This is a genomic window from Bacteroides neonati (genome assembly GCF_000499785.1).
Classification (GTDB): Bacteria; Bacteroidota; Bacteroidia; order Bacteroidales; family Bacteroidaceae; genus Bacteroides; species Bacteroides neonati.
On sequence record NZ_HG726020.1, the window covers coordinates 1 to 461,373 of the forward strand.

General features: G+C 43.0%; 364 protein-coding genes, 3 tRNA genes, 1 other RNA gene, 13 pseudogenes and 2 riboswitches (1 of these 383 only partly in view). Of the genes and pseudogenes, 148 read left to right on the forward strand and 233 right to left on the reverse strand.

The window, feature by feature from the left end:
- Positions 1-740 (reverse strand): IS982 family transposase (locus TY03_RS03045; RefSeq protein ID WP_042369061.1); only part of this gene is annotated, 740 nt, incomplete at its 3' end.
- A 44-nt stretch (positions 741-784) separates the two neighbouring features.
- Between TY03_RS03045 and TY03_RS03050 the strand changes: the two genes are divergently transcribed.
- The 9 genes from TY03_RS03050 to TY03_RS03090 all read left to right on the forward strand — a co-directional run bounded on the left by TY03_RS03050 (position 785) and on the right by TY03_RS03090 (position 9,736).
- Positions 785-1,249, forward strand: a complete 465-nt coding sequence (locus tag TY03_RS03050) for a hypothetical protein (RefSeq protein WP_148335572.1) — start codon at positions 785-787, stop codon at positions 1,247-1,249.
- A gap of 68 nt (positions 1,250-1,317) precedes the next feature.
- A complete protein-coding gene (locus tag TY03_RS03055; protein WP_042367364.1) occupies positions 1,318-2,079 on the forward strand; it encodes a DNA-binding domain-containing protein in 762 nt (253 codons plus the stop codon).
- A 1,753-nt stretch (positions 2,080-3,832) separates the two neighbouring features.
- On the forward strand, positions 3,833-4,270 hold the full coding sequence (locus TY03_RS03060; protein ID WP_052332377.1) for a hypothetical protein: 438 nt from the start codon (positions 3,833-3,835) through the stop codon (positions 4,268-4,270).
- Positions 4,254-5,558, forward strand: coding sequence for a DUF3440 domain-containing protein (locus tag TY03_RS03065; RefSeq protein WP_042367365.1), 1,305 nt, complete (start codon positions 4,254-4,256; stop codon positions 5,556-5,558). Before TY03_RS03060 ends, TY03_RS03065 begins: the two co-directional genes overlap by 17 nt.
- 11 nt (positions 5,559-5,569) lie before the next feature.
- A complete protein-coding gene (locus tag TY03_RS03070) occupies positions 5,570-6,088 on the forward strand; it encodes an IbrB-like domain-containing protein (RefSeq protein ID WP_042367367.1) in 519 nt (172 codons plus the stop codon).
- 203 nt (positions 6,089-6,291) lie between these two features.
- A complete protein-coding gene (locus TY03_RS03075) occupies positions 6,292-7,506 on the forward strand; it encodes a hypothetical protein (RefSeq protein ID WP_042367370.1) in 1,215 nt (404 codons plus the stop codon).
- Position 7,507: 1 nt separating this feature from the next.
- A complete protein-coding gene (locus TY03_RS21380) occupies positions 7,508-8,056 on the forward strand; it encodes a hypothetical protein (protein ID WP_052332378.1) in 549 nt (182 codons plus the stop codon).
- Positions 8,057-8,272: 216 nt separating this feature from the next.
- Positions 8,273-8,458 (forward strand): hypothetical protein, encoded by a 186-nt coding sequence (locus TY03_RS21385; protein WP_052332379.1) that lies wholly within the window; start codon positions 8,273-8,275, stop codon positions 8,456-8,458.
- A 198-nt stretch (positions 8,459-8,656) separates the two neighbouring features.
- Positions 8,657-9,736 (forward strand): GTP pyrophosphokinase, encoded by a 1,080-nt coding sequence (locus TY03_RS03090; protein WP_042367373.1) that lies wholly within the window; start codon positions 8,657-8,659, stop codon positions 9,734-9,736.
- Between the two features lie 185 nt (positions 9,737-9,921).
- Here TY03_RS03090 and TY03_RS03095 read toward each other — a convergent pair whose 3' ends face one another.
- On the reverse strand, positions 9,922-10,740 hold the full coding sequence (locus TY03_RS03095) for an alpha/beta hydrolase (RefSeq protein WP_042367375.1): 819 nt from the start codon (positions 10,738-10,740) through the stop codon (positions 9,922-9,924).
- Between the two features lie 14 nt (positions 10,741-10,754).
- Positions 10,755-11,192, reverse strand: coding sequence for a putative signal transducing protein (locus TY03_RS03100; RefSeq protein WP_042367378.1), 438 nt, complete (start codon positions 11,190-11,192; stop codon positions 10,755-10,757).
- A gap of 107 nt (positions 11,193-11,299) precedes the next feature.
- Here TY03_RS03100 and TY03_RS03105 point away from each other — a divergent pair, with 107 nt between their 5' ends.
- Genes TY03_RS03105 through TY03_RS03115 form a run of 3 tightly spaced genes read left to right on the forward strand, consistent with a single transcriptional unit; the run spans position 11,300 to position 15,509 of the window.
- A complete protein-coding gene (locus tag TY03_RS03105; RefSeq protein WP_042367380.1) occupies positions 11,300-13,675 on the forward strand; it encodes a TonB-dependent receptor in 2,376 nt (791 codons plus the stop codon).
- Between the two features lie 15 nt (positions 13,676-13,690).
- On the forward strand, positions 13,691-14,977 hold the full coding sequence (locus TY03_RS03110) for a hemolysin family protein (protein ID WP_042367382.1): 1,287 nt from the start codon (positions 13,691-13,693) through the stop codon (positions 14,975-14,977).
- A gap of 37 nt (positions 14,978-15,014) precedes the next feature.
- Positions 15,015-15,509: a copper resistance protein NlpE N-terminal domain-containing protein gene (locus tag TY03_RS03115; RefSeq protein ID WP_042367385.1), complete on the forward strand. Its 495-nt coding sequence runs from the start codon at positions 15,015-15,017 to the stop codon at positions 15,507-15,509.
- Between the two features lie 99 nt (positions 15,510-15,608).
- Here the strand turns inward: TY03_RS03115 and TY03_RS03120 are convergent, their stop codons facing one another.
- Entirely contained in the window at positions 15,609-17,198 is a 1,590-nt protein-coding gene (locus TY03_RS03120; protein ID WP_042367386.1) for a glycoside hydrolase family 31 protein, read from the reverse strand.
- A 198-nt stretch (positions 17,199-17,396) separates the two neighbouring features.
- Here TY03_RS03120 and TY03_RS03125 point away from each other — a divergent pair, with 198 nt between their 5' ends.
- The 7 genes from TY03_RS03125 to TY03_RS03160 all read left to right on the forward strand — a co-directional run bounded on the left by TY03_RS03125 (position 17,397) and on the right by TY03_RS03160 (position 28,724).
- On the forward strand, positions 17,397-18,461 hold the full coding sequence (locus TY03_RS03125) for an efflux RND transporter periplasmic adaptor subunit (protein WP_042367388.1): 1,065 nt from the start codon (positions 17,397-17,399) through the stop codon (positions 18,459-18,461).
- 15 nt (positions 18,462-18,476) lie between these two features.
- A complete protein-coding gene (locus tag TY03_RS03130; RefSeq protein ID WP_042367390.1) occupies positions 18,477-21,512 on the forward strand; it encodes an efflux RND transporter permease subunit in 3,036 nt (1,011 codons plus the stop codon).
- Positions 21,513-21,537: 25 nt separating this feature from the next.
- A complete protein-coding gene (locus TY03_RS03135; RefSeq protein ID WP_042367391.1) occupies positions 21,538-22,836 on the forward strand; it encodes a TolC family protein in 1,299 nt (432 codons plus the stop codon).
- A 97-nt stretch (positions 22,837-22,933) separates the two neighbouring features.
- Positions 22,934-23,983: a sensor histidine kinase gene (locus TY03_RS03140; RefSeq protein ID WP_042367392.1), complete on the forward strand. Its 1,050-nt coding sequence runs from the start codon at positions 22,934-22,936 to the stop codon at positions 23,981-23,983.
- Complete coding sequence (locus TY03_RS03145; RefSeq protein ID WP_042369068.1) at positions 23,976-24,770, forward strand: LytR/AlgR family response regulator transcription factor; 795 nt, start codon at positions 23,976-23,978, stop codon at positions 24,768-24,770. Before TY03_RS03140 ends, TY03_RS03145 begins: the two co-directional genes overlap by 8 nt.
- Before the next feature lie 65 nt (positions 24,771-24,835).
- Positions 24,836-27,439 (forward strand): hypothetical protein, encoded by a 2,604-nt coding sequence (locus TY03_RS03150; protein ID WP_042367393.1) that lies wholly within the window; start codon positions 24,836-24,838, stop codon positions 27,437-27,439.
- Between the two features lie 739 nt (positions 27,440-28,178).
- On the forward strand, positions 28,179-28,724 hold the full coding sequence (locus TY03_RS03160; RefSeq protein ID WP_042367396.1) for an isoprenylcysteine carboxyl methyltransferase family protein: 546 nt from the start codon (positions 28,179-28,181) through the stop codon (positions 28,722-28,724).
- 179 nt (positions 28,725-28,903) lie between these two features.
- Here TY03_RS03160 and TY03_RS03165 read toward each other — a convergent pair.
- The 3 genes and pseudogenes from TY03_RS03165 to TY03_RS03175 form a co-directional block, all read right to left on the reverse strand.
- Positions 28,904-29,218: pseudogene (locus TY03_RS03165) on the reverse strand (hypothetical protein); the annotation flags it as partial.
- A 304-nt stretch (positions 29,219-29,522) separates the two neighbouring features.
- Entirely contained in the window at positions 29,523-29,786 is a 264-nt protein-coding gene (locus TY03_RS03170) for a DUF2589 domain-containing protein (protein ID WP_042367397.1), read from the reverse strand.
- Positions 29,787-29,903: 117 nt separating this feature from the next.
- A tRNA-Gly gene (locus TY03_RS03175) sits at positions 29,904-29,976 on the reverse strand.
- 114 nt (positions 29,977-30,090) lie between these two features.
- Between TY03_RS03175 and cobU the strand changes: the two genes are divergently transcribed.
- Positions 30,091-30,606, forward strand: coding sequence for a bifunctional adenosylcobinamide kinase/adenosylcobinamide-phosphate guanylyltransferase (gene cobU, locus TY03_RS03180; RefSeq protein WP_042369073.1), 516 nt, complete (start codon positions 30,091-30,093; stop codon positions 30,604-30,606).
- Between the two features lie 25 nt (positions 30,607-30,631).
- On the opposite strand, the gene TY03_RS03185 is transcribed toward cobU, so the two are convergent.
- The 4 genes from TY03_RS03185 to TY03_RS03200 are packed head-to-tail and all read right to left on the reverse strand — an operon-like array spanning position 30,632 to position 35,076.
- Positions 30,632-32,242, reverse strand: coding sequence for an MFS transporter (locus tag TY03_RS03185; protein ID WP_042367398.1), 1,611 nt, complete (start codon positions 32,240-32,242; stop codon positions 30,632-30,634).
- 1 nt (position 32,243) lies between these two features.
- A complete protein-coding gene (locus tag TY03_RS03190; protein ID WP_042367399.1) occupies positions 32,244-33,311 on the reverse strand; it encodes an HlyD family secretion protein in 1,068 nt (355 codons plus the stop codon).
- Between the two features lie 30 nt (positions 33,312-33,341).
- Positions 33,342-34,646: a TolC family protein gene (locus TY03_RS03195; RefSeq protein ID WP_230201881.1), complete on the reverse strand. Its 1,305-nt coding sequence runs from the start codon at positions 34,644-34,646 to the stop codon at positions 33,342-33,344.
- Complete coding sequence (locus TY03_RS03200) at positions 34,636-35,076, reverse strand: MarR family winged helix-turn-helix transcriptional regulator (protein ID WP_042367401.1); 441 nt, start codon at positions 35,074-35,076, stop codon at positions 34,636-34,638. The genes TY03_RS03195 and TY03_RS03200 overlap by 11 nt, the downstream gene beginning before the upstream one ends.
- 164 nt (positions 35,077-35,240) lie before the next feature.
- Here TY03_RS03200 and cobT point away from each other — a divergent pair, with 164 nt between their 5' ends.
- The 3 genes from cobT to cobC are packed head-to-tail and all read left to right on the forward strand — an operon-like array spanning position 35,241 to position 37,572.
- Entirely contained in the window at positions 35,241-36,278 is a 1,038-nt protein-coding gene (gene cobT / locus TY03_RS03205; RefSeq protein ID WP_042367404.1) for a nicotinate-nucleotide--dimethylbenzimidazole phosphoribosyltransferase, read from the forward strand.
- Between the two features lie 8 nt (positions 36,279-36,286).
- Positions 36,287-37,036 (forward strand): adenosylcobinamide-GDP ribazoletransferase, encoded by a 750-nt coding sequence (gene cobS, locus TY03_RS03210; protein WP_042367406.1) that lies wholly within the window; start codon positions 36,287-36,289, stop codon positions 37,034-37,036.
- On the forward strand, positions 37,027-37,572 hold the full coding sequence (gene cobC, locus TY03_RS03215; protein ID WP_042367408.1) for an alpha-ribazole phosphatase: 546 nt from the start codon (positions 37,027-37,029) through the stop codon (positions 37,570-37,572). Before cobS ends, cobC begins: the two co-directional genes overlap by 10 nt.
- A gap of 26 nt (positions 37,573-37,598) precedes the next feature.
- On the opposite strand, the gene cbiB is transcribed toward cobC, so the two are convergent.
- From cbiB to TY03_RS03230, 3 genes are read right to left on the reverse strand one after another with little or no spacing between them, the layout of a single operon-like run.
- Positions 37,599-38,552 (reverse strand): adenosylcobinamide-phosphate synthase CbiB, encoded by a 954-nt coding sequence (gene cbiB, locus TY03_RS03220; RefSeq protein ID WP_042367410.1) that lies wholly within the window; start codon positions 38,550-38,552, stop codon positions 37,599-37,601.
- Positions 38,537-39,553 carry a threonine-phosphate decarboxylase CobD gene (gene cobD / locus TY03_RS03225; protein ID WP_042367412.1) on the reverse strand — a complete coding sequence of 339 codons (1,017 nt, stop codon included), beginning with the start codon at positions 39,551-39,553 and terminating at the stop codon, positions 38,537-38,539. Before cobD ends, cbiB begins: the two co-directional genes overlap by 16 nt.
- Positions 39,546-41,030: a cobyric acid synthase gene (locus TY03_RS03230; protein ID WP_042367414.1), complete on the reverse strand. Its 1,485-nt coding sequence runs from the start codon at positions 41,028-41,030 to the stop codon at positions 39,546-39,548. The genes cobD and TY03_RS03230 overlap by 8 nt, the downstream gene beginning before the upstream one ends.
- 382 nt (positions 41,031-41,412) lie before the next feature.
- Here TY03_RS03230 and TY03_RS03235 point away from each other — a divergent pair, with 382 nt between their 5' ends.
- The 6 genes from TY03_RS03235 (at position 41,413) to TY03_RS03260 (ending at position 47,145) form a co-directional block, all read left to right on the forward strand.
- Positions 41,413-41,868, forward strand: a complete 456-nt coding sequence (locus tag TY03_RS03235) for an HU family DNA-binding protein (RefSeq protein ID WP_042367416.1) — start codon at positions 41,413-41,415, stop codon at positions 41,866-41,868.
- 215 nt (positions 41,869-42,083) lie between these two features.
- Entirely contained in the window at positions 42,084-43,499 is a 1,416-nt protein-coding gene (locus TY03_RS03240) for a TolC family protein (RefSeq protein ID WP_042367419.1), read from the forward strand.
- A gap of 16 nt (positions 43,500-43,515) precedes the next feature.
- Positions 43,516-44,508 carry an HlyD family secretion protein gene (locus TY03_RS03245; RefSeq protein ID WP_042367421.1) on the forward strand — a complete coding sequence of 331 codons (993 nt, stop codon included), beginning with the start codon at positions 43,516-43,518 and terminating at the stop codon, positions 44,506-44,508.
- A complete protein-coding gene (locus tag TY03_RS03250; RefSeq protein WP_042367424.1) occupies positions 44,505-45,686 on the forward strand; it encodes an ABC transporter permease in 1,182 nt (393 codons plus the stop codon). Before TY03_RS03245 ends, TY03_RS03250 begins: the two co-directional genes overlap by 4 nt.
- On the forward strand, positions 45,670-46,848 hold the full coding sequence (locus TY03_RS03255; RefSeq protein WP_042367427.1) for an ABC transporter permease: 1,179 nt from the start codon (positions 45,670-45,672) through the stop codon (positions 46,846-46,848). The genes TY03_RS03250 and TY03_RS03255 overlap by 17 nt, the downstream gene beginning before the upstream one ends.
- A gap of 87 nt (positions 46,849-46,935) precedes the next feature.
- Entirely contained in the window at positions 46,936-47,145 is a 210-nt protein-coding gene (locus TY03_RS03260) for a hypothetical protein (RefSeq protein ID WP_042367429.1), read from the forward strand.
- A 63-nt stretch (positions 47,146-47,208) separates the two neighbouring features.
- Here the strand turns inward: TY03_RS03260 and TY03_RS03265 are convergent, their stop codons facing one another.
- Positions 47,209-48,558, reverse strand: a complete 1,350-nt coding sequence (locus TY03_RS03265) for a GDSL-type esterase/lipase family protein (protein ID WP_394330874.1) — start codon at positions 48,556-48,558, stop codon at positions 47,209-47,211.
- 275 nt (positions 48,559-48,833) lie between these two features.
- On the opposite strand from TY03_RS03265, the gene TY03_RS03270 reads away from it, so the two are divergent.
- Positions 48,834-50,045 carry an MFS transporter gene (locus TY03_RS03270; RefSeq protein ID WP_042367433.1) on the forward strand — a complete coding sequence of 404 codons (1,212 nt, stop codon included), beginning with the start codon at positions 48,834-48,836 and terminating at the stop codon, positions 50,043-50,045.
- Between the two features lie 3 nt (positions 50,046-50,048).
- On the opposite strand, the gene TY03_RS03275 is transcribed toward TY03_RS03270, so the two are convergent.
- The gene (locus TY03_RS03275) at positions 50,049-52,193 is read right to left on the reverse strand and encodes an AAA family ATPase (RefSeq protein ID WP_042367435.1); all 2,145 of its coding nucleotides are present in this window, start codon (positions 52,191-52,193) and stop codon (positions 50,049-50,051) included.
- A gap of 129 nt (positions 52,194-52,322) precedes the next feature.
- Positions 52,323-52,988, reverse strand: a pseudogene (locus TY03_RS03280) (Fic family protein); the annotation flags it as partial.
- A gap of 148 nt (positions 52,989-53,136) precedes the next feature.
- On the opposite strand from TY03_RS03280, the gene TY03_RS03285 reads away from it, so the two are divergent.
- From TY03_RS03285 to TY03_RS03295, 3 genes are read left to right on the forward strand one after another with little or no spacing between them, the layout of a single operon-like run.
- On the forward strand, positions 53,137-54,411 hold the full coding sequence (locus tag TY03_RS03285) for a site-specific integrase (protein ID WP_042367438.1): 1,275 nt from the start codon (positions 53,137-53,139) through the stop codon (positions 54,409-54,411).
- Complete coding sequence (locus TY03_RS03290; protein WP_042367440.1) at positions 54,404-55,393, forward strand: tyrosine-type recombinase/integrase; 990 nt, start codon at positions 54,404-54,406, stop codon at positions 55,391-55,393. The genes TY03_RS03285 and TY03_RS03290 overlap by 8 nt, the downstream gene beginning before the upstream one ends.
- On the forward strand, positions 55,380-56,396 hold the full coding sequence (locus TY03_RS03295) for a tyrosine-type recombinase/integrase (RefSeq protein ID WP_042367442.1): 1,017 nt from the start codon (positions 55,380-55,382) through the stop codon (positions 56,394-56,396). The genes TY03_RS03290 and TY03_RS03295 overlap by 14 nt, the downstream gene beginning before the upstream one ends.
- Before the next feature lie 83 nt (positions 56,397-56,479).
- On the opposite strand, the pseudogene TY03_RS03300 reads toward TY03_RS03295, so the two are convergent.
- The 41 genes and pseudogenes from TY03_RS03300 to TY03_RS03515 all read right to left on the reverse strand — a co-directional run.
- Positions 56,480-56,797 (reverse strand): annotated as a pseudogene (locus TY03_RS03300) (virulence RhuM family protein); the annotation flags it as partial.
- Positions 56,798-56,959: 162 nt separating this feature from the next.
- The gene (locus TY03_RS03305) at positions 56,960-58,201 is read right to left on the reverse strand and encodes an alpha/beta fold hydrolase (RefSeq protein ID WP_148335574.1); all 1,242 of its coding nucleotides are present in this window, start codon (positions 58,199-58,201) and stop codon (positions 56,960-56,962) included.
- A gap of 619 nt (positions 58,202-58,820) precedes the next feature.
- Positions 58,821-60,500 carry a putative transporter gene (locus TY03_RS03310; protein WP_042369079.1) on the reverse strand — a complete coding sequence of 560 codons (1,680 nt, stop codon included), beginning with the start codon at positions 60,498-60,500 and terminating at the stop codon, positions 58,821-58,823.
- A gap of 83 nt (positions 60,501-60,583) precedes the next feature.
- Positions 60,584-62,116 carry an acyl-CoA carboxylase subunit beta gene (locus TY03_RS03315; protein WP_042367446.1) on the reverse strand — a complete coding sequence of 511 codons (1,533 nt, stop codon included), beginning with the start codon at positions 62,114-62,116 and terminating at the stop codon, positions 60,584-60,586.
- 3 nt (positions 62,117-62,119) lie between these two features.
- On the reverse strand, positions 62,120-62,635 hold the full coding sequence (locus tag TY03_RS03320) for a biotin/lipoyl-containing protein (RefSeq protein WP_042367448.1): 516 nt from the start codon (positions 62,633-62,635) through the stop codon (positions 62,120-62,122).
- A gap of 16 nt (positions 62,636-62,651) precedes the next feature.
- The gene (gene accC, locus TY03_RS03325; RefSeq protein WP_230201882.1) at positions 62,652-64,379 is read right to left on the reverse strand and encodes an acetyl-CoA carboxylase biotin carboxylase subunit; all 1,728 of its coding nucleotides are present in this window, start codon (positions 64,377-64,379) and stop codon (positions 62,652-62,654) included.
- Between the two features lie 67 nt (positions 64,380-64,446).
- Positions 64,447-64,648, reverse strand: a riboswitch (cobalamin riboswitch).
- Between the two features lie 100 nt (positions 64,649-64,748).
- On the reverse strand, positions 64,749-65,621 hold the full coding sequence (locus TY03_RS03335; protein ID WP_042367452.1) for a F0F1 ATP synthase subunit gamma: 873 nt from the start codon (positions 65,619-65,621) through the stop codon (positions 64,749-64,751).
- Between the two features lie 21 nt (positions 65,622-65,642).
- Positions 65,643-67,229: a F0F1 ATP synthase subunit alpha gene (gene atpA / locus TY03_RS03340; protein WP_042367454.1), complete on the reverse strand. Its 1,587-nt coding sequence runs from the start codon at positions 67,227-67,229 to the stop codon at positions 65,643-65,645.
- A 2-nt stretch (positions 67,230-67,231) separates the two neighbouring features.
- The gene (locus TY03_RS03345) at positions 67,232-67,792 is read right to left on the reverse strand and encodes a F0F1 ATP synthase subunit delta (protein WP_042367455.1); all 561 of its coding nucleotides are present in this window, start codon (positions 67,790-67,792) and stop codon (positions 67,232-67,234) included.
- Positions 67,793-67,797: 5 nt separating this feature from the next.
- Positions 67,798-68,295 carry a F0F1 ATP synthase subunit B gene (gene atpF / locus TY03_RS03350; protein WP_042367457.1) on the reverse strand — a complete coding sequence of 166 codons (498 nt, stop codon included), beginning with the start codon at positions 68,293-68,295 and terminating at the stop codon, positions 67,798-67,800.
- A gap of 15 nt (positions 68,296-68,310) precedes the next feature.
- Positions 68,311-68,568, reverse strand: coding sequence for an ATP synthase F0 subunit C (gene atpE / locus TY03_RS03355; protein ID WP_042367459.1), 258 nt, complete (start codon positions 68,566-68,568; stop codon positions 68,311-68,313).
- A 20-nt stretch (positions 68,569-68,588) separates the two neighbouring features.
- The gene (gene atpB, locus TY03_RS03360) at positions 68,589-69,698 is read right to left on the reverse strand and encodes a F0F1 ATP synthase subunit A (protein WP_042367462.1); all 1,110 of its coding nucleotides are present in this window, start codon (positions 69,696-69,698) and stop codon (positions 68,589-68,591) included.
- A gap of 2 nt (positions 69,699-69,700) precedes the next feature.
- A complete protein-coding gene (locus tag TY03_RS03365; protein ID WP_042367463.1) occupies positions 69,701-70,111 on the reverse strand; it encodes a hypothetical protein in 411 nt (136 codons plus the stop codon).
- A 25-nt stretch (positions 70,112-70,136) separates the two neighbouring features.
- Positions 70,137-70,382 (reverse strand): ATP synthase F1 subunit epsilon, encoded by a 246-nt coding sequence (gene atpC, locus TY03_RS03370; RefSeq protein ID WP_042367465.1) that lies wholly within the window; start codon positions 70,380-70,382, stop codon positions 70,137-70,139.
- A 24-nt stretch (positions 70,383-70,406) separates the two neighbouring features.
- A complete protein-coding gene (gene atpD / locus TY03_RS03375; protein ID WP_042367468.1) occupies positions 70,407-71,918 on the reverse strand; it encodes a F0F1 ATP synthase subunit beta in 1,512 nt (503 codons plus the stop codon).
- Between the two features lie 389 nt (positions 71,919-72,307).
- Positions 72,308-73,525: a clostripain-related cysteine peptidase gene (locus TY03_RS03380; RefSeq protein WP_042367471.1), complete on the reverse strand. Its 1,218-nt coding sequence runs from the start codon at positions 73,523-73,525 to the stop codon at positions 72,308-72,310.
- Positions 73,526-73,557: 32 nt separating this feature from the next.
- The gene (locus tag TY03_RS03385) at positions 73,558-73,959 is read right to left on the reverse strand and encodes a hypothetical protein (protein ID WP_042367473.1); all 402 of its coding nucleotides are present in this window, start codon (positions 73,957-73,959) and stop codon (positions 73,558-73,560) included.
- A 146-nt stretch (positions 73,960-74,105) separates the two neighbouring features.
- Positions 74,106-74,966, reverse strand: coding sequence for a sigma-70 family RNA polymerase sigma factor (locus tag TY03_RS03390; protein WP_042367475.1), 861 nt, complete (start codon positions 74,964-74,966; stop codon positions 74,106-74,108).
- A gap of 170 nt (positions 74,967-75,136) precedes the next feature.
- The gene (locus TY03_RS03395; protein ID WP_042367477.1) at positions 75,137-76,654 is read right to left on the reverse strand and encodes a Do family serine endopeptidase; all 1,518 of its coding nucleotides are present in this window, start codon (positions 76,652-76,654) and stop codon (positions 75,137-75,139) included.
- A 477-nt stretch (positions 76,655-77,131) separates the two neighbouring features.
- Complete coding sequence (locus TY03_RS03400; protein ID WP_042367479.1) at positions 77,132-77,974, reverse strand: FAD/NAD(P)-binding protein; 843 nt, start codon at positions 77,972-77,974, stop codon at positions 77,132-77,134.
- Positions 77,975-77,978: 4 nt separating this feature from the next.
- Positions 77,979-78,986, reverse strand: a complete 1,008-nt coding sequence (locus tag TY03_RS03405; protein WP_042367481.1) for a 4Fe-4S dicluster domain-containing protein — start codon at positions 78,984-78,986, stop codon at positions 77,979-77,981.
- Positions 78,987-78,997: 11 nt separating this feature from the next.
- Entirely contained in the window at positions 78,998-79,798 is an 801-nt protein-coding gene (locus tag TY03_RS03410; RefSeq protein WP_042367482.1) for a 4Fe-4S dicluster domain-containing protein, read from the reverse strand.
- A complete protein-coding gene (locus tag TY03_RS03415) occupies positions 79,791-80,252 on the reverse strand; it encodes a hydrogenase iron-sulfur subunit (protein ID WP_187373969.1) in 462 nt (153 codons plus the stop codon). Before TY03_RS03415 ends, TY03_RS03410 begins: the two co-directional genes overlap by 8 nt.
- Positions 80,253-80,271: 19 nt before the next feature.
- Entirely contained in the window at positions 80,272-82,272 is a 2,001-nt protein-coding gene (locus TY03_RS03420; RefSeq protein WP_042367484.1) for a CoB--CoM heterodisulfide reductase iron-sulfur subunit A family protein, read from the reverse strand.
- Between the two features lie 6 nt (positions 82,273-82,278).
- Positions 82,279-83,124 carry a CoB--CoM heterodisulfide reductase iron-sulfur subunit B family protein gene (locus tag TY03_RS03425; RefSeq protein ID WP_042367486.1) on the reverse strand — a complete coding sequence of 282 codons (846 nt, stop codon included), beginning with the start codon at positions 83,122-83,124 and terminating at the stop codon, positions 82,279-82,281.
- Complete coding sequence (locus tag TY03_RS03430; protein ID WP_042367487.1) at positions 83,121-83,684, reverse strand: 4Fe-4S dicluster domain-containing protein; 564 nt, start codon at positions 83,682-83,684, stop codon at positions 83,121-83,123. Before TY03_RS03430 ends, TY03_RS03425 begins: the two co-directional genes overlap by 4 nt.
- A 119-nt stretch (positions 83,685-83,803) precedes the next feature.
- On the reverse strand, positions 83,804-84,235 hold the full coding sequence (locus TY03_RS03435) for a hypothetical protein (protein WP_148335575.1): 432 nt from the start codon (positions 84,233-84,235) through the stop codon (positions 83,804-83,806).
- Between the two features lie 154 nt (positions 84,236-84,389).
- Entirely contained in the window at positions 84,390-85,724 is a 1,335-nt protein-coding gene (locus TY03_RS03440; protein ID WP_042367491.1) for a transglutaminase-like domain-containing protein, read from the reverse strand.
- Between the two features lie 4 nt (positions 85,725-85,728).
- Complete coding sequence (locus tag TY03_RS03445; protein WP_042367494.1) at positions 85,729-86,880, reverse strand: dipeptide epimerase; 1,152 nt, start codon at positions 86,878-86,880, stop codon at positions 85,729-85,731.
- 18 nt (positions 86,881-86,898) lie between these two features.
- The gene (locus TY03_RS03450) at positions 86,899-87,861 is read right to left on the reverse strand and encodes a C40 family peptidase (protein ID WP_042367496.1); all 963 of its coding nucleotides are present in this window, start codon (positions 87,859-87,861) and stop codon (positions 86,899-86,901) included.
- A gap of 405 nt (positions 87,862-88,266) precedes the next feature.
- Positions 88,267-89,445 carry a TolC family protein gene (locus tag TY03_RS03460; RefSeq protein ID WP_042367498.1) on the reverse strand — a complete coding sequence of 393 codons (1,179 nt, stop codon included), beginning with the start codon at positions 89,443-89,445 and terminating at the stop codon, positions 88,267-88,269.
- A gap of 2 nt (positions 89,446-89,447) precedes the next feature.
- Complete coding sequence (locus TY03_RS03465) at positions 89,448-92,570, reverse strand: efflux RND transporter permease subunit (RefSeq protein WP_042367500.1); 3,123 nt, start codon at positions 92,568-92,570, stop codon at positions 89,448-89,450.
- 18 nt (positions 92,571-92,588) lie between these two features.
- Positions 92,589-93,791: an efflux RND transporter periplasmic adaptor subunit gene (locus tag TY03_RS03470; protein WP_042367502.1), complete on the reverse strand. Its 1,203-nt coding sequence runs from the start codon at positions 93,789-93,791 to the stop codon at positions 92,589-92,591.
- 11 nt (positions 93,792-93,802) lie between these two features.
- The gene (locus tag TY03_RS03475; RefSeq protein ID WP_042367504.1) at positions 93,803-94,585 is read right to left on the reverse strand and encodes a phosphatase PAP2 family protein; all 783 of its coding nucleotides are present in this window, start codon (positions 94,583-94,585) and stop codon (positions 93,803-93,805) included.
- Between the two features lie 103 nt (positions 94,586-94,688).
- The gene (locus tag TY03_RS03480; RefSeq protein ID WP_042367507.1) at positions 94,689-95,111 is read right to left on the reverse strand and encodes a DUF6769 family protein; all 423 of its coding nucleotides are present in this window, start codon (positions 95,109-95,111) and stop codon (positions 94,689-94,691) included.
- A gap of 74 nt (positions 95,112-95,185) precedes the next feature.
- The gene (locus tag TY03_RS03485) at positions 95,186-96,058 is read right to left on the reverse strand and encodes a cation diffusion facilitator family transporter (protein ID WP_042367508.1); all 873 of its coding nucleotides are present in this window, start codon (positions 96,056-96,058) and stop codon (positions 95,186-95,188) included.
- Between the two features lie 906 nt (positions 96,059-96,964).
- Positions 96,965-97,180: a hypothetical protein gene (locus TY03_RS03495; protein WP_042367511.1), complete on the reverse strand. Its 216-nt coding sequence runs from the start codon at positions 97,178-97,180 to the stop codon at positions 96,965-96,967.
- A 40-nt stretch (positions 97,181-97,220) separates the two neighbouring features.
- On the reverse strand, positions 97,221-99,545 hold the full coding sequence (locus tag TY03_RS03500) for an outer membrane beta-barrel family protein (protein ID WP_052332381.1): 2,325 nt from the start codon (positions 99,543-99,545) through the stop codon (positions 97,221-97,223).
- 281 nt (positions 99,546-99,826) lie between these two features.
- Entirely contained in the window at positions 99,827-101,686 is a 1,860-nt protein-coding gene (locus TY03_RS03505; protein ID WP_042367514.1) for a tetratricopeptide repeat protein, read from the reverse strand.
- A 132-nt stretch (positions 101,687-101,818) separates the two neighbouring features.
- Positions 101,819-104,095 (reverse strand): TonB-dependent receptor, encoded by a 2,277-nt coding sequence (locus TY03_RS03510; RefSeq protein WP_042367516.1) that lies wholly within the window; start codon positions 104,093-104,095, stop codon positions 101,819-101,821.
- Between the two features lie 325 nt (positions 104,096-104,420).
- The gene (locus TY03_RS03515) at positions 104,421-106,280 is read right to left on the reverse strand and encodes a tetratricopeptide repeat protein (RefSeq protein ID WP_042367518.1); all 1,860 of its coding nucleotides are present in this window, start codon (positions 106,278-106,280) and stop codon (positions 104,421-104,423) included.
- A gap of 497 nt (positions 106,281-106,777) precedes the next feature.
- Between TY03_RS03515 and rnpB the strand changes: the two genes are divergently transcribed.
- Together rnpB and TY03_RS03520 are read left to right on the forward strand one after the other, a co-directional pair.
- Positions 106,778-107,141: RNase P RNA component class A (gene rnpB / locus TY03_RS21425), an RNA gene on the forward strand.
- Positions 107,142-107,168: 27 nt separating this feature from the next.
- Complete coding sequence (locus TY03_RS03520) at positions 107,169-108,488, forward strand: YihY/virulence factor BrkB family protein (protein ID WP_042367520.1); 1,320 nt, start codon at positions 107,169-107,171, stop codon at positions 108,486-108,488.
- 4 nt (positions 108,489-108,492) lie between these two features.
- Here the strand turns inward: TY03_RS03520 and TY03_RS03525 are convergent, their stop codons facing one another.
- From TY03_RS03525 to TY03_RS03650, 27 genes and pseudogenes are all read right to left on the reverse strand, one after another.
- Entirely contained in the window at positions 108,493-109,035 is a 543-nt protein-coding gene (locus TY03_RS03525; protein WP_042367523.1) for a nitroreductase family protein, read from the reverse strand.
- Between the two features lie 41 nt (positions 109,036-109,076).
- The gene (locus TY03_RS03530; protein WP_042367525.1) at positions 109,077-109,679 is read right to left on the reverse strand and encodes a riboflavin synthase; all 603 of its coding nucleotides are present in this window, start codon (positions 109,677-109,679) and stop codon (positions 109,077-109,079) included.
- Between the two features lie 438 nt (positions 109,680-110,117).
- Positions 110,118-110,459, reverse strand: a complete 342-nt coding sequence (locus tag TY03_RS03535) for a hypothetical protein (RefSeq protein WP_042367527.1) — start codon at positions 110,457-110,459, stop codon at positions 110,118-110,120.
- Between the two features lie 4 nt (positions 110,460-110,463).
- Positions 110,464-110,751 carry a hypothetical protein gene (locus tag TY03_RS03540; protein WP_042367529.1) on the reverse strand — a complete coding sequence of 96 codons (288 nt, stop codon included), beginning with the start codon at positions 110,749-110,751 and terminating at the stop codon, positions 110,464-110,466.
- Positions 110,752-110,873: 122 nt separating this feature from the next.
- Complete coding sequence (locus TY03_RS03545; protein WP_042367530.1) at positions 110,874-111,779, reverse strand: hypothetical protein; 906 nt, start codon at positions 111,777-111,779, stop codon at positions 110,874-110,876.
- A gap of 77 nt (positions 111,780-111,856) precedes the next feature.
- Positions 111,857-112,051 (reverse strand): hypothetical protein, encoded by a 195-nt coding sequence (locus tag TY03_RS21710; RefSeq protein WP_074434129.1) that lies wholly within the window; start codon positions 112,049-112,051, stop codon positions 111,857-111,859.
- Between the two features lie 13 nt (positions 112,052-112,064).
- Complete coding sequence (locus TY03_RS03550) at positions 112,065-112,949, reverse strand: hypothetical protein (RefSeq protein ID WP_042367532.1); 885 nt, start codon at positions 112,947-112,949, stop codon at positions 112,065-112,067.
- Positions 112,950-112,964: 15 nt separating this feature from the next.
- Positions 112,965-113,165, reverse strand: a complete 201-nt coding sequence (locus TY03_RS03555) for a hypothetical protein (RefSeq protein ID WP_042367533.1) — start codon at positions 113,163-113,165, stop codon at positions 112,965-112,967.
- Positions 113,166-113,365: 200 nt separating this feature from the next.
- A complete protein-coding gene (locus TY03_RS03560; RefSeq protein WP_042367535.1) occupies positions 113,366-117,913 on the reverse strand; it encodes an Ig-like domain-containing protein in 4,548 nt (1,515 codons plus the stop codon).
- 1 nt (position 117,914) lies between these two features.
- Positions 117,915-119,711, reverse strand: coding sequence for a hypothetical protein (locus TY03_RS03565; RefSeq protein WP_042367536.1), 1,797 nt, complete (start codon positions 119,709-119,711; stop codon positions 117,915-117,917).
- A gap of 9 nt (positions 119,712-119,720) precedes the next feature.
- Positions 119,721-119,987, reverse strand: a complete 267-nt coding sequence (locus tag TY03_RS03570) for a hypothetical protein (RefSeq protein ID WP_042367537.1) — start codon at positions 119,985-119,987, stop codon at positions 119,721-119,723.
- 2 nt (positions 119,988-119,989) lie between these two features.
- Complete coding sequence (locus tag TY03_RS03575) at positions 119,990-121,498, reverse strand: hypothetical protein (RefSeq protein ID WP_042367539.1); 1,509 nt, start codon at positions 121,496-121,498, stop codon at positions 119,990-119,992.
- Positions 121,499-121,518: 20 nt separating this feature from the next.
- The gene (locus TY03_RS03580) at positions 121,519-121,782 is read right to left on the reverse strand and encodes a hypothetical protein (protein WP_042367540.1); all 264 of its coding nucleotides are present in this window, start codon (positions 121,780-121,782) and stop codon (positions 121,519-121,521) included.
- Between the two features lie 307 nt (positions 121,783-122,089).
- The gene (locus TY03_RS03590) at positions 122,090-122,392 is read right to left on the reverse strand and encodes a hypothetical protein (RefSeq protein ID WP_042369089.1); all 303 of its coding nucleotides are present in this window, start codon (positions 122,390-122,392) and stop codon (positions 122,090-122,092) included.
- Between the two features lie 64 nt (positions 122,393-122,456).
- Positions 122,457-122,756 (reverse strand): phage tail protein, encoded by a 300-nt coding sequence (locus TY03_RS03595; RefSeq protein ID WP_230201884.1) that lies wholly within the window; start codon positions 122,754-122,756, stop codon positions 122,457-122,459.
- Between the two features lie 148 nt (positions 122,757-122,904).
- Positions 122,905-123,297: a DUF3168 domain-containing protein gene (locus TY03_RS03600; RefSeq protein ID WP_187373970.1), complete on the reverse strand. Its 393-nt coding sequence runs from the start codon at positions 123,295-123,297 to the stop codon at positions 122,905-122,907.
- Positions 123,297-123,746: a hypothetical protein gene (locus TY03_RS03605; RefSeq protein WP_042367543.1), complete on the reverse strand. Its 450-nt coding sequence runs from the start codon at positions 123,744-123,746 to the stop codon at positions 123,297-123,299. The genes TY03_RS03600 and TY03_RS03605 overlap by 1 nt, the downstream gene beginning before the upstream one ends.
- A complete protein-coding gene (locus tag TY03_RS03610; protein ID WP_042367544.1) occupies positions 123,739-124,056 on the reverse strand; it encodes a phage head closure protein in 318 nt (105 codons plus the stop codon). The genes TY03_RS03605 and TY03_RS03610 overlap by 8 nt, the downstream gene beginning before the upstream one ends.
- A gap of 2 nt (positions 124,057-124,058) precedes the next feature.
- Complete coding sequence (locus TY03_RS03615) at positions 124,059-124,361, reverse strand: head-tail connector protein (RefSeq protein ID WP_042367546.1); 303 nt, start codon at positions 124,359-124,361, stop codon at positions 124,059-124,061.
- A 3-nt stretch (positions 124,362-124,364) separates the two neighbouring features.
- A pseudogene (locus tag TY03_RS22780) lies at positions 124,365-124,979 on the reverse strand (phage major capsid protein); the annotation flags it as partial.
- A gap of 15 nt (positions 124,980-124,994) precedes the next feature.
- Positions 124,995-125,552 (reverse strand): hypothetical protein, encoded by a 558-nt coding sequence (locus tag TY03_RS22785; protein ID WP_230201886.1) that lies wholly within the window; start codon positions 125,550-125,552, stop codon positions 124,995-124,997.
- A pseudogene (locus tag TY03_RS03625) lies at positions 125,552-126,061 on the reverse strand (HK97 family phage prohead protease); the annotation flags it as partial. The pseudogene TY03_RS03625 and the gene TY03_RS22785, both read right to left, overlap by 1 nt.
- A gap of 50 nt (positions 126,062-126,111) precedes the next feature.
- A pseudogene (locus TY03_RS03630) lies at positions 126,112-127,250 on the reverse strand (phage portal protein).
- A gap of 75 nt (positions 127,251-127,325) precedes the next feature.
- Positions 127,326-128,126 (reverse strand): terminase TerL endonuclease subunit, encoded by an 801-nt coding sequence (locus tag TY03_RS03635; RefSeq protein ID WP_081713036.1) that lies wholly within the window; start codon positions 128,124-128,126, stop codon positions 127,326-127,328.
- 140 nt (positions 128,127-128,266) lie between these two features.
- Entirely contained in the window at positions 128,267-129,550 is a 1,284-nt protein-coding gene (locus TY03_RS03640; RefSeq protein WP_042366226.1) for an IS1380 family transposase, read from the reverse strand.
- 127 nt (positions 129,551-129,677) lie between these two features.
- Positions 129,678-130,277 (reverse strand): terminase large subunit domain-containing protein, encoded by a 600-nt coding sequence (locus TY03_RS03645; protein ID WP_262482507.1) that lies wholly within the window; start codon positions 130,275-130,277, stop codon positions 129,678-129,680.
- Positions 130,278-130,543: 266 nt separating this feature from the next.
- Positions 130,544-130,927, reverse strand: a complete 384-nt coding sequence (locus TY03_RS03650; RefSeq protein WP_042367547.1) for a phage terminase small subunit P27 family — start codon at positions 130,925-130,927, stop codon at positions 130,544-130,546.
- Between the two features lie 448 nt (positions 130,928-131,375).
- Here TY03_RS03650 and TY03_RS03660 point away from each other — a divergent pair, with 448 nt between their 5' ends.
- Positions 131,376-131,804, forward strand: a complete 429-nt coding sequence (locus TY03_RS03660) for a hypothetical protein (protein ID WP_042367549.1) — start codon at positions 131,376-131,378, stop codon at positions 131,802-131,804.
- Positions 131,788-132,093, forward strand: coding sequence for an HNH endonuclease signature motif containing protein (locus TY03_RS03665; RefSeq protein WP_042367551.1), 306 nt, complete (start codon positions 131,788-131,790; stop codon positions 132,091-132,093). The genes TY03_RS03660 and TY03_RS03665 overlap by 17 nt, the downstream gene beginning before the upstream one ends.
- Before the next feature lie 35 nt (positions 132,094-132,128).
- On the opposite strand, the gene TY03_RS03670 is transcribed toward TY03_RS03665, so the two are convergent.
- Positions 132,129-133,400 (reverse strand): pentapeptide repeat-containing protein, encoded by a 1,272-nt coding sequence (locus tag TY03_RS03670; protein ID WP_042367552.1) that lies wholly within the window; start codon positions 133,398-133,400, stop codon positions 132,129-132,131.
- 491 nt (positions 133,401-133,891) lie between these two features.
- Here TY03_RS03670 and TY03_RS03675 point away from each other — a divergent pair, with 491 nt between their 5' ends.
- From TY03_RS03675 to TY03_RS03685, 4 genes are all read left to right on the forward strand, one after another.
- Entirely contained in the window at positions 133,892-135,649 is a 1,758-nt protein-coding gene (locus TY03_RS03675) for a DEAD/DEAH box helicase family protein (protein WP_042367554.1), read from the forward strand.
- Positions 135,650-135,662: 13 nt separating this feature from the next.
- Positions 135,663-135,791, forward strand: a complete 129-nt coding sequence (locus TY03_RS23000) for a hypothetical protein (RefSeq protein ID WP_262482503.1) — start codon at positions 135,663-135,665, stop codon at positions 135,789-135,791.
- Between the two features lie 84 nt (positions 135,792-135,875).
- The gene (locus TY03_RS03680; protein WP_042367555.1) at positions 135,876-136,370 is read left to right on the forward strand and encodes a hypothetical protein; all 495 of its coding nucleotides are present in this window, start codon (positions 135,876-135,878) and stop codon (positions 136,368-136,370) included.
- A gap of 11 nt (positions 136,371-136,381) precedes the next feature.
- Positions 136,382-136,903: a hypothetical protein gene (locus TY03_RS03685; protein WP_042367556.1), complete on the forward strand. Its 522-nt coding sequence runs from the start codon at positions 136,382-136,384 to the stop codon at positions 136,901-136,903.
- A gap of 69 nt (positions 136,904-136,972) precedes the next feature.
- Here TY03_RS03685 and TY03_RS03690 read toward each other — a convergent pair whose 3' ends face one another.
- The 5 genes from TY03_RS03690 to pstC (TY03_RS03710) form a co-directional block, all read right to left on the reverse strand.
- Positions 136,973-138,697, reverse strand: coding sequence for a site-specific integrase (locus TY03_RS03690; RefSeq protein ID WP_042367559.1), 1,725 nt, complete (start codon positions 138,695-138,697; stop codon positions 136,973-136,975).
- A gap of 412 nt (positions 138,698-139,109) precedes the next feature.
- Positions 139,110-139,799: a phosphate signaling complex protein PhoU gene (gene phoU, locus TY03_RS03695; RefSeq protein ID WP_042367560.1), complete on the reverse strand. Its 690-nt coding sequence runs from the start codon at positions 139,797-139,799 to the stop codon at positions 139,110-139,112.
- A gap of 47 nt (positions 139,800-139,846) precedes the next feature.
- On the reverse strand, positions 139,847-140,605 hold the full coding sequence (pstB, locus tag TY03_RS03700; RefSeq protein ID WP_042367562.1) for a phosphate ABC transporter ATP-binding protein PstB: 759 nt from the start codon (positions 140,603-140,605) through the stop codon (positions 139,847-139,849).
- Complete coding sequence (gene pstA, locus TY03_RS03705) at positions 140,605-141,480, reverse strand: phosphate ABC transporter permease PstA (RefSeq protein ID WP_042367564.1); 876 nt, start codon at positions 141,478-141,480, stop codon at positions 140,605-140,607. Before pstA ends, pstB begins: the two co-directional genes overlap by 1 nt.
- A gap of 1 nt (position 141,481) precedes the next feature.
- On the reverse strand, positions 141,482-142,678 hold the full coding sequence (gene pstC / locus TY03_RS03710) for a phosphate ABC transporter permease subunit PstC (RefSeq protein WP_042367566.1): 1,197 nt from the start codon (positions 142,676-142,678) through the stop codon (positions 141,482-141,484).
- A gap of 182 nt (positions 142,679-142,860) precedes the next feature.
- On the opposite strand from pstC (TY03_RS03710), the gene TY03_RS03715 reads away from it, so the two are divergent.
- From TY03_RS03715 to TY03_RS03730, 4 genes are read left to right on the forward strand one after another with little or no spacing between them, the layout of a single operon-like run.
- Positions 142,861-143,673, forward strand: coding sequence for a PstS family phosphate ABC transporter substrate-binding protein (locus TY03_RS03715; RefSeq protein WP_042367568.1), 813 nt, complete (start codon positions 142,861-142,863; stop codon positions 143,671-143,673).
- A gap of 58 nt (positions 143,674-143,731) precedes the next feature.
- On the forward strand, positions 143,732-145,465 hold the full coding sequence (locus TY03_RS03720; RefSeq protein ID WP_042367570.1) for a glutamine--tRNA ligase/YqeY domain fusion protein: 1,734 nt from the start codon (positions 143,732-143,734) through the stop codon (positions 145,463-145,465).
- 17 nt (positions 145,466-145,482) lie between these two features.
- Positions 145,483-146,946, forward strand: coding sequence for a tetratricopeptide repeat protein (locus TY03_RS03725; protein ID WP_042367571.1), 1,464 nt, complete (start codon positions 145,483-145,485; stop codon positions 146,944-146,946).
- A gap of 27 nt (positions 146,947-146,973) precedes the next feature.
- Entirely contained in the window at positions 146,974-147,615 is a 642-nt protein-coding gene (locus TY03_RS03730) for a DedA family protein (RefSeq protein WP_042367573.1), read from the forward strand.
- A gap of 77 nt (positions 147,616-147,692) precedes the next feature.
- On the opposite strand, the gene tpx is transcribed toward TY03_RS03730, so the two are convergent.
- Positions 147,693-148,196 (reverse strand): thiol peroxidase, encoded by a 504-nt coding sequence (gene tpx, locus TY03_RS03735; protein ID WP_042367575.1) that lies wholly within the window; start codon positions 148,194-148,196, stop codon positions 147,693-147,695.
- Positions 148,197-148,378: 182 nt separating this feature from the next.
- Between tpx and TY03_RS03740 the strand changes: the two genes are divergently transcribed.
- Positions 148,379-148,942 (forward strand): HdeD family acid-resistance protein, encoded by a 564-nt coding sequence (locus TY03_RS03740; RefSeq protein ID WP_042367577.1) that lies wholly within the window; start codon positions 148,379-148,381, stop codon positions 148,940-148,942.
- 207 nt (positions 148,943-149,149) lie between these two features.
- Positions 149,150-150,322, forward strand: coding sequence for a glycosyltransferase (locus tag TY03_RS03745; RefSeq protein WP_042367579.1), 1,173 nt, complete (start codon positions 149,150-149,152; stop codon positions 150,320-150,322).
- A gap of 5 nt (positions 150,323-150,327) precedes the next feature.
- Here TY03_RS03745 and TY03_RS03750 read toward each other — a convergent pair whose 3' ends face one another.
- Positions 150,328-151,572, reverse strand: coding sequence for an ABC transporter permease (locus tag TY03_RS03750; RefSeq protein ID WP_042367582.1), 1,245 nt, complete (start codon positions 151,570-151,572; stop codon positions 150,328-150,330).
- Between the two features lie 6 nt (positions 151,573-151,578).
- Complete coding sequence (locus TY03_RS03755; RefSeq protein ID WP_042367583.1) at positions 151,579-152,778, reverse strand: pyridoxal phosphate-dependent aminotransferase; 1,200 nt, start codon at positions 152,776-152,778, stop codon at positions 151,579-151,581.
- Positions 152,779-152,951: 173 nt separating this feature from the next.
- Here TY03_RS03755 and TY03_RS03760 point away from each other — a divergent pair, with 173 nt between their 5' ends.
- A complete protein-coding gene (locus tag TY03_RS03760; RefSeq protein WP_042367585.1) occupies positions 152,952-154,187 on the forward strand; it encodes a fucose isomerase in 1,236 nt (411 codons plus the stop codon).
- Positions 154,188-154,196: 9 nt separating this feature from the next.
- Here TY03_RS03760 and TY03_RS03765 read toward each other — a convergent pair whose 3' ends face one another.
- The 6 genes from TY03_RS03765 to TY03_RS03790 form a co-directional block, all read right to left on the reverse strand.
- The gene (locus TY03_RS03765) at positions 154,197-155,036 is read right to left on the reverse strand and encodes a histidinol-phosphatase (protein WP_042367586.1); all 840 of its coding nucleotides are present in this window, start codon (positions 155,034-155,036) and stop codon (positions 154,197-154,199) included.
- Complete coding sequence (locus tag TY03_RS03770) at positions 155,033-156,898, reverse strand: ABC-F family ATP-binding cassette domain-containing protein (protein ID WP_042367587.1); 1,866 nt, start codon at positions 156,896-156,898, stop codon at positions 155,033-155,035. Before TY03_RS03770 ends, TY03_RS03765 begins: the two co-directional genes overlap by 4 nt.
- Before the next feature lie 4 nt (positions 156,899-156,902).
- Positions 156,903-157,733: a DUF3805 domain-containing protein gene (locus tag TY03_RS03775; protein ID WP_042367588.1), complete on the reverse strand. Its 831-nt coding sequence runs from the start codon at positions 157,731-157,733 to the stop codon at positions 156,903-156,905.
- A 443-nt stretch (positions 157,734-158,176) separates the two neighbouring features.
- Positions 158,177-158,563 (reverse strand): lipocalin-like domain-containing protein, encoded by a 387-nt coding sequence (locus TY03_RS03780; RefSeq protein WP_042367589.1) that lies wholly within the window; start codon positions 158,561-158,563, stop codon positions 158,177-158,179.
- A complete protein-coding gene (locus TY03_RS03785; protein ID WP_042369093.1) occupies positions 158,560-159,996 on the reverse strand; it encodes a capsule assembly Wzi family protein in 1,437 nt (478 codons plus the stop codon). The genes TY03_RS03780 and TY03_RS03785 overlap by 4 nt, the downstream gene beginning before the upstream one ends.
- Before the next feature lie 85 nt (positions 159,997-160,081).
- Positions 160,082-161,197 (reverse strand): hypothetical protein, encoded by a 1,116-nt coding sequence (locus TY03_RS03790; protein WP_394330875.1) that lies wholly within the window; start codon positions 161,195-161,197, stop codon positions 160,082-160,084.
- 356 nt (positions 161,198-161,553) lie between these two features.
- Here TY03_RS03790 and TY03_RS03795 point away from each other — a divergent pair, with 356 nt between their 5' ends.
- Together TY03_RS03795 and TY03_RS03800 are read left to right on the forward strand one after the other, a co-directional pair.
- Positions 161,554-162,243 (forward strand): response regulator transcription factor, encoded by a 690-nt coding sequence (locus tag TY03_RS03795; protein ID WP_042367591.1) that lies wholly within the window; start codon positions 161,554-161,556, stop codon positions 162,241-162,243.
- Positions 162,244-162,251: 8 nt separating this feature from the next.
- Positions 162,252-164,030: a sensor histidine kinase gene (locus TY03_RS03800; RefSeq protein ID WP_042367592.1), complete on the forward strand. Its 1,779-nt coding sequence runs from the start codon at positions 162,252-162,254 to the stop codon at positions 164,028-164,030.
- Positions 164,031-164,057: 27 nt separating this feature from the next.
- Here the strand turns inward: TY03_RS03800 and TY03_RS03805 are convergent, their stop codons facing one another.
- Both TY03_RS03805 and TY03_RS03810 read right to left on the reverse strand, forming a co-directional pair.
- The gene (locus TY03_RS03805) at positions 164,058-164,543 is read right to left on the reverse strand and encodes a DUF4625 domain-containing protein (RefSeq protein WP_042367593.1); all 486 of its coding nucleotides are present in this window, start codon (positions 164,541-164,543) and stop codon (positions 164,058-164,060) included.
- Positions 164,540-165,928: pseudogene (locus TY03_RS03810) on the reverse strand (TonB-dependent receptor domain-containing protein); the annotation flags it as partial. The pseudogene TY03_RS03810 and the gene TY03_RS03805, both read right to left, overlap by 4 nt.
- 135 nt (positions 165,929-166,063) lie before the next feature.
- On the opposite strand from TY03_RS03810, the gene TY03_RS03815 reads away from it, so the two are divergent.
- Entirely contained in the window at positions 166,064-167,347 is a 1,284-nt protein-coding gene (locus TY03_RS03815; protein WP_042366226.1) for an IS1380 family transposase, read from the forward strand.
- A 170-nt stretch (positions 167,348-167,517) separates the two neighbouring features.
- On the opposite strand, the pseudogene TY03_RS03820 reads toward TY03_RS03815, so the two are convergent.
- Positions 167,518-168,288: pseudogene (locus TY03_RS03820) on the reverse strand (TonB-dependent receptor plug domain-containing protein); the annotation flags it as partial.
- A gap of 40 nt (positions 168,289-168,328) precedes the next feature.
- On the reverse strand, positions 168,329-168,649 hold the full coding sequence (locus TY03_RS21715) for a hypothetical protein (protein ID WP_074434130.1): 321 nt from the start codon (positions 168,647-168,649) through the stop codon (positions 168,329-168,331).
- Positions 168,650-168,962: 313 nt separating this feature from the next.
- On the opposite strand from TY03_RS21715, the gene TY03_RS03825 reads away from it, so the two are divergent.
- Together TY03_RS03825 and TY03_RS03830 are read left to right on the forward strand one after the other, a co-directional pair.
- Entirely contained in the window at positions 168,963-172,019 is a 3,057-nt protein-coding gene (locus TY03_RS03825; protein ID WP_042367594.1) for a SusC/RagA family TonB-linked outer membrane protein, read from the forward strand.
- 41 nt (positions 172,020-172,060) lie between these two features.
- Positions 172,061-173,545, forward strand: coding sequence for a RagB/SusD family nutrient uptake outer membrane protein (locus TY03_RS03830; protein ID WP_042367595.1), 1,485 nt, complete (start codon positions 172,061-172,063; stop codon positions 173,543-173,545).
- Between the two features lie 84 nt (positions 173,546-173,629).
- On the opposite strand, the gene plsY is transcribed toward TY03_RS03830, so the two are convergent.
- From plsY to TY03_RS03925, 19 genes are all read right to left on the reverse strand, one after another.
- On the reverse strand, positions 173,630-174,262 hold the full coding sequence (gene plsY / locus TY03_RS03835) for a glycerol-3-phosphate 1-O-acyltransferase PlsY (RefSeq protein WP_042367596.1): 633 nt from the start codon (positions 174,260-174,262) through the stop codon (positions 173,630-173,632).
- On the reverse strand, positions 174,259-174,981 hold the full coding sequence (locus TY03_RS22795) for a peroxiredoxin (protein ID WP_222860395.1): 723 nt from the start codon (positions 174,979-174,981) through the stop codon (positions 174,259-174,261). Before TY03_RS22795 ends, plsY begins: the two co-directional genes overlap by 4 nt.
- A gap of 6 nt (positions 174,982-174,987) precedes the next feature.
- Positions 174,988-175,764 carry a DUF1295 domain-containing protein gene (locus tag TY03_RS03845; protein WP_042367598.1) on the reverse strand — a complete coding sequence of 259 codons (777 nt, stop codon included), beginning with the start codon at positions 175,762-175,764 and terminating at the stop codon, positions 174,988-174,990.
- An 11-nt stretch (positions 175,765-175,775) separates the two neighbouring features.
- Positions 175,776-177,593 carry a DAK2 domain-containing protein gene (locus tag TY03_RS03850; RefSeq protein WP_042367599.1) on the reverse strand — a complete coding sequence of 606 codons (1,818 nt, stop codon included), beginning with the start codon at positions 177,591-177,593 and terminating at the stop codon, positions 175,776-175,778.
- Positions 177,594-177,807: 214 nt separating this feature from the next.
- Positions 177,808-178,788, reverse strand: a complete 981-nt coding sequence (locus tag TY03_RS03855) for an aldo/keto reductase (protein ID WP_042367601.1) — start codon at positions 178,786-178,788, stop codon at positions 177,808-177,810.
- 145 nt (positions 178,789-178,933) lie between these two features.
- Positions 178,934-179,584, reverse strand: coding sequence for a response regulator transcription factor (locus TY03_RS03860; RefSeq protein ID WP_081713076.1), 651 nt, complete (start codon positions 179,582-179,584; stop codon positions 178,934-178,936).
- A 150-nt stretch (positions 179,585-179,734) separates the two neighbouring features.
- A complete protein-coding gene (hemL, locus tag TY03_RS03865) occupies positions 179,735-181,009 on the reverse strand; it encodes a glutamate-1-semialdehyde 2,1-aminomutase (RefSeq protein ID WP_042367603.1) in 1,275 nt (424 codons plus the stop codon).
- The gene (gene hemA, locus TY03_RS03870) at positions 181,003-181,929 is read right to left on the reverse strand and encodes a glutamyl-tRNA reductase (protein ID WP_042367606.1); all 927 of its coding nucleotides are present in this window, start codon (positions 181,927-181,929) and stop codon (positions 181,003-181,005) included. The genes hemL and hemA overlap by 7 nt, the downstream gene beginning before the upstream one ends.
- Positions 181,930-181,938: 9 nt before the next feature.
- Positions 181,939-182,412: a precorrin-2 dehydrogenase/sirohydrochlorin ferrochelatase family protein gene (locus tag TY03_RS03875; RefSeq protein WP_042367608.1), complete on the reverse strand. Its 474-nt coding sequence runs from the start codon at positions 182,410-182,412 to the stop codon at positions 181,939-181,941.
- 17 nt (positions 182,413-182,429) lie between these two features.
- On the reverse strand, positions 182,430-183,140 hold the full coding sequence (locus TY03_RS03880; protein WP_042367610.1) for a phosphoadenylyl-sulfate reductase: 711 nt from the start codon (positions 183,138-183,140) through the stop codon (positions 182,430-182,432).
- Positions 183,141-183,142: 2 nt separating this feature from the next.
- Positions 183,143-184,423 (reverse strand): sulfate adenylyltransferase subunit 1, encoded by a 1,281-nt coding sequence (locus TY03_RS03885; protein WP_222860396.1) that lies wholly within the window; start codon positions 184,421-184,423, stop codon positions 183,143-183,145.
- A 28-nt stretch (positions 184,424-184,451) separates the two neighbouring features.
- Positions 184,452-185,354, reverse strand: a complete 903-nt coding sequence (cysD, locus tag TY03_RS03890; protein WP_042367612.1) for a sulfate adenylyltransferase subunit CysD — start codon at positions 185,352-185,354, stop codon at positions 184,452-184,454.
- Positions 185,355-185,366: 12 nt separating this feature from the next.
- Positions 185,367-186,335, reverse strand: a complete 969-nt coding sequence (gene hemB / locus TY03_RS03895; protein ID WP_042367614.1) for a porphobilinogen synthase — start codon at positions 186,333-186,335, stop codon at positions 185,367-185,369.
- On the reverse strand, positions 186,295-188,304 hold the full coding sequence (cobA, locus tag TY03_RS21720) for a uroporphyrinogen-III C-methyltransferase (RefSeq protein ID WP_074434131.1): 2,010 nt from the start codon (positions 188,302-188,304) through the stop codon (positions 186,295-186,297). The genes hemB and cobA overlap by 41 nt, the downstream gene beginning before the upstream one ends.
- Before the next feature lie 5 nt (positions 188,305-188,309).
- Positions 188,310-189,158 carry a PstA family ABC transporter permease gene (locus TY03_RS03905; RefSeq protein ID WP_042367616.1) on the reverse strand — a complete coding sequence of 283 codons (849 nt, stop codon included), beginning with the start codon at positions 189,156-189,158 and terminating at the stop codon, positions 188,310-188,312.
- Positions 189,155-190,006 carry a phosphate ABC transporter permease subunit PstC gene (pstC, locus tag TY03_RS03910; RefSeq protein WP_042367618.1) on the reverse strand — a complete coding sequence of 284 codons (852 nt, stop codon included), beginning with the start codon at positions 190,004-190,006 and terminating at the stop codon, positions 189,155-189,157. Before pstC (TY03_RS03910) ends, TY03_RS03905 begins: the two co-directional genes overlap by 4 nt.
- A 71-nt stretch (positions 190,007-190,077) precedes the next feature.
- A complete protein-coding gene (locus tag TY03_RS03915) occupies positions 190,078-191,058 on the reverse strand; it encodes a PstS family phosphate ABC transporter substrate-binding protein (RefSeq protein ID WP_042369106.1) in 981 nt (326 codons plus the stop codon).
- Between the two features lie 24 nt (positions 191,059-191,082).
- Entirely contained in the window at positions 191,083-193,452 is a 2,370-nt protein-coding gene (locus tag TY03_RS03920; RefSeq protein ID WP_042367620.1) for a sulfurtransferase TusA family protein, read from the reverse strand.
- Positions 193,453-193,484: 32 nt separating this feature from the next.
- Positions 193,485-194,327 carry a phosphate ABC transporter ATP-binding protein gene (locus tag TY03_RS03925; RefSeq protein ID WP_081713038.1) on the reverse strand — a complete coding sequence of 281 codons (843 nt, stop codon included), beginning with the start codon at positions 194,325-194,327 and terminating at the stop codon, positions 193,485-193,487.
- Between the two features lie 282 nt (positions 194,328-194,609).
- On the opposite strand from TY03_RS03925, the gene TY03_RS03930 reads away from it, so the two are divergent.
- Entirely contained in the window at positions 194,610-195,557 is a 948-nt protein-coding gene (locus TY03_RS03930) for a DUF5106 domain-containing protein (RefSeq protein WP_042367621.1), read from the forward strand.
- A 400-nt stretch (positions 195,558-195,957) separates the two neighbouring features.
- Positions 195,958-196,164: riboswitch (cobalamin riboswitch) on the forward strand.
- A gap of 166 nt (positions 196,165-196,330) precedes the next feature.
- Here TY03_RS03930 and gadC read toward each other — a convergent pair.
- Entirely contained in the window at positions 196,331-197,848 is a 1,518-nt protein-coding gene (gene gadC, locus TY03_RS03935; RefSeq protein WP_042367623.1) for a putative glutamine/gamma-aminobutyrate antiporter GadC, read from the reverse strand.
- 66 nt (positions 197,849-197,914) lie between these two features.
- The gene (locus TY03_RS03940) at positions 197,915-199,663 is read right to left on the reverse strand and encodes a pyridoxal phosphate-dependent decarboxylase family protein (RefSeq protein WP_081713039.1); all 1,749 of its coding nucleotides are present in this window, start codon (positions 199,661-199,663) and stop codon (positions 197,915-197,917) included.
- Positions 199,664-200,058: 395 nt separating this feature from the next.
- On the opposite strand from TY03_RS03940, the gene TY03_RS03945 reads away from it, so the two are divergent.
- On the forward strand, positions 200,059-201,432 hold the full coding sequence (locus TY03_RS03945; RefSeq protein ID WP_042367624.1) for a tryptophanase: 1,374 nt from the start codon (positions 200,059-200,061) through the stop codon (positions 201,430-201,432).
- Between the two features lie 102 nt (positions 201,433-201,534).
- On the opposite strand, the gene TY03_RS03950 is transcribed toward TY03_RS03945, so the two are convergent.
- The 4 genes from TY03_RS03950 to mutY all read right to left on the reverse strand — a co-directional run bounded on the left by TY03_RS03950 (position 201,535) and on the right by mutY (position 205,203).
- Positions 201,535-202,179 carry a 4'-phosphopantetheinyl transferase family protein gene (locus tag TY03_RS03950; RefSeq protein WP_042369111.1) on the reverse strand — a complete coding sequence of 215 codons (645 nt, stop codon included), beginning with the start codon at positions 202,177-202,179 and terminating at the stop codon, positions 201,535-201,537.
- Between the two features lie 15 nt (positions 202,180-202,194).
- Positions 202,195-203,535, reverse strand: a complete 1,341-nt coding sequence (locus TY03_RS03955; RefSeq protein WP_042367626.1) for a gliding motility-associated protein GldE — start codon at positions 203,533-203,535, stop codon at positions 202,195-202,197.
- A gap of 119 nt (positions 203,536-203,654) precedes the next feature.
- The gene (locus TY03_RS03960) at positions 203,655-204,089 is read right to left on the reverse strand and encodes a single-stranded DNA-binding protein (RefSeq protein WP_042367628.1); all 435 of its coding nucleotides are present in this window, start codon (positions 204,087-204,089) and stop codon (positions 203,655-203,657) included.
- Between the two features lie 73 nt (positions 204,090-204,162).
- Positions 204,163-205,203 carry an A/G-specific adenine glycosylase gene (gene mutY, locus TY03_RS03965; RefSeq protein WP_042367631.1) on the reverse strand — a complete coding sequence of 347 codons (1,041 nt, stop codon included), beginning with the start codon at positions 205,201-205,203 and terminating at the stop codon, positions 204,163-204,165.
- A 201-nt stretch (positions 205,204-205,404) separates the two neighbouring features.
- On the opposite strand from mutY, the gene TY03_RS03970 reads away from it, so the two are divergent.
- Together TY03_RS03970 and TY03_RS03975 are read left to right on the forward strand one after the other, a co-directional pair.
- A complete protein-coding gene (locus tag TY03_RS03970) occupies positions 205,405-205,680 on the forward strand; it encodes an HU family DNA-binding protein (protein ID WP_042367632.1) in 276 nt (91 codons plus the stop codon).
- 279 nt (positions 205,681-205,959) lie between these two features.
- Complete coding sequence (locus TY03_RS03975) at positions 205,960-207,534, forward strand: Rne/Rng family ribonuclease (protein ID WP_042367635.1); 1,575 nt, start codon at positions 205,960-205,962, stop codon at positions 207,532-207,534.
- Between the two features lie 59 nt (positions 207,535-207,593).
- On the opposite strand, the gene TY03_RS03980 is transcribed toward TY03_RS03975, so the two are convergent.
- Genes TY03_RS03980 through TY03_RS04005 form a run of 6 tightly spaced genes read right to left on the reverse strand, consistent with a single transcriptional unit; the run spans position 207,594 to position 213,085 of the window.
- Positions 207,594-208,298 (reverse strand): HAD family hydrolase, encoded by a 705-nt coding sequence (locus tag TY03_RS03980; protein WP_230201890.1) that lies wholly within the window; start codon positions 208,296-208,298, stop codon positions 207,594-207,596.
- Positions 208,299-208,300: 2 nt separating this feature from the next.
- The gene (locus TY03_RS03985; protein WP_042367637.1) at positions 208,301-209,293 is read right to left on the reverse strand and encodes a lysylphosphatidylglycerol synthase transmembrane domain-containing protein; all 993 of its coding nucleotides are present in this window, start codon (positions 209,291-209,293) and stop codon (positions 208,301-208,303) included.
- Positions 209,290-210,207, reverse strand: a complete 918-nt coding sequence (locus tag TY03_RS03990) for a CDP-alcohol phosphatidyltransferase family protein (RefSeq protein ID WP_042367638.1) — start codon at positions 210,205-210,207, stop codon at positions 209,290-209,292. Before TY03_RS03990 ends, TY03_RS03985 begins: the two co-directional genes overlap by 4 nt.
- Entirely contained in the window at positions 210,200-211,069 is an 870-nt protein-coding gene (locus TY03_RS03995) for a hypothetical protein (protein ID WP_042367639.1), read from the reverse strand. Before TY03_RS03995 ends, TY03_RS03990 begins: the two co-directional genes overlap by 8 nt.
- Positions 211,066-211,779, reverse strand: coding sequence for a nucleotidyltransferase family protein (locus TY03_RS04000; protein WP_042367640.1), 714 nt, complete (start codon positions 211,777-211,779; stop codon positions 211,066-211,068). The genes TY03_RS03995 and TY03_RS04000 overlap by 4 nt, the downstream gene beginning before the upstream one ends.
- Positions 211,780-211,798: 19 nt before the next feature.
- The gene (locus TY03_RS04005) at positions 211,799-213,085 is read right to left on the reverse strand and encodes an inositol-3-phosphate synthase (RefSeq protein ID WP_042367641.1); all 1,287 of its coding nucleotides are present in this window, start codon (positions 213,083-213,085) and stop codon (positions 211,799-211,801) included.
- Positions 213,086-213,309: 224 nt separating this feature from the next.
- On the opposite strand from TY03_RS04005, the gene aspT reads away from it, so the two are divergent.
- Positions 213,310-215,004, forward strand: coding sequence for an aspartate-alanine antiporter (gene aspT, locus TY03_RS04010; protein ID WP_042367642.1), 1,695 nt, complete (start codon positions 213,310-213,312; stop codon positions 215,002-215,004).
- A gap of 67 nt (positions 215,005-215,071) precedes the next feature.
- Positions 215,072-216,718, forward strand: coding sequence for an aspartate 4-decarboxylase (gene aspD / locus TY03_RS04015; RefSeq protein WP_042367643.1), 1,647 nt, complete (start codon positions 215,072-215,074; stop codon positions 216,716-216,718).
- Positions 216,719-216,843: 125 nt separating this feature from the next.
- Here the strand turns inward: aspD and TY03_RS04020 are convergent, their stop codons facing one another.
- The 4 genes from TY03_RS04020 to TY03_RS04035 all read right to left on the reverse strand — a co-directional run bounded on the left by TY03_RS04020 (position 216,844) and on the right by TY03_RS04035 (position 223,813).
- Positions 216,844-218,136, reverse strand: a complete 1,293-nt coding sequence (locus tag TY03_RS04020) for a sensor histidine kinase (protein WP_042367644.1) — start codon at positions 218,134-218,136, stop codon at positions 216,844-216,846.
- Positions 218,137-218,192: 56 nt separating this feature from the next.
- Positions 218,193-219,548 carry a sigma-54-dependent transcriptional regulator gene (locus TY03_RS04025; RefSeq protein WP_042367645.1) on the reverse strand — a complete coding sequence of 452 codons (1,356 nt, stop codon included), beginning with the start codon at positions 219,546-219,548 and terminating at the stop codon, positions 218,193-218,195.
- A gap of 43 nt (positions 219,549-219,591) precedes the next feature.
- Positions 219,592-221,019 (reverse strand): TolC family protein, encoded by a 1,428-nt coding sequence (locus TY03_RS04030; protein WP_394330876.1) that lies wholly within the window; start codon positions 221,017-221,019, stop codon positions 219,592-219,594.
- A 187-nt stretch (positions 221,020-221,206) separates the two neighbouring features.
- Positions 221,207-223,813, reverse strand: coding sequence for a sensor histidine kinase (locus TY03_RS04035; RefSeq protein WP_042369115.1), 2,607 nt, complete (start codon positions 223,811-223,813; stop codon positions 221,207-221,209).
- A 333-nt stretch (positions 223,814-224,146) separates the two neighbouring features.
- On the opposite strand from TY03_RS04035, the gene TY03_RS04040 reads away from it, so the two are divergent.
- From TY03_RS04040 to TY03_RS04095, 13 genes and pseudogenes are all read left to right on the forward strand, one after another.
- Positions 224,147-228,094, forward strand: coding sequence for a hybrid sensor histidine kinase/response regulator transcription factor (locus TY03_RS04040; RefSeq protein ID WP_052332385.1), 3,948 nt, complete (start codon positions 224,147-224,149; stop codon positions 228,092-228,094).
- Between the two features lie 90 nt (positions 228,095-228,184).
- Positions 228,185-229,597 (forward strand): sulfatase family protein, encoded by a 1,413-nt coding sequence (locus tag TY03_RS04045; RefSeq protein WP_042367652.1) that lies wholly within the window; start codon positions 228,185-228,187, stop codon positions 229,595-229,597.
- A 21-nt stretch (positions 229,598-229,618) separates the two neighbouring features.
- The gene (locus tag TY03_RS04050) at positions 229,619-231,076 is read left to right on the forward strand and encodes a sulfatase family protein (RefSeq protein ID WP_042367654.1); all 1,458 of its coding nucleotides are present in this window, start codon (positions 229,619-229,621) and stop codon (positions 231,074-231,076) included.
- Positions 231,077-231,213: 137 nt separating this feature from the next.
- Positions 231,214-233,832 carry a glycoside hydrolase family 2 protein gene (locus tag TY03_RS04055; protein WP_042367656.1) on the forward strand — a complete coding sequence of 873 codons (2,619 nt, stop codon included), beginning with the start codon at positions 231,214-231,216 and terminating at the stop codon, positions 233,830-233,832.
- A 581-nt stretch (positions 233,833-234,413) separates the two neighbouring features.
- Entirely contained in the window at positions 234,414-237,611 is a 3,198-nt protein-coding gene (locus TY03_RS04060) for a SusC/RagA family TonB-linked outer membrane protein (protein WP_042367658.1), read from the forward strand.
- A gap of 22 nt (positions 237,612-237,633) precedes the next feature.
- Positions 237,634-239,376: a RagB/SusD family nutrient uptake outer membrane protein gene (locus tag TY03_RS04065; protein WP_042367661.1), complete on the forward strand. Its 1,743-nt coding sequence runs from the start codon at positions 237,634-237,636 to the stop codon at positions 239,374-239,376.
- Between the two features lie 278 nt (positions 239,377-239,654).
- On the forward strand, positions 239,655-242,702 hold the full coding sequence (locus tag TY03_RS04070) for a SusC/RagA family TonB-linked outer membrane protein (protein ID WP_052332386.1): 3,048 nt from the start codon (positions 239,655-239,657) through the stop codon (positions 242,700-242,702).
- A gap of 12 nt (positions 242,703-242,714) precedes the next feature.
- A complete protein-coding gene (locus TY03_RS04075; RefSeq protein WP_042367662.1) occupies positions 242,715-244,331 on the forward strand; it encodes a RagB/SusD family nutrient uptake outer membrane protein in 1,617 nt (538 codons plus the stop codon).
- Positions 244,332-244,416: 85 nt separating this feature from the next.
- Positions 244,417-246,816: a glycoside hydrolase family 95 protein gene (locus TY03_RS04080; RefSeq protein ID WP_042367663.1), complete on the forward strand. Its 2,400-nt coding sequence runs from the start codon at positions 244,417-244,419 to the stop codon at positions 246,814-246,816.
- A 256-nt stretch (positions 246,817-247,072) separates the two neighbouring features.
- Positions 247,073-248,224: pseudogene (locus tag TY03_RS22800) on the forward strand (glycoside hydrolase family 88 protein); the annotation flags it as partial.
- A gap of 54 nt (positions 248,225-248,278) precedes the next feature.
- Positions 248,279-249,412 (forward strand): annotated as a pseudogene (locus TY03_RS22295) (DUF2264 domain-containing protein); the annotation flags it as partial.
- 26 nt (positions 249,413-249,438) lie between these two features.
- Positions 249,439-251,385: a heparinase II/III domain-containing protein gene (locus TY03_RS04090; protein ID WP_042367666.1), complete on the forward strand. Its 1,947-nt coding sequence runs from the start codon at positions 249,439-249,441 to the stop codon at positions 251,383-251,385.
- Positions 251,382-254,078 carry a glycoside hydrolase family 2 TIM barrel-domain containing protein gene (locus TY03_RS04095; RefSeq protein ID WP_042367668.1) on the forward strand — a complete coding sequence of 899 codons (2,697 nt, stop codon included), beginning with the start codon at positions 251,382-251,384 and terminating at the stop codon, positions 254,076-254,078. The genes TY03_RS04090 and TY03_RS04095 overlap by 4 nt, the downstream gene beginning before the upstream one ends.
- 85 nt (positions 254,079-254,163) lie before the next feature.
- Here TY03_RS04095 and TY03_RS04100 read toward each other — a convergent pair whose 3' ends face one another.
- From TY03_RS04100 to TY03_RS04145, 10 genes are all read right to left on the reverse strand, one after another.
- Positions 254,164-255,429: an ABC transporter permease gene (locus tag TY03_RS04100; RefSeq protein WP_042367670.1), complete on the reverse strand. Its 1,266-nt coding sequence runs from the start codon at positions 255,427-255,429 to the stop codon at positions 254,164-254,166.
- Positions 255,430-255,432: 3 nt separating this feature from the next.
- Positions 255,433-256,716 (reverse strand): ABC transporter permease, encoded by a 1,284-nt coding sequence (locus TY03_RS04105; RefSeq protein ID WP_042369119.1) that lies wholly within the window; start codon positions 256,714-256,716, stop codon positions 255,433-255,435.
- A gap of 18 nt (positions 256,717-256,734) precedes the next feature.
- Positions 256,735-257,988, reverse strand: coding sequence for an ABC transporter permease (locus TY03_RS04110; RefSeq protein ID WP_052332437.1), 1,254 nt, complete (start codon positions 257,986-257,988; stop codon positions 256,735-256,737).
- 20 nt (positions 257,989-258,008) lie between these two features.
- Complete coding sequence (locus tag TY03_RS04115) at positions 258,009-259,292, reverse strand: ABC transporter permease (RefSeq protein WP_042367672.1); 1,284 nt, start codon at positions 259,290-259,292, stop codon at positions 258,009-258,011.
- Between the two features lie 33 nt (positions 259,293-259,325).
- Entirely contained in the window at positions 259,326-259,943 is a 618-nt protein-coding gene (locus tag TY03_RS04120) for a GIN domain-containing protein (protein ID WP_042367674.1), read from the reverse strand.
- Between the two features lie 33 nt (positions 259,944-259,976).
- On the reverse strand, positions 259,977-260,642 hold the full coding sequence (locus tag TY03_RS04125; protein WP_042367675.1) for an ABC transporter ATP-binding protein: 666 nt from the start codon (positions 260,640-260,642) through the stop codon (positions 259,977-259,979).
- A 644-nt stretch (positions 260,643-261,286) separates the two neighbouring features.
- Positions 261,287-262,558, reverse strand: a complete 1,272-nt coding sequence (locus tag TY03_RS04130) for an ABC transporter permease (protein WP_042367677.1) — start codon at positions 262,556-262,558, stop codon at positions 261,287-261,289.
- Between the two features lie 13 nt (positions 262,559-262,571).
- Entirely contained in the window at positions 262,572-263,834 is a 1,263-nt protein-coding gene (locus TY03_RS04135) for an ABC transporter permease (protein ID WP_042367678.1), read from the reverse strand.
- Between the two features lie 11 nt (positions 263,835-263,845).
- On the reverse strand, positions 263,846-265,093 hold the full coding sequence (locus TY03_RS04140) for an efflux RND transporter periplasmic adaptor subunit (RefSeq protein WP_042367680.1): 1,248 nt from the start codon (positions 265,091-265,093) through the stop codon (positions 263,846-263,848).
- Between the two features lie 162 nt (positions 265,094-265,255).
- Positions 265,256-266,152: a glucosaminidase domain-containing protein gene (locus TY03_RS04145; RefSeq protein WP_042367682.1), complete on the reverse strand. Its 897-nt coding sequence runs from the start codon at positions 266,150-266,152 to the stop codon at positions 265,256-265,258.
- Between the two features lie 111 nt (positions 266,153-266,263).
- On the opposite strand from TY03_RS04145, the gene cdd reads away from it, so the two are divergent.
- From cdd to TY03_RS04170, 5 genes are all read left to right on the forward strand, one after another.
- A complete protein-coding gene (gene cdd / locus TY03_RS04150; RefSeq protein WP_042367684.1) occupies positions 266,264-266,743 on the forward strand; it encodes a cytidine deaminase in 480 nt (159 codons plus the stop codon).
- A gap of 56 nt (positions 266,744-266,799) precedes the next feature.
- On the forward strand, positions 266,800-268,176 hold the full coding sequence (locus TY03_RS04155; RefSeq protein ID WP_042367686.1) for an FAD-dependent oxidoreductase: 1,377 nt from the start codon (positions 266,800-266,802) through the stop codon (positions 268,174-268,176).
- A 31-nt stretch (positions 268,177-268,207) separates the two neighbouring features.
- Positions 268,208-269,191, forward strand: coding sequence for an SDR family NAD(P)-dependent oxidoreductase (locus tag TY03_RS04160; RefSeq protein ID WP_052332388.1), 984 nt, complete (start codon positions 268,208-268,210; stop codon positions 269,189-269,191).
- A gap of 108 nt (positions 269,192-269,299) precedes the next feature.
- A complete protein-coding gene (locus TY03_RS04165; protein WP_052332389.1) occupies positions 269,300-271,009 on the forward strand; it encodes an alginate export family protein in 1,710 nt (569 codons plus the stop codon).
- A gap of 111 nt (positions 271,010-271,120) precedes the next feature.
- Positions 271,121-273,979, forward strand: a complete 2,859-nt coding sequence (locus tag TY03_RS04170; protein ID WP_042367687.1) for a TolB family protein — start codon at positions 271,121-271,123, stop codon at positions 273,977-273,979.
- A gap of 17 nt (positions 273,980-273,996) precedes the next feature.
- Here the strand turns inward: TY03_RS04170 and TY03_RS04175 are convergent, their stop codons facing one another.
- Both TY03_RS04175 and TY03_RS04180 read right to left on the reverse strand, forming a co-directional pair.
- Positions 273,997-274,617, reverse strand: a complete 621-nt coding sequence (locus TY03_RS04175) for a lysine exporter LysO family protein (protein ID WP_042367689.1) — start codon at positions 274,615-274,617, stop codon at positions 273,997-273,999.
- Complete coding sequence (locus TY03_RS04180) at positions 274,614-274,892, reverse strand: LysO family transporter (RefSeq protein ID WP_042369127.1); 279 nt, start codon at positions 274,890-274,892, stop codon at positions 274,614-274,616. The genes TY03_RS04175 and TY03_RS04180 overlap by 4 nt, the downstream gene beginning before the upstream one ends.
- Before the next feature lie 665 nt (positions 274,893-275,557).
- On the opposite strand from TY03_RS04180, the gene TY03_RS04185 reads away from it, so the two are divergent.
- The 5 genes from TY03_RS04185 to TY03_RS04205 all read left to right on the forward strand — a co-directional run bounded on the left by TY03_RS04185 (position 275,558) and on the right by TY03_RS04205 (position 284,828).
- Positions 275,558-276,112, forward strand: coding sequence for an RNA polymerase sigma-70 factor (locus TY03_RS04185; protein WP_042367690.1), 555 nt, complete (start codon positions 275,558-275,560; stop codon positions 276,110-276,112).
- A gap of 95 nt (positions 276,113-276,207) precedes the next feature.
- A complete protein-coding gene (locus TY03_RS04190) occupies positions 276,208-277,191 on the forward strand; it encodes a FecR family protein (RefSeq protein ID WP_042367691.1) in 984 nt (327 codons plus the stop codon).
- A 199-nt stretch (positions 277,192-277,390) separates the two neighbouring features.
- Positions 277,391-280,822, forward strand: coding sequence for a SusC/RagA family TonB-linked outer membrane protein (locus TY03_RS04195; protein WP_394330871.1), 3,432 nt, complete (start codon positions 277,391-277,393; stop codon positions 280,820-280,822).
- A 17-nt stretch (positions 280,823-280,839) separates the two neighbouring features.
- Entirely contained in the window at positions 280,840-282,330 is a 1,491-nt protein-coding gene (locus tag TY03_RS04200; RefSeq protein WP_042367692.1) for a RagB/SusD family nutrient uptake outer membrane protein, read from the forward strand.
- Positions 282,331-282,464: 134 nt separating this feature from the next.
- A complete protein-coding gene (locus TY03_RS04205) occupies positions 282,465-284,828 on the forward strand; it encodes a hypothetical protein (protein ID WP_042367693.1) in 2,364 nt (787 codons plus the stop codon).
- Positions 284,829-284,909: 81 nt separating this feature from the next.
- Here the strand turns inward: TY03_RS04205 and TY03_RS04210 are convergent, their stop codons facing one another.
- Positions 284,910-285,875, reverse strand: a complete 966-nt coding sequence (locus TY03_RS04210; RefSeq protein ID WP_042367694.1) for a Dyp-type peroxidase — start codon at positions 285,873-285,875, stop codon at positions 284,910-284,912.
- A 200-nt stretch (positions 285,876-286,075) separates the two neighbouring features.
- Between TY03_RS04210 and TY03_RS23175 the strand changes: the two genes are divergently transcribed.
- A complete protein-coding gene (locus TY03_RS23175; protein WP_074434132.1) occupies positions 286,076-286,300 on the forward strand; it encodes a transposase in 225 nt (74 codons plus the stop codon).
- Positions 286,301-286,478: 178 nt separating this feature from the next.
- A pseudogene (locus tag TY03_RS04215) lies at positions 286,479-287,125 on the forward strand (recombinase family protein).
- 556 nt (positions 287,126-287,681) lie between these two features.
- On the opposite strand, the gene TY03_RS04220 reads toward TY03_RS04215, so the two are convergent.
- Genes TY03_RS04220 through TY03_RS04230 form a run of 3 tightly spaced genes read right to left on the reverse strand, consistent with a single transcriptional unit; the run spans position 287,682 to position 289,612 of the window.
- A complete protein-coding gene (locus TY03_RS04220; protein WP_042367695.1) occupies positions 287,682-288,440 on the reverse strand; it encodes a metallophosphoesterase in 759 nt (252 codons plus the stop codon).
- Positions 288,421-289,107: a hypothetical protein gene (locus TY03_RS04225; protein WP_042367696.1), complete on the reverse strand. Its 687-nt coding sequence runs from the start codon at positions 289,105-289,107 to the stop codon at positions 288,421-288,423. The genes TY03_RS04220 and TY03_RS04225 overlap by 20 nt, the downstream gene beginning before the upstream one ends.
- On the reverse strand, positions 289,100-289,612 hold the full coding sequence (locus tag TY03_RS04230; RefSeq protein WP_042367698.1) for a MarR family transcriptional regulator: 513 nt from the start codon (positions 289,610-289,612) through the stop codon (positions 289,100-289,102). Before TY03_RS04230 ends, TY03_RS04225 begins: the two co-directional genes overlap by 8 nt.
- A 202-nt stretch (positions 289,613-289,814) precedes the next feature.
- Here TY03_RS04230 and TY03_RS04235 point away from each other — a divergent pair, with 202 nt between their 5' ends.
- The 9 genes and pseudogenes from TY03_RS04235 (at position 289,815) to drt3b (ending at position 298,000) form a co-directional block, all read left to right on the forward strand.
- Positions 289,815-290,054, forward strand: a complete 240-nt coding sequence (locus tag TY03_RS04235) for a hypothetical protein (RefSeq protein WP_042367699.1) — start codon at positions 289,815-289,817, stop codon at positions 290,052-290,054.
- Positions 290,055-290,342: 288 nt separating this feature from the next.
- Positions 290,343-290,702: a helix-turn-helix domain-containing protein gene (locus TY03_RS04240; RefSeq protein WP_042367701.1), complete on the forward strand. Its 360-nt coding sequence runs from the start codon at positions 290,343-290,345 to the stop codon at positions 290,700-290,702.
- Positions 290,665-290,977 (forward strand): annotated as a pseudogene (locus TY03_RS23180) (bifunctional DNA primase/helicase); the annotation flags it as partial. The gene TY03_RS04240 and the pseudogene TY03_RS23180, both read left to right, overlap by 38 nt.
- A gap of 65 nt (positions 290,978-291,042) precedes the next feature.
- Positions 291,043-292,698 (forward strand): annotated as a pseudogene (locus TY03_RS04245) (AAA family ATPase); the annotation flags it as partial.
- A 13-nt stretch (positions 292,699-292,711) separates the two neighbouring features.
- Positions 292,712-292,987: a helix-turn-helix domain-containing protein gene (locus TY03_RS04250; protein WP_042367703.1), complete on the forward strand. Its 276-nt coding sequence runs from the start codon at positions 292,712-292,714 to the stop codon at positions 292,985-292,987.
- A 376-nt stretch (positions 292,988-293,363) separates the two neighbouring features.
- Positions 293,364-293,897 carry a dihydrofolate reductase family protein gene (locus TY03_RS04255; RefSeq protein WP_042369131.1) on the forward strand — a complete coding sequence of 178 codons (534 nt, stop codon included), beginning with the start codon at positions 293,364-293,366 and terminating at the stop codon, positions 293,895-293,897.
- A gap of 196 nt (positions 293,898-294,093) precedes the next feature.
- Entirely contained in the window at positions 294,094-294,300 is a 207-nt protein-coding gene (locus TY03_RS04260) for a helix-turn-helix transcriptional regulator (protein WP_394330877.1), read from the forward strand.
- 20 nt (positions 294,301-294,320) lie between these two features.
- The gene (drt3a, locus tag TY03_RS04265; protein WP_042367705.1) at positions 294,321-295,784 is read left to right on the forward strand and encodes an antiviral reverse transcriptase Drt3a; all 1,464 of its coding nucleotides are present in this window, start codon (positions 294,321-294,323) and stop codon (positions 295,782-295,784) included.
- Positions 295,781-298,000, forward strand: a complete 2,220-nt coding sequence (gene drt3b, locus TY03_RS04270) for an antiviral reverse transcriptase Drt3b (RefSeq protein WP_042367706.1) — start codon at positions 295,781-295,783, stop codon at positions 297,998-298,000. Before drt3a ends, drt3b begins: the two co-directional genes overlap by 4 nt.
- A 555-nt stretch (positions 298,001-298,555) precedes the next feature.
- Here drt3b and TY03_RS04275 read toward each other — a convergent pair.
- The 4 genes from TY03_RS04275 to TY03_RS04290 form a co-directional block, all read right to left on the reverse strand.
- Entirely contained in the window at positions 298,556-304,003 is a 5,448-nt protein-coding gene (locus TY03_RS04275) for an N-6 DNA methylase (RefSeq protein ID WP_074434133.1), read from the reverse strand.
- Positions 303,993-304,433, reverse strand: coding sequence for a DUF1896 domain-containing protein (locus TY03_RS04280; protein WP_042367707.1), 441 nt, complete (start codon positions 304,431-304,433; stop codon positions 303,993-303,995). The genes TY03_RS04275 and TY03_RS04280 overlap by 11 nt, the downstream gene beginning before the upstream one ends.
- 171 nt (positions 304,434-304,604) lie before the next feature.
- Positions 304,605-306,695 carry a type IA DNA topoisomerase gene (locus TY03_RS04285; protein ID WP_042367709.1) on the reverse strand — a complete coding sequence of 697 codons (2,091 nt, stop codon included), beginning with the start codon at positions 306,693-306,695 and terminating at the stop codon, positions 304,605-304,607.
- Between the two features lie 68 nt (positions 306,696-306,763).
- On the reverse strand, positions 306,764-308,200 hold the full coding sequence (locus TY03_RS04290) for a DUF3945 domain-containing protein (protein ID WP_042367710.1): 1,437 nt from the start codon (positions 308,198-308,200) through the stop codon (positions 306,764-306,766).
- 311 nt (positions 308,201-308,511) lie between these two features.
- Here TY03_RS04290 and TY03_RS04295 point away from each other — a divergent pair, with 311 nt between their 5' ends.
- The 14 genes from TY03_RS04295 (at position 308,512) to TY03_RS04360 (ending at position 318,275) form a co-directional block, all read left to right on the forward strand.
- Positions 308,512-309,372: an AraC family transcriptional regulator gene (locus TY03_RS04295; RefSeq protein WP_042367712.1), complete on the forward strand. Its 861-nt coding sequence runs from the start codon at positions 308,512-308,514 to the stop codon at positions 309,370-309,372.
- 124 nt (positions 309,373-309,496) lie between these two features.
- Positions 309,497-309,880 carry a nuclear transport factor 2 family protein gene (locus TY03_RS04300; RefSeq protein ID WP_042367713.1) on the forward strand — a complete coding sequence of 128 codons (384 nt, stop codon included), beginning with the start codon at positions 309,497-309,499 and terminating at the stop codon, positions 309,878-309,880.
- Positions 309,881-309,883: 3 nt separating this feature from the next.
- On the forward strand, positions 309,884-310,504 hold the full coding sequence (locus tag TY03_RS04305; RefSeq protein WP_042367715.1) for a flavodoxin family protein: 621 nt from the start codon (positions 309,884-309,886) through the stop codon (positions 310,502-310,504).
- 7 nt (positions 310,505-310,511) lie between these two features.
- A complete protein-coding gene (locus TY03_RS04310) occupies positions 310,512-310,988 on the forward strand; it encodes a nuclear transport factor 2 family protein (RefSeq protein ID WP_081713042.1) in 477 nt (158 codons plus the stop codon).
- A 209-nt stretch (positions 310,989-311,197) separates the two neighbouring features.
- Positions 311,198-311,806 carry a TetR/AcrR family transcriptional regulator gene (locus TY03_RS04315; RefSeq protein ID WP_042367718.1) on the forward strand — a complete coding sequence of 203 codons (609 nt, stop codon included), beginning with the start codon at positions 311,198-311,200 and terminating at the stop codon, positions 311,804-311,806.
- Between the two features lie 63 nt (positions 311,807-311,869).
- Positions 311,870-312,838 (forward strand): Acg family FMN-binding oxidoreductase, encoded by a 969-nt coding sequence (locus tag TY03_RS04320; protein WP_230201893.1) that lies wholly within the window; start codon positions 311,870-311,872, stop codon positions 312,836-312,838.
- Positions 312,839-312,893: 55 nt separating this feature from the next.
- Complete coding sequence (locus TY03_RS04325) at positions 312,894-313,616, forward strand: hypothetical protein (protein WP_042367719.1); 723 nt, start codon at positions 312,894-312,896, stop codon at positions 313,614-313,616.
- Positions 313,613-314,140 (forward strand): hypothetical protein, encoded by a 528-nt coding sequence (locus TY03_RS04330; RefSeq protein WP_042367720.1) that lies wholly within the window; start codon positions 313,613-313,615, stop codon positions 314,138-314,140. The genes TY03_RS04325 and TY03_RS04330 overlap by 4 nt, the downstream gene beginning before the upstream one ends.
- 74 nt (positions 314,141-314,214) lie before the next feature.
- Positions 314,215-314,745 carry a TetR/AcrR family transcriptional regulator gene (locus TY03_RS04335; protein ID WP_042367722.1) on the forward strand — a complete coding sequence of 177 codons (531 nt, stop codon included), beginning with the start codon at positions 314,215-314,217 and terminating at the stop codon, positions 314,743-314,745.
- 10 nt (positions 314,746-314,755) lie between these two features.
- Positions 314,756-315,214, forward strand: a complete 459-nt coding sequence (locus TY03_RS04340; RefSeq protein ID WP_042369136.1) for a DUF2867 domain-containing protein — start codon at positions 314,756-314,758, stop codon at positions 315,212-315,214.
- A 67-nt stretch (positions 315,215-315,281) separates the two neighbouring features.
- Positions 315,282-316,124, forward strand: coding sequence for an AraC family transcriptional regulator (locus tag TY03_RS04345; protein WP_042367723.1), 843 nt, complete (start codon positions 315,282-315,284; stop codon positions 316,122-316,124).
- Between the two features lie 20 nt (positions 316,125-316,144).
- Positions 316,145-316,612, forward strand: a complete 468-nt coding sequence (locus TY03_RS04350; RefSeq protein ID WP_042367725.1) for a hypothetical protein — start codon at positions 316,145-316,147, stop codon at positions 316,610-316,612.
- A gap of 14 nt (positions 316,613-316,626) precedes the next feature.
- Positions 316,627-317,394, forward strand: coding sequence for an N-acetyltransferase (locus TY03_RS04355; RefSeq protein WP_042367727.1), 768 nt, complete (start codon positions 316,627-316,629; stop codon positions 317,392-317,394).
- 26 nt (positions 317,395-317,420) lie between these two features.
- On the forward strand, positions 317,421-318,275 hold the full coding sequence (locus TY03_RS04360) for an RteC domain-containing protein (protein WP_042367730.1): 855 nt from the start codon (positions 317,421-317,423) through the stop codon (positions 318,273-318,275).
- A 73-nt stretch (positions 318,276-318,348) separates the two neighbouring features.
- On the opposite strand, the gene mobC is transcribed toward TY03_RS04360, so the two are convergent.
- The 3 genes from mobC to mobA are packed head-to-tail and all read right to left on the reverse strand — an operon-like array spanning position 318,349 to position 322,027.
- A complete protein-coding gene (mobC, locus tag TY03_RS04365) occupies positions 318,349-320,355 on the reverse strand; it encodes a conjugal transfer protein MobC (RefSeq protein WP_042367732.1) in 2,007 nt (668 codons plus the stop codon).
- A gap of 11 nt (positions 320,356-320,366) precedes the next feature.
- Positions 320,367-321,605: a conjugal transfer protein MobB gene (gene mobB, locus TY03_RS04370; RefSeq protein ID WP_042367734.1), complete on the reverse strand. Its 1,239-nt coding sequence runs from the start codon at positions 321,603-321,605 to the stop codon at positions 320,367-320,369.
- Positions 321,584-322,027: a conjugal transfer protein MobA gene (mobA, locus tag TY03_RS04375; protein WP_042367735.1), complete on the reverse strand. Its 444-nt coding sequence runs from the start codon at positions 322,025-322,027 to the stop codon at positions 321,584-321,586. Before mobA ends, mobB begins: the two co-directional genes overlap by 22 nt.
- A 623-nt stretch (positions 322,028-322,650) precedes the next feature.
- Between mobA and TY03_RS04380 the strand changes: the two genes are divergently transcribed.
- The 17 genes from TY03_RS04380 (at position 322,651) to TY03_RS04455 (ending at position 339,268) form a co-directional block, all read left to right on the forward strand.
- Complete coding sequence (locus TY03_RS04380) at positions 322,651-323,412, forward strand: ParA family protein (RefSeq protein WP_042367738.1); 762 nt, start codon at positions 322,651-322,653, stop codon at positions 323,410-323,412.
- 3 nt (positions 323,413-323,415) lie between these two features.
- On the forward strand, positions 323,416-323,850 hold the full coding sequence (locus tag TY03_RS04385; protein WP_042367740.1) for a DUF3408 domain-containing protein: 435 nt from the start codon (positions 323,416-323,418) through the stop codon (positions 323,848-323,850).
- Positions 323,851-323,990: 140 nt separating this feature from the next.
- Positions 323,991-324,536, forward strand: coding sequence for a hypothetical protein (locus TY03_RS04390; RefSeq protein WP_148335576.1), 546 nt, complete (start codon positions 323,991-323,993; stop codon positions 324,534-324,536).
- Positions 324,523-324,660: a hypothetical protein gene (locus TY03_RS22805; RefSeq protein WP_222860397.1), complete on the forward strand. Its 138-nt coding sequence runs from the start codon at positions 324,523-324,525 to the stop codon at positions 324,658-324,660. The genes TY03_RS04390 and TY03_RS22805 overlap by 14 nt, the downstream gene beginning before the upstream one ends.
- Before the next feature lie 11 nt (positions 324,661-324,671).
- Complete coding sequence (locus TY03_RS04395; RefSeq protein WP_042367744.1) at positions 324,672-324,971, forward strand: DUF4134 domain-containing protein; 300 nt, start codon at positions 324,672-324,674, stop codon at positions 324,969-324,971.
- Positions 324,972-324,976: 5 nt separating this feature from the next.
- Entirely contained in the window at positions 324,977-325,297 is a 321-nt protein-coding gene (locus tag TY03_RS04400; protein WP_042367745.1) for a DUF4133 domain-containing protein, read from the forward strand.
- Positions 325,294-327,792, forward strand: a complete 2,499-nt coding sequence (locus TY03_RS04405) for a TraG family conjugative transposon ATPase (protein ID WP_042367746.1) — start codon at positions 325,294-325,296, stop codon at positions 327,790-327,792. Before TY03_RS04400 ends, TY03_RS04405 begins: the two co-directional genes overlap by 4 nt.
- A gap of 20 nt (positions 327,793-327,812) precedes the next feature.
- The gene (locus TY03_RS04410) at positions 327,813-328,178 is read left to right on the forward strand and encodes a DUF3876 domain-containing protein (protein ID WP_042367748.1); all 366 of its coding nucleotides are present in this window, start codon (positions 327,813-327,815) and stop codon (positions 328,176-328,178) included.
- A 22-nt stretch (positions 328,179-328,200) separates the two neighbouring features.
- A complete protein-coding gene (locus TY03_RS04415) occupies positions 328,201-328,824 on the forward strand; it encodes a DUF4141 domain-containing protein (RefSeq protein WP_042367749.1) in 624 nt (207 codons plus the stop codon).
- A 2-nt stretch (positions 328,825-328,826) separates the two neighbouring features.
- Positions 328,827-329,840: a conjugative transposon protein TraJ gene (gene traJ / locus TY03_RS04420; RefSeq protein WP_042367752.1), complete on the forward strand. Its 1,014-nt coding sequence runs from the start codon at positions 328,827-328,829 to the stop codon at positions 329,838-329,840.
- Positions 329,841-329,880: 40 nt separating this feature from the next.
- On the forward strand, positions 329,881-330,504 hold the full coding sequence (traK, locus tag TY03_RS04425; RefSeq protein WP_042367754.1) for a conjugative transposon protein TraK: 624 nt from the start codon (positions 329,881-329,883) through the stop codon (positions 330,502-330,504).
- Positions 330,501-330,776, forward strand: a complete 276-nt coding sequence (locus tag TY03_RS04430; protein ID WP_042367756.1) for a TraL conjugative transposon family protein — start codon at positions 330,501-330,503, stop codon at positions 330,774-330,776. Before traK ends, TY03_RS04430 begins: the two co-directional genes overlap by 4 nt.
- Entirely contained in the window at positions 330,751-332,124 is a 1,374-nt protein-coding gene (gene traM, locus TY03_RS04435) for a conjugative transposon protein TraM (protein WP_081713043.1), read from the forward strand. The genes TY03_RS04430 and traM overlap by 26 nt, the downstream gene beginning before the upstream one ends.
- A 36-nt stretch (positions 332,125-332,160) precedes the next feature.
- Positions 332,161-333,075: a conjugative transposon protein TraN gene (gene traN / locus TY03_RS04440; protein ID WP_042369140.1), complete on the forward strand. Its 915-nt coding sequence runs from the start codon at positions 332,161-332,163 to the stop codon at positions 333,073-333,075.
- A gap of 2 nt (positions 333,076-333,077) precedes the next feature.
- A complete protein-coding gene (locus tag TY03_RS04445; protein ID WP_042367758.1) occupies positions 333,078-333,641 on the forward strand; it encodes a conjugal transfer protein TraO in 564 nt (187 codons plus the stop codon).
- Between the two features lie 7 nt (positions 333,642-333,648).
- Positions 333,649-334,086, forward strand: coding sequence for a DUF3872 domain-containing protein (locus TY03_RS04450; protein ID WP_042367760.1), 438 nt, complete (start codon positions 333,649-333,651; stop codon positions 334,084-334,086).
- A gap of 139 nt (positions 334,087-334,225) precedes the next feature.
- Complete coding sequence (locus TY03_RS04455; protein ID WP_042369142.1) at positions 334,226-339,268, forward strand: sacsin N-terminal ATP-binding-like domain-containing protein; 5,043 nt, start codon at positions 334,226-334,228, stop codon at positions 339,266-339,268.
- Between the two features lie 100 nt (positions 339,269-339,368).
- Here TY03_RS04455 and TY03_RS04460 read toward each other — a convergent pair whose 3' ends face one another.
- From TY03_RS04460 to TY03_RS04500, 9 genes are all read right to left on the reverse strand, one after another.
- On the reverse strand, positions 339,369-341,042 hold the full coding sequence (locus tag TY03_RS04460; protein ID WP_042367763.1) for a ParB/RepB/Spo0J family partition protein: 1,674 nt from the start codon (positions 341,040-341,042) through the stop codon (positions 339,369-339,371).
- Complete coding sequence (locus TY03_RS04465; RefSeq protein WP_042367766.1) at positions 341,039-341,275, reverse strand: DUF3873 family protein; 237 nt, start codon at positions 341,273-341,275, stop codon at positions 341,039-341,041. Before TY03_RS04465 ends, TY03_RS04460 begins: the two co-directional genes overlap by 4 nt.
- Before the next feature lie 21 nt (positions 341,276-341,296).
- On the reverse strand, positions 341,297-341,818 hold the full coding sequence (locus TY03_RS22810) for a hypothetical protein (RefSeq protein ID WP_230201895.1): 522 nt from the start codon (positions 341,816-341,818) through the stop codon (positions 341,297-341,299).
- Positions 341,819-341,831: 13 nt separating this feature from the next.
- Positions 341,832-342,041 carry a hypothetical protein gene (locus tag TY03_RS04475; protein WP_042367769.1) on the reverse strand — a complete coding sequence of 70 codons (210 nt, stop codon included), beginning with the start codon at positions 342,039-342,041 and terminating at the stop codon, positions 341,832-341,834.
- Between the two features lie 450 nt (positions 342,042-342,491).
- A complete protein-coding gene (locus tag TY03_RS04480; protein ID WP_230201897.1) occupies positions 342,492-344,945 on the reverse strand; it encodes an AAA domain-containing protein in 2,454 nt (817 codons plus the stop codon).
- A gap of 447 nt (positions 344,946-345,392) precedes the next feature.
- Complete coding sequence (locus TY03_RS04485) at positions 345,393-345,797, reverse strand: hypothetical protein (RefSeq protein ID WP_042367770.1); 405 nt, start codon at positions 345,795-345,797, stop codon at positions 345,393-345,395.
- A 15-nt stretch (positions 345,798-345,812) separates the two neighbouring features.
- Positions 345,813-346,346 (reverse strand): ORF6N domain-containing protein, encoded by a 534-nt coding sequence (locus tag TY03_RS04490; RefSeq protein ID WP_042367773.1) that lies wholly within the window; start codon positions 346,344-346,346, stop codon positions 345,813-345,815.
- 73 nt (positions 346,347-346,419) lie between these two features.
- Positions 346,420-347,682 (reverse strand): site-specific integrase, encoded by a 1,263-nt coding sequence (locus tag TY03_RS04495; protein ID WP_042367775.1) that lies wholly within the window; start codon positions 347,680-347,682, stop codon positions 346,420-346,422.
- A 273-nt stretch (positions 347,683-347,955) separates the two neighbouring features.
- Positions 347,956-348,040: transfer RNA gene (locus TY03_RS04500), tRNA-Ser, on the reverse strand.
- A gap of 242 nt (positions 348,041-348,282) precedes the next feature.
- Between TY03_RS04500 and pflB the strand changes: the two genes are divergently transcribed.
- Positions 348,283-350,511 (forward strand): formate C-acetyltransferase, encoded by a 2,229-nt coding sequence (gene pflB / locus TY03_RS04505; RefSeq protein ID WP_042367777.1) that lies wholly within the window; start codon positions 348,283-348,285, stop codon positions 350,509-350,511.
- 11 nt (positions 350,512-350,522) lie between these two features.
- Positions 350,523-351,248: a pyruvate formate-lyase-activating protein gene (gene pflA, locus TY03_RS04510; protein WP_042367779.1), complete on the forward strand. Its 726-nt coding sequence runs from the start codon at positions 350,523-350,525 to the stop codon at positions 351,246-351,248.
- Here pflA and TY03_RS04515 read toward each other — a convergent pair.
- Both TY03_RS04515 and TY03_RS04520 read right to left on the reverse strand, forming a co-directional pair.
- On the reverse strand, positions 351,245-352,492 hold the full coding sequence (locus TY03_RS04515; protein ID WP_042369147.1) for a porin family protein: 1,248 nt from the start codon (positions 352,490-352,492) through the stop codon (positions 351,245-351,247). The genes pflA and TY03_RS04515 overlap by 4 nt on opposite strands.
- 7 nt (positions 352,493-352,499) lie before the next feature.
- Positions 352,500-353,048: an RNA polymerase sigma factor gene (locus TY03_RS04520; RefSeq protein ID WP_042367781.1), complete on the reverse strand. Its 549-nt coding sequence runs from the start codon at positions 353,046-353,048 to the stop codon at positions 352,500-352,502.
- Positions 353,049-353,231: 183 nt separating this feature from the next.
- Here TY03_RS04520 and TY03_RS04525 point away from each other — a divergent pair, with 183 nt between their 5' ends.
- Both TY03_RS04525 and TY03_RS04530 read left to right on the forward strand, forming a co-directional pair.
- Positions 353,232-353,981, forward strand: coding sequence for a NigD1/NigD2 family lipoprotein (locus TY03_RS04525; protein WP_042367783.1), 750 nt, complete (start codon positions 353,232-353,234; stop codon positions 353,979-353,981).
- 125 nt (positions 353,982-354,106) lie between these two features.
- Positions 354,107-355,009: a DMT family transporter gene (locus TY03_RS04530; protein ID WP_042367785.1), complete on the forward strand. Its 903-nt coding sequence runs from the start codon at positions 354,107-354,109 to the stop codon at positions 355,007-355,009.
- 4 nt (positions 355,010-355,013) lie between these two features.
- Here TY03_RS04530 and TY03_RS04535 read toward each other — a convergent pair whose 3' ends face one another.
- Positions 355,014-355,940, reverse strand: coding sequence for a hydrogen peroxide-inducible genes activator (locus tag TY03_RS04535; RefSeq protein WP_042367787.1), 927 nt, complete (start codon positions 355,938-355,940; stop codon positions 355,014-355,016).
- Positions 355,941-356,072: 132 nt separating this feature from the next.
- Between TY03_RS04535 and TY03_RS04540 the strand changes: the two genes are divergently transcribed.
- Positions 356,073-356,546, forward strand: coding sequence for a Dps family protein (locus TY03_RS04540; RefSeq protein WP_042367789.1), 474 nt, complete (start codon positions 356,073-356,075; stop codon positions 356,544-356,546).
- 124 nt (positions 356,547-356,670) lie between these two features.
- On the opposite strand, the gene TY03_RS04545 is transcribed toward TY03_RS04540, so the two are convergent.
- From TY03_RS04545 to TY03_RS04610, 14 genes are all read right to left on the reverse strand, one after another.
- A complete protein-coding gene (locus tag TY03_RS04545) occupies positions 356,671-358,989 on the reverse strand; it encodes a family 20 glycosylhydrolase (RefSeq protein WP_042367792.1) in 2,319 nt (772 codons plus the stop codon).
- Positions 358,990-359,001: 12 nt separating this feature from the next.
- A complete protein-coding gene (locus tag TY03_RS04550) occupies positions 359,002-360,588 on the reverse strand; it encodes a sulfatase family protein (protein WP_081713044.1) in 1,587 nt (528 codons plus the stop codon).
- Between the two features lie 6 nt (positions 360,589-360,594).
- Complete coding sequence (locus TY03_RS04555) at positions 360,595-362,058, reverse strand: sulfatase-like hydrolase/transferase (RefSeq protein WP_081713045.1); 1,464 nt, start codon at positions 362,056-362,058, stop codon at positions 360,595-360,597.
- Positions 362,059-362,387: 329 nt separating this feature from the next.
- Positions 362,388-364,811 (reverse strand): TonB-dependent receptor, encoded by a 2,424-nt coding sequence (locus TY03_RS04560; protein ID WP_042367794.1) that lies wholly within the window; start codon positions 364,809-364,811, stop codon positions 362,388-362,390.
- Positions 364,812-364,818: 7 nt separating this feature from the next.
- Positions 364,819-365,772: a FecR family protein gene (locus TY03_RS04565; protein ID WP_042367795.1), complete on the reverse strand. Its 954-nt coding sequence runs from the start codon at positions 365,770-365,772 to the stop codon at positions 364,819-364,821.
- Positions 365,769-366,338: an RNA polymerase sigma factor gene (locus tag TY03_RS04570; protein WP_042367798.1), complete on the reverse strand. Its 570-nt coding sequence runs from the start codon at positions 366,336-366,338 to the stop codon at positions 365,769-365,771. Before TY03_RS04570 ends, TY03_RS04565 begins: the two co-directional genes overlap by 4 nt.
- A gap of 20 nt (positions 366,339-366,358) precedes the next feature.
- Positions 366,359-366,994, reverse strand: coding sequence for a hypothetical protein (locus TY03_RS04575; protein ID WP_042367800.1), 636 nt, complete (start codon positions 366,992-366,994; stop codon positions 366,359-366,361).
- A gap of 110 nt (positions 366,995-367,104) precedes the next feature.
- A complete protein-coding gene (locus tag TY03_RS04580) occupies positions 367,105-367,893 on the reverse strand; it encodes a phosphatase PAP2 family protein (protein WP_042367802.1) in 789 nt (262 codons plus the stop codon).
- A 376-nt stretch (positions 367,894-368,269) separates the two neighbouring features.
- Positions 368,270-369,397 (reverse strand): DUF1735 and LamG domain-containing protein, encoded by a 1,128-nt coding sequence (locus TY03_RS04585; RefSeq protein WP_081713046.1) that lies wholly within the window; start codon positions 369,395-369,397, stop codon positions 368,270-368,272.
- A gap of 21 nt (positions 369,398-369,418) precedes the next feature.
- The gene (locus tag TY03_RS04590) at positions 369,419-370,408 is read right to left on the reverse strand and encodes a BT_3987 domain-containing protein (protein ID WP_187373971.1); all 990 of its coding nucleotides are present in this window, start codon (positions 370,406-370,408) and stop codon (positions 369,419-369,421) included.
- 30 nt (positions 370,409-370,438) lie between these two features.
- Positions 370,439-371,410: a glycoside hydrolase family 18 gene (locus TY03_RS04595; RefSeq protein ID WP_042367808.1), complete on the reverse strand. Its 972-nt coding sequence runs from the start codon at positions 371,408-371,410 to the stop codon at positions 370,439-370,441.
- Positions 371,411-371,430: 20 nt separating this feature from the next.
- Entirely contained in the window at positions 371,431-373,017 is a 1,587-nt protein-coding gene (locus TY03_RS04600; protein WP_042367810.1) for a RagB/SusD family nutrient uptake outer membrane protein, read from the reverse strand.
- 17 nt (positions 373,018-373,034) lie between these two features.
- The gene (locus TY03_RS04605; protein ID WP_230201898.1) at positions 373,035-376,376 is read right to left on the reverse strand and encodes a SusC/RagA family TonB-linked outer membrane protein; all 3,342 of its coding nucleotides are present in this window, start codon (positions 376,374-376,376) and stop codon (positions 373,035-373,037) included.
- A 178-nt stretch (positions 376,377-376,554) separates the two neighbouring features.
- The gene (locus tag TY03_RS04610; protein ID WP_230201945.1) at positions 376,555-377,412 is read right to left on the reverse strand and encodes a FecR family protein; all 858 of its coding nucleotides are present in this window, start codon (positions 377,410-377,412) and stop codon (positions 376,555-376,557) included.
- Between the two features lie 764 nt (positions 377,413-378,176).
- Here TY03_RS04610 and TY03_RS04615 point away from each other — a divergent pair.
- Positions 378,177-378,743, forward strand: a complete 567-nt coding sequence (locus TY03_RS04615) for an RNA polymerase sigma-70 factor (RefSeq protein WP_042367812.1) — start codon at positions 378,177-378,179, stop codon at positions 378,741-378,743.
- Here the strand turns inward: TY03_RS04615 and TY03_RS04620 are convergent.
- The 8 genes from TY03_RS04620 to TY03_RS04655 all read right to left on the reverse strand — a co-directional run bounded on the left by TY03_RS04620 (position 378,740) and on the right by TY03_RS04655 (position 389,011).
- The gene (locus TY03_RS04620; RefSeq protein WP_074434134.1) at positions 378,740-380,251 is read right to left on the reverse strand and encodes a sulfatase family protein; all 1,512 of its coding nucleotides are present in this window, start codon (positions 380,249-380,251) and stop codon (positions 378,740-378,742) included. The two genes, TY03_RS04615 and TY03_RS04620, sit on opposite strands and share 4 nt — an antisense overlap.
- The gene (locus tag TY03_RS04625; protein ID WP_042367814.1) at positions 380,248-381,705 is read right to left on the reverse strand and encodes a sulfatase family protein; all 1,458 of its coding nucleotides are present in this window, start codon (positions 381,703-381,705) and stop codon (positions 380,248-380,250) included. Before TY03_RS04625 ends, TY03_RS04620 begins: the two co-directional genes overlap by 4 nt.
- A 74-nt stretch (positions 381,706-381,779) precedes the next feature.
- On the reverse strand, positions 381,780-382,892 hold the full coding sequence (locus TY03_RS04630) for an AMP-binding protein (RefSeq protein ID WP_042369154.1): 1,113 nt from the start codon (positions 382,890-382,892) through the stop codon (positions 381,780-381,782).
- Entirely contained in the window at positions 382,889-383,917 is a 1,029-nt protein-coding gene (locus tag TY03_RS04635) for an o-succinylbenzoate synthase (RefSeq protein WP_042367816.1), read from the reverse strand. The genes TY03_RS04630 and TY03_RS04635 overlap by 4 nt, the downstream gene beginning before the upstream one ends.
- A gap of 192 nt (positions 383,918-384,109) precedes the next feature.
- Positions 384,110-384,934, reverse strand: coding sequence for a 1,4-dihydroxy-2-naphthoyl-CoA synthase (gene menB, locus TY03_RS04640; protein ID WP_042369155.1), 825 nt, complete (start codon positions 384,932-384,934; stop codon positions 384,110-384,112).
- 29 nt (positions 384,935-384,963) lie between these two features.
- Positions 384,964-386,634 (reverse strand): 2-succinyl-5-enolpyruvyl-6-hydroxy-3-cyclohexene-1-carboxylic-acid synthase, encoded by a 1,671-nt coding sequence (menD, locus tag TY03_RS04645; protein WP_042367818.1) that lies wholly within the window; start codon positions 386,632-386,634, stop codon positions 384,964-384,966.
- Positions 386,635-386,675: 41 nt separating this feature from the next.
- Positions 386,676-387,782 carry an isochorismate synthase gene (locus TY03_RS04650; RefSeq protein WP_042367820.1) on the reverse strand — a complete coding sequence of 369 codons (1,107 nt, stop codon included), beginning with the start codon at positions 387,780-387,782 and terminating at the stop codon, positions 386,676-386,678.
- The gene (locus TY03_RS04655) at positions 387,779-389,011 is read right to left on the reverse strand and encodes a Cof-type HAD-IIB family hydrolase (protein WP_042367822.1); all 1,233 of its coding nucleotides are present in this window, start codon (positions 389,009-389,011) and stop codon (positions 387,779-387,781) included. The genes TY03_RS04650 and TY03_RS04655 overlap by 4 nt, the downstream gene beginning before the upstream one ends.
- Before the next feature lie 307 nt (positions 389,012-389,318).
- On the opposite strand from TY03_RS04655, the gene rlmF reads away from it, so the two are divergent.
- The 3 genes from rlmF (at position 389,319) to TY03_RS04665 (ending at position 391,306) form a co-directional block, all read left to right on the forward strand.
- Complete coding sequence (gene rlmF, locus TY03_RS04660; protein ID WP_042367824.1) at positions 389,319-390,203, forward strand: 23S rRNA (adenine(1618)-N(6))-methyltransferase RlmF; 885 nt, start codon at positions 389,319-389,321, stop codon at positions 390,201-390,203.
- Positions 390,204-390,215: 12 nt separating this feature from the next.
- Positions 390,216-390,512, forward strand: a complete 297-nt coding sequence (locus tag TY03_RS21735) for a nitrous oxide-stimulated promoter family protein (RefSeq protein ID WP_074434135.1) — start codon at positions 390,216-390,218, stop codon at positions 390,510-390,512.
- A gap of 116 nt (positions 390,513-390,628) precedes the next feature.
- Positions 390,629-391,306 carry an MIP family channel protein gene (locus TY03_RS04665; RefSeq protein WP_042367827.1) on the forward strand — a complete coding sequence of 226 codons (678 nt, stop codon included), beginning with the start codon at positions 390,629-390,631 and terminating at the stop codon, positions 391,304-391,306.
- Between the two features lie 99 nt (positions 391,307-391,405).
- Here TY03_RS04665 and TY03_RS04670 read toward each other — a convergent pair whose 3' ends face one another.
- The 3 genes from TY03_RS04670 to TY03_RS04680 form a co-directional block, all read right to left on the reverse strand.
- The gene (locus TY03_RS04670; RefSeq protein ID WP_042367829.1) at positions 391,406-393,151 is read right to left on the reverse strand and encodes a phospho-sugar mutase; all 1,746 of its coding nucleotides are present in this window, start codon (positions 393,149-393,151) and stop codon (positions 391,406-391,408) included.
- Positions 393,152-393,221: 70 nt separating this feature from the next.
- Positions 393,222-394,862 (reverse strand): C69 family dipeptidase, encoded by a 1,641-nt coding sequence (locus TY03_RS04675; RefSeq protein WP_042367831.1) that lies wholly within the window; start codon positions 394,860-394,862, stop codon positions 393,222-393,224.
- A gap of 28 nt (positions 394,863-394,890) precedes the next feature.
- A complete protein-coding gene (locus TY03_RS04680) occupies positions 394,891-396,543 on the reverse strand; it encodes a M23 family metallopeptidase (protein WP_042367833.1) in 1,653 nt (550 codons plus the stop codon).
- 330 nt (positions 396,544-396,873) lie between these two features.
- Here TY03_RS04680 and ald point away from each other — a divergent pair, with 330 nt between their 5' ends.
- A complete protein-coding gene (gene ald / locus TY03_RS04685) occupies positions 396,874-397,980 on the forward strand; it encodes an alanine dehydrogenase (RefSeq protein WP_042367834.1) in 1,107 nt (368 codons plus the stop codon).
- Between the two features lie 53 nt (positions 397,981-398,033).
- Here ald and TY03_RS04690 read toward each other — a convergent pair whose 3' ends face one another.
- The 7 genes from TY03_RS04690 to TY03_RS04720 form a co-directional block, all read right to left on the reverse strand.
- Complete coding sequence (locus TY03_RS04690) at positions 398,034-398,975, reverse strand: NAD(P)H-dependent flavin oxidoreductase (RefSeq protein ID WP_042367835.1); 942 nt, start codon at positions 398,973-398,975, stop codon at positions 398,034-398,036.
- 52 nt (positions 398,976-399,027) lie between these two features.
- Positions 399,028-399,744, reverse strand: a complete 717-nt coding sequence (locus TY03_RS04695; protein WP_042367836.1) for a DUF4858 domain-containing protein — start codon at positions 399,742-399,744, stop codon at positions 399,028-399,030.
- 45 nt (positions 399,745-399,789) lie between these two features.
- Positions 399,790-400,311 (reverse strand): DUF4943 family protein, encoded by a 522-nt coding sequence (locus TY03_RS04700; RefSeq protein ID WP_042367837.1) that lies wholly within the window; start codon positions 400,309-400,311, stop codon positions 399,790-399,792.
- 24 nt (positions 400,312-400,335) lie between these two features.
- Positions 400,336-401,373: a porin family protein gene (locus tag TY03_RS04705; RefSeq protein WP_042367838.1), complete on the reverse strand. Its 1,038-nt coding sequence runs from the start codon at positions 401,371-401,373 to the stop codon at positions 400,336-400,338.
- A complete protein-coding gene (locus TY03_RS04710) occupies positions 401,357-401,968 on the reverse strand; it encodes an RNA polymerase sigma factor (protein WP_042367839.1) in 612 nt (203 codons plus the stop codon). The genes TY03_RS04705 and TY03_RS04710 overlap by 17 nt, the downstream gene beginning before the upstream one ends.
- A gap of 145 nt (positions 401,969-402,113) precedes the next feature.
- The gene (gene nadC, locus TY03_RS04715; protein ID WP_042367840.1) at positions 402,114-402,953 is read right to left on the reverse strand and encodes a carboxylating nicotinate-nucleotide diphosphorylase; all 840 of its coding nucleotides are present in this window, start codon (positions 402,951-402,953) and stop codon (positions 402,114-402,116) included.
- Entirely contained in the window at positions 402,946-403,338 is a 393-nt protein-coding gene (locus TY03_RS04720; protein ID WP_042369156.1) for a DUF4783 domain-containing protein, read from the reverse strand. The genes nadC and TY03_RS04720 overlap by 8 nt, the downstream gene beginning before the upstream one ends.
- 128 nt (positions 403,339-403,466) lie before the next feature.
- Between TY03_RS04720 and rlmH the strand changes: the two genes are divergently transcribed.
- Positions 403,467-403,940 (forward strand): 23S rRNA (pseudouridine(1915)-N(3))-methyltransferase RlmH, encoded by a 474-nt coding sequence (rlmH, locus tag TY03_RS04725; RefSeq protein ID WP_042369158.1) that lies wholly within the window; start codon positions 403,467-403,469, stop codon positions 403,938-403,940.
- Here rlmH and TY03_RS04730 read toward each other — a convergent pair.
- Genes TY03_RS04730 through TY03_RS04745 form a run of 4 tightly spaced genes read right to left on the reverse strand, consistent with a single transcriptional unit; the run spans position 403,912 to position 408,230 of the window.
- Complete coding sequence (locus tag TY03_RS04730; protein WP_052332392.1) at positions 403,912-405,489, reverse strand: STN and carboxypeptidase regulatory-like domain-containing protein; 1,578 nt, start codon at positions 405,487-405,489, stop codon at positions 403,912-403,914. The two genes, rlmH and TY03_RS04730, sit on opposite strands and share 29 nt — an antisense overlap.
- Positions 405,490-405,511: 22 nt before the next feature.
- Positions 405,512-406,357 carry a FecR family protein gene (locus tag TY03_RS04735; RefSeq protein WP_042367841.1) on the reverse strand — a complete coding sequence of 282 codons (846 nt, stop codon included), beginning with the start codon at positions 406,355-406,357 and terminating at the stop codon, positions 405,512-405,514.
- Complete coding sequence (locus TY03_RS04740) at positions 406,354-406,905, reverse strand: RNA polymerase sigma-70 factor (RefSeq protein WP_042367842.1); 552 nt, start codon at positions 406,903-406,905, stop codon at positions 406,354-406,356. Before TY03_RS04740 ends, TY03_RS04735 begins: the two co-directional genes overlap by 4 nt.
- Positions 406,906-406,961: 56 nt before the next feature.
- On the reverse strand, positions 406,962-408,230 hold the full coding sequence (locus TY03_RS04745) for a carboxypeptidase-like regulatory domain-containing protein (protein ID WP_042367843.1): 1,269 nt from the start codon (positions 408,228-408,230) through the stop codon (positions 406,962-406,964).
- A 151-nt stretch (positions 408,231-408,381) separates the two neighbouring features.
- Between TY03_RS04745 and TY03_RS04750 the strand changes: the two genes are divergently transcribed.
- Together TY03_RS04750 and TY03_RS04755 are read left to right on the forward strand one after the other, a co-directional pair.
- Positions 408,382-409,404, forward strand: coding sequence for a L,D-transpeptidase (locus TY03_RS04750; protein ID WP_042367844.1), 1,023 nt, complete (start codon positions 408,382-408,384; stop codon positions 409,402-409,404).
- A 37-nt stretch (positions 409,405-409,441) separates the two neighbouring features.
- Positions 409,442-410,149, forward strand: coding sequence for a murein L,D-transpeptidase catalytic domain family protein (locus TY03_RS04755; RefSeq protein ID WP_042367845.1), 708 nt, complete (start codon positions 409,442-409,444; stop codon positions 410,147-410,149).
- 6 nt (positions 410,150-410,155) lie between these two features.
- Here the strand turns inward: TY03_RS04755 and queF are convergent, their stop codons facing one another.
- From queF to TY03_RS04770, 3 genes are read right to left on the reverse strand one after another with little or no spacing between them, the layout of a single operon-like run.
- Positions 410,156-410,620, reverse strand: a complete 465-nt coding sequence (gene queF / locus TY03_RS04760; RefSeq protein ID WP_042367846.1) for a preQ(1) synthase — start codon at positions 410,618-410,620, stop codon at positions 410,156-410,158.
- 16 nt (positions 410,621-410,636) lie between these two features.
- A complete protein-coding gene (queC, locus tag TY03_RS04765; protein WP_042369163.1) occupies positions 410,637-411,314 on the reverse strand; it encodes a 7-cyano-7-deazaguanine synthase QueC in 678 nt (225 codons plus the stop codon).
- Positions 411,315-411,327: 13 nt separating this feature from the next.
- A complete protein-coding gene (locus tag TY03_RS04770; RefSeq protein ID WP_042367849.1) occupies positions 411,328-412,008 on the reverse strand; it encodes a queuosine precursor transporter in 681 nt (226 codons plus the stop codon).
- Between the two features lie 157 nt (positions 412,009-412,165).
- Here TY03_RS04770 and TY03_RS04775 point away from each other — a divergent pair, with 157 nt between their 5' ends.
- Positions 412,166-413,452 carry a DcaP family trimeric outer membrane transporter gene (locus TY03_RS04775; RefSeq protein ID WP_042367851.1) on the forward strand — a complete coding sequence of 429 codons (1,287 nt, stop codon included), beginning with the start codon at positions 412,166-412,168 and terminating at the stop codon, positions 413,450-413,452.
- 115 nt (positions 413,453-413,567) lie between these two features.
- Here the strand turns inward: TY03_RS04775 and TY03_RS04780 are convergent, their stop codons facing one another.
- Positions 413,568-415,013 carry an OmpP1/FadL family transporter gene (locus TY03_RS04780; RefSeq protein ID WP_042367853.1) on the reverse strand — a complete coding sequence of 482 codons (1,446 nt, stop codon included), beginning with the start codon at positions 415,011-415,013 and terminating at the stop codon, positions 413,568-413,570.
- Positions 415,014-415,261: 248 nt separating this feature from the next.
- Between TY03_RS04780 and TY03_RS04785 the strand changes: the two genes are divergently transcribed.
- From TY03_RS04785 to TY03_RS04805, 5 genes are all read left to right on the forward strand, one after another.
- Positions 415,262-415,966: a pirin family protein gene (locus TY03_RS04785; RefSeq protein WP_042367855.1), complete on the forward strand. Its 705-nt coding sequence runs from the start codon at positions 415,262-415,264 to the stop codon at positions 415,964-415,966.
- 8 nt (positions 415,967-415,974) lie between these two features.
- Positions 415,975-416,619, forward strand: coding sequence for a pyridoxamine 5'-phosphate oxidase (pdxH, locus tag TY03_RS04790; RefSeq protein WP_042367857.1), 645 nt, complete (start codon positions 415,975-415,977; stop codon positions 416,617-416,619).
- Between the two features lie 66 nt (positions 416,620-416,685).
- Positions 416,686-417,417, forward strand: coding sequence for an MBL fold metallo-hydrolase (locus TY03_RS04795; protein WP_042367859.1), 732 nt, complete (start codon positions 416,686-416,688; stop codon positions 417,415-417,417).
- A gap of 12 nt (positions 417,418-417,429) precedes the next feature.
- Positions 417,430-418,461 (forward strand): DUF4468 domain-containing protein, encoded by a 1,032-nt coding sequence (locus tag TY03_RS04800; RefSeq protein WP_042367861.1) that lies wholly within the window; start codon positions 417,430-417,432, stop codon positions 418,459-418,461.
- Positions 418,462-418,494: 33 nt separating this feature from the next.
- Entirely contained in the window at positions 418,495-418,878 is a 384-nt protein-coding gene (locus tag TY03_RS04805; protein ID WP_042367863.1) for a VOC family protein, read from the forward strand.
- Between the two features lie 108 nt (positions 418,879-418,986).
- On the opposite strand, the gene TY03_RS04810 is transcribed toward TY03_RS04805, so the two are convergent.
- Entirely contained in the window at positions 418,987-419,520 is a 534-nt protein-coding gene (locus TY03_RS04810) for an outer membrane beta-barrel protein (protein ID WP_042367865.1), read from the reverse strand.
- 146 nt (positions 419,521-419,666) lie between these two features.
- Positions 419,667-419,852 (reverse strand): hypothetical protein, encoded by a 186-nt coding sequence (locus TY03_RS04815; RefSeq protein ID WP_042367867.1) that lies wholly within the window; start codon positions 419,850-419,852, stop codon positions 419,667-419,669.
- A 96-nt stretch (positions 419,853-419,948) separates the two neighbouring features.
- Between TY03_RS04815 and TY03_RS04820 the strand changes: the two genes are divergently transcribed.
- Positions 419,949-420,680: a class I SAM-dependent methyltransferase gene (locus tag TY03_RS04820; protein ID WP_042367869.1), complete on the forward strand. Its 732-nt coding sequence runs from the start codon at positions 419,949-419,951 to the stop codon at positions 420,678-420,680.
- Between the two features lies 1 nt (position 420,681).
- Here the strand turns inward: TY03_RS04820 and TY03_RS04825 are convergent, their stop codons facing one another.
- A complete protein-coding gene (locus TY03_RS04825; protein WP_042367872.1) occupies positions 420,682-421,275 on the reverse strand; it encodes a TlpA family protein disulfide reductase in 594 nt (197 codons plus the stop codon).
- Between the two features lie 729 nt (positions 421,276-422,004).
- On the opposite strand from TY03_RS04825, the gene TY03_RS04835 reads away from it, so the two are divergent.
- On the forward strand, positions 422,005-422,847 hold the full coding sequence (locus TY03_RS04835) for a hypothetical protein (RefSeq protein ID WP_042367875.1): 843 nt from the start codon (positions 422,005-422,007) through the stop codon (positions 422,845-422,847).
- Positions 422,844-424,133: an MBL fold metallo-hydrolase gene (locus TY03_RS04840; RefSeq protein ID WP_042367877.1), complete on the forward strand. Its 1,290-nt coding sequence runs from the start codon at positions 422,844-422,846 to the stop codon at positions 424,131-424,133. Before TY03_RS04835 ends, TY03_RS04840 begins: the two co-directional genes overlap by 4 nt.
- Positions 424,134-424,211: 78 nt before the next feature.
- Here the strand turns inward: TY03_RS04840 and TY03_RS04845 are convergent, their stop codons facing one another.
- Together TY03_RS04845 and TY03_RS04850 are read right to left on the reverse strand one after the other, a co-directional pair.
- Positions 424,212-424,682, reverse strand: a complete 471-nt coding sequence (locus TY03_RS04845; protein ID WP_042367879.1) for a nucleotidyltransferase family protein — start codon at positions 424,680-424,682, stop codon at positions 424,212-424,214.
- Positions 424,683-425,026: 344 nt separating this feature from the next.
- Positions 425,027-425,100, reverse strand: a tRNA-Cys gene (locus tag TY03_RS04850).
- Positions 425,101-425,275: 175 nt separating this feature from the next.
- Here TY03_RS04850 and TY03_RS04855 point away from each other — a divergent pair.
- The gene (locus TY03_RS04855) at positions 425,276-429,184 is read left to right on the forward strand and encodes a hybrid sensor histidine kinase/response regulator transcription factor (protein ID WP_042367882.1); all 3,909 of its coding nucleotides are present in this window, start codon (positions 425,276-425,278) and stop codon (positions 429,182-429,184) included.
- Here TY03_RS04855 and TY03_RS04860 read toward each other — a convergent pair.
- From TY03_RS04860 to TY03_RS21390, 14 genes are all read right to left on the reverse strand, one after another.
- A complete protein-coding gene (locus TY03_RS04860; protein ID WP_042367884.1) occupies positions 429,171-430,745 on the reverse strand; it encodes a sulfatase family protein in 1,575 nt (524 codons plus the stop codon). The genes TY03_RS04855 and TY03_RS04860 overlap by 14 nt on opposite strands.
- Positions 430,746-430,769: 24 nt before the next feature.
- The gene (locus TY03_RS04865) at positions 430,770-432,569 is read right to left on the reverse strand and encodes a RagB/SusD family nutrient uptake outer membrane protein (protein ID WP_042369165.1); all 1,800 of its coding nucleotides are present in this window, start codon (positions 432,567-432,569) and stop codon (positions 430,770-430,772) included.
- Positions 432,570-432,581: 12 nt separating this feature from the next.
- Positions 432,582-435,836 (reverse strand): SusC/RagA family TonB-linked outer membrane protein, encoded by a 3,255-nt coding sequence (locus TY03_RS04870; protein ID WP_042367885.1) that lies wholly within the window; start codon positions 435,834-435,836, stop codon positions 432,582-432,584.
- 241 nt (positions 435,837-436,077) lie between these two features.
- Entirely contained in the window at positions 436,078-438,075 is a 1,998-nt protein-coding gene (gene lacZ4, locus TY03_RS04875) for a beta-glucuronidase LacZ4 (protein ID WP_230201947.1), read from the reverse strand.
- Between the two features lie 74 nt (positions 438,076-438,149).
- Complete coding sequence (locus TY03_RS04880; protein WP_394330878.1) at positions 438,150-439,322, reverse strand: glycoside hydrolase family 88 protein; 1,173 nt, start codon at positions 439,320-439,322, stop codon at positions 438,150-438,152.
- Positions 439,323-439,390: 68 nt separating this feature from the next.
- Positions 439,391-441,307, reverse strand: a complete 1,917-nt coding sequence (locus tag TY03_RS04885; RefSeq protein ID WP_042367887.1) for a heparinase II/III family protein — start codon at positions 441,305-441,307, stop codon at positions 439,391-439,393.
- 110 nt (positions 441,308-441,417) lie between these two features.
- Positions 441,418-443,181, reverse strand: a complete 1,764-nt coding sequence (locus TY03_RS04890) for a RagB/SusD family nutrient uptake outer membrane protein (protein ID WP_042367888.1) — start codon at positions 443,179-443,181, stop codon at positions 441,418-441,420.
- A 14-nt stretch (positions 443,182-443,195) separates the two neighbouring features.
- Positions 443,196-446,558: a SusC/RagA family TonB-linked outer membrane protein gene (locus TY03_RS04895; RefSeq protein WP_042367889.1), complete on the reverse strand. Its 3,363-nt coding sequence runs from the start codon at positions 446,556-446,558 to the stop codon at positions 443,196-443,198.
- Positions 446,559-446,738: 180 nt separating this feature from the next.
- Positions 446,739-448,295: a glycoside hydrolase family 5 protein gene (locus TY03_RS04900; RefSeq protein WP_187373972.1), complete on the reverse strand. Its 1,557-nt coding sequence runs from the start codon at positions 448,293-448,295 to the stop codon at positions 446,739-446,741.
- A gap of 7 nt (positions 448,296-448,302) precedes the next feature.
- Positions 448,303-450,567 carry a glycosyl hydrolase family 95 catalytic domain-containing protein gene (locus tag TY03_RS04905; protein WP_187373973.1) on the reverse strand — a complete coding sequence of 755 codons (2,265 nt, stop codon included), beginning with the start codon at positions 450,565-450,567 and terminating at the stop codon, positions 448,303-448,305.
- Positions 450,568-450,672: 105 nt separating this feature from the next.
- Positions 450,673-454,692 (reverse strand): hybrid sensor histidine kinase/response regulator transcription factor, encoded by a 4,020-nt coding sequence (locus tag TY03_RS04910; RefSeq protein WP_042367892.1) that lies wholly within the window; start codon positions 454,690-454,692, stop codon positions 450,673-450,675.
- 366 nt (positions 454,693-455,058) lie between these two features.
- A complete protein-coding gene (locus TY03_RS04915) occupies positions 455,059-456,450 on the reverse strand; it encodes an alpha-L-fucosidase (protein ID WP_042367893.1) in 1,392 nt (463 codons plus the stop codon).
- 51 nt (positions 456,451-456,501) lie between these two features.
- A complete protein-coding gene (locus TY03_RS04920) occupies positions 456,502-458,022 on the reverse strand; it encodes a sulfatase family protein (protein ID WP_222860398.1) in 1,521 nt (506 codons plus the stop codon).
- A 14-nt stretch (positions 458,023-458,036) separates the two neighbouring features.
- Positions 458,037-459,947 carry an endonuclease/exonuclease/phosphatase family protein gene (locus tag TY03_RS21390; protein WP_052332393.1) on the reverse strand — a complete coding sequence of 637 codons (1,911 nt, stop codon included), beginning with the start codon at positions 459,945-459,947 and terminating at the stop codon, positions 458,037-458,039.
- Positions 459,948-460,152: 205 nt separating this feature from the next.
- Here TY03_RS21390 and TY03_RS04935 point away from each other — a divergent pair, with 205 nt between their 5' ends.
- Positions 460,153-461,373, forward strand: the 5' portion of a protein-coding gene (locus tag TY03_RS04935; RefSeq protein WP_187373974.1) for a phage tail tape measure protein. The gene runs 591 nt beyond the window's last position; 1,221 of the gene's 1,812 nt are visible here — the first part of the coding sequence; the start codon lies at positions 460,153-460,155; the stop codon falls past the right edge of the window.

The following is a 461,373-nucleotide window of genomic DNA, read 5'->3' on the forward strand; positions in this document are numbered from 1 at the left end:
TATGGAACTTCCAACTTGATATTAGCTTTTTCAAATAAATCAAGTTGTATGGCTGCTCCAATATATCCACGATCACCGATGATGGTGCAATTCTGAAAGTTACACTTTACGTCTTTCAAATAATGAATGTCGTGAACACTCGCCTTTGTCAGGTCAAAAGAGTGTATGACACCGCTCAACCCACAGAGAGAATGTAATTTATATCCGTAATAATGTTTACCCTGTGAAGCACAATAGCCATAATTGGGAGCTTTATCATAATTATTCTTTCCCATTTTACAACGTTTTGACCTTATGGGACGACAGACTTCAATTGGCATAGAATCAATACAGAAAATAGCTTCTCCACCATCAACTTTTGATGCAATTCTTTCACGCACCTGATTACATAAGCCGATAGTGAGCTTCCTGCGATCATTATATTGACGACGGGATATGAGAGAAGAAAAATCATCTTTGTATTCATTTAATTTAGAAAACAAAAAGCTTTCACTATCTATGCCTATTGATTCGGCAGCAAGGCTTAAACTGATCACTTCTAAGTCAGAGAACTTCGGGACGACTCCTCTGCGAGGTATATTCCCTTTTTCGTTTACTAAATCAGCAGAAAACATCTTGCATATATCAAGAAATTTAGCGAATATTGCATATAAGTTGTGCATAATTGAGCTGTATATTAATAGTTTGATCACCATTAAAATACTAATAATCAATGATATGCACAACTTATTTCCTGACATTTTTTAGTGAATTAATTCCGCCAACGGGTGATAACATAGTAAACATGGGTTCAATAACCCTTCGCCGCGCTGTTGCAGAATTGACTGTTGCCGAAAAAATCTCCGCCACAACAACATCCATAAATAATGCTGAGAAAATGGTAGCCACATATAGTATCCCAAGAATATTTAATGTATTAAGTCAAGAGGTTTCAGGAGAATATAAAGCCCAAATTGAGGGAACTCCTCGCAAATATATAAACTCTACTTTATATCCCGATATGAATGTTGCTTTTTTTGACTATATTTTAGCATCGTCATCGGGATTTACACTCGGAGAGTTGCAATTGACCTTTGAAAGTTCAAAGATGGGCACAACTATTCGTAAAATCCCAGCCGGTATACCATTACGGCAAAACTATCAAACAATGATCAGTGTCGAGAATCTGATATTCGGTGGCATAGGCAATACTGTAAAAATAAGTACCAAAATAGAAGAGAACTTTAATAGTGATTTAAACGAGCCCTAAAGTTTATACGCCATGGCAATAAAAAGATAGACTGAGGGATATTACATTAATAATCTAAAATCAATTATATGGAAACAATTCTAAAAGCATGGATAGCCGACAACAGCATTAGTATTGATAATAAAGAAGATAAAATATTAATACCAGAAACGGTAGGAAGTATTTCGCTTACAGGTATCTATGCAGAAATGAAAGCCGAAGACACCGGTTTGAGAGAAGAGACAATTCGTCACGTCACAGATCTGTTTCAACGCGTTGTTACAAGGCTCGTACTCAGTGGATATAATGTAAACACCGGTCTATTTTATGCAGCTCCCAAAATTACCGGAGTAATAGAGCAAGGAAAATGGAATCCAGAGAAAAATGCCATTTACATATCAATCACCCAAGGTAAGCAACTGCGAGAAGCCATCGCAAAAACCCATGTGCAGATTCTAGGAGAAAAGGCTAATCGAATGTATATCGCTGGAAGCGAAGATACCTCAACCCGCGCTGAAGACGGAACATGTACAGCAGGGCGCAACCTTGCACTTATGGGTCGTATGCTAAAAATTGCTGGGAGCGACTCTTTAGTCGGTGTTACACTGATCAACAGCCAAGGAATCGAAACAAAACTACCCGAAGATATGATCGTAGTCAATAACCCATCGCAACTCATCGTGTTACTACCAACGAATCTAGAAACGGGTAAGTATGAATTAAAAGTCACCACCCAATACAGTGGAGGCAAGAATTTCTTAAAAGAACCACGCAGCGTTAGCAAAGTGATTACTGTAGGACGAGACGATATCGATGAAGAAGATGATACTCCCGAAAATCCATTTGAATAACCCCACACCCGTGTAGTTAATCTAGCGTCACCATTGTCATTGACCCAACAACACCGTTATCGTTGGTTCAACTACACCGTTGTCATTGGATTAATGCGAAAAGCTATAATCAAATCAGGAAACAAATGAAAGAAAAACAAATCAATCATAATCAAAGGAGAAAATGGCCTAGAAAAGACAAAGAACAAAGCCGTTTCTTTTGGCTAGTTGGCGGATGGTTTATGCTCTTTATTATCATAATGATACTAAGTGTACTTTCTTCGTGCCAAAAAGAGAGCATATCACTTTTATGCAACGGAGATATTCACTCAATAGAATACCTAATCCTTACATTCTTTTTTAACCACCTTTAGACGGAGTCTACACAAATGATCTTGTCTACTGGGATGGTCAATGCGTATCAGAAATAGTCATGTACTATGTTAGTTCAGTTGTTCGCTCGAAGCGCATCTATTGCTTATCCAGCAATGATGCGCTTCTTTGATGATCCTCTAAACGTAATAAAGCAAGACAAACTATTCTATAAAAGTAGATATATCACCAACATTTGAATTCTTACAAGAAAAAAGCATTAAGAGAACGCACAAATACATATAAATCAACTTATTACAAATACAAGAATCTGATATTTATTGACCCTTACAAATGAGTATTCGTAAAAGTATTCTTATCTTTATCAACATACTATTAAAGCGTATTATCACTTTGATCATGAAAAAAGCGAAAAATTAAGATAAGCAAAATTTCTCATCAACAAAGCAAGAACTCTTTTTTAATACGATATTCTTGCCCATATGACACGGACGATGTGAATCGCAAACGTTCATATATTCATTATCATCTAATTTCATGTGCGCATCACTTGCCAAGCGAGGCAAGAGATGCGCTTTTTACATATCTGTCATTGCTGCAATCTAAGCATAAAAGCAGTGAGTACCTTCTTGTTAAGTTCAGATGTAGACAAAAGTATACTTATCACTAAACAACAGAATAGCAAGCATTAAAATACATGTATCACTCCTAACTGAATCATTTACAAGAAAAATACGAAAAATCAAATCATAACACAATATGAGTCAAGTAATTAAACAAAACAACAAGCAACAAAAATATAGACTATTACAAAGTGGTATTAATAGCAAATGACCTATCTTTGTCTATACCTAATAGGCACAATAGTAGTAAAAACAAGACTTAACGGGTCTTGTTTGTATATGCGAACTTCGATGTGAATCGCGGGCGCATATATTAACGTTTGTTTCTCAAATTCAGTGTTTTTGCTTAGAAGCGCATCACATTACCTAACGAGGCAATGAATGCGCTTCTTTTCTTTATCAAAATATGGATTAATACCCAATTTCGTGCGTCTACAATATGCAATACAAGCTAGTATCTATCACTTACAAGAAAAGCGAAGAAGAACAAACCATAAAACACTAATTTACAGAATATTAAAAAACATCTATAGAAATTCTTATTAGCTCTTACAAATGGATGATTGCGATAAATGATCTATCTTTGTACTGCATCCGAGTACAAAATGTATAAAGATGCTTTTTGTTAATGAATGAACCTCGATGCGAATCGCGGACTTTCATATCCATTCGCGTTTAAGTTAATGTATTAGATGGCGAAGCGCATCATTGCCAAACGAGGTAATAGATGCGCTTCTTTTCAAAACCACCTCTATTAACTCTTAGATCGTTTATTAGCCTAACAATAGATTTGATTATTTAAAACCTAAAACATATATATGATGAAAAAGATAATTAAAATTGGGGGGAAAGAGCCGCAATTGTACTTAGCAGTTGCTCCTTTGATAATGAATGCATATATACTCAGACAGAACAACAATTATCCTTTCAAAACCTCTGCGTCCTACGTTTGGTTTGTTCTGTACGAAAGTAATCAAGTTATTGCATTTATGCCTGTCGAGCATAGAGACACTGGGTTTAAAATAGACAACTATTATGCCTCGCCTTCGCCAAGAATGAGAGAAGAACATTTGAAAATGCTGCTCCAAGAAGTTATTTCCAGTTTTGGCTTACAAGCGATATATAACGCAACGGTACATATACGCGATAAAGGGGTGTTTGCTTCCTGTGGATTTACAGTCCTAAGAGAATTAAAGCACTATGTCAGAATGAGTTTGAAACACTCAAAAACCACTAATAATGAGAAAAAGCCATAAAAGAACCGTATATGACGCGGTAAAAGAACGATTAGACTATCTTTTCAAAACCTTTGATTATATATACGTATCATTCTCCGGGGGGAAGGACAGCGGTGTTCTCTTAAATCTATGTATAGACTATCTTCGGACACACCCTTCTCCCGGAAGAAAGCTAGGTGTCTTTCATTTTGACTATGAAGCGCAATACAGCTTCACAACAGAATATATAAACCGGGTATTCTCTTCTAACAAGGATATTTTAGAGATATTTCGCGTCTGTGTTCCGGTCAAAGTATCCTCTTGTACCTCCATGTTTCAGCAATATTGGCGTCCTTGGAAGGAGAATAAAAAAGAGTTATGGGTACGCCAGATGCCTTGTGAAGCCTATACGCAGTCTGATTTCAACTTTTACCATGAAGATATGTGGGATTATGAATTTCAGCATCGCTTTGCCTCTTGGCTACGTATACGAAAAGGTATTGGAAGTATTTGCTGCCTCGTAGGTATCCGTACGCAAGAGAGCTATAACCGATGGAGAAGTATTTACGGTGGTCCCTTTAGCTGGAACGGAAAAGCTCGCTGGATAATAAGGTTTGATGAAGGAGCATACAATGCTTATCCCATATACGATTGGCTCACTACGGATATATGGACGGCCAACGGACGATTCAAGTGGGATTATAACCGTCTGTACGACCTCTATTATCAGGCGGGCATACCATTAGGCAAGCAAAGAGTAGCCAGTCCTTTTATTTCTCAGGCAATCAGCAGCCTCAACCTGTATCGAGTCATCGACCCTCAAACATGGGGCAAAATGCTTTGCCGGGTAAATGGAGTAAACTTTGCGGGAATCTATGGAGGGACTTCTGCATTAGGTTGGAAGCGTATTAAACTACCTAAAGGAATGACTTGGAAGTCTTACCTTTATTTTTTATTAGATACCCTACCTCAGGAGGCGCGAGAGAATTACCTAAAAAAGTTATCAGTGAGCATCTTGTTCTGGAAGGAAAAGGGTGGGTGTTTAAATGAGGCAACCATACGCAAACTACGTGCTAAAAACATTCCAATCCATGTAGAAGAAAGGAGTAATTACAATACATCCAAACGCCCGGTGAGAATGGAATATCAGGATGATATCGATCTACCTGAGTTCAGAGAACTTCCTTCCTATAAACGAATGTGTATCTGTGTTTTGAAAAATGACCATTGTTGCAAATACATGGGGTTTTCCCCTAATAAGAAAGAAGTAACCCTTAGACGCCAAGCACAACGAATATATATGTCATGCTATAAAATTAACGAATAACACCCCCAAAAATGAAAAGACAAGAATATGAAAGCCCTGTTTACCAGATAAAAGCTATCCCCGTAGAGAAAGTTAGAGCGAATGCATACAACCCTAACGTTGTAATGCCACCCGAGCAAAAGTTATTGGAGCTCTCCATTTGGGAAGATGGATACACGATGCCTTGCGTCTGCTACTATATTGAAGAAGAAGATATTTATGAGTTGGTTGACGGTTATCACCGATATATAACAATGCTACAGTCCAAACGCATTTACGAAAGAGAACGAGGATTACTACCTGTAGCCATCATTGTAAAAGATATATCAAATCGCATGGCATCAACCATCCGGCACAATAGGGCAAGAGGAGTGCACACCATCGAGCTAATGACAAAACTGGTTGGTGATCTTAGCAAGGCAGGCATGTCCGATGCTTGGATAAATAAACATCTAGGCATGGATAAAGACGAGCTGTTACGCCTGAAGCAACTATCTGGATTGGCAGAATTGTTTGCTGATGCAGACTTTAGTTTAGCCTGTTCAAAATAAATATAAAATCCATTTATATTAGTGTTTTAACTACTTACAATAACGACATTACGGGTTTACAAGAAAAGAGCAGATCACACACACCTTAACAAATTAATAATAAGCAAATTACATGCACTTCAATGCAAGCAAAAAAAGACCTTTTCAAACATTGATCTTTGAAGTTTTGTGTATTTTTGTTGCATCATTCTAATAAGAAATTTATGAAAAAAAACATCTTTCTGTGTATTATGGCCTACTTTGCCTTGGGATTATTCAGCTGTCAAAATGAAGAGAATTTATCTAACGAGCCTAGCCCCGGAAACAGTGTGACGGAGTCTACAGGCAGTAAGGAAAGTTATTATGTAAATAAGATGGCGGAACTCTTGAACAAAGCCATCCAAGACCCTTCTATTCTAGAAATCTTACAAGAAGAAGCGAAAAAGCAAATAGATGGAGATTATGACATTTTGTTGGCACAGGCATTGGCGATTTCTTCAACTAGAAATAGAACTAATCTTCTAACAGCCGTTGCTAATCAAATTTCAGGTGGGCAGCCATCTAGTATAGAAGAATTTATGACATTGGTGGATGGTTTTAAAAGAGACGTGCCTTTACTACACATTTATATGCCCGATGATCAGGATTTTAGCAAAAACGATTTCCTAACAGTGATTCTTCATCCAGATTTTGATGATAGCAAAGATACAATTGTAAAAGCCTTTAACAAGAAAGGGGAAATCATAGAGCTTTCTACAAAAGAAGAGCCAGAAACTCCTTTTATGGTAGTTGGCATTAATGAGCGCATCTCTTTATTTACCAATAGGAGCAGTTTCAGCAAAATCAATTCCCAATTACCGTTCTTTACAACAACTTACCATTCATATTACTTACCGGAAGCGTATGATTACACTGCTCCAGCAGTACCGATGTTTTCCCGTACCAGTAAAAGAGATAAAAACGATAGAAATAGCTATGAGGTTATAACCAGAGCTAAATTTGCATCACGCAATGCTATACGCGATGTTGAAAGTTGGGTCAGAGGAAAACCAGAAGTCGAATGTCAGGTTTATTTTCATAATAAAGGTTCACTCAAGGATTTTATACTAGGTGAATCTACATCTATAAGTGTTATTATGGGGGAAGATAATTGGTATACTGGTAAAAGGCGCAAACCAAATCCTTGTGATAATTATGGTAATTGGTTCGTTGTAAGATGGGTTCCTCTCGCAAAAACTACTAAAATGAAATACATATTTGCAGAGCGAGATAATGGTTTCAAGATTAAAGTATTTAATGATTTAAGCTTTAAGATAGAAGGTGGTGACGAAATTGGCTCACAATACGTTTTCTGGGAAGACAATATCAATACGACTTATCCGGTAGCTAGATCACAAGAAAATATGTTTGAGTTCGAAGTTGGTCAAAAACAATATTGAAATGATAAAGATTTATATAGTAATTACCTTTTCATTGATTACTTTGGGTTGCTATTCCCAAATCAAAGAATTTGTTCCGCTAAAAGGCTATAAAGGAAGTATTGAATTAGGTTTTGCAGCTGGAGCAGGAGAAACAGCCCATAATCGTGGAGAATTCTTAATTGTAAATGGATACCAATTTAATAATCGGTTATCTGCAGGAATTGGCACAGGTATTCAGCTCTGGCAACTTAGCAATCGGGTTACTATACCGATTTTTGCAGATGTTGAAGCTACTTTCATAAAAAAAACAATTACTCCCTATACAAGTATACGTGTGGGTTATAATATCAACACTCAACGTGAAGATTTTCTACCCAAAGAGGGAGTCTATTTCAGCCCAACAATCGGCTTCCGTTGGGGAATATCAGAATATAACGCTTTAAAGTTAGGAGTAGGCTATCTTTTGCAAAGCAGTGACATTATTCGTAACTACGGATCTCCATTTAATGCGTTTAACGAGAAAGTCTTCCTTCATTCATTAGTGGCAAGAGTTGGTTTTGAGTTTTAGAATTCAAAGTAACCATTGCTAGCTAGAAAGTGTAATTTAACGGTGCCGATAATATTGAAAACTGTAAAGTAAATTACGAAGATGCTCTTGGTACGACTTACCATATAAGTAATATATTTGAATTTGACGTAAACTAAGTATTCGAAAAATTAATATTTCTTACTTTCGTACAGATACGACATCTGTACATAATTTAATTTCAATAAAATAATCAGTATGAAGCGATTTATATTCCCCATCTTATTTTTATTTATATGCCACACTTTCTTATTTGCTCAAAAAGATGTTAGTCAATTCGGCATTTCTGTAGGCTACACACACTTTGGCGAATTGCATGTAGGAGACGAATACAATGTAGGAGTTGATTTTAAACACTATGTACACGAGCGCTTTTTGTTGTAGCCATTTTTTACGCAGGCGTTAATGACGGAACTAAAAACATAAGCTATACCAACAAACAGTATAGTTTTGATTTACATAATAGTGTTCGTGATTATATGATCGGTCAGCTTCCTTTTTTCAAACATATTTTTCACAATAGTATATCTCTTTTACGGAAAAATTGATACCTTTGCTATACTAACAAAAGATAAGTGATATATGTCTAAACCTATTGATATACAAGAACTAGAAAAAGAATATATTCTATTGAGAACACTTTGCGATAACTTTTCAATTGAAGTGACTCGGCAAATAACAAAATTATTAGATGATAATGAAATAAAATTAGCTGTACCTATACAATTTAGAACTAAATCGTGGGATTCAATACGCAATAAATGCGAGCAAGGGCGATTTACTGTCAAGAAAACAATATTAGAGCTGCAAGATTTGATTGGTATTCGGTTAATACTTCTATTTAAACGTGATTTGATCAGGGTTACCGAACTAATAGAAAAATATTTTCTAGTGGTGAGAAAATACAATACAGAAGACCGATTAGAGGAAAATCAATTTGGTTATTTGTCAATTCATGAAATTGTAGAATTACAAAAAGAATGGCTAAGAGTGCCAACTTTAGCTCCATTTAAAGAATTAAAATGTGAAATTCAAATTCGTACCTTAGTTCAGCATGCATGGTCTGAAGCATCGCATATGTTTCAATACAAAAATGAAGTTGATGTACCAAAACCACTTAAAAGAACTATTGGACGATTATCAGCCCTTTTAGAGACAGTTGATTTAGAGTTTGAAAGGGTTTTGACTGAAAGAGATGAGTATAAAAAAGAGATTGTAGCAATTTCCTATATTGAAAATAGTAAGGAGGCTTTAAATGTTGACTTATTGCACGATTTATTGAATAGATATTTTCCAAACATTGATGAACCAGAAGGGAACTACGAATATTCAGATTTATTGTCCGAATTAGATATATTAAATATTAAAACTGTTGGAAACTTAAGTTCATTAATACGCCAACATTACGAAGAGTTGATGACAGAGCAAAAGAGGTTAGCTAATGAACTATTACAAAACTACCAGAAGACAGGTCCTCTCTTTGATAGTAAAGGTATGGTATATGACAAAGGAGCAATCATTGCTAAGCGATTAAGATCAGGTTATTACTACAATAGATTAGGTATGATGCGTAGAATTTTGGTCTTACATTTAGGGAAAAGTTGGAGTATCATAAGTAATGAGATAAAAGCCAGTAAACTATGTGTTAATGAAAAAAAATAATATAATAACGACTGATGTGGTTTTAATAACACCAATCTGCTAAGTCACAGATTGGCACATTAAAGTCCAACCAGTCATTATACACAATCACTGGTGCAATGAAAAACAAAGCAGTCTAACGAAGCTCCAATATAAATATAACACGGTTCAAATAGATACTTGGTTGCTCTGTATTTTTAAGTTGGTCATTTACTCTTGAAAAATTTATCAAAGAAAAGTATCTGATAGTCAATGGAGTTATTCCAGTACATACCATTATGCCCTCCGGGGCGGGTGATAAAGTCGTGATCGATCTTCCGGTCGAGCAAGCGCTGGTGCAAGTTCTTATTTACGTTGAGGAAGAAATCGGCCTCGCCACAATCGATAATCAAAGCCTGTTCGCCATTAACGAGGCTATCGACCAGATTGATGACCGTATACTCGTCCCACCGTTTGGGGTTATCGGCCAATGCCCCCAATTGCTTGGCCATGTTCCAACTCTGCGGAAACGGACGGATATCGACACCGCCACTCGTACTTCCGGCTGCACCGAACACCTCTTTGTGGCGTAGAGCATTCCACAGAGCACCGTGTCCACCCATACTCAAACCGGTAATGGCACGCGCTTTGCGATCGGCAATGGTGGCATAATGACTGTCGATATAGGCTATGAGCTCTTTGGAGATAAAGGTTTCGTAGCGAGAGGTGCTATCGACGGGACTGTCCCAGTACCAGCTCTGCTTACCGTCGGGGCAAACGAAGATCATTCCCTTTTCATCGGCAATCCGGGGTAACTCGGGTTTGATGCCGATCCATGTTTTCGCATTGCCGCCGTATCCATGCAGCAGATACACCACCGGACTGAGTACCGGGGAGTTTCCCAACGTCACATCGGGGGCGATAACGACAACCTGCACCTCCTTGTTCATTGAGGCACTCTTAACCTGCAACGTGTCTACACGAGCAGCACACAAGGGCAATGCCAGACACAGCAGGCAAAACCACAATATACTTTTTCTTTTCATCCGAATGAGTGAATTTATAATTCTTTAGGTGATTTTGGTTGATGGTGTTCATCGACCGGATTGTCGAATGCAGCGCCACAAGCCTTGCAAACATACTCCCAGTGGTTTTTGCCGGGAGGGATGCCTCCGAATATCGATGCAACGGCAGCACCGAACGTACGCACCTGGTGCTTCTTGCACAGTCCGAACTGAAGGTCGGTCGAACCACATTCGGGGCAGTGCTTCAACTCTTCGGGAATCATCTGATTGCTCTTCAATATCAACATCGCCGCCTCGTAATTTTCTTCGGCTACCAGAATATCGACTCCGGCTATGGAGTTCACATATCCGTTGAGCAGCGAAGAGAGGTTCTCGTTATGCAACACCGATTCGATACCCTCATTCTCGAGCGCACCTTGCAGAATGTGTGCCTGCATGGCGTCGTTGCACGTTATTAGTCGAACTGTTTTCATGGTTCTATTGTTTAATGGTTTACACCTACAAAAATAATAGATAAAAATGAGAATCAAGTACTTTTTACGTACATTTGTACCTATTATTATAGTAAACTGACGTACGTATGAAACGAGTCTTATTGCTTTCTCTCCTTTTAGGCTGTGTATGGGCAACTCTCATGGCACAACCTACCCATCAGATAAAGGGTATTGTCATTGAGAAAAGTAGCCGCCAGCCTCTCGAGTTTATCAATGTGTTGATTGTAGGCATGGGTCGCGGTGCAACCACCGACGCACAGGGACACTTCACCATCGACGCCGTGCCGCCGGGTATCTATCGGTTGCAAGCCTCGGCAGTGGGGTATCAAACGGTGCTCACACCCGAATACATTGTTTCGACACGCAACCTGAACGTAGACATCGAGATGCAAGAAAACCTCACCGAGCTCGAAGGTGTGGTGGTAACAGCCTCTCCCTTTAAACGCAACGTGGAAGCTCCGCTGGGATTGCGCTCCATCGGTGTGCAGGAGATTGAGAAAAGTCCGGGTGCCAACCGCGATATTTCGCGCATCGTACAGTCGTACCCGGGTGTGGGGTTCTCACCAGCAGGATACCGTAACGATCTGGTGGTACGCGGTGGTGGTCCTTCGGAGAACCGTTTCTTTCTCGACGGGGTCGAGATTCCGAACATCAACCATTTCAGCACACAGGGTGCATCGGGCGGTCCGGTGGGAATTATCAATGCCGATCTGGTGCGCGAAGTGAACTTCTACACGGGTGCTTTCCCCACCAATATGGGCAATTCGCTCAGTTCGGTGCTCGACTTTAAGTTGCGCGACGGCGACATGGAGCGCAATTCACTCAAAGCTACACTGGGAGCATCGGAGGTGTCGCTGGCATCGAACGGGCATCTGGGTAAGAAGACCTCGTACCTTGTATCGGTACGCCAATCTTACCTGCAATTTCTGTTCGATATGCTGGGACTACCCTTTCTGCCCACCTTTACCGATGCGCAGTTCAAGATCAAGACCCGCTTCGATGCACGCAACGAGCTTACCGTATTGGGGCTGGCGGGCATCGACAATATGCGCCTCAACACCAAACTCGAAGGCGAGAAGGCCGAATACATACTCAGCTACCTGCCCAAGATACAGCAAGAGACGTTTACCGTAGGAGCCGTTTACCGCCACTACGCAGGGGCACACGTGCAAACGCTCGTGGCGAGCCACAGCTTTATGAACAACCGCAACACCAAATACAAGAACAACGAAGAGACACAACCCGACAACCTAATGCTTCGCCTGCGCTCGGTAGAGCAGGAAACGAAACTGCGGTTCGAGAATGCTACCACCTTCGGCCCTTGGAAAGTCAATGCGGGGGTGAATCTGGATTACAGCCAATACACCAATACCTCCTTTCAGAAGGTGTACATCGAGGATCAAGCCCGGACGTTCGATTACCATACGGCACTCGGCCTTGTGCGCTGGGGGCTGTTCGGCACGGTAAGCTATGTATCGCCCGACGAGCGTTTCACCACCTCGCTCGGCCTGCGTGCCGATGCCAATAATTATTCGTCGCGCATGAATAAGCTCTCCGATCAGCTTTCGCCACGCCTGTCGCTCTCGTATCGCCTCATCGACCAACTCTACCTGAGTGGTAGCGCCGGATTGTACTATCAGTTACCACCCTACACAGCACTGGGATTCAAGGGCAGTACGGACAAGTTGTTGAACAAACAGTTGCGCTACATAAGTGTGAGCCAAGGCAGCTTGGGGCTAAACTGGCACAACAGCACGCTGGAGATTTCGATGGAAGGATTCTACAAGCAATACGACAAGGTGCCCTTCTCGGTCGAGGACGGTATTCCGCTCGCTTGCAAGGGCAACGACTACGGGGTGATAGGCAACGAGCTGCTTACCTCGACCGCACAGGGACGTTCGTACGGAGTGGAGATGATGGTGAAGTGGATCATTGCCCGCAAGCTGAACATGGCTTCGGCCATTACGGTGTTTCAGAGCGAATATAGAAAGGATAAACAAAGCGAGTACATCGCCTCGGCTTGGGACAATAAATACATCGTAAACCTGAGCGGTACGTACAACTTCGCCCACAACTGGAGCCTGGGCATGAAGGTAAGTGCCATTGGCGGTGCACCCTACACACCATACGATGTGGAGAAGTCGTCGCTCAAAACGGCGTGGGATGTACAAGGACGTCCTTACTACGATTATAGCCTCTACAACACCGGTCGCCTGCCTGCCTACGGGCAGTTGGATGTGCGGGTAGACAAAACATTCTACCTCAAACGCTGTATGCTCGGTTTCTACATCGACTTGCAGAACCTGACCAAGAGCAGCTTCAAACAGCCGGATATTCTCATGAGTACGGGAGTAATCGAGAATCCCAATGCCACCCCTGCCGAACAGCGATATAAAATGAAGTACATCGAACAAAAGGGCGGCACATTGGTTCCCACCTTAGGCATTACATTCGAATATTAACTACTTATCGATTTCATGGAATTTATCATCATTCTTTTATTACTCGTACTCAATGGCATCTTTGCGATGTACGAAATGGCTTTGGTTTCGGCCAGTAAGGCACGCCTCGAAACACTGGCGGGCAAGGGCAGTCAATCTGCCCGTAACATCCTCAAACAACTCGAAGAGCCGGAAAAGTTTCTCTCGACCATCCAAATAGGTATCACACTCATCGGTATCGTATCGGGTACATTTGGCGGTGTGGCTATTGCCGACAATGTAGCTCCACTCTTCGCCCGTATCCCTGCTATCGGCATGTATGCACACGATCTGGCACTGATTGTTACCGTAGCCGTTATCACTTACCTTTCGCTCATTGTAGGCGAGCTGGTGCCCAAGTCTATCGCGCTGAGCAATCCCGAGCGATACGCCATTCTATTAAGCCCGGTGATGATGCTGCTTACCAAAATTTCTTATCCGTTCGTATGGCTACTGAGCGTATCGACCCGGCTACTGAACAAGCTCATCGGACTCAAATCCGAAGAGCGGCTCATGACACAGGAGGAGTTGAAGATGATTCTCTACCAGAGTTCCGAGCAAGGCGTAATTGATAAGGAGGAGACGGAGATGCTACGCGACGTATTTCGCTTCTCAGACAAGAGAGCCAACGAACTGATGACACACCGCAGAGACCTCGTATTTATCCGCGAGCACGATAGCATGGAAGAGGTGCTACGCATCATCGAAGATAAGAAATTCAGCAATTACCTGCTGGTCGATGAGCAAAAAGAGGTTATTGGCGTGGTGACGGTGAAAGACATTATATTGCTTATCGGGAGCGACAAACCGTTTCGACTCACTGATATCGTGCGCCCTGCCCTCTTCATCCCCGAGAATTTGTACGCAAAGAAAGTTTTAGAGCAGTTTAAGAAGAACAAAAATAAGTTTGCCGTTGTTGTTAACGAGTATGGCGGCACGGAAGGGATTATTACCTTGCACGATTTAACCGAAAGCATCTTTGGAGACATCCTCGAGGAGGATGAAACGGAGGAAGAAGAGATCGTTAAACGTCAGGATGGTTCGATGCTCGTGGACGGTTCGATGAATATCGATGACTTCATGGAAGAGATGAGAATATTATCGTATGATGATATCGACTCGAGTGATTTCACTACATTGAGCGGACTAACCATGTATCTTATCGGACGTATTCCCAAGGTAGGCGATCTGTTCTCTTATAAAAATCTGGACTTCGAAGTGGTCGATATGGATCGCGGAAGGGTAGATAAGTTGCTTGTTATACAAAGAGATGAAAAAGAGTAGCAACTCACTTTTTATATTAACTTAAAGCACTTAAAAAATGAAAAAAGTAATTTTATTGGCAGCCGTTGTAGCTGCTTTGGTTTCTTGTCAATCAAAAACAAACAATGCAGCTACAGCTGCAGCCGATAGCCTGGCTATCGATTCGATGATGCCTATAGTAGAGAATACCGAGGTATTTGAAGGTACACTTCCTGCTACAAAGACTGCTCCTGCTGTTAATTATGTATTGACACTCGACATGATGGCCGATTCGAACGATACGGTGTACACGTTGGATATGACTTATCTGGATGCCAACCAACAGCCTACAACCAAGAAGATGACCGTAAAGGGCAAACCGCAAATGGTACAAAAAATGATGAAGGATGCTAAGAAAAAACCGGTGGCAGCCAAAGCTATGAAGCTGAACCCCAACGATGGCAGTGCACCTTTGTACTTTGTTGTAACTAACGACACTACCTTGACACTGATGAACGACAGCCTGCAAGAGTCAATCAGTGATATCGGATTCAATATCGTTCGCGTGAAATAATCTCACAGATACCCTTTAGGAGCATAAAAGTGCTCCATATACAAAATATGCTACGCCTTTCTGCGAAAGACGTAGCATATTTTGTTTGAACACGTGTGCTTACTTTAGCTTCTCGAAGTAAGGCAAACGGTCGAGCGGCACGTTAATCGTTATTTTCTTGGGGCCTTTGAAGGTTTTTCCTTCATCGTCCTTCCACCTGCCTTTGGGCAACATCACCGTGCGCGAAGTGCCCGAAGTAACCATCGGGGCAACGAGGTAGCGGTCGCCCAGCATAAACTGGTCTTTGCAGTCGATAAAGCCTTGGTGTGGATAGGCGTACTCCATATTCCGCAAGATGGGTTCGCCTGTCTGCGAAGCGAGTTTGGCTTGCTCGAGAATGTAGCCGCCCATCTGCTGGTGCAGGCGAGCAAACTTGGCACAGATGGCCGTATTCTCCTTACTCAAAATGCGCCACGGAGCTACCGAGAACTGCATCATCGGCATCATTGCGTGCACTTGGCAGGAGCGAACAATCAACTCTTCGTCGAACGTATTGACGTTAAGAAAAGCACCGAACTGTCCGCCTCCCACCATATCGGGGCAGGTATAGGCGTAGCCCATCAGTCCGGCTGCCGCCATATCGGGTATGAGTAGTTGGATGGCTCGCCACGAATAATCCTTGTCGCCCAAGCGTTGTACCAATGCCTGTCCACCCAGTTTCCAAGCTGCACGCAGTTCGTTGTAAGGGAAGTCGAGCCCTACTTCCGCCCACTTTTCCATGAAGCGGTTGGCGTTGGCATCCTTTTCGTAATAGGCATACTCACCATTCATATAACCCACATCTCCCCCATCGAATTTGAATCCGTCGATGCCATATTTGGCTTGGTTCTCGCGCAACTGTCCCTTAAGGTAGGTCACAGCTTCGGGATTGGTTACATCATAGCAAGCACTGTAGCCGTTCCACCAATGAATAATTGCGGTTCGGTTCGTCCCTTTCTCTTTGAGCAGGTAGCCTTTCTGCTCCAATAAACGAAACTCGGGACTATCGGCCGAAACGTAAGGCGATACCCAAAGCATCACTTTGAAGCCCATGCGGTGCAGCTCGTCGGTCATGGCACGCGGATCGGGAAACTTCTCGGACTTGAAGTCGAAGTTGCCATAATAGCGCTGCCAATTATCATCGATCATAAAGACACCTTGGGGAAAACCATTGGCCACCGCCTTGTGGGCATAGTCCATAATGTCGGCCTGGTTCTGATTATACATCAGCTCAATCCACGTATTGTATTGGGGTAGTGAGAAGAAGGATTCTTCGGGTATCTTGCCCGACGGAGGAAAGTGTTTGGCAGATGCGGCCAAGTAGGCTTCCTTCAGTGTTTTGCCTCCAACGACAGGTGTCAGTTCCTCATAATCGGAATAGATAAGCAACCGCCCGTCTTTAACCTCAAAGCGGAAGGGATGCTCAGACCAGATATAACGCCCTTCGGACGAAAGCATGAGTGGCACCACCTGGTTGTTCAGGTTATTACGTGCCATGTCTTGCATAGATAGCTTATCACTATATGGCATTTGATGCCCCAAAGCTACTAGTCCGCCCCACCAGCGTTCATTCTTAAGTGGTTCAATTACAGTGTTGTGTTTCACTTGTGCCTGCAAATAAGGTAAGCAAGCCAGTGCAATCATTAGAAATAATGTAATGTTTCGTTTCATCGTTAATCATTAGTATAAGTAAGTTGCAAATATAAGAAAATAATTCAGCTTCGTCGGTTACATCTCCGTTTGAGTATCGTTTTTGGCTGTCTCAGAAAAAGAAATCCGACAGTCTATCGGCGTTTCTTCTATCTTCGTCCGCGAAAATGAAGAAAAGAAGTCAAAACATCTATGATAATAATAATGAAAACAATGACAATGAGAGTATGCCTATTTTTCTGTTTGGCCGCACTGCTATCTGCCTGCGGACAGACCAAAGAGAGTAAAAGCACCCAAACGTTATCTGTAAAAACAGCACAGGTAACAACACAGAGCAACGACGGTAACCGCGAATTTACCTTCATCTCCAAACCGGTGAAGACCACCGAACTCTCCTTTCGGGTGGGAGGTCCCATCGAACGGTTCGATGTGTATGCGGGTAACTACTACAAACGCGGCGAGGTAATTGCACAGATTGATCCTCGCGACTTCCGCATCCGTAAAGAACGTGCCGAAGCCATTTACAGTCAGGCAAAGGCAGAGTTCGGACGTATAGAAACACTGTACGAGAAGAACAACCTCTCGGCGAGTGCCTACGAAAAGGCGCGTGCCGACTATACCGCAGCCAAAACAGCTTTCGAAACAGCCACCAACGAACTGAACGATACCCGCCTGATTGCCCCCTTCAACGGATATGTAGGCGAGGTTTACATCGAGAAGTATCAGGACGTTAAAGCTACGCAACCGATCATCTCGTTCATCGACATCGACCAGTTGAAGATCGAAACATTCGTAACACAAGACATCGCCTTCGGTTCGCAAAAGCCAACCGAAGTAAGCTTGCGCTTTGATGCAGACCCTTCGCACACCTACACCGCCAAAGTGGTCGAGATATCGAAAAGTACCATGCGCAACAACATCTCGTACCTGCTTACCGCGCTGCTACCCAACAAAGACGGAAAGCTGTTGGGCGGAATGCCGGGCAAGGTCGTATTCGACACCACATCCAAAGATACGGCAGAGGCGGTAGGAGCGCAACAAATACTTACGATTCCTCAGATCGCTCTTTGTCACCGACCTTCGGAGAGCACGTATGTGTGGGTAGTCAACCCCACCGACGGCAAGGTGAGCAAGCGCAGTGTCACTGCAGGCGATTTGCTTCCGGGCGGACAGGTAGCCATTACGAACGGCCTTGCCCTGCATGAAACGGTAGCTACCAGCGGTTTGCGTTTTCTATCGGATGGAGCCACCGTGGTGGCATTGTCTCCTGTAACAACCCATTAAACCCCTAAGAACTCAATGAAGTTAGTTAAATATTTCTTGCAGAAGAAATCGGTTACGATTCTGCTGCTCATACTCATCGCTGCGGGAGGCATCTTCTCCTACATAAAGATGGGTAAATTGGAGGACGCCCCCTTCACCATCAAGCAAGCACTCGTGGTGACTCCCTATCCGGGAGCATCGCCCATGGAAGTACAAACACAAGTGACCGACGTACTCGAAGAGGCCATACAAAGCCTGGGCGAACTGTACTACCTGAAAACAGAGAATCGCGCCGGACTCTCCAAAATCACTGTTTATGTGAAGAAAGAGACGCGTGCCGAGGAGATGCAACAACTCTGGGACAAACTGCGCCGAAAGGTAGGCGATGTACAATCGAAGCTACCTGCAGGAGCGGGAACATCGGTCGTTAATGACGACTTTGGCGATGTACTCGGTGTGTTCTACGGCATTACCGGTCAAGGAGCTACCTATCGCGAACTCGAGACGGAGGCCAAACGCCTCAAAAACGAGCTGCTTAAAGTGAAAGATGTGGCTAAGGTAGAGATATACGGCGTACAGTCGCCCACGATCAACATCACCCTCTCTCCTGCCGTGATGGCACGCAGCGGTATCACCACAGCCGATATTGCCCGCGCATTCGAGGCACAGAACAAGGTGGTCGATGCCGGTGGCATTGATACCGACAGAAACCGTGTACGCATCGAGTCGACCGGAAACTTCTATTCGCTCGACGATATCCGCGAACTGACTATTGTTTCGCGCAGTGGCGAACACTTCCGCTTGGCAGATATCGCTGCTATCGAAGAGGGCTATCTCACTCCGGCGAGCAATAAGATGCGCATCAACGGACAAGAGGCCGTAGGTGTAGCCATCTCGACAGTGCCCACGGGCAACGTAGTTGATATGGCACGTCTGGTCAAGACACAGACCGAAGAGTTTGTAAAGACGATGCCCGAAGGATATACGCTCGATGCCCTCTACGATCAGGGATACGAGTCGGATGTAGCCAATCAAGGATTCATTCTCAACCTGATTATCTCGGTTATTACCGTAGTGGCCATCTTACTGTTCTTCATCGGTCTGAAAAACGGGCTCTTGGTAGGTAGCGGACTGATCTTCTCGATCTTTGCCACACTCATTGTGATGATGGCGGGTGGCATTGCCCTGCAACGTATGTCGTTGGCAGCCATTATCATCGCCATGGGTATGTTGGTAGACAACGCCATTGTAGTGTCCGACTCGGCACTGGTCAATATGCAACGCGGCATGCGTAAGCGGGTGGCGATTCTGCGTGCCTGTTCTTCTACCGCCCTGCCGTTGCTGGCGGCTACGGTGATTGCGATTCTGACCTTCCTGCCCATCTACTACTCACCGCATATCACGGGCGAGCTGCTCTCCTCACTGGTGATTGTCATCGGCGTATCGTTGATGTTCTCGTGGGTGTTTGCCCTGACACAAACGCCATTCGTTATTCAGGAGTTTGTGCGCCGTCCGCGACGCGACGAACTAAAGGGCGAGTTGTTTAACAGTAAGTACTTCAACAAATTCCGTGAGGCGTTGCACTTCGTGATCCGTCACCGCGTGGTCACGATCGGCTTGATGGTCGCACTGCTGGTGGTATCGGCATGGAGTTTTAAATTCATCCCGAAAGTCTTTGTTCCGGCACTCGACAAGCAGTATTTCACCATCGATATGTGGCTGCCCGAAGGCACACGCATCGAGGAAACCGACCGTATCGCTACTTCCATTGCCGATTATGTTCAATCGCATCCCGAGGTAGAGATGATCTCGACCTATATCGGACGCACACCTCCGCGCTACTACCTCGCCAACGTAGCTTTCGGCCCGCAACCGAACTACGCACAGGTATTGGTGAAATGTAAAACCTCGAAGGAGTCGCGCAAATTGAACCAAGAGTTGCAAAACTCCATCCCCAAGGAGTTTCCCGAAGCCTTTGTCAAAGTAAACCGCTTTGAACTGAGCCCGCTTACAGAAGCCTTGATCGAAGCTCGCTTTCTGGGACCCGATGCAGCCGTACTCGACTCACTCACGAATCAGGCCATTGAAATTATGCGCAAGAATCCGAAGGTAGCCAATGCCCGCAACGAATGGGGCAACCAAACGATGGTGATCCGTCCGGTATACGATCCGGTCAAAGCCGGCGAGTTGGGTATTAGCAAGGCTTCGATGATGGAGTCGGTCAAAGCACTGAGCGACGGACTGCCGGTAGGAATCTATCGCGACAATGAGAAGAAAGTACCGGTACTGCTCAAAGCAGACGGAGCAGCGGTAATCAATGCCCGCTCACTGGGCGATTATGCCGTATGGAACGGCGACCGCTCTGCCCCACTCTCTCAGGTGACGAGTGAGATCAAAACGACTTGGGAGTTTCCGCAGGTGCGCACTTACAACCGACAGCTATCCATGGCTGCCATGTGTGGTGTTCAACCCGGTAGCACGATGGCCGAGGTACACTCGGAGATACGTGCGGAGATAGAAGCGATGAAACTGCCCGATGGCTATACCTTCTTCTGGGACTCTCAGTACAAAGACCAAAAGGAAGGGGTAGAAGCACTTGCCACCTTCTTCCCACTTGCCTTTATCCTATTGGTGGTGATTCTGGTCGCGCTGTTCGGTAACTTCCGCGAACCGATTATCATCCTTTGCATCCTTCCGCTATCGCTCATCGGTGTGGCTGTGGGTATGCTGCTTACCGGGTTCGAGTTTGGCTTCTTCCCCATTGCCGGATGGTTGGGATTGATGGGTATGATTATCAAGAACGTCATCGTACTCATCGACGAGATCAATGTACAGCATCGCGCCGGAACAGACCTGTACAACTCGATCATCGAAGCTACCGTATCGCGTACCAAGCCGGTATTAATGGCAGCATCGACTACGGTACTGGGCATGATTCCGTTGCTGTTCGACATCGCTTTCGAAGGCATGGCAGCAACAATCATCTTCGGACTGACGTTTGCCACACTGCTCACGCTGTTCGTAACTCCGGCACTCTACGCACTGTTCTATAAAGTAAAGCGGTGCAAGTAAGAATCATCTATTATAGAGAACTAACATGAAAAAAAATATCACTCTCTTCTTCCTGCTGCTCACCACATCGGTGGTAGCACAGGAGACGGATTTACAAAAGAGCTATCGCAACGCCGCACTGGACTATAATCAAGATGTACGGGCAGCGCAGCGCAACATCAACATCGGCAAGGAACAGGAGCAATCGGCTCGTGCCGACTATAAGCCGAAACTATCGGCAGGTGCGAACTTTAACTATACAGGCAATCCGATGGAGCTATCCATCGGGCTGCCGGGCATGGAAGCGCCCGTTAGCTTTCAAGGACGCGACCTGACCTACGGTGCTTCGCTCTCACTGGTTCAGCCTATCTATACCGGCGGACGCATTAGCGAGACCGTACGCATGGCCGAGCATCAAACGAGTCTGGCCTCGAACCAAATGGAAGCCGTCAAAGCAGACATTGCCTATACAGCCGATGCGCGCTACTGGAACACGGTAGCTTCGGCCGAGGTAACCAACATTACCCGTCGTTTTCGTCAGTCGGTAGCACAGCTCACCGAGGTGATTCGCGAACGGGTCGAGGTACAACTCATCAACCGCAACGACCTGTTGATGGCGGAGGTGAAGCTCAACGAAGCCGATTATCAGTTGATGAAAGCACAGAACCAATACGAGGTGGCACGCATGGCCATGAACTCTTTTGCCGGTGCTCCGCTCGACGAGCAGCTACCGACAGACAGCATCGTTCCGGCTATCTATACACCCGAATCACTACCTGTGCCCGATTCGGAATGGGCAGCCAACCGCCCCGAGTTGCGCATGGCTCAAGATCGTATTGCCATTCAGGAATCGGCATTGAAGCTGAACGATGCCCGGTTCAAGCCACAATTCTTTGTGGGAGTAGATGGTAGTTATTCCTCGCCCGGATATAATTTTAATAAAGACCTCGACCCCAACTATGCCGTCTATGCCAAGGTAAGTGTACCACTCTGGGAGTGGGGCAAGCGACGGAGCGAGAAGCGTGCATCGAACTTTCGGGTGGATATAGCACGCGATAATTACAGCAAGGTGAACGATGCCGTAGGACTCGAAGTGCAATCGAGCTACTACAACTACACCCAAGCGGTAGAACGGGTAACGCTGACCGAAAACTCATTGACCAAAGCACGCGAGAATGAGCAGTTAGCTCTCGAACGCTATCAGGAAGGGAAGATATCCATCACCGAAGTACTCGATGCACAGATCTATCACCAAACGGCACAGATCAACGCCGTACAGTCACGCCTGAACGCACAGGTATCGTATTCGGAATATGTACGGGCGTTGGGAATAACGAAGTTTTAAAATTCTGTGTACAGCAGAGATGTGCATAGATTAAAAAGGAGTATATTTGTCACTTACAATTCATACAGTTATCAGTCACCTTCAATACATACCGTTCATGAAATTAGCCCGCAACCACCGTTACAACCATTGGATGGAATTCCTGCTCTTCTCGGGCATGGGTTGCTTCTCGTACCTGTTTCTGGTGATTTATACCGACCTGCAAAGTCGCACGCATGTTGACCTCACAGCACCGTGGGCATTCCTTGTCGTGGTCTTCGTGTTCAACTGCATCGGCTTCAGCATCATGCAGATCAATAGGTGGTGGAAACGGGATTATATGTTTCTGGCACAGAACCGACGCCGGTTGGTGGCGTATTATGTATTGATGGCGGCCTCGCTGTTTCTGCTCAATTATTTGTTGTTGGTTACGGTAAAGTGGACTGTTAACATACCCCACCCCTGGCACTTTGTCTGGTCGGGGGTACGCATGCTGGCTATTATCTGGTTGGTGGAGTTGGTGGTGGTCAGCCTGACAATGGCCAACAGTTTTTATCGGCATCTCATCGTGCTCTACCAACGCAATACACAGCTCGAAGAGAGTTCGGTCAAAGCACAATATACTGCACTACAGAGCCAGCTAAACCCGCACTTTCTGTTCAACAGCCTCAATACGCTCATCTCCGAGATACGTTACAGTCCGGCCAATGCGGAGTTGTTCACGCAACACCTGTCCGATGTGTATCGCTACATCCTGCGGTGTCAGGAGCAGCGGGTCGTTACGTTGCGTTCCGAACTGGGCTTTCTCGACTCGTATATCTTCCTGCACCAGGTGCGGTTGGGCGACTGCATACACATCGACAACCAAGTGCCCGAATGTTGGTGGGAATCCAAGATTCCCCCCCTCACCCTGCAACTGCTTGCCGAGAATGTAATCAAGCACAACACCATTCACGGAGGCAAGCCAATGACCATCCGCCTGACATACTCGCCCGAAGAGGGGTTATTGATAATGGAAAATCGTATCAGCCCCAAGAAGTGCCACACCACTTCGGGGGTAGGATTGAAGAACCTCTCGGCTCGATATAAGCTCATTTGCAATCAGCCGATCATTATTAGTACCGAAAATGAATGTTTCACCGTTAAATGCCCACTACTCAATGAATAATCAACTACACGTCGCCATCATTGAAGACGAAATACCGGCAGCCCGGCTGCTTCATCAAATGCTCATCGCACTACGCCCGGAATGGGAAATCACGATTCTGCCCGGCAATATCGAAGAGTCGGTCGAGTGGTTCGGTTCGCACCCTCACCCCGATCTGCTGTTTCTTGATATCCAACTCACGGATGGAAACTCTTTCTTATTCGTTGAACAGGCGCGTCCCGAAAGCTGCATTGTATTCACCACCGCTTATGACGAATATGCCGTGCAGGCCTTCTCGGTCAACAGTATCGACTATCTGCTCAAACCCATTCATCAGGAACGCCTGATCGAAACCCTACAACGCTTCGAAGCCTCGATGGAGATGAAACTGGCTTTCGACGCCCAAGGAGCACAACAACAGCACCAAATGTTGGAGGTGCTGCAAAGCCTCTCATCGCCCAACAAGAAGTATCGCACACGCTTTCTGATATCGGGGGGCGACAAGCTCTTCACCTTACAGGTAAGCGATATCGCCTATTTCTATTCGGAGAATAAGGTGACCTTTGCCGTGACCCGGCAACAGAAAGAACATATCATCGACCTATCACTCGATCGATTGAGTGAACAGCTCGATCCCGATCTCTTCTTCCGTAGCAACCGGCAAACCATTTTAAGTATCGATGCCATTCAGCGTATCGAGCCTTATTTTCTGGGCAAGGCCATTGTACACGTAGTGCCGCCGTTCAAAGACAAGATCATTATCAGTAAAGAAAAAATAGCCAGTTTTAAGTTGTGGCTTAATTATTAACAGTCTGATATAGATAGTATTTACTCATTATTTTGTATCTTTATCCCTCGCAAAGATACAAAATAATGAGTATGAACAGAGCACTCCTTTTATTCGCTTTCTTATTATCCGCCGTACAAGGTTTCGCGCAATCGGCGCAGGAACAACAGCTACCGGATAGCTCAGTCAACAAGCTGATGCGTTATGCGTATGCCGCAGAGAGATTCGGCAAAGCGCTGCCACAAGAGAAGGTTTACCTACACTTCGATAATACCGCTTACTATCAGGGCGATGATATCTGGTTTCAGTGCTACGTGGTAACCTCCGAACTGAACCGCCCAACCGCACTGAGCAAAACACTCTATGTGGAGCTTCTCAATCCGGGCGGCGAAATCGTTGCCAAACGAATATTACCCATACGAAACGGACGGTGCCACAGCCATCTGCCCCTCAGCCAACTTCCTTTCTATTCGGGCTTCTACGAAGTACGCGCCTACACCAAATACCTGTTGAATTTCGGAGAAGGGAATCACTTTTCGAGGGTTCTCCCTGTCTTTGACAAGCCGGAAAAAGAGGGAAACTATTCGGAGAAAAACATCCGGAAGTATACCTACAAATACCCGCAACACAGAGAAAAGAGCAAGAAAGAGAAGAGGGTCAACCTGAAGTTCTTTCCCGAAGGTGGAAACCTGATCGAAGGTGTTGCCTCGCGTATCGCTTTCGAGGCAACGGATGCTTACGGTAATCCGCTTGAACTGTCGGGCAGCGTGATGACTCAGGATAAGAAGCAACTCACCTCGTTTGCCGTGACCCACGAGGGACGGGGAGTATGCACCTATACACCTACTGCCGAGAAGGCGGTGGCAGTGGTAAATCTGGCTGATAAATCGTATCGCTTCGACCTGCCCGTAGCACTGAAGCAGGGATTCGGCCTACAGGTCGACAACCTCTCTTCGGAAGACAGTCTGGCAATTACCGTGCAGAAAAACGCACAGACAAAACCGGCAATATTAGCCTTGGCAGTGTTCTGTCGCGGAAAGCTGTTCAACTACTGCCTGCTCGACCTATCGACCGACGAACCCTTATCTTTTGCCATCAGCAAGCAGCAACTGCCTGCCGGGATCGCACAACTGGTTCTGACCGACGAATCGGGGCAGATGGTTGCCGACCGGTTGGTTTTTGTCCATCAGGCGAAGCAGTTGTCCGTCAACATACAGTTCGATAAAGCCCATTACCAACCCTATGAGCCGGTCGGAGTATCGTTAAAGGTACGCAATGAGGAAGGCTATCCGGTTCGTTCGCCTCTGTCTGTGGCTATCCGCGATGGAATGGAAGAGGTGGAAAACCGCCATTCGCTGCTGACCGATTTGTTGTTGACATCCGAAATAAAAGGATACGTGCGCCGTCCGTCTTATTACTTCGAGGCGGACGACAGCAAACACCGAACAGCTTTAGATCAACTGCTCATGGTGCAAGGTTGGCGGCGATATGCTTGGAAGCAGTGGGCAGGAACAGAGCCGTTCGAGTTGAAATATCTGCCGGAACAAGGCATCGAAGTGCATGGCCGGATTCTCTCGATGGTAAGGGGAAAGGCAAAACCAAACGTACAGATCTCTTCTTTTCTGATGAAACGCGGGGCAGACAGCATCGCAAGCAACGCTCCCTTTCTCAGCTCCTTCAATACGGACAGTCTGGGTCGGTTCGCTTTCGTCTCGCCTATCGAGGGCAAGTGGAACCTCATTCTCTCGGTAGCAGACAAAGGCAAACAGAAAGATTGCCGGATTGTCTTAGACCGGGTATTCAGCCCCGCTCCGGCGAAGTATCCATTGGCAGAGATGCAAGTAACCGTAGCTGCCTCGAAAGAGACAGGCGAGGAACAAATCTTCCCGACCGACACCACCGTCGTAGAAGAAGTGGACTTCAACCAATTCATGGACGATTACGAGAAATCATTGGCCCGCAAAGGGGTTCATGAGAAAATTCAACGCTTGGATGAAGTAGTCGTAAAGGGCAAAAAACACAGTCGGGAAAAAGACATTTACAACAATCGCGCCAAGTCTATCGCCTACTACGAAGTGCCCTCCGAGATAGACGAGATAAAGGACAAAGGCGGGTTTATCGGCAATGACATCCATGAACTGATGTTGAATATGAACAAGCACTTCAGCCGTAGAATATCACAAGGCGAAGAGTGGCTGTCCTACAAGAGCCAGATGCCCTTGTTTGTCATCAACTATCAGCCCACCATGGCAACAGAGATGGACTACAATAAATACAAACTATTGAATCTCGAAGCGATCAAAGCCATATATATCAATGAAGAGTTGTCGATAAAGTGTCAATATGCCGACCCTCGGATGTCTCCGTTGGAGGTGGACGATCTGTATAGCTGTGTCGTTTTTATCGAGACTTATCCGGATGGGGAGATTCCTGTTCGGGCAGGCAAGGGCGTAAGGAAGACCTGGCTCGACGGATACAGCAACGAACCCAAAGAGTTTTACCAACCCGACTACTCCATCTTACCCAAAGAGAATGATTACCGCCGAACGCTCTATTGGAATCCGGAGCTGATACCGGACGAAGACGGAAATGCCAACATCCGTTTCTACAACAACGGACGCGCCCAATCCATGAGAATAAATGCAGAAACCATTGCAGAGGACGGAACCATTGGAAGTGTCTGTGAGTAACGAGCAGATTCAAGACTCTCTAATATTCGGGATTTCCGTTTAACATTGTTAACGCATTTTCTTGTTTCGTGTTTCTTTTATCCTAAGAGTACGTTTTCTTATATAGCAAGACTAGTATCTTCCGGATGTAAAAACTAGTATTTTAACGTAGCTTTAAAATACTAGTTTTACATCGCATAAAAAGCATGGTTCCTCACCCTTGCTTTTTATTTCATATCAGCCTAATAATCAAAACGTTTCCAATCACTCCGCATCACCCTTTTCCTCTTTCAAGAGTTCTTTCTTGTCATTCGACTTATCTCCTACTCCATTTTCTCTACCCGAGATACTTGTCAGAGAATCAATCACTTCCTTTTCGGGAAAATTACGAGAATAAAGAAATATGAAAATAAAAAAGACATAAAAAAGTTTGTCTTCTCTCTTAGCATACTCGTAACTACCTAATATGAAGGACAAGCTCAATTTTGCGTTGGTTACAGCTCCACCAATTTACGGAACTGCTAAGAAGTTCTTCCAGCCTATTTCGTTCGAGATATATTTAGCTCAAAAAACGCACAAGAGACACAGGACTTTTCGAGACAAATATTATCTTTGCACATAGAAAATGTGCTAAAATTCGGTACATTTAATCATAAGTTCAGCATACTTTAATCTATATTTCCTGTCAGTTCTATTTTGGAAGATCAGTGAAATCAAAAGAAAACACAAAAGCATTAAACAACTAAATCACTACAAAATTATGAAAGAAATTATTATCATCTTTACTTCATTTTTTATTTTACGATTGACTTCATTATACATTTCGATCACCAATGAAAAAAGACTTAAGAAATCAGGAGCTGTTCAATATGGTAAGCTTAATTCGGCTTTATTGACTATGGCACACATAGTTTATTATGCTTCTTGTCTTTATGAAGCGTATGTTTCACAAGCTTCATTTAATGCATATTCTAAATGGGGAGTATTTATGATGCTCTTTTCATACATTGTACTCTTTTATGTTATATATAAATTAAAAGACATCTGGACTCTAAAGGTATACATTGCCCCCAATCATCAAATTGACAACAGTTTTTTATTTAGAACAATAAAACACCCTAATTATTTCTTGAATATTATCCCAGAGCTAATTGGAGTATCCTTGTTATGTAACGCTTGGAAGACATTACTCTTCGGACTTCCCGCGTATGGGGTTCTGTTGGCTATTCGTATTATTCAGGAAGAGAAAGCAATGCAAACCATATCTTTTGCGTCTGCCCCAAAAGACAAGACCGATAGAGCATAAACAACTGTGTAAACCCATAAAAGCATCCTACTAAAAAAGGCAACCCATTTTCTGAGTTGCCTTTTTTAGTGAAGTCTTGCTAATGTTTATTCAGCGGGTTGTTCCGGTGCGGTAGGCTCTTCAGGTGCAGCTGGCTCTTCTTGTGCCGGAGCCTGGGCTTGCTGAATCAACTCACCTTTTTCTGATACTGCCTCTCCTTTTTCATTGAAGAATACGGTTGACTCCTGTCCGTCTTTTGCTACGGCTACCACCTTAAAGATTTTGCCCGATGCCTTTTCAGCGACGAAGGCTTCTTTAATCGTTCCACCGTCAAAATCTTTGGCCAGTGCGTTCATTACTTCCGATGGAAGCTCTTTGGCTTCTATACTCTTGAACTCATCCTGTGGGTTCTGTTGAGACTGTGTAACAGCCGTGCTGTCTACCGATGTTGAAGCGAATGCTACTGAAGTTCCCAATCCCATGACCATTGCTACTGCTACTAATAACTTTTTCATAATCGTATGTTTTTAATGTTGATACTGTTGTTAAACTCTTATGCTAATTACAAAGCAAAGGGCGTGCCACAAGGCGGATAAAACAGCATAACCACTAGTTATCAGCAATATAAAAAATCACAGCAATAGCACACTATTGGGGAAACTGTGAGGATTGGTACACAAGTTGGGGAAATTATACACAGAATAACCTTCTCGGGAGCCGACAACATACAAATAAGCACTGAATAATCAAAATGGGAAACTCACTTTCAAAGAGACAGGGCAAAAGTAGATAGCATATTACCAGCACAAAATATCTGACCTATTGACCTTTCTTTTCTTCAGATGCTATTTTTTCCAAGAATTCTTTTGTGCTATTTACCAATTCTTGTTGTCCTCCATTTTTTAAGAACTCATTTGTACTATTTACCATTTTCTGCTGCGCTTCAGCAGCTGCTCTTAAAGGACCTCCGATTAGATTATCTATTGGGAGCCCTATAAAACTATGAGGTGCACAGTTATCTGGACACTTAGGAAATTGTTCTTTTGGACTTTGTTCGGGAGATAGATTGCTTTGCTCTTCCATGGTATAAATTCTTTAGTTTATACGCAAAGGTAAGAAAAAGACAATACACTGCATAGAAAAGAAAACAAGACATAAAAAAAGCACTCAGAATAGATCTAAGTGCTTAATTTTCAATAGAGCGGAAAACGGGGCTCGAACCCGCGACCTGCGGCTTGGGAAGCCGCCGCTCTACCAACTGAGCTATTTCCGCAATAATAGCAATCGTTCGTGTACGAGAGCTAATAAAGCGATGGCAAAGGTAGAAATATCTTTTAAAGTATCAAAAGATTCTCGTACATTTGCTCGCAATAAAAATAAAAACCGAATGAAACAAATTATACTTATCACCGGAGGGGCACGCTCGGGCAAAAGCAGTTATGCCGAACGGTTGGCACTCAGCCTCTCGCCTACCCCTGTCTATATGGCTACCTCGCGTATTTGGGACGAAGAGTTTCGGCAGCGTGTGTTGCGCCATCAGGCCAGCCGCGGCCCCGAATGGACCAATATAGAAGAAGAGAAACAACTGAGCCGCCATGAATTAACCGGACGAGTGGTGCTCATTGATTGTGTCACTTTATGGTGTACCAACTTCTTCTTCGACCTCGATGCCCACACGCAACAGGCATTGGAGGAGGTAAAAGCAGAGTTCGACCGCCTGACAGAGCAGGAGGCTACGTTCATATTCGTGACCAATGAAATAGGTATGGGCGAAACATCGGCCAATGACGTGCAACGTAAATTTACCGATATGCAAGGATGGATGAATCAATACATCGCCCAACGGGCAGACCGGGTAGTACTGATGGTATCGGGCATTGCCGTACCGATCAAAGGAGCCTGAACGGGGCATAATAACCGGGCAGCATTTAAACCATATCGTCGCCCGTTTTCACTACCTTTACCTTTATGGTTTTGTGAAACGGAATGAAGGCCGAACCAACCGCCATGACCAAGGCCATAACCAACACGATGCCCAACAGCACTTTCAGAGAAACCAACAGACTTTGTGTCTGCAAAAGCGAATAGAGGCTGTTGGTCGCTACCTGCGCAGCCTCATCGGTTCCATGTCCCTGAGCCAACGCGCTTGCCAATGACTGGTTATATCGCTGGGCAGCCAATGGGTTATCCATCGCCACGCCTTCCGAAAGTACGTTCATAGCACGCAACTGCCCCACATACATCAGGTTATTAAAGAAGGAGGACGAAAGCACCGGTGCCAATACCGAACGAAAGGCGATCAGAAAGAAAGCATTGGATATCATCAGCTTCGGGTCGAGATCTTCGACCACGTAAACACCAAAGGCAATATAGATAATAATCATGCCCAGCCCACGCAAAAAGGTAGGCAGGTAAAGCATCTCGTAAGTGCTCTGGGGACTGATGCCGAAGTAGAGCAACGACAGGTAAAACACATAGCAGAACATACCGATAGAGATCAAGAAACGAAAACGCCAACGCTGCCAACGCAACCACCAGAAGCAGAGCACAGCCCCCACCACAAAGCCCGGCAAAAGCCATAGATTGAGCGAATTGGCATGAATACTGTCGACACGGATAATACTGTTCATGTAATTAGTTACCAACGAACTCGTTGCGCCGAAGAAAGCAACAATCATCATAAAGCTATAACCAACAACCGATTTGACCCGAAGAAGCGGTACGGTGCTGATGTAGAAACCACCGCCACCATGCTGTCTGCGAAAGAAGAGCCACAACAGCAGCGGAATGGAGAGGGCATAGACTGTCAGTTTGCCCGAAGCAAACCAATCGAGCGTTTTGCCATAGGTAAACAAATAGATAGAGAATAGCAGTGCAGCCGCAATGAGCAACATACTGCGCCAGTCGATCTCCTTGAAAGGAATATGAATGGGACGCTTGGCATAGCGAAAAAAGAGCAACACAAACAAGATGGCTACCAACAGCAACACGACAATGAATAAATACATATACTGCCACTGATAGTAGTAAGCCAGTTGCGCAGTGAGTGCCATCGACAGTTGCCCACCGGCAAAGACTATCGGATAGAAGTAAGCATAGAACTCACTGCGGACATTCTTCGGACTGAAAAGAGGACGGATTTGTATGATGAATTCGAGCATGACAAATGCTTTGAGAAAACCGACGAAGAAGCTGCAAATAATAATGAAATCGATATCGGTAGCGTGTCCGCAGAAGTAACCAATCACCGCCTGTAAGCTGAGATCGGTCAGCAACAAGGTTTTGGGAGTAACCACCGCCCGTATCTTAGGAACCAGAGGGTAAGCCACAACCATCCCCACCGAGGTGGCATAATAGGCCATTGTGATGTCTTCGCTCAGAATGCCGAGCGTGCCCGATACTTCGACCATGCTACCGGTATAGGCACCATTGAGCAAGATGATGGGAAGTATCACAACAAACATCGTCACAATACCCAACCATTGGGGAACCCAAGGACGGGTCGGTAAGGTCAGTATAACAGCCTCCGTACGCTTCATCTTAATCTCTCAAAGCTTCGGTTTCGACCATCATACCGGCACGCAGGTGTTGCATCTCATCGGGGGTTACGTCGTCGAACTCGATACGCACCGGTATACGCTGTTGCACCTTAACGAAATTGCCTGCTGCATTGTCGGTAGGCACTAATGCGTAACGCGAACCGGTAGCCTCGGAGATAGCCGTTACCTTGCCATGAAAAATACGGTTTTTAAGTGCATCGACCTTGATGCGCACCCGTTGCCCGATGTAGATATGGGCAATCTGCGTCTCTTTATAATTGGCTGTGACCCATTTATTGTGACTGCGCACCAGATTAGAGAGGGTTTGTCCGGCCTGTACAAACTGCCCCGTTTCGAGGGTGCGACGACCCATATAACCATCGTAAGGGGCTGTCACAACGGTATAAGAGAGGTTAAGGGCAGCCATCTCCACTTCGGCTTCCTTGCGCAGAATATTAGCCTCGGCACCGGCTGTTCGTTGCGTAGTCTCCTTATATTGCGAGCGAGCAGCCTCCTTTTGGCTCACCAATGCACGGTAACGTGCCTGGGTAGCCTCGTAATCGGCTTTCACCTGTTCGTATTGCTGACGGCTGACGGACTCTTCCTGCAGTAAATTGGCATACCGACGGTAGTTCTGCTCGAGTTGCCACAGGCGGGCTTTGGTTTCGGCAATGTTGGCTTCTTGTACCTGCACATTGACTTCGGAGGTACGAATACCCGACCCCAAAACTTCGAGCGATCCTTTCACATCGAGCAAGGCAGCCTGTGCATCTTTCAGTCGAATGCGGTATTCGCGGTCGTCGAGAATAAGCAGCGTATCGCCTGCGCTTACCTGTTGGTGCTCGGTGAAACGTACTTCGCGGATATAGCCTGCCACACGGGTGTTGACCGGAACGATGTACTGATCGACCACGGCATCGTTCGTTATCTCGTAGTTTACGTATTTCCAGAAGTAGGTAACCACCCACGTGATACCCGCCAGCACCAATATGATGCATACTATATTAAGAATGATGTTGCGTGCTCTGAGTTTTCTGAGCCGGATACGCTTTCTCTGAAGGTTGGACATAGTCGTTGAATACTGATTTTGATAACGAATTTATAAATGACCACACGAGCGTTGCAGTTCGTAATAGGTATAGACAATCTCGGTTTGCGCCTTGGTAAGCTGCCATTCGGCTTGCAAGCGTACATTGCTTGCATCAAGCAAATCGGTCAGAATGGAGAGCTGGTTGAAGTAACGGTTACGCACAATGCGGTAGTTCTCTGCGGCTTGTTTCACCGAAAGGGTTAGGGCGGCAACACGGTTCAACGCTTCGCAATGGCGAACATAAGCTCTCTTTACCTTGATGCGCACCTCTTGCATCACTTGCTCTTCGCGTGTTTGGTAGAGCGAAACATTCTGCTGTGCCTCGCGCATACGGTGCTTGCTGTGGTAAAGCGACGAGAGGTTGTAAGACAGGTTGAGCGATACGTTCCAACTGTTGGCAAACAGATCGGTAGCCACATTATAAGGACGCGCCAATGTGTTGCCTGCACGCAGTGAGAGCGAGGGAAGAAAGTCGGCTCTGACCAACGATACACCGTTCTGTGCCAACTGCTTGTAATAGCGGGACGTTTGAAGTTCCGGATAGTTTGCATAGGCTTCGCCTACATATTCGTCGTAGCTCAATAAGGTGGCAGAGGCAGGCAGAAGAGCCGTATCAGGCTGAATCAATAGCGATTCGGGTAGCCCCAGTACAATACTTATTTGCTGGGAGATAAGGGTGACGTTGTGATCGGCCTCCTGATAGTTTAGCTTGTCATTGGTAAGTTGCAGTTCGCTACGCAACTCGTCGTTACGGGTCAGTACGCCCTCCTTTTGCATCCGGCGGATGTCTTTCAGGCGTACTTCCGACTCTTCGATGTTGCGGGCAAACATCTCGCGCTGCTTGTAGTAATCAATCAAGTCGAGATACTGCCGTAGCAGGAGCAATTTCAATTCGGCTTTATCGGTGGTGAGGGCAAGCGAAGCGATCTCCTTCTCGAGCGATGCCTGCCGGATGGTATGCCGGATGCGCCCACCCTGATAGAGGGGTTGGTTGAGTTGCAGGTTATAATTTTGCGACCAATCGGGCGTATTGGGGTGCGTAGCTTCTGTAAGCCCTTGCTCAAAGAGGGTAGTACCACCGATATACCCTCCTGTAAGCCCCACACTGATATCGGGTAGCCGCGTTGCACGGGCTGTCTGCTCACGCTCGCCGGCCATAGTCTGTTGCAGTTGCGACTCTTTGATGCGCAAGCTGTTACACTCGCCCAGACGAAACAACTCACTGACCGACAATCGGTAACTCTCCTGTGCAGGAAGCAAGGGCGATACTCCTGCAAGCAACAATAAGGGGCAGAAGAGAAACTTAAATTTCATCGAGCACCTCATTGAGCAACATCAAATCGGCAATACAATGCTGCAAACGCTTGTTGTTCATCCGAAGCCCTGCCTGCTCGTACAGTCCGTCGATCAGGGGACGTGTCTGCCGAATCAAGTCATGACCATCCTTGGTGAGGCATATTAGGCGGTTGCGCCGATCGGAAGGGTCTTCCAGCCGTTTCACCCACTGTTTCTTCTCCAGGTTATTCAGCAGGTTGGTCATACAGGCTTTGTCCTTCGCTGTTTTCTCTGCCAGGTATTGTTGGCTCACACCATCACCCTGCCCCAGTCGGTGCATTACTTGAAACATCTCAAAGGTTATCTCAATACCGTTTCGTTTAAAGATACGCATCAATGCTTGTCTGAAGGACATCCGGGTGCGTAGAAGGGTTAAAATCAATTCGTGTGTCAGATCACTGTTCGTCATACTGTGTTGTCTTTATCGAGTGCAAAGGTATAAAAAGTCTGTTATATTAGTTAAACATTTGACTAATATTCTTTGAAAAAACTATCCATGAAAGAGGATACAGTCCGACTAAATTACGTACTTTTGCAGCTCAACTCAATGAAAGAATATAATCTGAATAAGACATGAAGGGATTTACCATTGTTACACCAGACGAGAACATCCGGGAAGCATTAACAGACAAAATCAACAACCTGACCAAGCCCAAAGGGTCGTTGGGAACGCTCGAAGAGCTTGCGTTACAGATCGGAATGATACAACAAACACTCAGCCCCACCCTGCAGCATCCACAGAACATCATCTTTGCCGCCGATCATGGCATTGTCGACGAAGGCGTCAGCTTATCGCCCAAGGAGGTGACGTGGCAACAGCTCAGTAACTTTCTGCACGGAGGAGCAGGTGTCAACTTCCTCTGCCGCCAGCATGGATTTGAACTGAAGATTGTCGATGCCGGTGTGGATTATGAACTGCCCTACGAGCAAGGCATCATCAATAAGAAGGTGCGAAAAGGCACACGCAACTACCTGCACGAGGCCGCCATGACCGAAGAGGAGATGGAGCGCTGCATCGAATACGGTGCCGAAGCGGTACGTAACTGCCATGCCGAGGGAACGAACGTAATCAGTTTCGGAGAGATGGGCATCGGCAACACCTCGTCATCATCGATGTGGATGACTTGCTTTACCGATATACCACTCGAAGCTTGTGTGGGAGCCGGTAGCGGACTGAACCATGCAGGCATCCGGCACAAATACGAGGTACTGAAACAAGCGTTGGAAAACTACCGAGGCGATGGCAGCACGCTCGATTACATACGCTACTTTGGCGGACTGGAGATGGTCATGGCCATAGGTGCCATGTTGCAGGCAGCCGAACTGAAGATGGTGATACTGGTCGACGGATTCATCATGACCAACTGCATACTCGCTGCCTCCAAGCTGTATCCGCAAGTGCTGGCCTATGCCATATTCGGACATCAGGGCGACGAAACCGGACATAAACTGATACTTGACTCGATGCACGCTAAACCGCTGTTGAACTTAGGTCTCAGGCTGGGCGAAGGAACGGGAGCCATCTGCTCCTACCCCATTGTAGACTCCGCCGTACGTATGCTCAACGAGATGGATAACTTCGCACACGCATCGATCACCAAATACTTCTAAGAGACGTTATGAACATACTAGCCGCTTTCATCTTTTTCACCCGCCTGCCCTTTTGGCGCATACGCGAAGTACCGGCGGAGAGCTTCAAACACGTAGTTCCCTACTGGCCACTCACCGGATGGCTTACGGGAGGTATCATGGTCGGGGTACTGTGGCTTGCCTCGCAGGTATTGCCCCTGTCTGTGGCTGTGCTACTGGCTTTGTGCAGCCGGCTGCTGATAACGGGAGCATTGCACGAAGACGGGCTGGCGGACTTCTTCGACGGATTTGGCGGAGGAACTACCCGCGAGCGAACCCTTACCATCATGAAAGACTCGCACACGGGCAGCTACGGAGTGATCGGACTGATTCTTTACTTCCTGCTCGCGTGGGCACTACTCACCTCGCTTCCGCTCCGGCTGCTCTATCCCGTACTGCTCACAGGCGATGTATGGGCGAAGTTCGTGGCGGCACAACTCATCAACTTCCTGCCCTATGCCCGCAAGGAGGAAGAGAGCAAAGCGCGGGTGGTCTACAACCGTATGTCGATGAGCGAGGCTGCCATAGCTACCTGCTACGGGTTGTTGCCGTTCATCCTCCTCTTCCCGTTGCAGCCTTGGCTGGCAGCGGCGGCACCCGTTGTTGTGTTCATCCTCCTGGCTTGGTTGATGAAACGCCGTCTGCAAGGATATACCGGAGATTGCTGCGGAGCTACGTTCCTGCTCTGCGAACTATCTTTTTATATAGGAACCGTCATTACATTTAGCTTATGGAGATAACACTGATTCGTCATACAGCGGTCGACGTACCGCGGGGAGTCTGCTACGGGCAGACCGATGTACCTTTGAAAGAGAGCTTTGAGCAAGAAGCCTCGGTTACTGCCGGGCTACTGTGCGAACAGATAGCGGTCGAAGGAACTTTCGATGGCTCATTCACCAGTCCGCTGAGTCGGTGTACGCGGTTGGCAACGGCTTGTGGCTATGGCGATGCCGTTCGCGACGACCGACTGAAAGAGATTGACTTTGGGCAATGGGAGATGCAACGCTTCGACACCATTCAAGACCCACGCCTACAGGAGTGGTTTGGCGACTATTACAACGTGCAAGCCACAGGAGGCGAATCGTTCATGATGCAATACCAACGGGTAGCGGCTTTTCTCGATGAGTTGAAGCAACAGCCTTACGAGCGGGTAGCTATATTCGCCCACGGTGGTGTGCTGATCTGTGCACAGATATACGCAGGTACCGTTGCCAAGGAGGAGGCCTTCGAGGCACTGACTCCTTATGGCGGTATTGTGCGCATCTGTATAGAATAACGTGCGATTCTATACAGATGCGATTACTATAAGATAAGGAGTACCGCGCAAAGCAACGCTACCATATACCCTTCGGCTCGCTCATTGATACGAACCGCCTGTTGCATATCGGCGGTAGTCAGTGCACGCTCGTTTGTACCGATGAAGGGCTTCCATACCTCCTGCCCGAAATAGTGGTGAGGGCCACCGAAGCAGCAGTTCAGTATGCCTGCCAACGCTGCTTCGGGATATCCCGAATTGGGACTGGCGTGCTGCGAACCATAACGGAGCACGAACCGGCAGAGCGACCATCGACCACTGACCAGCACCATCAGCAAGGCCGTCAGCCGGGCAGGGAGATAATTGGCCGCATCGTCCAATCGAGCGGCTACACGGCCATAGAGCAGGTAACGGGGATTCTTGTACCCCACCATCGAATCGAGTGTATTGACCATCTTATAAGCCAGCATACCGGGCACACCGAGCAGCAGATACCAGAAGAGCGGAGCAATCACCCCGTCGCTCAGATTCTCGGCCAAGGTTTCGAGCGCAGCGGTACGCACCTCTTGCGGGGAGAGTCCGGATGTATCGCGCCCTACGATGCGGGCTACCTGACGGCGACCTTCGGCAGGCGAACGGTCGACAGCCTCGAACACCATACGCACCTCGCGTATGAGTGTCGTGCCGGCTAAGCAGCAAAAGATAAGCACGGTTTGAACGGTTACCGAGAGTATCGTTCCAACTATCGTTAGTCTCGTTAATTCACCCCATCCATCTATCCATCGCAACAGAAACAGTGCCAAGAAATAGACAGCCAGCACAAGCCCAACAGCCATCACTCCTCCCTTCAACAGGCGAAAGCGTCCACGGTTGAGGCGGCGTTCGCAGAAGGCGATCAGCTTGCCAAAGCCCACTACCGGATGAGGCAACCAAGAGGGATCGCCCAGCCAACGGTCTAACCCGAAAGCGAGTATCAGCGGAAGTATCACTGTGAAATCCATTGCATGATGCTTTTAATCAGTGTATTATTTTCCTCTTTGGTCTGTGTGGCTACCCGAAAGAAGCGTTCGTCCAACCCCTCGAAGTTCGAGGCATCCCGAATGAGGATGCCATGCTCGCGCACCAGGTATTCTTTCAAAGCCGAAGCCTTGCCTAAACGCAGACACACCAACATGAAGTGCGTATCGGTAGGCCACACCTCCATGCAGCCCGATGCTTGCAGCATATCGCGCAAACGATTGGCTTCGGCCAGATAGTCGTTCATCGGGATGCCCGTTGCCACGGAGTGATCGAGCAGGTACAAACCCGCCTCGATGGCCAAGGCATTGACCGACCAAGGCATACGATGGGCACGCAGATGAGCCAACAGTTCGGCATCGGCAGTTACATATCCCAACCGCAAACCGGGGATGGCATAGCGTTTGGTGAGCGAGTGCAACAAGAGCACATTGGGCAGTCCGGCAGCTTCGGCCACGGTGAACAGGGGTTGAAGCGTGAAGTATTCGTAGGACTGGTCGATCACGAAACAAACCTGCGGATGCTGCTGAATGTAGGCTACGAGCATCTCCTTATCGCGCACCTCGCCTGTGGGGTTGTTCGGGTTGCAGATCCAAAGCATCCGTATCTCCTCGTCCAAGGGCTCGGCGAGCGTATAGAGCGAGGTCAGTTGATGCCCGTGTATGCGGCAAGCATCGGCATATTCGCTGAAGGTAGGCATCAGGATAGCCGTTCGGCTGCCACGAAAGGCTTGTGCTATGAGATAGATAGCCTCTGTGGCACCGTTCGTTACACAAACCTCACGAGCAGTCACTCCGTGGTGAGCTGCCAAGCGGGATTCGAGCGTATAGGGCTCGGGTTCGGGATAGGTGCTGATGCTGCCGATGCGTGCGCAAAGATGTGCTTCGAGACCGCATAGATCGACTTGATTGTACACGTTCGAGCTGAAGTTGCTCACGATCTCCCGACCGAATTTATAGGCATCATCGCCGTGTCCATCAATCATGTGCTTGTAGTATTTCGTAAATTAACGGCATATCGACGTGTGATCGCACATGTGCAGCCAGTTTATCGTACTGTTCTTCTTTAAATGCCTTGTAGTCAAACACAGTATCGGCCAGACGGTCGGCAAAGGGTTCGAGCAGGTAGTCGATGAAGGCGGTATTGTCTAAGATACCGTGAATATAGGTGCCCATGCAGGTGCGGTCGACAAAGTAGCCATCTGCCTGCCCATCGGTCAGTTGATTGAGGGGCGATGGCTGTGCACCCTCCATGGGTCGGGTTTCTCCCATGTGAATCTCATAGCCCTCGCAGAGACTTTGCGAATCGCGAAAGCGGAATTGTACCTGCCGGGTTACCTTCTCGCCTTGCATCTGTGTCGTTACAGGTAGTAAGCCCAAGCCGGGCAGACGTTCGATATCGCCTTCCACATGGTGCGGATCACAGACTTCCTGCCCCATGAGCTGATAGCCGCCACAGATGCCCATCACCGTAGTTCCACCGCGATGAGCGGCAAGAATAGCACCTGCCACACCGTTGCGTCGCAGCTCGTAAAGGTCGGACAGGGTGCTTTTGGAACCGGGCAAGAGGATGATATCTGCCTTCTGTAGCTCGTCGGTATTGTTGGTGTAGAAGAGATGCACGCGCGGATCGCGCTCAAGTGCGTTGAAGTCGGTGAAGTTGCTCAGGTGGCGCAGCAGCACCACAGCTACGTTTATCTTGCCACGGGCTGCCTGCACCTGCTTGGTTTCCAAGGCCACGGAGTCTTCTTCTTCGATATAGATGTCTTTGTAATAGGGCACTACGCCGACCACGGGCACGCCGCAAAGCTCTTCGATCATCTTCACTCCGGTCTCGAACAGGCGCAGGTCACCCCTGAATTTATTAATCAGAATGCCCTTCAGGTGCTTCCGTTCCTCGGGGGTGAGCAGCATGACAGAGCCGTAGACGCTGGCGAAAACCCCTCCACGGTCGATATCCGCCACCAGAATCACATCGGCTCCGGCATGGATGGCCATGGGCATATTGACCAGATCGACCTCGCGCAGGTTGATCTCGGAGATGCTCCCCGCCCCCTCCATCACCACAGGGTTGTAGCGTGTGCGCAGGCGGTCGAAGGCAGCGTTTACCTCGGCACGCAGCTCCTCGCGCCCCTCTTTGCGGAAGTATTGATAGGCACTGCTGTTGCCCACGGGGCGGCCGTTGAGCACCACCTGCGCCACGTGGTCGGAGGTGGGTTTGAGCAGCAACGGGTTCATATCGGTGTGGCAGGGCACGCCCGCAGCCTCGGCCTGTACGGCCTGTGCGCGGCCTATCTCCAGCCCCTCGGGGGTGGCGTAGGAGTTGAGTGCCATGTTTTGTGCTTTGAACGGGGCGGGACGGTAACCGTCTTGCCGGAAGATGCGGCAGAAGGCGGCGGCTATGATGCTTTTGCCCACGTCGCTGCCCGTGCCGGCGAACATGATGGGATGTAATGGATTCATTCGATTATTAACTGTTATGGATGGCGACTCGCATCGTTTCGAGCCTCGATTCCTGTTGTTGTAAGCTGCAAAGATAAGACGTTCTATTTATTTTATCGATTGAAAAGAGAACTCTTTTTTTTGCATCTTAACCAAAAAAGTTTATATTTGCAAACGTACCCAAGCCGGAGGGGGCATAAGTCTTCGGCACTACTTACCAACAATCTTTGACAAATCTATGGCTATGGAAAGCAGTGCAAAGCGGTACACAAGGATCACCCTTACGATGAAGATACATCACCCTTACCTTGATGGTGCATCACCCTTACCTTGATCCTACATCAGTCCTACCCTTTTCTCATCCCCTGCCAGGAGGCGTTGGAGAGCCTTAATCAAATCATCTATGGCATTCTTTAAAAAAGTGCAACAAAAGATCAACAATCTGTGGTATCCGCAGTCGATCACCGTGGGCAAACCCGTGAGTACCGATCAAGTAGCCGACCGACTGGCTCAAATCTCGACCGTAAGCCGTGCCGACACCTACGCCGTGCTCAAAGACCTGGGCGGCGTATTGGGCGACTACATGGCGCAGGGACGTACCGTGAAGCTCGAAGGGCTGGGCACGTTTTACTACACCGCTGCCACCAACGGACAGGGGGTGGATGCACCCGAGAAGGTGAAGTCGACCATGATTACGGGCGTGCGTGTGCGTTTCATCCCCGAAACCACGCGTACCAGCTCGGGCAAGGTGGCTACCCGTTCGCTCGTAAGCAACGAAATCTTCTGGGAAGAGTGGGGCGGCAAAGACCCCGGCAGCACCGACGGTGGCGAAGGCGAACCGGAGAATCCGTTCGAGTAACGTTCTTCTCGCACGGTGCCGCAGCAACGCAGGCATCTCGTAGGCCGGGCACCGGCACCTTGTGAACCAAACGAATAGTGGCGAACGCTATCACCGGCTATCGGTGAGGGCGTTCGCCACTGTCGTATCCGCCTATTAATATTTATTAATAAGTGGAACATTCGCCCATCTGTTTCCATTATTACATACAACATAAAGCATCACCTATCCATCGTATGAAAAGAAACAGAATCATGGTCATGGCGGCATTGTGGATGCTTCCACTCACTGCCGTGGCGCAAGTACAGCTCAGCTTCGAGGAGGCTCTGCAACTGCTGTCGAAACAGAATCAGCGCGTAAAGATAGCCGACAAGGGCATAGAGATAGCCCGCATGGAGCGCGGCAAACTCAACGCCTTGTGGTATCCGAGCCTTCAGGGGGCGGGCTCGTGGGTGCATCTCTCGCAGAAGATCGAGGTCAAGCAACCCCTGTCGCAGTTCACCGATCCGGCCAAGGATTTCGTACACTCCATCCTGCCGAACGACCAACTCATCTCGTCCATTCTCGACCAGATAGGCTCGAACACGCTCGTCTTTCCGCTTGCCCCGAGCAACCTCACCACCGTCGATCTGACGGCCGAATGGGTGCTCTTTGCCGGTGGCAAACGGGTACGTGCCGGACGCATCGGTCAGGCGATGGTCGATCTGGCACACGAGAACCGGGCACAGGTAACCGTTGCCCAGCAGACCTTGCTGACCGAAACCTATTACGGACTGCGCCTTGCCCGACAGGTGGTAGCCGTTCGGCAAGCCACCTACGCAGCCCTGCGGAAGCATTACGAAGATGCCCTCAAGCTCGAAGAGAACGGCATGATAGACCGTGCCGGACGTCTCTTTGCCCAAGTAAACAAGGAGGAGGCCAAGCGGGAGTTCGAAGCCGCCCGCAAAGACGAGACAGTGATGCAACGCGCGCTCAAATCCCTGCTGAAGCAGGCATCGGATAGTGTGGACATCGAACCCACCTCGCCCCTGTTCATGAACGACTCGCTGCCGCCGCGGATGCTCTTCGACCAAGCCGTGGGCAGTGGCAACGCCTTGCTGGGGCAACTGCGCATTCAGGAGCGCATCGCCCACGAGCAGGTGGGCATCGACCGCAGCGGCTACCTGCCCAACATTGCCCTGTTCGGCAAACAGACCCTTTACTCGAAAGGCATCCAGCGCAACCTCGTTCCGCGCTCGATGGTCGGTGTCGGCTTTACGTGGAACCTCTTCGACGGACTCGAGCGTGAGAAGCGCATCCGACAGTCGCGCCTCATCGAGCAAACCGTGGCACTAAGCCGCGCCCAAGCCGAAGACGATCTGCTCGTAGCCGTCGACAAGCTCTACACGCAACTGCAAAAGGCGCAGGAGAGCGTACAGACGCTCAACGCAACCATCGCCCTGAGCGAGGAACTGGTTCGCATCCGCAAACGCTCCTTTGCCGAGGGCATGGCTACCTCGCTCGAGGTGATCGATGCCGAAACGATGCTTGCCAAGGTGCAGGTAGCCCGGCTGGCAGCGTATTACGAATACGATGTGTCGCTGATGCAGCTGCTGTCGATCTGCGGCACAACGCAACAGTTCGGGACGTACAGGAAAATCTCATTCAACTAAACATACACTATATCTTATGAAACGAAATAATCGTACGATCAGTTGGGCATTTGCCCTTGTGATGCTGGGCATTGCCCTGTTTACCATCATCGGGATGGTGCTGACCAGCCGCCAACCCATCGTCTTGCAGGGACAGGTCGAAGCCACCGAGATCCGCATCAGCGGCAAGCTACCCGGACGGGTGGATACGTTCCTCGTAAGCGAGGGCGACCGGGTGAAACGGGGCGACACGCTGGTCATCATCAACAGTCCCGAGGTATATGCCAAGTACCGTCAGCTCGACGCCTTGGAGCAGGTAGCCATTCAGCAGAACAAAAAGATTGATGCCGGCACCCGCAAACAGATCATCGGAACCGCCTTGCAACTGTGGAACAAGACCAAAAGCGACCTGAAGCTGGCGCAAACCACCCACCGGCGCATCCTGACTCTGTATAAAGACAGTGTGGTGACTTCGCAACGCAAAGACGAGGTAGAGGCCTTGTATCAATCGGCCTTAGCTGCCGAACGGGCGGCACACGAGCAGTATCAGCTGGCACTCGACGGAGCGCAACGGGAGGATAAAGCCTCATCGCTCTCGATGGTGCACGCGGCACAAAGCACGGTCGACGAGGTATCCTCGCTCCTACTCGATGCCCACCTCACCGCACCTGCCGACGGACAGATAGCGACCATCTTCCCCAAACGGGGCGAACTCGTTGCACCGGGCACACCGCTCATGTCGCTGGTCGTGATGAGCGATGCCCACGTGGTGCTCAACGTGCGCGAAGACCGTCTGCCGCTCTTCCGCATGGGAGGCACGTTTACGGGCGATGTACCGGCATTGGCACAAAAGGGGGTGGAGTTCAGCATCTACTACATCAGTCCGCTGGGGAGCTTCGCCACGTGGAAGTCGACCAAGCAGACGGGCAGTTACGATATGCAGACGTTTGAGATTCATGCACGCCCCACTCAGCCACTCGACGGACTGCGACCGGGAATGTCTGTACTCATTTCACTGGACGACCTATGAAAAGAATCAGCGAAAACCGGTATTACCCAGTGGTGAAACGCGAACTGGAGCGTATGACCGCCCGCCGCTTCTACTTCGGCGTGTGTATCGTGTTGCCGCTCTTTACGCTCTTCTTCATGGCTACGATCTTCGGCAACGGACAGATGGAGAACATCCCCATCGGCATTGTAGACCAAGACCAGACGGCCACCTCGCGCACCATTGCCCGGAACATCGCTGCCGTGCCTACCTTTCACGTAACGCAAACGTTCGTCAACGAAGCTGCCGCACGTGAGGCGGTGCAGCGGAAGGAGATATACGGCTACCTCTCCATCCCTGCCAACTTCGAGCAGAAGGCCGTGACCGGCAAGAACCCCACGCTCTGCTATTACTATCATTATGCCTTATTATCGGTGGGGGGCGAGCTGATGGCAGCTTTCGAAACGGCACTGGCACCGATGGCACTATCGCCCGTAGCCATGCAGGCAATGGCCTTGGGGGTGAGCGAAGAACGCATCGAAACCTTTCTGCTGCCCGTAGAGGGGAGCGACCATCCGCTCTATAACCCGTCGCTCGACTACTCAGTCTACCTGAGTCTGCCCTTCTTCTATGTACTGTTTCAGGTACTCATTCTGCTCACCACGGTCTATGCGGCGGGTATCGAAATCAAGTTCGGCACGGCAGGCGAATGGCTGAATACCGCCCGTGGTAACATCGTTGTTGCGGTAGTGGGCAAACTACTGCCCTATACGCTGATTTATATGCTGATGGGCATGCTCGCCAACTATGTGATGCTGGATATTCTGCACATCCCGTTCGAGGGCAATTGGTGGTTGCTCAACGGGCTGACGGTGCTCTTCATCATCGCCACACAGGCGTTGGGACTGTTTCTGTTCTCCTTGTTTCCGGCCATCTCGATCATCATCAGCATCGTATCGATGGTAGGATCGTTGGGGGCAACACTGTCGGGGGTTACGTTTCCGGTAGCCAATATGTATCCGTTGGTGCGCGATGCCTCTTACCTCTTCCCGGTGCGGCACTTCACCGAAATCACACAAACCATGCTCTACTACAATGGCGGCTTTGCCTACCTATGGCCCTCGGCGGTGATCCTTTGCATCTTCCCGCTACTGGCATTGGCACTGCTTCCGCACTTGAAACGAGCGATAGAAAGTAATCGATATGAAAATATTCAATAAGCGGCAGGAGATCGTGTTTGTCATCGTGCGCGAGTTTCGTGCCATCAGCCGGAGCTATGCCGTATTGCTGGTGCTGGCGGGAGGTATCTTTGCCTACGGACTGCTTTACAACTATATGTACGCTCCCAATATAGTAACCGACGCCCCTGTGGCGGTGGTCGACCGCTCGCACAGTGCACTCAGCCGGAACTATGTGCGTTGGCTCGATGCCACCCCACAGGTATCGATCTATGCACAGGCCGACAACTTCGTCGAAGCACGCGAATGGATGAAGCAAGGGCGTGTGCAAGGCATCATCTACCTGCCCCATAACTTCGAAGAACGGGTGTTCCGGGGCAGCGAAGCCGTATTCTCCCTCTACTCCACCACCGATGCCTTTCTCTACTTCGAGGCCTTGCAAAAAGCCTCTGCACAGGTGATGCTGGCTATCAATGATACGTATCGGTCGGCAGGCACCTCCTTTCTGCCACCGCAAGGGTTGCTGGCGGTGATGATGGCAAAACCCATCGCCGTAGAAGGCACTGCGCTTTATAACGTAACCGAAGGGTATGGCTCGTACCTCATTCCGGGGGTACTCATGGTCATCCTCTTTCAAACCTTGCTGATGGTAATCGGGATGCTGACGGGCGAGGAAGCACATTCGGGCGGCATCCGTGCCTATCGGGTGTGGGGCAACCATCGCTGGCAGTCGGCCTTGCGCATCGTCTTGGGCAAATCGTTCGTGTACTGCCTGCTCTATGCTGTCTTTGCGCTGTTCCTGTTGGGGTTGCTTCCGCATTTCTTCAGTATTCCCAACATCGGCAACGGGTTCAACATCGTTCTGCTGATGATTCCCTACCTGCTGGCAACCTCCTTCTTCGGACTGGCAGCCTCGCGATGGTTTACCGACTCCGAAGCTCCCATCCTGATGATTGCCTTCTTCTCTGTAGGGCTGATCTTCCTTTCGGGGGTGTCGTATCCGCTCGAACTCATGCCGTGGTACTGGCAGGCAACCCACTACCTGATACCGGCAGCACCGGCTACACTGGCGTTCGTAAAAGTGAACTCCATGGGAGCAAGCATGGCCGATATACGCACCGAGTACATCACCCTGTGCATACAGACAGTGGTTTATTTCGGTTTGAGCGTATGGGTGTATCGCTGGAAGATAATCAAACAATAAATAGGACCGACCACCAAACAATTTGGCCTGCAATTACATTATATAATAGAGAGCCTTTACAGTGTATAACCTTTAATGACTTCATGTATGGATAATGTAGTTGACAGAAATGTACCCATTGCAGACGAAAACATTGCCCCCAATGGACGACCTGCAAAAAACAAGTTTGGTAATTGGAGTGACGGAGTATCCAAAACGATACACGACCCCGCCGATGATCCTGAAAACCTGACTCCGGAAGAGAGAGAGAAGCGTATCAAGGAAATGGAAGAGATCATTAAAAAAGAGATTGAATAAAGCATAGAAGCGGGTATCATCTACACCAGATGGATACCCGCTTCTATGTTTGATACACTTCTATTATTTTATAGCTTGATATATGGTCTTTGCCATGACTTCGGCTCCTTTTTCGTTGGGATGAACCTGATCGGGAAACAATTCGGGCATATGATCCATCGCTGCATGAAGATCGATAACCTTCAGCTTATTCTTCTTGGCAACTTTGCGTATCATCGGAATCAGTTCATTCACAATAATGCTGTCATTTATGCCGGCAGTTGCCTCGGGCGTATAAGCCTTAGCAGGCAGGCAGAGATAAATGTCCGGATGGGCAGGCAGTGAACGAAAAGCATCGATCATCTGCTGCATATCCTTCATATAATCGGCCTTAAACTGCCAGTTGTGCTGCTTCGAGTCATTGGTTCCGAGTTTGATAATAACCACCTGCGGATTAAACGCCAACGCATTGCGATAGGCCGGTTCGTTCATATAAGGATAGTCGCCTTTATTCAGCATCGTACGCGCACTCACTCCGTAGTTATGAACCAGATACTCATCGCCCAATAAGCGTGCCAGTACAGCCGGATAGCTATCGTGCATACGATCTTTGATCCGCGCACCAAACGTAATACTATTCCCGATACACGCTACCCGAATGGCATTGCTGCGGGGAGCTTTCCACGTTTGCAACCAAGAGGTAAGGGCGTCGAGCATTTGCGTCTTATACAGGAAACTTTCGTTGATGCCCCAGCCGTGTCCACCCGAAGGAAACACATGAAACGAGGCGGGTACGTTCTGCTTATTCAATGCCACATAATAGTTGGCACCATTGGCGGGCGGCACCGCCTTGTCGTCATCACTAAATACAATGAAGGCGCGAGGTGTTTCCTGCGTTACCTGCTTCTCGTTCGAGTATTTCTTTTCAAGTTCCTCCGAAGCATCTTTGCCTAACAGATTATCGTGCGAACCGAGATGTGTATACGATTTATCCATCGTAATGACAGGATAGAACAGAATCTGGAAATTGGGACGAACCTCGGGTGCAGCATGCGTAGCAACCGTCGATGCCAGATGTCCTCCGGCCGATGATCCCATGATACCTACGTCGTACCGATTGATATTCCACACATCGGCACTGTCACGCACCATCTTCAAGGCCTCTTCGGCATCTGATACAGGAACTTCTAAATGCCCCCCAAAAGGCATGCGGTATTTCAGCACAACCAAGGCAATGCCCTGCTTGTTAAAATAAGGAGCCCAGTCGTATCCTTCATGATGATAGGCCAGATGACTGTATCCACCACCGGGACAAGCTATGACAACACGTCCGGTCGAAAGTTCTGCAGCAGGTAGAAATACACGGATAGAGGGTTTGAAGTTGCCCTTTGATTCATCAAAAGGAGTATTATCAACACCATTGGTATTGGGCATTCCTTGTGCCCACAGATCAATATCAAAAGGTTTCTGCGCACGCTGGGCAGAAACGGTTCCCCCTGCCAATAATAGCATCAGGAGAAAGATCATAGCATTCTTCTTCATTTTAAAGTTATTATCTTATACATAGTGGCAACAAAAATAGACATAAACTTTGTAATCGCTGTGCTGTTTTTTAAGATATTTACAGAGAACCTATCGAAAAAAAGATACCTTTGCTCCCCATTATCACATATCTAACGCATCACTACACTAAACCTGAAAGTCACATCATGCAACCCTGGAAAAAGAAGTTTATCACGATATGGTCCGGACAACTGTTTTCTATTCTCAGCAGCACCATCGCTCAGTTTGCCATTATCCTTTGGATCAGCCTGGAGACTGGTTCGGCCGAGGTATTGGCTTTCGCTACCATAGCGGGTATGGTTCCTCAGATTATACTGGGTGCATTTGCAGGTGTATTCGTAGATCGTTGGAACCGGAAATGGACCATGATTCTGGCCGATAGTTTCGTGGCACTCTGTTCGGCCGTTATTGCATGGCTGTTTTATCTCGACGTAGTGGAGCTGTGGCACATTTACCTCTTACTGATGCTTCGCTCCGTAGGAGGTGCATTTCATACACCTGCCATGAAGGCCTCTATCCCCCTATTGGCACCCGAGAGTGAACTGACACGTATTGCCGGAATCAATCAGTCGATACAGGCCGTATGCACTATCTGCGGCCCGGTAATGGGTGCCGCACTGATCGTTTCGACCAATATGAGTGTGATTATGCTACTCGATGTAGCCGGGGCTATCATTGCCTGTACCGCATTACTGTTTGTAGTCATTCCTAACCCGCCGAAGAAGGAGGCAGCATCGGCCAGCCATGTTTTAAAAGAGATGCGCGAGGGGTTCACTGCCATTCGCCTTAACCGCGGGCTTACCGTAGTCATGCTGTTGGAAGTACTGGTTACATTCTTCATTATGCCCATCGTAGCTTTGTATCCGCTATTGACGCTCCAACACTTCAACGGAACGGCCTATCAGGTGAGTATCATTGAACTGTTGTTCGGCTTCGGTATGCTCGCAGGAGGTATCTTATTGGGTATCTGGAACCCGAAGCTGCGCAAAGTGATACTGATCAATATTTCATACATGATGCTGGGACTGACGGTCTTGATAACGGGACTATTGCCGGCATCGGCATTTATCCCCTTTGCGATAATAACCGTTATACAAGGCATCAGTATTCCGTTCTATTCGGGGTCCCTCACCTCGCTGTTGCAAACACAGATTGAGGTTTCCATGCTGGGGCGTGTCTTCTCTTTGTTCGACAGTATCAGCCTGCTTCCGTCGGTACTGGGGTTATTGGCTACCGGTTTTATAGCCGACAGTATCGGCATATCCAATGTGTTTGTAGTCTGTGGCATAGCCTTGTTGCTGGTAGCGATCATTGCACCGATGATTCCTTCGGCCATGAATTTGGAGCGTCGGCGTTGAGCATCAACGCTTGGCATACTTCTTCACCATTGCCAGTAGCTGATCGCCATACTTCTCGGCACTTTTCTTACCGAAGTAAGGAATATCGATGAGTGCAGCGATAGTGGTAGGCAATTGGTTTACAATACCCATCACCGCCTTTTGCTGGATAACGGTATAAACGGGCAATCCAGTCTTTGCCGCTTCGGCATTGCGCCAGGCAATGAGCTGCTTGTACAATTCGGGGTGAGCCACATCGGCTGGCACTTCTATCTTCTGCGGGCGTTCGTTCATTTTGCCACGTGTGGTTAAGCGTCCTGACGTTGTTTTCGTTGCCGTTCGGTCTGCTTCGATCGAGAGGGTAAGTGTGGCTTTATGTTTCAAGTAAGTAGCTACCCGAAAACCCTCCTGCTCGGTAAATGAGAGCGTGCCTCGTTTTATATGTACCGCTTCGCGAAGCAAGCCTATCGCTTCGAAAACCTTCTTCTGCAACTCTTTATTATCCGTCTGTATCTTCGTTTCGGCGAGTAAAGGTAATAGAATCTCTACCAGTTGAGTTTTAAAATAATGAGCACCCGAGACGATACGCTGATGCAGTTTGGCATCATGAGCATAATCGGTGGTTTCGGATATCAGGGCGGAGTACTGCCCGTGAAAAGTCTCGGCTACTTTGCTGATTTTTGTTTTGAAAAGCTCGCCGGTCTGCTTATAGCGTTCCAATAATTTAGGATACAAGCGGTACAGGTGCTCATCGAGGAGACGAAGTATTTGCGAAAAGAGTTGTTCGATACGTTTAAAGTCAAACTGCTCGCAGAGCAGCTCGTAGAAATACTGCCGTTCGAGTGTATGCAGCCTTGCCTCATCGGGTGTTTTGGCTTCGACCTCACGGGTGAACTCATCAATCACCTCATCGCTGATGATGGAATCAGGATTCAACGGCGAACTGAGTACCAACCCTTCGAGCGTCTTGCAACGACTTAGTGCTACATATACCTGCCCGTGGGCAAAGGAGGCATTGGCATCGATAATGGCTCGCTCAAACGTCAGTCCCTGACTTTTGTGGATGGTAATGGCCCAAGCCAGGCGAATGGGGTATTGTTTGAAAGTGCCCTCCACCTCCTCGGTTATCTCTTTGGTCAGTGGGTTGAGGCTGTACTTGCTATTCGTCCATTCGGCGCGTTCGAGCAGAAAAGAGTCGGTATCTCCATTGCCTCGCACCGAGATGGCATTCTTGCTCACATCGACCACGTGGCCAATCTTGCCATTGTAGAATCGCTTCTCTGCCGAAGTATCGTTCTTGATAAACATAATCTGTGCCCCACGTTTGAGTGTCAACACTTCATCGGCCACGAAAGCCGATTCGGGAAAGACACCCTCAATGCTTGCCCGGAAACTGAATGCACGTTCGGGCAATGCGGACAATTCTCGTTCATTGTGCCTTTGAGCCTGATTGTTGTGGGTGGTCAGGCGAATATATCCCTCTTCTTCCTTCGGCCGGAAGTTAGGGAGGTAACGACGGTTCAGTTCTTCGAGCACTGCTGCATCGGCTTGCTTCTCGCGAATCTTGTTCAACAGTTTCAGAAACGTACCGTCTGTTTGCCGATACACTTTGGCAAGCTCAATGGTGACGTACTCTGTTTCGCGCAACGAGCGACTTCCAAAGAAGAAAGAGGTGTGGTAGTGCGGGCTCAGCAGTTTCCATTCTTCATCGCGCACCACGGGTGCTAACTGTTGCAAATCGCCAATCATGAGTAGCTGTACTCCCCCAAAGGATTTGTGCCGGTCGCGGTAACGGCGCAACACTCCATCGATGGCATCGAGCAGATCGGCACGCACCATACTGATTTCGTCAATCACCAGCAAATCCATGCTGCGAATGATGTTCAGCTTTTCTCTACCAAACTTATAGAAGGTGTTGGCGGCGTTGAGCTTAGTGTCGGGTATATGGGGTGCGAAAGAGAGTTGAAAGAAAGAGTGAATGGTTACACCACCGGCGTTGATAGCCGCGATGCCGGTAGGTGCCACTACCACCATACGTTTGGGGGATTGTTCTTTGAGCCGTCTGAGAAAGGTTGTCTTTCCGGTTCCTGCCTTTCCGGTCAGAAACAGATGGGTACTCGTATTCTCAATAAACTTCCAGGCCAGTTGTAGCTCGCTATTATCCTCCATGTATGTGGCTTATTTTATGTGATATGGCAAAGATACAATATTCAAGTAACAAAAAAAAGGGGAACGAAGAAAAAGGGAAAATGGTACTGTATGGCTTAATAATAGATTATTGATTGACTTATCAATCTATTAATTGTTTTTATTGATAAGATTCACAATGACTTTTACCATCGTATTCATCTCTTCGGTACGGCTCTCGGCAATCATCAGAGTTAAGGCCACAAGCGTATTATTGCCGATTCGCTTACTTCCATCGGGATTGTACAAAATGCCGTTACGCTCCATAAACCAAAGGAATAGAAATGCAGCAATCCGTTTGTTTCCATCGCTGAATGAATGATTCTTAGTTACGAGATAGAGTAAAATTGCTGCTTTCTCCTCAATACTAGGATAGAGATCCTCCCCTCCGAAAGTTTGATATATAGCGGCGATCGAACCCTTAAAAGATTGATCCTTTTCATTCCCAAAAAGCGAACTCCCCCCAAATTTCTCCCGCAGCTCATCAATCGCAGCCACCGCATTATCATAGGTGGCTCGAAATAGTTCTTTGTTGGTCGTCTTATCTATTTCCAGCTGTTGATAATCATATCTATCAAGGGTATCGAGTGCATATGTATAATCCGTTACAACCCGCAATAATCCGGTTGCTTCGGAATATTCTAGTGTTTGATGATCAAGTACATTGGCCAATACCTTGATGGTTTGTTTTAACTCTTCGTACTGTTCCAATTTGATATTATCCTTAACAGAATAGCCTTTGATGAGGTATTCTTTCAGCACCTTATTTGCCCAAATTTATGTGCAGCTGCACATAACAATGGTTATGAGGAGTTGAAGATTATGTAATGTTCCCTTTATAAATAATTGAAATATAGCATCAATATTATAAATTTCTTTGCATAATATTGTCGGGAGTAATGTCGCTCCCGCTAATATTATATATATGAGTCATACTAGTAAAACATTACCTCAAACAGCTCAAATAGGCAGTTTGATAGAAGAAGCTGAATGTTATCTTCAGCGAAAGGGCTTAAAGCCAAGCACCATTAAATCTGTGACAGATACATGGAAGATGTTGATTCCATATATGGAAGAGCGTAATACCCAATTGTATTCATCTCAAATCGGTGAAGAGTATGTTGCACAGAAACTTGAGAAAGTCGGAATTGACTTTTCCTATGAATGGGGACAAACTGTTAATTTAAGGATTAGATGGCTGACAGAGTATATGCAAACGGGAGTAATAAAGAAGAGAATAAAATTATCCCCATCCTTTGACAGTGAAATTGGTCGTCATCTTTTGACTTTTCTGCATCGTAAAGCGAATAGCGGACGATTCTCAAGCTATACAGTAGAACATGACAGGTACTACCTATCTGTATTTCTTGATTATATGAACAAGCACAATATCTGTCGATTATCTTCTTTGACTATTGAAGTTATCAACAGCTTCTTATCTTCACTTGATATTAGCAAGAAGTCTCTCCGACATCATGTAATCAGAGAATTACGGCTCTATTTGCGCTATTTGCATGAGAATGACCTGATAGCAATAAATCTTTCTCGTCTGTTGCCAACAGATGCATATAGGCAAATGGAGCGGTTACCATCTATATATACGAGAGAAGAAATCAACACCGTCTGTTCTTCTATTGACAGGTGCGACCCATTAGGGAAAAGAGACTTTGCCATATTAATGTTCTTATCCAGATATGGATTGAGGGCATCAGATATATGTGGCTTGACTTTTGATAATCTGAGTTGGGATGAATGTAACATACACCTTACACAATATAAGACAAAAGAGCCGATAGAGCTGCCATTGACAGGAGAAGTTGGAGAGGCTATTATAGACTATCTTCAGTCAGGCCGACCTGAATGTGATGATTGTCATGTATTTGTTCAGGGAATATCTCCGTTCAGACCAGTTACTACGGCGGGGGTGTATGGGATCGTAAAGAAGGTATTCCGTCATGCCGGCATAAATACTACCGGTCGAAAGCAAGGCCCACATGCGCTTAGACATAGTCTTGCGACGATATTATTAAAAGAAAAGATTGTCCTGCCGGTGATAACAGGAATCCTCGGTCATAAAAACAGTGAAAGTACAAAATTATATCTTCGTCTCGATGTAGAGAACTTGAAACAATGCGTTCTTGATGTACCGCCAGTAGAAGATGGATTCTATATGCAAAATGGAGGGCATTTCTATGAGTAATCTTATTTTTGAGAGTATTATGGCTCAACACTTTACTGAGTTCGTAAAACTGAAACGGAATCTGGGATATAAATATAGTACTGAAGAATATCTCGTCAGAGAATTTGATACGTTCCTCGTGCGCAAGAAGGTTACAGACCCAATCTTGACAAAAGAAATATTTGACGAATGGATGACAAGGCACAAGCATGAATCCGGTTCTACATACAAGGGGCGTTGCACCGTAATCATGCAGTTCGCCCAATATATGTCTGATACTGGCAAGCCATGCTATCTTCCGAGAATGCCCAGAATAAAAGTCAATGGTTTTACTGCTCATATCTTTACAGAAGAAGAGATTGGCAGGTTCTTTACTGCATGCGACAACCTAATATTGTGTAGTCTAAAAATGGACTCAGCAATCATTATGCTTCCTGCTATCTTCCGTTTGTTGTATGGAACTGGCATAAGAGTAACAGAAGCTATCCGTCTGAAAAACTGTGATGTCAACCTTGAAGAAAAATATATCGTCCTACACGATACAAAAAGTCGCAAAGACAGATTGGTTCCCATCTCAGACTCCGTGGCTGCTGTATGTTGTGAATATAAGAGTTATCGGGAGCGTCTGCCTATAATCGCGGATAAGGAGTATTTTTTTCTCGCTTTATCAGGAAAACCATGCGCGAGTGACGGTACAATTTACTTCTGGTTCAGGACAATACTCAAAAATGCCGGCATACCTCACAATGGTAGACATCAAGGACCACGTGTGCATGATCTCAGACATACCTTCAGCGTACACTCATTGATGAAAATGCATAGAGAAGGAAGCGACCTGTATTGTTCGCTTCCAATACTCTCAACATACTTGGGACACAGTTCGATACAAGCTACAAATAACTATGTACGGTTATGCGAAAGTATGTATCCGGACTTGATACAACGCATAGATATAGAAAGTATGAATGTCTATCCAAATCTATACGAAGATGAAACCGACTGATTTTAGCAAATATCTATCAGACTACTTGAGTAAGTATCTCCCGGGAGAAAGAGGTATGAGTCACAATAGCATACTGGCATATCGAGACACATTCGTACTACTGATTCGGTATTACAAAGATGTGAAACACATCTCTGCTAATAAACTTACCATGGATAAGCTGACACGAAAAAACATCGTGGACTTCCTTGATTGGCTTCAAGATGAAAATAGGTGCTCAGATAGTACCAGAAATGCAAGGTTGGCTGCTCTCAGATCATTCTTCTCGTATGTCGGATATGAAAATCCCACCTTCTTGAATGAAAGTATGAAAATCCATACAATACCCCTCAAAAAGGCAGGAAAAAAGTCCATAAACTACCTCACGGTCGATGGAATCAGGCTTTTATTGAAGCAACCTAATCTCATGACAAGAGGTGGAAGGCGTGATATGGCGCTGTTATCTCTCATGTACGATACAGGTGCAAGAGTGCAAGAAATAGCTGACTTGACCGTTGAATGTCTTCGGTTGACAAAGCCTTATACAATAAGAATGATGGGAAAAGGACAGAAAGTCAGAATAGTACCATTAATAGAACAACAGGTGCTTCATTTACGAAGATATATGACTGATGAATGCCTTTTTGATTCTAAGAAAGCAAAAATACCATTATTCTCAAGCGGATGCGACAGAAAACTGACACGTAGTGGCATCTCTTACATACTAAATAAATATGTATCAAAAGCAAGGGCTGAAAACTCGGCTCTAATACCCGAAAATATTTCCTGCCACTCTTTACGCCACTCGAGGGCGATGCACTTGCTTCAAGCAGATGTACCTCTGATATACATCAGAGACTTACTTGGACACGAGTCTGTCGTTACAACGGAAATTTATGCAAGAGTTGATTCAAAGCGTAAACGGGAAGTCATAACAAATGCTTTTGTACCAACATCTGAAGAGCCGGATGAACCAGTTTGGCTAAAAGACACGAATCTACTGGACTGGCTTAAAAGCCTATAAATTATGTAGAGTAAAATAGAGAAAGGGGCGCGCTAACTAATAGTGTGACCCTTTCTCTTTACATAATCTCCAACTCCTCATAACCAGATGCGGAACTGGGTTGCATTTTTAGAGTTTACACGATAACCTATTGATAAAATAGCATCGAGGTTATAATAGGTCGTTTGATAGCGTTGTTTCCCGTCATTACCCATATGTTCCAAAATGGAACATGTGCTATTTTCTTCAAGCTCGCCCGATGAGAATATGTTTTTAAGATGTTTGGTTATCGCTGGACGCTTTGTGCCAAATAGCTCCGCTATCTGCTTTTGAGTTAACCAAATAGTCTCATGTTCAAGTCTAACATCCAGAGCTATTGCTCCGTCCGAGGTGATGTATAATATAATTTCTCCTGTATTCATAATGACTAAGTAAAGTGTAAAAAATAACTTGGACATTTTAAGGCTGTCCAAGTTTTCCTATTTTGTTGCTTTTCAGTCTTCATACATCTAGTGTGTCTTGGAATGCTCGTAGTTTCAATACATTATTTGTATCTAAAACTCGACATCTCTATTTATTTAGTCTCAATTAAAATGCGAAATGAACCAATTGGACAGCTCATTAAAAGGCTTATCTGAAATTGCTTTTCGCCTCATACCCTCTCCTTTTTTCATATAATAATAGTCAAAAGAATGCCCGCACCACTTTATAATATGAATTGAAAAATTTGATTTCGTATATTGTTCTTTAATCCGACGAATGTTGGCGACACTCCCTTCCAAATCGATTATTTTATCATTCTCAGCAAATAGAAACAGAACAGGACAAGTTAACTGCGGATACCACTCTTCGGGATTCCATCGGAGAAACGAAATATCAATAGGCTTATGCCAAGTACACATGAGCAGATCGATCAATTCATCCGGAGTTTTCACTGTCTCTGTACCCAAGCCTTTTACTGGCTTCCAATCTCCTGTCTTTCCCCACTGAAAAGAGCCTTTCATTAAAGCAGTGGCCTTTTTTTGAATGGTATCATAGTCGCTCTGTTTTGCTATAATCGTTCTATTTATTTTCTTAAAACAATCCCAGGCGCATTCTGTGAATTGATCTTCAATTGATTTCTGCTCAGTATTTGAATACTTTAAACCATTATAAATAAAAGTCGTATCTTTCACCATAGACCATAATTCAGAGAAAAGGGCACGCAAATACATATAATTCATTGATCCACGGTCATAGCTATATTCCGCATCATCCATATTATTAGTACTTGGAGTAGAAGAAAGCAGAACAAAAGATATCCTTTTCTCCTGAACAGCAGCCATCACAGCAGGAAGTCCCATAGCACTCCCTCCCGACACTCCAACAGGAGTATTAGTAAACCGTGCATCTTTCTTAATGAACAAGCAGGCAGTTTTTGCATCTTCTGCTATAGTTTCAAGAGTTTGAGCTTTGTATTCCAAAGATGAGATTATTGCCATCCGATTTTCATGGTTGTATGGAACTCTCGGCGCGAGGAAAAAAACACCTATTCCCGATCGAATCAAATGAGTTACCATCTTTTTCGAATAACCCGCACTATCGCTGTTGTTCACAAAATCGAACTTAGGAAGAATCACATCGGGTCTGTCAATATCAACAAGGATACCTTTAGGAGAAGAATGTCGAGGCAAGTACAGCATACCATGAAGAGAAATGGAATCAGCAATGATAAAGTTCATCGACTCAACCACAACAGAATCTGCAAATGAACCACCAACAGAAAAAGCAAATGCCTTTTCTGCTGATATGCAATAGCAAAAAAACAGAAACATTAATCCATTCAAATATTTCACTTTTTTCGCATAGTATTCGTTTATATTTAATATCTATATCACATTCAAATATACTCTATTCTAAAATAAATCAGAGCATTACTGTGTAAAATTAATCTAACTATTAATTTATTGTACTTAACGAGGAGCACTATATCTACTCTGTATAAACTTCCAGGCCAATTGTACCTCGCTATTATCCTCCATGTATGTGGCTTATTTTATGTGATATGGCAAAGATACAATATTCAAGTAATAAAAAAAACGGGAATGAGGAAAAAGACAAGCAAATGAAGTTGGTAAAAACACAAGTATCATTGTAAGTAGAAACTGTATTGCAATAAAACCAGAGTAAACAGCACTAGAAAAAGCAAATAAAAAAAACGCTATACAACAACATACAAACAACTAATTATCAAGTATATAAAACAACAAACCACAATAAATAGTATTATACACTTTATTGTTTACAGAAGAACTATTTTAAGCCTATGTTAACTACGTACTCTTGGGTAGTAAGAGTACGTAGTCATTCACACCAAGAATACGTATTCTTGTACGGAAGCAGTTACAAGAGAGCAAAACGCATTAACATTATTAAGATCAACACGTAAAGTCATATAGGATTACCTTACGATAGATAGAGTAGTATCAGCAACTGAGCTACCACGACTCTTAAAAACATACTGAGAGGATAAACCATCGCATATCCTACAGCAGGCGCATCATTGCCTACCACCGTATTGGAATAGGCCAAGGCAGGAGGATCGGTCGTACTACCCGCCATCAACCCCATCAGGGTGAAGTAGTTGATCTTAAAGAATTGACGGGCTACACAGCCTACAATCAGCAGAGGAAGTATCGTAATGAGAAATCCATAGCCAATCCATGCCAGTCCGCCGTCATTGATAATCGTATCGATAAAGCCTTCTCCTGCGCTAATCCCCACACAAGCCAAGAAGATAGCAATACCTATTTCGCGCAACATCAGGTTGGCACTTTGCGTAGAGTATGTAATAAGCTTATAATGATAACCAAAACGACTGACCAAAATAGCCACAATCAAGGGGCCGCCCGCCAATCCGAGTTTAATAGGCTGTGGAACTCCAGGAAGGGTCAACGGAATACTTCCCAACAATATACCGAGAGCAATTCCGATAAAAATAGCCACAAGATTCGGTTCATTCAAGCGTTTCATTGAGTTTCCCAAAACCTTTTCTACATTCGAAATAGAGAGTTCGCTGCCTACTACAGTGAGGCGATCGCCCACTTGAAGTTCCAGCCCGGGAGCTGCCACCAAATCTACTCCGGCACGATTGATCCGGGTGATGTTCACTCCATGAAGACGTCGCAACTGCAAATCGGCCAACCGCTTGCCGTTTAGTTCGGGCTTGGTAACCAATATCCGGCGACTCACAAACTCTGCATTGGCCAGTACCCATTGCTTACGTTCCATCTGTATTTCTTGTCCGATAATAATTTTAACGGCTTCCAGATCATCTGCTTTCGCTACCACAAATATCTTATCATTTTCGCACAGAAGCGTCTCACCTGTCGCTATTTCGATCTGGTTATTATCGTTGCGCCAAATACGCGAAATGATCACTTCATGTGCCCCTAAAATAGTCGAAATATCGGCAATCCTCTTATTAAAAACAGCCGGGTTCTTAACAATCAACGAAGCCGGAACAACTCCCTTTTCATTGGTCTGTGCTTCGCTTTCCAATCGTGCATTTTCCTGATCAAACTTAACACGAAAGAAATATCGTATCAATATCATCGAAAGAATGATGCCGACAACACCCAATGGATAAGCAACGGCATAGCCCAATGCAATGGTAGGATCTGTGGCTCCCGTAGCATCGGAATAGGCCTGCTGAGCAGCTCCCAATCCGGGAGTATTGGTAATAGCCCCGGACATAACTCCCACCAGCGTAGGCATCGGTATGTTCGTCAGATAATGTAGCGCCACGGTTACCCCGGCTCCCAATATAATGATAGAAACGGCAAGCAAATTCAGCCGGATACCCCCACGCTTAAAAGTGGAAAAGAAGCCGGGACCTACCTGCATGCCAATCGAGTACACAAAAAGGATCAGCCCAAACTCTTTGAAGAAGTGGACAACCTGGGGGTGAATTTGAAATCCTAACTGTCCCAACAAGAGTCCGACAAACAACACAAACGTAACACCGAGCGAGACCCCGAATAACTTTATCTTACCCAACTGTATTCCAATTGCGATCGCTACAGACAGGAGCAAAATCGAATGCCCGATACCCTGTCCCCACAATAATTCATTTATCCATTCCATATTATTCATTCTATTTTTAAAAGTTACTTATTAAAATGTATTCCCGACGAATCACTTCGGCGGGAATACCACACATTGAACACTTACAACGGCATATTGCCGTGTTTCTTAGGCGGGTGGGTCTGGTTCTTGTTTTGAGCCATCTCCAACGCCCGAATAAGTTTCGAACGAGTCTGTCGGGGTAATATCACTTCATCGATAAAGCCCTGTTCGGCAGCTCGGTAAGGATTTGAGAACTGCTCTTTGTACTGCGTCATGGCAGCTTGACGCTCGCTATCGGAGTACTTCTTGTAGAGAATATTAACAGCTCCCTCCGCTCCCATCACGGCTATTTCGGCCATCGGATAAGCGAGATTTACATCCGACCCGGTGGTTTTGCTCGACATCACGATGTAGGCTCCTCCATAGGCCTTGCGGGTGATCAGGGTAATCTTGGGCACGGTGGCTTCTGCGTAAGCATACACAATTTTAGCTCCGTGGCGAATGATGCCGTTATGCTCCTGCGTGCATCCGGGAAGAAAGCCGGGCACGTCTTCGAACGTAATTAGAGGAATGTTAAAACAATCGCAAAAACGAATGAAGCGGGCAGCTTTGTCAGAAGCATCAATATCGAGCACACCGGCCAGATAGGCGGGTTGATTGGCCACAATACCCACCGAACGACCACCCAGACGGGCAAAACCAATCACGATGTTCTTGGCAAAATGGGGCATTACTTCGAAGAAATAATGATTGTCGACCACCGGCTCGATGATGTCCTTGATATCGTAGGGGATGTTGGGATCTTCGGGAATGATGGTTTGCAGCGACTCTTCTTCTCTGCGCGGATCGTCTCCGGTAGCCACAACGGGAGCATCTTCCATATTGTTGGAGGGGAGAAAGCTGAGCAGCTCGCGCAGACTCATCAGTGTCTCCTCTTCGGACAGGGAGAGAAAGTGAGCCACACCGCTTTTGCTGCTGTGCGTATAAGCACCACCCAGCTCTTCTTTGCCGACTTCTTCGTGGGTAACAGCTTTCACTACTTCGGGGCCGGTGATAAACATATGGCTCTGCTCTTTGACCATAAAGATAAAGTCGGTCAGTGCCGGTGAATAACAAGCTCCGCCTGCACACGGGCCGAGAATGGCAGATAGTTGAGGAATCACCCCCGAGGCAAGGGTGTTCTGACAGAAGATAGAGGCATAGCCCGACAGGCTCCCTACCCCCTCTTGTATGCGTGCTCCGCCGGAGTCGTTCAACGCAATGACAGGAGCACCGTTTTGCAGAGCCAACTGCTGTACTTTGACTATCTTGGCGGCATTGGTGGCACTCAACGTGCCTCCATAAACGGTAAAATCATAGGCATATACAAACACCTGTCTGCCGTCTATCTTACCGTAGCCGGACACAATGCCGTCGCCGGGGATATGGTTTTTGTCCATGCCGAAATCGGTACAACGATGCACCACAAACTTATCCAGTTCGGTAAACGACCCCTTATCGAGCAACATCTCAATGCGCTCGCGGGCTGTCATCCTGCCGCTGAGGTGCTGCTTTTCGATTCTCTCTGTGCCACCACCCAACGAGGCGAGGCGATCTAACTCTTCCAATGATTGGTATCTCTTTTCTATTTCCATCTTCTACGATTCTTTGATTATATCTAGCAACAACAACACTTGATTGCCGGCAACCGAATCTCCTTCGGCTACTGTTATCTCTTTGACCACGCACGGGGAGCTCACCTTGAAATTGCTTTGCATCTTCATGGCTTCGATCACCATAACGATCTCTCCTGCTTGTAGCCGATCGCCTACCTTGACCGGTATGCTGATTACTTTGCCGGGCATGGGCGAAATGATCTTGTCGTCCTGCCGCTCTTCGCCCCCCTTGCGCATACGCAAATAGCGTGCTTGGGAATCGACCAGGTTGATGTTGTACGAACGAAAGTGCGTATTCACCCGGTAACTCTTTCCATCCTCGCCACGAAGCAGTTCGGCATTGTAAGAGCGGTTGCGGTGTAGTATGGAGCAACTTCCGTTTTCGGCCATCGTAACATCGGCTTCGTAAACCACTCCGTCGATACTGACCTTTACCTTATTACCTTCTTTTTCGAGCAAAGAGACCTCCGCCACTCTGTTTCCTATATGTATTTCCATGAGTCGTTTTGTTTGTTTAAATTCGTAATACCCCTTTTTGCAGACCGAAAGCACGCCAACGGCTGATGGGGCGGTTGTCCGACAATTGGTTCAGGGATTTATTCTCTTCCAGATTCATGAGGTAGTCCATATACGCGGCAATCAAGGCAATGTTTTCCGTTTCCTCTTCCGGAACGGTCATGGCTACGTTGAGTGCTTCCTGATGTTTCTCTATAAAAAGTGTATCGTACTCACCCTTGACAAAATCGGTCGTATCCATGATGCGGCGCAGGTAGCCGATGTTGGTCTTGATACCGGCAATCTTGTACTCATAGAGTACACGCCTCATCCGCTCAATGGCATACTCACGGGTAGTAGCCCAGACGATGAGTTTACCGATCATCGGGTCGTAAAACAGGGGGATTTCGTACCCTTCATATACGTAGCTGTCTACCCGCACTCCGATACCGTTGGGTTCGCGCAGCAGACTGATTACTCCGGGGGCGGGCATAAAGTTATTTTCGGTATCTTCGGCACAGATACGGCATTCGATGGCGTGTCCGCGTTGCCTCAACTCTTCTTGCCAGAAGTGGAGCTTGTCGCCATTGGCTACGCAAATCTGCTCCTTCACCAAATCGACCCCGACCACCTCTTCGGTAATGGGATGTTCTACTTGCAAACGCGTATTCATCTCGAGAAAATAGAAGTTTCGCTCTTTGTCTACCAGAAACTCAATGGTTCCTGCTCCGATATAACCCACTGCCTTAGCAGCTGCCACGGCCTTCTCTCCCATCTTTTGTCTGAGCTGCGGGGTCAGGAAGGGCGAAGGGCTCTCTTCGATGATCTTCTGATTGCGACGCTGAACAGAACACTCGCGGTCGAAAAGATGCACCACATTGCCATGCATATCGCCCAGAATCTGAAACTCGATGTGATGGGGTTCTTCTACAAACTTCTCCAGATATACGGTATCGTCGCCAAAGGAGGACATGGATTCGGAACGGGCGGTTGTAAACGACTCTTCGACCTCCTCTTCGCAGCGAATGAGCCGCATACCTTTGCCTCCTCCACCCATAGAGGCTTTCAGCATCACGGGAAAGCCGATCTCGCGACACTTATCAATGGCTTCTTGTACGTTCGATAAGGGATGCTCAGTGCCCGGTACTACGGGAACACCGGCAGCAATCATCCGTTTTCGGGCAGCTATTTTATCGCCCATCGCCTCCATTGTCTCGGGGTCGGGACCAATAAAGAGAATGCCTTCGTTGCGACAGCAGTGGGCAAAGACAGCATTCTCGGACAGAAAGCCATAACCGGGATGTATGGCATCGGCGCGACTTATGCGGGCTACTTCGATTATCTTTTCGATATTCAAGTAGCTCTCTTTCGAAGCAGCCGGGCCAATCGGGTAGGCTTCGTCGGCATACATCACATGCTGAGCCGTACGGTCGGCTTCGGAAAAGACAGCAACCGTGCGTATGCCCATTTCACGACACGAACGCATAACACGCAGGGCTATTTCGCCCCGATTGGCAATCAATACTTTACGAATCTTCTTTTTTCGTTTAAAACCGGGATTTACTTCATGCACATAGAAGTATTTCTGAATAGTTTCCAAACAGTCGTGGCACAGACAGTTGGAAAAGTTGTCTTGCAAATAAGCACGTTGAAGTGCATCCATATGGATGGTTGCACACTGGCAAGATGCCATGGCATCGTGGTGGCAATCAAAGATTGCACTACAACGTGGACATACCTTTTTCATAGGCATTTCCTCTCATACATAATTAGTAGTTACTTTTTTCGTACTGCCTCCCTAACCCACGAGTAGAAACAGCCTTTGATGAATGGCAGGTCTTCTGACTAACTCCTCTCCCGAAGCCTTCCCGGTCTGTATACGACCAGTGGCAAAAGTGTGTTTCAGGATATTGAATGGAGCTTCACAGCAGCGGGACTGTTCGGGATTTACACCCGATTCCCTTTTAATCCGAATAACCGGAATGGATATACGGAACCAATTCGGGGGCAAAGATAAAGAAAAACTAATAGCCACCAACAGAAGAAACAAAAAAAAGCGGGAGCAACCATGATTCTACACACATGGTCGCTCCCGCTCTTCGCAGGGTGATACGAACTACTTCATCGAACCACCCATTATATCGAGCAATTCATTGGTAATGGTTTGCTGACGGGTTTTGTTGTATTGCTTCGTTAGCTCCTGAATCAGCTCGTTGGCATTGTCGGTAGCTATTTGCATAGCCATCACGCGCGCCGCATGCTCCGAGGCATTCGAATCTACAGCAGCCGTAAATATCTGCTGACACAGCACAGTGGGGATCAAATCGGCAATCACTCGCTCGGCCGAAGGCTCGATGATGTAATCGTTGACCAGCTCCCGGTCTGTATGCTCTTTCGGAATACGAGTCAGGTCGATAGGCAGGTATCGTTCGCAAAGAAGCAGTTGCACACCCGACGATTTGAAGTGATGATAAATCAAATCTACCCGGTCAATTTCTTTATCTAGATACATAGCCATGAGCTTTTCGGCCAAGGCAGACGCTTCGGCATAAGAGGGTTTTTCGGCTAATATCTGGTAACTTCCTTGCGGCACAAAGCCCATCTTCTTCGATGCATCCTCTATCTTACGACCAATGGGAAAGATCAGTATATTGTCCTGCCCCAACTTCCGGTATTCGCCTACGGTTTGCAGCAGCATACGATGCACATTGGCATTGTAAGCACCACACAACGAGCTATTCGACGAAAAGGCCACAATAGCTACCCGCTTCACCTCCCGCTCAACGATAAAGGGCGACTCGACAGGCAGATCGGCACTAAGGAAATTAGTCATGATTTGATTCAATTTCTGCTGATAAGGCAACATATTCTCGATGGCTCCCTGCGCTTTATGCAATTTGGCAGAAGCCACCATCTTCATTGCTGAAGTGATTTTTCGGGTATTTTGTACCGAAGTTATTCTGGTTTTTACTTCTTTGAGTGAAGCCATGATACATTAAGGATTAAGACATTAGCCATTGACCGTTTTGGCTGCCATTACGGCGGTCTCTTCGATCAATCGCTCTACATCGGGATTAATAACACCTGTTTTCAGCACATCGAGTACATCGTTCTGATGATTCAAGGCGAGAATCTCCTGAAAATTCCGTTCGAAATCTTCGACCTTATCGAGCGGTACATTGCGAAGCAAACCGTGTGTGCCACAGTAAAGAATAGCAATCTGTTTCTCGACAGGCACAGGGCTGTATTGCGGCTGTACCAACAAGCGGGCATTCTTTTGTCCTTTATCGATGGTCAGTGCTGTAACCGGATCCATATCGCCGCTAAACTTCGAGAAGGCTTCGAGCTCGCGGAACTGAGCCTGATCTATCTTCAGCGTTCCGGCTACGGTTTTCATGGCTTTGATTTGCGCATTACCACCCACACGAGACACAGAGATACCCACATTAATAGCCGGACGGTTGCCTTGATTGAACAGGTCTGTATCCAAGAAAATCTGTCCGTCGGTAATCGAAATTACGTTGGTAGGAATATAAGCCGATACGTCGCCTGCCTGCGTTTCGATGATGGGAAGTGCGGTAAGCGATCCTCCTCCTTTCACCAAGTGACGGATGCTTTCGGGCAAATCGTTCATCTCGCGGGCTACCTCTTCTTGATTGATAATCTTGGCTGCACGCTCCAACAAACGGGAATGTAGGTAGAAGATATCGCCCGGGTAGGCTTCGCGCCCCGAGGGACGACGAAGAATCAACGAAACCTCGCGATAAGAAACGGCTTGCTTGGAAAGGTCGTCGTAGACCACCAATGCATCGCGACCGGTATCGCGGAAGAACTCGCCAATGGCTGCTCCGGCAAAGGGAGAAAAGTATTGCAAAGCAGCCGGATCGCCTGCCGTAGCAGCTACTACTACCGTATAATCCATGGCTCCGTATTGACGCAGGGTGTTGACGATAGAGGCTACCGTAGAACCTTTCTGACCCGTGGCTACATAGATACAGTAAACCGGCTTGCCTGCTTCGTAGTTGGCTCGCTGATTGATAATGGTATCGATGGCAATGGCTGTCTTTCCGGTTTGACGGTCGCCGATAATCAACTCGCGCTGTCCGCGGCCGATCGGAATCATGGCGTCGATCGCCTTCAATCCTGTTTGCAAAGGTTGGTTTACCGGCTGCCTGAAGATGACTCCCGGTGCCTTGCGTTCGAGAGGCATCTCATAGAGTTTACCACCAATGGCTCCTTTGCCGTCGAGTGGTTCGCCCAATGGGTCGATTACACGTCCGAGCATCCCCTCGCCTACATGAATCGAAGCGATTCGTTTGGTACGCTTTACCACAAAGCCCTCTTTGATTTTATCGGTCGGTCCCAGCAATACGGCACCCACATTGTCTTCTTCGAGGTTCATCACAATGGCTTTGATGCCGTTGTCGAATTCGAGCAATTCATTTGCTTCGGCATTTCGCAGTCCGTAGATACGTGCTACGCCATCGCTGACTTGCAATACCGTACCTATCTCATCGAGCTGTATGCGGGTGTCGATACCCTCAAGCTGCCGACGCAAAATGTCGGATACTTCGCTTACTTTTATATTTTCTGACATGACTATACAATTCTTTTGTTCTTATCAATAAATTGTTGTTTCACTCGCTTCAATTGCGTAGCAATGCTGGCATCGAGCCGGAAATCGTTAATATCAAAGATAAATCCACCTTCGATAGAGGGATCGACCACCGTACTCAGCTCCATCCGAACATGGAGCGCATGAGCGGCTGTTTCGCGAATACGCTCTTCGGTCTCTTTGTTGACCGGCACAGCAGTGGTTAGTTTGCCCACACCGATATGCTTCAGCTTGCGATACAGGTCGATGTACATCAGGCACATGAACTGAAGATAGCCTTCGCGCTTTTGCCGAAGCACCAAACTGACGAAGCGGGTAAACTCCCGGCACGACGGCTGATCGCCATCGGCAGCCGTACAGATAAGCGAAAATTTCTCCTTCAGCTCAAGGATAGGACTATCGAGTGCCTCGCGCAAACCGGGTTCCAGCAGAAAGGAATAACTCAGCACCTGGCATTCGTCATAGATCCTGTCTTCGACCTTTTTCTCTTTGGCATACTCCATAAGAGCCTTTGCATAACGCATTGAGATGATTCCTACTTCCATATTCGTTAGTTCTTATTCATCACTTCGTCGAGCATCCGATCAATCATATCCATCTGCTCGTCTGTTTCGTTCAAATTCTTGCGAATTACCTTCTCTGCAATATCCACCGATAGAACGGCTACCTGACGACGTATGTCACGAATGGCATCCTCCTTCTCCTTCTGAATCTGCAACTTGGCTTCATCCAGTTCTTTCTGTCCGGCTATCGTCGCTTGCGAGCGAGCTTCGTGAATAATTTTATCACGCTCCTGCATGGCCTCTTTCATAATCCGTCCCTGCTCCTTGTTAGCGGCAGCTATGATCGCATTGCCTTCTGCTTTGAGTTGCAGTAGCTGTGCGTTGGCTTGGCGGGCAACTTCCAATGACTGATCGATGTATGTCTTACGCCCTTCTACCATCTTGACAATGACAGGAAAGCCATACTTCGCCAATATAATGAACACAATGCCGAATACGAGAAGCGTCCAGAATATCAAACCGGTATCGGGTAGTAACAATGACATAGGCGTTTTTAATTTTTATAAAAAGAGTACTAACAAACAAACAACCAAGGCAAGCAGTGCCACACCTTCGACCAAGGCCGCCGCGATAATCATATTCATACGAATATCGCCCGAGGCTTCGGGCTGGCGTGCAATACCTTCCATAGCCGACCCACCAATTTTACCAATACCGATACCTGCACCGATAACAGCCATACCGGCTCCGATAGCAGCACCCAGTTTACTCAATCCTACTCCAGCTGCAACAGCTTGCAATAATACAGTTAGTAACATAATTTTCTGTTTTAAATTGTTTATATTTCTATTTTTTCTTTTTCATGTTTACTCTCTTGTGCCAGACCGATAAACACGGCCGACAACATGGTGAATACGTACGCCTGAATGAAAGCTACCAACAGTTCGAGTATATTCATAAACAGGTTGAAGAACACAGAGGCTACCGTAAGCGACCCGTTGATAACAGGCCCCATACTGGCCGATATAAAGATAAGGCTCGTAAGCACCAACATAGCCATATGACCCGAAAGCATATTGGCGAACAGACGAATCATCAAGGCAAACGGTTTGGTAAAGACACCAAACAGTTCGATGAACGGCATCATAGGTATAGGAACTTTGAGCCACCAAGGCACATCGGGCCAAAAGATTTCACGCCAATAGGTACGTGTTCCGAAAAGGTTGACCGCCACAAACGTGAACAGAGCCAATACCAACGTAATGGAGATATTTCCCGTTACATTCGCTCCTCCGGGAAAGATGGGAATCAGCCCCATGATGTTATTGATAAATATAAAGAAAAAAGCGGTGAGCAAATAAGGTGCAAATTTCTTATAGTTAGGACCAGCACAGCTTTTTATGACATCATCGTGCACCATCATGATAAACATCTCCATGAATCCGACAAAGCCGCCGGGAGCCCATGCTCCTTGTTCGCGCTTGCGATACCATTGGGCTACCCCCAAGATGATAACCAGCAACAAGGTGCTATTGATAAGCAAGGCAAGGGTTATCTTGGTGATGGATATATCAAACGGACGAACCCACTCGCCCGATGCTGTTTGCTCAACCAGCTTTCCTTCGTACTTAGCTCCTTCGGGGGCAATCGAGAAACCCTCGTAGCTTCCTCCGTTTTCCTCGAGACGAGACGAAAGAAACGTATGCCATCCGCTTGTGCTACTATACACAATAATGGGTAGAGGAATAACAATGGCCGTATGTCCGATGTCGGTAATGTGCCACTCATACGAATCGCCAATGTGCCCGAAAACAATCTCTTTGACATTGACCTCGTTTTTCTGCTGATTAACGCTATCGGTAGCAGCCACCTCTTGTGCCTGAACAGACAAAGTAAAAAGTGTCAGAACAAAAGCCAAGCCAAGTGTGATATAACGCAACTGTTTCATACTTATTTCATTTCTTTATTTAACTTCTTGTTTCGCTCGAAAGCGAAAAAGAACCAGCTTTCATAAATCAAATAGCTTACATAGAAGACGGCAAACGTTATCAAAAACACGATAGCCGTCTGTGGAGCAACCATACAATAAACGATGAGTAGTAGCACGGAGAGAATCAATTTCATCATCTTCATTCCCATAAACAACATCACCATCCGGTTAGGAGCCCGACGCCGACAAGCCTCGAATGCGAAAATGAAGAGAAGCCCACACAGATAAAAGTAGGCCGGTATCAACGGATATGCTCCAAAGTAACGACTGGGAGCGATGTTTTGTAAAACCGCACCTCCTACTCCCCCCAATAACAGTGTAATGACTGTAAGGGAAATAAGAAATCTACGTTTTGTATTACTTATACTCATGAATGATTATCTCCTTTTGAGTTTCTCATGAAATGCAAACAGTTGCCTCTTCATTGCTCATCTCTACAAAGCCGCCATGAATGTCGAGCGTATGCTCTTCGCCCTCGATGGTAACATAGCTCACCACTCCTGACTGCAAAGACGAAACAATAGGCGCATGGTGAGGCAAGATAGAGAACGTGCCCATCGTTCCGGGAAGCGTAACACTTTTCACTTCTCCTTCAAACACCTTCTTCTCGGGCGATACAATACTAAGTTCCATACGATGCATTTATTAAATCGACACGAATTGACATTATACTTGTTGAAGCAACTTTTTACCCTTCTCAATGGCTTCCTCAATGGTTCCTACATTCAAGAAGGCAGATTCGGGCAAATAATCAACCTCTCCGTCCAGAATCATACGAAAACCTTTGATAGTATCTTCGATGGCAACCATGGCTCCGGGTACACCGGTAAATTGTTCGGCCACAGTAAAGGGTTGAGAGAGGAAACGCTGTACACGCCGGGCTCTGTTTACGACCTGACGATCTGCGTCGGATAACTCTTCCATACCCAAAATGGATATAATATCCTGCAACTCTTTGTTTCGTTGTAAAATCTGTTTCACACGTTGAGCGGTATCGTAGTGATCTTGCCCAACGATATGCGGATCAAGAATACGCGATGTTGATTCCAGTGGGTCTACAGCCGGGTAAATACCCAATTCGGTAATTTTACGACTCAGCACCGTAGTGGCATCCAAGTGGGTAAATGTGGTAGCAGGTGCAGGGTCGGTTAAGTCGTCGGCAGGCACATATACTGCTTGAACCGAAGTGATCGATCCTTTGCGAGTAGAGGTAATACGTTCCTGCATGGCTCCCATTTCGGTAGCCAGTGTAGGTTGATAACCAACGGCCGAGGGCATACGTCCCAACAAAGCCGACACCTCCGAACCGGCCTGTGTAAAGCGAAAAATGTTATCAATAAAGAACAAGATATCACGAGCACCCGATTCGGAACCCATATCGCGGAAAGATTCGGCAACTGTCAGCCCAGAAAGAGCAACCGAGGCACGTGCACCGGGAGGTTCGTTCATCTGCCCGAAGACAAGCGTTGCCTGCGACTTTTCTACTTCGCTGTAATCAACTGTCGACAAGTCCCACTCCCCCTCTTCCATTCCTTTCTTAAAGGCTTCGCCATAGCGAATTACACCGGAACCAATCATTTCGCGCAACAGGTCATTACCCTCACGCGTACGTTCTCCTACTCCGGCAAAAACGGAAAATCCGTTGTGTTTCTTGGCTATGTTATTGATAAGCTCCATGATAAGTACGGTCTTGCCTACACCGGCACCACCAAACAAACCGATTTTACCTCCTTTTGAGTAAGGTTCAAGTAGGTCGATCACCTTAATACCGGTAAACAACACCTCTTGCACAGTCGTTAAATCTTCAAACTTAGGGGGATCACGGTGAATAGAATAAGCACCTGCACGGCTAAGGTCTTTCATGCCATCAATAGAGTCGCCCACGACATTCATGAGCCGTCCTTTGATCTGTTCGCCTATCGGCATGGTGATGGGTCCACCTGTCAAATAAACTTTCATACCTCGCTGAAGCCCGTCGGTACTATCCATGGCTACGGTTCGCACCGTATTTTCGCCAATATGTTGCTGTACCTCTACAATCAGTATCTTGCCATTTGGCCTTTTTATCTCTAGTGCATCGTGAATACTGGGTAGGATCAATTCTATCTCGCTACCTTCAAAATACACATCGACCACAGGTCCAATTACCTGAGATATATGTCCAATAATCTGTGACATAAGCAATCAATTTATATATTGTTTTCTAAATTCGTAGTTAGGCAAGTCGCGTTTTTACCAAATATACTGATAACATAACGTTTGGCGAAAAGTTTTGTTCATTCAAGCAAATAAAGAGTAAAACCTACCAACGTCGCAAATGTAATCAAAAAGCAGTGCCAATGTTCTGATTTTCTTTTTTTTCATCTATGCTAACATTCATTAGATCGGAATATTCAACGAAAAAGGTTGTATAAACAACAGATAGATTTGATAATACGAGATAAAAAGAGCCGGAAGTTGATTTGTGAAAAGATGTAGTGTGCTGAAAATAAAAATGCTACATATTTTCGGAAAAGACGCAACGCATTTTACCAAAAGATGTAGCATATTTTTAGATAAGAAAAGTATTAGTTCATCATAGCCCTATACCATAAAAGCTTTTTATAATAAGCATCCTGAGACGCTGTACCACTACCCAATATGTAAATAGAAACACCCGTGTAGCCAGTCATAGAAAACATCTCTCCACGTCCCCAGAAATCAGTAACATAATTCTTGGGAGTCGTTTTTTTGTAGACTACTGCAGCATCATAAGCCGCCTTCCAATTCTGAAAAGCAGGAGTATTGCCTGTAATAGTCTTCACCACGCCCTCCATATCGAAATAGATTTTCTCACGAAGCGGGTCGTAACACAAAATACCGGACTGATTGATGGAGGGTTGCGAGTAGATGGATAAATCACGGGTAGCACTTGCCAGCGCATCCAGCTTACTGCTTTGAAGCACAGCTATAGAAACGCCGCCTGTCCAGTTAGCATTTGACATCCCCACACCTCCATTGTACTTTTGCTCATAGAAATCATAATAAGCCCCAGCAACTGATAATGCAGGATTAGTAGCAGCAAAGAGCGCAGGAACTACTGCTTGATAGGGAGCACCCGGACCCGGTATTTCGGTTGGGGAACCGATGAAGTAGTCGGCACAATCTCGTAGCTCGTATGCCACTTCGACAGACTGCATATAACAAGCATCAAAAAGCAAATAATCCAATCTTGGAACAGATTTTAGCACTGTATGCAAATCATCAATATTAAGTCGCTTATCTGCTGAGCCATTATTTGTATCCTGTCCTATCCAGCGTGTATTGATACGCGAACTACTAGTAACAGGAGGGGCAGGAATCCAACCATCACCATGCGACCACAAAACAAGTCCATAGCTTTTTGCCGGAAAATTATCGAAAGTATAAGTAAAGACTTCCTCCATTTCGCTTACACCCACCGAGTTTCGGGTTATTGAATAAGATTGAATCGTATCTTTTATGATCTGATTATCCGTATTGCGACAAATACGAATAAGCTGGGGGGCAACTCCTTTGCGATCGATATACACAATCAGATTGTTTAGACTAGTATTGACATCTTTGATCCCGTCGAGCATTTCATTTAGATCGGTTGTAGCAAAGGATGTCAACGAGTTATCACCCAGGACATAAGCCAATACAGTACGATCGGCCACCTCAGGTGGACGGGCGGGTGTAGGAGGTTCCGGAATATCAGAATTGTGCCCACATGCGCAAAACACGCTCATTATACACAGAAATACAGCAGTTCTTTTCAGTTTCATAGGAGCAAGCATAAATTATTATAACGCTTTTATCACTCTTCTGGTTTTGTAAAATGAAATTTTTCGCTATTTACTTTCTCCAAAACAGCCGTTTTATTCTTCTTATACTTATTCATCATCTTTGAAGCCTCCTTTTCAAGTTTGCTTTTATTCTCTGAGAAGTAAATCATACAGGTACGATTGGGTTTGTTCATGTCAAGTTCCAGAAAGTTTTTCAGCTGGTAGCTATATAATTCGCGCTGGGGCAAGAAGCCGTTTTTATCTAGGTGAATGCTATCGAGTAGTTGAATTGCAGTATAATAAACCACCGTGTCGGTAAAAGAGGCCGATATACCAAAAGCATAAACGGGTTTAGGAGCACCTTTTTTCAAAGAAAAAGCAGAGCACAGAGTGAATATACATGCAATCGCTACTAGTATTTTTACGTATTTCATAATCTAATAAGTTAATATGTTGCGACAAAGGTAGCAAAAAAAATGAATTAAAAAAGAAAATCCGTATAAGTACCTCTTTTTAGCAACGAAGCTAAAAGAAGTTCCTTAAACGGATTCCATTCTTTTTCGAAAACTGATATATCGACTTATCCCAAGTACGATTTGAGCAATTTACTACGATTACTTTGTCTTAATCTTCTGATTGCTTTTTCTTTAATCTGGCGAACGCGCTCACGTGTGAGGCCAAACTTATCGCCGATTTCTTCTAATGTCATTTCTTGTTGTCCGATACCGAAAAACATCTGTATGATTTCTTTTTCCCTATCGGTTAACGTAGAAAGAGCTCTATCAATTTCCCTCGCAAGAGACTCATTAACCAGAGAACGGTCCGCCATAGGCGAATCGTCATTGACTAACACATCCAGCAAACTGTTGTCTTCTCCCTCTACAAAAGGAGCATCGACCGAAATATGACGGCCCGACACTTTCAATGTATCAGAGATCTTATCAACCGGAATATCTAATTCGTCGGCCAACTCCTCAGGAGATGGGCGTCGCTCGTTTTCCTGCTCGAATTTAGAGAAGGCTTTGCTGATTTTATTCAACGAACCTACCTGATTCAGCGGAAGGCGGACGATACGCGACTGTTCTGCAAGAGCTTGCAGAATAGACTGACGAATCCACCACACAGCATAACTGATAAATTTAAATCCACGTGTCTCATCAAACTTTTCGGCAGCCTTAATCAGTCCTAAATTGCCCTCGTTAATCAAGTCGGGCAGACTCAAACCTTGATTCTGGTACTGTTTGGCTACGGATACGACGAAACGCAGATTGGCACGTGTCAATTTTTCTAATGCTACACGGTCTCCTTTGCGAATGCGTTGAGCGAGTTCTACCTCTTCTTCCACAGTAATGAGGTCTTCACGACCGATTTCCTGTAGATACTTATCAAGAGATGCACTCTCTCTGTTAGTGATACTTTTGGTAATCTTTAGTTGTCTCATTCTTATAAAACAGATTTGGAGTGCAAAGTTACGATAATTTATTCGTTAACGAACAATCTTGCCATAACTTTCTCACCATTATTTTCACTATAGAAACAAAAAAGGACGCCGACTAGTTGATGAACGACGTCCTTTTTCACTTTCCTTCGTTCGATTTAGGAGTTCATGTGTTATTCCTGACTCAAATCGACAGCATAGTTGGCACGTTTACCCGAAGGGAACATACCGGTAAGGAACAACACCTGCTCGGGAGACTTCACAGCGGCTTTCAAAACCTCTTCCAAATCGCTCACTTTACGCAAGGGTTGGCCGTTGGCTTTTAAGATAATAAATCCTTTGCGAATACCTGCTTCGCCCATCTTACCACCGCTTACGCCGGTTACTTCAACACCATAACCCAGGTTGAGTTGCTTCTTAAGATCGGCTGGAACTTCTCTGAATGCAGCACCGAGAATATCCATGCCTGCATCTTTTACAATTTTGGTCGTACCTTGCTCGTTCTTCAGGGTAATTACTACATCTTTCTCTTTTTTATCGCGAACAAGCTTCACGGTTACCTTATCCCCCGGACGGTGTTTAGCCAACGCTTCCTGTAAGTCGGCAAAGGTACGCACCTTCTTGCCGTCAATACCCACAATCACATCATCTACCTTCACATCGGCACCGGCTGCAGAACCACCTTCCACTACTTCGGCAATCAACACACCGTCGACAACACCCAGTTCTTTGGCTTTCTTTTGCAGCTCTTTGGTAAACTCTTCGCCCATATAGCGGTCGTTGGCAAGCGAACTACCTTTGATTCCCAATAGGGCACGCTGCACGGTTCCGAATTGTTTCAAGTCGGCAACTACCTTGGTCATGATACTGGTAGGAATGGCAAAGCCATATCCTGCATAAGCACCGGTGGGCGACGAAAGCATGGCGTTAATACCTACCAGCTCGCCCTTGGCGTTGACCAATGCACCACCACTATTCCCTTGATTAATGGCAGCATCGGTTTGAATAAACGATTCAATACCACCGCTGGCACCCAAAGAGCGTGCTTTGGCACTTACAATACCGGCTGTTACCGTAGAGGTTAGGTTGAACGGGTTACCTACTGCCAATACCCATTCGCCCACTTTCAAGGCATCCGAATCGCCCACAGGAACGGTAGGAAGATCGTCTTCTTCAATTTTAATCAAAGCAAGGTCGGTATTGGGGTCTGTACCAATGACACGGCCTTTGAACTCACGATTATCGTTCAGCTTTACACTGATCTCGTCGGCACCGTCAATCACATGGTTATTGGTCACGATGTATCCGTCTTTCGAGATAATAACACCCGAACCAAAACCCACACGGGGTTGCGCCTGTACCTGTTGGCGTTGTCCGCCACGTCCTCCGAAGAAGAAATCGAAGATATCCATTTCGCCACCTTGCTGTGCCTGCATTTTGGCTAATTGAGTAGACTTTATATGTACCACCGCATGCAAAGAGTTCTCGGCTGCCTGTGTAAAATCGACCGGTTGAGCCTGCATAGCACTATAGGCAGCAGCCCGCACATTAGGATTCTGGGCAAACATCTCATTGTAAGACTGCTCATTACTATCCGAGCGTGTGAGGCTATAGGTAGTAAGTCCGGCAACACTTGCACTAAGCAGAACAATTGCTCCTACTCCAAGGATTTTCTTTGTTGTTTGTTTCATATTACTTTATTCTTTTTAAATTGTTAATATTCTGTTTTCGTTTAACACTTACGACGTTAAAATAACGACAAAAATCAATCACTTATTCTCCTTGTCATTCTTTTTTGTCCTCTTTTAACAAGGTGTAGCAACTGATTAACAGCGGTTAACGGCAACGACTGACAAATTAGCATTCGTTTCTCTTGTTTGGCGGACTTATTTGCCAATTTAGTCAGCACGTAGCAAGAGAAAACACATGCTTTATAACAATTTTAAGAATACTCATACCTTCTTATATTTGATTCAAAAAAAAGAGCGTACACTTAACATCACGCTAAATGTACGCCAACAACTAAAAAAAACATACTTTATTGAAACAGGGTGAAAGTCATCGAAACCATTATATTAGACACACACATTAAATGCTTTCCCTTATTTCATAAGCAATTAGAATCGCGCTTCACAGCGAGAAATTAATATCGTAGATCACACTTCCGATCAATACTCGGGAGGCATATCATTAAGCTGGGCTTTGGTGAATACCGGGCCGTCTTTGCAAACATAGAGTTTACCTACGTTGCAACGACCGCATTTACCCACACCGCATTTCATTCGATTTTCGAGTGTGGTGTAAATGTACTCATCCTCAAACCCCAGTTTCTCGAGTACCGGGAAGGTGAATTTTATCATGATCGGTGGGCCACAAACAATGGCAACAGTATGCCGACTATCAAGTGCTACCTTTTCGAGCACAGCGGGCACGAAGCCGACTTCGCCTGTCCAGTCGGGTGTTTCTCCCCCCGGATCGACGGTAACTACAAGATTTACATCGGGACGTAGCGCCCACTCCCTGAGCTCTTCCTTATACACCAAATCAGCCACGGACTTCGCCCCGTACACAATGGTGATGTTGCCAAACTCCTCGCGTCTGTCGAGTGCATTCCAAATAACGCAGCGCATGGGAGGAAGAGCGATACCTCCGGCCACAAAGAGCAGATTCTTACCCCTCCATTGATCGAGCGGAAAGGTATTGCCAAACGGACCTCGGAAACCCATTGTATCACCCTCTTCGAGTTTGGAAAGCCCGGTGGTTACGCGTCCTGCCTGCCTGAATGTGCATTCTATCATTCCCTTACGGGTTGGCGAAGAGGCTATGCAAAAGGTAGACTCGCCTTCACCAAAGGCAGAATACTCGCCAAACTGTCCGGCTTTGAATTGAAATGCCTCCCCTTCCTGCGGATCCTTGAACCTCAGACGGAAGGTTTTTACACCGGGTGCCTCGTGGGTGATTTTCTCTATCACCATAACGTGAGGCGTATAGGTTGTTATTTCGTTATTCATGGCATTATTGCGCTATGGCGGTTAAGTGTTCCAATATATTCATATCGACAGGACAGGCACGCGAGCAACGGCCACAGCCTGTACAACCAGTCTGATTTATACGCTCAGGCATATAAGAAAATTTATGTAATATACGCTGACGCCAACGGGCACTTTGCGTTGCACGTGGATTATGCCCCGAAGTGTGCAGTGTAAAGAGCGAAAACCCGCAAGAGTCCCAACAACGCATGCGTCGTCCATGCGTACCTTTGGCATCTTCTTGTATATCAAAGCAGGCACAAGTGGGACAAACAAACGCACAGGCTCCGCAACCAAGGCAACGCTCAGATTGCTTCTTCCACACCGGACTATCAAAAGCCGTGGAAAGCTTTTCCCGAATTTGCTCAGGAGTAAAGCGAGGTGCCACAGTGGCAATCAACGCCTTTTTATCTATCTCTCCAGCCGGAGTAAAGCAGCCCGGAGCCAATGCTACCAACTTTTCGCCTTTGGGTGTCAGCACCTCTACCAGTGCACCACCATCGGGCAGTGAAGTTAACTGTATGTCGCTTCCTAGAGTATCCCCGGGACCTCCTCCAACCGAGGTGCAGAAGCAGTAGGCATCATGAGTGGAGCAGCTGTAGCTCACAATGCTCAAAGCCTCTAAACGCCGATTGTAAGAACGGTCATTCGTATCCCAGTTAAAGATACCGGTTAAGGGTGCCAGTCCCGCGGCATCACAAGGATGAACGTGCCAAAGCACTGTTGAGGGCAGTGGTTTATCATCTGCCTCGTGCAGGATTGTTTCGCGTCCTTCCTTCTGGTACGTAAACAGTACTTCGGTTTTAGGAAACACAACTTTCTTAACAGACTGTACGGTTGGCGTATCGCCCGTAGCCACATCAGCAAGCGAGGACACAAGGGCAAAATCAATCCTTCCGTTGGCTTCAACCGGAGCAAGAACGCGTGCAGTGCTCTTAACTATCTGAGCAAACCACTGTTCTAAGCCTGTTTTAGTAATATATAATCTTTCCATGATGTGTATCGTTACTGAATAAATTCTTCTTTATCGTCGACCCTAAATGTTGACAACACATTGCCTTGCATAGCTGGTCTTCCTGATATTTGAGCAAACTCCCGACCAATATCCTCCATCATTTTATGGGTAAGCAGATGAATCGGAATGCCGATGGGGCAAGCATCACCACAAGCACCACATCCCGTACAACGGCCTGCCAGATGCATGGCACGGTTGATCTGCCATTCCATATTGGACAGCGGACTCGACCACGGCTGTATCCATTGCGGGCAGTTGACCTCGACAATACATCGCGTGCAATAACACAAAGGACACGCCGCCCGACAGGCATAACACTTAAAACAGTGCGACAACTCTTGCTGCCAAAACTGCCAGCGCTCCTCACGACTCATGCCTTCGAGGCGATCGATAACCTCTTGTTCCTTCTGTCCTATCCGGAAGTCCACACCGGCCAGATAGGTATTTATCTCGTCGAAGTCGGCAAAGCGGTGTACTTCGTCCTCGCGAGGCATGGTGAGCACGATGAGTTTATCTGCGTTCAACTGATTTTCGACAGCCAGTTGAGCAATACTCCGTAGTGTGGGCAAAGTGGCTATTATAGCTACACTACTCGTGCCCAGCAATTCGGGCTTGGTAAGATATACAGCCAGATTGTGTACACAACGACTGTCGTAGATGAGCCGTTGCGCATCTACGACCGATTCGCAAAAGAGCGGACGAGGTTTGTGACTACCCTCTTCGTATCCGATTATTTTTGTAACTTCGCCCTTCTGCAACAGCAAAACGGCTGCTTCGGTTAGTTCACTCATAACACTCCTCCTCCAGGTAAGTAGCTACTTTCTGATAATCGGCATAAGGACCCAGTTCTCTGATTCCGGCAACAGTTTCATTCACCACATCGGCCCATTTGGCGCCTTCGGCTGCCGACACCCAAGCGTAACGTATGCGATGCACATCGATACCCAAAAACTCCAGCAGTCCGCGAAAGACGACCCAACGGCGGCGTGCATGAAAGTTGCCCGACGTATAATGGCAATCATTCGGATGACAGCCCGACACTATAATACCATCGGCTCCTCCCGCAAAGGCTTTGAGCAACAACATAAAATCGATACGACCGGTACAGGGAAATCGTACTATCTCTACGTTCGTAGCGTATTTCAGCCGGCTGGTTCCTGTAAGATCGGCTCCGGCATAGGTACACCAATTGCATACGAATGCGATGATGCGAGGTTCAAATGTTGATTGATTATCGTTTATCATACGTTTTCTTTATTACCTATTAATTGTTTAACAAAGCCATTACCTGCGCATACATTTGCTCGTTAGAGTATCCTTGTAGGTCTATCGACTTCGATCGACAAAAGGAAACACACGTACCACATCCCTGACAAAGGCTGGGGTTTACCGCCGCTACCGTTTTAAGCACCTTGCCGCTTCTATCTTTGATCTCCTCGCGACCGATGGCTTGATAGGGACAAGCCGTTTGGCACATAAAACAGCCCACACAGGTACTCACCAACGGCAGGGCAGTACGGTTAACTACTGCTACCAAAGGTTCGCGTACCAACTGGTCTTGCGACAACAACCCTACCACCTTAACAGCAGCTCCCGATGCCATACCCACTGTTTCGGGAATATCTTTGGGTGCCTGACAAGCCCCCGCCAGAAAGATACCCGCCGTATTGGTTTCTACCGGCTTCAATTTGGGATGAGCCTCGGCAAAGAAACGATAAGGGTCGTAAGAGATGTGCATCTTTTGTGCCAGTTCCTCGGCTCCTTTGTTGGCAACACCTGCCGTAGCAAGCACCACCATATCGGCTTCTATCTCCACGGGTGTAGCACCAAGCAACGTGTCGACACCTTTCACTATCAGCTTACCCTCTTTCTCATACACACGAGCCACCCTGCCACGAACATAACGAACACCGTCTTCCTCAATCGCCCGGCGCACAAACTCTTCATAATTCTTGCCGCCCGCCCGTATGTCCATATAGAATACATACGACTCTCCGCCATGTACCTTATGCTGATATAGCATCGCGTGCTTGGCCGTGTACATGCAACATATCTTCGAGCAGTAGGCTATTCCTTTGGCCGGATCGCGCGAACCGGCACACGCAATAAACACAATCTTCTGCGGCACTTTGCCATCCGAAGGGCGGCGAATCTCGCCCAAGGTAGGCCCTGAGGCCGATGCCAATCGCTCAAACTGCAATCCGGTAATAACATCTTTGTATTTACCGTAGCCATATTCAGGAAAATAAGAAGTGCTCAACACATTGAACCCTGTTGTAACCACCACTGCACCGACCTCTTCGGTGAGTATCGTATCTTCCTGATCGAACGTAATGGCTCCGGTGGGACACACCTTTTCGCATACCCGGCACTTGCCTTTGGTGTAATAACTGCAATGATTCTTATCGATAACCGGCTTATTGGGCACTGCCTGTGGAAACGGAACGTAGATAGCCGTACGCAAACCCAATCCCGCATTGAACTCGCTCGGTATCTTTTTGGTAGGACACTTAGTGGTACACTGCCCGCAACCGGTACATTTCTTCTCGTCGACACTCTTTGCCTTAAGCCGGATGGTAGCCTTGAAGTTACCGATAAACCCATCTAAGTGTTCGAGCTCGGCATAAGTATACAGAGTGATATTGGGATGCTGTACCACCTCGACCATACGAGGTGTTAGGATACATTGCGAGCAATCGAGCGTTGGGAACGTTTCGGATAGCTGCGACATATGCCCGCCAATCGAAGGTTCTTTCTCTATCAATATCACTTGATGCCCGCAGTTGGCTATATCCAGACTGGTCTGAATACCGGCGATACCTCCCCCAATCACTAATGCTTTTTTGGTGATGGGCACTTTGATAGAACTCAACGGTTTGCTCTGTTTTACCTTCTCGACCAACCCCTTGACCAGATCAATAGCCTTTTGCGTGGTAGCCTCTCCTTTTTCGTGCACCCACGAACAATGTTCGCGTATATTGGCAATCTCGCAAAGATATGGATTCAAACCAGCCTCCGAGCAAGCCCGGCGAAAGGTAGGCTCATGCATACGAGGCGAACAGGCAGCTACCACTACCCCGTCTAACTGATGTTCCTTGATAGCCTGCTTAATCAGTGTTTGCCCGGGATCGGAACACATATATTTATAATCCATAGCATAAGCTACTCCATCGAGCTTGCCGGCTGCATCAGCCACTTTCTCACAGTCGACCGTCGCACTAATATTTTCGCCACAATGGCATATAAAAACTCCTATCTTCGACATGGCATACTAATTAAAAGAAACGGGTATAAAATGACGCTGCAAGCCCAACTCATTCGGACGCAAACCGATAGACAGACCAATGGCCTGCGTAATATACAACACCGGCGTATGAATTGGTTTTGTCAAATAATTATTAATATCCGAACGACGCATATCGAGGTTTGAATGACACATGGGACAAGCCACAATTACGGCTTGCGCTCCGCGGTCATCAGCATCTTTCAATACATGGCCAGACAATTTAGCAACCAGATCGGGACGTGACACAGAGAGTCCCGCTCCACAACATTCTGTTTTGTAAGCCCAGTCAATAGGCTCTGCACCAATCAAACTCATTAGGGCATCCATGTGTTGTGGGTCTTCCAAACGGTCAAACTGTAACACATGTTGCGGGCGCACCAGCAAGCATCCATAGTAACAAGCCACCTTGCGGCAAAAGGGTTGAACGATCTTTGCAGATAAATCCTTTTGTATGTATTTCTCAATCATCTGTATCACATTGAGTATACTTACACCACCGAAATAAGGCATGCCGATAATCTCTATCACTCTATCGCGCAAGGCCTCATCATGAGCTAACTCGTACTGTGCCACACTTAAACGATTGTAGCACGAGGCGCAAGGCACAATAATTTCATCAAGCCCTTGCTGTTCGGCCAGTGCCAACACCCGTGCCGGAAGCGAGAGTGCCAATGCTTTGTTCATGGAATGGGCTGCCGTTGCACCGCAACAATTCCAGTCCTTTATTTCGACCAATTCCAAGCCAAAGGCTGTGGCCAAGGCTACTACAGACTCGTTATATTCGCGCGAAGTGCCCCTGAGTGAGCAGCCAGGATAAAAACCAACTTTCATTGATGCTCAGTATTTCGTTGTTGAATTGTTTTTGAAAAAATAGCCTTCATTCGCTTGGGATTTTTAATCTGTTCGGGCAAGAGATGAAGCTTTCCTTTGACAAACAGAGATGGAGCAATCTTTACATCTTGCATAAAACGACGTGTACGTAGCTTAAATCCAAGTATTAAACCGACCTCATACAAGCGTCCCGTTTTCTGTACACAATCCAAAAAGGATTGATGAAACGCAACAACCGGCCGAGCCTGCGGATGAATGCAACCTACCGCAAGCGATTCTTCGCGCAGATAGTCCATCACCTTAGGAATATCAACCTCTTGGGGACATCGGGCGATACAATTCTCACAGTTCAGACAAATCCAGATGGCAGCCGAGGAAAGTACCTTTCGATCATTCTCCAATAGGTTCGTTTGCAACAAACGCATGATATAACTTGGCGGATAATCCATGTCGGACGCTAGCACACAACCGGCCGAGCATTTTCCACACTGATAGCAATGAGATACACTTACACCCGTTTGACTAACCACACGGGTAGAAAGATATTCTTTGTTTTCCATTCTCACAGAAAAATTATAAGAATAAATAAATCGGATAACTACACGAGGAGACAGCATACACCAAATCAACGCATATCATGCGATGGATGCAAGCCAAACAAAAAAAAGAGGTAGGGGTACTAAATTAAAATATGTCGCAACGCATACACATAGTAGCGATTCGTAGGACGAATGAACTGGCCGGGCATATCGCACCATTTATACTCCTCATGTGCCAATAAAGACGATTGAGTGTGTACATTGCGAATGCTTACATGGGTTTTGAAAAGTTTCAGGAGGTTGCCATTTCCCATCAAGTCGTTGCGTGAAAAAAGGATAGAGCTAAAATTATGCTCTGAGGTATCCATGCAATCGTAAACCTTGTTGTGGTTTGAGACCCGATCGGTAATGCCGGAAATGAACGAAGTCGATTCACCCACAGTAGTGCCATTCATCTCGACACGTGTCTCTTTCGAGTCGTTTTGAGATTCGATGCGGAGCATTTTATCGACTTGGATAGAACCGAGCACGAAAAAAGCGAACAACAGGATGAGGGTTATACTTCTATTCATGATTTTCGGTACAAACGTACAAATAAAAATGATACAAATGGCATATTTCCTCATTCATTTTATCATTATTTGCGCAACAAAAAACAACGAATCGTCTACAGGCCATTGTAGCCCATTTGGGAGCAGTAACGAAACAGGAGTGGAACCTTGTTTATCAGTCGTTCACATACTCTATTTGCATGCGGTAACTCCATTGCGGGAAATAAAGATTTCCACCCTCCCACTCTACCTCGCCTCGCTGAAAGTCGACTGTTTCACTGCGAGGAAACTTCTTTTCGGGAATCAGAGGCATAGAATAGTCGTTATTAACAATCATCCGCCATGAATCGATTCCTCCGCAGAAGAACATACGCTCCTCCGGAGTACGGGCAAAAGATGGAACACCAAACGACTGATCAACAGGAACCCAGCCAACCCCTTCGAAGTACACCTCAGCCCAGTCGTGAAGATTCCAACCGTTGGGATGCATCATAAAGCCACTTTGAAAGTGTGCAGGAATGCCACTGCAACGACAAAGCGTAATAAAGAGCAGACTCACCTGCCCGCAGTCACCGTGTCGGTTATCAAGCACGTACTCGGGGATGTTTTCCAGAGTCGAATATTCACGTGCCGAAGCCCAAGGGAAGTGAGAATTCACCCATCGGAAGATGCGTTGAGCCTTTAAGAGAGGATTGGTTTCTCCTTCGGTTAAGTTGGCTGCCAACCGGCGTATACGGGGAGAGAAGCGAATGTGTGTTTCGCGTTCGGCCGTATAGGTTTGATAGAGTGTTCCGGTCGTATCATAAGGCAATATCTCTTCGGGAGTCAGTGGATGCCACTCGGCATAGGAGACGTATTCAATGGTTTCGGAAAACGTGGTAGGCTCTCCCATCACCGCCTTTTTCTCCATATAGAGCGTGCTGTGCGGATGCGAAGCGGGTGATAACTGATAGTCGGCTTCACTGGTATGGAGCAGCTTTACTCCCTGCTGCCGAGCCTGATCGGTACGTGGATAGGGCAGCCAGCAACGAACGATTTCTCCGGCAGGTACGGCATTGGTATCTACCGTGAGTGTATAGGTTACGCGCATGCGCTTAGGCTCCACCAACGTGCGACCGGTTTTCTTTACCGCTTCTATCACAAGGGGCAGGTGTGTTTGATTCACCTTTTCGCTTTCGGTCGAGACTATCCCCTCTTTGGCTACCTTGATCGTATAACAAGCCGAATCTATGCGGAAGAGATTAGGGCCGGCGTTACGAAAATAACGTTTCTCACCATCGAGTAGCATACATTCCAATGCTTTGCTCTCCTCCCAACGGCGCATTTGCTCATCGGTTACATCGGGGATATACTTACGGATGTAGTCCTTCACCCGCGATTCACTCAGACAGAAGTCGGTCAATAGCCGCTGGTGCAAATCCTCTTCCCAACTATAAGCTCTGGCGGGTTGCCTTGAGGCACAAGCCGACAGTATCACGTATAGCAAGCTGATGTAGATGAGATTCTTCATGACTTTAGATTTTCGTCACACCAATACCCGGTAAGTTCGAAAGGGTTATCTTCCCTTTCACGACCTCCATTCCCCGAAAGCGATCGTTGGATATCAACAGGTTGCCATCCAGATCGGCAAAGTCGACCGCAGGCGAAAGCTGTGCAGCAGCCGAGCAGGCGCACGAAGTCTCTGTCATGCAGCCAATCATCACACGCATATCCAATGCACGTGCCAGCGTAAGCATCTTCCACGCTTCGCGCATGCCGGTACACTTCATTAGTTTAATGTTGATGCCGTTAAAGGCTCCGCGCAAGGCAGCTACATCACATAAGCGTTGCAACGACTCGTCGGCAAATACCGGCAAGGGGCTTTGTTGGGTTACCCATGCCGTGTCGTCGAGTTGTTCTTTGGGCATCGGTTGTTCAATCATGACAATGCCCTGATCTTTCAGCCAGTGAATCATATCGAGCGCATGGTGTTTGTCCTTCCATCCTTGATTGGCATCAATGGCAATCGGCAGGTTACTCACCGAGCGGATCGTCTGGATCATCTCCTTATCATTCTCGCGCCCCAGCTTTACCTTTAATATATTGAATTGTCCGGCTACCTCGAGTGTCTTTTCACGCATCACCTCGGGAGTATCGATACCAATGGTAAAGGTAGTCGAAGGAGCCTTCTCTTTCGTCAGCCCCCAAATCTTATACCAAGGAGCCCCCAGCAGTTTGCCTACCAGATCGTGGAGAGCAATATCTACCGCTGCCTTTGCAGCCGTATCGCTGGGGCTGATACTATCAACATAGGTCAGGATATCGTCGAGTTGAAAAGGATCATCGAACTGTTCGAGGTTTACTTTCTTTAGAAACGCCATCACCGTATCGACCGTTTGCCCCAAATAGGGAGGCATGGAGGCTTCGCCATATCCGGTTACCCCTTCGTATTCAATCTCTACCTGCACATCGGGCGTAGTCGAGCGCGAGTAGGAAGCCACGGTAAAGACATGCTTCAACTTCAACTCGTATGGAAAGAACGTCATCTTCATCTTACCTCCTTTGCCCAACCGATTGATGGAGAAAGTAGTAGGAACCGTTTCGGCTGCCAATGCCTGACGAATGGTAAGCCCCGAGCCAATAGCAGCAAAGGCGGCTGTTTTGAGAAAGTCTCTACGGTTTTGCATATATTTCGGTGTATTAGATCATTTATAATAGGAGTTCGTCGCAGTAGTGTTAAGCCCCGTCTGCTTGTCGATAAACGGAAGCACCCGTGAGGCAAACAGCAGACGCCCCAGATTATAGGCGTCATACTCCTTATCGGAGGGGTTGAAACTACTCACGTGTACATCGCCCTGCGAATGAATAAATTGCTGATTGCCCACGTAGATGCCTACATGCACCACCCGTTCGGGCTTATCCGCGGTTGCCTTGCGTCCGAAGAAAAGAAGATCGCCGGGTTGCAGGTTACTGCAATCGGAAGCAATATCCATACGCTGGCCTACACGAGCCTGTTGCGAAGCATCGCGCGGAATGATGATATCGTGCATAAACAAGGTTGTGCGGACAAAACCGCTACAATCGACTCCTTTCGATGAAGTGCCCGCCCATAAATATGGAATCCCCATCATTGTATAAGCGGTACGAATGATACTGGCTGCATCTTGTTTCAGCTCTTTACGCCACACGTGTTCGGGCTTCGAGATAGCCATCGGTATATAGGCTTGTCTACCGCCGGGATAGGTTACTTTGTAGAAGTTTCCCTTTGTTCCCTCCCACTTCAACCGATCGCCTGCCACTACATCAGACACGGTCTGAGCGTTTAGGTGTGGTTTCTCATAGGTAAAGCCATAATGTGATGTTACCACTATTTTTTCAGCTTTGTTCCATGCGTCGTATTCGTCTTTGGTCATGGGCTGAATAGCCGTGCGGTGCACCCAACCCGTATAGTCGTCGGGAGTTTGAATCTGATACCACGACTGAGTTTGCAGGAGCTTGACCGGCATACCCAGCAAAGCCTGAGTTGTCATCTCCGATGAGAAGTCGGGTTGCATCCGAAGGTTACATACCGATAGATCGACTACGCCAAACGGTTTATCAACAGCCTTATCGCCAAAGGAATAAACAGACACGAGTAAGAGCAAAAGTAGGGAAATATATTTCTTCATGGAATAAAAGATTTGAGAGATTAATGGAAAAGCAAAGATAGGAATAGTTTCTATTTTTTAATATATATATTTAATTATTTTAACTAAACATATCTATTAAAAAAGTGCAAGCGATATGCTTGCACTTTTATTAGTCTATCTCAAAGACATCGGTCTACTTTTTACCTGAAAAAATAACATAGGGTAAAACCCAGAAAAAAAGAGTCGAGCCGAGCATCTCACCTAAAGGGAAATAATTATAAAAACAGTGTTCACCTCCACATCTTGTAACGAAAAACCAAAAGCAAAAACCTGTAATAAGTCCTATGACGATACTTAGAACTACAATCCATTTCGGAGGTCTTTTCTCATTGTTATTGTTTTGTTTTTTATTCCATTCCAAGATTCGTTTGTATCGCCGTTTCATTATAATTCAATAGAAGAGAGCTGGGCAAACGCTTTCTGATAACCAAGTTCTGCTTGCAGTGCCTGGTTAACAGTATTATAGTATAACCCTATTTCTACAATATAATCTAGGATAGATATCTGTCCGGCATCCAATGCCTTTTTCAGTAACAGGCTATTGTTTGCATTTGCCAGTGACGCGCGATAGGTTTCCGCTGCTTCCTTAAGTCCCTGTGTACGGGAATATAAAATTTCAAGTTGGCTATAAAACTGTTGTTTAGTATCCGTCTGTCTGCTTTCAGCGGCACGCAAAGCACTTTTAGCTTGCTTAACTCTGTTTTTATTAGACCACAATGGAACAGAGACTCCCACCGAAACACCTTGAAAGCGCTGTCCAACTACATTTTCGCTCATATAACCAGCCGAAAACGTAGGTAAGCCCATCGATCTGCTCAGAGAAACCTGCTGTTTGCCAAGTTCGATTTCTTGACGAACATAAGATAGCAAAGGATTTTTCCCTTCTGCTGTAGCATACCAATCGTTAAAGTTAAGAGGCATCTCAATAGCAGTAAACCCGGAATCACTTAACGTTAAAGGCTGACCACCGTTAAGTCTTACCATCTGAGCAATAGCAGCATTTCGCTCAGTTTCAATACGAGATACCTCTCCCTGAACAGTCGAAAGATTTAGTTGCACATTATTATATTCCATAACATTCCCTTCGCCGCTCTCAAGACGTTCTTTTTGACTAGCAGCAATCTTCTCAGCATGTTCTCTGCGTACTGCAAGTTCTTTAAGCAGGGAGTTATAGTAAACCAAATCAAGATAATACAGCTTAGCTTCGAGCAGTATATTTATTCTGTCGGACTTGTACTGCCATTCAACAAGGATATTCTGCTGATTAGCAACTCTGTTTTTCAACCCGGAGATGGTAGGTATATCAAAATTCTGCTTAACGTTGATATCTTTGCGATTTCCAATCGAAGAGGGATTCCCCCAGAGATAATTAAATCCTATCTCCGGGTCGGATAGGTAGATACCTGTCCGATTCTCTATCTTTTGAGCATCTGCTGCTTCTCGCAACGCTTTAAGCGTCGTGTTATTCTGCTCAATGGTACTTAGCACCTCATTCATATTATTTTGGGCAAAAAGCGAACTCATTGCTAATGTTGCCACTATACTTATTACTATTTTTTTCATTGTTATACTTCTTTAATTTCATCATCTGTTATCACCTCTTCAACAATTTGTTTATTGGTCAGAAGATACATAATAGGAATAATAAACGCATTTAGAAATGTTGACGTAAACAATCCTCCCAGAATAACGATTGCCATAGGACTTTGAATCTCATTTCCGGGTAGATCTCCCCCTATCGCTAACGGGATGAGTGCCAACCCGGTAGTCAACGCCGTCATAAGTATAGGGTTCAGACGGTCTGCCGAACCATGCATCACGCTCTCCAAGGGCGAAAATCCTTCGTTTTGCAAATCGTTATAGCGTGATATAAGCAACATACCATTGCGTGTGGCAATACCAAAAAGAGAAATAAATCCGATAATGGCAGGAATACTCAGTACACCACCCGTAGCCCATATCGCAACCACTCCACCGATAAGTGCCAACGGTAGATTGAGTAGAATAACAGCCGACTGAGTAGTACTTCTGAACTGATTGAATAGTAGCAGAAAAATGACAAATACTGAAAAAACAGACGCAATCATCAATGTGCGCGAAGCAGCTTGTTCGCTTTCAAATTGTCCTCCGTATTCAAGATGATATCCTTCAGGCAGCTCTATTTTATCGTCTACAATCTTCTGAATATCATTTACCACACCCAATAAATCTCGTCCTGCAACATTGGCAGAGATTACTATCTTACGCGCCACATTTTCACGATTAATCGTATTGGGACCTACAGACGAAGTTATATCGGCAATATTATTCAACGGTATCTTCCTTCCCTTCGCATCTACGATAAGATTGCGGATTCGGTCTGCAGTTTCACGGCTTGGATCGTTCACTTTCAGGGTGAGATCAAAAGCTTTGTTCCCCTCATAGACCTGCGAAACAACCTCACCGGCAAGCATTACATTCACTATTTCGGCAAATTCGGGTAACGTGATACCATATTTAGCCAGTATCTCGCGCTTGGGCTCAATCTTTAACTGAGGACGCTCCACTTGCTGCTCTACATTTAAATCTGCAATTCCTTCGACCTCTTGTATGGAAGACTTTATCTGGTTACCGATAGAAAACATTTTATTAAGGTCGGTACCAAACAGTTTGATGGCAATACTTGCTCTCGTTCCGGAAAGCATCGCATCGATGCGGTGGGTGATAGGTGCACCAACTTCTATATTAGCACCCGGAATACCCTTCATCTTCTCACGTATCTCCGACAGTACTTCGTCTTTAGACCGTTTGTCGAGAATGAAGGGTGCCTCAGCCTCCGAAACATTTACACCAAGTGCATGTTCATCCAGTTCGGCCCGTCCTGTTTTACGACCTACAGTCTGAATTTCAGGAACCGAAAGCAATTTTTCTTCAACCATGCGTCCCACGTTGTCGGACTCTTGTAATGAGATACCGGGTAATGTACTAACACTTACCGTAAACGATCCCTCATTGAATGGGGGTAAAAAACTCCGCCCAAGAGTAGTGAAAATAACAATTGCACCAATCATCATAGCTCCTGTAACAGAAAGTATGATCTTTTTATGCTGTAAAGACCAACTTAACAATTTAGTATAACCCGCCTTCAATTTCCGGGTAACAAATGGTTCTTTTTCTAATTCCTCCTCATTCTTCTTTGTTTTCCCCAGCAGATAACTACACAGTACGGGAGTAAGAGTTAATGCTACCACAGTCGAAGCACACAACGCTATAATAAAAGCTATTCCCAGAGGGGCAAGCATACGCCCTTCCATACCGGAGAGGAAGAAAAGAGGAACAAAGCTGGCTATAACAATCAACGTTGAGTTTAATATCGGCATACGAACCTCTTTTGAGGCCTCAAAAATAACAGTCATTACCGATTTGCGTTCATCAAGAGGTTTGTTTCGATTCTCTCGTAATCGTTTGAAAACATTCTCGACATCGACAATAGCATCATCTACCAACGATCCGATGGCAATAGCCATACCTCCCAGACTCATCGTGTTAATGGTAAGCCCCATTAAGTTGAGAGCAACAATAGAGGTTACCAATGCCAAAGGAATTGTAACCAGCGATATGACCGTAGTCCGGACATTCATTAAAAAGATAAACAATACAATAACAACGAATATAGCACCCTCATAAAGAGATTTCTGAACATTGTCAATTGAGCTGTTAATAAATCGCTCCTGCCTATAGATATCTGTTGTCATGTTTACGTCTGCCGGTAAGTTTTTCTTCAACTCCTCAAGGGCGTTGTCGAGCTTCTTTGTCAGCTCCAGCGTGCTGGTGTTGGGCTGTTTAGTAATAGTCAGTAATACAGCAGGTTTGGTACGGGTCGATGCAATACCCATTTTCGGAGCACGATTACCAATCTTTACCTCTGCTATGTTTTCCACTAAAATAGGTACATCATCAACTGTCTTAATAACCGCTTTCGACAAAGCAGGCAGCTTCTCGGTAGAGAGTACCCCACGAATAATGTATTCGTTCCCATATTCGTACAAGACACCACCTGCTGCATTTTGATTCATACGCAGCAACGCCGCATTTACCTCGTTGAGTCCGATTCCATAAAATTTCATCTTCTCAGGGTTAAGGAGTACCTGATACTCTTTTATCTCTCCCCCGAGAACAGTCACCTGAGCCACACCACCAGTTGCAAGCACGCGAGGGCGAATCGTCCAGTCTGCTATAGTTCGCAGTTCCTGTAGAGAGGTCGTATCGGCAGTGAGAGCCACAAACATCAACTCTCCGAGAATGGATGATTGTGGTCCTAATGTGGGACTGCCCACATTAGAGGGTAACCGGTCTTTGACCGCCGCTAATTTTTCAGAAACAATCTGTCGGGCAAGGTATATATTCGTTCCCCAGTTAAATTCCACCCATACGATTGAGAATCCTGTGGTTGATGAGGAGCGTACGCGACGTACATCGGTTGCTCCGTTTACAGCAGTTTCAAGCGGAAATGTCACCAACCGTTCAACTTCTTCCGGAGCCATACCTTTGGCCTCGGTCATTACGACCACGGTTGGAGCATTGAGATCCGGAAATACATCGACCTCCATTTTTGTAGCGGTATATGTTCCGCCAATCATCAATAACAGAGATGCCACAAGGACAACAAGACGATTATTGAGTGAAAACTTTATTATCTTATTCAACATAATTCAACATTTTTCGGATTAATGATTATGGCCATCAGGTATAGCAGATGAGGAAGCAGCCAGTTTTACCTGAGTAACACCTCTCGTAACAACCTTCTGCCCGGCATTGAGTCCTTTGACAATCTCTACTCGCTCGCCATTATTTTGTCCAATGGTCACTTCCTGTTTCTTAAAAGCCTCGGGCTCAATCTGTATATAGACAAAATTCAATCCTTGTTCTTCGCTCAAGGCTGAAACGGGAACAGATATTACATTCTCCTTTTCCTTAGAAAAGAGATAGACTTCGGTAAAGGATCCCGGGATAATATCGCCCACATTATCGAATTCAAAAGTAACCGGTATATAGAATGAGTTACTGTTTGACGCTTTACCATAGGAGAGCAATTTACCGTTAAGCTCCGATAATTTATAGGTAACATCCTCATAAGCTGTTTTAAAGTTTGCAGTTGTCACATATCTCAAATGCTTAAAATAGTTTTCCGAAACTTCAGCACGGAGTTGCAAACGTCTATTTTGCGCCACAGTAGCAATAGGCTGGCCAACAGCTACATATTCTCCTTGATTAACCAATCTGTTTTTAAGATACCCATTAATAGGGGATGTAACACGTATACCTGCTGCCGTGATATTTGCAGCCTGGCCTTGATAGACTGCTTTAGCTGTTTCGTAACGTAAACGAATCTGCTCAAACTCCTTGGCTGATATAATTCGATCAGCAACAAGCCCTTCTGCTCTGCGGTATTCCTTCTCTGCCGTTTCAAAGGCAATTTTAGATTTAAGTGCAGGATCACCCTCCTGAAGATTTTTAGCAGAGATAGAGACAATTGATTCTCCGGCGCGCACGGGGGCTCCATCTGTTATAGAGGTATTTGTAAAAGAGACAACACCGGCACTTGTAGCTACAATCGTCTGTTCATTGCCTTGAGGTGCCTGTATCTGACCACTTGTTTTAATGATGTTTCTAAAAGAGGCAGCAGTGGCAACCTCGGTTTCAAGACCTACCTCTTTGGCTAGCGACTCTGATAAAACGATTTCCTCTGCATGATCACCCTCAGAGTCTTCATCGTCTGTATGCTTTTGTTCCGATCCATGTCCATGCCCGTCATCTTCACTATGCTGTTCGGTATGTTGAGACAGTTCTTTACTTTTACCTTTAGATGAATCGCAACTCACCATAAAGAGTGATATTATAATAAAAAGAGTAAATATATTTGTTTTCATTTTTTATCGGTTTAAAATTGTTTTAATATTGATAATCCTCCTTGTTGTCCATTGTAATAGGGCAAAAAAACAAAGCTATCAAAGCGATTGTTATTTCTTCTTTTTCTATCTGACAGTCTATTCTTTATTGTTGGATATAACCAGTATGCTAATTTTGCACTGAGAATACCTACACCGGCACCAAATGCAATATCACCAACCCAATGTTTGTTGTTATATATTCTTAGCACTCCGGTAGAAGCAGCTACGATGTATCCACCAATACCAATCCATGGCGAAACCCCTTGATATTCCTGCCGCAAAAATTCGGCTCCCATAAAAGCTACGGCTGTATGCCCCGATGGGAAAGAGTTAAATGCGGATTTATCGGGACGTTCAACCTTAGTAGTGTATTTTAAAGAGTTGACAGAAGCAGCTGTAAGCAAGCTTGCTATTCCAAGAATTATCGTTCTGTCTTTGAAGTTATTCTTACCCTTAACGCCACTAATATTCAATACATAGACGCTTGCAGCAGGTAAATACTGCGTTAAATCATCTATTGTAAATTTGGATGGGCGGTGATTTATAACTTCGTGACCTATGGCATAGTTCAACATTTTGTATTTTGGGGCTAATAATGTTTCAATGGTTCCATACAACATCAATGAACCCGGAACAATAAGTGACTTTGCCGAAATTTTTGGAACTATAGCTTGTAAACTATCAGATTTATCCCTATCTCTGAAATTATCAGCATATGACAACAATGGAAAGGATAGTGCTATAAGCACCAAAACCTTCTTTGTTGTAATCATTTAAAGATATTATTACATACATCTCTCACAAAAAAGATGTATCGTTATAGAAATAGATGGAATAGTTGTGTACAAGATATGCACACGAAATGATACCTATGTATTAGGCAAGAATGTAAGGAGGAGCTCTTAGACCATTAGAACTTATTATCTCAGCAGATTTGTAGATGATAACTTGCTCACCATACATATATTGCCCACTGACATCAAGATCAGCGTTCAATAAGAGACTGAACTGAGAGATAAGAACTGAAAACAGCAAATTAGGGTGGATATTATCCCTACAAACGCTGTTACTTTGTTTGGTTTTTGAAGTTAAATACTGAGCATTTTCAACACACAACATACCCGAATCAGCCGATGACTCATTGTGCGTGGTATGCTCGTCATTATAAGCATTGTCTTCCGAGCAACGTTCTATCATAGCACACGCCACACCTTCATGATGATGGTGCGGAATAAATGGAGCAACCAGCACAATGAGTACCGATATCACCACAAGAGCTATGTTCGTTTTCTTCTTCAATACTTTATTAATTTGTATGCAAATATATAGGTTTCATTTTGCAACTTAGTTGCAAAATCGAGAATTCGATTATTTCAATCACAATTTGTTGTACATACAGTGCCAGGTTTTTCAAATTCAATTGTTACATGAGTAATATTAAACTCAGATGCGATCGTTATAATATGACTCTTTATATTCATATTATCATCACCGATGCCAACAACATGAAGTGTCATCACATGTGATTCACCGTCCAAGCTCCAAATGTGCAAATCATGTATCGACTGCACACCTTCCAAATCACTTATTCTTCTAATAATTTCATCAGAAGATATATTATCAGGCACTGCCTGTAAAAGGACTTTGAATACGCTACGTAAATTCTTATAAACATTACTCAAAACCCAAAAACTTATTGCAATCGATAAGATCGGATCTAAAATAGGCAAATCGGCAAATATCATTGCGATGCTTACAACTAAAACACCAATCCAGCCCAATACATCTTCCATAATATGAAGATATACAGACCGCTCATTGAGCGAGGTCCCTTTTTTGACCCTTAAAGCTGCCGCACCATTAATAATCACACCAAATATCGCCATCCATAACATTCCTTGTGCACTGACTTCCTGCGGAGATGCAATTCGTTGTACAGCTGCTATCAAAACAAAAATTGAGCTAACGGTTAGAACTCCCGAGAGGAATATACTACCCAAAAGAGAGAAGCGTTTATATCCATATGAATATATCCGATCTCTACCTTTGGTAGATTTTTTTTGAAGGAACCAAGCAGTTGCCAATGAAAGGCAGTCTCCAAAATCGTGTAAAGCATCTGTAAGAATAGCTATACTGTTTGTAAGTATTCCCCCAACAAGTTCTATTATTACAAATATTGCATTCAGAAAAAACGCTATTGATATGTTTTTTCCCGCATTATTGTGATGAGAATGATTATGCCCCATATAATTAAAGTAAGTCTGATGTTTGTATTCTCGTTTTAACTCTACAGCCTACAAATAGAATGATTAACAAAATTAGAAATAATTTTGTTTTTTACAAGCAGTTAGATGCTTTTTTTGCAGTTTAAAAGTTGTTTGAATGAGTATAAAAGTTTGTGTACATAATTCGAAGCATTGCTATTCATGGGCTATTCATCAGATTATATAAACAGGTATAACGTATAAAAAAAACTCATCGTATCCACCATTATAACATTTGGCTTACTTAAATACCTCCGGATATTTACTTTGAAATTCTTGTTGCTTCTTTTGCCAGTACAGCGCAAGATGCTCTACTTCGGTACGATACGCATAACTGTGATATTTATCAGTCTTTGCTAAAGTTCTACTACCGGAGATTCAGTGATAATGCAACATTGATCTTCACTGATCAGGAGTTACTTACTGACTATCTATTCTGCGAAGCGTATCAGCACTATTTTAGATTAGGTATATCGCGTTTTAATCATAAACTCTAATATTGCCCAGAACCACAACATCACTCCAACAGCGATTCTGAGCGCCAAAGCATTGCTCGAATAGGAAACATGAGGCACATTTACTTTCTGGTTGAATATCTTTTTGTGAAAGATTTTAGTAAAGAAGCGGTTCTTGCAAAATATCACTAGCAATAACGTCCAATGAAACCTAAATAAGAGAATGAAACCCAATCTCTTTCAAATCAGATAAGCATTTATCTGTAAAAGACATTTTAGTCGAAATAAACTCGGGCTTAATTTCACTAGCTCAGACATTATTAGTTTCCAATCTTTCGAGCAGCTGCTACCCGAACCTACTTTGGCGAACAGCACCACTCGATGGACATCATTTCGCAATTGATAACCCGAATTTAACACATAAACCTGACCTTTAGCCATTTTCATGATTAGTTGGATCCTGCTGAGTCATTGCACCAGTAAAACAACCCAATCCACAACCTTGTTTTTTTTGATCATCTTCAATCCCCCCTTGTACATCTAGCAATTCATCCAGATTTAACCTTTCATCTTCCTCATTCTGCAGATAATTAGCTGTTTCATTCTTCGAATGCGCCAACTTTTCGATATTCGATCTTTCTTTTTTCATATTTTTATTTTCTTATTCAAACGATTTATATATTAGAATTTCAGAATCTCTTCATCTCTTCATTAGCTGCTCCTGTACCACGATATTTACTACGGCTCGTATTGAAGCGATAGGTTAACGAAATTTGCACTCCGCGCGAATTATAAGTATCCTTATAAATATTCGTACAAAAACGGCTATATTGTATTCCTCCCATACGAATCGTATGAAATAAATCCGTCCCTTTTAGATTGACAAGAAGTTTATCGTCAAAAAAAGATTTTCTCAGTTCGACTCCTACCGAATAACTTGAAATTTGTTGTTCAACACCCACATTTCCTGCCGTATGATAATCTATATTCACCGAAAAAACATACTTACCTGGTAGCATAAAGTCATTATCGAACGTGAGATAAGCCACCGGATTATTAAGTTTAATCATCCCGTCTTTATATTGCGTCTCTAGAAATTGTTGCGTATAAAACAAGCTCAAAGAGGGTTCCCAAAAGTTAAATTTAGGTGAAGCGGAAAGCATTAAGTTCAATCGTTCGTTTTTTCGAAAGTTTCGCCACATACTTAATGCGATTGACCCTTCATCTCCATAAGGCTCACGCTGATTTACAATAAAATCCTTCACATATTGATAAGAAGCCGAAAATTGGATAAACTTATACCCACTCATAAAGGTCAAATCATGAATAGTCTGAGGTTTCAATTCGGGATTTCCTTGCGTATACATGAAGCGGTTGCTATATTGGACATTACCGTTCAACTGGCTGTAAAGCGGACGAACGGTTTTCGCGGTATAACTCAATGAGCTTTGCAACACCGATAGAGGAAAAGAAAATGAAAGACTGGGGAATACATTGCTGTATTTCCTGCTTTGATCAACACTCAACTTTTCATTTTCATAATAATCAAATTTTGTAAACTCATATCTCAACCCAAGATCAAGATAAGTTTTTCCAATAGGTGTTCCATAAGAAGCAAATCCGGCTATTTTTCTCTCTTCCGTTCTACTCTCCGAACTATTTATCACATTCTCTTCGTTCGAATAAGAATCCTTTCTGTCTGTTTGATTCATTTCAGTACCTATTTTTAGAGTACCTACGGCAATCGGATAGCTCAGTAATAGCTTACCGGCTATTAAATGATAGGAAGCTTTACCCAAACTCGTTACAGTTCGGCTTTCCTGTTCCAAACTATTTTCAACAGTATATTGTCCGTTTTTATTAGTTCCATAAAGATAATCAAAATTGAAATCGATAGCCAACTTCTCGATTTTACCACCATAGTAAGCATTCACTTTATGAGTAGTAAGTCTCTTCAACATTGAAATGAATGAATTCATTTGATCATAAAATAGACCATCCCGATAGACATTATAATCTTGATGTAGATTCATATCATTGCTATAAGGAGAACGAGTTAGATCGTATGTCATTCCAATCGCATGATTCTCGTTAAAGACAAAATTACTTCCCACCTGCACAGTCAGATTTTTTGCTTTAAGGTCAATGATAGCTTTATCATCTATATTCCATTGCTTCTCTCCATAAAGCGCCATCTGAATCAACTCATCTTGTTTTTGCATAACAGTTGCATTTCTTACCGTTCCAAATACATCAAATCCAGCTTTACGATAGTTCAATTTAACTTGTTGCGAATGTGTCCACCCATCCATATAATTACCAGTACCTCTTGCATATCCACCAATCCCCTCTCCGACAGGCTTTGCGGTTTTTATTCTTAACACAGCCTTTACTGTAGCATCGTATTCGGCACCTGGGTTTGTGATTAGTTCGACTTTAACTATTTCATTCGAACTTAGCTGTTCCAGTTCCTGATTATCACGTACCAATCGGTTGTTGATATATACCAATGGAGCACCTTTTCCAAATACTTCCACTGATCTATCTTGACCAACCCTAATACCCGGAATTCGCTTTAGTACATCACTTCCCGTCCCGATGTTGCTTAATAATGTATGCTCTACATTTGTTGTCAGACTATTTCCTTTTAAAACATGAGTAGGTCGATGACCGATAACTACTGCTTCCTCCAACATGATACTTGCCGGATGCAAAACAAGAGTCCCTAAATCACCTTGTGAACAAGGTAAATTCAGTGTCTCGTAACCCAAATAAGATATTTGAAGATTTTTTTCATTGTCACCTATATTTTGAAATGAAAAGTTGCCTTTCTCATCGGTTATAGTGCCCTGCAAAAAAGTAGAATCGGGCAATAAAAGCAGAATAACGTTAGCAAAATCAACAGGTCGTTTATCTGTATCAATGACTCTACCAGTAAGCAACTGAGCGTATCCCACTGTAGATATACTCAACCAAACAAGAAGGCATTTAACAAACCGAATATTTTTCATCATTCCATCAAATTAATTGAAACTTTTTACATAATATATCTCAAGGAATTTTTCCAAAAAGTCACGATATTTATACCATGAATAAGGTTCTACCGCTCCACTCTTTTCATTTGCCATCTTCATAATATTTCTTTTTTGAGTTATCAACAAATACAAAAATAGTGCTTAGTTTTCAAAATCAAGTAAATAGAAAACGGATTAAAAACGGACAAATAAAAAATGTAATATGCTATTTATAAGCATATTACATTTTTATAATTCTAATAAAACGGACAATCAATGCTCTAGAATTCCCAAATAAATAAATCGAGGGTTCGTTTACTCCCTAAATCTTGCCCAAACTCATGAATGATACGAGCTTTGATTCGCTGCTTACGCTTTGACACAGAATCTGCAGTAATATTCAAGATCGTACCAATCTCTGAATTGGTTAATCGTAACTTAAGTAAACAACACAGTAGTAAATCATCGTCTGACAGTGGTATTTGCTTACTGAGCCGAACAGTAAAACTGTCGAATAGTTCATTGATCGCCTCTTGAACAGCATATAATTCGCCAGATTCCAAATACTTAGGTGCCCGCTTCAAGGAGTCTAAAACAGGTGTCTTTCTGATCAACTGATTGCATAAGAATTTTTCACGCTCGAGCGAGCAAGTCTTTTCGTCGGATAATACCTTCAAGGCGTCTAACTCTTTCGCTTTTTCTAGCAAAGATTCCGAATAATGACCAATGTTCAATTGAAGTTGAGCATTCTCTTCGTGCAAATCGTTGTTTTGACGTTGTATATCTAATAATGCATTCTGTTGCTCTTCCAATTGTTCCTGCACATCTTGATTTTTTGCAATTTGTAAAGCCAATTCCTGCATACGATTTTCGTTCGTATTGATAAGTGACTCATTTTTATGAATTTTCAACAGACATAGACGAATCTGTTCTTCATTTTTTTGAATCGTATGTTCTTTGCGAATTAACTTGCGCTGATAAATGTAGATAATTACACCAAGTATAGAAATTAATAAAATAAGCAGCAACAAACCATTCCGAACGGTACTATCTTTTTCCATTTGTAACTGATTCTTTTCATTCAGTAATTTCTCTTTATTATACTGTTCCTGCAGTTCAACCACTTCTTTACTAAGAGCTGATTTCTTTATAGAATCTGAATAAATCCAATACTTATCATTATATTCAATCGCCTCTTCGTATTTCTGCTGCTCTTTATTTAAAAGATACAAAGCATGATATGCGGAACGAACTGTATAAATATTATCAGAAAGTATCGCTTTTTGCAAATAGTAATTTGCAGAATCATTCTTGTTTATAAAACGATAAAGATCGCCTATGCAAAGCAATAATTGATCTGTAGCAAGGTATTCTTTTCGATTGACTAACAATGCTTTCTGTATCTGTTCAAGCGCAAATTGATAATTTCCTATTCGAGTATAAATACCTGAGAGTTCACAATAGCCACAAGTGAGCTCCCGCCCTTTGTTTGCCTTTTTAGCAACCTCTATTGCTTTCTCATAATATTCAATACTCTCATCCCATTTAGCTTGCTTCGCATATACTCTGGCGATATAAGATAAACTACTGGATATATACTCTGCATTTTCTGATAAACTCGCATGCTCATAAGCTTTTTGAAAGGGAGGAATTGCATATTCATTTAATGATCGATACAGATAAATCATTCCTAAATTAGAATAAACCAAGAAAGCTAGCTGATGGTCATCTGTTTTTTCTACTTCAAACGAAGCCTCTAGAAAATAATGTGTTGCTTTCTCTATATTGCCCATGTCTTCATTTATCCTCCCTTGATAATTGGCCGCAAGTGCTTTTCGTTGCGAATTCTCTTGCTCTGCAAAATAGTCATAAGCAATGTTTATCAACGAATCAGAAGTATGCTTCTCGTTATTTTTATCTCTTGCTTGCGTCATTAGCAAACACCAGGTGGAATTCTGATAACGATTGGAGGGAGAAGGAGTTTGCATACGTTCCAGAATCAGCAATGCACTATCCGGATGAGTGTACATAAGAGTCTCAGCTTTCACTAAGTCGGGCAATAGAGCGCCTGCATCCTTACGATCACAAGAGACGAGCATAAATAGAACGAAGAATGCCCAAAGGTAAAACCTATCAATCATAGTTTTAGGGTGGTGTTATAGTATTGTACTAACAAAAATAGCTTTTTTTCAACAAATTAAAAAGAAATACAACAGAAAAGCATCTTCACGATAAAATTCAGCAATAGCAACCAGCTTTGAACAAACTCTATCTTATTCACCTATCACCCTAAATCCTTTGTCACTATTCTTCAGCTTTTCATGCGAGCGACTCGGTTTTCTATTCTGCAATTTATATCGCACTCCAATCAAAACTAGGTTTCCTCTATTCGTAAATTGATTATCGTAATAATAAGAATAACCTGGCATATCTGTCCAACGTTCGGCTTGTTTATTCGATAAGATAAATCGCATGCCCAACGAAACATCTAAATTGGATGATACCTCATAAGAAAGTTTACACATCGATTCTGGAGAGGAATAACTTCGTTTGTACATGCTATAACTATTAGTGGGCAATCCGTATGAACCCGATAAATTGAATTTCTTATAGCGAAGTCCTAGATTAACCATTCCGGTAAGGTAATGATCTTTTTGAGAAATATCGGGAAAACTAATTGTATTGTATGCCACATTGAATCCCACAAACCCCATGTTCGCTATTGTATATCGAAAACTCAATGCCGTAGACCACCCATTACAAGATCCCTCATTAGCCAATGACTGAATATACACTCCTTCTACCTCTTTTCCGGAAGCAACAATATCATCATCAATTCTCCGATACCTTACCGAAGGTTCCACATAAAAACCTTTTTTTGTAAAGGTGTAACTCAATTTCAATTGTTGCATTCTGTAAGGTTTCAAATACGGATTTCCGGTCGACATTGATAATGAATCCGAAGAAGTATTATAGGGATTAAGTTGAACCACATCAGGGGCAGTTAGTTGCATATTATAATTCAAAGTGAATGCATGATGGCTATTTATTTTATATCCCAAGTTCAATACTGGCCGAAAGCCTAGATATTGATTTTTATAACCTTCTACATCTCTAAAAATCAAATCAACACCAACAGATGCTGCCAACGACAAATTACCCCACAAACGGTTCATCTCCACATAAGCATATTCGTCCCATTCTTTGTGTTTAAACGCAGATTTCGTCTTTGTTCTTTGAACAATTTCATTGGATTGAAAATGGCTATTCAGTCCAATCTTCGATTGAAAACCAAGCCACTCAAATTGATAAGAAGGTGCAAATGAAAAACCAATCCGTTGGTTATGAAAATTAAAATCAGTTATCAAATCGGTTTCACCCCTTTCCAACTGATTGGCAATATTCTTATTCTTGTTAAGGTTTATCTGCAAAAGCAGATCGAGTGCAGAGGCGTCAAAACGGTGAGTATGATAGAAATTGGCTGAACCGTTCCAAGACCGATCATCGTACGTGCGTGTGTAGGCATACTTGTTCGTCCGATTGGATGCGATGTCGGTAATCAGTGTCTGACCATTGCCATCGTTACTTTGAGGAACATAATTCAGCATCAAACTAAACGAACTATAATCCGACGAAGACCAGCTCCGATCTCCACCTAAAGCAAAATAAGTGTCCGAATAATCGGAATTCCTCTTATAAGTAGCGTTGCGGATGCTCTGCACAGTTTTACTCACTTCCGTCATGTCCGACTTATTATCTAGAAAAGCAAAACTTTGTGCCGACAGATAAAAAGAGTATTTGCTATTTCCCCACTCCAAAGAAGCATCTGCTATACCAAACCGAATGAGAGGGTGCGTATCTAATCCCGCATTGAAGGATGTGTATGATTGCTCCGATTTCTTCACCTTTATGTTAACAACACTTGTATAGCCTTCACGCATAAATTCAGCCGAAGAGGTCGGAACCACGTCTACCGATAAGATATCTTCAGCACTGATGGCAGATAATCCACCTTCCCGCCTCATACCATTGACAAGGATCAGTGGGTTACTACCATCATTCAATGTTATTTTTCGGGTATTAGGGTCAATGGATAAAGACGGTATTTCTTGTAGTGCATCTAGTATATCTTTCTTTTTCAATGCACTACCCGATAGCAGAAACGTTTGCCCCATGGCGGACTGCTTCACAACATCGCTTCTATTGGCTTTTACTACCACTTCGTCTAGTGCGTAGGGTTCATCTTCCATAGTGAACGAAATTGTTTTATCGGCAACAAGGTTTATCGACTCTATTAGTGACTGATATCCCATAAAACTCAGCGAAAGAAAGTAATTGCCCGGTTTAAGCTGTTTTAACTGATATCGTCCTTGATCATCACTGATGGTGCCGGTTATTAAAGTAATTGTATCAGAAGCCAGCAAAGCAATGGAAGCATAAGGAATGACGTTATTCTTTTTATCGAATACGCTACCCTCTAATGTCAATTTCTGAGCACATAAATCACTGATAAATAATGCTACTATAAAAAGTAAGATGTTTCTCTTCATTAGCTTATTCTATTTAATTGTTTTTTTAACCTACACATTCAATAGTACTTCAATGGAATTTCTAACTTTTACAGATGCATATCATCGAGGATTCATGTTCATAAATGATTTAACCACTACCCTTCATTATTGCAATAGTAATGTCGTTATCCATAGAAGAGCTTATAACCTCTTATTTCAGTTATTAACTAATACAAAAATAGTGCTTAGTTTTCAAAATCAAGTAAACAGAAAACGGACTAAAAACGGACAAATGAAAAATGTAATATGCTATTTATAAACATATTACATTTTTATAATTCTAATAAAACGGACAATCAATGCTCTAGAATTCCCAAACAAATAAATCGAGGGTTCGTTTACTCCCTAAATCTTGCCCAAACTCATGAATGATACGAGCTTTGATTCGCTGCTTACGCTTTGACACAGAATCTGCAGTAATATTCAAGATCGTACCAATCTCTGAATTGGTTAATCGTAACTTAAGTAAACAACACAATAGTAAATCATCGTCTGACAGTGGTATTTGCTTACTGAGCCGAACAGTAAAACTGTCGAATAATTCATTGATCGCCTCTTGAACAGCATATAATTCGCCAGATTCCAAATACTTAGGTGACCGCTTCAAGGAGTCTAACACAGGTGTCTTTCTGATCAACTGATTGCATAAGAATTTTTCACGCTCGAGCGAGCAAGTCTTTTCGTCGGATAATACCTTCAAGGCGTCTAACTCTTTTGCTTTTTCTAGCAAAGACTTCGAATAATGCCCGATACTCAATTGAAGTTGAGCATTCTCTTCGTGCAAATCGTTGTTTTGACGTTGTATATCTAATAATGCATTCTGTTGCTCTTCCAACTGTTCCTGCACATCTTGATTCTCTTCAATTTGTAAAGCCAATTCCTGCATACGATTTTCGTTCGTATTGATAAGTGACTCGTTTTTATGAATCTTCAACAGACATAGACGAATCTCTTCTTCATTTTTTTGAATCGTATGTTCTTTGCGAATTAGCTTGCGCTGATAAATGTAGATAATTATACCAAGCATAGAAATTAATAAAATAAACAGCAACAAACCGTTTCGAACGGTACTATCTTTTTCCATTTGTAACTGATTCTTTTCATTCTGTAATTTCTCTTTATTATACTTTTCCTGCAGTTCGACCACCTCTCTACTAAGAGCTGTCTTCTGAATGGAATCTGAATAAATCAAATATTCATCATTATACTCAATCGCCTCTTTGTATTTCTGCTGCTCTTTATTTAAAAGATATAAAGCATGATAAGCTGAACGGACTGTATAAATATTATCAGAAAGTATCGCTTTTTGCAAATAGTAATTTGCAGAATCATTCTTGTTTATAAAACGGTAAAGATCGCCTATACGAAGTAATATTTGATCTGCAGCAAGATACTCTTTCTTATTATAAATCAACGCTTTGCGAATATTATCGAGTGCTAGTTCATAGTTCTTTTTCCGCGTATAGATACCTGAGAGTTCACAATAGCCACGCGTCAGCTCCCGCCCTTCATTTGCCTTTTTAGCAACCTCTATTGCTTTCTCATAATACTTAATACTCTCATCCCATTTGAATTGCTTCGCATATACTCTGGCGATATACGATAAGCTACTGGATATATATTCTGCATTGTTTGATAAACTTGCATGCTCATAAGCTTTTTGAAGGGGAGGCATTGCATATTCATTTAATGATCGATACAGATAAATCAGTCCCAAATTAGAATAAACCAAGAAAGCTAGCTGATGGTCATCTGTTTTCTCTACTTCAAACGAAGCCTCTAGAAAATAATGTGTTGCTTTCTCTATATTGCCCATGTCTTCATTTATCCTCCCTTGATAATTGGCCGCAAGTGCTTTTCGTTGCGAATTCTCTTGCTCTGCAAAATAGTCATAAGCAGTGTTTATCAACGAATCAGAAGTATGCTTCTCGTTATTTTTATCTCTTGCTTGCGTCATTAGCAAACACCAGGTGGCATTCTGATAACGATTGGAGGGAGAAGGAGTTTGCATACGTTCCAGAATCAGCAATGCACTATCCGGATGAGTGTACATAAGAGTCTCAGCTTTCACTAAGTCGGGCAATAGAGCGCCTGCATCCTTACGATCGCAAGAAACGAGCATAAATAGAACGAAGAATGCCCAAAGGTAAAACCTATTAATCATAGTTTTAGGGTGGTGTTATAGTATTGTACTAACAAAAATAGCTTTTTTTCAGCAAATTAAAAGGAAATACAAAAGAAAAGTAACAAAAGCATGTTTCCTTTTAACAATGTTAACCACTTTATTCGCTTCAAATTTCTTTCTTTACAAAAGTACGTACTTCTTGCATGAATGACTATAATATCTTTGATAGCAAGAGTACGTATTTAACACAGCGTTAATATACGTATGCTACAAACAAAGAAACAGAGCATTGGAAGCGATTAAAATATCGGTCATACAACACTAACATTCAATAACTTAACAAACGAAATAACTTTCTATCCAAGCTTTATTTCCTCACCTTTCCTCTTCCATTTATTGCATGATTGGCTTCGCTATTCAAGAATACTTATGTAAGCAACAACTTCGTCAGCCTTCATTTAAAACAACCCAACAAATATGTCTTTTAAATATTTCCTTGCTCATTTGAAATAATTCACGTACTTTTGTAGACTAAAGCAGTTGGCCGGTTTGTCGCTTGTGCTTCGGCGCAGGAGGAAAGTCCGGGCAACATAGAGCGTCCCACTTCCTAACAGAAAGCTGTCCGTGAGGGTAGAGTAACGTAGAAGAAAATAACCGCCACTCTTCGAAAGAAGAGCGGTAAGGGTGAGAAGGTGGGGTAAGAGCCCACCAGCCATACGGCGACGTATTGGGCTGTGCGTCTTGGGAGTTGTAAGGTCATGTATACCGGCGTTATGAGAGTAGCTCGCTCCATGTCGGAGGGTAGACCGCTAAAGTGCCGTGGTGACACGTCACTCAGATAAATGACAGACACCTTATATCTATAAGGTACAGAACTCGGCTTATAGGCTGGCTGCTTTTCTTTTTTACTTAATGACAACGAACTCTATGAAGCAAAAAATCTCTGATTTCTGGATATTCGTTACTTATGATATCTGGCGCATTACCGAAGATGAGGTAACGAAAACAACGTTCTCCTTATATACCATCATAAAAACGGTTTATCTCTGCATCAACCGCTTTATCAAAGACCGATTGATCAACAACGCATCGGCACTGACTTACAGTACCCTGCTCGCCATTGTGCCCATACTGGCTATCTTGTTTGCCGTAGCGCGCGGCTTTGGCTTTGCCAACTTAATGGAACACCAGCTTCGTACCGGATTTGGTGGAACAACCGAAACTTCAGAGGCCATTCTATCATTCGTAGACTCTTATTTGTCGCAAACCAAAGGGGGTATCTTTATCGGAGTGGGTTTGGTTATGTTGCTATGGACGGTTATCAATCTGGTAAGTAGTATTGAGATAACCTTCAACCGCATCTGGCAGGTAAAAAAGGCGCGTTCGATGTACCGCAAAATAACAGATTACTTCTCAATGCTGTTGCTGATGCCTATCTTAATTGTTATCTCGGGCGGACTTTCGATATTCATGAGCACGATGCTCAAAGAGATGTCGGACTTTGTGCTGCTGGCACCGGTGATGAAATTCCTGATCAGACTCATTCCCTTCGTATTGACCTGGGCTATGTTTACAGGGCTTTACGTATATATGCCCAACACGAAAGTAAAACTAAAGCATGCACTTATATCTGCTTTGGTTGCCGGAACAGCCTATCAGGCATTTCAATTTTTGTATATCAGCAGCCAATTGTGGGTATCGCGCTACAACGCTATCTACGGTAGTTTTGCTGCATTGCCGATGTTTTTGCTGTGGTTGCAGATTTCGTGGACAATCTGCCTCTTTGGCGCACAACTTACGTATGCGGGGCAGAACATCCGCAACTTCAGTTTCGACAAAGATACACAGAATATCAGTCGCCGCTACCGCGACTTCATCGCTATCCTGATTATGTCTCTCATTGCTAAACGTTTTGAGAATAACGAGCAGCCCTATACCGCCGAAGAACTATCTGAAGAGCATCAGATTCCGATCCGGCTGACCAACCAAACGCTCTACCAATTGCAGGAGGTTGATCTGATTCACGAAGTGGCAACCGACCATAAGAGCGATCCGATTGCTTATCAACCGTCGATAGACATCGGGCAGCTCAATGTAGCTTTATTGCTCGACAGGCTCGACACATACGGGTCGGAAGATTTCAAAGTGGATAAAGAAGAACTCTTCAATGGGCAATGGAAAGTATTACTCGACTCACGAGCCGAATATTACAAGAGTGCCAGCCGGGTATTATTGAAAGACTTATAAGCGTTCAATAACGATTGTAGGATATGATCTTGTCTTTAGGCTTACGGCTTTTCTTGCGTTTGTCTTTGGCGGGATAACCGATCAGAATATCGAGAAGCAAACGTTTCGAGGCAGGAATACCGGTGAGTGCTTTGATCTCTTTCTCGTCAAACCACCCTAGAATACAAGAGCCAAGGCCTTCGCTCTCGGCCGCCAATACAAGATGGGCAGCAGCAATCCCCACATCAATCAGTGGGAAGTGCTTGTCTTTTACTTTGCCACCCAATAAGGAAGTGATATTGGCAGATTCTTCCACGACCAAAATATGAACAGGAGCCGTGCGGGCAAACTTATTCATGCCCATGCCTGCGGCTGCTTTGCCTACCTTCACGGCAAGTTCTTTATCAGTCACCACCACAAATCGCCACGGTTGCGCATTGCAGGCCGAAGGAGCTAACCACCCTGCCTCAAGTATACGTTCCAACTTCTCGGGCTCTACTGCCCTACTTTCGTCATAAGCCCGGTCGCTTTGACGGGCATTGACCAATTGCAAAAAATCATTGTCCATAAACGAAGATATTTGATGGTGATTGATAAAGAATCGTGGGGTTAATTCAGTTGAATCATCCGACTTACATACTTACCGATGATATCGAACTCAAGATTAATCACACTACCAATCTTAAATGTATGAAAGTTAGTATGCTCATAAGTATAAGGAATGATGGCTACCTGAAACGTGTCTTCGGTGGGGTTACATACGGTAAGGCTCACACCATTGACCGTTACCGAACCTTTATCTACGGTAAAGTAACCGCGCTTGGCCATCTCTTTGTCAAATGCATAACGAAAGGTAAAATACCAACTGCCGTCGGCATCCTTAATATCGATACAAGTAGCTGTTTGGTCTACGTGCCCTTGAACGATGTGTCCGTCCAAACGTCCGTTCATCATCATGCTACGCTCCACGTTTACCTTATCTCCTACGGCAAGCAAGCCCAAGTTCGAACGTTCCAGGGTCTCTTTCATAGCGGTAACGGTATAAGTATCTTCGGTCATACTCACAACGGTTAGACACACTCCATTGTGCGATACACTTTGATCGATCTTTAGCTCATTCACAAACGAACACTTAAAAGTAAAGTGGATATTCTCCTGGTCTTTGACCAGCGCTACCAAGGTAGCATATTCTTCGACGATTCCAGAAAACATAATTATCTACGATTTTATAATTGATACTTGATAGAAACACGTTATAATGGGTCAAAGATACAAAATAGAAGAAGAAGAGAGAAGATAAGGGCATAAAAAAAATGAAGCTTTTATAACCCCCTATGGCTATCAATCACTTAAGAAAATCGTTATTCATTTTTGCGCTTCTACTGCCTAGCAAGAAAGCTGCAAATATAGGGCTTTATTTATTGAAAACCAAACGAATGAGCACAAAATAAAATATCAGATTATAAGGCTTTGATAGAGTCACATCACCGCAAATATCCTTTTTTGATATTTGGAAAATCACCTTTTGCGTGAAAGAGGGAGGAGTGTGGTTAAAGCCGCCATCTCTCTAAAATATTACCCCATACCCCTTCTTGCATCGGGAAAAAGAAAAGCCAGCTATCATTGTTAATAACTGACTCATTTATTAGGTTAAAAATCAATATTGATTTGCTTTTTAGGATGAATCTGTAGAAGTCTATCTCCTATGAGCTTCACCAATGCTATATCTATTCCTCGCTTATAACCAGCAGGCTTTTGCATATACTCATTCACTAGCCCAGCAGCGCATACAAGCCCAGCAACACCTTTCCTATCAAATTGCTGTATCGGCTCGTTCCACTGATTAGCTGCTTCCTTTATAGCAGCAATATCCACTATCACACTTTCATCATTACCACTGATAATACCTGTATCGGCATATCGTTTGTCCAGTTCATACCCCAACTCTATTAGATTCCATAGGGCTACAAGGTCTTTTGTTAGGTCTTCCATAATATTACTGATTCAAATTGTTAATAAATAAACATCTTTCTTCACTGCCCATAGCTGCTAACATAGCTTTGAGTTCATCCTTGTGCTCGTCGGCTTTCTCTACCAGCTTTTGTTGCTTCAACTCCTTTAGGTTAGAGACATACATCTCATAGCTCTTAATACGTTCCTTACACATCTTAATGTACTCTTCGGGAGTAGCAGTACTTTTGAACTGCTTGCCGAATGTTCCACACTGTACCTTGCGGTCTGTTAGGTCTACTTCTTGACCTTGAATAGTGACTTTGTTAGTCATATTAATAAAATTTTAATTCATTGGTTAATTCCAACTCTGCAAAGGTATATGGAATCAATGAGGAAAAATGAAATTAAAATACAGATAAAAAGTAATGAAAAATTTCATACAAATAGTGTAGCTCACTTCTTCATAAACTTATTGTACTTAATCATTTCCTTTCTTACAAAAGTTTGCTTCTCTGCTGTATTGTATGCAGGGTTATATTCTTCATCTATTAATCCTAATATTTCTGCGATGTCATACAGAAATGCGTATTGCTGACTTGTAAACCATCCTTGCTTTATCTCATAAAGCCCATTGCGCTTAAATTCTACTCCTAATGTATATAATAATGCTCCTAAATAATGTTCATTCTTCCTTTTTTGTAAGGTCGTTTCTATTGCAAGTATTGTCTTAACCCCTCTCAAGGTAAACCCAATAGGCTGTATAAATTCACCTTTACTGTTCTTTGCATAATATGGAGTAACATTTTCTTCAAATAGATAACCAATGTAGAGACGGATATCAATATCGTCATCGTTCTCGAATCCTACAATTCTCTTATAATTTTTACTAGCACTGTATTCAAAAAAGCAAGTTCTGGTATCTTTGTTATCAACTGGAGTTATTCTTTCTTCACTCCAAAGTAGTTCGGGGTAAAGGAACTTATAGAACTGTATCATTTCTTTAGGCGAGTATGCCGTTGCAAGTCTTTTATTGAGGGTATCAAACAATAGTTTTGTAGTTTCCCCATATGGGAAGTCTAAATATGTTTTCCCATTGTATTTGATTTGAATTGAATCATTCTTTTGGATTCCATATAAGAGACGAACCAGATTAGCTAAATCGATAACCTCAGTACTCCGGTATCTTCTAACACGTTTGATAGTGGTAATTATAATTTCTAAAAGTATATCTTGTTGTCCTAATTCTTCCAGTTTAGTTGGTTCTTTATATTTTTGAGCTCGCTCTATTATTAGTGGCAATAGATTCTTTACCTGTGTAATATCATATCCATTTACTATATTGTTATCAGCAGTATTCATTTTTCATATTTGTTATTAGTAATACCACAAAGGAACATAAAAGCCTGCAATCTCAAAAGGACTACAGGCTTTTTTCTTTACTTATTTTTATAGTGGTAATCTACTCCAAAAAGCGCACCAGAAAAGGTTGACAGTTCACCGAAGGCAACCAATACCGAACTATTTATTATACCAGCAGGTGGAACGCAAAAGCCAGCTATGAGCAACCCTACACCTACCAGACATAGAAAACAAGCTACTATTAATTGTATATTATTTTTCGTGTTATTCATTTTGTTTATTATTTTATTTCATTGATTTAGATATTAGTTTCCTATTGCCAAATGTTCCGCCATCTATTAAATCAAAAGCACTGTAATTCAGCACACACCATTTTCCATTATAAACCAAATCATCTGCACCTGCATCATCACTTAAACTATCGGGAATAAAAAGCAGTTCTAAATATGTATGACCGTGCAACTCTACCGTTTGGCATTGAATGATATTATCAATATCACCAGCATTATTTGAATACACATCAAAACCACCAGCTATTAAACTTATGTTTCCGATAAATTTAGTCATATTGTATATCTTAAATTTATATGCTTTACCGAATTTCAGATTATTTGTGCTACGTGATAAAATAAGCATTGTACTAAAATCACCATCACTTGCATTTATAATAATATTGGGATTAGTTGCATCCATCACAAATAAATTATCTACTCCGTTTTCGTATGTTTTATATTCTTCTTGTATTTTCCCTCTTATATACAAATCATTCATTTCCATATCACCCTCTTTAGTAAATGAGATTTTACCATTTGCAAATTGCCCAGAACCATCTGCATTAAGTGACCAGTTGCCAGTAACACTTTTAATAGCTCCTGTTAAATGTACATTATCTGAATACAAACCATAGCCCGATATCTCTTCTGTAAATGTAGGGTCTGATATTCCATCCAAACACCCCAATCGGCTCTTTAAGCATCCAGCAAAGGACTTGCTTTTAATTCCATCGAGCACATCTATACAAGGAACTCCCGATTCATCAGCCTGCAAATAGATAGCTGCCTGTCTGGTCTTATCCGATACATTCCCAAACTGTACTACTTCATCTCCTATTTCTGGTAAGCTCTGACCATCAAATTCTATCTGCTTTACATAGAGACTGTCGCCTACCACTTTATCTACCTGTACTCAGTAAGATTTGATGGTACTACCTGTAAATCGTTGGCATCGGATAAAGTCTCCAGCCATAAAGCTCATATCATCTTCAATAGCCAATATATAAGAAGTACTGTCTGTAGATACTTTCTTAATCTTACCATTACCCTGTGTAATTGCCATTGCACCCTTTAAGGCTCTTATCTTACTGATTAGTAATTCAAATACGGTCATTGTATTTCTGATTACCAAATCATCTACTTCTAATTTATACTTGCCATCTTGCCAGTTTCATATCTTCCAACCATTACCCGTAAAACCGTTGGTAAAGGTTGGGCTGCCTACAAAACCATCAATAGAGGTACTTAATAATTGTGCCATATTTGTTTAATTAAAGCAGGTATGAGCTTCCCCATACCTACTGTATTATTGATTTATATCTTTGTTATCTCTATTAATACAATCGGAGATAATCTATCTAATGCTCCTGCAAACGTCACATCGCTATATTGAGAGATTAATAAGAAACCGTCCTCATCCACTATTACATCATTAAATTCATACCAGTACTGGTTGTTATTAATGACCTTTGATGAGTCTTCGACTGGAATTTGGATAAGCTGATTCTGTACTCTGATTATATTTGGGTATTTATATGCAGTATGTGTTTTAGCAGATAACAGAAGTCTCACCTTATAGTTTCCAGCAGGCATTTCGGTTAGATACTTAACTGCCTGTTGTGTCGAATCTGTTCTTATACCACCATATAATTGAATCTCTTTTTTACCACTATTTACAATCAAGTTATTAGGATATACTCCATTTTCATCAATAAATGTAGGAGATTCCCAATATGCAGGGGTTATATTTACCTCTAATGAAATGCCATATTTAGCTCTGAATTTGTCTATAATCGTCTTATTATATTTATAATATTTACCAACCTCTTTACCTATTTGCATACCTTCTAAATCTAATATCTGCGGAACACCAGCTTCTGCATTTGATACTTTATTAACATAACCAACGCTATCCACTATTCCTGCTGTTGTTACATTTCCAAATAAAACAACTCGGTGTTTCCCTGTGAAATTAACATTAACAACCTTTTCTACCACCTCATTCAAATTATTTCGTCCTTGAATTGTGATAATATGAATACCTTTAGCTAATGGTATATCAACAGAATCTACCATTCTACTCCAGACGGTAAATTCACCTTCATCAACCTTGTATCTGAACTCATTTATATTCTCATAATAAATTGCACATTCGATGTGGTCATCATATTTGAACTGTGCATTTGGAGTTAGTTCAATTAAGGGGTCATTGACACCATCCACTCTAATAACTTTAACCGATACTTTCTCTGTATTAGAGTAGCCATATACATTTCTTAATCTAACAAACACATTCTGAACCACTTCAAATAAAGGTTTAATGTCAACCTCAAATGTATTACTCAAACAACTAACATCTAGGGAATCATACCATTTATGTGTTCCAGATGGTATAGAATAAGACTGTACATTAGAGAAGGTTTCCGAATCTGAAACATCAAGAAAGTTAGCTTCACCAAATTCTTTATTAGCATTTACTGTTGTTAATGAAAGCTTTGCAACAGTAACGGTCTCTGGACAAGACACAGAAGAAATAACAGGCACTTCGTTAAATACTGGAAGCTGGGAACTATATGGAGTCTGTAGCTCTCCCAATAATCGGGTGAAGTACCAAGCATTATCCAGATTATCATTGGTTGGATTTTCCAAATACTTTTGAACATACCTAGAAGCACGCTCGGTTGTATCCGTAGAATAACCAAAATTGATTAATCCCGTTTTCATATTCTTACTAAACGAAGTAACACCTTTACCTCTTGTTACAATAGCAGTTTCGGGTAAGTTACGAATAATTGCAGAATAAGTTTTATAAGATAGATAATCTGGAATAGTTATATTAATAATAAATTTACAACCAGTAGAAGTTATCAGCTTACTTATCTTCGCTACACGTTGGTAATACATATACTCAATGGCTTCATCTGCTGAGCAAAACCAAATAGTATCACTACCATTAGCTCCTGCTATATCAAATATTTCTTCGAAGAAGCTCAAGTCTTTTCTTAAAAGAGCTGTATTTTCATCACTTATACTACCATTAGGTTCTATATTATATCCTAATCCGTGAGTTAATTCAGTAGCCAGCGTTGGTTTTCCCAGCGAAGCAAGTTGGTGCTGCGTACGCCATAAGTTAGACCTAAACGGATGATTTTCAGAATAAACATACGATGTATTTAATGTGTTTCGTATTTCTGACAGTGGAACATTCGACAAATTAGAGTCCCAACTAAAAGCGGTACGATGAGCAGGCAATCCATAGTGAGAAACAGAAGCAGGAAAGCGTTCCCCATAGGTAGTGCCTTTCTCGTTATTAGCAAGAGATTCTGGCGTATAAAATGCTGCACCTCCTCCAGACATTAATAATGTCTTAGGGTCTTTAATACAAGGTTGTGTATAATAAGGGTCTCCATCTGGATTAGCATAAGTAACAGAAGTATAACCAAATTTACTATGCAGAACATTGCGGTCACGCTGTAAAGGATACGTATAATCGTTTTCATATTTCTGCTTAATAGGGTCAGAAGTAAGAAAGTTCATATTATGTAAGATGAAGTGTCCACCATAATCTTTATGTTTTAATATATCCTCTCTTTGAACTTCAGTTGCATTACCCGACTCAAATGAAAGCCCTAATTCCGTTTCTACAACTCCAGCTGTATCAAAAACAAAAGGAATAAGCGTATCACATCCATCTGTATATCCCAATCGTCTCGGTGAACGTCTTTTGTCAGCCATTGACAATAAATTCATTTCACCATCTGTACGCTCATAGCGTTTTATCTTTTTAGGAAGATATTCTCTATTACAATATCTAAATGCCATTCTCCATAAAGAAGTTAGGTTATCATCGTTTCTTAAACAGTAGGTGAACTTCTTATCATATTTATAATAAGGTATCTCCATTGACATAGTTTCTGCCTCTTCCTGTGTACATTGTACATCTACATCAAAGTTATATGTAATTAGTTCTGGCTCTTTATAGAATATAGGAGCAACAATATCTTCTTGATATGAATTATCTTCGTTTTTAAATTGCCAATTAATATATTTATAACCAAACTCGGCATAAAGCTCAATATCTACCACTCCATCTGCTGGAATAGGTGTCCAATCTACCGATTGAAGCGTGGACTCCGTACCATTTTCTTTAATGGTCTCGGTATATTTATAATGTGTGGGTGCTCCTTTTTTAGTTAGTTGCCATTTAGAGAATATAGAACTTACCGAATTATCCGTTTTGTCAATATTGGTACAACTCACTTCCATTGCAAAAGGAACGACTGTAACACCCATACTGGTAGTTAGATTATGTTTGGGTTCTTGCAATATCACATTAAATATACCAGACTGCACCAATGAACGAACCATTCCAGTATCTGAGACAGTAGCCATTGTTGGCTCGGAAACTGACCAGTGTAATGTATCTACATCTGCATCTACAGGAGTTGGTATATAGGATAATTGATAGTCATATCCTGCCACTATCTTGGCTGCTCCTTGAATTGTCAGGTTAGTAGCAGGTATAATAATACGTATAACATTATCATCCTTTTTGCCACCTTGTAAAGAGGACAACTGAATCGTGACATCTCCTTTCTTAATAGCTTTCACCAGTCCATTTTCAATGGTCGCCACATCAGTATTGGAAGAGTCCCATAAAACAGTACGATTGGTTGCGTTGGAAGGAGTTAATGCATATTGGAACTGGTGCGTTTCTCCCACATCCAATGAAATAATCTTATTGGTTATGGCAAGGGAACGAACGGGAGTTAATGCAGTCAGTGAAATGGAATCGCTGATATGATTATCAGATGTAGCAGTGATAATTACTTCACCATCCTTCTTATAGGTAACCATCCCCAAGGGGGTAACGGTAGCAATATCGACATTGCTTGACTCGTAATGAAGTGTTTTATTTTTAGCATTGGCTGGTAAAACTTGGGCGATAAGCTGCAAGGGTTCATCGGAATTTAATTCGGTTTCCGTATTCATTATTTTCACTGATTTAACTGAGATGGAAACTCTTACCGAAGCCTCTGCTGTCGCACCACCCCGAACAGCTTCGACTTTGATAATACAGTCACCGTTTCCCATAGGAGTAACCACACCAGAGCTATTGACCATAGCCACATTAATATCTGAAGAGAGCCATTTAAGTGTTTTGCTAGTAGCATTATCGGGAAGGAATGTCGCGATAATTCTTTCTTGTGCATCATCCAAGGTAAGTTGATAGCTGGACAGTAGAATACTGTCAATTAAAATATCCTCATTGTTGCCACCACCAATAGTGAATAAAAGGTCTCCTATATACACCTTGGGAATTACCTTTTCACTCTCATCAGCGATAAAATAAAAGACTTTGCGACTTTTCTGTGCCAATGAATCATATCTATCTTGCGGCAATATCTCAAACAAGAAATTACAATCACCCGTAGCATTAGATAATTCCACCAAGCCAGTAGCAACCGCTCCTTCCGTCACCGTTCCTGTTTCTGTGATACTGCTACCGTCCGCCTCAGTAATGGCTGAACTGGTAGCCTGTTTTAGTTGCAAGACATTCAACGGCGTTTTGGCAATCAATCCTTTATTAAAAGTTATTGTACCCTCAGCCACATCATCAGACTCTTTACTGAGGAACTTATTAGGTAAATCATCTATCTGTGTTTGCAGGACTTCCACCTCTGCATCTATTCGGGTGTTTATCTCTTCCACGTCTTTTTTATGCTGATACTCCAGATTCTCTAAAGCCATATTAGCACCAGCATTAGAAGAACCACCACCCATAGAACCTGTATAGGTCAGATGGGTAGTGTTATATTTTCCTCTACCTTTTTTAGGTATGTCTCTTTCTTTAAATTGCATATTACTTCTTCTCTATTAATTTAACCTCATTGGTCTGATTGGCATAGTCTATGCTCATTGTATCTATGATAAACTCTTTCTTTAAATTATTTTCCTTTACCAAAGTATAAGGTTTCAAATCATCCTTCAAAGTCAACTCTAACATACTCGCTGGTGTACTATATTGGTTCACATATCTATAAACCAATGCCTGTTCGGGCTTTAAATATAACTGGTCTAATCCTTTATTGTAAAGGTATCTCCAGTAAGTAGTATAGGCACTATTGGTGGTATCTCCAATACAGGAATAGCTAAAGTCCTTGTTATCGTAACTACCTATTTTGGTCTGTATTTCGTCAAACTCACTGACAAATGCCTCATTAATCACATTGGTATAGAGGGTATCCGTATCATTCCACCGCTCTTTGGTGTTCACCTCTATCTTGATATCCCTTAGCCAAAGTGCATCCACCCGATAAGAGCCATCCACTATTTGAGGACTGTATAATATAAATTCTGGTGTACCAGACAATCCATCACTGGCAGCAATAGGAATACCACAACCTGTAGCATTGATGCCCAGTTGCCAGCTAAGTGTATTCTTTATGTCCGTCCACTTACCGATATAGTGACTGGTATCCGAATCATCAAAGTAGATTTTAAAGGTAGTATCGTCAGTAGTCCACTTCGAACCGTTCCAACACTTATTCCCAATCTTTAATTTAGCAGTGATACATAACTTGGCAGGGTCATAATTATCTTTCTTCCTACCGTCTAAAATGGGACATATCCGACCTTCAATATCCGTCCACATCCCCGAACCGCTAATGACCAGATAACAGTCTGCACCCAGAATCATTGGCTTTACCGCATCAGATTTTAGTTTCAATACAGGCATCGCTTTGTTATGTTCATCCGAAGGATGTGCCCATAAATGCCTGCTGAAACAGATGTAGTTATTAAAAGACAGTGTACCCTGTGTACCTCTTCCATTTTCATAACTGGCTATCTTTATGAAAGAAGCTCCTATGAAATTCTGTAGGGAAGAGTAATACAAACTCGTTGGATTCACCGTAGACCAACTACCATCTTTCCTATAGTAGGTATGTTCCCAATTCTTATCCCAATACGTACGGTAGACATAATGGGTATCACCGAAGGTTTGGGTATAGGAGTAGTAAGGAAGTACACTACTCATTGTATTGGTCAGATTCTCTTCGGCAAAGAGTTCTGGCAGGATGTTCTTAATCGTGTACTTATTATTGGTCACTGATATCTTATTATAGACATTACCCAATGATAAGCTGCTACCTGTATCCATATAATCACTGGCTGCAATGGTTTTGCCATTGGAACAGGTCTCTATGACTGGAGACTGAAAACCGTCTGCACTGGAATAGACCAAGTACTCATTCATCCCCTTCTTTATGGCATCGTAATCTATAAAATAGACACTAGAGCCTACGGCTATCGCTGTCATTCCAAAAATTTGGCATACCTCTTGCAAAACTTCTCGATACGTAAAAGTTTCATCCTCATCTTCTCCTATAAAGTTCTGTTCAGATATAATAAGTTTCTTATAGATGTCGGTACTGGTACTGCTCCAATCCAACCGATTGGCATTAGTAAGGTATATCTTTTCATACGCATTGCATTTCTTGATACAGGCTATCAGAAGCTCTTCCAATGTGACAATACCCACCCTACCAGAAAGCGGCTCATATTTAAAATAGTCCAGCGTGGATAAAGCATCTATCGCTTCAAGTTCAAAGCTCTCATATTCCTCTTCATACGATTGGTTATAGATATTGGGAGTCAAATATCCAATTCATTCAATCGCTCCCAATTCATTTAGCAAGGAAACTTTAGTACCTTGTGCAGTGGCATTGTAGATATCAAACAGGTAGTCATTGTGTACTACCGTAATAGTGGCTGAACTTAATTTCAGTGGTTTATATATTGTAGTATCTCCTTCATAACCGACTATAAAGGGAGATTCTCCCAATAGAATATCGGTAGTAGTGCCTTGTGTTTGTATCTGGACAGTGTATCTTTTTTTGTCATAAATGCTATTGAAGTATCCTCTGTAACTCATTCTTATTTAATTTTAGCTGTTTTCGTATTGTAATTACTTAGTACGCCCTGTAACTCTTTTCCTTTTATCCGAAAGGTAACTTCTCCAGCCATTATAGCAGAATTGTTGCCTTCTGGCTTAATCAATTTCTTTAGTTTATTCAAGGGAGCTATTATTTCTGGATTGGAGCTCGCTCCGTTATATTCTCCCACATTGACCACTGAATTCCCATATACCACACCACCATCAGCCATTTTAGGGATACTGGCAATAGCAGCAGCCAATCCTACACCTGTGGCAGCCATTGCTATCACATTCATCGGGAATACCAGTTTACTTTGTTCGGCTATACCCAATGCTGCTTCGATACCAAATAAAGAAGCCAGTGCAGGTAGCATAGCAGCCACACCGCTAATGATATTGGCAGTATAGCCTAACCAGCCAGCAGTGGCTGAATCAGTTGCAGCAGAGAAAGCCCCCATTATAGTGGCTACCTGCGATAACGATTCCAGATAGTCATTATTGACTTTTACATCCTTTTTGGTTAGTACAGGTTTTAACTTGATTCCCGATAAATCAGTTCCTCTGGTCTGGAGCACATTGGTAGGTTTTTCTTTGCTGCCATCCAATCGCTTTTTATCGACTCTGGCTTCAATTTCAATAAGTAGTTTCTGGTTTTGTAATTCTTGTAATGCTTTATAAATTCCAGCTCTGGTTTCATCGGTGACAGCATTGGAATAATCCGCTCTGGCTTTGGCAATCTCAGCATCCAATTTAGCCAAACTACCCTCTGCTGGTGCTACTTTGACAGATGTACTATTCGACTTGAAAGAGCCGTTAATTTTGGCATCCGTATTATTTAATTGTAATTCGGCATCACTGATAGAGCCTAACATCTGATTAGCCTTATTATTAAGCTCTTTAGCCTTCCCAATGAAGGATTGCTCATCATCTGCCATCTCATAGAACAGTGACAGGAATTTACCTAACTGCCCTTGCTTGCTGGCTTTGAACGCTTCCAATTCCTTTTGCAATGCTTTTGATTCCTTGGTAGCCATCAAATCACCCGTATATGGATTCACCTCTTTGGCATTGTCTATTTTAGTCTGGTAATCAGTGACCTTACCATCATACGCCTGCTTCATCTCCAGCCCTTTAGACCGATTGGATTCTTTCATTGCCCAATCTAATGTTCCTCTGGACACATTGCCAGCCAGTCCTTGGTTAGCTAAACCCGAATCCAATGTTTTATAAGCGGCTTCCTTTTGAGTAGCAGCCAATCCTTGCTGTAGTTGATTAATCTCTTGCTGTATCTTTCGGGCTTTCTCCAAAGCAGCATTTCTATCGGCATCAGATTTACTTTTATCTCTGGAGATATTCTCCTGTATCTTCTTTTGTAATAGCAAGGAACTTAATTCTGAATTACTAAAAAGTTCTTTTGTCGCCAATTCATCTAAGATAGTAGATAGTTCTCCAGCCTTGGAAACTACATTACTTAGATTGGTGAAGAAATTCGTAAAGTCTGCCTGCATTACATTGGTAAAAAGGAATCTCAGCCAGCTTTCATCTGGTCTGTTATCTTCACAAAGGCATCTCCAGAGGTCTGCGTACTATTAATTGCTTTATTAAATGCTTCGCCAGCACTCATTGCAATACCTATTCCACCTGCAAACTTCATAGCCATACTGGTCATTGAACCAAGAGCATTGCCTGCGGTTCTACCTGCTTGCTGGAAACCTCTAATCTGTCCTGTGCTTCTTTGTATATTGTTATCGAATTGGCTACTGTTAAGTAGTAATCTGGTTACTAAATCCATCGTTATAGTGTATTAATTAGTGAATCGGCTTTAGCCTTTAATCTGGCTATATCATCTTTAGTAATAGAGGTATCTTCTTTCTGATTATCCCAACTAAACTTCATTATGTCCTCCATATTTAGTTTCTTGGTGCTATTTACTTGTGCAGTGATATATGCCAGCAATCTGGTCTGTTCTCACTGCTCTCTATTCCTTCTATGGATGTTTCCTAGTAGGACTGACAGTTCATACATTTGCATCTCATCCAGAAAATAGGCTGGGCTGATACCACCTTCCACTACCAATATAGCATATAACTCACTAATGGTTAATTCTTTTTTTTTGCATCTTCTGTGGTATCAACCGTAAAGATAGCCTGCTTTGCCATCTCCTTACCGATAAACTCCTTTAGAGTTTTTAATACCTCCACCTCTTCATCCAGTACATCTATAAACTCATTAAAGGTCAGTTGTATCTCTGGATTATTAGCCAGCAGCAAACAGTAGATAAATACATATTCATCCGTGAGTGTCTGCATCTTAAATATCTTACCAGTAATCTGTTCATAGATAAAGAAAGCTCTGAGTGTCCACTTTATGCAGTAGTCTGTATCGTTGATTCTAATATTCATATTCCTGTATTTAAATAGAAATAGGGCAGCTATTGGCAATAGCCCAGCCACCCTATCCTTCATTTTAAGCTTTAGTTATCTTTGTTAATGCGCCAGCACCTTCCAAGGTCACACTGTAAGTTGCGTTTTCATTGCCTGGAGCATTGGCTGTGATACCTGTGATTACTACTTTGCCCTTATAGCCAGTTCCTTCTTTGGGTGTCCACCCATCAGCAGGTACGGATGTACCATCGTTGTTTGCTACTCCAGCATTTCCTTTTATGGTAAATATCACATCAATCGGATTTCTAGCTATCCATAAATCAACCAGTTTACCATAATCTTCTTCGGTAAACAGGTTATCGGAAGTAATGCTGTAGCTCAATTTACCAATCATCTTACTGGTTCATTCAGCGTGGTCTTTACTAGAAACCTCTATTGCGTTACCAGATAAGCTGAGTTGGTGATTAGTGGCATAAGCCAAAGACTTTCCATTATAGAAAAGCATAAGGTCTGAACCTCTTACTATTGTATTAGTTGCCATTCGTTATTATTTTAAATGTAAGTTGTTGTATATATGTATCTTCATTATAATCTTCATCTGCCGAAACCAATCTAATATCATCTACTTGGATAGTAGCAAATGTCCCTCTCTTTCCCTCTAGTGTATTCCGTACCAAATCAGCTAGTTCTATAGCCTCATTGTACTTATCGGAAGCAATCACTACATCCATCATAAGTGTATCATTTGCAGAGAATCTATCTTTCGTATATGCAGGAATGATATTTGTCCGTTTATAAATGATAAAAGGGAATGAAGTATTATTGGTAGCTATTAGCGGAAAGATTTTATTACTTATTTTAGCAGCTATATCTGTATTACCAGATAGTAATTCGTAGATAGCTTTGCCTATTTGCAAACTCATTATCGTTGTCTATTTGCTGTTCGTTGTATGGATTCTGTTATCAATCTATCTATATTACTAAAGATTTCCTGCTCCTTAGCTTGCTTGGCATCTCTAAAGAAGTGGTTAGCACTCATCGAACCTCTGTTAGCTCCATTTCGTCTAAGAGTTCTATTAGATGTTCCTGTTTCAAAGAACTTTAATCTAAAATCTCCTAGGATATGTACCTTCGCTGCGGTAGCTTCTCTATCCACCGATACCTTGATACCCGAAGCCAATGTTTTGCCATTCCATCTATTCCTGCTGTTCACCTTGCTACCAATATGAGTCCGTAATTGACTTTTGGTCTCTTTGGTCAGTATGTTGGCTGCCTTTCTCAAAGCAGATTTATATACCTGCTTCTGCTGCCTGCCAGTTAACTCAGCGAAGGTGGTCAGTACCTGCCTGCTGTCTATCTCTACATTATTCATTGATTAGTTCTGTTAGGATACTAATGGCTTGCTTATAAAGTTCTCGGCTAACGGACAGGATTCTATACCGCTTCCCTTTATAAAGAATTCTGTCAGCTTCATCAATCGAATGATAGTAACGAACAATGAAGGTTACATTCGATGTATGAATGATTTCATTATTCAGTGCAACCCTGCTACCAGCATTGTATTTAACTTCGGCTCTGGTGGATAGTTTGGCTTCCCAAAGCTCTGTCATAGAACCATAGGAATCTTTAGTACTGGTTAGTTTCTCAACCGTAATTTCTTCTCTTAGTAATCCAGCTCTCATACTTACTTTATTTCATAGTGTTTATAAAGTCCTATCAGATATTCATAAGACAGAGGTAGTTTAGCCACCGTAGTAAAGCTGATAGGTTCTCTATTGGCATAGAAATTACCTATCATCAATAACATAGCGTGAACTATAGCAGGTGGCAACTTACCACCTGTTTCTAGTTCTTCTAATGCTGCTACATCTAAATGCTGTTTGACAGAATCTTCTGCCACAGCCATCAAGCCCTCTATGTATGAATCATCTGATTTAGAGTCCACCAGTAAGTGCTGTTTAGCCTGTTCCAGTGTTAGATAAGCCATCGTTTATGACTTTAAGATAGCTTTTTGGAATGAATCTACTCTGCGTGGTTTGGCATCAAAGTGAGCATTGATAACCAATCTCACCTTGCCATTGGCAGCTTGTGTATAAGGGTCAACAGTCAAGTCGATTCCGCCCCATTGAGCAATGACATAATCTTCGAAGTTACCAAATATAATACCTTTGGCAGGAACAGCTGAGGTACAAAGGACTTTGTATCCGTTTACTTCATTACCTTCCATCAGATAAGTTTCACCTGTCTTGGCAGTAGTCTTTAAATCTCCTTTGGCAGATGGAGATACAATAAAACATTTATTGCCTTTCACATTTGCACCTTCCAATGCAGTTTCCATATCTACAATATCTTTATAGGTTATAGCAGTAGAACCAGCTACCACACCATTTAAAAGTCCTTTGGGTTGGTTGGTAGAACCTGCTCCACTACCCAGAACAGTAGCTTCCAATTTATTGCTAATAGCATTAACGATATCTCTTTTAAGCATCTCTTCGGCACTCAAAGAGTCTTGGATTAAGAATTGCTTCGATATGTCAATATAGGCAGTCAGCCTTTTAGATTCTAGGGTTACCTCTGTAAATGAACCAGCACCCTCTGTAGCAGTACCTGTTTCATCCGCTCAGCCGACATTACTGCCAGAATAAGCAGGAATAGAAACATTACCCGTTAAACCTGTCAGGTAATTAGCTCCAGCCTGTACCATCACCAAGTTAGCTCTGAGGGGTTCTAAGAGACCTAACTTGTCTTCCGCTACAATTTCTTGACCTGCACCCGCTACAGTGGCTTTAATATCTGCTCTCTCTTCTATAGGCAATACAATCTGTCCAGAGTAATTTACCCCTGCTTTACGCATTTCAGCCTGTCCTTCATTCACAATCTCAATAGCTCGTTCATCTAATTGTCTGTTGTTGGCTACATCATTGATAGCTTTTAGTAATGAAAATTTCTCTTTCATCGTTTTGGTTTTATTCGTTGTGTTGTTTAAATTTCGTTTTGCATCTTCTTCAATAGCTTTCATCTCTTGTTCGATAGCTGCGAGCCTCAAAGTGATTCCATCAAACTCCGTATTCTCACCGTCATTCAATTTTCTCGTTTCTGCCTCCGCTCCAACTATCATTTCCAAAGCTCTTTTCTTTAGCTGGTCTTTTTCATCCAGCAGTTCCAATGTGTTCTTCATTAATGGAGTCTATTCTTTAGTTCTAAGTAATACCCGGATAAATCTTCCTGTTTCAAGTCCGCCATCTTTCTTAGTGCAACAGAAGTATCCGGATAGGCTTCTTTATATACCGGTGAAACATCGAACAGCTCTTTAAACTTGGCAATCTTTCGAAGGTAGCTACCTGCTCTCTTCTCCCATACGTCACTCTCAATGGTAAAGGCAAAGGAAGAGGTACTGATATCGCCTCGCTTTAATCCTTCCAGCAACTCATCACCCAATGCAGTGTGGGGAGCATTAAATCTATATTTAAGTCCTGTTTCATCTACCGATAGTTCCAGTGAACCAGTACCAAATTTACTTCTAGCTAATACACCTCTTTCTTCATTATGATTCAGCAGGCAAAGGATATCGGAAGTACCCAATATACCATCAATGGCAGAGGGTTCTACTATCTCCGTAAAACCGCCTAAGTCCCTAGATTCTTTATTGAATACAATAGCATAACCCTCTACAGTTCTGCTGCCCTCATCGGCTCGTACTTCTCACGATGTGTTTCTTAATTCTTTTGTCATAGTCTTTAGTTTGTTAACTCTTTTGCTGGAGTTTCTACCATAACCGATTTACTAAGTGTGGTGACATTCACCTGCACAAAAGTTTCGTCTCCATTGGCTATGGCTGGTAAGTCCAGTGCTTTTCTTATCTCATTGGGACTAATCACACCAATCTGGAACAGCGTATTATAGTAACTAGCCAAACTAGCCTTATCCGCTCTCAATAGTACCGATGTATCAAATCTGACATCTATATGGTTCTTCTCGGAAGGCTTATAGAGTTTGCGTTCAAACTCCAGTTCTATCTTCTCCAGCAAGGGAGACAGCGTATCGGTTAAGAAAGCCAGTTGTGTGGCTTCAACTGTACTGTAACTACTATTGGATAAGTCAAATGCCTTTACTGGAGATACACCAAAGAACCTGCAAACATCAATCACATTGAAACGTCTAGTCTCTAATAATTGTGCATCGGCTGGATTTACCGTAATAGGCTGAAAGTCCATATTACCCTCTAATACTGCCACCCCGTTGGGTGTACCTGTACTAGGACTGAAAGCAGTTATCCAACTGGATTTAAGGTCACTCTTTTGTTTGCTGGATAGATTGGACTGAACTTTAAGGATACCAGCCAAATTAGCTCCCCCTCTAAAGAACCCAGAAGCGTGTGCTTCGCTATCAGCCGATAATCCCAAGGTTTGTTTGGCGTGTGCCAATGTGCTGATACCTGTAAGACCATCATAGCTAAAGTTGAGGATGTGAATCATATTAATAGGCTCTACCAGTTGTTTCAAGCCAGTAACACTATACATCATCTTTCCCGTATTATTGGTCTCTACTGGAGTCACCAACTCATCATTAGGAACTGCAACCGAATGGCATTTCCCTCTTTATCTCTTTCAATATAAGCATATCCATTGCCTTTTAAGAGCACACTGACAATGAGTGTCTTGATAAAGGTAAATCGGCTCATTCTCTCATTAGGCTCTCGATTCAACAGGCTATAGGTAGGATGTTTCACATACTTACTTTTATAGCCAGCATCATCAATGTAATAAGGTTCTAAAGGTAACTGAGCCACACTATCACTGATAACATCTACACATCGGTAAACGGTAGAAAGCAGCATTGCTTTATTGGTGGTGTAATTACCTGCACTATTATACATTAACGAATCAAACAGGCTTCTCTCTTCTGGAGCTTTCTTCTTGCTGAATCAACTGCTGTTAAAAATTCCCATCATTTAAATTATTATTAGTTCGTTGGTAAACTTAGGTACTTCTAAATAGCAGCCCAAGGCTTGTATCATTGCTATCGTACCGTCTATTTTCTTCTTATCTACTTGTTTATTAGGCTTTACATTTCCATTATGGTCTGATTTAAGCGTCACATTTCTAAAGCAGAATCGGTTAATCTCATTGTTATCAATCACCGCTTTGCCCGATAAGATTAATCGCTCCATCTCTCTGGTAGGCTTATTGAAATTACCCAGCGATTGACTGTATTCTTCCAAGGGTAATCCTTTCTCGGTAGCATCTATTGCCCATTGTGTAGCATTGTATTTATCATATCCCACCGCTCGAATATTCAGTAGTTCACTATACTTCATTATATCATTGGTGATGTAGTCATAATCAGTAACATTGCCAGAGGTAACAGTCAGATATCCTTGCTGCTTCCAGTATTTATAGAGTTCTTTGTCCGCTTTCTCCCTTAGTGCCGATTCTGGCAAATAGTAGTGAGTTTTAAAGTAATATTTATCTTCATCTATGACTAAAAAAGATACAGCAGTTAAATCGGAAGTAGCACCCAAATCCACACCAATGTAACAGGTGGAATCTTTAAAATCTTCTAGGTTTATCTTCTTGGTAGCTCGTAGGATATATTCATCGGGTAACCATACATTGGATGAATCACACCATAGGTTTAGAGTCTTGGTTTTTACTCCTACTTCATCCGATGGGTTGTTAATGGCTTGTTGTACTTGCTCCTTAATATACTTGGTAGTTACTGTTACCTCATCCGCAGCTAATTTATAACTGATTCAAATAGCGATTTAATTCACCTAATAGTTCCTACTCGTAGCTTTTCCCCCTGCTTTTCTCCTTGATTTCAGGTTATAGGGCATAGCTTCCCCTTTCCCCAGTTAGCTGAAGGCATAAGTAATCCCACGAAAAGTTGTTTTTACGGACTCCAAAGCAACTTGTATGGTTTGTCGGAATAAATATTGAGTACCCATTGTCTGCCTGTCTTTACCCATTTCGCAGGAACTGTAATGAATCGAAAGATAAATCGTTTGACTCGGCTTACCGGTTCAATATCTTCAAACACGGCTGCAACCTTCTCAATAAGGTAAGCATAAAAGTTTTTAGCCATGGCTGTAAGTAGCAGGAATACTGTATTCTCTTTGAGGAATGAACAGGGAAGATGACTCCACCCGAAATCGTTATTCATCATGTCGAATGTTCTTTCACAGGCTCCACGAGCATTGTAGAAGAGTACAATGTCTTTTTCAGAACTTTCATGGTCATTGGTTAAGATGCACCGATAGGTGTATTCACCATCAAATAGGTCCAATTGGTTGTCCTTACGCTTTTGCCTTTGAATAACAAGTCGGTAGTTTTCTTCTTGCAAAAAGGAAGTAAAAGGTATGGAGGTCACTTCATAATTCTCGAAGTTGATTTCTTCTTTTTTCCAATCTGTGATTTTCGTCATTTCTTCATACAGAGACTGACATTTGCCGGCTCGTATGTAGAACTTGTTGCAGTAGCCATGTGTCATACGGATAATCTCTTCCGAATAAGAACCACAGTCCATCCGGCAACGGTCTATGAATATTCCCCTATCGGCCAAACGACGAAAAGTCCGTTGGAGCGTATCCGCTTGACGAAAACGGACATTTGCGTTTGCGGCCCGATTTTCCACACCAACAATGTTACCACCAATAGTTGCCGTGCCGGGGAAATAACCACGTTTTTTCTTGTAAGAATACTGAGTGTCATACTTTTCTGTGGGAATAAACTGGTGGTCGAAGTCCAAGTTATAAAGCGTGTTTGGCTTGAGTTGTTCTGTTTGAAGGAGCATATCGAGCATCAAACTATTAAGCTGTTCCGCCTTATTGAAAGCATAGCTTGCTCCTTTTTGGGAAGTATAGTGGATATCCAATTCTGCGAGTTCTTTTATGCCTCTCAATAAAGTATCCGGACTGGGGATTTCAGTATCCGGGCGTAATTCAAGATGTTTGCCAAGGTGTTTGCCGATATCTTCGATGTGGTCACCGCCGCAATAGTAGATCCAAAATAGGCTCGAAATAATTTCGCTATATTGGTAACCGGCGTAGGAAGAACGTAATCCTAAAGATTTATCGATCACGGAATTCAGTCCTAAACGAGAAAATTCATCCATTGCGTAAAATATACCCCCAAAAGGAGTGATATTATCTGATTTTATGGCTATTTTTGTTGTCATATGCACAAGTACCTTTATGGTTTGTTTGGTAGCACTAATTTAGGTGAATCTTGTGACATAACCAAACCTTGAGGATGTTATTCATCCTCAAGTGTTTGGATTCTCTGAAAATAATATGACTGCGGATTTAAGGTGTTACATCTAAATTGGGAGCGCACTTTATCCAATTACTTGCATCTTTCCAATCATCTTCTGTGTCCAAAGAGTAGATAGCCACAAAGATGGAATCATCCGTCTTTAGTTCATTCAGTACTTCTATAGCTACTGTCCTTAGTTGATAGCAGGGTAAAGTCTTATCAAAACCAGCTGTGGTAATCGTACATAGATGTGGATTTTCACGCATACCCATAGAAGACTTAATAACATCTCTTACTTTGCTATTCTTAGCTGCGTGGTATTCATCCAATAAACCGAAGCTGGCATTAAATCCATCCAGTTTACTGTCATCTGCTGCTAATACCTTTAGTTTGGATTGAGTCATTTTAAAAGTAATATCGGCTCTATAAGGTATTAAGTATTTGCCTTTCGTATCCAATCCTTTGCAGAAGTTACTACACATATCAAAGGCTATCTTAGCCTGTTCCTTACTATTGGCAGCTAATAACACTTCTGCTCCATCTTCCCCATCAGCAATTAAATAATAGAGACAAAGGGCAGCAGCTAAAGCAGTCTTACCTTGTTTTCGGGAGACTTCGATATATGAACTGGTATATCTCCTCGTTCCGATATGCTTTCAGTAAAAGCCTACAATATTGGCAATCAAAAAGGTTTGCCAACCTTCCAGTATGAAGTTACTACCAGAATGTTTACCTGTGAAGTGTTTAAAAGTCGATATAAAAGCTATCGCCCTATCTACTTTATCCTCTCTAAAAACTAAATCTTCTCTCTTTAAGTCTGTATTGAATCTCTTACAGGATAACCTAATGGACTCTCCAGCAATCACCTTACCACTTATTACATCGGAAGCATATTGATAATAAGGCTTATCACACATTATCTAACTTCCTTCCCTTGCTTAATGAACTGCTCAAAGGGTGAATCTTCTTCTTTCTCTTTCTCCATCTTTGGCAACTTCTTTCTAGCCAGTGCGGTTAATCCGAACTCCTTCATCACCTTTAAAGCTTGGGTCTGTGCATCTTTGGAGATTTTAATGGCAGGATGTGCCACTAAATTACCTTGTTGGTTGGTAATGGTCATACCTTCCAGCTCTAATTGGCTACTGGCTTTAATAAACATAGAATAGTTTCTGGCTAAGATATCCAAAGCAGCCGTATCTACCGTTTCCAAGATACCTGTATCTTCCAATCCAGCCAATACGCCTTCCATATACCTCTTTGCCCCACTCTCGATGTTAGTGGGTATGGTGTATTTCTTCATAGTAAATAATTTTAATTTGTTAGCACAGGATAAAGGACTCGAACCCTTATCGCTACCTTTGGACAGCAGCACATAGTTTTGAAGACTATTCCAGTTCCCAACTGTGAAAATCCTGTATGATAATTTCCCTTTCAAAATAAAGTTAGTTGGGTTTGTCAGCCATTTATGAGGTAGTAGATAAAATAGCACCAGATATAGCTCTATATGAAGTTTTTAAATACCTACCATTTAGTTAGGTATCTTAGTTAATTATTAGTAAATTTACATTACTAAAAACAGAAATCTATGAAAGACAAATCCAAAGTAAAAGACCACCGAATCACAGTTAGATTGACTCCCAGACAAAACCAGTGGTTAATCGAACTATCCGAAGATAAAAACATAGACAGAGCTAAGATTATAAGAACATTACTAGATTTATATATGGAAAAACTAGAACCTTAAACCAATGCAGGTAACCAGACAAACACTAATGGACTATATCTTTGAATACGGATATGGCAAAGCACAACAACTACTAAAACTTACCGATAAAGAGTACACCAAAATACTCAACGGATTTATACCCGAAAGATACAATGAAGATGCACATAAGAATACTGCCATTCATAATGCCAAATCCAATCCAGAGGCTATGCTCTTGCTGGATAAGCATTATAAGCCGTTATCCCAATTAATTACAGATGAAGAATCGGCAGAACTGTTCAATGATACGGTACTTTCCATCTCCTACAGGTACAACCCAGACCAGAACTTTATTGACTTATTCAAGTACTTATATAAGCAGCATAGGTATGCTAAGACCTGCAATAACTCTGTAAAAAGATATTTAATTGATACACTACCAGAAAATGAATCGGATGCCAACACTGAATAAAAAGAAATACAATGCACCCAAGCAAAATAAGCGGAAAGAGAGACAGGAGATATACCAGACTACCAGATGGAGACAATTAAGGCTAGCCAAATTACTAGCTAGCCCTTTATGTGAAGTGTGTTTACAGCAGGATAAAGTAACGCCTGCTGTGGATGTGCATCATATTGATTCATTTATGAACTATACTGGTAATAAGAGATTGGAGAAGGCATATAGCTTTGATAATTTAATGGCTATTTGCAAGGAGTGTCACCAGAAGGAGCATAATTATCTCAATATGTGCATTTAATAAATTTCCAATAGCCTCATCTATCATTTACTCTTTCATAATTGTATTTCTGATTCATAGCCTTTAGGATAATTCATTACTTTAACTAAATTTTTATCTCCAGAAAAAACAATACCATTAGGGGTATTAGTTGCTACAGTTATTAATGAATTGGCATCTATAACTGACTTTCTAATCAAAGGAGAAGCAATCTCTAATTTACCTTGTATATTATTATTACATAATTTTAGTTCATCTATTAAATCGGTTGCAGACAGATACAAGCTAGAGATACTTTTATTAGTTAAAAGCTGAATGCATTTCAATTCATTATTACAAAATCTAGAATCACTTATATGGCATTCTGTTAATACTAAGTAAGAGCAATTCTTTAAGATACATTCTTTTATAGTACAGCTTATAAAATTGCAGTTGTTGCTATTTTCAAATATTACATTATTAAATGTACAACTTGTAAAGAATCTATTACCGAGATTTTTTATAACCTGTTCCCTGAAGTGAACTTTTTGAAAACTAAACGTCTCATTATTGAAGGTATCATTTAATAAAAGCGTAAGTATTATGTTGTATAATTCATCATTTATTTGTTCTCTAGGGTATCTTGATAGAAAATTTAGATATATTTTTGCGACAATAGCCCTATATCTCTCCTCATCATCTTCTTTTACCAACTGGAAAAGAGCATAAGCTCCACCAATAGCAATACCTACATTATCACTATTAAGATAACCAATAGCATCACCAAAACGCTTATCATTATTATTATTAACAGCTATATCAGCTTGTTTCTTGGCTGTACCAGCTTGGATTCTAGCTATATCATTCTGCCTAGTCTGCTCTTTAATACGTTTACTATTGAGATATAGACCATATATAGCACCACAGCCACCTATACAAGTTAACAACACAGTAAGTAATTGTCCATTTGCATCTTTGGTGACTCCATAAAAATGGCAAGCAATATCATTGAAATATAGGATAATGAATACAATGGATAGCCCGAATAACGATATCAGTATATATAAATATTTTGAGGTAATTCTATTCGTAGGTATTATCCCTTCTACTGTTTTTGTACTAGATTCTCTGGCGGATTCAATTATTTTATCTTTTGAATTCTTCCTATTAATATCAAACTTAGCCCTTGCTTTATCAAATAAATAAGAACAAGACATAACACCACCTAGTAGTATAATGAATGCTTCTTCTGGCATAACCTGTCCGCTACAAAATATAATAAGACCGCAATAAGCAACAAAACCAAGGAGTATAAAAGTAAAAGGCAAAAGAGCCGTATCATTTTTCATAATGTATATATATTTATTTGGGGCAAAAATAATGAATTACATTATATCAGCCATATATTATGCAGAATCATTTCTTCAAAAGTAAAAAGTCACACCTAGGAACACCATAAAGTCTAATTTTAAAAATTCCGTACATTTATTATGAAAAGTAAAATAATTTCACTATCTTTGTATTATCGAAAATGAGATAAGACCGACTTCGGAATCTTATCGAAAATCTCCCCTAAAGTCCAATTCTTCACCAAAGGCTATCTATCATACGAAATAAGCTACAGAATTGAGATTCTATCAATAATTTTAAAGATTAGGTTAATAAGTAGTAGGATATTGAGCGTAGCGATACGCTCTTTATTTTATACCGACCATTACTTTTTTCTTCAAAGCTCCTATTATTAGACGCGAAAAAGTAATATCGACCAGAAGCATCTTTAAAATCAGATTTTCTTACCGCAAAGATATTATTTCAAAAAACAAAACTTTATCTATTACTTATGAACCTAGAAGTTATCAATGGTGGCAATGCTCGTTATTTGAGCGAATTAGACAAATTCAAAGATGGTATTCCTTTGGGAATTATAAACAAGACTAAAACAGATGTAGGTGGTACGTATTGTGCCATTAACTGTAGTTCCAATTATATAGTAGTATGTCCTTTTAAAGACCTAGTAGATAGCATTGGAGCAGATAAAAACAACAAGTATGAGGTATTTAAATGCTATGGTGGTATAAGAGAGTACCAGTTTAAGAAGTATCTAAAGGAACATACAACATATAAAATAGCTGTAACCTATGATAGTTTGCCCAAATTAGTTAGATGGTTGGGTAGCACAGACGGCTGGAAGATATTAGTCGATGAATATCATTTGATTCTGGAAGATATGGATTTTAGATACGATGCCATTAATGGCTTAATGGATGAAGTGCAGAAATTCAATCATTATTCCTTTTTATCAGCTACTCCGATGGATGTAGAATTTGAAATAGACTTCCTAAAGAATATGCCACATTATAAAGTCGAATGGTCAAACTATATGAAGGTTAACACACTACGATTTAAAGCAAGCAAACTAACTAAAGGATTGGCGAGATTTATTCAAATATACTTAGATGAAGGGATACAAATGCCCGATATTCAAGGAGAGGTACAGGAAGTTGAAGAACTATATATCTTTATTAACTCTGTAAAAAGTATTAAACAGATTATTGATACCTTAAAACTTAATCCAGATGAAGTAAAGATATGCTGTGCAGATAGAAATAGGAATAGGCTATTATTAGGAGAATATAAAGCAGAACCCGTATGTAATCCTAATAAAAAGATTAACTTCTTTACAAAAAAATGCTTTCAAGGATGTAATCTATTTACTAATAATGGGCTGGTAATAGTAGCTAGTGATGGTAATAAAGAACATACGCTGGTAGACGTATCTACTGCAATGGAACAAATAGCAGGTAGAATTAGAACGAATGAAGAATACCAGAATATCTTTAGAAATTCAATTATTCATATATTTTCTACCAATAATAAAATTCTTACAGATGAAGAGTTTGAACTGATAATAAATGAGAAGGAGCTAGAAGCTAGCAATCTACTATCATTACAGAATAAAGCTACAGAAGAAGAATTAAAGGTACTGATTGATAAGCTGGATGTAGAATCGGATATAGTATCTGTAATCAATGGTAGATTGGTCTATAACCATCTTAAAAAGCAATCCTTCATTTATAAACAGGAATTACGAAAGTCATATAAAAATGGTCTTACAATTAGGGCTAAGTTTGCCGATTCCGATAAATTTGTTCTTAGTGACCAGAAGGATTGGGATGATTTTAATATTAAAATGGCTAAAGCAATAACTGTTAGCTATGAGCAGCTATTAAAAGACTATCTGGATAAGCCAAATGAATCTTATGAACTTGAATATCCCGAATTTCCACTTATAAAGAAATATCTAAGTGAAACCGAAATGAATACTCTTAGATGGAATAAAGAAACGATGGTTAAAGCAGCAGAAGATAAGAAACTGCTAGATAAAGTATATTTAGCTGTATATCAGAAAGGATTCATTACTAATAAGGAGCTAAAAGCCCGATTTAAAGCTGAATTTGATAGATTAAATATCGGGTTATCACCTAAAGCATCATTGATAGAACAATGTAATCTGTACGGAGTAAAACAGTGTAGTAAGTTTATAGATGGTAAAGCAGTAAAAGGATATGAACTAGATAAGCTAACTCTCATTTTTTAAATAATACATAATTATGATTTACATTACACTAATTTCAGCAGCGTTACTGCTAACTTACCTAGTACGCTTTACTGTCAAAGAAATTAAGCAGCATATTACAAAAGAAGCAGATAGAGTTATTAAAGAGATAAATAAACAATAAATCATAGCCTGTAAATGATAATGGCAATGAATATGATAATGAAATATGTGATATGAGACACAGGCTAGCTTAACCACTAGCCAAATGAATAAATTTACCGAATCAGAACTAAAGGGACGTAATATACTAAAGTCCTTCCTAGACCAAGTAGGAGCAACTAATCAAATGCCTACAGAAGATGAATATAATCCAGTAGATTATTACTTTACATATAAAGAGAAAAAAGTAGTGGCTGAAATAAAGTGTAGGGATATTAAGTATTTGAATTATCCTACACATTTGATGGAAGTATCCAAGTATAATGCCCTAATGAAAGATAAGCAGAATAAACAATTAGATACTGCATACTATATAAACTTCTTTGGGGAGAATATCGCTTATTGGTATTCCAATAGCACTATCAGAAAGTATGCTACAGAAGATATCAAATACTGCAATAGGACTACAGCAGAGAATAGAGGGCGTACCAATAAGAGCGTACTACTGATACCTACAGATAAGGCTCAGATATTTATTAGGAAAAACGGTATATGGAGTAATGGAAGTTTAGAAGAAATTCGTACATTTGCATCAAACTAATTTCAAATACGATGACAAACTGGCAATATTTTCCTATGTGTGATACTACACCTAAGCATTTACAAGAAATAGTGAATGTTTTCAAAAGTTACGAATCACAAATACATACAGATGGGAGTAATCCACAAAAAAGAAAAAGCAATGAAGTATTGGGTCTAATATCTTCAAGTTTAGTAAAATTGGGATACGAAGTAGAAGGCAAACAAAAGAGTTCGATAGGCATCCCCGTTTTATTTGGTAAGAATGATAAAATTGACAAATCATTTAATGCCGATGCATATAATCAAGATTTAAGAACTGTAATTGAAGTAGAAGCTGGTACAGCAACCGCCAATAATGGTTTTTTAAAAGACTTAATTCAAGCTTGCCTTATGCATAATACCGACTACCTAGTCATAGCCGTTTGTAATGAATACAAGCATAAAGTAGCAATAAACAAAGATTTTGATAAAGTTACAACTATGTTAAACACAATTTATATATCACAGAAACTTAAGCTCCCCCTTAAAGGAGTCTTAATTATTGGATATTAGAACTGTGTTGCTCATCGAAAGAGAACAAAAGACCCACTTAGATTAAGTTCTAGGTGGGCTTTATTGCTACTACGGAATATGCCGTTCCAATTCCTCATTAGCATATTCCTGCTGCCATAATTGGCTTAAATCGTCTGCATCCGTTATTTCTTGGGGAGAAATCGACAGTCCTAATTCAATCACTTTTTGCTGATATATCTGATAAAGCGTAAAATCTATATAATGTTTAGCGATGTTCCAGATAATAGCATCCAATGCACCCGTTCTATCGTATAGTACCGATTTATCAATTTCATCAAGAAATTCCTTAACCTTATTCGTACGCTTAGTATCTTTGATAGTTTTGATAGCTTCTTGTGTTTCAGCCAAGTCATAAATATTAATTCCTTGACTTTGTAGCTTACTTAATTTCAAAAGGCTGGATTCCGCAAACAAATAGTCCAAAACCTTAATCTTTTGTTTTGATTTACCTATAGATTTATTGGTTTGAGCACTAGTAGAATCTCTATCTGCTTCCTTTTCTAGCATCAATAGAGCAGCATCCTCAGATGAAAGCCTTATATACTTCTTAAAAGACCTTTCATCATTATGCCCTGTAATCTTCATTATAATATTGCTATCGTAACCGCGCTTTAGCATATTAGAAACAAAGGAACGTCTAGCCGTATGTGTACCAATCAATTCATAAGCTTTAACACGCTCTGTAATGACTTTACCTCCCCTATCCTCTGTTACATTGTGCATCCGAGTAATACCTGCTTTCTTACCAATGTTCTTCAAATAATTCAAAGCGGTTTGATTGGTAAATATCGGAAACTGGCACTCATATTTATTAAGTATTTCTAAAGCTATTGGTAGCAGAGGTATTGATACTTTATGAGTTTTCTTCTCTTGTACAATCTCAATAACCTTACCATTGGGAGCATCCTTTATAAGACCGTCATTTATCGACTGTGTATCTGCAAAACGTTGCCCAATCCAACATTGCAGGACAAACAGGTCTCTAACCTGCTCTTCCATCCCTGTAAGCTCTAAAGCATAGATACGATTAATTTCTTCTTCCGTTAAGTATATTTCATTATCATCACCTTGCCTGCTTTGAGGCTTCTTATACTTATCAAGATTAGCTTCACGAATATCAATTAAGCCTTGTTGCTCCGCTCTCCTAAGAATACATATTATCTTTTCTACTTTATTACCTACAGTAGTTGTTTTGGTGGTTTTACCATTACCGACATCTTTATTAAAAAGGTATGTCTCATAGTCTTTCAATAGTGGTAGTTTTATCTGGTCAAAGCTGATAGGATAGTTATTAGCTTCTTTTAGAAAGGTCTCAAAGAACTTGATATGTTTTATATAATCCATCTTAGTACTTTCTTTTACCGTTCTGTCATTGGTTAAAGCACTACGTAACCAATGTATAGCGTTTACTTCTTGTTTTTTCATATAAGTATCTTTATATATATATTGCTTCAATAACACAATCCCATTGTTTATTTCCTCTGGATTAGCACAAAGATATTGCTTATATTGAATAAAATTGTTCTTAATTTCCGATATTTTGTCATTTACTATCGAATTATTAACATTGTCAAGTTCGGTCAATCGACAGCTAATAAAAGCCTCTTGCTTCTTTTCGTTCCAATGTTCTGGATAGACCTTAACACCAGTGGCAAACTTAACCTGCTTCTTATCTATCCTACACACTAAATAAAGATTTGTCGGCTTTTCGCTCTTAGGGTTTCTTAGATTGAAACTAGCCTTTAGCTCATTTATAAACACCTGCCTAATCATAACCTTGTTCTTTAATTTGGTTCTTAAATTTGGTTCTTTAAAATGGTTCTTTTAAGGCAAAATCCACAACAAAAGGGTATACGCACCCCTCTCAGAAGTCGTAGAACGCATATTGAATGGAAAGATAAGGGCATAAAAAAAATGAAGCTTTTCACAAAGCTCCATTTTTCAGTTTTCAATAGGTATTAGTTTTTTTTAAGGTAAAAAGATTGTTTTCAGGATAACGGTGCAAATATAGCCTCTTTTGAAGTGATGAACCAAATTTAAAAACATGTCATATAACATCTTTTTGATTTTTCTTTAGTTTTATTATCATTTACATCCAAAATGACTGATACTTACGCGTTACAAGGGGCAAATATAGAACAATTTTCCAAATGCTACTAATTATTGTTTAATAATTTGCAAATACCTAGTGTGTTGGATAATGTTCTTCTGTCTTTCCACTATGTTTTAACACTTTTGCATCGATAAAGAACACAATCTCTTCGGCAATATTGTTGATATGATCGCCCGATCGCTCGAGCTTGCGAAACACACTGACCAAATTCAGGCAAGACAAGATGTTATCTGGGTGCTCCTTAATATACTCTGCCAACACGGTGGTGGCATCGGCATTGATTTCGTCGAGCAGGTTATCTTTGGCAAATACAGCCGTAGCCAGTTCGATGCTCTCTTCGTTCAGTGCACGTTTGGCGAGTTCGAGCATAGACAGTGTTTCGGAAGTCATCTCCTCCAGACGCAGACGCTTAAGCAGGTCGGCATCGAGTATAGGCTCTTCGCATCGAAGTACAAAAAGAGCAATACCCTCGGCAAAATCTCCCAGACGCTCCAGATTCGTGTTGATCTTCAACATAGCCAGCACAAAACGCAGGTCGATGGCAACGGGGTTATACAGTGCAATCACATCTTCTACATCACTATCTATTTTCAGTTCGAAAGCATTGACCCTACGTTCGCGTACAATGACTTGTCTTGCCAGTTCCTTATCAAGCGTCAGCACAGCTTCTCCTGCCCTATCCAGTTGATTATAAACCAATGTCCACATTTCATCTACTTCCTTCTTCAGCAACATCAGTTCTGATTCGATAAACTTTACCATATATTTTTATTTTAAGTTATTATTGTTGTATCATTCTACAAGCAGGACTATCCAAAGCGTCCTGTGATGTAATTCTGCGTTTGTTCTTTCTCCGGATTTGTAAAGATACGTTTTGTATCGCCATATTCGATCATATTTCCTAAATAAAAGAAAGCGGTCTTGTCGCTTACACGTGCAGCCTGTTGCATATTGTGGGTCACAATCACAATCGTATAATCTTTCTTCAGTTCATGAATAAGTTCTTCGACCTTTGCCGTAGAAATGGGATCGAGTGCCGAAGCAGGCTCGTCCATCAACAGCACAGAGGGAGATACGGCCATGGCACGAGCAATACAAAGGCGTTGTTGCTGGCCTCCCGAAAGAGCAAAGGCCGACTCTTTGAGCTTGTCCTTCACCTCGTCCCACAGCGCAGCACCTTTGAGTGTTTCTTCGACACGCTGGCGGATAAACGCATTGTCTTTCACCCCGTTTACGCGCAATCCGTAGGCTACGTTCTCAAAGATACTCTTAGGAAACGGATTGGGGCGTTGAAACACCATGCCTACATTTTTGCGAAGTTCATCTACCTCGATATTCTTATCATAGATATTTTGTCCGTCGATACGGATCTCTCCCTGTAGCCTGGTAGCGGGAATTAAATCGTTCATCCGGTTAAACAGTCGCAAAAAAGTTGATTTACCACACCCCGATGGGCCGATAAAGGCAACTACCGACTTTTCCTGAATCTCTATGCTAATTCCTTTCAACGCATGAAAGTCTCCATACCAGAAATTTACATCGCGGGTATCAATCTTACTATTTTCCATTAGTTCATTTTTATTTTCTTCTCAAAATACTTTCTTAACGCATTCGCCAGCAGATTTATTATTAAAATAATAACAATAAGTACCAAGGCAGTGCCATAGGCCAGCGGAAGTTGTGCTTCCATATCTACACCACTGGTCGAAATGACATACAGGTGATAGGGCAACGCCATACACTGATCGAGTATGCTGGTAGGCAACTGGGGCAGGAAGTAGGCGGCACAGGTAAACAGAATCGGTGCCGTTTCGCCGGATACACGCCCTAAAGCCAAAATTAATCCGGTTATTATATTAGGTACTCCCATGGGAAGTATGACGTGCCAGATGGTTTGCAGTTTGGTAGCTCCCAGCGCACGGCTTCCTTCGCGAAGGGAATCGGGAATAGCCTTCAACGCCTCTTCGGTTGTTCTGATTACTAACGGTACACAAAGCAAACCCAAGGTGAGCGAGCCCGCCAGTATACTGTCGCCAAAGCCAAGATAGTTCACAAACAGAGCCATACCGAACAAACCGAACACAATCGAAGGAATACCGCTCAGGTTGTTGGTCATGGTGCGGATAAAGCGTACCAACTTGCCTTTGGGGGCATACTCGTTCATATAGATACCACTCATTACACCCACCGGGAAAGCAAAAACAGCACTACCTATCATCAAGTAAAAGGTACCGACGATGGCCGGCCAGATACCTCCTCCGGTCATTCCATCGGTGGGCTCGGAGGTGATAAAGTCCCAACTGATGGCTCCGGCACCTTTGTAAATGATAAAACCCAGAATAGAAAACAGGATAAGCACGATGCATAAGCTCATCAATCGGAAAAGACCAAAAGCAATGCTCTGCGAGCGATGTTTAGTTTTATAGTTACTTTTTATTTTCATATTATTTGCTTCGCTTTACACCCTTTGAAGAGATATATTCAACACTAAAGTTAATAATCAATGTGATAAAGAACAGCACCACACCCAATAGGAACAAAGCCTGATAGTGAGGGCCACCTGCAGGTGCTTCGCCCAACTCGGCAGCAATGGTAGCAGGAATGGTTCGCAACGGTTCAAGAATCGTAGTCGGTATCACGGCAGCATTGCCGGTTACCATCAATACAGCCATCGTTTCGCCAATGGCTCTACCGATACCCAACACTACTCCCGAGGTAATACCCGAAATAGAGTAAGGGATCACCACCTTATAAATGGTTTGCCACTGCGAAGCACCCAATGCCAAACTGGCTTCACGCATGGCGCGAGGGCAATTGCGCATCGCATCTTCGGTTACGGTAATGATCGTAGGCAGTGCCATGATGGCAAGTACCACACTTCCGGCCAATCCGCTTTCGCCTACCGGCAGGTCGAATACCTTTTGAATAAGCGGTACAATAACGATCAGACCAAAGAAACCATACACGACCGAAGGGATGCCGCTCAGCAACTCAATCAATGGTTTGAGCCAGCTACGCACCCGGGGGTTAGCTACTTCGGACATATAGATAGAGACAGAAAGTCCGAAAGGAAGGGCAATCAAGATGGCAAATAAACTAACCCATAACGTACCGGTAATCAAGGGTAGAAAACCAAACAACGGTGCGGGTGTAGCTGTAGGGAACCACTCGGCTCCGGCAAATACATCTTTCAAGGAGATAGTATTATCTTTAATAAGATGTACTTTATCGGGATGGGTAACAAACTTCTGTGGAATAAAGGCTACGATACCGGGTGTTTTCTCTATGAGCTCGGCTATCTTGGCTCCGGCATTTTCATAAGCCTCGCCCAACTCGGCTTCCGAGTAATAGTGAGTTAGATCTTCCAGACGAAATACCCGGATAGGAAGATCTTCGCCACCCAACTCCTTCCAGTTCGTGATCTCTTCGTCGAACACATTCTTTATCTGAAGCGGAGTTAACTGACTCACCTTGTTCTGCTGGTTCAGAGCCAGCACATACCCTTCTTCAATGATCTTACTGCTAAACAAGCCGAAGGCCTGAGAAAAAAGAAATACGATAATCAGTACAATGGTAATACTTGTTACAAAACCGCTACAAGTAAGGATACCTTCAATTATTTTTTCAAGAACCTTCTTCATTTCTTTAAGGGTTGATTTTTGATGCAAAGAAAGCCCGTCTTTGTTAAGATGATGTGAATGGAGTTTGAAGGAATTGTTTCAAACGTATTACATTTCAATGACAACAAAGGGAAGTGCTTACTTTGTAAACAGAATGTAATATCTGTTTGTTTACTTTGTGTGCATAAACTAATGATATCATAATGAAAGCAAGAAACATCCTTTTTTTAGCCCTTCTGTTAGCAGCTGTTACGAGTCAGGCTCAACGCATCAAAGGAAGCGATACAGTGCTACCCATTGCTCAGCAAACAGCCGAGCGATTCATGAACCAACACCCCCAGGCTCGTGTTACGGTAACCGGCGGTGGTACAGGAGTAGGTATATCGGCACTGCTGGACAATACAACCGATATTGCCATGGCCTCGCGTCCCATCAAATTTAGTGAGAAGATGAAGGTAAAGGCCGCCAAACAAGAGGTGGATGAGGTTATTGTGGCCTATGATGCACTGGCGGTTGTGGTCAATCCGTCGAATCCGGTAAAGCAACTTACCCGTCAACAACTCGAAGACATCTTCCGTGGAAAAATCACCAACTGGAAACAAGTAGGAGGCGACGATCGCAAGATCGTTGTATACTCTCGCGAAACCTCTTCGGGAACTTACGAGTTCTTCAAAGAAAGTGCGCTTAAGAATAAGAACTACATGCCTCACAGTCTTTCGATGCCTGCCACAGGTGCCATCATTCAATCAGTGAGCCAAACCAAGGGGGCTATTGGCTATGTAGGACTTGCCTACGTATCGCCACGAGTAAAAACATTGGCTATTTCCTACGATGGCAAACACTACGCCAGCCCTACTGTCGAAAATGCCACTAACAAAACCTACCCCATCGTTCGCCCACTGTACTATTATTACAATACAAAAAATAAAGCAGCCGTAACGCCTCTTCTTGACTTCATTCTATCTCCCGAGGGTCAGAATATCATAAAAAAGAGTGGATATATTCCCGTGAAATAAGGTTATACAAAAAAAATGTCCTATTTTTGTAGCCTTAATCGAGTTAACATATACCGTTATGACAGATATTAGAAACGAAGAAGCAGGAGAAAAGAAAAGCCTAAACTTTATTGAGCAGGCGCTTGAGAATGATTTAAAAGAGGGTAAAAATGGAGGAAGGGTGCAAACACGCTTTCCGCCCGAGCCAAACGGCTATCTTCATATCGGTCATGCAAAGGCTATTTGCCTTGACTTCGGAATGGCAACCAAGTACGGCGGTGTATGCAACCTCCGTTTCGACGATACAAACCCCATTAAAGAAGACATGGAATATGTCGAAGCTATCAAGGAAGACATCCAGTGGCTGGGCTTTCAATGGGGCAATATCTATTATGCTTCAGACTATTTCCAGCAATTGTGGGACTTTGCCACCTACCTCATCAAACAAGGAAAGGCTTATATAGATGAACAAAGTGCTGAGGAAATTGCCCGCCAAAAAGGTACTCCTACCCAACCGGGTATCGAGAGTCCTTATCGCAACCGTCCCATCGAAGAGAGTTTGGCTCTATTCGAGAAGATGAACAGCGACGAAGGTGTAGAAGGTTCAATGGTACTTCGTGCCAAAATCGATATGGCCAACCCTAACATGCACCTACGCGACCCGTTGATGTATCGCATCCTGCATGTAGCCCATCACCGTACCGGTACACAATGGAAAGCATACCCCATGTATGACTTCGCCCACGGGCAAAGTGACTATTTTGAGGGGGTAACACACTCTTGGTGTACGCTCGAATTTGTAGTACATCGCCCTCTTTACGATCTCTTTATCGATTGGTTGAAAGAGGGTAAAGACCTGAACGATAATCGCCCACGCCAAACAGAGTTCAACAAATTGAACCTCAGCTATACCTTAATGAGCAAGCGTAACCTGCTCACTTTAGTCAAAGAAGGCATGGTAGACGGGTGGGATGATCCTCGTATGCCCACTATCTGCGGTTTCCGCCGTCGTGGTTACTCACCCGAATCAATCCGTAACTTCATTGACAAAATCGGTTATACCACTTACGATGCACTCAACGAATTTGCATTGCTCGAAAGTGCCGTTCGCGAAGATTTGAATGCACGTGCTACTCGCGTATCGGCTGTGGTGAATCCGGTGAAACTGGTTATTACCAACTATCCCGAAGGACAGGTTGAAGAGCTTGAAGCCATTAACAACCCCGAAGATCCGAGTGCAGGTAGTCACATCATCGAGTTCGGCCGTGAACTGTGGATGGAACGCGAAGACTTCATGGAAGATGCTCCGAAGAAATATTTCCGAATGACTCCCGGTCAGGAAGTACGTTTGAAGAATGCTTATATCGTAAAATGCACAGGCTGTACAAAAGATGAAGCCACCGGCGAAATAACCGAAGTACAATGCGAATACTTCCCCGACACGAAGAGTGGCATGCCCGAAGCAAACCGCAAAGTGAAAGGCACCCTGCATTGGGTAAGCTGTAATCACTGTTTGCCGGCCGAGGTTCGTTTGTATGATCGTCTTTGGAAAGTAGAAAACCCACGCGACGAAATGGCTGCTATTCGTGAAGCTCGTAACTGCTCGCCCGAAGAGGCCATGCGCGAAATGATCAATCCCGATTCGCTTCATGTACTGACCCATTGCTACATCGAAAAGTACGCAGCTACCCTGCCGGCTCTTTCGTATTTGCAATTCCAGCGCATCGGCTATTTCAATATCGACAAAGAGTCGACCGACGGTAAGCTCATTTTCAATCGCACCGTAGGATTGAAAGACGGATTTAAAAAGTAATACAAAATAGTAATTATATGGCACGCAAAAACTCACTACCCGGTAAAGACGCCGAACTTAGCAAGCTCATTGCTCAATACGAAGCAATGAAGGCAGAGGAAAAGAGCACTTACATGGATGGTGATCAATTGGCCGACATTGCCGATCGCTATGCCATAGAACAGCGCTTTCAAGAAGCACAAGAGGTTATCAATTATGGGCTTAGCCTGCATCCTAACAATACTGATTTGCTTATTGAGCAGGCTTATCTCTACCTCGACACACAAAAGATTCAGGAAGCCAGTGAACTAACAGACAGCATTGCCGAAACCTACGCCAGCGAAGTAAAAATATTAAAAGCCGAGATATTACTGAACCAAGGTAAATTAGACGCTGCCGAGCTTTTACTCGCTACACTGGAAGATCAGGACGATCTCGACACTATCATTGAGGTATCCTATCTTTATATTGACATGGGCTATTCGGAGAAGGCTTTGCCTTGGTTAACCAAAGGATTGCCTAAATACAGCGAAGAGGAGGACTTCCTTGCCGCATGTGCCGATTGTTATTTTGCCGAAAATCAATTTGAAAAAGCCGAGTTTTTCTATAACAAATTAATCGACTTATGCCCTTTTCATGCCCCCTATTGGCTGGGATTGGCAAAGAGTTACTTTGCCGAACAGAATTTCGCTAAAACACTGGAGGCAGTTGATTTTGCTTTGGCAGCCGATGAGCATTTTGGTGAGGCGCACTTGATGAGGGCGCACTGTTTGTTTCATCTTGACAATGAGGCCGAAGCAGTTGCAGCGTACGAGAAAGCACTTGAATACAAATCATTATCGCCCGCTTTTGCCTATATGTTTATCGGCCTTGTGTATAGTGATGGTAATAATGACGAAAAAGCGATCGAATATTTCAGCCGCTCGATATCCGAATTGACCAAAGACGGTGAGGTAGACTCTCCGATACTACCCGATCTTTATTGCAATCAGGCACTCTGTCTTTCCAAACAAGGAAAATACGAAGAGGCTCATAAATTCTGCGAAGAAGCAAAAGCATGTTTCCCAGACGATTGCGAACCGTATTTAATCAACGGACGTATCTATATGGCCGAGGGTAAAGACATAAAAGCGAAAGAACAATGGGAGCTAGCTCTCACCTATATGCCAGATCCCGAAACCTGGCATCAAATAGGTACTTACTATCTCGAATATAATATGCTGGAGAATGCCCGTTTCTGCCTCGAAGAAGCACTCAAAATAAACCCTGAAATGGAGGGAATCAATGAAGAGCTGGCTTCGATATGTATCATGCTGAAAGATCATAAAGCATTTTATAAGTACAACCAACTGTCGAAACATCCGATCAACTTTGATACCTTATGCGAGAGTTTAGCAGACAAAGGGCCTAGCCAGCTACTCGACGAACTACAAAATTTTCTCAAAGAGATAAAAGAGGATGATTCCGCAAAAACAGATACAAACGATCAAAAAGAGTCATAATAAAAACAACCGGAATTAAAATAACACATGGAATCTGTAGCCTTTATCCAATGGTGTCTCGATCACCTCAATTATTGGACCATCACCCTGTTAATGACCATCGAGAGTTCGTTTATCCCCTTCCCTTCCGAAGTGGTTATCCCTCCGGCAGCCTATAAAGCTGCGGTAGGAAATGAGTTGAACATTTACCTGGTTGTATTCTTTGCAACGCTCGGTGCCAATATCGGAGCCCTTATCAATTACTATTTGGCATATTGGTTGGGGCGCCCCATCGTGTACAAGTTTGCCAATAGCCGTTTCGGACATATGTGCCTGATCGACGAAGCTAAAGTACAGCATGCCGAAGATTATTTTGATAAGAACGGCGCACTCTCTACCTTTATCGGTCGACTGATTCCGGCAGTACGCCAGCTCATATCCATCCCTGCCGGACTGGCACGAATGAAACTGTCTACCTTTTTAATATACACAACGATTGGAGCCGGATTGTGGAATGCCATTCTTGCAGCCATCGGATACTATCTTTCGACAGTACCGGGTATCGAAAGCGAAGAACAATTATTGGCCAAGGTAACCGAATACAGTCACGAATTAGGCTACTTCTTCATTGCGGTTGGAGTGTTTATTGTAGGATTCCTTGTCTATAAAGGAATGAAAAAGAAAAAATAATACCTGATATTACGGATAATAGAAAAGGCTACTCCTCGACATGAGAAGTAGCCTTCTTTTCATTTATGCAGGTATATTTACTTTTTAGCAGCCTCTATTGCTTTTTCGTACGCAGGTTCTTGCGTAATCTCGGGAACAAGCTCTGTATAAGATACCTTGCCCTCTTTATCAATAACCACTACTGCGCGTGCCAACAAACCCATCAAAGGTCCATCACCCATCAGTACGCCATAACTCTTATCAAAATCAGAATGACGGAAATCAGAGAGTGCCACTACATTCTCTATCCCTTCTGTGCTACAGAATCGTCCTTGTGCAAAAGGCAGATCTTTAGAGATAGCCAATACGACTGTATCGGGCAATCCGGCAGCTAACTGATTAAACTTACGTACCGAAGTTGCACAAACTCCCGTATCCATGCTTGGGAAAATATTGAGTATAACGCGCTTGCCTTTCAAATCAGCTAATGAAAGAGAAGATAAATCACTTTTTACCAATTCGAAGTTAGGAGCCAATTTACCTACTTGTATAAACTCTCCGACCAGTTTTACCGGATGTCCTTTAAAATTTGTTGTAGCCATATTCTTTTACATTTGTTTGTTTAATAATCAACGTGATTATCCCATATAAACAAACAGACCGATCGTTTGGTTCATACGCTTATGAATAATGGAAACTTTAGTTAATTTTTTAAACTCTTTATAAATATCGATTGTTACTTGCACTATCAACTACATAGTATTAATCAATAAATAACTCTCAAATGAAAACAGTATTTGATGAATTAAACCAATCGATCAAGAATTGGTGGATGTCACTTCTTCTAGGTATTTTGTATATCGGCGTTGCTATTGCTTTAATGTTCTCTCCGCTGGGAAGCTACATTGCACTCAGCATTATTTTCAGTATCTCAATGTTACTAAGCGGTATCGTAGAAATCGCCTTTGCCTTTAGCAACAGAAAGCGGGTATCGAGCTGGGGATGGTATCTGGCAGGTGGCATCATCGATCTCATTCTGGGCATTTACCTCATCACCTATCCAATGGTTAGTATGGAGGTTATTCCGTTTATCATTGCCTTCTGGCTAATGTTCCGCGGTTTTTCCGGTACGGGGTACGCAATGGATTTAAAGCGGTACGGTTCTCGCACCTGGGGATGGTATATGACCTTCGGCATACTTGCCATTCTCTGTTCATTACTTATCCTTTGGCAACCTGCCGTAGGAGCTCTTTATGCCGTTTACATGATTTCATTCACCTTCTTAATCATTGGATTTTTCCGCGTGATGGTTTCTTTCGAATTGAAAACATTGCATAAGAAAAAATAGAAAAAACGTTTTTCAGATATTTCACTGTGAGGGGGTACCAAAATGAGACACCCTCACAGTGTATAAACTAACCGAATATGATGATTATTTTGATAAAACGTTTTTAATACAACAAAATGTAACAAGAACTTAGATTATTTACAACTCAATATGGTTATTGAGAAATTAACACGTACATTTGCATGATTAAAAATGAGATCAAAATCAATGGAAACATTTACATTCAATACGACCGAAATTATACTGCTAACAGGCTTAAGTGCTCTGTGCGTTATTCAACTCATCTACTACTTCGGGCTCTACAATCGAATACATAGACGGAACATCGCCTGCAAAAAAGGAGAAGTTCACTTTAGCAATGAACTGCTTCCGCTGTCCGTTATTATCTGTGCGCGAAATGAATCGGAAAACCTACGCCGCTACTTGCCTTCCATTCTGGAACAGGATTATCCCAATTTTGAGGTCATTGTCATCAATGACGGGTCCACAGACGAGAGCACTGAAGTATTATCGGCTTTCGAAGAGAAATACCCCCACTTATACCATAGCTTTACACCCGAGAGTGCTCGGTATATCAGCCGGAAGAAACTTGCATTGACCCTTGGCATCAAGGCAAGCAAGCATGATTGGTTGGTATTTACCGAAGCTAACTGCCAACCGGAAAGCGACCAATGGCTGCGATTGATGGCACGGAACTTTACCCCGCACACCGAAATTGTGTTGGGATACAACGGATATGAACGCGGCAAAGGATGGAAGCATAGATATATTTCATTTGATTCTCTGTTTAATTCACTGCGCTATCTGGGACTGGCATTGGCAGGCAATCCTTATATGGGTATCGGGCGCAATCTGGCTTACCGAAAAGAATTGTTCTTTGCTAAAAAGGGGTACTCGACACACTTGAATTTACAACGTGGAGAGGACGATTTGTTCGTAAACCAAATAGCTAATACAAACAATACACGAGTAGAGACTGATGCTAACTCGGTTGTTCGTATGCGAGCTATCGAGCGACACAAGGATTGGAAAGAAGAGAAAATCAGTTACCTAGCCACATCGAGCTATTTTCGCGGTATGCAACGCTATCTGCTTGGATTTGAAACAGTATCGAGATTGTTGTTCTACGCAACCTTCCTGACAACGATGGTGTTCATCTTACTTCATCCTCATTATTTAGTAATGGGTATCGCTCTCTTCCTGTTTTTGATTCGTTATATGGTACAAGCCATTGTGGTAAATAAAACAGCTACAGATATGAGAGATAATCGTCATTATTACCTCACGCTACCACTCTTCGACCTCTTACAGCCTCTGAAGTCCCTCCAACTGAGATTGTACAGACTGTATCGTGGCAAAGGTGACTTTATGAGAAGATAAGCACGCTATTCGTAGCGCATAGAACTAGCCGGACGAATCTTCGTTATCAGAAAAGAAGGACCTAGCAGCATCAGTACAGCAGCAAGCAATGTACCCACATTGATAAACAGGAAGAACCAAAGATTGAAAGAGATGGGAACTCGATCTACGTAATAGGTCTCGGGATTGAGTTTGAAGAGCTTCAATTGAGATTGTATCAAACAGAAAGCCAATCCGATGAGATTACCCCAGAGCATCCCTTTACCTATCAAGAAGACAGCAAACCACAGAAAAGTTTTACGGATAGTGAAATTATTAGCTCCCAATGCTTTAAGGACACCGATCATCTGAGTACGTTCGATGATAATAATCAGTAATCCTGAAATCATAGTAAAACCTGCCACACCGATCATCAGGAATAAAATAACCCATACATTAAGATCGAGCAGATTTAACCAATCGAATATCTGTGGGTGGAGTTGCTGAATATTCTGAACGAAATAAACACCCCCAAAGGCATCTGCTTTATTGTCGGTATCGGTAGCTATCCGGTAGGTAATATCCTCTAACTGCTCGTAATTACGCACTTGCAACTCGACCCCGCTTACTTGTTCGGGTTGCCAACCGTTCAACCGATTGACCACAGCCAGATCGGTAAGCAGAAATAGATTATCGTATTCTGAAAAATTGGTTTGATAGATGCCTTTGATTGTGAAACGACGTGCCCGCACATCGTCTTGTACGTAGTAGGTATATATCTTGTCGCCCAACTTAAGCTTTAACTTCGTGGCAAGTGCTTTCGAGATAAGTACTTCATTGCTCGAAACAGAGTCATTGAACACAGGAATCTCTCCTTCGAGCAGGTGCTCACGAAAGAAACGGGCATCGAACTCAGCCCCTACCCCTTTAAGAACCATCCCTTGAAAAGCATCATCTGTTTTGATCATACCCGGTTTGGTTGAATAGCGTTGCACATGCGCTACCTGCGGATAAGCAGCCAGTGCAGTAAGCATACTATCCCCTACGACAATCGGGCGTGTTTCGTAAGAGCGAAGTGCATCGAAGTTGCTGATTTGAATATGAGAACCAAATCCAACCACTTTATTTCGCACCTCGTTCTTGAAACCAATCACCACAGCTACGGCAATAATCATCACAGCCAGCCCAATGGCAATACCCGTCATGGCGATTAATACAGCCGGACGAGACACTTGTTTGCCACCATCCGTATCGCGGTAAATGCGTTTAGCTATAAAAAGGGATAAGCTCATCAATCGTTATTCTGTTCTGCCCGGATAAGCCTCCAGTGCTTTTTGCAACACAAAGAGAGCACGGGTCAAATCTTCTTTATTCAATACATAAGCGATGCGAACTTCATTGTAGCCTGCACCGGCAGTGGTATAGAAACCCGAACCGGGAGCCATGAAAACGGTCTGCCCTTCGTAGTCGAACTCTTCTAGGCACCAGGCACAAAACTTATCCGAATCGTCGACTGGAAGTTTGGCCATGGTATAGAAAGCTCCCATCGGGATAGGAGAATATACACCGGGAATACGATTGAGTCCATCGATCAAACACTTGCGACGCTCTACATATTCGTCATACATCTCGCGAGAGTATTCTTCGGGAGCATCGAGCGATGCCTCGGCAGCAATCTGACCAATCAAAGGAGGACTCAGACGAGCTTGACAGAACTTCATCACCGCATTGCGCACCTCTTTGTTCTTGGTAATTAAAGCACCGACACGGATACCACACTCTGAGTAACGTTTAGAAACGGAGTCAATAAGTACTACATTATTCTCGATCCCTTCGAGGTGACAAGCCGAAATGTAGGGAGAACCGGTATAGATAAACTCGCGATAAACCTCGTCGGAAAAGAGAAACAAGTCGTATTTCTTAACCAAGTCGCGAATCTGATTCATCTCACGACGAGTATATAAATAACCGGTAGGATTATTGGGATTGCAAATCAGAATACCCTTGGTACGTTCGTTGATCAACTCCTCAAACTTCTCCACTTTAGGGAGTGAAAAACCTTCTTCGATCGTAGTAGAAACTGTACGAATCTTAGCTCCGGCCGAAATTGCAAAAGCCATATAATTGGCGTATGCGGGTTCGGGAACGATAATCTCATCGCCCGGGTTCAAACACGACATAAAAGAGAACAGCACAGCTTCGGAACCTCCGGTCGTGATGATAATATCATCTGCCGTAAGGTTGATATTAAACTTAGCATAATACCCGACCAGCTTCTCACGATAGCTACGATATCCGGCACTGGGACTATATTCTAGTGTCTTTAAATCAATATTGTGTATCGCGTCAATCGCTACCTGAGGAGTAGGCAGATCGGGTTGTCCGATGTTTAAATGAAATACGTGAGTTCCCCGTTGCTTGGCTGCATCTGCCAAGGGAGCCAATTTTCTGATAGGTGATGCGGGCATCTCTATTCCTCGAGTGGATATGGTTGGCATGACTTAAATTATATGTTATAAACTATCAAATTATAAAATTATGGGCAAATGTACATAATAAATCGGAGACAGAGACATAAAAACTTTAAAAACCTTATCAAGGGTAAAAAGCTTATGGTATTATCGAAAGAAAGTTATACATTTGTCATATTCATAACCTAAAACAATAGCGCATGATTATAAATCTTATCACCTTTGCTTCGCTTTTACATAAACAAGCAACGATACGCACTTCCCACAAGGTTGTGTTAAACGAGCTTGAGAAGTATTTCACCGTTAACTTCGTTGATTATAAGGATCTTGGCAAATTAGGCAATGACGATTTTAAAATTTTATTCATAGCAACCGGTGGTGTAGAACGAATGGTGACACAGCACTTCGAATTGCTACCCCGCCCGACAGTCATTCTTGCCGACGGTATACAAAACTCACTGGCAGCTGCATTAGAGATTTCTGCTTGGCTACGCAATAAGGGAATGAAAAGTGAAATTCTACACGGAGATTTAGCCAATATTATTCAGCGTATACATATACTTTATAAGAACTTTCAGGCACAACGCACACTTTCGGGTTTGCGCATTGGAGTGCTCGGATCTCCTTCACCATGGCTCATTGCCAGCAGTGTAGACTATTTACTAAGCAAACGCCGGTGGGGAGTGGAATATATTGATTTACCACTCGAGCGAATCTACGAGTATTATGATAAAATAACGGATGAGGAAGTGGGTGCTGCCTGCGCTGCTTTTGCTTCACAAGCATTGGCCTGCCGCGAAGCTACTCCCGAAGATCTACTCAAGGCCATGCGTCTTTATCGGGCTATCCGGATGTTGTGCGAAAAAGAAAACTTAAGTGCCGTTACCTTAAGTTGTTTTAAGCTGATAGAACAAACCGGAACAACCGGTTGTCTTGCCTTATCATTACTCAATGACGAAGGCCTTTTGGCCGGATGTGAAGGAGATTTGCAATCTATATTTACCTTACTTGTCATCAAGGCACTAACAGGAAAAGCGGGATTCATGGCTAATCCGTCAATGATTCAGATACGTACCAACGAAGTAGTCTTTGCACATTGCAGCATTGCCACGAAACTAGTTGAACGATACATCATCCGTGATCATTTCGAAACAAATTTAGGGATCGGAATTCAAGGTATAATGCCTACGGGAGAGGTAACCATCATTAAATGTGGAGGCGAGTGTTTGGATGAATATTATTTATCAACAGGTACCATTATCGAGAACACTAACTACCTGAATCTGTGTCGCACACAAATCAGAGTTAAAATGAATACGTCTACAGAGTATTTCTTAAAAAATCCAATAGGCAATCACCACATTGTTATACCGGGCAATCATGAAGAAGTTTTCAATGAATTTCTTCAAGCCAATATCTGTAAACGTACTGAATAGAAACAACTATTAAAGAAGAATAGGCATTGCCACCCATTTGCCGTCATGCAACTCCATTACCTCGCGATATCCTGCCTGCCACAAAGCAGATAGGGCTTCGCGACGTCCACTATTGATTTTCTCCGGAAAATGTGCGTCACTATTGACCTGTACACGAATACCCAGCTCTTTCAACAAGCAGAAATAGCGTTCATTGGGAAAGAAGGTCTCAAGCAAATAGAGTGCTTTTGTATTAATTTCAACCATATATCCGTAACGGGCAATTTCTTTAAAATAGTTATTCATCAAAGCATCATACCAAGGTTCATCCAACAATCCGGGTCGGTAACAATCAGCATTGTAATGCATCTTATCGGCATGTCCTACAACATCAAAGCCACCTAACGCAATCATACGCAGCAATCGTTCGTAATACAAGCGAATCACCCGATCAAGATCGCCACCAAAACGAGTATCTACGATTTTTCGAAACGCTTCGGAAGAGACGTCGATATCAACCACTTCTCCCCGATCATCATAAAGCATGTGAACAGAGCCTATGCGATAATCGAGTGGAAGTTCGCGAAAGCGAGTGATACCAGGGTGGCTTTCTTCATTCAAATAATCAATCTCCAGACCGATATAAAGTTCTATCTGCCCGGCATACTTCTGCTGTAATAGACGGGCTTCTTGCAGATAATCGGGCATCTGATCCCAATCCATGGACCAATGGGTAGAGAAAGGAAGCGGTGCATGCGAAGAAATACCATAAGAGGTAAACCCCTGTGCAATAGCTTCAACGATAAATGCTTCGAGCGGCGCACGTCCGTCACAAAAGGTACAATGGCTGTGATAATTGGTTAAATTCATGATTCTATTTCGCTTAATTCTAACCAGCGCATGGTTTTCTCATCAATCAGTTCATTTACCTCCGGTAAACGTTTCGAGTTCTGAGTCAACTCATCCACACTTAACGTACCACTGCAAAGTAGTGCTTCAATGGTGGCTTTCTCTTCCTCCAGTTCGGCTATTTCTTTTTCGAGTTGTTCGAATTCGCGTTTCTCTTTGAAGCTCATCTTACGCTTCTCATTCAAACGTACGCGTGAGGTCTTATCTTCCGATGTTTTTTCTGCTTCTTTCTCTTTTTGCGCTTTTTCTTCTTTCCAATCACGGTAATCACTATAGTTTCCGGGGAAGTCACGTATGTCTCCCTGTCCGTTGAATACCAGTAAGTGATCAACAACCTTGTCCATAAAATAACGGTCGTGCGAAACAACAATTACACATCCTTTGAAGTTCTGCAAATATTCTTCGAGCACATTAAGGGTAATGATATCAAGGTCGTTGGTAGGCTCATCGAGTACCAAAAAATTGGGGTTACGCATCAATACCGTACAGAGATACAGGCGTCGACGCTCCCCACCACTTAATTTATAGACATAGCTATGCTGGGTTTCGGGCGTAAAAAGGAAGTGTTGCAAGAACTGCGATGCAGTAAGCTTTTTCCCATTGCCCAATTCGATAACCTCGGCAATGTCTTGTACAACATCGATAACCTTCATCTGTTCGTCAAACTTTAGGCCGTCTTGCGAATAGTAGCCAAAACGCACTGTTTCGCCGATATCGACCGTGCCACTATCGGGTTGTACCTGTCCCATTAGTATTTTGATAAAGGTAGACTTGCCGGTTCCGTTATTGCCTACGATACCCATCTTTTCGTAACGGGCAAAGATATAAGAAAAATCATCCAGAATTTTCAAGTCTCCAAAGCGTTTGTAAAGATGATCGGCTTCAAAAATCTTACTACCAATATACGAGGCTTTGACATCGAGCTTTACATTATCATTGTTCACACGTTGCTTGGCTACTTTCTCTATTTCATAAAAAGCATTCTGGCGATACTTAGCCTTGTGAGCACGTGCCTGCGGCATTCTACGCATCCAGTCGAGCTCCGTCCGGTACAAGTTATTCGCTCTTTCAATTTCTACGCTGGCAGCATCAATACGCTCTTGACGCTTTTCGAGGTAATAGCTATAATTACCTTTGTATTGATAGATTTGCTTATTATCTATTTCAATGATTTCCGAACAAACACGATCCAGAAAATAGCGATCATGAGTTACCATCAATAAGCTGAGATTGGTGCGTCTCAAATACTCCTCCAACCATTCGGTCATATCAAGATCCAGGTGGTTGGTAGGCTCATCGAGAATCAGCAAGTCAGGTTCGGTTATCAGCGCATTGGCCAAGGCTACACGCTTGAGTTGGCCACCCGAAAGATGCTTCACCGGCTGCTCAAAGTTTCGTATTTTAAGTTGCGAAAGAATCTGTTTGGCTTTTTGTTCATAGTCCCATGCTTTTTCATGATCCATGCGTATCAACAGTTGTTCCAAGCCGGGATGCCCTTCTGTTTCCATGCACCGCTCGTATTCTTTGATAAGCTCTACCGTACTGTTTCCATGATGGAAACAAGCCTCGATAACGGTCAGTTCTTCGGGATATTTCGGGTCTTGCTTCAAGTAGCCGACACGGAGATCCCGACGGAACACAATGTTGCCACTATCGTATCCCTCTTCGCTCGAAATGATATTCAACAAGGTTGTTTTCCCACTCCCATTCTTGGCAATCAGCCCAATACGCTGTCCTTCGCCAATGCTAAAAGAACTATTTTCTAAAAGAACTAAATCTCCAAACGATTTAGTCAAGTTTTCTATTTGCAGATAATTTACCATTCTGTTATACTAACGCATTTTTATAAGCCTCTTCTACGTTACAGGTTTCTCCGGCCTTTATTTTACTCCATGCCAACCGCAGCGGGTCGATCATTTTCTTGTTTTCTTTATATTGCAATACCGGAACTTCGCGGTTTCCATCGATTAGTGTCATCCACTCAAGTCCTTCAATTTCATTGAGCAAAATCACACAAATGGTTATGCCTATAGCCAACCATTCGTCTTTTTTCTTCGCTCCAATTGCTCCGGCATCAATCAATTGTTGTATTTTCGGCAGATCCTCTTCTGCTCCTTGGAAATCTTTTTTCAGCTCGTTCTTTATGAGAGTAACCGTCCATTCATAAGCTTCGTTGACAAGGCATATTTCGGATATTCGAATGGGAATCAGCTCGGCTGGGTATTTTACCCCATCTTCCCGAACAGACAGCGAAGCAATAATAAATTCGGCTTCCCTTACATCGGCTCCTTGAGGAGTTGTAAAGGAACATTCGAATGCCACATTATCAATACCGGTCACCCATACATGATGGGTATATTCAGTCTCATTCTCTTCGAACATCTCCTGGCTATAGGCACATGTCAACTCTCCTACTTTCACTATCGAAGCAGAAGCATTTTGCCTCAATTCCTGCTCAATAACCTCTTTGCCATAGTTATTAGCACGCCCTGCTTTCGAAGAGTCGTCTTTATATGCAGAAATACGGAAATTGCCCGTCCATACATCGGGGTTATAAAAAAGGAAGGTTCCTTCACCATCTTCAAACTCATTCCAATCCACCGGATAAAACATAGAAAACCATGCCTGCGGAGAGATAAACTTCTTACCTTGTGTCATAATGCTTCTGAATATTACTTCTCAACTATTGATATCACCACAAAAGTAACATTCCCGGCGGTGATATGCAAGCAATTTTTTCTCTTTATATCATTATGACTCTCACATAGGGTGCTTTTAGATACGTATTTACGATTTGAACAAGTAAGAAGAGGAAACAAAAGAGAAAACGAATGGCGAGAAAAAACTGCTGAAAGAAAACAGACAGGAATACCAGCGAACATAATATATTGATTTAAAGCACAATAATAGATAAAAACAAAAGCGAAAAACCAATACTTTTTATGCGACGTAAAACTAGTATTTTAATACTGTGTTAAAGTACTAGTTTTACATCCAAGAGATACTATATTTGATCTATAAAAGAACGTACTCTTGCTTATGAAGGAAATACGAAGCAAGCAAAGACGTTAACACTGTTAAAGCAATGGCACGGATAGAGACTAATACTTTCTAAACTCCAACCGCGCATAGTCCGATTCCAAAATCAGTTTATCACCATTCGGTATATCTACTTTGAAGCGTTGCAGTGTATCATTCATCCCATACGGGTGCATCACCTCTTGAGAGGGAGCGCCCGTAATATGCACATACAAGGAATCGCCCACGTATGCAAACTTACCAAAATAACTCCCTGAATTCAAATTCTTAATATTAATAAGATGCAGTTGGAAACCATAATAAATATCTTCGGCCTTTTTCGTTTCGCCGTTACTGTACGTAATCTGACGCATTTGCCAGAATCCGTCCAAATGACGATACTCATACATTGGTCCGCAAGCGGTCATACACGATACTAGCAACAATAAAAATATTGATTTTCTTTTCATTTCTTTCTCCTTCCTATCCACCCTGTTTTACGAATGGTAAGCATGCCACCTTGACTTTTTCCGATCATATCACCCCCATCTATCGCACCCGATAAAGTGAAATTCCATCCCGGTAACCTCTTGGGCGAATAATTCATCTCTACCAATGCATTCTTATTACTCTTTATCTCCTGAAAAGGAGTACCATAAGTACCCCAATGTTGTGCAAAAGTCATCAACACCCGATAACCAATCTCTGCTGTCGGCTTTCCATTGAAGCCCAAATGAAAGGCCTTCACACGATTACTGCGAAAATCCAACCCGCCATCTTTGTTATATAGCGGAGCGATTAGCAAGGGATTGCCAATACCTTGCCCCCAATGCTCCCAACCCGCATATTGCCCATTGTTATAATAATTATCGGCACCTGTATATTTTTCATCCATTCCTTGCAGGGGAGAATGAAAAGCTCCCGATTGGTGTTTGGTGTATAAGAATTCTCCTACCACTGTTTCTACAAAAGGGTTCTTAGGAAGTGTCACTTCCAGCCCAGCTAAACAATCGCGCCAGAATCCGTATTTCATCATCATGCCCGACCCGTCATCAAAATAGTGTTCATAATACCCTCTCACTTTCCAATCGGAAAATCGATAGCCCACCGATAAGTTATAACTTCCCAAGTGATTACCGTAGATATTGATCTGATCGCTTTCCGACGACCCTTTTCCCCCGCCCATTGGGAAAAGAACACGTAAGTAATCAACTATGCCTTGAGGTGATGAAAGCACGCTCCCATCCGGATAATGACAATCACCCCCAAATTGAGCTGCCATCTCCATACCAAATTCAACGGTCAGCGGAAATGTCTGCTTTTCCATCTTTAAAAATAAAGATTTGGAATGATAAAGCACATCGGTAGCATAAGAGGAGCGCTTTTGTGTAAAATCTTGCTGAAACTCTTCGTCGGTAAAACGACCATAAGCGATGTGCCCTTTCAGGTGTAACCATCCGTGTGTGCCGGGAAACGGAATATATTCGGGTACGGAGATACGTACTTGCGGAATAGGGCGTGCATTGGTCGAAAAGGTCATTCCTCCGGTGCTAAGCTCGTCGTTCTTCAACTCACTGCCACGCTCCTTACTGCCTATGCTCAACTCCCAGAAGCGATAATGCACATCTACATAAGCCTGCTGCACTACAAACGAAGAGGTAAAACGTTTCAATGCTGCCAACTCCAAGCCGAAACCATAGGTAAACTTCTTTTCGGCATCGGGATTCCGAAAGATACCTGCCAAAAGATAGGCATTATTCTTCTCAAGCGACGATAATCCGTGTTTATTGGCCGTCAGCCAGAATGGAATTTGACTACCGCTACTAAGGGTGATCCCCGTCTCGGTAGTATAATTTAATCCTTTACTAAATTGCGCTTTTACACAAAAAGGAACCAGCAACATAAGGCCGATTAAGTAGTTTCGATGGATCTTCAACGTTTTGTCTTTTTTTGTCAAGGCTACAAAGATAAGACAAAGAACTGAAAAATTACTTACCTAATGGCTGAATTCGTCTGCGTACATCCTTTGATATTTCCAGAAACATATAGTTTAGTTTACCCGAATGGATGCCTTTTTCATTTTCCCGGTATTTCTTGTCGGCATATTGCTTCGATTTTTCAAACGTAATAAGTGACATTTCGTTTTGCGACTTTCCAACCATCGTCGAATCCAACCGCTCGTCCGGAAAGAAATCATCCATATCCGCATCGCCGATCATGGTGGTCTCCAAGAAATGCATTTTCTTATGCTTACTATCGGTATAATAACCTACAAACATATGTCCGGGCGTGCGCACCAATATCGGATCTATATTAATAGCCCGAAGCAGAGAGGCGAACAGCACACTACCATCTACACAGTTTATCTGCGAGGACTCCAGCGCATCATCAAACGTGCGTACCCGTTGCGAGTAAACCACATTACTGGATAAGCTGGTGTTCGACACCGAGCTATACCTAAATTTGCGTTTTTGCAATACATTCCACAAGGCATATACCTGCTTGTCTACGGCTGTAGAATCAGGGTTTTGATAACCGAGAAAGCGATTCACAATGCGAGTATTGAGTGCTTCTCGCAACAACTGATCGATCATCGGATTATCTTCATTTACATAAGAAGCAAAGAAAATACTGGTATCATGAAACTTGGTACCATTCGAAACATAACCCAACAAGCACTCATTGATACTACGAACCGAGAATGTACGTACACGCTGACCTAAGTCCTTTCCATTCATCTCTACTGTAATAGCAACGCTAATGGGCTCTGCTTGCGAAATATTCTTCAAAGCTTCATAATTCCAAATGATATCGGGGAAAATAGTGTACTCCTTACGGGGTTTATCAAGAATAAATTCCGAAACAGAACGAGCAAAAAAAGGTGTTTCGGCCACTTCAATACGCACCCTGCTATACGCCGAATGAGACCGTACTTTGATAGCAATACATGATTTGGGATTCCCCAGATAGGTAGAGTCGGCAGGTTCAATTACTTGTGCGTCGGTAGTTGCTACCGAAAGAATGGCAGAAGGAAATATATTGCCACCTAACTCATCAACTATTTCAAAATCGGATGAGAAGGAGTTACACTTAACAATAGACATAGTCGTCACTATCAAAAAAAGTAAGATGGCTGCAACAACTATCTCACGCTTGCGTTGTCTGAAATTTATTTTAATCATTGATGTATATTCTCTTTATTCTTTAGTCGGCCGAAAGAAAAGATGTCACTTCCTCTATTTCGGAAAACATGCTAATTCTTTTCAAAGAAAGATGCTGTGTATTTTAAAAACCCTCACTATTTCTTTTCGGGAAACAAAGATAAATCTTTTTATTCGCAATTCTCGTTTTTTAATCGAAATGTAATATCTGTTTCATGTATCCGTAACAAAATGGCCGCATCTTTGTTGCATAAAGAAATAAAGCTTAACTTTGTAATACACATTAATTAAGAAATACAATGAACAATTACCGCATTCTAGTTGTCGATGACGAAGAAGATCTTTGCGAAATTCTAAAATTTAATTTAGAAAATGAAGGCTATGAAGTAGATGTAGCTTATTCGGCCGAAGAAGCTTTAAAGCTGGATATCAGCAACTACAATTTGTTATTATTAGACGTCATGATGGGCGAAATATCGGGATTCAAAATGGCCAATATACTAAAGAAAGATAAGCGAACATCTGCTGTTCCTATCGTCTTTATTACTGCCAAGGATACCGAGAACGACACTATCACCGGATTTAACTTGGGAGCAGATGACTATATTTCAAAGCCATTCTCATTGCGCGAGGTAATTGCCCGTACCAAAGCTGTATTGCGTCGCACCGCTACGATCGAAGCCGAAAAAGCTCCCGAACAGCTTAGCTATCAAACATTGGTCATTGACATCACCAAAAAGAAAGTAAGTATCAACGGTACAGAAGTTTCTCTGACCAAGAAAGAGTTCGAAATATTATTTCTTTTACTACAAAACAAAGGCCGCGTTTTCTCCCGCGAAGACATCCTAAGCCGTATATGGAGTGATGAAGTTTATGTATTGGACCGCACTATCGACGTAAATATTACGCGTTTACGCAAAAAAATAGGTATTTACGGTAAATGTATAGTTACGCGTTTGGGATATGGATATTGTTTCGAAACCGAATAAATAATAAAATGAATCTACCTGTCAATCATAAGCATATTCTCTCTTTCAGCCAAAAGCTATTTCTTTCGGTCATTGGACTTTTTATGGTATTTGCTGCATGTTTTATTGCCTACCAATACCAACGCGAAAAAGAATATAAAATCGAACTGCTCCATACACAACTACAAGATTATAATGTACGCCTGCACGAGAAGTTCGATACGCTTACCAACTCCAGAGAGCAAGTTAAGAAATACATTCGCGAACATACGATGCCCGATCTTCGTATTACCATCATTGATTTGAATGGAAAGGTTATTTTTGACAGCTATAAACCCAATTATACCCAACTCGAAAACCACCTGAACCGCAAGGAAGTACATAAAGCGGTACAAAACGGCAGTGGGTTCGATGTGCGTCGCACATCGGAAACCACAGGCTTACCCTATTTTTATTCGGCAACTGCCTTCGACGATTACATTATCCGATCAGCTCTTCCATACAACGTGAGCCTGACCAATAATCTTGAAGCCGACTCTCACTACATTTGGTTCACACTGATAATCATGTTGATACTTATCATCATTTTCTATAAGTTCACCAACAAGCTGGGTACTTCGGTCAGTCAATTAAGAGAGTTTGCTATGCGCGCCGATCGAAATGAGCCTATCGATACAGAGATGCAGGATACCTTTCCTCATAATGAGTTGGGGGAGATTTCGCAACACATTATTCAAATATACAAGCGTTTGCACGAAACCAAAGAGGCCCTTTACATCGAACGCGAGAAGTTGATTACTCACCTACAGACCTCTCATGAAGGACTGGGTGTGTTTAACCGGGATAAAAAAGAGATACTGGTGAATACTCTTTTTACTCAATACAGCAACCTCATCTCCGATTCGAACCTGCAAACTGCCGAAGAGGTATTCGGCATCAATGAGCTAAAACCGGTCACCGATTTTATCAACCAAATGCAAAAGCGACCGGTGGGCAATAACGAGAAACGGATGTCGATCACACTGAATAAGAATGGTCGAACCTTTATCGTCGAATGTATCATTTTTCAAGACCTTAGCTTCGAAATCAGCATCAATGACGTAACACAGGAAGAAGAACAGGTACGTCTTAAACGGCAACTTACGCAGAACATTGCACACGAACTTAAAACTCCTGTAAGCAGTATTCAAGGCTACTTGGAAACCATCGTGAGCAATGATAACATCCCGCGCGAAAAGATGAACATATTCCTGGAACGTTGCTACGCCCAAAGCAACCGACTAAGTAGGTTATTGCGCGATATCTCCGTACTTACTCGTATGGATGAGGTAGTTAACATGATCGATATGGAAAAGGTAGACCTTTCGGTACTGGTAAGCAATATCATCAATGAAGTGTCGTTGGAAACGGAGGAGAAACACATTACAGTCGTTAATTCTCTCAAAAAGAACATGCAACTCCGCGGAAATTATTCATTGCTCTACTCCATCTTTCGTAACCTGATGGATAATGCCATCGCCTATGCAGGGAGTAATATCAGCATCCATATTAACTGTTTCCGCGAAGACGAAAACTTCTATTACTTCAGCTTTGCAGATAGTGGTATCGGTGTTTCGCCCGAACATCTTAATCGGCTTTTCGAACGCTTCTACCGAGTCGACAAAGGACGCTCACGAAAGATCGGGGGTACCGGTTTGGGACTTGCCATTGTAAAAAACGCCGTTATCATTCATGGCGGAAGTATTTCGGCCAAGAACAATAACGGCGGTGGATTAGAGTTTGTGTTTACGCTTGCCAAAGGAAAATAAGGCACAGCCTCCACACAGCATACTTAGTTACTCGTGATCGTGGTCGTGGTCTTCCCCTTCGGTGAGGCTCAACACAATGTTTCTGGCCACGCTCGACTCATTTCCGGCAGCATCGGTACAATACACCATCAGGTGATACTTGCCCGGTGTAGCATCGGCAGGAATCAAGATCTCATGATGGTGTACCCGCTTATTCTTAAGGCCTGCCACATCATTCCATGACTTATTGAAGGCAAACGGTTTGGTTGCTTCGACAGTTCTTGAATGGGTGTGCCCATCGAAATTATTGTGAATCTCAATTTTGTAAGAAGCCAGCATCACATCGTCTGAGAGATCCATTTCGAGATGGACTCCCGTTTCGCTGCCTATCTTCAACACAGCTCCCTCTTCGGGTTCAATCAGGTTGATAATCGGCTTGGTGGTGTCGCTATCTTTCTCTTTATCGCAAGAAGAAAGAGCCAAAGAGAAGAGAACTAAAGAGCAAACAGCTAAAAGATAATATTTTGTTTTCATTTTAATAATTGGTTAAAGGGTACTTTAATAAATAATTGAAAGTTTCGTCCCGGTTCGGGGACTTCTATTTTCCGATAGAAACTCAAATGGTTATAATAACGCACATCAAAGAGGTTCCGTACTGCCAAGCTAAGCTCCACGTTCGCTTTTCCAATCGACAGGTTCAGCATACCACCCAGATGTAGCAGATTCGCACCGGGTGTTCGCTCTTCATTCCTTGCTACCCGGTTTTGAGCAGCGATGGTTTGAAACTCTGCATACAACTGATACGCTTTCCTCTTCCAGGTTAGTGTGTGGCGCATCGAAGCGGGTGGCGAAAAGCTCAACGGGATGTGCTCGTCGACATTGTACGTATATACATACTCACCGGCGAACTGATAGTTCAAACTACGCAACACATCCACGCTAACCGTAGCCTCAGCTCCTGCAAAGACAGCCTCAGCACCCGTATAGCGGTATATCTGTCCGGCATGAGGCAGTATAGACCACTCTCCCGTCGGTTTCAGAAACAGATAATTCGAGAACCAACTGGCAAAGGGCGAAACAGACAGACGCACTCGTTCGTAATCAAGCTGATACGACACATCCATTTGCCAACCTTGCTCGGACTGAAGCGAAGCATCGCCTTGCTCATGCCTAAACGTTCCGTGGTGTACACCGTTTGCAGCCAATTCATTGGCTCCGGGCAAGCGAAAGCTACGTCCTACATTTACCTTAATCAGTTGAGTCGGTGTAGGATTCCACACTACACCCAGCGAACAAGAGTAGTCGCCAAACGTTCGATTCACCGCATAGCTACGCCACTGATAATCCTCAATCTGCTGGGAAGTATAACCTTGCTCGTGCAGATACGCGTTCAAATAGACGTCTTTGTAGGGTGAGATACGAAGCTGCCCGTAGTCGTAGCGTATGCCTCCACTCACCGCAAACCGATTATGGGGACGATACGTTGTGAGCCAAAGCACTCCGGTAGTTAACCGTTTGTATCGAGGTAGTAAGAAGGAGTATCCCGATATATTGTTTACCTGGTACTGTCCCTCCCATCCGGCTATATGCTCCCAAGTCGAAGAACCCAACAAACGAGCTTTCACGGCGGTACTATAAGTGTTCAACTCAAAAGCAAGTTCTTTGTCAGGATCCTTTTCCGGGGGACGTTGTGTTCCGTAATGGGTATGAAACAAGCTCCATTCCTCACGGTCATTCCGCTGATATCCCCAATCGGCAGACAAGAGTAGTTTCTCCCACAAGTACTGCTGATGCGTGGTTACCTTCAGGTGATTGACCCGACTATAAGGCAGGTCTATGTTGCGGCTGTTGCCATCGTCTTCCAAACGAGTGGCATCGGGCACTCCGTGTGCTCCCGGGAAGAATCCCACCTTCTGATAAGCCTTAAATCCGCAGTCATATTATTTTCAGAGAATCCAAACACTTGAGGATGAATAACATCCTCAAGGTTTGGTTATGTCACAAGATTCACCTAAATTAGTGCTACCAAACAAACCATAAAGGTACTTGTGCATATGACAACAAAAATAGCCATAAAATCAGATAATATCACTCCTTTTGGGGGTATATTTTACGCAATGGATGAATTTTCTCGTTTAGGACTGAATTCCGTGATCGATAAATCTTTAGGATTACGTTCTTCCTACGCCGGTTACCAATATAGCGAAATTATTTCGAGCCTATTTTGGATCTACTATTGCGGCGGTGACCACATCGAAGATATCGGCAAACACCTTGGCAAACATCTTGAATTACGCCCGGATACTGAAATCCCCAGTCCGGATACTTTATTGAGAGGCATAAAAGAACTCGCAGAATTGGATATCCACTATACTTCCCAAAAAGGAGCAAGCTATGCTTTCAATAAGGCGGAACAGCTTAATAGTTTGATGCTCGATATGCTCCTTCAAACAGAACAACTCAAGCCAAACACGCTTTATAACTTGGACTTCGACCACCAGTTTATTCCCACAGAAAAGTATGACACTCAGTATTCTTACAAGAAAAAACGTGGTTATTTCCCCGGCACGGCAACTATTGGTGGTAACATTGTTGGTGTGGAAAATCGGGCCGCAAACGCAAATGTCCGTTTTCGTCAAGCGGATACGCTCCAACGGACTTTTCGTCGTTTGGCCGATAGGGGAATATTCATAGACCGTTGCCGGATGGACTGTGGTTCTTATTCGGAAGAGATTATCCGTATGACACATGGCTACTGCAACAAGTTCTACATACGAGCCGGCAAATGTCAGTCTCTGTATGAAGAAATGACGAAAATCACAGATTGGAAAAAAGAAGAAATCAACTTCGAGAATTATGAAGTGACCTCCATACCTTTTACTTCCTTTTTGCAAGAAGAAAACTACCGACTTGTTATTCAAAGGCAAAAGCGTAAGGACAACCAATTGGACCTATTTGATGGTGAATACACCTATCGGTGCATCTTAACCAATGACCATGAAAGTTCTGAAAAAGACATTGTACTCTTCTACAATGCTCGTGGAGCCTGTGAAAGAACATTCGACATGATGAATAACGATTTCGGGTGGAGTCATCTTCCCTGTTCATTCCTCAAAGAGAATACAGTATTCCTGCTACTTACAGCCATGGCTAAAAACTTTTATGCTTACCTTATTGAGAAGGTTGCAGCCGTGTTTGAAGATATTGAACCGGTAAGCCGAGTCAAACGATTTATCTTTCGATTCATTACAGTTCCTGCGAAATGGGTAAAGACAGGCAGACAATGGGTACTCAATATTTATTCCGACAAACCATACAAGTTGCTTTGGAGTCCGTAAAAACAACTTTTCGTGGGATTACTTATGCCTTCAGCTAACTGGGGAAAGGGGAAGCTATGCCCTATAACCTGAAATCAAGGAGAAAAGCAGGGGGAAAAGCTACGAGTAGGAACTATTAGGTGAATTAAATCGCTATTTGAATCAGTTATAAATTAGCTGCGGATTTGAGGATAAGCATTACTCACAGCATAACTACTCTGATAGCGTCCGCTCTTGTAGTGCGTATAGAGACTGATGTTCCGCTCTACTCCTGCTGTATTCTTCATCCGTCTGCCGTGTACAGGCATCCGCTGAGTTAGATAGACAAGAGTATCTGTCGGAATGCGGTAATCGCCGAAGTGCTGCTCCGAGAAACGAACCTTGGTAAACCACCGGTTCTTTTTGATAGCAAGCATCAACGATCCACCTATATCTGCATTGACAGACTTCCCCAACAGAGCAACCTCTCCCAAAAGTTGATTTTCATGGGGAGGGGTTGGCTGAACAATTTCAATCACTCCTCCCATGGCATCACTGCCATAAAGCAACGAAGAGGGTCCCTTCTTTACATCGACCGCCTCAATATTAAAGGCATCAATCTCCAATCCGTGGTCGGCTCCCCACTGTTGTCCCTCCTGTTTTATTCCGTTTTCGGTTACGGCAATCCGGTTAAAACCCATTCCCCGAATCATCGGTTTAGAGAAGCCGGAGCCAATATCCATCGACTGAATGCCGGGAAGTTGCCCGATGGTCTGCATCAGATTTCCTGTGAAGTGTTTGTGCAGGTATTCTTGCCGAAGCACATCAAGAGCCAGTGTCGTTTTCTTTTGTTGGATATGCTGATAGGATTCAGTAATCACGACTTCAGATAAAGACACACTTTTGAGTGAATCGGCCGTTTGTGCACACACAGGCAGAGCCAACCATACTCCCAGCATACCCGAAAAATAATTGATATGCATCGTATAATCATTTGAATGTAATAAAAAGAAATAAGTAAAATCAAGCTAGTACGGGAGGTGCACGCAGACAAGGCGAGTAAGAGAGCGCAAAACTTATCTTACTCAGGTAAACTACCGGCTCACACGGGGTAAGCGTTAATCGAAAGTCGAAGTGAAGTATTTCGGCCTGTATAAAAGGCGAAACGGTAAAATGACAAATAGCACAACTATCGTAGGGGTTGCTCGTCTGCCTATGATCCGAATGACAGGCAGACGGATGCTCACTGTCCGCATGATTGTGAAGAGACTTCACAACCAAGAGAGGCATAAATGTAACAAACAACAGCCATGCTATGAGTATTCTTTTTTCGGCTTTCTTCATTCGAAATGCTTTTGGAGCATTACAAAGATAGGCAGTGTTGGCGAGAAACACAACCTTATTGTATTTTTATAAGATGTTTTACGTGTCGGATATATTGGTGAGCAGCTTACTGTAGAATAGTTCCACAGCGTTGTAGAACTATTCTACAAGAGAGACAAAAGCTAACTCCTTTTTATCTTTTTTATCTTTTTGCAACCTTATTGTAATCAGTAATTTAGATCAACAGCCACCGTTTACTCTCTCTTTGGCACATATATTGAATAAACTACTATAATAGAAGAAAGAGTTATATAGGTAATAAAAAATTATTTTTATGAGGAAATGTAAGATTGTATGCGTGCTAATGCTTTGCTTATTTACGCATCAGATAAAAGCGCAAGTAACGGCAGTAAAAGGGATAGTAACATCATCCGAAGACAAGTTGCCACTGATCGGAGCAACCGTAAAAATCAAAGACACAGGCAACGGCGTTATAACAGACCTGGATGGAGCTTACACGCTCGAGGTGAAACCCACTGATAAACTGCTCATTATTGAGTATGTGGGAATGAAACCCGTAGAGGCTAAGATTCCAGCCGACGGCCTACTGAATGTGGTACTTCAACCCAGCACCATCAGTCTGGACGAGGTAGTGGTGACGGGATACGGAAACTTCTCCAAATCTTCTTTTACCGGATCGGCTAATACACTCCGTGCCGATTTGCTGAAGAATGTTCCGGTGATGTCGGTCGAACAAAAGCTGCAAGGCATGACCTCGGGTGTATCCATCACCAGTGGTTCCGGGCAACCCGGAGGAAATCAAAGCATTCGCATCCGTGGAATGGGATCCTTCAATGCATCGCAAGAACCCTTGTTTGTAATCGACGGTGTACCGGTTAGCTCAGGCAGTCTTAGTAGCGGCAGTAGTGCCGAGGCTTCGTATATGAACAATGCCAAAACCAATGTAATGAGCACCCTCAATCCGGCAGATATCGAGAATATCACGGTTATTAAAGACGCAGCAGCAGCCTCACTCTACGGTTCGCGGGCAGCCAATGGTGTTATTCTGATAACCACCAAACAAGGAGCTGTTGGGCGTACACAGGTTACCTTCCGAGCCAATGGCGGATTTTCGGATGCAGCAGTATCGTTTCGTCCTACACTGAATGGAGAGCAACGCCGGGAACTCATCTACGAAGGATTGCTCCATTCGGCCATCGATCAAGGAATGGACTCCCCACAAACCTATGCCGACAGCCAGATCAACACTTATGCAGGTATACCCGGAATAGGATATACAGACTGGCGGAAAGAGCTTTTCCGCAAAGCAACGCACCAAAGCTACGAAGCTTCTGTATCGGGAGGAAACGATAAAACAACCTTTTACAGTTCGCTGGGCTTCAACCGACAGGAAGGGTTGGTCGAGAACTCCAGTCTTGACCGTTATTCGGCTCGCCTGAACGTAGTACAGAAAGTTGGTAAAAGAGGTGAGGTAGGTGCTAATGTCATGTTCAGTCAAATTAACCAGGAGATGAACGAAGAACGCACATCGAGTATCAACCCTTTCTTTGTGGTAGCAGTCAACGGCACTCCCTCTTTTCCGGTGCGGGATGCTTCGGGCAATTATGTAGGCTCTTACCCCGGCTCTACCGTCAACCCTCTTCGCGATATTCGGACCGATTACAACCGAAGCCGTATCACCCGTATGTTTTCGACCGGATACGGTTCGATCGAACTAATCAAAGGACTTAAGTTGAAAGAGGTGCTGAGTTATGACTACTCCATACAAAAGGATGCCCGTTATTGGAACCCACTCAGTGGTGCAGGTGCCAAGAGCGGAAGCGATGCCCAAACCGCCAAAGGGTTTATCGAATATGGCAGACTCACCTCATCGACTTCATTGAACTTTTTACGCACTTTTGCCCACAAACATCAAATCGATGCCCTCATTGCCTACGAACTGGAAGATTATCAAACCGACAATGCTGTAGGAGACAAATCGAAACTACCATCCGACATATTGGTAGAGCCCGACAATGCAGCCGTACTTAACAGCTTCACATCGAATACACAGGCTTCGAGAATGATTTCATATTTGTCGCGCATCAATTACAATTACGACGAACGTTACTATGTGGCTGGAAGCTTCCGCCGCGACGGAAGTTCACGTTTACCCATGGAGAATCGTTGGGGCAACTTCTGGTCGGTATCGGGTATGTGGCACTTAAGCAACGAATCGTTCATGGAGCCACTCAAGAAAGTACTCAGTGATGTTAAGTTTCGTGCCTCATACGGAGTGAACGGAAACCAACCCGGAGCTTTTTATGGTTTTATGGGGCTCTATGGCTACGGACAAAACTACATGGGAGCAGCCGGCTCGTATGAAACCACACAAGCGAACAACGGATTGAGATGGGAAAAGAACTACAACCTGAACCTAGGGGTAGACATCGCCTTGCTTGGACGCATCTTTATGAGTCTGGAATACTATAACCGCGATACCAAAGACTTACTATACAATCGTCCTACCAGCGCCACAACCGGATTTCTGAACTATCTGGGCAACCTGGGACAACTCAATAACAAGGGTTTCGAATTCGAATTGCGTACGGTTAACTTTGCCGGTACCGACTTTAACTGGACAACCGTCTTAAACATGAGTCATAACCGGAATAAAATTGTAACGCTCGATGGTCAAATGGATCAATCCATTGCAGGCAGTTGGTTTATTCGCAAAGTAGGATTACCTTTTAATACGTTTTACGTGAAGGAATTTGCCGGTGTCAGTCCAGAGACCGGAAAAGCGCTTTACTACCTCAACACCATCAACGAACAAGGAGAGTATGACCGCACCGTAACAGACAATGCCGGCAAGGCGCAAGCCATCCCCTACAAGTCTGTCGATCCCAAAGTATCGGGTGGACTAACCAATATCCTCTCTTATAAATGGCTGGATCTTAGCATGACCTTTACCTACTCACTGGGCGGATATTCGTTTGATAAAACGGGTACGTACAATGAAACCGATGGAAGCAACGAGTCCAATCGGAATCTTCCACTCTATGCCTTGAACCGCTGGCAGCAACCGGGTGATGTAACCAATGTTCCCCGCTTTGTCATCGGGCAACCGGCAGGACCGCAAAATTCCTCGCGATATATTCACAGCACCGACCATATCCGATTGAAGAACCTGACTTTCGGTGTTACGCTTCCACATACCTGGGTACGCAAAGCCATGATCGAAAAAGCACGCTTTTACTTTTCGGGAAGCAACCTGCTTACATGGGTCAAGTGGAATCAATACGATCCGGAAGTACCCGTATCGGGCGAGGTATTCTGCGAAACACCTCCCATGCGCACCTTTAGTTTTGGTGTCGAGGTTACTTTCTAAACCGCCATTTCTTTGAATTATTCATTAAAAAACATCCCATTATGAAACGTTTATCACTCTATATCATCGCAGCCTCTTCGCTTATGCTTCACTCCTGTACAGGCGACTGGCTTAACCTGAATCCATCGACTTCTGTCACGAGCGAGCAAGCAGTAAGCACACTGAACGATGCGCAAACAGCCCTTAACGGCATATACCGACTGGCTGCCTCGCACAGCTATTATGGCGATAACTATCTGTACTATGCCGATTGCAGAGGAGAAGACGTACAAGCACGCATCAGTAAAGGAGCCGGCAGAAGAGTCTCTCCTTACTACGAGTTTAACGTAACGGCGGATGACGCATTCAACGTCACCCGTGTTTGGAACCAACCCTATATCGTTATCCATCAAGCCAACAGCCTGATCGAAAAGATAGACGCCGGAAAAGTGATTACCGACAATACCACCGAACTCAATCGTATCAAAGCCGAAGCATTGAGCATGAGAGGGCTCGCTCTTTTCCACCTCACTCAGCTCTTTGGTATGCCATATACGCTTAACAACGGAAGCTCATTAGGTGTTGCCATCGAAACCACCACCACTCCCCCCACCCATCAGCCGACACGCAATACGGTTGCCGAATGCTATGCTCAAGTAATCAATGACATGGAGCAGGCATTGCCTCATCTGTCGAATAGCAAACACGACGGGTATCAAAACAGCTGGAGCGTAAAAGCATTACTCTCGCGCATCTATCTCAACATGAACAACAATGCGCAAGCACTGAAGTATGCCAAAGAGGTGATAAACAATGGTGGTATCTATACGTTGTTCACGCACGACGAATATCCTCGTGTATGGGGAAAGGACTTCAACTCCGAGTCGCTTTTTGAATTTTATTATACCTTGTCCGAGCCGGCAGGTGGCAGCGGAGGCGAAGGTGCACCGATGGTATATGCCGATAATACCAAAGACTGGAACAACCTGGTGCTGACCAAAGCCTTTCTCGACTTACTCAATGAAGACCCCAAAGACGTACGCCACACACTAACCCGACTACCCGAAAAACCGACCGAAGACGTAGAACCCATTCAGTCGGCAGGGCACCCTAAATACCTGATTAAGTATCCGGGAAAAACAGGAGATGTAACCACCGGCAATCCACAAGACAATGACATTTGCGTCATTCGCCTCTCCGAGGTTTATCTGAATGCTGCCGAAGCTGCTTTCAAACTTGGCAATAGCGAAGAGGCATTGACTTACCTCAATGCCATCGTCACCCGCTCTAATCCTGAAAAATCAGTATCAGCCTCACAACTTACACTGGAACGTATTTTGCAAGAACGCCGCAGAGAGTTGGTTGGCGAAGGACAGGCATTCTTTGATTACCTGCGCAACGGAAAGTCCGTTAGCCGAATCGGTGGATGGCACCTACCCACCTTGTCGGTACAGGCGGCAACCATTACTCCATCAGATCCTCGCGTAGTACTACCTATACCGCAGGCGGAAATCGATGCAAATCCGAATATGATACAGAATCCGTAAGCTATGTAAACAAGAGGGAGAGGGAGAATTGTTAAAATTCTCCCTCTCCCTCTTAACTCAGTTGTATGCATCTTCCATTTACCATTACGGTAACCGTTGGGATGGGAGCTCCTGATTACGTAATAAACGGCTGATATTTTTATGGTGTAAAACAATAATAAGTATCATACAAACCAGCAAATAATATACTGTTGGAGTTATTCCATAAATAACAAACTCGCTGACAACCATCGTAATGGCCAGAACGATAGAGGCCAACGAAACATACTTAAAACACCATTTAGTGATAAAATAAAATGCCACCGAGATAAAAACCGAATAGGGAGCAAGTAAAACGGAAGCACCCAATGTCGTGTTTACTCCCTTTCCTCCCTTGAACTTCAGAAAAATACTGAAATCATGCCCCAAAATAGAGGCAAACGCTACATAATAGATGGATAAATCGGATACTATATTTTGATAATAAGTCACATTTAGATCATACGTTAAATAAAGATATAGACCGACGGGTAAGAGCCCTTTCGCCATGTCCAATAATTGGGTAATGGCTGCAATTTTTCTACCGGCTATTCTCCTTACATTGGTAGAACCGATATTTCCACTTCCCAACTCCCGAATATTTTGTCCGGTTACGTATCGAACCAATAGATATCCTACTGGAATGGAGCCTACTAAATAAGTGGCTAAAACAAATAGTATTTCAATCTGTACTCTCATTTCATTGCTTGCAAAATACGTACAGCCTCATCCACATGTTTCTCCGCATCCATTTGAGAATTAAACAGATAAACGACTTCTCCCTTTTTATTGACTATGTAAGTAACCCTTCCGGGAATCAACCCAAATAGATTGCTTGGCACACCAAATAATTTTCGCACCTTATTGCCCGTATCACTGAGCAGAAGATAATTCAACCGATGCTTCTTAGCAAATGCCAAATGGCTTTCCACGGATTGGGCACTAATCCCAATGATCATCGCATCGGCATCGGCAAACACAGCGAACTGATCGCGAAAGGAACAAGCTTCCTTTGTACAACCGGGGCTATCGTCTTTCGGGTAGAAGTAGATTACTAAATTCTTCTTTCCTACTACAGAGTCTAATGAGAATAATTCGCCATATTGATTTTTGAGTTCAAATGCCGGTACTTTGCTTCCTTCCACTACTTTCATGGTGTCGATATTAAAATAAATAATAAAAAGAACGATATAGACTAAAAGATAGAACAAATAAAAGTTTCGGAATTTACTGTATTTCTTATTTTCGGGATACAGATTTCCAAATAGCCCTTTGATTTCCAACCAGAATACGGGTTTGATATTAATCATCCAACTATCGGTTTGATATACCAGCTTGCGAAACTTACTTCTGTAATATCCCAAGGGAAGCCCCCAAGCTATAAACAGAATGAGCCAAAGATTTTTAGTTAATTCCATGAGCTTTTATTTTTTAGGAAACCAAGGGAAAAAAGAATTTGTTTTTCTTACATACTCATTATACTGCGGTTTGGTATGATTCAATGTCTTTTCGAGCAGAGCCACGCCCGAAACCTTGATAATGAGCAAAGTCATTATCACAGAACCGAGCACCTGCCAGTAGTTTCCGGCAGCGATACTGAATATACCGTAAGCCCACCACACGGCCGAATCACCAAAGTAGTTGGGGTGTCGGGTATATTTCCAGAATCCATAAGACAGTACCTTTCCTTTATTTTGAGGATTGTTTTTAAAACGCGACAATTGATAATCACCCCCAGCTTCGAAAGTAAACCCCACAAGCCAGACCAGAATGCCCAAGTAGTCGAGCACAGCCAGAGCATCTGATTGATTGCCCATACTAACACCCAGTAAAGGCAATGAAATCAGCATAGTCAATACCCCCTGCAATAAAAAGGTCTGAAAAAAGCTAATCCACCAATAGCGTTCGGTGCCATATTTTCTTCTGAACTCTTTGTATCTAAAATCCTCGCCTTTCCCTTTATTTCGCCAGGTAAGGTAGATAGACAACCTCATCCCCCAGATAGTAACCAAAACGAGCATCAGTATTTTTCGAGGAGTCAAATCGCCCGACATCCATACATAAAACGTATTGACCACCACAAAGCCGACTCCCCAAAAAAGATCAACAATACTTACATTCTTCAGTTGAACGCTCAAAAGCCATAAAAGCGTAAAAAGAGCCAAAATAATAAGCGATGCCTGTAAAAAGAGTGTTAACATTACGTTTTCATTTAATTAGTTAATAATAAAGAGATTGCTATCGATCCATTGCCTGCATGCATCCCAATAACAGGCGAAATATCAACAATAGAGGCGGCGTTTTTACCGATCAGTTTCCTCATATCTTGGGCTGTTTTTTCAGCACCTTCGGGGTTGTGGGCATGTAACACAATATAGTTCCATACCGTTTTCCGCCTACTTATATCTTCGATATGGCTCATTATTTTTTTTAAACTGGAGTGCTGGCTGAAGGTATTCCCAAACAAGAGTGATTTACCCTGCTCGTCCATAGAAATAACCGGATTAAAGCCAAGCAGACTGGCGATAAAACCTTTGGGCTTCGACACTCGTCCTCCTTTAATCATATACTTCAGGTCGCGAACACTGACAAATATCTTTGTTTGCGCCCTATCGTCAGTAATCATTTTCACAATAGAATCAGCCGTTTGGCCGGCTTCAATGTTTTTTGCAGCTTTCAGTACAAGCAGCCCCAATGCCCCAGATAAATTTTTAGAATCAATCACATAGACCGGCTTATTAAACTCTTTCGAAATACGCTTGGCGGCTTTTGCACTATTACTAAAAGTTCCACTGAATTGACTGGTCAGGTGTATTGCAATAACAGCATCGTAATGCGAAGCCAGATGGGAGTACAAATTAGTGAACGTCTGTTCGTTTATTTGAGACGTTTTAGGAAACTCGGTTGCCGATTCAAGCATATCGTAAAATTGATCGGGAATCATCGTTACTTTATCCAAAAAATGATTGTCACCGAAATTCAGATTGAGCGGAACAACGTTTATTTGATAATAATCAATCAATTCCTGCGCCAGATCGCAAGAAGAGTCAGTCACCAATGCAATATTCCATTTGCGTTTGGTAGCCGCTTCCTGTTGTCGAACCATGTCGTCGACTTTCTGAAAAGTAATAGTACCACACGCTTTCAACTCCTGAAAAAGTTCAGCGGGCCGATTGGTATGAACATGAATCCGGCAAATCGTTTCGGAACCGGCTACCACTACCGAATCACCGTTTTTACTTACTATTTTTTGAATCTCAGCATGGCCAACCCTCAAGTTTTTAATGATAGCTTCGGTACAGAAGCGATAAGTTATTTCCTGATCGACCATATGCTCAGGGTGAATAAGAGAAATGTTTGTTTGAAAACCGACAGCCAACTGCCGAATATTGCCGGTTCGCACAAAATCAATGATCCCTTTCATGAACAACACAAAGCCCTTTGCTCCTGCATCGACAAAGCCCGATTTATTTAACACCTTTAGTTTGAAGGTGGTTTCGGATAAGGATTTCTCCAACACGCAGAAAGAGTCGATTATCACATTTTTAAAATCATGAATCTTTTCTTTCTTCGTATTAAGAAACTCTGCCCACTCTTTAATAACCGTTAGCATAGTGCCTTCGACAGGATTCGAAATAGCCCTATAAATATAAGGAATCGACCGGCAAACGCTTTCGGCAAATTCGGTGATATTGATTCCGGCTTTGTTTTTTGTTTCACAACTCAGCCCATATAAAAACTGAGCAAAAATAACACCCGAGTTGCCTCTGGCTCCGACCAATGCTGCTTCTGCAATCTCATTTACTGTCGTTTTATACGATTTGTGCGGTTTGATGTTGTCTAATACAGATCGAACAGTAGCAGCTAAGTTGGTTCCGGTATCTTTATCATTTACCGGAAAAACGTTGATCTTATTTATTTCCGCCTGATGCTGAAGTAGCTGGTTCGCACCGGCAAGAAACGAATAGTAAAGAATCTTTCCGTTAACGACCGTATTGTAATTATTGTTTTTTTCTGCGTATTCAGCCATTGTTCTAATCGTTTGAAATTAATCTTGCCCGTTACTAACAAACAATTCAAACTGACTTTGAGTTCACCGAATAAGTCTAAATAAAGGAATAATCAATAGAAAGGAAAGAGAGGTCGAATGTTGATATGTATTAAAGGAAAAGAGCATCCGACTAGTACAAAGAGACTGCGGGCAGTCCGAAGAGTTCTTCGAGCTTCCCGCAGTATAGCAAAAATCACCACAAATGGTGTACCAACGGTTTGATATGCAAATTATAAACCTGCTCCACCAGCTGCATTTGAGCGGGAGTGAAAGATGGAAGCATAGCAGCCCGGGCATTCTGAGTGATCTGCATCGGAGAGCTAGCACCCGGAATAACACTACTCACAGCCGGATACATCAAAATATAACGCAAGGCCGACAGTGCGAGATTGTCTGTTTGTAATCCTTCTTTAAGCTCTTGGGCAGCTTGCAACCCGATAGTATAATCGACACCCGAAAATGTTTCTCCTTTGTCAAAAGCTTCTCCATTGCGGTTGTACGAACGGTGGTCGGCAGCTCCGAAGGTAGTAGCAGCGGTGTATTTACCGGTAAGCAATCCGCTTGCTAAGGGCACACGCACAATAATGCCTACATTTTTCTCTTGCGCACGTTCAAACAATTCCTGAGCGGGACGCAAGCGAAACATATTAAAGATAATTTCGATAGCCGAGATATCGTATTCGAGTGCCTGCAACGCTTCGTCGATACGCTCTACACTGACTCCGTAGTGTTGTATTTTTCCGGAAGCTTTTAGTCGGTCCAAGGCATCAAAAGCCGTTTTGTTGTGATACACTTCGGAAGGCGGACAGTGCAACAGCACAAGGTCGAGACTATCCACCTGCATATTGCGCAGAGAATCTTCTACAAACCGGTTGATGTTTTCTGCATTGTATCCCTGAGCACAATGTGGGTCAAGCTTGCGTCCACATTTGGTCACGACAAAAATCTTTTCCTCTTTCGTTTTCAGAAACTTACCTATGGCGCGCTCACTTTCTCCTCCTTGGTAAATATCGGCCGTATCAATAAAATTAATTCCTGCCTGATAGGCGGCTTCGAGCGTATCCATCGCATTCTGCTCATTAAACTCCTCACCCCACTTAGAGCCGAGTTGCCAGGTACCCAATGATATCTCGCTCACACGGAAACCTGTTTTACCTAATATTCTGTAATTCATATTTCTTCTTTGTTATTTCAACAAAGATATTGATTTGTTGGCACATACCCAATACAAGTAAATAAAAAGCTTTCAAAACAGTTATTGACGGTTCAACGATTTCCTTTTAATACCACTAATCTCTTATCACATAATTCATTCATCGCTAAATATAATACTCTACCATATCCACCAGTCCGGCACGTAGGGCATATTTAGTCGCTTCGTATACATTGTTTGTTCCAAGTTTCCTGAAAATATTTTTTTTATGAGTAATAATGGTATGAGTGCTAGAGATACGCTCCATCGCTATTTCTTTTACTGATTTTCCGCGTACAATCAGTTTTAGTATATCAATTTCTGTGGCAGTCAGTATGGAATGAATTTTAGGCTTGTTAATATCGATAATCAGTAAATTAGTAATCTGATTACATAGAAAACGTTCGCCGCGCGCAGCATAAATTAGAGCAGAACAGATCTCTTCACCTAAATTCTCTTTCAAAATCATACCTATATTCCTTTTTACACTCAGTTGACGGATAAGGTCATCACTAAATTCATTAGAAAATAGAATCCAAGAAGCACCTGAAAAGCGATTTCCAATAATGAAGAACTCTTCTATGCCATTCAGGTCGAACAGTATATAATCAAGAATAACCACAGGTTTACTATGCTCTATAAGCGCAAGTGTCAGCCCCTTCTTATCCACGACATCCACAATACGATACTCTGTAAAAGTCATAGAGATATATTGGCGTAATCCCATTCTGGTTATATCCTGATTATCTGCAATAATAAATGTAGTATCGGTGTTTATCATTATCCATTTTTTATCTTTTGGTTTAATCACCGGAGCACTTACAGCTATACTAGTTGCTCCATCGAAAATTTATGCCTCTGCAAATATAGTAATGGCTTCATAATCATACAATACCACATATGTGGTATTGTATGATTATCTTAACGATCATCCATTAAAATTCCCGGCAATACTGGCTACTCTATCTAATTGTTTCTCAGTATGAGCCACAGATACGAAGCAAGCTTCGAACTGTGAGGGAGACAAATAGACGCCATGTGCTAACATATAGCGAAAAAAACTTCCAAAGCGAACGGTATCGCACTGCCTCACATCTTCAAAATTATTCACTTCACCTTCGGTGAAAAATAAGGTGAACATATTTCCAACAGCATTAATAACGATACCTTTACCAGCCAGTTGCTTTCTCAATTGCTCAACAAACCGACCTGCTTTTTTATTCAACGCATCGTATACACCTTGTTGAGAGAGGAGATCAAGAGTCTTTATCCCAGCACTCATTGCTACCGGATTTCCAGATAGTGTACCCGCCTGATAAACATCCCCCTCAGGTGCCAACATTTGCATAATATCTGCCCTTCCACCAAAGGCTGCAGCAGGAAACCCACCACCTACAATCTTTCCTACGGTAGTTAGGTCGGGCGTAATATTAAATAATTGTTGAGCCCCACCGGCTGTCAGACGAAAACCGGTAATCACTTCATCAAAAATAAGCAGAGCGCCATAAGCGAGAGTCACTTCACGAAGGTAATGCAGGAAACCGTTTTGGGAAGGTACTACGCCCATATTGGCAGGTACAGGCTCTACGATGACGGCTGCAATTTCCTTACCGTGAATACTAAACAGATGGTCGACCGCCTTTTTATCATTGAAGGGAAGGCATAGCGTATATGCCACAAACGCATCTGGAACACCGGCAGATAAAGCGCTAGCTAAAGTAGTCACTCCTGATCCGGCACCAACAAGCAGATGATCGACATGTCCGTGATAGCATCCGACAAACTTCACAATCAGATTTCGGTTGGTATATCCCCGAGCCAGACGGATGGCCGACATCACCGCTTCAGTACCCGAATTAACAAAACGCACACGTTCCATCGAGGGGATAAAATGATTGACTCTACGAGCGAGTTCTGTTTCCTGTAAAGTAGGAATACCATAACTAGTTCCAAGTTTAATCGATTGATTAACAGTACGCAAAACCGCTGAATGAGCATATCCGAGAATAAACACCCCCCATGATAAACAAAAATCGATATAATCGTTACCGTCCACATCTGTCAATATTACTCCTTTGGCTCGCTCAATGAAAAGAGGATTCTCTCCCACAGCTTTTAAGGCACGCACGGGACTGTTTACCCCTCCGGGAATATACTTCAATGCCTCTTTATAGGCTGCAATAGATTTTGTTCTGTTTAACATTCGGAAGTTTGTTTTATGAATGATGAGTCAATAAGCAACGTTTTTTTCACCTCCTGCCACTTGCCTAACTTGGCCATCTCTTCTTCAATAATCTTTTCTGCACTTTTTACTTCATTCTGTCGATACGAGAGCGTTTGTTTAGCAAAATGTTCGATATCTTCGATATTATACAAGGTGATGCCCGGCATGTCTCCTACGCACTGATCCACATCGCGCGGAAAAGCAAGATCAAATACTAGTATTTCACCTCTGTCTTGGGGGAAGTCTGCAGGATGAATGAGCGAATGGGGAGCAGAAGTAGCGCAAATGAGCACATGAGAGAAACGGAGTAAGTCCCTCTTCTTGTCTAACGCCATGGCTGTACCATTATACTTTCGAGCCATCTCAACGGCTTTTTCGATATTACGATTAGATAGATATATATTGACTGCACCTCGGGCCGTAAGAAATTTCAGTATATTCTCCGTCAATTTGTTGATGCCGATAATACCCACTATTTTGTTTTTCAAATCGATACCATACTCACCTAGCATATCGACAGTAACCTGACTGTGCGAAACAGCTCCCTCGGCAATTTTTGTTTCGGTTCGCACACGCTTACCTACGTGTATAGCCGTCTGAAACAATCGGTTAAGCGAAGACGATAGGGAGTAATTTCTTGCTGCCTGCACATACGCCTGCTTCAGTTGCCCTTGTATGGCACGCTCACCAATGAGCGAAGATTCCAGTCCGGAAGCAACTCTGAACAAGTGACGAGCCAGTTTATCAGGTATTTCGCCTTCGCCCCAATATACTTCGACACGATTGCAGGTAGCCAACAGCACGTGTGGCACACTTTGGTCCAGTTTTATAGTTGCCGATAGGTTTTCTCTTTCGGCAAGCGTATAGTCGGCATGATTGATTGATTTACTTTGAATCATATTGGTTTGTTATTTAAGAGACTCTTTATCTATTTGCACCCATTCTATAATCCGGTCACGTATTCGGAGCGATCTGCGCACATCGGTTGCATTGGAGGAAACCGAAATGCAAATCGCCCCTTCTTGGTAAATGGCAGGTGAAGCAATATCACATAAAGCCGGATTGTCACATACGCTGGCCAGCACTCCCAACTCCTGGGCATCTTGTTTGATTTGTCGGTTCAGTACTTCATTTTCAGTACAGATATAGGCCAAAAATACGCCCCGAAGATCTTCCTTCTCGTACTTCTTCTGTATTAATGTGAAGGGTAGCGCACGAAATCCTTCACGAAAGTCTGGCGAAAAAACGGTTGCCTCTTTTGTAAAGCGGCTAAGGATCGTTGCTTTATGCATTCCTACCTTACCCCCACCTATTATCACAATTTTCTTTCCGGTGATATTAAGAGAAACCGGTAGAAAAATGAGGTTATTGTCTGTATTCATAAACTGTTTTTTATTATTTACCTGCGATGCAGACCACACTCCTTGTGTTCAGGGCTCTCCCACCACCAACGACCGGAACGGATGTCTTCGCCCGGCACAACCGAACGGGTACAAGGCTGACAGCCAATGCTAGGAAAATTTCTTTCGTGTAAAACATTAAACGGTACATTATGTGCACGTATATAATGCCACATTTGTTCTTCTGTCCAATGTACCAACGGGTTTACTTTAATCAACCGATTAGTGGCATCCCATTCCACACTCTTTACACCTGTACGTGTTACAGATTGCTGGTTACGTAAGCCGCAAATCCACACATCGAGCGTAGCAAAGGCTCGGAGCAACGGCTCTATCTTACGAACGCCACAACAGGCTTTACGCTTATCTACACTCTCGTAAAAGGCATTGATACCGTTGTCTGTTACATATTTCTCGACAGCGTTATGCTCGGGGAAATAGACTTCCATCCGAATATCATATCGGTTATTCGTTCGATCTATCAAGTGATAAGTTTCTGGAAACAGTCGTCCCGTATCAATGGTAAAGATACGTGCATGCGGATTGATACGTACAATCATATCGGTCAGCACTTGATCTTCCAAACCCATACTTGACGCCAAAGCAATACGATTTCCAAAACGCTCGAGCAGATATACCAGAAGTTCCTGAGGCGACTTATTTTCAAAATCTGCACAGAGTTGTGTTGCTACTATTTCAGGGTTTTCCATATTTATTTCTTTTGTTTCGTAGGGTCTGTAATCATTCCGGCACCTACCGTTTCAAAGGTAGATGCATCGATAAAAACGAGGCTTCCTGTCAACCTATTTTCAGCATAATAGTCATAATGCAAAGGTTTGGAAGTCTTCAAACGAGCGTACACGATATCGTTCATATCAACTCGTTTATCGACACCATCTTGTTCGAGCGTGTTAATATTAACTTTGTAATCAATTTCCTTTACCATACCCATCATCTCGCCGGTTGCATGGCGAATGATATACTTGTGATTCAGAGACAAAGGGCAATGATTAAGCCAACATATCAGCAAAGGGATATCTGATCCATGACAAGGTTCCTCTCCCTGTTTCACCAGTATGCAGCCTCGACTCACATCCACATCATCGGCCAAACTGACAGCGACGGATTGGGGTGCAGCAGCCTCCTGTAGGGTTTTATCAGCCTCATCAATGGCTGTTACGGTAGAGTGTGTAAGTGATGGTAGTATGGTTACTTTATCGCCTACTTTCAGTTTACCACTTGCCAGACGTCCTGCATAGGCTCTATAGTCGGGAAATGTAACATTCTGTGGTCGTATCACATATTGCACAGGCAGACGCATGGGTAGCTGCTCAAGACCGTTTTTCAAGGGTAAGGTTTCAAGTAAATGCAGCAGTGTACCACCGGTGTACCAAGGCATATAAACTGAAGGGTTTACCACATTGTCTCCATCGCGTGCCGAGATAGGAATGTAATATACCTGCTTCAGATCGAGCTTCTCGGCTACGGAGGCATATTCTTTTTGAATCTTCCTGTAGACCTCTTCCGAAAAATCAACCAAGTCCATCTTATTGATAGCTACAACCACATAGTCGAGCCGTAACAAGGAGGCAATATACGAATGCCGCTTGGTCTGCTCGAGTATTCCATGACGAGCATCTACTAAAATAATGGCAGAATCCGCAGTAGAAGCACCGGTCACCATGTTGCGAGTGTACTCAATATGTCCCGGCGTATCGGCTATGATAAACTTGCGACGAGGTGTGGCGAAGTAGCGATAAGCCACATCAATCGTAATTCCTTGTTCACGTTCGGCACGGAGTCCATCGGTAAGTAAAGCTAAGTTTACCTCATCGCCTCCCAAGTGCTTGCTGGCTACCTTGACTGCCTCCAGCTGATCTTCGAAAATTGATTTGCTATCATACAGTAAGCGTCCTATCAAGGTGCTCTTTCCATCGTCTACACTGCCGGCTGTAGTAAAGCGTAGCAATTCCATATCTAAATATCCGTTCATCTTCTTTTTCTAATTTCAGGTAAAACAACTAAAAATAACCCGCTTTCTTTCGGTCTTCCATGGATGCCTCCGAGCGTTTATCATCCGAACGTCCTCCACGCTCGGTAACTCTCGAGGAGGCTATTTCGTTAATGATATCTTCAAGGGTATTTGCTTCAGAAAGGGTAACACCGGTACAGGTGATATCGCCTATCGTGCGGCAACGTACTTTATGACGCTCTACCTTTTCTTCGGGTTTAAGCTTCATAAACGGGTAATAGGCCAACCAAACGCCCTCACGTTTAAAAATCTCACGTTCGTGAGTATAATACAAAGAAGGCAATTCAATTTTCTCCTGAAGAATGTATTGCCATACGTCCATCTCAGTCCAGTTACTAAGTGGGAACACCCGGAAGTGCTCATCTTGCTGTTTTTTGCCATTAAACAGATTCCATAACTCGGGTCGCTGGTTCTTAGGATCCCATTGTCCGAATGCATCTCGGTGAGAAAAGAAACGCTCCTTAGCACGTGCTTTTTCCTCGTCACGCCGTGCTCCTCCCAACGCTACATCGAATTTATGCTTCTCCAGTGTATGGAGTAGTGTTATCGTTTGCAGTTTATTACGACTGGCGTTGTATCCGGTCTCTTCGATTACAGCTCCTGTATCAATTGATTCCTGCACCGAACCTACTATAAGCTTCACTCCCATCTTCCTTACCCATGCATCTCGAAAACGAATAGTCTCTTCGAAATTATGTCCCGTATCAATATGTAGAAACGGAAAAGGTATGGCTGCCGGATAAAAGGCTTTGTAGGCCAAGTGGGCTATAACGATAGAGTCTTTTCCGCCCGAAAACAACAAAACCGGTTTCTCAAACAGGGAGGCTACTTCGCGCAAGACATACACGGCCTCGGACTCCAGTTCTTTTAAATGTGTCATTTTTTCTTTCATACTTTTCGTTTTTTATAGTCCGTATTGAACATACCTTTTGGCGTAATAAGATATAATCAATGCAGCTCCCGCACGGCGAATGGCCGTAAGACTTTCGACAAAAACACGCTTTTCATCAAATAAACCCTGTTGTGCTCCATTAATCAGCATGGAGTATTCGCCGGATACCTGGTAAGCCACCATGGGATAAGCGGGAAACTTACGGGAAGCGCGGTATATAATATCCAAATAAGGTAAAGCCGGTTTCACCATAATCCAATCGGTGCCTTCTTCTATATCCGCTTCAATCTCTTCTACCCCCTGATTCATCGTGCGGTAATCCATCTGGTAAGTTTTACGGTCACCAAAAGAAGGGGCTGAACCTGCCGCATCACGAAACGGGCCGTAATAGGCAGAGGCATATTTAGCCGAATAAGCTAGTATTCTGGTAGATAAGTTTGCTGTATTCAGACGCCGACGAATAGCTTCAATCTGTCCGTCCATCATCGCCGAAGGGGCAACGAAGTCTGCTCCTGCCAAAGCATGCTGAAAAGCCATTTCGGCCAACAGCGGCAAGGTTATATCGTTCTCTATATTGTGACAATCGAGCAATCCGCAATGACCATGTGAGGTATATCCGCACAAGCAAACATCCGTAAACACAACGATCTGAGGAAAGCGTGCTTTAATAGCCCGAATAGCCCGGCAAATCAAACTATCAGGTTGATAAGCAGCTGTACCTTGTTCGTCTTTATCAGCTTCGGGAATAACTCCGAACAATAATACTTTGTCAATACCCAGCAATGATACCTCATCAATATCTTTCAGTAATAGATCGATCGAAAAACGATAAACGTCTTTCATCGTTCCAATCTCTTCCTTTACCCCCTCTCCCTCGATTACAAAATAGGGATAGATAAAATCGGATGGAAGAATGGGTGCTACATCAGCATAATTATCTCTAATTTCTTGTGTCTTCCTTAATTCTCTGAAACGTTTCATATAGTTCTTTTTTTAATTTATTGCTGGTGGTTTTTCCTTTGCCAACCAAAGGTATTCCATCAGGCAGATGAATGTATCGATTCTTAAATGACTCTACCCCAGACGGAGAAGAGAACAATATCTTATCATAATGCGAAAGGTCTACTTTCACTACTTCGGGATGAGGTGTATTCTCGTATACCACCAAATTTGTAACTTGGTTACCTATTTGTTCAAGTTTGTCGGAGAGCGTGGTCATCCCCTTATCAGAACGGGGTAGCAGGATACGTTTGCCAACTATACCCTCTTGGGTAAACCAGGCTATCAACCCCTCTGCCGATTCGGTAGATGATTCCAAATCAGGACAAATGTGTCGCTTTAGTAACTCGTCGGAGGTTACGGGACCCACTGATGCTATCTTGACCGATGAGAGTCGGCGTATATCCATTCCTACCTTGTTTAGTAACTCAAAAAAATAGCGGACGCCATAACGACTGGTAAAAACAATCCAATCATAATCAGTTAGTTGCAAGCTACTTATGACCTCTTCGACAATTTCTTTTTTGTTGATACTAACCAGTGGGATATGGGTAATGACTTCGCGATCGGTACTAGAAGGAGCCATGGTACCCGTGAACAGTACAGCTTGCCTACTACGACTGCTTTCAAAAGCCACTACTTCACCAATGATGACTAAGATTGGGGTAGGATAACGAGCAACCGTAAATTGCAACTCTTTCAGGGTAGAAAAAAAGATTTGCTGGTCGGACAAAGATACATTAGTAACCAGAGCCACAGGGAGGTCAGGCCGTCGTCCGCTTCTGATCAATGCTTCGCCTATATCAGCGAGATGAGCCCCCCCCATATAATACACCAGCGTATCGGCCGAAGGCGTTTGCACTGTTTTTTCGTGTCCGGTTACGAAAGCAAAAGAGGAAGCCACCCCCCGATGAGTTAAAGGTATATGCGTATAGGCCGACAATGCCATGCCCGACGAGATACCGGGAATAACAGATATACGAACAAAGCGGCTTTGCATATAATCGATCTCCTCTCTGCCGTGGGCAAATACCATTGGGTCACCTCCCTTCAAGCGCACCACTGCACGGCCAGACAAAGCTGCCCGATAGATTAGTTCATTAATTTCATCTTGATGATGGCTATGCTTGCCTTTACGCTTGCCCACATATACTTTCTCTGCTTGGTATTTGTTGAGATAAGCTTTATCAACCAAGTCATCATGAAAAATCACATCGGCTTCTTTTAAGGCTTTATCCCCTGCTAAGGTAAGCAGTTCAGGGTTTCCTGGTCCGAAACCAACCAAGGTTACCTGTCCGAATCGGTTTCTTATATCATGTGCTGAAAAGGAGGCTTTTAATTCCGGTCGGTTTACCACTCCAATCACCGCCAGATTACCCTGTAAAGGGTGTGTACGAAAGTGTAATTTCTCGGATATCCGCCCCGATAGTCCTAACCTATTCAGGGCACAGGTTGCTACGATGAGTGCATCCACGTATCCATTGTCTACCTGAGCGATACGTTCCTCTATCGTACCTCTTATGGCAACTATCTCGATATCTTTGCGCAGGTGTTCTAATTCGGCCTTGCGTGTTTTTGAGCTAGTACCGATACGACTGCCTGAAGGTAGTTCGGCGAGAGTTAGCGAACCACGACTCAGTAGCGAGTCACTTTGATCGCTCGCCTCGGTAAGGCAATACAATTCGAGCCCTATAGGAAGCGGATAAGGTAAATCCTTGGCCGAATGTACAGCTATATCAACCTGCCCGCTTAATACAGCTTGATCCAATTCACGAGTAAAAATGTCTCCGGCAACATCACTCATGAGCGAAATCTCTTTATGCACGTCTCCGTAAGTAGCAGTCTCTTCGAGTTGATACTGAACAGTGGGAAACAAGCTAAAAAGTTCCTTGACCTGTAATAAAGAGAGTGGACTGTTTCGGGCAATTACTTTGATTGTTTTATTTTCCATTTCATCTATTTTATTCGGTTTCTTGAAAAGCGCGAAGTAACCATTCGTCCTGTTATGCTCAATATCAAGATGATGATCGTTAATAATAAAGCGGCAGCATAGGCCCTTTCGCGCACCTCGGGGATGGGGCTGGACAGTTGAAAGAATACCGACAGAGGCAAGGTAGCGGCAGGTTCGTTGAGCCCTGCCGGGATATTATCTGTAAACCCCGCAGTAAACAAAACACCCGCTGCATCGCCAATGGCACGTCCGATAGAGAGTAAGGTAGCAGTAGCTACACCGGGAGCTATTTGTCGAAGCACCACCTTGCATACCTCCAACCGGGTAGCACCCAATGCATAAGTCGACTCCAATAGTTCTAGGGGGATCGACTTGGCTATTTCATCCATGGAGCGTACAAAAATGGGAACAGTCAACATCGTAATGACAACGATACCGCCTAAAAGGGAGGTTTTTAACCCGAAGAAAATCATAAGGGTAAAGGCAAAAGCTCCATACACAATCGAAGGAATACCAAAAAGTACATCGAACGATAAGCGTGTTAGATAGGTAAGTCGTGAGCCTTTCTTCAGATACACATTCATATAGAATACGATGGGAATGCTAATAAGCAAGCCCAGCACGGTAGAACCTCCTACCACCATCAGTGACCCCACAATGGCATTCAGTATTCCCCCTTCTCTTCCCAAATAAAACCCTCCACCGGGCAATGAAGTGATCATCTCCCAAGTTAACGAAGGGAGGCCGGTTTTGGCTATCGTCCAGATAATACTGCCAAAGAAGCCAAGTACCGTCAGGGTTGCCAACAGCATCAAAGCATGAATCACTTTCTCTTCTATAAATTTCAATCTCATAACTTAAATTTCTTTTCAACATTATGCAGCACAATCCGAGAAAGTACATTGAATAACAAAATAAGGACAAACAGAATCAAGGCTGCAAACATCAGAGCCGATTCATACATGGGCAACGAGAGCATCTCTCCGTAGTTATTCGCTATCAGTGCCGGCAAAGGATAAACACTATCAAGCGGTGAGTGAGGGATGCCCACCATATTACCGCAAACCATTAACACTGCCAATGTTTCGCCAAAAGCTTTCGATACCGCCAACACAATGGTAGCAATGATGCCAGGCGAAACTTTTCGAAGCACAACCAATCTGGAGGTTTGCCATTGTGTAGCACCCAAAGAGGCTGATGCCTCTTTCAAATCGGCAGGAATGGTCGAAAAGAGTTCAACAAAGAGACTTACCAGCAGCGGAATAATCATCACACTCAGAATAATGGATCCTGTAAGCAGGGAATAACCGCTCGTGTAATCGACAAATAGAGGCCCCACCGTATCTGCAATCCAAGGTACAATGAGGAGTGTACCCCACAAACCATAGACTACCGAAGGGATACCTGCCAGAATATCTAATACAGGAAAAACTATTTTCTTCACCACCGGATGCGATCGCTCTGTTAGAAACAGGGCGGTAAGCAATGCAATTGGCACAGCCATGACAACCGCCAACACAGTAACGTAGATAGAAGAGAGAATAAACGACCAAAAGCCAAACTCTCCGTTGAGCGGGCTCCACTCGGTACTCGTCAGCAAGTTCCAAAGCGGATAAGCCTTCAATATAGCAGAAGACTTATAAAAAAGCCCCGCCCCCATAGCGAACAAAGCCAATAGAGACATACCGGTAAGTGCCAGCATAATCCGTCCTAGAATCCGGTCTTTTAGGATCCTCCTTTTTAATAATAATGATTGCACTATACTTTTATTATTTAATCTTTGTTGAGTTTCAATTTATCCCGTTCGTCTGCTAACTGATCATTGGAAAGGCCAATATAACCAGTTTCGTTTGCAAGGTACTGCCCATCTGTCAATACATATTCGAGAAAAGCTACTACTACCTCTTTCTGCGGTCTGCCTTTGGTAACCAAAAACAGATCATGAGCAGGAGGCGATGGATAACGTCCTTCACCGATAGCTTTTACCAATATTTCGGAGGTTTGATAAAAACTCTCTTCCTCGCTAATCCTGCCATCTTCATTCAAGTCAATGGGAATCACCTCCAATCCCTCGAACGGTCGCTTTGTGCGCTGATCATAAACATAGGCTACATTGTTATAACCGATACCTACCTTATCTTTCTGTATGGCAGCAGCTACTCCCGGATCGCCGAAAACAGCTGTTGCCTGTAAAGCCTCCTGCCTTTTACCAAACCAAGAAGCGAAAGTCTCAGCCGCTCCACAAGCATCCGAACGAGTAAACACATGCACGGGAAGTGTCGACGTGGTACCTAGAACCTCTCCCCAAGTGGTCATCCCGCGACTCCATAAGCGGCTAGCCATTTCTTTGGTTATCCCGACCTTTCTGATTACATCTATTTCAGGGTTATTCACGTTGACAGTCAGTACGACTGCATCTTTCACCGTAGCAATTGGATAAGCCTGTTTTTTCAGCTCCTCCGGATAGATTTCTCTAGATACCATTCCAATATCTACCACCCCACTTAATACATCAGTCATTCCTTTACCTGCTCCTCCCCCCGAAATATCTATTTTAACCCCGGGGTGTATACGCTTGAACTCTTCGGCCCATCGTACCACCATCGGATATAGCGCAAATGCGCCTGATAATTGAATGGTGCCTGTCAAACCATCACCCGGTTCAGTGACAATAGCTTTCTGCTGCTGTTGTTTGCCGCCCGAGCAACCTAGCAAAAAGAATAGCATAAGAGATACCCATATATACTTCGACATACTCATTGTTTGTTTCATGCACATTCATTTCTTTTTAATAATCACTTTCCAGTAGTCGGCTATCGGTTCTTGTTCGATTACCGTATGTCCTTCGTTTCTGATTGATGGGGGTACATTCTCGATGGGATGCCCATCATCCAACCAAACTTCGAGCAATTCTCCCGACTGTATCGTCTGCAGTTCGAGCTTAGTCTTCACAAAATTCATCGGACATATTTCGCCACGCAAATCTTTCAGTTTGGTTCGAGACGCAACCTCAGTCAAATCTGTTGCTTCCGGTTCTTTCAATTGTGCTTTCCGGAGTTTTTCAAACTGAAGAGAATCATCCATACTATTGTACAATGCTGTTACAGAATCGGCCAAAGCATATACCTCTTTACTGAAAGGTATAAAATTGGCTTCGCTATCGTTACGCGCATTCAGCAACAACGGTTTATAGGCTTCATCGACATAGCCGGTTGACAGGAAATGCTCTATAAACAAATCGAAGGTCTCGGCGATACTCTTTGGATCGAGCCCACGGGTCACTAACAGCATCCGGGCAGAAGAATAGAGAATATCGTATATCAAGCGATTCATTGGAGCCACTTCATTGACTGTTTCGAGCTGCTTCTTACTTTCGGCTATGGTGTCTAAATCGACTTTGATCATATCAAAAAGACCTGCCGCACATTCTGCCTTACCACGTGATTTAATCTCAAATAGCTCCTCCGCTCCCCAATCGAAATAATAATTCTTATCTTCGACAAACGAAGGAATATGCTTATACTCTGCTATCAGCTGCAATGCCTTCTCTCTTCCTTCTCCCCTCAAATAAGAAGAGAAGTTGCCCTGACCGGCAACCGATAGGAAAGCACTCAGTAACCGTGCGGTAAAGCGAGGTACATCTCTTGCACTCAAATTCCCTACCGGTTCTGCTAACTGTGGGTTCTCTTTACGACTAGCTGCAAGGAAGACCTGATAGCCAGGATAAGCACGATCATTGCGTAACACCCTACCGGCAAAACCGATATCAGCCCAAAGTTGTTGCCCGCAAGAGTTGGGGCACCCTGTTACATGAATCGATACATTACTCAGTCGATCTAGATCGAGATCACTTTCCAACAACTCCCGACGAATAGCCGAAGCTAACCCTTTGGACAATCCAATTCCTAGTCGACAAGTATCAGCTCCTGTACAAGATATGATGTTGTTCACCATAGCAGGAACAGCCGCCTCCTCTTCAAAATCACTTAACAGAGAATATAACTCGGGCAATGCCTCTTCGGGAAGATTACGCAACCGTAGGTTTTGTGTGTTCGTAAAGCGAAGCGTATGTTCGCCAAACACTTGCAGGAAAGTAAGCAAACGTTCGATTCTACTCACTTTTTTCTCATCCAGCCACATATTACCTAGAATGACCGGAAGCAAAACCGTAAAATAACCACTTTGCCGTTGCGCTACTACATACCGCTTCTTCCATAACTCATAAGATTCGTTTTCGGCCGGAGGATTTTCAGGACTCTTATAGGTATAAGCCGGACGCTCCTCTTGGGGTTCTCCAAGCTCCAAGAGTATCCCCCGATCCTTTTCTTTTGCATAATAAGTTTTAATCAAACGCAATGCTTCTTCGGCTCCCAACTTATAGAATATAAACCGAATACGCGCCTGATTCTTATTTTTACGATTGCCATGATCCGAGAAAAAGTTTTTCAATGCTTTAACCAAGATATACAACTCCTCGGTAGGAATAAAATCGAACAAAAGCCATCCTGTAGTCGGCTTAATACCTGCTCCTCCTCCTACATAAACCCGAAAACCTCTTTTTCCCTCTTTGACGGTAGCTATCAGGCCGACATCATTAATGGCAGCATAGTCTATGTTTTGTTCGTCAGACGAAAAGGCAATCTTCATTTTACGAGGAAGTAGGTAAGAGTCCGGTTCGGCAATCACTCTCGAGGTAAGTTCCATAGCATAGGGCGTTGTATCGTATGTCTCGCCGGCTGCTATACCGCTGTATTCGCTGACCATAATGTTGCGGATGGTATTGCCTCCTCCACCCTTCGTCGCTAGTCCGTACGGTTGAAGTGCAACCAATATCGGTTCTACCTCATCCAATGATAGGTTTTGAACCTGAATCTCCTGTCGGGTAGTAATATGTAGCAGATTGGAACCATGCAACCGGGCGACCTCTATCAATCGAAGCAGTTGCGACGGATAAATCACCCCTCCTGTTGCACGTACACGCACCATATACACTTCATTTTTGCGTTGCTCATAAATTCCCATCGGTACACGAAACGCTTTAAACTCTGCTGCCGATATTCGTTTTTGTTCATAGTCTTTCGCCAATAAGGCTAATTTAGAAATATCGTCGGATAGTGTTTCCGGCAATCGATACGTAGTTTCACCCATAATTAGTCATTTAGTTAGTTATCAATATATCTTTAGCTGAATGCCCCCGATAGGTATTGCTTGGTTAGTTCATGCTTCGGATGGTTAAATACTTCATTGGCCGTACCTGTTTCTATAATTTCACCCAGATAGATAAAGATAACATGGTTGGCTATGCGCAAGGCTTGTCGCAAAGTATGTGTCACGAGTACAATACCGTATTTGTCCTTTAGTTTTAAAAATAGATCTTCGATATGGCGACTCGATATCGGATCGAGCGCAGAGGTAGATTCGTCTCCTAATATAAAACGAGGCTCTACAGCAAGACCACGAGCAAGGCATAGACGCTGTTGCTGCCCGATGGACAGCCCTGAGGCAGGTGTATGAAGTCTATCCTTCACCTCTTCCCACAACCCTGCAGAATGAAGTTTCTCCTCTACAATACCATCAAGAGATTGACTGCCCCCGATCGAGTGGATGCGGCAGCCGAAAGCAATATTATCATAAATAGACATGGGGAGCGGCGTAGGACGTTGAGAGAGTAGCCCCATCTTCTTTCGGATATGAGTCAATTCGGTATTCTTTCCATAAATATTTTCTCCATCGATGGTGATACTACCATTGACACGAACCTTTTCATTATTATCAATCAACCGATTGATCGATTTCAACAAGGTAGACTTTCCACACCCCGAGGGTCCGATAATACAAGTTATTTTGTCATCGGGAATATCAAGATTGATATTCTTTAATATATGATTATTGTCAATGAAGACATTCAAATCTCTGATTTGGATACCTGTATTTTTACCATACCGTTCAGACAAAGCAAGCGTACTTGGCACATTACGCTCCGGCGGATAGAAAAAATGCTCTATATAAGAAAGTGCTCCCATTATAATCTTAATTTTAAATAAATACGGAAATTTTTCTTTATCCCGACGGTGCAAATTTACGGTTTGTTTCACCGCCTCGAAATACCGCTGATATGGTATTTTCTCTACCCAAAAACACCACTATTACGGTATATTCGCCGGTCTTATCCATAGATGATAGCCCGTGATAACCAATTCATTAAAAAAAGGGATAAGCAAAAGCAGAAAATAAAAGTTCCCACAGAGAATGGCGAAAAATAAAAATATTGCCTTATATTTGTATCCATTCAAAAACCTCAAACAATGATAACAACAGCCAAATACATCTCATTCGCAATAGCAATATGTCTTTGCTCTTGTAAAAGCGGAAATGCTTCGCAACAAGAAAATAGTGTTCAACAAGACACCATTAGACAATTTACCTTACCATCTATCCCTACCATGATGACGGAACCCGAACAAAGAGCCGAGTTCTTGGTCAAGCACTATTGGGATAACATCAACTTTGCAGATACCAACTATATCCATCACCCGGAAGTAACAGAACAGGGTTGGGCCGATTACTGTGATATACTCAATCATGTACCGCTGCAAACGGCACAGGCAGCCATAAAGCAAACAATGACCCGCACCGAGGCCAACAAGAAAGTGTATACGTATATGACCGAATTGGCAGACAAATATCTATACGACCCTAACTCGCCCATGCGCAACGAGGAATTCTATATCCCGGTGCTCGAAGCAATGGTTGCTTCTCCCGTACTTGACGAAACGGAAAAGATACGCCCGCAGGCTCGGTTAGAGCTGGCTCAAAGAAACCGCAAAGGAAGCAAAGCACTTGACTTTACCTATACCGAAGCATCTGGAAAACAAGGTAGTCTTTATGGAATAAAGGCCGTATACACACTCCTGTTCATCAACAACCCCGGTTGCCACGCCTGTGCCGAAACGATAGAGGCACTTAAAAACTCCTCCATCATCAACAAGCTGATGGCAGATAAGAAATTAACAGTACTGGCTCTTTATCCCGATGAAGAACTAGATGAGTGGAAAAAACACCTGAAAGATTTTCCTACCGAATGGATCAGCGGATACGATAAAAAGCTAACCTTGAAAACGGAGAACCGGTACGATCTTAGGGCCATCCCTACATTGTACTTGCTCGATAAAAATAAGATGGTGTTATTGAAAGATGCCCCAACAAAGGCTGTTGAGGAATATTTGACGCTACATCATTCACTGGAACAATAAGCGAAGTTACCAAATACGCAAGCATCTCTGATTTTTTGAAACCGATCACCTCGTCCAAAAAAAGTTTTGAGATAAAATAATGACAGGCAACTAGCTCGAAGAGAATCTAATTAAAACACTCATTACGAGCCATTAAGAAAACATATCCGACGAATATTACATCGTACTTTTTCTTCTAACCAAGAGTATCATTTTAACACTGTGTTAAGTACGTATTTTTGGCAGTAAGAAGTACGTACTCTTTTATACCAAAAGAACGTATTCTCATTGAGAAAGAAAGAGAATAGAAAAAGTTATTAACATTGTTAAAAGATAATAGGTAGTCAAAGTAGCGCAGAAAGTACTTAGAGTTGATAGAAATAATTTTCTTGTATTTTATTTGTAAGTTCTGATAATCTTTCTATCTTTGTGGTGCATTGGTTTGCTATCGCTTGTTTCGAACGATAGCAATTAAAAGGGAATCAGGTGTAAATCCTGAACAGTCCCGCTGCTGTAAGTTTCAATCAGATGTTATGAGCTTATCTCCTATTTGCCACTGGAAGAGATTCCGGGAAGGCGCTCACTAACAGAAACAAGTCAGAAGACCTGCCATGTAACTATCATTTTCATTGCTTTCGAGGAAAAAGCGCTGAGTCTAATGAACCGGATAATTTCTATCCATCATTTCATTCATCCATTTCATTCAAAGAAAGTAACTTTCTAAAAATAAACTCTGCCAAGTTTATTCGAATGTCCGGTCGAAGTGATTTCGCCCGGACATTTTTAGTAATAAGCTATTTCAATTTGGAGACTTCGGAAGGTTTACGACCTTCCAGTTCCCAATCGAACGGTTCGAAGGTAGATTGCGGATTCTTCCAACTCTTTTTTCTGAAAGCTTCGACAATAAAAGGAACCGATGCAAATACAATCACACCTACAATTAAAATGCTGACATATACAACCGGACTTCCTGTCGATATCTGACTAGGAGGAATGAAACTAACCAACAAAGCCAGCAAGGCACCGCTAATTCCAATCAAACTGACAATCCAGATTCCCCAATTGCCACCGGGTATTTTAAATGGGCGCAATTTGTCGGGCTGGGTATAACGAAGACGGAGAGCCGAAACGTAGACAGCAATAACCGCAATCAAATAAATAACCGTAGCCAGTTGGTTCAATATCTGGTAGGCCGATTGTACCGAAGGTAGTAAGGTAAGTACGAAGGTGAGCAATGTAACAACCGCCCCTTGAACGAGTAAAATCGGAGCTTGAACTCCTTTGGCATTGACACGTTGCAAAGAACCCGGCAAATATCCAGCACGCCCTACAGCAAGAAGGCCTGTCGACGGACCTGCAATAATAACCATCACCTGACCTAACACACCGAATGCCAACATAACAGCCATCACATTGCCCAGCCAAGGCACTCCCAACACATCCCACAAAGAGCGATAAGCTACGAGAAGACTTTGAGTCAAACTAATGTTCTTTTCGGGAACGACTACACCAACAGCCAGCGTTGCAAGCACAAAAATGGAAACAATGACCGCAGCAGCTATAAATAGGGCTTTGGTATAATCTTTGGCGGGATTTCTTAAATCCTGCACATGAACCGCATTCATCTCTAACCCGCCATAGAACAGGAAGATAGAGGCAGCCAACACTACATTGCCAAACTGGGTGAAGTCCGGAAAGAAAGTCTGGTCGGTAGGCAGCTCGATGGTCTTGCCCATAATGACATAAACAAGACCTAAAAGAATCAAGATACCACCCGGTATAATCGTACCGATCATTCCGCAAGCAGCGCTCATTTTGGTTGCCGAACCAATGCCTCGTTTAAGGGTCATCCAAGTGGCCAACCAATAGAAGGAGAGTAAGACAATGATCGAATACCATTTATTACTGGCCAAGTGTGCATCGAAGCTTTCGGGCGACCAAATATAAGCAATGGCTACACCACCGAAAATCAATACGGTAGGGAACCAGATAACCAGTGTCTGCCACTCCCAATAAAGGGTAGCAAAACCCATTTTAGGACCGAACGCCTCGCCTACCCATCTAAACAGCCCACCGCTTTTGGTAAAGGTGGAAGCTAACTCGGCACATACCAATGCAAACGGTATCAAGAAAACAACCGCAGCAAAAACATAATAAAAAATAGATGTAATTCCAAATTCGGCCTGCGAAGGAAGACCGCGTAAACTAACAATGGTGGTGATAATCATGACCGCCATCGTTCCCATACTTATTTTTGCGCCCGAAGTAATGCCACCTTTGAGCGGCGCATTTTTATTTGTATTATCTTTCATACTATCAAAATTTAAAAGAGGCAAAAGAAGTTGTCTTCTCTTACCTCCTTTTATTATGTGTACTAATTATATAAATTCTTTCATCACTTCATCGCGGGCAGCCAGTACACAATCAACTGTATGCTTCATTATTTCGGAAGTTACAAACACATTCATCGGATAAGCCTTCAGGGCATAGACCATCGCCTCCGAATCAGAACCATCGCCATTGTAACTGGCCGTTCTGAATCCGGTACTGTAAGACATATGGGGAGTAAACTGTCCGTTGACTTTTTTACCATTCAAGTACCACTCGAACAATTTTTCGCCAATAGCAGCAGTGAGTTGATTGTTTCTTATCAAATCGGCACGGAAAGCGGGGTCCGAAACTTCTTTCCGATATTGTACTTCTGCATCGACACCTTCGGGATATACCCGGAACAGAGCGATGAAACCGGTATTGTCGGGATCGACACAAACCATCTGAGGATGCTCATGTATCAGGTTGTGCAAATAGTAACGCACCTCGAGAATACCGCCCAGGATGGATTGCAAACCTTCGAGTCCGAAATATTTCAACGTAGCCCAACCGGCCAAAGAGCCCGCAGCACTTCTGGATACCTCAAGTGTGTAATACATCGGGTTATACGGAGTGACTTCCTGCAAATAAGCATAGCTTCCGCGTCTTAGAATAGACTCGAACTCGGCCGAATCTCTGTAGACGAAACAACTGCTGGCATAAGGAGCCCAGCCGAACTTATGGAAATCAACCCCAATAGCGTCGGCATAATGAATCCCTTTAATGATCGACAGGTTCTTCTTTATAACGGTCAACACCTCTTGAGAGAATCCCAACGGATTTGCATCAAAATCGTAGTTCTTAAAAACAATCCACGACCAACCGGCCACTGCATCGGCATAAAGCAATGCTTTGCCGTATCCTTTGGGGTTTGGATACTTATCTAAAAGTGTACGTACTTCGGCAATAGGATCAAATACGCTTGCATCTGTAGTACCCATGGTACAAATAATGGAAGCGACGGGAATTCCGTTGGCAGTAAGCTCTTTCAGTTTATCTTCGAGCAAAGAGAGGCTCATCTGATTTGTTTCAGGATCGGTAGGTATCTGAATTACATTATCCATTCCTAAACCACCCCAATCGGTACAATTATCTTTGCAATAATGGGCTTGTGTTGAGCAAATAACTTTAGCATCGGTTCGAACGCCTTTGGTTCTGGATTCGGGAAGCACACGCGATAAAGCATACTTCAAACCATAAAACCAACATCCGCTACCGCCATAGGTATATACACAACCGGTATCTTTACTACTCCATCCAAATAAGTCGCCCAACATGCCGGCCGATTCCAACTCTGCCTTATGCACATTCCAGGCATATTCGCCTTCGATGATATTGGGCATGTAGATAAGCGGAAGAATAGATGCGATGATGCTTGCCGTGTTAGGCTGTGGCCAAACATTGGCCATTGTCAAGGGGCTAGAAACATTGGGCATACCTTGGAACAAATTAACCGCATCGGCAATTACATCATCTAAGTTACCCGGGTGTTGCTGAATCTTAACATTCTTCACTTCCGGATACGTGTATGCCAATGAGGGATTAGATCCAAGGTAAGCAGGTCCATTCTGTTCTGGTTTCAACTGATCGATTAATTCAATAGCTTTCTCAATAGCTTTAGCGAGAGGGTCATTACTACTCTTGAAAGGTGAGGGAAATTCACTTGTCATTACCTTTCTGTACTTTGCCCAGCTAGGGGCATCTTTTGCTAATTGGTCATTCGCCAAAATAGCATCCATGTTGTTTTTCTGTTCCATGATTTATTACTTAAATTTCATGCTATCTAAAACAGTCCCAAATTTCTAAAAGTTTCAAAAACATCCATTATAGTCATAAGATTAACGTTATTAATCCTTTATTTCACTTAGTTTAGGCGAAAAAATAATCAAAAAGAAAGATATATAGCATTTCAAACAAAATAATTTGTATAATAATATAATCAACACAACTATTCTGATACTTACGCAAAGAGATAGCTAAAACATCTAGGAACGAGAAAGATAACAGCATTAAAAAATTAAAAGAATTGGTCACATAAAGATAAAAAGATAGTCATTTAAGATATATTATACAAAATAATAAGTAAATTTGGCAGAAAACAAGGGAGTTTTTCCCTCTTGCTAACAAAATGTTATACCTAAAATTTAAAATCATGGAACTACCTTTTGCCGAATCATGGAAGATAAAAATGATAGAACCCATCCGTAAAAGTACTCGTGAAGAACGGGAACAATGGATAAAAGAGGCTTACTACAATGTTTTTCAGCTACGTTCGGAACAAGTTTATATCGATTTAATTACAGACTCCGGAACCGGATCCATGAGCGACCGCCAATGGGCCGGAATGATGATTGGAGATGAAAGCTATGCCGGTGCTTCTTCTTTCTTTAAACTCAAAGAGATGATTACCCGATTAACGGGGTTCGACTATGTAATCCCTACACATCAAGGGCGTGCAGCAGAAAATGTACTCTTTTCGTATTTGGTACATGCAAACGAGGTAATACCCGGAAACTCGCACTTCGACACAACCAAAGGACATATTGAAGGGCGGAAAGCCATCGCTTTGGACTGCACTATCGACGAAGCCAAACAAACGCAGCTCGAAATACCTTTCAAAGGCAATGTAGATCCTGCCAAATTGGAGAAAGCCTTGCAGCAATATGCCGACCGGATACCTTTCATTATCGTTACCATCACCAACAATACAGCGGGCGGACAGCCGGTATCCATGCAAAATCTTCGCGAAGTACGAGCCATTGCCGACAAATACCATAAACCGGTTCTTTTCGATTCGGCTCGTTTTGCAGAAAATGCGTATTTTATTAAAACCCGCGAAAAAGGCTATGCGCATAAAAGCATCAAAGAAATCACACACGAAATGTTCGATCTGGCCGACGGAATGACCATGAGTGCCAAGAAAGACGGAATTGTAAACATGGGCGGGTTTATCGCTACCCGCCGCAAAGATTGGTTTGACGGAGCCAAAGGTTATTGTGTACAATTTGAAGGCTATCTTACTTACGGAGGTATGAACGGACGCGACATGAATGCTTTGGCTATCGGACTGGACGAGAACACCGAGTTCGACAATCTGGAGACGCGTATCCGCCAGGTAGCATACTTGGCTTCTAAATTGGATGAGTACGGTATCCCGTACCAACGGCCGGCCGGAGGACATGCTATCTTTGTAGATGCACCCAAGGTACTGACGTGCGTACCCAAAGAAGAATTCCCGGCACAAACGCTGACCATTGAGTTGTATCTGGAGGCGGGTATTCGTGGCTGTGAGATAGGTTATCTACTAGCCGACCGCGATCCTATTACGCGCGAAAATCGCTTCAACGGGCTCGATCTGTTACGTCTTGCCATTCCTCGTCGGGTGTATACCGACAACCACATGAATGTAATTGCCGCAGCATTGAAAAATGTATTTGATCGAAGAGAGAGTATCACGCGCGGTGTGCGTATTGCATGGGAAGCACCACTGATGAGGCATTTCACAGTACAATTGGAACGCTTATAATTGAAACGGAGGGATACCCGAACTCTCATTTTAACAAGACAAGCCCTGCTACGGGAATTTGTGGCAGGGCTTGTTTCGTGTATTAAGTGGTATAACACACTATCATTTTATTGTTTGTATGCCTGCACACCAAGTGAGCACAAAGTCGGCATGAATTTGATAATGTATTAGAAAAGATCGTTTTAAATCGGTTCGATACTCACAAGATTGAAATTCGCCCTGCGAACTTACAGCGAAAGGAAATATGCGTAAATGCTCTCTAAAGTCAACTTCAGAAGCGTTCATACACTTGAACATCACCTCCTTGGCCGACCAATGCAGAAGCAACGGCCAGGTGGAATCATCATTGTAAGGCGTTGCCACTTCATCATCTCTCATAAACTTGTGCGCAACTTTATGAATGCGCGGTCCATACTGCTCAATATCAATCCCGACTTCCGAAACGGTGCTAAGAATAACAGCTACATACCCTTTCGTATGAGAGATACTGATAAAGTAAGAATGATCGACAAGATAAGGCTTTCCACTGGGTTCATAAGCAATTTCGACTGTTTTGCCCAATAGCTGATAGAGCAGTACACGCACTGAAAGCCATTCGAGCTTGCGATGCAGCGCAGTAAAACGCTCCAAACCATCCTCATAGGGTTCGCGGGTAGGCAATAGCGCAAGTAGCTCTTCGACGGACTCGTCCATCTTCCAGACTCCCCATCGAACCGTATCTTCTATACGATCTACATAAATAGCCATAAGCAGTATCTGCAATTACTCTGCAACCGGAGCAGAGGGAATGGTTGAAAACTTAACTTTCAATATACGACGGTTATCCATAGCCAATACTTCAAATTCATAGCCATGATACACCACCTTTTCGTGAAGCAGAGGAAACTCACCTTTAATTTCAAGAAGTAAACCCGCCAACGTATCGGCATCACCGGATATCTTATCAAAATCATTTTCATCTACCCGCGTTATTTTATAAAAATCGCTCAACTGAGTCTTGGCTTCAAAAATCCAGGTATGATCATTGAGCACTACATGGGTACGCTCTTCGTCATCGTACTCATCATGAATCTCACCGACAATCTCTTCAATAATATCCTCCATAGTAACAATACCCGAGGTACCTCCAAACTCATCAACGACAATGGCTATGTGAATTTTATTGGCTTGGAAGTCGCGTAAGAGATCGTCGATCATCTTGGTTTCGGGTACAAAGTAAGCCGGACGAATCAATGACTGCCAACGGAAACTGTCTCCTTTGTTGACGTGTGGCAATAGGTCTTTAATGTAAAGTACCCCCTTAATATTATCTCTAGACCCGGCATAAATAGGAATACGCGAATAGGTGTTCTCGACAATGCATAGCATCACCTCCTTGAAGGAAGCGCGAATATCAAGATCGACTACATCTAAGCGCGAAGTCATCACTTCCTTGGCCGTTTCGCCACCAAAACGAATAATGCCTTCGAGAATATTATTCTCTTCGGTAAGCTCGGTTTTATCAGTTAATTCAAGGGCTTGCGACAGCTCATCAACAGATATATTATGATTCTTACGAGCCACATGCCTGTTTAAAAAAGTAGTAGACTGCACCAACAGATAAGACAACGGGCGAAACAGCTTACGCAAGACATAAATGCCGGGAGCAGCAAAACGACAAAAGGCCAATGTTTTTTGTGCAGAATAAATTTTAGGCATTATTTCACCAAAAAGTAACAATAAGAACGTTAGAATAACGGTCATAATCAGGAACTCCGCCAAAATGGACGTGAACTGAAATACTTGCAAAAAGAAAAAGTTGCAAAGCATAATGATCGTTACATTCACAAAGTTATTGGTAATGAGAACGGTCGCTAAAAGATACTCTGAGTCATTCAGCAAATGGCTGATCTTTTCGTCGGAAGGGTGATTACGTGCTTCAATATCATTACGATCGGAAGGAGAAAGAGAGAAAAAGGCGATTTCTGATGCTGAGGCAAAGCCAGAAGCAAATAAAAGCAAACCAGCCAGGATAATGGCTACTATTGCTGAAAAAGAAGGTGTGGTTACGGTTATACCGTTGAAAACATCTGCCAACTGGCTTAAATAAGAGTCCGGGTCCAAAATTGTGGTTTTTAGTTAAACAATCGGGACAATTGACGATTGATCACTGAAGGTTGGCTATAAACAGTGCTATTATTGCGCACTGTAATCGGTAACCGCCAGTGATCAATGATCAATTGTTAAAACGGTAAATCATCTGTAGGGTTACTCTGTGATGGAGCAGCCTGAGGTTGTTGTGGTTGAGCTGGAGCAGTAGGTTGAGCAGTAGGTGCAGAGGCTCCTTTAGGAGTCAGCATTTCCATATTGTCAACAAAGATCTCTGTTACATAGCGTTTTGCACCCGATTGATCATCGTATGAACGGGTTCTTATTTTTCCTTCTACGTAAAGCTTGTCTCCTTTATGAACATATTTTTCGGCTGTTTCGGCCAAACCACGCCACAATACCAAATTGTGCCATTCGGTTTTTTCGGGAACTTGTGTTCCATTGGCCAACGTATATGCCCGATCGGTTGTTGCCAACGAGAGGGTTGCTACTGCAATACCTGTATCCAAGTATCTTACCTCGGGATCGCGCCCAACATTTCCTAACAATATAACCTTATTCACTGACATATCATTCTGTTTTAGTTGATTTTGGGTCAAAATTAAACAGAAATATCACATAATCCAAAAAATGAGCCAACTATTATACATATTTCTCGATATAGGCATGCAGCAAACGAGAGACTGCATATTGCTCCAGTTCGGTGCTTTTAATACGCTGATAGGCCGAAAAAGAAAGTGAAGATTCGGGCAAAACAACCTCGTAAAAGTTAGCATAAATAACTCGGTGAGACAAGACATGCTTGACATCCCGACAAACGGAACGAACCACAGGCTTGTCGCCCTTGGCAAACAAAGCTTTAAATTCGGGCAATGCAAGGAAGGCTTCTTCCGAAATAGCTGTGGTTGTTTCGATCAACGGAAACTCGAATAAATTGGTCCAAATATCTTTTCCGGTACGTTTTTGTATATAAGTATACTCGCCCGTGCGCACGTGTATATAGTTAAAGTAACGATTAGTTGTTTTCGTTTTATGTTGCTTCACGGGAAGTTGAGCTACCAATCCTTTCGAAAGGGCAGAACAAGAATCAACCAACGGGCAGAACAGGCAATTGGGCGACATAGGTGTACACTGCATGGCTCCAAAGTCCATGATGGCCTGATTATAAGTAGCCGGATCCGACCGATCGAGCATCTCATCGGCCAAAGCAGCAAACAGCTTTTTGCCCTGAGTAGAATCAATGGGCGTATCAATACCCAGATAGCGCGAAAGTACCCGGTACACATTACCATCAACTACCGCATAAGGCATATCATAGGCAAAAGAGCAGATAGCTGCAGCAGTGTACTCTCCTACCCCTTTGAGGGCAAGTACTTCGGGATAGGTTTTCGGGAAAACACCATTCATGCTTTTAGCGGCCGCATGTAAGTTGCGTGCACGTGAATAATAGCCCAACCCTTGCCAAAACTTCATCACCTCATCTTCCTCGGCATCGGCAAGTGTCTGTACATCCGGAAATCGCTCCACGAAGCGAAGAAAATAATCATACCCTTGCGCTACACGGGTCTGTTGAAGGATAATTTCAGAGATCCAAATAAGATATGGATCGGAGGATTCTCGCCAAGGAAGTTCGCGTTTATATTCTTTATACCAATTTACTATTGTCTTGCTGAAAGTATTCATTATACGTATTTATAGTCTATCTGTGAGTAGTATTAAGTTCCACTTCGGCAAAAGTAGCTGTTTTCGGTCTAAGAAAGCTTAAGAATGAGACTTTTTTCGAAAATTGTTCAGAATATATTTTTTTGAGAGCCTAAAAAGCCATATATTTGCAGTCCGAAAAATTAGCTAGAACATAAGTAATAATATTTTTTTTAAGGAAAAATGACTAAAGCAGATATCGTAAACGAAATTACAAAGAGTACGGGTATTGACAAAGCAACAGTATTGTCAACAGTTGAGGCATTTATGGATGCAGTGAAAGATTCTCTTTCTAAAGACGAAAATGTATACCTCCGCGGGTTCGGAAGCTTCGTAGTAAAGAAAAGAGCTCAAAAAACAGCTCGTAATATTTCAAAAAATACTACGATCATTATCCCCGAGCACAACATCCCAGCCTTTAAGCCGGCTAAGACGTTTACAATCTCGGTAAAGAAATAATAAACAAGAGTATTAACCCTATAAAATTTTGAAGCTATGCCAAGCGGAAAGAAAAAGAAAAGACATAAAATGTCAACGCACAAGCGTAAAAAAAGACTAAGAAAGAACAGACATAAAAGCAAAAAATAACTTTTAGTCTAACCTCTGGACAGAAATTAAAGAACAAACTTGTGAAGCGAATGTCTTTCGAGTTTGTTCTTTGTTTAAATGCCCAACACAAATGAACAATTAGCCCATTTTTTTGTTCATTTTTCAAACTTAAATAATTAGGAAACAACTGTGACAAGCGAACTAGTAGTAGACGTACAACCCAAAGAAGTATCCATCGCCCTGCTTGAAGACAAGAGCTTGGTGGAACTTCAAAGCGAAGGAAGAAACATCTCCTTTTCTGTGGGTAACATTTATTTAGGCCGTGTCAAGAAATTGATGCCCGGACTGAATGCCTGTTTTGTGGATGTCGGTTACGAGAAAGATGCTTTCCTTCATTATTTAGACCTGGGTCCTAAATTTAACTCACTCGAAAAGTTCGTAAAGCAAACGTTAAGCGACAAAAAAAAGCTAAACCCCATTACGAAAGCAACCATACTTCCCGAACTTGACAAGGATGGCACGATTGCCAACACATTAAAGGTCGGACAAGAAGTAGTGGTGCAAATTGTAAAGGAACCTATTTCAACAAAAGGGCCACGATTAACTTCCGAAATTTCATTTGCAGGAAGATATCTGGTTTTAATACCTTTCGATGATAAGGTTTCTGTTTCTCAAAAAATTAAATCGAGCGAAGAACGCGCACGACTCAAACAACTGCTCATGAGCATCAGGCCGAAAAACTTCGGTGTTATCGTTCGTACAGTAGCAGAAGGGAAGCGCGTAGCCGAACTCGACGGAGAGCTTAAGGTACTGCTTAAACACTGGGAAGAAAGCATCGTGAAGGTGCAGAAAGTCACCAAGTATCCAACACTGATTTTTGAGGAAACAAGCCGTGCGGTAGGATTACTACGCGACCTGTTCAACCCATCGTTCGAAAATATATACGTCAATAACGAGGCTGTATATAATGAAATCAGAGACTACGTGACGCTAATCGCCCCGGAACGGGAAGGAATTGTGAAACTGTACAAAGGTTCACTTCCTATTTACGACAATTTTGGAATCACCAAGCAGATCAAATCTTCTTTTGGTAAAACCATCTCTTACAAGAGTGGAGCCTACCTGATTATTGAGCACACTGAGGCGCTTCACGTAGTAGACGTGAACAGCGGTAACCGCACCAAGAATGCCAACGGACAGGAAGGTAACGCACTCGAAGTAAACATGGGAGCAGCCGATGAGCTGGCACGCCAATTGAGATTACGAGACATGGGAGGTATCATTGTTGTAGACTTCATCGATATGAATGAAGCCGAAAACCGTCAGAAGCTTTATGAACGCATGTGCGCCAATATGCAAAAAGACAGAGCAAGACACAACATCTTGCCTTTGAGCAAATTTGGACTGATGCAAATTACACGTCAAAGAGTACGTCCGGCGATGGATGTAAACACGATGGAAGATTGTCCGACCTGTTTTGGTAAAGGCAAAATCAAATCGTCTATTCTCTTTACAGACACCCTCGAGAGTAAAATTGATTATCTGGTCAACAAACTGAAGATAAAGAAATTCTCACTGCACGTCCATCCATACATTGCAGCTTATATCAATCAGGGATTAATGTCCCTGAAACGTAAGTGGCAACTTAAGTATGGATTTGGAATTAAGATCATACCCAGTCAGAAACTCGCCTTCTTAGAATATGTATTCTATGATACACACGGCGAAGAGATTGACATGAAAGAGGAGATCGAAATTAAGTAATTAGAAAGGCGGCTTTTACGTAAAGCCGCCTTTCTTTTGTCTATATGCTATCCGCGTGACTATAACAAAGGGGGAAGCTCTGCCAAGGAGATTATGCGGTTCACTCCGGGAACGGCTTCAGCCAACAGATCGGGACAACCCTGTACGACTTGACAACCCAGACTTAAGGCAGGTAATATGTCATTTTTCATTGAATCGCCTACCACTAATACCTCTTCCGGGTGATAGCCTTGCCTATCAAAAGAGAGCTTCCAAAGCTCCGGATCGGGTTTACGAATCCCTTCTATAGTAGAGTCTGTGAGGGAGACGAAATAAGAAGCAATCTCTAAGTCGGAAACTACCTTTTTCAAATTCCCATAATAATTGGACACAAGCAACAATGGATAGCGTTGCGAAAGCAAAGCAAGTACCGGCTGCGAAAGCTTCACGTAGTGTGAAGAGAAATCGGTCACCAAACGGGCTGCCTGTAAGGGTAACTTATTTTTATTTTCGGGCGTATCGGGCAATACTCCTCGTTCTATCAGGCTGTCAAACTGTAGTTGAGTCTTAAACAACTGGGTTTCGAACAAGGAGTGCGAGGGCTGCACCAATTGCAAAGACTCCATCATTCGTTCGGCATGAATATATGAGTCCCGAAAACGGTCTGCTGTCAAAGGCAAATGAAGTTCTTGGGTATATATACGCATATAGACATCCATCCAATGCATAAAAGGAGAATCAAGTGTTCCGCCAAAATCAAATGCGATAGCTTTTATATTCTTCATATTCATAATTTCTTGTTTCCTATTTTCATGAGAGCAAGCCCAATGACAATCCAAAACAGTTCGCGTACGCGAGTAATCAACGCCGTATATACACCAAAAGCACCCGATATGGAAAGTCCGCCTACAGCTAGGGCAAAACCTCCTTCGCGCCCTCCTAACTGCATGGGGAGGAAAAACAGCAGATTGGCCAATAAAGACGAGAAAGCAACAATCAGCACACAACTAACGAAGCTTACATGGGTTGTAAGCACATTCATAATGAGCCATACTTCGAGACAACTCACAACGCGTGCCACAAATTCAAGTGATAAAGCACCGTAAAAAGTGCTCTTACGCTGCTGATGCAACAATGCAATCTGGCTATCAATATTCTCTAATTTCTCTTTATGGGTTTGCGAAAAGCGGATAGCACGCTGCTTCAAAAAAGGGATATGACTGCCCAAACGAACACAGGCTACCGCCATACCGTTGCGATATCCTTTCACAAATACAATACTCAGCAACAAGCATAACACCGTGATAAGAGCCAGTACAACACCCATGCCCCAGCCTACCGGATAGAAACAAGCATAAATAGCAACTGAACTTAACCAAAGCCCAAAATGGGAGAAAATGTGCATCATCACATAAAGTATAACCGAAGAGCTGGCTCTCTCTACACCTAAATAAGGAGTAAGTTCCATAATACGATAAGGCTCTCCCCCCATTAGTCCAACAGGGGTAACGTAATTCAGCGCAAAGCCGGAAACAGTAAACTTATACAGTCGTGAGAAACTAAGCCCATTTGCAGGACCACTGCTGCGAATAATAACATACCACGAGAGTGTATTGATTAAGTAAACAAAAAGCCAAAGCAACAAGACTAAAGGCAGATAAATACCGGCACGCTCGAGATTGCCCAACAGCTCATCATAAGAGACATCAAACGTAAAAAGCATAATGATAACAGCAATGATACCGAATGCCAGAAAGAGGTTGCGAAAACGACTACTCATGCTACATTTTTTAATTTCTGATATAAATAGTTACTCCAAATCTCGTGCTTCCGGATCATGTAAATCAATAATCCATTCAGAACGGTTAGTTCAAAAACAAAATACAACCAAGGAAGATTGACGCAGATAGAAATAAAAAGCGCCACTACACGGGTATTGAAAGACAGAATATTCGTATACTTCATCAAAGGAAGGCTACCCGAGCGGAATTCCTGCCCGACGGCTGTTGGAATGGATTCTCCGTACTGAGCCCGTAATAACGCAAAGAAACGTTGGAAACGGGGTGAAAGTTGCTCCTGCGAATAAGTGTATCGGCTATAAAACCAGAGAAAGAGTTTTCTCACAAACTCTTTTTTCCAGGATAATGAGCGATAAATCTCCCACTGCCGAATCGAGTTGTCAAGCTCGCTACCCGACTTTCCTTTTAAAAAGAAAAGATGAATGTTTCGGTAATAATCGGCCATTGCCGCTTGCTTGCTATGACAAATACCTGCAGCAGCAGCCAGAATCCAAATCCATATCGACCATTGGGGCGTTAAGCGCAGACAGATAGCTACATAGATGGAGATGAACCAACAGTCGCCCGAAACACCGTCGAGCATTCGTCCCAGTTCCGACTTCTGTCCGGTCATTCGAGCCAACTGCCCATCAGCACTATCATACATATTGGCCCAAATGAGCAGTAGCATACCGACTACATTAATCCATAGGTTATTAAAATAAAAAAGAATACCCGCTGCAACTCCCAAAAAGATGGAAGCAATGGTAATGGTATTGGGAGTCACATTCAGTTTTCGAAAAAAAAGTGCCCAACGATATCCTATCGGACGGTAAAAAAGCAAATCGATCCACTCTTCCGTATCGGCCGATTTCAAGCTCGCTTGTAGGCCCGGATTGGTTGTTTTGTTATTCATATATCTGTGTTTTAACTTGATCCAAGATGGACTGCCCAATAGCGATGGCAGCCTCTTTGCGACAAGGAGCAAAGCTGGGCCAATCATTAAAGTCGATGATGCGGATGGTTCCATCGGGCGACACAATGCAATCGCCACCATAAACCTGTACTTGCAGCACCTTTGCAGCGGCATCGCACAGTTCTTTCAAATGATCGAGAGAGAACGGAATACCAGTGGGCGAACCGTTAATCTCCTCGAGACCGAACTTGCTGTGATGCCCGTCGTAAGGATAAAACCAATAAAAGAAATCCGTACCCGATACTCCGTAAAACTTAATCAGATCGCCTTCAAGATGACGATTGATAACCACTCGCCCGATTCCCCGCAGTGCGTATTCGGCCATCACTTCCTGCAACTCTTCGCAAGTGCGTACATACGATACGTCTTCGCGATGAATAGCATGAAAGTCGGCACGCTTTACCCAACAGGGTTCAAAAACGGGTTCTATCAAATAAGTCGGAATAGGATCGCTTGTATCCCACATCAAACTTTCGGGATGTGGAATCTGATTCTCTATCAACAAGGTAGTCATGCGTTCGCGGGTGCAGTTCTCAATACCATAAGCCGAGTTTACGGCAATGACTCCCCCTTGTTCGGCTTGTTGCAGATGCCGTACGGCTGCCTTGCTTCGCATCATGGTAAAAACGAACCTTTCGGACAGCGAATGTGCTAGAAACTCCTGTTCGGTATAATAGTTTACCTGATGCCCCGCTTCCATTAAGTAATGCCCGACAGCCATAAAGATAGCTGAATCATTCCCCACATGATTGGGCGAAAAGAGCGTATATCGCTGTATTCCTGCAAAAGTGATCGGTTTCATTGGCTGGTTGGCTTTGCTAAAAATTGTTCGGCTTTCTCCACGTCCGAGGCGTGGTCAATATCTATAATCTTCGAGAAGGGATAGGCATACATTCGCAAGCCCGCATCGACCAGATATTGCTGAAAGCCTCGCATACGCGAAACTCCGGCTTGCATAGCAGCCGGCAATAGGGACAGTGCACGTTGGCTTAAGCAGTAAATGCCTCCCGATATGTAACGAGAACCGGGATAGTCGGTGCTGCCATAACCCGTTATTTGCAAGTTGTCATCGGCATGCACATACAATGGTTTCTCATCATCAATAAAATCGGTGACAGCCATCAACGCATCCATCCGCTGATCGTTTACAAAGGCACGTATGTAATCGGCAAACTCCCGTTCGTGAAAGATAGGATCTACGGTAGTGAGGCAGAAGCCTCCTTCGCCTTGCAAATAAGGCATCAATTCGTAGAAACTATGAAACGAGTCGGGAGTCGATTTGATGACGATATGCAACGGAACAGGCAACTGTTGCCGCTCCAGAAAGCGACGCACTTCTTCCATCTCTTCATTAATAATGATGCAGATAGACTCTGCATCATTATCTAAAAAAACACGAAACAACCGTTCCAGTAAAGGCATCCCCGCCACACGAACCAGCGGCTTAGGAACTTGAATTCCTTCTGATACGAGGCGGGAGCCCTGTCCGGCTGCAATCAATGCATATTTCATTTTAATCGCGTTAGAGGGTTTAGTCCAGACATTCGCGCGTATCGTCTCCGATCATTTTTCGTAATGTATTCTTTAGATTGGCGTACTGAATGAACAAATCATGTTCGGGCTCATGCTCCAAATCGTGCATGGGGCTCTTGCAGTAGAAAGACAGCCAAGTTTGTATGCCATACATGCCTGCGCGAGCAGCCAGATCGCTAAACAACACTAGATCCAGTACCAGCGGAGCAGCCAAGATAGAGTCGCGACACAGGAAGTTCACTTTCAGTTCCATCGGATAACCCATCCAGCCAACAATATCAATATTGTCCCAAGCCTCTTTATTGTCTTTGCGAGGGGGATAATAATTAATACGAACTTTGTGATAGATGTTTCCATAAAGTTCTGGGAATTTCTCGGGTTCAAGAATGTTGTCGATCACCGATAGTTTGCTCACCTCTTTGGTCTTGAAGTTATCGGGATCATCGAGCACTTCGCCATCGCGGTTGCCCAGGATATTGGTAGAGAACCATCCGTCGAGACCCAACATTCGGGCTTTGATCATCGGGGCAAGCACTGTTTTCATCATTGTTTGTCCGCTCTTGAAATCTTTGCCGGCAATGGGCACACGTTGTTTGGCGGCAAACTCCCACATAGCCGGAGTGTCTACGCAAAGATTCGGAGCACCCATTATAAAAGGAACTCCTTCGGCAATAGCTGCATAGGCGTAGCACATACTTGGGGATATTTTGTCTTTCTTATCCTCCTTCATCGCCTGTTCGAGCGCAGCGAGCGAGTGATGTTCTTCGCAAAGGGGGAGATAGATCTCCGTACTGGCCGCCCAAACCACCACGATACGTGCACAATTATGGGTTTCTTTAAACCGGCGGATATCCTGACGAATCTGTTCCGTAAGTTCCCAACGGGTGGCAGCATGCTTTACGTGCGTTCCATTGAGGCGTTTCACCCATTGATGGTCAAAAGCAGCGGGCATGGGTTTAATAGCCTGTAGTTCGTCTTTTACTTTATCAAGATCTTTTTGTTTCAGCACTTCGGCATGCATGGCTGCGGCATACACATCGTCGGGGAAAATATCCCATCCTCCAAATACGATATCGTTCAAATCAGTCAGGGGGATAACGTCTTTCATACGTTTTTCACCATCCTTTAAGCGAATCGTTGCCAATTGTGTGGTAGATCCTATGGGAGTTGTTAATCCTTTGCGAGCAGCAAGTGTGCCGGTAATAAAAGTCGAAGATACGGCTCCGCCTACTCCCACTACCAACACGCCAAGACGGCCTGATGCCGATTTAATTTGTTGTTCCATTTCTGTAAATTTAAGTTAGTTCAAGATGATGGCAAAGGTAGTATTTACAACCTTTCGACGGTGCTCTTTTTGTCGGATTAAATAGTCATTTTAGAACTTTTTCACTATCGTAACTCCTGACTCACTAAGGGCTACAAACAAAAAACGAATCGAATACAAAACTCTTTTAGTTAAGTTCTGTTTTACTATAGCGACTAAAAATATAAACCTAAACGACATTAAGTATGGAATGGATTATTAACCAACTCAGGGAGCGCCCCGAGCTCGCTATTTTTCTCACTTTATTTCTAGGGTTCTGGATAGGCAAGTTCAAGATAGGAAAGTTTTCGCTGGGCACTGTAACAAGTGTGTTATTAGTCGGTGTAGTGGTAGGTCAACTAAACATCACCATTGGCGAGCCTATCAAAGCAGTATTCTTTCTATTATTTCTATTCGCAGTAGGATATAAAGTGGGTCCACAGTTCTTTCGCGGATTAAAAAAAGACGGATTACCACAAGTTGCATTTGCTGCACTGATGTGCGTGGTCAGCTTAGTATCGGCATGGGCTTTTGCCAAACTGATGGGATACAATGTGGGCGAAGCTGCCGGTTTACTGGCCGGTTCGCAAACCATATCGGCTGTGATTGGGGTGGCAAGCGATACGATCAACCAATTAAGTATCACTTCGGCACAGAAGGCATCGTACATCAACTCCATTCCCGTAGCCTATGCTGTTACGTATATTTTCGGTACAGCCGGTTCGGCTTGGTTGCTGGCATCGCTTGGCCCCAAGTTATTGGGCGGAATCGAAAAGGTAAAGGCCGATTGCCGGGAGCTGGAGGCCAAGATGGGATCTTCCGAATCCGACGAACCGGGGTTTATGGCAGCCGGCCGCCCGGTCACCTTCCGTGCTTATCGAATTACCAACGATTGGTTTAAGGGGGGCAAACAGGTGTCGGAACTCGAGGATTATCTGTCGCAACAGAACAAACGTCTGTTTGTAGAAAGAGTGCGACAGAACGGAGTTATTCGTGAAGTAAACCCTGCCATGCTGCTGAGCCTCAACGACGAGATTGTATTAAGCGGTCGTCGCGAATTCGTAATCGGAGAAGAAGATTGGCTGGGTCCGGAAGTATTGGATGCACAATTACTCGATTTTCCGGCCGAGATACTCCCCGTCATGGTAACCCGCCGCACCTTTGCCGGAGAAACCGTTTCCAGTATCCGTGCACAAAAGTTTATGCACGGCGTAAGCATCCGCAACATTAAGCGAGCAGGCATCCGGATACCGATATTGGCGCAAACCGTTGTCGATGCGGGAGATATGGTAGAGATTGTAGGCACCAAGCAAGAGGTGGAAGCCGCTGCCAAGCAATTGGGCTATATAGACAGACCCACGAACCAAACGGATATGATATTCGTGGGCTTAGGCATCCTCGTAGGCGGTCTGGTCGGTGCGTTATCCATTCATCTGGGAGGTATCCCGCTCAGCCTGTCGACCAGTGGCGGAGCCTTGATAGCCGGACTCGTATTTGGTTGGTTGCGCAGCAAGCACCCTACCTTTGGCGGCATCCCCGAACCATCGCTGTGGGTACTCAATAATGTGGGACTGAATATGTTCATCGCCGTAGTAGGCATCGCAGCCGGCCCGAGCTTTGTAACCGGACTCAAAGAGGTAGGCCTAAGCCTCTTCGTAGTAGGTGCATTGGTTACCGCCATCCCCCTGATTGCAGGGCTGCTGATGGCTCGGTATCTGTTCAAGTTTCATCCGGCATTGGCACTGGGTTGCACCGCCGGCGCACGTACCACAACCGCTGCACTGGGTGCCATACAAGATGCGGTCGAGAGCGAAACGCCTGCATTGGGATACACAGTGACTTATGCCGTAGGCAATACCTTACTCATTATATGGGGAGTTATCATCGTACTCCTTATATAATATAGCCTAAGCGTGATCGCATATATATTATTTCTTAAAAACCATAACCGATACAATATACTTAATTATGAAAGAGAATCAACCCAAGAAGAACCCATCCAGCACTCATTTTGCCAAAGAGATGGAAGGAATCAGCCCTTTTGAATTAAAGAACCGCCTGATTGAAATGGCCGACGAAAGTATTAAAAAAGCGGCACATACGATGCTCAATGCCGGACGCGGCAATCCCAACTGGATTGCTACCGTACCGCGCCAAGCCTTCTTCCTGCTCGGACAGTTTGGGATAGATGAGTGTCATCGCGTCTTATCGCTGCCCGAGGGCATTGCCGGTATTCCTTTAAAAAAGGGCATTGCCGCCCGTTTCGAGAGCTTTCTCAAAGAGAATCACCGCAAGCCGGGTGCCGAGTTGCTCAAAGGCACGTACAACTACTTGTTGATGGAGCATGCAGCCGATCCGGATGATTTGGTACACGAATGGGCAGAATCCATCATCGGCGATCAGTATCCCGTGCCCGACCGTATCTTGCATTTCACCGAGATACTCGTACAGGATTACCTGGCGCAGGAGCTGTGCGACCGCCGTCCGCCGCGCGGCACCTTCGACCTCTTTGCCACAGAAGGAGGCACGGCAGCCATGTGCTACCTCTTCGACTCCTTGCAGCAGAACTATCTCCTGAGTCATGGCGACAGCATTGCACTGCTCGTACCGGTCTTTACGCCCTACATCGAGATACCCGAACTGCGCCGCTACGAATTTGATGTGACCGAGATTGCCGCCAACGAAATGACAGCCGACGGACGACACACCTGGCAATACAGCGATGCCGACATCGACCGCCTCAAAGATCCGCGCATCAAGGCACTCTTCATCACCAACCCAAGCAATCCGCCCAGCTATGCACTGAGCCCCGAAACATCGGCTCGTATTGTCGACATCGTGAAGAACGACAACCCGAACCTGATGATCATCACCGACGATGTATACGGAACCTTCATCCCCCACTTCCGCTCCCTGATGGCCGAACTGCCGCACAACACCCTGTGCGTGTACTCCTTCTCCAAATACTACGGAGCTACCGGTTGGCGCAACGCGGTCATTGCCTTGCACCAAGACAACATCTACGATAAGATGCTCACCCGCCTTACAGACGAGCAGAAAGCCGCGCTCCACAAACGCTACTCGAGCTTGGATATGCATCCCGAAAAGCTGAAATTCATTGACCGCATGGTGGCCGACAGCCGACAGGTAGCACTGAATCACACCGCCGGACTCTCCTTGCCGCAACAGATGCAGATGAGCCTCTTCGCCTCCTTCTCGCTGCTCGACAAGGAGGATCGGTACAAAATCCGTATGCAAAAGCTCATCCTGCGCCGCCTGCATGCTTTGTGGGAAAGCACCGGATTCACACTGGTCGAAGACCCGCTCAGAGCCGGTTATTATTCTGAAATAGACATGCTCGTATGGGCTCGAAAGTTTTATGGCGAGGAGTTTGCCGAATATCTGCAAAAGACCTACAACCCCTTGGATGTAGTCTTCCGGCTCGCCAATGAAACCTCTTTGGTATTGCTCAACGGTGGCGGATTTGCCGGCCCCGAATGGAGCATCCGCGCTTCGCTCGCCAATCTGAATGAATCCGATTACATCAAAATCGGACAGAGTATTCGCCAAATACTCGAAGAATATCACGAGGAGATGAAACAAGCGCTTCATTGAGAAAAAAGAGACTAGAAAAGGCTTTTCTTGTTCCAAAAAAAATAAAATGGGACTAGAAAAGCCTTTTCTAGCTCCAAAAAAATAAAATGGGACTAGAAAAGCTGTTTCCGGCTCTCCCGAAAAGATTAATGAAACGAAATGCGAAAGCGCGTCAACCCATCATTATAGGTACGGAGCGAAAACGAGCAACCGTGATGCATCAGCACCTCGCGGATAAAGATAAGCCCGATGCCCTGTCCGTTGGGTTTGGTCGAGAAGAAAGGACTGAACAACTTTGCTTCCACCTCCCGGCTGATTCCCTTGCCGTTGTCGACCACCTCGAGCGTGCGTGGAGCAACGGTACGAATCACGATCTCCCCCTCTCTGTCGATACTTTCGACTGCATTCTTAATGATATTGAGCAGCGTTTGCTCAAAGAGCGCAACGTCTGCCATTACTTCCGCCAGCGCCTCGTCGAGCTCCAGACGCAAGCGGATGTTTCGATCCATACACACGCCCTCCATGAATCGCTTGCAGGAGAAGACGACATCGTTCAGATCGACCTTGGCGAAGTGCGGTTCGGGTATCTTCACCACATCGGCAAAGCGAGTGATGAAACGGCTCATCGAGAAACAACGATCGGTACACACACGCATCACCTCGCAAATATCCTCCATCCCCTCTGTTTCGGCAAGTGCCTGCTCTACCGTATCGAGCGTAGAGGTGATACCGGCGGTCGTGTTGTTTACCTCGTGGGCAATCATGCGTATCACCTTCTCGTAGGCCTTCTTTTCGGCCTTCATCACCTCATCGGTCAGGCTCTCGATGAGGAAGAAGGGATGCTGAAAACCGCGGTCGATGAACGAAGAGTGCGTGCATTTATAGATGCTCGAATCGTTGAGCCGAACGGTAGCCGTAGTGCCCGGTGCAATGGTGCTAAGCTCCACTGCCAAAGGAGAATCGATGTCAGAGAGTTTGCGCCCCAACACCTCCTCGCTACTCACACCGAGCATCTTCAGTGCCATGGGGTTGAGTTGCGACAGGTCATCGTCGAGCGTTTTGATAATCACCCCCATGGGCGATGCGTGGATCATCAGGTCGAGAAAGTGATTCTGCTCGCGCAGGTGCAGCCGTTCGTTCTTGAGCTGCTCCATCATGCGGTTAAAGACGTTGACGATGCGGTCGGCCTCGTACTGCCCAACGCTCCGCAGGCGACTGCCGAAGTCTTGCTCGCGCAGCAGCTCCATACCATTGCCGATGGTGTTGAGGGGCTTCACTATTTTGCGATAAAACACGATGAGGTAGAACAGAACGGCAAGAATAAGTCCCTCGGCCAGATAGAAGTAGATGCTACCTGCCGGCCCGGCCAGGTAAACAAGCAAAGCGGCAATGCCCGAAAGCAAAAGCACCAGTATGAAGAAAAGACCTTTTAGACGCACGGCAATGAAGCATTAATGATGAATGTGACAAGCGCGAGAGAGAACGAGAACGAGCTCTACTCTGCGTTGCCGATTTCGTATTTCTCTAACCGACGGTAAAGCGCGGCACGACTGATTCCGAGCGACAGGGCTACCTGACTGAGGTTTCCCTGATACCGCTCAAGAGCCTGCAAGATGGTTTTGCGCTCAATCTCGTCGAGCGTCATCCCCGCTAAGGGCGTTTGATGAGAACTCTTTGCATCGCTCTGCCGCAGATACTGCGCGTCGAAGTCCGAAGCATCGAGCAGCTCCTTGCCACTTACCAGCATGGTACGTTCGACCAGATTCTTCAACTCGCGGATATTGCCCGGAAAGGGCAGGCGACTGAGAAACTGCAAGGCATCGGCCGAGAATTCGGTACGGGGCAAGCCATTGATCCGAGCCTGTGTATCGGCAAAATGACGGGCAAGCAACGGTATGTCTTCCCGACGTTCGCGCAAAGCAGGCAGCTTCACGGTGATGAGGTTGATGCGATAAAAGAGGTCTTCGCGGAAGCTGCGTTCGGCCACCATCGCGGGCAGATCGGCATTGGTAGCCGACACCACCCGTATATCGGTTTTGCGCGGACGACTGTCGCCCAGCACCTCGAACGTCTGATCCTGCAACACCCGCAGGAGCTTGACTTGGCACGAAGGGTCGAGATCGCCAATCTCGTCCAGAAAAATAGTTCCCCGATTGGCCATCTCGAAGCGTCCGGTACGGTCGGCATGGGCATCGGTGAAGGCTCCTTTCTTGTGTCCGAACATCTCACTCTCAAACAGGCTTTGCGAGATTCCGCCCAGATTGACCTTCACAAAAGGTTGCTTGGCGCGCTGGCTGTTGAGGTGTATGGCTTCGGCTATGAGTTCCTTTCCGGTACCACTTTCGCCGGTAATAAGCACCGAGGCGTTGGTTCGGGCAATGCGGGCTACGGTATGCAGTACCTCCATCAATCCCTTGCTCTTGCCGATAATGTGGCTGCGCTGCAGGGAGTCGTTTTGCTCCTGAGCCGTTTCTTTTTGGGGGGCGGAGAGCTCCAATGCCGTTTCGATGCGTTGCAGCAAAGCGGCATTGTTCCAAGGTTTGGTGATGAAATCGAAAGCACCTGCCTGCATGCCTTGCACAGCAAGCTGAATGCTGCCCCAGGCGGTCATCAGAATAACGGGTGTATGCGGACGAAAGAGTTTGGCTTGCTTGAGCAGCGTCAATCCCTCTTCGCCGGAAGTAGAAAGGGTGAAATTCATATCCATCAGCATAAGCGACGGAGCTACCGAGCGTATCACCTCCATGGCTTCGCGCGGTCCGCTTACTGCCTCGACTTCGTACCCGGCACGCTTCAACATAAAGCTGAGCGAAGAGCGAACGGCACTGTCATCGTCAATGATTAGTATCATGGGAGTTCGTATTAGTTGCGTACAAAGATATAAAAAATAGTGATTAATTATTGACGATGGCCTCAAAGTCGGCTTCAAGTTCTTCGTTCCGGCCGAAATCCCAAAGCGTCAGGCTACGGATTTGATAATAGTACGACCAATAGTTGAAAAGCTCCGAAATGCGTTTCTGCCGTGCCTGGTCTTTGGAGTTCTGCGCGTCGTTGAGGTCGAGCGTATTGATTTTGCCGATCAAGAAGGTTTCAATACTGGTTTTATAGCGCTGTTGGGCTATCTCGTCGGCCTCGCGGGCAATGCTGAGTTGCTGCGCCTGATTATTGAAATGCTCTACCAGCAAAAAAATGTCTTGGTTAAAATTGAGTTGCTCTTGGCGCAGGGTCGAGAGCACCACGTCGCGGTTGCTATTGGCTACGCGTACTTTGCCGCGTCGCTTGCCCCAGTCGAGAATGGGTATCTTCACCCCTACCTTCACAATCTGATTGTCGAGCAGGTTATTGTAGGCTGCCGAGAACTCACGATCCTGCCCGGTATAACCGATGCTGGCAAACAGATCGATACTGCGCAAATTGCCCTTTGCCTTGGCTACGGCATAATCGGCTTCGAGCTGCCTGCGACGAATGTTTTGAGCAAACGAATTTCGCTCGAGTGCTTTCTCCAATACGGTTTGATAAACCATCCGCAAATCCGGAGCCGACTCGGGAAGTATCGGCTGCAAGGTTTCATCATTGTCTATGCCCAGAAAGGCACGCAACTGAAACATCTTTGCATTGAGGTTGCTCGCCGCCTCGGTAGCAGCTGCACGGGCATTGAGCGAAGCGAGCTTGAGTTGCAAGAGTTCATTTTCGGATATCTGACCCATCTTGCGCTTGGCTCCGGCTACTTCGTACAGTCGCTCGGCGTTGGTCTCATTCTGCCGGGCTGTGCCGAGTACTTCTTTTGCCAGAAGTAATTGAAAGAAGTAGGTAATGGATTTCAGCGTCACCTCTTCGGTGGCACTGATAAAAGCTGCTTTGGCTTCGGCATAGCGAACGGGCTCAATCCGCCTGTTCCACTTCATATTGTTCACCCCGAAGATGGGTTGTGTGAGTTGCAGGCTGATGGGTACCGACATGAAGTGCCTGTTCTTATTCGTGCCCAACTGCCGGATATAATCGAGCGAGGAGTTCAGCGAAAGCTTTCCACCCGTAAGCCAAATGCTTTGGTCGACGGACAACTGTCCGGTAAGTCCCAACAGATTGGAGCGTACAAAGCCATATTCGCCATCGGCATTCTGGTAAGGGCTGTACGATTTATTGTAATTAGGCAGTGTTCCTGCAAAATTGACTTCGGGCAGCAGGTCGGCACGGAAGGTGCGGTACTCCCAGTAGGATGTTTTAAGTTCGTTAAGTGCCACGGCAGCATCGACCGACTGAATTCGCGCCAGATTGATCGCCTCGGCCAATGTTATCTCCCGCTCTTTTTGTGCGAAAAGCATAGCCGGAAAGAGCAATGCCAGCACAACAGATGATAGTTTCTTCTTTCTCATATAGATGGTTTTTCTACAACAGAAGAATCAAACGGTATGCCAGAAAGAAAAACGATTTATTATCAATACATTAACAAACAATCCGAGTGTTCGATAATGAACACTCTGTACATAAGCGAACGTAACAGCAGGTTATTTAGGCACATTCATCGGTGATTTTTACCAAGAAGCGCGTACCTACATTGACCTCGGATGTCACTCCGATGGTTCCATGCAGACGGTCGACAATGGTTTGGCAGATACTCAACCCCAAACCGGCTCCCTGCGTGAAGCTATCCGCCTTATAGAATCGCTCGAAAATGTGCCGGATGGCTTCATCCGAAATACCTTTTCCGGTATCTTCTACAAACAGGGTAACCGTGCCGGGTGCATCGATCTTATAACCAAAAGTAATCGAACCGCTCGTGGTAAACTTCGCCGCATTATTGATAAGATTATTGATCACTTGCTGTAAACGAACCGAGTCGGTAGTGATGTATTTCTTCTCATCGGTCGGAACATCGAGTAGCAGCTCCACCCCTTCGGGCATATTGAGGCATTGCGAGTCGTATACGTTCTTCAGCAAGAGCAATAGGTTGTGAGGGGCAAAACGGAAATCCATCGACCCCGACTCGATACGCGATAAGTCGAGAATATCATTTATCAGTGTCAATAATAACGTGCAGTTTTTATTAATGGTAACAATGAACTGCCCTACCTCCTCTTCTGTGAAGTTCTTCATATCGGTCAACAAGTCCGAGAAGCCCACTATGGCATTGAGCGGTGTACGAATCTCGTGACTCATATTAGCCAAAAAAGCCGTTTTCAATTTATCTGCCTGAAGGGCTTTATCGCGCGCTGCAGTGAGTGCCTGCTCGGTCGATTTGTAGCGTTGGATATTCTGGCATACTCCCAGAACATCGTAAGGCATATCCTGCGTTGGGCCGTTAAGCACAGAAACGCGATACTCCCACCACTCGTATTCGCCCTGAACATTTCGCTGACGAAAACTAATACGCGTATTCATACTATCACCCGCAATGATTTTATCAAACAGCTCCCGCACCGCATGCAAATCATCGGGATGAAGCAACTCCATCATATCTTGATGCGAAAGCATTTTATGTTCTTCGGAAAAACCTATCTCCTTGAGAAAATTCTGCGAAAATGTAAAGACGCCGGTATGCACATTGTACTGCCAAGGATACACGGAACTTTCTTCGATGGCTAAGTTAAAGAAACGCCGTTGCACCTCTTCGTCAGAAACATTTCGAAATGAAAAAGCAACGCCTGATACTTTGCCATGCAAGCAAATAGGAACAATCTCGCCCGATACCAGGAAGTAGTCGTTGCTATGCACCTCTTGCATAAATGAGTTCTCGGGTATCGTGATACCTATGCCTTCGTCGAGCACTTGCCTCAAGAGTTCGCACAATACTTCTTTTCCATTGTTATACAACCGAATGGTAGCTCCGGCAGGCATCCCTTCGAACGGGCGAGACAGGTCTTCTTTATTCAAGTGCAAAATCTTCTGCATGGCGTGGTTAGTGAAATGAATACGCAAATCGGTATCATACGTAATTACGCCATCACGAATGGAATGAAAAACATGATCAAACTCATCACGTTGGGCTACCAAGCGGTTCTGCAATAACAAACGGGTTTGCGCATGCATTCTGCGCTTTGCCTCACGCCGGTTGATGCGTGCCAGCCATACAACCACAAAAACAAGCAGTGCCAGCACAGAAGCATAAAGCAGAATAAAAAGCAACTGATACTTCTCCCAATAAGGCTGATTAATAACCATACCGGGCGTTGCCTTATCGACATCTACACGAAAAAAATCCAATTGCTTATAGTCGTACATAAAATTAGATACGGTGCGCGAAAAGCCAAAGTCACGAGGATTTCCACCTTTCAGTATGGCACTGGCACGCTTTCCGGCCAAATAAGATGCTGCATAAGGATCTGCATCATAGGCACAGAGCACACCATTCATCAAGGAGAGGTTCTGGCAGGTAAAAAAGGGAGCTTTTGAGTTTTTCCCTAGAAACGACATGAAGCCCGACCACTTAGGCACGATCACAATACGCCCTGCACTGTTTCGCTCATTACAAATCGCAGCAACAACTGCTTGTGTCGTTTTCTCCTGTGTGTTGTACATCGTGATTTGATATCCGGGATGAGTTTTGCAAAACAACTCAAAATCGCGTTGCAAGTATTCTTTACCCTTTCCACTCAAAAAGCTATTGTCGCTTATACAGACCACCTCTTTCCGATTGGGGAATATATGATGGGCTTGCCGAAGCATCCTGTTAAAATCGGGATTCGATGTAAACCCCGTCACGGTAGTATATTTATTTATTATGCGGTAATTGGGATATTTCACTCCGAAAAATACAACAGGCGTTGTATGAGGTAGCGAATCACCACAAGTAAGCAATGTATAGAGTGCTTCATCATTGGCCGTTACAATCACATCGACACCTCTCTTACGTGCTCTCTCACAAATACGCCGCATGAGTATTTTCTCCGATCCATACACCCAATAGTCTGAGTCTAAATACTCAATTGCAATATTCGATTTTATTCCCGACTTCCTGAATCCATCTCTCAAACCTTCAATCATTTCATGCTGCCAAGGTGTACGGGGGGTATATGATCGAATAAAAAGTACATTTGCAGAGTGCTCAGAAGCACTTATTCCACACCAAGAAATTAGTATTAATAGCAAAAAAAACAAACAATAACGTCTTTCATTCATGATAAAAAGCATAGGGCAAGGGTTCAAATGCAAAGATACATCAATATATCGAAAACGAAACGAAAGATCAATAGTTTTCGTATTGAAGAAACTATTTATTTTAAGAAATCAAGTCTTCACATAAAAGAAACGCTATCATAATATACCAATTTTATAGGTATACTGCAATTTCTTTCACCCAAATGATATTATTTTGGTTCGTTAGTATTATCTTTGTTCTATATTTTTCATTATCCAAATCGATTCTAAATGAAAACTTCAAAGCTTCTTGTCCTAATACTTCTTTTATTATTTCAGAATAAGCTATACGCAACCTATTTTAAACATTTAGGAATGAAGGAGGGATTGTCTCAGCTATCGGTCCTGTCCATTCATCAAGATCAGTTGGGGCGTATGTGGTTCGGCACGCGAGAAGGCGTTAGCATTTATGACGGCAAACAGATGAAGGTTTATAAAACCGAACTGGAAAATGAGTTATCTCATAAAGGTGAACCTTTTCTCGGCAGCGAGATCAATATGATAAGAGAAGACAGTGCAGGCAATATCTTCTTAAAGGCAGAGGGGGCACTAATCCGATATGATATAAAGAAAGAAACATTTCATCAGATCCGCCCCAGCAAAGTGCGTGCAATAGCCTCTCACCAAGGAAAGATCTGGTGTGCAGCCAATGATTCCTTATTCGTGTACGACGAAAAAAGCGACTCCTTACGCTTTAAAATGAAAACAGGGCTTTCCTACATATCCTTTTTACTTATTTCCGACAATAAAATATGGGTTGCTACTCAAAAAGGGCTTTATGTCATCGAGAATAATAAGACTTCTTGCATTCTTCCAAATTTGGAGATTTTTCGTTTATTTGAAAGCAGCCGCAAAGAGCTCTGGATCGGTTGCCGCATGGATGGTCTGTATCGCTTATCAAAAGAAGGGAAATTAATCAACGTACCTGTGGAGTCGAATGGAAAGTCCGGCAGCGGAGTGGCCAGTAACCAAATTCGCGAGTTTACCGAAGATGATCGTGGGAATATCTGGTTTGGTACCTTCAAAGGACTTCAAAAGTACAACCCCAAGACCGAACGGTTCACCATCGAGCAACACGAATCCCGGCAGGGGGCTTTGGCGCACTCCTCTATCTTCGCTGTCTATAAAGACAGGCAAGGTACTATTTGGGTAGGCAGCTATTACGGTGGTGTGAATTACTTCAATCCCGAAAGTGATATTTTTTCATATTACACTTACAATACCAATCGCAATGATTGCCTAAACTTCCCTTTGGTAGGAAGCATGACAGAAGATAAAGATGCCAACATCTGGATTGGTGCAGATGGTGGCGGATTAAATTGTTTAAACCGCAAAGAAGGCACTTTTAGCTATTTCACAGCGGGTGGCAGCAATGCATTGCTGCATAATAACGTAAAAAGTATCTGTTACGATAAGAAAAGAGATCAGATTTACATTGGTACTTATACCGGCGGACTAAGCCGATACGATAGGAAAACCGGAAAGTTCTATAACTACCTGAATGATTTCAATCAGAAAGGCAAAGGCCCCAATGATGTTATTTTCGCTGTATTGTTCAGGAACGACCATGTGTATGTATCAGCCCGTAATGGTTTTTTTCGATTAAATCCCGATACGAACCACTTTGAACATATATATAAGGGTAACTATTATCTGAATTTCGAAATTGATTCATTAGAAAACGCTTGGTTTGCAATGGGGGCTAAAATAGAGTTTACCAATCTGCGTAATCCTGAAAAAATAGAAACGATCTCACTAAGCAATGCAAATAAGTACAATATTACCCAAATCTTTAAAAGCAGTAACGGTATATTATATATTGGAACATTGGGTGGTGGATTCTTCGTTTACAACCCTCAAACCAAACGATATATAAACTATACAGTCGAAAAGAATAATCTGTTAAGCAATTATTGTTACCGACTCATTGAAACGCACTCAGGAAACATCTTAATTACAAGTGATAAAGGGATTACGTTATTCTCCCCTTCAACTAAAACCATGCGTTCGATTGATTTAGGTATGGGAGGTGCCATCTCTTCGATAGCCAACGGATGCGGAGCATTTGTCGCTGAAAATGGTAAAATATTCATCGGTGGTGTAGATGGACTGATCTCGTTTAGAGAAGAAGACCTGAATATAGTAGATAATGGATCTGAGCTTTACTTTTCAGAGTTATACATCCATAATACAAAAATAGCTCCCGACGATGATAGTAAGGTCTTGCAAGAGGCACTGCCTTTTACTCACAGCCTCGATTTGCGTGCCGACCAAAACAATCTGATTCTGAACTTCTCTAACTCTAATTACGTGGACATCCTAAAAAACACCTGGTATGAATATAAGTTAGAGGGGTTTGATGAAAAATGGGTACACACTACCCGAACCAGTTTGTACTATACCAATCTTCCTCCCGGCACCTATACATTAAAGGTGAGAGAAATGGGTAATTCGTTGAACATAAAAAAAAGACAAGAGATCGCTTTACGCATTGTGGTTCATAGTCCATGGTATAATACTTTCTGGGCATGGATCGTCTACTGTCTTGTTATCAGTTTAATGGTATACTGGATATGGCACGTAAAAATGGCACGTAAACTATTGTCGTTATCACTCGAGCAGGAAAAAAGAGAAAAAGAACGGATGAAAGAGTTGAGTCAGGCCAAGCTACGTTTCTTTACCAACGTCAGCCATGAGTTTCGCACTCCGCTCACACTGATCATCAGCCAAATGGAGGTTGTTCTTCAAAATAATTTAATACCGCCGTCTGTATATAATCAATTGCTGAAGATTGAAAAGCATACGCGACAAATGAGGAATCTGATATCCGAATTACTCGATTTCCGGAAGTTCGATCAGAACCATGTAGTATTGAAAGTACGCGAACATGACATTGTTCCGTTTTTAAAAGACATTTATTTGTCTTTTTCAGAGTATGCCGTTCAACACAACATTCGCTATACGTTCGATTGCAACATACCCAGTGCTTTGTGCTACTTCGATGCGTGGCAAATGACAAAAGTAGGATGCAACCTTCTATCTAATGCTTTTAAATATACCGAAAATGGAGGAGATATCTTATTACGCATAACAGAAACCGAAGAAAACATCTTATTTGAAGTAATAGATACCGGAATTGGTATTGATAAAAAAGATCTCGATTGCATATTCGAGCAGTTTTATCAGGTCAAACACGACAATGATACCGACACAAGCTCCGGCATTGGATTGGCACTGACTAAAAGTATTGTTTTAATGCATCATGGAGAATTAAACGTCGAAAGCCAACCGGGCAAAGGAAGCAGGTTTGCAGTGCAGTTGCAAAAGGGTAAATCAATTTTCGAACATGACAAAGAGGTGTCATTTGTTGAAAGTGATCCGGAGGAAGAAGGCTTTATAAAAGATAGTATCCCCGACAACGCCTTTATTACAAATTTGCAAGCAGAACAAGGAGAGCTTGATGCCGAAGAACAAGAACACAAGCGATACACCATATTGATAGTGGAGGACAACAGAGAATTGATTCAATTACTGGCCAATATATTTGATCCTTTATACAAGGTAATATTAGCTTATAATGGTGAGGAAGGTCTGACTAAAGCCACGGCCGAAAAACCGGATATCATTCTAAGCGATGTAATGATGCCTGTTATGAACGGCATTGATTTGTGTCTGCAAATAAAAAACAACATCAACCTATGCCATATACCGGTGGTGTTGTTGACAGCTCTCAATACTGTAGATCAAAACATAGCCGGTTTACGCCGCGGAGCAGACGATTATATATCGAAACCATTCAATGCCAAAATATTACTGACTCGCTGCAATAACCTTATTAGAAACAGAAAGTTAATACAAAATCAATTTACCAAAAGTCATGATACCAATGTCGACTTACTCACTACCAATCCGTTGGATAAGGTATTCTTAGAGCGAGCCATTAGCGCAATTAATGAACATATCGACAATACGGAACTAAATATTCCCTTATTGTGTCAAGCCTTAGGAGTTGGGCATACCTTGTTGCATGCGAAATTTAAGGGACTTACGGGCATGGCTCCCAATGAATTTATCTTGAACTATCGACTGAAGCAAGCAGCGTCCGTTTTGCGAAAGGAACCTCATTTGCAGGTAAGCGAGGTTTCCGATAGATTCGGATTCAGCTCAGCAAGATATTTCAGCCGGTGCTTTAAGAATCAGTTCAACATCACCCCCATGGAATATAGAAAAGGAGAAACAAACGATAACCCCAAAGAAGGATAATTAGCGCACATATTGAGGATAAAAGTGACACCTGATAAAATATTTAAAGTGATAAATTTGCAACAAAGAAACTAAATTCTATTCAGTATTATGAAAAAATTATGCTACAATGTATTGGCGTTGGCTACTTTGTCGACCGGAGCCTTTGCACAAAGTGAAACACAACACCCCAATATCATTCACATACTTATGGATGACGTTGGGTACGATGACCTAAGTTGCTTCGGTAGTCAGGATATAAAAACGCCTAATATTGATGCCATTGCATCCCAAGGGATGAAATTTACCGAATTTTATGCTCCCCACGGTACCAGTACCCCTTCTCGAGCAGCCTTGCTTACCGGCCGATACGCTCCGAGAGTAAATAACGGTACGGGGCTATCCGTTCTCTTTCCACATACGCCAAACGGACTCGAAGATGAAGATGAAGTTTGTATCACCGAACTATTAAAAAAGCAAGGATATACCACCGGTCTGATAGGAAAATGGCACCTGGGACATTTGCCCCAATACTTACCGGTAGTGCATGGTTTTGATCGCTTTGTCGGTATTCCCTACCCCAACGATCACGGTCCCGAGCGTTTAGGTGGCACAGGTGTTCGCCCAAGTGGCATCAGCGACCCCGCTATTCCGCTTATCCGACAAGCACAAGTTGTCAAAGAGTGCGACAACAATGACCTGGCAGAGCTACCCGCCCTGTTCCAACGCGAAGCCTGTAAGTTTCTATACGATGCCGTACAATCGAAAAAACCATTCTACCTACAATATGCCAACATTGAAACACATACCCCCTACTTCATTCCCAGAGGTTTTGAGGGACGCAGCAAAGCCGGGGCTTTTGGCGATGCAGTAGAGTATCTCGATAATACGGTAGGAGTTATTATGGATATGGTCAAACGTCTTAAAATAGAAGACAATACGTGGATCATCATCACTTCTGATAATGGCCCCCTCATTCATAAAGACAAAGAACTTGAGAACTGCTACGGACGCTTTGGCGAAACCGACCCATCGCGCAAGCATCTGCTGAGAGGAGGCAAGTACCAAGAGAAATACGACGGAGGCATTCGGGTTTCTTGTGTGTTTAGTTGGCCGGGGGTTATTCCCGCCGGAACAGTATGCAATGAGTTGGCAACCTCTATGGACTTATTCACCACCATGGCTCTTGTTTCGGGAGCAACAGTCCCCACAGATCGTCCCATCGACGGAAAAAACATTTTACCACTCTTGAAAAAAGAGAAGAATGCCTCTTCGCCTCATAAAGCTGTATTTGGTTTTCGCCCCCGCGGAGGCATCGAAAGTGTACGCTTTAAACACTGGAAACTAATCATGCCTCAAACAGACAAGCAAGGCAAAGAACAACCCGCTCAATTATACAACCTACAAGAAGATGAAGGCGAACAGACAAACGTGGCCTCAAAGCATACAGAGTTGGTTAATCAGATAGTTTCCATGGGACAGGAAGCCAATAAAGCAATCAAGGAAAATAAAAACATTGATTGAGAATAACAACAGTCAAATACGATGAACAGGCTAAAAATATGGGTTGGAGCAACACTTATCGTTGCTTCCAACTCACATTGTATCGCTAAAGAGAACAAAGAGCTACCGAATATCATTCTAATCGTTGCAGACGACTTAGGATATGCCGACATGAGTTTCTTACCACAATCTCCTCGCGAAGTACATACACCACAAATTGATCGATTAGCACGCAATGGTCTTTATTTTCAGAATGCTTATGCAACCGCATCAGTCTCTAGTCCTGCACGAGCCGGATTAATCACAGGCAGGTATCAACAACGTTGGGGAAATTATTGGTTTGGTCATGGTGGTTTACCCGATAGAGAAGTAACAATTCCGGAATATTTAAGCCAATTGGGATATTTTAATGTGAAAATAGGAAAAACCCACATGAATGGAGTAGGCGATGCTGATCATCCTCTTCGCCATGGATTCCATGAATTCTTCGGTTTTTTAGATCACACACACTCCTATATACACCTTAGTCATAAAGATATAGAAAGAATTGGTGGCGAAAAAAACGCTAAATTAGCTCATTACGGACCAATTACACATAATTATTCGACTATCGACTATGATGATGAGAACGCTTATACCACCGATCTGTTTACTGACAAAGCCGTACAGTATATCAGACACACAAAAACGCAGCCATTGTTTATGTTTTTGTCTTACAACGCAGTTCATCATCCCACTTATGAGAATATAGATAAATACAATCGTCCATACGGAATTAAAAACCAGGAGCCATGGAACCCTCAAACGGAATCTTACAATGAGTATCACAATAAAAAAGGGTTACGAGGTGAGGCCGATCCATCCCGTCGCTTACGCTATTTAGCTTGCTTGGATGCATTGGATAAAGGAATTGGTAAAGTATTGGATGCCGCAAATAAAAAAAGGAATATATTAATTATTTTCATGTCAGACAACGGTGGCACATATAATACCGATGCCTGCAACACGCCTTTATCCGGACACAAATTTCAGTTGAAAGAAGGAGGAATACGCATTCCTTTGATCATTTCATGGAAAGGGCAGATACAAGCGGGAGTCAATACAGAAGACATTGTCAGTGCTCTGGACATCATGCCTACCGTACTTGAAGTAAGCGGATTTAATCAGCAATTAGTACGTGAAATAGACGGACAATCCTTATTACCAACCATCAAGAAAGAAAAAAGCAATACGAACCGTACGTTGATTTGGGACACTAATTGGGGATGGGCCGTTCGTAAAGGCGATTGGAAGTTAGTGGTGGTTAAGAAAAACCGTCAGGCCGAACCGGCAGGTACTGCCCTTTATAATCTAAAAGAGGACATCAGAGAAGAGGTAGATTTAAAAGAGAAAGAAGTGGAGAAAGTAAAAGAGTTAACCGAAATATATAGTAAGTGGAAACAAAATAAACCAGGGCCGCTAACACCACAAGATGCTCAGCGGTTTGAAGCAAAAATTTAATACGTTGGATTTCAACCACTCTCACCAAACAAGCTCTGCTTTAGTCATATTTATCGTTCCGAAACGGTACTGTTTTATTAGATGTAAGACAGTATGATATAACCTTTTTCAATAAGAAACATAATCATTATTTACGCATGAAAAAACATTTTTTACTTTGGCTGATAATCATCTTATCACTCCCTTCCAATGCGCGCCAATCGTCATTCTCTACCGCAGGATTTTACCAGCTTCCTCATACAGGACGCGAAGTTTTCTCTATGAATGTAGCTTGGCGATTTTATAAAGGAGACGTTAAGGGAACCCCTTATCTCAACTCATTTGACGACTCGAAATGGAACGTAGTTTCGCTTCCGCACGGATCAGAATATCTACCGGTAGATGATTGTGGGAACATTAACTATCAAGGCGTAACATGGTATAGAAAACATTTTACTCTCAACAACGAGCTTAAAGGTAAAAAACTATTTTTACATTTTGAAGCCATCATGGGTAAATGCAAAGTGTGGGTAAACGGAAAGCAATTGGTCGAACATTTTGGTGGTTATTTGCCAATCGTAGCCGACATTACCTCAACCGTTGATTTTGACCAAGAAAATATCATAACCGTATTGGCCGATAACAGCAATGATCCGACATATCCACCCGGAAAGCCACAAGATTTACTTGGCTTTGCCTACTTCGGAGGTATCTATCGAGATTGCTGGCTGATTGCACACAACAATGTGTACATCACTGATCCCAACTATGAAAATGAAACAGCCGGTGGCGGCTTACTAGTAGCCTACCCGAAAGTAAATCAATCAGAAGCATCGGTCTTTGTAAAACTTCACATCCGAAATACCAACCGTACCCCTTTTGCCGGAACAGTGCAATACGAACTTATAGATAAAACAGGAAAAAAGATCGCTTCACTTTCACAAAAAGTAAAAGTAGCAACAAAAGCAGCTTCATCCGTTCAAGAAACCATCGTAGTAAAAAGACCCATGCTTTGGAGCCCCGAACATCCGTATCTTTATAAACTAAATGTGTATATAAAAGACACCAAAGGAAAAACCGTAGATGGTTATCAACGTCGTATTGGTGTTCGTAGTATTGAATTCAAGCAGAAAAACGGACTATTTATCAATGGGAAGCCTTACGGTAAACCGTTGCTGGGCGGAAATCGTCATCAGGAGTTTGCCGTAGTAGGCAATGCCGTTCCCAATATTGTACATTGGCGTGATGCAAAAAAAATGCGAGATGCAGGAATGGAAATTGTTCGCAATGCTCACTACCCACAAGATCCGGCATTTATGGATGCCTGCGATGAATTAGGACTATTTGTCATTGTAAACACACCGGGCTGGCAATTCTGGAATAAAGAACCCATCTTTGAACAACGGGTTCTATCGGATATCTCTCAGATGATTCGTCGTGATCGTAACCACCCTTCTGTTTTCCTATGGGAACCTATTTTAAATGAAACCTATTACCCCTCATCTTTTGCGAAAAACGCAACAGAGGTAACCCAAAAAGAATTTCCTTATCCCAATAGTATGGGTGCTTGTGACGATGGAGCAGATGGAGCAAAGTATTACTCTGTATTGCTAAGACCTCGGGAGAAACTAGATTCAACAAAAACATATCTGGTACGTGAATGGGGTGACAACGTAGATGATTGGAATGCTCAAAATTCTAACAGCAGAGTGTATAGGGGATTAGGCGAACAACCCATGCTAATACAAACAGAGCATTATGCAAGAATGATGAAAAGTATGGTTTTTGATGTTCCGAAGCAACGGATCGGAGGATGCCTATGGCATACTTTTGACCATCAGCAGGACTATCACCCTACTCCATTCTATGGTGGTATCATGGATGCATTTAGACAGCCCAAATTCTCTTATTATATGTTTATGGCACAAAGAGACACGGTAAAGAGAGATGAGTTGTTCGAAACCGGCCCCATGGTTTACATTGCCCATGAAATGACGCCTTTTTCGCCAACGGACGTAACCGTTTATTCTAACTGTGACGAAGTAAGGCTTACTTTCTTAAAAAATGGCAAGCAGTGGAGCTATACTAAAAAGAAAAATGACGGGGAGATTCCCTCACCTATTATTGTATTCGATGACGCATTCGATTTTTATGCCTGCAAAGCGATGTCCAGAGCCGGAAAGCATAATGAAGTCTTTCTATATGCCGAAGGCTTAATAAACGGAAAAGTCGTAGCGACTGATAAGCGACAACCCTCGCTACGCCCGGATCGCCTGCGTTTAAGAGTCGATGATGAAAACACCGGACTAATTGCGAATGGTTCCGATTTTGTCACCATCATAGCAGAGTTAGTTGATAAGGATGGCAGAGTAAAGCGTTTGGCCAATAGTGCCGTAAAATTCAGCGTTGAAGGACAAGGGCGAATAATCGGCGATGAACGAATTCAAGCCAATCCACGAAACATTTCGTGGGGATCGGCACCAGCTCTTATTCAATCAACCACCATCCCGGGAATGATTCATGTAAAAGCACGCTTTCTATACGAAGGCTCAACAATGCCTCTAAACGGCGAAATCAAATTATATACGAGAGAAGACCCCATGCCAGCCATTTATTCGGAAAAAGAAGCGAACCAAATTGTAAAGAACGAACCAACGAATGATGACTCTGATGGCAAAGAAAACAAGAAGGATGCACAAGCTCTAAAAGACCATGAACTAAAATTAAAAGAGGTGGAACAACAACAATCCAGTTTCGGAGTTGGCATCAATGATTGATTCAAAACAGTCCATCGCAATGCAATGTTAATTTTTAACAGTGTATAATTCTTCATGCATAAGAGTATATACTTTTGGTACCAAAGAATAGGTATTCTTTGGTACCAAAAGTACGTATTTAACACACCGTTAAAATAGTTCTTTTGCAAACCCGATAAATACCAATGACCCCTACTGAACGAAAGTGCCCTACACAACCACAAAACAATGACTTGCAGAAAGCCTCACCCTATATTGCCATACATCTGTTATTTCTATCGGAGTGACATCAGACCACTTTACATTCGGTTCTCTATTTACTAATACTTGTGTTTTTATCAACTACAGAAATTTCGACACCCCCGTATTATCCATATCATAAGAAGCAGTCATTTTAAACATCAGTGTTTATAGCTTCCGGCTTACTTCAATTCAAATCTTCAGATCAATTTGTGATTAATGCTATTTTCATTAAAAACACCCATTTAAAGCATCTGTAAGGATAATCAATGCATATATTGAGGATAGAAATGACACTTCCTCGGAGGGTATAATCAATACATTTGCGGCGATTATTTACACTAAAATCTTTTTAAATATTTATGAAAAAGTACAGATGGGTTTTCTGCCCTTATCTAAAAAGGACGCTTGTCAGCGCATCTTTTATAATGCTGATTGCCGGAAACGGTTGGGCAGTATCTATGGAAAATGCAACTAAGACAATCACAGCAATCGAAGGCTCTCAACAAAACCGGAAAGTCACCGGAACAGTTACAGATGAAAAAGGAGAAACGATTATTGGTGCCAACGTAACAGTAAAAGGAAGTACCGTAGGAGTTATCACCGACCTGGATGGTAATTTCGCATTGGAAGTACCTGCCGATGCTGTTATTAGAATCTCTTACATCGGTTTTCTCCCTCAAGAAGTAAAAACACAAGGTAAAAATTCTTTCAAAATTCAATTGAAAGAAGATACCAAAACATTGGATGAAGTAGTAGTAGTAGGTTATGGCACACAGAAAAAGGTAAATATGACCGGTTCTGTTTCGGCTGTTAATGTAGAAAAGATGGCAGAAAGCCGTCCAATCAACAACCTATCGAACGCACTGGCCGGTATGGCTGCCGGTGTAAAAATCAGCACAACCAAAAATGCACCGGGTGATGACAATGCATCAATTCAAGTACGCGGACAAGGTACGCTTAACAACTCTTCGCCATTGGTTATTGTGGATGGTGTAGAAGGTTCTTTAGGTAGTATCAGCCCCAACGATGTGGAAACGATCTCTGTACTGAAAGATGCTGCTTCGGCTGCTATCTATGGTTCGCGCGCTGCGAATGGCGTTATCTTGATCACCACTAAAAAAGGTAAAAGCGGACAGGTACGATTTGATTACAACGGATATCTTTCTATCGAACGGCCAACAAAGATGATAGAACCCGTTAGCGACTATGCTACGTATATGGAGCTGATGAATGAAGGCTACCGGAACTCTGGAAAAGGAGTTGTATACAAAGACAACGACAACAACGGAATACCGGATGCATCTGAATTATGGCGCCAACACGCTAATGAGCCGCTATTGTATCCCAATACAGATGCCTATGACGTATTGTTCGGTAATACGGTAATTGCTCAGCAACACTCAATCTCGGCGAGTGGTGGTACAGATAAAGTAAATCATTACACATCATTTACCTACCTCAATAATCCGGGAGTTGTAGAGAACACCAACTACCAACGTTCGAGTCTTCGAAGCAACATCGACATGAAGATCAACCAATGGTTCTCTGTAGGTACCAACCTGAGCGGATATTACGGAAGTCGCAATATCAATGCCAATGCGTTGGATGATGTATTTAATTATGCCAAACAAACAACACCGGGTATGATTCACCGTCATCCGGATGGTCGCTACGGTGCACCCCACAATCCCGAAGATCCGGCTCAAAACAACGTTCTGACCCGACTTAACGACAAAGAAGGAGAGAATATTGCCCGTAACCTGCGTGCCCGTTTTTTTGCTACGATCTCACCATTAGAGGGACTTTCATTTACCGGTTCGTATACCTACGATTATTATGACAATGAACAGTGGGACAAACCCGTATTTATCGATCGCTACAACTTCCTTACCGAGACTTTGGCTAAAAGCGGAGAAGGACGCACAAGTATCAGCAATAAAACAACTCGTAACACACGAAATGCAATGGACGGAGTGGCACGCTACCAGAAAAGATTCTTTAAGAAACTTGATCTGAGCGTTATGTTAGGAGCCAGTCAGGAGCAATACGAAGAGCGCAAAAACAGTGCATCAAAATATGATTTGCTCGATCCGGCTTTGGATGTTATCAACGGAGCTACAGGAGATGCAAGTGCCAGTGGCGAACGCTATGGTTGGGCAATGCGTTCTTATTTCGGACGTTTAAACCTCGGTTGGGCCGATAAGTACATGGTAGAATTTAACTTACGTGCCGACGGTTCTTCTAAATTCGCATCCAACAAACGTTGGGGATACTTTCCGTCAACTTCGGTAGGCTGGAGAGTCGATCAAGAGAACTTTATGAAAGACATTGATTGGTTGAGCTCATTAAAACTGCGTGGTTCGTACGGTTCACTGGGTAACAACTCAATCGGCAATTACGATGCCATTTCGGTATATGGTAAGTCCAATTATATCCTCGGCAATGGGGTAAACATGGGATTGGCACAAGCTGCCATATCAAACACTGATTTAACATGGGAAAGTACCTATGTTGCCAACATCGGTGTAGACTTCGGTTTTTTGAAAAACAGATTGACCGGTACTTTTGATGTGTTTAACAAGCGTACGGCTAATATCTTAATTGATCTGCCCGCACCGGCAGTACACGGACATGCCACAATCCCCAAACAAAATAGTGCCGAGGTACTAAACAACGGTTTTGAAGTAACTTTGGGTTGGAGAGATCAAATCAGCGATTTTTCTTATTACGCAAACGCAAACTTTACATATATTACAAACAAAGTCACCAAGTTTAAAGGTACAGGTGTAGAAGGACGTTCATTGGATAACAATCGCTACATTTGGGAAGGACATAGCATTAATACACTTTTTCTTCGTCCCACAGACGGAATCATACAAGATCAAAATGATTTGAAGAAGGTACAAGCTATGCTCGATGCCGAAGAAGCAAGAGCAGCTGCGGAAAATCGCAAACCACGCAAAGTGTATTCAGAAGGAACTCCAGGATTAGGAGATATCTTATATGTAGATGCAAACAATGACGGAGTGGTCGATTTTGAAGACCGTAAAGCTTACGGAAGAGGACAAAGTGCACCGATTACTTACGGATTCGATGCCGGATTTAACTGGAAAGGTATCGACTTTTCGATCCTGCTACAAGGAGTGGAAGGAGCCAAAACGCTTTATACATACGAATATGAGACACGCGTTGAGGCTGGCTATATCATCAATAAAGAGATTGCCGAAGGTCGCTGGCACGAAGGACGCTTGGACGCAAACGGAAACATAGCAGATCCGGCAAAGTTCCCTCGCCTAAGCAGCTTCACTGATACCAAAAACAGTGGTGCAAGTGATTTCTGGATGGTATCACAAGACTACCTGCGTGTGAAGAATATCCAATTAGGTTATACCTTGCCCAAGCAATGGACCAATACGCTAAAAGTACAAAAACTACGTGTATACTGTAGTCTTGAAAATTTCTTCACAATAACAAGCTATCCGGGACTCGATCCTGAATCGGGTTGGGGATATCCAGCCATGAAGCAAGCTTCGTTTGGTGTTAACCTAAGTTTTTAATCCTAATAAACAGAACTGAAAGATGAAATTAACTAATAAAATGATACTGGCACTTGCGTTGGCTTCGTCGACGCTAACCTCCTGCTACGAGCTGGACCTGTATCCTCATGACAAAGTAAGTACGGGCGTTTTCTGGAAAACAGAAACACATGCCAAACAAGGCATTATGGGTGTATATGATTGTATGAAGCGAAAAGCAACCGCACCCAATGCCGGCTTTTTCGGCGAATACTATATGATGGATGCCCTTTCGGACATCGCTTTGTGCAACCCGTTTTCGACAATTACCAGTAGTGCATCGACTAGTCGTACCGGCGTTTATATGGATAAATGGCAGAATATGTACGACGGTATCGCTAAGGCGAATCATGCTTTGCAAAATATTCCGAAGATAGACGCTTCGGACGATAAGAAGAATATCTACCTTGCCGAAGCTCGTTTTATGCGGGGACTATTTTATGCTCATTTACTCGATTTTTACGGTGGAGTACCTATTTACGATGAAAGTTGGGTTTTATCGGAGACATTCGACAAAATGATGGAGCCTCGTTCTTCAGAAGAAAAAGTAAGAGAATTCATCATAAACGACCTTACTTTTGCAGAAACATATCTTCCTTATACATGGAGCAAAGAAGATTATGGCCGTGCCACCAAAGCGGCTGCCGTAGCTCTTCGTGGTAAAGTGAATCTGTATGCAAAGAATTGGGAAGAGGCTAAAAAAGATTTTGAAAAGTTGGTCAACAACAATGAAAAATATGGTTGTGCGTTGAATAAAGACTATGCCGAACTATTCAAAGTAGATACTGACGCAAATCCGGAAATGATTTTCTTCATCTCGAACAGCGGTGGTGTAGGCGATGCAAACGACGGTATGTGTATGGCTTTCTTCATGGGTACCCGTAGCTCTTTCGGAAGTGGATGGGCAAGTATGACACTCGATCCAGGTTTTGTAGACTCGTACGAAAAGAAAGATGGTACAGCGTTTAATTGGAATGATTATATCCCGGGTTACAATCAGATGAGCAATACTGAAAAGCTGAAAGCATTGAGTTGTGAACAGGATAAGAGCGGTGTTGTTGTCAAATATCCCGCATATCACGAAAAGATCAAAGCAGCATTTGCCGACCGCGATCCTCGCTTGTCGCAAACGTGTATCACCCCCTACTCTTTCTTTAATGGCTGGAACCAAAACAAACCTCGTAAAATGGAATGTGTATTGTTTTCTTCTGGATTCCCTAAAGCAGATAACGGATACATTGATGAAGGAGATAATAAATGGTATTGGTTCCGCAAATTTGTTCCGGAAGGCGATTGCAACGGACAAATCACGGACCGTAGCAATACACCGATTAACTTCCCGCTCATTCGTTATGCCGATGTGCTTTTGATGCTTGCTGAGTGCTACAATGAATTAGGCGATATAGACAATGCAGTGAAATACATCAATGCAGTAAGAAGTCGTCCATCTACGAATATGCCGGGATTAAACAGTGGTCCTGCCTGGTTGGAAGCCCGCTCAAAAGCAGAGGTACATAAACGTCTGATGCACGAAAGAGCAGTCGAGTTTGCAGGCGAAGGCATACGTTACAGCGATATACGTCGTTGGAGAGTAGCGGAAACTGTTTGCAACCGCATAGCTACTGAGATTCACGGAAACAAACGCTACGAGTATAAGTTCTCGAAAGACCGTGATTACCTGTGGCCTATTCCAGGTACCGAAATCGAAAAGAACAGTAACTTACTTCCCAACAATCCGGGTTGGTAATTACTAAATTAATCTATTCATAATAACGATAGGGTATTGCAGTCTGTTTATCTTTCTGCGATATCCTATCGTTTCATTTTAAATCAGAACAAGCAAAGTCTTTTAATAGCAAAATTTAAATAAACAATAATCTTTCCGGAATCATTTCTCATTAAAAAGCTGTTTCAAGCACCCACAAGGCTAATAGATGCACCTATTGAGGCTAATAATAGCACTCTTTAAAAGAAGACAACAACTAGATTTGCCACGATTAACAACAATTAAATCTTTTAATATTTATGAAACAAGAGAAATGGGTTTTCCATCCCTTATTTAAAAGGACACTTATCAGCGCCTCTTTGGCAATACTAGCTACCGGAAACGGTTGGGCAGAGTCTACAAAAAGTTCAACAGAAAAAGTTACGATAGTTGAAAACGTTCAGCAAACGCGTAAAATAACCGGAACCGTTACCGATGAAAAAGGAGAAGCAATTATCGGTGCTAATGTAATGGTTAAAGAAACAACGACAGGAGTCATTACCGATTTAGATGGACACTTCACATTAGAAGTACCTAAAAATTCAACTCTTCAAATTTCCTACATTGGATATACTTCACAAGAGTTGAAGGTAATGAACCAATCCACCCTAAACATTGTCTTAATAGAAGATTCCAAAAGTTTAGATGAGGTTGTTGTTGTAGGCTATGGTACACAGAGAAAAGGAAGTGTAGCCACATCTATTACCAGTATCAAAGGAGAAACATTACGAAATCGAGCTACCCCGACCATTGGCGAAGCTCTGCAAGGACAAGTAGCTGGTTTGACTGTTGTTGGAAATAGTCAACCAGGTAAAACCCCTTCTATCCAATTGCGTGGTGCCACTTCTCTAAACTCAGGTGGTTCTCCCTTGGTGTTAGTGGATGGGGTACCTAGCGACTTCAACTATTTAAACATGGAAGATGTAGAGTCTATCAATGTACTAAAAGATGCTGCTTCGGCTGCTATCTATGGATCAAGAGCAGCAAATGGTGTCATACTAGTCACAACAAAGCGAGGACAATCCGGAAAAGCTAATTTTCGCTATACCGGATCCATAGGCGTACATACCCCTACAGCACTACCCAAAACTTGTAGTTCGGCTGTTTACGCCCGTGCAATCAATGAAGCCGAGCGCAATGTAAATCGCGCCGAGATTTATAGTTCTGAAGACATTGCCCTCTATGAGAGCGGTGCAGATCCCAATCGATACCCCAATACCGATTGGCTCGGTTTAGCGATTAAGAACAGTTTGACAACTCGTCATGGAATAGAAGCCTCGGGAGGATCCGACAAAGTAAAATACCTGGTTAGTGGTGGATTAGACCATCAAACGGGAGTCTTCCCTCAAACCTCTCAAAACGTATTCAACGTACGCTCCAACACAGATATCGCAATTTCTAAAAAAGTAAATTTATCATTCGACATGAGATATCAACTTAGAAATTTAGATGAGTTACTCAACGTAGAAGATACCTACGGAAGATTAGTAGGGATGGAGCCTAACAAAGTTGCTTATTATACAGATGGAAGCTATGGTTATAATCCCGGTTTTTTCATCAATCCATTGGTGGATCTATATGAAGCCGGAAATAAGAAGTATGACCGACACGATGCTTCTGGTATTATGAAACTCGACTATGAAATCATCGATGGTTTAAAACTTACGGGAATAGCCAACGTAAATTATGTATTTGGAAATACGACTTCTCGCTCTCGCGAGCTACATTACAAAGATTTTTTCACACAGCAAGAGTATAAGGCATTGCAGAATGGCCTAACAGAAAAACGCGAATACAAAGCCTATTATAATTTACAAGCATTATTGAATTACAAAAAAACATTCGGAAAACATTCAGTAGATGGATTAATCGGATATCAGCAAGAAAACGAAAAATCAAACTGGATTAGCGCCGGACGAAGTGGTTATCCTACCGATCTGCTTTGGGTACTAAACGGCGGACCGAAAGATAATTGGAATAACGATGGAAATGCAGAACATTGGGCTATTGCTTCGGTAATAGGACGTTTGAATTATGACTATGCTAACAAATATATTCTGTCGGCTAGTTTTCGATCAGATGCCTCTTCTCGCTTCACGAAATCAAACCGGTGGTCTACATTCCCCTCCGTCGCTCTTGCTTGGCGTGTAAGTCAAGAAAAGTTCATGGAAAAAACAAGTAGCTGGTTAGATGACTTGAAAATTCGCGCAACTTGGGGACAAAACGGAGCATCGACCGGTTTAGGATTATACCCTAGCTACACAACTATTGCCATGGATGGTGTGGTATTAAACAATACATATATACAAACCGCAAAATTAGATAAAATAGGAAATCAAGAGTTGGGTTGGGAACGAACTGAGATGTTCAATGTCGGTATGGATTTTAAACTCTTGAGTAATCGGTTGAGTATTACAGGTGAATATTATATAAAGACTACCAATGAAATTCTTATTGGTTTACCCGTTCCTTTAGAATATGGTTTCGGGAAGCCCAACGTAAACATTGGTAAAATGAAAAATAATGGATGGGAAGTCGTAGTAGGGTGGAATGATGAAATCAATGGCTTCCGTTATGGCATTTCTGCTAACCTATCGGATAATGATAACGAAGTACTTGACCTAGCAGGTACCGGTCCATGGAAAGATGGATATACTGATGAAGGGCTTCCCTTTAAATCTATTTATGGTTATGAATCATTAGGATTATTTCAAACTGATGAAGAGGTAAAAAATGCACCTTTCCAAAATGCAAAAACAGGAAAAGGAGATATTCGTTATAAAGATCAAAATGGAGATAATAAAATTACAGCAGATGACCGTATAGTGATTGGTGATCCATATGCCCACTTCTTATATGGAGTTAATTTAAATGCTTCCTACAAGAACTTCGATATCAGTATGCTTTTCCAAGGAGTAGGAAAAAAAGATAAAATAATGAACGATGACTCTGTTCGTCCACTGAAACAATCAATATACGAGCATCAATTGGACTATTGGAGTGAAAATAATACCGATGCGAAATATCCAAGAATCTTAAATAAAGAAGATGCTGACCACAACTATCAGGTTTCTGATTTTTGGAAAATAAATGCCGGGTACTTAAGAATGAAGAATTTACAAATCGGCTACTCATTGCCTAAAAAGTGCTTAACGAATATCGGTTTTAGTAATGTAAGGGCTTACTTATCCGCCGACAATCTCTTTACTATATCCAATTTCGTTCCGGGCTGGGATCCGGAAGTCAGCAAGGCACTTACTTACCCTTTCTCGCGAACTTTCTCTTTTGGTTTAAATGTTCAATTCTAAATTCTAATCATTATGTTACATAATAAAATAGTAAAAATATTATTTATAATAAGTCTCGTACTCACATCCTCCTGCAATGATTTATTAACAACGCCACCATTAGATGCCATCGGAGACGAACAATGGTGGAAGACAAAAGAACAAGTATTGATGATGGTAAATGATTGTTATCGTGAGCTATACGGTCCTGCTGAAATAACTGACAGGGACTGTTTGACTGACAATGGGAAATACCGAAATGGACAGATTCCTGCTGTAGGAAATGGCACACACGACACACAGAATGGATTTATAAAAGGTTGTTGGGAGTATGCCAATATAGCCAAATTAAATTATGTATTGGAAGGTATTGAAAAATCAAAATCCTATATTTCGTCCGATGAGTATAGGCAGTTGAGCGCTCAAGTACGCTTTATCAGAGCATTCGTGTATTATGATATGGTATTCTATTTCGGTGATATACCATTGATTACAAAAACACTTAGCGTAAGTGAGTCACGTGAAACATCAAGACAGCCTCGTGCCGAAGTAATGGCTTTTATTTTGAATGAATTGGAAGAAGGTGTACTGAAAGATATTATTGTAGCTCCCTCCAAAGAGTCTGGACGAGTGAATGAAGATGTAGTCAATGCTTTCTTAGCTCGCATCTATTTACATGAAAAGAACTACGATAAAGTACTTCAATACACTAAAGCCATAATTGAAACCAATAAATATGAATTGTATTCTAATTACGAAGCCCTCTTCAGACCCAAATCGGACGGTGCTAACAAAGAGGTTATTTTCGAGAGACAATATAGTTATCCGCTCTATGTACATTCAGTAAATCGTGACTTGTCTCCGGTGTCATCTGTCTATGGCGGTTGGTCTCAAGCACATGCGCTACAAAATTTGGTTGATGATTATGAATGCATAAACGGGCACTCATTTAGTGACTGTGAAGGATTAAACTGCGAATACGTTGATAAGCGAAAAGCATTAGAGGCTGAAAAACACCGGGGAGAATATGATTTTAGAGACCCACGTTTACAAGCTACAATCATGTATCCTTTTTGGGAGTGGAAAGTAGGGGGAGTTGTAAAATCAGTATACGGAGTAGATGATCCCCAAAGTAAGGACTATGTGAAAACTGAAACACATATGACAGGCTATTTAATCACGAAATGGGTCGATCTGGAAGGAACAAATCCAGATAGAACAAAAGCTCATAAAAATATGACTATTATTCGCTATGCCGATGTGTTACTTATGAGAGCTGAGGCACTCATAGAAAAAAATAAAGATTTAAATGAAGCAGTAATTCTCTTAAACCGTATAAGAGAAAGAGCGGGGATGCCTCAAAACATAGTAATAGCAGATCAAAGTGTATTGCGTGAAAAAATGCGTCATGAACGTCGTATTGAACTCGCCTTTGAGGGGTTACGGTATTATGATATGATCCGTTGGAAAATAGGAGATAAAGTCCGCAAAGGAAAAGTTTACGGAGCACGAATGAAAGCGGTGAATGAAGCAATGGATCACAAATTTGTTGAAGAACGCTTCTGGGATGATAAGATGTATCTGTTTCCTATACCACAGGCAGCTATTGATCTAAACCCAAATCTAACTCAGAATAATGGTTGGAAATAGGTTCTCTCTAATGAAATAAAAGTATCTCCGGATTTATTTAAAAATAGACCCGGAGATATTAATTAACGAATCAATACATTGAAAGATGACACAAAGAGCAATAACTAAAATTATCATTTTCCTTTTTTCCATTTTTATTTCAAACTGCATATCCTATGCCTCTTCTGATCATTCGATGAGGCTTTGGTACAAAACTCCTGCCAACAGCCTATCTGTCGACAATCCTAGAGAATGGGCGAATAATAAAGAATGGCTCAAGGCTCTACCCATTGGAAATGGATATATGGGAGCTATGATATATGGAGATGTTTTTACAGAGAGAATTCAGTTGAACAATAAAACACTCTGGTCTGGAAGCCCTCAAGACGCTGATAATAAAGAAGCGCTAAAATCAAGAGATGAAATCAGACGTTTATTGCTAGCAGGAAAATATAAAGAAGCCGAATCGATAGCTGCATCAACACAAATATGTATAGGAGTAGGCTCTAATAGAGCAAATGCCGCCGATAAACCATTTGGGTGCTACCAAACACTGGGAGATGTATTTCTTGATTTTGATGATAAGACAATTTATACTGACTATCACAGAGAACTGGATTTAGAAAAAGCGATTGTTCGTGTTACATATAAAGTGAAAGGAAATAAAATAGAACGCTCCTATTTTGCCAGTCAACCAGACAACGTTATTGTGATGAAAATAACATCAACCCAAAAAGGAAAATTGAGCTTCAGAGTTCGAATGAATCGACCCGAACGATATGAAGTTGTAACAGACCAAGGTCAGTTATTGATGCGAGGAGTAATGAATAATGGCTATGAAGGTGAGGGAATGAAATATTGGGCTCGTCTAGATGCTTCCTTAGTCGGCGGAACCAAGAAAGTAGAAAATGGATGTTTAAGGATAGAAAATGCCGATGAAGTAACTCTTTATCTTTCATCGACAACTAATTATGTAGGACATCCTACCTATTTAGCTCCTGACTATAAAGAGAACACTGCCATTGTATTAAAAAAAGCAATGGCTAAATCATATAAAGAATTAGTACGCAATCATGTTAGAGATTACAGCCATTATTTTAATCGGGTTTCTTTGAAGCTTACAAACAACGTTAAAGACACAATACCCACCGACCTCAGAATAAGCGCAATAAAAAAAGGAAAACAAGATTTACATCTAGAAGAGCTGTTATTTCAATATGGACGATATCTATTAATAGCTTCTTCGCGCGAGGGCACACTACCTGCTAATCTGCAAGGGATTTGGTGCGAAAAGATACAATCGGCATGGAATGGAGATTATCATATGGATATCAACATTCAAATGAATTATTGGTTATCGCAAGTAACAAATTTGTCTGAGTTGTTCTTACCATTTGTCGACTTCATTGAATCGATTCAAGAGCCGGGAAAGCGTACTGCAAATATACATTATGCTTCGGAAGGATGGTGTGTTCACCCAATCGTAAATATTTGGGGGTTTACCTCTCCGGGTGAAGGGGTCAGTTGGGGCTCACATGTGGGAGCAAGTGGATGGCTCTGCCAGAATATATGGGAACAATATGCTTTTACACAAGATATCAACTATCTGAAACGTATTTATCCGATATTACAAAACACGGCACGATTCTATGCTGATTGGCTTTATTTAAACCCGACTACAAAGAAGTGGGTTTCAATTCCGTCTATTTCACCTGAAAATGCTTTCTTGTTGCCTTCTGGAGAAAAAGTAGCTCTGTGTGCAGGCGCTACACATGACCATCAAGTCATTCGTGATCTATTCCAAAACTACATAACTGCCTCTATCATTTTAAAGAAAAACGATACACTACTGACACGTGTAAAAAGTATGATAGACGATTTACAGCAAAATGAAATAGGGGTCGATGGCCGTATATTGGAATGGGATCAAGCCTATAAAGAAGCAGAACCCGGCCATAGACACATCTCTCATTTATATGCGCTCCACCCTGCCAATCAAATCACTCGCGATACTCCCGACTTATTTATGGCAGCTGGCAAAACATTAAAAGAGCGAGTTGCAAATATTAAAGGAAACACAGCATGGAATTTGGCTTGGACAAGTAACTTTGCTGCTCGCCTGGGTGACGCCAATTTAGCATACTCTTCGATCGAAAGACTTTTAAAGCATTGCATTATGGACAATCTATTTACTTTAGGACCTCCATTTCAAATAGAAGCTGGTTTCGGCATAACAGCCGGAATAGCAGAAATGCTCTTGCAAAGCCATACAAATAGTATAGATGTGCTACCTGCACTCCCCAAAGTTTGGATGCAAGGAGAAGTAAAAGGTCTATGCGCTCGTGGAGGATATGTGGTAGATATAAGTTGGAAACAAGGTAAACCAGAGAAAGTGAAAATTTACTCAAAAGTGAAAGATGGATCCATAAAACTTCGTTACAACGAAGTAATACGCGAAGTCTATTTACGAAAAGGTGAAACAAAAACACTTGAATACCCATTATAAAGAGTCGCAAGGATAATAAGTGCACATATTAAGGATAAAAAGAGATTTCTCAAAAAGAGAAAAAAAGTATTTTTGCACTGATTGATAGTTATATATAAACAATCCATATTGACAAATACAAAAGTAATATATTTATAATAAAGATTGGGATATCTCAGTTTGTTTATCTCTCTGCAATATCCTATCTTTATCATTTTAAAATCTAATTTATAGAATGAGAATCAACCATTTAAACCTCTTATTAGTAAGCGCAGTTATGTTGTCGCTATGCCAAGGAGTAAAAGCTCAACTGGTAAAAGAAAATGTTACGTTTGCCGAAAAACAGTTAGGACAGGCCATAAACGTGATCGAAGCAAGCGGAAAATGCTTGAATCCGGTGACTTTAAAGAAAGACGGTAGCGTCTACTATTGCGGCCATTCAGACTGGCGTAGCGGATTCTTCCCGGGTTCTGTATGGTATCTGTACGAACTGAGTGGAAATAAAAACTATCTACCGCTGGCTCGGAAATACACCCAAGCCATTGAGAAAGCTAAACACCTGACGTGGCATCACGATATTGGCTTCATCATTAATTGTAGTTTTGGTAATGGACTGCGACTGACAAAAGACTCCTCATACGTAGGTGTAATGGTCGAAGCAGCCAAATCGCTCACTACACGTTTTCGTCCTAAAGCAGGTATTATTCAAAGCTGGGAGGTTACAAGAGGTTGGATGAGCCAACGTGGCTGGGAGTGTCCGGTCATTATCGACAACATGATGAACCTGGAACTCTTGTTCGAAGCGACCAAGCTGACGGCCGATTCGTCGTATTACAAAATAGCCGTATCTCATGCAGACCGCACACTCGCCGAACATTTCCGTGCAGACGGATCCTGCTATCACGTTATTGATTATAGTTTGAAGGACGGTTCTGTACGCAACCGGCACACAGCACAAGGATATTCACATAGTTCAATCTGGTCGCGCGGACAAGCCTGGGCCATCTATGGTTTCTCGGTTTGCTATCGCGAAACAGGAGATAAAAGATACCTGGCACAAGCGATCAAAACCTTTAACTGCATGAAGAATCATCCCCGGATGCCCAAAGACCTGATTCCTTACTGGGATATGGATGCGCCAAAGATACCCAATGAACCACGCGATGTATCGACAGCCTCCTGCATGGCATCGGCACTGTACGAGATGAGTACATTCGATACACCCGATGCTGCATTTTATAAAATGTATGCCGATCGAATCATGGAGGCACTCTCCTCACCTGCTTATCGCTCTGCTGTGGGAGAAAACGGATGCTTCCTACTGAAGCACAGTGTCGGAAGCATTCCGCACGGTAGCGAAATTGATGTGCCGCTTAACTATGCCGACTATTATTTCATGGAAGCACTGAAGCGGAAGCGCGATCTGGAGACACGTAGCTCAAATATCGTTTCGTCAGCTACCGGTGCACAAGACCGTGCCGTTTGGGTAGAAACACTGGTTCGCCTCAGCGAACCGGTATTAACCAACCTCGCTAATGGTACGTTGAAACAGAACATGCCTTATGAATCACTCGCCGGCAATCGCCGGCGTTTTTCTCATCTGGAAGCCGTAGGGCGTACACTTTGCGGTATTGCTCCTTGGCTCGAACTAGGACCCGACCAGACACCGGAAGGTATGTTGAGAAAACACTATATCGAACTGGCTGTAAAGGGACTGAGCAATGCAGTGGACCCCAAATCGCCCGACTTTCTCATCTTTAATGAGCCTACCCAGCCACTGGTCGATGCAGCATTTCTGGCACAAGGACTACTTCGTGCCCCACACCAGTTATGGGACAATCTATCTGCCAAAACAAAAAAGCAACTGGTTGCAGCCCTGAAAAGCAGCCGCACCATCCGCCCCAATGAGAGTAACTGGCTACTCTTTGCCTCAATCGTCGAAGCTGCTCTGCTCGAATTCACCGGCGAGTATGATGCATCAAGATTACTCTATGGCGTCGACAAGTTCTGCAAGCAATGGTACGTAGGCGATGCACAATACGGCGATGGACCTAATTATCATTTTGATTACTACAATAGTTTCGTTATCCACCCCATGCTGACCGATGTATTAACGGTGATGAATAAGCATCAGATAGCCGGATACGAGCAATTAGCCCAACAACAGAAACGTCTGACACGTTATGCCGAACAACAAGAACGCTTAATCTCTCCCGAAGGCACGTATCCGGTAGTAGGCCGTTCTATCGTATACCGCACCGGTGCTTTTCATGCATTGGCACAGGCAGCACTTCTTCACCAACTTCCTTCTACGGTTTCTCCGGCACAAGTACGTTGCGCACTTACAGCAGTGATACAACGCCAATTTCAATCGGCCGATAACTTCGATGCAAATGGTTGGCTGCGAGTGGGCTTCACCGGGAACCAACTCACTATGTCCGAAGCCTATATCAACACAGGCAGTGTATATCTCTGTACCGTTGGCTTACTTCCTCTCGGTCTACCCGCTACCGACTCATTCTGGAAAGACCCCTATTGCGAATGGACCAATGCAAAAGCATGGAGCGGCAAGAGCGTAAAAGCAGACAAAGCACTGTCGGATAGAAAAGCCAACTGATCATTTACTAATTGATATCTTGAACCATGAAAACGCAATCATTTATTCTCTCTCTTTTACTCTGCTTGCTCAATATACCGCAGATACAAGCCTATACGGAGCGGAACTTACTGCAGAAAAGCATTGCCTCGCCTGACGAACTGAAACCACTCTTAATACTTAACCAACGGTGGGTACCCTATCCCGAATACAGCGACCGGGAAGGGTGGAAACAATTACTTAAAGAGCACCGGGAAGCGTTGATAACGCAAGGCGAAAAAGCACTGAAACACGAGTGGAAAGTAGTCAAAGCAACCGATTATCTGGAGTTTGAACGTTCAGGCAACAGAGCGATTATGGAGACCCCATTGGGCGAAAATAACCGGGCGCTGGTACAGCTCTTTATAGCCGAACTGGCCGAAGGAAAAGGACGCTTCGTCGATCAACTGATCAATGGAGTGTTTCAAGCCTGCGAAATGACCTCTTGGTCGTTATCTGCCCACCTAAACGCACAACGCTCAAGACGTAGCTTGCCCGATTATAAAGAGAACATCATCGATCTTACCAGTGGCGATATGGGAAGCCTTCTGTCTTGGGTGTATTACTATTTCCACACAACATTTGACAAGATTAACCCCGCTATCTCCGAGCGACTAGCCTTTGAATTGCGCAAGCGTATTCTGGATCCTTACATGAACGAAGATCGTTTCTGGTGGATGGCGGTCAACTACAAACCGGGAAAGCTGGTCAACAACTGGAATCCTTGGTGCAACTCCAACGCACTACAGTGCTTTCTTCTATTGGAGAATGATCCCGACAAACTTGCAGCAGCCATCCATCGATCCATGGTGTCGGTCGATAAGTTTCTCAATTATACCCACAGCGACGGAGCTTGCGAAGAAGGTCCATCGTACTGGGGACACGCTGCCGGAAAGCTATACGACTACCTGCAACTGTTATCGCTCGGAACCGGTGGTAAGGTATCTTTGTTTGATCAACAAATAGTACGTAACATGGGCGAATACATTGCTCGTTCGTATGTAGGAAATGGTTGGGTCGTGAACTTTGCCGACGCATCGGCCAAAGGAGGGGGAGAAGCACCACTCATTTATCGCTTCGGAAAAGCCGTAGATAGCGACCTGATGAAAAGTTACGCCGGCTATCTGAATGGAAAGCTGAGTACGGAAGAACGAAACAAAGAGGTGCTATCCTGGGGTAGGGATATTTTCCGCGGATTAGAATCTTTTCGCTTCGAAGAGGAATTAAATAGTGTTCAAACTCCGTTTGAAGTACCGTCTTACAGTTGGTATCCGGAAACGGAATTCTGCTATATGGCAAGCAAAGGCGGTTTGTACTTTGCAGCCAAAGGAGGCTATAACAATGAGAGTCACAATCACAACGACGCAGGTAGCTTCTCACTCTGGCTCCATACACAGCCGGTAATTATCGATGCAGGCGTAGGCACCTACACCCGACAGACCTTCAGCAGCGAGCGTTATTCGATCTGGACCATGCAAGGCAATTATCACAATCTGCCGATGATCAACGGTGTTCCGCAGCAGTTCGGTAGCCGCTTCAAGGCTACGGAAGTTCAATTCAACCCTAAAAAACAGACCTTCTCGGCACAACTGGCAACAGCCTATCCGGAGCAAGCTAATGTAGCCGATTGGGTACGGACATATAAGCTAACCAAAGAAGCGTTGCACATCACCGATAACTACCGGCTGACGGAAGTTAACGATAAGAACCGCATTAACTTCATGAGCTGGGGAGAGATTGACAACAGTACTCCCGGGAAGGTAAAAATAAAAACCGGTGATGCACAAGTAGTACTCGAGTACAATAAACAGACCTTCGACACAGAGATAGAGACGATCCCACTCTCCGACCCTCGTCTGTCAACCGTATGGGGAGCAAAAATTTATCGCATCAGTCTGGTGGCTAAAGAGTCAACCCAGTCGGGCACATACACATATATAATAAAGAAGTTATGAATAAAAGACACCTCCTATTAAGTATCTGCTGTTTATTGGGTATGCTGCTGCATGCCCAACCCTCGGCCGTTTCAACGGCAGGATTCTACGAATTAGAAAAGAGCGGAAGAGAAGTTTACAACATGAATCAAGGATGGCGATACTGCAAAGGCAAACAAGCAGAAGCGTCAAAAGAGAGTTACAACGATGCTGCATGGACCCGCGTATCGCTTCCTCACGGATTAGAGTTACTACCCGAAGAGGCAAGCGGCAACATCAACTACCAAGGAGAAGCATGGTATCGCAAAACCTTTGTTACCCCCGTGGCATTGAATGGGAAAACCACCTTCCTGCACTTTGAGGGAATCATGGGCAAATCAAAAATCTTCCTGAACGGTACCTTACTTAAAGAACACTTCGACGGTTACCTACCCGTTACTGTCGAAGTAACCAACGCACTCCGTCCGGCAGGCGAAAAGAATGTATTGGCGGTATGTGCCGACAACAGCGACGATCCTACCTTTCCACCCGGAAAGCCTCAACAAGCATTAGATTTTACGTACTTCGGCGGCATATACCGCGATTGTTTTCTGATTGCACACCAACCGGTGTACATCACCGATGCCATGTACGAGGAAGAAGTAGCAGGCGGAGGCGTGTTCATTCATTTCCCCGAAGTTTCGGAAAGCCGGGCAAAGGTGGGTGTGAAAGTTCATGTACGCAATGCCACCAAGAAAGGTTTTACGGGTAAGCTGCTATTGACGCTGAAAAACAGCGACGGTACTGTAGTTGCCCAAGAGCATCAAACCATCAAACTGCGTGCACAAAAGGCCAATCACATCGAAACCGAACTAACCGTTCTTCACCCAGAATTGTGGTATCCCGATGCACCCGCTCTCCATCACCTCGAGTTGAGAATTGCCGATGCCTCAGGGACTGTTATAGATGGAATGGTGCAACAAATCGGTATCAAGAAGATAGAGTATAGAAAAGGAGAAGGACTGTACATGAACGGAAAGCCTTATACCGATAAGCTCATCGGCGTCAATCGCCATCAAGAGTTTGCCATCATAGGCAATGCCGTGCCCAACTCTCTTCATTGGCGTGATGCAAAGAAGTTGCGTGATGCCGGTGTACGGGTAGTTCGCTGTACACAATACCCGCACGATCCGGCGTTTCTGGATGCTTGCGACCGTATGGGTATGCTCGTGCTGCTACCCATAGCCGGATGGCAGTTCTGGAATAACGAGCCGATATTCGCACAGCGGGTATATACGCATATTCGCCGATTGGTGCGTCGCGACCGCAACCACCCTTCGTTGTTTATCTGGGAACCGGTACTCAACGAAACCCATTTCCCTCAAGACTACGCTCACCGCGCCAAACAATGTGTCGACGAGGAGTTTCCCTACGAGAAAGCATTGTCGGCTATCGATCCGGGCTCAAAAGGAAGCGAAGTGTTTCCGGTTATCTTCACACATCCGCAAGCTGTGTCGGGTGGTAAGAGCTCCATTTACAATGCCGGCAATATCGACCCTGCCAAGATGTACTTTACACGCGAATTTGGTGATAATGTAGACGATTGGAACTCACATAACTCGAACAGCCGCGTGCACCGTTCGTGGGGCGAGGTTCCCATGCTCGAACAAGCAGTGCACTATGCCTCTCCCTCCTACACCTATACTTGTCTGGAGACACTCTATGAAGCGGGAAAACACCATGTAGGCGGAACCCTGTGGCATGCCTTCGATCATCAACGGGGGTATCACCCACAACCTTTCTACGGAGGTATCATGGATGCCTTTCGTCAACCCAAAACGTCGTATTACCTGTTCATGGCACAACGACCGCCCGTAAAGAACGATGCTCTGCCTGCAGCTACCGGTCCAATGGTCTATGTAGCTAACGAGATGACACCCTTCTCGCCCGCCGATGTAACCGTATATTCTAACTGTCCCGAAGTACGCCTGACTGTGTTTGCCGACGGAAAGCGTTACGAATACCATCGCTCGCAAAGCTCCTTGAAGATGCCATCGCCCATCATCACCTTCAAAGATGCCTATCACTTTATGGAGCTAAAAGCACTGGCGCGTGCAGGGAAGCAAAAGGATATCTTTTTGCTCGCCGAAGGATTAATAGACGGCAAGGTTGTAGCCACACACAAACGCATCCCCTCTAAGCGCCCCACTACCCTACGCCTACGCATAGACGATGACGGATGCCCGCTAAAAGCCGATGGCAGTGATATCGTAACCGTCATAGCCGAAGTGGTAGACAAAGACGGAGCAGTAAAACGACTCAACCACACCTCGGTAAAATTCACGGTAACAGGCGAAGGACGCTTGCTGGGCGACGAAACCATCGAAGCCAACCCCGTAGATGCTCACTGGGGATCGGCTCCTATCTTGCTGCAAGCTACCGGGAAGCCGGGAAAGATCACCATTCGTGCTGAAGTATTCGGTCACGGAGTACACTCCATTGCAGCCGATGAACTGGTCTATACCTCCGTTCCGGCTAGCGGAAAATATCTTACTTTGCAGGGAGAAGAAGAACAATCGTCGGTGACCCCTACTGTCGCTACAGGTACTACGCAAGCGAACAGTTCAGAGGTCAAGTCCTTAAAAGAAGAGGTCGATCAACTACGCAAACGCCTTTCAGAATATGAATTGCGTGAGGTAGAACGTCAACAAGATGATTTCGGAGAACAACGCTAACCAAGCAAAAGAACAGCGATAATAAAAAAAGGAAGCATCCCATACACGGGTGCTTCCTTTTTCTTTAGTATACTCAAAGTCTTTATTACTCTTCGTGCAAGGCTTCCGCGGGCTGAATATTCATTGCCTGCCGTGCCGGATACCAGATACCGACAACAATCATCAAAGCCATCAACGCATAAGCTAATAATGTGCCCACCAAGAAACGAACTATATCAAACGGCATACGCGAAGTTTCAACTACTTCAGCATAACCTAAATTAAAAGTCACTATCATAGTCGGAAGGACAGCAAACGTAAGCAATAGCAGACCTTCAAAAATCAAACGCTTGAAGACAGCCGATCTTGAAGCACCCAACGCCATGTGTAATGCTACCTCGGAACGGCGATGCTGTGTACGAAACCAAAAAGTACCAATAACCCCCAGAAAGATGTTAAGTAATAAAAAAAACAAGATGCAGCATTGGGTACGCAGTTCATTCATGTTATCCATTTCATGTGCCCGACGGATGTCATTCAACGATTGAAGATCGAGAATATAAATATTACCGACCTGGTATAATTGATCGGCATATTCCATCAAGCGATCGGCAAAGCCGTTAGTATAGCCCTCACGCACACGAAGGGAGACTTCAAGATAACGTATTGCGCCCATGGCTTTGATACTGCCATCAAGTAAATAAGTCGCTATATACCGACTCTCCCAATGTCCTGCAGGCGTAAAATGATCATAACGAACCGGTTCGCTTAGTGCAGCAATTCGATACTTGGGAGCCTCCTTGTTGCTACCTACTTGCACCATCTGTCCACGCAAAGCCTCCCCGTGTACAGGGAAATTAGGAGACTGATCGGCCACATCGACTGACGCCACTATTGTCTGTTCTTCGAGTGCATCATCCAAACTTTTACTACCCGATCCGTCTATATTCTGATAGCGAAAGACTTGAAAGAAGCCGGGAGTTATCCATCGATGCAAAGAACTGACCGAAGTAGAATCTATTGTGAAACCGATTCCATTGGAACCATCATTATAAGGGATACAGTTTTGCAAAATGCTCACAGCTTCTACGTCGGGGCGATGTGCTAAGCGATCTACAATCTCCTTCAGCGCTTCCAGATCATCGTCAATCGTCAAGTCGGGTTGATAGAGAACCGATTTGGGGGTAAGCCGATTCAGTCTCATCACATACGTATGCTCTATATCAAACCCCATCGGTGCGAAATAAACCCGTGTCGTTACGTACACCATATCGACAATGAACCACAATATGATAAATACCAGACAAAGTTCTGCCCACAAGAAGGTATTGCTCTTACGTTCGTTCTTTATTTGTTTCAATATTGATTTCATAGTCTATCGTTGGTTTAATGCATCGGTAATATTCATTCTTGATACTCTCCAGGCAGGGATACCTGCCGATAGTAGATTAAGTAATAAACAAAATCCAAAAGCAGCCAAGAAAAGTAGTGGACTCAGCAGCATATCACCCGCTAATGAAAAACTACCCATACGAGCTGTATTCTCGCTATTGCCAAACAGAAAATCACTCAATAGAAACGTAGTAACATAACTCAGCCCCAGCCCCAATACTCCGGCAAGCAAGGTAAGCAGCAGACTTTCAAGAAAGACTTGCCGCAACAGTTCATTTGCCGTTGCACCAAATGCTTTTCGTATCCCCATCTCGCCCATACGCTTGCGCATACGCGACAACGTCATACTACTCAGATTGATAGCAGGTACCAGTAGCAGCACTGCAATAATCAAAGCAAACCGAAGGAGTAACATCACGGTGTCGGGCTGTGCTTGTCCCCATTTGCGATAGAGGTAAACGAATTGTGTATCTGGCTGTCCTCGATAAAATACCTCCGAATCTTTCAAACCACTATTGTATTGCTGCCTTAACTTATCGACTTCTGCTCTGATAATCGGAAAGTCATCGGGCGAACGGGCCAGAATAACCACCCGCATCGCACCCATAACAGTACCCCACCAGACCAGTTGAGTTGTTTCGGTCGAGGTATAAGGAATCCAAATCTGGGCATAAGAAGCAGTTGCTAACTTCGATACCTCTTTCACTACTCCGGTTACCGTATAGTCGGCATGATTGAGTTGCAGGGTTTGCCCCACTACGTCAGTCGTTCCATAGATTCTGCGAGCTACCGTTTCGCTGATCACTGCCTGAGGTAATCCGCTACTGAAAGCAGCTGATGAATAAGGTTTCCCATCGATAAACTGGAATTGGAATACTTTCCAGAATGCCTCATCAGTCTCCAACTTATCCGCAGTCATCTTGTTACCTCCAGGTACAGACGCACGTACCTTTTCGTTGATCGACATAACCGTTACTACCTCGGGTGTAGTTAGTGCCTTGAAGCACTCACGGGCAGTAACAACCGACATCCCTCCGTTAGAAGAGTTCCCACTCGTATCACCTTTCATCCGTACCGACATCGATTTGACATAGAGTGAGCGGGAACGATTCACCTCAGGTACGGAATCTACAACACGCACTTGCAACACCAATACAATCACCATAATCATACAAATGGCCAGCGCCGTGCCTATTACAGAAACAAGACTGATAAGCTTGTCTTCTTTGAGTTGATATAATGCTTGTTTAATATATTGTTTAACCATCTTCATTCTTTGGTTTCGTTATTCTTCGTGCAAGGCTTCCGCGGGCTGAATATTCATTGCCTGCCGTGCCGGATACCAGATACCGACAACGATCATCAAAGCCATCAATATAAACGTAACGATAGCACCAATCAGTAACCGCGGTATGCTCCAGTCGATATTCCAGTTATCCGTCAGATCGACATGACCGATGGTATAGCAGATGATCAGTGCCGGAAGCATGGCAAGCGTCAGCAACAACAATCCTTCTCCATTGAGTCGAGTCCATAAGCCACGGCGAGTAGAGCCCATTGCCATACGCAAGCCTAGTTCTGCACGACGTTGTTGGGTACGCAACCAAAAGGTTCCGATGATGCCCAAAAAGATGTTGACCAGCAAGAAAGCGATCATCCACATGCGGGTTCTTACTTCGTTGACCGAGCTGATCTGAAAGGATTCGCGTATCTTACTATAAGGTTTGATATTGAGAATAAATACATTCCCTACACTATACTGTGCATCCGATGCTTTCATTATCCGCTCTGCAAATCCGGCATCGGTTCCGGGTTTCACACGGATACTAAATTCAACCCAGCCAATGTAGTGAGGACTCAAGTCGGTCATCTCCTCTTCGGTTATCAAGACAGCAGCGTAACGGTCGCCATAGTTTGACCAAAAGTCATTGTAACGCACCTTTTTCGTAACAGCTCCGATACGATATACTTCGGTGGAGTCGTCGAGATTACTGATTTCTCTGTTGAGTAACGTACGGTCTCCTTTGTATCGCAGGGGAAGAAAGTTCTCCGAAACCACCAACTGCTTCTTTTCAAGAGCTGTAGAGAGTGTTTGCCAACCACTACCGTCTACGTTTTCATAGCGAAACACCCGGAAGAAATCTTTGGTCACGGGACGGCGTAGCATAGTAACCGAAAGTGTATCGACGCGCAGGCTTATGCTCGAATTGCTACCCGTATACGGGCGAGAATTCTGCGAAATAGCGACCGCCTCTACTTCGGGCAATCGGCGTAGGCGATTAACTATTTCGAGCACATCGAGCCCGGCCTTATTGCGGTGAAGCGTATCGGGATTATACGTACTACACTTATCGGTTTTGACCGACAAACGCATCAAGTACGTGTTCTCAATGTCAAAACCTACAGGCTCGTAATAGGTACGGGCACTCACGTAAGCCCAATCGACAATATACCACAACACCACAAATACCAGCAATAATTCAGTGAACAGCCAAGTATTGCTCTTGCGTTCGTTCCATAACTGTTTCAATAATAATATTATATTCATCATTCAGGGAGTTAACGTTGATTTAATGCATCGACAATAGTGGTGTGGGTAGAACGCCAAGCAGGTATGCCGGCACTCAACAGATTCAACACCAAACAGAACAGTAATGCAAGCAAGAAGACTTGCGGACTAAACAATAAGGAAGCACTCACGGTATTGGTTCCGTTCATCGAGGCAGACATCACGCTGCCAAACAACATATCGCTCAACAGGATCGTACTCGCATAGCTCAGCACCAATCCCACAGCTCCTCCCAGCAGAGTGAGCAGTAGGTTTTCAGATAGAACCTGTATCATCAGTTCGCTACGTGTAGCACCAAAAGCCTTCCGCACACCGATCTCGGGCAGACGCTTACGCATACGCGACAAAGTTAACCCCGACAAGTTGATGGCCGGAACCAGCAACAGGATAGCCATCGAAACAATCAGCGTAATGACGGCTCCCTTCACATCGGGCAGGTTATTGGCACTATATCGATAGGAGGAGATAAAATAAGTATCGGGCTGATTCATGTATTCGACTTGATAATCAGTCAATGTTGTATTATACAGCAGTCGAAGACGATTGCACTCTTGACGAATGGCAGAGAAATCGGCAGTCGAACGAGCCAGAATATATACGCGCATCGACCCCATAATCCCATTGCTCCATGTATCATCAGTAAGATTGGTACTTGTAAACGGTATCCATGCTTGCGCATACGCTCCTTCGGTTAGTTGAGATACGTTTTTCACTACGCCGACAACCGTATATTCGGCATGATTCAGTAAAAGTGTCTTTCCTACCGCATCGGTCGTTCCAAAAAGTTTGCGGGCTATTTCTGCAGTAACCACTACGCGAGGCAATCCGGACTCAAAGTCGGCTTCCGTAAAGGACTTCCCACTTAGAAAGGCAAAGTCGAACACACGCCAATAAGCTGCATCGACTTGTTTTACATCGCAGCTAATCTTATCGCCTGCAGGAAGCGAAGCAAGCATTTCATCCGCACTCCATCCCGTAACGGATACCGCTTCGGGAATCGTTAGTTTCTTAAAGCACTCTTTAGCAGTAGTATACGACATCAGCCCGTGGCTCTTCCATCGTTCATTGCTTTTGCTGGCACAACGTATCGATTTGACTAGCAACATCCGGTCGCGGTTGTTCTCCGGTGCCATCGGTGATATACCGGCACGCAGCGTAATCACAATCACCATAATCATGGCAATGGCAAAGGCTGTTCCGGCAATGGATATGATACTCAGCAGCCGGTTTTCTTTGAGCAGATGAACCGCCTGCTTAAAATAAAGCTTTATCATAATTCTATGCGTTGATTATTCAAACCTACAAACTTACTCCTCAACAGTTAATTTCTTCGTATTCACACTGCCAATCCCATCTTTGCTTATCTGCGCCGTTTTGGCCTGACCCGACAGCGTTACGCTACCAATACCGTCGACACTCGCCCGCAGGTGATCACAGTTGAGGTGGATATCGGCCTTTCCTACTCCCTCCATCTTCAGTTGAAGGTTTTTGCAAGTGAGGTCGTTGATGCGAATACCACCCACACCCTCGAATGCGAGTAGCAGATCGCTCAGTTTGAGAGGCTGGGTACTGATGAAATCGCCCACACCGCTTATCTTGACAGTCGACAAGGTCGGTGCGGTGATGTAGTATTTCACCCCTTTCATCTTATTGTTTCTCTTGCCTTGTTCCTGAATACGGATCACTAAGGTGTGGTTCTTCACCTCGGTCACGAGCTTTGCCAGATACTTCTCCGGTCCCTCCATGCGAAAAGAGCAATCATCGGATTGAGTAAAAATGATGTCGCCCACTGCCTCCATACGGATGGCGGAGAAGGTAGATACCGCCTCGTTGCGGACAATTACTTTATCAGACTGTGCATAGATGGGGAGCAAAAGTGCGCCTATGAGCAACAGGGTTGCAATTAGAAATAGTTTGGTATTCATTTTTTTCTTTTGTTTATTGTTGAATTGAATTCATTATTGTACCTGACGTCCGTCGAAGAAACGGATGGTGCGCGACGTTTGCCGAGCTTGCTCTTCGTTGTGTGTTACCATAATAATGGTGCGGCCGTCTTCGCGGTTTAGCCGGTGCAATAGTTCCATGACCTCCGCTCCCATCTTCGAATCGAGGTTACCGGTAGGCTCATCGGCCAGGATGATATCGGGATTACCGATGATGGCACGTGCCACCGCTACACGCTGACACTGTCCACCGGACAACTGTGTGGGGAAGTGTCGCATGCGATGGCTCAATCCTACCTTTTCAAGTACCTCTTGTGCCAACCGTTTGCGTTCGCCGGCACTTACTTTGCGGTAGAGCAAGGGAAGCTCCACATTGTCGAGCACATTGAGCGAGTTAATAAGGTGAAACGACTGGAACACGAACCCCAACGCCTTGTTGCGAAAGGCAGCCAGTTCCTTATCTTTCATCGTCTCGGTACGTGTTCCGTTTATTTCGATGCTCCCCGTGGTAGGTGTATCGAGCAAGCCCATGATATTGAGCAAGGTTGATTTACCACAACCCGATGGGCCCATGATGCTGAGGAACTCCCCACGATTCACCGTCAGGTTTACATTTTCGAGAGCTACTGTCTCGATCTCGTTGGTGCGATAGATTTTAGAGAGTGAAGTAAGTGTAATCATAAGTCTATGTATTTTGTTAATGGATATTCGTGTATTACTTTAATAACTAATAATCAAATGGTATGCCAAATAAGTAAATAACTTATTATGTGCACTTTAGATAAAACAGAACCTGTCCGATAACGAACACTGTGCTCGCCAGCGAACGGAACAACGGACGATATCCGATAAGAACGACCAACAGGCAATGCAACTATAGTATTGACATTTTGTATTTTCAGTCGATGCGTGAATGGCTTATACGCTTGCAGCGGTCGAGGAAAACAGAACGATAGTGCTGTGAACGATCTGGAAGTTGGCTAATAGATAGCGATCATCTATATTTAAATAAGGTAGAATGAAAGCCTAATAGGCGTTGCTTCGAATCAAAAGAAACACTGCTTCGGACCAAAAGGATACTATCTTCGGACCAAATGGGTACTATCTTCGGACGAAATGAGCCCTCTCTTCACTTGGAAAGAAGTATATTCATGAATAATATCGTATATTTATAATCATATAGAGAGCAAATCTACATATTATTGCACTACAATCATTCGTAATCACGCTATTTCGCCTGTTCAGGAAGAAAACGATGTAAGTAAAAAAAGTATTTACGTATCATTTTAATCGAAAACCGTACTGATTGCTAACACTTAACGATTCTATTCATCGCGTAATACCTCTGCCGGTTGTACCTTCATTGCACGGCTTGCAGGAAACCAAGTTCCCAAACTGATGATAGAGAGCAACACAAACAGTGCAAGCCCCAACCCAATCAACAAACGCCACCAGGTAAAAGGAATATGGTAGGTTTCCGGAATCTCCATCACAAAGAAGTTGGCGATAACGATCAGTGACAACGGAAGAATGGTTACCAGCAACAACCACCCTTCGGCAGTGAAAAAGAAACCCACCTTGCTACGGGTACTGCCCATGGCCATACGCAGTCCTATTTCGGATCGACGCTGTTCGATACGCAGCCAAAATACACTGATTACTCCAAAGAATACATTGAGCAGAATGAAGAGCACCAACAAGAGAGAGATATGGAGCATCTGCCACGTATGAGCAAGGAGCGAATCGCGTTTATCCAACCAGCTTTCGGCACCATTCACGTACAGGTTACCATCGCGTAACCGATCTCCTAAACCAATCAAGAAAGCATCCATCTGTTCTTGTGTCATAGCCGTTTTCATGCGTAAACTGGCCTCCATCATAGCGGCACCAAAAAGACCGGAGCGTTGTTCTACTTCGGCAGCATCCATTACCTGGTAAAACATGGCGGTAGAACGACTGAAGTCATCTTCGCGAATGGGTGTGGTTACTGCCGCAATATGAACCTCCGTACCACCGGAAGACATCACTACTTTCTGTCCGGCAGCAGCATTGATACTACCGAAGAAATCGACCGCCAATTCGGGAGTGACAAAGATATCCGAGGGATGCTTTCGAGACAACTCATCAAGTGCCTCACCGCCTTGTCCTCGAATGCCGAATACATTGAAATATTCCGGAGTAACGTAATAACAATGATAACTTTGCTCCTTAAAGCGTGCCGAATCGGCGGTACAAGGCAGCAAGGAACGCCATGTATTGCCCGAAGAGTAAGGCGAAGAGAAGAAGGCTACGCAAGCATCCTCCACCTCATCACAACGACGCAAGCGATCGAGAATCGCGGTCAGAGCCTCCCCCTGTGTCTTATGAAGCAGCGTATCGGATTCATATTCGGTGGCTTCTTGCGTATAGTTATCAAAAGAGAGTCGCCAGCAGTTTTCTACCCGATAACCCAATGGACGGAGATATAAGGTTGTTTGTACCACAAACAGGTCTGCAATCGCCCATAGTGCCACAAACACAAGCAGGAGTTCAAACGCAATCCAGGAATTTTGCCGACGCTGATTCCAAATAAGCTTAAGTAATTGTCGTATCATCATTTCTTCGTATTTATTATTCTAAATCATTCAAGGCTTGTACAATCGGCATTCGGGCTGCTTTATAGGCAGGCCATCCTGCACTCAGTAAATTGAGTATTAAGATAAAGAGAAACGCCAACAGGAAAGTAGCAGGCTGTAATAGCATCTCAAAACTAAAGTGAGGCATCGTAGTAAAAAGGATAGAACGGCACAGATAGAGCAATACATAGGAGAAAATCAATCCGATGGCTCCGCCTATGCAAGAGATCAGTAAATTCTCCGTCAGTACCTGCATAACAAGAATGCCGGAATGTGCTCCAAAGGACTTTCGGATACCAATCTCGCTGCGACGTTTACGAAACTGAGTCAACGTGATACCTATCGTATTGAGTGCAGGCAGCAAAAGCAAGAAAAGCAACATTCCACCTGTATTTAGAAGCCACTGTTGCAGTTTCGGCTCAGAGAATCCGTTGGCACCTATAATCCGCTCCCACTGCGTATAAGGGCTATAAATGAAATCTATTTCCGTTTCTGCCAGCGATCCGTTGAAGCGATTTACCTTCTCTTGCAACTCCTTACGAATGCTTGCGAAATCACTTGATGAAGCTGCCAGCAGGTAAGCTGAAAAAGGGCCGGTTGTGTTCTCGTACGAACGGGAACCGCTCATCAACTCTGTATTGACCGTATAAGGAATCCATACATCCGCATATGCAACCTGAGCCGATCGGCTAACATCGTCCACCACTCCACACACCTTATAATTAAGGTGGTTCATTCGAAAGGTCGCCCCCACCGCATCGGCAGTGCCAAACAGTTTACGTGCCATCGTTGCCGAAACCACTACCCGCCTGAGCTTTGCTTCCATATCGGTAGTAGTGAAAGGACCACCCGATATAAAATGGAAATCGAAGATTCGCCAAAACGACTGATCGGTAAAGAGAACAGTGCATGAAGTCGACAAGCGCTCTCCGGGCTTATTAATAAACTGCTTCGCTTTGGCTATTCCCGTAACAGCCTGCGGGGTTTGAAGCGAATATAAACATTCGCGGAGCACCCGCAAACTCATCTGCCCGTTATTCTTTCCGGCATCATCTGCCGACCGGGCACTCATACTGGTAACGTAGAGCATACGATAGCGATTATTCTCGGGAGCGTAATTGGCATAGTTTACCTGATAAATCAAGACAACAAGCATCACAGCAGCCACAGACAGAGCCGTTCCGGCTATGGAGATAGAGGTAATCAGCCTATTCTGCCGAAGCAATTGCCAGGCTTGTTTTAAATAGAGTTTAATCATAATACCGATCTTTATTTTACTTTGAGTTTGTTCTTATTCTTGTACGGACTCATGTCACTCACTACCACACGGTCTCCTACTTTGAGCCCACCGAGTACTTCGACAAACTCGAAGTTCGAATCGCCAAGTTGTACCTTACGCTTCACAATCTCATCCTCGGAGGTCATCACAAAGAGTTCGTATTCGCCACGTCCCACGTAGTAAGAGCCATTGGCGAGGCGCATCACATCTTCTTTGATGGCATTCATCACGTAGAGGTCTGTTTTGAGTCCCGAACGCAGGCGCTTGTTGTTATCGTCGGTCAGTTGTACCGAGAAAGAGATGACACCGTTCTTCGACAGCGGCGTAACGCTGCTCACCGTTCCTTCGAGCTTCTCGTTTCCTATCTTAACAATCGCCTTTCCGCCTGCTGCTACACGGTCGCCATAGGTATCGGCTATCTCGCCCTCTACCTTGAAGTGGCTCAGATCGGAGATGATGGCCACCTGTCCGCCTTGTACAATCTGTGCACCGATCTGGTTGTTGATATAGGTGAGGATGGCTTTGCGGGGCGAGCGTATCTGTGCATCATCGAGCGTGCGCTTCATCTCGGCCAGGCTCTTGCGGAAGATGTTGAAGTCGAGCTCCTGTACCTTCAGTTCGGCAGCCGCTACCTCGCGCTCATTGGCATACTGTTGTTTGAGCTGTTCATATTCGAGCTGCGCCACGTTGTAGCTTAGTTCGGCCTGCCGCACCTTGTCGGTAGTACCCGCACCGAGGCTGTCGAGGTAGTGTTCGTTGCGCAGTTCCACCTTCATGCGAGCCAGCTTCATGGTCGATACCTTGATCTGCATAGCCATGTCCGATAGCTTCGTTTGGTTGTTGACCCGTAGCTGATCGAGCTTGTAGCGTCGCATCTGTTCTTCGTCGAGTAGCTTCTTATAATCGGTTTCGGCACTTTGCAGGTCGAGTTTGAGGATGGGCGTACCCACATCAACACTGTCGCCTCCTTTGCGGTAAACCTCAATCACACGGCTGTTGATGGGCGAATTGATAATCTCTTCAAAAGCAGGAGCTACCTTGCCCGAGGCACTGACGCTTACCTCGATGGTTCCTTTATCGACCGTCGATAGCACCAGATCCTTCTTCTGCACCCCGGCACGCATCAGGGAGATGAGCACGCTGACAAGTACCACACCACCTATGCCGATGCTACCCCAGCGGATTATCTTTTTGTTGCGCTCTTTGTTACGTACTTCTTTGGGAATTTCTCTGTCCATATCGTTTCTTTTTATGTTTTGGTATTACGTTTAGGGAATGATACGAATAGTAGATTGCCAATACCATGCCAAAGTTATAAAACACTGATAGAAAGACGAAAGAATAAAAAAAAGAGTGTCCGATATCGGACACTCTGTACAGTATTGAAACACAACGGCGAGTTAGCGAAGCCTTAGTCTGTCGCCTATTTCGGGCACATACTCACCGTCTTTGCGATTCATCTTATAAAGGTTCTTGAGGCGGATGCCGTACATCTGCGAAATGGTGTGCATCGAGTCGCCGTCTTTGACGATGTAAACGGTATTGGGTTTCGAGGCTTTCTTCTTCTTCTCCTTGAGGTAGATGATGTCACCATTGGTCAAGGTGTAGTCGCGATGCAGGTCGTTGTACTTAACCAGCTTCTTCCAACTGATGTCGAACTCCTTGCCCAGGCCTTTGAAAGTATCGCCATCGCGAGCAATCACGTAAGCAATATCATTGGCTATGTATACCTGATGAGGGTTCATCAGCGTAGGCTCGGGTTTGGGTGCACGTCCGCTTCTGCGATCGTATTTATAAAGTTCGTAGTCTTCGATAATCGTAATCAATCGGTTGGCATAAGAGGGGTCGGTGGCATATCCGGCTTTCTTGAGTCCGCGAGCCCATCCTTTATAGTCGGTCAGATCGAGCTCAAACAGGAACGCATAACGAGCTCCACGTTTGAGGAAGGCCGAGTGGTCTTCGTAAGAATCTTTGGGGTTGCGATAGGCGCGGAAACATTCACCGCGTGCATCGTCATCGTGACTCACGGTACGCCCGTTCCAACTACTGCCACACTTAATGCCGAAGTGATTGTTGCTCTTACGCGCCAGCTCGCTCATACCTGCTCCACTTTCTAGAAGTCCCTGTGCCAAGGTTATACTGGCGGGTATACGGTGTTCGCGCATCTGCTCAACGGCAAGTTCACTGTATCGGTTTACGTACTCCACGTAGCGGCTGTTTCGTTTCTGCGAGTAAGCGTCGGCACACAATGTTAGCAAGAGGATGAACGCAAAAAGCGTAAGAAATCTTTTATTCATTATATTGGGGTCTATGCATTATGAAGGTACAAAAATCATAAAAATAATTGGGATTATCAATCTCTTTCCTAACTTTGTGACATTATTTGTAAAACGAACCCCTCAACTCAAATGAAAGATCTCACCATTACAACTGTTATCAAAGTATATCAACTGCACGAACTAGACCAGGCAGACCAAGAGCTGTTGCTCGCAGCCAAAGAGGCTACCAAACGAAGCTATGCTCCTTATTCTCATTTCTCGGTAGGTGCAGCCGCACTGTTGGGCAATGGAGTAGTGGTAACCGGCACCAATCAAGAGAATGCCGCTTATCCCTCGGGGCTGTGCGCCGAACGTACCACCTTGTTTTATGCCAACTCGCAGCATCCCGATCAGCCTGTTGTAACATTGGCCATCGCTGCACGTACCGAACGCGACTTTATTGAGGTTCCCATTCCACCTTGCGGTGCTTGCCGACAGGTGATACTCGAAACCGAGAAACGCTACAAACAACCCATCCGCATCCTGCTTTACGGCAAAGAAGCCATCTACGAGGTCAACAGCATTTGCGATTTGTTGCCACTTTCGTTCGATGCATCGGCTATGGAGTAAACCAAATCGCTTCTCATTTGTTTCATCTCGCACTAACCCTTTAAAGTTAAGTGCATATGAAACAATATGATGCCATTATCATTGGGTTTGGCAAAGGTGGAAAGACACTTGCTGCCGAACTCTCTAATCGCGGCTGGAAAGTCGCTCTCATTGAACGATCTGAAAAGATGTATGGCGGAACATGCATCAACGTTGGCTGCATTCCAACCAAAGCCCTCATCCACGAAGCTCAAACAGCCGAAACACTGTTCAAGGACGAGTACAAGAAACAAGCGGTTTTCTACAAACATGCCGTTGCCCGAAAGGACAAGATGACTGCTTTTCTGCGCGAAAAGAACTTCAACAACCTCACCAACCATCCCAACGTGACGTTTTATAACGGTTCGGCCTTCTTCCTATCGCCAAAAGAAGTAAAAGTAGTGCTTGCCGACGAAGAACTGACCCTACAGGGCAAGGAGATTTTCATAGATACCGGATCGACTTCCATTCTACCCGCCATCGAAGGCATACGCGATAGCAAACGCGTGTATACCAGTACCACCCTACTCGATCTGGATGTGCTTCCGCATCACCTTATTGTTGTAGGTGCCGGCACCATCGGGCTCGAATATGCCTCTATGTATGCAGGCTTCGGTAGCAAAGTGACCGTGATCGAAGGAGGCAATAAGTTCTTCCCCGCTCAAGATCGCGACATAGCCGCCAAAGTCAAAGAAGACCTGGAGGCGAGAGGCGTCGAGTTCTGCATGAATGCTCGTGTACAATCCATAGCCGATACCGATGGGAGCGTTACGCTATCCTATATCGATGCTGCGAACGGCACTCCCCACCACCTCGAAGCATCGGCCATCTTGGTAGCAACCGGACGTAAACCACTCATCGACAGCCTCAACCTTGAGGAAGCCGGCGTACAAGTCGATGCTCACGGGGCTATTGTAGTAGATGAACACCTGCATACAACGACCCCTCATATCTGGGCGTTGGGCGATGTAAAGGGAGGAGCACAATTCACCTATCTGTCACTGGACGACTTCCGGATTATTCGCAACCAACTCTTTGGCGACCGTACCCGCAGCACGGCCGATAGAAACCCGGTTCCGTATGCACTCTTCATTGACCCGCCATTGGCTCACGTTGGTCTTACCGAAGAGGAGGCCATGCGTCATGGTTATTCTATCAAAGTATCTCAGCTGCCCGCTCTATCGGTCATTCGTACCCGCACGCTGCAAAAGACAGCCGGTATGCTCAAAGCTGTTATTGATGCCCAGACGGGACGCATCATCGGCTGCACCCTGTTCTGTGCAGGTGCTCCCGAGATCATCAACATCGTCAACGTGGCCATGAAGACCGGACAGAAATATACTTTCCTGCGCGACTTCATCTTCACGCACCCCAGCATGAGCGAAGGACTGAACGATCTATTCAATATCGAATAAGTATCTACTTTCATATTAAAAACCTACATCAATGAAAAGATTATTTCTGTGTATCGCCGTAGCAACCTGCGCTGTTCTTATGTCGGCACAAGTGCCGGGTGTTTCGCGCCAAGCCATCAAGAAGCAAAATGTGCACCGTCTGGCCGAAGACTACTTTATCCCCAATCGCTTTCAGGGAAAAACGATTCTGGTTACCGGAGGGGCTCGCGGTATCGGCAAATCGACTGCCGTACGTGCAGCCAAAGAGGGAGCCAATGTAGTGATTATGGACTGGCTCGAGAAGGACGGCAAATATGTAGCCGACTCGATCAACGCCATGGGCGGTAAAGCACTGTTTGTATGGGGCAACATTCAGAAAGATGAGGATTGCCGCCGAGCCGTGAGCGAAACCGTTAAAGCCTACGGCAAGTTGGACTATGCCGTGCTCAATGCGGGAGTGATGGATGGTGTCTTTTCGGGCACTCCGTTCAAATTCGACGAAGCACAACGCAAGTTGATGCCCAACATGATTACCGAGGCCACCGACGAATACTGGGACAATGTATTTGCCACCAATGCCGCCGGAACCTTTAAGTCAATGCGGGCCGTACTCGACCAAATGCTGATACAGAACAACGGTGGAGCCATTGTAGTAGTGGCATCGATAGCCGGCATGACCGGACTATCGGGCAACCCCGCTTATGTGGCCAGCAAGCATGCCGTGAACGGATTGGTACGCAATGCCGCCATTGACTATGCTCCTTACGGCATCCGTATCAACTCAGTCAATATGGCCGAAACCCTGACTCCGATGGTAGAACGCGCCACCGAGTTTGTAAAAGCACAGCAGAAGGCCGGCAATGGCTTCGGCATGGGCAGTATCAAGACGATGAGCTTATTGAAGTATTGCGACTCCGAACATCGCGGCTCATTCCCGTGGGAACAGGCATCGACCATGTTGTACCTGATTTCGGACGAAGCATCGGCCATCACCGGTACCATCATGGCAACCGATGGCGGTTGGACAGACTATTAAACAGTGGTCGATGATGAATGATGGATGGTGAATGCTAAGCAGCATGGGCATGAACCATTCATCGTTCATCATTGACCATTCATCATTTATCCTTAACTATACTCCTTTATGAAAAAAGTTCTGACGTTACTGCTGGTTCTACTGGTATATACACAAGCCATGGGACAAAGTAACAATGCGCTATCCATCTACGAAGGCGAACGCATTCAGTCGATACAATTCGCATACAGCAACCTGCCAACCGATTCGGCAAGGGCAACAAGCGAAAAGCAACAAATAGAAAGCCGTTTCCTTGTACAACACTACAGTCACTTCAATGAATTCCAGATCACCTACTATCTGGCGCAGATCAAGAATCTGCCTTTTGTCGAGAAAACCGGCTATGACGTTGTTTCGCTGGGCGACGGAAGTGTTAACATAATCGTCAATGTACAGCTTATCGAGACGGGGTTTGCCACTTCGCCACGGTCGAATATCTTTAAAGACATCCAATCCTTTCCTATTATCTATTCGGCACCCAGTTCCCTGCTGACGTTCAAACTGGCGGCTTCGGAGATGGGATATAGCAACAACAACGCATGGTTTGCACAACCCACCCCGCTACTTACCGGCAATCCGATGGTCGATAATCCCGTAGGAAAAGGATACACGGGTTGGGTCGAAGGATTTGCCATGGGTGGTATTTACGGCATTACACGGGTTATCCCGAAATGGAACTTCCATCTCTACGGAGGGGCGAGCTACATTGTATCGTTTAGTGCAGGACGTGAACTATTCAGCGACCGTTCGCGCTTTCATGGCGAGATAGAAGATGCCTTTGCGGGACTCATCGGAGGCAAAAAGCTCGATAACGGGCATGAATATTCGTACGCCCTACTCTATGGACGCAAGCAATTTGTATTGGGCAACGGCTGGCTGATTATCAACACCTCGATGAACGGACAGGAACGGGCCGCCTTACAGATAAATCCGCGCTGGGCTGCCCGAAGTCTATTGCTAGGAACCTTCCGGTGGGATAAGTTCCTGATTCAAGGCTTTCAACTAAAACCCAACGAACTGCCTATCTTTTACAGCCGTACCATCCTCAATGGGTTGGATGTGCAACTGGGCAGCAGCGATAGGATGCAACTGGGTGCGAGTGTGATTAATGCCCTGCGGTCGGATGTGAAGTATTACCAACCCGACGGAACGGTACATCAACGCAAAGGACTCTGGGTATATAACCTCAGACTGTACGGCAATCAACCGACAGGACAACCGGGGTTTTTCTATAAAACCGAAGGAGGCTACCAGACCAACAGTAACTTCCGTATGCGCGCCTACGCGTGGTATGCACAACTGGGATGGAACTTTGCCACTACCGTAGGAAAGCCGGCACTAAGCTACCGCTTCGCTTATTTCTCGGGCGATAACCCCAAGACACAAGCCTACGAACGGTGGGATGCGCTCTATACAGGCGGCAACGGCGAGCAGTGGGTACAGGGGTCGAATATGTATAAGATGGTTCAGAACTCGAATGAGATGACCCATATGATGCAACTGATTTATTCGCCCGTGCGTAAGATACAGACAGTAACCCAGCTATGGTCGTTCATCGCTCCGCAAACCAACAATCTGGGAGGCAATCCGGGACTATCGGTGATGCAATCGCACTACTACGGAACTGAGCTGAACCTCACCGTGAAGTATTTCCACTCCCGGCACTGGTACTTCCACCTAAATACCGCGTTGACCTTTCCGGGCAATGCTATCAAGGATATCGTACCCGGTACGAAGAACTGGTTTTGCCTGATGGCGTTCGCCCGTTACTCGATGTAAAGATACGATAACGTATGAATATGGGTGTGATTGGCATCATATAGACACTTTTTAGATGTACATATTCAGTTTTTATAATATCTTTGCCCTCTGTACTATAAAACGTTATATATGTCGCTATTAAAATACGGACTGCTTACGGTAGTTTCTCTACTGCTGCCACTTAGTATGCAAGCACAATTTATGGACTACGGTTCGGACCCCGCACGATTCAAATGGAATATCGTAAAGTTGCCTCATTATGATCTGATATACCCGCAAGGTACCGATTCTATGGCTTATCGCTATGCACTGTACCTTGAAAATGCCTATCCGCATGTACAGAAAACGATTGGTAAACCGATGAAAGCAACCTTTCCGGTGATTCTGCATCCAGCCAATATGAACTCGAACGGCATGGTGGCATGGGCTCCCCGCCGCATGGAGCTGATTACAACCCCTTCTTCCGATCTGGGTATGCAACGTTGGGACAAGCACTTGGTACTACACGAATCGCGACACGTATTTCAAACAGGAAAGGTCATGAGCGGCATCTTCAAGCCACTTTACTACATCATCGGCGAGCAGGCAGCAGGCGTAGCTTCCTTCTTCCTGCCTACCTGGTTTCTCGAAGGCGATGCAGTAAGTACCGAAACCGGACTGTCTAACGGAGGACGCGGACGAATGCCCGAGTTCAACATGGCCTACCGGGCACAAATGCTGGGAGCCGACCGCTTCTACTCGTTCGATAAATGGCAGTTGGGCTCATACAAAGATTATACAGGTACGTATTATGCCCTGGGCTACGACATGGCTTCGTATGCACGTCAACGCTATGGAGCCGATATTTGGGACAAAACAACGAGCCGATACACACGCAACCTGCTCTTTGCAGGCTCCTTCAAGCACTTTACCAGTAGTGGTATCAGCCGGCTTTACGACGATACATTCGATTATTTAAGGAAAGAGTGGGAAAAGCTCGACTCCAACACCTTACCACCCACCTACCTATCGCCCGAAGCGAAGAGTTATACCACCTATCGATACCCACAGGTACTGAACGACTCAACGGTCATTGCACTGAAATCAAGTCTGAAAGACATCAACTCACTCGTATCGATCCGTAACGGCAAAGAACAACGTCTGACGTACATCGGCAACATCAACAGTCGGTTAAGCCTCAACAACGGTTGCATCTATTGGACGGAGATCACTCCCGGCATCCGCTGGGCACACGAAAACTATTCGGAACTCAAACAATACGACCTCTCGACAGGGCGCATCATCACGCTTACTCCACGCCAACGCTATCTGGCACCCGATATTGATAAAACAGGAAGTCTGGCAGCCGTATCACGCCCCCAAATAGACGGCACCAATGAACTGGTACTGCTTCAGCTAAAAGATGGAAAGGAGATTGCCGCCTTTCAAGTACCGGACAACGGCTTCATCAAAGAGCTGACCTTCGGAGCAACCAATACCGTCATTGCGGTAACGGTCGACGATAAGGGCATCAATCTACTGGAACTAAACACCCGTAGCGGCACGTGGCGCAAACTGCTGCAAGCAACATCGGTCAATATTACTTCGCCGGTTTGGAACAACGACAGGTTGTATTTTGAATCGGGCGTTAACGGAACCAACAATATTTATTACCTCAACCCCACCGACTCATTGGTGTACCGGGCTACGGATGCACGCTTTGGAGCATTCGACCCCGCCTTCACTCCTGCCAACGACCGGTTGCTCTACGCCGACTATCAGGCGAAAGGGTATCGCATTGCATCACTACCTACCGACAGCATGCTGCACGAAAGGGCAGACTTGTCGAAGCCCACCCCCACTCCATTTGCCGCTACATTGGCAGCAGAAGAGGGATACAACCTGGACACAGCCCAACTCACACCTGTGCCCTTTGCTCCGAAGCGATATTACAAGGGTACGCACACCTTCAAGATACACAGTTGGGCACCTTTTTACTACAATGTAGCCGATGCGTTGAAAGCCGGAGCCGATGATCTGGCTACGCTGGTGAAGCCCGGTGCAATGATCTTATCGCAAAACGCATTGAACACAGCCACCCTGCAAGCCGGTTGGTATTATAGCAAGGGGCATCATCACGGCAAACTGGCATTTACGTATCAGGGATGGTTTCCGGTGATCGATTTATCAGTCGATTACGGAGCCAAAGCATTCGATATGTCGTGGGTGAAAAATGATAAGGGCAACGAAACCATGAAAGGGCAATATACCAACCGCAACCTGTTAGAGGCGCAGGCACGCATCTACCTACCGTTCAACCTAAGTAAGAATGATCGCATACGAGGTATTCAGCCCGCGTTGACGTATTATGTAACTAATAACAGATATCAGCAGATTGACAGTCGGGAGTATCGCAATTTTCAGTACATCCTGCCCGAAGTGCGGATTTATAACTACCGCCGTAAGGCAGCGCGCGACCTGCTTCCCCGTTCGGGTTATCAGCTTCGCTTGCAACACCTCAGCTCGCCTTTCAACAGCGAGAACTACGGAAGTCTGTATGCTGCCCGACTAACGACTTACTGGCCGGGCTTCATCCGCAATCAAGGTCTTATGCTCCGCTTCGGCTACCAATACCAAGCGCTGAACGGCAAAGCGTTGTATCTTCCCGAACAACTGCTCGAAAGCACCCGGGGGTACAATTATCTCTACCAAACCCGTCAGCAATGGGCTGTTAAAGGCGATTATGCCTTCTCAATCTGCTCGCCCGATGTAAGTCTGGGAGCGTTGATCTATATTCGCAGACTACGGGCCAACCTATTCTACGACCTGACCCAAAATCAGGCCAATCAGCAGAACGGGTGGACGACTCAAAGTTCGGCCGGTATCGACCTTGTATTCGATTGGAACGTACTGCGCATGAGCTATCCGCTCACTACCGGCGTACGTCTTACCCAACCCATCGACTACGGACGTTTTCAGGCGGAGATGCTTTTCTCGATCAGCTTCTAACCAACCGCAAAGAGTGGTTAGAGACTACAAAAGTAAGAAACGAAGATGGGTACACTGAGGTCGATCAGTATGCCGTGTAAGATGGCAAGGGGAATCATCTCTTTGCCCGAATAGCGCGTGATGGAGGGCAAAAGCACATCCATTGAGTTGACTCCGGCGGCAGAGATAATAGCAAAACGACCGAAGTATTTCTGTATAAGCGGTGTGCCCAATAGTGCCATCATCTCGCGAAAGATATTGGCAAGCAAAGCAATGGTAGCCAGTTCGGAGGCCAACTGCACTCCGATAGAAGGTTCTTTGAACTGCATGATCAGCAACGAAGAGAGCGAATAATAAGCAAAACCGCTTCCAACAGCCATGCATTCGAATACACTCCAACGACTCAGCAATAGGCTGGCCAGTGCCGAAAACAGCAGTGTACCAACAATCGTTCCAAGCGGTATCATCAACATCTTAGGGCGCAAGTGGGCAATAATCATCTTCAGATTTTTATTACTGCCAATGCTGATACCTACTTGCAGCATCAGTGCATAGAGTATCATCATCGAGATGTGATGCGTATCAAATTCGACCTGATAGAATACACCTACCGCACAACCGATGCAGAAAAACAAGACAACTCTCAAACTTCCTCTCATTTCTTTTCCTCCTTCTTAAAAAACAAGTTCAGTATTAACCAGGAAGCCAATATACTTCCGAAAATAGCCGATGAGGCCAACACAGCTGCCTGACCGCTAAAGCTTGCCAGGTTATTTAATATTAAATCATTTGAACCAACAGAGATACCCAGAATAAAGAGCAATAATAAAATAGTCAGGGAGATACTCTTTTCGGTCTTTTGTAAAAACTTAACCCGACGAAACAGGTAGCCAATACCCACACCAAAGAACATCACAGTTATAATCGTAAACATATCGATACTAAAATTAAGATATAGAAATGACATAATAATCTCTTCCGGCAACAGTTGCCGGATATAAACCCTTACTTAGATGGAACTCAACAAAGTAAGAGAATCAACAAGAGAGATTTACATGAATCCGTTGAACCAATGCGAGTGCATAATGTAGTGGTTGCTCCGAGACATACTTCTCAAAGCAATCGTATAAATGGTATATGTAGATGATGATTGGTTCATACTGTTTTATAATTTGCCTGCAAAAGTACGCCTTATTTGCATATTTACCAAATAAATATTCATAAAATATCTATCAGACACATCTACAACGCAGGTAGGCCATTGATATACTGATCATTGCTAATCAAATAAAATGTAGTAAAGCAATGGCAATTGAGCAAAAAGCTCAAAGCTTCATTTTAACATTGTTAATCGCTTCACCTCTTTCGTATTTCATTCGATGCAAGAGTACGTACTTTTAGGATGAATGACTACGTACTCTTGGTATCAATGAGTACGTAGTTAACACAGTGTTAATATACTAGTTCCGTTAGCTAAAGGAAAGTATGGTTCTGGATACTTTTTTTGTTGGGCAACTCTTTGTGAATTAGCCATTATTTCGCACCTTTGCTCGACCTTTATCTAAAACGGAAGAATAATCGCATGAATGATATAGAACGATGAAAGTACACCAAGACCTTTTAGCTACATCAAACGGGGACATAGCTGCTTTTGAACGTCTATTTTTTGGGTATCAGCCAAGACTCGTCTATTTTATCACAGGCTTGGTTCATGATATTGATTTAGGACATGACATGGCTCAAGACATCTTTTTATCCTTGTGGGAGAATCGTCAAAAATTAGCAAAGGTAGAGAATTTCTCCGCTTATCTTTTCCGAATTGCCAAATGTAGTATCTATAATTACTATGATCACCTGTCAGTCGAAGAAAAGTATCAGGAGTCTTACCTATCGGATCGCCTTGACAACAGTGTTTCAGAAGAGGAAAAGCTTTTTGCAAAAGAACTAAGTGCCCAAATCGATCAAATAGTCAACCAACTTTCTCCACAACAAAAAAACATCTACATCATGAGCCGTAAAGAAGGGCTTCCAAACGAAGAAATCGCATTGAAATTAGGTATTAGTAAGCGTACGGTCGAAAATCATTTAACAGCCGCATTATCAATTTTACGCAAAACGATTATTACATTTATTATTTACTTTATCAACAGTTAAATAACACAAATATACTGTGCGTTGCATCGTATGTAAACTACATTATTATAAACAAAACTATATTTATATAGACCAAGACATCAAAGAAAAGTGATATGGAAACAGAAGAAATAAAATATTTCATCAATAGATTTTTCGGAAAAAGATATTCAGAACAAGGGCGTCGCCTATTTGGTATCTGGATACGAGATGGTGTAAACACCTCTGAGAAAGAGAAATCATTAGAGGACTTGTGGAAAGAGTCAGAACATATCACACACAGCGTCAGCACTGCCAAAGACTGGTCTGAGTTAAGATCAAAAATGGAGTTGCCCGTTGCAAAGAAAAGGTTCCATTTACCCACATGGACAAAATATGCCGCCATATTGGCTATCGTATTCATCTCGGTCACCGTAACTTGGTTTGCAAAAGATTATGTCAGCCCGCCAGATAACATACATATGCTACAATGTTTTGTTCCATTTGATGAGCATACAGAGCTAATACTACCCGATGGAACTAAAGTTTGGATAAACGCAGGCTCGCTGTTGGTATATCCGGAAAGCTTTGATAATACCGCCAACCGCTCTGTTTACCTAACCGGAGAGGCTTTTTTCTCCGTAACAAAAGATCCGGAAAAACCTTTTATAGTAAAAACAGCACAAATAGATGTACAGGCACTCGGCACTGAGTTTACCGTTGAGGCCTATCCAAATGAAGACGAGACACGGGCTACCTTAGAGGAAGGTAGTATAAAGGTAGATGTATTCAATAAACAGCCTTATATGCTAAAACCCAGTGAGCAACTAGTTTATAACCGAAAGAACGATTCAATCTCCATTCACAATATAGACTTAGATCATTATAAAATGTGTCGCGCGGGTTATTTAATTTTTGAAGATGCCTCTTTCGATGAGTTGGTACACGGATTAGAGCGCAGATACCAAACAACCATTCATTACAATTCGAATAAATACATCTATGGGCATTATAATGTGAAGTTTACCCCCCACGAAACACTTTACGAAGCCTTAGAGGTGCTCAAAGAGCTAATAGACCTAAAGTATAGTATCAAAGACAAAGCTGTATACATCAAGTAGTAAACAAAATCCGGCCATTTACATCCTTCGATCGCGATAATAAACAATGGAAAATCCGGCGATAGATTCTCCATTAGATAAGCTGTTAAAAAAAACGGCCCTCCATTGTGTGTTGTTCCTTCTTTGGCTTACTTATATGTAGACAAGAGTTAAACTATTGCTCTTATGGAACACAATTATTAATTTTAAAGTACAAAGTATGAAATTAAATCTAACACAGATGAGCACAGGTAATAGGAGAGCCAAAGTCCTATTATTTTGTATGTTATTATGCAGTACCATTGCCTATGGTCAGCAACAGAAAGTTACTCTCGAGAAGAAAAACGGAATGACGCTTAAAGAAGCCTTTAAGCAAATTGAGAAACAGACAAAGTTATTTATCGATTACAACCGATTGGACATTAATGATGACAAACAATTAGAAACAATTCCAACGGGGCAAAGTGTTCGGGAGGTAATGAGTGAGTTACTGAAAGGAAGTGGCTGTATTTACCTTTTCCAAGACGGACATATTATTATTAAAAAAGAGTTGGCGCAGCAAAGCAAAACTGATACCAAAAAGATTAGTGGAAAAGTGATCGATAAAAATGGCGAACCAATTATCGGAGCCAACATCCTTGTAGAAGGAACACAAAATGGTGTTATCACCGACCTCGAAGGAGCTTTTACCTTGGCAGATGTGCCTGAGAACGCACAGCTGAAGGTTTCGTATATCGGCATGGGCACTCAGGTTGTCGGTGTAAAAGGACTTCAAAGCCTAAAGGTAGTTTTAGTAGACGACACCGCTTTGATCGACGAAGTGGTGGTGGTAGGCTATGGCACCATGAAGAAAAAAGATCTGACGGGAGCCATCTCGACAGTAAAAATGAGCGATGAACCATTGGGATCGATTACCACTATCAGCCATGCATTGGCAGGTAAAGCAGCAGGATTTCAAGCGACTACGGTTAGTGCACAACCGGGAGGCGGGGTAAACTTTCGCGTACGTGGTGCAGCCTCTTCGGACAATGTAGGCAATGACCCATTGATCATTATCGACGGTTTTCCGGTAAGCGATCCGGGGGCATTGAAGACAGGCAAATACGATGCCGGCAGCAAGGATAATGTGTTGGCATCGATCAACCCTAACGATATCGAATCGATTGAAATATTGAAAGATGCCAGTTCTACAGCGATTTACGGTGCTCGTGCAGGCAACGGTGTTATTATTGTAACCACCAAGAAAGGCAAGCAAGGCGCCCCCAAGGTGCAATATTTGGGCAACTTCTCCGTTCAGAACATGGCCAGCAAATATGAAATGCTAAGCGCCTCCGATTTTATGACTCAAACCAATCGCTACGACAAGGAGGTGTGGCTGAAAAGCAATAAAATGAGCCCTTACGGAAATGCAACCAGCGCAAGTAAACCCTTTATCCCCCGTTATACCGATGCGCAAATAAGCAATCCGGCCAACGAGACCGACTGGTTTAACGAAATTACCCGACAGGGGCTACAAACACAACACAACATATCAATTACGGGCGGCAGTGAGTTTACCAAATATCTGATTTCGGGAAATTACCTGAAACAGAACGGTGTGGTAAAAAACAGCGGTATGGAACGCTTCGGGGCAAGAGTCAATTTAGAACACAAACTGAGCAAATATGTAAAAGCAGGTATCAATCTTACCTTATCAAGAAATGCCTATGATAATGTACCTTTGGGTGTGGGACAAAACGAGAACGCCAGCATCATGGTATCGGCCGCACAATTTAACCCGGTGTTGGCTATTAAAGACGCAAACAACGATTATATACTAAATACGGAAGCTGCTTTCTTGCCCAACCCCGTATCCATGCTCGAAATCACAGACAAAACCATCAAGGAGCGTTTGCTCGGAACCCTGTTTGTAGAGGTAGAACCTATAAAAGATTTAAAACTGAAAGCAAATTTCGGTATCGACCGTAATTATGAAAAGCGTAAGGCTTACTTGCCCAAAACCACTCTTTATGGACAAAAAGAGGGTGGCAAAGCCGACGTTGCACAGTCTGACCATTCCGACTATTTGATGGAACTAACCGCCAACTATTCAAAAACGATCGGTAGCCATAACTTCAACGTCATGGTAGGACACTCATTTCAGCAATTCAACTACGAAAGCTTATCAGCCAGCAACAACCGTTTCTTAATCGATGGCTTTTTATTTAATAATTTGAATGCAGGCGGAGCCCCCAAACCCGGTGTAGGCTCTTCGGCAGGAAAGAGCGAAATGGCCTCTTTCTTCGGACGTGCCAACTACTCTTTTATGGGTCGCTACCTGCTAACAGCCACACTACGTGCAGATGGTGCCTCGAACTTTGCAAAGAACAACCGTTGGGGATATTTTCCATCAGTATCTTTGGGATGGCGCTTCTCTGACGAAGCATTTATGCAATCACTGTCTTCTGTTATCTCCAACGGAAAACTGCGTGCCAGCTATGGCGAAACCGGTAAATCAAACATCGGTAACCGTGCTATCAGCTTCTATCAGGTAGGTAATAACAGTGCATTTGGCGACAATGAATCGAAAGGGGTATACCTGGCACAGATAGGTAATGTAGATCTAAAGTGGGAAACAACCAAGGAATGGAACTTCGGTATCGATTTGGGATTTTTCAACAACCGTATTAACCTAACTACCGAATACTTTAAGAAGGTAATAAGCGATCGATTGAGCGAACGGGCACTGCTCTCTTTCCAGGAATTAGATAAGATTTATGCCAACATCGGCAAAACTCAGAGTACCGGCTTCGAGCTAACACTCAATACGCGTAACATTGATACAAAAGATTTTTCATGGACTTCAGACCTGACATTCTCTTTCTATCGCGACAAATGGAAAGAACGCGATCCATCATGGAAACCTGCCGTATATAGCATCTACGATGCGCCTTTGAGAGGTAACTATGGTTATCTGTCCGATGGCATTATTCAAACAGGAGAGAACATAGCCTGGATGCCCGGTTCAGTTCCCGGACAAGTTAAATTGAAAGACCTCGACGGTTTCCAACGCAATACCGACGGTTCTATTAAGGTAGATGAAAACGGAAAGCAGCTAAAAACCGGCAAGCCTGATGGTAAGATGGATGAGGCTGACATGGTATTCTACGGCAGCAGTGATCCCGGATACCTCGTCGGTTTCAATAACACACTACGCTATAAGAATTTTGATCTGAATATCTATTTCTACGGACAGTTTGACAAGGTGAACTACGGTTCTTACAAAGATCGCTGGCTAGTAGGTGCCGATGGTATGACAGGTGTAAAAAACATGTACCGTGGCTACAATATGCCTACTACAGTGAAAGACGTATGGGCTAGTGACAATACAACAGCTACGCGCCCGGGCTTCTTCCAGAGCGACAGCAGCTACGGATATGGTGATTTCTTTAAGCAAGATGCCTGGTTCATCCGTTGTCGTAACATCACATTAGGCTACAATATTCCTACCCAGAAGTTTAAGAATATCGTTTCTAACGTTCGTATATACGCCGACATCAACAATCCGTTCGTAATAACTCCTTATAAAGGTCTCGATCCCGAAACAGATAACTCTGTCTGGGCATATCCCAACGTGAGAAGCTTTAGTATTGGATTGGATATTACTTTTTAAACTCAAAAAAAACGATTATGAAAAAACTATTATATTTGGCTTTGTCCATCTCATTAGCATCATCTACACTTACCTCATGCATCAATCTGGAATCAGAAATGTACGACGTTATTAATCCGGGCATCTTCCCCAAAAACGAAGCAGATGCCAAAGCTTTAGTTACCGCGGCCGCCTATGGTCCTTTCCGTTCCAATTGGTACGAAGGTCTCTTTACCTCGGCCTGGGGAGGAGTACAAGTACATTCTGAAATGACAACCGATATGGCCGATTGCCAATGGGACGACGTTGTATGGCCCGATCTCATCAATGTCAATTTCACCCCCAACTCCCCCGGCCCGGTCAGGGTGTATGATTATGTACGTGATATCAGTAAAATGACTTTAACCATCGACCGTGTGAACAAGGTAGTTATGGCTGACGAAACAAAAGCGCGTCTTATCGGTGAACTCCGCTGCGCCAAAGGTTGGTTGGGATATATCCTGTACGATCTGTTTGGCGGTGTACCTGTAGCATCTCTGGAACAGTTAAACAGACCGATGGATACTGAAATGATACCCCGGCTTTCGAGCAAAGAGATGTTCAGTTTCATAGAAACGGAACTAAAAGAAGCCATTAAAGTTCTACCGGCCAACTATAAAAAGGGAGATAGCGAGTACGGACGTTTTACCGCCGGATTGGCTTACACCATTTTAATGAAGCTCTATATGCACGACCAAAAGTGGGCTGAAGCCGAAAGCTGCGGACGCGAGCTAATGAAAGCCACCTACGGGTATGCGCTAGTAGATCATTACAAAGATATCTTCACTCTGGAGAACGAAAAAAATGCCGAAATCATCTGGGCGTGCCAGTGTGACTTAGTTACCAATAAAGAACTATGGCAGGCGCATGTATTGCCGAGTATGTACCCCACTAAAAACCCGAGCATCCAGAAATGGTCTGGCTATCGTATGCCTTGGAGCTTCTACAATACTTTCGATAAGGCCGATGAACGTTTACAGGTGCTAGTAGGCGATTTTGTAGGAACAGACGGAATACGTTATAATGAAACAACCCCCGGAACCGTATTGAAAAAAGGTGCGTTACCTATTAAAGTTGGAGAAGATCCGGTGGCTACCGGCGAAGCCAGCCAAGTAGACTGGGTTGTGTATAGATATGCCGATGTAATTACGTTGCTGTCCGAAGCCATTGTACGCAAAGGAAATACAGTAACCCAAGAGGCAGTAGACCTATTGAATATGGTTCGTAAGAGAGCCGGTATCACCGAATACAAATTGAGTGATATTACTAACGTTCAAGATTTTATGGACAAGGTATTACTAAACCGCGGACAGGAACTGTGGTTCGAGGGAGCTCGCCGCACAGATTTAATTCGCCATGGAAAATACATCGAATTCGCTAAGAAATACAAGGGTTCTATTACTGCCAAAGACTATATGACATTGATGCCACTTCCACAAAAAGCGATCAATGAAGGTCAAGGTAAGATTATTCAAAACCCCGGATATTAATTCACAATCAGTTTCTTCTATTTTATAGAGAATAGGCCGACCAACTAATGGCTCGGCTTATTCTTTTATTAATCGACAATCTGTATTCATTTTTTTTTAATTTTGCAAAACATTCAAAAATATCAATATATACTATGAACAGACTTTTCGCGTCGGCCATACTTATGGCGTGCTGCCTGACAGCACAATCACAAAACAAACTAAAAACCTCAGACTGGGAGGTTAGCATCTCACCCAAGGGATGCATTGAACAAATTGTATTCCGGCAAAAGTCGGGCAATGATACCATTCCTTTCTTCCGCGAAAAAGAGAACGACGGACCCAGTTTTTATACACGCGTAGACAATAAAAACTCGATTGGCCAATGGATTCCCGATGGGCAGTATTCCTATCGAACAGAGTTGGGAGGAATAGAGTGTAAATTAACCTACCTCAATCACAAGGGTGTGCCATCTATGAAAGTGCGATTAACCAATCGGTCGAATGTTCTTTTTCAGCCTCAAAAAGCCGGACTTAAAATGGGCATCGACACTTATATGGACACCTATCCTACTTGGTTTGGTAAATACTTCCCTACCCTCATGCGCAATGAAGCAACCCACTTTTACGGCTATCTGCAAAACCCGAAAGAGCATACGTTGGGTATTGTATCCGAACACCCCATTGCTTCGTGGAGTGTAGACTATAACCTCGGCTATCAATCGCCCGCACCACATTGGTTCATGGGACATCGCATCGAATCGCTGAATCTTGATTTGATAAATCAACTCCCTTTACCGGGTCGGCACCCGCAACAGTTATATGAACTCAAGCAAAACGAATCGAAAGAATGGATCATCTCTTTCGTCAATGTAGGTGCGCTGGAGCAGTTGGAACAAACCATCAGCAAAGTAGCAGACATTCCACTGATTTATGCAGAGCAAACCTCTTATCGCCCCAACGACGAGGCCTCATTCGAAGTCACAGGCGAGTCACCGACGATTACCGTTACCGACGACAAAGGCAATCCATTGCCCACATCGATCAAAGCAACCGACCGTCGAAAAACAGTGGTTCGCGTTAAACTCCCTGAGGTGGGTCTGTATACCGTTCGGGTAGTAGCCAAGGGCAAGCAAGCCGAGGCAATACTCGATGTACATCATACTTGGAAATGGACGCTTGAACAAGGGCGTTTAGCTACTTTGAAGTATCATCAGAAGCCAACATCCCATGCCGAGAGTTGGTATGGATTTTATACTGCTTTTATCGCGGCCAAGTATTTTCCTGACAAAGAAATCGACACGCAGGCGAGTGACTATTTCGATGTATTGTTTAACAAACTGCACGATAAGGATAAAATAGTTCCACTCTACCTTCCCAATCGCATTCAAAATACATCGACAACGATTGGTATGCTAATAGACAAATACGAAGCCGGCGGAAAGAAGGAGGATTTAAAGAAAGCATCTCAACTGGGCGATTGGCTGATGAATAACTATCAGCGCAAGGACGGTGCCTATTTTAATCACGGAACGGTCTATACCAGTGTTATTTATGTGGCTAAAAGTATGCTGGAACTATCTTTGGCCGAGAAAGAAGCAAGCAAGCAAGAAGCTTCCTGGGCAGAGGTGAGCCAACGGCATTACGAATCGGCCAAGAAAGCCATTGATCAGTTGGTGGCTTCGCAAGGCGATTTTGAAACAGAAGGCGAAATGACCTTCGAAGATGGGATGATTTCGTGCTCAGCATTGCAGATCGGTATGCTTGCTTTGCTGCAAACCAACGAAAAAGACCGCAAACACTATACGGATGCGATGCTTAGTATCTTAAACAGCCATAGCTGCCTGACCCAGCTTCGCGTGCCCGATGCCCGACGCCGACAAGGAACCATGCGCTATTGGGAAGCACAATACGATGTATTCATGTTGCCCAATATGTTCAACTCACCCCACGGTTGGAGTGCTTGGAGAGCTTATGCTACCTATTATGCTTACTTGCTTACCGGCGAAGAAAAATGGTTGACACAAACCTTCAACGCCATGGGTGCATTTGCTAACTTAATCGACTATAAAACGGGGGATTTACGCTGGGCATTTGTTGTAGATCCTTATGTAGAAGCCGAACAAGCTTGCAGTGCCGATAGTCACTATACATTTAGCGATGTCAGTCTGGGCAATCCGCATCCGCAATTATACGATACGCGTCGCTTTGTTTTCGGAGAAAGTTACGTAAATATGATCAGTGATTGGCAAACCATTAACTCGCAAGACAATGACGTACACGAAGTCTTTAAGTGTATGGGCGAAGCAGTGTTGACCAATGCCTTTATTGTAGAAAGACCTAATGGCGAAATAGTCGGGTACAACTGCAAAGTAAAGGTAAACGGCCATAAACTAACGGTGATACCTGACGAGAAACAGATCAGCCATTTGCACACAAATCTGAAGAAGGCTTACACCATTTCATGGCATGGAAGTCAGAAAATAAGCCCGGTGAATAGCCCGTCATGGTTATTCTAAGAATATAGCCAAAGCCCCCTTGTGCTTGCTCTTCCTTATAGAAATTGATTAGAGCAAGAGCAAGGGGGATAGGTATAAGAATCATCCGCCTATAGCAGCCAGAAGGTCGTAAGATGGAGCAAAGAACAGAGTACCTGTTACCGCTGTGCTGAAGTCGAGAAGTCTATCCGTATTTCCTTTGGGAGAGCCGACAAACATATTCTCAAGCATTTTACGAGTAGTGGCAAAAGTAGATGCATAACCAATAAAATAGGTACCGTATTCTCCACGTGAGGTATTGGAAAATGGCATATTCCCCCTGATTATTTTCAGGTCATTGCCCTTGTCATCTTGAATATTGGTCACTGCATTGTGGGCATTCATCGGCTTTTCTTCATCAGACAACTCCACATCATTGAATTTATGGCGACCGATCACCTTTTCTTGTTCGCCGACAGGAGTGGCATTCCAGCCATTCATGTCATGAATATATTTCTGGACAAAGACATAACTACCACCCGCAAAGTCTGGATCATCCTCACCAATTACACCAAACGAATAAGGATCGAGATCAATAGAAGGATTCTCTGTGCCATCTACAAATCCGATAATGGCTCTACCGTCTAAATAGCGAAATCCATGTGTTTCGTCGATTGATTCGACAACTCCACTTAACTTCACATCAAGAATAGAAGCGAATTCGTGACATAGCCCCATGTTATTGGCACGAATATGAAAAAACAGATCGCCCGGTGTAGACACTGCGGTATATTTATCTCCTACAATCTCTTCGAAAGGTACTAACTCCTTCGGTTTTCCAAAAGATCCAAAATAAGTATTCCACGCATCGGCTCCAAAACCAATCACAGCACTGAATCCCGAATCGGGAAATCGATTTTGCATACTACGAATCATTGCCGAAAAGTTAGAGCAAACATCTTTCACTTGATCTTCGGTTTTATTCTCATTGAGCAACTTATATACAATAAAAATAGCATTCTTACCCGCTTTTCCTACCACATCTTGTGGCATAGCACCGGCAACTGTTTGAGGGGTTTGTAAATCCATAATTTGATGAATAATAAAAAGTGTTGTTCTTAAAACGATATCGTTTTTAAGAAATATTACTGGGTTTCGGCATCGTCTAAAATGGGTGCCTGACTTTTCTGTAAACAACTCAGCGATCAATTTGTTTGCTTAATCAAAAAACGTTACTATCCATTGATAGAATACCACCAAAAAACTGAACTACAAATTAAGATGTGACGATGAAAGAAAAAACATTATCTTTAACAAAAAAACTTACGTCCACAACCAGAAGAAAATTCAGCAAACAATTCAAAACGAAAGTCGTCCTAAAACCCTCAAAAGAACACGAGACGTTAGAAAGTTTAGCCCAGAGGTATGAATTTTTGCCGACACAAATTTTCGCATGGGAAACTCAAGCATTACAAAACATACAGCAGACTCTACCGTACCTGATATGTGAGTAAACGAGAATGAATATCCAAATGAAGCAATATCTCGACCTGTTACATAAACAGCAGCTGGTTCAATATCCGATATTAGATAAACACTCATCTCATTTGTAAAGCTCCAAACCCTAAACCTTACAAGCCCATTAACATGTTCAAGATTGATCGCTTGTGATGTGTCTTGGGGCACATTGAAATGGCTTACGCATACATTCAAGTAAGCACAGACAAGCAGACGATTGAGAATTAAAGATTTGAAATAAATAAGTTCGCGACAGAAAAAAGAATTAAGATTGAGAAGTGGGCAAGTGAAACGGTGCCAGACACAAAAGCAGCCAAAGGTCGTAAGTTAGGCTTCTTGCTTAAAAAGATGAAGAAAGGTGATACATCGATTATTTCCAAGATCAGTCGACTGGGTCGAAACCTTATGCAAATCATGTCTATACTCAATCTATGCATAACTAAAGATACTGGGGTACTTACAGTCAAGGAGCGTTATGAGCTCGGCAACAATATCAACAGTCAGATTCTCACCTTCTCTCTCGGCTTATCTGTACAAATTGAGGGCAACTTAATTGCCAACGTACTAAAGAGGGTTTAGCCCTATGTGTTGCAGAAGGCCAGAAATTGGAGCATATAGTAGGAGTTAAAAACTCACATTACAAGCCAACCAAGAAAGAATCTATCATAACACAAATGCAATTAGAAGGGACATCAAAGACTGCAATATGCAGAAAGCTCAGGTGTAACCTCCGGACGCTGAATGAACATTTAAAAAGGATGTGGGTTTATGTTCAAAGCGTAATAAAAAGAACACAAAAGATACATTTCGTTTTGCGTTAATAAGTCTGAAAGTAGCACTAAACGTTTTGTAAATGTACCACTAATCGTTTTTCCATTTATACGTTTATACATTTCGTAACCTGATTGGTAGGTGAAAGTGTAGGTTACGATCTGGTTACTGAACTCTGTCCGAAAGGGTCTATTTTGTGCCTTTTACCCTCGACAGGAAACAATAAAAAAAAGTCCTACAATACGTTGATATTGTAGGACTTGTCCTGTTTTTGACCCTATTTGTCTTAGGGTTTAGCGGAGAGAGAGGTCTGTGAACCTAACTATCCAATATCCTAATAACCAATCTTTTAAGATTGCTAATTTCCAATAGGTAACGATTTAGGCACAAATAAAATTGCTCTTTTTTGTCCACCTTTGTCCAGTGGTTGTCTGCCTATATCTTGGGTTCAAAGGTACAATAAATATTTTACCTCCGCAAACATTTGATTCATAATCTTTAAGGATTGGTGCAAGGTGCAAGCCATATATACATATATGCTTGCACCTTGCACCAATCCGAAAGCCGTTAATGCCGTATTTTTTCGGAGACGACGGGATTATAACCCTACGCTTCTTTAATCTCCATAATGTTGAGCAGGGAATATGAGATGTTATTTATAAATTCGGTATTCGATTGATGAAAGTGAGCATAATACCAATTTTTCAATGGGTGATTATCGGCAATTAGCTGATTATATATCTTATCCATCTCGCATCGTTCTGCATTCAAGTCGCCCAACAACTCAGCGTCTTGCAGTAACCAACTCTCAATACCAGCCTTTGAAACTGGACAACAGAATGATGGACAGGTATGCGTTACCACTGTATCAATTTTCATATCACGAAGTTCGCTTAACGCCTGAATATTAAAAACAGCAGCTTCATTCTCCCAATAGAGCGGTCGAACTGTTCTATTTTTAAGTTCATCTATCCACATCGCATCCCGACGGTGCTTCCTGTCAATAGATACCGCACCACCAATACAAAGCACCTTGCGATTAGCTGCAAGTACAACCGAATAATCGGGAATACACTTCATACGCTCAAAATTAATCTTCTCCCCATCAAAATAAGTAGGGTCATCGTGATTACCCCGAACCAATAAAAGTAAATTATTGGTTGCTTCAAGGGTTTTAGCCAACTTATTATACAGTTGAGTGTAATGAGACTCCTTCTCAAAACCAATTCCACAATCCCCCGCAACGATAATAACCGAGTTCTCAATTCCAAGACGCTTGATGTTAAACATCAACGTGCGGAACTCTCCGTGTATATCGCCGCATACGCAAAGTGAATTGTAATTACTATAATCGAGAGTAGTCATAGCTCAAAATCTCCATAATGTATTTTACTCGCTCGTCAGCACCGTATGGCAAAACACACTCAATCGCCTCTTCGATATTTGAGTTTGCCAATAGCTCTTTAAACTGACTTGATAAATAGTTTCTTAGTGGCTCATCTACGTTTGTTATTTGCACTGCAATATCCGTTGTGTTATCCAAAATGTAAATTATATCCTCAAAATCGTGACTTATGCGAAGATCTCTGCCACCACGAGAGAGCATCGCTTCAAATTTTGCACCGAGATAATAGGGTGCAGAAAAAATGAAAATATCTGTGCCATCGTGTAACGTGCGAGTTATTTTGTTCTCAACTCCACTACCATACCATTGGTTGCTGAATCCAAGTATGTTATCATCTATTGGCATCACATCAACGATTATGTGCTTGTAAACCCATCGACAAACTGGTGCTCCCGGTGTCGTGTCGTTGTGAAATCCCTTTGCACGTAGTCGTTCTTCCAATTCATAGTATTTAAGTCTGCTACTAATCTCAACGACGCAATCCACATCAAGTGTTGCTCTAATATCAGAGGCAGCAGGGTCATTGGCATAAAGTTCTGCAACAGAACCTCCGACAAATACAACTTCGTTTTTCATCTCACCCAGTCCATTTGCGACCACAGCGAGCATTTCTATATTCTTAGACATTATTCAATCGTTTATCAAGTTCTTCAATCGCAATTTCAACTTCACGCACTTTGCCAATACGAAGCGTGTCGGCAATCACAAGCAATTCATACAAAGCAGGATTCTTCTCTGCTATTTTGGGTACAGTTTTATATAGTGGCTTTACTCCAAATCCCCTACGAGTACCAAGATAGTGTGACCATACATAAATATCCTCTCCTTCTGCAATCTTCTCTTTGATTGGAGATGCAGAATGAGCAGTAGCAATGCCTCTAACCTTGGCAGACACCTCTGCCGGAAAAGCATATTTCAGACCGCCTATTAGAAATTCCCTTAAAGCAAGTTTGTTTACTCGACTTTTGTCGCCATTGATAAGTCCCGATACAACACAGCGATTCAAGGCATTTGATACCTCGGCAGGACTTATCAATAGTGATTCTGCAACTTCTGACTGAAGCCATCCTTCTGGCTTAGTAAGCAGATACAGCAAAATCAAAATATCTTGTGATTTAATTGATATACTCATTTGATTTACGATTTATGAATTGCAAATATAGCTATTTTATTCGATATATACCAAATAGTTAGCGTTGCAGAAAAAATAAATTATCAGCATTGCATCTTCAAGCTGTATTTTCAATAACTGTTCCATCATTGTTGTCATTTGCTGCAACACGATAAAATCCGATGAAATTGCGTTATCTTTGCAGTCGTATAAATATCAAGTTATGAAGAAGATGAGAATTACACAGCGTGATTACATCAAAGCCAATCGCAAAGCAAGTCGAGAGGCAGAGATTGAAAATCACACACGCCCTGTCAATTTTTGCAGGGTGCAGAAGTCGAAAAAGGTCTATGACCGCAAACGCAGTAAGGCAGAGAATAAAAAGGCTCTGCCTTACTTGTTTTTACACCTCACCTTATATAACTCCAATTTAGGCAAGAGGCTCTTGCCCAAATGTAGCTGACTTTTTTACGACAGTAAATTTTACCACTGTAAAAATGTAAACAATATCCACTCATGACAAAACCTCTCAATAAACCGACCAAGTTCAACCAACTTGGTCGGTTTTGTTTTTGTGGGGTATAACGAAAATCCTCCCCTATTTCAACCCTGAAAAGAGCAAAAACCACCCCATTTTACTATTCTCATAGCCATTTTTGCCAAATATTTATTTCGACCAAGTTGGTTTGAACTTGGCTGTTTGTTGTTTTGAAAGCCGGCAACTTTGCACTCAAATCAATAAGTTATAAGTATGGAAGTGATAACAATGGAGACAAAGACTTTCAAAGAATTGGAGGCGAAAATAGATGCGATAGCAGATTTTGTGACAAACAATCAAGTGGCGGACAATACCAATGAAGATGAGATTTGGGTGGATAGCTACGAAGTGTGTACATTCTTGAAAATTAGCGAGAAGACACTTCAACGGCTTCGTGTTGCCGGGGATATAACCTACTCAAACATTCGAGGGCGTTACTTCTTCAAAATCGGAGAGATAAAACGGATGCTTGAAAGCCGATTAATAAAGAGCACGAAAGACAATTTGAATGATTTAGTAACCAACCACAAGCTATATGTTAAGGAAAGACGAAATATTAGAGAGGACAAATAACGGGCTGAACGTGTTCCGGCACTACATCTCCGTTCCGTGGCGTGTGGGGCGTAATTTCCTTAATCCACTCTATGAAGATAGCAAGGCATCGTGCAATATCTACTTTGACCGTAAAAGTGGTACATACAAAATGAAAGATTTTGGCAACGACAGCTTTAGCGGTGATTGCTTCTTCTTGGTTGGACACCTCAATGGGCTTGACTGTGGTAATACATCGGATTTTGTGGAGATACTGCAAATTATTGACCGTGATTTATCGCTTGGATTATCAGACTATAACCCAGCCCATCAATCAAAAATCATCAAACCAGTAGAAGTTATGCCCACAACGGATAGAAAAAACAAACCTTATACCTATAAGGAGCAACCTTTATCGGAGCAGGAACAAGATTTTTGGAAACAATATGGGATTATGGCTGATACCTTAATGCACTATAAGGTTTGCTCGCTGAGAGAGTATCAGAGCGAAACAGCAGAGGGGAAACCGTTTTGCTTGGTATCCTCTCCTACTGAACCCATATTCGGATATAAGAATAAGCGATTCGTGAAGTTGTACCGACCATTCTCTCAAATTAGGTTTATGTACGGTGGTACGCTTGGCGACAACTACTGCTTCGGACTGGAGCAGCTTCCTGCCAAAGGCGATACCGTTTTCATCACAGGTGGAGAAAAAGATGTGATGTCATTGGCTGCACGAGGGCTACACGCCATCTGCTTCAATAGCGAAACGGTAAATATCCCAACAAACATCATCTACAAACTTACGTTCCGGTTCAAACACATTGTGTTGCTCTACGACACCGACAAGACGGGTATGGAGAGCAGCAAGAAGCACGAAAAACAGTTATCGGAGTATGGGGTGAAACGTTTGTTGTTGCCACTTGCCGGAACAAAAGAGGAGAAAGATGTGTCCGACTACTTCCGAATGGGCAACAGCCGTGCTGACTTTATGAAACTATTTCTTGAACTATTAGATACATTATACAGTGATACTATGACTATGCTGAAATCGTGCGAGATAGATTTTGATAATCCTCCTGCCAAAGCACAAGAGATTATCTCTGCCGGCGATGTTCCACTCGGCACACAAGGGAACCTCTTTTGTGTTACAGGTGGCGAGGGAACCGGAAAAAGTAATTATGTAGCCGCATTGGTGGCAGGTTCTATTAGCCCTGCGGGTACTCAGATTGATACGCTTGGAATAACCGTAAGTGAAAACCGAAAGCACAAAGCGGTGCTACTTTATGACACAGAGCAATCAGAGGTGCAGTTATTTAAAAACGTTACCAACTTACTCAAACGAGCCAAACAGAAAGAGAAACCGAGCGAGTTCAAAGCCTTTTGCCTGACTGCTATGTCCCGAAAAGAGCGTTTGCAAGCCATTGTGCAGAGTATGGATAAGTTTCATTATGAATATGGCGGTATCCAGTTGGTGGTAATTGATGGTATTGCCGACCTGATACGTTGTGCCAATGACGAAGCGGAAAGTGTGGCAATCATCGACGAACTCTACCGATTGGCAGGGATATACAAAACCTGCATCATTACGGTATTGCACTTTGTCCCCAGTGGACTGAAATTAAGAGGGCATTTGGGCAGTGAGCTACAACGCAAGGCGGCATCTATTCTCTCGATAGAGAAAGATGAGAATCCGAGCGTATCGGTTGTCAAAGCATTAAAGGTCAGAGATGGTAGCCCGTTGGATGTTCCGTTGATGCAGTTTGCATGGGATAAAAACGAGGGAATGCACCTCTATATAGGTGAAAAGCCACGTGAGGAGAAAGAGAAACGCAAAGAAAAGGAGTTGGAAAACCTTTCTCGTGATGTATTCTCGCAACACACGTTCATCACCTATATTGACCTTTGCGAGCAGATTCAGCAGATATTAGATGTAAGCGAGCGGACAGCCAAAAGCTATATCAAGTTTATGAGGAACAAGGAGATTATCATCAAAGACCCTTCGAATTCAAGTTACTTTATCAAGGGGTTAATATAAGGAGGGAAACATCATGTATATAGAAAAAGATAATTTTACGGCTTGGATGGAGCGGATGATGGATCGCTTTGATATGCTTGAAAAACAGATTGAGCGACTATCCAATGTTCGTAACTGCTTGGATGGCGAGCAACTATTGGACAATCAAGATTTGATAATGATAACTAAAATGTCTCCCCGAACACTGCAACGATGTCGAAAAAACGGGTCGTTGCCCTACATTAACAAAGATGGGAAGAACTTTTACAGAGCTTCCGATGTGCATAAGTTCATTCGAGAGACACTATAATGCGGAACAAGAGGCAGGCTAAGGTCTGTCTTTTCTCTTTGAAACACATATAAATAGAAAATCAATTACTCAAATTGTGAGATATTGATTATCTTTGTAAGGTCAAAAATGACACACAGGGTAGAGTTGTAAAAATTCTACTTCGATATATATAACATAACGTTCGCAGAACGTCTCGACACGAAAACTGGTAATTTTCTACAAAGACGAGATAAACTGTGCAATGTTCATGCTGTACTACTGTATAGCGTGGGCTTGCCTGTTTTCGTCTTTGGGTATACCAGTGCCTCGTGTCGGATCAGTGTGAGTTCCACGCTTCTTTTATGGGGTTTGGCGAACGGTTTGCTAAGTATTCATGTTTAAACAAGAAAACGTAATGAGAAAAATCAAACTGTACATCGCTGTTTCGCTTGATGGCTATATCGCAACTCCCAGTGGAGATGTTGATTGGCTAAATGAAATCCCCAATCCCAATGGAATAGATCACGGCTACAAAGAGTTAATGGAATCCGTTGATATTGTCTTGATGGGCGGTAAGACCTACCACCAGATAATCAACTTTGGAGGACAATGGCCATATAAGGAGAAAACGACTTATGTCATTGCCCGGCACGATACCAATATTCTAAAGAATGAGAATATCCATTTTCTAACAGAAGATTTCTACAAGAAACTGATAGCTCTGAAAGCCGAAGATGGAAAAGATATTTGGCTTGTTGGTGGCGGCGAGCTAACAACGATGTTACTCAACTGTGGTTTGATTGACGAAATGCAGCTTTGTCAAGTCCCAATAATATTGGGTAAAGGATTACCCCTATTCCCGAACAATCCCCTAAAATCAAAGTGGAAGTTGAAAGATAGCAAAAGCTACGATACGGGATTAGTTGTTAATACCTACGAAAAGATATAGTCGTATTTTTTGAAATATTATCATATATTATCCGCTCCTTGTTCCGATTGGTTCAAGTGGCGGTTGGCATTTTTATTCTAAATATCGGCTTTGACTGGTGGTATTGGGCTGAAACAGAAACATTTTTAAAATTATTTGCTATTTTATGGTGGACTTTGATTATCTTTGTGTATTAGGTCAATACAATTAACCAATGATGAAAGAAATTAATAGATTGAAGGAAGTTTTGAATGAACAGAAAAGAACTGGAAAATGGTTAGCTGAGAACTTAGGAAAAGACACGGCAACAGTATCTCGTTGGTGTAACAATCACGCCCAACCTTCAATTGAGACTTTTACTCGCATTGCAGAGTTGTTGGATGTTGATGTACGGGTATTGATAAATAAAACAAAAGAAAAGTAGACAATTTTATATGGCGTAATATGTTAAAACAGTCCTTTACAGCTGACAATTTCGAGACTATTTTTGATATCGAAAGTCGTAAAAATAGTATTAAAAATTATTTGGGAGAAGAATATTGTGATATTCTTTCCCAAATAAAAGTCGTGCAGGATGATCTGGCTAACATTAACCGTAAAAAAGCAAGTGATAGGACTGATATCGAAAAAGAGCTACTTGTAGAAAATAAGCGTAAAAAAGATATTTTAACAGAAGCAAAGAAAAACATACGACACTCTAAGTTAGAGATAATTAGTAAAAACATCAACAATAAGGATTTTCGTTTTACTTTAAAGGTTAAAGATGATGATAAGTTTGTATTGCCTAAGTTGGATGATAAAAGAGATGGTGTTTTGAACGAACAAGAAGCGAATAAGCGAAAAGCGATGTTCTTTGCTATCAAACAATTGCAATACAATATCCGAAAAACATTTGGTGTAAAACAAAGCAGTCGACATTTGATACTATCTCAAATAAAGCTATTACTAAATGAGAGTAACCCAAAATATGTAATCCGAACCGATATTACACGTTTTTTTGAATCAATTCCCCAAGATAAATTATTCAGTAAAATAAATGACAACACCCTACTAAGCAGTCAGTCAAAGAAATTCATACGTCAAATACTTAATGATTATAATAGTAAAAAAGATACAACTAAAATCGACCAAGATAAAGGTATTCCTCGTGGCATTGGGATCAGCTCATATTTATCAGAGTTATATTTAAAAGAAGTTGACAATAAACTTCAAAACTTGTCTGATGTCGTTTTTTACGCTAGGTATGTTGATGATATATTTATTATTATTTCGCCAAGTTTACCCAAGAAAGATATAGATACTTACTTTATAAAAATAAAGGAAGTAGTAAGTGTAGAATCACTTGAACTAAAAGACAAGGGTGACTCCAAGTGTAGTTTATTAGATTTAACTGTGCCTAATATGAGTGAAAAGGTTATTACATATTTGGGGTATGGATTACATATTAAAAGAGATGGTGATGTTACTAGTGTGAAATTCTCCATGTCAGATGATAAAAAAGGTAAAATTAAAAATAGAATTACACAAGCCTTTAACCATTTTAATAATACAAACAAATACGGAGTAAAGAATGCAAAAGATGAACTGCTATTAGCTTTATGTTTTTTAAGTGCAAACACTAAGTTGAGTGGAGCTAAGTCTCGCGTTAAAACGGGTATTTTTTATTCAAATGATTTGTTGGATAATGAGTATTTAACAGACATCGAGGAGATCGATGCTCATTTAAACAGTCAGCAGTTGCTATTGCATTCTAAACAATTCCCAGATGCTCCTTCACGTCAATTAGCTGAAGATAAAATCAAAAAAGATATTCAACAGAAGATTAGCTTTGCAGTTGGTTTTTTAGATAAAACTTATCGCTTTTTCAAACTTGATGACATGAAGAAGATAAAAAGAATTTTGAAATGAAACGAAAGAAAGTAGCACTTAAATACAAAAAAGAACGAGTTGTATTTTCGGATGTATTACCATACGAAACGCCTTTAATTTTCTCGAATAGAAATTTTTATCGTTTCCTCGTTAAGTACAATATTCGGATAGAGAGTAATAAACTATATTGGGATGCAAACATGCCTGATGGTGCTTTTGAATCCTTAAAATTATTATTAGGTGTTGATGCGAATTTGTTAAAAGCAAATGGAAACTGTAATGTAGAGAATCATAAAATTAGGATTCCATTTTCGTATAAAATTGCTCATAAGCATGATAAATTCAGGGAATTAGCAATAATACATCCATTCAATCAAATACAAATGGTTGAATTCTATGATAAATATAAATACTTGATTCTGCACTATTGCAACCAAAGCCATTATTCTATTCGTCGCCCCGATAAGGTTGCTTGTTACTTTTATTATAAAGATAGATTGCACGAACAACTATTGGGTAAGAAAGTGGATAGCAAAGAGGAGTTTATGAATGAATATGAGAATCTTAAATCATATTTTAGCTACCAAAAATATAGCAATATATATAAGTTTTATGAAGATTATCGCTACCAAAGAGCTGAAAAAAAATTCAATAAACTGTTGAAATTTGATATTCAAGATTGTTTTAATAGTATTTATACGCACTCTCTTGTTTGGGCTACTTTAGGGGGGATAGTGCAGGGTAAAAATGCTTGGTTTAACAAGCAACACAACAATACTTTTGGTGATGAATTTGATGACCTAATGCAACGAATGAATTTCTCGGAAACAAACGGGATTGTCATTGGGCCAGAATTCTCTCGTATTTTTGCGGAAATTATTCTGCAAAAAATAGACAGGGATGTTTATAATAAGATGAATGCTAAGGGTGCGTTTTTGAAAAAAGATTATGAATGTTATCGCTATGTAGATGACTATTTTCTATTTTACAACGATGAAGAGATAAAGAATCAAATTTTAGAAGAATTTTCTCTTGGTCTAAGAGAATACAAGTTGACAATAAGCGATTCCAAAACAAAAGTTTTTGAAAAACCCTTTGTTACCGACATTACTATAGCAAAGCAGAAAATAGATCAATTATTTGCAGAAAACATCAAAATTAGAATACAGCAGGAAGTAATTTTAGACGACCTCGATGAAGATGAAAAAGATGTTGCTGATGTATCTGAGAGGGAGAGTGATTTGAACAAAGATAAGTTCAGTTCTTTTATAAATGAAAACAGGAGTCTATATATTAACCCAAATGCTTTTAATGCTAAATTCAAGGGACTAATTAAAGAATCGGAAGTTGAATATAAGAGTGTGGTTAACTATTCATTAGCTAAGATATGCTCCAAACTCGAAGTTCTACTTAAGAAATTTGATGCTCGTTTTAAGTGTCTAACATACTATAACCAGCATACAGAAGGCTTGTCAACTGACGAAGTAGGTCAATGCGTAAAGCTAAGGAAGCAAGACGAAAAGAGCCTTACTAACTTCATTACAAGCATGCTTGATATTGTGTTTTTCTTGTATTCTAATAATAAGAGAATAAACACCACCCTCAAAGTTTTATCAATATTGAACGTAGTAATATTATACTATAAGAATAATTATCAACTAAAAAAAGAAAAATTTATTCGTTTTGAAAATTCAAATATCGATATTGTATTTAAGAAGATACAAGATGAGATAAATTTAGTAATGCAAACAACACCGTTTAATCCAAACACTCAACTGGAGGCGTTTTATCTTTTATTGGCTATAAAAGAAATGGGTGTTGATTACGGAGTCTCAGATTCAATAATCAACAAGTACTTAAATGTAGTTTGCAAAGGTTCTAAACCAAAAGAATGCTCGTTTTGGAATGTATTATTAATTTCCGTACTTTTGCATTATTATTCAGACAATGAAGAATATAAAGATAATTTGAAATTCTTAAAGGATGTGATTATTGCCAAAATCAAAGGTGTTGAAAAGCAGCAAAGAAGTTTGTCTACAGAACTAACTCTTTTGAAAATGGATATTTTAGCATGTCCATATTTAGATGACACCTACAAGAAAAGTGTTTTGAAATTATTTAATGTTACAGAAGATAAGGTGCAGAATGAAATAATTGAGTATGCTAAAAAGCAAAAATCGTGGTTTGTCAAATGGAAGGGATTTAATATGAACTATGAAGTAAATGCTAAGGTATCTCAAGAAGTTTATTCGTAATTAGATATAGTGTTCCGCAGCAAACTTCGAAAATAATACACACATAGCGGTTCATTTACTTTCTTTTGAGAAAGTACTTTAAAAACACCATTGAAGTTTGGGGTGTTTTTTTATAAAACAAATACAGGCAGAAGAAGTAATCCTATTCAGTCTATATTTGTTTTTTTTTGGCTTTTAGTAATTTGGATAATTCTGGGTCGATTTTAATACGAGTAATTTCAGCATCCAACATTTATCTGACCTCTTGTTTTATGGGGTCGTAGTTTAGTTGGATTTATTGTTGCATTGAATCTATGCCGTCATGGGTGGTGAAGTCCATAATTGAGGGAGCGTTGGCTTTTTCGGAAACATTGGCTTTGCTTGCTACAATCGCAAGCCTACTATGAATCTTTGAGGACTCTATTTACAATGAATTATTATTGCTGTGCTTGTGCTAATATTTTTAATGCAAAACGATTCTGTTTATATGCTTGGGACACTAAACACTCGGTTGCAGAAAATATAAAAATAGAGCCTTGAATGATCAGTCAAATTATTCAAGGGACTATTTTCAGATTACAGTCTAAATCTCGGCTTTGCCTGTTCCTCCTTTGGTGGAGGAATGGTAATAACTGAAACATTATCTCCTACCAGCAGTAGGCTGTCCGTTAAGGAGTGTGTGGTGGCTTGACCAACACTCTCTCCGACCGCATTCGACTGCCCATTGGTTTGAGGTGACTCAATCGAATGGGTATGTAGATTAGTATCGGGAGTAACCGTTGTCGATTCTCCTTGTGCTTCGTCTGAAGTGGAATGTTCGGTAGGCGTTAGTGAAATTTGGATTTTGCGTTCCAATGCCGCTAAATCGGATTTCAGATTTTTCAATTCCTCTTCTTTCTTCCATACGCCACCGACAACCTCCTGCAAGACCGGAATATCTTGTTCCAATTTCTCGTTGGCGGTTTTGTACTGCTCCATATATCTTGGAATACGCTCCAAAGCATTGAGGAAATTCAAAGAGGCAAGTTTCGGATCTGCGGCAATATTACCGTTGTTGTAGGAGTATTTGTACTCGCCACCCACAAAGAAGCGATTTTGTTGAAAATCAAAACCCTCTTTCATCGAAGCCTCCGTTTTCACCAATAGCTGAAAGCCGTAAAGCTCACCGATAATTTTATACTCACCTTTGGTATTAACGGTATCGTTTATTGCTTGCAACTTGGCTCCAATGGCTTTGACATCGGAACTCGTCACACCCTCCAGTTGAATTGGATTGAGCTTGTTACCGTCGACATCTACTTTTGCACGCTGGTTAAAGGTATTCCAATCGGAAGTCATACGGGCAAGTATCTCATTGTTATGGTCAAGTGTCCGTGTGCCCTCCTGTAATTTCCAGACGGAATTACTTTTGTTTTTATTAAATGCTTTACGCTCACTCTCCAATGCCACTACCTTTTTCTCTAATTTGGCTTTATCCAATAGGTCGGTATTCCCTGAAAGGATTGCCATATATTCAGAGAAATTCATACCGCTTTTCTCGTCCATCGTACCCTCGTCAATAGTTCTTGCTCCCATTGCACCACTTTTTAGCTGGGTTATGAATAGTTGCTTGTTGTGGAGCAAATTGAACTTGTAGCTGTCCAATGATTTCTCAACGGCATAGATGATAATATCCACCTTATTATCAGCATATAACTTAGCGATTTCATTGCCTTTGCGAATGGCTCTTCCATCCCGTTGTTGCAGGTCAGAGGGTCGCCACGGTGTGTCCAAATGATGCACCGCAACGGCTCTTTTTTGAGCATTTACACCCGTGCCAAGCATATCAGTAGAGCCAAATATAACACGCACTTTGCCTGCATTCATTGCATCAATTACGGCTCTACGGGCGGTCTCCGTTTTGCACTCCTGTATGAAACGCACCTCTTGCGGTGGAATATGGTAATCCTCTACCAACTTGCGTTTTATCTCTGAATACACGTTCCACTCATTGGGCTTGAATGTACCCAAGTCGGAAAACACAAATTGTGTCCCTTTTTGTGCATCGTACTTCTGATAATACTCCGCAATTTTTGCGGCACAATGTGATGCTTTGTTGTCGGGATGGTCGTCATATTCGCTACGGCTTATCATTCGTAAATCCAACGCCATCTTGCGAGCATAGTCGGTGGCAATAAGCATTTTGGCTTTCTCCTCCGTTTCAGAAAGTGGGGCACGTCCCAAGATGGTGGCATCGCCTGTTTCGGCAAACTTCATTAATTTTTGAATGAACTCTTGCTGCTGGGGCGTGGGTGGGATATTGTGCAAAATCTCACTCTTATCGGGTCTGTCCACACCTACATCGAGAGCTGTACGATAATCGGTTATCTCGTTATAGAATGCCGCCAACTCAGGCACTTTGATAAAGTAGCGAAAACGTTCTTTGTTTACAATTTGGTTGGTAACAGAGAACTCAAAATCGGTGGTTTTCTTAGCAAAGATGGCTGCCCAAGCATCAAACGAGTTGATGTTTTGTCGCTCCAATTCCTTTGGTCGGAGATACTTAAACAGCAGGTAAAGTTCGGTTAAAGAGTTGGATATAGTGGTTCCCGACAAGAATGTAGCCCCTAAATCTTTACCTGTCCTATCTTGAATAGTTCGCAAGGCAAACAACATATTGAGTGCCTTTTGGCTACCATCTTGCGAACCCAACCCTGCAACACGGTCGTGTCGGGTGTTGAACATCAAGTTTTTAAATTTGTGCGATTCGTCCACAAACAGGTGGTCAATACCCATTTGCTTAAAATCCACCACATCATCGGTGCGTTCTTTGATGGAGTGGGCAATCGTCTCCAGCTTTACCTCTAAGTTCTGCTTGCGTTTCTCTAACCCTTTGAGCATCGCACGTGAGACCTCTCGTCCTTGCGAACGTAGCACATCCAAATTCTCCTCGACTGTATCAAGTTCCTTTTGCAGAATGGTTTGTTGCATTTCTGGCGACTGGGGTATCTTGCCGAACTGGTCGTGCGTGAGGATGATAACATCCCACGAGTTGTTTTTGATGTCGTTGAATAGTTTTACACGCTTGTCGGGCGTAAAATCATTCTTGCCCGGATAGAGAATTTTAGCGTTTGGATAGGCTGTTTGAAACGTGTGGGCTATTTCGTGAACATTGGCTTTCAGACCGATAATCATCGGTTTGTTGGCTAGCCCGAGTCGCTTCATTTCATAAGCAGCTACGCACATTATCAGCGTTTTGCCTGTCCCCACCTCGTGATCCGCTATGCCACCACCGTTCTGTTTTAACATCCAAACTGCATCTTTCTGACTCTTGTAGAGGTCGGGAATACCGAGCCGTTTCAAATCCAAATCGGGGAACGATTGGTGAGTGCCATCATAAGTTGGTCGGACAAAGCAATTGAATTTGCGGTTGTACATATCGGTAAGTTTCGATTGAAACTCAGGAGACTGCTCTTGTAACCAATCGGAAAATCCGTTACGGATCTCGTCAATCTTGGAATTGGCAAGTTGTATGGCTTCGCTATCCCTCACTTTCACCTCTTCACCGCCAATCATTATCGTTTTGGTGATGTCGGGAACGGTGTTTACTAAAGCGTGCCCCATCAGAGCGATACCATCATAAGTGCGGTTGCTACCTCTGACCGAAAATTTATCGTAGATATTGGCGTTGCGATAATTGCACTTGACTGAGAAGTCGTCCAGACTTTCAGAATAGGAGATTTTCACCTCCGTATCAAAAAGGTACGAGGCGTAACGGGAATAGAGTCCGGTAGGTATCCAGCGTTCACCGAAATTGAAGTCGAGTTCATCAAAGGAGATGGGACGGGGTGTTGCTTCTTTGAGGGCATTCAAGGCTTCATCTACACGCTCGCTGTGTAGATGGGTATGCAACCACTGCTCAATCTGCTCCGCTTTTTCCACCACATTACCTGCAATAAAACGGTCGGAAATCTCATAATTATCTACCAACGGATTGAAGTAGATGCGTCCTTTCAATTCTTCGACAATCTCATCGGCAGCCGTTCCACTCAAAGATGCCATATATTCGAGATTGACTCTGCCGAATTTATTGAGCGAGGCGGACAAGGCTTCTTCGGGGGTATCAACTTTGGTAATCTCGTTGAGCGAAAAAGCAACGGGGTGGTCGAAAATATCGGCTTTGACAAATTGACCGTTTACCGCTCTTTCCAACGATAATACATCACGTCCCGAAGAATCCATTAGAATGAGTTTGCTATTTTCTCGGCTGTTCAGGTTGCCATAGCGTTTAATGAACTCATCGTAACAAGTGTTCAACTGTTCACGGTTTGACTTATCCTCTTCTTGTTTCTCTGCTTCGTTGGTGTATAGGCGTTGGTAGCTGTCACGAAGCGGAATATAGAGATTGGCTTTTGCTGTTTGAATGGTATTTAGTTCCAACGGCTGAAAGGTTGCTCCATAGTGGTGTATATCTTTTAGGTAGCCAATTTGATTGGTAGTTGATTCAATGACCAATGAACCGTTTTTATGGTGTGGTTCTAATGGCGTTTTCCACTCTCTTGGTTCCATTGAGAGTGGTGCAGGTGGTGGCGTTTTCGGTTCACTCTGCACCGCTGTTGCAGGTTGGTCGAATAACGAACGAGGTTGATTGACAGTAGGCTTGGGGCGATTGGATGCTTTTTTGCTTCGGGTCTGTGAACGCTCTTCAACCGCCATTCCAAACAAATCGTACAGGGTAACAAGTGGTGCTTGTGGCTTTACGACTGGAGTAATCTCTACTTGTGGCGACACAACTGCCGGAGTCTCTGGCTCTGCATCAAAATTCAACGTAGGTTCTACCGATGTTGAAATTACTGGTTCATTAACCGAAGCTACCTTTTGCGGATTGTCTATACCTTTATATAGGTTCAAGTTTAAACGCTCTGCAAAATCGGCTTTGAGCATTTTTGTCATATCCTCTGCCATTGCCGACACACCACCTTCGTGTTTGTAAACCATTGCAGGCTTGCCATAAGGGTCGGTATCGACAGAACTTTTGGTATGTACCACACGAGACAAATCCCCAAAGTAACTATTGGTCATAATACCGTTATCCATCGGGCGAGTCTCGATAAAGGCTCTATCCAATGGGGATAACTCTTGCTTTGCCGTATGCTTTTGAAGGATTATCAAATCGCTACCCACTTCGGTATTGGCACTATCTACAAAAAGATTGTTAGGCAGACGTATAGCAGACACAAGGTTAGTGTTCTCCATTAACATTTGACGTATCGGTTCATTTTGAGGCGAGTTCATTACTCCCTGAGAGGTGATAAACGCCAATATACCACCCTCCCGAACAATATCAAGTCCTTTGACAAAAAAGTAGTTGTGTATTGCTTTTGTTGAGATTCGGTGAGCATAATCGTCGCTCGCCATCATTGCGGAATCGAACACAGCAATATCACCAAATGGAATGTTGGAACTAACCACATCAAAATAGTTGTTATAGTGGGAGTCGATACGCTCGAACCCCTCTACACGCACTTTGTTGTCGGGATAGAGTGCTGTCAGAATTTTACCCGTAAGCAAATCCTTTTCAAAACTCATCACGTCCATAGCTGCGGAACCGGATTGGAAGGCTGAGACAAAAGCCCCCTGACCCGCTGAGGGGTCAAGGAAGCGATTGGGCGTAACTCCGCTGTTACGCAAGGCATCGGCAAGGGCGACTACCACCTCTGTGGGTGTGTAGAACGCTGTTAATATTGAGTTTTTAAGGCTATTTACATAGAGTTTATACTCCTGATCTGTGGTGCAGTTGGTGCGGATCACTCCGTGTAATTCAGCCACCATCGGAAATAGCTCTATATCCGATTTACTCCACACGGATATGTCCGCCAGCGATTTGGCAGGATTAAGAATGCACTTCAATCCACCAAAGCCGCAATAACGCTCCAATACGGCACGCTCGTCGGGTGTAGCTTTTCGGTTTGCTTTTTCAATCTCAAACAAGGTCTTAATTGCCTCGATATTGTCTCTGAGTTTTGCCCTTCGATTAAATGCCATACTCCTCGAAATGAATTAATATAGCACCAGTCAATTCAGTATAGAGCAACTCATATTCAAGTGTATAGGCGAAATCATCTGAAAGTGGATATTTATCAAAGACAACTTTCAGGTGCGGTAACAATCGGATAGCCACCTCACGGGCATCGCCCTGTGGCACTTCATCGGCAAACTCGTTCCAAAGAACATTGACAATAGCATCGTGGCAAGAGAAGTGAAGCCCGGTGTAAAGAACATCATTTGCCATCTCTTCCGCTCCGCTCTGCACATACCCCTCACGCAAAGCGTTCTCGTAGGTGTCGGCTGCAAGATTGGCACGAGCTTCAATAAAAGCGGTATCGTTTAATTTGTCGGGGTGGCTCTCTTTGAGAAACGAGAGCAGGGAGAGTCCATAGTAGGATAGCTCCATCGGTTCATTATTCTGATTCATATATAAAATGGATTTTTAGTGGATGTAATTTTAGCTTTAGAGAGTGCTAAACGAAAAGGCACTCCGGGTATCCCTCCCGAAGTGCCGCCACTAAAAATCCATAGTAAAAACAGAATGAACCATTTATGACTACGTATTTCAGTGGCAAAGATAAGCACTTTCGGATAATTATTATCGTTTTTTCTTGTCGGGAAATAGGAACACAACATTAAACTGTTCATCGAAAGCGAGTGCAGCATCAAATGTTTTGCCTGCTTTGCTCTTGAATCCTTTGATGGTTCCGGTCTTTTGTTTGGTCAGCAATTCGGTGATGTGTTTGTCGGACAATTGTTTTCCGCTCCGCTCTCTAAATACAGTAACGGGACACTCCACATTGCGACATTTTACTACCTTGTCGAAAAACAACATATCGGGCTTACCGCACTTGGGACAGCAACAAGTAGATTTATCGGCTACGGTGATGGAGGTGTTGAGCAGTTCTTCCGTTACCTGTGAGGCGTACACCGTAATTCCCTTGCCAAAGGTGTCGGCACTCATCTCGCCATTCTCAATTTTGGACAGAGCATTCTCCCACATTCCGGTCATCTGTATATCTGCTATCTTCTTACTTTTGACAACATTATAAACCGATAATCCTTTTTCGGTGGGGAGTAGTGATTTCTTATCCCTGCGGATATAATCACGGGCAAAGAGCGTTTCAATAATGGCGGCACGGGTGGCTGGTGTGCCAATCCCTGATTCTTTCATCGCTTGTCGCTCCTCTTCGTTCTCTAACTCTTTCCCGGCACTCTCCATTGCCGATAATAGAGAACTTTCGGTATGTATCGGTTTGGGCTTGGTCTGCTTTTCGAGAAGTTCCAACGATTGGATCTCGCACTCATCACCCTGTTGCAGTGGTGGTAGTTTGGTTGCCTGTTCTTCGCCATCTTCGGTCTTTTCGTCCGAAGATTGAAGAATGCCTCGCCAGCCTAAGTTTTTGATGGTGGTACTCTTGGCGATAAACTCATACTCTCTGGCATCGAAAGTAATGGTGGTAACACTTTTTTGGCAAGCCGATGAAAAGGCTTCCAACAATCGGGCGATTATCAATGTGTATATCTCTTTCTCCTTGTCGGATAGTTCCGATGTCTTGTTATCTGTAATAAGTAGAGCGTGGTGGTCGGTTACTTTGCTATCGTCCACACTGCGATTATTAAGCGGAACTTCCAATAATGTGGTTGCTTGACTTCCAAAAACGGGGTGATTACTCAATGTTCTGATTAAGTCGGGAATTTCGGCAAACACATCTTGTGGAATATAACGACTTCCGGTGCGTGGGTAGGTGATAAACTTCTTCTCGTAGAGCGTTTGAGCGATGGTTAATGTATCTTGTGCCGTGTAACCAAAGCGTTTATTCGCCTCTTTTTGAAGTGCAGTCAGGTCATACAATAGTGGAGCTTGCTCGGTCATCGGTTTTTCTTCGACTTGCTTAACCTTAGCCATTCCACCATTGTAGATACGCTCTGAAATGGGGTCTGCTTCGGCAAGTGTATTGAATTTCTCGCACGAGAGAGCCGTAAAGAGTAGTGAATCGTTATGCTTCAATGTAAGCAACATTTGAACGTAGGTCTGTGGCGTAAATCCTTTATTTTCTTGGTAGCGATTGCAAATCATCATCAGCGTGGGTGTTTGCACCCGTCCCAACGAATATGTGCCATAACCTGCTGCTACGCTCAGGGCTTGCGATGCGTTAATGCCCACCAACCAATCGGCTTCACTTCGGGCTTTGGCGGCTAAGTAGAGATTATCGTACTCATTGCCGTTTTTCAAGTTTGCCAATCCCTCACGGATAGCCTTGTCCGTCAAAGAGTTTATCCAAAGGCGGTTAAAGGGTTTGTTGCACTTCAAATAGTGGTAGATGTATCGGAAGATAAGTTCGCCCTCTCTTCCGGCATCGGTGGCTACAATAATGCTATCGCACTGCTCGAATAGTTTTTTGATGATACTCAATTGCTTGACCGCTCCTGTGTCCGTTTTATATCCTTTGTCGGCTTTCACCTGTCGGACGATGAGTTTAAACGGTTCGGGAGTGATGGGCAGGTGCTCACGGTTGAAACCTACTGCTCCATACTCTTCGGGCATAGCAAGGGAGACTAAATGTCCTAATGCCCACGTTACGGCATATCCGTTACCTTGGATATACCCCTCTTGTTTCTCTTTTGCACCAACAATAGCCGCTATCTCACGGGCTACACTTGGTTTTTCTGCTATAATTACTTTCATACTGTTTTTATTTGGATGATGGATTTTTAGTGGGGGTCATTGCCCATTGATTTTGTTGTTGCCATACGTTATATTTTCACCCCTTTGGATTTCTTCTGCGGCTCCTGTTTTTGCTCCGTTTCTTGCTTCTGCCTTTCGGTGGGTTGCACTTGACCGTTTTTCATAGGGTCGGCAGTATGCTTGGTGGCTTCGTTGGTTTTACCGTCGGAGTTCACCGATACTTGGGTTTTGGCATTGTTGTCGGGAGTAACACCTTGCTTTTTCTGTGGATTCCATTTGAAAAAGTCGAGTTTCTCTCTCTCATTATTAACCTTCACATAGGCGTTGTAGCTTTGCCCCTTCTTGTCAATCATCCCCTTTACGTAGATTACACCGCCCTCTTTCAGGGTGGTTTGCTCTTTCTCCGATAGATCCACACCGCCTAATTTGTTGGGGATGCGGATACCGCCATCACTTTGCCTCTGCCGATTAGTTGGCTCATTGCTTTGTGCCTGCCTTTGTTGTTGTGCCTGTTTAGGGAGGTTGTCAAAACGAAATTCAATACCTCGTTTGTCGGCATTAACCTGTACGGTTGCATTGAAGTTCTTACCGTTTTTGGCTGTCATTCCCTCCAAATAGAGACTTTCGCCATTGGCAAGAGCTGCTTTCTGCTTGTCGTCCAACGTAACACCTTTAATCTCATTGGGGATACGTACCTTGTCGGCACGAAGAGCGACCAACTCATTGGTTAGCTTATCAATACTAATAAATGAGGGAGTGGTTTCGCCGGTTTTCTTATCCACTAAATTAGCTACACGTCCCATATTACCCGTTTTGAGTAAATTCTCCTTATCTTCGGGAGTAAACGAATACCCGAACAGTTCACGTTCCAACTGCGGTTCTTTCTGAATAGCGTGGACAACGGGGATAATACGTCCGTCGGGTGCTTCACGAAAGGATAAGCGAGCTTGCGTGTGCAACGGAACATCATCAATCTTAGGAGAGATAGCAATAAGAGCCGGAGATTTACGCCAGTTGAGCATAGCATCCAATGAATTCGTCTTCTCCAACGTTTCACGGGTTATACCGAATTGCTCCAGCAGTTTCCAATCAACACGACTTTCGTCAATGGGTTTGTACTCCTGTTTAGCCTCTCCTTGCGTTTGTTGCTCAGCCACTTGAAACGGAGTGGTGTCCACTTGGTACTCTTTCAAAAACTCTTTGCCTACATCGCCTTTTTGCGACATCTCCGATAAAATCTGTGCATTGGTTTCAATGTTTTCGGCAGGAACTTTAAAGAATCCGAAATGCGTAGGGTCTTTGGCTTGACGCATAAAGTTCGATAGAAAGTTCTCCAGCACATTACTGTGCTTGTCGAGTTTCAGAAAATCGGGTTCATTCTCCTGCTTGGGAGCCACTGTTTTGGGCTTGCCCTCATTGTCAAGCCCTGTAACGACATTCATCTTGTCGCTACCTTTTTCTTGAACGAGCAAAACGTTCTGCTCATCTTTTGGATTTACGTCCATAACTTCAATTTTTAAGTGATTAAAATAAAAATGGCACACCAAAGTGGTGTACTGTCTGCGAAGTTAGGAGCGTAATAAGTTATATCCTATCCATTTAAGCGATGTGGCTGCACTTGGCTTTGAATGGCTTTGTTTGGCTTGAAGTTAAGGAAATTCACAAATGGTTGTTTTACGAATATATTAAACGGATATATATATCATGGAGTATAGTACTATAAATATGGTCTAATTTGAATTAATATTTGAGCCAAAAAGAAAGATTATTTGCCAAAAATATCACTATCTTTGTCTAAATTACTAAGCTTGTAGGTATGAAAAAGTATATAAAAGTCCCTGCTGAACTCGTTTCTGGCGATTGTTGGGCGAATTCATTAAAGCTGGATGGTTGTTCGGTCATTGAATCGTGCATTCACAGTATGGAAGCACAAGGTACAATGTTTCTCGAAGAGCATCTTCTATTGTTTGTATTAGAGGGGAGAGCTACGTTATACTATGGCAAGCAGACTTATGTCGTAAATAAAAACGAGATGATTTTGCTAAAAAAGGCAACTTCTATCCGCTATGAGAAAGAGGGTAATCCTGATAATGACAATATCTACGATAGTCTAATGTTCTGTATCAAAGATGATTTACTCAAAGAGTTTCTGACAATGAGTAATGTTAAAGTGACACGCCCGGAGGAAGAAATTAAAAATAGTGTCAGCCCGATGAGTAGTTGTTTAGTCGCCTTTGCACACTCGCTTAAACCCTATTTTGATAATCCTGAGTCTATAAACGAAGGACTGCTACGTCTTAAAATAATGGAACTTCTCTACGATGTTTCAGAATGCAGCAAAAATATCTTCCGCCAAATTTTGCAACTTCGCCAACCGGCACGTGCAGATTTGCGCCAAGTGGTGGAACAGCACTATGCTACCCCGGTATCGTTGCCACAATTGGCTTACCTTTCGGGACGTAGCCTGTCGAGCTTCAAACGTGATTTCGTGTCTATTTATAATACATCACCTGCACAGTGGATCAGAGAACAACGTCTTGAAAAAGCCAAAGAGATGATTTTAGAAACAACTTTTTCTGTTACAGACATCTGCTATTCACTTGGTTTTGAGAATTCAACACATTTTTCTCGCATCTTTAAAGATAGATTTGGAAAATCGCCATCACTTTTCCGATAATATGTTGGTCTAAATAGAAATAACATTTGAACTAAACAGAAACTTCGAGTGGACTTAATGGTCGTATCTTTGCATTGTCAAAAGATATGACCATTACTATTTTTAACCCATAAAAGTTTTTGTTATGAGAGCAAACATGAAAGAGTATGCGGCAGTAGAAGCTGCGGCGATGAAATTTGTAAAGAGTGTGGCTGAGGGCAATAGTGCCTATGCCAAAGAATTATTTTGCGATGAAGCGGTTCTGTTCGGCTATCTCGATGGAAAATTAGAGCACGGTTCCATCCAAGCATTTTATGACAATGTAGATTCGGTAGGTGCCGGAAATGATTTTCAGGCACGCATTGATGTGGTTGCTGTTGAAGAGACGTTAGCTGTGGTGCGTGTGCTTGAAGAGAAATGGGGCGGCCGCATTGATTTCACCGATTACTTGCTTCTGTTGAAAATAGATGGTGAGTGGAAATGTGTAGCTAAAGCCTACAATCAGAATTCAGACACCATAAAGAGATAAATTATGAAAGTATTATTGATAAACGGTAGTCCTAATGAACATGGCTGCACCTATACAGCACTGTCAGAAGTGGCAAACACCTTACAAGGACACAACATAACAACAGAAATCTTACATATAGGTAAAAAGGCTATTCCGGGATGTATTGCCTGTATGAAATGTATGGAAACCGGACACTGTTTCCACAATGATAAAGTACAGGAAATTCAAGGGCGATTAGAAGAGTTTGATGCTATTATTCTTGGCTCACCTGTTTATTATAGTGCTCCATCGGGACAGTTAATTGCCTTTTTAAATCGATTATTCTTTGCCACAGAGGGGCGCATGGCGGGCAAACTTGGAGCGGCGGTAGTCTCTTGCCGTAGAGGTGGTGCATCAGCAACATTCGAGCAACTAAACCAGTACTTTACAATCTCCAATATGCCCATTGTTTCATCTCAGTATTGGAATTCAGTACACGGATTCACTCCCGATGATGTCAAGAAAGACAAAGAGGGCTTGCAAACAATGCGAGTACTTGGCGAAAATATGGCATGGTTGCTCAAATGCATTGAATCAGGACGTAAGAATGGGATTTCACTTCCCAAATATGAACCGAGAATAATGACCCATTTTATCCAATAAAAACAATATGACTAAAATTTATTTATTAACCGTTTTGTGTTCCTTATTTTTCATTTCATGCAATTGCAACAATTCATCCAAATGTAATAAGGAATCAGAAGAATGTAAAACAACAAAAAAAGTAGAAACTATGTGTAACGAAAAAGAAAAAAATGATATAGCTCAGACAATCGAGTACTATATCGAAGGTGGTCGTCAGGCTAATAGTAAAATTACGGCAAAGGCTTTCTCTGAGACAGCTACAATGTCATGGTCGGAAAATGGAAGATTGAAAAGTGTTCCAATCAGTGTATTATATGAAATTGTAGATGGCGGCAAACCTGCTTCTGCAAGCTACCAAATCACTGATTGTAATATTGAAAGCAGTATCGCCATTGTCCGTATTGAATCGCAATTTGGAGATGCTAAATATACCGATATGTTTACGTTGGTAAAAGATGGCAGTGAGTGGAAAATTATTAGCAAAATATACCATGCCAAATAACATTGAAGAGCAGCAATAAAATAATCGTTGATGATTGTACCGTGAAATAACAGACTATCTATCCAATTGAAGCCACATCACTTCAATTGGATAGAAGTTAAGAAATTCAGGATTGACATAGTGTTATATCTAATATTTTTCGCTTAATAAATTTGGTTGTTTCCGAAAAGTAACATATCTTTGTTCCCAATTAGAAACATATTCATTTTATGAAAGAGAAAAGCAAGCCCGTAGAAAGAGATAGAGAGGCTACCGAACAACGACTGATTGACACCATCGGTCAGATGGTTGCAGAGCAAGGTTTTGAGAAAATTGGCATTAATGCCGTTGCCGCTCAATCGGGCGTGTCGAAGATATTGATATATCGCTACTTCGGTTCGGTAGAGGGGCTTATGGCAGCTTATATTCGCAAGCACGATTTTTGGCTCAATTTTCCGCTGGAGACTCCCACAAAAGAGGAATTGCCCGATTTTGTAAAAACGATGTTCAAAAATCAGATTGAGCAGCTTCGGAGTAATCCAACACTTAGGATGTTGCATCGTTGGGAGCTATCGTGTAACAATGAGATTATCACCAAACTTCGCCAGCAACGGGAACAGACAGGCTATCGCATTGTCGAGATGGCGAGTCAGTTGATGGGCTATCCAAAGGAAGAGGTAGCGGTGATGGCTTCGGTCGTTACAGCATCAATAACCTATTTGGTTATGTTGGGTGAGTTCTGTCCGGTATTTAACGGCATTCCCATTAATGAGGATGCAGGTTGGGAACAAATGAATGCCGGAATAGATACATTGATAGATAAAGTATTAAGAGCATAGACCGCCCAAGCATCAGAAAGATGTTTTTTTGCCCTAAATGTTCCCGATAAGTAACAATGAAATATGAATAAGACAATGAATCCCGATTTCTTGGAAATAATAAGGTATGCAACGAAAGCTCCGTCGGGACACAACACCCAACCGTGGCGGTTCAGCCTTGCGGAAAACACAATAAGCATCAGACCTAATTTTGAGGTTGCGTTGCCTGTTGTCGATGGTGACAACCGTGAACTCTATATCAGTTTGGGATGTGCAACGGAGAATCAGTTGATTGCCGCTGCTCACTTTGGCTATGAGGCTCATATCGTTCAATGCGACACAGCAGAGATAAAAATAGAACTAACCAAAAGCAACCAAGTAGTCAAAGACAATCTATTTCATCAAATTGAGAGACGGCAGACCAATCGAAGCGTGTACAGCAGCAAGAAAATCGGCAATGAGCAATTGGAAAAGCTACAATCCATATCACCGAGCGAAAACCTCAAAATATATTTTGCCGAGATAGGTTCTCCGCTTGCTGACACGCTTTCGCAGTATATTGCCAAAGGAAACGAGATACAAATGAGCGACAAGGCTTTTCGTGAAGAATTGCTCTCGTGGATGCGTTTTAACGGAAGGCAAGTGAAAGCAACATGCAACGGATTAAGTTATAAAGTATTTGGCAATCCAGCTCTGCCCGACGTGATTGCAAAACTAATCGTCCGCCAGTTTCTAAAACCCAATACGCAAAATAAGGGCGATAGGAAGAAGATTGCTTTTTCATCCCACTTGGTATTATTCACCACAAAGCATAATATAGTCAAAGAGTGGATTGACTTAGGGCGATTGCTCCAACGTTTTTGTCTTACAGTAACCGAATTAGGCATCGCTTCGGCATATTGTAATCAGCCCTGTGAAGTGGTTTCATTGGCAAATGAGTTGCAAAAGACTCTGCCGATTAACGGAGAATATCCAACGCTACTACTCAGAATTGGTTATGCAGACCCTACACCTTATTCTCCACGCAAAAAGATAGAAGAAGTAATAGAATAATTTTTTTGCCCGATATGTTTCCGATAAGTAACAACAATCAATTAATAAAACCAATATGAATAAAATGACATTAGCAGGAATTTGTTTATCGCTTGTATGTCTATGCGGCTGCCAAAAAGAGTTGGTCGAATACAAGCAAGGAGATGTAAAAGTGTACATCGAACAAGGTGAAGAGTGGTTGCACGACTTTCCCTTGTTTATGGGGATTAAGAAGAGAAATCCTCCACAGATTGCCATTTGGATGGAAGACGCCAGTGGAAAGTATCTATCCTCTATTTATGTTACCCACAAAATTGCCACTCAATCGTGGCAGGCAGCAGGTGGTAATCGCAGAAAAGAATCATTGCCGCATTGGTGTTATTCTCGTGGCGAGCTGTATGAAGACGGCTTGTACCTACCTACAAAGAACAAACCACTTACTGACGGCATATCGGGAGCAACACCTAAAAGTGGTTTTGATGTAAAAATACGCCCTGTCGGAAATTTAACTCGGTTTGTGGTTAAGATTGAGATTAACCACTCGACCGACTTCAACGATTTCTATCCTGAATCGGCAAAAGAGGGGGATAGCAACTATACAGGCGGAAAGTTGGGGAGCGGACAACCAGCCCTTGTATATTCGGCTAATGTTGATTTATCATCAGGAGCAAAATCGTTTGAAGCCGTGTTGATTGGACACAGCAGCCCTGATGGTACATCCGGCGATATTTCGGAAGATTTATCGGGAATAACAACCGCCCATAATATTGTTAAACGCATAACCATCAACGTTCAATGAAAAAAATATTTTTGACTTTAATAGTGCTTTTCACTGTTTTCGCAGGAGTAAAAGCACAAGATAACGACCGTTTTTCGTTCGCAACCACTATCGGGACTGGTATTCCGATGAGTACCCCTGCATCCACTCCGTTTGAATGGCAAGTGTTGGGCTACTACAATTGCAATCAACGATTTTCAGCAGGTGTCGGCACGGGTGTTTCCGTTTATGAGAAAGCATTAATCCCACTTTTTGCTGATGTAAAATTCAATATCATAAAGCCCCGAAAATTCACTCCCTATTTGGAATGTGGAGCAGGTTATAGCTTTGCTCCAGACAAAAATGCCAACGGAGGAATCTATTTGAATCCCTCTGTGGGCGTACAATGGGCGGTATGTACAAAAATGAAACTGTTGTTTGCCGTAGGTTATGAAATGCAGAAGTATGAACGTCTCAAAAGCCATAGTAACCAATATTTTGAAGCTGAGTTCAAGGAGCAACTGAACCACAATTCTATTTCAATTAAGATTGGGGTTTTGTTTTAATTGAATTACTTTATTGGTAATTCAGAAAAAGTGATTATTTTTGCATACCGTACTATATGGTATGGTTTTGAATTATGAAGAAAGTAGATAAAGAACAATGGTTTATAGTGGGTCTTGAAGTTTTGGCGAAAGATGGTTTTGCAAGAATCACAATAGATAACCTATGCGGATTACTGCAAATTACCAAAGGTGCGTTTTACCACCATTTCAAAAATATTGATGGTTATATTGATGCTTTGATGAAGTTTTGGCTGGAGGTAAACACCTTTGAGTTTATTCGTGAAGTGGACAAATTGCAAGACACCAAACAGCAATTACAGCAATTGGCAGATATGGCGGCATACGCTTCAATGAGAAACGAAAGTGTAATACGGGCATGGGGCTACTCCAACCCTATTGTGCGGAGTTATGTTTCACAAGCTGACGCTACCCGTTTGGAGTATGCAGCCAAGTTGAATGAAGCTACCGGATTAGATGCAAAACAAGCAATGGATATAGCAGTAATACAATACTCTGTGTTGATTGGTATGCAGCAGGTTTGCTCGGATTTATCGGCAGAGCAGTTTAAAGAGTTGCAGGATGTGGTTCTTAATAAACTCAAATAATAGCATTAAAATGAAAGAGATACCTACAAATAGTCTGCTTGCAAACTATCTACCTGCTGATTACGCAGATAGTTATTCAATAGAAGTACGCAATAAACAGCAGATAACACCCGAAGAGTTTCGCAATTTAGCTTTCAACCAACTCCCCCAATGGATTGATTGGTTAATGAAACTGCGAAATGCGATAGTAAAACCATTGGGGTTAGATACTAACAGCAAATTTACTGATATGGTATGTGCAAGTAGTTACAATGAGGAAATTTTCGGAATGCCCGACAAACATCTGAATTTTCATGTTTCAATGTGGTGCGGTGAACACATTGATGGGAAACAGGAGCTTCGGATTACCACTGTTGTGAAGTATAATAATTGGTTCGGACGATTGTATTTCTTCGTTATCAGGCTGTTTCATGGGATAATTATCCGGTCAATATTGAAAAATATATGCAAAAATAATCACCATAGGTAAAGTTGGCGAGATTGGACAACGCTTGCCCATAGCAAAACGAGTAATTTTACAGCAAATAACTGAATTTATGCGGAATAGTACAGAAAATATATACCAACAAAAGGTCAATCAGGTCATTGATTATATCAGTGCCAATCTACATTTGCCGTTGCAGTTGGATGTAATTGCCAATAAAATAAGTGTATCTCAAAGGCAATTACTCCGTATCATGCGTTCCGCTTTGAATGAATCGCTGTATGCTTATGTGGCAAGGCAACGTATTGAACGGACTGTGCTGTATATGCAAACAGAGAGAATGAGCCTGACTAAACTGGCTGAAATGGTTGGCTATGATAATCCGCAATCTTTTTCTAAGGCATTTAAGAAGCAGTTTGGAATATCCCCCAAAGCATACATAGATGAACTGCAATCCCGATTAGAGGGCTATGTGCAAAGTAGTGGAAATAGAAGTAGTCTTCAATCTGAAGTATGCCATTTTGAAGGATTGGAATTAGCCTACATCCGTATATTTGGCAAGTATGGCGAAACAGAGTCTTACGAAACAGCATGGAACAAATTAATGCTGTTTTTAAAGGACAATCAAGCTCTTACACGTGAAACTCGTTTTATCGGATTGAGTTTCGACGACCCCAATGTAACCAATCATGGGCAATGTAGATTCTATGCTTGTGCATCGGTGCAAAAAAAGATTGCTCCCATCGGGGAGTTTGGAACAATTCAATTAAAGCAAGGCAAGTATGCCGTTTATACTTTAAAGGGGAGTTGTTCAGGGTTGCAAGAGTTGTATAATAATATCAGTGTAAATTTTGAATATACGATTCGGCACGGGATGGCTTTTGAGGAGTATATCAATTACTCAAAGGAGAATTGCGAAGAAGATGTAACAAAGATTTATATACCAATAAAATAGAATAATAAAAATTATAAACTATGAATCATTTAGTCTATTGCGACAACACTGGAAAGAGCGGTGAACGTGTGCTTGATAAAATAATGAACGGTCAAAAAACAATGGTCGTTCGAGGTGCAGCAGGCAGAAAAATTCCGCATAGCAGAGTATTTGAAGGGGAAGTTTTGTACTTTATGGAAAAAGGTACAGCACAAATATCCGCAAAAGCAACCGTTAAAGGTATTCAGAACTTTGTAAAACTCTCGGATGAGCAGATTATAAAAACATTTGAAGATAATCAGAAAAAACTAACACTCACACTAAAACAGCAGGAACGTTGGCATAAGAAGTGCCTCTGCCTTGTGGAGTTTTGCGATGTGGAAGCAATTGCTCCCCCTTTGGCTTTCGATCATCAGGGAAATATGGACGATTGGTTGATAATTGAAAAAATCGAAGACGTGGTTGTCGGTACAAGCATCCCGTATAATTATGAAAAATCGAAGTTTTAGGCACTGTCAAAGTTATGGAGATAAAATACATTACACTCACAAAAGAGAATATAGACACCGAGCATATATGTTGTGCTTTTTCTGACAAGAAGTGTTCGGAGGGCTATGAAATGAAAAAAGCATGGCTGAAAAAAGAGTTTGATAACGGATATGTTTTCAGACGATTGGATGCACGAGCAAAGGTTTTCATAGAGTATGTCCCTGCTGAAAAGGCTTGGATTCCGGTTGATGCTCCGAGATATTTGATGATAAATTGTTTTTGGGTATCGGGACAATATAAAGGTCAAGGGCACGCTAAATCGTTACTTCAATCTGCTATTGAGGATGCAAAAGTACAAGGCAAAAACGGATTGGTTACGGTTGTCGGAACAAAGAAATTTCACTTTATGAGTGATACCAAATGGTTATTAAGTCAAGGATTTGAAACCATAGAGAAGTTGCCGAATGGGTTTTCACTATTGGCGTTGAAAATAAATCCCACCGCTCCCAATCCCTCTTTTAAGGAGAATGTTAAAACTGGCGAATGTGAGCATAAAGAGGGCTTGGTAGTTTACTATACCAACCGCTGTCCGTTTACAGATTATTATGTAAATGGTTCTTTGTGGGTGTTGGCACAAGAAAAGAACATTCCTTTGACGATTATAAAACTGGAGACAATGGAGCAAGCACAGGCATGCCCATCTCCTGCCACTATATTTTCTGCATTCTACAATGGGCAATTCCTCACAACCGATATGAGTATGTGCGTCGAATCCCGATTTGGGAAAATACTGAATCTATAATCATATTAAGACAATGGGAATAATCTATGAATAGTATTTACAGCAAAATATCCCAGCAAGCAGACGACATCGTTTATAGTAAAACCGATGCGGAGGATTGGGAACTATCTCTAAGCGAGATTGAAGAACTCATCAACACATTACAACCGCTCTTCGAGGAACTCAGAAAAGCGGTTGTAGATACTGACTTTGAAAACGAAGCAGAAGAAATTCTCTTTTTCAAAGAGGTTAAGGCTAACGTCCTTTCTAAGCTCATCTATTTCAAAGAAGTTTACGCAATTGAAATAGGTAAGCCCATTGTTAGCTATGCTATGCAACACGAGCATTTTATGGAGAAAGCCCGTAAGTTGAAACTATTTTTTGATGACAACTTGGACTTTTACCAGTACTACCGTTCAAAAGCTACTTATTTTGATAAGCAATATTTCCTTAGAGGACATTTTGATTTTAAGCTCTGTTTAGGCTGCATAAATTATGATCGAGACCCTCAGTTTTCCACTTGTTACGACCATAAGGTGGCTATGATACTTTGTAATGAGATGCTTCGTATTTATGTGAATAAAAAACTGCATAGTTTGGAACGTATAGAGCAGATAGAAAAATCAAGAAAAGATTTACCTGTACATCCATTCACTTGGACAGATCCCAAAAACGCTGCGGTGGAGTTGGGTTATGCCATCTATGCTAAGGGTTCTCTGAATAATGGGAATGTCGATATTAAAGAGATAATGACCTACTTGGAGTCTTCATTCAATATAGATTTGGGGGATTATTATCGTACTTATCTCTCTCTGAAAGGACGAAAGAGAGGGCAAACCCTTTTCTTAGATAGCCTGAAAGAGGCATTAATCAAAAAGATGAATGATGATGACAGATTATAAAACGGCTAACTATCTCGAAAGAAAATAGCGACAAACTCCTGAACACAAAGGAATTTGTCGCTATTTTTTTAGTTTAATCTGCTTTTATGAGATGTTGCAGAGCTGGGTCATTCTTTATTCTTTCAATCTCAGTTTTAACAATTTCGGCTACGTCCAATTTTATGCGGCGGTAATTGTCGTCGATTGTCTGTTTCATTTTATCTTCTCCATCAGCATCTATAAATGAAGCCACAGCGGGTATCGGTTCGTAGGCTTTGGTCTCGGCAGCTACTTTGGCGTTATCAACCACTATCTCAGCATGAAAAATCTTCTGCTCAATACGCTCGTCGAAATTGTCGCTTACCGCTCCCACAAACATACCTTGCGTAAGATTGGAGATTTTACTTGGGGGTATCAAGCTATCCATCTGGGTAGATATGGAGGTAGATTTGTCGTTGCGATTGATGGTCATTGATTGGCGTTTTTGGAGCACCTTCCCAAAACGTTCAGAGAGTGTTTTGGCGGTTTCGCCTACCACTTGACCACTGAAAATATTACCAACCGTGTTCATCACAACCTTTGATTCTTTATCACCATAATCACGGTTCAACTGGCTGAAATCTTGAAAGCCCAAACAGACAGCCACTTTGTTGCTTCGAGCGGTAGCAATCAAGTTATCTAATCCTCTAAAATAGATAGTCGGCAACTCATCTATAATTACAGAACTTTTCAATTGCCCCTTTTTGTTTATCAGTTTAACGATACGAGAGTTATAGAGTCCTAATGCTGCCGAATAGATATTCTGGCGGTCGGGATTATTCCCCACGCATAATATCTTTGGTTCTGCCGGATTATTAATATCCAGTGAGAAGTCGTTACCTGTCATCACCCAATACAACTGTGGCGAAATCATCCTTGACAATGGTATTTTGGCACTTGCGATTTGCCCCATTAATTGATCAGCCGCTCCACCTTGCCAAGCATCCATAAAAGGAGACAGATAATTTTCAAGCTCTGAGTAAGAGGTTAGAATCGGGAAAATATCCTCGTACCGTTTACATAGAAATTCAATAGCGTGCGGAAAGGTACAATACTTGCCGTTTTCATAGATTTTCAAATACCAAATAATACTCGCCAGCAGGATGATAGGCGATTCAACGAAGAAATCCCCTTGCTTCTGTATCCAAGTTTTGTTCAAATTTAGCATTATAGTATAAGCTGATTCGTAAGCATCGGATATATCGGTCATAAATTCCGGATTAATGGGGTTGCATCGGTGGCTACCTCGTGGGTCGTCAAAGTTTATCACATAGAATTTGGGCACAACCTTATAGGCATCTTGATGATTTTTCAAATGGTTGTACACGATGGTTGATAAATCGGGGTACTTGAAATCATAACAGTAGAGACTAAAGCCCTTCTCAATCTGCTGCTTGATGTAATTATTTACCACTGCATAGGACTTACCGGAACCGGGTGTACCCAATACGATACTTGCCCTAAACGGATTCACAACATTTATCCAGCCGTTGTGCTGCTTCTTGGCATACCAAAATTTTGTAGGCAGATTGACAGAATATTCATTTTCCATCAGGCGTGTCTCCTGCATAAATGATTCGTTTTCGTTATTGAAAACATCTTCCATTAGATTACTCTTCAGTAATCTACTCATATAAAGTCCTGCCATCAACAGACAAATATAACCGACTGTCATTGTAAAGATATAAAGTGCGGTGTTGGCCACAAGCGGTAACGGTAGTGCCAATATCCACCAATTGAGGAAAAAGAATACGAAACCAGTAGCGAGAAAGGTGTTGATTTTCGTCCACGTTATTTTTTCCTCTTTCACTCCTTTTGTTCCCAGACACGAGAGTGCCAAGAGCACCACACAAAACAGTTTTGTCCATACGATGGATGAAAACAATCCTGCCGTTCGCTGAAAATTCATCAGCATTTTATCCACCACACCTATATTGATTCCCCATAATTGGATTGCCTCATAACAGTACCAATAGATATTGATTACTACGAATAATATACTTACAGCTCGCATAAAATCCATGATTTTTGCCAAGCCTCTTAAATCATCTTCTTGTTGCATAATTCTTTATTTTAAAATTTACGTTGTTGTTTCTTTTTCTTCTTTTTTAGTTTGCGGATAAATGCCTCCTCTTGCGGATCTGTTCCACCACTCTCCATTGAGAATAGGTCAAGTGCTCCATCCACCAAACCATCATTATTCCGTATCGGCTCATAGCTATGCCCATTCTGTACGGCAATTTCTGTGGTTGGCGTTGTCTCACCGGAGTGAAGTGTATTAAACCGCTCCTCAAAAGCATTAGCGGAGTACTCTTTGCCCAATCGGGAACCATTAAGCACGCACCCATTGTTGTGGTCAATAAAGGTTACACCATAGATACGACCTGCATCATTCTCTCGAAATAGTACATCAATGTGTTGATTAGACAGCTCCTTCGTGAACATTTCCCGACTGGGATTACCTCCGATAGCAGAGATTATCCGCTGACGTGTCTGTTCTCGTAACCGCTTATCCTTTATCTCAACTTTAGATTTATCAATACGTTCATTGACTACATTATAGCCGACTGATTTCCCGAACAGAGACGATTTTAGCGGATTCCCCACCTTATTCCCATTGTCATCGGTAGCAGAATAGACCAATCCGTTATAGGGCTTGCCACGCACCTCGCCTTTGACCTCCACCACATTGATATTATAGAGCGACAACAATGCCCGATACTCGTTAAAACTCTGAAAGCGGTAACGGGAGGCAAGCGGTTTAATCACGTTGGCGATTTGCATTTTGATATTCCCATTGTCTGGATTTACCTTTTTGAAATCAAATACCTGTCCCTGCTTTTTCTTTTCGGCAGGGTGCAAACCATATTTTTGCTCCAGTTCACGAGTGATGCTTTTACTTTTGAAAAAGTTGTTGCTATCGGCAATCTTTCGCCCTGTCTCATCTACCTGAGTCGATACGATATGGATGTGATGTCTTTGAATATCTTCGTGCTTATAGACGATATATGGCTGGTTACCATATCCCATTTTTTGCATATACTCCTCTGCGATAGCGGTTAATTGTTCATCGGTGAGTATATCGTCTGGATGCGGATTGAGTGAGATATGCAGGATGGGTTTCTCCGTCTTGATGTCTTGCGGAAGTTGGCGGTTAAAATCCTCCATACAGCTATGTATATTAAATTTCCCATCTTCTCGTTCCGTCATTTTATTGGAACAGAGTACGTGCCCTTCGCCCTCATCAATCTTGTTTTGATTATAGGCAAGTGCACCAAAAAGTGAGTTACCTACACTGATTTTTGCAACCATCTGCGTTCAAACTCATGGGTTAATGCAATAATCTGACGATTGGTTTCCACCAATTCTAAGGTCAGTTTCTCCAATTTATAGACAAACGCAAGAGCCTTTTTCTCCGAAAAATGGGTGTGCAGCTCCTTTGTTACTTGGTTGTAATTTACTCCAATGCTCCGAAATTGTCCATACAAAGTGGTTAGCCGAGTGTAATAATCGACTGCATTTTTGTCGATTTTAATCACCTTAAACTCTTCATTAAAAATGCGGGCAACAATAAAATGTGCCTTTGTCTGCATTCCCGATAGCTCAAAGAGCGACAGAAATTTTGCGTGTTCCACCGCATTAAACCGTACCGTGTAGCGAAATACGGCAGGATCTTTCTTTGGGGTTCGTCCCCCTCGGCTTCGCTTGGAAGCCATTTCTTTCTCTTTTGTCATTACTAATTGGATTTTTAGTGGTTACACAAGTTCTGCTCATCGAGCCATTCATCGAAACTTATCCTAAGAACACCAACTTCGGCGGTGTTCTGCCCTCCGCTAAGGAGCAAGGGTTTTGAGATGCCGAAAGAATTGAGAGCGGCTCAAAACATACCTTGCTATTATCTGGTGATAATAAAATCCGTCTTGAAGACGGATGGCGTTAGAAAAATGAAAATCAATGAATGCTCTTTGATAACTAATCTTGTTCGGGTGCAAAGTTAGGGCGTATTAGAATGCTGTAGCATAGGTAGGTATGAGCCATACGGAGCCATTCAGAGCCAAATGGAGCCACATTTCAAAAGGCGTTGTTTTTTGCTATTTATTTGTGGCGGAATTAGTTTTCTGACAGACTTTCAAGTCGGCTATTTAACCGATAGACTACCTATATATAAGGTAGGTTGAATAGTCAGCAAGCAAGTCGGATAGCTAAGATGCCAGTTTATAAGTAAACTATCTTACAAGTAAACTGACTGCATAACTGATAAGCTGAATAGCAAAATTACAGGTAGGTAATCCAGCTTGAATGTCAGCAAACAGGTAATAATAATGGTAAGTAAACTAACAAGTAATATTAAAGAAGAATGAAAAAAGAGACATTGTTTATCGCTTTCTCCACACAGAAAGGTGGAGTTGGCAAAACCACGTTCACCGTATTGGCTGCCAGTTATCTGCATTATGTCAAAGGGTATAATGTGGCGGTGGTGGATTGTGACTATCCGCAACACAGTATTCAGCAGATGCGAAAACGAGATGGCGAAATGGCTGACACGGATATGGAGTATCGCCGTATGGCTTACACCCAGTTCAAACAAATGGGCAAAACGGTATATCCTATTATTACAGCATCTCCCGATAATGCCATTGAAAAGGTTAATGAGTTTTTAGAGAATGACGACCGAGAATTTGATGTGATTTTCTTCGACTTGCCCGGTACGGTCAATAGTCAAGGGGTGTTGAACTCTCTATCCAATATGGATTATATATTTACGCCCATCATCTCCGACCTCTTGGTGCTGCAAAGTAGTCTCTCCTTTGTACTATCGGTACACGAGCTATTGGTTATTGATCCCAAATTCCGACTGAAAGGGGTATATGTATTTTGGAATATGGTGGATGGCAGGGAGAAAACCGACCTGTACGAGATTTATGAGAAATCCATCAATGAGTTTGGATTTCCTCTGCTGAAAACATTCGTACCTGACACCAAGCGGTATAAAAAAGAGTTGAGCAAAGAGGGTAAAGCTGTTTTTCGCTCCACCTTATTTCCGGCAGATAAGAAACTTCTTAGGGGAAGTAATCTCGAAGAGTTGCTAATCGAAATTGCTCACATTATCAATCTGTAACCTATGGCAAAGCAAAACAATAGCCCGAAAGTGGATGAGAATTTTATGAAAGAACTCATCTCGCAAGGCTTTCCAATGAAAAAGGAGAAGCCTGCCACGGTTCTGCAACCGGAGATTGAGCCTGAATTACAACCCACTATTCAAGAACAGGAACCCAAGTCCCCAGCCAGTAAGCCTCGTGAACCCAAAAAGAGAAAAGAACAACAGGAGGAGTCATTCGTGGAGCTGTTTTTTGAAAAGGTGGACTTCTCAAACAGGCAAATGACCACCATTACACGGGAGACCCATCAAAAATTGACCGATATAGTCAATTCATTGGGTGGGAAAAATGCCACCATCGGAAGCTATATCGAAAACATCATCCGCAAGCATTTTGAAAACTACAAGGATGAGATAAATGCTCTATATGCCACTCAATTTAAAAGCCCACTCGAATGATAAACACCATACTGATAATTATAATCCTCTATCTGCTTTGGGTAATTTTCTACTTAGGAAAAGATCGGCTTTGGTGCTGTAAAAAAGAGGTTGGGCAAGTGAGAGAGCAACCGATAAGAAAGCCGAAAAAAGGCTCTATTATGGGTGCGACAAGAACAGTGATAAGCCAAACGGAGCCAACTGAAGCCAAACAAAGCCACGATGAACCATCTGCTAATCAGGTTACTATATTTGCACCGCAAACAGAAAGCAACCACCCTGCAAAGGTGGAGCAAGAGGAGTTTGACACTGTATTTTCCAACACTCCAATGGATATAGAGGTGCAAGCAGAATATCCACAAGAGGAGGAGGAAATCGAGGAGGAAGACATTTCGTGTATTGCCACTGGTGAAGCACCGCCTACCGCTCAGGGGTTAGATTTTGATGAGATGAGCAATCTTATCAAAGTGATGCGACAAAAAGAAGATACGCCCCAAGAGCTAAAAATGGCAGTGACAACCATTGATAAGGTAAGAGATACGGAACTCTTTAATAAAATGGTGTCGTCCATAGGTGGTGAAGGGCTGGCAAGAATTGAGGCAATGTTTGCCAAAAATGAGAGCCAGCCAAAAGAACCTCCGGCAACAGGAGGGTTTGACGATTTTGATTTTAAAAGTTTTCTGCAAGCAGGAAATGGAAACAAATAAAACAGTAAAGAACGATGAAACAAAAAGAGTACGGTTGACCGACTATGAGATGTCAACACTAAAAATCCAAGTAAAAACAGTAGTAACCGTGGCGAGAACCATCCAATTCTCGCCACACAATTAAAAGAATTATTTATGACTAAGAAAAAGTTATTTTTATCCGCAGTCGTTTTGTTGGCTGCATCTTCCGCCTTTGCACAAGGCAACGGTATGGCAGGTATATCCGAAGCTACCAATATGGTAACATCCTATTTCGATCCTGCCACCAAACTCATCTACGCCATTGGTGCAGTCGTTGGTTTAATTGGAGGCGTAAAAGTTTATGGCAAGTTCAGCAGTGGCGACCCCGATACCTCTAAGACCGCCGCAAGCTGGTTCGGGGCTTGTATCTTTCTGATTGTAGCGGCTACCATTCTTCGCTCATTCTTCCTGTAACGGTTATGGCAGAGTATTCAATCAATAAAGGGATTGGAAACTCGGTTGAATTTAAAGGCTTGAAGAGTCAATACCTGTTCATTTTTGCAGGGGGACTATTGGCAATCTTTGTGCTTTTTGTCGTGATGTTTATGGCAGGTGTGAGCCAGTGGATCTGCATCGCTTTTGGGGTGGTTGCTGCATCAGTCTTGGTGTGGCAAACATTCGCCCTGAATGCCAAATATGGTGAACACGGACTAATGAAAATTGGTGCAGTTAAAAGCCATCCACGCTACATCATCAACCGAAGAGGTATCCCCAAACTATTTAAAAATAGAAAGATATGAGAAATATAGCAAAAGCGACCACGCTGGAAAACAAGTTTCCTTTGCTCTCGGTAGAACACGATTGTATCGTGAGCAAAGATGCTGACATCACAGTTGCCTTTCGGGTGGAGCTACCCGAACTCTTTACCGTAATGGCTACGGAGTATGAGGCGATACATTCGGCATGGGTCAAGGCGATAAAGGTGCTGCCGAATTATTCGGTGGTACATAAGCAAGATTGGTTCATCTGTGAGGAGTATCAGCCCAATATTCAAGGGGAAGGTATGAGTTTTCTAAGCCGTTCATTCGAGAGACATTTCAATGAACGCCCCTATTTGAACCACACCTGTTACCTCTACTTGACCAAAACCACTAAAGAGCGGTCGAGGATGCAGAGTAATTTTTCGACACTTTGTCGTGGCTTCATTGTCCCCAAAGAGATAAAAGATAAAGAGGCGGTAACGAAATTTCTGGAAGCCATTGGGCAATTTGAGCGCATTGTAAATGACTGTGGGTTTGTTAAAATGACACGACTTACCACCGATGAGATTATCGGCACGGACAAACAGGCGGGTATAATTGAGAAATATTTTTCTCTGTCTGAAAAGGATACCACTACGCTCAAAGATATAGCCCTGAGTCCCGATGAAATGAGAATTGGTGATAATGTACTTTGTCTGCACACTCTTTCGGATGTGGAAGATTTGCCGAGTAAGGTCGGAACCGATATGCGGTATGAGAAACTATCTACCGATAGAAGCGATTGTCGTTTATCGTTTGCCTCTCCGGTTGGTTTGATGCTCTCGTGCAACCATCTCTATAACCAGTATTTGTTTATAGATGACAGTGCGGAAAACCTTTCAAAATTTGAAAAGGCTGCTCGTAATATGCACTCCCTTTCCAAATACAGCAGGGGAAACCAAATTAACAAAGAGTGGATTGAGCAGTATCTCAATGAGGCTCACTCTTTTGGATTGACCTCTATTCGTGCCCACTTTAATGTAATGGCGTGGAGTGATGACCGTGAGCAGCTCAAACATATCAAGAACGATGTTGGTAGCCAATTGGCACTTATGGAGTGTAAACCACGCCACAACACGGTGGATACTCCCACTCTCTTTTGGGCAGCCATACCCGGCAATCAAGCCGACTTTCCAGCCGAAGAGTCATTTTATACCTTTATTGAACAGGCGTTGTGTTTCTTCACCGAAGAGACCAATTACAAAAGTTCGCCATCTCCTTTCGGTATCAAGATGGTGGATAGGCTGACGGGCAAACCGTTGCACGTGGATATTTCAGACCTCCCCATGAAGCGTGGCATCATTACCAATCGTAACAAATTCATTTTGGGACCGAGTGGTAGCGGTAAATCCTTTTTCACCAATCACATGGTCAGGCAATATTACGAACAAGGTTCACACGTGCTACTTGTCGATACGGGTAATAGTTATTTGGGGCTGTGTGAGATGATTAATCGGAAAACAGGCGGTGAAGATGGAATTTATTATACCTATACCGAAAAGAATCCGATAGCATTTAATCCATTTTATACGGACGATTTGGCATTCGATATTGAAAAACGAGAGTCTATCAAAACACTGATTATGACCCTTTGGAAGCGAGATAACGAGCCACCCACACGAGCCGAAGAGGTGGCACTCTCGAATGCCGTGTCGCTCTACATCGAGAAGATTAAGGCGAAAGAGGTAGAGCCAAGTTTCAACACCTTTTACGAATATGTGAAAACTGACTACAAAGAGGTGTTGGAGCAGAAAGAGGTCAGGGAAAAGGATTTTGACGTGGCAAACTTTCTTAATGTATTGGAGCCATATTACAAAGGTGGAGAGTATGATTATCTGCTCAACTCCGATAAGCAAATGGACTTGTTGTCAAAGCGATTTATTGTATTTGAGCTTGACAATGTGAAAGACCACCCGATACTTTTTCCTATTGTTACCATTATCATTATGGAGGTCTTTATCAACAAGATGCGTCGTTTGAAAGGGGTTAGAAAGCTCATTTTGATAGAGGAAGCGTGGAAGGCAATCGCCAAAGAGGGAATGGCAGAATACATAAAGTATCTCTTTAAAACAGTTCGTAAATTCTTTGGAGAAGCAATCGTTGTAACACAAGAGGTTGATGATATTATCGCTTCACCCATTGTCAAGGAGAGTATTATCAATAACTCCGACTGTAAAATCCTACTCGACCAACGCAAGTACATGAACAAGTTTGACAGCATTCAAGCCTTGCTTGGCTTAACGGAGAAAGAGCGTTCCCAAATTCTATCTATCAATATGGCAAACAATCCATCTCGATTGTACAAAGAAGTCTGGATTGGTCTGGGTGGTACTCAGTCAGCGGTTTATGCCACAGAAGTTAGTGGCGAAGAGTATTTGACCTATACCACCGAAGAGACCGAAAAGATGGAGGTGATGGCTCTTGCCGAGAAGTTGGGAGGTGATATTGAACTTGCCATTAAGCAGTTGGCAGAGCAGAGACGGAGTAAGAAATAATCAATCAATAATCAAAATGAATGGAGCTATTATCAACCAAACTAAGAGTCCGATTGACAAAGTGTCTAATGGGTCTCGCTCTTCTCTTTGCCTGCTCGTGTAGCGAAGTAAAAAAGCCAAATCTTGATGCGATATGCGGTGATTGGGTAAGCACAACGAGCAAACCCAACGTGACGATTTTTAAGGAGGGTGATTTGTACAAGCTCACACTCTTCAGAAAATCGGGTATGACACGTCAGGTGAAACCCGAAACTTTTCTGATTGTGCGTGAGAACGACAACCTATTTATCAATACCGGTTTTCGTATCGACATCGCCTACAACAAGAAAACGGACGTATTGACATTCTCACCCAATGGCGACTACATAAGGGCAAGTAAAAAGTAATAACCATAAAAAAAGAAGTAAAATGAAACGATTTTTAATAATGGCGGTAGCGATGATAGGCGTTGCACTGCCATCGCAAGCACAATGGGCAGTAATAGATCCTGCCAATCTTGCACAGGGGATTGTCAATGCGACCAAAAACATTGTTCAGACCTCTACGACGGCTTCAAATATGATCTCAAATTTCAAAGAAACAGTAAAGATATATGAGCAGGGCAAAAAATATTATGACGCATTAAAGGCTGTAAATAACTTAGTTAAGGATGCGAGAAAGGTACAGAAAACCATTTTATTGGTGGGCGAAATCTCAGACATCTATGTTCACAGTTTCCAAAAGATGATGAGTGATAAGAACTATTCGGTTGAAGAATTGGGAGCTATTGCTTTTGGCTATACAAAACTACTCGAAGAGAGTGCCGGACTGCTCAGGGATTTGAAAGAGGTAGTCAATGTGAACAGCCTTTCGATGAGCGACAAAGAGCGAATGGACATCATCGACCGCACATATAAAGATGTGCAACGATACCGTAACCTTGTCGGGTACTATACCAATAAGAATATTGCGGTTAGTTATCTCCGTTCCAAGAAAACGGGCGATATGGATAGAGTGATGGCATTGTATGGTGGTAACGATAGATATTGGTAATCATGGTATTGTTATCAGCAGATTTTAGTAACCTACACGAGATTCTACGCAATCTCTATGTAGAAATGATGCCACTCTGTTCCAATATGGCAGGAATAGCCAAAGGGATAGCCGGACTGGGAGCATTGTTCTATGTTGCCGCTAAGGTGTGGCAATCTCTGGCACGAGCCGAACCCATCGACGTGTATCCAATGTTGCGTCCTTTTGCCATTGGATTGTGCATTATGTTCTTCCCGACTATCGTGTTGGGAACCATCAACGGTGTGATGAGTCCCATTGTGCGAGGTACGCACCAAATGCTCGAAAGTCAGACTATGGATATGAATAAATATCGGGAGCAGAAAGACAAACTCGAATATGAGGCGATGATGCGTAACCCCGAAACGGCATACCTTGTTAGCAACGAGGAGTTTGACAAACAACTCGAAGAGATGGGCTGGAGTCCATCGGATATGATGGTAATGACTGGGATGTACATTGAGCGTGGGATGTATAATATGAAAAAATCTATTCGTGATTTTTTCCGTGAGATACTGGAATTACTCTTTGCGGCAGCGGCATTGGTGATAGATACTATTCGGACATTCTTTTTGATTGTGCTTGCCATTCTCGGTCCGATTGCATTTGCAATCAGTGTTTGGGATGGCTTTCAATCGACACTCACCGGATGGATAACAAGATACATAAGTGTCTATCTGTGGTTGCCCGTCTCGGATTTATTCAGCTCCATTCTTGCCAAAATCCAAATATTAATGCTCCAGAACGATATTTCAGAACTGCAAAACAACCCCAATTTCTCGATTGATGCCAGCAATGGAGTTTATATCATATTTATGTTGATTGGCATCATCGGTTACTTCACCATTCCTACGGTTGCAGGGTGGATTATCCAAGCAGGAGGTATGGGCAACTACGGTCGTAATGTGAATAATACGGCATCGAAAGCAGGTAGTATGGCTGGAGGTGTGGCAGGTGCAACGGCAGGGAATATCGGTGGCAGATTATTAGGAAAATAAGGGTCGTAGACCCTTTAATTAACAATTAAAACAGTAAAACATGGAATTTAAATCATTAAAAAACATCGAGAGCAGTTTCAAACAGATTAGGCTCTTCGGTATCATATTCATCTGTTTGTGTGCAGGCATTGTAGGTTACTCCATTTGGAGTTCCTACACCTTTGCCGAAGCACAACGACAGAAAATATATGTGCTGGATGGTGGAAAATCGTTGATGCTTGCTCTTTCGCAAGAGTTATCACAGAACCGTCCCGTAGAGGCTAAAGAGCACATCAGGCGGTTTCACGAGTTGTTTTTCACTCTCTCGCCCGATAAAAGTGCGATAGAGAGTAATATCAAACGAGCATTGTTGCTCTCCGACAAAAGTGCTTTCAACTACTACAACGACTTTTCGGAGAAGGGTTACTACAATCGCATTATCAGTGGCAACATCAACCAAGTGGTGCAGGTGGATAGCGTGGCGTGCAATTTCGACACCTATCCATACAGGGCAACCACCTATGCCCGACAAATGATTATTCGTGAGAGCAATATCACCGAACGAAGTTTGATAACAACGTGCAACCTGTTAAACTCTGTTCGCTCGGATAATAATCCGCAAGGATTTACGATTGAAGCCTTCACCATTATAGAGAACAAGGATATTAAAACCTCGAAGCGATGAGAAAATTCATAGTAAGAATCCAAGACTGGGTGGATGATAAACTTCGCCAATGTTGTGGCAGATTATCACCCGATGCCCGTGTCATCATTTTGGTGGTCATGTTCCTATCCTTTGGAATAGCTTCAATCTGCATCTTCGTGAGTGCCATTTATAACATCGGCAAAAAAGAGGGGCAATTGATAGAGATTGAACATATTAAGCAACTGGAATTGCAACGTAAAGACAGTATAAACCAATTAAAATTTTATGATTATGGAAGAGACGAACAGTGAAAACAAGGCTCGGAATGAACCTGAAAAGCCAAAGAAAGAACTTACTCCAAAGCAGCGACAGAGACAAAAGAAGATGCTCATCTACCCATTAATGGGGTTGCTCTTTATCGGTTGTATGTGGTTGATATTCGCACCATCGGAAAGCGATAAGGAGAAAGAGCAACAAGAACAGGGTTTTAACACCAATGTTCCATTGCCCAATGATGCGACGCTGATTGGCGACAAGCAAGTGGCGTATGAAAAGGCACAGATGGAGACCAAGCAGAATGAGCGTAGAACTCAAATGCAAGATTTAGCCTCGCTGTTTGGTGGTACTGAAGAGGACACGCAGGCTGATTACGACTTGATGAATCCTGAACCAACACTCAAAACCTCGTCTCGTGGTTACGGTGGTGGCGGTGGAAGTACCCGACCCAGAGAGACAATACAGTCATCCGCTTCGGCTTACAACGACATCAACCGCACGTTGGGTAACTTCTACGAAACACCCAAAGAAGATCCCGAAAAGGAGGAGATGCGAAAGGAACTGGAGGAGCTTCGTGAGATGGCGTACAACAAGCAGACGGAGCAAGATGTGGCAGCCGACCAGTTGGCACTACTCGAAAAGTCGTATGAACTGGCGGCAAAGTATATGCCGTCGGGACAAGGTGGCTCACCAACCACTACGCCACCTACTACCACCGATGGAGAAAAAGCTCCTGCAACGGTAAAGAATGGCAAAGCGTTGATTAACCCCGTTGGGCAGGTTACCACACCCATAGTAACCACTCTGTCGCAACCGATGAGTGATTCGACATTCATTGCCGAATATTCCAAAGAGCGAAATATGGGCTTTCATACGGCAGTGGGTACTGAAAGCAAGGCGGATAAAAATACCATTCGGGCGTGTGTTCACGACAACCAAACAATCACCGATGGGCAGAGTGTCCGTTTGAGGTTACTCGAACCGATGAAAGCAGGAACAATCGTCATTCCACGCAATGCTCTCGTAACAGGAGTGGCAAAGATACAAGGCGACAGGCTCGGTATCGACATTTCTTCATTGGAGTATGCCGGAACAATTATTCCGATTGAGTTAGCGGTTTATGATACTGACGGACAACAAGGAATTTTCATACCCAGCTCAATAGAGCTGAACGCAGTGAAAGAGATTGCCGCCAATATGGGTTCATCCCTCGGCACAAGCGTTTCGATTACCAATCAAGGTGCTGGCGACCAACTGCTGACCGAACTGGGCAAGGGAGCTATACAAGGAGCTTCGCAATACATCTCCAAGAAGATGAAGGTGGTGAAAGTTCACCTCAAAGCAGGATATAAGCTAATGCTTTATCAAGATAAAAATAATTAATTGGGCGAAAGCCTACCACTAAAATCCAAAGTAAAAATGAAAAAAGTAATTTTGATGTTTGCCCTTGCATTGGGCGTAATTGGTGCAAATGCACAAGAATCAACAGGCGACCTCTATCACGGTCTGACCAAGAAACTAACCTTTGACCGTATGATACCGCCTCACGGTATTGAAGTAACGTATTATAAGACCGTCCACGTCATTTTTCCGTCAGCAGTACGATATGTCGATTTGGGTTCTCCTAACCTAATTGCAGGCAAGGCGGACGGAGCGGAAAATGTTATCCGTGTGAAAGCTACGGTTAAGAATTTCCGCACCGAAACGAACTTTTCGGTCATTACCGAATCTGGCTCGTTCTATACGTTCAATGTCAAATATGCCGATGAACCATTGCTGCTCAATATTGAGATGAAGGACTTTATCCACGACGGTAGTGCGGTTAATCGTCCTAACAATGCTCTTGATGTGTACCTAACAGAGTTGGGTAGTGAATCGCCCAAGTTGGTACACCTGATTATGAAGTCCATTCATAAGAATAACGATAGAGAGATAAAGCATATCGGAGCGAAGTCGTTTGGTATTCAATACCTTTTGAGGGGATTGTACACGCATAATGGACTACTGTATTTTCATACGCAGATTAAAAACTCGTCCAACGTACCTTATGATATTGACTTTATCACGTTCAAAATCGTGGATAAAAAGGTAGCCAAGCGTACCGCAATCCAAGAGCAAATCATCTTTCCGCTTCGTACCTTCAACTACGCTGTGCGTGTGGCAGGCAACAAAGATGAACGTACCATCTTCACGATGGAGAAATTCACCATCCCCGAAGATAAGCAGTTGATAGTGGAGCTTCACGAGAAGAGCGGAGGCAGACACCAATCGTTCATCATTGAGAATGAAGACATCGTGCGTGCCAGAGTGATTAATGAACTTAAAGTGAAATAACTATGAAGCGTTATCTAATGATTTTGGTTGCTGTGCTTGCCCTGTCGGGGCAGGCACACGCTCAACGCTATCTCCCGAAAATGAAGGGAATAGAATTACGTGGTGGTTTTGTGGATGGCGTACAAAAACCACTTAATTATTACGCAGGGATCGGATTATCGACCTATACAAAAAATGGCAACCGCTGGGTGTTTGGTGCGGAGTATCTCAACAAACAGTATGAGTACAAAAATATCCATATACCCAAAGCACAGTTCACCGCTGAGGGCGGTTATTATTTCAAATTTCTGTCCGACCCATCCAAAACATTCTTTTTGAGTATCGGCGGTTCTGCACTTGCCGGATACGAAACAAGCCGATGGGGAGATAAGCTACTGCCCGATGGTGCGACACTCCGTAATCAAGATACCTTTATCTATGGTGGTGCAATTACACTGGAACTTGAAACCTATCTGTCCGACCGTGTAGTATTGCTACTCAACGCACGAGAACGAATACTTTGGGGCAGTTCCATCGGACACTTTCACACCCAATTTGGCGTGGGCTTAAAATTCATTATAAATTAGTACAACAATGAAAAAGAGACTGAAATATATAGTAATGGCGTGTTGCACAATGGCAACAATCTTTTTGGCAACGGCTTGCAGCGATAAGTTAGAGATTCAGCAGGGCTACGATTTTACAGTGGAGACAATGCCAGTGCCGACGAAAATCGCCAAAGGTGAAACGACAGAAATACGCTGTACACTCAACCGCTTGGGGCGGTTCGAAGATGCAACCTACACAATCAGATTTTTTCAACCTGACGGAGATGGAAAGTTAGTAATGGACAACGGCACTACATTTTTACCCAACGACCGCTATCCACTAACCAAAGAGGTGTTTCGCCTATATTACACCTCCAACAGCACCGACCAACAGAAAATAGATATTTATGTCGAAGATAATTTTGGCAAGATGGTGCAGTTGACGTTTTCGTTCAATAATGACAGCAACGACGAAGAGGAATAAACTATTTTGTATGAATATGTTAAGAAACACTCAGCAAGTTATTGTTGGGTGTTTTTTTGTGATTAACTTTGTATGTGATTAGTTGACTCACATAGTCCACATAGAGTTAAAGTTGAACATAAAAAGACTTTCTGTTAATATGAATTTATCGAAAACTACAGAAAAAATATTTGAAACAAATTCTTGCTACGCTCGACCTGAACAAGCTGTTAATCAAGCAGAATCATTAAAATCTTTGTCTAGAGATTTATATACCGATTCGAAGAGGTTTATATACGAGTTGTTGCAGAATGCTGACGATTCAACATCTCCTAATAAAAATGTAGATATTTATATTCGTTTTTTTGACGACGTAATGCTGTTAGCTCATACTGGTCAGCCTTTTACAGCAAGAGATATTGAAGGGCTTTGTTCGGTAAGTCATGGCACTAAAAAAAACTCAATAGAAAAAACTGGATATAAAGGTATTGGTTTTAAAGCTGTCTTTGGGCAGTCAAATAAAGTAATTGTATATTCAAAGGATAATTACTTTCGATTCGATGAAACATACAATTTCACATGGAAACCAGAATGGGAACAATCTCAAAGCGAATGGGAAACAAATAATGACAGAAAATTCCTGTATCCATGGCAGATAATACCCATTCTAACAAATAAAGAAGACATTCCTCAGGAGATAGATTCATTCTTATCTTCTGGGGACTGGAAGGTTGCAACCCTTGTACATCTCAGCAATAAACAAGATGTAGAAAATGCCGTAAAAGAATTGATTGAAAATGTGAACATGTTTTTATTTCTTAAAAACATTAAAAGTATTGAGTTTGAAACAGACAACATTTATAAAGTATCAATAGCCAGAAATAACGACAAAATAAGAATACACCAGAATAGTACTTTGAAAGCAGAGTGGTTATTATACTCCCAACAACTTAATATACCGTCTGAAATAAAAGATCGGATTGTACCGGATTCAAATGTGCCAGACAAACTAAAAAAAGCTACAAGCATTGAATTGTCTTTTGCTGCAAAAATTGAAAAAAGCCAACTTGTTCCGCTAAAAGATGGAGAACAATTGTTGTATGCTTATTTACCAACAGGTGAAAAGAAATATTACCTTCCTATTTTGGTAAACAGCAGTTTCTTAACTTCTGCCAACAGAGAATCTTTGCATGAAAACTCTGTATGGAACCAATGGCTTTTTGAATCCATTGCTATCGTCCTATTCAAATGGATTGCCGAATTAGTTAAGGGAGAATATCAGTGCCAGGCATATAAATTAATACCAGATCGATTAATTTATTCTGACGCACTAAGTATTGGCTTTAACAGTGGTATAGATAAAGCATTAGATTCTGTTCCATTTATCATTTCAGAACAACAAATGTTGCTTACCCGTGATCAGGCTATTCAGGATTCTACATTTTTATGGGAAAATACATTTGTGGGAAATAACAACATACGGCAATTCGTTATACAAAGAGATAACAAACCTGGCATTGCCCTCAACCCATTTGTGAAGCATACCGATTTCGGAAATGTATTTAAAAAATTAGGTGTTTCCACTTTTGATTGGGAAGATATGCCTCAATTGTTTCTATTCCCACAATTCATAAAAAGCCATACTATAGCCTACAACATTGAGCTTATAAAACATTTCAAATACCTGATTGACAAGGAAAATATAAAGAAAGTATCTAATAAGATATCTTCATGGAAGTTTATTTATGATCATAAGGCAGAGCTTAAAAGTCCTTCAGAAATATATTTCCCTGCACCGGATGATTTTAATTGGAATAATCCTGATAGCGAACTTTCTTTTCTGCATCCGGATATTCAGCATTGGTTACTCGTGTCTCATGACTATAGAATATGGTTAGAAACTTTAGGAGTGATTGAGAAAACCGATCTTGCATATCTTCAAAAAACCATACTCGCAAATCCTTCTGAGTATACTACTTTTGAAAATGCCATAAAGACTATGCGAGATATTTACATGTTGTATTCTAAAGGTGTGCTTGATAATGAAACATTAAGTAAACTTGGAGACTTAAAAATACTTACCCAAAAAGGTGGCTTGGTTGCTGCAAATCAATGTTATTTATCTGATATTTACAAACCTCGGTTACCACTGGAAGAACTCATTTCCGAAGATATGTTTGTAAGTGAATCCTATTTGTCTAGTCATTGCGATAAAGATGAGTGGAAGCGGTTCTTTAAAATGATAGGAACAAAAGAAGGAATTGAAAGAATTAAGATTGAAGAAAAATACAATGTAGATTTAATTAGTAGTATTCATTCTTTGAAAAAAGAATACTTGAATAGATATTTTTATGCAGGCAACTTCAAAGTGGATCATTATAAGAATATAATCTTTTTCTCATTTCTACATAAATCAAATGATTATAGTTTTGCATTAAGATTCTGGGAAGATATTATTGAAAACTTTATATCTTCTGAAATATTCGAGTCTGCAATTGCATATTGGGGATATTCAGGAATGTCCGGACAGAATTCCGGTGAAAGGGTAGAAAATTATATGATATGGTATATAAATAATCAAGATTGTATCCCCACAAAAATGCACGATTGCAAGAAAGCAACAGATGTGCTTCTCAACGATGTAGGTATAATTAATATAGTGGGTAATTACCTACCGGTCTTTGACGGTCCGGAGTTATCTCCAGACTGGAAGTCGTTTTTTCGGTTTAAATCTGAACTCACATTATCCAATTATCTTGACTTAATATCAAACATAGTAAAAGATGTTACCGATAAAGGTACAATTAAAACTGATAATAGCGAGCGTATTCAAGAGGTTTATAATCTTTTACTTAATCAAACAACAAACTGGTCAGAGGATGAAATTGCTCAGGTAAGAGAGTGGGCTGAAAATATTCAACTTCCCGATAAGTTCGGCTCTCCTCATACTATCGACAATCTGCGTTACTATGCAGATGGCGATACATCTATCTTTCAGGATGAGTTTAATTTCTTATTTTTAAATTCGAATAACAAAAAACATCTATACATTGAAGACTTTCTAACAATTTTAGGAGTTGAAATATTCAAACAGGAAAATTTCAGTTTATCCTATGATGAAGAATGTAAATCAACTTCTTTATTAAAAGACAAACTGATAAAGATAAGTCCTTATTTAGAGAAATGGATCTTATCAGAAGAACAAGTGAATACCGAACCCAAAATAGAGAAACTATATAAAGGAATTGAGAAACTGGACATATATGAAGTACCGGAGCTAAAAATAAGATATAATAGCTGGGAAAAGATAGTACAATTTCATTTGAAAGATGATGTTTTATATGTAAAATCTCCATGGTATAGCAATATGTCTTTAATGTATTTGCCGTATAAGCTCTGTTACTATTTGGGAATAAAAGGTTTTGAGAACGAACTGGGCTTTCTGTTAAGGTCGGAGGAGAATGAAATACAACAACATTTTAAACAGGAGCAAATAGAATTGCCTGAGCAGACAACAATCGCAGATAAAAACCCGATTGAGACAGCGAGTGTAGGTGAAGATAAAAAAGAAATTACCTCTGATACCTTAATAAGTTTAGGGACTGCAACAATTGATGAATTAAATACATTAATCGAAAAAGATAGGACATTATCTTCATTTTTTCACTTTTCAACTGCTTCATACGATAAACTTGAATACGCACAAACAATAATAAGACGAGCCAAAACAAACATAATAGCATATTTGCCAACAATTGGATATGATTGTAGTGAGGCTGCTGAAATTGCACCAAGTATATTTAGTGGAATAAAAAAAGAAGGTAAAGACATCTACGTTGTTACAAGACCTTCTGATGGTGATGTAGTTCTTCTACATTATACTTCAGAATTAGATGTATTAGAGTATGTCGCAGCCGAATTTTGGTATGAAGATGGAGAACATACACCTAAGCAAATAACTTTTGGACAACTACTGAAGCAGACTGGTATTAATCGAATACCTGTTAATAATACTGGCATTTCTTGCTCAGATATTGAAGAATTATTTAAATCGCCTAAATCTGAAGTGTTAGATTTTAATCCTGTACCATATTCACGCCATAAGATAGCTAGAGTAATATCTTCTTTTGCCAATACTAATGGAGGAACATTGGTCTTCGGTCTCAAAGAAATTGATTCAGATTCAAATGAACCTATAGGACTCAGTTTCGACTTTCAGGTTGTTGAAATTACCAAAAAGGCAATGTCATTACTTTCACCAATACCACAGATAACTTATAATTGGATGAAAAATGGAGATAATAATCTTTTTGTAATCAAGGTTGAAAAATCAGATATTGAAATATTTGCCGATAATAAAAAATACATTCGAAGAGGTAATGATAGCGTTTTAGAAGCTGGTGAATTTAATTCACATCTTATTTTAAACAACCCTAAATTTAGGAGAAATCTCGCAATAATTATTGCAATAGAAAATTATGCGCCAATCAATCAGATTTCAAATGTAAAATACGCAAAAGATGATGCTCTAAAGTTTAAAGAATTATTGATTAATGTCTTCTCATTTGCTGAAGATGATATACTTTTATTTACAAATGAAGAAGCATTGAAAAGTAATTTAGAATATAATCTTCAAGGGCTTTTTCTCTCACTAACAAAAGATGATCGATTGATATTCTATTATGTCGGACATGGTTTCCATAACGGAATTACAAATTATTTATCAACTTATGATACGCATAAACACCATATTGCAGAGACATCAGTCTCATTAAACAAAATATTACTTGACCCTTTACGAAAATCGAAATGTAATAATGCACTTATATTTATTGATGCTTGTGCTCAGATTTTTCACGATGAGCATGAACGATCCCAAGTATCAGATATAAGTGATGAAGAATTAATATTACTTTCTCATGATTTTCCAAATTATGCAATATTTCTCTCGTGTCAACCGGGTCAAAGTTCATATTCAAGTGATATACTAAAAAATGGAATATGGACACATCATTTAATTGAGGCTTTAAATGGAAGGAGACAAGAGGTTGTTAAAAATGGTAAATATATTACAGATAGATCATTAAATGATTATCTATCCAATCATGTCGCTATATATACAAAAAAAGAACTTAATTACGAGCAAAACCCTAGAGCAGTGTTGGATGCGAGTTATGAAAATGTGATTATGGAAACTTTATAAATAAAAAAGAAGTAATATATGGGTTTTTGCTACTTTTTCACCGCTCTATGCTCATGGAAAAAGTAGCGGACGGAAGTGATTAGCTCCGTCCGCATTGGGGTTATTCTTGGGTGAAATCGGTTTCTAATTCTTCGCTGTCTTCTTGCTCGTCGGCTGTCTCTTCTGCCGTGTTTTGAGTGTGGATAGCCTCTATCTTCTCGGTTATACGTGCGTGTCGCTTGTCGTACACCTCTTGGTGCTTGGCTCTTATCTCGGCAAGTCCATCGGGGATGTGTTGCTCCGCAAATTCCAATAATAGGTCTTCGGTTACTCCGGTGCGGAATGCTCCCTTTAGGTGGGCGATGATAAAATCTCTGCGGATTATATTCTTTGCTTCATTGGTCAGATTGTTGATGATTTGCAGTTTATCATCTTCACACAAATGGTATCGCTTTTCGGTTATACCCAATGTGGCAAAATGCTCCTGTTTTGTAAATGATAGCATCGCAAAGTAGGTCATCTTCTCCTCGAATAGAGTAAAATCGCCTGTGAGGTCAGTGTTATTAATCAATGTCTTGGTATCGTCAATAATCTTTTCGTTAGAGAGTTCCTTGTTACGACTATCTTGTTTTGTCAATTTCAACAATGGTGTTTCGACCTCCGTTTTATCCGATGTGCTTACACATGTGTAACCCAAAGATACCCCTCGTGTGCCGATATTGGCATACATTGTGATTTTACCCTCGTTGTATTGTTCCATTAGTTCGGTGGTGTCTGATTCAAAATCAACAACCTCTTCAGCATATTCGCCCAAAGCTTCGTTGTACTCCTCGTCTGTTTCGTAATCATCTTGGTCGGGTGCGGTTGGTGGTTTGGGACACTCTCGGCAGTAGTTTAGCTCGGTAATTTCATACTCCTGCTCCGTCAGCATATCAATGGCATCTTTGCAACCATTCAGATTTGTAACCGACAACGGCAATTCGGGGTTCTTCTCTTTAAACTCTTTGGCACGTTCTACGATATAAAATGTGTTCTTTGCTTTCAGACAAGTAGTGTTAAGGCATTTGCCACAGCCATTGCCCTCGCTGAATAAATTATGCGTTTCTGAATTATACTCACAATCATAACACTCGCTCTTGTCAAAGAAATACTCATTTAGGTCGGTTGAGTAGTTCTTCTCGATAAGGCTTACAACCTCTTTTGAAGTCTTTTTTAGCCAATTGTAGTAGTTGTCCGCTTGATAATGGTCAGCAAAAATTTCTTCTTGCACCTCTCCACTATATTTGCAAAGTTCCAACGCTGCCGAAAGATTTATATCATCGGTCAAAAGTAGCTCGGCAAAGGGTTGAATAAGGCTATTCAATCGCATACGACTGCGGATATAGCTATTTGACTTGCCAAACTTCACGATAAGAGTTGCCGTGTCGTAATGGCTGGTTTCGATAAGGGTTTTGTAGGCTATTGCCTCCTCGATGGGTGAAACATCTTTGCGTTGCAAATTCTCTGTCAGAGCATATTCTACGGCTACATTATCGGGTATATCTTTCACAATTGCCGAAATGCCTGTCATTCCTGCCAAAAGTGATGCACGGTAACGACGCTCTCCGTAAACTATCTCGTACCTGTCGGCACTTGTCAATCTCACCATAATGGGCTGTAAAACTCCTTGCTCTTTGATGCTCTCGGCAAGCTCCGCAATGTCAGTATCTTTGAATGTTTTACGAGGATTGAATTTGCTCGGTTTAATCTTTGAAAGAGCGATAAACGCTACATTGTTGTTTTCTTGTAAGTTCATAATGATATGTTTTTTAGATTGTTATTTTTTTTCTGTTTGGTTTTTAACCAATTATCTCGTTTCTCTCGGCACTTCTCCAAAGTCGGTGCTACGGTTGAGAACAACTCATTATCTGTGTGTCGATAATCGTACTGATAGTAGATTGTTCCTCTGAAAGCACCTGCAATAAAGGTGGTGTACTTCTCTTCTCCTGCGGGGCATACGGATATGCCGTTTTCGTTTATGGTATTCATTTGTTATTTGGATTTTGATGATTAGTATTCTGATTGACTGGCAATAGGTTTTAATACCGGATGTGGCTGAGTGGCACTTTGGGTCATATTACCAGCCTGTGCAAAACGCTCGATACGTTGTTTGCCTTCCTCGCTAACTGTTTTGTAATAAGTTACACCCCTTTCGTATGAGATATGAGCAACTGTCAAATAATCCCCATTTTCTTCTCTTAATCGGTCGCAGACTGTTACACCATTGCCCAAATGCCCGAACATTAGCTCCTCTTGCGGTACGGTCAATCCCATAAAGTGTACTTTAACAAAGCGTTCCAAAAGCAGGTCATTATCATAGACCGCCTGTGTAATATCTCGTGCGGTTACTTCTTTATCTTTGCAATACCACTCGTTAAACTCCTCATTTGTGAATAGTTTTACATATCCGTTGCCTTTGAGATAGGCTACAAATGGCTGGCTTATACCCCCAACTCTGAGAGTTAGGTATTCTATAACTTCTGACGGCTTATTGCCTTCCATTGTTCCCTGTAATTTCAATGTTGTATTCATGTCGCTGTATGTTTTAAGAAATTAATATCCAAAATAATCCTCCAATGATGAGTGCGTAGGCAAGAATAAAGAGGACAACTGCCAATGCAAGGGTAAACAGTAAGCGGATTACAAATTTCCCAATAACAAGCCCTATAAGCCACCCCCAAAGAGAACCACCCAACACGGCTGAACCTGCAACGGCTACCATTGCCCAAAGTCCTATTTTATATCTTGTTTTCATCACCACTCTGTTTTTTTGATTATATGCGGATTTTGGAGGTGAGGGAGTTGAGTTTCCATTTAAACTTTTCTGTCTCTCGTAAATCCGACATTTTTTTTATGCGTCTTTCCATCGGGTCGGTCGTTTTCGTTTCGGGGGCAATCAAGGTGTAGGGTTTAGGAAAAACAAGGTTTATGAGAAAAATACTCTCTGGACGTAGTACAGCAGGAAGATTTTTCTCAGAACCGGAGGCTTGACCTTGTTTTTTCGTTAAGAGCCCGTAAATACCTTTGCTCCAGATAACGAATGACTGATTCGATGAATGATAACTCGTAATTGTGGAGGATTTACAAGAAGAGAGGCAGACGAGAATAATTCTTAATAGTGTCTCAACGCTATTCGTTCATGGCAACAAAAGGGTATAAAAAAAGCCTCACAATGGAGGCTTAATTCTATTAAATTTGAATACGTTTATGAGTTCAGTCCCATAGCAATGCTTAGACTATCAATAATTTTAGCTTTTTCGCTATGACCATCGGTAGATAGTCGAAGTAGTGGTAAGCCTATAATTTCAAGAATATGATTTTTCTTATTATCACGTTCCTGTTGTAACTCATTGTTGTGGAAAGAGACACCATCTACCTCGATAGCCAATATCGGGGTTTTGTCTATCTTGCTGTAAAGTAGAAAGTCGAGTCTTGCATTATGCTTTATAAAAGCAACTTCATCTTCAGACAAGAGTTCGTAATCCCGGATGAGGTCTCGTAGTTTGTACTCTCTTGCCATATCAATGGATGAGTACTGCGAATTGGGCAATAAAACCTCTTCCTGCAATAACTTGTGAGCAATAATCTCTGCCGCAGAACCTTTAATATTATTGTTTGATTCGATAAAAGTTGCAAACACTTTATTATATTCCTTGTATAACAAATCAAAAACAGAACAGATTTTGCCTTTAACAATGGTCTCTTTCGGATCAGTTGTGTAACATATATAGCGTATCATATCACCGATATTTGTTCCGTGTGGAAGTTCCATAGACTCTGGTTTTACCACAATAAACTCCTTTACGGCTCTTGATACGGCAACATTTATCAGATTCGGATTGTCGATAAATTCATTAATCTGGTTGCGAACCGTATTGAATATGATGGTATCCTTTTCCCGACCCTGATATTTATGTATAGTATCTGCTTCCGCTCCGGCAGGCAATCTCTCTTTTAACATATCGGCATGATCTCGATATGGAGCTATAACACCAACTTTATTATAATCATCCGAGTAGTTCTCTTTTATATATAGCTCCGTCTCATCTAATTGCCGTTGGTTGTATTTCCCTCTACCGCCCGATATGTTTGTCTCTATGATTCTGAACGGATGGTTGTCGCCATTTGTCATTATGACAAGATTATTGTTGTAATACTTCTTGTTGCAGAAACCAATGATTGTAGGGTGGCATCTGTAATGCTCTTTCAGCAAAACAGACTTTATATTATCCCCATAGAGGCATTTAAGCGAATTTAGAATGTTTTGCTCAACATAGTCATACGCAGGTGCAATGTGATGTGTTTTCTTCAACTGTTCTGCTATCTCTTTACTCTTTGGGTCTATAATATGAGATAACTGCATACTATCTCCAACAATAACCACATTCCGACAACAAGAGAAACAAACAGCAGATTTGATAATATCAACTTGTGATGATTCATCAATGATTAGGTAATCAAAAAGATATTCATCCCCGATACACGTTTTCAGCGATAGTGTAGAGCTTAGTATTACGGGATAGTGTTTAACAAAATCATTAAACCTATTACGATAATCTTTTGCCGTAAACGATTCACTCTTTAGTTCTTTGTACTTCTTGAATAAAAGAGCGTTGAATATCTCTTTAGATGTATCGACAAACTGCTTTAAGTTAGAATCTTCATTATTAGAGGATAACCACTTCTCAATAGATGCTATTTCCTCCTGAAGTTTATCAATATACAACTCGTAGAATTTATGATTGAGATAGACATTAAACTCCTCCCTATAAGTGTGAATTGTACTCATATCAAAAAGACCGTATTGCAGTACAAATCGCAATTTGTCTATGATTGGTAACTTCTTTGTGAGGCCTATACCGGATAGCTTATCCTTTAACTTTAACGCCTTATGACAACTCCATTTACGATAAAACTTTTTATCAAGCTCTACTTTTAGACTTTCAGATATTGGCTGCTCAGATTTAATATGACTAAATTCTAACTCTGTGTCCGATAGCTGCGTCTTTAGGGTTGCTAACTTATTTCTATATTGAAAGCACTGTGTGAGAATGGAGTCTAAATTCTTAACCACACTTTTAGCCTCTATTAATCTCTCTTGGGGCAGCTCAAACGTTTCATCAATTCCCTGTGTTTTGAGATTGTCGAAAAATGTTTGTATGTTTTCGTTATTCCCAAGCGATGCCACAACCATCCCATAGCCATACTTTTGTAGCTTCTCTCGCACATTAAATACCGCCGAGTTGTTATTTGAAACAATAGCCACTGTTTTGTTCTGAACGATCAGATTGGCGATGATATTTAATATTGTCTGCGTTTTTCCGGTTCCCGGAGGACCTTCGACAATGGTTATACCATTGGCAAAAGCGGTCTCGACAGCTAATTTCTGGCTTTCATTGCATCCAAATGGATATATGAGGGTATCTGCTAACCGATTTCGTAAGGGATTGGTTGCATCAAGATAGTTAGATAAGGCAGATCTTGGTTCCGAAACATCAATTTTGTCCAGAGCTTTGAGCAGCATATCAGAGCTTATCTGACTTACATTTTTATTCTCGGGTTCATCAGATGGGATGTCGAATGAGATTTCGCCTGCATTCGTCAATATATCCCTAAAATATTCGATAATTGATCCGGCTTGCTCAACACTCTGTTTCACATCGCATATCTCGATATTATCACTGTTCTCAACAGGGTTAGAGCTTGTGTCGGTATCCCTGAAAATTAAATAACTGCCGTAATAATCTACTATATTATATCTCTTGTTTAGCTTGCCATTTTCATAGATCCGAACATTTTCTCGTGTTGATGTATATGGATAATATTTTACTTTGTCAGCACCATAATTATAGCTTCTGCCATTATTAAATGTGATTTTATACCCGTTGCCATTACGAACAACGGATGAAACATCGCTTTTGTATTCAAACTTCTGGGATGTTTTATTTTTTAAATATACTATGAACGGATGCTCCATCAACCTCTATCATTATAAGCGAAACACATATATATCGGCAAAATTACTAAATTAAGCCTTAAGTTGGTTATTATATGTGTGATATGTGATAGTAAAAGCAATGCCACCTCAAAAGGGTGGCATTACCAATCAGTTGAAAAGAGAGTTCTTCCCAATCTGAATTACGATTGGATTCTGGCGACTTTCTACAATCGGACGCTTAGCCTGTTCTCGCATCCATTGTCGGAATAGGTGGCAATTACCACCCTTCATCTTAAACGCAAGTAGGATAATAATATCCAAATTGAATAGAGTACGGCTTACGCTTTCACCACTCGCTGTTTTAACGTAGTAATATTGACTATTTGCTGTGACAAATGCCTCATCCTCTTTATAAAGGCTTTGTAAATTCATAGTCACGGCAGATATATATACGCCAAACATATCTGCTATTTGATTTTTACTTAACCATACCGTGCCATTTTCTAATTCGATGTGTACCGAAACAGCTTTTGTTTCGAGATCGTAATCCATTGTCATTTTTCCTGTTTTCATGATTCTTTAATTTTATTATTTGGGACTTTTTTTGATTGTATGTTTTACTTTTAGTACCGACAGATTAAATTCAATCGTGGTTTCGGTTCCCACTGTTTGAAAATCGTCGCTCAGAATATCAGAGATTAGTTCGCCACTTTTACGCATCATCGACTTTTGCCCCTCTTTGTCGGATTGCTCCGAAAGTTGGGCGATGGTGTGAGACAGTTCTCTGACCTTTGCAAAGGTTTCAATGATAGCGATAGTTGCCTCGGTTGCTGCCGGGCTTTTCAATATAGTAGCCAACATATAGAGCCCTTTTTCTGAAAACCCTTTCGGGGCTACACGGGTCTTGCTTAGTTTTGCGGACGAAATTTTCGACCGCAAAATTGCCAAATCATCATCCGTCAGATAGATGATATACCCATCGGGGAATTTATCGAGATTGTTTTTTACCGCTTCATTGATGCGTTTTGTCTCCACACCGTACAATTCGGCAATGTCACTATCGAGAATTATTTGCTTTTCTCGAATAGTGATGATTTTATTTTGAATTACTTGTAAGTCCATATCATACTCATTATTAAATTAATACCACCAAATTCGTTACCTAAATCGTTACCTGTTTTGCAAAAATCGTTACCTATTCGTTAGCAACTGCAAGAGCCCGTTTGACGTTGGTCTCCTTGTAGATATTTTCTATACCTTTAAACTTATCGGATAAACCTTCCATGTCATTGCTAATCTTGCTGTTAGTGATTCGAGCGTAAATTTGGGTGGTCTCAATATTGGTATGTCCAAGCATTTTTGAGACAGTTTCAATGGGAACGCCTTTCGCAAGAGTGGTGGTTGTAGCGAACGTATGACGAGCGAGATGAAAAGTCAAATTCTTCTCAATTCCACATACATCGGCTATCTCTTTTAGGTAAGAATTAAGCTTTTGATTACTTATGACTGGCAATAACATACCATTAGGTAGCTTTCCTTTGTATTTCTCTAAAATCATCTGTGGTATCTTCAGAACTGGCACATTTACAGTAGTATCCGTTTTTTGACGTTTGGTCATAATCCAAAGATTACCATCAAAAGAAGTGCGTATATTGTCCTGCGTAAGGTTCTTAACATCAATGTACGCAAGACCGCAGAAACATGAAAACAGAAATACATCTCTCACTTGGTCAAGTCTTTCGGATACCAATTTCTTTTTAAGGATGGTTGCTATTTCGGCTTCCGTCAAATATCCTCTATCTACTTTCTTCAGGCGGATTTTGTAGGTTGCGAACGGATCGCCCACAAGGATACCATTGTTACGTGCGATGAGAACGATGCGTTTGAAGAACTGCATAAACTTAGCAGTGGTGTTAGCACTACATTTACAGGCAGTCATTAGATATACCTCAAAGTCATTGATAAACATTGGAGTAATTTCATTCATTGAAATATCGGAGATACGATATTTATACTGAATGAAGTCGGAAAGATGCTTTCGGGTAACTTCGTATTTTTGGAAAGTAGCAGGCGATTTGGAGATGCCTACCAGTGCTTTAACATCCTCATTATGTTTGGCAAACATATCCAATAAGGTTTCTCCTGTTTGTCCGTGTCCCAAGAACTCGTTCTTAACTTTCTCTGCTGTAACGTAGTTATCACGACGTTGAATGTCATGGTAGATGGTGTGGAGGGAGGATTTTATTTCATCCAGCAAGCTATTGATTTGCACAATGGCTGCCGAGCGACCAATGGCACGGCAAGATTTAACGCTCCAATCTTTGGGGAGAATACTTTGTTTGGTACTAAATTGGCAAACCTTTCCATCAACGGTAATTCTTGCCATAATCATAACTTCTCCGTTTCTCTTTTCAGCTCCTTTTTTCAGGTAATAAAGGACTTTAAATGTACTCTTCATAATCTCATTTTTTTAATTGCAAAGTTAATACTAATGCGTTGTTTATGAGATATATGCAGGGTGGACAAATTGGGACTTTGAGAGGTCAAATTTGGACAAATCGTTACCTGTTTTCAGAAAAGTGGAATAGGTAACGATTTAGGCACAAAACTATGTCTTTTGGCGTCCAATTCCTGTCCTTTAGTGTGGACTTATTAGAAACAAAAAATCCCACAAACTGTTGGTTTGTAGGATTTTGTCTGATGTTTGTCTGGTTTTGTCCAGACCTTTCAGCGGAGAGAGAGGGATTCGAACCCCCGGAACCTCGCAGTTCAACGGTTTTCAAGACCGCCGCAATCGACCACTCTGCCATCTCTCCAAAACATCTCTGTTTAGAAGTGCTTTTCGTTAAAAGCGGTGCAAAGGTACAAAGATATTTTAATTAAGCAAGCACTTGAAAGAAAAAAACAAAAATAAATTAAGATTAGACTCACCATAAGTAGGTATTTTATGCTCTTAAACATTAAATTGAGAATATTTATACCCATAATACAAAAAAAGGATGTAACTTTGCGTGCTCTAAAGAAAAACAGGATAAACAACCACTAAAATGAATATTTTATGGAATTAAATAAGACCTTTAATGACGGCCTTTGGAGCAAAGAAATCAATGTAAGAGATTTCGTAAGCAAAAACATCACTCCGTATGAGGGTGATGCTACTTTTCTACAAGGACCTACTGAACGTACAAAAGCAGTATGGAACTGCTGCCTCAAAGCCATTGAGGAAGAAAGAAACAACAACGGTATACGTGCGCTTGATAACAAGACTGTATCGACCATTACTTCGCATAAGGCAGGATATATTGACCGAGACAATGAGCTTATCGTTGGCTTACAAACAGACGAGCTACTAAAACGCGCAATCAAGCCTTTTGGGGGTATCAACGTTGTAGCTCGTGCTTGTCAGGAGAACGGAATGGAAGTAGACCCAAGAGTCAAAGAAATCTTCACCACTTATCGTAAAACTCACAATGACGGAGTATTTGACGTGTATACAGAAGAAATACGCTCCTTCCGGTCACTGGGTTTCCTAACCGGACTACCGGACAACTATGCACGCGGCCGTATCATTGGTGACTACAGACGATTGGCTCTCTACGGAATAGATCGTCTCATCAAAGCCAAACAGGATGATTTACATACGCTGACAGGTCCTATGACCGAAGCACGCATTCGTCTTCGCGAAGAAGTCGCCGAACAGATTAAGGCACTTAAGGATATGAAAGTTATGGGCGAATACTATGGTCTGGATCTCAGTCGTCCGGCATATACAGCCCAAGAAGCTATCCAGTGGGTGTATATGGCTTATCTGTCTGCTGTAAAAGAGCAAGACGGCGCCGCCATGTCACTGGGAAATGTATCGTCCTTTCTTGATATCTATTTGGAATATGAACTTCAACAAGGTAGTATCACCGAAACCTTCGCACAAGAATTAATTGACCAATTTGTCATCAAATTGCGTATGGTACGCCATCTTCGCATGCAGTCATACAATGACATCTTTGCCGGAGACCCTACTTGGGTAACAGAGTCGGTAGGCGGACGCTTTAATGACGGACGAACCAAGGTAACAAAAACATCCTTCCGTTTCTTGCAAACGCTTTATAACTTAGGTCCGTCACCCGAACCAAACATGACCGTTCTATGGAGCCCCGAACTACCTGAAGGTTTCAAAGAGTTCTGTGCTAAAGTATCTATCGACACATCATCAGTACAATATGAAAATGATGACCTCATGCGCGAAGTTCGTCAATCAGACGATTATGGTATCGCTTGCTGTGTTTCCTATCAGGAAATAGGCAAACAGATACAATTCTTTGGGGCACGTGCTAACTTGGCAAAAGCCTTGTTATTGGCTATCAACGGAGGACGGTGCGAAAACACCGGCACACTGATGATAAAAGATATACCTCTACTCACAGGTGATACACTGAGGTTCGAAGAGGTAATGATCAACTACAAGAAGGTGCTGACAGAAATTGCTCGCGTATACAATGATGCAATGAACATCATACACTATATGCATGATAAATATTACTACGAGAAAGCGCAGATGGCACTTATCGATACAGACCCGCGAATTAATTTGGCGTATGGTGTAGCAGGACTTTCGATAGCTATCGACTCGTTGTCGGCTATTAAGTTCGCCAAAGTAAAAGTTCGCCGTAACGATATCGGACTAACAGAGGGATTTGACATCGATGGTGAGTTCCCTTGCTTCGGCAATGACAATGATAAGGTAGATCATCTGGGTGTGGATCTGGTATATTACTTCAGTGAGGAACTAAAGAAATTACCTGTCTACAAAAATGCCCGCCCTACCCTTTCGCTACTAACCATTACATCCAATGTTATGTACGGAAAGAAAACCGGTGCAACACCGGATGGACGATTGAAAGGTATTGCTTTTGCTCCGGGTGCTAACCCCATGCATGGACGCGATAAGAATGGTGCCATTGCTTCACTCAGTTCTGTTACTAAATTACGTTATCGTGACTCTCAGGATGGTATCAGCAATACGTTTTCGATTGTTCCCAGATCATTGGGAGCTACCGCAGAAGACCGTATTGAGAATCTGGTAACCATGATGGACGGATACTTTACTAAAGGTGCACATCACCTGAACGTAAATGTTCTGAATAGAGAAATGCTTGAAGATGCCATGGAGCATCCCGAAAACTACCCGCAACTAACCATTCGTGTTTCGGGATATGCTGTAAACTTTGTAAAGTTAAGCCGGGAACATCAACTGGAAGTTATCAATCGCAGTTTTCACGAACGCATGTAATAAATAAACAAATGATCAACGTACACTCTTATGAGTCTATGGGAACATTCGACGGGCCGGGTCTACGGCTCGTCGTTTTTCTTCAAGGATGTAATTTTCGCTGTCTGTACTGCGCCAATCCGGATACTATTACACCCGGCGGTGGAACGGCTACTGATGTAGAAGAAATCGTTCACATGGCAATCAATCAAAAGGCGTTCTTCGGAAAGCGTGGTGGTATCACTTTTTCGGGTGGAGAACCAACCTTACAAGCCAAAGCATTGCTCCCTCTTTTCCGCAGATTAAAGGAAGAAGGTATACACATTTGTCTGGATACAAATGGAGGGCTCTGGAATGAGGATGTAGAGGCTCTATTCAAACTTACCGACTTAGTATTGCTCGACATAAAGGAGCATAACCCGAATCGCCATCAAATATTAACCGGACGCAACAACCATCAGACCTTGCGCACTGCTGCCTGGTTAGAAGAAAACAAAAGGCCCTTTTGGATACGTTACGTATTAGTGCCCGGATATAGTGATTTTACAGAAGACATTCATAGCCTAGGCAAAGAGTTGGGACATTATAAAATGATTCAACGAGTCGAGATACTCCCTTATCATCTACTTGGTGTACATAAGTATGAAGCCATGGGACAAGAGTATCAACTCAATGGGGTCAAAGAAAACACTCCCGAACAGACCGAACAAGCCGCCAAGCTATTCCGTGAATATTTTGAAACAGTGCAGGTGAATTAATAGGTAAAGCGAACACCTGCCTGTATATTGAAGTTTACCGGATTGTCTTTGCGGATGGTTTTCACTTCCGAACCATCGTTAAAAAAGTGCACCACACCTGGTTCTACATATATACCCAGGTGTTTTGTTGCATTTATCTGTGCACCGACAGCACCCATAACGGAAAGCTGCAATGGCTTTACAGTTATCTTTTCGCCCGCCAACTCACCGTATACACACTTCTCGACAGTTCCACCAGCCGACACATATAAAGTAAATAACTTCTTATCGACAAAGTTCCAATTGGCACGTATCGGAACACCGATATAGTGTAAACGCTGATCTTCCAAGGTAGCGCTTTTAGCCAACTTCACATCTGATGAGAGCAGTGTATAAGTCAATCCGGTTTCTACAGAAAACCCCTTAGGCAATGTCTTGCGTACCGACAGTCCAAATGAAAGAGGTTGATGATGTTCTATTTCCATGACCTCATTGGCAACTTGCAAATAAGGAACACCTTCCTTGAATACAACCGTTTTGTCGCCCGGCACTTGCAAAACACCATCTGCTACTGCTGACATATTAAGCCGGGATAATTCTCCTCTCGGTTCAATATTCCCATTACTACCCGATAAAGCACCTGCGTTACCTACCGAAGCACCGATAGCCCAACGCCCGGAACGGCTTTCAGTAGACTGTTGCGGTAAATGGAGTTTATCTCTCCCCGAAGGTTTCCGAGTTTGAGGTGTATCCGCGTGTGTAGTGGTTTCTTCTGATTTAACAACATCAGCTACATCGCTAGCCGATGATTTTTCGGAGATATCAATGGGCACAGTAGAATCAATACCCACAGCGTCGCTTTTTAAAGAATTTAAGATTCGGGGTTCTTCCTGATTCTTAGCCAACAATGAAGAACCAACCAGTGTACGGCCAGAGCCTTTTTTTACCTCTGTATTGACAACTTCCGATGAAGTGGTTTCGGCCGAATGTGGTAGTGTATCAGTAATCTTGGCCAATGTAGGCAATGAAGTCTGACGCATTTCATGAGCCGTTTGACTTTCGAGAAAATAGAGGCTAAGCGAGGTACCTACCACCAACAATACACTGGCAGCTACAGCGATCCACCTACGATGTAAAAACAGACGTTTTTCGGCAACCGGTAGCAGTTCCTTCTCCAGTTGTTCCCAACCGGCAGCAGGTAGTGGCTCGTTATAGTTATCGAGTCGATCCTTCCACTTTTTTACCCATAAATCTTTTTCTTCCATCTCTTTTCTATCCATTTATCATTAACCACTCCTTCACTCTCTTGGCCAACACCCCTTTGGCACGAAACAATTGCGAAGACGAAGACTTCTCATTAATACCCAACAACTGAGCTATTTCGCGATGCGACTTATCCTCAAAGGTGTAGAGGTTAAATACAGTCCGATACCCATCGGGAAGCTCTTGAATAAATTGCATTAACACCGACTGGGGTATCGTTTCAATATCAGAAACTGTCGAATCATCGACTGCTTCGGGAGCCTCTTCAAGCGCCATAGCTTGAGCCATTACATCATTTTTACGTAAAAACTGTAAGGCCATATTTACCATTACTTTATCCATCCACGCCCGTAAAGAGCCCTCGCCACGCCAGGTAAACTTGTCAAATGAAGCATATATTTTCAGAAAACCATCGTGCATCAAATCCTGAGCGGTCTCTCTATCACCAGCATAGCGCAGACAGATTCCAAGCATCCGCCCCGCATATTGTTCATAGAGTGCTTTGCGAGCGTAGTTTTCACCACGCTTACATCGTTCACACAGTTCCTGTTCTTCCATTCTCTTTAACACGTGTTTACCTTATTAAATACGACAAAGATAGAAATACTGCGCAAAGAGACCAACTCTTTTAATACTTTTGTTTATTTAACAATCAATAGTGCAGTATTAGTTACCGTTCTACGTTTTTCAAACAAAGAGTAAACATAACTGATATATAAATCTAAAAATACAAGCGAACTTATGAAGAAATTAAAACTTATTGCTTTAGCAGTCGTACTAACCATTACCCCTTTCTTACAGTCATGCTTAGATGATGACAAACCCGAATATCCATGGTTGGCGTTCAGCACCATTCGTACATTGGAAAACGTTGAGAATGGTTACTACTTTGGCTTGGACGACGGTTCCAAATTGTATCCTGGAGACACCACAAGAATCGATCAATACAAAGTTATTGACGGACAAAGAGCATTTGTCTATTACGACTATCTTGATGAACCCAAAACCGGTTACGACTACAACATCAAAGTCGGTCAAATTATCAACATCCTTACCAAAGACATTGTTGACCTCACAGCAGAGAATGCAGAGAAAATTGGTGACAATAAAATCAACATGACCTACTCCTGGATCGCTCAAGGATATTTGAATATCGAATTTCAATATTTAGGTACCCACAGTAGTGATAAAAAGCATTTCCTGAATTTGGTTCAAAACACGATGAATCACGAAAACGATGAAGAAGGTTATATCAGCCTCGAGTTTCGTCACAATGCAGAAGGCGATTCTCCCGAACGGATTGGAGAGGGATATGTATCTTTCAAATTAGATAAAATAGAAAAGGAGATGGAAAATGCGAAAGGTCTGAAAATTCGTGTGAATACAATTTATGACGGAGAGAAGTTTGTCAAAATAGAATTTAAAAAAGGCACTGACAAAAAGGCGGCAACACATGGCGTTTCTGTCAACACGCTCCAAGCGATTCATTAACTCTAATTGAATAAAACAATAAAGGCGGTGCTTATTTCAAGCACCGCCTTTATTGTTTTAAAAAGTTTCGTATCGAAATTATTACTACCTTTGCAACATTTTTTAATAAACAGCAAACACTTCTAATGAAAAAAGGTCTTTTTTACGCCATACTTGCTTCGGTGCTTTGGGCGATTGTAAATCCATTTATTAAACAAGGGCTCAGTTACGATTTTACCCCTATGAATTTTGCCGGTATTCGTTTTACCACAGTAGGCGTTATTCTCTTTGCCTATACATGGCATAAAGGGATGTGGAAAAAAATCACCCAACACAAACGGTTGTTTTCCAACCTGATACTTATCAATATGTTTATGGGCTACACAGCCTTCTATTTTGGTGTCGACTTCGTAAGTGGAGCTATTTCATCTATCATTATGGGTATGACGCCATTGATTAATGTCCTATTGGCACATATGCTGGCCAGTAATGACAAGCTCAATACGCATAAAATAATCAGCATCCTCATCAGTCTTATCGGCCTACTTCTCATCGTGGGAATGGGTAGCAATGGCGAACCTCTCGACTGGAAGGGCATAGCTGGTATTGTGTTACTTTTGCTCAGTATCATCTTCCAAGGCTATTCTGCCATCTCTGTATCTGAAGACAGAGGCAAGGTTAATCCTGTCTTTCTGAATGCAGTGCAAATGTTTTTTGGCGGATTAATGATATATACCGTAGGACTTTTCACCGAAGGCTATCACTCGTTTATCGGAAAACCTTCTGGATTCTATATTAGTTTGGCCATTTTGGTTTTCATCTCCGTATTTGCATTCAGTTTTTGGTTTATAGCTCTACAAAGTAAAGGAGCCAAGGTAAGCGACATTAATATGTGCCGCCTTATTAATCCCATCCTAGGTGCTCTATTAAGCTGGACGATATTGCCCGACGAGCACCCTACATTCAGCACAGTTGCGGGAATGGTTATTATTGTAACGTCATTAGTCTTCTACTTTAAAGGAGGTAAAAAGAGAGCAAAGAGTCAATGATGCATTAAACGATACACTGTATTGCCTGAAGAGCTAACATTTCTTTAGGCACTGCAGCTTGTATCTCCTCTTTCAACACCTGCAATAAGCGGTGCCGAATAAAGTTTTTGCTGGTAACCAACAGGATCTGTCGAGTAGGACGCGGAATAGCAAAAGGCCTTACCATCTCTTGCTGCTCCTTGGTTAGTTGCATCACAGCCAGTTCGGGAATAAACGTAATGCCTTTCCCATTTTCGACCATGTGCATAAAAGTCTCCATACTACCCAAACGATAAGCCATCTGATGTACTTTCACCGCTTCCATCTGGCAAAAACGCATCAACTGGTCTCGAAAGCAATGCCCCTCGTCAAGCAGCCAAAGCCGCTCACCGGTAATGTCTGACGTACGTATCAATTCGTGTTTAAACAAGGATTCTTTGCGGGAAACATATCCGAAGAATTGTTCGTAAAAAAGTGGAATCTCCTGCAAAGTATTATCATCCTGCTTGGTAGCAAGGATAGCCGCATCAATCTCCCCTTTATGAAGAGCTTGCTGGATATCTTGTGTTTTCATCTCCATCACTTGTATATCCAGCTCAGGATACTTTTCTAACAATTGTGGAAAGAAACGCGGCAGCAAATAGGGAGCAATCGTCGGTAATACAGCCAACCTGAAACGACCGGTCAAAGCACCTTTTTCTTCGCTGATAATTTCTTTTACTTTAGAGGTCTGCTCAAGGATGATACGTGCCTGAGCAATCACTTTCTCTCCAATAATAGTCGGACAGACCGGTTGCATGGTACGATCAAAAAGCTTCACTCCAAGTTCTTCCTCAAGTTTTTGAATCATGGCACTCAGAGTCGGTTGTGTTATGTGGCAATACTCGGCCGCTTTTGCAAAATGTCTAAACTGATCAACTGCAAGTATATACTCTAATTGTTGTATGGTCATCGAACATTATTTATTAAGTGATAGAATAGGTCTATGCAAAGATAGAAATTATCAGTTTGACACGTATACATTTTCACTCTATCTTTGCAACGAAGAAAAAAATAAAGTATAAATTCTAAAAAACAAAAGAGTATGAAAACATTAGACTATATCCATTTGAGTGAAACAGGTGCCAATAGCGTAGTAGCATCTTTGCAGCAATTACTGGCCGACTTCCAGATTTATTATACCAACCTTCGTGGTTTTCACTGGAACATTAAAGGACACGATTTCTTCGTACTTCACTCTCAATTTGAGAAAATGTATGACGATGCAGCCGAGAAAGTAGATGAGATAGCCGAACGCATCCTAATGCTGGGAGGCACTCCTTCAAACAAGTTCAGCGACTACCTGAAGATATCCAACCTCAATGAAGTAGATAAAGTAAGTAACGGTAATGAAGCTCTCAAAAACATTCTGGAAACTTATAGCCACTTTATCCGCGAAGAGCGTAAAATACTTTCTATCGCATCTCAAGCAGGCGATGAAGTAACCGTGGCTTTGATGAGCGACTACCTAAAAGAGCAGGAAAAAATGGTTTGGATGTTGACAGCATATAACAGCTGAGCCACAGCGAAAAATAGTTAAGTGAAAAATGAGTAAGTAAAAACGGTTAATAGTAAGAAACACATTATAAACAAAACGACAAAACAAGCGGGTGCCTCTGCAATAGAGAAGCACCCGCTTACTTTTAATGTAAAAGCCACTCTTTGGGCAACACTTGTTTTTCGCCTCTTTCATTCAGCAGGTACATTTCGAGCATACCGCCATTGTGGTCGAAATAACGAACCTCCATCGGATGAAGCCCCTTCTTCAATGCTTTCTGAGCAATCACTTCAGCGGGCGAATGTGCTCCGTCATTATTAAGAAACAAATCACCGTCAAGGGTCAATGTGCTTCCATCGTCCGAAAACAGAGCAAATGTATATACACCATCAGCAGGAATGTTGAGATATCCCTTCAATACCAGGCCAATATTTCCTTTTACTCCTTCCGGAATGGATACGGCATCAACCTTATAAGTTCCGTTGACCGGTGCAGTTGTTATATTGGCGCATCGATTGCCACGGAAGTCATACCAGGTAGCCTGCAAACCATTGGCGGTAGGTTTTGCCTGCAAATCGGCTTCTGCATAGGGAGTCTTCTTGAAATAAGTTTGCACTACATCACAAGGTGTGCCATCAGGACGGAAGGTACGAATACGGAAGGTAGTAGACTCTGTTACCTTTAGATCGCCCTGATACAATAGCGACTTCTTAGTAGGGATACTTCCATCTGTCGTATATCTGATTTCGGTTCCGGGTATAGGACACTCAATCGAAAGTATTTTTTCGTTGACAAAAGCATTGACGTTATGAAAACCACGTAAATCGGGAATTCTATAATTCACTCCTAGAATATCTAATCTCTTTAATTGTGGGATGATGGCTCGATAAAACTCAGTCTCATTGAGTTTAGCTGCCGGTTCGGCCCATGCTATTTCGCTTAAAGCCATGATACGTGGAAATACCATATATTCCCACCGCTTCATACTTGGAATCCACTCGGCCCATACATTTGCTTGTACACCCATCACCAACCGTTGTTGTTCCGCACTCAAATCATTGGATAACGGATCGTATCCCAAAATTTGTTTCAGCGTGTTTTTATCTTGCTGATAATCAAAATAGCAATACTTATTAGGCGATTCGATAACCTGCATACCCGCTTTGGTAGCATGAGGAACAGCTGTCGGGTTCCAACTTCTCCACCACATGATGACAGCATCTTTCGACAGTCCGTCCTCTCCCACTTCGTCCCAGCCAATAAGTCTTTTACCGTTTTCGTTAAAGAACTTTTCCATATCACGAACAAACCATGCCTGCAATTCGTCTTCCGAATGAAGCTTTTCGTCCTTCATCCGCTTCTGGCAATCCGCGCACTTCTTCCAATTTGTTTTTTCTACCTCATCGCCTCCCAAATGAACAAACGTGGATGGAAAGAGCTCGAATACCTCTTTATAAATATCCTTGCAAAAGTTCAGTGCGGCATCTTTCCCTGGACAGATGGGAGAAGAAAAGGTATTTCCCCAACCGATCAAACCGGTACACGCCACGTCGGGATATTGACTGATAGCAGCCAAGAAATGTCCGGGCATATCAACTTCCGGAATTACCTCGATGCCACGCTGCGTAGCATAAGAAACAATCTCTTTTATATCCTGCTGCGTGTAATACCCCCCATAAAGGGTATCCCCTTTTTCTATTTTCAACTTCTCGGTTGGAAGTAGAAAATCAGTATTATCTTCTTTAGCCGCACGATTGATACATTCTCTATCGTGTGCATTCAACTTTCGCCAAGCACCTTTTTCTGTAAGTAAAGGATATTTCTTAACCTCCATTCGCCACCCCTGATCATCGGTAAGATGCCAATGGAATTTATTCAGCTTATAGAGCGTCATCATATCCAATACATGCTTCACTTCTTCCTTGCTCCAGAAATGACGAGACGCATCCATCATCAATCCTCGCCAGGCCAAACGAGGCGCATCTTCAATCTTCACGGCAGGGAGAGAAAAAACAACTCCTTTGCTTTTCGCTTTCGCTTGTTCTATTTCGGCTGGTAATAATTGCCGGATAGTCGAAATAGCCGAAATAATCCCGGCATAGCTTGCTGCATTGACAACAATACCATTTTTGTGGACGTTCAACTGATAAGCTCCTTCCTTTTTCATAGAAAGACCGTTGGGCATATTCTCCTGTCCAACCAATTGAAGTGAGATATCTCCTTTACCAACCTTGACTGTTGATCTGACTACCTGTCGGATCAGGCTTTGCAAATAAGTACTGGCAGGCAGTAGGGAAGCGTCAGATACACCTATTGTTAATCCGTTCTTTAGCGTAAAATCGCCGGGTTGTTCTATAATTGAAACCGGTGTTGGAAGTACGGAAATAACTCTTTTTTCTTTTTGCGACGCATGACAAAGGGTTGCCGAAACGAGCAGAAAGGAGATTAAAAATCGTTTAAACATAGTTTTATGGTTTTATTCGTTGAAGTTTGTTTTTATTATTTCTTTCATCCGCAGAGAATGCTCATCGGTATCTCCACATTCTTCACGCAATTTAAGTAACTCTTTTTTCATTTCTTTGATAATGGAAGCATATTTCTTATCGTTATAAGCATTCCGATTTTCTTTAGGATCATTTTGAAGATCAAAAAACTCCCACGATGGAACCGACACTTCATCGGAGGACCCCAATGTATGCAGTTTGTCTCCATAAAGAAAGATCAGTTTATAACGATCATTTCGAATACCGATGTGTGCCGGTCGAATGCTGTGCTGTGTCCAATAACGATAATAAATACTTTTACGCCAATCTGCCGGAGTTTTTTCACACAGATTCTTGCTAAAACTCCTGCCTTGTGCGCCTTCCATCTCATTCATACCTGCAAGTTCAATCAATGTCGGAGCAAAATCAACGTTCAGGATTAAGTCGTTCAAACGTTTACCCGCAGGAACCTTTTCCGGATATCGGATCACAAAAGGCATACGAGCCGATTCTTCATAAAACATTCGTTTATCATAAAAACCATGCTCACCCAGAAAGTATCCTTGATCGGAAACATACACTACAATTGTATTATTGGCAATACCCATCTCATCGAGTGTTTCCAGTAAGCGACCGATATTATCGTCGACTGTAGCCCCACATCGTAAATAATCTTTTATTAATTTCTGATAAGTAGCTTTCCGAGCCACCGTCCGGTTCATGCCTTTGGTTGAGAAAGGAAGCCCCGGATAGCGACACCACCATTTATCCGGATCATCGGATGCTTTCATCCAATTGCGTCCAATCGTTTCAAGAGTCTGTCCCTCAAAGGTTCTCCCAGTCGTTTCGGGTCCCCAGTCAAGTAAATTATCCGGCTCCGGAAAAACGACGCCATCATAGAGATGTTTCATACGTGCAGGATAGTCATAAGGCTCATGTGTTGCCTTAAAATGGCAACACATGAGAAACGGTTGCTCTTTATCCTGTTGTTTAAGCCATTTTATGGCCTTATCAGTGACAATATCTGTAGAAAAGCCATGTACACGCTCCCCAAAATTTCGGTTTCCCGGCCAAGGGTCCGTACTATTGATAAACGTAGGATCAACATACTCTCCCTGATCGTGAAAGATCGAATAATAATCAAACCCTTGCGGTTGGGATTTCAGGTGCCACTTACCGACAAGTGCCGTATGGTATCCCCCTTTTTGAAGAGTCGTTGCCAGCGTAGGCAACGAGGTAGCCAAGGAATCATCCAGTGTATATACGCCGTTCCGATGACTGTATTGTCCGGTCAGAATAGCGGCTCTACTAGGTACCGATATCGAATTGGTACAGAAACAATTATCCAGAACCGTTCCTTCCGAGGCCAATCGTCTAATATGCTGATTCTGGACATAATCGGCCAGTACCCCTCCATAAATTCCCCATGCCTGCGCAGTATGGTCATCACTGAGAATAAAAAGAATATTTGGTTTATCCGGTTTATCCACGGGAGAGTCTTTCGATACATTTCCGGCAAAAGCTGGTGTTGCCACTACCGATAAGAGGAAATAATGTATAGATTTATAAGTGTTTTTCATATCATTCTATTTTTCATCAAATACATATAGTTTTATTAGTTCATCCCAAGTTAATTTATGTCCATCCTTCCACCACGTAGGGCTGTTCAGGTCACAAAAATCGTTGTTGCGCTTCATCTCTTCGCTGAGTCGTTTACGATAAGCAGCCGTTAAATGCGACTCCTTATCGGCAATATTCTTCATTTCCCATGGATCTTTCTTCAAGTTGAAGAGCTGCTCTGTAATTTTTCCTTCTACATTGTATATAATGTATTTATATCCATTATAAATCAATCCTCTTTGCAAGTTTGAGTAAGCCAAAAACAACGATTCACGGTGTGTAGTCTGCCGACCTTCCATTATTTTTTTCAATGACCGCCCCGTTACCGAAGACGGGATATCAACACCCACAAGGTCGCAAAGAGTAGGATATATATCGTAAAGGTAGCACAACGCATCACTTCGTTTTCCTGCAACCTTACTTCTGGGATCAATTATAGCCAATGGCACTCCTACGCTATGATCATACAGACTTTGTTTGCCCAGCAATCCGTTTTGTCCCATAGCCAATCCATTATCCGATGCAAACACGATAATCGTATTTTCACTCTCTCCGGTCTCTTCGAGTTTCTTCAAAATCCGACCAATTTGAAAATCGACCTCGCTTACCATTCCATAATAGAAAGCCAGTTCTTTTTGTATTTGTGCAGCAGTACGTGGCGTAGGCAGCACTTGTTCATCGCGTACGGTTAGTTCACCATTATCAAATGGATGTTGCGGAAGAAAATTCACCGGTACCGACAAGCGGTTAGCTATGTATTTTTTCCCATAGTCCGGTAATTGGTTTCTCGGATCATGCGGAGAAGTGAAAGCGACATAAACCATGAAAGGTTGCTTATCTGCTTTTACGCTATCTAAAAAATTCACGGTTGCATCGGCAAACATTTTAGAAGAAAAATCGGTACCCACAAAAGCTTTTTCATTATATGCACCCGTAGGATCATAATGGCGAAGCAAGGGAGAGCAATGTCCGTTAGTTTCGTATGTATGCATTCCTCCTAAAAAGATATTCTCACCGCTGGCAAACGAGCGATTAAAGGATGCCTTATCGGAGTGCCACTTGCCCGTTGCAAACGTTTGATATCCGTTTTTCCTCAACTGCTCGGGAAGCGTAGTATGACATTCAGGGATTTTCAATCCATCGCTTTGCACCTCGAACACTCCTCTTCCGCTTATCAGCATAGCCCGACTAGGCATAGAGAGTGCTCCGCATAAAGCTCCATTTGTATAAGTATGAGTGAATGTCACACCTCGCCTTATTAGTCCATCAATAAAAGGTGTTTCCACATCTTTATTTCCCAATGCGCAAATAGCATCAGACTGCATATCATCCACCAATATAAAAAGTATGTTGGGTTTCTGCGCAAAACATGGCTGATTACAAAAACCAGTCAAAGCCAATGAGGCTGATAGTATCGATTTTATATTCATAGTACTTTTTTCCGGACAAAGATACTAATTGTAAAACAATCCTCCTCATCAAACTATGAAATAAAGCAGTAAAATAGTGTTGATTATACTTCCCAAGTTCGTAGGAAATACTTTTTTGTTAAAAAAGCCTTTTTCATCTGTCTACAAATAGGGATTCGAACTTCCTATTTAGTTTTTACAGTAAAGAGTGTATGTTATGAGAAAAAAGTTTTATGTTTTATCCCTAAATTTCCTGCTACAGCTATTCGTACTTATGATTTATGTATTTATCTATAATAAATGTTGCTGCTAATCAAAAAGTCTTCATTACTTTTCGTCCAATTGATGCCTTAAAATTTGAATGAAATGCTCCCATAAGGTAGGCAGTGATTATCGAAGTTGATGGAGTACATGCTTATGGCATCCTCTTCCGAAGGGTTTCCTATAATATTGTAAAGCCCTATACGAAACATCAATCGGGCATCACGCCCTTTAAAAACTTTCGTATAGTTATAACTAGCATCTAATCTGTAATTTACATTCTCACGTTGACTTCTAAACTGCTCTATAGGTAATAATTCATCTTCCTCATTTACACTTTTTATTTTGCCCGATTGCAAAAACGTTCCAATTGAAATACCTGAGAAAGGTGTGAACTTATAAGTCATACCCAGGTTGAATGAATGAGGAATATCGTGCAATGAGGGAACTTTTCCTTTATCTTTCAAGTCGTTATACCACTCTTTACTACGCGCATATGAATAGGCAAACTGTAAAGTAAACTTTCTCCAATCGTTATATGAGAAGAATTTAATCCCATAGCTCTCCCCTTTTCCACTCATAATGTATTTTTCCCAAGCATTGTCTGTTGGATAAATTTCCGGCCGAAGTGCCATGATGTTTCGTCTCTGCTTATAATACACAGAACCCTCCATATAGCCGTGTTCCAGAAAATGCTTCCAGCCTATCTCATAATGTCCCGAGATACTCGGTTTGAACCCCATAATACTTGGCATTCTAAAATCGGTTGGCATAGGCATTAACCCAAGCCTTAGATAATGATAGAATTGCTGCATTTTTGAAATACCTACATATAAAAGGTTATTCTTACTCACTACATATTTAAGAGAAAAACGTGGCTGAATACTATAATAGTAACGAGAGTTTTGCGGCAGATAGCCCACTAAGTTGACACCGAATTGGCTATACAATTTATCTGTAACACGCACCTTCATATCATAAAAGAAAGACAGCTGCGTAATTGGCTCTTTAAGTGTCGTTATTGTATCTCCAAACACAGCCATATCAAACCGTTCGCGAGACGCTCTCATTCCACCCGAAAGAGTATACATCTGATGAATATCATAACTGAAATTAGATGAAAATGAAAATTCCTTGACACCTCCTCTAATATCCTTTTCCAAATTAAAACCGAGCAGAGGTGCATAAACCTTGTTACTATACGACGAATATGCCAGCGTATTCGTATTTATCAACTTTTTAGCCCATACCGTATTGAACGTAACAGCATACAGATCGTTATCCCAGTTCAATACCGAACGCAGTTTCTCCTTCTCCTCCGGATAGAAATAGTTATCATTGGTCTTATAGGCCATTATTTGAATAGACGAGCGTTCATTAATATCGTACGAGAGTTTAGCATTGAAGTCATAGAAAGAGTGGTTAAGTCGGTATTCTTCTGATAATAGACCATCAAAAAAATCGAGCCAACTTCGTCTTCCCCCGAGCATATAAGATAATTTATTCTTGATAATAGGTCCCTCCAACAAGACAGAGGCTGCAGGCATATCCAATGTCAAGGTTTGCGAATATTTCTGTTTGTTTCCCTCTTTCAGTTTTATATCTGTAATGGATGACAATCGACCTTCATATTCTGTAGGAAAGAAACTCTTATGAAATGTAACATTCTTTATTGCATCTCCGTTAAAGGGTGATAGCATAGAATTGATATGGCTGGGGTGATAGATAGGTACTCCGTCCAGTAACATCAGGTTTTCATCTCCTCCTCCCCCATTGACTTGGAGATTACCTCCGGCCATCGACCCAATCACACCAGGCAGAATATTGATTTGCGAGAAAAGGTCATAGCTATTGAAAGAGAGCATATTCGAAGGTGTTGCTTCATTAAGTTCAGTCGTTCCGTTTCGTGGCTTTATAGTCACTTCTTCAAGCTCAATAGAAACAGGCGAGAGTTCAATCTTCAAAACTCTTTCGCTTCTTATTTTCATTTCTTGTTGGAAAGAAGCATATCCCATATATTGTACTTCAATGTTATAATCTCCCGGAAGGAGGTTCAACGTAAACCAGCCCCTGCTATCGGTTAAAACGAATGTAGGTTTTTGGGTCTCTTTCCTAAACATGACTATCGCGCCGTAAAGCCTTTCGCCAGTGGTTTTCTCTCTGATAACTCCCGATACTACAAGCTCTCTTTTTCCATCAATCTGTATTATCAACTTATCAGTTTCTACCGGAATAGTCCTAAACTTATAGTCGTTGAGTATTTTTTCCAATATCTGCTGTACGGTCATCTGTTTTTGCGTAATATGTTGCACCTTATCAAGATCAATGAGCTGTGGATTGTAGGCTAACACCACTCCTTGCTCTTCTATAAGTTTAAACCACTCATGTACAGTAGCAGAAGAAGTGGTAATCTTTACCATTTCTTCTGCTACATGATTAACTGATTGAGATTGTGCTGCTACCTGCATAAACAGACAACATACAAACCCTACTAAAACAAGTTTTAATTTCATTTACGATTTAGTCATGGTAGAGCTTATAATGATCTTCAGCGATCTTTTTATATTTACACTTGCAAATATAACTTAATTCGACTAATATCGGGTCAAGTTCATTCAATTTTAACCGGGTTGTGATCCTGTTGTTTTTTATCGTTTGATCCAACTCTATCTTTACGTTATAAACTTGTTCTAACTCGCTGATCACTTCTACAATAGGTGTATTGACGAGGTTTAGCGTACGTACCTCATTGCCGAAAAACACCCCTTCATCCCTTATTTCTCCTTTTATAATCTTCCCATCTGCAACTGTTGCCTGTTGATTGGCTTGCAATATTATCTTCTTCTCATCAGCCGTCACCTTTACTGTTCCACTCTTAACAAACACATTCGCCCTGTTTTCTGCCTTGGCATCTATCAAAAATGAAGTGCCCAATACCTCTACCTGCACATTGTACGCTTGAATAACAAAAGGGCGCTTCACATTTCTCCGGATATCGAAGAAGGCCTTTCCTGATAGTGTGAGCAGCCGTTTTCCTCGACTCTTATACCCCTTGTATACAATTTTCGAATTCGGATACAGCGTCACCATTGAACTGTCCGGTAGGGTCACTATGCGACTGACCACACTGTTATTAGCCAGCGTTACACCTTGCCAATCGTCCCTTTGGGTAAAGAATATAACCAGACCGATTAGTACGGCTATCGAGGCGGCGAATGTGGCCACTTTATATAGATATGTTGTGTTTACTTTTTTCTTTATCTCAAGCTTTGGTTCTACAGTCAGCCACGCTTTGGCACTATCAAACGTCTCTTCTTCTACCTTCCTCTTATCGCTTAATAATATTTGAAGATGTTCGTATTCTTCCTTGTTATGCTCAATCCACACCTGAAGTTCCGCTTGCTGAATGGCGGTCATCGGTTCTTTAGCAAAATCTCTAGCCAATAGCTGATCGATGTTTTCTATACTTTTCATCTCTTGATAGTTGTTATAAGGATTGATATTAATGTAATCGAAAGAATAAAGAACGGATGATTCGTTACATATTCCCGGAGAGTTTTCATAGCTTTACCCATGTGATTTTCTACGGTTTTTTCGGATGTTCCTGTTGCTTCAGCTATTTCACGATACTTCATCCCTTTAAGTTTACTCATCAAAAAAACCTCTCTGCATTTGGGTGGCAAGATAGAAAGAGCTTTCTCGAGCACATCTTCAATCACTCTTTCTCTCTCATCATCCGTATCATCGATAGAGATTACGACAGACGAAGAGGTGACCTCATCTATAGAGACAGTATCCAGTCTGCGTTTGCGTAGAAAAGAGATACAATTATTCCTTACCGCCCCAGCCATATAAGCAACAAATTCCTTCTCCGGCAAAGAGTCTTTACCATTATTCCATACAGCCACAAAGGTTTCCTGCACAATATCCTCACACTCATCCCTGTCGGGAATGAATCGGTAAGCGACATTACATAAGGACGAATAGTTCTTATTAAACCTATTCTTAAACTGCTTTTTTCTCGCTAACTCTACTGTCACAATTGCCTATCTCTATTTAATTAAAACCTCATACTTACTCCCGCGGTGATAAATCCTCTGTAGCCTAAACCCGCTTCAAGAAACCCTCCGATCCGGTCGTTTCCAACTCGCACAGCTATCGGATTCACCTGAAACGCAAACTCAGTTGTAAAACGAGACTGATTATTGGCTATCAACAATTTCCCAACGTTGGTCATTCCCGTTTGCGTCTGCCTAGACATATTAACACCTACTGCTGCCGATCCGTATAGCTCGACCAACCTTCGTTTATAATAAACAAATTCGCCGGTTGGAAGTATTAAAAAGTTCAATACGTTCTCTTTTACCGCAGGAGTTTTCTCCTGCTCATACGTAATCTTACTGCTTATTCGGGAGAATCCCAAATCAGCCCCCACTCTGAATCGATCGATGGAATATCTATATCCGACCCCTATTACGCCCGATGATTTTGCGTCAGATCGACTCGTTCCAGTAATTGCATCAGCCAATCCCATTCCTAAAAATGAACTTGTGCTTAGTGTCAGCCCGTCGCTAATTGATAGCCTTATTTCATGCTTAGGAGAATAAATCAGATTATTTTTCGCCATGTCTTGTGCATGAATAGTGTTGGCACCTAACGCCAAAAACAAAAGTAATAGCAATAATTTAAATTTCATTTTATAACCTGTTTTTATTTGTAAATAAACTCTTCGATTGTTCGCTAGCTAATGAACTTCAGTAGTATAACTCACCCAGATCTAAATCCCCCTATACAAATACGTCTTTTTTAGAAGTTGAACGATAAAGTAACACCGTATCCATCTTTGATGAGATAGGGTGATAGGCTGGGAACCGCTCCACTTCGGCTCATATTGTTTTTCCATAACATATCATTCAAATAAGGGCTCAACCAATAGGCAATCCTGACGCTCAGTATCCCAACTCCTGCACCGGCCAATACATCCGACAAGAAATGCCTGTTGTTGTAAATACGCATAGCTCCAGTCATTGCTGCCAAAGCATAACCCGTTGCTGCAATAAGCGGATACTCTTTTCCATATTCCATGCGAAGTAGCTCTGCTCCCATAAAAGCAGTAGCCGTATGTCCCGAGGGAAAAGAATTTTTAGAAGATTGGTCGGGACGCATTCTTTGAACCGAGTATTTTCCTGCGTTCACCAAGGTAGCTGTCAAAAGGATAGACAGGGGCAAAGTGATCACCTGTTTTTTAAAACCATTCTCCGACTTCACCCCACATACCTCCAACAATAAGACCGACGCGGTGGGAACGTACTGAATATAATCGTCATAGCTCACCCGCTTGTGTTGTGCACTGACTCCTCTATTTATCTGGTTATCTACCGAACGTATTCGCTGCGAACAAAGAGCCAAAGCTCCCGAACCAATCAATAACGAAGGTGATATGAGTTGAGTATAGATGAATACTCGAGTTTTTTTTTCATGGTGATGGCAAGTGGTTGCAGTTACCGAATCGGTTGGAGGCAAAGCCTCATTGGAGGCGAGAGAATAATAGGGAAAAAGAAGTAATAATTGGATAAGCAATGTCTTTTTTTTCATGCGGTTTGTGTATATAAACTAGGGGTTATAAGATAAAAACGTATTTTTATCTTATAACCCCTAGTGAATCAAAAGCAAAAACTCAATACTAGAGATTTACTTCATCGACATTAAATTCAGTAACATCAACCCTGCTGTTCTTTGGTATATCCAAAATATTATATTAAAAGCGAGCCATAGACATGCCAGCAATCGCTAAAATCAATAAGTTTGATTTTAAGAGGAAATTTGCTAACACTAAATAGTTAAGGATATAACAACCTAAAAAAGGATCAACTTCTGTCGATTTATAATAATATTACCCTCGATAATATCAAAAAAAGAACGACAGCAGAAGTCCACAACTAGTTTTCTACTGCCGTTCGTTAATAATAGATTATTTGCCATCATCAGGGAAACGTTGCCCTATTTTCCATAAGACATTATCTCCCAAGAATGAAGAATCCCAACCATTTTTTGTATAATCTTTTATTTTCGTCCCTTCACCTTCATTACATTTCCAATAGAGTATCAATCCTTCACTATCAGGAGATACGACATACATATTATTAAGTATTTCAGCCTGTGAGCGGCAAACAGTCCAAACCCTTAACTCATTAGCATAACCATTTAATGGAACTCCACCATTATTTCCAAAAGCAATTGAAGCGAACTTAAATACTTCACCTGCTTTTGCATGGGGAGTTGTAAAATCTAAAACTCCATCTACATATAATCGAATATTCGTACCATCATAGGTAAATGCCATATGATACCATTTGTTTTCAGAAAATCTAGCTGAGCTTTGTGGAATATTTCCTCCAATTTTTGCTTGGAATTGATTTTGATCACATATTACATCACCAAAGCGAGTATAAACACTAGAAGTACCGCTTCCGCCAATGTTCCATAGTGTTACGTTATTCCGATTATACTTAGTCAAATTTAAATTCCATTCTAGGGTCCACTGAGAAGCTTCAATCGGTGTTTCCGGTTTGAAACTAAGCCCATTCATTCCCTTCCCCCAATAGGGTACATCAGTTACAATAATTTGATTCAGTATTACAAGCATTTTGGCACTTGTTTGCAATATACTTACACCTCCGTCAACTTTTTGTATTTCTATAGGTAACGCAAATCTATCAGAAGGTTCAAAACTCTCATCATAAGGTTTAATATTCAACTCAATAGGGCTTGCGGTAACTTCTCCTGCTCTAATAATAGCTTCACCAGCATCAGACAAGGTATAAAAATCAGCAGGAAGCATCTTATAATTAGTACCATTGATCTTGTTGTATTCCTGTAGTAAACTTTCATTAATTTGATAATTCACCTTTACATCAGAATCGACCTTTCGTGCTAATCTTGATGTTATAATAGTAGATGCTCCGAGTTCATCAATTGTAACAATTTTCTCTATCTTAGATTGTGCATCTGTAAAATAAACGGCATTTTCAGTAATATCATACTCAGGTTTGCATGACATTAAAAACGACAAAAGTAATAAATAAGTAAATATTTTCATTTTTGTATTTTTTTTGATGATTTATTCAATAAAATTTAATTCAGCCATACCTGCACCTTGTGATAAGCTATAATGCTGTTCAACCTTAAGCTTAAGGTATCTTACCGGTTTTGCATAAACAAATTTAATTGTATTTGTTATTGCAGGTGAACTAGCAGAAGCCGGTCTATTTAAAGTACCACTTTGACCATAACACAACCAATCTTCTCCATCAGCACTAACCCATATAGATAAGAGTTTAGGGTTTGCAAAATAATTACGGTATTCTACGTTACCCGTTAACGTCACTATCTTTACTCCTTTAATTGGCTTTACTTCTCCCATATCTACAATCAATTCACTATAGGCATAACTAGCTCCACGCCATCCACTAACAATATCACCATCTTTCACATATGATGCATCATACGTTGTATTGTTATAAATATCAGAGGTCGATACCAACCAACGAGTCCGATCAGCTTCTTCGCCCACCAGATCTTCTGTGGATTGATCAATATTAAAAACGTTTTTTCCGACATTTAATATAGTAAACGCTGTAGAAGTATTAGAACTTATTGCCACTCCTTTATCCTTAGAAGAGAGTGTAGAAATGCTCATAGGGAGAACATAAACATCAGACTTTATATTTAACAAATTTAAATCAACATAACACGTATCCATTATATTTCCGGCAGAAATCACGACTTCTGAGTTCTTGATAGAAAAGCACTCTTTAGGAAGAGACTTATAATTTGTTCCGTGCTGTTTATTATATTGTTCAACAAGCTCTTGATTCACCTCTAAAGCGACCCTAACATCCTCAGACGTTTCACGAGTCAATTTCACTGGAAATTTTAATTTATCAATACTTACAGGCATACTTCCGTCGGGAAGATATGATCGAGTTATATTTACATCATTATTCGGACGCAAATAGACATAAAGTTCTTTCGAACCTAATTCTTCCTCACATGAAGATAAAATGGCGTAGCCAACAAATAAGATGACCCAGAATAATATTTTTTTCATATTTTCTATTTTTTCATTTAACATATACAATCAAGGTTTTACTGCAGGATTCATTATTTGAATGGCTTGTCTCATAAACTTATAATCAGGATTATGAGCATATTCATATTCCATATGAAAAACACCTACACCACCTTTAGGCCCATTAGCGTCTTCCGGCTGCCACCTAGCCATACCTTCCAATGAGCTCATTTTATTACCATATTGATCCACATAATTAGTTCCTCCTGTCTCCCAATAAGCCTCAAAGTTTTCAGCAACAATTAATTGCTGTGGACGTATACGTTTTTTTACGCTATCCCATCTCCCTTGTAACTTACTGGGATTTTGGGTACCATATGCTTGAGACACTGCATAGTCTGCATATTTCCACCCCTCTTCTGTTATATAGCTAATATGTCCATCAACTATAATTAATTTATCCGGCCCTAAGTATTCTCGCATACAGCGTAATAATGTCGTCATATTCGTGCTATTATAAAATAGGTCATTACCACTACATTCATGATCAAAATCAATACCATCGTATCCGTATTTCTGAATTGAATCTGCCAAAGCTCTTGCAACGTAAGGGATATTTTCTGCTGTATTCTCAAGAACATCAGGTGGGAAACCCAAATTTACTAGATTATGAGAGAAAAGAGTAAAGATCACTTTGGTCCCTAAAACCTCTTGTACATACCTTAAATCTTCCTTTTGTCTATCTGACAAGTTATATTTTGTCGGCCCCCAAATTGAAATAATATCCATACTATCAGGAGCAGCTGCCAATGCACCACGGCCCGACGTTGTGCCTCCATTCCAAAATCCAAACCAGCCAAAAGCCAATTGATGTTCGGCTTTTTTATATGCCCTCAAATTGGCATAATACTCTGGAGTTTTTTCAATTCGATTTTCAACGTCTTGAATTGTTATCTTTTCAGGCATAGTCATATCTTCGCATGAAGACACCACAAAACACCCCACCATAAAAAACAAGAGATATTTAAATATATGTTTCATTTTTATTCGTTTTATTATTATTATTTTGCATCCCACCACAGTTTAACAGCACCATTATCAGTACCACCTAGCCATTTATCCACTGCATTTTGGACATTCTCAGTATTATTAATATATTCGCATGGTGGGAAAGGTAAACGTCTTACCTGAACTTTAGAATTAACAATATTCCCACTGGCATTATATACTATCGGAAAGATTTTCGGATATCCAGTACGTCTAAACTCACTCCAAGCCTCTTGCCCATTAGGGTAAAGTGCAATCCATTTTTGAGTAATAATTCGCTCCAATTTAGTTTCCAGATTGGCAGTATCATCCCATTTTATAGTGATGGAAGTTGCTGGAGAAATATTTTGTACTGAATAAAGAGGGTTCACATAATTCATGGGTTTCTTAGTATCATCTTGCATATAATCATCGGATCCGGGTACAGCGTATTGAGCAAAAGAGAGTCGAATTCCCTCCTCATAAGCTTCTTGAGCTGTAACACCATTCATATCCCAACCGCGCAATGCTCCTTCTGCCTTCAAAAAAGCAACTTCGGAAGCTGTAAGCCAAAAAATAGGGGTATCTGATTCAATATTAGGTGCTGAAAAAAACTTATAATCAGAAGCATTATTTACTTGAATACCATTACGCACACCAAAATATCCCGTTTGATTATTCAAAGTACCTTGGGTAAAATACCTAGAAATTCGAGGATCATCATATCCTCCCATAAAGGACTGCATACTTGCTCCCATACGAACTTCATTGTATCCAAAAGCAATTGTATAGATTGGATTTACAACTTTAATTCCATTAGCTGTTTGTATAGATGCATTATCACTGTTTGAAAGAATTACTCCAACAGAATGCTTTATAGATTCTTCTGCCTTCTGTTTGGCTAAAGTAGGATTTACATATGCAATGCGCATAGCTAAACGCAACTTTAACGAATTAGCAAACTTTATCCATTTTACATAATCACCTTTATAAACCAAATCGTAATCTGCCATTGGAGCTGCACCTGGATTAGTAGTTGTAAAAAGAGTCAAAACTTCAATGGCTCTGTCTAACTCTTGAAAAAAGAGATTATATACCTCTTCTTGACTATCATAAGGAGAGGTAAGTCCCCCACCTCCTACCTTAGAATATGGAATTGGTCCCCACATATCTGTAAATCTATGCAAAGAAGCAACCTTCAAAATCTGAGCAAATTGAAAAGCATGAGAGTTCTCATCAGATCCTAAAATTTTCTTGATCTCAAGCCAAGCACCAAAAGCTCCTGTATATACACTCTTAAAACACTCATCCTGCCATTTATCATAGAAAAAATAGGTAGCATGATTTTTATTACTATTCCAATTATTGACTACAGACATGTGACCGGAGAAAATATCTCCTACAAGGTTTTGAGACCTTTGATATTGATTATCATTTGTAGATATCACATTTTGTTGTAGTTGGGCATAAAAAGCTCCAACTCGAAAATTATCTCCATCCAAATCATCTCCATCAGGTTGATAAGGTTTTTTATTATCAAAACCATCGGTACAAGCGAAAGAAACGGCTAAAAAGAGAGTATAAGCTATTCCTTTATATATATTCTTATGCAATAATTTCATAATTATATCTTTATTTTTTAAAATTCAACTCTTAAACTAAAACCTATATTTCTTAAACTAGGTTGCATAAAATAATCAATTCCTTGGTAATAGTTTCCAGTAGAAGCAATAACCTCTGGGTCAAATGGAGCTTTATTATAAATCATCCATAAATTGCGTCCGACAAATGAAACATTTAATGAAAAATAATCGTTAAACCATGACTTAGGCATCATGTATCCAAATGTTAGTTCCTGCAAGCGAATATTTGTAGCACTGTACACATAATTTGAAAGCATTCCAGTTTCACCACTGCCAATATATTCATAATAATATTGCGTATCTAGTTTTCCATAGTTCACAAGTACACCACCATTATCACGTGCAATAGCCGATTCTTCTGACACTCCATAAGCATCCATTATTGCCTGTGTTGCTGATATAACTTCACCCCCAATACGAGCGTTAAATAAAAATCCAAGATTAAAATTCCTATAAGAAAATGAGTTACGGAACCCAAGATTAAAATCAGGATTTGCACTTCCTACTTTCTGTATGCAATCTACTGTTTGCAAAGTATTTGTATTAGGATCAACGTATATAAACCCTTGATTGTCTTCACGTAACTTATTAGATGTATACAAATCACCAATAGAACCTCCTTCTTTTAGAATCATACTATAAGATCCTGTCTTACTCATCTCCAAACTATTAATAGTAAGAGTTTCACCGGTTATTGGGTCTGGATAGTTTCTAACCAATTCTATTATTTTATTACGATTCATACTAAAAGTCAGGTTCGAGTTCCAACTTAACTTTCCAAATGTATCATTAAATGAAAGCATTGTTTCTATTCCCCAGTTCTCAACATTTCCCGCCTGCAAATAAAAAGAAGAATAGCCTGACGAAGGTGATAAAGTTGATTTAAAAATCTGGTCATAAGTATTTGATCTATAATAAGTAGCATCTAACCCCAATCTACCATCAAACATTTTTAGATTTACTCCAAATTCATATGATTTTGTTCTTTCTGGTTTTAAGTCCTTAATGGGGTAATGGGTATTAGTTGAAATCTGCCCTTGACCAGTATAAGCATATGTAGGATGAGCTAAGTATGGCGTCGGTGCATTACCGACAGAACTATAAGAGCCACGTAATTTCAAAAAAGTTACCCAATCTGGCATTTTCATCATTTCTGTTAAAACCGCAGAGACACCTACTGAGGGATAAAAAAAACTTTTAGTAGTAGTGCCCATCAAAGAAGAATCCCAATCATTACGTGCTGTAGCACTTACATAAATCATACTTTTATATCCAACTTCTGCGCTTGCAAAGATAGATTGTGCTTGTCTTTGATCACCTTCTTGAAGTAAAGCAGCTCCACTACCATACAAATCTATATTTTTTAGAGCAAAGAAATTAGGACTTTTCAATAAATGCCCACAAGTACCACTTCTATCACTTTTTGTATCATGAATACTTGTACCAATATTAGCTGTCAAATCAAATAGCTCAAATCGTTTATTTACATTAGCTATTAAATCAGCATATTTATCACTACTTTGATCTTTAAATGTCAACATATATCCTTTTGATCGTGCATGCAAAGGATCAGTCGAAGCATAAAGATGCCTATCATGCTGTAACAACGTATTATCTAACCGTAAGCGTCCGGAAACATTTAACCACTCTGTCACTTTATAGCGTAATCCGACATTAGCCATGTAGCGATCTCTGTTATTAGTAAAAACATTACGATTTGCTATCCAATAAGGATTTTGCATAGCTTTACCTTGATTTCCATATGGCCAATATTGAGTCATAATTTTACGTCCTTCATCATAACGTTCATAAAGACGGACATTATCAAAGCTTTCTCCTCTTGGGAATAGATAAACAGAAAGTAATGGATTATAATATTGTCCTTGTGCTAACATATTTTGATCTTCCTGAGCAATATAGCTAAAACCAAGATCAAGATTCACTTTATCTTTAAAAAAACTACTCGTATTTTTTATCGTAAAATTATATCTATTATATTCATTATTAGGAATTATACCCCCTGAATTAGTTACAGAAGCCGAAGCAAATGTCTGATTTTTCTTTGTTCCTGTAGAAATAGAAAGAGAAGTTGTTGTGCTATAACCTGTACGAAAAAAATCAATAGGATCATAAGAAGATGGGGTTTCCAGTTTATCCCCCCAACTGGCAAACTCTCCTTTTTTATTTCCATAAGTATTTTGAAAACGAGGAGTAACAAAAGGCTTCATAAAATCTGTATTATGAGCAAATACGATCTTTGCTTCGCCCTCTGTGCCTTGCTTTGTTGTTATTAAAATAGCACCGTTAGCCGCATTACTACCATATAGTGCAGCAGCTGATGGTCCTGTCAAAATTGACATACTTTCAATGTCTTCAGGGTTGATATCAGAAATTCCCTCTCCAGACGTAAGACCTGAAAAAAGTCCTTCAGAAACTCCTCCTTGAGAGTTACTCATAGGAACACCATCTATCACATAAAGTACATTATTACTTTTTGAAATAGATTTAGAACCACGCATCACCACTTTTGTAGCACCGCCTATTCCTGAAGCGCTACTATTAATTTGCAGACCTGCAACTTTTCCTGTAAGTGATTTTACAAAGTTAGCATCTTTTACAGCTGTAACTTCACTCGACTTAACTTCTTGCACATTATAACCCAATGCTTTCGATTTTCTCTTAATACCCAGTGCTGTTACCACAACCTCATCCAACACTTCAGCATCTTCTACCATCGTAATAGCAAGTTGTTTACTGTCTTCTATTTTAATCTTTTGGGTTGTATATCCGATATAAGAAACAATAACGGTATTTCCCTTTTGTACTTTAAGTGAGAAATCACCATCCAAACCGGTTACCGTTCCATTGGTTGTTCCCTCAATTTGTACGGTCACCCCAATAAGTGATTCTCCTTTACTGTCTTTCACCACACCTTTGAGTTGAAAGCCATTATCTTGAGCAACATCTAATTTGCCCTCGGAAAGAATAATCTGATTATCAACAATGGTATATTTTACATTCGTTCCAGAAAAGATTTCGCGCAACATTTCCGGAATGTCACTCTTATTATCAATTGAGACTATCCGATTGTTATTAATCGTTTTACTATTGTAAAGGAATACATATCCCGACTTTTTCTCTATCTGATTCAGCACAGACTCAACCGTGACATTAGACAGACGAATGGGAGTATTGGTTTTTTGCGCATATCCGGTTGCGGCTTGCAACTGAAAGGCTACAAAAAACAGCATTATGAAACTAATCTTCATGGCTAAAGGAAGTTTTAGATTTAAAGAACATTTATATTTTCTTGCAATAAATGAATATTTTTTTTTCATATCTTTGCGGTTAACTAAAGTTTGTTATTATTAATAAACTATTTGGTATGGGGAGATCCGTATGAATTTGCAAGACTCGGTCGGACTCTCTTCATTTTTTTAAGGTAGGAAGGATAGCTGCTCCAACAGTATTCTTCCTATTTTCTTTTATTTTTCTATATCATAGGCTGCCTGTTTTTCATATGGTTACTATAATTTTATTTTTAGTGAAAGTTTCGTCTTTCTTTTGGACTGATTGAACCTGCTCCCACTTCATTTCTGCCGTTTTACTTAAATAATCAAGTATCTGTAGCAATGTTTCGTCTTTAAAAGTGGCTCGATAACGATATTCCTTTCCAGATTTATTTTGTAATTCTATATCCACATTGAAATGTCGTGATAAACGCTTCAACACATCCGGAAGTGCAGCATTACGAAAAATTAGCTTCCCATCTTTCCAAGCAGTTTTCTCATCCACATCAACTTGCGATTTTTGTAACTGATGTGTTGCTTTATCGTAACTAAAGCGCTCTCCGGGCTCTAATTTCACTTGACCTTTTAGGTCAGGAACAATCACATTAACCTTGCCCTCTTCTAGCGTTGTCTCAATCGAAGTTTCGTCCGAATAGGCATTCACATTGAAACGGGTACCATATACATATACGCTCATGCCACTCTTGGTATGTACATAGAAAGGAGATTCGGAATTGGCTTGTACATCGAAATAGGCTTCACCATTTAACTCCACTTCGCGCTTGTCTGCATAAAACTTAACCGGATAGCGCAAGCGGGTACCTGCATTAAGCCAAACAACAGAACCGTCGGGCAATTCATAACGAATCACTGTACCAGAAGGGGTAGTTACCTCGGCATATTGAACCACCTCATCCATCGGCTGACTCCAATATAAATATCCTAATATAAAAGAAGAGAGCAACAAGGGAAGTGACAACATAGCTGCGTAACGCATTACATTAACCTTGAAATGATTTGCTCGATTTCTCTTGATAATACCCTGTGTTCGTAGATACCCTGCTTCTACATCAACATCTTCCATCAGCTCGATATCGTCTGCAATGGCCAGCGACAAGCGCAACTGGTGTAAATGCTCACGCAATTCATTAGAGGCAGCCAATTCTGCCTCTATCGCTTTTTCTTCTGCCGACGTACATTGCCCTTTGCAATAACGCAACAAGCTTTCTGAATCTCTGAATTCAATCTGTTTACCCACTATTTTTATATTTTTTGAATCGTACTGAATGCTTCGTTTATTAATAATACAATCCATACTAAAAAAAAGGACAGGTTGTTTTCTTTTTTTTTAGTATGAGTCAGAAAATATTCCATCTACATTTTAACAGTGTTAATTGTATCTAGTCTTGTGCGGATCTATTTATACAAGAGTATATAGACTTGGCATGAAAGACTACGTACTCATTGCCCCAGAAACTACGTATTTAACACAGCATTAAAATAGTTCTTTTGCAAACAAAGAGAAGCATTATAAAAACTAATTAAAAATAAGAAAACAAGATACTAATAATCAATAACTTAAATAGACACCAAAACTTATTTCAACTCATTGCTGTCTATTTTAGATCAAGCATCTCCTACTATAATATCAGCTCTTAATAGCAATGATACTTATGCATTTATCAAGTTCATTTTTTTTTCGGCGCAATACTTTTTATGGGGAAAAGAGAGGTTGTTGATTTGCTCGATCGAAAGCCCTTAGAAAAAACAATGAGTCAAATTTAGCTTTTTTAATTATTAGCGTTATCTTTGCAACGCACATGAATAGTTACACCAGCGACTAAAACGATGAGAATATCCTTTACTAGTACGAATAAAGAAAAAGACTTTAAAAAATTATACGAAGAGTATTACGCCCCGTTCTGTCTATATGCCAAACGATTTATTGACGATTCTAGTACCTGCGAAGACATTGTTTCGGACGTATTCGCTTCTTTATGGGATAAAGAAGATTCCTTTGAATTAAATAAGACAACAGCATTGGGATATTTAAAAACCTGTGTACGTAATAGCTGTTTGAACTACCTAAAGCACCTAGAGTATGAATGGAGTTATGCCGAACTCTGCCAGAAACGTGACCCAATATATGCAACAGCTCCCGATAGCATTTATACACTCGAAGAGCTTTATAAGATGTTGTATGAAACACTGAATAAGTTGCCCGAAAGTTATCGAGTTGTATTTACGAAAAACTTTTTTGAAGGCAAAACACATGCCGAGATAGCTAAAGAGATGAACTTAAGCGTAAAATCCATTGACCGATACAAACAACGGACAATGGATTTTCTACGTGCCGAATTAAAGGAGTATTTGCCTCTAATCGCTTGGGTATTGTTGCACCGCAATGCCTTTTAGCGACTTCGTCCTTGCAGCTTTTGCTGGTCCAAACGCGACTTCATCGTTTTTACAAGCTCTGGATAATGCTCCACCAGGTTGTTTTGTTGGCTGGCGTCTTGCTCTAAATTGTATAATTGCATAGAAGGTCGATCACTCGCTTCTTTCTCGGGCAAAGCCCAGCCACCCGAGCCTTTACAATCTAACAGTACCCACGGCCCCTGACGAAAAGCAAAATAACCTTCGACAGAATGAGATATAAGCGACTCGCGCAAATGAGACTGTCCACTTGACTTCCCCCGTAATACGCTCCAAAAGCTATAGCTATCTTCGCCTGCATCGGGAGATAAGGGAGTTTGTAGCATCTCGGCACAGGTAGCCAATAAGTCGGTAGAACAAACCAATTGTGACGATCGGCTACCTGCCTGAATCTTTTGAGGCCATGTTACAAGGTAAGGAATCCGGTGACCTCCTTCCCAGATATCTGATTTTGCACCCGAGTAGATGCCATTAGCACGATGATTAAACGCGTTGATATCCTCCTGTCCCCACATCGATCCGTTATCGCTGGTGAAAACAACAATTGTGTTCTTATCCTGACCGCTCTCTTCGAGTGCCTTGTAGATCTGACGTACCACGTCATCGACCATACAAACAAAATCGCCATACACACCGGCATTAGACCGATGACGAAACTCTGCCGACGGAAGCCAGGGAGTATGAGGCGCGCTAAGAGGGAAGTATAGAAAGAAGGGCGATTTATTTTTGCTAGCCTCGTGAATGTACTTTACTGACTGCGCAGTGAAGCGTTGCAAACAAGTATCATGGGAGAAATCGTCTGCAATATCTCCATGACGATACCACATGCCCTTTGCTTCATCGCTTTTCCATGTCGGAGCATGTCGGTTTACGGGAGCGGTCAGCTTGCCATTTTCAATGTATACATAAGGAGCCATATCGAGCGATGCAGGCAGGATGTAACTATAATCAAAACCACAATCGGTGGGTCCGCCGGTAATGGAGGCTTCGTAGTTTACGTTCTGTGTATCCGTAGTATCCCATTCGCTGCCTTCGTACAGTGCCTTCGTACTGTCTTTTTTACTCCAATGAAGTCCCAGGTGCCATTTACCAATACAGGCAGTACGATAGCCATTTGCTTTCAGAAAGGAGGCTACTGTTTCACGCACCGGTTCAAGCAATGGTTCGGAGTATCCGGTTAACACTCCTTTTTTTAACGCCGATCGAAAAGCATACCGTCCGGTCAACGTACCATAGCGCGTGGGAGTACTAACGGCCGAATTGCTATGTGCATCGGTAAACTGCATTCCGTTGTCAACCATGTGGTCTAACGCAGGAGTGGGTATCTGCGAAGCGGCATTCAATGCACGGATATCTCCAATACCCATATCATCTGCCAATATATAAATAATATTAGGTTTCTCGACCGACGATGCCTTTGCCACACCTGCCAAAAGCAAGAGAGAAGGCAGGCCAATCAAGGCTCTGTTACGTATCATGCTGTGTTTCATTTTCTTTCATTTTTAAAAATAGTGTGCCACTCTTGTTTCATTCGTTTCACAGACTCTGTGCCGTACTCTTTTCCATCGAAAGAGTCTTTGTATTCGTTAAACTGATTATATAAGATCTTCTTGAGATGCTTTGCCTTTTTAGGCATTACTTCATGCAAGTCCTTCTGTTCAAAGGGGTCTTCTTCTATATTATACAACTCATACTGCCCCTCCGAGTAATAGAGCTTATAGTCCGATTCAAGAACAGCACCCTGAAGCATGGAGCCAAAGAGTAACGGTTTACTGCGTGCACGAGTCGAGCCATTCGCAAAGCGTCGGAAAGACTCCCCGTCTAACGCTTGCTTGGTGGAGCCCGTATGACCCAAAATATCTAAAACAGTAGGAAAATAATCAGTTGTAGAGCATGCTTGTGCTACATGCTTCCCGGCAGGTGTCTCTTTTCTCCATACCATAAATGCAGGGACTCTGATTCCACCTTCGTGCAATGAGCGTTTAAGCCCTTTAAAGTTGCCTGCAGATCCGGGAGTACCTATTTCGGGACCGTTATCACTACAAAACAGGATGAGTGTATTTTCATATAAACCCAATTCTTTGAGGTGAGCAACCAAACGCCCTACCTGCTCGTCCATGGCGGTGATGCATCCGTAATAGTTTTGCTCTTCCATAGAAAACCCCTGATACATGGCTGCATGTTGAGGCGACGCAACACATGGCAAGTGAGGGGCATGAAACCAGATTACACTTAGAAACGGCTGATTCTTCAGGCGGTTATCCTCAATAAAGGGAAGAACACGATCCATAATCACCCGACTATCATCTCCACTCACCTGATCGGTTACTTTATTTCCGGCTATATCCCAATAGGAGGTGCCGTAATCTCGCACAGACTCTCCGGGAGTTACAGCATTCCAAAACCGGCCGTTGTTCTTTTCCGGGCATATCATGGGGTCGTAAGTGGGGACTTTTGACTCCGTAACAAAAGCAATATCATAGCCATGCTCTACCGGAGGATTATATAGATGGGGATACGCTGCACCACCCCGATTGGCATCTTTGCCTTGCTTTGTCAATGTACCTAAATGCCATTTGCCAAAATGACCGGTAGCATACCCCTCTTCTTTTAATGTTTCGGACAGGCAGATCTCTTCCGGACGAAGGATACCTTCATTGGCCGAAAAAACTCCCGTGCGAAAGGGATGACGACCGGTGAGAACACTTGCTCTGGTTGGCGATGAAAGTGGAGCCGCTGCATAGAAGCGGTCAAAAACAACCCCATCGGAGGCCAATGCATCCAGATGGGGCGTTCGTATGATGCGATTGCCGTTGAACCCGACATCTCCCCAACCCAAATCATCGGCCATGATAAGAATCACATTAGGTTTGTCGGTTTGCTTAGCAAAAGCACACAGTGGAGTAACAATAAAGCCAAATAGATATAAAGTGCTTTTCTTCATAATTCTTTTTAATTTTCAGATATAATACTGCCAAGTCGAATGAGCTCCTCGGCAGTTGTTTAATAAAAGTTGGATTAACTTTCCTGCACGTTCGTTCTAAACATAGATCGTGCCAGTTCTCTACATGCCACACGGTCTACCTTCCCATTGCCCGTCAGAGGAATCTGACGTACGGGAATGATGTACTTTCCGCATCTATAGTGTTTGGGCATATTGGCTTCGACCAGCACACGTATCTTCTCTATCTCAAGTATCCCTTCGACCAGTAGCACAACAGCCTCGCCAAGTCTCTCGTGAGGAACCGAAGTGAACACAAAGGGCATCGGAAGGACAAACTGCAACCACGCTTCGAGTATTTCGGGTTGTAGTTTGATACCGCCGCTGTTGATCGTATTGTCTCGCCTGCCAAGGATCAGAAATCCACCTTCGGGGGCGAGAGCAGCGACATCGTTGGTCGTCAGCGCTTCATCGCATATAAGAGGTGCCTCAATGACCAATGTATGATCGGGCGAAATGGAGAACTTCACTCCCGGCAGGGGATGATACGTAAGACTGTCGGACGTATCGCTATTCAAACGGCAAAGGGCAACGTGAGACAGGGTTTCGGTCATGCCGTAGGTAGAATAGACTTCGCCCGGCAGTTGGCATATCTTATGCCAGGCTTGGGTGGTAACAGGCCCTCCGCCGATAATCAATGTGTCGATGCGACGAAGACGCTTAAGCTCTTTGGGCGTATCGAGCGTATTATAAACCTGCAACGGCACCATGGCGGCAAAGCGGATTTTCTCTTTAACATCGGCCAGCGGATGCCCGGAAGGAGTGCGAACGATCAGGTTCAACTCGCCCACCAAGGCGCGCACGACCATCATCTTTCCTGCAATGTATCGCAAAGGCATACAAAGCAGGGCGGTATCTCCTTTGGCGAGTTTGAATACCTCGCACGTAAGGCGTGCACTTTGCATCATTTGCTCCTTGCGAACGATCAGCTCCTTCGGTGTTCCGGTAGAGCCCGAAGTATGCACCCTCATCGTGGGCGAATCATCGAACCACGCTGTGAGAAAGGTATAAAGCTCGGCCAGCATCGGAGGCGTTTGGGTGTTAACGGAGGCCGACAGGCGAGCAATGTCTGCGGCCGAATACGTTTTCCCCTCCAATGTAATGTACTGCTCTTTTCTGTTTAAATTCATCTGTTCGGATTTACGTACCATAAACAATCTTTTCGTATCTCTAAGGGCATGGCTATGTTGTCTGTAAAAAGAGCACCTGTGCCCAAGCCCTGTGGCAACGGATTATCGAAGGTGGCACACCACTGGGCAATGGCGTTGAGACCGATGTTCGACTCCAGGGCGGAGGTAATCCACCAACCGATCTCCCGTTTACGAGCCTCCTCGATCCACTCCTCGCCACCGCTCATACCTCCGTGCAAGGAGGGTTTGAGGATGATGTATTGCGGACGGATCGTATCGAGCAGTCGCTGCTTATCTGCCACACGATGCCAACCGATCAGCTCCTCATCGAGCGCAATGGGGAGGGGTGTTTCGGCCGTCAGGCGTGCCATCTCCTCGTAGTGACCGGCTCGTATGGGTTGTTCGATGGAGTGCAGATCGAAGTCGGACAGGCGCTTTAGCTTCTCCAGTGCATCGGCCGGGTCGAAGGCTCCGTTGGCATCGACCCTCAGCTCCACCTCCGCAGCCCGAAAGTGAGCCCGGATGTGGCGTAGCAAAGCCAGCTCCTGCTCAAAATCAATCGCCCCTATCTTCAGTTTGATGCACCGAAAGCCGGCCTGCATCTTCGTTTCGATTTGCTCAAGCATTTGCCGATAGTTGCCCATCCAAATGAGCCCGTTGATCGGTATTCCGGCTTCACCACGACCGAAAGGGGTATCCCACAGGGCGTAGCTATCTGCTTGGAGATGGCGAAAGGCGGTTTCGAGTGCAAAGAGAATCGATGGATAAGGGCGCAATGCCTCGACATCGATCTTTCCCGTTGCCGCCGTCTGTGCACAGAGGGAGGCGAGGATGAGGGGATAATCGGGCAGATCGTCGCAGCTCAATTGAGGCAACGGCGCACACTCTCCGATGCCTATCCGCCCGGGAAACTCGTCGGCAGTTAGGTGAATATACCACACCTTGCGGGTTACGTAGGTGCCGCGTGAGGTACCTGCCGGTTTCTTGAAATGTAGTTGGTGAGGAATCACCTGAATATAATACATAGGGTTCTGTTTTGGAGTATTATTGTACTACCGACTCGTGCCGCTCTGTACTAGATGCTAGTACTGCCCTGTACTGAGGTCTAGTACCGCCCTGTACTGGATGCCAGTACTGCCCTGTACTGGATGCTAGTACAGCCCTGTACTACGTGCTAGTACAAAACTGCACGAGCTGCTCGATCAACAGCGCCTCGGTTAGGGGAGCTTTTGATATTGCTTAAAATTCGGTTTACGTTTCTCAAGGAAAGCATTCTTCCCCTCCTGAGCCTCGTCGGTCATATAGTAAAGCATGGTGGCATCTCCGGCCAACTCTTGAATACCGGCTTGTCCGTCGAGTTCGGCATTAAGTCCGGCCTTAATCATGCGAAGGGCGAGCGGGCTGAGCTGCATCATCTCCTCGCCCCACTGCACATACTCGTCTTCGAGTTGTTCGAGCGGAACGATTTTGTTGATCAACCCCATATCCAAGGCCTCCTGCGCATTGTACTGCCGACAAAGGAACCAGATTTCGCGCGCCTTCTTCTGCCCTACTACGCGCGCCAGATAGGAGGAACCGAATCCGGCATCGAAGCTGCCCACGCGCGGCCCGGTTTGTCCGAAGATGGCATTTTCGGATGCAATAGAGAGGTCGCACACAACGTGCAGCACGTGTCCGCCGCCAATCGCATATCCGTTGACGGCTGCAATAACGGGCTTGGGAATACTGCGTATCTGCTTCTGCACATCGAGCACACTCAATCGGGGCACACCGTTCTTATCGATGTATCCGCCGTGGCCTTTTACATTCTGGTCGCCACCCGAGCAGAAGGCCTTATCGCCTGCACCGGTAAGCACCACGACGCTGATGTCTTGATTTTCGCGACAGATACGCATGGCATCGCTCATTTCGCCCGTAGTGGTGGGGGTAAATGCGTTGCGATAGCGTTCGCGGTTGATCGTGATACGGGCAATGCCGTTATAGTAATCAAACAGAATATCTTCGTATTCCTTGATCGTAGTCCATTCTCTTGCTGTTGACATAGGTTGTTTTGTATAATTTAATGAGTAATTCATTGCTGCTTGAGCGAATGATAATATTCTTTCAGGACACGGGCATCCTTGTTCTTGTTGGTAAAGACTTCGAGCAACAGAGGTTGCCCGGTCGATTCGGGTTGTGCAAACTGAGCCATCGCCTCGTTCAACTGCTCCTCGTTGTCGGCTTGGAGATAGTCGAAGCCGCGCTCTTCGGCCCAACCGCGAGCCGATGTTTTGTGCACGGCGGTAACGAACTTATGCGAAGTGCCCGACATTTCGAGACCAGGCAACGTATGAAAGATCTCTCCCCCGCCGTTGTTAAGCAACAGAATACGGACGTTGGGACGAACGTGCCCATTCCACAGGGCATTCATATCATAGAAGAAACTTAAATCGCCGATGATGATAAAGTTCAGCTTGTCCGACGCCGAAGCATATCCGATGGCAGTCGAGAGGGAGCCTTCGATACCGCTCGTGCCACGGTTGCAACACACCTCCACGCCGGCGGGCAGTGTAAACAGCTGCGCATACCGCACCGTAGAGCTGTTGGCCAGATGCAGTGCCGACTGTTCGGGCAGTGAGCGTATCAATGCACCGATGGCCGACATTTCGGAGAAAGGCAGCACGGGCGGAAGCAGTGGCTTGCACGTATTCTCCCACAGCAAGGGATAGGGCGAGGTTCTATTCTCTAACAGGAAGGCGATCTTTTCGAGAAACTCGAACGGGTCCATCTCAATCACCGTAGTGAGCGAACCGTACAGATCGACCACCTCGCCATCGGGCGATACATGCCAATGCTCCTTGGGGGGATGCTGGCGCAGGTACTTCTTCAGCCGCTTGGACACGATATGTCCGCCATACGTAATGAGTAGTTCGGGGCTCATCTTCTCCTGCTGCTCCTCGTTCATGGCATAGATAATCGCATCGAAGTTCTTCATGGCGATGCCCGGAACGGTCTGATTGCCCAGATGCTCCGTCAGCCAGGCGAAGTGCTTGTAGAGCATCTTCACGTATTTCTTTTCGAACTGATAAATAAGGTTCATCTGACCGACAACGATCATGCGTTTCGTGTACCCGTTGAGTCGTTCGATCAGTTCGTCGTAATTGCGATCATACACATTGAGTCCCTGATAGCGGGTGATGACACGTACTTGCGGCAAGGCGTCGGTAGTAAACTGAAACAGCGGCTCTGACACGGGGATGTTGATATGCACCGGGCCTTTGCCGTGATGGTGCGTCTCCAAGAGGGCTTCGTTTACCAAACGGTTGCAGTACCACTCGTCTTCGTCGGTATAGATTTCGGGAAGGTTTACCGACTTCTTCACCAACGAACCGAACACGCCGGGTTGAGGTACCGTTTGCCCATCCATCTGCCCTATCCAAGCTGCCGGACGGTCGGCCGAAATAACGACTAAGGGTACGTTTTGATAGAAAGCCTCGGCCACCGCAGGATGCAGGTTCAGCAATGCCGTGCCCGAGGTACAGCATACGGCGGCAGGCTGCCCTCCCGACAGTGCCAACCCGATGGCAAAGAAGCCGGCACTACGCTCATCGGTTACCGAGTAGCAGGTAAACGAGGGGTGCGTAGCCAACGTATGTACGATCGGCGCATTCCGACTGCCCGGGCAGAGTACGATTTTAGTCACCTGATGTGCTTCGAGCAATGCTACGAGCTGCAGAATATTTTTCTTATCTGTAAAAGCCATAATGGTTCATTATTAAGCGTCGATGATGGCAACTGCCTACATTAAGCGTGGATCATCGACAACATGGTTTTTAATTTCTTCTCCGTTTCCTGCCATTCGTCTTCTAGTTCGGACGAGGCAAGCAGTCCGCCACCGGCGTAGAGTGTCAATCGGTCGGGGGCAATGTGCATACAACGCAGGTTGACGTACAGATCGGTTCGTCCGGCAGGGTCTATCCACCCGATGAATCCGGTATAATACCGTCGGTCGTAGCCCTCGTTCTCCAGAATGAACTGATAAGCCTCTTCCTTGGGCAGTCCGCATACGGCAGGTGTGGGGTGAAGCTGGTTCAGCAGATGCCCAAGTTCTTTATTGTCGGCAAGCGAAAAGCAGAAGTCTGTTTTCAAATGCGATAAGGCTCCCGCAAAAGCCGGATAAGGTCCTTTTTCGACGGGGCGAATACCCAACGAAAGCAACTGCCGACGGATGTATGAGGATACGTACCCCTGCTCTTCGCGATTCTTATCATCCCATAGCTGCGGCAGTTCGCCATTCTGAAGCGATTGTGTACCGGCCAATGCTACCGTACTCCACTCGCCCTGTCCACCCGAAAGGATTATTTCGGGCGTACTACCCAGCCATACTCCGGTTTGTGGCGTATAGCAAAGGTAAACGTACGAGTGAACGTAACGTTCGCAAGCCTGATAGAAAGCCATCGCCGGTGAGAAATCCGTCTTTTTCTCTAGCGTCAGCGAGCGAGACAAGACCAACTTCTCAAATTGCTTCGTGCGCAAAGCGCGAATAAAGGTATCGAAACAGGCCACATAATCATTGGTATGCGGATACAACGAATGCCCATCGTGCAAGGCCGGCGCATCATCCGCATCAGTTCCTGCCACAGCGTCGTCACACAACACCACATCGTCTAATGAAAAGATATCGGGTTCGATCAATACAATCGGACAAGCCTCGCTCGCCCGGAAAGGAGCAATGACAAATCCCCGCTTTTCGTTAAGTGCCGTAATAGAGTCTATCGAACGTACAGCACCCTCGCGTTGCATTAAAAAATGTGGTGTTTCTTCTCCCGGAATACGATAGATGGCAAAAGAACACTGTCTGCGTATTAATTCATCAATAATCTTGCCATGAGCAAGGTTTTGTGGCGTCATCTCTTTTTAAATATACTATTAACAACTCGAACAGACGAAACCAACTTCGCTGTAGAAGTCAATACATCTACATTCCATACATGTGATGAACGTCCTTTGTGCACAATGGTTGCCACTGCACGTACCGTATCGCCTTCATGGGCCGATGAGATATGGTTTCCACTCACCTGCATACCTACGGCAAATTCATCGGGCTGACAGAGAATCATAGAGCCCATGCCTGCCACCGTCTCTGCCAAAGCCAATGTGGCACCGCCATGCAAAATGCCAAACGGCTGTCGAGTACGCTCGTCTACCGGCATCGTTGCCTCTATACGGTTTTCGGATGCATACGTATATTGGATGCCGAGGTTGCCCATCAAGGCATGACGCGCCTGCTGGTTAAGCAAGTCCAAGGGAACATCTTCGGGATGAATTTCGGCCAGTATCGCTTTCTCAATAGCCACTGCAACCCCGTCTTCATCGTTCGAAGCGGTAATCATATCGGCACAGATCTTGACCGAGTCGGGAGCATTGCCCATAGCAACACCTAGTCCGGCCAATTGGAGCATCGATACATCGCAAACGCCATCACCGATGGCAATAACCTCTTCGCTGTTCAGCTCAAGTATTTCGAGCAGGGCACCCAGTGTATTGGCTTTATTGATAGCGGGTGGCACCACCTCGAGAAAGTAAGGTTCGGAACGGAATACATCCAACGCTCCGTTCAGCCGCCTCCGCCAATGGTCTTCGAGGTCGATCAGTGCCTCTTCATTGTCGCTGACTACCATGCATTTGCACGGAGCAAAATCGACAGCTATCGAAAACTCCTCTTCTTTGATCAACTCCATATTGTTCAACTCGGCTTCTCCCAGAATATGCTCATTATCAATCGAAGTGGTAATGATACGCTCTTGGTTATAAGTGAAAAGTGAAAAGCCATTCTTCCGCGCTTTTTTCTCTATGTAAGGAAGCATTTCGGGATTGATGCGCCGCTCAAAGAGCAGTTCACCGTTTTGGGCATTGATAATCTGCCCACCGTTATAAGAAAGGATAAACCCACCGTAATTACCCAGTTCAAGTGTTTTGACCAGTGGCATAAGACCGTAAGTCGGTCTACCCGATGCCAAAACAACACGTACACCCATCTGTTGCACCTTTATTAAAGCTGCCTGAGTGCGCATACTAATTTTCTTTTCCGTATTGAGTAACGTTCCGTCTACATCAAGGACTAATAATTTGTACTTCATAGTTGCACTATTTGGTTCCGCTTACAAAGGTAGAACTATTTAGAGAAACACTGCCGTGTGCAGGCAAAAAAAACAGGCTACGAAGTGTACAACCTTAAAAAAACGAACAACTCGAGAATGATAACGAAATACAATCATTCAATCGAAGCATCAACAAATCCATATATACACTTTCGTAGCCTGCTAATCTATTCTCATCCGGATGTTGCAGTAACAACAAGACTCGGGCAGGAATGATTAGCGATAGAGGACTAAAGAAATAAAAAGAATCGGAATTTAACGAAAGATTCTCATTATCTTTGCCACCATGGCAGAAAGAAACGAATTACACCCCAGAAATAAGCACAACGGCCAATACGATTTCGGCAGATTAATCGCTGACTATCCGGCCCTCGAAAAGTTTGTAGCCCCCAATCCATACGGAAACTTATCGATCAACTTCTTCGATCCGCAAGCGGTAAAGGCACTCAACAAAGCACTTCTCAAAAGCCATTATGGCATTACGTATTGGGACATTCCACGCAACAGCCTTTGCCCTCCGATTCCCGGCAGAGCGGACTATATTCATTATTTAGCCGATTTAATAGGAGATACTTCTCAAACAACATCACCCGGCCGTATACTCGATATTGGTGTGGGAGCCAATTGTATATATCCCATTATCGGATGCATCGAATATGGATGGACGTTTGTAGGGAGTGATATCGACACCGCTTCGTTGGCCAACGCTCGCAAAATAGCAACGTGCAATCCGATACTGGCATACCGTATCGAGCTGCGCCTGCAAACAGATAAGCAGTCGGTGTTCAAAGGCATTATTGCTCCCGGCGAGCAATACGAAGCCACACTCTGCAACCCACCCTTTCACAGCTCGCCCGAAGAAGCTCAACAAGGCACCTTGCGCAAGCTAAGCAGCTTAAAGGGGAAGAGTGTAGCAAAAGCAAAACTCAACTTTGGCGGAAACGCCAATGAGCTGTGGTGCGAAGGTGGCGAATTAAGTTTTCTTATTCGAATGATCGATGAAAGCCGCCTCTTTGCTAATCAATGCAAGTGGTTTACCACATTGGTATCGAAAGCTGCTCATCTCGAAACACTATATGCACAACTACAAGCGGTCTCTGTGGCCGAATATAAAACCATTCACATGCAACAAGGAACCAAAACCAGCCGAATACTGGCTTGGCGTTTCTAAATCGAAAGCTATATGAAATCGAAAATTGAACACGAGAAACAGGTAGTCGAATTAATGATACGACTCTATTGCCGAAAGAAAGAGAAGAATGAAACACTCTGTGCTGATTGTGCAGCCTTGATAGAGTACGCTCATGCACGTTTGGATAAATGCACGTTTGGAGAGCAAAAAGGTACCTGCAAACGATGCCCCATACATTGTTACAAACCAACCATGCGAGAACAGATGCGAATCGTGATGCGCTTTTCGGGTCCTCGTCTGTTATGGTATGCGCCATGGGATACCCTACGACACCTTACATCCTTATAATGTATCAGATACACAACAAATAGCACAATATAGAGGAACAAAATAGCAGCACGATTTGTTTAATTATATGGGTTGCCAACGAATGGCAACACCAATCTAACTAAACAAATCTAAATATGAAAAAGTATGTAGCTGAGATGGTAGGTACAATGATACTTGTACTGATGGGTTGTGGTAGTGCCGTTTTTGCCGGAGTTACTCAACCCTTTGCTAGCATTGGAACACTGGGAGTTGCTTTTGCTTTCGGTTTGTCTGTACTGGCGATGGTCTATACCATAGGAAAAGTATCGGGGTGCCACATTAACCCGGCCATCACATTGGGGGTATGGCTATCCAAACGTATGTCGTCGAAAGACGCAATCATGTACATGATCTTTCAAGTAATCGGTGCTATTATCGGTTCGGCCATTCTCTATGTTTTGGCAAAGGATTCAGGGTCGACCACTACGCTAACCGGAGCCAATGGTTACAGCAATGCTGTGACAGCCTTTGTAGCCGAAACGGTTTTTACATTTATCTTCGTGCTGGTCGTTTTAGGCGCTACTTCGAAAGGTGCCAACAACCAGTTTGCCGGTATTGCCATCGGATTAACATTGGTATTGGTGCACATTGTTTGCATTCCTGTTACCGGTACATCGGTAAATCCGGCACGTAGCATCGGTCCGGCTTTGTTTCAAGGTGGCGAAGCAATTTCACAACTATGGTTATTCATCATAGCCCCCTTCCTCGGCGGAGCCATTGCCTCTATTGTATGGAAGGTATTAGACACGACTCCCGCAGATAGTAAGTCCTAACGCAGAGGTGCTCAAGACACAAAAATGGCACAGATACCACGTTTTCTTAGAAAGCGTATATCTGTGCCATTTTTAGTATATTATTACCTTACTTCTTCATCAGATGCCAAGTGATTTCATAATCGCTTTGGCTTTCTCATCGGCAGTAGCATCGGCGCTGGTATAGCAGTTACGACAACCCATTTCGCCCTTTATCTCGATATAGAATTTAATCTTCGGCTCCGTGCCCGAGGGACGAACAGAAACCTTGCAACCATCGGCGGTAAAATACTGAAGCACGTTCGATGTGTCGGGCATATTCAGCGGCGATACATTTCCATCGGCATCGGTCTGAGTCAATGTCTGGTAATCTTTGCAGAGAATCACCTTCGATCCGGCCAATTCGCGGGGAGGATGGTTACGGAAGTTAGTCATCATCTGTTTGATCTCTTCGGCACCGCTCTTTCCGGGCTTCACCACATTGACCGTTACCTCTTTCGAGAAACCATATTCTACATAGATATCGAGCAACAACTGATACAGCGTTTTGCCGTTATCCTTAGCCCAAGCAGCAATTTCTGCTATAAGACAGCAAGCTGATACGGCATCTTTATCGCGCACAAAGTCTTCGGCCAGGAAGCCATAGCTCTCTTCGCCGCCGCCAATGTATACTTTCTTACCTTCGTTTTCGCGAATCTCGCGGGCAATCCACTTGAAGCCGGTATAGCAATCCATCATTTCGATGTTATTCTTATCGGCTACCGCTTTGATCAGCTCGGTCGTTACGATGGTCTTTACGCAGAACTCGTTGCCTTTGATTTTGCCCAACTGCTTGTATTGCGTCAGGATATAATACAGATAAATCAAGCATGTCTGGTTACCGTTGATCAGTACCCATTCGCCCTTATCGTCCTTGCAAGCAATACCTACGCGGTCGGCATCGGGGTCACTGGCCATTACCAGATCGGCATCGACTTTCTTTGCCAAAGCCACAGCCATCGAAAGCGCTTCGGCATTTTCGGGGTTGGGAGATACTACGGTAGAGAAGTTACCATCTTTCACCATCTGTTCGGGCACAGTCAATACATTCTCGAAGCCCCACATTTTGAGTGCTCTGGGAATCAATATCATACCGGTACCGTGAATAGGGGTATAGACAATCTTCATGTCTTTCTGGTGCGCAATGGCTTGCGGATCAAGAGACACGGTCTTTACCTTGTCCAGATAAACCTGATCAAGCTCTTCGCCTACGATCTGAATCAAATCGGGGTTACCCACAAACTTAATATCGGCAGCCGATGCGATCTTGTTCACCTCGTCGATGATACCATTATCGTGTGGGGCGAGTACTTGTGCGCCATCGTCCCAATAGGCTTTGTAGCCATTGTACTCTTTCGGGTTGTGCGAAGCGGTGAGGATAATACCGCTCTGGCATCCGAGGTAACGAATGGCAAATGACATTTCGGGAGTGGGTCGCATACCGTCGAACAGATACACTTTAATACCATTGGCCGAGAAAATATCGGCTGATATCTTAGCAAACAGATCGCTATTATTACGGCAATCATAGCCAACAACAACTGCTATCTGAGGCAAGTTTTTAAAGCTTGCATTTAAGTAGTTAGAAAGTCCCTGAGTCGCTGCACCGACCGTATAGATATTCATGCGATTGGTACCTACACCCATGATACCGCGCAACCCGCCCGTACCAAATTCGAGATCTTTATAGAAGCATTCGATCAGTTCGGTTTTATCTTCACTGGCCAACATGCGTTTCACCTCTGCCTGAGTTTCGGCATCATAAGCCGGGGTCAGCCATTTATTGGCTTTCTCAGTAACCTGTTTGATTAGTTCCTTATTTTCCATAAGATGATTTTATGTTGATTACGTATCGTCTTGAAGGACAAATGTAGAAGATTTAGTTTATAATTCCTAATTATTCGGTTACTTTGTAACGGTCGCCGGTTTGCTTCACATACTCTTCTAAAAACTCCGCCGAATATCCGGGACGAATCACGCCGGCAGGCTGTCCTATCTCGTTACGTTCGAACGCTCCGTTCTTCACCCGTTTCACCACACCGTCGTTGTATTTCACGATGAGAAACTGTCCCAAACGCTTCCAGGCATCGATTGTACTCTGTGCGGTGAGGTTGGTATAGTTTGTCAGGAATTCTTTGGCAGCAGCGGGATTTTTCTGATAAAGACGTGTAGCCACCTCTTCAATACCTGCCTGTGCTTCATCAAAGGTACCTTCGAGTTCGTTTTGCGTAGCACGCAAATCGTCGATCATCAAACTGTAACGAGGATACACCATGTTCGACACCCAGTTGAAAATCCAGAAAGAGGAGTCCCACGAGAAGGTGATATAATCGGCTCCGCCTACACGCGTATAGCAAACGGGCGCTTTGGTGGTACAGCAATAAACGGGTGTAAATACAGCCATATTGGCATCGTCGGTAGCAAACCAAAGTACGCCTCCGATTGCATCGGGCTTATTGGCACGCATCTGTGCCACAAACACAAAGGCAGACTGCTGTGTAGCAATGGGACGCTCGTTGAAGTACTCCTGATCGCCCACCTTGAAGGTAAGGGGAGACAGACGGTAAGGTGCTTTCTGAGGACCTGCACCAAAGTCGTTACTGATATCCAACGGTGTGCCTTCGTAATGATCGCGCATGGCGTTCTTTACATCCTGCACCGAGAGTTTACGGGTAGCTTTCATAAACAACGGCATGGGCTCGTTGGTTTTTCCTTGAATATAAGGAAGAAAAGCATCACCTTTATCGGTAAACTTATTGAAGAAGCTCCATACGCGAGCCTCGCAAAAGCGACGGGCACCAAAATCAAGCGGTGCATAAGCTGCTGCGAAGCTGAAGTCTTTATTGACACCGTTAAAGTATCCTTTTTCACGGGCAAACGAGATTACATCGGGCGAATATAGGCAGTTCTCTTTATCGTTCATATCGAACTGATGAATACGAGCCTGATTGGCATGGGCAGAGATACAATCATCGGGCACCCGAACGGCTACCCATACGGCACCGCGAATACCGGGACCTTTGCCAATCATCTCCATGATCCATATTTCATTGGGATCGGCAATGGTAAACGACTCGCCGCTGCTATAATATCCGTATTCCTGTACGAGACCGGTCATCACCTTGATGGCTTCGCGAGCCGTACGCGAACGCTGCAAGCCGATGTAGATCAAACTGCCGTAATCGATCAATCCGGTACTATCAGACAGTTCGGGGCGTCCGCCAAAGGTGGTTTCGCCAATTGTTACCTGAAACTCATTCATGTTGCCAATCACATTGTAGGTTTGGCGGGCTTGCTCTATCTGACCGAGATACTTGCCGCTATCCCATTCGTGAATCTTCATCATCGTACCTTTGGCATAGCTGGCTGCGGGGTAATGATAGAGTTCGCCAAAGAGTCCATACGAGTCGGCCGAATAAGAGACAATGGTCGATCCGTCGGTCGAAGCGTTCTTACCGACGATGAGGTTGGTACAGGCGAAAGTCTTCGCCACGGCCGCCACGAGAAGGGCGACGCTAAGAATTAGTTTCTTGTTCATACTTTCTTATTTTAATATATTAATGTTGTTACCAGAAAAATGTATCGCGTGATACGCTAACATTGCCGCAATCATCGGTCACGGTCATCTCTACCGTATGACGCATTCCTTTCTTCACCCGTTTCGGGTCGAGTTCACAAATCCATTGCTTACGCACCAGGTTGGGCAAGGCAAAGAGTGCATATTTACCGTCAATCGTTCCGCGGTACGAACGAATGCCCGTTTCTCCATCCCGTAAACGATAAACGACCTTGCCGGAGCGTCCCCAACCGGTCTTGCCAACAGGTGTTATCACAGGTGGCACCGTATCTACAGCCACGGTGTAGGTGCCCAGCTCGCGAATGCGGGTTTTCAGGAATCCATGCTCGTAGGTACCACCTACGCTCCATTTCCCCCCTTTATTATTGACACGGGCAACGTAATATTTCGTAGAGTCTTCTACCGGTCGGTGACGCAACCCGATAGAGAGTTCGCAACTGCCATGTAGGGGCACATCCTTATCGTGCAATTGGTAGGTAAAAGCAATCGCCCCACTGTCTGCCCGAACATTATAATTCAACGCCACATCATCGTAAAGCATACCGCGAGGTATTACCAACGTCAATCCGGGCTCTTGCAAATAGTTGGTTTTGTCCCAGGCAAAACTATATTTGGCACGCGATTGCACCGAGGGAACGGGTTGCTTGCGTCCGCGAACGGTAAACCGATAGTGCGACGTATTGCCAAACGCATCGGATAGTTCGTACGAAAAGCGATAATCCCGCTCTTCATTGATATCGACCAATCCCCGATGCCCGTTTGAGGCCTTCAGCATGCGAAGCGTATTGCCCGGATCGAGAAACGACTTCATATAAGCACCATATGTCCATGAGTTAATCATGCGGTTCTCATCGGGCGAATACCGATCGACGGTGCTACGGAAAATCTCCTTTCCGTCGAGCGAGAGAATCACCGAATGAACGCCATAATGATTGGAAACTCCGTTCATATAATCGTATGCCTTCAGCCCTACTCCCAGCACGCCCCATGCTTCGATGGGTCGTACGCTGTTGGGGTGAATAATGCGATTGGTGCTCGCCCCTTCGACCACTCCCCTTCCTGTTTGCGGAAAGAGCATGATACTCTCGGCGCGCGGAGCAGTGGTGTCTTTCATTCGATGGGCGAAGAAAGGCAGCGGATCGATGTAATCTCCCGTAGAAGTTTCGAACATATCCAGATGGAGATGCGGACCATACGAATAGCCTCTGTTTCCACTCCAGGCTATCTGCTGACCGGCCTTGACCGGATATTCTCCGGGTTCGGGAATGATCTCCACCTCATAACTTTCTTTCTCGTATTGCAACGCTTCGACCCGGGCAGACAACGGAGGCAAGAAGCCTTCAAGGTGACGGTTGATCGTGGTATAACCGTTGTCGTAAACCACATCGAGCACGTAGCCCGATCCTTCTGTCACCCGAATGCGTGAGATGTATCCATCGGCCAAAGCCAATACGGGCTTTCCGACGACGTTGCCCGTTTTAAAATCGAGTCCACCGTGAAAGTGATTGGAGCGGAGCTCTCCGAAATTGCCACTCAACACAAGTGGGAAGTCAAAAGGTGGAACAAAGGAGGCCTGCGGACGTTCTTGAGCATTGCCCTGAACAGCGCAAGCAAGCAGGAGGGCAGTTATATATCGTTTCATGTAGTTAATGGAATATTGCTTTAGTTCGGCAAATGTACATTATTCTAAGAAGATAACGAAAAAACACCTATGAATAAATGAAGAAAAAAACACAGGCAGATGGTCGGACCATCTACCTAAAAGGTTCCGACCATCCACCCCAAAGGTTCCGACCATCCGCCTCAAAGGTTCCGACCATCGGAATAAAAGGATGCGCTCTTGAGATATAAAAAGAGCAGATCAGTCCAAAAGAGTTTTCGACATTCTGCTGTAAAACACATGGTTTTCAATAACAACGAACCCATAAAAACGCTACCTTTCGCCATGTTTAACCCTTAATACAGTAACAATATGATTATCGGAGTACCCAAAGAGATCAAGAACAACGAGAACCGCGTCGGAATGACGCCGTCGGGTGTATTGGAAGTGGTGAAGAGAGGACATACGGTGTATGTTCAGCACACTGCAGGTGTAAATAGTGGATTTCCGGATGAGGCGTACACGGCTGTCGGTGCACAAATAACACCAACGGCAGAAGCAACGTATGCTATTGCCGACATGATCGTCAAAGTGAAAGAGCCCATTGCACCCGAATACAAACTCATCAAAAAGGGACAGTTGTTATTTACTTATTTCCACTTTGCCTCCGATAAAGAATTGACATTGGCCATGATCGAAAGCCAAGCCATCTGTTTAGCCTACGAAACAGTAGAAAAAGAAGACCACACGCTGCCTTTGCTCATCCCCATGAGTGAGGTTGCCGGACGTATGGCCACTCAAGAGGGAGCTCGCTTTCTCGAACGTCCGCAGGGAGGAAAGGGAATTTTATTAGGAGGGGTTCCCGGCGTAAAACCAGCTAAAGTACTGGTATTAGGTGGTGGCGTAGTAGGATATCATGCTGCTTTAATGGCTGCAGGGCTGGGTGCCGATGTGACTATTGCAGATATCAGCATACCGCGTTTGCGGTACTTAAGCGAAATATCGCCTAAAAATATAAAGACAATGTACTCGTCTGAAGTGCGTATTAAACAAGAACTTGCGGATGTCGATTTAGTAATTGGGTCGGTATTGATTCCGGGAGATAAAGCACCTCACCTCGTTACACGCGAAATGCTAAAACTCATGGAACCTGGAACGGTATTGGTTGATGTTGCCATCGATCAAGGTGGTTGTTTCGAAACATCGCACCCCACAACCCACAGTGAACCTACGTATCTCATAGAGGGTATTGTGCACTATGCAGTAGCCAACATCCCGGGTGCAGTGCCTTATACCTCGACACTTGCGCTAACAAATGCCACCCTGCCCTATGTGCTATCACTGGCAAAAAAAGGATGGAGAGAGGCTTGCAAAGAAGATGAGTCGCTTGCGTTGGGATTGAATGTAGTGGAGGGAAAAGTGGTGTATAAAGCAGTGGCTGATGTATTTGGATTAAAATACGAACCACTTACTTTATAACTCCATCATCTGCAAAGGATTCATATTATACATTACTGCTTGGTTTTGATTACTCAAAACCAAGCAGTAATTTTTTGTGTTACTCTTGCATAATCTTCAACCAATTCTTTCATTACTTCATCGACCGATTGCTGCCGGCGCAGCAAAGAGGCTATCTGACCTATTTCGAGCTCACCTTCTTCCAGGTCGCCTTCGAAGATACCACGTTTGGCACGGCCTTTGCCTAGAAGTTCGCGCATTTCATCGACCGAAGCGCCACGTGCCTCGGCAGCCTCAACAGCATCTCGAAAGCCGTTTACAACCAAGCGTGTAGGTGATAGTTTTTTCAACAGAAGCTTCGTATCTCCCTCATTCAAACGTAGACAGTATTCTTTAAAAAGATCGCTTGCCGAACTTTCGTCGGTAAGTGCAAAGCGAGTACCCAGTTGCACTCCATCGGCACCAAGCACCTGTGCAGCAGCCATGCTTTGTCCCGTAGCAATACCACCAGCAGCAATCAGAGGCAAATGAGTAGCCTGACGAACGGCCGGGATAAGGCAAAGAGTCGTTGTTTCTTCGCGTCCGTTATGCCCTCCGGCTTCGAAACCTTCGGCTACAATGGCATCGACTCCTGCTTCCTCACATTTCACGGCAAATTTGGATGAAGACACCACGTGCACCACAAGTATGCCACGCTCTTTGAGCCAACTGGTCCACGTTTTCGGACTTCCGGCTGAAGTAAATACGATTTTCACACCTTCTTCGACTACTATGTTCATAATGGTTTCGATTTGCGGATACATCAGGGGGATGTTGACTCCAAAAGGAAGGTCGGTAGCCGCCTTGCATTTACGAATGTGCTCGCGCAATACTTCGGGATGCATGGAACCGGCACCGATCAGCCCGAGCCCGCCTGCACGACTTACGGCCGAAGCCAACCGCCATCCGCTACACCATACCATTCCACCTTGAATAATGGGATATTTAACACCGAAAAGTGTCGTAATTCTATTCATACTATTTGAGTTTATATTACTTCAAAATCAACAAAGAAAATTGGGAAATAGTTCAACGAACAATGGGTTCGGGTAGTTGAATCGTGGTGGAGTCGCCATAGCTTTTCAATACTTCGAGCGTACGGGCACGGCGTTCATTGGCCTTCACACTCCAAAATTTCTTTTCAAATAACAGCATCAAGTTTAGTCCACTAATGGTTCCTCCACTCATCATGACTCCCTTTCCCAATGCAATGCCGGTTTCGGGGAGCATTTGGGTTTTATTGACCATCATGCCATTGGCGCGCTCGCCCATCAGCACATGACGGATGCCACTCGCTTCAATCTCTTCCAACGAACGGCGATAGCCACCACCGCCACTCATCGGGTCCTTCGCCCAATTCGTATACTTAAACTGCATTTTCATCGCATAAAGAGGATCGCCTCTCCACGTATTTTCGTCTACCTTGATCTTCTTCTGATAGATCGGATCCCAGTCAAATCGGGTCTGAGCCGTATAAGGGCGTAAGGTAAGTACAATCTTCTTCTTTTGCGGCAACACAGAAGGTAGCGACTCATCGGGCAACATCCAATTCTTCTCAGTAGATAGTCCGGGCGTACCCGTTACCTTACCGAAGTTGATTTTCTTAACAGCTTCCATATTCAGATGCAACTCTCCGTCCCCATCGAGTATACGCTTTAAATTCAACGAATCTTTCGCCGTCCATTGAGCGTTCACTCCCAGGGTAACCAGTGATAGCAATAATCCCGTTACCAAACGTTTCGTCATTCTATGATCTAATTTACCTTTACCTATTTATCTTTTTACTATTGATTACCACCAGCGATATCCACTTCCGCACAGTGGCTCGTTGTAGCATGGATCGATGGTCCACGTGGTTCTTGGATACTGCCTTCCCTCCCACCAGCGTCGGTACCGGGCTACTACATCAAGCACCTCTTCATTGGTCAAGAAGTAAAGCGCTTCGTAGTTGGGAGCATTTGCGTGTACCATTTTACAACCGAGTGAAGCGGGAAATCCTAATCGAATACTCTCCACAATCCAGAGCATACATTCGCCCAATCGGATTTTGCCACTATTGCCATTATAAGCCGATGGAAAAGAAGAGATAATGTCTAAGTTCTCGGCATACTTGAGCAAGGCTGGAATATCCTTCTCGGTAAAATTAGGAACTTCGACCAGACCTTTTTCATTCTTAGTATTGTATTTCCCGGCTTTAAGCTGTTTTACAAACAGTTCAATATCCGGATTATGATAGTCTAATGTTTCTTCGCTGCAACTCGCCAACGCAAATCCTGCAAAAACGATTAACAGCATAATAAATGCTTTTTTCATAACAGTAGGTTTTTCTTTAGTTGATTAATAGGTCATACGAACTCCACAAATAAGGTTTACGTTTGTAGGACGCTCCGTACGAACAGTCTCATGTTTTGAATCTGTTCGGAAGTGATGTACCACAGTTGGCTCGGCAAATAATGCGACTTTATCATTCAGCTTATATCCAACTCCCACACCACCCATAACAGCTAATTGTATGGGTTCATTCTTAAAATTATTATTAGCAGCACCGGCTATACATTTATCTGCTACTCCTCCTACAAGAGCATACAGATTCATCTTATTTGTTTTAGCCAGTGTAACATTCATTTGCAACGGTATTCCGATATAATGTAGCCCTTTTTGACCACCATCTATATAGCTATACCGCAACCCCGACTCGATTGCCAGATGCTTTGTCAATTGGCGCTCTACAGTCAATTGCCCCAATACGGGCATTTGATATTTACCTGCCGGCAGCGAACTTCCAAGAGCCATTTTAAGAGCCCAGGAGCGTGAGCGTGCCGACTCTGTTAGAACAGCTCTAGTCGATTCTTGTTCAACCGATGTGCCTGTTTGTTGAACAGATTCTTTATTTTGCCAAGCTTCATTAGCCACATGGTTCATTGGGTTATTATGCTGACGTACAGTCGAATTTACAGAGAAGCTAAACGACATAGATACGGTTACAGAGACCGAATCGTTGTCTTCCTTCACCGCAGGAGTATATGCTGCCAGTTGTCGAGACATCTTTTTGGGTAAAATAGGTGCATGCTGAACCGGTTGTGTCACTTGTTTCACCACATCGCCATCAAGTGTCCCCCCATTTGCCACAGCTATTTGAGTGAAAGCCTCCTCTAAGTCTTCTTTAGGAGAAAAGTACCAGAACGCAGCAGAAGATGCTGCAAGAACCAGCAGCACAGAGGCTGCCGCAGTTAAACGGAAGAACATTAGCCGCCGATGATGGCAAGTAGCTAATCCTTGATTGAGCTCTTCCCAAAATCCATCCCGCACAGGTACCTCAATATCATTCAGACGCGAGCGGAACAAATTGGTTATTTCATCATTTTCTTTCTTCATTCTTTCTATATTCATTAATTCTCTTAACCAACAAACATTTTGCACGATGCAGTTGAGAGGTAGACGAATGTTCCTTGATATGTAGCATATCGGCTATTTCTTTGTGCGACTTCTCTTCGAATACATAAAGATTAAAAATCGTGCGACATCCATCGGGCAACTGAGCTACAAAAGCCAGCAATTGTTCTTCAGAGATACCGTTACCACTACTTCCTGATTCCGAAAAGTCGGGAACATCGGGCAGTTGTTCTTCGTACACCACCCACTGACTAAAACGCTTCTGTTTGCGTAAATAATCAAGTGCTTGTGTAACCATTACTCTTGTTATCCAAGTAGCCAGCGAACACTCTCCACGAAAGGTAAAACGAGTAAAAATCTTAATAAATCCATCGTGTAGCACATCGTGAGCTGCATCCATATCACCCGTATAACGGTAGCATACAGCCAACATCCGATTGGAATAGAGGGTGTAAAGTCTCTTCCGGGCCGAATCACTTCCTGCCCGACAGTCCTTTACTAGTTCCATCTCGTTTTCCAATGTAAATGCGTTTTTACAAGACGCCTCTCTGCGTCGTTTGTTAGTTAGACGCAGCATTCGAACAAATGCTGCAACATGAATAGTGAAAAGAAGTTAAGATGTAACGCCTTTATATAAAGATGTGCCAATAGACCAAATAAACTGCTGTTTTAGAGCACAGTGAGTGGCATATTGGCACATAATTTTTATTATCATCTAAAAGTTAGCAGGCCTTGAAACTCATATCAAGCCCCTTCACCGAGTGAGTCAAAGCACCTACCGAGATATAATCGACTCCACATTCGGCATAATCACGCAACGTATCAAAGGTAATACCTCCCGATGATTCTGTTTCATAACGACCGGCAATGATCTCAACGGCTTTCTTTGTATTTTCCGGGGTGAAGTTATCAAGCATAATACGGTCTACTCCTCCCAGATCCAATACCTGCTGCAATTCGTCAAAGCTACGTACTTCGATTTCAATCTTCAGATCTTTACCTTTCTCCTTGCAATACTCTTTGGCACGAAGGATCGCTTTATCAATGCCTCCGGCAAAATCGACATGGTTATCTTTGAGAAGAATCATATCGAACAAACCGATACGGTGATTCACTCCACCACCTATTTTCACGGCTGCTTTCTCAAGCATACGAAGCCCCGGAGTGGTTTTGCGAGTATCGAGCACACGGGTACGGGTGCCTTCGAGTTGCTTTACGTATTTGCGCGTCATGGTGGCAATACCACTCATACGTTGCATTACGTTCAACATCAATCGTTCTGTTTGAAGCAATGACTGAACCTTTCCTTCCACAATCATGGCTATATCGCCCGGTTTTACCTCTGCGCCATCGTTAATGAATACCTCCACCTTCATGGTGGGATCAAAGCGATGGAAAATCTCTTTGGCTATTTCCATTCCGGCCAACACACCGGCCTCTTTAATTAAAAGTTTAGATTTCCCCATGGCTGTTGCGGGAATGCACGAAAGGGTGGTATGGTCGCCATCTCCTATATCTTCGGCGAAGGCGAGGTCAATCAGTCTGTCTATTAAATCATTCATTGGTTTTATCAATTCTTATTTGATGAATTAAATATTTATTCTGTACTTTCTTGAAAAAACAATTCACCCGGAAATTACCTTTGGCTGTGACCAAAGTTCCGATCACGAAACTCGTTTCATCGCGTTTGCCCTGATGGTTAACACTGAATCCGCTTACTTTGTTACTAACAAAAAAAGAATCCATGGCAACCTCAGCGTTTTGTCTATCCGTGTTTGTCGAGCGATTCTGAAAAATAAGCTCTACCTTATCACCCAGATAGTTGCCCAGTTCCTGAGAACTTCCTTTCTTAAAGGCAGTTGTAACTCCCGAAGGAACATCTTGCGCCAGAAGCGTACTCACAAAGAAGAAGATTCCGGCTATTCCTAAAAGTACTCGTTTTATCATGATCACAAGTTTTTGGTGTTGAAGTTTTTTATTCAAACTTTCAACTAATGATTAGGCAAAGGTACACATTTATTGCAGAATACAAGAAAAAAGTACTACTTTTGCGTTCAAAACAGAACGAACCCCGCATGAAAACGACCCTTCTCGTCGTAGGACGAACCGTAGAACAACATTATATTACCGGCATCAACGATTATGTTGAACGAACCAAACACTTTATTTCGTTTGACATGGAAGTGATTCCGGAGCTCAAAAACACCAAAAGTTTATCGGCCGAACAACAAAAAGAGAAAGAAGGCGAATTGATATGCAAAGCCCTGCAACCGGGTGATGTGGTGGTATTGCTCGATGAACACGGGAAAGAAATGCGTTCGATGGATTTCGCCCAGTGGATGGGAAAAAAGCTAATCAACGTAAACAAGCGATTGGTGTTTATCATCGGTGGTCCATACGGTTTCTCGCAAAAGGTGTACGATGCAGCCAGTGAAAAGATTTCAATGTCGAAAATGACTTTCTCACATCAAATGATACGGCTCATTTTTGTAGAGCAAATCTATAGAGCCATGACCATACTCAAGGGTGGTCCATATCATCACGAGTAGTTTCTTCTATTTTCGAAGAGAGTTTTTCGATGGCTTCGGTCAGTACCTCTTCGGGTGGAATGACATTAAAGTCTTCCCAGAATGCTTGATCGTACTCGAAACTAGTATCGGCAAAGACGGTACGGGTCGAAAGCTTCTCCTTCCGGCCAAAACGGACAACCTGTTCGGTATCAATCTTGCACGTCACCATTTCAAACCAAGTGTGTAAGAGAAAACTGCCGAACAGTCGTTTCTTCTTCTTGACCTTGAATGATAGATCGCCACGTACGTGGCTGATGTAATAGGTATCCTTCCAAGGTTTGTAAGACACCGTATAGAGTACTTTTTGAGGGGTGATACTCATGTCGCGGGCTTTCTTCTCCACAAAGATATCGGCTGTGTGGGTCACATACCTAGGGTTTATTTCAAACTGTGCCTGCAACAAAGCATTGTTATCGGCATCGATAAAGAGCTTTCCGGTAAAGAGAGGATCGGTGGTGGTTTTGCGCTGTTCGAAACAAATCACATTGGCCACCCGGTTGTTAATTACTGTCAAGTCACTCGAGGTGTACACATAGATAAGATCACGTGTAGAGGGGTCTAAAAAATCGGGCAGGTTTTTGATTAGATCAAGTTGCAAACAAGCATCAATACCCGACTTCATTTTGGTAACGAAGGTATCCTTCTCAAGCCGATTACTGATACTCCGCATTTTCAGCAACTTCACCTGATCGGCATTATGCACATCAAGGTAAGAGGTTTTATAGACTTTAAAAACGGCTTCGGTAAGCGTAACGAACTTATGATTCCGTTCAATACCTTCGCGGTAAAATGAGGTGAAGTAAACCGGATGGCGGGCATAGTTCTTCTCTCTACTTTCAAGCATCTCGCGTACAATCCGTAGCGGATTCGCTACCCGGATTATGACTTCCTGCAAAGGAATCACCTTGGGTTCGAGCGTCAATGTACGATTTTGTCCGGCCAGTACGGACGCCTCAATGGTTTGCGAAACATAGCCCAAATGAGAGAAGGAAATTAACGAGTCCAGCGACGTTTCGGGCAAGCGTAACCGGTAGGCTCCGTTCTGATTGGTAACGCTACCAACGGACGAACCCACCATGCTAACCGTTCCGTATGAAATGGGCTCCTGCGAATAGCGGTCGCGCAATACGCCCTCAATGGTAAAATAAGAAACACTGTCGGGTATTGATCGGGCGCGCTCGATTACAACGGGCACTTCTGTCGGGTGATATATGAGGATATGGTTTCCTATGACCCGAAGTGCCAACTGCGTATTGCCAACGATCTCGTAGATAGCCTGCCGCACAGAACGCGTTCCGGACTTTAGTCTCACCACCTGTTCATTGTTAATCAATTGGCTATCATAGATAAACAGGTATCCGGTCTGTCTAGACACCTGATCCAACAACTTATAGACCGTTTCTCTGCTTTTCGGTAACTGAATCATACGGTCCAACACTTCTTCACCGCCTGCCCGAATGGGAGTAAGCACTCCAAACAAGCAGACAATAATTATGTGAAAAAGACGATATGTCATCTTTGCACCCATTTTCGCTGTTACCTTTAGTTCTTTATTCGGATAACGTAAGTACCTCTTTTTCGCGCGTACACTTCAGGTTAAACGCCAGACAGATCAGTTCGGCTACCACCTGCGGAGAGTGATCGGTCAAACTAAGCGTCAGTACGCGCTCGCCCAAGGCAGGCGATGTTTCAATGCGTATCTCATGTTCCTGCTTATTAATCACTCGCAAGATATCGGCCAAACGCTGATCTTTGAAGCGCATCTGCTCGGTATAGCGTGCAAACCGTTGCGCATGCGAAGTCGTACTAAGCTGAAATTTCTCGGCAAGCAGTTTTACCGTCTCTCCGGCTTTGACTTGCATGGTCTGTCCGGTTTTCTTCGAAGTAACCTTAACGACTCCACGCTGCACCGATAGTTCAAAGGGTTGTTTGCCCTGTGTACGCACATCAAATGCAGTACCGATCACTTCAATCTGCACCTCTTCGGTTTCAATCAGAAAAGGGCGTACCCGATTGCCTGTCACATCAAAAAGCGCATTGCCCGACAAGCTAACCTCACGCTTATGGGGAGCAAAATGCTCGGGGTATTGCAGTGAGGTTTCTCCGGCAAGATAGACTACCGAACCATCTTCGAGGGTAGTGACCAATGTAGAATACTCTTCATTCTGTTGCGTAAGAAGGTGAGGCACTTCCGGCGACCGATCTGTCAAGAAGTAGGCTGTGGCTCCGTATATACAGAGAACAATAACGGCGGCAACCGATGTCCACTTCAACACAAGTCGCCGATGCGAAGACTTGTTGCCGATTACCGGCAACAGGTTATCTTCCTCCAAACGACCATACAACTTATTCCATGCCAGGTCTGTTCGCTGCCTTTCTTTTTCTCTTTGAATCATGTTGTTTGAGTATAATTTTCTATTTCTTTCCGTAGTGTTTGAAGTGCTTTCGACATTTCGGCTTCGACTGTCTTGATCGATAGCGAGAGGATGGAAGCTATTTCGGCATACTTCTTTCCACCCATTCGATGCAGTTGAAAAATGTGAAGCCTACGCTTGGGGAGTTTAGCAAGCGTTTGATTAATCAACGCTTGCAGTTCTTTGCACTCGAGTTGCTCTTGCGGATCGGAAAACGACTCGGACAAGGGTGCAGAGAGCACCACTTCTCGGTATCGTTTTTTCACTTCTTCATGTTCGCAGTATTGAAGCGATTGATTGCGTACAGCTCCGTAGAGATAACTCTTAATGGAGTGAAACAGCTGCAACCTCTCGCGCTCTTTCCAAAACACATAGAACAGTTCTTCCACAATCTCCTCTCCCACTTCCCTGCTTCCGGTGATGCCGGCTGCGTACAAGCAAAGCGAAGGGTAATACTGACGAAAGACAGCTTCAAACGCCTTTACATCTCCCTCCTTTATTTTTGTCAGTACGAATAAGTCATTCAGCATACCATTGATTCTTAGTCATTAAAGCACCCCAAATATACGAAAAGAATAGAAAAAGATTATTTTTGTTGCTTTTTTAATTTAGCTACCGCATTTTCGAGCGATTCGGTCGGTTCGATAATGTTGTATCCTTTCCAGAAATCTTCGTTACCAAAGTCATCGACCCGATCGGAAAAAACCTGACTCGGTTTAAACGATGCTTTGAAAGAGATGGGATCTACCGGACTCTCCTGCCTATCTGTTACTACCATTTCGGATAGTACGGTATAGGTTGTGGAGAACAGTTTCCGCTTCCAGTCGCACTTAAAGCGAATGTTATTACGAACGTAGTTCAGGTAAGTAACTCCATTGAGCGTTTTATAGGTAACCAGATACGAAACCTCCAACGGTTTGAAGCGAAGCCCAAAGGGTTTTCTCTTCAAGATAGCCTGTGTTGCTTTGTTCTTATCATCTAGACTGAGACTAAACTCGGCACGCGTAAAGGAGAGGCGTTCCTTGTCAATGTAAAGCTTTCCATAACACAGGGCATAAGGCTGAATGACGCGAGGCTCAAAACGAATCACGAACTGCGCACGATTATCAATACTAGTCGGTTCTTCCATAATGAAGTGATAGTCGGATAGGGCTTGCGGATCAAGCAGAAAATCGGGATTCTTCACAACATCAAGGTAAACAAACATCGTGGGGCCACCCAACAGCTTCACCGCCAACGTATCGCTCTGTTTCGAGCTAAGCAACCGCCGCCCTTTGTCAATCTGTACCCGATCTTTAGTCAAAGGCTCGCCATAGCCTGTTTTATATACATCGACAATGGCTTCGGAAATATTGATGTATCGACGCCCTTTCTGAGCTATCTCTCTATAAAAGCCATTGAGAAGATTGCTACTGGTGCTATAGTTGAGCGACACCTTGCGAATGGCCTCCTGCACAATCAACAGTGGGTTCTGTCCGTGAACGGTCACCTCTCCCAATAGATTTACGTAAGGGGTAAGCCAAATTTCCTGATTCAGGATATCTGCACCATTGAGCTTCAGGCGATCATTGACATAACCCACATGCGAAACTTCGACAGCTTGTGGACGAAGGCTGGTTTTAATGACGAGTGTAAATTCGCCATCGGCATTCGTCACCGTACCCACGTTACTACCCGGAACGGAGATGTTGACATACTCCAGTTTCCTTTTGTTTAGCTTATCGCGCACAACACCGCTTACGGTTATTTGTTCGCCCGAATCATTCATTGCCATTACCGGGGTAAAACCCGTCAGTAACCATACCAGTATCAGTACCATTCCTATACCGGTCGTTTGTACTCTTTGCGCTTTCATCTTTGTATCATTTAAAAAGGTGGATACTCTTGTTGCTTGTACTATTAAGATCGTTCAAAATCAAAATACCCTATGACTTTATGCATCTTTTTTCCTACTCAGCGAACAAACAAGAGTCCTTATACCTTATAATAATAAAACCCTATAATATATGAAGAAAATAATTCCCAATAGTCTACTCGTTTTCATTCTTCTATGTTCGTGCATATCGAATGCTAATGAGAAACAAGTCACTACTATACAACAAGAAACAGACTCATTGGTTTGTTTGGATAGTGTTCCAAAGATTATTACAGAAGATATTAAACCGGAGAATATAGAAATCAGTAAAGAGTTACTGTACGATAAATATACGCTAGCCGATACCTATCCGTACAAAGATACGACCCGGCATTTTCAATGGGAGAAGATGAAGGAACGGCTGGCCTTATTGGAAAACATTCAGGCTTCGCATAAACAATGGGGCATTTTACAGAATTATAAAAACAGAAATGGCGTTGCTCCATTAGTGAAAAAGTTCAAAAGAAATGCTTATCAACGCATTGCAGATACGCTGGGAGTAGAACGATATCAATCGGTTCCGCTCTATCTGACGACTGATACCCTCATCCCCGAACGCTACGGACAAGACGGAGATTTGGTTTGTATGCTCGGCGAGGTGGGAACCTTTGCCGAAGTAGAACCGATATTCATTGGCGACACCTGGATGGTTCCAAAGAAATACATCAAGCCGATTCAAGACAGTGTAGTCTTTCGGAAAGCGATCTTTGTAGATCGCACCAATCAAAACATTGCCAGTTTGGAGCAGAAGGATAAAGGAGAGTGGTTGGTACGCAGCATGAATCCTGCAACAACCGGACAGCACCGCCCTCCTTACCAACAAGAGACTCCTTTGGGCATGTTTGTACTACAAGAGAAAAAAGGAAAAATGGTCTTTCTCAAAGACGGAACGATAGAAACCGGCGGTTTTGCCCCCTACGCCAACCGCTTTACAGACGGTGCCTATATTCATGGAGTTCCGGTCAATGCCCCACGTGCCGAATTTATCGAATACAGTCCTTCATTGGGCACTACTCCGCGATCGCATATGTGCGTGCGTAATGCAACGTCACACGCAAAGTTCATATTCGACTGGGCGCCTGTAAATCAGACGATTATTTTCATTTTAGAATAAGATTTAGTATCTTTGCGTCATCACTTTAATAGAAAATATGCAAAAGGTAATTATATTTTTGTGCCTTATATTACTCGCATCGGGTTATTCGTCACCCCACAAAACAGAAGCTAACAGACCCTTGCCCATAGCCGATTCAATATCCGAGCTAGCAAGAGGTGAGCAGCTCTTCGAAGAGATGCAACTAGGCGGTATCGTCAATTTTATTGCTTTTCGAGAAGCAGTAGCCGGTTATCATCGCATCAAACAAAAGAGCAAACCGATCATGACGCTGATCGATTTTACCAAACCATCGACCGAGAAGCGTCTCTTCGTGTTCGATATGGAAAAGAAAGCAATGATCTTCTCCTCCGTCGTTTCTCATGGCCGCAATAGCGGAGCTAATTACGCCACTTCTTTCTCGAACGAAAACGGTTCGTACAAAAGTTCACTAGGATTTTATCTCACCGAGAATACCTATCAGGGAAAAAACGGTTATTCGTTGGTCTTGAACGGACTCGAGCAGGGTATCAATGACCATGCTAAAGAGCGTGCTATCGTTATGCACGGAGCGGCTTATGCCAATCCATCGACCATTGCTTCGGGACGACTAGGACGTAGCTTGGGCTGTCCGGCTTTGCCTCAGGCACTTGCTAAGCCGGTTATCGATACCATTAAAAAGGGAAGCGTACTGTTCATTTATGCCAATAATGCAGAGTATATGGCAAAGAGCTCTATTTTGCCAAGAAGAACCAACAACATTTAAATACGTTCAAAAGCCAACACCGTGATTCATTAATCGTTGTTCGGCCATCGCTTCATACTTCGTTCCTTTGCGCCCATAATTAGCATAAGGATAGATAGAGATACCTCCGCGTGGGGTAAATATCCCGGTTACTTCGATGTATTTCGGATTCATCAGCCCGATGAGATCTTTCATGATAATATTCACACAATCTTCATGAAAAGCACCATGATTACGGAAGCTAAACAAGTAGAGTTTCAAACTCTTGCTCTCAACCATTTTTACATCGGGCAGGTAACTTATACGAATTTCGGCAAAGTCGGGTTGCCCTGTAATGGGGCAAAGACTGGTAAACTCGGGGCAGTTAAAGCGTACCCAGTAATCATTGTCGGGATGCTTGTTATCAAATGCTTCGAGTACCTCGGGTGCGTAATCCTGTTTGTATTCAGTGCTTCTTCCAAGCAGTGAAAGCTGATCTTTCAGTTCGGTCATAATAGTAATATTGTTTTTATTTCGACATAAGGCTATCGTCTTCTTTGATAGCCAGATATTCCTCCAATCCTTTGCGACGAAGCCGGCAGGCAGGGCAGTGACCGCAGCCATCACCCTGTATTCCGTTATAGCAGGTCAGGGTTTCATTGCGCACCAGTTCAAGCACGCCCAATTTATCGGCCAATGCCCATGTTTGCATCTTATCGAGCCACATCAAGGGGGTATGCAGCACGAACTGCTCGTCCATTGCCAGATTCAACGTTACATTGAGCGACTTGATAAACGAATCGCGGCAATCGGGATAACCGCTGAAATCGGTTTGCGACACGCCGGTGATGAGGTGACTGATGCCTCGTTCGCGGGCATAAACAGCAGCAATACTTAGGAAAAAAAGGTTGCGACCGGGCACAAACGTATTGGGCACTGCATCGTGTGGTTTTTCCTTATCCATCTCGAGCGTTGTATCGGTCAGTGAGTTGCGGCCAAGTTGTCCGAGCAAAGCAACATCCATGACTTCAAACGGCACATCGGCCTTGCGGGCTATCTCACGGGCCAACTCTACCTCGCGATGATGCTTCTGTCCGTAAAGGAAACTCAAGGCTATCACATGTGCAAAGTGGTGTTTCGCCCAGAACAGACAAGTGGTAGAGTCTTGCCCTCCACTAAATACGACCAATGCCGTATCTTGATTCATTGCCATAGGATGGTTAAATATCGGTTACCTTCAATACGTTGTAAGATATCTCCTTGTCGTACACATCGCTACCGTCGATCTTCTTGATATACTTCACCACCCGAATGGTTACAGGCAGAATAATAACCTCGTAAAGCGACTTTAGCACGATCTGTATCCCCATCATGATGAGTAGTTCGCGCCAGGCAATCAGCCCTCCGAAGGCAATGGGGAAGAAAATGATCGAGTCGGCCGTTTCGCCTACTACAGTAGACAGAATAGCACGAGCCGAGAAGTTACGCCCATTACTAGCCACTTTCATACGGCTCATCACATAAGCGTTCAAGAACGATCCGACCAAAAACGCCATCAAGCTGGCTGCTACGATACGGGGAGCCATACCGAATACGAAGTTGAAGTGCTCAGCTCCATCCCAAAAGGGAGCGGCAGGAAGCGCAACGGCGATCAGTCCCAAAGAGACTACAAAGAAATTCATGATAAATCCGCTCCAGATAATGAGGCGCGCTTTCTTGAATCCCCAGACTTCGGCGATGCAATCGTTAATAATGTAAGAGATGGGAAACACGAGTAGTCCGGCAGTTACCGTAATACTACCCACTTGAATAACTTTGGTTTCAAGCAAATTAGCTGCAATGAGGCATACATTAAATAGTATAGCAAGCAGCATGAAAGGCACAGATACTTTTTCTTTCATAATCCTGTTTTTTACGTGGTGTTCTAGATTACACGACCGTTATTCACGGCATCATACTTTGTTAATTGGGCGACAAAGATACAATTTCTTTAGAAAATCGGCAACCATTTTGCAGTTAAAGTTGTTTGTAGACCATTCATCAAAAACTAAACTTATAATGAAAACAAATCTAAAAGTAGCAGCATTACTGCTGGGAATGGGTATCACTCCGTTTTTCGCTCACGCACAAAAAAAAGTAATTATTGAGGATGATGAACCAAACTCCATCATGTTTGTGTCGAAAAATAAAGCCGGTGACGAGATTATCCGAATCATGGACGAAACAAGGCTTCCGAGATTTCAGGAGCCCAATACTCCACGTTTCTTATTGACAGATCAGAAAGGTAAGTTTGCGCTTGGTATCGGTGGATACGTACGAGCAACAGCCGAATATGACTTCGGAGGCATTGTGAACAGCGTAGACTTCTTCCCAGCCTTGATCTCCAATGGGAAAACTAACTTTGCCAAGAATCAATTCCAGATGGATATCACCACTTCTACTTTATTCCTGAAACTGGTGGGACACACCAAGGCATTGGGCGATTTTGTTGTTTATACAGCCGGTAACTTCCGTGGCAATGGCTCCACCTTCGAACTACAAAATGCGTATGCTTCTTTCCTGGGATTTACCATCGGTTATAGCTATGGTAATTATATGGATCTGGCAGCCCTCCCTCCTACGATTGACTGGGCAGGCCCTAACGGATCGAGCTTCTACCGTGCCACACAATTAAGCTATGTGTGCAATCATGTAAAAAACTGGAAGTTTGGTGTAGCAGCCGAAATGCCTGCAGTCAATGGCACCGTTACTCCCGGATTCTCTATCAGCACACAACGCATGCCCAACTTCGTAGCATCGACCCAATATAATTGGAACAAGAGCAGTCACATCCGACTGGCCGGTATCGTTCGCAGCATGACTTACTCGAGTGCCGTTGCACAAAAAGCTTACGCCAAGACCGGATACGGTTTGCAAGCATCTACCACATTCAATTTAGGCAAGAAATGGCATACCTACGGACAGGTGAATTACGGTAAGGGTATCAGTCAGTTCCTTACAGACCTAAGTACTCAGAATGTAGACATCGTGCCCGATCCGGAAAGTTCAGACCGCATGCAGGTATTGCCCATGTTGGGATGGTATGCCGGACTGCAATACAACATCTGCCCCAACTTGTTTGTATCGGGTACCTATAGTTACTCAAGACTGTACTCCGAAAACGGCTACCCCGTCCAAACAACCGATATGTATCGTACCGGACAGTATTTGGTTGCCAACGTATTCTGGAATGTAACCAATAATATGCAAGTAGGTGCCGAGTACCTGAGAGGTTGGAGAAACGACTTCAATGACAATATGCACCATGCCAACCGAATGAACATGGTGGTTCAATACTCGTTCTAACAAATCAGAAAAAAGAAAACGAAGAGAGGCTTTACTCCTTTTATCCCGGCAATTAGATAAAAAGAATAAAGCCTCCTTCAGTTTAGATAGTAAGATCGAATTGGTTCAACCGTTTTTAAAACTTATAGTCTAAACCAATACCAAACACCTTGTTGGTGCGAGAAAAGACATCGGTTCCGGCGATGCCTGTACCATTGTAATTAGCAGATATCTTTTCGTAATTATCGTAGTTTGTCCAGAAGTAAGCTACATTCAGTTTCAAGTTTTTGGCTACATCGAAGCCTGCACCCAAACCAAATGAATATGAGCTCAAAGAGAAACTCATGTCTGTTTGGAAGTTATCTTTCACACCGTATTTAGTACGTTGCATACCGGCGCTTACCTGTGCCCATTTGCAAACATCCCATTCCAAACCGGCCAGGTATTCATTGGTTCCGTTGCCGATAAAGTTTTGCTTGCCAATAAGCTCTCCCGTAGAAGGATCTTGTACGGTAGCCATCTCAGCATGCGTATCGAAAAAGTGGTGATAACCTACCGAAGCACGCAACACGGGCAGAATCTCGTAAGATACACCTACAGTAAGAAGACTGGGCACATCCTGAGGCGTATTCACGCCATGTCTATAATTGGCAAATTTATCATCTTTAGGGTTTGCCGGTGCACCGGGCAGTGTACCCTTTGTTTTATTCTCAATATTCAGGTTCGTAAGAAATTCGTATTTCACACCAACATTCCATTTCCCCTTCTTAAAGTCGGCTCCAATAATGGGAGTGATTCCCCAACCTGATTGCTCACAATCCAGCTCAATATCTGCTGCCATGGCCGCATACTCAGGTTTACCTAATTTATTAAAAACATCTTGTGCCGAAACCATAGAGCCATCAAGTCCAAGAGCGGGCATATTGGGATTAACTTTAATATCCTTCAAGTATCCATAATAGGCATTGCTTACGTAATTAACACGTGCACCTCCAAAAACAGACAGATAATCATTAATGCGATACGCAGCTCCCAATTGAAGTCCGAAGATATATTGTTTACCTTCCATATAGCTATTGACAGAATATTGATTGGTCGGTATTCCTGCCTTAGCCAATAATCCCGGAATCATAGCCACCTGCGATTCGAAAGAGCCCAAGCCCTCGTTGAATGTTGCTTTACCACCACCACCTGTTACGGCAAAGTTGGCAGAGAAAGCCCATTTATCTTTTTTATAAACGGCAAATGCGCTCGGAACGAATGGCGCAGAAGCCTCGCCTTTGTACATTTTCGTTTGGTTTCCTCCGAAACCGGCAAATCCGGGAAACTTCTCGTTTCCAAACGTAGAATGAATGGTTCTTGTCTGGGCAGCACTCTGTCCGTTCAACGAAACATAAAAGCCATCTTGCATAAAAGCAGTACCGGCAGGATTAGAGTATACGGCATCAATTTGCGTAGAAGCATCGCGAGCCAACATTCTCAGAAACAAAATGTGCTGATTGGTGTTTGTCAGGAGCCCCCCTGCAAAAGTTGGAATTGAAACGATCAGCATAAATACACTAATCAACGATAATTTTCTCATCTAAATCTTTTTTAATTATTTCGAGCACAAAGATACAACAATACTACACAAATAACATATAATTGTGCAATTAATTTCGTTAGACACACCGATTTGATTCAAAAACGAATAGTTTCTAATGTAACTATACAACTCTCAAGTACTTCAAACGAAACATAAATGAAGTGAAGAAGAAAAACTTTTCTTCAGAACCAATGTTTAATTATAAATAGGGTAAAGAGTACTTAATTATAAAACAGAGCATAACAATGAAGAAGGTTATACATAAAGCAGCAACCAGAGGTCATACTCGAAATGAGTGGCTCGATAGCCGTCATACGTTTAGTTTCGATGAATATTTTGATTCAAACCGCATCAACTTCGGTGCTCTACGTATATTGAACGATGATCGTGTAGCTCCCGGAGCCGGGTTTCAGACTCATTCACACAAGAACATGGAAATTGTTTCCATCCCCTTGAGAGGAGAGTTAGAACACGGAGACAGCAAAAAGAACAACTGCGTGATCGGCGTAGGAGACATTCAGGTTATGAGTGCCGGAACAGGGATCTTTCACAGTGAGATGAACCACAGCAAGGTCGATCCTGTTGACTTCCTGCAAATATGGATCATGCCTCGTGAGCGAAATACCCGACCGGTTTATAACGATTTCAGTATCCGCGAACTCGAACGCAAGAATGAGTTATCAGTTATTATTTCGCCCGACAATGATACACCGGCTACCTTGTTGCAAGACACCTGGTTCTCCATCGGGAAAATAGAAGCCGGCACAAAGTTAAGCTATCATATGCACCAAACACATGCAGGCATCTATGTTTTCTTGATCGAAGGCGAGATTGTAGCAGCAGGTGAGAAATTGTCGCGACGAGACGGTATGGGAGTTTTCGAAACCAACAGCATAGACATTGAGGTACTTGCAGATTCGCATATTCTATTAATGGAAGTTCCGATGTAACATTGCCTATGAATACAAACTTAGCCAATATTCGGCAAGAATATACCAAAGGCGGACTACGGGAGGCATCACTTCCCGAAGATCCGCTTTTGCTTTTCAGCCAGTGGCTTCAGGAAGCCATTGATGCGAAGGTCGATGAACCGACCGCTGTTTTAGTAGGCACCGTATCGCCTGAAGGACGCCCATCAACCCGTACCGTTCTGCTAAAAGGGTTGCATCACGGAGCGTTCATCTTCTATACCAATTACGAAAGCCGCAAGGGACAACACTTGGCACAAAACCCGTTCATCTCGCTCTCTTTCGTGTGGCATCAACTGGAAAGGCAGATACACATCGAAGGGATAGCCCATAAAGTTCCGGCAGCAGAATCGGACGCTTATTTCAGTCAACGCCCCTATAAAAGTAGAATAGGCGCACGCATCTCTCCCCAAAGTCAACCCATCAAAGACCGCATGCAACTGATTGCCGCTTTTGTTAAAGAAGCCACGCGATGGGTAGGACAAGAGGTACCCCGACCCGAACACTGGGGCGGATATGCCGTAACGCCTCAACGCATTGAGTTCTGGCAAGGACGGCGCAACCGCCTGCACGACCGCTTTCTATATACCCTGCAATCCGATGGGAAGTGGCAGAAAGAGCGCTTGGCACCTTGATTTTCGCCCGATTCCTTGCCTAATACACGGGGAATCTGTAATATTGCAATTCTAAATGACAAACTTATGAAACTGGATTACGTTTATCACAGTGGCTTCGCTATCGAAGCACCGGGCGTTACGCTTATTTTGGATTACTACAAAGACTCTTCCGAAACAGTACACAACCAAGGTATTGTGCACGATGAGCTACTCCAAAGACCCGGAAAGCTGTATGTACTCTGCACACATTTTCATCCCGACCACTTCAACCCAGAGGTACTGCAATGGAAAGAGCAACGCCCCGATATTCACTACATCTTCTCTAAAGACATCTTACGTCACAGGCGCGCCAACAAAGAGAGTGCCTATTATATAAGTAAAGGCGAGAGTTACGAGGACGATACCCTGCGCATCGATGCTTTTGGATCGACCGATGTAGGCAGTTCCTTTCTGATACACCTGCAAGGAATGCGTATCTTCCACGCGGGCGACCTCAACAACTGGCATTGGAGCGAAGAGTCGACCGAGCAGGAGATCAACAAAGCCAACGGCGACTTTCTGGCCGAGGTAGCCTACATCAAAGCATCGGCACCCGCAGTAGATGTAGCGATGTTTCCGGTTGACTCCCGCATGGGGAAAGATTATATGAAAGGAGCCAAACAGTTTATCGAACAAATAAAAACTACTATATTTGTACCCATGCATTTCGGCGAAGATTATGCGGGAGGCAATGCCTTCTGTGATATAGCAGAAGCAGCCGGTTGCCGCTTCATTAAAATCGATCACCGGGGCGAACGTTTCGACATTACTAAATAACACATAATAATTATGAACAGATTAACACACCTTTTTCTTGTATTACTTTTAGCCTGCGTACCTATGGGTATCATGGCTCAAGACAATGACGATAATGATGATAGCAGATACCTGGTAGGCGCAGTGCCCGAGGTAAACGGCAAAGTTGTCTTTTCAAAAGAGTTCAGCATCCCCGGCATGTCTCAACAGCAGATATTCGAGCGCATGCAAAAATGGCTTACCGAACGACTAAAAGCGAACAACAACGTGGATAGCCGCGTAGTATATACCGATGCAGAAAAAGGAACCATAGCCGGTGTTGGCGAAGAGTGGTTGGTGTTTAAATCAAGCGCTCTGTCACTAGACCGCACGTTGCTGAACTATCAAATCACCATCGGCTGCCAACCATCCAAGTGCTTGGTCGAAGTAGAGAAGATACGCTATACCTATCGCGAGAAAGAGAAATACACAGCCGAAGAGTGGATCACAGACAAGTATGCACTCAACAAAGCACAGACCAAACTGGTACGCGGTCTTGCCAAATGGCGCAAAAAAACAGTAGACTTTGCCGATGATATCTTTGCCGAAGCAACCAAAGCATTAAGTGCATCGAACAGTCAACCTCAAGTAGAGAAAGCTCCTAAAAAGGCAGCTGTAACCTCAGGCCCTGTAGTTATCGGTGCTGCTACCCCTGTTAGCTCTCCCGATATGCCCGGATATAGAAGCGTTGCACCCGATCAATTACCGGCCGGTGCCATTCAGATGGGTAGCGGCAAACTCGTAATTGCCATCGGCAAGGATGCCTTCAATATGACCATGATGACTGCCAATGCCGGCGGATCGTTGGGCAAAGTATCCGGAAAACCTGTCGTATTCAGCATCCTATCGCCCGACCAACCTTATGAGTCGTTCGAGAAGGCAGATACCTACTCGGTACGCTTCTACCCCACCAACCAAACTGAGCCATCGGTTATTCTCGAATGTAAGAAACTACCCGCAGCCGCTCCGATGGAAGGACAACCCCGTACATACGTAGGTGAAATTGTAAAAGCTTGGATGAAATAAAAGAAGAGTTGAATAACCCCAAAAACAATCGTTATGGAAATAAAAGCAAGATTTGACCATTTCAATATCAATGTAACCAACCTCGAACGCAGCATTGCTTTCTACCAGAAAGCACTCGGGCTCAAAGAACACCACCGCAAAGAGGCCGCCGACGGCTCTTTTGTATTGGTTTACCTGACCGATGAGTCGACCGGATTCCTATTGGAACTAACCTGGCTCAGAGATCATACCGATAGCTATGAACTGGGCGAGAATGAGAGCCACCTCTGCTTCCGTGTGGCAGGCGACTATGATGCCATTCGTCAATATCACAAAGAGATGGGTTGTGTCTGTTTCGAGAACACCTCGATGGGGCTTTACTTCATCAACGATCCGGATGACTACTGGATAGAAGTATTGGGGGAGAAAAAGCACTAATTAGCTTCCCTTAAAAAGTATATTTTCAGCGAAACATTCTCTTTCAGAAGTGTTTCGCTGATTTTGTTTATTAGCTATCAAAAGAATCTTCATGACTCTCCCATTATTTCAAAATGCTACTCCTACTTTTAAGAACAAAGAGTGTCGGGATTGATTCATTTTTGAGCTACCATCAATCGAATAACTACAGTAGTTGTAACCGATAGCCGGAATAATGCTGATTCTCTTATCCAGTAACTTGTATCCGAAAGAAAAATCGAATAACCACTTGCCATCTTTATTATTTTCAGATGTAGCCAGATTATAACCGACATCACCATTTAGTAAAAACCGCTTGTTGGTGAACGGGTGATACCTAAAGTCGATAAACACAGGTAGCGTATTCAGACCCTCCAGCTGCGTGTAGCTATTGATCCCAATACCGGCACCTAAAGACAAATCGGGAGTTACATAATAGCCAAGCAAAGCCCTGATTAAGCTCATGGCTATTTTGTGGTCGCTACCGTATGACACATCATACGCATCTCCTTTGTCGGAGAGTGAGATTCCGTAACCTACCTCAACAGCACCCCAAAGCTTGCGGTTCTGTGCATACGAACAAGTTGCTGTGAACAGCAGGACAACCAATAATAGTTTTCGCATATCAATTTTATTTAGTGAATCTTATACCTTTCCACGTTTCGTTGAAGTAACAGGCACTAAACATATCCAGAGCTCCGATTATAAATGCCGTTGGCGTAAAACCAACTCATCCGTCAAGCCAGATTCTTTTTGACTGATCAAACATCCTATTTATGTCTGGCCGCTCTTTTTCTTCGAATTTCCGCCTTCATCTTGGCCGAATCAGAACCGTGCAAACCTTTAATGTATTTTGCTTTTTTCGCCTTTGTTTTCACCTTTTTGTCATCTTTTCCGGTCGATTCTTTCTTCCCTTTAAAGACAATTCCACCGAACATTGCATCCTCTATACTCATAATCTTTCTCTATTAATTCATTTTTTCTGTGGACAAAGATAATCGTTTTCTGCGAATTACCTATCTTTGCAGGCTATAACAATAAACAACCATTCGATGGAAACAACATTGCTTGCTCCCGAAAAGGACCCGATGGGTGCCGCCATAGCCGATTACTTTAACCTGCATAAAGCCGGAAAACTACGTGTATTCTCTTCTCAATTCGACGAAGACGAAATCCCCGTCAAAGACCTCTTTCGTACCACCAAGCTGATGCCTTTACTCGAACGTACCGCACTCGAATTAGCTTCGGGACGCATTCTTGATGTAGGTGCAGGCAGCGGATGCCATGCATTGGCTCTTCAAGAGCAAGGCAAAGAGGTATGTGCCATCGACATCTCTCCGCTCTCTGTCGAGGTGATGCAGAAGCGTGGTGTGAGCAACGCCTGCTTGGTTAACTTGTTCGACCAGCGGTTTACCGATACGTTTGATACCATCCTCATGCTTATGAATGGTTCGGGCATCATCGGCCGACTGGAGAATATGCCCGCTTTCTTTCAAAAGATGAAACAACTTCTTCGCCCGGGCGGATGCATCCTAATGGATTCGAGCGACCTACGCTATCTTTTCGAAGACGAGGACGGCAGCTTCTTGATTGATCTGGCAGCCGATTATTATGGAGAAATCGACTTCCAGATGCAATACAAAACCATCAAAGGCGAATCGTTTGATTGGCTATACGTTGACTTTCAAACACTCAGCCTCTACGCCGCCGAATGCGGTTTCAAGACCGAGCTTATCAAAGAGGGCAAGCACTACGATTATCTGGCGAAGCTGACGGTTGAATAAATTATTTTTTCAACTCTTCATCTATCGCCTGTACCAACGAGCTGAACTCTTCTTCATTGTATAGACGAGTCAGCTTAAGTATCTTTCCATCGCGACCAATCAGTACATTGCGCGTAATACCCGACTGACGAAGCGCATACTTCGCAAAAATATCAGCACCCGGATCGAGCCCCATCGGATAAGTAACACCCGTAGCTTTCATAAAAGCAAGTACTTTATCCAATGGCTCATCGCGGTCGATACCGATCAGCATGAACTGCGGGTTGCTTTTATTCTTCAACCAAATATCTTTCTCGATAAAAGGCATCTCTTTGCGACATACGCCACACCAACTGGCTGTAAACTGCAACATCACTACCTTACCGCGCAATGACGACAGGCTTACCTGCTTACCGTCGGTCAAGGTGATGGTAAAGTCGGGTGCCATCTGCCCTACTTTCACTATGTAACCGGTACTATCGGCTTCGACTGCCGTTACATTCGTTTCATCGGTAGCCGCAGCTACCTCTTTGTTCGCCTTCGCCTGTCCGGCACATGCCACGTTGCTTAACGCAAACAGCCCTAAACAACAGATACTTAAAAAAGTTTTCTTCATCCTTTTAATCTTATTTACTTTCGAGCAAAACTACAAAAAAGTATTTTATTATCCTTGTATATTCGATAATTATTTGCAAAATGGCTCTACCTACGAATCGAGCACCGCAAGGAATAACGAAATAGTAGACGAAGTTGCTGAATACACAAGTATCTCTGTAAATAGAATAAATATTAAAGGAAAAGAGGAAGTAAGTAATGATGAAAAAAGCAGAAGAAACAAGAGGTATGAAAATGATATAAAATATTGAAAAACAATAATATACAGAATTATAAATCAAGTATACATACTATTATTTTTCTTAGCTTGCAAAAGAACTATTTTAACGGTGCGTTAAGTACGTAGTCTTGGTAGCAATGAGTACGTACTCTTTGTTACTAAAACTACGTACTTTTGCTATAGAAGCTATTAAAAAGCTGTTTAACGGCGAAATACTGCCCTTTACCGGCAAGCTCCGATCCCCCGAACATAACCAAGATTTCAATGTACAGGATGCCAAGTTGCAACTGTTCAAAGAACGGGATAATCCGGACAGATTCCGTCTTTCCCTCAATAGTCAGAATATCCTCTACTGGTTCAAACAAAAATATCAGGAATTGAAACAGGTTGTTAAACCTCATATTAGACCTACTATAAAGCCGGAAGTGAGCAAAAGTTTTAAGAGGTAATCCGTGCTGTATACCAATTATTTACTAAATTTGCAGGCAATAACAAAAATATAATAGCTTTATGAGCGGAAGTCATTTTACTTCGTTAAACCCTCAACATAAGTTGTTTGGCGAGCTTAAAGAAACTGCACCTGCTTGGTGGCAATTTATAAAAGAGAATATCAAGCCGGGCGGCTTTTATATAGATATTCGCAAGAATAATTCCCTGAATGTCTATTATAATGGAGGTTCGTTGCTTAAAATCACATTGTCGCAAGGCGGGATTAAGGGCAAAATACATGAGTTTTACTTGGGCAGAACAGGTTCAAAATATATTGATTATGAATTGCCCCACTTACCAGCAGATGCTGATAGTATAAAAAAGAGGATAGCCTTGAGGTATAGCGATACATCGGAAAGTGGTATCAAAGCAAGACTTATATGTTCTTCCGGAACAAATTACATAGACTCCGAATTTGCTTTTCCTGAAATAGTTGGCAAGAAAATAAATTCCAAAGGGGAAGAAGTACCGGATTATCTGACAACCCGTATCGATCTTACTAAAATCGAAAATGGCAAAATTATCTTTGTAGAGTTAAAACGAATTGAGGATAGTAGACTTCTCACTAATGAGTATGAGAATGGCAGCCCTGAGATACTCTCCCAAATGGGAGCATATAATCAATTCACCCAAAAACACAAACAAGAAATAATCGAGTATTACAAAACTCTTTTCGCAATAAAACGTGACCTTGAGATATTGCCTCTTAGTTTGGCCGGTATAGATAACATAGATGAATATGAGCTTTGTGAGAATGTGGAACTATATATAGAACCTTATAATAAACTGAATCAGGCACGGATACGAAGAATTGAAGCTATTAAAACAATTCTCAACAGAAACAATATCATTCATAATCTATGAAAATCATCGTTCATAGGGGTATAGACCAGATCGGAGGTTGTATAACGGAAATATCTACCGTCAAAGCCCGGATATTGATTGATCTGGGACAGAACTTACCAAATGGCGAGGGGGTTGTAGATGATGATTTGGCAAGCCATGAAGCGATAGAGTCGATCACGCAAGGCGTTGATGCCGTATTCTATACTCACTATCATGGCGACCATTTAGGACTATTCCATTATGTTCCTGATAATGTTAGACAATATATAGGCAAGGTTGCCAAGCGTGTCGCATTATGCAAACACAGACAACTTTCATATATCAAAGGTCGTGAGCAACAATCGAAAGAAGAAATTGCTAAACTTGAAGGAATGGGCGAACTCTCTCCCGGACAAACAATAACCGTGGGAGATATCAAGATAACTCCGTTTTTTGTAAGCCACTCGGCTTACGATGCTTATATGTTCCTAATCGAAGCGGACGGCAAAAGAATGCTACATACAGGCGACTTCAGAGGGCATGGATATTTGAGTAAAGGCTTACTACCAACCATTGAAAAACTTATCTTATCGCAAGGTAAAGTTGATTTTCTGATTACTGAGGGAACTATGCTTTCGCGGCTTGGCGAAAAAGTGATGAGCGAAAACGAGTTGCAAAGGAAAGCTGGGGAAATAATGACACGCTACAAAAACGTGTTTGTGATGTGCTCCTCTACGGATGTGGAACGTATAGCTACATTCTATGCATCGAATAAGCGATTAAAGTACAGACCGTTGGTGTGTGACCACTTTCAAAAGAATATCCTTGAGATATTTACAAAATCGGCAGGCGAACATACTCCGCTGTTCCGTTTTGATGAAGCCTATGATTTCAATCCAACCAATACCAAATTGTTGGATTGGATGGAGGATAAAGGCTTTTGTATGTTTGTTCGAGCAACTGACAAGTTCAAGGATTACTATCAGGCACTTGCATCCCGGTTAGACCCAAATGAAACAATACTGATATATTCCATGTGGAAAGAGTATATAAATGACAACAGTAAGCACGCTGTGCAGCGATATATTGACTTTGTTTCCATGTTCCCCTATATGGAGACGCTACATACAAGCGGACACGCTTCCGCCGACTGCCTCGCAAAAGTATGTAATCTTGTAAATCCGGTTCTTGGAATAATTCCTATTCATAGTGAAAATTCGGCAAGCTATAAAAATTTGCCAATTAACGAGCATTTACAACAGATAATAATCACTTCATCAAATTCTACAGGTCATGTGGAGATTAGAATAAATCAAAGTCTATAATCGCAGAGAGCAACACCTATTTGATGTTTTTTATAAGGAATCAGCATATTCTTTGTTGTTTATAGAATGATTATAGTTTCATGGAAGATACTTATTCAGTGTTGGAATCCTTTTTAAGTCTTTTTCCCTGCCAAAGAAAGATAAGATTCTTTTCTGCTCTTCAAGGGTAGGTATTCTGATTATTAAATTTCCGATGAATATTTCTCTATATTTTTCCACACAAACAGGTAACCAAACATTGTTTTTCTTGATTTGAAGGTCTCCCATGACCTCTATATCCATTAAAGGAAGATGGAATCTGGCAAAATTGGAACGAAATAAATCATTCTCTTTTGTTTTTGGAGCAACTTCTATATACCTACTTAGTAGTTGCTGTAATTTGAGTGAGTTTGCTTCGGTAGTCAAAATATCAATATCAAAAGTTTCCCCTATCTCTACCTCCGATAGAATCATAGCAGATGCACCTATGATATAAAATTCAGAACTTATTTCCTGTAGCTCAATAGCTATGCTCGCAAGGGTCTGAGTTATTTTGTCTTTAATCTTCATATTTCTATTATCTATAGCAAAAGTACATAATATATTTCAGGATAATAGCAAAAGACGATCCAATTCAGCAGATAAACCGATACCTTATTATAGAAAGCTGGAATCCGATTTGGTATCAATTCCCCGATAGGCTCCTACCATTTCGCAGAAACAGGACTCAAACCATCAAACTTTGTTGTTTCTCAAAACATCTTAAATGAGTCAAGGTAGTATCAGAGGCATATTCTAAAATATTCTCTTGCCTCTGAGGTACGTCGCAACGTGTCACCCTATGCCACTAAATTGGAATCCACAAAGAAAAATCCCCTAAAAGTAATTGACTTTTAGGGGATTTAGAGTAACGATGGAGGTTCCTGGCGGATTCGAACCGCCGTAGACGGTTTTGCAGACCGGTGCCTAGCCACTCGGCCAAGGAACCCTGTTTTCCGTTTTGCGGTTGCAAAGGTAGTACAAATTTTCAAACTACCAAAAAACTCTATCTCTTTTTTAATACACATCTATTCTGAAAGCGTAAGAAACCGTTTTTTTGCACAACCTTCAACGGGAATTAAAGGAAATCACGTACATTTGTATCGATCTAAAGACAGGATAAAATGAAAAGCACCTACCTATTTTTAATTATTGCACTCTTTTCCCTTTTTCCCTCGGCACAGGCCAACGGCTCGGCATACTATTATTTTAAACAGATATCCATCAAAGAAGGACTCCCCTCTTCCGTAACAACCGTATACGATGGCAACGATGGCTTTCTGTGGATAGGTACCATCTATGGAGCTTATCGCTTTGATGGAGAAAAATTGAAAAGATATTCGCCGTCGGCAAAAGGACAGAACATTCCGTACATCTATCGTATCGACGGTGATAAACAGGGAAATATCTGGATGTTTCACCCCGAAGGAACCAGTCGGTACAATCCGGAGAAGGATGTCTTCGAGGCATTCCTATTCAACAATAAGCCCTTAGAGGCACACACACTTTTATCGGAAAGCAACCAACTGATTTTTCCGGTAATCGGCGCATTGCTACGATATACAAAAGACTTGCGATACAACGGACGCATCATCGTTAAAGAAGGAGAAAAAGAGGTGCTGTGCAGAAAAATAAAGATCTATAATGAGAAATATTATATAGCCTCTACCCAATATCAACAATTGGTACTCATTGACCGCCACACGGGAGAGATACAGGAAAGCCCCTTTGGAAAACAAACTAACGTGCAAGATTTCTACGTAGACTCCAAACAAAGGTTCTGGATAGCATATTACGGCAAAGGAGTATCGTGCTATACGCAAGGAGGGAGTTTGATACGGTCCTTTCATACGCGCAACTCTTCGCTGAGCAATGACGTGGTGTTGGATATCGAAGAGCGTAACGGAGATATTTGGCTGGCTACAGACGGAGGAGGTATTAATATCATAAGAGGAGGTACGGAAGAGATCACAGTCTTATCGAACAACAACGATCATAAATTCCCCGCCAACTCGGTAACCTGTCTGCACAACGGGGTCAACAATATGTGGATAGGAATGGTGCGCGAAGGTGTATTGGGAGCCAAGGAGAATTTCATCACCACCTACTCGAAGGTACCGCAAAACGATCCGTCGGGACTATCCGAGAAGTGCCCTTTAAGCTTGCTCGAAGACAAGGACGGCACCATATGGATCGGCACAGATGGCGGAGGTATCAACAGCTTCAACCCGAGAACAGAGCAATTCACACATTTTCCATCTACTTCCGGTGGTAAGATTGTATCCATCTGCCCCTATTCGGATAGCGAGCTATTGGTGTCGAGCTTCACTAAAGGTATCTATCTCTTCGATAAGAAAAGCGGGCGATACCATCGCTTTCAGGCCATGGGAAAGGTCATGGACGATGAAATCAGTTACTCCGGCAGCCCAACCAACCTATTCGTCAATTCCGAAAATGAAATCGAATTTCATGGAGAATATGCTTATCGGTATGTGCGCGACAAGAACCTGTTTACAAAGATACAAGTTCCCTCCAGGCAATATAATGAATCGGCCATTGCCCTTGGAAACTATCAGGCAAACACGTATTATCACAACAAAAACATTGTGTTTTGTTATAACCGACAAAGCGACCGGTTTGAATCAGTATATAAAAAACAAGGGAATCAGATCCTAACAGCCTATCTGGAACCGACAGAAGGACGTATATGGATAGCCGAGAAAAGCGGACTGAGCATCTATCATATAGAAAGCGGGAAAACAACCCCGATCAAACTGCCCGATCAGAATGACATCGTTACCTCGCTTATCATGGATCGCAAAGGGGTTTTATGGATGGGAACCTCGGGTGCATTGTATGCCTATTTTCCCAAAGAACAGCGATTCATTCTTTTTAGTGAATCGGACGGGGTACTTCCCAACGACTTTCTACCCAAACCCGTACTACTGACTCGCAACGGTGATGTGTACATGGGCGGTGCCATGGGGTTGGCCAGAGTCAATCAGTCCATGAACAAGCAAATGCATGAAACAAGCACTGCATTAAGAATTAGTTTACTCGACGTAAACTTAAACGGAAACAATGTGGTGCCCAAACAGATGGGACAAGTATCCCGGTTAGAGATACCGTCGAACTTTTCATCGCTGAGGGTACATACCAAACTGGATGGAACAGACATCTTCCGCAAACGAATTTACAGGTATCAGATCGAAGGGCTAAACCATAGTTTTACCGAATCATCGAAATCGCACTTCTTGATTCCTACTTTGCCACCGGGGCATTATCAGATTAAAGCACAATGCACACAATCAGACGGATTGTGGAGTGTACCTTTTACCCTGCTCGATTTAACTGTGCTCCCACCTTGGTGGCAACGCACCTGGTTTATATTATGTGTTGTTGCTGCACTCATCTCAGCAATCATTTATATCATTCGCCGCCGCGAAGAGCATCTGCAACAAAAGCTGAAGGAGAAAGAGCGGGAAATATACAAAGAGAAGGTGCAGGCGTTAATCAACATCAACCACGAACTACGCACGCCACTGACCCTTATTTACACGCCATTGAAGCAGTTGCTGAGTAGCAGACAAGTACCACTGGAGCTGCGAGGCAAGCTACAAGGAGCTTTTAAGCAGGCACGGCAGATGAAGAATATCATCAACATGATACTCCATATGCGCAAAATGGAGGTGGGGAAAAACACGTTGAACCTAACACCTACCTTGCTTAATGAGTGGTTGCAAGATATAGTCAACGATTTTAAAGATGAGTTCGATATGCGAAATATCCGCTTGGTTTTTGATGCGGACAGTAACATACAGACCGTCTCTTTTGATGTAGGACAATGTGAAATCATCCTTAATAATCTGCTGATGAATGCTTATAAATTTAGCCATCCGGATACTACGGTTACTGTTTCGACCCGGTTGGAGCAAGCAGGAAGTATTATCAGGATCGAGGTATGCGATGAAGGTATCGGTCTGGGAGCAGTAGACCCGCAAGGGTTATTTACGCGGTTTGAGCAAGGAGATCATCATATTCAAGGAAGTGGAATCGGCCTGTCTTATGCCAAGCAACTGGTAGAGATGCATCAAGGAACCATCGGTGCCATGAATAATAAGGAGAAAGGAGCTACCTTTTATTTCACACTGCCCAATCGGCAAGAACCGGTCTGTGTACCCTGTCCGGCAAAGCCTTATTTGAATGAGCTACTCCCCCCTCAGACACTTTCGTTGCAGAAAGCAGAAGTATTGCCGAACCGGTTTCATTCGGTACTCATAGTAGATGATGATCCCGACTTATGCGATTATCTGGCCTGCAACCTGCAAGCTATGTTCGAGGTAATACACATCGCACATGACGGAATGGAAGCCATTCCCATTGTTGTATCGCACCTGCCGCAACTGATTATCAGTGACGTCATCATGCCTCGGATGGATGGATTGGAACTCTGTAGAAAAGTTAAGCAGAGTGCCGAGTTCAACTACATTCCGGTTATCCTACTGGCTTCGCATGCCGACGAGCCAAGTACCGAAGACGGCTATAAAACAGGAGCCGATGCTTATGTGGCGAAACCGTTCGACATGGATACCTTGCTACTACAGATACAAAACATTCTGAACCATCAGTCCATCGTACAAAAGCGATATGCAGGTATCGAACAGGTAGAGAAGAAAGAAGGGAAAATGAATAATCAGGCAGACGAACAGTTTGTTGTTCAACTCAACAACGTGATTCGCGAGAACAGAGCCAATGTAGCACTGGATGTTAATCTGGTAGCCGAACTCATGCGTATGAGCCGGGCTTCGCTTTACAATAAGATGAAAACAACCATCGGCATCGGGGTCAATGAATACATCACCAAGCAGCGAATAGAGTATGCCGCCCAGCTACTGATGACAACCGAATTAAGCATACGGGACATATCCGAACAAACGGGTTTCTCCCATCAACGCAACTTTAGTACTACATTTAAGTCGTTGATGGGAGAAAGTCCGTCGGAATATAGAAAGCGAATCGTTAGCGGTTCCTGATCGGATCGTTGTATTGCACCTGAAGTTTCAGCAGTTCTTTTTTCAACTCTTTGGTCAGTTTCTCAGTTCCCGATTGTCCGTAGAGGTTGTGCATCTCCATGGGGTCTTCCTGCAAGTCGTACAACTCCCAGCAGTCAATATCATTATAGAAATGAATCAACTTATACCGTTCGGTACGCACGCCATAATGCCTTCTTACTGCATGTTCGGCCGGATATTCGTAAAAGTGATAATAAAGTGACTTGCGCCAATCGGGCACTTTCTTACCCCGAAGCAACGGAAGGAATGAAACGCCATGCATATCAGACGGAGTCTTTACACCTGCCAAATCGAGTATAGTAGGGCCGTAATCGATGTTTTGCACCATCTGGTCTATATCTCCCTGTTTGCCACCGGGCAAGCGTACCAACAATGGTGTGCGAAAAGACTCTTCGTACATAAAACGCTTATCGAACCATCCATGTTCGCCCATATAAAAACCTTGATCGGAGGTGTACACAATCATTGTCTGATCGAGCAAACCGCTTTTGGCGAGGTAATCAAGTACCTTGCCTACATTACGGTCAATAGAGTGAATCACCCGTATGTAATCGTGCATATACTGCTGGTATTTCCATTCGGCCAATGCCTTACCGGTAAGTTTAGACTCTTTGAACTTTTTGATAATTGGATCGTAGTGCTTATCCCACGCTGCTTTTTGTTCCGGATTCAGTCGGTTGTACATACTTCGCCCGGCCTGTTCGAGTCCGGTCTTGGTATGAATTTCATCCTCTTTATCGGCCATCTTGAGATCGTATATCAAATCCATGTCTTTAATGATACTCATCTCTTGCTTGGATGCAGGGATTCTCCCCTCATACTTATCGTAGAAGTTGGCAGGAAGTGGGTACACCACATCTTCATTCAGGTCGAGGTCGCATAAATCGGGCATCCACGTACGGTGAGGAGCCTTGTGATGAAGCAACAGACAGAAAGGCTTACTCTTATCTCGCTTCGTGTCCATCCAGTCGATAGCCAAATCGGTTACGATATTGGTAGCGTAGCCTTCGCGCTGCTGCTTCACCCCATTGGTGATAAATGTGGGGTTGTAATACTCGCCTTGTCCAATGAGAATATCCCAATAGTTGAATCCCGTAGGCGATGATACCAAGTGCCACTTACCAATGATAGCCGTCTCGTATCCTACCTGTTGCAACAACTTCGGGTACGTTTGCTGGCTACCATCAAAGGCACCGTTGCTATTGTCCATATAGCCATTCGCATGGCTGTGTTTGCCTGTCAGCATGCAAGCCCGACTGGGACCGCTAAGCGAATTGGCAACAAAACTGTTGGTGAATCGCACTCCTTCGTTGGCAATGCGGTCTATGTTGGGTGTTTGTGTGAATCGTTGATCGTAAGCACTGATTGTTTGATAAGAATGATCATCGCACATTATATATACGATATTCATTGGTTGCTTTGACTTATCCTTCTTGTTCTTCGGGCTATCAAAAGAGGAGAACGATAAAATCGTCGCTGTTCCTACTAAAGAGTTTAAAAATACGGATGTTAGTTTTTCCATGTTAACTGATTACTTTTATATATTTTACCATTTTGGGTTTTGTACCCATTTGTTTCCTGTCAATGAAAGCATACGAGGTTGGATGGGGAGCAAATAATCTCGCTCTATATCAAACTTCCATCCGCTGCCATAACCTTTGGGATTTTGCGGAAGAATATAGCGCTTCGCATCCCCGGGATTACCGGTTAAGTACAAGTTATTATTACTAGTTTGATCATAAATAAGTTTTGTATAGGAAGTCTGAAGATTACTTCCAACAAAAAGGGCACCGACCGCATGTTTACCTTGGATTAGCACATCAGCTACTGCCCAGCGTTGAATATCCTCAAAACGACGTCCTTCACAGGCCTTCTCAACTCGCCGTTCACGACGTACAACCTGAATATATTTATCAAGAGTGTGAAAAGGATAATCAGCCGCCACATTATATTCGCGATCAAAATCAACGTCCGGCATACCTACCCGATCTCGAAGAGGCTTAAGAGCAGCAGCTATTTTAGTAGCATAAGCAACTCCATCCAGTTCGGCGAGTGCTTCAGCATAATTAAGAAGTACATCGGCATATCTAAATTGAATAGCAGGTGTAGATCCTTTATTCTCGGTATCTAAAGCAGCAGTGTTTGTCGTATTAAACTCGACATATTTCAATAAAGAGTAGCCGGTCGTATTCATACTATAACTATTTCCATCTAAAGGTGGAACGGTATAAGTATACCCTCCATTAGGACGCAACTCTTGACCCGGCATACATACCGTTTGCGATAAACGAGGGTCACGTAAACTGGGTTTTAATTCATCGCCATATACTTTCTGAGCGATCTCACGTACTGCACCTACAAAAGGCTTTCCATCAATTGTCAGATAATCATCTACCAAAGATAATGTAACACCTGTTTGCCCACCTCCTTTATTTAGATAACGAGTTACAGAGTTTCCTACATTATCACCATCGTACATTTTAAACCACAACACTTCAGGGTTCGAAGAAAGATTACCGGTAATAAATAAATCTCGATAAGCTGTCAACGGATTTCCAGTCGAGATTTTCCAAACGCTACGTTCCATTACATCTTGAGCAGCTTGGGCAGCTTGTGTCAAATAACTTTTTATTTTATCATCGGTCACTGCTTTATCATAAAATTCATCACCTTTGGCTTTATGATATTTTTCCCAAGTACCTTCAAACAGTGCTACCTCGCTTTTCAAAGCACGAGCCACATCACGATGTACACGCATCGTAGCACTACTTTTTTGTTCGTTCAAATACTTAATAGCCTTATCTAAGTCATTTAAAATACTATCGGCAATAACTGTACGCCCGGCACGAGCTTGCTCCATTTTTTCCTGCGAAGGATCAAGCGGCTCGTTTACCCATGTCAGTGGTCCATAGTCAATAAACATCTGATAATAGTACCATGCCCGAAAGTAATAAGCTTCCCCCAGACATTGTTCATAAGCCGTCCCCTTATCGGTGCAGTTGCTGATATTTTTAAGCAAGAAATTAATGTTACGAATATATGTGTAATTGGTTAGTTTACTAGCATTGCTCAATGCTATTTCACCGGCCAAACGGGTATCTACAACATTAGAAGACATATTATCACTTTGCATATCTTTTCCAACGATACCAACAGCGGTTCCCACATTGAAGTCTTGTTTGCGTACACCGGTTTCATAAAACTGATCCAAATAGTTTCTTATTTCTCCTGTACTAGTAAAGGCATTGGTCGTTGATAATACGCCTTCTGGCATTTTGTCTAAGTCAAAACAGGCTGTCAAGCACAGAGTCAAAATAAGACTCATGAATATGTGTAATCGATTCATAATATACATAAATTAGAAATTAACAATTAAACCTAAAGAAAGTACTCTGTTCATTGGGTAGTTTTTACCAGCTTGATCGAGAGATATCTTACCGCTGGAATCCTTCCCATACGAACTATAAGTGAAGAGTGCTTCAGGGTCGAACATATCAGCCAATTGGGTAAAAGTAAGTAAATTCTCGCCAGAAAAGAAGACTTGTACCTTACCTAGTCCGGTTTTGTCAACCCAGGTATCGGGTAAATCATAACTCAACGTCAAGTTTTTCAAACGACAATATGCAGCACTCTGAATGTATCGATCACTGCGCTGTGATGTTTTATTGCGAAACTCTCCAATTTTCCCTGCAGGTCCTGTATAAGGTCTAGGGTAATACGCATCCGGATTATCTTTAGTCCAGTAGTCCATATGTTGTTTAAATACAGTCACTTGTGCATAAGCACCAGATCCCCAAAAATATGAAGTGCCTTGGTCAGCTATCCAGTCTCGCTTGCCTACTCCTTGAAACATCATACTCAATGAAAAACCTTTCCAAGCGATAGAACCATTAACTGTATATTGATAACGGGGAGTGGTATTACCAATAATTGTCATATCGCCCATATCACCCAATATATTACTACCATTATTAATTTTATTATCACCATTCAAATCAATGTATTTCACATCACCCGGTTCCCAAGGTTTCCCAGATAAATAAGCAAGATTATACTTGGTATTATATTCGGCAGCCTCTTCAGTCGTTTGAATCAACCCCGAACTGCGATACCCCCATATCTCCCCTACTGTTTTACCTACATACCAGTTTGCATCAGGATTGGTGCCTGTTGGATTCTCATATTGTGTGACTTCGGATATAGCATCAGAAAGGGAGAAACCCAAGCTATAATCAATGTCTTTACCTATTTTTCCGCGATAGTTCAACATCAACTCCCAACCACGATTACGCATACAGGCATTATTGGTATTGGGAGCAGTAGCACCAAACAGATCAGCAAAATCAGCATTAGGGCCTAACATGTCTTTGGTGTTGCGTTGAAATACATCAAAAGTACCCGTCAATGCGTTTCCCCAAAAACCGAAATCAATACCTATATTTTTACTTTCAACTTTTTCCCAAGTAGTATTAGGATCAATTACCCCGGGAGCCTTTGTGTATACATGGCGACCATCAGGAAAGATATACCCCCCCAAGCCACTATTGAGATTCATCATCGCGGCAAAAGTATACAAATCAGCACCTGTCTGATTTCCCAGTAAACCGTATGAAGCACGTAATTTTAAATTAGAAAGTATGTGTGTAACAGGTTCCATGAATTTTTCACGAGTTACATTCCATCCTAAAGAAACAGATGGGAAAAAGCCCCATCGGTGTCCTGAAGCAAAGCGTGAAGATCCATCATATCTCCCATTCATTTCAAGTAGATAGCGACCATCATAATCGTAATTTATGCGGCCGAAAAATCCTCTGGTAGCCCATCCATTACGTGTATCGATAATTGTTTTATCGCCTGATCCAAGCCCCAAACCAGGATTCGACGTCGAATATAAATTATTCACTGAGTTCTTCAAGTAGCTATAATCAGACTCATCTTCCTGGAATCCAGCCATCAAAGTAAAATTATGATCAGTGACTGAGAATAAATAATTGGTGTATAGATTGATTGACTGATAACGGTCTCGTGACATAGTACGAGTAAAACGACCATCTTTAGCCATTCCCAACTCGTCACGCACCCCTTTAGAGGTAGTCACTCCATCAGCTGCATAAATCAGAGGTGCTACATTCAACGCTTTGCCCTCTGTATTTCCTAATTTATAAGTATAGTCAAAGAAGATACGCCAATTTTTGAGTGGTTGAGCCTCAAAGCCTACAGTCATATTTATATTATCCTTCTGGGTATTGACATTCGTTCCACTTTGTAGATAAGGAATCATGGTAAGTTCTGTAAAATGTCCATTGGGATCAATAGGGCTAACTGTAGGTCTAAATCTTGCCAATGAATGATAAAACCCTTCAGATATACCTCCATCACCAAAGGGAGTATTCTGATCAGAATGCATGAATTTCGTATTGACTCTCATCTTAAGCCACTCTGTTATTTCGGAAGTAACATTCGCATTGAAGTTGAAGCGCGAGTAATCCATAGACGCATATCGCATAATGCCGTCTTCCGAATAAAATCCTCCCGACACATAGTACTGTGCTTTCTTTCCACCTCCGCTAACACTCAAATTGTGGTTCTGCTTAAAAGCATAATCTTTATAATGCAATTTGAAATAATCAACATTGCCCACTCCGTTTCCTGAATTCTCGAAAGCAGGATTCATAGTAGCATGAGCAGGCAACTCAGACCAACAATCTACGCTTCCGGGATCTTTCATATATTGTTGTAACAACCCTAGCTTCTCATCACTATATTGTTTAGGAAGTCCGGCATTGATACATGCATCATTAAAGAAAGTTGCAAATTCATAGGAATTAGCCATCTCCGGTAATACCGTTGGCGAGTTCCATCCAACAGTACCCTGGTAATTGATGCGCATTTTCCCCTCTTCTCCTTTTTTAGTAGTAACTAGAATTACCCCATAAGCAGCACGTGCTCCATAAATAGCACAAGCTGCTGCATCTTTCAATACCGATATGTTTTCAATATCACTAGGGTTTACGTCCGACAAATTCATTTCAACACCATCTACCAATACGTATGGATTAGCGTTATTAGCAAGATTGCCCTGTCCACGCAAGGTTAAAGATCCAGTAGCTCCAGGTCGACCGGACTCATTATTCGAAACTAATAATCCAGGGATTAATCCTTGTAAGCTTTGTGTAGCATCCACCACCGGACGACGACTTAACTCATTTCCGCTAACTGCAGAAACCGATCCGGTCAAATTCACTTTCTTCTGCACTCCATACCCTACCACTACGACTTCATCCAATACCTCTGTATCTTCAAGCAATGTCACCGATAACACTTTTTCCCCATCTAAATGAATTGTTTGAGGAGTATAACCGATATAGGATATTTTGAGGACACCTTTGGGACCCACATTATTTAATGTAAATTCGCCATTCAAATCAGTAATAGTACCATTCGAAGTTCCATCAACTAAGATACTAGCACCAATAATAGGCTCGTTTGCCTTGTCAAAAACATTGCCTTTAATAGATAAAGACTGTGCCACTGCTGTTGTAGAGAAGAGAAAAAGAGCAACAATAATTGTCAAATTCCAAAAAATAAATAGCAGCTTCCTTTTTTGTTTCATAATACGTTAGATTTAATTTAAATATTAACAAAATTGTAATCCATGCTGTGTTTTCATATAAAGATTACGTAGCAAAATTACGGTCAGCTATCCACTTTCTTATTCTTGAAACGTCTATTTCTTGTCTTAAAACGTCTAATTCACGCAATAAAAGACATATTAAAGAAAAAAATCTTCTCCCTCCCTTCAACAAAACAGAAAGGAGAGAGAAGATTATGATACTTTGAAGTCGATCTTTACATTACTGGATAAATGGATTACGGCTATAGGTTACTGTTACTTGATCGCTCAACGGATGCTTACCGGGAGTAACAACTCGAATCACATTTTCTCCTTCTTGCAAGCTCACACCTTTCCATATAACAGTAGCAAAACCATCGGTTTTCTGCTTACCTTGACTTACATTGTTAACAAACAGCTCCACCTCGGGTGCTGTTGTAAAAGCCATGATCGTTTGTTCGGGCTGGGTACGAAGAGTGCATCGCTTTTCGGCTAAGTAAAGCGTCGGTTCTTGTTTGTTCCAATTGGCCTTATAGAAATAAAAAGCGTCTTTCCTTACTTTGCGGTCGAAAGTAACAAGCCCTTTATCATTAATACCCGGTCGATCTCCCTCTGTACGGTGTGCAGCTCCAAAGTCGAACATATTCCACACAAACGTTCCCCAAACAAAAGGACGGTCGGCAATGATTTTCCAGTTCTCCATGTGGTAATACGTTTGCCAGTTCTCTGGATGCCACCATCCTGCCGGTGCAGGTTGCTTCAATGAATCTTGCTGATGATAAATACTCGCTCCTGCTCCATATTCGCTGATACCAATACGCAGTTGAGGATGTTTCTTATGCGTTTGATCAAGGAATGTGGCAAGTGTGCGAGGCGTGCTGCCATACCAACCGTCATAGCGATTCCATGCAATGTTTTCTGTTAAGAAGTTCAAAGATCCATCTTGATTACTGGCAGAGGTAGTGGGACGGGTTGGGTCTTCCCGTTTGGACAATGCATTTAGCTCTTTTACATACTCCACGGGATTATCACCCACTTCCTTCAATTCATTGAACATACCCCAAAAGCAAATAGCAGGATGATTGTAGTGCTGACGTATTAACTCTATCAGCTGAAGCTTACCGTTTTCGCGAAATGAAGTTTGGTCAACAAATCCTTTATCGGCATAGCCTCCTGGACCTACAAATGGGATTTCTGCCCAAGTAATGATACCGTATTTATCCATCAAATCGTATACATAAGAAGCCTGCGGATAGTGTGCTAAACGAACAGCATTGACTCCCATCTCCAGCATAAGCGCTACATCCTCTTCATGGTGGCAAGGACGAAGTGCATTGCCCACCTCTGCCCGGTCTTGATGGCGGCATACACCTTTCAACGCTATATGTTCGCCATTCAGGAAAAAGCCTTTATCGGGATCGGTATGGTAATAACGCAATCCCAACGGTTGCTTCACGCTATCCACCAGCTTACCTCCTTTGAACAGTTCTACTGTAACCTGATACATAAACGGATCTTTACGCCCATTCCACAAACGCGGTTTCTTGATAGATATAGGAACCTGAGTCTGTAAAGCAGCATTGGAAGCCAAAGAAACATGGCTGGTTTGGCGGCTGATTAACTTTGCTCCATCGTTCACTTGTACACGAAGTTCCACGTCTTGCGCGGCTGTTTTATTATCCAAATTTACTTTGACCATTACATCGGCCTGATTACGATTCACTGACTCTTGCACTAAGTATACACCCGGCGAAGCATGATCTAAGGGAGAGATACAGGTCGGTTCGGTTATAAGCAAGTGTACATCCCGATAGATACCGCCATAGAAATTGAAATCGCCCACCAATGGCATTACATCCAGTTGCTCGGCATTATTGGCACGTACCAACAGAGAGTTCTTCTGTCCATATTCGACCTGATCGGTAATTTCAAAGACAAAAGCTGCATATCCTCCGCGATGCTCGCCGATGTGTTTACGGTTCACAAATACATTGGCAATACTATTCACACCGTCGAAACGTAAAAACAGTCGCTTACCTTTCCATTCGGGACGTATATAGAGTGTCTTTTCGTAGTTGCCAATACCCCGTTTATAGTCTGCCTTGCCCGATTGAGCATCCTGGCCATTCCACGTATGCGGCAAATCTACTCGTTGCGTATGCTTTTGTACTTGGTGAGAGAAACGGAACGCCCAATTATCATTCAATATAATCTCTTGTCTCTGTGCCGAAGCCGACATTAATCCTAAAAAGAGGTAAAAAAGAAGTCCTACCCCTATCCTCTTTCCTGTGTTTCTTGTGTTCATTCTCATCATTATTTTATTGTTTGATTTTCTAGTTCTTTCTTACGTTTCAATGCTTCCAAATAGTAATAGTCCGCATAATTCAAGGGTACATCAATCTCACTGTTGTGAGGAATACTACCCACGCTGTGCATTAATAAAAAGCGTCCGTTCTCTCCTACCTTCGCACGGTATGCAGGGGCAGAAAGACTCTCCATTATGCGGTCGGCATATTCTTTATAGGAGGCTGCCTTGGGCACATCATACGTACTAATCTCATATAGTGCCGAAGCAATACAAGAAGCCGAAGAAGCATCACGCGGTTCATTGGGAATATTAGGTGCATCCATGTCCCAATAAGGGATTAAATCTTCGGGCATCTTTGGATGATTTTTCATCAGCTCGAACGTTTTCAGTGCTTGGTCGAGGTATTTACGGTCTTTCGTCTCACGATAGCATACTGTAAAACCATAAATAGCCCATGCTTGCCCACGAGACCAGATTGACTCGTCTGCATATCCTTGTGCCGTCTGTTTGTGACGTACCTCACCAGTCTCAATACTATAATCCACTACATGGTAGCAACTTCCGTCCGGACGAAAATGCTCGGCAAGTGTACGATCTGCATGATCGACTGCTATTTGATAGAAAGTAGAGTCACCGGATAGCTTCGTCGCCTCAAACAATAATTCAAGATTCATCATATTATCAATAATCACAGGGCATTCCCATCCACGTTCGCTCTGCCAACTGTTTCCTTTTACATCCCAACTCTGTATTATTTTAGCATTAGGACGAAAGCGAGTAGAAAGAGAACGAGCTGCCTGCTTCATAACATTAACGTATGCTGTATCGGGAGCCAAACGAAGTCCGTTTCCAAAGCTACAGTTAATGATAAATCCGATGTCATGATGCCAAGTCAAATTCTCTGCTTTACGAATAGCAGCCGTATATTTTTTTGCCAATGGCAGATAAGTGGTATCACCTGTTAGTTCGTACAAATACCAGATGCTACCGGGAAAGAACCCACTGCGCCAGTCACTATATCCGCAGTAATATACTTCGCCTTTACTATTAAGCGTTACAGGATTCAAACATTTTCCACTTGCTTCGATCGTGTCAATGGCAAGACCTAGCTGAGCTTTGGCAAAATCTACATTTTCTTGAATAAACGGGCTTACCGACCGAGTGTTAGAGCATGCCATACACATCAGCGTGCAAGCAGCTCCTACCATTAGTTTAAATTTCGTCATCTTTTATTGGTTATAATTGTTTATAGTTGTTTGATTGAATAAGTATAATCTCCTGTTTTTGTTATTGCTTTAGCCTTGAGTATAATACGGTATATTTGTTTGCCCCACACATCGGATAAACGCTTATCGGTAAGTGGAATCGCCTCTAATACTGTATCAAACTGTGCCGGGTTATATGTCAACAAGGCTCTTTGTCCATTCACCGAAATAATTACTTTACCGGGAACAGACGAATCTACGTCACCCCAAGTCATGAAGTGAACGATATTCTTTTCAATAGTCTCACCTAACTCGAACGTATCGTTTATCTGAAGCTTGTCTCCTTTAAGTACATACGATCGCATCCAACTCTTCACCTTTGCGCTCTCAGGATAAGCAGTGGCAATATCGGCAGAAAACATCTTCTTTTTCGAATCAAACTTCACTTGAGTTGCTTTATAGTTTCGTCCATTCTGTTGGGCCACTCCGTTAATCATCGGAAGATTGTGATAGTTACTTTGCATTGTCCAGATAGAATAGCGCTCACTACTAAATGTCTGACGGGTATAAGTTCCTACTCCCGCATCGATCAAGATTGGAGAATTGTTGATCCATACCGAGAAGGAACCTGCATCGTTGTGATTATGGCTTTCATCATTGTATCCTCCCTTAGCTGCAAAAAACATCCCGGATTTGTTTTTCATATAACAAAACTCTGTTTCCGGATACCATATTTGTAGAGGAGTAACGTGATTGGGAGTCGTTGCTTCCAACTCTTCGCGGATCAAAAGTGTCTGCATAGTACGATAAAAGTCGCGATTACGGGGTAGTTTACGATCGTTCATTAACGCAGCAAAATGTATCATCTCATCACTACCTACTGCCTTACCAAAGCGATATATAAGGGGAGCATCTCCTCCCCCCTTAGCAGAGGCATCGGCAAAGTTGACTACCCATCCATCTCCAATGTACGAGCGAGAAATATATTCGCCTATATTCTTAATCATCGGATGCCCTAATAGCGATACTTTTCCGGCCGTTATAGTAGAGAGTAAATCGAGGTAATCAAAGAGTTTTCCACCGGCATGTCCCCAATAGGAAGGGCCTTCCTCGCAAGCTCCATCACTATGAACATAGTTCAAAAAGCGATCAACCGACTGCATTGTACGATAAACACCTGCTGCCAGCTTTTCGGGATCATTTTCTAATAACATCAAACATTGCAGTACATTACTGTTGCACCAAGGATTCCAGTTATTGACCATCGTAGTAGGGGTAGCCCGAAATGCCTGCCACCAATAATAGTTGGCATCATTCATATAAGGTTCGATGGTTCGTTTCTCTAACTCGTAACGCAAACGAACAGCAATGCTGGGATTTACCTTATCAAACTCGTTGTGCAGGAGGTAATAGACCCATGAAAGCATCGACGATAAGTCGCCGGATGTCAAATCGATCAACTGTTCCCGGTGATCGGGCAATGATCGATGTATCTTTTGGGTAATAAGATGTGCAGATAGTGCCCATGAAGTCATCTCGCAGGTATGAAACACACCGTTAATCAACTGTGGAATAAAACGCCCCTTTCCTTCGGCCAGCTCTGCCATCAGCAGGTCTATCATTGCCAGGTTGTTATCACCGAAAGGAGTTTCCATTACCTGTCTCGACCCACTCCGTTCAAACTCGATATAATCCATTGCTTTCACTACTTTCCATTCGTAGTTTAGCTGTTGCTCTCCACGTTTTATGTACTCGCTTTTAGTCGCTCCAAATAACTTATCCCATCCTACACGGTCGGTATAATCAGGATATGTAACCCACTTCTGATTCAAGACGAGAGCCGATTTGAGCAAATTCGGATTGGTCATTTGTTGTAACAAATTTCTTTCTACGTATGCGCTTGCCTTTGACACGCACAAGCTAAGAAGTATAAAGGTTATGATTCGTACTATCTTCATTGATAAAGTGTATTAATTTAATGGTGCTAAGATAAGAGAAAAAAACCTCTTCACCTGATATATTCTGAAAATACACTCAGATGAAGAGGTTTTTTTATTCGTAATTATATTTAATTAATCCAACCAGGGTTCTGAGTCAGATTATCATTCATATTAATTTCAGTACTAGGGATAGCCCAGATATAATAGTGGTCACCTCCCCAAGAGTTATCGTATTGTGACTCACCCCAGATTTGCTTCAAGCCTGCACCGGGGAAGAACTTAGACTCTTTCCATGTGTTCCAACGTATCTCATCGAAGAAGTTTACACCTTCGCCATTAAACTCCCAACGACGTTCTTTCTGTATACGCACTCTCAGTTCATCTTGTCCGTTTACAGTTGTATAAGCATTGCTATTCAATGGAGCAACTCCAGCCCGGTTTCGAACTTGATTAACATAAGTAATGGCTTCTTCCACTTTATTTCCACCTTGTTCATTAAGAGCCTCAGCCAGACCGAGTAGTACGTCTGCATAACGAATCAACGGGAAATCGATTGGCGAATAGCTTCTGTTAGGAATCTCACTTGCTCCCTCGGCTACAAACTTACGGAACAAATAATAATAACGGTTATTAGTATCTGTTTTTAAGTCAAACCATGGTGCCAAGTTATTAGCGAATGGCCAACGAAGGCTGTATTTATACGAGGTAGCACCATCTGCACCCAGATACTCAGAATAAGGAGTTATAATAGAGGCGGTTAGGCGAGGATCACGATTTTCGTATGCCTTCTTAATGCGAGCTTCATTACCAACATCCATATATTTACTCATATCTGCTTTTTGATTCTCTGCCATAGCCTTTTTCTGTTGGGGAGTCATATTATCACGTAAGAAGTAGACCGCTCTGGCTTTTTTGTCCATCTCGTTATAGCCGGGTATCACATCATCCCAGTTAAAAGGTTTTCCATCTGCCCATTCATAGCTTTCGACAAAATCGGTGTTTACCAAATAGGTATTCCAACAAGATCCGAATGTAGATCGAGTACCATAACGAAAACTCATCTCGTTACCGTATCCGCTGAGTCCGATACATTGCACAGACAAGACCATTTCTTCGCACTGTTCGTTAGCTTCTTTGAATAGGGCTTTGTAACCGCCGGTTCCTACATATAATTTATGCCCCATATCGCCTACCTTTTTAAAGTCAGCTTCGGCTTTTGCCCACTCCTTAGTCCAAAGATACACTTTACCTCGTAAAGCATAAGCAGCAGCTTTGCTGATACGCCCCACACTCACATCCCGTGCAGCATATCTATCAGGCAAATTGGTTTCATTGATACAATCTGTTAAATCAGCTAAAACCGTTTCCCATATTTTAGTTTCTGTTTCACGTCCTTTGATACACTCTTTCAATTCAACGGGTTCCAAATATAAAGGCACCCCCTTGAATACCATATTGAGTTTATAGTAGAAGAATGCCCGTAAAAACTTTGATTCGGCTATCAAACGTTTCCTTTTAGCGTCATCCATTGGGGCTTTAGGCAGATTGGTTATTGCATCATTGGCACGATGTATACCCTCATAATGCTCTTTCCAATAATCGCTAAACAGACTTATTGATGCAGTCGCATTTCCTTTCAACAATGCATAATCAGGATCGCGACCGTCACTGGAAACACCATAACAATCAAAAGTATATAATCCCAATCCTACATTCGTTTTACGAAGTACGCTATAAATACCTGTTACCCCTTGATCAGCCAGATTTTCAGTAGTCCACATACTCCCGGAACTTACCGAACTGTACGGGTTCAAGTCGAGCAGATCACCTCGACAGCTGCTCAATGCAATAACTGCAGCTGACATTAAAACTATATTTTTAATTTTTTTCATCTTTGTGTCTTTATTTAGAAAGTAATATTAGTACCAAATGCAAACTGTCTCACAGATGTATATTCGGGCGTTGAGCCTAATTCAGGATCTTGTCCGGGGAATGAAGTTAGGTTGAATAAATTCTCCCCCGACAGATAGAAGCGAATAGACTGAGCCGTTAATTTATTGGTAATCAATTTGGGAAGTGTATACCCAATCGTCAGATTCTTCAATTTTAAATAGTTACCATTAAACAAGAAAGCAGAACTTGTTTCTACATTTTGCCACCCACCTTCACCGTTGGTCAATCGACCATATTTTGCATTTATATTATTTTTTGGATCAGATGGATTCTCCGGATTATAATAGTAGTGATCATTGGCAATCTCGGTACCCATTCCTACGCCTACACGCGTGGTGCTTGTATTATATCCTGTAGCGGGTCCCCAATACAACTTAAATCCGGCAGCTCCTGCCCAGTTCATTGAAAAGTCGAAGCCTTTCCAGCTTGCCGAAGCCTGCAACCCAAAATTATATTTTGGGTTTTTAGATACTCCTTGAAACTCACGGTCATTACTACTACCATAAATACCATCGCCATTGGCATCAGCATAAATATAATCTCCATACCATATCTTATTTTTTGCAATAGTTTGGTTAGGCATAAATCTATATCCGGCTGCTACCATAGCGTTTGCCCACTTCATATCATCTTCTGTACGAATCATACCATCCTTAGGACCTCCATGAATATCTACCGATCCATCTTGATTAAAGTAACTTCCGCTTCCGCTGTAAACAGACTTCAAATAGTACTCGCCCAATTTCTTTCCGGCTACAGTTTGAGCAACATCACCTGCACCTTTAGCTACTTCACCAATATTCGTGACCCACACCTTCTCGCCGGTCGTTGGGTCTACTTTCCAGTAGGCTTCATAAGTACCCTTGTACTTTGTTACTTCATTCCTATTATACGAGAAATTGCCCGATACCGAATAATTAAAATCTTTCACTCTATCAGTCCAACCCAATGTGAGTTCAATACCACGGTTATTCATCTCCGCAATATTCAGCAGCGGAGCTGTTTTGGTACCCATAGTCATGTAAATACTAGGGTATTCGAGAATGCCGGTGGTGATACGGTCGTATACATCGACTACAACCGACAGACGATTCTTCAAAAAGTTGGCATCGATACCAAAGTTAGTCGATTTTGATGTTTCCCACGATAGTAATGAGTTAGAAATCACGGTCGATGCCAATCCCGGAGCTTGTAATCCTCCAAAAGAGTAATTGCTCAAACTATAGGTAGACTGATATTTATAATCATACTTGGATTCTTTTGGTTCATTCGTTCCATTGTTTCCTAACTTACCCCACGAAGCACGAATCTTAAGATTATCGAGCCAGTTACGTGTCGATTCCATAAATGCCTCTTCCGAAATACGCCAAGCGGCAGAGAAAGAAGGGAATGTACCCCAACGATTATTGGCATGATAACGCCCCGAACCATCGTAACGCAAGTTTGCCTCAAACAAATAACGCGAATTATAAGCATAGTTCACACGACCGAAAAAGGAACGACTGGCACGATCCAACGCACCTCCTCCAATACCGATCATTTCAGTAGCTGCATCAGGCACATTGACACTTTGATCAATCAACCCTTTTTTGGTACCACTGGTACTATATTCGTAGTAATAATACTCTTGATAACCTGCCAACACTCCTATGTCATGCTTTCCTATAGATGTATGATAATTAAGTAGATTCTCCAATGTATAGGCATAGTTCGAATAATTATAAAAGCTAGTGGTCATTTCGGAAGGAGCAGTTGGGGGACTCATCACTTCACCGGTACTGAACTTTACTTTATCAAGTGCGTTGGTCCACGTTCTCTCTTCATCCCAACGTCGTTGGTAGTTAAAGTTGAAATCCCAAGTCAAGCCCTCTATAAACTTCACTTTGCTAAATAGAGTTGTATTAAATCGACTCTTCTTCAAATTTCCATCCACACCATTGAGGAAAGAGTACAAGCTGTTAGCTGTTGCACTCTCTTCGGGTGCTTCGGGATAACCATTGTGTCCATTCCAACGAGGATATAATCCGGGAGTTGTTTGACGAAGATAATTGTTTGCATTGTCAAAGTTCCCGGGATCTTTGTCCTCTTGAGAAGCGTACGTACGCATTCCTACTGCCAGCCATTTATTAATATCGGCTTCCACATTCGCTCTGATGGAGTAACGAGTCACACCCGTATTCTCTACCAAACCGGGATTATCCATAAAACCTGCCGAAAGAAGGAAACGTATCTTATCCGATCCGCCATTAACAGATACTGTGTGGTCATTGATTAAACCGTGTTGAAAAATCTCTTTTTGCCAATCGGTATTCGGGAATGCAATGTAATTAGGAACCCCAAGTGCATTCATCTCATTGGGATTGTTTGATTTCTCACGCCATAAATCAATGGTTGTTTGTGAGAAATGTTGGTTTTGCCCAATGTTCGTAAATGATTCATTTAACAGTTCCATATAATCGGCATAGTTCGATACCATATCGATTAAGTTAGTCGGTTGTGCATAAGATACATGTCCGCTATAGGTTACCGATACCCGATCTCTTTTACCTCGCTTGGTTGTAATCAGAATGACACCGTTGGCAGCACGCGCCCCATAAATAGCACACGAAGCAGCATCTTTCAAAATTGAAATGGTTTCAATATCTTGTGGATTAACAGCATCCATCAACCCCTCCATACCATCAACAATCACCAACGGTGCAGAGTTATTCATGGTACCCACGCCACGAATCAAAATAGAAGCGCCATCACCTCCGGGGCGTCCCGAGCTTTGCATAACCTGCACACCCGAACTCAATCCGGCCAAAGCCGATGATACATTGGTTACCGGACGCGAAGCAGCCTGATCTTCAAAATTGACCGATGATACCGAACCGGTAAGATTTACTTTCTTTTGCACACCATATCCTACTACTACAACTTCATCCAGTGTTTTGGTATCTTCTTTGAGTGTTATATTGAGTGAGTTCTGATCACCCACTTTTACGTCTTGATTCAGGTAACCGATGTACGAAAATTCAAGGATAGCATTAGCGGGAATGGAAAGAGAGAATTTTCCATCAATATCGGTAATTGTTCCGGTTGCACTACCTTTTACAATAACGTTGGCACCGATAACCGGTTCACCATTCTGATCGACGACCGTGCCTTTAATCGTTTTATTCTGTTGAACAACAGCCGACGAACTTTCGTGGCGACTATCATCAAGTCCTGAAGAGGTTGCCCAACCATTGCCGGCCAAGAGCATCATCAGCGATGTACTCACAAGCACCCTTTTTGAAGATAAGGATAGCAAATGCAATTTACTTTTTCTCATAATAGCATTAGATTAGTTAATAATTATGTTTTAAACACTCGGCAAATCTAATGATTAGTACAAGAAGCCATAGGCCTTTTTTATACTCAAAATAAGCACCAATTATTCTTTCAACACCTTCTGGATGTGTTTTAACAGCTATTTTGACGGAAAGTAGAAGTATCGCCCATACCCAGCGAGCTATCTATTCAATGGAGTAATTACAAGTTCTCTATTCTCGCCCAAAGGTTCAATTTCCAAATACCCATTATCAGAACCACTGATTGATATCTTCTTAAAATCGGACTTAGGCAACAGTTTTATCTCACATCTGTTTATGTCTTTAACAAAAATACGCGTTACAGATTTGTTATCCGGCGACTCTTTCCATTTTTGAGTATAATGGTTATTCTCAAAGTCGTTTTTATACATCATAAGTTCACCATTCGTTACCATAGGATAATTGCGTACGATAGTAGTAGCGAAATATTCATGTTCGCCTATTCCTTTCCAATACGACCAGTAGCTTTGCGATATTTTCTGGGCTTCGAAGATCTGTATAGTATGTTTGGATGCAGCAGTAAAAGCTTTTTCGCCACTATAATAGGCACCCCATTCTCCAACGATTACCGGAGATGCTTTGGATACAGCATTGCGAACAATCTGTTCGAAAATAAACTCTACACGTCCGTATCCTTGCCGGGTATTATTTTTAGAGTCAGTTACCAAATCATATCCATGAGGTGCATAACAGCACCGCTTATCTACGTTACCATCAGTATCCACAGGCATTGAGAATCTACTCGGAACACCCAAATTAGAAAAATAATTATGCTCTAAAAATATAATTTGTTGGCTACCGGTAGATCGGATTGCATCACGAGCCCTTTGATAAAAAGCAGAAAGAGTATTCTTTTCAAAGCTATTTACGATAGAATCGGCAGCACAAACCATTTCGTTGAATATCGCTTTATCATTGAGTGCCTCAAATATCTGCATTTTATCTTCGCCGACAGACCACTTAGAGGCAACCTCCTCCAAAGTAAGAACCTCGCCCCTACTCTTTTTTAACCCTTGAACATATCCACTAATCAGCGCAGGAAATACATCTACCGAACGACTGCCCATAAAAGGTTCGTTCATCACATCATATCCGGCAACCGAAGGGCTGCTCTTATATCGTTGCGATACCAATTTCAAGCAATTGAGATAATGATCTTGCAGGCCCAGCCCATCAGAGGTAATTCTATTCTCCCAAAAATTATCGAAAGCACGATGCACTGCACCACTCAACACATACGAATCACTCCATATATCACCTTTTACATGCTCCTCTCCATCTGTAATAGTGGCCCATTGAGGGGCACCGTTACCCATGGTTCCTCCATAAAGGTCTTGATGGAAATCAAGATAGAGCCATATTCCCAACTCCTCTGCCCATTGTACCCGTTTATCAATCTGCCGAAGATAATGTTCATTGATAACACCGGGTTCCGGCTCTAACTCAGCCCAATTAATGCCAAAACGTACGATATTAAATCCCCAATCGCGAAATTGTGTGAGTATTTCTTCGTCATCGGGATCTATATGATTCTGCTCGGCGTTTTTATTCACATGGTTGATGCCATTTAAAATAACTTCCCGACCAGAACCATCAACAAAAGCCCCATTCGATATGGTTAAGATGTTCTTTTGAGAGGACGAATGACACGCGCCCAAAACAGTGATTAGAAACAATAGTAGGATGTTGGTTTTCATATTCATTTTATTTCGTTTGTTTAAGCCCAAACACATTACTTTGTAGATGGGCAACCGGTTCAATGATAAAAGTAGGTTGTGCTTTTTGAGGATAAATATACAGCGTTTCGCCTTTCTTCATATCAATACGATAGGTACTATTCCCCAACGATTGTACCCGAAACGTACGAGATCCTTTAAATTGAGGAGAGGCAATATCGGTACAAACAATGCAAGGCTCTCCTGCCAAACTGGTTATGCAGATAAATGCAGTTTGCCCCTCTTTCCGAACAGCAGAGACTTCGAATGCTCCTTCGGTAAGAAAGCAGTCAAAAGCCAGCTCTTTCCACACAGAGGGCAATGCCGGAAAGATTCGTATCTTTCCGCCCCAACTTTGCAACAGCATATCATGAATCGATTGTGCACCCGAAAGTGGTGTTTCGATACAAGGGCCTGCCTCTTTATAAAATGTATTGGGACATAGAAATTGCCCAAAAAGCCCATTCAAATAGTCGAGTGCCTGGTCTCCTTTACCCAAAGCAGACGAGATAGAAGAGGCTCCGGTCATGGAATACCCTTCATGATGTCCTTTTTTACTTTGCCAATACAGTAGTGATTTTTGTATCAGTGCTTCATCGGCGGGGTTCTCCTTGTTCAAGAGGTAAAGCGGATAAGCAGCCAGCAGATGAGAGTAGTGTCGATGTGAGTGTTCATAGGGAGTATCACTACCGATGCGCAATCCGTTCTCATCTATCGGATAGTCGGTGAGTTGCTTGAGTGTACTTTCCCATACAGGTATCAAAGAGTCATTCAGGTTGAGACGCTCCGCTGCTGTAAGCAAGGTTTGACACCCCCAACGAAGCAATGCCAAATCAAAATTACAATCGGTAGCCACTCCATATTCGGGCGAATAAGTACGGGGCAAATGCAATCGTCCATCAGCAGAGGTGGTTAGAAAATGTAGATAGTAGTTTATCGAACGACGAAGCAATGGAAATAGTTTTTCTCGGAGCAAGACATCATCCATCCGGTGTCGATAAATAAGCCATAGATTGTGACAAGCCCATGTAAGCAACCCTACTTCGGCCGCCTTGCTTACACCGGGGATACCTATCCGGTCGCTTTGACAGAGTAAATTGGAGGTTCTCCCGATACCGGCAGCATCGTGACGATAAGAGGGTTCCACATTATTAATCAGATGCTCCGTATTGTTATAAATAGCCTTTTCGAGTGATTGAGCCAAATCCAAACGGTTGGAAGCATTCAGTGCCCAATAGGTAAGTTGCACATTCAGGTTCCACCAGGCATTGGGCCAGGGGGTTACCGTAAGCCAAGGTCCTGTATTATCAATCAAAGCCCTGTCGGCACGCGTAGCAGAAGCCAACTTGTACATCTGCACCCAATAGAAATTCTCTTTTTGAGGGTCGGGCAGTGTTAGGAAACTCTGCGGATAGTACTCGTTCCACCAACGGCAATGAGGCACACGGAGCGAATCGTACGTTTGTGTGCAAGCAGTAGATACTTCCTGACGACTTTGAGCAGTGGCTTCGTTATCGGGATAGCTATGCGATACATTCAGGTATAACGTGCGTCGAGATGGCTCACCGGCTCTTCGTTCGCGCCAGTTAGTTACAGTTAGCCCACCTTTCAAAAGAGGCTGCTGACATTCTCCCCCATCGGCACTTAACGTCATAACGGGTGATGGATTCGACTGATAATCTACGGGGTTTTGAAACCAGGACTTTCCATCCTCGGCAAATAAAAAACGGGGGCTATCGGCTCTTGCCGGTAGCCACTCATAACGGTAATCCCGTTCATTGCCCTCGGCCAACGTTTCAACGACCAAGCACATTCGTTCGGAATGAACCAGTGCCCGAAAGCGGATAGCTCCCTCGGTAGTTGTAAGTTTTCCTGTAAGCTCGGCATTCCACAAGTCGATTCGCATGGATGTAGCTATAATTCGCCCATGAGGACGGAGTGCCATTTGCCCGATAAGCAAGCGGGGAATATCGTACAAACCTGTTCCGTCACGATGATCGTGCACGTCAGAGCGTCCTATATCAAAACAGATGGCATTCTCGCCCGGCAATTGATAGACCATTGCCCCCAGCAGTCCGTTGCCCAAGAAAGGAGCTTCGTACCAAGCTTTCGGCATTACTTCCCAAATCATATCTTGCCGACTCATGAATATCGGCCAGTCAATGCTTTTGGTTAGCAGTTCTCTTGCTTGAAGCGTTACAGAAAAAAGGGATAAGAAAAGAAGTAGATACTTCCAAAGTCTTTTCGGTGTCATACACATAGATATTAAATTGAAGCAAAAATAAGGTCTTTTCTTCAATATCTTATGCCCTAATTACCCGAAATAGATGCATCAATTGTTCAATTCCTCCTTTTCCGGCTATTCCGGATGCGTTTCGTTTTTTCTGAACTCCAGCGGAGACATCCCGTATTGGTTTTTAAAACATCGGGTAAAGTAGCGGGGTGATCCGAATCCCAACCGATCGGCTATCTCCGATATGTGCAAATAGCTCTCACTATGAAGCAGTTGTGCAGCTTGCTTAAGCCTATGGTTAAGCACAAACTCATTGGGAGTCATTCCTGTCAATGCTTTAAATTTAGTATGGAGCAAGGTGCGTCCTACTCCAAGCTCTTTGCACAATATGGCAATATCGAAATCGACATTATCAATATGCTCATTCACCACTTTCGATACTTTATCCAAAAACGCTTTATCCAGCGGATTGGCTACCAGCAAATCAATACTGGTAGTAGTCTCTTTCGCAAAACGGCTTTGAGCCAAAAGACGGTTACGAATCAGATTATTACAGCGCACCAATAGCATGCGAGCGTTGAATGGCTTGGTAATATAATCATCCGCACCTCGCTTCAGCCCATCCAAATTTTGTTCGAGAGTGTCTAATGCAGTCAATAATACTACAGGTATGTGGCAAATCAAAATATTCTCTTTCATTTGCATGCACATTTCGGTACCTGTCATCACCGGCATCATTACATCGCTTACCACCAAGTCCGGTTTTTCGTTTATTGTTATCATTAAGCCCTCTTCGCCGTTGGCGGCTGTCAACACGCGGTATAGCGGAGTGAATATCTGCACTAATATACCCAGTAATTCCGGATTATCTTCGACGAGCAACACCGTCCGTTTTTCAACAACGCCTTCGCCACGAACATCACTTTCTTCTACAAGACATTCACTTATAAAAGCTTCATCGGGCAACGTACCTTCTTGTAAAGTTCGCTCTTCACCCTTCTCATCAAAGCAAACCTCTGCGTCCTGTTCAAATACTGTTCGTCCTTTGGGTAACCGCACAAAAAAACAGCTACCTTGGTTCAATGCACTTTCCACCTCAATACTACCGTGGTGCATCTCTACGATACTCCGAGTCAGCGCCAAGCCAATGCCTGTCCCACGGCTTCCCATCACATCGTTCTGTGCCTCTTCTACCTGATAGAAACGGTCGAAAATCAGTTTCTGATCTTTTTGACTAATTCCCTCACCTGAGTCTTGAATGGCTATGCAAACCCCTTCTTCACTTTCTGTCACGGTAATCAAGATACTCCCTTTATTTTGAGTATGCTTAAATGCATTAGAAAGAAGGTTAAACAGTACTTTCTTCATCTGCCACGAATCTATCCAAACAGTAATATGCTCTGCCGATGACTGTAATCGATAGTCAATCTCACGACCTGAAGCATATTCAAGAAATGAAAGATAGTTCTCTTGTACAAAAGTATTAAGATCTAGCTCTCGGAGTTTTAGTTGAATATGATGTTGGTCGAACTTGCGAAAATCCAGCAACTCGGATATAAGATTTCTCATTTGCCGGGCATGCTTACTGATTTTTAAAACTTGATTATAAACAGCAGGCGGCATCGTTGTGTTTTGCAGCAAGAGTTCTATCTGACTAATAATCAAAGTAAGTGGTGTACGAAACTCATGACTTACATTGGTAAAGAAACGCAGTTTATCTTGATTCATCTTTTCAATATGCAATTTTTCTATCCGTTCTTTCTCCAATGAAAGTGCCAAAATACGACGAACAGATTTTACTCTATACAGCCAAAATATAATAAAAGCAGCCAATGACAAGAACAGCAAACAAGCCCACCAAGTAAGATACCAAGGTGGAGAGATGCGAATGTGGAGCGAGATTTCCTGTGTTTCACGAGCATTCAAAGAGTTTCCTTTTTCGCGTACAAATAAGGTATAGGTACCCGGATCCAAATTAGTATACTTCAGGCTATTTTCGGTGGTCAGCAACCATTCGCGGTCAAACCCTTCCAATTTATATTCATACCAGGTATTATTCAAGATATCTATATAATTAGAGGTAGCAAACTCCAGCGTCAGGTTGTTTTGACTGGCTTTCAAGCTCACCTCCTTCGTAAAAGGCAATGCCTCGGTAAGCACCTCGCTTGGGTCGGAGGGAGTAATACGTGTATTGTTTACATACAGATTGGTAAAGTAAAGCTTAGGTTGCGGGTATTTCATATTCAGATCTTCCTCGCGAAAGGAAGTCAATCCACTGGTACCTCCGATAAATATCTCTCCGTTGCTATGCGCGCAGACTCCGCACCCGTTGATAATCGAAGAGAGCGAAAGACCACTTCCCAACTCGATCGATCGAAATGTTTTTTGAATAGGATTAAACAATGTAGCTCCTCTATTGCCCGTAATAAGCAGATGGCGTTGTAGTGTTTCTACCAAATTATAGCAATAATTGCTTAAGAGTTGACTCTTTTCAGAGGTATAACTAACCAAGGATTTCGTTCGGGGGTTATAACAAAACAGACCGGAACCCAGCGTAGCGATGTACACCTGCCCATCGTGGCCAACCAGAACTTTGGTGATCCAAAACCGACAACCAAAATCTTGCAAGTTTATCTTTTCCTCCTTAGCTGCCTGCCCGGGATAAAAGTGTATGAGTGTCATACCTGTTGCCAGCCAGATGCCGCCCTCTGCATCTACATCAAACGAAAGATAATACTCCCCACTATATAAAAGCTGAAATTGATCCGTATCAGGGTCCATCACAAAAAAACCATTACGGGCAGAAACGTAGAGCCTGTCGTTGCAGAAGTAAACCTGAAAAATAACATCGTTCGGAGCCGGGCCATTGGCAGGTGAGTCATACAAATAGTTATGAAACAAACCCCTACGCCGATCATACCGAGACAATCCGCCCATGTGCGTACCTATGTATAGATAATCTCGTTTGGCGTCATAGCAAATACTTTTCAGGTTATTATGGGGCAGCGAACCTCTACCGGCCGTATAAGTTCTAAAGCGTCCGCTTATATGATCTAGGCAAGATAGCCCTCCACCATCGGTACAGACCCAGAGGTTTTGCTCTTTATCTTCGACCATTGCCCCGGCAAAGGGGTAGTTCAAACAGTCGCTGCGATCGGGGTTATAGGCATAGTAGCTAAAAATATTATTATCGGGATTAAAGTAGTTGACCCCTCCATAATAACTTCCCACCCAAATGGTACCTTGCATATCTTGATAGAGTGAGAAAATAGAAGAATGATTTAAACTACCCGGCCGCGACCCTGTCCGAATCAAGCTATAGCTATCAGTTTGTGTATTGTATCGTTGCAAACCGTCGAATGTACCAAACCAAATATTTCCTTTCTTGTCTTCTACAAATTCACGTATTTGCACACTGGAAATACCTTTCCCGGAGAGTTGTTTATATGGAACTTGCGATATCACTCCGTGCTTATTCATACGATACAACCCCTGTGTACGCGAACCGATCCAAAATTCCTGCTTACTGCTTTTAAAAATTCGATATACATCGACACCTGCAATAAGACATTGAGGTGGTCTGGCGTTTATGAAACGGTAAAGCCCTTGTTTGGCTCCGACATAGAAAGCTCCCCTATCGGGCAAAATATAGTTTACATCCTTAAGATAAGTCTTTGTTAGAAATTCCATTTGCTTTTGCAACGGTCGATAGCGAAAGATAGAATCATTGGTAGCCAGATACACTTCTCCCTGAAAAGAATTGATGGAAACAACTCCCTCTGAACGTAGTTCTTCAAAAGATTCCTTGCGGATGTCATACCTTAGCAACGCACCATTGATGATAAAGAACAGATCTCCTTCCTTATTGCCTGTGATGCCCGAAACCTCATTGCCAATCAATAACGGATAAGAGGGATGTTCATAAGAGGGAGCTTCACCTTTATAGACGGTCATCTGCCTCCCATCGTACATATTGACTCCTTCGCGCGTACCAAACCACATTCGCCCCAGTTGATCTTGATAAATAGCCATCACTGATGATTGTGATAGCCCATCTGCAGCACCTATGTGCTTAAAAAATTCTGCGTATACTGTTTGAGATACTAAAATACAAAGAAGAGTCCAAAGATATCTGCGTTTTTTCATTTTCTATTCTATTCGGATATTCCAAATACAAACATAATAAATAATATCATCCGAATTGAACTACATCTTGCTTTTTTTCGTTTAATGGTCACTCCTGCAATTTTTATGGTCGGTAGGTCATAATAATTGCAGGCGTGACCATTAAAGTTAAATAGAAATGTTAATCGATTTTTGTCGTTTGTAAGAGTACGTATTGTTGGCATCAATGACTACGTACTCTTTGATACCAACAATACGTATTTAACACGATGTTAATATACTAGTATTATAAAGAAGGAAAAAACGATTGTTCAGCGCATCCCAATAAAACATATAATTAAATTATAAACAGACACTTATAACTCACTCTTCGCAAGCAAGAGAAACTTAATAGATTGAAAAATGCTTAATCTGAGGTGTAGCTAAAGCTTCCTTAATAATCAGACGGACAGCTGAGACTCCCTCTACAGGCTCTATCTTTTCGATTCGTTTGTGCCCGATACAGCTACCTGTCGACAAAACTTGCCACTTTCCTTTTACCTTACCTTCCACTTGATAAGAACGAACACGTTCTCCGTATTTTATATCTTCCTGAATAACAATTTGTTTAACCGTACTTACCGTAGGAAGTTTCATGTGCAACGTACGAGCCTTACCCGAAGAAGTAGCTAAAGGCGAAGCAAATTGCTCCTTAATTGCTGCTCCAAACTCTTTCAAGCGAGCTACATCAACATCCGGCATCAACCCACGATCGTCGGGAGTCAAACCCAATATCAGTGTTGCATTCCGTCCCACCGACTGATAGTACATATTCATCAGATTCTCTACCGGAAACAGATGCGCCTCATCTCCCGGTTCGTAAAACCATTCATGCCGGCCGTTATAGCCTCGCAATGGAGCATCTGCCATAGCCGGCATGTAATATGCTCCATTCGGATCACCCGTCTTAAGCAACTGGAAGTTATCTTTAAAAATAACTTCCGTATTTTTAGAATGCGAATAAGGGTATGTATAAGTACCCCAACACGGATAAGAGACCGTTCCACTCTCGCTCCCGCCCCAACGAATATCAGCTCGCTGCGTATTATGGTAAAAAATAATGTTTTTTTGGTATTTCTCTACGACAGGCAGAATATCCGCACCCCCTACTTCCGGACCATGGCCTCCACCATCGTACCATACAATGGCCAAATCGCCATAGCGAGACATCAGTTCTTCGGTCATCCCCTCACACATTTTATTATAGAATACCTGTCGGTTCTCTTGAAATTTCGTTCCGTCTTTCGGCATCATAAAGTCATATACGCCCAAGTATGAGTTCCAACGAATACCAATGTATAAACCGGGGTTAATACCAAATTTACGACAAGAGTTCACGAAATCACGAACAATATCTCCTTTGCCATCTTTCCATTTCAATGCTTTTAAACAATACGGATTCACGTCAGATTGATAAAGAGCAAATCCGGTCTCATGCGTAACGGTTAAAATGGCAATTTTGGCTCCCATATCACGTACAGCCCGAATCCATTGATCTGTATCAAGTTGATCGGGGTGAAACATATTGATATCCTCAATCGGTGTGATCCGATTTTGTGCCTGATTGTACTTCTTCCCATCAGCTACATGTAAGTCGTAACTAATCAAAACAGCCAATTCTGCTTCCTGCCAAGTGAGCTGAGGAGGGGTAGGTAAAGGAATCGTTGCTGTCTGTTTCTCTTGTCCCCAAAGTAGTATAGTACTCAGGAATAATATTCCTGAAAAAAGAATTTTCTTCATTTTCTATTTATTTAGTAATTAACTCAATAGTTTAAAAATAATCCGCGACTATTAGCGAGTTCTACCTTTTTCAATCTGTCGTTCCAATAGCTGTTTCATCGCTTTTGCCCGAGATGGATGCTGCTCTACCAAGTTCGTTTGTTCGGAAAAGTCTGTTTTTAAATTATAGAGTTGCATAGACGGTCGTTTTTCAGCTCCCTTTTCGGAGAGCGACCAACCGCCCGAACCTTTGCAGTCTAATAACACCCATTCCTCTTGCCGAAAACCAAACAACCCATCGATAGAGTGGTAAATCATTGTTTGCCGCATCCGCTTGCCAGTAGGTTCCGACCGAAGTGCTTTCCAAAAGCTATAACTATCTTCACCGGCACCTTTGGGTAGTTTCTTACCTACCATCTCTGCACAGGTAGCCATCAAGTCGGTCGAACAGAGTAACTGATCAGAGCGAGTTCCCGGTTTAATTTGCGCAGGCCAGGTTGCCAAATAGGGAACCCGATGTCCACCTTCCCAGAGGTCGGACTTCATACCCGAATAGTCACCATTGGCACAGTGACCAAATGACTTAATATCCGAAGGCAACCAATGCGAACCGTTGTCACTCGTAAAAATAACCAGTGTATTTTGAGCCTGTCCACTCTCTTCGAGTGCTTGATAAATCTGGCGAACCACGTCGTCCACCATACAGGCAAAATCGCCATATACCCCCGCACCAGACTTACCACGAAACTCCGGCGAAGGAAGCCAAGGAGTATGGGGAGCAGTCAGCGGGAAGTAAAGGAAGAAGGGTTGGTTAGAGTTACCGGTTTTTTTTATATACTGAACAGACTGCTCAGTGAGATGTTGCAGACAATTATCGTGTGCAAAGTCATCAGCTACATCGCCTGGGCGATACCACATACCGCGGGCTTCCTTGCTTTTCCAGCCCTCTGAATAACGCGTGACGGGAGCCGTTGGCCATCCATTCTCAATATAGAGATAAGGGGCAATATCCAGTGATGCCGGTATGATGTAGCTGTAGTCAAACCCACAATCAGCAGGTCCTCCTCCTACACGAGCGGTGTAATCAACATTTTTGGTATCTTTTATATTCCAAGGATCTCCTTCAAAAAGAGGGTGATCTTTATCTTTGCGTTGCCAATTAAGCCCTAGGTGCCATTTGCCTATACAAGCCGTTCGGTAACCGTTCTTTTTCAGAAAAGAAGCCACTGTTTCACGCCCTTTCTCTATCAACGTTGAATCATGCCCTACCAATACTCCCTTTTTAAGTCGCGAACGAAATGCATAACGACCGGTCAAGGTACCATAGCGCGTGGGAGTACTCACAGCAGAGTTACTATGAGCATCTGTAAAAGTAATACCATCAGCCACCATTCGGTCAAGAGCCGGAGTGGGTATACGACTAGAGCTATTCAGTGCCCGAATATCCCCATAGCCCATATCATCGGCCAAAATATAGATAATATTGGGAGTTGTCGATTTTATTCCCTCTGTGCCGTAACAGAGCGAGGAACTAAGCGGAGATAACCCCACGCTCATTCCACAAATAGTTAGAAAGTCCTTTTTGCTTATCATGATCATTTTAATTTTCATTCTTTAAACTTCAAAACATAGACAGCCGTTCCACTATTTCCTTCCTTATTAGCTCCCGAAGGAACATACAGATAACCCGGCTTGCCTTGTTGCATCAATACTTGGGGACGCTCAAACTTAGGCATACTCCCATAGATCTGTCGGGCATTCCTAAGCTGCCTTTTACCGACATACTCCTCAAACAAATTAAAACCGGGTTCGTACTGATCAAAGTTTAAGCCGTCATCAGAACGCCATAAAATGCCACCCCCTTTTTTCAGGATACCATGATTGTCAGTGGTCAACAAACAGATTTGGTTCTGGTAAACAAATGCATAACCATCCTCTATCGCCTGTTTGTTTTTAGTTACAGGAGTCGGATACATCACGTATGGCCCCTCTACATTATCGGCAAAAGCAACGCCCATTTGAGCATTATGCGATTTAAAATAAAGTAAAAAACCACCGTTCGGGTGTTGTAGCAAAGCCGGATTGACTACTCCGTTACTCGCTTTGTAAGTCCAATGAGCCGGATTGCTAGAAGGTGACAAAATACAGCCGTCTTGCCCTACTTTCTTCCACGGACCATTCAAGTTGTCTGCAATCAGCATTCCGATCTTTTGATTCGCCGGATGAGGAGGTTGGCGATAATTATTGTTTGAAATATAGAGTAGTACATACTGATCGCCCACCTGATGGATAGCCGGATTGTGTATGCCATATTTATCCCATGTATCCTTTCCGGTTCCTGCAAGTACTACATCTACAAAACGAAATGGACCTTCGGGAGTGTCAGATACGTAGTGAGCAATCTCACTCGCAGAACGCCATCCGGGATCGAAAGAAGCACTTGTTTGCCAGCGTGTAGAGAAAAGATGAATCTTTCCGTCTCTCCCTTCAATAGGTGAGGAACCCCAAACATGATATCCGTTCTCTTCAATAGCTGTTCCTACAAACTGCCATTGGTCTGCAAAACTCTTTTTACTTGCTCCGGCAGGGCTCGTGGTAGTGGTAGTAGAAGGAGACTCCATTACCAGATCAACACCTATCGGATAATGATCCGATAAATAAACGGTAGCACCTTCATTCCAGATAAAGGCATCAACAACCTTATCGGCCACTTTCAACGGAGTTAGGATGAAATCGATCCGCTCTTCGCACTTTGCCCGCACCTTCTTATGCCTCGACTGATACATTAGAATAGGTGTCGGGAATGTTGTTCTTTTATCCGGAGATACATAAGGTCTACATACATCAATCATGGGAAAAGAAAGGAAACGGGATATAATGGAATAATCAAACTTTCCATTTATCAGATTCGTACTGTTTGTTCCCCCATACTTCATCAATAACTCTGTGGCATTTGATTCCATATATTCGGCATCTATCGGTGAGTGAGCATTCATATCTCCCATCAGCAAAAAATTATCCAGTTTATGCTTACGGATGTAGTCAATGATGAATTCCGCCTCTTCTCTTCTTTTATTTGTGTTTCCCGGGTTTAGGTGGGTTACTAAAAAATCATAGCCATAAGTTTCAACGTGCAGTAAACCATGTCCACAGCCCTCCACTATTTTATTTTTTAACTCAATCGGCCTTTTAGAACTGATTCCAACCGGATAGCCATTCTCTTTGACTATGACTGCATAAGGATGTCCCCACTGTTTAGCCAATTGCGACAGACTTTCCTGCGTAAATCCACAAAGTTCTTGCATAGCCAACACTTCCGGATCTTTCTCTTTCATCCAATGAATAAACCGTTCTCGTCTATCTCCATCTTTACCCCAATCAAATCCATTGAAAATATTGTACGAGATGACACGCATCTTTTCCATTCCGGGTTTCCAATGACGTTCTAAACTTTCTTGTCCTTCGGCAGAGGTAGAGAGCAGGCAGAACAAGCCAATAATAAAAGTTCTAATTTTCATGTTGCTTACATTTTCTCTTCTTCAGACGATTTATATAACCCCACTTCCGCTAGTTGTTATAATCGCCAAATCAAATCGTGCAAATAAAAAAAACAAATCGTATAAATTCTAGTTTGGGCAACTCTTCGGGGTTGCCCTCTTCGTATTGTTTATTCCAAAAACTATCTCTACATTTGCCACATTAGGAATGAAATGCGATGATGATATGAACGGACAGGCAAAGATCGAGTTGATGCTTGAACTCAAAAACAAGTTAAAGGCTGGTTTAAATCAGGCAAAAAGAGAGACCGTTAAAGGGGTTGGAGAGATGCAAAAGAAGATGAATACACTTAAATTCAACTTCACCAAACACTCAAAGGCAATAGCAGACGAAGTACCTTTTATAGGCAATGCCTTTAAAATGGCTACAAATCCTATTGCCTTAACGGCCGCAGGCATACTCGCGGTTGGTAAAGGTATAGATTATACGACCCAAAAGGCCGCAGACTTTAACACCCAATTCCGCACTCTTGCTAACCTAAACCTCGATAAGAGCAAAAGGGAAATTGATTCTTTGAAGCGGATGGTACTGGATACCTCATATAATAAAGGATTTGACACAAATAAATCCATTACAGGCTATTTTGATGTGCAGAGCACCACTGGTAAGTTTGGAGGCGAAGTTCGGCGTATTGTAGAACAACAGGGGGAGTTTGCCAACCTCATGCAAGCCGACTTTAACAACTACATCGCAGGAACGGCCAAAGGTATGGCAAACTTTGGCTTTGGGGAAGAGAAGCTAAAGGAGTACAACCGTTCTGCCTATGCCACCGTCAAAGTTGGCGTAACCACCTTTGACCAACTGGCACAGGTGCAGTCCGTCTATGCCGGCGCTGCTGCTTCCAATAACCAAACCTTTGATACTGCCAACAAAATGCTGGCACTATTCACTGTTAAAACAAAGTCTGTTGATGAAGCCGCCACACTTACAAAGTCGATGTTTAATGATCTCACCAAAGACGCCACTATTAAGGCGTTTAAAAAAGTAGGCATTAGCATCTATGACAATAATGGCGCCATAAAACAGGGTGATACCCTCATGCTCGAACTAAACAAAAAGTTCGCAGGACTCGATAAAGACAAGCAGGTTGTAAGTCTAAAAAATCAGTTCTCCGGCTCCGAGGGGCTTATCGCTATGATACAGGCGGCAACCGACAAAAGCGGACAGCTACAATCGACTTTTGAGAACTTCAATAGTGCCAAACTTGATATGGATAAAACCATGCAACTGGCAAAAAACGATCTAAACTACCAGAACGAAATACTGCGCAATAAATTGGCGGTAATGGAAATAGAGATCGGCACAGCGCTGCTTCCTCTCAAATACAAGATCGCAGAGTTAAAGCTGGCTACCGTAGAACTTGTTAACAGCCTAACGCTGGGAGCG

Bases quoted from the DNA above. Each gene is read 5' to 3' on its own strand.
- TY03_RS04075 (WP_042367662.1), top strand. From the start codon at position 242,715: ATGTTACATAATAAAATAGTAAAAATATTATTTATAATAAGTCTCGTA.
- mutY (WP_042367631.1), bottom strand. From the start codon at position 205,203: ATGAATACTTTCAGCAAGACAATAGTAAATTGGTATAAAGAATATAAA.
- cbiB (WP_042367410.1), bottom strand. From the start codon at position 38,552: ATGGATTTCACAGTGATACTTCCGCTGATACTCGCTTTCGGGTTAGAC.
- TY03_RS03060 (WP_052332377.1), top strand. From the start codon at position 3,833: ATGATGAAAAAGATAATTAAAATTGGGGGGAAAGAGCCGCAATTGTAC.
- TY03_RS03925 (WP_081713038.1), bottom strand. From the start codon at position 194,327: ATGGGAGCACTTTCTTATATAGAGCATTTTTTCTATCCGCCGGAGCGT.
- TY03_RS03335 (WP_042367452.1), bottom strand. From the start codon at position 65,621: ATGGCTTCACTCAAAGAAGTAAAAACCAGAATAACTTCGGTACAAAAT.
- TY03_RS04080 (WP_042367663.1), top strand. From the start codon at position 244,417: ATGACACAAAGAGCAATAACTAAAATTATCATTTTCCTTTTTTCCATT.
- TY03_RS04025 (WP_042367645.1), bottom strand. From the start codon at position 219,548: ATGATACTAATCATTGACGATGACAGTGCCGTTCGCTCTTCGCTCAGC.
- TY03_RS04170 (WP_042367687.1), top strand. From the start codon at position 271,121: ATGTCGCTATTAAAATACGGACTGCTTACGGTAGTTTCTCTACTGCTG.
- TY03_RS04255 (WP_042369131.1), top strand. From the start codon at position 293,364: ATGAGAAAAATCAAACTGTACATCGCTGTTTCGCTTGATGGCTATATC.
- TY03_RS04030 (WP_394330876.1), bottom strand. From the start codon at position 221,019: ATGCTTTTCGCACAAAAAGAGCGGGAGATAACATTGGCCGAGGCGATC.
- TY03_RS04610 (WP_230201945.1), bottom strand. From the start codon at position 377,412: ATGGAAGATGTTGATGTAGAAGCAGGGTATCTACGAACACAGGGTATT.
- TY03_RS04495 (WP_042367775.1), bottom strand. From the start codon at position 347,682: ATGAAGAGTACATTTAAAGTCCTTTATTACCTGAAAAAAGGAGCTGAA.
- TY03_RS03120 (WP_042367386.1), bottom strand. From the start codon at position 17,198: ATGAAACGAAACATTACATTATTTCTAATGATTGCACTGGCTTGCTTA.
- cdd (WP_042367684.1), top strand. From the start codon at position 266,264: ATGAAAGATCTCACCATTACAACTGTTATCAAAGTATATCAACTGCAC.
- TY03_RS03950 (WP_042369111.1), bottom strand. From the start codon at position 202,179: ATGGCTATTTATGTAGATCGTATAGAAGATACGGTTCGATGGGGAGTC.
- TY03_RS04840 (WP_042367877.1), top strand. From the start codon at position 422,844: ATGAAAATCATCGTTCATAGGGGTATAGACCAGATCGGAGGTTGTATA.
- TY03_RS04140 (WP_042367680.1), bottom strand. From the start codon at position 265,093: ATGGACAGAGAAATTCCCAAAGAAGTACGTAACAAAGAGCGCAACAAA.
- cobU (WP_042369073.1), top strand. From the start codon at position 30,091: ATGAAACAAATTATACTTATCACCGGAGGGGCACGCTCGGGCAAAAGC.
- TY03_RS04575 (WP_042367800.1), bottom strand. From the start codon at position 366,994: ATGAAATTTAAATTATTGCTATTACTTTTGTTTTTGGCGTTAGGTGCC.
- TY03_RS04780 (WP_042367853.1), bottom strand. From the start codon at position 415,013: ATGAGAAAATTATCGTTGATTAGTGTATTTATGCTGATCGTTTCAATT.
- cobD (WP_042367412.1), bottom strand. From the start codon at position 39,553: ATGATTGATGGACACGGCGATGATGCCTATAAATTCGGTCGGGAGATC.
- TY03_RS03365 (WP_042367463.1), bottom strand. From the start codon at position 70,111: ATGAGTATAAGTAATACAAAACGTAGATTTCTTATTTCCCTTACAGTC.
- TY03_RS03755 (WP_042367583.1), bottom strand. From the start codon at position 152,778: ATGCCAACCATATCCACTCGAGGAATAGAGATGCCCGCATCACCTATC.
- TY03_RS03795 (WP_042367591.1), top strand. From the start codon at position 161,554: ATGAACAATTACCGCATTCTAGTTGTCGATGACGAAGAAGATCTTTGC.
- TY03_RS04250 (WP_042367703.1), top strand. From the start codon at position 292,712: ATGTATATAGAAAAAGATAATTTTACGGCTTGGATGGAGCGGATGATG.
- TY03_RS04630 (WP_042369154.1), bottom strand. From the start codon at position 382,892: ATGAATTTAAACAGAAAAGAGCAGTACATTACATTGGAGGGGAAAACG.
- TY03_RS03680 (WP_042367555.1), top strand. From the start codon at position 135,876: ATGAATAAATTTACCGAATCAGAACTAAAGGGACGTAATATACTAAAG.
- TY03_RS04145 (WP_042367682.1), bottom strand. From the start codon at position 266,152: ATGAATAAAAGATTTCTTACGCTTTTTGCGTTCATCCTCTTGCTAACA.
- TY03_RS04055 (WP_042367656.1), top strand. From the start codon at position 231,214: ATGAAAAAACATTTTTTACTTTGGCTGATAATCATCTTATCACTCCCT.
- TY03_RS04555 (WP_081713045.1), bottom strand. From the start codon at position 362,058: ATGAATATAAAATCGATACTATCAGCCTCATTGGCTTTGACTGGTTTT.
- TY03_RS03295 (WP_042367442.1), top strand. From the start codon at position 55,380: ATGAAACCGACTGATTTTAGCAAATATCTATCAGACTACTTGAGTAAG.
- TY03_RS21390 (WP_052332393.1), bottom strand. From the start codon at position 459,947: ATGAAAATTAGAACTTTTATTATTGGCTTGTTCTGCCTGCTCTCTACC.
- TY03_RS03525 (WP_042367523.1), bottom strand. From the start codon at position 109,035: ATGGACAATGATTTTTTGCAATTGGTCAATGCCCGTCAAAGCGACCGG.
- TY03_RS04385 (WP_042367740.1), top strand. From the start codon at position 323,416: ATGGCAAAGCAAAACAATAGCCCGAAAGTGGATGAGAATTTTATGAAA.
- TY03_RS04820 (WP_042367869.1), top strand. From the start codon at position 419,949: ATGGAAACAACATTGCTTGCTCCCGAAAAGGACCCGATGGGTGCCGCC.
- plsY (WP_042367596.1), bottom strand. From the start codon at position 174,262: ATGAGAGTACAGATTGAAATACTATTTGTTTTAGCCACTTATTTAGTA.
- TY03_RS03240 (WP_042367419.1), top strand. From the start codon at position 42,084: ATGAAAAGAAACAGAATCATGGTCATGGCGGCATTGTGGATGCTTCCA.
- TY03_RS04035 (WP_042369115.1), bottom strand. From the start codon at position 223,813: ATGAATGAAAGACGTTATTGTTTGTTTTTTTTGCTATTAATACTAATT.
- TY03_RS04185 (WP_042367690.1), top strand. From the start codon at position 275,558: ATGAAAGTACACCAAGACCTTTTAGCTACATCAAACGGGGACATAGCT.
- TY03_RS04885 (WP_042367887.1), bottom strand. From the start codon at position 441,307: ATGAAGATAGTACGAATCATAACCTTTATACTTCTTAGCTTGTGCGTG.
- TY03_RS04100 (WP_042367670.1), bottom strand. From the start codon at position 255,429: ATGAAATCAATATTGAAACAAATAAAGAACGAACGTAAGAGCAATACC.
- TY03_RS03765 (WP_042367586.1), bottom strand. From the start codon at position 155,036: ATGAATTTAACCAATTATCACAGCCATTGTACCTTTTGTGACGGACGT.
- TY03_RS03190 (WP_042367399.1), bottom strand. From the start codon at position 33,311: ATGTCCAACCTTCAGAGAAAGCGTATCCGGCTCAGAAAACTCAGAGCA.
- pstC (WP_042367566.1), bottom strand. From the start codon at position 142,678: ATGAAGAAGGTTCTTGAAAAAATAATTGAAGGTATCCTTACTTGTAGC.
- TY03_RS03500 (WP_052332381.1), bottom strand. From the start codon at position 99,545: ATGATGAAAAATATTCGGTTTGTTAAATGCCTTCTTGTTTGGTTGAGT.
- TY03_RS04705 (WP_042367838.1), bottom strand. From the start codon at position 401,373: ATGAAGAAAGAAAATGATGAAATAACCAATTTGTTCCGCTCGCGTCTG.
- TY03_RS03960 (WP_042367628.1), bottom strand. From the start codon at position 204,089: ATGTCAGTGAATAAGGTTATATTGTTAGGAAATGTTGGGCGCGATCCC.
- TY03_RS04605 (WP_230201898.1), bottom strand. From the start codon at position 376,376: ATGAAAAAAAAATATTCATTTATTGCAAGAAAATATAAATGTTCTTTA.
- TY03_RS03930 (WP_042367621.1), top strand. From the start codon at position 194,610: ATGATAACAACAGCCAAATACATCTCATTCGCAATAGCAATATGTCTT.
- TY03_RS03775 (WP_042367588.1), bottom strand. From the start codon at position 157,733: ATGACACAAGGTAAGAAGTTTATCTCTCCGCAGGCATGGTTTTCTATG.
- TY03_RS03095 (WP_042367375.1), bottom strand. From the start codon at position 10,740: ATGAAAAGAAAAAGTATATTGTGGTTTTGCCTGCTGTGTCTGGCATTG.
- TY03_RS04490 (WP_042367773.1), bottom strand. From the start codon at position 346,346: ATGGACTTACAAGTAATTCAAAATAAAATCATCACTATTCGAGAAAAG.
- queC (WP_042369163.1), bottom strand. From the start codon at position 411,314: ATGAATCAAGATACGGCATTGGTCGTATTTAGTGGAGGGCAAGACTCT.
- TY03_RS03515 (WP_042367518.1), bottom strand. From the start codon at position 106,280: ATGATTAATAGGTTTTACCTTTGGGCATTCTTCGTTCTATTTATGCTC.
- pstC (WP_042367618.1), bottom strand. From the start codon at position 190,006: ATGCTGGCACTTACCGGTATGTCTCTATTGGCTTTGTTCGCTATGGGG.
- TY03_RS03065 (WP_042367365.1), top strand. From the start codon at position 4,254: ATGAGAAAAAGCCATAAAAGAACCGTATATGACGCGGTAAAAGAACGA.
- TY03_RS04325 (WP_042367719.1), top strand. From the start codon at position 312,894: ATGAATAAAATGACATTAGCAGGAATTTGTTTATCGCTTGTATGTCTA.
- TY03_RS04400 (WP_042367745.1), top strand. From the start codon at position 324,977: ATGGCAGAGTATTCAATCAATAAAGGGATTGGAAACTCGGTTGAATTT.
- TY03_RS03185 (WP_042367398.1), bottom strand. From the start codon at position 32,242: ATGAAGCGTACGGAGGCTGTTATACTGACCTTACCGACCCGTCCTTGG.
- menD (WP_042367818.1), bottom strand. From the start codon at position 386,634: ATGGCTTTTACAGATAAGAAAAATATTCTGCAGCTCGTAGCATTGCTC.
- TY03_RS04690 (WP_042367835.1), bottom strand. From the start codon at position 398,975: ATGAATAGAATTACGACACTTTTCGGTGTTAAATATCCCATTATTCAA.
- TY03_RS04565 (WP_042367795.1), bottom strand. From the start codon at position 365,772: ATGAAAAGTATAGAAAACATCGATCAGCTATTGGCTAGAGATTTTGCT.
- TY03_RS04635 (WP_042367816.1), bottom strand. From the start codon at position 383,917: ATGTATTATATTCAGGTGATTCCTCACCAACTACATTTCAAGAAACCG.
- TY03_RS03685 (WP_042367556.1), top strand. From the start codon at position 136,382: ATGACAAACTGGCAATATTTTCCTATGTGTGATACTACACCTAAGCAT.
- TY03_RS04130 (WP_042367677.1), bottom strand. From the start codon at position 262,558: ATGATGATACGACAATTACTTAAGCTTATTTGGAATCAGCGTCGGCAA.
- TY03_RS04070 (WP_052332386.1), top strand. From the start codon at position 239,655: ATGAAACAAGAGAAATGGGTTTTCCATCCCTTATTTAAAAGGACACTT.
- TY03_RS03250 (WP_042367424.1), top strand. From the start codon at position 44,505: ATGAAAAGAATCAGCGAAAACCGGTATTACCCAGTGGTGAAACGCGAA.
- TY03_RS04590 (WP_187373971.1), bottom strand. From the start codon at position 370,408: ATGAAAAAAATATTATTCTGGGTCATCTTATTTGTTGGCTACGCCATT.
- traN (WP_042369140.1), top strand. From the start codon at position 332,161: ATGAAAAAAGTAATTTTGATGTTTGCCCTTGCATTGGGCGTAATTGGT.
- TY03_RS04860 (WP_042367884.1), bottom strand. From the start codon at position 430,745: ATGGAAAAACTAACATCCGTATTTTTAAACTCTTTAGTAGGAACAGCG.
- TY03_RS04700 (WP_042367837.1), bottom strand. From the start codon at position 400,311: ATGAAAAAAGCATTTATTATGCTGTTAATCGTTTTTGCAGGATTTGCG.
- TY03_RS03850 (WP_042367599.1), bottom strand. From the start codon at position 177,593: ATGGCTGAATACGCAGAAAAAAACAATAATTACAATACGGTCGTTAAC.
- mobA (WP_042367735.1), bottom strand. From the start codon at position 322,027: ATGACAAAAGAGAAAGAAATGGCTTCCAAGCGAAGCCGAGGGGGACGA.
- TY03_RS03715 (WP_042367568.1), top strand. From the start codon at position 142,861: ATGAAAGCAAGAAACATCCTTTTTTTAGCCCTTCTGTTAGCAGCTGTT.
- TY03_RS04665 (WP_042367827.1), top strand. From the start codon at position 390,629: ATGAAAAAGTATGTAGCTGAGATGGTAGGTACAATGATACTTGTACTG.
- TY03_RS03390 (WP_042367475.1), bottom strand. From the start codon at position 74,966: ATGAGACAACTAAAGATTACCAAAAGTATCACTAACAGAGAGAGTGCA.
- TY03_RS03670 (WP_042367552.1), bottom strand. From the start codon at position 133,400: ATGAAAAATGATACGGCTCTTTTGCCTTTTACTTTTATACTCCTTGGT.
- TY03_RS04450 (WP_042367760.1), top strand. From the start codon at position 333,649: ATGAAAAAGAGACTGAAATATATAGTAATGGCGTGTTGCACAATGGCA.
- TY03_RS04135 (WP_042367678.1), bottom strand. From the start codon at position 263,834: ATGATTAAACTCTATTTAAAACAAGCCTGGCAATTGCTTCGGCAGAAT.
- TY03_RS03150 (WP_042367393.1), top strand. From the start codon at position 24,836: ATGAGTATGAACAGAGCACTCCTTTTATTCGCTTTCTTATTATCCGCC.
- TY03_RS04745 (WP_042367843.1), bottom strand. From the start codon at position 408,230: ATGAAAGCGCAAAGAGTACAAACGACCGGTATAGGAATGGTACTGATA.
- TY03_RS03345 (WP_042367455.1), bottom strand. From the start codon at position 67,792: ATGGAAGTAGGAATCATCTCAATGCGTTATGCAAAGGCTCTTATGGAG.
- TY03_RS04670 (WP_042367829.1), bottom strand. From the start codon at position 393,151: ATGGAAAATAAGGAACTAATCAAACAGGTTACTGAGAAAGCCAATAAA.
- TY03_RS03290 (WP_042367440.1), top strand. From the start codon at position 54,404: ATGAGTAATCTTATTTTTGAGAGTATTATGGCTCAACACTTTACTGAG.
- TY03_RS03385 (WP_042367473.1), bottom strand. From the start codon at position 73,959: ATGAAATACGTAAAAATACTAGTAGCGATTGCATGTATATTCACTCTG.
- drt3b (WP_042367706.1), top strand. From the start codon at position 295,781: ATGAAACGAAAGAAAGTAGCACTTAAATACAAAAAAGAACGAGTTGTA.
- TY03_RS04405 (WP_042367746.1), top strand. From the start codon at position 325,294: ATGAGAAATATAGCAAAAGCGACCACGCTGGAAAACAAGTTTCCTTTG.
- TY03_RS03425 (WP_042367486.1), bottom strand. From the start codon at position 83,124: ATGAAAGTTGGTTTTTATCCTGGCTGCTCACTCAGGGGCACTTCGCGC.
- cobS (WP_042367406.1), top strand. From the start codon at position 36,287: ATGAACATACTAGCCGCTTTCATCTTTTTCACCCGCCTGCCCTTTTGG.
- TY03_RS03600 (WP_187373970.1), bottom strand. From the start codon at position 123,297: ATGAGTTTGCAAATAGGCAAAGCTATCTACGAATTACTATCTGGTAAT.
- TY03_RS03605 (WP_042367543.1), bottom strand. From the start codon at position 123,746: ATGAATAATGTAGAGATAGACAGCAGGCAGGTACTGACCACCTTCGCT.
- TY03_RS03800 (WP_042367592.1), top strand. From the start codon at position 162,252: ATGAATCTACCTGTCAATCATAAGCATATTCTCTCTTTCAGCCAAAAG.
- TY03_RS03230 (WP_042367414.1), bottom strand. From the start codon at position 41,030: ATGAATCCATTACATCCCATCATGTTCGCCGGCACGGGCAGCGACGTG.
- TY03_RS03050 (WP_148335572.1), top strand. From the start codon at position 785: ATGGGTTCAATAACCCTTCGCCGCGCTGTTGCAGAATTGACTGTTGCC.
- TY03_RS04105 (WP_042369119.1), bottom strand. From the start codon at position 256,716: ATGGTTAAACAATATATTAAACAAGCATTATATCAACTCAAAGAAGAC.
- TY03_RS04000 (WP_042367640.1), bottom strand. From the start codon at position 211,779: ATGAAATATGCATTGATTGCAGCCGGACAGGGCTCCCGCCTCGTATCA.
- TY03_RS03980 (WP_230201890.1), bottom strand. From the start codon at position 208,298: ATGAAGAATATAAAAGCTATCGCATTTGATTTTGGCGGAACACTTGAT.
- TY03_RS03825 (WP_042367594.1), top strand. From the start codon at position 168,963: ATGAGGAAATGTAAGATTGTATGCGTGCTAATGCTTTGCTTATTTACG.
- TY03_RS03990 (WP_042367638.1), bottom strand. From the start codon at position 210,207: ATGAATAACAAAACAACCAATCCGGGCCTACAAGCGAGCTTGAAATCG.
- TY03_RS03785 (WP_042369093.1), bottom strand. From the start codon at position 159,996: ATGTTGCTGGTTCCTTTTTGTGTAAAAGCGCAATTTAGTAAAGGATTA.
- pflB (WP_042367777.1), top strand. From the start codon at position 348,283: ATGGAATTAAATAAGACCTTTAATGACGGCCTTTGGAGCAAAGAAATC.
- TY03_RS03475 (WP_042367504.1), bottom strand. From the start codon at position 94,585: ATGATTACAACAAAGAAGGTTTTGGTGCTTATAGCACTATCCTTTCCA.
- TY03_RS23000 (WP_262482503.1), top strand. From the start codon at position 135,663: ATGATTTACATTACACTAATTTCAGCAGCGTTACTGCTAACTTACCTA.
- TY03_RS03665 (WP_042367551.1), top strand. From the start codon at position 131,788: ATGCCAACACTGAATAAAAAGAAATACAATGCACCCAAGCAAAATAAG.
- TY03_RS04755 (WP_042367845.1), top strand. From the start codon at position 409,442: ATGCAAAAGGTAATTATATTTTTGTGCCTTATATTACTCGCATCGGGT.
- TY03_RS03640 (WP_042366226.1), bottom strand. From the start codon at position 129,550: ATGACAACAAAAATAGCCATAAAATCAGATAATATCACTCCTTTTGGG.
- TY03_RS03985 (WP_042367637.1), bottom strand. From the start codon at position 209,293: ATGAGTAGTCGTTTTCGCAACCTCTTTCTGGCATTCGGTATCATTGCT.
- TY03_RS03855 (WP_042367601.1), bottom strand. From the start codon at position 178,788: ATGAATTACAGAATATTAGGTAAAACAGGTTTCCGTGTGAGCGAGATA.
- TY03_RS04445 (WP_042367758.1), top strand. From the start codon at position 333,078: ATGAAGCGTTATCTAATGATTTTGGTTGCTGTGCTTGCCCTGTCGGGG.
- TY03_RS03580 (WP_042367540.1), bottom strand. From the start codon at position 121,782: ATGGATTTAGTAACCAGATTACTACTTAACAGTAGCCAATTCGATAAC.
- TY03_RS03400 (WP_042367479.1), bottom strand. From the start codon at position 77,974: ATGAATAACGAAATAACAACCTATACGCCTCACGTTATGGTGATAGAG.
- TY03_RS04525 (WP_042367783.1), top strand. From the start codon at position 353,232: ATGAAGAAATTAAAACTTATTGCTTTAGCAGTCGTACTAACCATTACC.
- TY03_RS03415 (WP_187373969.1), bottom strand. From the start codon at position 80,252: ATGATAAACGATAATCAATCAACATTTGAACCTCGCATCATCGCATTC.
- TY03_RS04120 (WP_042367674.1), bottom strand. From the start codon at position 259,943: ATGAATACCAAACTATTTCTAATTGCAACCCTGTTGCTCATAGGCGCA.
- TY03_RS04895 (WP_042367889.1), bottom strand. From the start codon at position 446,558: ATGAGAAAAAGTAAATTGCATTTGCTATCCTTATCTTCAAAAAGGGTG.
- TY03_RS03560 (WP_042367535.1), bottom strand. From the start codon at position 117,913: ATGCAATTTAAAGAAAGAGACATACCTAAAAAAGGTAGAGGAAAATAT.
- TY03_RS03830 (WP_042367595.1), top strand. From the start codon at position 172,061: ATGAAACGTTTATCACTCTATATCATCGCAGCCTCTTCGCTTATGCTT.
- TY03_RS04360 (WP_042367730.1), top strand. From the start codon at position 317,421: ATGAATAGTATTTACAGCAAAATATCCCAGCAAGCAGACGACATCGTT.
- TY03_RS03440 (WP_042367491.1), bottom strand. From the start codon at position 85,724: ATGAAGAATCTCATCTACATCAGCTTGCTATACGTGATACTGTCGGCT.
- TY03_RS04195 (WP_394330871.1), top strand. From the start codon at position 277,391: ATGAAATTAAATCTAACACAGATGAGCACAGGTAATAGGAGAGCCAAA.
- TY03_RS03380 (WP_042367471.1), bottom strand. From the start codon at position 73,525: ATGAAACTGAAAAGAACTGCTGTATTTCTGTGTATAATGAGCGTGTTT.
- TY03_RS04750 (WP_042367844.1), top strand. From the start codon at position 408,382: ATGAAGAAAATAATTCCCAATAGTCTACTCGTTTTCATTCTTCTATGT.
- TY03_RS03570 (WP_042367537.1), bottom strand. From the start codon at position 119,987: ATGAGTTACAGAGGATACTTCAATAGCATTTATGACAAAAAAAGATAC.
- traK (WP_042367754.1), top strand. From the start codon at position 329,881: ATGGAATTTAAATCATTAAAAAACATCGAGAGCAGTTTCAAACAGATT.
- TY03_RS04785 (WP_042367855.1), top strand. From the start codon at position 415,262: ATGAAGAAGGTTATACATAAAGCAGCAACCAGAGGTCATACTCGAAAT.
- TY03_RS22785 (WP_230201886.1), bottom strand. From the start codon at position 125,552: ATGAAGAACACATTGGAACTGCTGGATGAAAAAGACCAGCTAAAGAAA.
- TY03_RS04225 (WP_042367696.1), bottom strand. From the start codon at position 289,107: ATGTCTAAGAATATAGAAATGCTCGCTGTGGTCGCAAATGGACTGGGT.
- TY03_RS04620 (WP_074434134.1), bottom strand. From the start codon at position 380,251: ATGAAACACAGCATGATACGTAACAGAGCCTTGATTGGCCTGCCTTCT.
- TY03_RS04335 (WP_042367722.1), top strand. From the start codon at position 314,215: ATGAAGAAAGTAGATAAAGAACAATGGTTTATAGTGGGTCTTGAAGTT.
- TY03_RS04040 (WP_052332385.1), top strand. From the start codon at position 224,147: ATGAAGGAGGGATTGTCTCAGCTATCGGTCCTGTCCATTCATCAAGAT.
- TY03_RS21715 (WP_074434130.1), bottom strand. From the start codon at position 168,649: ATGAAGAAAGCCGAAAAAAGAATACTCATAGCATGGCTGTTGTTTGTT.
- TY03_RS03750 (WP_042367582.1), bottom strand. From the start codon at position 151,572: ATGAGCTTATCCCTTTTTATAGCTAAACGCATTTACCGCGATACGGAT.
- pflA (WP_042367779.1), top strand. From the start codon at position 350,523: ATGATCAACGTACACTCTTATGAGTCTATGGGAACATTCGACGGGCCG.
- TY03_RS03245 (WP_042367421.1), top strand. From the start codon at position 43,516: ATGAAACGAAATAATCGTACGATCAGTTGGGCATTTGCCCTTGTGATG.
- TY03_RS04210 (WP_042367694.1), bottom strand. From the start codon at position 285,875: ATGGATTTACAAACCCCTCAAACAGTTGCCGGTGCTATGCCACAAGAT.
- TY03_RS04695 (WP_042367836.1), bottom strand. From the start codon at position 399,744: ATGACGAAACGTTTGGTAACGGGATTATTGCTATCACTGGTTACCCTG.
- TY03_RS04200 (WP_042367692.1), top strand. From the start codon at position 280,840: ATGAAAAAACTATTATATTTGGCTTTGTCCATCTCATTAGCATCATCT.
- TY03_RS03160 (WP_042367396.1), top strand. From the start codon at position 28,179: ATGAAAGAAATTATTATCATCTTTACTTCATTTTTTATTTTACGATTG.
- TY03_RS04805 (WP_042367863.1), top strand. From the start codon at position 418,495: ATGGAAATAAAAGCAAGATTTGACCATTTCAATATCAATGTAACCAAC.
- TY03_RS04585 (WP_081713046.1), bottom strand. From the start codon at position 369,397: ATGAAAATATTTACTTATTTATTACTTTTGTCGTTTTTAATGTCATGC.
- TY03_RS03535 (WP_042367527.1), bottom strand. From the start codon at position 110,459: ATGGAAGACCTAACAAAAGACCTTGTAGCCCTATGGAATCTAATAGAG.
- cobA (WP_074434131.1), bottom strand. From the start codon at position 188,304: ATGGAAAATAAAACAATCAAAGTAATTGCCCGAAACAGTCCACTCTCT.
- TY03_RS03615 (WP_042367546.1), bottom strand. From the start codon at position 124,361: ATGGCTTATCTAACACTGGAACAGGCTAAACAGCACTTACTGGTGGAC.
- TY03_RS04845 (WP_042367879.1), bottom strand. From the start codon at position 424,682: ATGAAGATTAAAGACAAAATAACTCAGACCCTTGCGAGCATAGCTATT.
- TY03_RS04560 (WP_042367794.1), bottom strand. From the start codon at position 364,811: ATGAAATTAAAACTTGTTTTAGTAGGGTTTGTATGTTGTCTGTTTATG.
- phoU (WP_042367560.1), bottom strand. From the start codon at position 139,799: ATGGTAAAGTTTATCGAATCAGAACTGATGTTGCTGAAGAAGGAAGTA.
- TY03_RS04855 (WP_042367882.1), top strand. From the start codon at position 425,276: ATGAAAAGCACCTACCTATTTTTAATTATTGCACTCTTTTCCCTTTTT.
- queF (WP_042367846.1), bottom strand. From the start codon at position 410,620: ATGACCGAACTGAAAGATCAGCTTTCACTGCTTGGAAGAAGCACTGAA.
- TY03_RS04320 (WP_230201893.1), top strand. From the start codon at position 311,870: ATGAATAAGACAATGAATCCCGATTTCTTGGAAATAATAAGGTATGCA.
- atpE (WP_042367459.1), bottom strand. From the start codon at position 68,568: ATGTTACTAACTGTATTATTGCAAGCTGTTGCAGCTGGAGTAGGATTG.
- TY03_RS03465 (WP_042367500.1), bottom strand. From the start codon at position 92,570: ATGTTGAATAAGATAATAAAGTTTTCACTCAATAATCGTCTTGTTGTC.
- traJ (WP_042367752.1), top strand. From the start codon at position 328,827: ATGGTATTGTTATCAGCAGATTTTAGTAACCTACACGAGATTCTACGC.
- TY03_RS04770 (WP_042367849.1), bottom strand. From the start codon at position 412,008: ATGAAAGAAAAAGTATCTGTGCCTTTCATGCTGCTTGCTATACTATTT.
- TY03_RS04290 (WP_042367710.1), bottom strand. From the start codon at position 308,200: ATGGACGTAAATCCAAAAGATGAGCAGAACGTTTTGCTCGTTCAAGAA.
- TY03_RS03485 (WP_042367508.1), bottom strand. From the start codon at position 96,058: ATGGGGCATAATCATTCTCATCACAATAATGCGGGAAAAAACATATCA.
- TY03_RS03285 (WP_042367438.1), top strand. From the start codon at position 53,137: ATGAGTCATACTAGTAAAACATTACCTCAAACAGCTCAAATAGGCAGT.
- TY03_RS03145 (WP_042369068.1), top strand. From the start codon at position 23,976: ATGAATAATCAACTACACGTCGCCATCATTGAAGACGAAATACCGGCA.
- TY03_RS03470 (WP_042367502.1), bottom strand. From the start codon at position 93,791: ATGAAAACAAATATATTTACTCTTTTTATTATAATATCACTCTTTATG.
- TY03_RS04280 (WP_042367707.1), bottom strand. From the start codon at position 304,433: ATGAATCAGAATAATGAACCGATGGAGCTATCCTACTATGGACTCTCC.
- TY03_RS03555 (WP_042367533.1), bottom strand. From the start codon at position 113,165: ATGACCGTATTTGAATTACTAATCAGTAAGATAAGAGCCTTAAAGGGT.
- TY03_RS03235 (WP_042367416.1), top strand. From the start codon at position 41,413: ATGGCATTCTTTAAAAAAGTGCAACAAAAGATCAACAATCTGTGGTAT.
- TY03_RS03435 (WP_148335575.1), bottom strand. From the start codon at position 84,235: ATGAATAGAAGTATAACCCTCATCCTGTTGTTCGCTTTTTTCGTGCTC.
- TY03_RS04655 (WP_042367822.1), bottom strand. From the start codon at position 389,011: ATGAAGTACAAATTATTAGTCCTTGATGTAGACGGAACGTTACTCAAT.
- atpA (WP_042367454.1), bottom strand. From the start codon at position 67,229: ATGTCAGAAAATATAAAAGTAAGCGAAGTATCCGACATTTTGCGTCGG.
- TY03_RS04065 (WP_042367661.1), top strand. From the start codon at position 237,634: ATGAAATTAACTAATAAAATGATACTGGCACTTGCGTTGGCTTCGTCG.
- TY03_RS04735 (WP_042367841.1), bottom strand. From the start codon at position 406,357: ATGATTCAAAGAGAAAAAGAAAGGCAGCGAACAGACCTGGCATGGAAT.
- TY03_RS03510 (WP_042367516.1), bottom strand. From the start codon at position 104,095: ATGAAGAGAAACATCTTACTTTTTATAGTAGCATTATTTATCAGTGAT.
- TY03_RS04395 (WP_042367744.1), top strand. From the start codon at position 324,672: ATGACTAAGAAAAAGTTATTTTTATCCGCAGTCGTTTTGTTGGCTGCA.
- rlmH (WP_042369158.1), top strand. From the start codon at position 403,467: ATGAAAACGACCCTTCTCGTCGTAGGACGAACCGTAGAACAACATTAT.
- TY03_RS04345 (WP_042367723.1), top strand. From the start codon at position 315,282: ATGCGGAATAGTACAGAAAATATATACCAACAAAAGGTCAATCAGGTC.
- TY03_RS04730 (WP_052332392.1), bottom strand. From the start codon at position 405,489: ATGGGTGCAAAGATGACATATCGTCTTTTTCACATAATTATTGTCTGC.
- TY03_RS03070 (WP_042367367.1), top strand. From the start codon at position 5,570: ATGAAAAGACAAGAATATGAAAGCCCTGTTTACCAGATAAAAGCTATC.
- TY03_RS04330 (WP_042367720.1), top strand. From the start codon at position 313,613: ATGAAAAAAATATTTTTGACTTTAATAGTGCTTTTCACTGTTTTCGCA.
- TY03_RS04615 (WP_042367812.1), top strand. From the start codon at position 378,177: ATGAGAATATCCTTTACTAGTACGAATAAAGAAAAAGACTTTAAAAAA.
- TY03_RS03450 (WP_042367496.1), bottom strand. From the start codon at position 87,861: ATGAAGAAATATATTTCCCTACTTTTGCTCTTACTCGTGTCTGTTTAT.
- TY03_RS03945 (WP_042367624.1), top strand. From the start codon at position 200,059: ATGGAACTACCTTTTGCCGAATCATGGAAGATAAAAATGATAGAACCC.
- TY03_RS03745 (WP_042367579.1), top strand. From the start codon at position 149,150: ATGGAAACATTTACATTCAATACGACCGAAATTATACTGCTAACAGGC.
- nadC (WP_042367840.1), bottom strand. From the start codon at position 402,953: ATGAATGATTTAATAGACAGACTGATTGACCTCGCCTTCGCCGAAGAT.
- TY03_RS04815 (WP_042367867.1), bottom strand. From the start codon at position 419,852: ATGAGTATAGAGGATGCAATGTTCGGTGGAATTGTCTTTAAAGGGAAG.
- TY03_RS04710 (WP_042367839.1), bottom strand. From the start codon at position 401,968: ATGCTGCGTCTAACTAACAAACGACGCAGAGAGGCGTCTTGTAAAAAC.
- TY03_RS04625 (WP_042367814.1), bottom strand. From the start codon at position 381,705: ATGAAGAAAAGCACTTTATATCTATTTGGCTTTATTGTTACTCCACTG.
- menB (WP_042369155.1), bottom strand. From the start codon at position 384,934: ATGTCAACAGCAAGAGAATGGACTACGATCAAGGAATACGAAGATATT.
- TY03_RS21710 (WP_074434129.1), bottom strand. From the start codon at position 112,051: ATGAATAACACGAAAAATAATATACAATTAATAGTAGCTTGTTTTCTA.
- TY03_RS03875 (WP_042367608.1), bottom strand. From the start codon at position 182,412: ATGAATACAGACAATAACCTCATTTTTCTACCGGTTTCTCTTAATATC.
- pdxH (WP_042367857.1), top strand. From the start codon at position 415,975: ATGAATACAAACTTAGCCAATATTCGGCAAGAATATACCAAAGGCGGA.
- TY03_RS03420 (WP_042367484.1), bottom strand. From the start codon at position 82,272: ATGTCGAAGATAGGAGTTTTTATATGCCATTGTGGCGAAAATATTAGT.
- TY03_RS03320 (WP_042367448.1), bottom strand. From the start codon at position 62,635: ATGGAAATACATATAGGAAACAGAGTGGCGGAGGTCTCTTTGCTCGAA.
- TY03_RS03660 (WP_042367549.1), top strand. From the start codon at position 131,376: ATGCAGGTAACCAGACAAACACTAATGGACTATATCTTTGAATACGGA.
- TY03_RS21380 (WP_052332378.1), top strand. From the start codon at position 7,508: ATGATAAAGATTTATATAGTAATTACCTTTTCATTGATTACTTTGGGT.
- TY03_RS04475 (WP_042367769.1), bottom strand. From the start codon at position 342,041: ATGAAAACAAGATATAAAATAGGACTTTGGGCAATGGTAGCCGTTGCA.
- TY03_RS04460 (WP_042367763.1), bottom strand. From the start codon at position 341,042: ATGAACTTACAAGAAAACAACAATGTAGCGTTTATCGCTCTTTCAAAG.
- TY03_RS03270 (WP_042367433.1), top strand. From the start codon at position 48,834: ATGCAACCCTGGAAAAAGAAGTTTATCACGATATGGTCCGGACAACTG.
- TY03_RS03105 (WP_042367380.1), top strand. From the start codon at position 11,300: ATGAAACGAGTCTTATTGCTTTCTCTCCTTTTAGGCTGTGTATGGGCA.
- TY03_RS04205 (WP_042367693.1), top strand. From the start codon at position 282,465: ATGAACAGACTTTTCGCGTCGGCCATACTTATGGCGTGCTGCCTGACA.
- TY03_RS03610 (WP_042367544.1), bottom strand. From the start codon at position 124,056: ATGAGAGCTGGATTACTAAGAGAAGAAATTACGGTTGAGAAACTAACC.
- traM (WP_081713043.1), top strand. From the start codon at position 330,751: ATGATTATGGAAGAGACGAACAGTGAAAACAAGGCTCGGAATGAACCT.
- TY03_RS04680 (WP_042367833.1), bottom strand. From the start codon at position 396,543: ATGAAACGATATATAACTGCCCTCCTGCTTGCTTGCGCTGTTCAGGGC.
- TY03_RS03675 (WP_042367554.1), top strand. From the start codon at position 133,892: ATGAACCTAGAAGTTATCAATGGTGGCAATGCTCGTTATTTGAGCGAA.
- TY03_RS03815 (WP_042366226.1), top strand. From the start codon at position 166,064: ATGACAACAAAAATAGCCATAAAATCAGATAATATCACTCCTTTTGGG.
- TY03_RS04800 (WP_042367861.1), top strand. From the start codon at position 417,430: ATGAACAGATTAACACACCTTTTTCTTGTATTACTTTTAGCCTGCGTA.
- TY03_RS04720 (WP_042369156.1), bottom strand. From the start codon at position 403,338: ATGATAAAACGAGTACTTTTAGGAATAGCCGGAATCTTCTTCTTTGTG.
- TY03_RS03130 (WP_042367390.1), top strand. From the start codon at position 18,477: ATGAAGTTAGTTAAATATTTCTTGCAGAAGAAATCGGTTACGATTCTG.
- atpC (WP_042367465.1), bottom strand. From the start codon at position 70,382: ATGCATCGTATGGAACTTAGTATTGTATCGCCCGAGAAGAAGGTGTTT.
- TY03_RS03195 (WP_230201881.1), bottom strand. From the start codon at position 34,646: ATGAAATTTAAGTTTCTCTTCTGCCCCTTATTGTTGCTTGCAGGAGTA.
- TY03_RS03920 (WP_042367620.1), bottom strand. From the start codon at position 193,452: ATGGGTGAAACTACGTATCGATTGCCGGAAACACTATCCGACGATATT.
- TY03_RS03790 (WP_394330875.1), bottom strand. From the start codon at position 161,197: ATGTCTATTGTTAAGTGTAACTCCTTCTCATCCGATTTTGAAATAGTT.
- TY03_RS04095 (WP_042367668.1), top strand. From the start codon at position 251,382: ATGAATAAAAGACACCTCCTATTAAGTATCTGCTGTTTATTGGGTATG.
- TY03_RS04410 (WP_042367748.1), top strand. From the start codon at position 327,813: ATGGAGCTATTATCAACCAAACTAAGAGTCCGATTGACAAAGTGTCTA.
- hemB (WP_042367614.1), bottom strand. From the start codon at position 186,335: ATGAAACGTTTCAGAGAATTAAGGAAGACACAAGAAATTAGAGATAAT.
- TY03_RS04550 (WP_081713044.1), bottom strand. From the start codon at position 360,588: ATGAAAAACACTTATAAATCTATACATTATTTCCTCTTATCGGTAGTG.
- TY03_RS04905 (WP_187373973.1), bottom strand. From the start codon at position 450,567: ATGACACCGAAAAGACTTTGGAAGTATCTACTTCTTTTCTTATCCCTT.
- TY03_RS22810 (WP_230201895.1), bottom strand. From the start codon at position 341,818: ATGAATACAACATTGAAATTACAGGGAACAATGGAAGGCAATAAGCCG.
- TY03_RS04355 (WP_042367727.1), top strand. From the start codon at position 316,627: ATGGAGATAAAATACATTACACTCACAAAAGAGAATATAGACACCGAG.
- atpD (WP_042367468.1), bottom strand. From the start codon at position 71,918: ATGTCACAGATTATTGGACATATATCTCAGGTAATTGGACCTGTGGTC.
- TY03_RS04675 (WP_042367831.1), bottom strand. From the start codon at position 394,862: ATGAACAAGAAACTAATTCTTAGCGTCGCCCTTCTCGTGGCGGCCGTG.
- TY03_RS22795 (WP_222860395.1), bottom strand. From the start codon at position 174,981: ATGGAATTAACTAAAAATCTTTGGCTCATTCTGTTTATAGCTTGGGGG.
- TY03_RS04295 (WP_042367712.1), top strand. From the start codon at position 308,512: ATGAAAAAGTATATAAAAGTCCCTGCTGAACTCGTTTCTGGCGATTGT.
- TY03_RS03730 (WP_042367573.1), top strand. From the start codon at position 146,974: ATGGAATCTGTAGCCTTTATCCAATGGTGTCTCGATCACCTCAATTAT.
- TY03_RS04090 (WP_042367666.1), top strand. From the start codon at position 249,439: ATGAAAACGCAATCATTTATTCTCTCTCTTTTACTCTGCTTGCTCAAT.
- TY03_RS03135 (WP_042367391.1), top strand. From the start codon at position 21,538: ATGAAAAAAAATATCACTCTCTTCTTCCTGCTGCTCACCACATCGGTG.
- TY03_RS03770 (WP_042367587.1), bottom strand. From the start codon at position 156,898: ATGGTAAATTATCTGCAAATAGAAAACTTGACTAAATCGTTTGGAGAT.
- TY03_RS04350 (WP_042367725.1), top strand. From the start codon at position 316,145: ATGAATCATTTAGTCTATTGCGACAACACTGGAAAGAGCGGTGAACGT.
- TY03_RS04165 (WP_052332389.1), top strand. From the start codon at position 269,300: ATGAAAAAAGTTCTGACGTTACTGCTGGTTCTACTGGTATATACACAA.
- TY03_RS04045 (WP_042367652.1), top strand. From the start codon at position 228,185: ATGAAAAAATTATGCTACAATGTATTGGCGTTGGCTACTTTGTCGACC.
- TY03_RS04520 (WP_042367781.1), bottom strand. From the start codon at position 353,048: ATGGAAGAACAGGAACTGTGTGAACGATGTAAGCGTGGTGAAAACTAC.
- TY03_RS03200 (WP_042367401.1), bottom strand. From the start codon at position 35,076: ATGACGAACAGTGATCTGACACACGAATTGATTTTAACCCTTCTACGC.
- TY03_RS03905 (WP_042367616.1), bottom strand. From the start codon at position 189,158: ATGAGATTGAAATTTATAGAAGAGAAAGTGATTCATGCTTTGATGCTG.
- TY03_RS03780 (WP_042367589.1), bottom strand. From the start codon at position 158,563: ATGAAAAGAAAATCAATATTTTTATTGTTGCTAGTATCGTGTATGACC.
- TY03_RS21385 (WP_052332379.1), top strand. From the start codon at position 8,273: ATGAAGCGATTTATATTCCCCATCTTATTTTTATTTATATGCCACACT.
- TY03_RS04775 (WP_042367851.1), top strand. From the start codon at position 412,166: ATGAAAACAAATCTAAAAGTAGCAGCATTACTGCTGGGAATGGGTATC.
- TY03_RS03275 (WP_042367435.1), bottom strand. From the start codon at position 52,193: ATGGAGGATAATAGCGAGCTACAACTGGCCTGGAAGTTTATTGAGAAT.
- TY03_RS03430 (WP_042367487.1), bottom strand. From the start codon at position 83,684: ATGGAAAACAAAGAATATCTTTCTACCCGTGTGGTTAGTCAAACGGGT.
- TY03_RS04115 (WP_042367672.1), bottom strand. From the start codon at position 259,292: ATGATAAAGCTTTATTTTAAGCAGGCGGTTCATCTGCTCAAAGAAAAC.
- TY03_RS04300 (WP_042367713.1), top strand. From the start codon at position 309,497: ATGAGAGCAAACATGAAAGAGTATGCGGCAGTAGAAGCTGCGGCGATG.
- TY03_RS04920 (WP_222860398.1), bottom strand. From the start codon at position 458,022: ATGATAAGCAAAAAGGACTTTCTAACTATTTGTGGAATGAGCGTGGGG.
- TY03_RS03740 (WP_042367577.1), top strand. From the start codon at position 148,379: ATGAAAACAGTATTTGATGAATTAAACCAATCGATCAAGAATTGGTGG.
- pstA (WP_042367564.1), bottom strand. From the start codon at position 141,480: ATGAAAATAAAAAGTAACTATAAAACTAAACATCGCTCGCAGAGCATT.
- TY03_RS04880 (WP_394330878.1), bottom strand. From the start codon at position 439,322: ATGGCATGCTCTAACACTCGGTCGGTAAGCCCGTTTATTCAAGAAAAT.
- TY03_RS04340 (WP_042369136.1), top strand. From the start codon at position 314,756: ATGAAAGAGATACCTACAAATAGTCTGCTTGCAAACTATCTACCTGCT.
- aspD (WP_042367643.1), top strand. From the start codon at position 215,072: ATGAAAGAGAATCAACCCAAGAAGAACCCATCCAGCACTCATTTTGCC.
- TY03_RS03520 (WP_042367520.1), top strand. From the start codon at position 107,169: ATGAAGCAAAAAATCTCTGATTTCTGGATATTCGTTACTTATGATATC.
- TY03_RS04540 (WP_042367789.1), top strand. From the start codon at position 356,073: ATGAAAACATTAGACTATATCCATTTGAGTGAAACAGGTGCCAATAGC.
- TY03_RS04125 (WP_042367675.1), bottom strand. From the start codon at position 260,642: ATGATTACACTTACTTCACTCTCTAAAATCTATCGCACCAACGAGATC.
- TY03_RS03315 (WP_042367446.1), bottom strand. From the start codon at position 62,116: ATGGAAATAGAAAAGAGATACCAATCATTGGAAGAGTTAGATCGCCTC.
- TY03_RS03915 (WP_042369106.1), bottom strand. From the start codon at position 191,058: ATGTCGAAGTATATATGGGTATCTCTTATGCTATTCTTTTTGCTAGGT.
- TY03_RS03140 (WP_042367392.1), top strand. From the start codon at position 22,934: ATGAAATTAGCCCGCAACCACCGTTACAACCATTGGATGGAATTCCTG.
- TY03_RS03445 (WP_042367494.1), bottom strand. From the start codon at position 86,880: ATGCAAAACCGTAGAGACTTTCTCAAAACAGCCGCCTTTGCTGCTATT.
- TY03_RS04600 (WP_042367810.1), bottom strand. From the start codon at position 373,017: ATGAAATTATTGCATAAGAATATATATAAAGGAATAGCTTATACTCTC.
- drt3a (WP_042367705.1), top strand. From the start codon at position 294,321: ATGTTAAAACAGTCCTTTACAGCTGACAATTTCGAGACTATTTTTGAT.
- hemA (WP_042367606.1), bottom strand. From the start codon at position 181,929: ATGATTCAAAGTAAATCAATCAATCATGCCGACTATACGCTTGCCGAA.
- TY03_RS03495 (WP_042367511.1), bottom strand. From the start codon at position 97,180: ATGAAAAAAGAAAGATCGAATATCGAAAAGTTGGCGCATTCGAAGAAT.
- TY03_RS04910 (WP_042367892.1), bottom strand. From the start codon at position 454,692: ATGAAAAAACGCAGATATCTTTGGACTCTTCTTTGTATTTTAGTATCT.
- atpB (WP_042367462.1), bottom strand. From the start codon at position 69,698: ATGAAACAGTTGCGTTATATCACACTTGGCTTGGCTTTTGTTCTGACA.
- ald (WP_042367834.1), top strand. From the start codon at position 396,874: ATGATTATCGGAGTACCCAAAGAGATCAAGAACAACGAGAACCGCGTC.
- TY03_RS04915 (WP_042367893.1), bottom strand. From the start codon at position 456,450: ATGAAGAAAATTCTTTTTTCAGGAATATTATTCCTGAGTACTATACTA.
- TY03_RS21735 (WP_074434135.1), top strand. From the start codon at position 390,216: ATGAAATCGAAAATTGAACACGAGAAACAGGTAGTCGAATTAATGATA.
- TY03_RS04180 (WP_042369127.1), bottom strand. From the start codon at position 274,892: ATGTTTACGATTATAACTGTGATGTTCTTTGGTGTGGGTATTGGCTAC.
- TY03_RS04430 (WP_042367756.1), top strand. From the start codon at position 330,501: ATGAGAAAATTCATAGTAAGAATCCAAGACTGGGTGGATGATAAACTT.
- TY03_RS04260 (WP_394330877.1), top strand. From the start codon at position 294,094: ATGAAAGAAATTAATAGATTGAAGGAAGTTTTGAATGAACAGAAAAGA.
- TY03_RS03540 (WP_042367529.1), bottom strand. From the start codon at position 110,751: ATGACTAACAAAGTCACTATTCAAGGTCAAGAAGTAGACCTAACAGAC.
- TY03_RS04310 (WP_081713042.1), top strand. From the start codon at position 310,512: ATGACTAAAATTTATTTATTAACCGTTTTGTGTTCCTTATTTTTCATT.
- TY03_RS04390 (WP_148335576.1), top strand. From the start codon at position 323,991: ATGGGTGCGACAAGAACAGTGATAAGCCAAACGGAGCCAACTGAAGCC.
- TY03_RS04740 (WP_042367842.1), bottom strand. From the start codon at position 406,905: ATGCTGAATGACTTATTCGTACTGACAAAAATAAAGGAGGGAGATGTA.
- TY03_RS04530 (WP_042367785.1), top strand. From the start codon at position 354,107: ATGAAAAAAGGTCTTTTTTACGCCATACTTGCTTCGGTGCTTTGGGCG.
- TY03_RS04415 (WP_042367749.1), top strand. From the start codon at position 328,201: ATGAAACGATTTTTAATAATGGCGGTAGCGATGATAGGCGTTGCACTG.
- TY03_RS03995 (WP_042367639.1), bottom strand. From the start codon at position 211,069: ATGAAACCGATCACTTTTGCAGGAATACAGCGATATACGCTCTTTTCG.
- TY03_RS04455 (WP_042369142.1), top strand. From the start codon at position 334,226: ATGAATTTATCGAAAACTACAGAAAAAATATTTGAAACAAATTCTTGC.
- TY03_RS03170 (WP_042367397.1), bottom strand. From the start codon at position 29,786: ATGGAAGAGCAAAGCAATCTATCTCCCGAACAAAGTCCAAAAGAACAA.
- TY03_RS03880 (WP_042367610.1), bottom strand. From the start codon at position 183,140: ATGGAAAACCCTGAAATAGTAGCAACACAACTCTGTGCAGATTTTGAA.
- mobB (WP_042367734.1), bottom strand. From the start codon at position 321,605: ATGGTTGCAAAAATCAGTGTAGGTAACTCACTTTTTGGTGCACTTGCC.
- TY03_RS03410 (WP_042367482.1), bottom strand. From the start codon at position 79,798: ATGAGTGAACTAACCGAAGCAGCCGTTTTGCTGTTGCAGAAGGGCGAA.
- TY03_RS04235 (WP_042367699.1), top strand. From the start codon at position 289,815: ATGAAGAAGATGAGAATTACACAGCGTGATTACATCAAAGCCAATCGC.
- TY03_RS04175 (WP_042367689.1), bottom strand. From the start codon at position 274,617: ATGAGAGGAAGTTTGAGAGTTGTCTTGTTTTTCTGCATCGGTTGTGCG.
- TY03_RS04060 (WP_042367658.1), top strand. From the start codon at position 234,414: ATGAAAAAGTACAGATGGGTTTTCTGCCCTTATCTAAAAAGGACGCTT.
- TY03_RS03100 (WP_042367378.1), bottom strand. From the start codon at position 11,192: ATGAAAACAGTTCGACTAATAACGTGCAACGACGCCATGCAGGCACAC.
- hemL (WP_042367603.1), bottom strand. From the start codon at position 181,009: ATGTTAAACAGAACAAAATCTATTGCAGCCTATAAAGAGGCATTGAAG.
- TY03_RS03255 (WP_042367427.1), top strand. From the start codon at position 45,670: ATGAAAATATTCAATAAGCGGCAGGAGATCGTGTTTGTCATCGTGCGC.
- lacZ4 (WP_230201947.1), bottom strand. From the start codon at position 438,075: ATGTCGGCTTCGGCACAGAGACAAGAGATTATATTGAATGATAATTGG.
- TY03_RS03125 (WP_042367388.1), top strand. From the start codon at position 17,397: ATGAGAGTATGCCTATTTTTCTGTTTGGCCGCACTGCTATCTGCCTGC.
- TY03_RS04870 (WP_042367885.1), bottom strand. From the start codon at position 435,836: ATGAAACAAAAAAGGAAGCTGCTATTTATTTTTTGGAATTTGACAATT.
- TY03_RS04825 (WP_042367872.1), bottom strand. From the start codon at position 421,275: ATGAAGAAAACTTTTTTAAGTATCTGTTGTTTAGGGCTGTTTGCGTTA.
- TY03_RS04190 (WP_042367691.1), top strand. From the start codon at position 276,208: ATGGAAACAGAAGAAATAAAATATTTCATCAATAGATTTTTCGGAAAA.
- accC (WP_230201882.1), bottom strand. From the start codon at position 64,379: ATGAAAAAGGTATGTCCACGTTGTAGTGCAATCTTTGATTGCCACCAC.
- aspT (WP_042367642.1), top strand. From the start codon at position 213,310: ATGGAATGGATTATTAACCAACTCAGGGAGCGCCCCGAGCTCGCTATT.
- TY03_RS03590 (WP_042369089.1), bottom strand. From the start codon at position 122,392: ATGAATATTAGAATCAACGATACAGACTACTGCATAAAGTGGACACTC.
- TY03_RS03690 (WP_042367559.1), bottom strand. From the start codon at position 138,697: ATGATTAGGCAGGTGTTTATAAATGAGCTAAAGGCTAGTTTCAATCTA.
- TY03_RS22805 (WP_222860397.1), top strand. From the start codon at position 324,523: ATGGAAACAAATAAAACAGTAAAGAACGATGAAACAAAAAGAGTACGG.
- cysD (WP_042367612.1), bottom strand. From the start codon at position 185,354: ATGAAAGAAAAAATGACACATTTAAAAGAACTGGAGTCCGAGGCCGTG.
- TY03_RS04380 (WP_042367738.1), top strand. From the start codon at position 322,651: ATGAAAAAAGAGACATTGTTTATCGCTTTCTCCACACAGAAAGGTGGA.
- rlmF (WP_042367824.1), top strand. From the start codon at position 389,319: ATGGCAGAAAGAAACGAATTACACCCCAGAAATAAGCACAACGGCCAA.
- TY03_RS03310 (WP_042369079.1), bottom strand. From the start codon at position 60,500: ATGGAATGGATAAATGAATTATTGTGGGGACAGGGTATCGGGCATTCG.
- TY03_RS03460 (WP_042367498.1), bottom strand. From the start codon at position 89,445: ATGAAAAAAATAGTAATAAGTATAGTGGCAACATTAGCAATGAGTTCG.
- TY03_RS03940 (WP_081713039.1), bottom strand. From the start codon at position 199,663: ATGGAACAGAAAAACAACATGGATGCTATTTTGGCGAATGACCAATTA.
- TY03_RS04050 (WP_042367654.1), top strand. From the start codon at position 229,619: ATGAACAGGCTAAAAATATGGGTTGGAGCAACACTTATCGTTGCTTCC.
- TY03_RS04865 (WP_042369165.1), bottom strand. From the start codon at position 432,569: ATGAATCGATTACACATATTCATGAGTCTTATTTTGACTCTGTGCTTG.
- TY03_RS03575 (WP_042367539.1), bottom strand. From the start codon at position 121,498: ATGCAGGCAGACTTTACGAATTTCTTCACCAATCTAAGTAATGTAGTT.
- TY03_RS04900 (WP_187373972.1), bottom strand. From the start codon at position 448,295: ATGAAAACCAACATCCTACTATTGTTTCTAATCACTGTTTTGGGCGCG.
- TY03_RS03805 (WP_042367593.1), bottom strand. From the start codon at position 164,543: ATGAAAACAAAATATTATCTTTTAGCTGTTTGCTCTTTAGTTCTCTTC.
- cobT (WP_042367404.1), top strand. From the start codon at position 35,241: ATGAAGGGATTTACCATTGTTACACCAGACGAGAACATCCGGGAAGCA.
- TY03_RS04535 (WP_042367787.1), bottom strand. From the start codon at position 355,940: ATGACCATACAACAATTAGAGTATATACTTGCAGTTGATCAGTTTAGA.
- TY03_RS04515 (WP_042369147.1), bottom strand. From the start codon at position 352,492: ATGGAAGAAAAAGATTTATGGGTAAAAAAGTGGAAGGATCGACTCGAT.
- cobC (WP_042367408.1), top strand. From the start codon at position 37,027: ATGGAGATAACACTGATTCGTCATACAGCGGTCGACGTACCGCGGGGA.
- TY03_RS03055 (WP_042367364.1), top strand. From the start codon at position 1,318: ATGGAAACAATTCTAAAAGCATGGATAGCCGACAACAGCATTAGTATT.
- TY03_RS04795 (WP_042367859.1), top strand. From the start codon at position 416,686: ATGAAACTGGATTACGTTTATCACAGTGGCTTCGCTATCGAAGCACCG.
- pstB (WP_042367562.1), bottom strand. From the start codon at position 140,605: ATGGAAAATAGTAAGATTGATACCCGCGATGTAAATTTCTGGTATGGA.
- TY03_RS03075 (WP_042367370.1), top strand. From the start codon at position 6,292: ATGAAAAAAAACATCTTTCTGTGTATTATGGCCTACTTTGCCTTGGGA.
- TY03_RS03115 (WP_042367385.1), top strand. From the start codon at position 15,015: ATGAAAAAAGTAATTTTATTGGCAGCCGTTGTAGCTGCTTTGGTTTCT.
- TY03_RS03650 (WP_042367547.1), bottom strand. From the start codon at position 130,927: ATGAAGAAATACACCATACCCACTAACATCGAGAGTGGGGCAAAGAGG.
- TY03_RS04580 (WP_042367802.1), bottom strand. From the start codon at position 367,893: ATGAAAAAAAAGACATTGCTTATCCAATTATTACTTCTTTTTCCCTAT.
- TY03_RS03395 (WP_042367477.1), bottom strand. From the start codon at position 76,654: ATGAAACAAACAACAAAGAAAATCCTTGGAGTAGGAGCAATTGTTCTG.
- TY03_RS04835 (WP_042367875.1), top strand. From the start codon at position 422,005: ATGAGCGGAAGTCATTTTACTTCGTTAAACCCTCAACATAAGTTGTTT.
- TY03_RS03845 (WP_042367598.1), bottom strand. From the start codon at position 175,764: ATGTTAACACTCTTTTTACAGGCATCGCTTATTATTTTGGCTCTTTTT.
- TY03_RS03090 (WP_042367373.1), top strand. From the start codon at position 8,657: ATGTCTAAACCTATTGATATACAAGAACTAGAAAAAGAATATATTCTA.
- TY03_RS04230 (WP_042367698.1), bottom strand. From the start codon at position 289,612: ATGAGTATATCAATTAAATCACAAGATATTTTGATTTTGCTGTATCTG.
- TY03_RS04650 (WP_042367820.1), bottom strand. From the start codon at position 387,782: ATGACGCCACAAAACCTTGCTCATGGCAAGATTATTGATGAATTAATA.
- TY03_RS03405 (WP_042367481.1), bottom strand. From the start codon at position 78,986: ATGGAAAGATTATATATTACTAAAACAGGCTTAGAACAGTGGTTTGCT.
- atpF (WP_042367457.1), bottom strand. From the start codon at position 68,295: ATGTCATTGTTACTACCCGATACCGGTTTGATATTCTGGACGCTTCTC.
- TY03_RS03720 (WP_042367570.1), top strand. From the start codon at position 143,732: ATGACAGATATTAGAAACGAAGAAGCAGGAGAAAAGAAAAGCCTAAAC.
- TY03_RS03110 (WP_042367382.1), top strand. From the start codon at position 13,691: ATGGAATTTATCATCATTCTTTTATTACTCGTACTCAATGGCATCTTT.
- TY03_RS04485 (WP_042367770.1), bottom strand. From the start codon at position 345,797: ATGAAAACAGGAAAAATGACAATGGATTACGATCTCGAAACAAAAGCT.
- TY03_RS03265 (WP_394330874.1), bottom strand. From the start codon at position 48,558: ATGCCCAATACCAATGGTGTTGATAATACTCCTTTTGATGAATCAAAG.
- TY03_RS03970 (WP_042367632.1), top strand. From the start codon at position 205,405: ATGACTAAAGCAGATATCGTAAACGAAATTACAAAGAGTACGGGTATT.
- TY03_RS23175 (WP_074434132.1), top strand. From the start codon at position 286,076: ATGAAAGAAAAAACATTATCTTTAACAAAAAAACTTACGTCCACAACC.
- TY03_RS03545 (WP_042367530.1), bottom strand. From the start codon at position 111,779: ATGAATACTGCTGATAACAATATAGTAAATGGATATGATATTACACAG.
- TY03_RS04275 (WP_074434133.1), bottom strand. From the start codon at position 304,003: ATGGCATTTAATCGAAGGGCAAAACTCAGAGACAATATCGAGGCAATT.
- TY03_RS04315 (WP_042367718.1), top strand. From the start codon at position 311,198: ATGAAAGAGAAAAGCAAGCCCGTAGAAAGAGATAGAGAGGCTACCGAA.
- TY03_RS04890 (WP_042367888.1), bottom strand. From the start codon at position 443,181: ATGAAAAAAATTAAAAATATAGTTTTAATGTCAGCTGCAGTTATTGCA.
- TY03_RS04810 (WP_042367865.1), bottom strand. From the start codon at position 419,520: ATGCGAAAACTATTATTGGTTGTCCTGCTGTTCACAGCAACTTGTTCG.
- TY03_RS04305 (WP_042367715.1), top strand. From the start codon at position 309,884: ATGAAAGTATTATTGATAAACGGTAGTCCTAATGAACATGGCTGCACC.
- TY03_RS04595 (WP_042367808.1), bottom strand. From the start codon at position 371,410: ATGAAACATATATTTAAATATCTCTTGTTTTTTATGGTGGGGTGTTTT.
- TY03_RS04240 (WP_042367701.1), top strand. From the start codon at position 290,343: ATGGAAGTGATAACAATGGAGACAAAGACTTTCAAAGAATTGGAGGCG.
- TY03_RS04465 (WP_042367766.1), bottom strand. From the start codon at position 341,275: ATGAATACCATAAACGAAAACGGCATATCCGTATGCCCCGCAGGAGAA.
- TY03_RS04220 (WP_042367695.1), bottom strand. From the start codon at position 288,440: ATGACTACTCTCGATTATAGTAATTACAATTCACTTTGCGTATGCGGC.
- TY03_RS04005 (WP_042367641.1), bottom strand. From the start codon at position 213,085: ATGGAACAACAAATTAAATCGGCATCAGGCCGTCTTGGCGTGTTGGTA.
- TY03_RS03260 (WP_042367429.1), top strand. From the start codon at position 46,936: ATGGATAATGTAGTTGACAGAAATGTACCCATTGCAGACGAAAACATT.
- TY03_RS03760 (WP_042367585.1), top strand. From the start codon at position 152,952: ATGATTATAAATCTTATCACCTTTGCTTCGCTTTTACATAAACAAGCA.
- TY03_RS04285 (WP_042367709.1), bottom strand. From the start codon at position 306,695: ATGAAAGTAATTATAGCAGAAAAACCAAGTGTAGCCCGTGAGATAGCG.
- TY03_RS04160 (WP_052332388.1), top strand. From the start codon at position 268,208: ATGAAAAGATTATTTCTGTGTATCGCCGTAGCAACCTGCGCTGTTCTT.
- TY03_RS04155 (WP_042367686.1), top strand. From the start codon at position 266,800: ATGAAACAATATGATGCCATTATCATTGGGTTTGGCAAAGGTGGAAAG.
- TY03_RS03725 (WP_042367571.1), top strand. From the start codon at position 145,483: ATGGCACGCAAAAACTCACTACCCGGTAAAGACGCCGAACTTAGCAAG.
- TY03_RS03505 (WP_042367514.1), bottom strand. From the start codon at position 101,686: ATGATTGATAGGTTTTACCTTTGGGCATTCTTCGTTCTATTTATGCTC.
- TY03_RS03530 (WP_042367525.1), bottom strand. From the start codon at position 109,679: ATGTTTTCTGGAATCGTCGAAGAATATGCTACCTTGGTAGCGCTGGTC.
- TY03_RS03885 (WP_222860396.1), bottom strand. From the start codon at position 184,423: ATGAACGGATATTTAGATATGGAATTGCTACGCTTTACTACAGCCGGC.
- tpx (WP_042367575.1), bottom strand. From the start codon at position 148,196: ATGGCTACAACAAATTTTAAAGGACATCCGGTAAAACTGGTCGGAGAG.
- gadC (WP_042367623.1), bottom strand. From the start codon at position 197,848: ATGAAAGATAATACAAATAAAAATGCGCCGCTCAAAGGTGGCATTACT.
- mobC (WP_042367732.1), bottom strand. From the start codon at position 320,355: ATGCAACAAGAAGATGATTTAAGAGGCTTGGCAAAAATCATGGATTTT.
- TY03_RS04545 (WP_042367792.1), bottom strand. From the start codon at position 358,989: ATGTTTAAACGATTTTTAATCTCCTTTCTGCTCGTTTCGGCAACCCTT.